The organism is Bacillus sp. FSL W7-1582, assembly GCF_038593325.1.
Taxonomy (GTDB): Bacteria; Bacillota; Bacilli; order Bacillales; family Bacillaceae; genus Bacillus; species Bacillus altitudinis.
Window position 1 is genome coordinate 3,120,025 of record NZ_CP151987.1, and the last position, 461,373, is coordinate 3,581,397.

A 461,373-nucleotide genomic window follows, 5' to 3' on the forward strand; every position below is an offset into this window, starting at 1 on the left:
ACATGTTCTCATCCAAGTGTTCAAGGATAAAATCAAGCAGTTCATTAGATTGTTGGTAATGACCCATTTCAGTATAAATAATGGCAAGCTGCGACAGCATTTCTACATTTTCAGGCTCAAGTACGATGGCCCGCTGGATCAACTTACTTGCCCTAGACAGATTTCTTTCTCTATATGCTTTTAGACCTTTATGAAAAAAGTAATGCCCATCTTGGAATAGCTGGACGACTTGTGTGTGATTATTTTGAGAAGTGTATTTACTCACCGATACCCTCCATTTCGAACAGTGTACCGTGTGTAGTATAACATACTTCATGAGTCGTCACATAGAACAAAAGGAAAGGAAGGATTTGTTTTTCATTTAAAAGCAAAAAGCTGGGGGTACCCCCAGCTTTTCATTCCCCTTGATGGCGCTTTTTCAATACCTTTAATACATCATCAAGAGGCAGCTGCTGTTCACGTAATAACACAAGAAGGTGATACAGGAGATCTGCTGTTTCCCATTTCAATTCTTCTTGATCTCGGTTCTTCGCTGCAATGATAACTTCAGAAGCTTCTTCCCCTACCTTTTTCAGGATTTTGTCGACTCCTTTTTCAAATAAATAGGTTGTATACGCTCCTTCTGGCATTTCCATCTGCCGTTTCGCAATGACCTGTTCCAGTTCATTTAAAATAGCAAAGCGGTCTTGTTCTCCCCTTTGCTGTTTCACGCCCTCTTCTGAAAAACAGCTATAGCTGCCTGTATGGCAGGCTGGGCCGCTTGGTGTCACTAGAACAAGCAGGGCATCTTGATCACAGTCATAGCGAATAGATGTAACACGCTGGGTATGTCCAGATGTGGCTCCTTTGTGCCAAAGCTCATTTCTCGACCGGCTAAAAAACCATGTTTCCCCTGTCTCTAATGTTTTTTCATAGGATTCTTGATTCATATACGCCAAAGTAAGAACTTCCTTGCTTTGAGCATCCTGTACAATGGCAGGAATGAGACCTGCATCATTAAAGGTTAATTCGTTTGCCTGTTTCATCTTACCTTCACCCCGTGTTCTCTCAAATATGTCTTCACCTCTTGAATTGAGGTTTCTTTATAATGGAAAATAGAGGCTGCGAGTGCGGCATCAGCTTCACCTTTTGTAAAAGCCTCCAGCATATGCTGCGCATTGCCAGCACCTCCTGAAGCAATAACTGGCACTGTGACTGCTTCTGATACAAGCCTCGTCAAACGATGCTCAAAGCCCGTTTTCTCACCATCGGCATCCATGCTAGTCAGCAAGATCTCGCCTGCTCCTCTTCGCACGGCTTCTTTCGCCCAGTCACTCACTTCTAAATCCGTTTGACGGCGTCCTCCGTGCGTATAGACCATGTATGCTTGTTTCTCTTCATCGTATTTCGCATCAATCGCAACAACGATGCACTGTGAACCAAAAAAGTCGGCTCCTTCTGTTATTAGCTCCGGTCTTAAAACAGCCGCTGTGTTCACAGACACCTTGTCTGCCCCCGCTCTTAATATACGCTTCATGTCATCAAGGTGGTTAATCCCGCCGCCCACCGTGAACGGGATAGCGAGAGTGGATGCCACTTGTTTGACCACATCCACCATCGTTTTTCGGCCTTCATGAGAGGCAGATATATCAAGAAAGACGAGTTCATCCGCACCTTCCTCGTCATAGATCTGCGCTAATTCGACCGGATCACCAGCATCCTTCAACCCTAGAAATTGGATCCCTTTGACAACACGCCCTTCCTTTACATCAAGACATGGAATGATTCGTTTTGTCATCATATGCTGTCAAGCCCTTCAAACGCTTCAGCTAAAGTAAATTGCTTTGTGTACAGCGCCTTGCCAATGATGGCACCAGACACACCTGTCTGCTTTTGTGCTGACAGCTTTTGCAGATCACTCACTGCACTGACACCACCTGAGGCAATGACTTGTTTGCCAGTTGCTTCTGCTAATCGAACCGTACTTTCCACATTTGGACCAGACAGCATGCCATCCATTTGAATATCCGTGAAAATGAAGACCTCTGCGCCTTCCTTTGCCAGTTCCTGACCAAGTTCCTCCGCCTTCACTTCCGACGTTTCAAGCCAGCCTTCAGTCGATACAAAACCGTTTCGTGCATCAATGCCAATGGCGATTTTCTCTCCATATTGCGCCAGCATTTTTTTCACAAAAACCGGGTTTGACACCGCTGAACTGCCAAGAATGACTCTCGATACGCCATTGTTTAAATAAAATGCAACATCTTCTTCTGTCCGAATGCCGCCGCCAATTTGGACATTCACATCTAATGAGGAAGCAATCGCCAGCACATGCTCATGATTCACGCGTTTTCCTGCTTTTGCGCCATCTAAATCAACGAGATGTATCCATTTCGCTCCTTCATTTGCAAACAGTCTCGCCATGTCTAACGGTGAATCTCCATAAATGGTTTCTTGGTCATAGTCTCCTTGCACAAGTCGTACACATTTGCCATTTCTCATATCAATTGCTGGATATAATGTAAAATCACTCATTTGCTCACCCTCTGTTCGTTTGCTAATTGAATAAACTGTTTCAACAGTGCCATTCCTGTTGTACTGCTTTTTTCAGGGTGAAACTGCGTTCCAAACACATTCCCCTTCCCAACAACGGCAGGTACTTGCACACCATAGGGTGCACTTGCCAATAGGTCTTCTGGATTCATGCCGCTCACATAATAAGAGTGAACAAAGTATGCAAATCCTTCCGGCACACCTTCAAACAATGGAGAGGGCTGATGAAATGTGAGCTCATTCCAGCCCATATGAGGCACCTTCAGCCTTTGTCCATCCTGATCACGATCCTTCAAAAGAACGACACGTCCTTTTAAAAGGCCTAGCCCTTTTGTTTTTCCTGCTTCTTCACTTTCTTCAAACAACAACTGCATGCCAAGGCAAATGCCAAATAACAGCTTTCCTTCCTGCACGACTTGGTGGATAAACGCCTCAAGTCCTGTCTGTCTTAACAGCAGCATCGCATCACGAAATGAACCGACTCCTGGCAAAATATACGCATCTGCCTTTTTCAGCTCCTCTGCTTCAGAAGACACGATATAAGACGCTCCTGCTCGTTCCAGTGCTTTTGATACGCTAAACAAATTTCCCATTCCATAGTCAATTACGCCAATCATTAGAGCATCCCCTTTGTCGACGGAATCCCTTTCACACGCGGATCAATGGTTGTTGCTTCATCTAAGGCGCGTGCCATCGCTTTAAAAATGGCTTCAATCATATGGTGGGTATTGGTTCCATAGTGAACGATCACATGCAGATTGATTCGTGCTTCAAGGGCAAATTTCCAAAGAAACTCATGAACCAGCTCCGTATCAAAGGTGCCGACCTTCTGACTAGGGAAATCGGCTCTCATTTCCAAATGAGGACGATTGCTTAAATCCACGACTACTTGGGCGAGTGTTTCATCCATTGGAACAAAACTAGAGCCGTAGCGCTTAATTCCTTTTTTATCACCGAGCGCTTCTTTAAACATCTGCCCAAGCACAATGCCAATATCTTCTGTTGTGTGGTGATCATCGACATCTGTGTCTCCTTTTGCATCTACAGTTAAGTTAAAATGTCCATGCTTCGTGAATAAGTCGAGCATGTGCGTCATAAAAGGGACATCTGTCTGAATATCTGCTTTTCCTTCGCCATCAATCTCTAGCGCTAACGAAATGTTCGTTTCATTTGTCTGTCTCGCTGTTTCCGCCTGTCTCATTTTGATTCCTCCCGCTTTCTCGCTTCAATCGATCTGGCATGTGCTTCAAGCCCTTCTAATCTTGCAAAAGCCGCAATGCTTTCCCTATGTGTTTCAAAGGCTTCTTTACTATATGAAATGATGCTCGTTTTCTTTTGGAAATCCGTGACGCCGAGCGGACTAGAAAACCTTGCCGTCCCGTTTGTTGGCAGCACATGGTTCGGTCCTGCGAAGTAATCCCCTACCGGCTCTGGGCTGTAACGCCCTAAGAAAATTGCTCCAGCATGCTTGATTTGACCAAGTAGTGATTCTGGATACGCCGTCAGCACTTCTAAATGCTCTGGGGCTAACTGGTTCACGATATCAACTGCACGATCCAAAGATTCTGTTACGTAAATATAACCATGGTCTTGAATAGATTGTGCTGCAATTGATTTCCTTGGCAAAGTATCAAGCTGCGCTTGCACCTCCGCTTGCACTCTTTCAGCCAATCCTTTAGATGGTGTCACCAAAATACTGGATGCCAATGCATCATGCTCTGCCTGTGAAAGCAAATCAGCTGCCACCTCATGTGCAGTTGCCGTTTCATCTGCTAAAACAGCAATTTCACTTGGACCCGCAATCATATCAATGTCTACTTGACCAAATACTTCCCGTTTGGCAAGTGCTACATAAATATTTCCTGGACCGGTGATTTTATCAACAGGCTGAATACTTTCCGTTCCATATGCAAGAGCGGCTATCGCCTGAGCACCGCCCATTTTGTACATTTCTGAAATGCCCAACTCCTTCGCAGCTACTAGCACAGCGTCAGACAGACGGCCGTCATTTCCTGGCGGTGTCACAAGGACAATTCGCTCAACGCCGGCAACAAGTGCTGGGATCACATTCATTAAAACAGATGATGGATAGGCGGCCGTTCCCCCTGGGACATATACACCGACCGCATCAAGCGGTGTTACTTTCTGACCTAGCATTGAGCCGTCCTTTTGGTGATAAAACCAAGAGGAGGTTAGCTGACGCTCGTGGTATGTTCGAATATTCCGGATCGCCGTTTGGATGATTTGGATCATCTCCGGGTCCAAACGTTCGTAGGCTTTTGTCTTTTCATCCTCCGTCACAAGTGGCTGTTCAATAGAGACACCGTCAAATTGCTTCGTGAAAGACCGTACGGCTTCGTCACCATTTTTTCTCACTTCTTCGATAATCCGCTGAACAGCCAGTCGCTGCTCTTCCGTTCCTGTATCTAGAGAACGCTTGAGTGAGAGAGTGTCTGTCTCACCTTCTTGTATGTAGGTGATGTTCATGATGTTTCCTCCCCTTCTCCTTCGATGATTCTTGCCAGACGCTGCGCCATTTCATCGATTACCGCATCCTTCATTCGATAGCTCACAGGATTGACAATAAAACGTGACGTAATGTCACAAATATGTTCCGTTTCGACAAGCCCATTTTCCTTAAGTGTTTGACCGGTGGAGACAATGTCAACAATTCGATCGGCAAGTCCGATGAGCGGTGCTAATTCAATGGAACCATTTAGCTTAATGATCTCCACCTGCTCACCTTGTTCTCTAAAATAAGAAGAAGCGACATTTGGGTACTTTGTGGCCACACGCGGCGCAACACCGCCCCAGCTGGCTCCCGGCAAGCCCGCTACAGCTAAATGACATTTGCTAATGTTTAAATCGAGCACTTCGTACACATCCCGTGCTTCTTCAAGCATGACGTCTTTCCCTGCAATGCCCACATCCGCTACACCATGCTCTACATATGTCGTCACATCCATTGGCTTCGCTAAAATAAAGCGGAGATTTTCTTCCGGTACATCAATGATTAGTTTTCTTGAATCTTCAAATTCCTCCGGCAGCTGATATCCAGCCTGTCTTAATAGCCCTGCTGCTTCTTCAAATATCCGCCCCTTTGGCATTGCCATTGTCAACACTTTACCCATTTTGCTCTTCCTTTCTAGCGCCGATAAAATAAGTCACTTGCTCAAATGCCTTGGTCATGGCATCGATATTTTCAATACCTGCTAAGTCTTGGAGAACAATCCTTTTGCCCTTTGTCCGCTCTTTTTCTGCAAAATCAAATGCTTCAAGCCGTTGTTCTTTACTAAAAATCACAGCCTCTTGGGGCTCATTTATTTCTTTTGCGTCGAGTGCCTCAAGAAGACGGTCTAATCGAAGTCCGAAGCCTGTAGCGGGTGCGGGTGCATCAAAGTGAGCAAGCAATTGATCATACCTTCCTCCACTTCCGATCACAGACCCAACATGATCTGCAAATACTTCAAACAAAATTCCCGTATAGTAGCTCATATGACTGACCATGCTTAAATCCAAACGGATATATTCTGTACAGCCGTAATCTTCAAGTGTCTCCCACAGCGCCTTTAACTCCGCCAGCACTTCTTTGCCCTCTTGTGACACCACAATTTCTTCAGCCTGCTGGGTCACTTCTTGACCGCCACGCAGCTCTAAAAGCTGGAGCAGCCTTGTTTTATCGATGGATGAGAGCGGCAATTGTTTGACATGCTGCCTGTATCCCACATAATTCTTTTCATATAAAAATCGGCGCAATACGTTCGCCCGCTCTGTATTCCCTAGTACATCTAAAAACAAGGTCTCAGCCAAAGCCACATGCCCGATCGCAATTTTGAAGGATTGAAGTCCAGCATTTTTTAATGCAAACACGACAAGCGCTATGACTTCAGCATCTGCACTAATCGAACCATCACCGATCAATTCAATACCGACTTGCTCAAATTCAGAAGGTCTTCCGCCTTCTCTTTCCTGTGCCCGAAACACGTTGGCTGCATAACCGACTCGAAGCGGATATGCCTGTTCGTGAAGCTTTGAAGCCGCCACTCTCGCAATTGGTCCCGTCATATCAGGTCTAAGCACAAGGGTTTGACCATTTTGATCAAGAAGCTTAAACAGCTGCGTATCTGTAATCGCCGATTGAACACCGACTGTATCGTAAAATTCAAGCGTTGGCGTTTCCATTAAACGATAACCCCAACTATTTATGACCTCTGTTAAAGAATGCCTAACTCTTTTCTTCGTCTCATACAATCCTGGTAATGAATCTCGCATACCATATGGTTTTTCAAACATGAACATGTTCCGCACCTCCAACACATTAAAACAAAAAATTCCGAATCCTTTAGTTCGCTAATATGATAATATGCTAACAAAATAAAGTGATTAAATCAATCATTTTTATTTTCCCCTTTTTTTCCTTAATCATTTGTTCATATATTACATTAAAATGACACCTAATCCTTTTTGATCTCTTTGCTTTAGGAACATGCTATAATACTTAAAAATATTGAATAACACAGGAGATTACAGTGAAATTCATCCAGACATTAATCTTAACTTTGTTGTGCGCATGTCTTGTTTATTTCGGCTTTATTTTCATTTCACAATTCGACCAAGTCAAGAAAACAACGTCACCGCAAGAAGCCAAAGAAAAAGAAAATGACACCGCACTAGCAGCAGAAGAAACGCATTCTACGAAAAAAACAGAAACAACACATTCTAGTTTAAAAGGAAATAAAAAAGCCATGGACGTCATCCTCTTTAATCAAATGGATGCACCAAAGCTTTATAACGGATGCGAAGTCACGAGCTTAGCCATGCTTCTTCATTACAGCGGCTATGAGCATATAACGAAAAACGCATTGGCAAACGAGATTAAGCGTGTCCCGCTCAATTATGAGAATGGCTTAAAAGGAGACCCTCATGACGGGTTTGTAGGCGATATGGAGAATGGGCCAGGTCTTGGTGTGTACCACGAACCCATTTATCAGCTTGCGAAAAAATATGCAGGTAATCAAGCGGTGGACTTAACCGGCAAGCCAGTCAAAAAGGCCATCTATCAATCACTTGAAAAAGGTTATCCTGTCTGGGTCATTACCACTTCGACCTTTGCCAAAACAGATAACATTGAAACATGGAATACACCAAATGGGAAAATAGATATCAGCTTTAATATGCATAGCGTCGTCATCACTGGCTACGACAAGGATCACATCTACTTAAATAACCCATACGGAGAAAAAAATCAAAAAGTCGATCGTGAACAGTTTGAGGATTCTTGGAAACAGATGGGCAGCCAGGCGATTATCATTAAAGCATAGACCACTTCTCCCATTGAAGAGAATTCACACATGCATCAAAAACATCCTCCATACGAATGGAGGATGTTTTTGAATGATTTATTTTGTTAGTATTTCCTTCAGACGGTCTTCAAGCTTTTCAGCCGTCATCGCACCCCCACCAAGGCTGATGTATTCATCCCCTTTTTTTAGTAAAAGTGTAGGATAGCCATTCACGTTCAATTGCTGAACCTTTGCAAAATCGGCATACGCATCATTGATCGTTTCTGTCTCATTCATTCGTTCAACCAATACATCAGGGTCAAGTTGGTGTTTCATAGCGATATCTCTATAAGTTTCTTCATCACTTAGGCTTTTTCCGTCTTGATAAAAGGCCTTTTGCATAGATGAAGCCAAGTACAATGCATGCTCTGGTGCGATGGATCTTAATGCTGAAAATCCAATTGCAGCAGCCTCAGAGTCTAAAATGAATGTTCCGTTTTCTAGCAACTCTTCATAACGGTCTCCAAATTCGACACCTGTCAGCTGACTGATACGCTCGTTTGCTTCTGAAATGTGTGGATAATTCTTTATCGGTAGACGACGCTCTCCTACAAATAAACCGCCCGATACAAGTGTCAGTGATATCTCAGGGTGATTTTCGTGTAAAGTACGGATGCTGTTTGAAAATCCATAACACCAGCCACAATACGCATCCCATACATAGATAAAAGATTTTTCTTGATCATTCATAAGACAGACTCCTCACTCATCGTTTTTTAGCGACAATGAAACGCATGTTATTCTACTTATTCTGCTTCAGAAACCACAGTAAAACGTTCTCCAACATGAGCAGCTTGTTCTATCTCATCGACAAGCGCAACGGCGTAGTCAGCATAACTCACATAGCTGTCACCCTTTGAATTGACGATAAGATGGTCTTTGCCTTTCACATAAGCACCTGTCCGTTTGCCTGCTGGATTAAAGAAGGCTGCTGGACTTAAAAATGTCCATTTTAATCCTTCGGTCTTTTGAAGATCTTTTAAGTTTTCTCCTTGGTGTGAAGCAGTAGCAAGGTATTCCTTTGGAAACTCCGGTGTGTCCATCAGTCTAGTTGTTTTGGCCTCATCTACAAATAAACTTCCAGCACCTCCCACGACGATTAAACGCGTTTCTGGTGTCTCTTTCAAGAGATGAATGAGTTTTTTCCCTGCTTCTACATGAAGGTGCTCTTGTCCTGCTGGCGCACCAAATGCATTTACGATCACATCAAAACCTTTGACGTCTCCTGCCTCTAAGTGAAAAACATCCTTTTCTAAAACAGCTGCTGATGAATTAGTCACTTTTTGTGCATCTCGAACGATTGCCGTTACTTCGTGCCCTCTCGATTGAGCTTCTTTTAAAATGTGTTGTCCTGCTTTACCTGTTGCGCCAATGATTCCAATGTTCATGTAAATTCCTCCTACAATATAAGGTTATTTTGATCACTTAAGATGTAACCAAAATGGTTACAACAGAGGTAAAAAAAATTGAATAGATCATCCAATTTTTTTGATTAAAACCTGCGTTAATTCACTTAATTTGATCTCAGCAAGCACTTGCTCCATCGCACTTTGAGCACGGCACAAAATTAATTCTAGTACAGCTTGAATATTTGCACCGATCGGACAGTCAGGGTTTGGGCTTTCATGAATTTGAAACAACTCTCCCTCATCCACCACTTCAACCGCTTTATACACATCGAGCAGTGTAATGTCATCCTCACTTCGGTTTAATTGAGAACCGCCTTTGCCAAGACTCGTTGAGATTAGGCCTGCTTTTTTGAGCTTACTCATGATACGGCGAATGACCACTGGATTTGTATTGACACTTCCTGCGATATCCTCCGATGTCTGTAATGATCCTTTTTCAAGTGATAGCAAGGCCAGAATATGGACAGCGACAGTAAATCTGCTGCTGATTTTCATGTTTTCTCACCTCTGTTGTAATCATTATAGTTACACCAAGTTAGAATGTCAACAAAAAAGTCTGCCGAGCTACTCAGCAGACGTAGATTGACGTGCTTCCATTTCCTCTTTTGTATATATCATCCGCATTGGATTACCTCCAACAAAGGAGCCTGCCGGAACATCTTTGTTCACAAGAGTTCCTGCCGATACAATCGCACCATCACCAATTGTCACTCCAGGTAGAATCGTTGAATTTGCCCCAATTAAGACTTCATCACCAATATAGACTTCCCCAAGCCTATACTCTTTAATCAAATACTCATGGGACAAAATGGTCGTGTTATAGCCAATCACACTATTTCGACCGACAGTGATTTTCTCAGGAAACATGAGATCGACCATCACCATTAAAGCAAACGCCGTATCCTCCCCGACTTTCATTCGAAGGAAGGTGCGATAAATCCAATTTTTCATTCCCATAAAAGGCGTATACCTTGCCATTTGAATAAAGATAAAGTTTTTCACAACCTTGAGAAAGGGGACCGTCCGATAGACTTGTCTAAGCGAATTGACCCCTTTGACAGGATAACGATCTGTTTTTCTCAACTTAATCAGCTCCAACAATCGCCAAGAGATCACTCATTTTCTGCAGCATATAATCAGGGCGATGCTTTAACAGGGCTTCTTCTCCCTTAATAGACCAAGCAACACCTGCTGTTTTCGTCCCTGCCGCTTGACCAGATAAAATGTCGTGATAGTTATCGCCAACCATGATCGCCTCATGCGGATCACTGCCGAGCTTGGATAATGCCAGCTGGACTGGTTCTGGATGCGGCTTCTCATTTTGTACATCATCAAGTGTGACAATGACCTCAAAAAAAGGCTCCAAACCAGTCAGCTTTAATCCCATTAAAACCGTATCACGTATTTTTGTAGTCACAATACCAAGCTTAAACCCTCGATCCTGAAGAATTTTCAACGTGTCTAACACCGTCTCGTACTCCGTCACAAGCAGGTCATGCTGTTCATGATTAAACGTTCGATACATCTGAATCATGTCATCTGTCAGATTCGGATCCATTGCAGAGAATGTATCAAATAATGATGGACCAATGAAATGAAGGATATCCTCACGGCTGTATTGACCAGGGTAATAATGATCAAGCGTATGCTGAAATGAAGCAATAATTAATTCATTTGTATTGATTAATGTGCCATCTAAATCAAATAGCACTGTGTTAATAGTTGATTGGTTCATATGGCTTCCTTTCTAACAGCTGTATGTTCGCGCCTCCGCCAGATATAGCTGATGGCAGCTGTCAATAAAATAGCAGAAATAAGGCGAATAAGAAGAAGCGGCCAGACTGGAATACCTAAAGGAATGAAAATGAGTGTATCTTCGACCACCGCATGACACGCCACAAGGAAAATGAAAGCAAGCGTTAAATCCTTTTTGCTGACACCGTCCTCTTCCACTGCCTTCATCATGACGCCTGCCCCGTAGGCAAGACCAATGGTTAAACCAGCCACCATCGTCATAGACGTATTTTCTTTCATTCCAAGCATTCTCGTAAAAGGAGACAGCCACTTAGACAGCGTATGGAGCCACCCTAAGTCTCTCATAAATTGAATGATGATCATGAGAGGAATGACAATACAAGCCAGCTGCAGCACACCAAGAACAGCTTTCTGTAAAGCAAGAAGTACGATCATATACCAGCTAGAAGGCACATCAGCCGACTGAGCAGCTGTCAGCAAACCATATTGCGCCGGCTCCTCGCCTCCCTGCCAAACGAGGTGAATGACAATTGCTGACACGACGGCAAGACTGATTCTCACCAGCAAAATGACAGACACCCGCAGCCCAACCTTCGCCGCCACTGTTGATTCGATGATCAAGTTGTGACAAAAGGAGAGCATGACCGCTAAAATGAACACTTCCTTCACAGGCAGCTCTAATGTCAAGATGGCTGCAATACCCGCATACAAGTTCAGCATATTTCCTAAAACAAGCGGAATGGCCGCTTCCCCTGAAAGACCAAACAGGCCCATAAAAGGACGGATGAATTGTATCATCCAATCCATCACAGGTGTATGCTGCAAGATACTAACGAGAATGGTAACCGGAAAAATGACTTTTCCAAGTGTCCAAGTTGTCGATAACCCTGCTTTCAAGCCGTTTTTCCATGTCTCACCCATCTCTTATCCCCCTTGCTTAATTTGATGAGTTGTTCTCTTTATACCGTATAGATGCATATCCCTTGATTCTTCTAAACACAATCAGCAAAACAGCCACTGCAAATATGGCAATCGAAATCATCTGTGCAATTCGAAGATGCTCAGTCAGCATTAAGCTGTCTGTTCTCATTCCTTCAATGAAGAAACGGCCGATTGAATACCAGATTAAATAAGACAAGAACATTTCGCCTCGACGCAATGATGTTCTACGTAATAAGATTAATATCAAAACGCCTGCGATATTCCATAATGATTCATATAAGAACGTAGGGTGATAGTAGGTCCCGTCAATGTACATCTGATTAATAATAAACTCAGGCAGGTGCAAATTTTCTAAAAAGGCTCTTGAAACAGCCTCACCATGCGCTTCCTGATTAATAAAGTTCCCCCAGCGCCCGATGGCTTGCCCTAGTAAAATACTAGGCGCTGCGACATCGGCGATTTTCCAAAAGGACACCTTTCTCACTTTAGTAAAGACAATCGCTGTCAGCACCGCCCCTATTAGTCCGCCATGTATGGCAATTCCACCATTCCAAATCTTGATGATTTCATTTGGGTGCTGCTGATAATAATCCCATTCAAAGGATACATAATAAATTCGTGCACAAATAATGGCGATAGGAATGGCAAATAAGATGAGATCAATAAACATATCTTTATTGATGCCTCTTTTTTCACACTCCCTTAATGCGAGCCAGAGTCCAAGCAGGGCTCCGACCCCAATAATCACACCATACCAATGAACCGAAATAGGTCCGAGCTGAAAAGCAATCGGATCAATTGGTTGAATTGCTTCATTCATATAGACAGCTCCTATTCATCCTGGCCATTGTCTTCAATGACATCGGCAAGTTTACTTGTAAATTGTTCCGCTGCATTATGTCCCATTCGTTTCAATCTGAAGTTCATAGCAGCTACCTCGATGATGACCGCTAAATTTCGTCCCGGACGTACAGGGATGGTCAGCTTTGGTACATCTGTATCGATGATCCGCATTTTTTCTTCCTCAAGTCCTAAACGGTCATACTGTTTGCCTTGTTCCCAAAGCTCAAGGTTCATAACAATCGTAATTCTCTTATAGCTTCTGACAGCGCCCGCTCCAAATAAGGTCATCACATTAATAATGCCTAATCCACGGATTTCTAGAAGGTGCTCAATCAGCTCTGGTGCGCTTCCAACTAACGTATCCTGATCCTCTTGCCTGATTTCCACGCAATCGTCTGCAACCAGCCTGTGTCCTCTCTTCACCAATTCTAAAGCCGTTTCACTTTTTCCTACGCCACTTTTTCCAATTAACAGTACACCTACACCATATACATCTACGAGTACGCCATGAATCGCAGTCGTTGGTGCAAGCTTGCTTTCTAAGAAGTTCGTTAATCGACTCGAAAGTCTTGTCGTTTTTAAGCTTGAGCGTAAAACCGGCACTCCATTTTCATTTGAAGCTTCGATCAATTCCTTTGGTACTTCACGATCTCGTGACAAAATGATGGCAGGGGTAATATCTGTACAAAGAGACATCATTCTCTGCTTTCGTTCGCGTTCTGGGAGCTGTTCAAAAAAAGAAAGCTCTGTCTTCCCTAAAAGTTGAACTCTTTCTTTTGGGTAATATGTAAAATATCCAGCCATTTCAATACCTGGTCTGGAAAGATCACTGATTGTAATGGGACGATTAATCCCTTCTTCCCCACTTACCAGTTCAAGATGAAATTGTTCCATTATGTCCTTCGTACGAACTTTCGGCACGCTTCTTCCTCCTTTTATCACAGGCGTTTCAGAAATACAGCTCTATTTTATCACTTTCAATGATGAACCCAAAACAGTATTTTATCCTGATCCTGTTTCAACACATTCACTGGTATAGACAACTATACTTAAAAAAGGTAAACTGAATCTAACGACGAGAATAAGGGGGCACAATCATGAGCAGTTCTTTATTGCTCTCCAATATTCATATTGTGACAAAGACAGAAATCATTGAAAACGGTTTTGTCGGTTTACGCGATGGCAAGATCGACTATATTTCAACATCACCACCGACAGGAAATTATGAAAAAGTATATATTTCCCGGGAAAACTTTTATTTACTCCCCGGAATGATTGATATTCACATTCATGGGGGATATGGTGCAGATATGATGGATGCGACACCAGAAGCCATGAATACACTTGCTGATCACTTACCCGCAGAAGGAACGACAAGCTTTTTAGCAACAACCATTACACAAAATCATCAAGAGATTGAGCAAGCACTTAAAAATGTCGCACAGTGGAGACCCTATAATGAAAAGCAGGCTGGAAGTCAGGCACAATGTTTAGGCATTCATCTAGAAGGTCCTTTTATTTCTAAAGATAAAGCTGGTGCGCAGCCTGCTCAATGGATTACGCAGGCTAACCTTCCTCTTTTTGAGAAATGGCTGAGTGCATCTGATCAGCTGATTCGAATTGTCACTTTTGCACCTGAGGAAGATGATGATTTTGCATTTCTTTCCTTACTAAAAGAAAAAAATATCATTCCTTCTATTGGACATACAAATGCTCCTCATGACATGATTGAACTAGCAGCAAAGCACGGTGCGCGTCATGTCACGCATCTTTATAATGCGATGAGTTCATTTCAGCATCGTGAGCCCAATGTTGCAGGGGCTGCGCTTACAAACGAAAAGCTTTTGACTGAGCTGATTACAGATGGCATTCATTCACATCCTCTTTCCGTAAAGCTTGCGTATTTGGCAAAGGGAAGTGAACGTTTGATCATGATTACAGACTCAATGCGTGCAAAAGGACTTGGAGAGGGAACCTACGAATTTGGTGGGCAGACAGTGACAGTCAGCGGTGAAAAAGCATTGCTGGCAGATGGAACACTTGCAGGATCGATTTTACAAATGAAAGATGGGGTCAAACGTATGAGACAGATCACACAATGCGGATGGACAGAAATTGCTCAAATGACCTCAACAAATGCAGCCACTCAGCTCGGGATCGATCATCAGCTCGGTTCGATCGAAGTTGGAAAACTGGCAGACTTGGTCATTTGGGATGAAGCTGGCGAACTCATGATGACGATCTGCCATGGACAAATCGTTTATGAAAAAAAGGAGGCCACACACTGATGAACATCATCGAATTTGCAGATAAAGATCAATTAGGAAAAGCAGCAGCTGCTTTCATTGCACGTACCATTGAATCAAAAACAGATGCGGTTCTCGGTCTGGCAACTGGCGGTACACCAATTGACACTTATAAAGAGTTAATTCAGTTGCATCAAACAGAACAATTGTCTTTCAAACAAGCAAGAACAGTGAATCTGGATGAGTACGTGGGAATTGATCCAAATCATGAAAATAGTTATATGACTTACATGAAGCGTCATTTATTCGACCATATTGATCTCCCGTCAGATCAATATTTCCTTCCCAATGGTGCTGCTTCTCACTTGGAAGAAGAGTGCTTAAGGTATGATCAGCTCATTGAAGATTTAGGGGGCATTGATCTTCAGCTACTTGGTATCGGACAAAATGGACATATCGGGTTTAATGAACCTGGTACTCCCTTTGACTCAAAGACGCATGTCGTTCAATTAGATGAACACACTCGCCACGCCAATGCAAGATACTTTTCTTCTATTGATGAGGTGCCTACACATGCCATTACAATGGGAATTGCAAGCATTCTTTCAAGTAAAAAAATTCTCCTTCTCGCATCAGGAAAATCAAAAGCGGACGTGATACAATATTTAGAACGAACAGAGATTCACCCAGACTTCCCTGCATCTGCTCTGAAACTTCATGAAGATGTGACGATTTTTATTGATCGAGAAGCTGGTTCACTACGCTAAACACGAGAGGATTTTCACATGTTTATTGATAAGCAGTCACCTATCCCCATGTACCATCAGATTATGGAGAACTTGAAAAAGCAGATTGAGGATGGAACGTTAGCACCTGATACACTCATTCCTTCTGAAAGAGAATATGCCGAACGCTTTGGTATTAGCCGAATGACTGTCAGACAAGCCTTATCGAACCTTGTGAACGAAGGATATTTATACCGGCAAAAAGGAAAAGGAACATTTGTTAGCCGAAAGAAGTTTGAACAACCGCTTCAGGGCTTAACAAGCTTTACAGAAGATATGCGTCAACGTGGGTTCAAAGCTTCAAGTCAGTTGATTGATTTCAAAAAAGTCGCATGCCCAGAGCACTTGCTGCAATCATTACAGCTGTCGAACAGTGAAGATGTCTATGAATTAAAACGAATCCGCCTTGCAAACGATGAACCAATGGCTATTGAAACGAGTTATATACCTGAAAAATTTGCTGGCGAGCTCACAAAGGACCATTTAACTGGATCTTTATATGAATATATAGAAACGAACACAGGTCTAACCATTGCCCATGCCAAGCAGGAGCTTGAAGCCAATGTTGCTTCAAAGGAAGAAGCTGACCTGCTGTCTATTTCATTAGGGGACCCTGTCCTCTCCATTGTAAGAACAACTTATTTTCAAAATGACCTTCCATTCGAGTATGTCATGTCCATTTATAGAGGGGATCGATACAAACTCACTCACACAATGGAAAGATAAAACTGTGCTCCTGAAAGCACAGTTTTTTTATTTCCTAAGAAATGTTGATTGATCATCATTTTTTGTATGAATTTTCCATATAGGCGAAATCGCTTTCCCTTCGAAACGGTCTTTTGCGACAGTGTACCAATAATATTCTTGATTTGGCTTTAACCCTTTCCATTCAAAGCTTGCTTTTTTACCACTTTTCACACCTTTGACTTCTCCAAGAAGAACGTTTGTGTAGACATTCAATTCAAAATAATTGGTTTTGACGGATTTCATTTTTGGTGTTAAATCGACATCAATTGAAAATTCATCTTGATCTCCATACGTTTTTGGATCATAGAAATGTTCTTGATTCAAGTAGGGTGAATATGTGGTGAAATGAAGTTTATTTTTTTCTTGATCCGCAGTGATCAGCCGCATAAAACCTTGACCGCCTTCAGGACCTGACTGGTAATCTGCAAGGATTTGATATACTTTTCTGTCCACTTTTCCATCATGATCATCGTCAATCTCATCTACTTTTCGACTGGCTCCGTGGTAGTGACCGCTAAATACTGCGACAATATTCGGGTGACGCTTTACCACTTGATGGAAGATCAAATCTCCAATTGGGCTTCGATTGCCGCTCACTAACAAATACTCATGGAAATTTAAAATGACAATGCGATCTGGATGTTCAGAAATGACTCGATTTAACCAGTCAATCTCATTTTGCTTGATCCCCCAGCCCATATACACCATCATATAATCATTGCCACCAGCAGAGATAAGATCATAATGACCTCGATTGTTTTGATAAGATTCACCGTAATATGGCTTGTCTTCAAAGCGTTTCGCTCCAAAGTATCTCCCATATTCCCTATAATGGCCGTCTTTGTGTCTGACATCATGATTACCAGCTAATACACCGTAAGGAATCTGATGCTGATCTAACACACGCATAAATGTATCGGCACGATTCCATTGCTTATCCTTTGAATCATCCACAATATCACCTGTATGGAACACATATTGAATATTTAATGGGTCCCTTTGATCTCTGATCCACTCGACCATTTTTTTGAAGATATGAGGATAACTTCTGGCATAATATTGAGTATCAGACATCCACACCATCTTATAAGGCTTTAACGTCTGACTGATCTCATCTTGTACAAGCAAATCAAACGTTTGATTTTTCATATACTGTCTGACTGACAGCAGCCCTTTTAGGTAAAATTCCTTTTCATCCTTGGCAAAGTGATGAGTGATTTTATCCCACTTTTCTTGCTGATGATTCCAAGCGTACATCGTTACCTTTCTCCCTGATAATGAGCTTCCTTTCCATACAGCCTCGACAACATCCTTTTCACGTACATCGTGATGAACCTTGATTTGAAAGCGATGATAAGGAAAATGCTGTAGATCTTTCGTTTCCACTGATTTACCATCAGCAAATGCAATGCGATTTCTTTCTCGATCAGAAAAAATCATTTCCCCTGTTTCATTTAAATGTTTTGGCGGCTCTGTTTCCGCTGCATATTTGAAAATCTTCATGGACGGATGCAGCGATGTATATTGATAGGCACGGTAAAAGGAGTAATCTAACTGATCATTAGTAGGATCATTGGTTAGCACTGTTTGCTTAGATGATTCCTTTTTTGTCCTATCTGACACTCTCTCTGGCGTTTCAGGGTGTTCATGTACCGTCTTAAAAACCTTTTTCAAAGTTGATTTGTTTCCAGCGGCATCTTTTGCTTTTATCTTCAATGTGTGCTCCCCAGGTTCTAATTCGCTAGAGGACGTTTGATAAGGCAAAGAGATCGGTTTTCCATCTAAATATGCCTTCATCTCCGCTATGTCACTCCAACGATCCGTTACCTTTGCCTTTAACGTAAAGACGCCTTTATATTGGTCATTTGCCTGTATATTACTCTTGATTTTCGGACCCGTGTTATCGACTTTCACACGTACAGATTGAGATTCGTCTGCGGTTTTAGCCTGAACAACATGTACTCCTTCTTTCAGCCTTCTTGTATCCCACTGAATATAGCTTGATGCATATGCTTGCTTCGGGATTTGAAACTGAAATGCTCTCACCTTCTTAGCGCTGCCACCGTCGCCCATTTTCCATTCCTCATGCTGGCTCGCATTTAGAGGCAGAATTTGAGTTCCATTCGATAAAATCATCTGGACATTTTTCAATTCAAAATCATCGTGATTTTCTCCAGGAAATCGGTCAAACGGCGATGACTTCGTCCCAGCATGGAATGATATCGTTTGTGGACCTGCCTTTTCTAAGTGTTTTTCTGGTATTGGTATCGTATAGGTGCGATACACTTTTGTCGAATCATCAAAAATGGAAAGTAAGTGCTTACCTATAGACACACCATTCTTAAAATATAAATTTGTCCCTTTGACATCAAATGCAAGATATGGATCTGCTTCAAGTGCAGGGAATACTTGTCGAATCGGTTTTCCATCTATCATTAATTTTATGCTTTTTTTCTGATCTGCTGTTGCTTTTAAGTGAAATACGCCAGAAACGGTATCTCCTTCTTCTACATTCAATCGAAGGCCGTGAGCTTTGCTTACTTGTTCCACATCAATTGTTTTTTTCATTGTCATTGCTTGATTTTCGCCGTCAGACGCTTCAATCTGATATTCCAATCGATCTTTACCGATGAGCTCAGGTGAATAAATAATATAGTGAAACAGCCGATCATTATGATCCTTTTGAAGCAGCACCTCTTTAAAATCTTCATGACGATTGGTTCGATATCGCAATTTGACCGTTTTGACGGACTGATCATCCTGCACATCTGCCCTCATTTCAATGCCTTCAGTTGGTTTTATCGGTTGATTGTCTGTCATATCTTCGATCACAGGTTTATGAACATCTTGTGATATTTCTTTTTTTTCAGTTGGAATTTGTGCTTTTAACACTTTTCCGGGTGTTGGCTCTTCCTCCACTTTCGAGATCAGCTTCATTTGTGTCGTACCATCCATTGGATACTTGAACAGTAACGATCTGTGCTCGCTAAACAATGAAGGCCTTAAACGATAGGATGCCGACGATACCTCTTCTCCTATATTTGTTGTGATAGAAACAAGGCGGGATTTAGAATTGGACAATCCTTTACTCTCAATGACCGATAGTTGCTCGCCCTCTTTTAAATGGCTTTTGTACATCGCATTAAAGTCCGCTACCGTTAAATGCTCCTGCCCTTTTTTTCTAAGCCAAAATACGTACGGCTTTCCAGGAGAAATGGTGATAGGACTTGTGTGAAATGAATATATATCATCCATCTCCACGCCTTGCGCTGGATTGCGATAGCGAAGCTGGTAATGTCGAAGTGAAATGGGTGCATGTGTTGTGTTATACACCTCGATGAATTCAAAAGCATCCTTGCCTTTGCGGTTTTTTGAATTCACGACGATTTCTGTCATCAATAGCTCAGGAATTTGTGAGAGATCCTCTTCAAATCCGTTTAAGTGAACTGCTTGTTCGGTTGTTTTGATGACAGACTTCTGCGTCAGGAATTCTGTATAGTAATGAACTGTTGGATTCCACAACTGATCTGTCGGGATTTTCGCTGTGAATTCTGGTTTCATCCCCGGTAATCGTTCCATTGGGATCAATCGATATCCTAGTTCATCACTCTGTTTATAGTACAAGTTTGCAGACAAAATTTGCTCTGACTGACTAATAGATGCCCTAAATTGAAGATCACGTTTTTTTCCTTGAACCGGACGGACATCTACTTGAAATTGATCAAAGATAAAAGGTGAAAAGGGCTTATTTCGTATGTTCACTTGTGTTTGTGTCAAAGATCCTGCTGAAGCAGGCTGACTGAAACAAAAAAGAATGCTCAAAAAAAGCAAAAGAATGATTTGTCTGCTCACATTCACCATCGTGCACCGCCTCCCTTCGGATATTGTGTCTCCTGAAGACGGTTTTTATGACAGATGGAACGGGGAAACGATATAAATTCACACAAAAAAACCGTTAGCTTTTTTTCGCTAACGGTTCCACGATTCCTTTCTGTATGAGCAGATGGAAAATGGATAAAATGACAGCCATCCAAATGGCCGTTCCAAACCCATCAATGTTAAAACTATCTCCCATAAAGCTTGAGGTCATCATCAGTGTGATGGCATTAATGACAAAGAGGAACAATCCTAGTGAAAGTACTGTCACTGGCAGCGTTAAAATGATCAAAAACGGCTTCACTAAAATATTGAGCAAGGACAAAATAATACTTGCTACAATCGCTGCGCCAAAGCCTTCAATATACACACTACCAAGGCCTGGCAGAATGCCTGAATCAAAATATCCAGCAATGACGATTAAAAGTAATGCATTGACGAAAATACTAACGATCCATCTAAGCATTTAGTTAGTGCCTTCTTCCGGAACAACAAAATACCAGATGAAGTAGATCAAGAATATCGGCATAAATGCTGTCATAAATCCGATGATCACCGTTAAAATACGAAGCAGGGATGCATCGACACTTAAGTATTCAGCAAGTCCACCGACAACACCCGCTATTTTTTTATCTGTCGCTGAACGATAAAGCTTCTTCATGTAGAATCACTCCTTGTCTGATTGGTGCTTTACTTGGATTGAGCCTGTTTTTGTTTCTGCAAAAATGGATATATTGTGCTCCGCCTGTTGATTGGCTTTGATCATTTTCTCTTTTTGCAGCGTTTCATTTTTCTCTTTAATCATATTTGCATCAAGCAGCTCATGAGAGATCGATCCGAGATTGCTTTTCAGCTCCGCAGTCACTGCACAAGCACGCGGAATCTGAACGTCTACACTGCCTGTTGTCGTTTTTGCATAGATCGAACGGCATTTCTCATCTGACAGCTGAACAGCAATGTTCCCATTGAAGCTCTGTGCATCAATTGATTCACTTTTCCCGCGCAGGTCAATGAGCCCATTAATGGTTTCTACTTCAATCATACCACACTCGTGATCAGCCAGTTTGATTTGTCCATTTGCTGTTTCAATCCCGACTTTTTCTGCTTGTAAAGAGGCAAAAGAGACGACGCCATTTGTTGTTTTTGCAGCCAGTTCTTTTGTCTTTAGCTTTTCCCCGCGAATCGGTCCATTAAACAGTTTGACTTTGATCTTATCGTATTGGATACGTGGCACATACAGGGTGACATTGACCTTCATGGTCTTCTTTTCAGTTCGGATAAAAAATTTGTCCCCTTCAAGCCCGCAATCCAGATGTTGAAGAAATTGCTGTCTTGCCTGCTCTCCATCCTCTGCACGGTAAATTTTCGCATGACACTCTGCCCGAACATCCCCATCATCCCAAGGCATCAAATTGAGACTGCCGTTTGCCAATTGAATATCTAAATGAGACAGTGCCGCGTCTTTGAATTGAAAAATGTGTTCAACGTCGACGGACTGTCCAAAGTTCAAATCAAGATCTACATCTTTGACCTTTTTCACCGCCGAATCTAACCATCCAAACAGCTTTGCACCGAGGTTTTCAGTACCAGTTCCTTTATTCTCTGCGCCAACTTTTTCTTCATGAAAGGTATGATCAGCCGTTGATTTTTCTAGTGAAATGGACTGATTTTCTTCTAATTTTTCAAGCAGCGTAATCGCTTCTTTTGCAGATAATGTCCCGTCTTCTACTAATTTTAAAATGCGTTCTTTTTCATTCATACAAAGCCCTCCTACGATTTGATGGATTGAAGCACTTTAATACCTTGAATGATATTCCAAATGACAGAGATCAAAAAGCCAATGGCGACTAAAAAGGACAAGATAAGTACGGTGAACACTGGAACGAGTGAGTCGCTTGCCTGTGTCGTCAATAAAAAGGGGATAGCTCCAAAAACCAGCAGCACACACGCTGCGACTGGCAAAACATGTGACCACAATGCACGCAGCGAATGCCGTTTCGTTTCCTTTTGATCCACTACAAAATATGCCACGATCGGTACAATAAACGGCATGAAAAATACACTAAAATAACAAATAGATGCAATGATCGACTGATCTCTGTTCATATATATTCGCTCCTTCATGATGAAAATTCCTTTCTAACTCATACGTTTATGGCGTATAAAAAGTTTCAAACTCATTCGATTTACATATGACCTTAGACACAAATTATTTCTTTTTGCACCTAAGTGTAGATTCTTCATGGATTACCCTTTAAAATATGTTGAAAAGATGGTGATTATCATTATAGGGGGTAATTATTTTGACAGATCATCATAATGCTAACCACACGGCACAAACGCTTTTAGACCTTATACAGAAACAGAAAAGCATGAACAGCGATATGATCAAGGAGCTAGAGGCCATTCATCCGTCTCATCCGAAGTATGGTGATATCCGTTATTTAAAAGTACTGCTCGATAGTAGCAGCACTCATATTTTAAAGGATTTAACGCACCTCAGTAACTTAATGCCAAAGGAAGATGTGCAATAAAAGGAAAACCCCTCTTTTCCGAGGGGTTTTTCTTTATGAGGATGTCACACTTTCTGTTTCTTTGACTAACTGTTTCATTCGCTCACGATCACGCTCTAAAATCGGTTTTAAGTATCGACCGGTGTAAGAAGCTTCTTCTTTAGCAATGTGTTCAGGTGTTCCTGAAGCAATAATCGTTCCTCCACCAGCACCGCCTTCTGGTCCTAGATCAACAAGGTAATCGGCAGCCTTAATAATATCAAGGTTGTGCTCAATGACCAATACCGTATCCCCGTTTTCGACCAAGCGCTGGAGCACTTTTAACAACCTAGCAATATCATCCACATGAAGACCGGTTGTCGGTTCATCTAAAATATACAAGGATCTTCCGTTTGAACGGCGATGAAGCTCAGATGCCAATTTCACACGCTGCGCCTCTCCACCAGACAATGTCGTGGCAGGTTGCCCAAGTGTAATGTATCCTAATCCAACATCAAAGATCGTTTGCAGCTTCCGCTTAATTTTCGGGATATTCTCGAAAAATTGAAGTGCGTCCTCTACCGTCATTTCAAGAACATCGGAAATATTTTTCCCTTTATACGTGACCTCTAACGTCTCACGGTTATAACGTTTCCCGTGACACACTTCACAAGGCACGTATACATCAGGTAAAAAGTGCATTTCAATTTTAATAATGCCATCTCCACGACACGCTTCGCAGCGTCCACCTTTCACGTTAAAGCTGAATCGCCCTTTTTTATAGCCTCGTACCTTCGCTTCATTGGTTTGCGCAAAGACATCCCGCACGTCATCAAATACACCTGTATACGTAGCAGGATTGGATCTTGGTGTACGGCCAATTGGAGATTGATCAATATCAATGACTTTGTCTAAGTGATCCATTCCTTTGATTTCTTTGTGCTGTCCTGGCTTCGCTTTTGCTCTGTGCAGTTTTTGGGCGAGGGATTTCAATAAAATTTCATTCACAAGTGTACTTTTCCCTGATCCTGACACACCTGTCACAGCGGTAAAAACACCTAAAGGAAACTTCGCATTCACGTTTTTAAGGTTGTTTTCTTTTGCCCCCTTAATTTCAATGAAGCGGCCGTCAGGCTTTCGTCTCTCAATCGGAAGCGGAATGAATTTCTCACCAGATAAATATTGTCCAGTCAACGATTTTGGGTCATTCATGACTTCTTCTGGCGTTCCAGCTGAAATCACTTCTCCTCCATGAACCCCTGCACCTGGTCCAATATCAATGAGATAATCAGCGGCAAGCATCGTATCTTCATCATGTTCTACGACAATCAGTGTGTTTCCGATATCTCGCATGTTTTTCAATGTTCCAATCAACCGGTCATTATCCCGTTGATGCAGACCAATCGATGGTTCATCTAAAATATAAAGAACGCCTGTCAGTCTTGATCCGATTTGTGTCGCCAAACGAATCCGCTGCGCCTCCCCGCCTGATAATGTGCCAGCAGACCGGCTTAATGTCAGATAATCTAACCCCACATTATTCAAGAAGGACAAGCGCTCTTTGATTTCACGTAAAATGAGCTGGGCAATCTGCAAATCTTTCTCAGACAACTCAATTTTCTCATAGAAATCAAGGGCATCAGATACAGACAAATCGGTCATTTCTCCGATATGTTTGCCATTGATGAGAACCGCAAGCGTTTCTTTTTTCAGGCGATATCCTTTACAGGTCGGGCATGGCTGATTGGCCATATATTTTTCCATTTGCTCCCGAATATAATCGGAGCTCGTTTCCTTGTAGCGTCGTTCAATGTTACGAAGCACACCTTCAAACTCGATTTCATTTTCACGGACCTGGCCAAAATCATTTTCATATTTAAAATAAATCAGCTCAGAGCCGCTACCATATAAAATTTTATCAAATAAATGCGGCGGGATATCTTTTACCGGAATATCCATGTCAATTCCATAATGTGTACATACCGCCTCAAGAAGCTGCGGGTAATATTGTGAGCTTTGAGGCTCCCATGGGGCAATGGCATGCTGACGTAAAGTCAAATCCTTATTCGGAATCACAAGCTCTGGATCTACTTCTAGTTTAGAACCAAGCCCATCACAGCTTGGACAGGCACCGAAAGGGCTATTAAACGAGAACATTCTCGGCTCAAGTTCCCCAATAGAGAATCCGCAGTGTGGACAAGCATGATGCTCACTAAACAACAGCTCCTCTTGTCCAATCACATCAATCATCACGCGGCCTTCCCCAAGTCGGAGTGCCGTTTCAAGAGAATCAGACAACCGTGCAGCCACACCTTCTTTCACGACAATTCGATCAATCACCACTTCAATGGAATGCTTTTTATTCTTTTCAAGCTCAATCTCTTCTGACAGGTCCTCCATCTCGCCATCAACTCTGACTCGAACGTAGCCCTGCTTCCGAATTTGATCAAGTACTTTCACGTGTGTTCCCTTACGTCCAGATACGATCGGAGCAAGCACTTGTAGTTTCGTTCGTTCTGGATACTCTAAAATACGGTCTGTCATTTGCTCAATCGTCTGTGATGTAATTTCGATCCCATGAATAGGACAAATCGGTTTTCCGACTCGAGCATATAATAGACGCAAGTAATCATAAATTTCTGTAACTGTCCCAACGGTTGATCGAGGGTTCCTGCTTGTCGTTTTCTGGTCAATACTAATCGCTGGAGAAAGCCCTTCAATCGCATCTACATCTGGTTTGTCCATTTGACCGAGAAATTGACGTGCATAGGCCGACAGTGATTCAACATACCTACGCTGACCTTCTGCATAAATGGTATCGAAGGCAAGCGACGATTTTCCCGAACCAGATAAACCTGTAATGACCACTAGCTGATCGCGCGGGATATTGACATCAATATTTTTAAGGTTGTGGGCTCTTGCCCCTTTCACCTCTATTCGTTCCATAGCCATCTGGCATTCATCCTTCCGCTTTTAGCTCTAGCAATAGATCTCTTAATTCTGCTGCTTTTTCAAAATCAAGCGCTTTTGCTGCATCTTTCATTTCCATCTCGACGTTTTCGATCACTTTTTCTCGTTCTTTTTTGCTCATTTTTGACAACTTTGGTGCTGCTTTTGTTTCGTATTCTTCTGAATCCTCATGTACTTTTGTTGCCTTGATCACATCTCGAATCTTCTTATGGATCGTTTGCGGAGTGATACCAAATTTCTCATTATACGCTTCTTGCTGCTCACGTCTCCGCTTTGTTTCTTGTATGGCAATGTCCATTGATTTCGTCATATTGTCTGCATACATGATAACTCGGCCTTCTGCATTTCTTGCAGCACGACCAATCGTCTGGATGAGGGATCTTTCTGAACGTAAAAAGCCTTCTTTATCCGCATCTAAAATCGCCACGAGCGACACCTCTGGAATATCCAAGCCTTCTCGAAGAAGGTTGATCCCTACAAGCACATCATATTTTCCGAGACGTAAATCACGAATAATCTCAATCCGTTCTAGTGTCTTAATTTCTGAGTGCAGATAATTGACCTTGATTCCGATTTCTTTCAGATAATCTGTCAGATCCTCAGACATTTTCTTCGTTAAAGTCGTCACAAGCACACGCTCATTTTTCTCAACCCTTGCATGAATTTCCCCAATTAAGTCATCGATTTGTCCTTCAATCGGACGAACTTCAATGATTGGATCAAGCAAACCGGTTGGACGAATAATTTGTTCCACGACCTCTGGCGTTTTATCAAGCTCGTATGGGCCCGGTGTTGCGGATACATGCACAATATGGTTAATGTGCTTTTCAAACTCATCAAATGTGAGTGGTCTATTATCAAGTGCTGACGGCAGACGGAATCCGTGATCAACAAGCACTTGTTTTCTTGCCTGGTCCCCATTGTACATGGCGCGAATTTGCGGGATGGTCACGTGTGACTCATCGACAACAATCATAAAATCATCCGGAAAATAATCAAGCAATGTGTAAGGTGTTGAACCAGGCGGACGTAAGGTGAGATGTCTTGAGTAGTTCTCAATCCCTGAACAAAAGCCCATCTCTCTCATCATCTCAAGGTCATACCTTGTCCGCTGCTCAAGACGCTGTGCTTCAAGCAATTTCCCGTTTTCACGAAGCTTTTCCAACTGTTCCTCAAGCTCTTTTTCAATATTAATAATCGCTTTTTCCATCTTTTCTTCTCTTGTGACGAAGTGAGATGCTGGGAAAATAGCAACGTGGTCACGATCACCGAGAATTTCTCCAGTGAGAGCATCTACTTCACGAATACGTTCAATTTCATCACCGAAAAACTCCACTCTGATACAATGCTCATCTCGTGAAGCAGGAAAAATTTCAACGACGTCTCCTCGAACTCTGAAGGTTCCGCGCTGAAAATCTATATCATTACGAGAATACTGAATATCCACAAGCTTACGCAGCAGCTGATTGCGTTCAATTTCCATTTCAGTTCGTAAAGACAGCACAAGCTCTCTGTATTCTTCAGGAGAACCTAAGCCATAAATACAGGACACACTGGCAATGATGATGACATCTCTCCGCTCAAATAATGAGGATGTGGCGGAGTGCCTTAGCTTATCGATCTCATCATTAATGCTGGCATCCTTTTCAATAAATGTATCAGTTTGAGGCACATACGCCTCAGGCTGATAATAATCATAATAACTCACAAAATATTCAACAGCATTATTCGGAAAGAATTCCTTAAACTCGCTGTATAATTGTCCGGCAAGTGTCTTGTTATGCGCAATGACAAGTGTTGGTTTGTTCACTTCTTTGATCAGGTTGGATACAGTAAAGGTCTTTCCCGTACCTGTAGCACCTAACAGCGTTTGATGCTGTTTCCCCTGATGGATGCCCTCCACAAGCTTTTCAATGGCTTTTGGCTGATCCCCTTGGGGCTGATAGTTAGAAACTAATTCAAAGCGGTCACTCACATCAAAGCCTCCGTTTCGTTACGAAATCTATCTAATGAATATATTATCATAAAAGAACACAAAAATACGAACTAAAGTTCGTGTCTGACTTGATTTTTATTTCCAATACAACCATACCCTCTCTGCCGTGGCTCATAACCCTCTAAAGAAACCTTCCTTTCAGTATGGAACATTTTGGAGTGAGATATTCGATCAGCAGAAAAACCACAAAAAAGAAAGCTGCACTCACTAGAATCGTAAGCACAGCTCCTGCAATCAAAAACATTTTCTTTTCATCAAGAGGGATCACATCAATGATGTTTTTCAGCCTTCTCTCTTTTTTCGACTTCTTTCTTGGCCATAAACAATGCCCCGGCCACTAAAGAAATAATATCTAATCCTACGATAAAGTAGGTTTCTGTATAGCCTTTCATATACGAAGCAAATAAAAGCGCTGCTGTTAATGCAATGCCAACGTAATGATTATAAGTAACCTTTGAAAATAAAATAACGAGCAAGAAAGGAAAAACAAGTGCAAATATGGCTTTTGTAATCACAAAAACCCTCCCTCTACATGGTCTACTCCCTTGATTATAGTAAAGATTGGCATAATGAACAATTCACAGTTTTCGATTTCAGCTTTTTTTCTTCTCGGGTGAAGACTTTTGATATAGATGAGGAGGAAAATTAGTGAAAACGTCCCCTTTCTAAAGATAGGTCTTTACGTCTTTGACAGTTACATCCAATAAATTCTATGATGAAAATGATAGTGCGCACTATCATTCAAAAAAACAAAAAGAGACAAATGAAACCATTGGCTATTTGGATAAGGGGGCATTCCCATGTATTCAGTATTATTTCATGCGGCTGAAGAATCCGCATCACTCGCAGGGGCAAAAGGCGTGAATTTAATTAAATTAAACAATCACGGACTGCCAGTTCCAGATGGATTTATTATTAAAACGAACAGCTTTGCAAGCTTTCTTTCATATCACAATTTCCATCCAACTGATCAAAACCTTGCCCGAAAAATCACAGAAGCTTCGTTTCCTTCACAAATGGAGACAGAATTACTTTCATCCTTTCAATCATTGTTGAAAACATATCCATCCGTTGCAGTGCGATCCTCTTCTGTTGCGGAAGATCTCGAAGGCGCCTCCTTTGCAGGTCAATACGAGACCTATTTAAATATCAAAACAAATGAAGAATTCTTGCAAGCCGTCAAAGAATGTTGGTCGTCTTACTTCGCAGCAAGAGTCGCAGAATATAAGGAAGAAATGATTGAGAACGAGGAAGAGATGCCGCTCATGGCTGTTGTTGTACAAGGATTGATCCATTCTGACATCTCTGGTGTCATCTTTAGTGAGAATCCTGTATCAGGAAAAACAAACGAAGTCATGATGACTGCAAGCTATGGACTAGGAGAAGCCATCGTCTCCGGCCTTGTGACACCAGATACATTTATTGTAAACAAAGAAACGTACTCTATTAAAAAATCACTAGGAACAAAAGAAGTGCAAATTGTCCCCTGTCAAGAGGGCGTCGTTGAACAACCCGTAGGTGAGGAGATGGCTGGCCAATTTTGTCTTCGAGATGATCAATTGATCCAAATCACGAAAATGACAAAACAAGTAGAAGAACTGTATGGACATGGAGTAGATATCGAATTCGGCATGTCAGATGGTACTTTTTATTTACTTCAAGCAAGACCGATTACTGCTTCTTTTTCCAATACAGCAAATGGCTCCTCAGGTGCAGCCTTTCAAATGAAACCTGAAGAGCTGCAAGACTTCTGGATCTCAATGGACGATCATATGCCTGGACCAACAAGTCCTCTTTTTTCAAGTTTGATCATACCTGCTTTAAAAAACGGGATGAAGAAAAACGGAGAGAAGTATCAAGTACCAGACCTTAATATTAAAGATATCAAGCTTTATAGAGGCCATTTGTATTCTTCACCGTCTATGCCAGAAGCGTCAGCTGAACCAGTTTTTGACGAGAGTCTATTCGAACTGTTTCCTCGTTTAAGCGAAAGAATGTATCACATTTTAGAGCAAGACTTGTTCCCATTATACGAAAAACTTGATCGGCAAATCACTCAACCGCTAACAATTGATGAAGCCATTAATGGTTTTCAAGAATTAAAAGAAATTTATCTAAGAGCATATGACGACCATTTTGATATTGTCATACCTCAAGTCATTCTATCAGCGATCATTGAAGACATGCTTGTCACATATACTGGGGATCAAACACAAGTCGTTCTGCTGCATGAAATGATGATAGGTGTGATGAACAAGTCTCTTGAAACAGATCAAAAACTATCTCACTTGGCAAAAGACGTTCTTCAAGATTCCGAGCTTCTTCAGGCATTTAAAGATCATTCAACGAATGCTGAACTATTATTTGCCCTCAATCACACAGATAAAGGAAAAAACTTCATTTCCGACGTAGAAGCTTTTCTCCAAGTCTATGGTTGGCGGTCTGTTAAAAGCCATGATTTCACAGAGGAAACATGGGTGGAAAATCCTGAATTTGTCTTGGACATCATTAGAAACAACATTCGGTATCAATCTGATTTTGATGAAGAATTTGCACAAGCCGTGATCAAAAGGCAAGAAACGTATGAACAGTTTATCAGTCAAGTGACAGATGAAGCGTTTAAAACAAAATTTGAGGAACTTTATCATTTTGCACTCCATGCAGCCAATATTCGAGATGATCATCACTTTTACATTGATGCCATGTTAGATGCAAAAGCGAGACTCTATCTCTTAAAAATTGGTGAACTTCTTGTTCAAAAAGGAGCGATCCCTCATCAAGAAGACCTTTGGTATCTTTACGATGATGAAGTACTCAATGCGCTCACAACTTCGACCACATACGATTCGATCATTCAGCAAAGAAAAATTGAAATGAAGGAAAATGAATCCATCCAACCACCAGCTTATACAGGAACGCCTTCTGAAGCTGAATTGCAGCAAGTAGAAAGAATGCTCGGTTCGCTAAGGGAAAATGAAAACAACACAGACGATGCAATCTATGGAATTGGTGCATCTAGCGGCATTACTTCTGGAAGAGTCAGAGTCATTACATCTGCTGATGAATTTTCACAATTTGAAAAAGATGACATTTTAGTTTGTAAAACAACGACACCTTTATGGACCAGCTTATTTAGAGACGCCAAAGCAGTCATCACCGATTCTGGCGGTATTTTGTCCCATTCCGCTATTATCGCTAGAGAATATATGATACCGGCTGTCTTAGGCACACGGATCGCAACTGAAAAACTAAAATCTGGCGACCTCGTGACAGTAGATGGAGCCAATGGGCGTATCCAGTTATTAAATCAGCATTCACGGGCATAGTCGTCACTGTTTGGATCATATTGGCGGTCACAGATTTTATCGGTATACTTACTTTGTTGCAAACACATTCATAACCTGAGGTGAGTATGCTTGTTAAAATCAACAAATCAACGGATCATTCGCGCAACAATGGAATTATTGTCTGAAAAGGGCTATCAAAAAACAACGACAAAAGAAATTGCTACAAAAGCGAATGTAAGTGAAGCGACAATTTTTCGTAACTTTAAAAACAAACGCGGCGTGATTGCTGCCATTATGAAAATGAAATCAACACCGACCAAAACCCTTGAAGCAGAATTTAAAGACGATTTATACACCGATTTAAAATTTCTCGGTAGCTATTTCCTTGAAGATTTGACTTCAAAAAAAGAATTTATCTATATCAGCATGAGAGAACCCGCTATGTTTAAAGATTTAACAGACCATGAAAAAATTTATCCTCAAGAATTGAGAGACATGCTGATTCATTATTTCAAAAAAATGGGCGCTCAGCATCGTGTATTAGAAGGAAAAGAAGACATCTATGCAGATATATTTATTAGCACGTATTTTGGCTTTTTCATTCAACAGCTAGAGCAAGACATTCAGCTTGTTTTAACAAAAAAAGAAGACTTTATTGAGACATGCACACACATTTTCATGAGAGGAATTTCCCCCACTTAATTGGGTGAAATTCTTCTTTTTTACAAAGGTGGTAAACACATTGAATCTTAAAAAAGAGAACTTGATCATTTATTCTTTGCTGCTTGGAGCTATTTTAGTTCCAGTCAATTCAACCATGATCGCAGTCGCTCTATCATCTATATCAACTTATTACGATCAATCCATATCAAACATTACTTGGGTGGTCACGATTTATCTAATTGTCATGGCAGTCACTCAACCTATTGCGGGTAAGCTGGGAGATATATACGGCCACCGCAGCATGTATTTAGCTGGTGTGATACTCTTTTTGATTGGCTCCATTGGATGTGCTTTCGCACCTAATCTTGCTTTTCTTATTAGCTTCCGATCAATTCAAGCGGCAGGCGGAGCTATATTAACGCCGAACAGCATTGCTTTAATTCGTGCAACAGTATCACATGAAAAGCTTTCTAAAACTATGGGTTTTTTCGGTTTTGGAGCGGGAATTGGTGCCGCACTTGGACCTTTTATCGGCTCTATTCTCATTCAGAGCTTTGACTGGCATTCCATTTTCCTAGTGAATATACCATTTTTGATTCTCACACTTGTGACAGGCGTTTTTATGATTCCGAAGATGAAACATACACGTTTACAAGCCAATGTAGATATCATCGGTTCGTTATACTTAACAATCGGGATCGCCACACTCATTTTGTTTACTAAAAGCCAAGTATTAAACGAATACATGATCTATGGCGTTCTAGCGGTCATTTCCATTCCTTTATTTTTCAAACACGTACGGAAAGTTACAAATCCCATCATTGATTTGACATTATTTAAAAACAGTACCTTTACGAACGCTAACCTTTCTATCATGCTTAGTAATTTTGTGATGTACGCGATTCTTCTCATTATGCCGCTGTTTATGGAGCAAAAACTTGCGCTTTCTCATACACAAAGCGGGATTTTCCTTTCGATCTTTTCACTCTGTATGTCGATTAGTGGATTACTCGGGGCAAAGCTCCATCCAATAAAAGGTGCCAAAAAAATGATTCGATTTTCATTTCTCTGTCTTACTTTATCAGGTGTTATGCTGATCACACTAAGCAGCTACCCAAATTTACCACTCCTTATCATCACATTAGTCGCTGGGGGGATCTCATCAGGTATTGGCATGACTAGCATGCAGATGGCTTCTTTAACATCTGTTGATCAGAGTTTATCCGGCTCTGCATCTGGGATTTTTTCTACCTTTAGATATTTCGGAAGTATCATTTCATCTACTTTAATTGGTATATTAAGTGGTTTTCAATCTTTATTTATCGTATTAATGGGCGCAGGTATTCTTGGTTTCCTCCTCTCTCATCGTCTAAAAACGAAATCCACTTCTCATTCATCTGAACACTCTGCTTAACGACTCCCTTCGCTCTATTTAGGGCGGGGGAGCTATGATTATTTGTTACTGTAACCGATTATGAATACAATGATCAAACTGTGAAAATGATCTTTTACTCATGAAAAAATGTCATATGAATAAACGAAAAAGAAATTTCAGCTTTCATTTACCTCTACTTCCCCACCTAAAAACTTCTTTTCATATCTTCCAGCATTCATAACTTCGATTTTTTTTCACAATTTTTGTGTTATGCTTTTTGAAAATAGAGCACCAAAGGAGCAGAAGGATGAAACGAGTGAAATATTTTTTAATATGCTTGTCAGCTCTACTATTTTTCCTAGCAGGCTGCGGAAAAGACCAGCAATTTACGCCCCCTGGCAGCTCTCAATCAATTGCTGTCATTTCTCAACTAAAAAAAGCCTCCTTTTCAATCGTTGATTTACAAAAAAATAAAATTGTCTCTTCCGTTGATTTAAAACATCCTCTCACTGATCTTGTTCACATCAACAAAGACGTGATCATTGCATCAAGTAAGGAAGGACAATCTCTTATAGAAATCAATTTAAAAAAAGGAACAGCAGCGGACTATATGGATATGAATAAAGGTCTGACTTCACTTGCGTATGATGCGGATACCAACACTTTACTTGTGACCGATTCAGAGAAAAATGTCGTTTATTTTATCGATACAGTGCACAAGAAAATAAAAGCAACTGTGAAGACCGGGACATTCCCCTCTTCTATGGCGTTGTCTTCTTCAGGAACGTTGTTTGTTTTAAATGCAAAAAGTCATTCTGTTTCAGTCATTGATATTGAAAAGAAAAAAAAGATACGAACGATTTCCGTCCTAGAACGGCCATCTGGCATTCATTTTGATGGGCATTCCATTTGGGTTGGAGGGCACGGTAAACCGGGCACATTAAATAAGAGCATTTTTGCTTACGACCCTAAAACAGGTAAAAAACAGCGAGAAATCAAACTAGGTGTTATGCCAGTCGCATTTTTTTCAGAAAAAAACTCTTCTACTTTATATGTATTATGTCATGGAGACCACACACTATATAAAGTAAATACCGAGAAAAACAAACTGCTTTCCTCTGTTGAGACCGGTCAAAATCCGAATTATATCACTGCTGATTCCTCATCTATATATGTCAGTAACTTAGATGACAATTCAGTATCCGTCATCGACAAACATACATTTATGTTGAAGAACCGACTGAACATCCCAGCAGGACCTTATGCTATCATGTTGGAGGAAAAGAAATGAAAGAACAGATGAATATTTTAATAGTAGATGATGAATTAGATATGCTTGAGTTAATCGGATCCTTTTTGCAGAGACAAGGCTTTCACGTGATAACTGCAAATAATGGCACGGGCGCCTTACATCAGCTTGAAAAAGAGGCCATTGACCTTGTTGTATTGGATATTATGATGCCAGATATGGATGGATTCGAAGTCTGCCAGCGCATCAGGCAAACCTCCCAAATCCCCATTTTATTTTTAACAGCTAGAAGTTATGAAGAAGATCGCATTAAGGGGCTGGAAATTGGCGCAGACGACTACATCATGAAGCCTTTTAGTCTACGTGAGCTTGCAGCTAGAATTGAAACGACATTAAGACGAATTAGAGGTCTTTCTTTAAAGCGCAGTCGAATCATGATTGGTGACTTGGAGATCGATCAAGACGGCAGACAAGTCTATCTCAAGCAAAAGCCCATCAATTTAACAAGAAGAGAATTTGATTTACTTATGTTTCTTCTGCTCAATCAAGGCCAAGTCTTTTCCCGTGAACAGCTCTATCAAAAATTGTGGGAATCACACTCACCTAGTGGCTCTTTAAGAACAGTCGATACACATATTAAAACACTAAGACTGAAATTAAAGGAAGCGGAACGGTATATTAAGACCGTTTGGGGTGTCGGCTATAAGTTTGAGGAGGACAAATGAAGCCATTATCTATTAAAAGGAAAGTGCTTTTCTTAACCCTTTCCGTTATAGGCATCGTTGCTGCCTCAGCTCTTGCCCTGACTTATTACTTATACCAGCACTTATATATAGATAAACAGATTGACTCTTTAAGTTTACAAGGAAAGAAGCTGGCAGAAATCTATCACAAACACGGGAAAGACACATATTTTACTGACAGAATGAAGTGGGCAAATGACTCAAGTCAGGCAAGTGTTATTTTTACTGATGATCCTATGGAGCTTTCAAGCGGTATTCCTTTTGATACGAATACAAACGATAACCTCATTACGTTTAAAGAACGCCAAAAACTTCTTCAGGGGGAAACAGTTGTGTTAATTAGAGAACACCCCCAGTTTCATCAAGATATTCTCGGGATTGCCATCCCTGTGTTCTCAAACAAAAATGATTTATCAGGAACCATTTTCCTCTCTATGCCTTTATCTGATGTATATGAACCGTTTGTTCAAATTCGATTAACGCTTGGCATCTCTATTTTAATTATCCTGCTTTTGATTTTCTTTATTGGATATAAAAGTTCTAATAAAGTCGTAAGGACGATCAATCAAATGAAAGAAATTGCAATGGAAATGGAATCTGGTGATTTTTCAAAACGCATGGCTGTGACCAAAAAAGGGGATGAGTTAAATCAGCTGAGCCGTTCCTTTAATAAACTGTCCTCTACGTTAGAAAAAGTTGAACAGCATCGCAGAGAGTTCCTTGCTAATGTCTCCCACGAACTGAGAACGCCTTTAAGTTATATGAAAGGCTATGCTGAAGGAATTGAAGAAGGCATTATTGATCAAAAGAAAGGCATGCAGATTATTCAAGACGAATCCACACGATTAAGCCGGCTCGTACATGACCTTCTTGATCTCGCACAGTTAGAGGGGGAATCTTACCCACTAACGATGGAGCCGATCGTCTTTGCGCAGCTTATTCATGATGTTCTTGATCAAATGACATTCATTGCTAGTCAAAAGAAAATCTCGTTCATCCGAGAACTCGAAGAGGATTGTATTATTTATGGTGATAGCGATCGACTTGAGCAAGTCGTTCGTAATTTATTGGACAATGCCATCCATTACACGCCTTCAGGAAAATCGATTTCGATTGAATTATTCGTTCACCAACAAACTGCTGAATTGAGAATTACAGATAAAGGCAGCGGAATTCCAAAAGGAGATCTCCCTCATGTCTCTGAGCGTTTTTATCGAGTGAATAAAGCCCGCACAAGAAAAGATGGCGGCTCTGGTCTTGGACTAGCCATTGTTTATCAAATTATAAAAAAACATCGTGGCACGTTCGTTCTTCAATCTGAACAAGGCTTAGGTACGTCCGCTATTATACAATTACCAAGTGCAGAGACCACTGAAACTCCGCCTGTCTCCTCATAAAATAAGATGACATCTTTTAAACAAAACAGCTCTTTTCTAGAGCTGTTTTTATTCAACAGAAAAATAAAGAATTGGCCTTTTTTTATTAACAATTTATTCATATTTGCTTGTTACACTTTTTTCAAGTTAAGAAAAAGGAGTGACAAGCTTTTGATTAGACGCTTTCAGAAATTTGATCTTTATTTATTTTTCATATTGATTTTATCTGCCATTTTAAACATTTATAACATTTGGAACGACGATACGGTGAACGCTTATTATACAGCGGCGGTCACAAGTATGATGCAAAGCTGGCATAATTTCTTCTTTGCTTCGTTCGATCCCTCAGGTTATGTCACGGTGGATAAACCACCGCTCGCCTTCTGGCTGCAAACGATCAGTGCCAAAATTTTTGGCTTGCATGGCTGGAGTGTGATCTTACCCCAAGCTTTAGCTGGCATTGGATCTGTTTATTTAATCTACCGCCTAGTCAAACCTACATTTGGCCTGGCTGCTGCAAGAGTGTCAGCGCTCATTATGGCGTGTACACCAATCGCAGTTGCTGTATCTCGTACAAATAACATTGACAGCTTACTCGTCTTTATTCTTTTACTCGCAACAGCCATGATGTTCAAGGCTGTGAAACAGCAGAAAGTGCTTTGGGCGATTGCTTCTTTTGCAATGATCGGTGTCGGTTTTAATACAAAAATGCTACAAGCGTATATGATTGTACCGGCTCTCGTCCTGTTTTACATCATTGCCTATCGAACGACATGGAAGAAAAAGTTGTTATCGCTGATGATTTCAATGATTGTTCTTTTAGGTGTATCTGCTTCATGGTCTATAGCGGTTGATCTCACTTCCAAAGACAATCGTCCTTATATGGGATCAAGTCAATCGAACTCAGCACTAGAATTAGCCTTTGGTTACAATGGTCTGCAGCGGTTAACTGGTCAACAGTCTGGCGGAGGAGGCGGCACAAATCAGGGTGAGGGACAGCCACCTTCACAGCAGGGTGATCAGCAAAATAACAATAATTCATCCACCATGCCTCAGCCGCCATCGAATGGAACTCAAAACAACTCAGACAATTCAAACCAATCATCCAGTCAGGAACAGCCTTCAATGCAAGGACCACCAATCAATGCAAACGGCACAACACCACCTGATATGCCATCAGGCGGTAATGGTGATGGACCGCCAAGTGGTGGGGGCGGAAAAATGGGAAGTGGTTCTGGCATGTTTGGAACAGGAACAAAAGGGCCATTACGTCTGTTCCAATCTGAACTGTCCGATCAAATCAGCTGGCTGCTTCCATTTGCGCTCTTCGGTGCGATTGGTATCTTCTTCTCGACAGCCTTTGAAAGAAGACGTCTCAATACAAAACAAAAAGAAACACTATTTTGGCTAGCTTGGCTTATACCTGTTGCTGCATTTTTCAGTGTCGCAGGATTCTTCCATCACTATTATTTAATCATGCTGGCACCTCCAATTGCTGTATTAGCAGGAGCAGGATGGGTTTCTATGACTAAATTGTTCCAAACAGGAACTGGCTTTAAAAAATGGTTGCTTCCAATTGCGATATTCGTCACAACCGCATTTGAAATCTTTATCCTATCCACTTTTACAAGCACGATTGGACTTGGACTAAGCATCGCAGTCGGTATCATTGGTGTTGGAACGATCCTTTCTCTGCTCTTGATAAAAGGGAAAGAAAAACTAAAACAATTCATGTCTCTCATTGCCATCCTTGGGATGCTGATCGCACCCCTATACTGGGCAAGCACACCTCTTCTTTACGGAGGAAACAGTATGCTGCCAGAGGCTGGTCCTCAGCTTGCAACTTCAAGTGGCAGCATGAGTTCACAAGTCAATGAAAAGCTGATCAGCTTTCTGGAGAAAAACAATACGGGAGAAGAATTCCTATTCGGGACAACAGATGCAACCACTGCTTCGCCTTACATTATTAAAACAGGAAAAGCTGTTATGGCATTAGGTGGATTTAGTGGATCTGATAACATTCTCACGCTTAATGAATTCAAACAGCTCGTTAAAGACGGCAAAATCAAATACTTCTATCTTTCTGGTATGAGAGGCGGTAGCTCTGACATTCTCACTTGGATTCAAAAAAATGGCAAAGAAGTATCTACTTCTAAATGGCAGAACAGCTCTACATCCAAAACGAACCAGCAAACAGACAGCTCTGACAGCCAACAATCAAAACAAAATGATCAGTCAAATGGACGAATGGGCGGAATGGAGAGCGGTACTCTTTATGAACTATCCGTTGATTAATTCATCTATTAAAAGGGAGGAACGATGACTGATGGAAAAGAACATACAATACTCTGTTGTAGTCCCAGTGTATAATGAAGAACTTGTGATCCATGAATCGTATCAGCGCCTCAAGACCGTCATGGATTCGACGGGAGAAGCATATGAGCTTCTCTTCGTCAATGACGGCAGTATGGATCGAACAGCTGAACTGATTAAAGGGTACTGCCAGACTGATCCGCATGTGAGACTTATTGATTTTTCTCGTAACTTTGGGCATCAAATTGCCATTACAGCGGGAATGGATTATGCAAAGGGAGAAGCTGTCGTAGTGATTGATGCGGATTTACAAGATCCACCTGAATTGATTTTAGACATGATTGAAAAATGGAAGGAAGGCTATGAGGTCGTATACGCGGTCCGCACGCAACGAAAAGGCGAAACAGCTTTCAAAAAGTACACGGCTTCCCTTTTCTACCGAGTGCTACGTCAAATCACTGAAGTAGATATTCCTATTGACACCGGCGACTTTAGATTGATGGATCGTAAAGTGTGTCATGAAATGAAAAAAATACGCGAGAAAAACCCATTTGTCCGGGGATTAGTGAGCTGGGTTGGCTTCAAACAGATTTCGGTAGAATATGTTCGGGATGAGCGGTTGGCAGGAGAAACAAAGTACCCTCTCAAAAAAATGCTCAAGCTCTCGATGGATGGGATCACATCTTTTTCTTACAAACCTTTAAAGCTAGCCAGCGTAGCAGGTATTGCCCTTTCAGCTATTGGCTTCATTTCGATGTTTCTAGTTTTATATTTAAAGCTTTTTACTAACAGCACCATCACCGGCTGGAGTTCATTAATTGTCATTCAGCTATTCTTTAGTGGGATCATCCTCTTTATGTTAGGCATGATCGGGGAGTATATCGGCCGAATCTACGATGAAGCCAAGGACCGGCCGCTTTATATCGTCAGGGAGAGCTATGGCCTTCAGGCAAAGCCACATCCCGTTCAATCCCCTGTCCACTTCAAGCAATATAAACAGCATTAAAAAAAGCGTGCGAGACCCTTCAGAAGGTCCTGCACGCTTTTTAATAAATTAGACGGCTGTTTCAAACCGTTTTCTGTTAATAAAGAAAGAAAGTGTAATGATTAAATAAATGCCCATGGTGACCAGCGTTTGAACAATTGGTGTATTGAATACAACGCCGACAAAAATGGCCATGATCGCAATAACGGAAAACCACGTTGTGAAAGGATACAGTTTCACGCGATATCCGCCTGGCTGTGCGACGCTTCGAGATTTCAAATGACCGACGGCAATGATAAACCAGATGAATAGAACTGTGTAACTTAAAGAACCCATTAAGTAATTAAACGTTTGACTTCCTACAAAAAGAGAAATCAATACAGCTGCATACAAGGTAGATGTACATACAAGGATGGCTCGAACAGGTACCTGCTGTTTTGACAGCTTGGAGAATCCTTTCCATACACGGCCATCCATTGCCTGTGTATAAAGCACCCGTGATGAAGCATACAATCCAGAGTTCATAGAAGACAAAATCGCTAGTAAGATAATACCATTCATGATGTCACTAGCATACGGTACTCCGATTGTTGCAAACACTGTCACAAATGGACTTACTTGCTCATTGTTTACTTGATTCCAAGGGATTAAGCTGACAATGATAAAGAACGGCAGTACATAAAAACCGATGATGCGTACAAACGTACTTTGAATGGCCTTTGGGATGACTTTTTCAGGGTTTTTTGTTTCTGCTAACGTGACCCCAATCATCTCCGTCCCACCATATGAATACACGACAACCAGCATTGCTGCAATTAATCCGCCAGTACCATTTGGGAAAAATCCACCGTGATCCGTTAAGTTAGACAGTCCAGGTGCTGCATGCTGTCCGAATGAGACAAATAGCATGGTAAATCCAATGATAATAAATAAGATGATGACAGCAATTTTAATAGAAGCTAACCAATACTCCGTTTCAGCAAACATTTTGACTGAGCAAACATTAATGATTGTGACCACAAGTGAAATGATTAACACAAGCATCCAGATTGGTACTTGTGGGAACCAGTACTGAATAAAGATGGCCGACACAATCGCTTCTGCTGCAATGTTCAGCACCCACATCTTCCAATAGATCCAGTCTAAGAAATAGGCCGGATACTTTCCTAACACAGGTTCAATCAAGTCACGGAATGTTCTTGCTCCAGGTCGTGCAACGGTCATTTCGGCAAGTCCTTGCATAATAAATAATAAAATAAGACCACCAATCATGTATGCCAAAATGACAGCAGGACCCGCAATATCAATGGCAGAACTACTTCCTTTAAACAGACCAGCACCGATGGCACCGCCAAGCGCAAGCATCATAATATGCCTTGATGTCATTGTTCGTTTTAACTGCACATGTTCCTTTTCCATTTTCTATAGCTCCTTTAAATTTGAATCTTCAGACAAATATGAGATAAAAGCATATAAAAAGGCCAGCCATCTCCCGGAAGAGACGACTGACCTTGCAACCGCGTTACCACTCTTATTGATTCAGCCATGGCTGAATCCAACTTAAAACCCGATAACGGAGGTCACACGTAAAGACTTACTATTCATTCAGTCTTACCGCTCTTTGAGCGAGTTCAATGATTCGTTTTACTGCGTTGCACCGACCCGCAGCTCTCTTAGAAAACGGATGTTCATTTACTATTCTCAAGTCAAAGCGTTTATAGTCAAATTTGTATATTCGTCAAAGATTTTATTTTTTAAATATACTGACTAACCACGCAATTGTCAACAGCCTTTTTCAGACAAACAGCGATTAACGAATCCAAACAGCTACTTCATCCATCGGGCGACGTGTTTTGCCGCGTTTTGGCTCAGTGACACGATAACCAAAGGCTGCCATGACAGAGATGTCGTATTGACCATCCTCCAGTAACCCTTCTTCTTCTAAGATACGATGGATGTGATCGTAGCTAAATCCTTCAACTGGGCATGAATCAATGCCGATCTGTGCCGCAGCTGTCATCATGTTACCTAAGGCAATATACGTTTGTTTTGAAGCCCAATCAAATAATGTACGGTCATTTTCTAGTAGATGAAGATCGTTCTCTTGGAATTCTCTGTAGCGCCCCTTGACCATTTCAAACGTTTCGTCTGTCATTCCTTTGATTTGCTTGTTGATGTATTCTGCATATGCTGAATCATAGCGGGCATCTGTTCTTGCCAAGATGATCACAAAATGGCTGGCAGTTGGAAGCTGCTTTTGCGCCCCCCATGTATACTCTTTTAATTTTTCTCTGAATGCTTCATTTTGAACAACGAGGAACTTCCAAGGCTCAAACCCTACAGAGCTTGGAGAAAGTCTTCCTGTTTCTAAAATAAATGCAAAATCATCCTCTGGAATCTTTTTCGCTGGGTCAAACTCTTTTGTCGCATGACGGAATTCATACGCCTCAATGATTTCTTTTTTTAATAGCTCTTTGTCTCGCATGTTATTCATCCTTTCTAATGAACAGGTGTGTTCCCACAATCCAATTTCTTTCCATTCCCTAATAGAAATTGTTATGATAGGAAAACAAACAACCCGAATGTGTGATGTCTATCTCTATGGTAAAAGAAAAGCTTCCATTGATTCAAGTACGCACATTTTTGTTCGTTAGGTACAAACATGTTCGTTTATGACCATTTTCGTTTAAGAAAGGAATGTTGAGATGAGTGCACCATCCAATCCAGTCAGTATTGTGAATCATGGCTGTCCCGTGTCTATCACTACAAATGTCATCGGAGGAAAATGGAAAGGCGTCATCCTTTATCATTTGACTTGCGGTCCAAAGCGTTACAACGAAATACGCCGGCTTCTGCCAAGAATTTCGCAGCGTGTCCTGACGTTGCAATTACGAGAACTTGAACAAGACGGGATTGTTCACCGTGAAGTCTATGAGGAAGTTCCTCCTCGTGTCGAGTATTCACTGACTTCTCTTGGAAATACGTTAAAGCCCATTATCTTTGCCATGCGTGAATGGGGCGAATCCTATGGAAGAGAAACGCGCCCAAAAGAAAAAAGCTGCCATCTCTAGCAGCTTTTTTAAGATGAAATCGCCGTTGGCTCTTGCTGAGGATCGTCCTTCACAAACAGGATACCAAGCTGGTGATGCTCCCCTTCGTAAGAGGCGCGTTTCTCAAACCTTGTCTGACCATTGAGACCAATGATCTCAAGCTTTGTCAGAGCACGGTTGGTTTGTAGTGCTTCATAAAATTCTGAAACGGTTTTGATCTCAATTCCATTGACCTTTGTAATCATTTCTCCGATCTCAAGCTTTAAATCAGCCGCAGGGGTATTCGGAATGATACCAAGCACCATAAGCCCTTGATTCCGCTTAGAGAAAAAGAATGGTGCAGCGTTGTCATTCGCCCTCTGCTTCCATGATAAAAAGGCTCTTCCTGCAATCGCTAGAACAACAGCTCCCCACGCAATCGGCTCAAACCAAATACTTGCCGCACCTACTACAGCAACAACTAGACCGAGCATCATTATTCGGCGTGACGTAATTTGAATACTCACAATTGGCAGCGATCCTTGAATACGCTGGCCAAAGCCGATGATGTACGGGATCACAATAAATGAAAAGCTTTGATCGTGCACTTGAAGCACAGGCCACCATGGCAGAGAAGAAGTCCATTCACCTGCCGGCATCAGCAAAACAAGTGGTAGAAGCCACAGACGGTTCGCTCGCTGCTGGCCGATCAAAAGTCCTCTCGCACTCATCACCATTGCAGGCGATGTACGTAAATGCGCCGTTCGATAGGCTAAGATGCCTTCGGTCATTAACAGTAGCCCTAACAGGATCACAACGGCTGATGCATTCATCATTGAAAGCTGCGGCAGCCAAGAATGGCTCACTTGAACAGACATCAGTCCAAATGCCGCAATAAAACTGAAACCGAGTGTGTATGCAGACGAAAGCGCACTCGCCTTAAAGAATAAAGAGAAAACGATGGTCATCGCTGCAATCAGCACGATGAATCCAGGCGGAAGGGAAATCCCTAAGCCTACAGATATGATCGATAGACAAATTCCTGGAACCCATCCCTTTGAATATGTAAATTTCAGTTCATCGTAAACATCTTCTATTCTTGTTTGAAACGCTTTTCTCTCCCGCTTTACGCGGATGTAGCCATATAATAGGCTGATTAATATCATAAAATAAAAAAGAGGATGGATTAAAAACAGACCGACCGCTTTTAATCCGGCTCCCATCCACTCCGAGCTCATTATCGTTTCACCGCCCAAGTCAAGCATTTTCTCTTATTCTATCAAATAAATCGATGCTTGACATCAGGTTTATTTCTCCTGATTCATCCAAAGTGTGACATTCGACAGTGAAAAATCTTTTAAATAGTGATTCACATCTACATCTAGTATGCCGCCGAGAAGCTGCATGGACCTCTTGATGTCGGTTAAGTTTATACCAAGTCTCTTATGATTATCCATTAAATAATTGAAGTATATCTCAGCACAGTCTTCATCGATCTCGTCGACTGATTCTACCGTTGTGTAATTGACCAAGTACCTGCTTAACAGCATGAGTAGACTTAATGCCTTTGTAGCCGAAAACGTCACATCTTTCGTACGACTCTTAAGCTCCTCTACCAACTCGTAATATTTTTTCTCTCTCACAATACTTGCCCTTTTCAATTGTGTACCCCCATTTACTAGTTCTTTTAAGAAAAGCGCAAACCTCGGTACAGCTCAATGCTTAAGCTGAATATCCGCAAAAAATAAAATATTTAAAATGAGTGCTACTTTTTATTGTAAGAATTATTTATGTAACATACAACTTTCAAAAGTTTCATTTTCATGACATGTTTAAATCAACAGAAAGTCTCTTATATAAATATGTTATCGGGTAAATTCGAAGGAATGTTATGTTTTTTGTAAAATAAATGAATATATTTCTCGATATAATATATTTTTAAGAATAAATTATTACATGTTCGTAACACTTATGAACCAAAAAAAAGAGGCATTTATTCGCCTCTTTATTTTTTGAGATATAGTGCTTTTAGTGCAGTTTGCAGCTGAAGATCATTCTTTTCATAAGATTTCACTTCATCTACCATCTTGTTCATCATTTTCGCTGTCTTTAAATCAATCACACCTGATTTTTCGAGATTGTATGTGCTTTGAAATGCGAGTACAGCCTTTTTCGTTTCTTCGTCAAAATATCCATCTACTCTGCCAGGGTCAAATGATAACCCTTTTAACAATGTCTGTGCTTGTCTGACTTCTTCATTGTTCATATCAAGCTGAAGCGGTTCTTTCAGCTGGAGCGGGCCAACGGTGAAGTAATCTGGTTGATGAATCGCAATGGTCGGCACAACGCCTTTTTTGTGAATCCAATTCCCTTTCGGTGTCAGCCACTTATACAGCGTTAATTTAATGTTACTTCCATCTCCCATTGGTACCGCCTGCTGCACAGTCCCTTTACCAAAGGAAACGTCACCTACCACTTCATACTTCCCTGCTTCTTTCATGGCACCAGCCAGAATTTCAGAAGCAGATGCACTTCCTTTATCAATTAAGACATTGATTGGGTATGGTTTTTGTTCTTTTCGTTTTGAAAAATATCGTTTTCGATCGCCATTCCGTTCTGCAATTTGAATATATGGCTGATCCTTTGTGATAAAATGTTTTAAAATGTCTTCCACACTTTGTAGATAGCCGCCAGGATTTCCTCTCACGTCCAGCACAAGGCCTTCCATGCCCTTTTTCTCGAGCTTATTCAAGCTTGCCGTGAAATCCTTCGCCGTATCTTCAGAGAAGCTAGAGATCGCAATATAGCCTGTTTTATGACCATTGACCTCTTTCATTGAAGCCGTTACGGTTTCAAGCGGGATTTCTTCTCGTTTGATATGGAATGTTAGCTCTTTTTCAATTCCATTTCGTCTGATTTTCAAGGCGACAGACGTTCCTTTTTTTCCTCTTATTTTCAGTACAGCATCGTTTAGGCTTTTTTCTTTCATCGACTCACCGTCAATGCTGATGATTTCATCTTTCGGTTTCAGACCCGCCTTTGCCGCAGGGGATTTTTTAAAGGCAGAGACAATGATAATCTTTCCTTCATCCATTCCAACTTCTGCCCCAATTCCTTCAAATGAGGAATCAAGTGAATCCGAAAATTGCTTTGCGGTTTGCTTGTCCATGTATACTGAATACGGATCATTTAAGGTTGAAAGCATTCCTTGAATGGCACCTTCAAGCAGCTTTTGACGATCCACTTCCTCTACATATTCATTCGAAATGAGGTCATAGGCTTTCTCAATTTTCTCCATTCCGTTTTCCTTCGCTCGATCACTTGATTGAGCTTGTCCAGCCACTGCAGCAGCCGCTTTCGGTGACTCCGCCTGAGTCGCCTCTTTATGCGTCACAACCCCTGCACTGATGATGAGAATGACACTTGCCATGATGGATGCGATTTGTTTTTTCATATTTGGCCTCCTTCTTCAACTCTTCCTGATGACCTGAGTTATTATATGCCAGAAGAAGGGATTTCATGTAAAGACATTCTCCTAAGGAGGCTTGACTAATCATTTCATTAGGTGTAATTTTTATTTTGTTACGATCGAGAAGGAGTCTTCGCTATGTATATTATATTGACAATGCTTTTATTAGGAATTTTACTAGGGTTTGTAGGAGCTGGCGGGGCTGGCTTTGTCATCGCATTGCTGACGTTAATCTTTGATGTACCAATCCATACTGCACTTGGAACATCTTTAGCTGCTATGGCATTTACGACTTTATCTGGTGCATACAGCCACTACCGAGAAGGAAATATCCAGCTCAAATCAGGTTTGATTGTCGGTGCACTAGCTTGTATTGCTTCATTTGCCGGAGCAAAAGTGGCTCCTTTTATTCCAGAGGATAGCCTGCACTATTTAACAGCTGGTATGCTCTTTTTATCTGCTGTTTTTATGATGATCAAATTGTTTGTCCTAAAAGAAGATGCTGAACAGCAGCCGCTTTCTTCACGCCAATTGCTGATCAGGGGCATTATATTAGGCCTTGTATCAGGGATGCTTTCAGGGATGTTCGGTATCGGATCAGCACCATTTATTCAAGTGGGGCTTTTGATTTTGCTGAAGCTGTCTATTAGACAAGCTGTTGGCACAACGATGCTAGTGATTATTCCAATCTCTATTGGCGGTGGAATTGGTTATATTTCAGAAGGCTATGTTGACTTTATCCTGCTCGTTCAGATCTTAATCGGTACCGTATTAGGGGCTTTTATTGGGGCAAAATTTACACGCCTTGCGCCAAAACTGTTATTAAAATCCGCTGTGCTTTTAACACCTATTATTGCCGGATTACTGCTGTTATTTTAATTTCATCTACATGAAAAAAGCCGATAACATGCTGTTATCGGCTTTTTGTCAGCGGATATATTGCGCTGGATTGACTGCATTTGATTTCGCGCCATTCCATAATCCTTTATGAATTTCAAAATGAAGATGCTGGCCATAAGACTGACCTGTGTTGCCCATATATCCAAGGAATTGACCTTGCTCGACTCTTTGACCTGTTGACACACTTCTTGTTGAAAGATGAGCGTATACCGTTTGATACGTTTGGCCATTGATGTTATGTGTAATGAACACCACGTTCCCATAACTCGACGAGTAGCTTGAGTTCGTGACTGTTCCAGATGCGGCTGCAACGACAGATACAGTGCCTTTTGCAGCGATATCTAATCCGTAATGCTGTCCGCCAGAACGTCCGCCAAAGCCTGATGAGAAACGGCCTGCAGCTGGTTTAATGAAACCTGAGCTACTTGTTGGTGTATCTGACACTTGATCAGATCCTCCACTTGGTGCAGGTGCATTTTTTTCAGCAGCTGCTTGTTCTGCTTTCTTCGCTTCTTCTTTTTGACGGCGTGCCTCTTCAGACTTTACCGCCGCTTTTTGATTCGCTAAAATTTCTTGTTCATTTTCAAGCTTTCCTAGTTCATCATGTGCATGTTCTTTTTCTTCCGTTACATGACCAAGGACTTTTCCTTTTTCTTTTTGCTGTTTAGATAGGTCCTTTTTCAACGTTTCAAGCTCTTTCAAAGATGTTTCAAGTCCACTTAGCTGTTTATTTAGCTCTGCTTCTTTTTGCTCTACTAGCTCCAAATCATTTTCGTGTTCTGTAATCATGTCTTTATCTGCTTCGACGATGGTTGTAACAGCTCCCACACGACTGACAAAATCACTAAAGCTACGAGCACCTAGCAGCACATCTAAATAGTTGATTGTACCGCCACTTTTTTGCATAGAACGAATTCGATCTTTGAAAATCGCTTTTCTCTTTTCAATTCGCTCGTTGATGACTTCAATCTCTTTTTTTAGTTTTTTGATCTCTTGTTTCGTCTGTTTGACCTCTTTTTCTTTTTCAGCGACTTTTTCAGTTGCGGCACTTACTTTTTGGTCAATTTTTTCAATTTCTTGCTTGAGCTTTGATTCTTTCTTTTCAAGCTTTGCCAGTTCTGATTTCTTTTTCTTCAAGGTTGATTCAGTCTTCGATGTTTTCTCTTCAATTTGTTGACGTTTTTGATCTAGGTCTTCGTATGCGAATGCACGATTTTCGTTCCCTGGAATGTATAGCCACGTTGTTCCAATAAACGCTGCCATTCCAGCCATCATCAGCTTTCTTTTCAAAACGATATTCCCCTCCCATGACAACTGCCTGCATGAAGAGTCGACCGGATGAATTGGATCAACCGGTCACATCTTCTATAGAATCTTCGAGTGCTGCCATCAATATAAATAGATTTATACTTTCAAGAATTTACGGATGGACGTTAAACTTCCCCACACACCGATAATGGCACCGATCAATAGAAGGATCAGTGATACTTGATAGACAAACGGATTGTATGGAAGCATTGAAATAAATGAACCTTGTACCCTTGGTGCCACCCAGCCGACAGCATATTGATACGTGCCAAGCAATACAGCGATTGGTATAATCGAGCCAAATACACCAAGTAGTAATCCTTCGATGAAGAACGGCCAGCGGATAAACCAGTTCGTTGCACCTACTAGTTTCATAATCTCAATTTCTTTACGTCTAGCAAAAATCGTAATTTTGATCGTATTGGAAATCAAGAACATCGCTGTAAATAAAAGCCCAATAATAAGTGCGATGCCGACATTACGCGCCACTCCGACAACATTAAAGAGTCGGCTGACCTCTTCTTTTCCATAAGTGACTTTATACGTCCCTTTTAGGTTTTCTAATTTCTTCGCTACTTTTGGTGTATCGTGGGGATCTGTTGTTTTCACAATAAACGCATCATTCAATGGATTTTCTTGATCAACCAATCCCATAGATTGTCCATTTTCACCAAAGCTTTTAATCAGTGCTTTTAGTTCATCATCCTTGGATGAATATTTCACATCACTGATTTCAGGAATCTTCTCAATTTCTGCTTTTAATTCATCCTGCTGCTTTTGATTCGCAGTTAAATCGATGAGAACTTTTACTTCTACTTCTTTCTCAGCGTTCGATGCCATGTTATTCAAGTTGAGCATAATGACAAGAAAAACCCCAACTAAAATCAATGTGACAGTGACCGCACTAATTGATGCAAATGTCATCCACGTGTTTCTTCCAAGTGAACGGAAGCTCTCACGTAAATGCCGCGAGAGAGTTTTAATCATAAATTCCGTACTCCCCTCTTGCTTCGTCACGCACAATCATTCCATCTTCGATTGCGATGACGCGTTTCTTCATGCTGTTTACAATCTCTTTGTTGTGTGTCGCCATGACGACTGTTGTTCCGCGGTTATTAATCTCTTCGAGTGTCTTCATGATTTCCCATGAAGTATCTGGATCAAGGTTTCCTGTCGGTTCGTCTGCAATGACAACCTCAGGATGATTGACGATCGAACGAGCGATCGATACACGCTGCTGTTCACCGCCGGAAAGCTGATCTGGAAATTGACGAGCTTTGTGCTTTAATTGCACCAAATCAAGTACTTCAAGCACTTTTTTCTTAATAATACTTGGCTGTTCACCAATGACTTCAAGAGCAAATGCCACGTTCTCAAAGACCGTAAGACTTGGAAGCAGTTTGAAATCTTGGAATACTACGCCAATTTCTCTTCTCACATAAGGAATTTCTTTTTCCTTCATCGAGCCTAAATCTTTGTTATTAATTAAGATTTTCCCTTTTGTTGGTTTCTCTTCACGATACATCATTTTAATGAACGTGGATTTACCAGCGCCACTGGGACCAACAACATACACAAACTCTCCTGGATGGATAGAGACATTGATTCCATTGATCGCCTTTACACCATTAGGATAGATCTTATAGACTTCCTTCATTTCAATCATGTAATCACCTAATCTTTTCTTATTCGCTGTCAAACAGCTTATCATGATGTTCTGACACTTCTCGTCAAAAAACGTTATGTATGGTCACGCACATACCCTTCGATACGCACAAGCAATTTATGTCCTTTTCATCCAAAAAGATGAAAAAATTGAATCGTCTAAATTTCAACAACTCCAATTATACGTCATGAATCGACGCAATGGTATTACATTTATATTTCAAAACTTATAAATAAAAGGTAAATAGAGCAACCAAAACCGAAAAACATGTCTTTTTACCCTTATTTTTTAAATAAAATTTAATATAATACGTTTTCATACTATCCAAAAGTCTTTTTCTACAAATAGAAAATAAAAAAACCTTGTCGATTAGACAAAGGTTTTATTTTTTCTCTGCAAGCCATTTGGCGACTTCTTTTGCTTGTTTTTCATCTACCATTCCGCTTGGCATAGATCCTTTACCGTTCTGGGCAATATCTGCAATTTGGCTTTCATTATATTTCTTCCCGACTTCTTTCAGGCTTGGTCCGCCTCCGCCAGATAAGTCTTTTCCATGACAGCCAATACAGTTTTGCTGATAAATCTCTTCACCACTACTCACATTTGAAGCACTTTTACTGCCTTCTTTGTCACTGCTGCTTGAATTTCCTCCACAGGCCGCAAGTACAAAAAGCATAGCGACAAAAAGAAGCGTTAATCCGCTCTTTTTCATGTATTTCCCTCCCTTACAATCATTTGGTCAACGTTATTATATCCTTGTTTATGCCCTTTTAAAACCCTCACCAAGCACCTCTTTTGCATCCATGACGATGACAAACGCTGATGCATCGATCGCTTTTACCACTTGTTTCAACTTTGTGAATTGTGACTGCCCTACCACACACATTAAAATAGGCCGGTCATGGTCGGTGTACCCACCTACTGCTGAAATCTTCGTTACACCACGATCAATTTGATCAAACACCGCCTGTCTGACCTCATCCTCATGACCCGTAATAATCATGGCCATCTTCGAGTGACTAAAGCCTGCCTGAACCACATCAATCGTCTTACTAGAAATGAACACTCCGATCACAGCGTACAGTCCTTCTTCAATCCCAAAAACAGTCATGGCCGCCAAAACAATCAAACCGTCCATCATCGCTAAACAAGTACCTAACGTCAGCCCTGTATATTTATTGATGATTTTGGCCGCAAGTGCCGTTCCTCCCGTTGAACCATTGCCAAGGAAAACGAGCCCAATTCCGATCCCAATCACTACACCGCCAAATATTGCGGCGAGCAGTGCTTCATGGGTGACAGGAGCAATGTGTCTTGTTAAGAACACCATTAAAGGTAAAAAGACAGAACCAACGAGCGTTTTTATCCCAAATGTTCCACCTAATAAATAAAAGCCTGCGATAAAGAGCGGAATATTGAGACCCCATTGTACATATGCAGCTTCAAAACCGAATGACTGCATAATGGTACTGATTCCACTCACACCGCCAGCAGCAATCTGATTTGGTAATAATAACGTATTAAAGCCAACCGCCACGATGGCTGATCCTATTAAAATAAGTACATAATTTTTCACTTCAATCCAAAGTTGAGAATGTTCCTGCTTCATGTCTTTCTTCCTCCGTTACTTCTGAATGCACACCTATTTTAAGCCCTCTCATTCAGATTGTAAATAACAGCCAAATGCAGTGCTAATGGATTAATACTTTATCACACAGCCGGATCAGCGTACTTGCCGTTTGGCAGAAGAGTAAATGATGGTATATTTAATATGTACATGAGAAAGAAGGGACATACGATGAAGAAAATACTGAAGATCACCGGTATTACATTACTTGCACTCATCATCTTAGCTTTTGGTGCTTTCTATACATGGAGCCGCTTTACATATGGACCATCGGAAGCGTTAAAAAAGCAGATGAAGATTGAGCAAGTCGATCATAAAAATGGGGTATATTCATTTGAAGCATCAAAAAGCGATACTGGCATCATTCTATATCCTGGGGCAAAAGTTGAACCTCTTGCTTATGCCTATCTAGGGAATGCGCTGATGAAGAAAGGCTATTCGGTCTTTATCCCAGACATGCCATTTTCCTTCGCGATTTTTAATACGAAGAAGGCAGAGGATATCCTCAAAAGTCATCCAGCCATCAAGCATTGGTACATTGGCGGACATTCGCTAGGCGGGACAGCTGCCGCTATGTATGCAGAGAAAAATCAAAGCAAGCTGGACGGCCTCTTTTTCCTTGCCTCCTATCCTGCATCAGATGATTTGAAACAGGCTTCCTTGCAAGTATTATCTATTTCAGGCGAAAAAGATGGGCTGGCGACACAAGAAAAAATCAAAAAATCGAAAAAGCAGCTACCTTCTCAAACGGTGTACCATGAGATAAAAGGCGGTAATCATGCTCAATTTGGCATGTATGGCAAACAAAAAGGGGATCAGCCTGCAGACATTCCAGTCCTCACGCAACAAAAAGACATCGTTCAGACGATGCTGGAATGGTTAAAACCAGCAAAAAAGCTCCCGTAATGGGAGCTGCAGGATTGTTGACAAAGGGCTAAAATGAACTTGATTTTAGCCCTTTGTCTTCTTTTCAGCGTGATAGAAAATCTTTGCAGCCCTAGGAAGGACGAGCATCGGTGCGGAGCGAATCTGACATTCGTGAGCACCGAAGCGCAGGACTGACACCGAATGCGAGGGTTTGTCTACACGCTGAAGCTCCCGTAATGGGAGCTTTTCATTTTTTATGCCTTCGTCGCTTCTAAAAACTCTTCAGCATCTGCCACAGCCAGTGAAATGGCCTCTTCCCAAAATGCTTTTTGAGTCAGGTCGACACCTAGGTGCTTATATGCCAAATCTTCTACAGTCATTGACGCTGTATCTTTTAATAGCGCAATATATTTCTCTTCAAATGATGCCCCAGCCTGCAATGCTTTCGCGTAAATACCTAGAGAGAACATGTACCCGAAGGTGTAAGGGAAGTTATAAAACGGGACCCCTGTAATATGGAAATGCAGTTTAGACGCCCAGAAATGCGGATGGTATTCATCTAAAGAGTCACCAAAGGCTTCCTTCTGTGCTTCTACCATCAACTCATTCAAGCGGTCAGCTGGCACTTCTCCTTGTTTGCGCTCTTCATAAAAGCGTTGTTCAAATAAGAAGCGTGATTGAATATTCATAAAGAATGCCACACTGCGCTGCAGCTTATCCTCTAGCAAACTGAGACGCTCTTCTTCATTGGCCGCCTCTTTTAATGAAGCATCTGCCACAATCATTTCTGCGAATGTAGACGCAGTTTCAGCTACATTCATCGCATATTTACGATTCAACATCCGAACATCCTGCATGACTTCCTGATGGAACGAATGACCAAGCTCATGTGCTAGTGTCGCTACATTGGATGGAGTCCCTGAGAAGGTCATAAAAATACGTGATTCTCCGCTATCAGGGAAATTCGTACAGAAACCGCCCACTCGTTTGTTTGGGCGATTCTCAGCTTCTACCCAGCGTTCATTAAAAGCTTTTTCAGTAAAAGCAGCAAGCTCTTTTCCAAACCCTGCGAAATGCTTGATAATAAAAGCGGCTGCGTCTTGATAAGAATAGGTTTTTGTCTCACTTCCAATAGGCGCTCCCACATCAAACCAGCTTAGTTTATCAACCCCAAGCATGTCAGCTTTACGTTGTAAATAATCAATGAATGGCTGCTTACGTTCATCAATGACAGACCACATTGTATCGAGCGTCTCTTGTTTCATCCGGCAAATATCAAGGGGCTCTTTTAATATATGATCCCATCCTCTTGCTTCATATACTTGTAGACGAAAACCAGCGAGATGATTGAGTGTACTTGCAAACAAATGTTCATCCTGTGTCCATGCATGTTCTAAATTATGATAGACGGCTTTTCTCACTTCACGGTCTGAATCATCCATCGCATTTTCTGCTTGGCCTACAGAAATCATTTGTGTTTCACCATTTTGCTCAAATGGAATGGTAATTTTGTTCACCAAGCTAGAATAAAGTTCATCCCACGCATGATACCCATCTACTGCTAGTTTTTGAATGAGTGTTTCCTGTTCAACAGGCAGTTGATCTTTTACATGTTCTCTTCGTTCATTTAATATGTAACAAACATCTGAAAAAGCGGCTGAATCCATTAGTTCTTCCCACTGGCTAGTAGGAATCTCAGCAAGTGATTGATCAAACCCGGCTAGAATGGTTCCTAATTCAGCTTCCAGCTTGGCAATGGACCCCCGGAGGCTGCCCGCCTTCATATCCTTTGTATTTTGAGATTGTAGACAAGATACAAATGAACCTGCTTGTGCTAATTTTTTATATGTGATTTCATACGTTTCAAGGACAGCTGTTAACTTTTTTTCAATTTGTGTATCTTCTTTTGAAAAGGCATCTACCTTTTGTCGTAACTCATCTAATAGCTGCTGTATATGCTCTAAGTATGTGATAAATTCTGATGAAGAACTGCCTCCTTTAAAAAAGGCATCTAAATCCCACGTCTCTTGTAATGGTTTTAATCCCAAATTATTTCCCCCTTTAATTGCTAATTTCATCATACAAAGGATATAGAGTCAGTATGGCATATGTATTCCTTTATATTCATTATATTTTCTCACAATTAAAAAAACCCGGCAAGAAGCCGAGTTTTTATGATAATTTTGAACGTAAATACGCATCGATAAAGGAATCTAAATCTCCATCCATCACCGCTTGAACATTTCCCATCTCCGTGTTGGTACGATGGTCTTTCACAAGAGAATATGGGTGGAAAACATACGAGCGAATTTGGCTTCCCCAGCCAATTTCTTTCTGTTCTCCTCTGATTTCATCCAATTCCGCCTGTTGTTCTTCGATCCGTTTTTGATAAAGCTTAGACTTCAGCATTTTCATTGCACGTTCTCTGTTTTTGATTTGGGATCTTTCCGTTTGGCACGTCACGACGACATTTGTTGGGATGTGTGTGATACGAACCGCAGAGTCCGTCGTATTGACGTGCTGCCCCCCTGCACCACTTGCACGATACGTATCCACCTTAATATCCTCTGTACGAATATCGATATCAATTTCTTCATTAAATTCTGGCATGACATCACAGGAAACGAAAGATGTATGTCTACGGCCAGATGAATCAAATGGAGAAATACGGACTAAACGATGGACACCTTTTTCTGCTTTTAAGTAACCGTAAGCGTTATGTCCTTTAATCAGTAATGTCACAGACTTAATTCCTGCTTCATCACCAGGAAGATAATCAAGTGTTTCGACCTTAAAGCCTCTGCGCTCTGCCCAGCGGGTATACATTCTGAGGAGCATCGATCCCCAGTCCTGTGATTCCGTTCCACCTGCACCCGGGTGAAGCTCAAGAATGGCATTGTTTTTGTCATACGGTTCACTTAAAAGAAGCTGCAATTCAAACTCGTTAAATTGTTTTGTTAAGTTCTTCAGTTCTTTTTCAAGTTCTGCATGAAGATCCTCATCGTAGTCTTCTTTTAATAAATCATGCGTCATTTGCAGCTCATCATGAGATTCACTGAGCTCATGATATGTATTCACATAATCCTTCAGTGCATTGGCTTCATTAATGACACCTTGCGCTTTTTGCTGGTCATTCCAAAAGTCAGCCTCTGACATCGTGGCCTCAAGCTCTGCAATTTTCGCTTCTTTTGTATCGAGGTCAAAGAGACCCCCTAAAATCAGCTAGCCTGCTAGCCATATTTTCAAGCTCTTGTCTAATTTCTACTAATTCCATATCCTTCACCTCATAGATGTATGGGGGCTGACATGAATAGAAAGAGGTTTTCACCTCTTTCCATTACTTATTCTGTCTTCCCATGACAATTTTTATATTTCTTGCCGCTTCCGCAGTGACATGGTGAGTTTCTTCCGATATCCACTACTTTACGCACCGGCTTTTTCTTCACTGTTTTCTCCTCATCGCCTTCTTGAGGCTGATGAGCAGTTGTTTGTCCTTGAACGACTTCTTCACGTTCTAGGTTGTTTTGGATTTCTGATTTTAGCACATATTTAGCGACGTCATCTTCAATTGAAGCGACCATATGCTCAAACATCGCAAATCCTTCCATTTGATACTCACGAAGCGGATTGGTTTGTGCATATGCACGTAAATGGATTCCTTGACGCAGCTGATCCATTGCATCGATATGATCCATCCACTTCGAATCTACTGCACGAAGAACGATGACTTTTTCAAATTCACGCATTTGTTCATCGCCAAATGTCTCTTCTTTTGCATCATATTTCTCTTTAATCCGCTCCATGATGAATTCGGTGATCTCATCTGCTTCTTTACCGAAGATATCTTTGACCGAAATGGCACCTTCATCTAAATAGTTCGTGTTAATTAATTCAACAAGACCATCTAGTTTCCATTCTTCTGGAAGTTCTTCTTTCGGCGTGTAAGATCCAACAGCCCGCTCAATAGACGATTGAATCATATTGATCACAATCGATTTCAAGTTATCAGAATCGATGACTTCAAAACGCTGTTTGTAAATGACTTCACGCTGTTGACGAAGAACATCATCATATTGCAGAAGCTGCTTACGGGAATCAAAGTTATTCCCCTCAACACGTTTTTGAGAAGATTCAACAGCTTTTGAAACCATTTTACTTTGAATTGGAGTAGAGTCATCCATACCGAAGCGATCAAGCATCGCCATTGTCCGCTCTGCACCAAATCGGCGCATCAATTCATCTTCCATCGAGAGATAGAATTGAGTAATCCCTGGGTCTCCTTGACGACCAGAACGACCACGGAGCTGGTTATCAATACGGCGTGATTCATGACGCTCTGTCCCAATAACAGCAAGACCGCCTAGTTCTTTCACACCTTCGCCAAGCTTGATGTCTGTTCCACGTCCCGCCATGTTTGTCGCAATTGTGACGGCACCTTTTTGTCCAGCTTCCTCAATAATTTGTGCTTCACGCTCATGGTTTTTCGCGTTTAACACTTGATGTGGGATGCCTTTATTTTTAAGCAGTTTTGAAATTAATTCAGATGTCTCAACCGCAACAGTTCCGACAAGGACCGGCTGTCCTGTCATATAACGCTGTGCGACGTCTTCAGCTACTGCTTTAAATTTGCCATCCATCGTGCGGTAAATTAAATCAGGTCTGTCATCACGCACAACCGGTTTATTGGTTGGGATTGTGACAACCTGCATATTGTAAATGTTACGGAATTCCTCTTCTTCCGTTTTCGCTGTACCTGTCATACCAGATAGCTTTTCATACATACGGAAGTAGTTCTGGAACGTAATGGTTGCAAGTGTCATGCTTTCATTCTGCACTTCAAGACCTTCTTTTGCTTCAATGGCTTGGTGCAGACCTTCACTATAGCGACGTCCTTTCATTAAACGTCCTGTGAAGGAGTCAACGATGACGACTTGACCATCTTCCACAACATAATCAACGTCTTTTTGCATCGCAACATGTGCCTTAAGAGCCTGCGCGATATGGTGGTTAAGAGCGACATGTTTGACATCAAACAAGTTCTCAATGCCGAATGCTTTTTCCGCCTTCGTCATTCCGCTTTCAGTCAGCTGTACACTTTTTGTTTTAATATCATAAGTGAAATCGTCTTCTATTTTTAACGTACGAACAAAGGCATTTGCTTGTACGTAAAGTTTCGTCGATTTTGCAGCTTGTCCAGAAATAATAAGAGGTGTTCTCGCTTCATCAATTAAGATGGAGTCAACTTCATCGATGACGGCATAATGAAGTGGTCTTTGAACCATTTGCTCTTTATACAGCACCATGTTATCTCGTAAATAATCAAAGCCAAGCTCATTGTTTGTTGAATACGTGATATCAGCAGCGTACGCTTCTCTTTTTTCATCTTTGTCTAAACTGTTTAAGTTCAAGCCAACCGTTAATCCAAGAAATTCGAAAATCTTGCCCATTTCCTCTGCATCACGGCTTGCCAAATATTCGTTGACTGTCACAATGTGGACGCCTTTTCCAGAAAGAGCATTCAAATAAACAGGCATCGTTGATGTCAACGTTTTCCCTTCACCTGTTTTCATCTCAGAGATATTCCCTTCATGTAGGGCGATCCCCCCCATGAGCTGCACCTTAAATGGGAACATTCCTGTCACGCGGCGGGAAGCCTCACGAACCGTTGCAAATGCTTCAACCAAAAGGTCGTCTACAGATTGTCCTTTTTCAAGTTTTTCTTTAAATTCGATCGTTTTATTTCGTAAAGCCTCGTCAGATAATTTCTCGAAATCTTGAGCGAGAGCTTCGATTTCATTTGCCTTTTTTTCATATCGGCTGATCGTACGTTTCGTAGGATCAAACACTTTGTTTAAGATTCCAAGCATATAATAACGCTCCTCTATTTCATGCAATTTTTCGGCATGTCCAAAAGTTTGACAGGTCCATATTTACCTGCATTTATCATACCATACCTTCCTTGATTTCCAAAGAATTTGCAATGATTTAGCACAAAAAACCCGCCCCTTATGAAGGGAACGGGTTTACTTTTTTTTAGGTCATTTTCGGATCAAAAGGAACGAATGATTAAGCGTTCGGCTCAATGAGTCCGTATTTACCGTCATTTCGGCGGTATACCACATTGGTCAAATTTGTCTCAGCATTTGTGAAGACAAAGAAACTGTGACCTAACATGTTCATTTGGAGAATGGCCTCTTCGCTATCCATTGGTTTTAGATTGAAGCGTTTTTGTCTGACGATTTCTGTTTCATCAATTTCTTCGTCATCTTGAACTGCTACTTCGGAAGCACCGTTTCCTCCAGCAAATAAATGCTTTTTCGCACCTTGCTCACGGAATTTACGGTTCACTTTCGTTTTATGTTTTCTAATTTGACGTTCTAATTTACTGGTTGCTAGGTCTACTGCATTGTACATATCCTCATTATGCACCTCTGCTCGAAGTGCTAGATCAGTCATTGGAATGGTAACCTCAACTTTAGATTCTTGATCGTTGTAAAATTTCAAGTTCACGTTGACTGAAGCATCAACATCTGACTCAAAATAACGCTCCAACTTTCCAATTTTTTTCTCGACATGATCTCTTAGTGCAGGTGTTACTTCGATGTTTTCTCCTCGGACATTGTAATTCATGTAAAGAACGCCTCCTTTAAAATTAAGGATATGTAAACTTATTTCTACTTTTCCCTCCTTTTCTCCTGCTCAAACGTAAAAAAAATGTGAATTTTTATTGAAATTTGTCGAATCCTGCGGTGCTTCAGCTTTTACTTGATAGGTGATGAATATATATTCGATTGATTCTTGAAAAAGACCATGGCGCTGTTAAATCTTGAAAGATGAAATAGATGTTTTCAGTGATTGAGACAAAGATTTTAAATCTTCCGCAGCTGCTTTCATTTCCTCATTCGCCGCTAGTGATTCTTCAACAGCCGCCGACATGTACTCTGTTTCCTCAGAATTTCGCTTGGCTCCTTCTTCTATCACACCAACTGTTTGAGAAATTTCTTCTGTACTAGCTGAGATTTGCTCTGTCGTGGCAGAAAGCTCCTCTGCTTTCATCGAGATATCACGGATGGATTCCAGAATTTCTTGAAAGCTCTGTTCAGACAATTGCGATACTTTCACACCTTCTGCTACATCTCGTTCCACTTTCGTCATAGATTGAGACGATCTTTCAGTATCTTTGTTCACGTTGGCGAGTAACTGACTAATTTGATCAGTCAGCTGACTTGATTCTTCCGCCAGCTTTCTGACTTCATCTGCAACAACCGCAAAACCTCGTCCATGTTCCCCAGCCCTTGCTGCTTCAATGGCTGCGTTTAAAGCAAGTAAATTTGTCTGATCTGCAATGGCATGAATATTCCCCAGCAGGCCTTGAATACCGGTAAACTGTACTTGTACATTGGCCATTGTAGAATGATGTTCATTCACAGATTCCTTAATAGAACTCATTTGTTTCACAAATTGTTGAATGAGGGATGCGCCCTCTTCAGCCTTTTCAGTCACTGAAATTGAGTGACCCGAAACATCAGACGTATGTTCAGCCGCATTATGCATACCAGTCGAAACTTCTTGAATCGCCGAAGCTACTTTTCCTACTGCATCAGATTGTTCACGTGAAGCTTCACTGACCTGTTCAATCGAGCTAGACGTCTGTTCACTAGCCGAAATGGTTTGACTGATGGTTTCTTCAAATTGAGCAGCAGAATCAGCTAATTGCCTTGACCCGTTTTGCACCTGTAAGATGAGCTGACGCAAATGAGCTGTCATTTGGTTAAAAGCCGTACCGAGCTGGCCAATTTCATTTTTAGAGGTTACTTCAATCTCTTCAAGTGTGAGGTCACCATCTGCCATTCTTCTTGCTGCATGTGTGACAGAGACAATCGGTTTTGTCATACGATGAACAAACCTTGTGCCAATGACTAAAAAGCCGACTATAATCGCTGCGCTAACGAGAATGAGCGTCAGCAATAATTGGTTACTTTCTTCATTGAGCTGACTGATTTTTTGATCACGCTGTTTCAATTGTGTTTGAGCAAATTCTTTTGTAAAGGTATGTATTTCTTGTTCGATAGGTTGTAATTCTTGACTGAGGCGGGTGTTGAATTCTTTTTGATTTTGCATATTCAATGAATTAAATAATCGATTTGTTGAGGTGTAGTAAAGATAATTTTTTTCGGAAATTTGATCTAACAGATTTTTTGCTTGTTTAACGGTGCTCATTTTTGATGCTTCAGTTGTTTTCTTATTGATTTCTTCATATGTTTGCTCAATCTTCTGTAAATTTTCAGCATCTTGAACAACCACGTACGTTTTAATTTGTGCTTCCTGTTTTTGTAGCAGTGTCTCTAATTCCAGTGAGGTCTGGTACAGCTTTACTTCTTTGGTGAGGAGTGCTTTATACGATTGATCTGTTTTGTAATAGATAAAGCTAGAAAATCCCAAAATACTGACAAACAATACACATATGACAATAAGCCCAAATAAAAATTGATTTTTTAGTCTCATAAATTCCTCCGAATGGTCTGAATTAAACAAAAATTAATGAATGACATACGGCCTCATACAGGCATGTATTTCATCCATCCACTTTCTATATTCAGGTATAAAATATGATGTAAGGAATGACTGGAAGTGATTTGAAGGGAATGTATAGAAAGCTAGTATATCGAAACTTAAAAAAATTTGGTCAAACGATCGAATCGTCTTGGCAAAGTGCTCATTTTCAATAATTGAAAGCAGAAGCGGGTGTGTTGTCTCTAAATGAAAGAAGGCATGGATCAGATCATTAAAGATCCGATCCCCTTCTGTTTTAGCGAAATCCTTCTCAATTTCATCTAAATATTTTAGACTCTCTTCTATCGTATATAGAAGGTCATAATATGTGGTTAATAAAATATAGTCATCTGAACGATACGCCACAGGTCTCACCTATTTATTTCCGTTTATCGTAGTATACGCCGTCACTTGTCATGGGCTGATACGGATTTTGATAATTCAGCTGTTTTGTTTTCTTACGTTGAATGGCTTGAATATCCGCCTTGATCCCATTTTGAATCTCCGTTAATTGCTTGGCCATCAGTTGATCTGTTTGAATGATTTCTTTGATTTTCTCTTTTTCTTGAACGGAAAGCTCATGTTGAATATCTCTCATTAGTTCGTCTCTCTCAACTAAAAAAGCATCAAAGTCTTCAACGAGTGTTTCGCTTTGCGGATTGGCCTCTATTTCCGCTGCCATTTTTAACGTTTGGTCGTGCAGTTGGTCCACAATACTCATAGAGATCCCCCAATAGAGTGGTGACGCCCTTTTCGATCGGTTTGAATGACTTCCTTCCAAGCATCTCGGAAATCAGTCACATATTGCTCTACTTCATTCAGGATCTCTTCGTCATTTTGCAGATTGGCTTCAATCAGTCTTCGATAGATGTAGTCATACATACTTGCCATGCTCTTTGATACATCATACGTACGATTTAAGGTGACATTTAATTCTTGGATGATGTTTTGAGCCTTTTTCAGGTTCAAGTTTCTCATTTCAGCATCTTCTTTTTGAATGCCATGCTTTGCTAGTCTAATAAACTTTAAGCATCCTTCATAAAGCATAAGCGTTAACTCGGCCGGTGTTGCGGTCTCAATAGAATTTTTCTGATAGGCGGCATAAGGGTTCTGAATTGCCATATGTTATAAACCTCCAATTATTGTCCAAGCAGTTGAGAAAGATAGCCAGATTGGTTGTTTAGCTTTTGAATCGCACTATCCATGGCGTTAAACTTTTTGTAGTAACGAGCTTCCACTAATTTTAAACGATCTTGGAATGTATCCATTCGTTTTGCCAAAGAATCTAAATCCTTACCAAGTCCATATTCTTTTAGCTCCATTGTTGTACTACCAGCTTTTGTTTGAATACTCTTTGTGAAGGCTGATAAGGAATTTTTGACGCGATAGATGATTCCTTGTTCTTTATATTGCTGCTGTGCTTTGTCTTTGTCTTTAGAATCAACATTTAAAGAACCAGAGATAAACATTTGTCTTATCTTTTCTGGGTCTTCTTCAATGGCTTTTTTTAATTTCTCTACTCCATTAATATTAATTAGTTCAAGCTTCCCGCCATCTTTATACGAGGATGAAGTAGAAATACCGATTTGTGTCATGTGAATCTTATTTCCATCACTTGTCGTAATATCAGCATAAAAATCACTTCTTATTTTAGAGGCACCAGCTCGTAAAATAGAATCACTTCTCAGTAAGCCAGACTTAGCGGTTGTTTCCCATAACTCAATTTCTTTTTCAGACATGGCTTTTTTCTCTTCAGCCGTTAATGGTTGATAGTCTCTATTTCGCTTTTCATTCACTTTACCATTGACCAATTCAACGAGTTCGTTGTATTTATCAACAAATTGTTTAATTTTATCAAAGATGGCATCAACATCTGTTGAAACGTTTAAGCTGACAGGCTTATCTGTTGTTCCTTTCAGCTCATATGTGATACCAGCCTGCGTGAAGGTATTATTGTTATTTTCCATTTTGAGACCATTAATTTCGTATTGCGCTTTCTGCCCTTGAGTAGTCGCAACTAATTTATTATCTCCATCCACTTGGAATCCTAATTGCGTTAAAAATGAAGCAGAATTGCCATCTGCTGCCTTAATACTGACACCTTCACCAGTCGTACGCGAAGTCAGAGCGATCGTATCTACGTAGTTGGTTCCATCAAAGATCTGGCCTTTATAAGCCGTGACACCTAGTTGAGCATTGTTCAATTTTGACACGATTGAATCAAGGGTATCTGTATCAGTTGTATTAATGGTCACTGTTTTAGGTGTTGTAGAATCTGGTGTCGTCACCTCAAACGTGAACGTACCGTTTGCAGCAGTAAATCCAGATGTGCCAGAAGATTTGAATACGGATGCTGTCGCTAGTTGGGTCACATTAATCGAGCCAGAGGTAGCATTTGTTGAGCCAGTTGCTGTGACAGCAGATTCATTGGAGCTGGTGACCTTTTTTGCGCCATAAGTACTCGGATATGTTAAATTTAGTTTGGCAATGAGATCATCTAATTCTTTGACCTTTGAATTGACCTCGCGGTAGCTGTCTCTTTGCCATTCAAGTGTTTGTTTCTGACGTGTCATTTTATCAAGTGGTGCTTGCTCAGTTTTCATTAGCTTTGAGACGATTTCATCAATATCAAATACATTTGAAAATCCAGTAATTCGATTAACCATGGTTTATGTTCTCCCTTCACATTCTTTTATCGACAAATAAACCGACAATCTCTGTCATTGCCGCATAGAAATCAAGCCATTCTTTGGAAGGAATCTCTCTAATGACTTCTTCGGTTTGGTTATCTACGACTTTGACATAATATTCATTGAGTTTTTCATGCAATTCAAATTGAAGATGAAATTGAGTAGGTTCAATCAGCTTATTTGCTCCTTGAAGCGTTTTCTCAATTTCTTCTTTTGAAACGACTTTTCCATTTGCTTGTAAATCAGTGTTTGCATTGTCATTTTGATGATTCGTAACACGGGTTTGAAATGCATCAATCAGTGGCTCTAGCGAAGTCAACTTACCAACAGACATAGTTATTCAGCTCCTGTGCTTTAATCTATCTTTTATATCGGCTTTGAATTATTAAATTAAATATAGATGGACCGATTTGTTAAAGTTTCATATAGATGGTGTACTTCTATGGTTTCACACGGAGGAGGATAGACAAATAGGATAAAAAAATCCTCACTTTTTTTGTGAGGATAATTGAGAAAGTAGATCAAAGGACAAGCTAGCAGCACGGCTGTTTTCTTCTTGAATAGACAGGTATACTTCCTTCCTGTGAATATCAATATGCTTAGGAGCCTCAATTCCAACTTTTACTTGGTCGCCTTCAATTGCAATAATTTTAACTTCAATATCGTCGCCTATTTGAATCGATTGATTTAATTTACGAGATAGAACTAACATGAGGAAGCCACCTCTAGCAAATGTTTTGTATGATAGGCTGAATCATGCAAAATGACCTGCTTGGCTTTCATGTTTTTCCGATTCACAATAATAGGCGCTCTTAAATTGGCTGTCGTTTTTTCAATAGAAGATCCCATTGTTAAAATAACCATGACTTCCACATCATTGGCATCTTCCACCTCAAGAATGTCTACAACCGATTCTTCTAAGTCAAATTCATATTGATTGAAGAATAAAAATGGGCTGCTGACAATAAAGCCTAGTTCTGCATTTTCCAAAGATTGGAGAACTAAAAATGGGGATTCCTCTGATAAAGGTAAAATGACAAATTGTTTTTGATCCAGAAATCCTGGTATCCCATTAGAGAAGTGAATGATTTGCTCCTCTTTAATCGTCACTTCACCATGGTATTTTGTTTGAATGATCATAATTCACGACCTTTTTCATTTTTCTTAACTATACCTTATCACCATTTTGACCTGTTTCGTCAACTTCTATTTTTAATTCTGGGAATTGTAACATATCAATATGAACTTTACCTGGCTGGTAGTTAACAATTGGTTTATGAGGTGTTGCCTCTATAATAGCTTTTTGCGGCTCCACATCAATTTTAAGTTCAGATGGCTGATAGTGAATTTTCACACTAAAAAATGAAGGAATCACACCGATGTTGAATTGTTTTGCTGGAGGACTGCCGTTGATTTTCGCAAACTCAGCAATCGCATTCCCACCATTCTCGATCTTGATGAGTTCACTTCCTTCTTCCGCTCTACGCCCCATTCCTTCTCCAATCGCACGTTTCCCCTCAGCAGCCCATTCCTCAGAACGCCTAAAAATCGACTTAATATCCATATCGGCAAATGCCTCGGTTTGATCTATGGTTAATTTCGACGGTGTCCTTGTGATATTCATGACAGCTCTTGGCTGCTGAATCTCAAGATCCGCTCTTGGCTGCTCTACTTCTTGCCTGGAAGGGGTTGTCGACATTTGCAGCTTTGCATAAGTTTGCTCCATTAACAATCTAGGAATTTGCATAGGTTCACCTCCATGATGCAAAAAAGCACCCAACGGATGCTTTTTCTTATCTTAAGAAATCGACAAGGGACGGCTGAATCACTTTAGCTGTCGTCGCTAGAGCAGCTCTATTCACAGTCTCTTGTTGAAGAAGATCAAGAATGGCTTTTTCACTTTCTACATCTTCGGCATCTGATTTAGCCTTTTTCAGCACTTCAAATTGCGAAGTCAAACGGCTTCCGACTAAGTCGATACGATTAGATCTAGCCCCAAGGTCTGAACGCTCAGCACTCATCACTTCTTTAAACTGATCGATATTTCCTAATGCATCATCTGAATTTGTAAACGTTCCATTTTTTAATGAGTTTTCTAAATCAGTCAGCATTTCAATGACATTTTGACCACTGGCAGATTGCCCACCAAAAGCTGAAAGAGGATTTGAATTCACATTTAATGTGATTCCATCAGAAATGTTCGATTGAACCACGTTTGTATCTGTATAGTTTTCAAAGTTAAATGTAAACGTACCATCTGCATTCTCTACAACTGGTTTAACATTTGTATTCGTCCCATTAAAAACAAACTTACCTAACATCTGCGTGTTCATTGCATCAATGATTTGATTCTTCATCTGACCAATTTCTACCCCGATAGCAGCTAAATCTTCTGGCTGTTTTGTTCCATTGGCCGCATCGAGTACTTTATCTCGTATATTCGACATGATATCAATGATTTCAGTGACACTTGTTTCAGATGTATCAATCCAGTTTCGTGCCTCATTTAAATTAGTTTGGTATTGCTCATTTCGAAACATGGCTGTACTATACTGAAGACTTTTCACTGCTGCCACAGGATCATCAGACGTTTTTGTGAAACGTTTTCCAGACTGTGCCTGCTCATTAATTTTAGAGAGTTTTTCATAACTTTTACTAATATTTCGAAGTGAATTTTGAGAAATCATACTTTGCGTGACTCGCATCAGTTACCCTACCTTCCTACGACTCCCATGCCGTTTATTATTTTATCTAATACTTCGTCTTGCATCGTCATAATTCTTGCTGCTGCATTATACGCATGCTGAAATTGAATCATGTTCGTCATTTCTTCATCTATAGATACAGCACTAGTTGACATCCTGCGTTCATTGGCTGAATTCACAAGAGCTGCTGAACTGCTTTCAAGGGTCATGTTCTTTTTAGCTTGTATCCCCATTTCAGCAATAACATTCTGATAGTAATCCTGAATCGTAGTGGTAGTTCCGCCGATTGGCAGCTTTAAGTTTTGAATATTAGCTAATTTCGTAGCATTCGAACCATCACCTTGCGTTTGATTAAGAGATGCAGCAATGTTATCTGTCGATGCTAAAATCACGTCACTCACTTTGATACGTGCTGCCAAGCCTTTATTCAAATCATTGTTATTCTCAATATCGAAAAAGTCTTGTCCACTTGTGCCATTTAACGTGTACCCTTGCTTATGGACGTCGTTAAAAGTATCCATAAATACTTTTGCTACTTCATCCAGCTCAGCAAGCATATCCGGGTACATGCCTTTTTCATCTCCATTAGACATATAGCCATACGCCTCAACAAGTGCTTTTACTTTACCATTCACTTGTAATTGATCAGCTGCGATGGTTGTCGTTCCAAATTGGAGTGAGTTAACAAGTCCTGTCGTATTATCATAGGAAAGTTGCAATTCAGATTTTTCATTGGTAATGCCATTTAAAATTGTTCCAGCAGATTGCCCATTAGCACCGATAATGTCGATGTTAACGGTTCCTTCAGCAATTTCAAGAGCATTTCCTCCAGAAGGGTTGTAGCTCACTTTAATATCAACAAGTGAGGAAAGCTGATCTATAAGAGCGTCTCGCGTATCATAAAGATCATTGGGAAGATAACCATTTGGCTCAACTGTTGCAATCTGTTTATTCACTTCATCAATTTGAGTTAATAGGGTGTTCACATTTTTTGCCGTTGAATCAAGTTCAGTTTTTAAATTCTTTTGTATCGTTGTTAAAGAAGAATTTAGCAGGCGGAATTGATCTACTAAAGCCTGAGCACTTGTCTTAACAACTGTACGGGCTGAAGCAGTATCAGCATTTTTCGATTCCGATAAGACTTGTAATGATTTCCAGAGATTATCGAAGGCTCTATTCAAGCCTTCATCTGTCAAATCATTCATCACTCCTTCCATTTGTGAAAGAGCATCAGACTTCGTCGCATAATAAGACAAATTATTGTTATGATCTCTATACTGAAGATCTAAAAAGCTGTCTCGAATTCTTTCAACAGTTCCAACTTGGACACCTGTCCCCATTTGGCCGTATGTCTTGCCATCATAAACAGAAATCACTGGGTAAGGATTCTCTGCTTTAAAGGTAACTCTTTGTCTTGAGTAGCCATCAGTATTTGCATTGGATACGTTGTTTGATGTGACATAAAGCCCTGCACGCTGGGCTGTGATTCCTCTTTTTGCCGTTTCTAGTCCCATGAATGTAGAACCCATAGATATCCTCCTTGTTTACGCCTTTGAATCAAACAAAGCCCTATGCTGTTTAGGCTTTGAACTCTCAAGACCATTTTGTCCGTAATTCATATTTTCTTTGTTAGGATTCACTAGATCGAATGTCAGTGAAATAAATTGAAGTGACTGCTGAATAAGCTGTTTGTTCAGTTCGTTTACATCTTTCAGTTCCACCATGATGTCATTCAGCTTCTCATATAACGAAATAAGCTCTTCTTGATCCGTTCCTTCAGCTTTTTCGATACATGCGGTGATTGTCGGCGATTGATCACTTTGTAAAAATTGAACTGCTGCTTCAATCCGCTTTTCTTCTAATTGTGAAATGGCCTGAATATATTTTTGCTCAAGGTTCAGAACCTCTGAAAGAGCATCGATCTCATTATTTTTCAGCATTTCTGTTTTATTCTTAGACAGCTTTAGAAGCTGTTCATGTAATCCGTAGAGACGGTGCAGTTCTTCAATCATTATTTTTACTGACATTCACGCTACTCCCTTTTGTTATTGTTGTTTATAAAAATTCAACATTTTATCTGCAATGCCTTTGGTATCTACTTGATATGTTCCGGCTTCAATGCTTTTTTTAATTTGGTCTATTTTATCTTGACGTTCTTTCATGATATTCGGCACCTTTTGCATTTCGATTGCCTTTTTAGAAATTTCGACTTTGTCAGTTGATTTTGCTTGATTCGATTGCAACGTTTGTTTCTCATATGTTTTCTTGTAAGGATTTACTGGTTGTGTTCCATATCGATTAATTTTCACGGGATTCCTCTCGCTTTCCGTTACAGTCTGTCTTGATTCTATCCATTTTATCGACCAAACTGCAACTTAGTTTAGGGAATCAGTCGTTTTTAGGATTAATGGCATAATAGGTGTCTTTTTTCCTAGATTCAATCTCCCTTTTACGCTCTTCTTCTTGGTCCATTTGGCTGATTTGCGTCTTTATATCCTTTTCACAATGGCTACACAGCTTGTTTTTCCTGATCGGTTGGCCGCATCTTTCACAAGGATAATTGATATTAGGGAATTGACTAATTTGAAGTCTTTTCAAACGGATAAATTTCAGGATTAATTCTTCATCAACTTCTGTTGCGTCTACTATTTCAGCAATGGTTGATTGTCTATTACTTTGCTTACGCAAGAATTTATAAACGATATCAAAAGAACGTTCTTCTTCTTCAAAGCATTTGTTACAAACCGTTTGGATGGTGGTTTTTAAAAATAACTGATTACATTGTGGACAGTTTGCCAATTGATTCATAACCAAAACCCCTTACGTTATTTTCTTTTCTTAATATCGGTTGATTGTCATGATTTTTAACTACGAATCAACGTAAAAGAGGAAACACTTTTGGCGCCTGCTTCTTTTAAAATTTTTGCTGCATGATAGACTGTCGCCCCAGTTGTATAAATATCATCGATTAATATGATATCGTTTGGAACGATCGGGTTTGCCTGCCTTAATTGGAACAAATTCTGTTGATGTAAACGTTCATTTTTTCTTTTCTTAGACTGCTTCCTTTGATGTACTTTTATAAGTGGCTCCAATATAGGTCCGCCAATCATGGAAGCAAGCATCATTGACTGATTGAATCCTCTTTCCTTTAATCTCTCTTTACTCAAAGGAATTGGGACAAGCACCGGTTCTTTGATTGAAAAAGAACGTTTAAACGCTGACTGTACATCTTTTTTAAATAGATCAGCTAAAGCCGTATCACCTCGAAATTTAAATCGAGCTAGAATATCTTTCATAAAGTTGTTGTAAGCATAAACAGACCGATTCATTACAAGAATCTCAGCAAAATCCCGTCGTTTATTCCACCTTGAACAATCTTGACACAATTGATCATTTGATTGCGCTCTTCCGCATTTGGGACAAGTAGGACCTTGAATCTTCATCAGGTGGTTCTTACATGCTACACATAAACGATCTTCATTTAATAGTAGGAATGATTTCCATGTAAAATCAGCCACAAAATGGCTCTCACAAATTGGACAAATCAACGCTTTTCTTTGTTCAACGGCAAATGATTTTCGCACCTTGGATATGTAGTGACCGTTGAAGCAGCTTCTGTCAGAATGACGAGCATCGCTGTATTTTTCTGTTTATCCACCATCTCGGATTTACTGTAGGATATTTTATCGATATCTGTTATATATTGCGGTTTCACTTGATTTAGAGAAATGGCTAATACATCTTCTATACATTTTTCACAATGACAAATCATATTTAATTGGTTGAGATATTGATAGAGAATTTCTTTAAGTAGTATTTCTTTTGCGTTGAGTAGCATATTTTGTCTCTCCTGCCATTTGTGTTTTGTGAATATAATGTACCATGATTTAGTTGAACCCACACTATTTTTCAGAAAACTCTTTTTCAGCTGTATTATTCATTTTTACGATATGTTTCTTTGCTTGTTTCATACTTCTCGTTAAGCCAAAATGAAAAAAGTACACGTCTCCGTTAAAAAAATCTGGATGTCTCCCTGCTCTACCAGAAATTTGAACAAGTGCACTTTCTGTAAAAATAGGAGATTCCGCACCTAATACGCCCACTTGAACATCTTGAATGGTAACGCCTCTTTCTAGAATAGTTGTTGTAACCAATACATCGTATCTATGATCTCTGAAATGCTGGACTTTTTGCTTCCTTTCTTGATCATCCGCAGAAACACCCTGTACATTTACATCTTGACCTTGAAGAATATGAGTTACCTTCTTCATAGTAGAAATAGAAGGAACAAAGAGTAACACTCTTTTTTTCTTTGTGATATGTTCATGCAGCCAGTTCATTGTAGATGCTGGAAGCCGATTTCTTTTTAATCTCTTTTTCCAATCTCCAACCCATTGAAATGTTGGGACAGGCAACGGTTTTTGGTGGAAGCGCAGAGGAATTTTGATCGCTTCTAATTGTCTACGAGCAACATCTTTTTGCATTTTTTTAGATGGTGTGGCACTTAAGTAAATTCTAACTCCTGTTTTTTTCATTGACTTTAAAACAGCAAACTGAAGCCGTTCATCCATTGAATAAGGAAAAGCATCGACTTCGTCTACAATGAGGACATCAAAGGCGTTTTTATATCTCATTAGCTGATGGGTTGTAGCGATCATAAGCGGTGCCATTTGAAATCTTTGAGAACTCCCGCCATAAAGTGCAGCTATATTCAGTCCTTGAAATGCCTTTCTCATTCGAGGTTCAAGCTCAAGTACAACATCGGTTCTAGGCGTCGCAATACAAACACTCATTCCGTTATTTAACGCATATTTTATTCCATGAAAAAGCACCTCCGTTTTCCCCGCACCACAAACAGCCCAAACGAGCAGATCAAATTTGTTTTGGATTGCTTCTACTAGCCTATCGGACGCTCTCTTTTGCCCTTTAGAAAGCTCTCCCTGCCATGTTAATTCAACTTGTCTTGTTTCTTTCTTTTGTGGACCCGTCCATTCGTAGAGAAAGCCACATTCGCTTACTTTTCCCAGCATGATGCAGGATCTACAGTATACACAGTCTTTTTTACATGTTTCACACGAAGAGAGGGCAAAGTAGCGCTTGTTTGATACACCACACCGGCAGCAGATCAAACCACTCGCCACCCTATCGACTGCAGGTGTTCTATGGATAAATCCTTGATTCTCCAGCCACTCCAATTCGGACTGTGTACATTGACATTCAACAGGAAGAAGGTGCCTTGATTGTAGCTTGTGACTGAGTTCCATTGCTTTTTCCAGATTCAATTTCACGCACTACCTTTCCATTCATGTTGACCCATTATGTACAAAGAGAAGGCCTTTCGTCTAATTGTAAAAATAGAAAAACAAATCCCCTTTTCCATGAGAAAAGGGGATTTTGATATCTACCTAATGATCCAGCCAAGTGCTAAAGAGCCTTCGCCTAGATGAGTGCCAATCACGGCACCAAAGTAGCTTTTATAAAATTCAACATGAGGATACTTTTCTAATAAGTGCGCAATTAATTCATCTGCTTCTTCTTCTCTATTACCATGTATCAGAGTTGCTCTCATTGGAACACCACGTGATGCATCTTCATCAAATAATTCAAAAATACGTGAAATGGCTTTTTTGCGTGTACGAATCTTCTCAAAAGGGACAATTAGCTTGTTGTCAAAATGCAAGATAGGCTTTACCTTTAAGAGGCTTCCAATAAAAGCCTGAGCACCATTTAATCTGCCGCCTCGTTGTAAATGAGTTAAATCGTCTACCATAAAATAAGCTCTTTGATTTTCTTTCAGATAATTGAGATGGGAAATCACTTCTTCTGGAGAAGCACCATCTTGGATTTTTTCAGCAGCTTCTAACACATAAAAACCTTGCGCCATACAGCTAGTCTCTGTATCAAACGGATAAATGTCGATTCCGTCAACTAGTTCATTCGCTGAGGCCGCACTATTGTATGTTCCACTAATTCCGCTTGACAGATGTATACTAATCACAGCATCATATGTTTCGCTAAGTTTTTCATATAATTCTATAAGTTCACCGAAAGCAGGCTGAGAGGTTGTTGGAAGATCTTTATGTTTCTTGACTTCTTCATAATATGTCTTCCAATCCATTTCTACTTCTTCACGGTATGATTCAGTACCAAAGATGACATTCAGAGGGATCATATGAATATGATGTTTATCACGTAGTTCTTGTGGTATATAAGCAGTACTGTCTGTTACAACGGCTATTTTCATTCTTAAATACCTTCCTTATCCGTTAAGTTGCTTTTTAAAAAAGAATGATCATTGTTTTTCACTAGATTTATAATACTAATCAAAAAAGCTTGCCTAATCAATAGGCAAGCCCGCTATATCCGAAAAAGACTCCTTACCTGCCTATCATTGCTCTCTAACTTGAATGTGAGAGAACTAAAAACAGGCGAAAAAGGAGTACTTGTCCGGAACATTATCTCATTTCTACCCAGCCGTTTTTAATTGCTACAACAACAGCTTGAGTACGGTCATTTACATTCATTTTTTGCAAAATGTTACTCACGTGGTTTTTGACTGTTTTCTCACTAATAAAGAGCGACTCACCAATACCTCTGTTGCTCTTTCCGTCAGCTAACATTTGAAGAACTTCACATTCACGTCTTGTTAAGATATGAAGTGGTCTGCGAATTTCAGGATATACCTCGTGCTGTGGATGTGCTGAAACGCCGCTTGTTGCTAAGCGTCGGAATTCATTTACTAAGTTATGAGTGACTTTCGGATGTAAATAAGAGCCTCCGTCAGCTACTACTTTTACTGCTTCAATGAGGGTATCTGCATCCATTTCTTTTAACAAGTAGCCTCTTGCTCCTGTTTTTAATGCATGTGTCACATAGTTTTCATCGTCATGAATAGATAGGATAATGACTTTTGATTCGGGATAAAGCTCTACTAGCTGTTTTGTAGCCTCCACACCATTTACATTCGGCATATTAATGTCCATAATGACAACATCCGGATGATAGTGTTCTACGATACGTGCAGCTTCGTCACCGTCGTCTCCTTCTGCAACTACTTCAAAAGTAGGTTCAAAATCTAAAATCCGTTTGACACCTTCACGGAATAATTGGTGGTCATCGATAATTACAATATTTACTTTAGTCACAAGCTACGCCTCCCCATGTTTATTGTTCTACACCTGAACTTTATGGTCAATATGTCTTTTGTCTCTATTTTACAATTTTATTTTGTAATGTTAACGGTACTCTAATCATGATGAATGTCCCTAGACCTATTTTTGAGTCTATGGTCATTTTACCTTCTAGTAAGTCTACGCGCTCTTTCATACCAAGTAACCCAAAGGATTTGTTTTTATTTGTTTTAACATCCTTCATATCAAAGCCTTTTCCATCGTCTTTGATAATTAAGGTGACAAAGTCTTTCGTCACTTCAACCTTCACAGAGATTTCTTCAGCTTCAGAATGCTTTAAAGAATTTGTGACAGCTTCTTGAGCTAGTCTAAATAGTGCCACTTCAAATTGAGAAGCAATTCTTTCGCTTTCAGTATCACCTAAGCACTGGAACGTAATTTTGGTTTTTCCATCATATTCTTCAATTGTGTTTAAGTATTTTCGCAGTGTCGGAATGAGACCCAAATCATCTAAAGCCATCGGTCTTAAATCATAAATGATTCTTCTCACTTCGTACAGTGCATTTCGCACATTCTGTCTTAGACTTCTAATTTCTTTAAATCCTTCTTCTGTTCCACGGTCTCTAAAAATCCGTTCTATTAGTTCTGAACGCATCATCACGTTTGCCAGCATCTGAGCAGGTCCATCATGGATTTCTCGTGATACCCTTTTGCGCTCTTCTTCCTGGGCTTCAATAATTCTTAGTCCAAAATCTTGTTTTGCCTGAGCATCTTCAAGTAAAACACCGACCTGACGTAAATCTTGGTTCAAGTAGTTGAGGACGACCGTGATCTGGCTCACAAGCGTTTCTGAACGTTCAATGACGTCTTGTAAGCTTAACAATCGTCTTTCGAGATCGTCTCTTCTTTCCCTGAGCTGTTTTTCGCGCTGCTGGATCATGGTCAATTCTACTTGCAGGTTATGTGCTTTTTCATAGGCTTCTCGTATTTCTTCTTCGCTGAATTTGTTGAAGTTTCTGCTGACCTCAGATAATCGATTTCTAGCATGTCTCGTATGTACTTCTAGTTTATCCCCAAAATCAATTACTTCGTTGACTTGCTGTTTAATTTGCTTGAGCTCTTCTACTAGGCTTTCATATTGTTGACGGGACTGTTCGCCGATTCTAAATACTTCGTCCTTACTGCCATCAACTGTACTTAGCATTTTCATGATGATTGAATCCAATAACTTCGGATCCATTTTAGGTGTTGTCATGGCTTTTCCCTCCCGTAACAGTGATGTCATCTTTTTTTATTATAAATGTCATTGATCTGCATTTTATGTCGAATTATAATGAAAGAATGCGTATAAATCATGAAATTTTTATGACGACCCTTTTTCCGCTCCTATCATCATAACAAAATACGCTGTAAAATTCTAAAACCAATGCAAATTTTCTCTAGCCTTACAATTTGCTTGTCAGGAGGGTATGTCTTTTGCTGAACCGCTATCTCACAGTAAAAAGCCGTGGCGAGCATGAGATCGTCATTGAAAAATCACGTTTTATTTGTCATATACAACGTGCTGTCACAGAAGAAGAAGCACAAGCCTTTATACAATCCATAAAAAAACAACATTGGAACGCCACTCATAATTGTTCCGCCTATTTGATCGGTGAACATGATCTGATTCAAAAAGCAAATGATGATGGTGAACCAAGCGGTACGGCAGGGGTACCCATGCTTGAAGTGCTTAAAAAACGCAAGCTGAAAGATACAGTTGTTGTCGTCACTCGTTATTTCGGCGGTATTAAGCTAGGTGCCGGTGGATTAATTCGCGCGTACGGAAAATCTGTGTCTGAAGCAATCAATCATGTTGGTATGGTAGAACGCTGTTTAATGCGTACGATGCACACAACAATAGATTATACATGGCTTGGAAAGGTAGAGAATGAGCTTAGAGCCTCATCTTTTCAGCTAAAAGACATCCATTATGCAGAAGATGTGATTTTTGAAACGTATGTAGAAGAAACACAAACAGAGCAGTTCATTGAATGGATGACTGAGTTGACTAATGGAAAGAGTGTTACTAAAGAAGGCGAATTGATTTATTTAGAAAAGGACGTTGGTCCGATAAAGGAGACAGATGAATGGCACAACGAGTAAAAGTGCGTGTACGAAAGAAAAAGAGTAAGAAGAAAAAGATTTTCAAACGGATTCTGGTCTTATTTTTGCTTCTCTTCATCTGCATGGGCGGATTTGCAGTTTATAAGATTGTGAATACACTCCAAGCTGCTGACAAAACTTATGATGAATTAGAGCGCGGAGAGAAATCGAAACTCCGTGATGCTGTCATTGATATAAAGAAAAAACCTTTCTCTGTCCTATTTGTTGGCATAGAGGATTACGCCACAAATGGTGATCACGGCCGTTCAGATTCACTCATCGTCGCAACGATTAATCCTCAGGATAAAACGATGAAAATGGTCAGTATCCCCCGTGACACACGAGTACAGCTTGCTAGTGACACAACGGGAAATAAAGTAAAGATCAATGCGGCATTTGCTAAAGGCGGTAAAGACGAAACGATTGAAACTGTCGAACAATTCTTGCATATCCCAATTGACAAATATGCAACAGTAGACTTTGACGGTTTTAAGGATGTCATTGATGAAGTTGGGGGAATCGATATAGACGTTCCATTTGACTTCAATGAAAAAAGTGACGTCAAAAAATCGAAAAAGATTTACTTTAAAAAAGGGAATATGCATTTAAACGGGGAAGAGGCACTTGCTTATGCGCGAATGAGAAAACAAGATCCACGTGGTGATTTCGGGCGTAACGATCGTCAGAAACAAATCTTACGTGCCATGATTGATCAAATGGCGAAACCTCATAACATTGCAAACGTGGATAATATCGCAAAAGAAGTAAGTGATCATATAACAACCAACTTCCGCATCACAGAAGGACTTGCTCTACAGCAAATTTATAGTGGTTTCAAAGGAGACGATACTGAAACACTATCTATTAAAGGATCAGACCTTTATTTAGGACCAAATCGAACATACTTCTTCGAGCCAGATCAAACCAACTTGGCTGAGGTGCAAAATGAGTTAAGGACACATTTAAAGCTTCCTGCTGAGTCATCGTCCTCAACTGAAACAAATACACAAACCGATTCATCTTCTGATGCAACAGGGTCAGCCGATACACAGGCCCCTTCGACCAGCACATCAGGACAATAATAGGAAAACAGCCCGTTCCTTGGAAGCGGGCTGTTTTTTATTGTCTTTTGACCATACGTTTGTAGAATTTCGTAAATGGTTTAAACTCTTCGTTCACCAAACCAGTGACTTCAGCGATAACTTGCATAAACATGACCAGTAAAAAGATGATGATCAATGACAGCCAAATGGTGGCACTTGTCAGCAAAATCGCGCTTAAGCTGAAGACTAAACCAATCATGTAAATCACAATCACTGCCATTCGATGTGATAAGCCAAAGGCCATCAGTCGATGATGGATGTGTGATTTGTCAGGTGCTGAGATAGGCTGTTTATTCAATATTCGTCTGATGATCGCAAAGGTCGTATCAAAAATAGGCACACCTAAAATAATTACAGGGACAACAACACTAAACAAAGTAACACTTTTGTACAATCCTAAAAGTGACAGGACCGAGATCATATAGCCTAAAAATAACGACCCTGTATCACCCATAAATATTTTTGCTGGATGGAAGTTATAAAAAAGAAAACCGATGGTACTGCCAATGACGACAAGAGATAACGAAAGAATCAGGATCTTGTCCGCAGAAAATGCCATGACGGCAATCGTGGTTAAACCGATAACCGAAATTCCGGCAGCCAGTCCATCTAATCCGTCAATTAAATTGATCGCATTTGTAATCCCAACAATCCATAGTACAGTCAGGGGATATGCCATCCATCCTAACTCCAGTCGATCTGTTAAGAAAGGAACAGAGAAAAAGTCCATTTTTAAGCCCGTGCTCACGATTAAGCAAGCAACGAGAACTTGCACAAGAAATTTAAATTTTGCACTTAAATTATATTTATCATCAAATATACCTAAAATGACGATGAGTACAGCGCCAACTGATATAGCTGTAATTTTATTATGTAGAAACAGCCCGCCTGCTAGTGCTCCAGCCGCTACCCCAATAAAAATCGCCAAACCGCCCATTCGAGGCATTACTCTATCATGAACTTTTCGTTTATTCGGCTGGTCCACTGCACCAATCTTAATTGCAAACTTTTTGACGATTGGTGTCACAATTAAAACTGTAGCCAGAGAGACAAAAAACGCTAATAAGGCGCGTTCGTAATCCATAGGTCAGTCTCCTTCTAAATTGAAATCTGTATTTTGTATATTGGCCGCTCTTTCCATTATACAATTGAATATAGGATGATCACAAGCTCCCCCTAAGAAGAAGAAACAAATAAAAACGCACAATCCTGAATGAATTATGCGTTTTCTTTAATATTCGTTAATTCCACCATGTTTGTGAACAGTGCGTGCCAATCTTTTTTCTTTGCCCGGCTTTGTCTTAGATGTCTGCATGTCATGTCATCTTTTTTACTGATCACTTTCTGGCAGGCTTCTACGAAGAGAGCTGGATCTTCGCCCTCTACATATTCATACACATCATTCTCTTTTAGCCTTTCCGTTGATGGAAGATTTAAACCAACAACAGGGATTCCGGCAGCTAAAAATTCATACAGCTTGAGCGGAAAAACCGCTTGATTGTAAGGAGACTGTTTGTATGGCATCATCCCTACATCAATTAATTTCATATAAGCAGGCACTTCTTCTGGTGCGACTGCTCCTGTCCATATGACATTGGGCAGTTTGAGTGCATGCTGAAAAGATGGATCTCCATTCGTTCCATCCGGACCGACAAATAAAAATGTCCAATCTGGCTGCATTCGAGCAGCTTGAGCGATCATGTCAAAATCGAGCTTCGGCTTGATCCCACCTATAAAGCCAAGAACCGTTCCCTCTCTTCCCTCTAGCACGTCTTCCCTGCTAGGGAGGTTGCTTTTTGCAAACACATCATACTCGACGCCATTTTCTACTGTAAAGACATCTTTCGGTTCACCCATGAGCCTTTTTTTGATTTGATCATGTAAGTATTGTGAAGAGCATGTAATGCTGTGTGCATATTTAATAATGCGGTTTTCAGCTTTTACAATGACTCGCTGTCTCATATAAGAGAGAATGTTGTTTTTTCCGCTGATGGGCTCTCCCCACAGGTCACTGCAATCATACACAATATGTTTCCATTCAAATAAAGAAGATAAGAGCGGAAATCCCGGAAACGTATACCATAAACAGACGGCTATGCCCTGCTTTTCTTCTTGACGCAAATGCTCAAGAAGAGGAGATAATTTATGAAAATAAAACATATCTTGATAACGGCCAAAGCGAAAAAACTTGCTCTTGAGCACATCAGGAATGGTCATTTGCTTCATTCGATCCGTTATAGGCTGAAAGGGAGTTGAATGACGAGTGGAAGATGGGCATACCCAGATGACCTCTTTCGTTTCTGGATCAGATGCAAGAAATTCCGCCAGTCGATGCCGTCTGTACCTTAAGCCATCGTGGCCCCATTCTCCCGTTGCGACAATCACATGTATGATCGAGTCTGCTTTCACCTTTATCACCTTTTTTCCCTTCTGTTTATAAACGCTTTTTGACAGCATTTGTGGCATAGTGCATAAAACACCAAGATGCTTTCACAAAATGAAGCTGCTCAATTTCTCTATAGACAAACCATGTTTTTTTCGCTGCTTTCCACTTGTTACTAGAAATCGAGTTTCCCACGATGCGATATTCACTGAGCGGCTCACTCATTCCATAGGCAGTAAATCCTTTTTTTAAAATAGAGAGCCATGTGGCTAAGTCCTGCCTTGTTCGAATGTTTGGCATTTCCACGTGTCCTACTTGTTGAAGATCGAGCATCACCGTCAAACAGCCGATAATCGTATTTTTTAAAGCTTCATTGTAGTTCAACTGAGCCGGCGCTGTGACGGTTTTTTGTAATGACTCTCCATTTTCTGAAATGATGTCATATGCCGTGAAAGTAAAGGCATGATCATTTTCTAACATAAACTTGACCTGCTTTTCGAGCTTTGTCTGTTTCCACATATCATCGCTATCTAAAAAAGCGATAAAGCGGCCTTTCGCCTGTTTGATGGCTGTGTTTCTAGCAATAGCGGCTCCCCCGTTTTCCTCTAAATAAATGACGTTGATTCTGTCGTCCGTCTGACTTAATTCCCCTAACAGCTTCCTTGTGCCATCTGTTGAGCAATCATCTGCAATGATCAGCTCCCAGTTGGAATAGGTTTGGGCAAGGACGGAATGAACTGTATCCGTTAAATAACGTTCCGCATTATACGCCGGTGTAATAATTGATACTAACGGTTGATTGTTCACCTAAGACTCATCTCCAGTTCATCATTAAGATTCTTTGAACACTTCAGGTAACACCACAAACATAAGCGAGATGCTAAGGCCAATGACAAGTCCAAGCAGTGCTCGTTTTTTCGCTGACATACCTTTGTTCCCTTCATCAAGCACTTGGGCAGGATCGACAATTTTTGCCTGCTTCATACCCAGCTTTGTCGATTCCAATTCATATAAAAATCGTTCTTTATCGACCTTGGAGTCATTGCTGACAGATTCATCTTCAAGAGCGGATAGTCTTCTTTCAATGACTTGCTGTCTTTTCGTAAATAAGGCTTTGTCCTGCTTTAAAAATGTATCTGACACTTGTTTCACTACCGCCAAAGCTCGAGCTTGATCAGCATCTGTAAACGACAACTGCAATTGTGTATCGGACTGGTTAGTGAGAATCAAACGATTTTTCACATCCTGCCTTTCTTCTTCCTTTACATCACGGAGTGCTTGATTCAGAAATGCATCACTTTTTAATAGAGATGTCACTTCTTCCATATTGTTATACACACCGTCGTCATATTTCCCAAGCGTCAAGGTCACAGCAGCTGTGTAACTAGACTGTTCTACTGTCCCCTTGGCAAAAAAGAAACCAAAAGCAGCTAATGCAACAGGCAGAAGCACAAGCCAGACGATATATTTTTTCATTCGCTTCCCTATTCTTAACATCAAACCAGACATGCTCATTCTCCCAACATTGACGTATTTGCTTTTTCACTAGTGTAGCCATCCAAACTCAGCATCACACGTTTGCCCACGGCTTGAAGCGCTGTTTATTTTTCATGATATTGACCGCTGCGATCACCAGACCTAGAAACACCCAGTGGAAATATAAATTCGATACGGAACTAGGACTGATACTTGAGACGAGAAAGCTCAGCATGGCAGCAAATAGACCTTCAATGATCATCTTGGCTGATCTCGTGTCAGCCAATTGGTATTGTTTGTACAGTGAGAACATGAGATAGGCATACACTGAGATATAACCTAGCATGACGGCAAACCCAAAATTCGTCATCACCTCTAGCAGCCAATTGTGAACTTCGACGACCTGATCTGTATCAAAGATAGAAAAGTGAGCTAAGTAATAAGACACATTGCCCGCTCCGACTCCGAAACCGTATGAATTCGTAAAGAAATGCCAGGCGTTTTTGATTAAATTCGCCCGGGCAATGTTGGACGGGAGTGGTTCGCTAAAAGAATGAGCGACCTGAGAAGCGAGAAACAAGTCATAAAAGACAGAATAGATTTTGGCTGAAAAAATGGCGATACAGATGATACCAAGCCCGCCTGCTGCCATGATGGACCACTTTTTTAAAAAGCGAGGCATCAGTAGCCATACATAGATTGCCGCTCCAGCTAATATGCCAAGCAAGCTGGCGCGCGATTCTGTTAACAAAATAAGATACAGCGCTAAGATGGCTCCTAGTAATCCGAACGCTTTGATATAACCATTTTTCATTTGGCGCATGCACGCCACATATAAGAAAAAGCTAATAGATAAAAACGTCGCAAAGTCATTTTGGTTAAAGAAGACAGCCGTAGGATAGTGCTGTTTGTACGCTGGTCCAAGATACAATGAGGTATTCGGTAAATGATTCAAGGTCAAGTGATTATAGAACCCGATTCCCATCACAAATACAGTCATGACTAGCCAAATACTATAAAAAGTCACGATCTGATCCATTCGCTGAATGTACATGACCACAAGAAAGACAAAACCCATTCCCATCGCAAGAAGAGACATATATTTCAGCCCGTCTGTGACCGAATGAGCCCAAAGCAGTGAGATGAGCCCGTAAAGAAACCATGCAGCGAAAAAACCAAGAATGCCTTTAACACGAATTTGCTGCCACTGGGATATGTACGTTCCTTTGTCTCTCATCCGCCATATGAATAAAGCAAAGACAGCCAAGAGCATGATGCGGTAGAGAAAGAGACTAAAGAACCCGGCACTAATAGAGAAAAAAGCATTATTGAGAAATGTTAATGCAATTAAAAGGTAAATGGCTGACATGAATATGTGTTCACCATTCATGTAGAGCTTCATACATATAGCAGCCGCCATGAGCACCACAAGTAAAACCGAAATGACCACCATCTTCTTTAACCCGATAGGCTGTGCGGATGCCATTTGTACAAGCCCTATACCCGCTGCTAATAACATACATCCGATCATGATTTGCCATGCTGTTTGTTTCACACTCATACCTATTTTCCTCCTAAGCAACCCATCCGATTTGAGGGATTAAGCCTTTACTTCCTGTTCATAGTAGGAAATGGTACGAGCCAAACCTTCTTGTAAAGTCACAACAGGCTCCCATGCTAAGACTTGTTTCGTTTCCTCATTTGCCAATGTACTATGCACAATATCTCCTGCACGCTGCGGCTTATAAATCGGTTCAAGATCTGATCTCGTGACTCGCTTCATCGTTTGAAACAGCTCATTCACCGTGATGGAATGACCACATGAGATATTTAAACAAACGTTTGATTGAGCTGTTAAAGCTGCAACATTCGCTGCGGCTAGATCGCCTACATAGATGAAATCTCTTGTTTGTTCCCCGTTTCCGAAGATGAAAGGTGCCTCATGTTTTGCAAACTTATCAGAAAAAATTGAGACAACACCACCTTCACCAAGTGCGTCTTGGCGCGGACCATATACATTGCTGTACCGCATAATACAATAGTCCACATCATAGAGTGATTTTGCCATCTCTAAGTATCGTTCAACTGTCAGTTTCGACAAGCCATAAGGTGAACCAGGCTGTAGCGGATGAGCTGTGTCGACCGGCAGATAGACTGGGTCTCCATAAACTGCTGCCGATGAAGCAAACACCACTTTCTCTACCCCGGCTTCAGCCGCTGCTTTGATCACATGCAGCGAGCCTTTAATATTGACCTCTTCGTCGTAGACGAAATGTTGAACCGAAACGGCTACACTCACTTGCGCTGCAAGATGAATGATATAATCTGGTGCAATGTGTTTGATCAAATCGACCGTTTCTGATTTTGTGACATCTGCTTCAATGCATTGTACGGATAGATGAGCGATATTTTCCTTCGATCCAGTTGAAAAGTTATCAAGAACGATAGGCTCATATCCTTTCTCTAATAAAGCCTCTACCGTATGAGATCCTATAAATCCACTTCCCCCAGTGACCAATACTTTCTTCATCCAAGTTCCCCCTATTATTGTGCCTTCGATACCAATTCTGTTTCCCATACGCCTGGGCGGCCGATGGACTGGTAAATAAATCCTCTCTCTTTCATTTCTGCTGGATCAAACAAATTCCTTCCATCAATTAAAATGGGAGAACGAAGCAGCTGCTTGATCTGATCTTTATCCATCTTCTGTACGTCATCCCATTCCGTTAAGATGAGACAAGCATCTGTATCTTTCACTGTTTCATAGAGATCATTGCTGAAGACCGCCTGCGGGCCAAGCTCTCTTTCTGCTTCTATATAAGCAATTGGATCATAGGCTTTGACAAAAGCTCCGAGCTCTCTCAGCATTGGGATAATATCTAGTGCTGGTGCTGAACGCATATCGTTTGTATTTGGTTTAAATGCGAGCCCTAAAACGGAAATCGTTTTTCCTTTAATATCACCGAACACACTCATCAGTTTGCTGACAAGATGGGCTCTTTGGTGGTTGTTTGTTTCAATGACAGATTCGATCAGCTTGAACCGGTAGCCAGCTGTTTCGGCAATTTTGAGAAGAGCCATCGTATCTTTTGGGAAACAAGAACCACCAAATCCAATGCCTGCTTTTAAAAATTTATGCCCGATCCGGCTGTCTAACCCAACGCCTTCGCTGACTTTTTCCACATCAGCACCAACTCTCTCGCAAATGTTCGCAATGTCATTGATGAATGAGATTTTTGTGGCGAGCATGGCATTTGCCGCATACTTAATCATTTCTGCACTTTCTAGATTGGTCTCAACCACTTCTGTTTGAAACGGATCATGCAATTTTTTAATGATCGTGGATGCATCTGCACTTGTAGAGCCAATCACCGCTCTCTCCATATTCATCGTATCTTGAATAGCTGAACCTTCCCGCAGAAACTCTGGATTGGAGACGACGTCAAATGGATATTTACTGCGTGAAGCCTTTTGAACAATGGCTTGAACAAGACGTCCTGTTCCAACTGGCACTGTGCTCTTATTCACGATGATTTTGTAGCCATTCAGGTGTTCCCCAACCGTTTGAGCCACAGCTTTCACGAATGTTAAATCCGCTTCCCCCTGAGGTGTCATTGGTGTTCCTACCGCAATATAAATAATCTCTGATTCTCGAATTGCAGCGGGAATATTGGTTGTAAAACACAATCTTCCCTCTTCTGTATTCTTCTCAATCAATTCCTTTAAGCCCGGTTCATAAATTGGAACGAGACCGCTTTTTAAGCTGTTGATTTTTGATTCGTCGATGTCACAACAAATGACGCGATTTCCGATATCAGCAAAACAAGTACCCGATACTAACCCGACATATCCTGTTCCAATCACAGCAATTTTCTTCAACATGTTTCATCCTCTCAGTAAAAGCATATTGGTCGTTCCAAACTGTTTATCTATCAGTCTTTGCACATTTCATCCTGTTTAAACGGTGGATGTTGATTGATTCAGCACCTTTTCATATTGCTGAATTAGGAGCGTAGCATTATGTGATGATGAATAATCTGTATGGACGATGTGGTGAAGATCGTTCTTCACTTGCTCGTTCCATCTGTTTTCATAAAGATAAGCGTGAATCGCTTCTTTTAGCTGACTCGTTGAACGCGGTTCAATGAGCAGATGTTGATAGGTAGAAAATAGTGATGGGAGACCACCAACCCGTGTTGCGATGACAGGCAGTTTTAAAGCGAGCGCCTCAAGGACGACAGTCGGCATTCCTTCACTGTAGGATGGAAGGGCAAACAGGTCAGCTGCCATTAAATAATGTTTGACTTGTTCATTCGGCACCTGCCCCGGGAGTATAATGGATTCTCCCGCCCGTTCGGCCAGCTCCTTTGCGAGGGGGCCTTTTCCGACAAAGACGGCTTTTACACCCTCCATCCCGCTGACAGCTTCCGCTAATTCAAGCAAACCTTTCTCTTTGACTAAACGGCCGACAAAAACGACGAGCTTGTCGTGAAGCGGTAAACCGATCTGCTTTCTGATGGCTGTTTGATCCTCTGGTGTTCTAGAAAATGACTTGAGCGGAATTCCAAGCGGAAGACATTGTGCATCCACCTCTGTCATGTCATGTGTTTTCTTTGCCAGCTCTTCACTCACTGTGAGAACAGCAGACGCCTGTTTTACTGCTGCTTTAAAGGCTGCAAGCGCCCCTTGGCTATAGGTTGGATAGACGTTCACATCACTGCCGTGTAAGGTCAGAAGATAAGGGATGTTTGCTTTCTTTTTGATCACAGCTGCTGCGCCGCCAGACGGCATGGCAAAGTGCGCATGGATGAAATCCGGTGACAGTTCATAACGCTCCATTGTGCGCAGGACAGAAGCTGCGATTCGTTTACCCGGCTGAGCCCATTTTAGCTGTCCAGGCAGCGCTGTATAGGGCGGTCTGTAAACCGGCACGCCGCACCTCACTTCCTGCTCGGGAAGATCTTTTCTCTGACGATAGGAAGCTTTAAGCATCCGTAAGATGGGCGGATTGACAGGAGTAGGACAAATCACGCTCACTTCTACGCCTTTTTTGACCAGCTCCTGCACTTGCGTTTCATGGAAGACTCCTTCACTTGGATGTTTTTCACTAGGATATACACTTGTCAGCCATAGCACCTTCATGACGAACGACCTCTTCTCCATAATTTCCCTGCCATCTGCGGATACATTTTGACAAGTAGCAAGCTATATAAAACCGCACTTAAACCAATCGTGAGTAGTAATTGAAGCAGTATATCCGCTGATGTCAGCTTCATCCCTTGATGAACAGTCACTGCGCAGGCGGCCATTAACAGCGTCATGACAGCAGGCTTTACGAGTGATTTTACATACAACTTCATATCTAGCTGAATGACATAAGCCATCAGCCACCTGCCGACAATGAAGTTCAGCAGGCTGACCCCTGAGTAGACCCAAGCTACAGTCAATAGACTGCCAGTATGGACTCCTGCATATAAGGCGCATCCATATACGATGAGCATGCCTGTATCCCAATAAAAAGCTAAGTCAGCTCTTCCTTTTGCAAGAAGGATGGAACCATTTGGATTCATCAGCACACGGAGTAGACCAACAATGCACAAAATATTCAAAACCGGGACCGCCACTAGCCATTTCTCTCCAAACACCACTTCTATAAAGCTATCTGATACGGCAGCAAGACCGATGAGGAGTGGAAAACTAATGAGTGCGAGCATATTCGTCATACTGAGGAAGCCCTCACGCAGCCTAGAATGATCACGCTGACTTTTTGCGAAAACTGGGAAAGCCACTCTCGTCACAATCGGGTTAATTTTCAGCACCGGGATTGTGACGATTTGATAAGCCAGGCTGTAAATCCCTAAAGCTTCTGCTCCAAGAAACCGTCCTATTAAAATCATGTCGATATTTGAGCCTGCCCGATTGACTAGTCTTGACGCAAGCTGGAAAGCCCCGAAGGAGAAAAACTCTTTCACTTCCCCTAATGCGAAAACGGGTGCTGGGCGCCACTTCTTCCAATAAGCCGCTGCATACATGAGTCCTTTTCCTGATTGAAGCAGTACTTGAGAGATCACATAGGCCACAATTGGATTAATAAAAAAGGCTAGAATCAGTAGAACAATCAGCGAAATGATCGTCGCTATCGTCTCAATCGTACTTAAGGTTTTAAAGGCTAAATCTTTCTGCATCATATATTGGTATTGCTGACCAATTGGTGCAATAAGAAACATGATCGATAATAACTTGAGCAAGCCTTCCAGCTCAGGTCTGGCATAAAAGGCGGCAATCAAGGGACTTGCGAGGATCAATACACAAAACAAGAGAATTCCCGTCAGCAAGTTGATCCAATATAATGTAGATAATTGACGTTCCGTCGTTTGTTCCTTTTGAATGATCGCAGCACCGATACCTAGATCAAGTAAAATCTGTGTAAATATTGTGACCGTTGTGATCATGCCAACGAGTCCAAATTCTTTCAGTGACATTACGTTTCCTAAAAAGGCGAACTGTGCAATTTGGATGATGGTAATGATCAATGCGGACAAGCTTGTCCATTTTGCTCCGCCCAGCAGGCGATTTTTCATACTTGCCATTTCTCTTCCCTACTTTACTTATCTGGCTCCGTCACCAGTCACGATGACTTTTAACGTTTTTACCATAATCTTCGTGTCGAGAGAAAATGTCAAGTTTTGAATATACTGTAAGTCGTGTGATAATTTCTCACTTGGACTCATTTCATATCCCCCATTTACTTGAGCAAGACCAGTCAGCCCCGGCTTCACTGTCAGTCTTTTTGTAAAGCCTGGAATCGTCCGATTAAATTCGGCAGTAAACATTGGTCTTTCAGGACGTGGACCTACAATACTCATTTCTCCTTTTAACACGTTGATAAATTGCGGCAGTTCATCAATTCTTGTTTTTCTGATGAATGCCCCCACTTTGGTGATACGAGGGTCATTTTTTTGCGCCCATTTCGCTCCTCCGCTTTCTGCGTTGGTTCTCATCGATCTGAGCTTCCATAATTTAAAGTAGACACCGTCTTTTCCGACCCTTTCCTGCATATAAAAGGCTGGCCCTGGTGTTTCTAGCTTAATTAAAAGGGCAAACAGTAAAATGATTGGCGTACTCAACATCAATCCGATGAACGAGAACACGACATCTATGAAACGTTTTGCAAATAAATATCGAACCATATGTTCTGTTAAAGCAAAAGAGTGGTTTCGTCTCACTTCATATTCTCTGTAAAGGTTCATCGCTTTCTCTGCGCTCACTGACCTGCACCTCACCATTCAAAGTAGTTGTTGTGTAAAGAGATGTTCTATGAAAGTCAGTTTAGCAGAGCAACATTAAGCAAATGTAAATGGGCTGTTAAGTCTTGTAAAAGTGTGTTAAGAATGTGCCCTTATATCAAGTTATGCCCTTTTAAACGTAAAAAAGACCCGCATTTCTGCGGGTCTACGTGTCTTTTTTTATTTTGCCTTTACGGATTCGATCGTCTTCAGTCTAAGCGTTCCGTTTGCATCTTTTGTATAAGTTACTTTCACTTTTGATTCTTCTTTTAGGCTGTTCACTTGTTTAGAAAATGTATTTCCGAATTGAATGGCTACTTCTTTTCCATCAATGTTGACAGCAATTGTATGTCCATCAGCCAAACCGACATATGTGCCTTCTTTGGTGACTTCATTTTTCTTCGTTGTAGATTCTTTTTTTGTTTTAGATTCAGCTTTTGACTGATCATTTGTCGTTTCTTCTTTTGTGATTTCCTTACTTGAGCTTTCTTTTGCATCTTCATCAGATTGACCTGCTTGGTCTTCTGTTTGAGCAGCTGTTTCTTTGCTTTCATCATCTGCTTTTTCACTTGCAGACTTGTCTTCCGTCTTTTCGTCTGTTGCATTTTCTTTCTTTTGATCTGCTGCTTCAGTTGTTTCTTTTTTGCTGTTATCCGTATTGTTATCGTTTGACTGATTTGATGTGCCGCATGCTGTGAGCATTACACCTAGAAGTAAGACTAAAAACGGCATTGTGATTAATTTTTTCAAGATCGTCACCTCTTCATGATTTGTCGATTTGCTGTCATTGGAAGGCAAATACGTGAAAAATCCACCCTCTATGTTTCGATTATAACAAAAATAACCTGAAATGAAATGTATTTTTAACTTGACATATCATTCATCCGATCTATTTTATTCAAAATATTGAGATACACCTGCTGCGATTCCTGAAGCCAGCCGCTCCTTGGCAGTCGTTGATTTTAATATACTGGCATCAATCGGACTAGTTACGAACCCCGTTTCAAGCAAGATGCTGGGCATTTTTGAATACTTGATCACGTAGAACCCTGCTGTCTTCACACCACGATCTCTTGTGCCAAGGGCTTTCACCATCTGGGGCTGTACCTTTTGTGCCAGCTTTAAACTATTGGCCGAAGCATACGTCGCATCATAATACGTTTCTGTTCCATTTGCACCGCTATGATCATTTGCATTGGCATGGATGCTGATGAACACATCCGCACCAGCCTGTGATCCTTTGCTTACACGTGTTTGCAAGGAATCAAATGTATCAGATGTTCTAGACATGACCGTCAGCGCACCCGCTTGTTTGAGCCTTGCTTGCAGTTTTAACGCGACATCCAGATTAACGTTTTTTTCAAACAGCCCATTTCCTACCGCTCCAGCATCCTGTGCACCATGACCTGGATCAATAAAGATGGTTTCACCTAACACATGATTTTTCAGCTGTGTGATCACACTGGTTCGTATGGTTGATGTTCCGCCCAACACTGTAAATGTTGAAATCTTTTTAGACCCAATGACACGACGAAGCGCATCTGGCACTGATTGAGCGTCTGTAAGAAGAAGGGTTTGCCCTTGCTTGGCTGCCGTACTTGCCGCAGCTGCCGCATCGGCATATGCATAGCCGTTACTCATATACGTTTGGGTTGTCTTCATCGGGTATGTGTTCGCAATTCGGGCTGCCACTTCATACCGATTGGCTCCGCTGATTCTCACGGGTGATGGCAGCTTTTGATAGGCTGCTTGATTGACACTTGTTTCCCCGCCAATCACAATCGTCCGTTTCACCGCTTTGCTTTTTAATAGATTGGCTGTTTCCTGCCGCAGCCCTTTTGCATCGGTTAATAAAATAGGAAAACCCTGTTTTGCAGCATACGGAGCAATCGCCACAGCGTCTGCATAAGCAGAACCATTCACAATCACAGCTGTATCAGCACTCTTCATTTGCTTAGCAACGTTTGCCGCCAATTCATATCGATTCTTTCCTTGTATTCGCGATACGGATAGATTCATTGCTTTTAGCTGCGCTACGACTTTTTGCGAAATGCTTGCGGTTCCGCCAAGAATGATGACACGCTTCGTTTTCAACTGCTGAAGACCTGACTTAGTTGCACCTGAAAGACTGCTAGTATTCGTTAACAGCACTGGGGCTCCTTGCTGAAAGGCATACGGCACAGCACTTAGCGCATCTGCATAAGCTTCACCGCCTACTAAAACAACTGTAGGTGCTGTCGACCAGCCTCGTTTTGCAGCGTTAACTGCCACCTCATATCGATTACTTCCCTCAATTTTCGATACATTGTGCTGCGCAAATGCTGATGGTGCATACAAACATAGTGAAACCACAATCAAAACAAAACATTTGATATAAGAACGCATGAAGTCAACCTCCTTGGTTTTGAACCCTTCATCCTGGAACCCATGGAAACACTTCATGTACTTTTGAAAAAAGGCTGCCGAGAGTCGTTTCTCGAGCAGCCTAAGAGGTGTATCCAGCACCCCTCATCTGTATGTTTTCTTATCTAAAATAGCCTGAAACACCGCTTGAAATACCTGACGCCAATCGATCTTTATAAGTAGCGGATTTCAAAATATTTGAATCAACTGGACTGGAAACAAAACCAGTTTCTAAGAGAACACTTGGCATCTTAGAATATTTAATGACGTAGAAGGCAGCTGTCTTCACGCCACGGTCTCTTGTGCCTAATGCACTGACCATTTTAGGCTGAATATTTTGCGCGAGCTTCAAGCTGTTTGTTGCCGCATATGTTTTGTCATAATACGTTTCAGTTCCATTTGCACTGCTGTTATCATTTGAGTTCGCATGGACACTGATGAAGATATCTGCATTTGCTGACGCACCTTTGCTCACCCGTGTTTGAAGACTGTCGAATGTGTCTGATGTTCTTGACATGGTAGTGAGTGCACCAGCATTTTTCAGTTTAGTGTTCACTCTCTTCGCTACGTCTAAGTTTAAATTTTTCTCATAAAGACCATATCCTACAGCACCAGAATCTTGAGCACCGTGGCCAGGGTCAAGGAATACTTTTTTACCTACAACCGGGTTCTTTAATTGAGATGCTACAGTATTCGTCACTGTCGTTGAATTTCCGACTACTGTGAATTTCGATATGTTTTTACTGCCGATAATTGACCGAGTATGGACAGGCAGAGTTTTCTCATTTGTTAATAAAAGAGCTTTCTTTTCTTTTGCTGCAATTCCAGCAGCTGCTGGTGCAGAGGCATAACCAAATCCTCTTGCGACATACGTATTGCTCGTACTTAGTTTATACTTATTCACAATCTTTGCTGCAATATCATAGCGGTTAGCGCCCTTTATTCTCGTTGGCGACTTTAGCTTGTTGTATGCTGCTTTGGTAACATACGATTCGCCGCCAATCACAATTGTTTGCTTAATATTACTAGCTTTTGCGAAAGTTGAAATTTCAGAACGAAGTCCCTTTTTATCTGTATATAAAATTGGGAAACCTTTTTGTGCAGCATATGGCGCAATCGCAATCCCATGCGCATACGAATGACCTTCTACAACCACTACACCAGCTGGTTTTTTCATTTGCTTTGCAATATTCGTAGAGATTTCATATCTGTTCTTTCCCGTAATTCGTTTTGTTGAAATCCCTAGTTTTTTTACTTGATTGATGACATTATTTGAAACACTTGCCGTCGTTCCAATCGCAATCACATTTTTCGCTTTTAATGACGTTAATCCTTTCTTCGTTTCTGATGAAAGGTTTTTACTATTTGTAAAAAGAACTGGCGCATTATGTTGATACGCTAAAGGGACAGCTGCTGTTGCATCAGCGTAAGCTTTTTTCCCTACTAGCACAACGGTATTCGCTGTTCCCCAACCTTTTTTCGCCACATTGACAGATAATGAGTAACGATTTCCCCCATCTATTCGTGATACAGAATTGTCCGCTGAAGCTGTTGGAACAATAATGAAAATGGCGATGAGGCTGAGGATGGCTGTTTTAATCATTGAGCGCATCTTCTGTGTCCTCCCTTAACTTTAATAATTTGTTAGTTTTGTACCTGGATAGTAGAACGAAAGTATAGAAGAATACGAGTTTCCAGATTCAGCTCTAGCTTTGGCGCCGTATTGACTCATCCCAATGCCGTGACCATAACCTTTTCCTGAAATCGTGAAATCATTTGTATTATTCTTTACTGACGCAAACGTACTTTTCACCTTTGTTGCGCCCATGACTGTTCTAAACTCTGTCATTTTCATACTTGCCGTTGTACTTTTGTTCACTGTATACGTACCTGTTTTGTTTTTCAGATGGTAATTCAGCTTGATTGAAACGGTCTTCGCACGCTGACCTTTTGTTTTTCCTGAGAATGTCAGGCTTGAAATAGATGCAATTCTCATGTCAGATGCAGCTGTTTCTTTATTTTTCAACAGCCATGATTTTAGACCAGCAAGGTCGGCAGCATTGGCTTCTTTTGCCTTAGACCACTCAGAAGCTGCTGTACTTGCGGTCAACGTAGTGCCTAATTGCTTTTTAGACAACTTCAGTGTCCACGCATTAACAGGATCTTTTGTGTCCTTCTTGGCGACTAAGTATGGCAGTGCATTTCCCCATACTTCTTCACTCGCCTCAGTGTATCCACCATTACTAGAATAATAGGTGGCTGAAATAAGTTGATTGTTGTATTTTAGAACCTTGCCTTTTGTGGCATCAACAGCTTTTGTCGAATTTGTGTACCAGTTATATCCTCCATATACTTGGAAGGCTGTTGTATCAGGTACGACTTTTCCAATGCTTTTCACTGAATACGTTCTAGCGGCAACCGCTTGTGCTTTTAATGCCTCAACATGCCAACTTGCAGGCATTTCGTTTGGCACAACACCTTTTAGATAGTCTTCAAATGGAATATTTTCATTAGTCGGTCTGATATATCCTGATTCAATAGCAAAGTTGACGTTACCTAAGTAAGGCTTCCCTGCGATTTGAAGGACATTTTTGGTTGAATATTTCTCAGGAACAACTCTTACTGTGTTATACGTCTTAATGCCTTTTAATGAAATTTTTCCGTTAGAAATATTCAATTGGTAGTTTTGATTTTTTTTCAGATAGACTTGTTTGGCTAAAGCGTTTTTGAGCGTATCTGAAAGCACACTTGAACTGCCTGCTATATGATATGTATGTGTGCCGTTTTCTTTTAAAAGTTTCTTTAAAGAAGAAGAGTAAGAATCTTTTTTGACATAAATCATAGTACGATTGTTTTTCGCTGCTAAAAGTGACATAGGAATTGCATATTTTGAGCTAGAACCTTTAGCAAGATATACTTTATCTACATTTAACTTTAATTTTTTAATGATGTTAACTGAAAGTTCATAGCGGTTTTCTCCACTGATTCGTGTAACTTGTGATGTCTTTTTTAATTGTTTTTCTACTTTTTCGCTAATGCTTTTTGTACTTCCAACTACAATTACCTTACTAGGAATCTTATAAGTAGGAATTGAATTTTTCTTTGTTAATAAGATTGGATACCCTTTTCTAGCTGCATAAGAGATCATGGACGTTCCATTCATGAAAGAGGCTCCGCCCGCAACGATTGCTTGCTTATAGCTCCCCATCTCTTTTGCTACTTTTTGCGAGATTTCAAATTTGTCTTTCCCACTAATTCGTTTAATCTTACCGTACTTTTTTAACGCTTTTTCCGTTGTTGACGAAATACTTTTTGTATTCCCAATGATCAAGATGTTATCTGGTTTCATTTTCTTGATTTGGTTTTCAGTTGTTTTTGTAAGTTTTCCAGCACCAGTATAAAGAATTGGTGCATTTAATTTATAAGCCAATGGAGAAACGGTCATTGCATGATCGAAAGCATCCTTATTTACGACAACGATAGTTGATGGATTCTTCCAGCCAGCATCAGCAATACTATTGGCTACTTCGTATCTATTATTCCCCTCATATCTTTTCGTCACAGCAACATTGGATCCTGACAGCTTGTATTCCCCAGTTGTTGAAATATCCATGCTTGTTTTGTTTCCGATATAATTAGACAATTTCACTGAAATGGTCGAGCTGGCCATGGCAGACTGAAAAGGTGCAATTAGTAGTGTCATTGTCATGAGAATGATAAGTGTAATGCCTGTTTTCTTCAATTTTGTTCATCCCGCCCATCTTTTTTTACTTCTGTTTTTCAATCTTCTGAATTTCTTTTTGACCATTGTCATTGATAAAGTAAGAGATTTCTACTTTGTCACCTGGTTTAAATTCATTTAATACATCTTTAAAATTATCCGTAAATTCATAGCTTAAGGTCGTATTCACTTTTTTTACTTCGACTGTATGTGCATCAGCCATTCCAATAAATTCAGCTTTTTCTTCCAGCACCTGAGGAGTTGAACTGCTTGTCTTGTTTTCTCCTGAGGATTGCTCAGCCGTTCCACATGCTGTGAGCACGATACCTAGTAGTAGTATTAAGAACGGTAAAACGACGATTTTCTTCATTTTTTTCACCTCATGTCTTTGTATCGTCTTATAACTTAATATTTTAAGGTAAATTTAAGGTTTTTTGAAACCTTTTTTTTGTTACAACGTCTATATCTAGGTTCAGAGTAAAAAAATAACTTGTTTATCAAGATTCGTAAACCTATAATCATGGAAGAATCATAGAAAAGGTGAGGGACAGAATGAGAGCAGAGAGAAAAAGAAAGAAAAAGAAGGTTCTTTGGATTGTTTTATCGATTATTGGCTTATTCGTATTAGCCACTGGCGGATACGCGTATCATCTTTGGAATACAGCCGCATCAACTGTCGCAGGCATTCAAGAGAACTTAAAGAAGTCAGATAAGCGTGACAAAGATGTCGATTTAAGTAAAAAAGACCCGATCTCCATTTTAGTCATGGGTGTCGATGAAAGAAAGAATGACCGAGGCCGTGCAGATACATTAATATACATGACTGTGAATCCGAAAACGAAAACAACTGAGATGGTGAGTATCCCCCGTGATACGTATACAAAAATTGTCGGAAAAGGCACAATGGATAAAATCAACCACTCCTATGCTTTCGGTGGTACACAAATGGCTGCAGATACAGTAGAGGAACTGCTTGATGTACCTGTAGATTACTTTGTAAAAGTGAATATGGAAAGTTTTAAAGACATTGTGGATACACTTGGCGGCATTACGGTGAACAGCACGTTTGCTTTCAGCTATGATGGCCATTCATTTGGTACAGGAGAAATTAACCTGAACGGCGATCAAGCCCTTGCCTATACAAGAATGAGAAAGCAAGATCCTAAAGGTGATTTCGGCCGTCAGCAAAGACAGCGTCAAGTCATTGAAGGCATCATTGCAAAAGGCGCTAACATTTCATCTATTACGAAATTCGGCGATATGTTTAAAGTCGTTGAAAAAAACATGAAAACCAATATGTCCTTTGACGACATGTGGACGATGATGAATGATTATCGTGATGCAAGACAAAATGTGAAACAGCACGAGCTAAAGGGAACAGGCACACGGATCAATAATATTTACTACTATCAACTTGATGACAGCAGTTTAGCGAAAGTGAAGAAGGAATTGAAGGAAAGTTTGGAGCAGTAATACATCGCTATAATTGAAGACTAAAAAACACCTTTCAAATATTATATTGAAGGTGTTTTTCTATGAACTAAATATAAATTCTATTTTAAGGGATAAACAGGAGAAAAACTATACATCATTGCTACCGTTTATGGATTGTATTACTCGTTCACTATTTTTATTATCTCTAAAAGCAAAAAAATTATTAATTCTATCTTCATATTTAGTTTCATTATAAAAATCATTTTTTATAATTACTTTAATAGATTTTAATAAGTCTTCAACTGTTAAACAAATCGGGCCAAAACCGCTATCTTTAAATGAGAAGTATCCTGGATTATAAACGGCATTTTTGTAGATTTGATCTAATTCATTATGAATATATACTACTGGTTTATTTAAATAAGCAAAATCAACAGAAACTGACGATATATCAGTTATTATTGCATCTGAGTTTGATATTAAATCAGAATAACTAAAATCATTCATCAACTCAATATGTGAAAATGAAAAATAATGATTAAATTTAGCAGCCATCCTTGGATGTTGTACAAATTGTAGTTTAACTCTATATTTGTCTAATATACCTTTCAAATCCTCATGACTAAACAACTCGTTATAAAATTTGTAATAATTCGAGTTAACAAAATCATCTTTAGTCGCGCTCTTTTTAACAAGATTTGGCCTCCATGTGGGCATAATTACAATTGTTCTTGTATTATTTTTTTGAGACAATTCTAAATTATCATACCTTGGGATGCCGGTCAGTAAAACTTCTTCTTCTAAATAACCATAGGAATCTAGAATGCTTTGCTTTTCAAATAATGAACTTGTTATGAATTTATCAATAGGTTTATTACTTTTATTCAACCACATTGATAGGTCGTTTTGGATTACCCCATGTTGCAGGAAAACAAACTCAAAATCTAATAAGTCACGAGTGTATATTCCATTTTTTTTACCAAAAGGATTAAATAAATAATCTTCTGCATGAGAACATAAAAATTTATCTGCTATAATCATTAATTTATGGTGTTTTTTTGAATGGTACTCAACAATCTTACCTGGATAGCTATTATTTAACCTTTTAAAATCCGGACAGTTTTTATTAATTAAAAAATAACAATCTATTTTATTCGAATTAGCCATTTTATTGAACAAGACCTCAGCATTATCTGAGCCCCTATCAATCCGATCCATGAAAACCCAAATAGGTTTTTTCTTTATATTTTTATTTAATAAAGCATATGATCTATACAGACCTGATTTAAAAGTTTTTTTATTTATCAACAATTTAATAGTGTATAAGTATTTTTTTAATTTATCAAATATAGAATTTCTTCTAATATCATAGGTACTAGGTTCTTTTCTAATAACTGTAGTGTTTTTAAACTCTTTCATAAAGCTTTTATTAATGCGTAAAAAATTCGTTTTTACAGGTGAGCTTATATTTTTGACATCAATACATATTTCATTCCTCAATAAATACTTTATTTGTAATGAATTTATTTCTTCATTCAAATTAAGATCGAATCGATAATAGGTATTACTGCTAATCCATTTATCGGTAATGTAATGTTTGGATAAGTATATTTTTTTCTTAGCTTTTATGACGTCTTTATTGTTCACTACTAGTACAGGTTCCAGAACTTCATTTCCTATGAAATTTAACATAGAAAAGCCTAAATGCAATTTATTCTTTTTAAGAAACAGCCCATCTTGAGTTAAATACCAATCAGAAAGATTTTTAATTTTGTGTCCATGTGAAAATAGCCAATAATGATCTTCAAATAATTCAATTTGACAATCTGGTTTATTATATTTAATATTCAATAATTCCAATCTCATTATAGGAGATAATTGACCAAAAAGAGGATTTAATATTATCTCATCATCGATATGTTTAAAAATTTCGTTCAGATGTTTATAATATTCTTCTCTACTTTCTTCAGTTAAGAAGCTTAGTTTTTCATGTGGGATTTTAAGCCTCCACTGTAGATCATACATCAACATAAATTGGGCATACTTAGGGATTAAACCATTAAAGCTTTCTAAAATATATAGATGTAAATTTTTAATTGTATCAAGATAATATTCTTTCGTTTCAAGAGTCCTATCCATAGCTGACTTCTGGTTGCTTCTTTTTCTATACCAATAACACCCTGATGTATAGGAGAGTAAACCTAATCGAGGGTTATCTTTTAGAATATTAAATAAAAATTTTGTATCTTCGCCATATTTTAATTTTGTATCAAATTTCCTTCCCTTTATGGCTGACTTCCTAATAAAAGAAGAACTTACATTCATTTGGATATTGGAGGGTTCTTCTAAAAGAGGAATTGTTTTCGTTACTATATTATCAAATTTATAGTTCAGTGGATGTTCACCCGTTACAGCATCAAATAAACTTAATCTTGCAGAAACAACATCCACATCTACATTATTATTCAAATATTCCAGGGCGTTTCCCAATGTTGTAAGACCCCATTTATCATCTGAATCTAGAAAATTTATTATATCACCCTCTGCATAAGACAGCCCTTTGTTACGAGCTGCTGATACTCCTTGATTTTCTTGATATAAATAGATAACATTATTCGGATATTCCAAAACCACATTATTACATATCTCTTTAGTGCTGTCTTCAGATCCGTCATCCACTATAATTAATTGTATATATCTTTGAAAATCCAAATCTTGTTTGAGAATACTATCAATTGTTTCTTTTATATATTCTTCTGCATTATATGCTGCAATGATAACCGATATTTTAAAGCGGTTTTTCTTAGGAACACAGCCGCTATTATCTAATTTTTTTTCAATTCTCAATTGATTAACACCTTCCCGTTAATAAATCCTTTAATACTGGTCTTCTATTCATTAAACTTTATTAAAATAATTAAGTAGAGTTTTAACAATGCGTTCTGAAGCTTTTCCATCTCCATATGGATTTGCTGCTTTAGACATTCTGTCATATTCACATTTATTTACCAACAGCTCTTTTGCTAGTCTGTAAATTGTATTCTCATTTGTCCCGGCAAGCTTTAGTGTGCCTGCTTTAACACCTTCTGGACGTTCAGTTGTATCGCGCAACACTAGAACTGGCTTCCCTAATGAAGGCGCCTCCTCCTGCACACCGCCGGAATCCGTTAAAATAAAGTGTGAAGCAGCAGCAAAGTTATGAAAGTCAACAACTTCAAGAGGCTCAATTAAATGTACTCGGTTGAGATTACTAAATTCCGTCTGTGCTGCATCTCGAACAGCAGGATTTAAATGTACAGGATAAACGACCTGAACATCTTCAAAATCTTCTACAATACGTCTAATTGCTCTAAACATGTTTTTCATAGGCTGTCCTATATTCTCCCTGCGATGAGCCGTTAACAAAATCATTTTATCTGTGCCTATTTTCTCTAAAATAGGATGTTGATACTGTTCTGTGACCGTTGTTTGCAGAGCGTCAATGGCGGTATTACCTGTCACAAAAATAGTCTCTTCTCTTTTATTTTCTACTAACAAATTCTGTTTTGCCTCACTTGTCGGCGCAAAATGAATATCTGCAATAATACCTGTCATTTGGCGGTTCAATTCCTCAGGAAATGGTGAATATTTGTTGTGCGTTCTTAAACCAGCCTCGACATGACCAACTTTAATTTGATGATAAAAAGCAGCTAAACTTCCAGCGAAGGTTGTCGTTGTATCACCATGGACAAGTACAATATCTGGTTTTTCCTCTTGAAACAATTGATCAAGCTTCAAAAGAGCGTTTGATGTGATTTCGGATAAAGTTTGACGTTGTTTCATAATATTTAGATCATGGTCTGGTGTAATAGAAAAAGCATTCAACACTTGATCAAGCATTTCTCTATGCTGAGCTGTTACAGTAACGATTGAGTTTATTTGTGGATATTTATTAAGTTCAAGGACAAGTGGAGCCATTTTGATTGCTTCAGGCCTTGTACCAAAAATAGTCATTACATTTATTCTTTTCACTTGTTTACTCCTCTTTCCTAGTATACTATCATCAATTATACACAATTTGGACGATAAAAATAATGATATAGCAGAAAGAAATTTACACTGAAATAACTTTAACTTTCATTTTCCTTTACATTTAACAATTAAAATAGAGTTATCTAAAGCTTATCTTAATGAAGACAAGGCATTTGTCTTTCTTATTTTTGTAAGTTAAACTTTAATAAGACAACCAAGAACACACATTGATTGATTAAGTCAGTTATCTATGTAAGGAAGGTGCAAAGTTCATTGAAAAAAGTACGTAAAGCCATTATACCAGCTGCAGGTCTCGGGACACGTTTCCTCCCTGCCACAAAGGCTATGCCTAAAGAAATGCTACCAATCGTTGATAAACCAACCATTCAATATATTATTGAAGAAGCTGTTGAGTCAGGAATTGAAGACATTATTATTGTCACTGGAAAAGGGAAAAGAGCCATTGAGGATCATTTTGATTTTGCGCCAGAGCTGGAGCGCAATCTTGAAGAAAAAGGAAAAAGTGAACTTTTAGAAAAAGTGAGAAAATCCTCTAATATTGCTGATATTCATTACATCCGCCAAAAAGAACCTAAAGGACTCGGACATGCCGTTTGGTGCGCACGCAACTTTATCGGTGATGAACCCTTTGCTGTTTTATTAGGTGATGATATTGTCCAAGCCGAAACACCTGGACTTCGCCAGCTAATGGATGAATATGAAAAAACCCTTTCGTCCGTGATCGGCGTTCAGCAAGTCGCAGACAGTGATACGCATCGCTACGGGATCATTGATCCTCTTACCCAAGAAGGGCGCCGCTACCAAGTGAAAAACTTTGTTGAAAAGCCACCGCAAGGAACCGCACCATCCAATTTAGCCATTTTAGGGCGTTACATTTTCACGCCAGAGATCTTTATGTACCTTGATCAACAAGAAATTGGTGCAGGCGGAGAAATTCAGCTGACAGATGCCATCCAAAAGCTCAATGACATCCAGCGTGTATTTGCCTATGATTTTGAAGGAAAACGATATGATGTCGGAGAGAAGCAAGGTTTCATTGAAACGACGCTAGAGTTTGCCCTACAAGATGAAGAGCTAAAGAAAAAACTCATTCCATTTATGAAACAGCTACTTGAAAAAGAAGAAGTGAATTAAAAAAGCTGCCGGCATCGGCAGCTTTTTATTTGCTCGCTGAAACAGTCAGCGTATGCTGTTCATTATCGATAACAAATAGATGATTTTCGCCTTTTACTGCGAATTTCGTTTGTTTTTCATTCATCCAGACATTCTGTTCTGTCAGCCCAAGTGTTGAAGGAGAGATGGGCATGACCTCGTGGAACACCATCGTATTTGCCTGGCCATTTTCAATCACATAATCGGTTTTCTCAGTGGTCAGCCGCTCAATGGTATCGCCTTGTTCACTTTTGACCGAGCTAAGTGTCTGCATTCTTTGCTTCAGCACAGACTCTTCTTTTCCAAGAAAAGAAAGTAAGTACTCATACGAACCTGCAGATGCGGGTGATACGTAGGAATTGAACTGTGCTGGTCCGATGGATAACGACTTCAATTCGTCTGCGTTTTGTAGCGCATCAGGTTGCACATAATATGTCTCTGATGCTATTTTGATTTGAACGACTTGTTTATTTTTAGCCACAGCCTTTACTTCTTGTCCAAACGATAATGTGACGTCTGCCTTTTTTTTCATGGCCCTGTCTGTATAAACCGTCATTGGATCTGCCTTAACTATGGCCTGTTGATCAATCTTTTTCATATCATCAGAGGCACCTTTCGTCTCATGGTTCGTTGACTGGGGCGCCTCTGTTTTACCTGAGGGAATTGCACCAAATGTCGCCAGTGTACGCAGCGGACGATCCGAAAACATAGAAAGGGCAAGTAAGATGGTTAAAACAGCTATTATGGTGACTTGAAACGCCGGTCCGAAAAAGGAACGTCGTTTCTCGTTCTCATGATAACGAGACACCTTCTCTGTCTTTTGTACGCCTTTTCGACCTTCTTTGTGCTTCAATTGGTATTCCTTTTTTTCTTTCTTGGAAAGCTTGTTAAACCAATCAACAAACTCCTTATACTCTTTCACAACCTTTTTCGTATCATCAAACATACGAAGTTCACCATAATGCATCCAAGCCACCCGATCACAGATTTTTTGGATTTGACTAATAGAATGACTGACAAAAAATATCGTCTTTCCTTGCTCTTTAAATTCTGTAATGCGATCTACACATTTTTGATAGAAGGTTTGATCTCCTACAGACAGTGCTTCATCAATAATGAGGATATCTGGATCAATATGTGCTGATATGGCAAAGCCAAGACGGGATTTCATTCCGCTTGAATAGCTCTTTACAGGCTGATCAATAAAGTCTCCAATATCCGCAAACTCTACGATTTTTTCATAAAGATCGTCAATTTCCTTATTTGTTAGACCCATCATTAAGCATTTTAAACGAATGTTGTCTTTACCACTTAACTGATTGTTCAGCCCTGCCGCAATGGCAATTAACGATGGCTGGCCATCCATATCAATCTCACCGCTTGTCGGTGGAATGATTTTCGCTAGAAGGTTCGACATCGTGGATTTCCCAGAACCGTTGATCCCTACAAAACCAATCGTCTCTCCTTCATAGACATCAAACGACACATCACGAACGGCAAAGAAACCTTTTTCATTTTTATTAGGAAAAAACAGTCCTTTGATCTTGTCAGACTGTTTTTTATATAAGACGTATTGCTTGGATACGTTTCGAAACGAAACCTTTAGTTTCATCGTATAATCTCCTTACTTTTTAAAGAAAATCGACAAATTTATCCCTAAATTTCATATGAAGTAATGAACCGACTGTTAAAAAAAGAAGCGTAATCAGCCAGAAATAAAGCGTATATTTCACATCATGGAAGAACCATTCTCCCTTTAACAAGCTATTTCTGAAACCATCAATAATGTAGAAAAGAGGATTTAATCTTAAAATATCTCCTATCCATGCTTTGTCTCCAGTGAGCTTCTCTGAGATATTCCAAAAAATCGGCAGCAAAAAGAAAAGTAAACGTGTCACTGATTGTAAAAGAAATTGATAGTCCCTTACGAGTACACTAATTGTTGAATTAAATAAACTAAACGAAAACATAAACGCGATCATACAAATAAGGTAGTAAATATATTGTAGCCAATGCGCGTCAGGATATATGCCATAAGAAATCAGCACAATCAGATAGACACCCATCATGACAAAATAGCTGAACAAGTTGGACATGATGACCACAGACGGCAGCGCACTAATCGGAAAATTCATTTTTGACACCATATTAATGCGTTTAAACACACTGTTTGATCCATCAAGGATCGTCGGACTAATGAAGAACCAAGGTATTAATCCAGCAAGCATCCAGATGATAAATGGAACCTCCATGCCTCCAATGACAATCGGCTGTCCTCCACGAATGCCTAAACCAAAAACAAACCAGTAAGCCAGCATTTGAATCAATGGATTTAAAAACTGCCATAAAACACCTAAATAATTCATCTGATATTTTGATTTTGTTTCATAAACAGCAAGTCGCATAATCAGCGAAAATGAGCTGATTTGCTCCTTCAGTATCGTCAACATTGCGTTCATTCTAATCTTCCTTAGATATAAGTTTTTGGGATCACTTTTTTAAAAAGCACCGCTCATAATTGTAACAGATGTTGAAGAATATTTCACTGATATACATCTAACAGTGAAAAAATCAAAAAGAATGGATACTTTATTTCTTAAAGAATATCAGCTTTCCTAAAACTTTATCTAATAACTTATTCAACAAATTCACTTCATTAATATAAAAATTTTTACCATTAGTAGACAATACAAAAGAGAATTTAAAGGCATAAATAGGTATTTTAGCTTTGACTAAGGAATTATTCCTTTCTCTTACTATCCTATTCCATATTTTCAACTCTTTTAAGTCTCTCTCATAGATAATTCTCAGTTTCTTATTTCTTGATATTATGAAAATATGGTCATTTTTATTGGTTGAGTAGTACTCATTACTTAAAATTGCGAAAATTTCATAATAACCTTTGGTAAACTTCCATTTGACAATAATTACTTTTTCATCAGTAATTTCCCCAAAATTAATTAATTTATCAAATTCAATCCCCTGTCTTTTTAAAGTTATTAAATATTCTTTAATATACATTTTAAAATTTTGTTCTAAAATAATCTTCTCATCAATATATTCCAAGACATCATACAATTTACTGAAAAACTCAAGCCTCTCTGAATTGTTTAGAACTTGATAAATTATATTATTATACTTCTTAAAAAAATAAAGCTTCATATGATATATGATTAAATATTGAACATAATCAATTACATAACCGAATTCATTTATAGAGACTTTTATTAACTTTAAATACCCTTCTTGTAATAAATTCGTGTATCTATCTTTTTTATACCACGCTATGTCTACTAGGGAATTATTGTTTTTTCTTTTTCGATAAAAGTATTTTCCCTTATGAACTAGCCCATACTCTTTTTCCTGAATTAATATTTGATTAATTAGTAAAGCATCTTCCCAAAAACTTAAGTTAGGATTAAAAATATTTTTCTTATTATCTAGAATGCTTTTGCGGACAAAAACACCACCGATATGATAATGAACAAAATTATATTTTTCTAATATATTCACAGTATGTATTTTATCTTCGAATCTATAATTCAAGCCATGCGATCCTTTTCGAGCATCAAAATAGTATATAGGTAATACAGCAATATTTACCTTTATGTTCCTTTCAAAAAAATTATACACTTCTCTAAGTGTATTTTTTGAAATTTTGTCATCAGAATCTATAAATCCTATAAAAGAAGAAAATTTAGAACACTCCTTAATCCCCACATTTCTAGCAACGCTTACATTGGGTTCTTCAATTTTTCTAACTTTAATGTTATTAGGATATTTTCTCAAATAATAATTACAGATTTCAAATGAATTATCATCACTGTTATTATCTATCAATATAATCTCTACGTTTTTTTTAAAATCTAGAGATTGTTTTAGTATACTTTCAATTGCTTCATTTAAATAAGTTTCTGCATTGTATACTGGCATCACTATAGAAAAAAGCATAAGAATCCTCACTTTTCATATTCTTAATTTTATTAACAATTTTATAAATTATAGCATGCCGTCATAATTAAGTTAAGTTGTTTTCCTTTTTCGTTTAATTTTTACAATATTTTTATCCTGTATTTGTACTAGGTTTGATAAAATATAACTAAAATCAAAAATATTGCCGTGACACAATTGTATGGTCACGGCAATATGATATTAACAATTATTTAAGCACCACTTCCATCACTCGCTTCGACGACTCTCCTCTCTCTAAGTAACAGAATTTTTCATAAAACGGTGCGAATGCAGCTGGTAATGTAAAGCCTGGCTGTTCTGTTTCTCTTACCCATTCAATGACACGTGATGTTTCTTTCACAAGCGGACCAGGTGCATCTTGTTCAAAGTCAAAATAGAAGCCCCTCAGTTTGTCACGATATGTTTCGATGTCTGGTACATAGAACAGCATCGGACGTTTAAGGTTTGCATAATCAAAGAATACGGAAGAGTAATCTGTAATGAGTAGGTCAGAAATCATATAAAGGTCTCGAATGTCTTCGTAATGAGAGAAGTCATAGGCAAAGCCTTCATATGGTCTGAGATCAAAGTTTTCCGCTACTAAATAGTGCATACGAAGGATGATGATATATTCTTCTCCGATAGATGACCTCAACTCATGCAGATCAAGGTCCAATTCAAATTTATACTTTCCAATTGTATAATATTGATCGTCTCTCCAAGTCGGTGCATAGAGGATGATTTTTTTATCAAGAGGCAGGTTCATCTTTTGTTTCAGCGCTCTTATCGTTCCTTCATTATTCTGATTGTACAGAAAATCATTTCTTGGATATCCTGATTCAATCATAGTCTGTTGAAATTGGAACGCACGTGTAAAGATCTCAGTCGAGTATGCATTAGGAGAAATAAGACAATCCCATTTCGATGCTTCTTTCGTGAAATTCGTTTTATATTTCTTCGTGTTTGCTCCAGGAATATGAACTTCGTCCATATCCACAGCCAGTCGTTTTAAAGGCGTCCCGTGCCATGTTTGCAAGTAAGTTGTGTGGCCTGGTTTTGGAATCCATAGCGGCAAACGGCTGTTTACAACCCAATACTCGGCTCTTGCCATTGCAAGAATCCATTTAAACGACAGACGATGAATATAATAGATGCCCTTTTCTTGAAACGGCGCTTCATGCCCCTTTTTAACGCTCCAAATCAACGTATAGTCAGGGTGATTTTCTTTCATATACTCAAAAATAGCACGCGGGTTGCAGCTGAATTGTTTTCCATTAAAGCTTTCAAAAATAACCGTTTTCTTTTTTGGCTGCAGTTTACTGACACCCAAAAACAAGAGTTTAAAAACGATGATATATAAAATTGTAACGATTTTTTTCATTTTCATTCACATGCTTTCACAAAGAATACAGTTCGTTCTTTAATTGATCTTCCAAGAGTAGTAACCATTTTTCGTTTGGTAAGACCACCCATCTATTGGCGAAGGTTTGTTGGTGAGCAGTTCTTCTTCCACTTCTAAACGCTGTAGCACCTCTTGATGATGTGTTTTTGACTTGCTTCGGATGTAAAAATCGACATGTTTCGTTTGATTGAGTTCGATCTGTTTCTTTGTTTGAAAATGACCAATCGGGAAAATCACTTGTTGATTTTCGTTGATGGTTTGAGAAATAATTTCAGCACAATTGACTCGATCAAACCCTACAAAATCTATTTCTACCTGATCCGCAATGTTCATTTCGCCTTCCATCTCAAGCTGCAGATGAAGGACATGATGCTCAGAGCTTACATCACGCAACATCCATCTTACATGTTCCACAACACTTCTTAGTTCTTCTTTAAGTACTCGATTATCAAGCATATTCTGAAGAGCTGCTCCCCAAGAAGAACCATCATCCTGTGGCAATAGATAAAAGGAAGATTGTTCCCCTAAAACTTTTTCGACATCTTCCTTATGTTTCGGATGACAAAAGAAAATAGCATCTACCTGCTGCTTCCTGATTTGTTTAAATAGTTCTTCATAATGAGTGTGCAATTGACGGGGATTTTCCTCGTAGTGTGCGTCATGCACAAAAGCAGCATAAAATACTGAATCAGATTTTTCCATTTTAAACAGATCGTGATCTATCTCTCGATCTTCTGCAATCATCAATTTCATGCGTTCATTTTTTGTTTGAATATCAGATAGCCATTGCTGTACGATATCGGATTTTTTCACAAATGTGGTGATGCCTGTCTTCTTGTACCAATTAATATGCCTTACTGTATTCTTCTTGGCACTCCCAGAATATATGGTTTCCATGTAGATACTTCTATCATCTCTAATGAATTCTTCCAGAAAAGGGACACCCTTATGCGGAACATAGTGAAGTACTCTTCGTAAAGCGCCATGTATATCGTATTCTTCCCGTTTCATCAATTGCTGTTCTTCATTAAATTGATCTATATACAGAATGGGGGAAGAAGGTAGTTCGTATCTTGTCACTTGAACGGTTGAGTTGTCCTCAGATATAACGACTTCATTAATCGATTCCAATACGGTACCTGTAATAAACTCCGAATAAACCCTTTTACTCCCGCTCTCCGGTAAAATATAGTGTTCAAATACATTCAAGATGGAAATTTGAGGGTGGAAATTCTCCTCCAGGCTTCGAATATGCCCCTTTACATTTACATCAAAATTCAAAGTTAAGATGGTAGCTCGTTTATTCTTCTCAGCCAATGATTTTAATCTTAAGTTTAATGAATCCGTTAAGGTGTTGTCCTGTTTTGGCACATCCCCCATCATAAAGTAGTAGTCCATGTCAGGAATTTCAACCGATTTCATTGTTTCATTTAGTTCAGGTTGATCCAATGTGTGTTCACCTTTTTTCTTCATCCAATTTTGAAACACAGGAAGCTCTCCTTATAAAAATGATCACTTGCTATTGTATTTTACATGAAAAAGCACTTCTCACCAAAAGATAAGAAGTACTTTTTTCAATCTATTATAGTCCAGCAATTTCTTCCTTAATTTGTGTTGTCGAAATACCTTCTGTTCTCTTCAAGTAAACGACTTCGCAATGCTCTTTCAAGAAATCGAATTTACCTTCCCAGTCATCTCCCATAACAAACACATCAATGTCATGTTCTTGTACGTCTCGGACTTTTTGATCCCAGCTGTTCTCTGGAATGACTTCATCTACATAACGAATGGTTTCTAAAATCAGCTTGCGATGCTCGTAGCTATGATAAGCCTTTTTTGATTTTTGTAAATTAAACTCATCTGTAGAGATGGCTACCACTAAGTAATCTCCAAGCTGTTTTGCACGCTCTAGCAGCTTGATATGCCCCCAGTGTAATAAATCAAATGTACCGTAAGTAATAACTTTCTTCATTGCAAACATAAACTCCTTTCTTCATCCTTATTCGACTGCTTCAAGCAGTAATGTTTATCCGTAATCCTATTCTCATCGGTCATGTTTTTTCGCTCTTCGGAACTTCATTATATCATAATGCCTAAAAAACGTTAAGAAAATGTAAAGACAAACTATTTCCAATTTAATGGATGGAATAGTGAAACTGCGTCAATACAGTATTTCAACGTTTTTAGAGACTAGTTGTTTATTAAAATGTCATGAAATTAAAAGGATTGTAAAGTTATTGTTAATATTTCATGGAGCAACTGTGATAAAATGATCTGTAGGTTAAGAATGAATTTACAATGATCGTACAATAGATAACAAAAAGAAAAAGGGGGTTTATACAGTGGAAACAGAAGTGGTCTCTAACCTTTCTTATGTAAATGGCGACTTAGACGAATTTATTAGTTATATGAACCAACACCACCTTTCACAGCGAAGAGGCGCAATGATTGCAACGGTGAATCCAGAAATAGGCTATGCAACTATGAAGGATCATGCATATCATAAAGTCATCTCTTCTGCAGACTATGTCTTACCTGATGGTGTAGGTGTTGTCTTGATGTCACGTCTTATAAACCATCCGTTGAAATCAAGAATTGCAGGCTTTGAGGTTTTCATGTCTATGCTTGATCTCGCAAACAAGCAATCTAAAAGTATCTTTTTATATGGGGCGAAAAAAGAAGTGCTCGAGGCTGTCAAACAGCGAATTGATACGGAATATCCGAATGTGGTGATTGCAGGCAGCTGTGATGGTTATCAAGCGGATAAACGATTTGTGGCAAAACAAATTGCTCGTTCAAAAGCAGATATGGTGTTTGTTGCTTTAGGTTATCCAAACCAAGAGAACTTTATTTATGAATACCGTCATTTGTTCCCGCAAGCTGTTTGCATCGGTTTAGGTGGAAGCTTTGATGTATTTAGCGGAACGGTGAAGCGTGCACCACGCTGGATGATTAAAACAAATACGGAATGGCTGTACAGACTCATTGTCAATCCGTGGAGATGGAAACGAATGCTGAATATCCCAAAGTACGCTTTTGCCGTATTAAAAGAAAACAAAGGGAAAAAGCGCTACTATCCTGAGCAAGTAAAAGATCAGACGAAGCAGCTGTGAGAGACTGATACATGATGAATATACACTCAATGATCATCTCATGCTATGCAGCTTTTGTTTCTTTTGCTGGATGGCTCATGAGCGGCGTGAAACCTCGTGATAATCAGGTGACGCTGCTTGTTTCATTCCAAGAGAATGCAGCTGCTCTCATTGATACTTATCAACAACAGGCGAATATGACAATGAAGCTCACTGTCCTCTATACGAAGCATGCTTCCGTGATAGAAAAGGACGTGCCTCATGTGTCATTTCGCTATTTTCATGAAAAAAATCCCTTTCATCTCATTCAATGTATCTATACGATGCTAAAAAGCAAAGTTGTCGTCACAGATAATTATTTTCTGATGACAAGTGTGCTAAGAAATAGACCTTCTACCACTTGTATTCAAGTGTGGCACGCCAATGGTGCTTTGAAAAAGTTCGGTCTTGAAGACGCTTCAAATCATCACCGTAGTTCTCGTGATCTGCAGCGTTTCAAGCGGGTCTATGCGTCTTTCGATTATATCGTTACTGGCTCAGATCACATGCGCGAGATTTTCAAAACTTCATTTGGCGTCAACGACGATCGTTTTTTGCCAACAGGTGTACCATTCACAGATGCGTACTATGATGAGCGCCCTATTTCCTTTCAGACGGATATTTTTCCAAAAGGCAAAAAAGTGCTGCTGTATGCGCCGACCTACCGGGACTTTGCAATGGACGGTCTTGTCTTACCTTTTTCTAAAGAACAATTGCGGAGAGAGCTGAATGGTGACTATATCCTGCTCGTCAAACTTCATCCTGCAGTGAAACATTTAGCCAAAGCAGAAACAGATGGTGAGTGGATATTTGATGTGTCCGATCAGCCGCTCTTTCCATTGCTCTCTGTATGCGATGTCCTGATTACAGATTATTCGTCCATTGTGTTTGAATATGCGCTGCTCCGAAAGCCTGTTTTGTTCTTCACTTACGATCTAGAGACTTATCGCATGAAACGCGGTTTAGTCGAACGTTATGAAGACATCATTCCAGGAAAGGCTTGCGTCACTCAAGATATGCTCTTAGAGGAGCTTAAGCAGCTAAACGAATCAGCCAATCAAGACTTATTGAAAACCTTTGCTGAGGAATGGAACCAATATTCAAAAGGGAAATCAAGTCAGCAGCTTCTTTCCTTTATTGAACATCAGCTGTTACACAAAAAACGTCCGGCTTCTCATTAAGAAGCACGGACGTTTTTTTATTTGTTATACACGGGGATATCATAATACAGCGTATAGTTATCAAGTAAGTTATACAAACTATACATACGTGTGACCTGTTTAGAAGCCCAGCCAATATCCGTTGCATATTGGTGAGTGGCTGTCGCAGACCACCGCATTTTGTAAATGGTATCTTGTTTGTATGTGGCGTTATTGATGTAGCTGTTGCCAATGAATTTTGCCCCGCCAATAATGGCTGCCTCTGGTGTGAACCATTGCTGTTCATACGCATATTTTGCTCCGAGATAATTCGGGTTGCTGTCATATGCGCCTATACCATACATGTTATATACTTTTTTCCCATTAAACATCGTACCATTCGCTAAAATGGAATTTCCGTTACCTGTTTCAAGCAATGCATGTGAAATGAGATAAATTTCGTTAATATGATACGTTTTCGCTGCTGTGATAAAGGCTTGTCCTTTTCCGGCAAGAATACCTTTCCCTGCTAAAATCTTCGTATTCACTTCAGTCGGATTGAGATTTGCAGCTTCAGAGAGTTTGAGAAATTGAAAATAAGATTGAGTGCCCTCCGCGATATTCGCTGGGTCTACATATTTTAATACTTCTGCTGAACTCGCATTTCTCCAGCCGAGGCTGATCTTGATCCAGTTGCCTTCTTTTCCAAGCTGCTTCACTTTTGTCCCTTTGTTCAGCTGTGCGACGATGTTGCTAGCCGAACTTGAATCAGGTGTAGAACGTACATTTAGCCCGTCTGTATTCACTGTGGACGTCGCTGGGTCTACATATGTCGCATAGACATAGGCTGCACCATCTGTCTGCGGTGACACCTTCATTTGTTTGTTTACCATCTCATTGACTGTGAGGTTATAATTCGTCTGCATCACCATTGGACCATTTTTGATTTTTGTCGCTGTGGCTGTCCAGCCGTATTGGCTTTTCACAAAAGCAATGGCCGCATTCGCATTTGGTAAACCTGTAAACTGCTGTGTGATGTTGATTTTATATGCCGGTTTTGTCGTTGTTGTATAAGCAGCTGGTTCATTTCGTTTTTTGAAGAATGTCATGCCTTGATCTCTTAAGGCAGCAGTCGAAATAACCCCTGTTTTGATCTGATATTGACCATAATCAGTTGCTCCCGTTTTTTGAGCGGCTGCTTTCATTTTTTGTTTGGTTAAATAACTTAAGGCTTGATTCAGTTTTGTCTGATTCACAGTCGCCTCTGTCGTAATACGGTATTGCTTAACAGCTTCTGTTAATGTTTTTGTACTACTGGCAACTCCATTTTTTTTCATGATCTCTTGCGCCTGCTTTACTTTGCTTTGATCATATACAGGAGTTGTCATCAGGCTGTATGCTTTACTGACTGCTTGCCCCTTGCCTGTTGTGATGCTGCTTGTCACCTTTTGTGCTTTTAAGTATGTAGCACCTTTATTTACTTTTGTCTGATCCGTTGCTTGATTCACAACTAGTCGATACGTGCTGTCAGATGCTTTGCCTGTTTTTTTCGTTGTGGCGGATACTTTTTTCTTTTGGAAAAATGCCGTTGCTTTTTTCGCTTGATCATCGCCCAAAAGATTCCCAGTCACTACTTGATATGGCTGTGTAGAGGAGATCTTTTTAGATGTATAGCGCCATTTCTTTTTCTTGAAAAAGGCAACTGTTTTTGCGTAAGTTGTGTCATTTAATTGATTGAGCTTTACGATATAATTTTTCGTTTTTCCTACTCGCTGCACAGTACCTGACGCACCAGCTTGTTTTTTAATCTGAGACGCCGCTGAGGCTGCTTGCTTACTGTCTTTGAAATAGCCTGATTCCATGCTATATACATTTTTAACAGCTCCAGCCTTCTGAATCTTTCCGCTGATTTTCGCTTCTTTTTGCAGCTGGGTCAGAAGGGTTTGCGCTTTAGACTGATTCGTTTGTGCAGCAGATGTGACGATGTAATACGGTTTGCCTGCTGCTACCGTTTGGAGTACTGCTTTTAAACCAGATTCCTTTTGAAAACCTTGCAGGATGGTATTTGCCTTACTCTGTCCAACAATATTGCCTGAGATCAGCTGATACACGGTGCCGGCCTTGTTTTCAGTTTGGTATGTACTCGTGACTCCGGCCTGTTTTTGTAGTTCGGTTTGAATATTTTTGACTTTCGTTTCAGAATCAATGGCTCCTGAAATGACCTGATAAGATGGTCTGCTTTGATTGATAGCTTCATACGTGCTATTGAGTCCTGATGTTTTCGTCAGCTCGAGCGTCAGTTTTTTCGCCTGACTTTCATCGTTGATTGGATCAGATACGATTTTCTGTAAAGGAAGGCGGTCACCTACTGGAGACACCGTACCGCTCATACCTAACTCTTTTTTTAATGCAGCGGCACTTGCATTAGCTGCTACTTGTGAGTCATATCCTGAGGCAGTCAGTTGATAAGTCGATGTATTTCCTGAAGTTTGATAAGTGGCTGTCCACTTCTTATCCTTTTTCAACGTGTCAACCGCTTTTTTCACTTCTGCTTCTGTTGTAAATACTTTTGAGGTGCTAATCGTATAAATGGATTGATCGACATAGGAGGCTGCTTGCACTTCTTTGCCTGTGTGTAATGTCATACCAAAGGCAGCTGCGAGTAACATAATCTTGATGGTTTTTTTCACGTTCCCTGTCCCTCTCTTAACTTTGCATAATAGTCTACTAATCTCTTTATCGACAAAAACAAGTCTCTTTCAAGTCTTTTATGCAATAGAAAAATAGAGGACTCTCGAAGTCCTCTCAGATTGTTGACAAAGGGGTAAAATGAACTTTATTTTACCCCTTTGTCTTCTTTTCAGCGTGATAGAAAACCTTTGCAGTCAAGGAAGGACGAGTACTGGCGCGGAGCGAATTTGACATTCGTGAGCACCAGCACACAGGACTGACAAAGAATGCGAGGGTTTGTCTACACGCTGAGAGGACCTCTCGAAGTCCTCTTCCTCTTTTTCTTTATATATGTGACACAATCAGTTCACAAGATCCTTCAATTGTGAAGTTCCCTGTTTCAGCAGGCAGGATAAAATGGGCTCCTTTTGGCAGCGGATATGTATGCCCATTATGCTCTAAGGACCCTTCCCCATTAATAACGCTGCACAGCAAAAACGGATAATCTTGCGATAGCTCTACTTTTTGATCAATTTCCCATTTATACACAGAGAAGTATTCTGCTTCTACAAATGTTCTAATGGTCATCCCTGGACGAGTTTCTACTGATTCATCTGCATAACCGTCTACATGAGGAACCGTTGTGACATCAATGGCCTGCGTGAAGTGAAGTTCACGTTCATGGCCATTTTGGTCTTTTCGTTCATAATCATACACCCGATAGGTCGTATCTGAACTTTGCTGCGTTTCAAGAACCAGTGTGCCTTCACATAGCGCATGAATGGTACCGCTTGGCACATAATAAAAATCACCCGGCTTAATTTTCACTCGCCGCAAAAGGCCTTCCCAATCTCCGCTGTTCATCATGGTCACAAGCTCAGTTCTCGTCCTTGCATTATGACCGTAGATCATTTCTGCGCCTTCTTTGCAGTCAATGATATACCAGCACTCTGTTTTCCCAAGCTCGCCATTTTCATGTCTTTCCGCATAATCATCATCTGGATGAACTTGAACGGATAAGTCTTGGTTTGCATCTAAAATTTTTGTTAAGAGCGGGAAGCGATCGCCTTCTATTCCCCCAAACAATTCTCTGTGATTGTCCCATAGTTCGATCAACGTTTTCCCTTTATATGGACCGTCTTGCACGACACTTGGTCCGTTTGGATGAGCAGAAATTGCCCAGCATTCTCCCGTTTGATCAGAAGGAATATCATAGCCAAATTGATCCCTTAAGGCTGTACCTCCCCATATTCTCTCCTTCAATTCAGGCAGTAAAAAAATTGGTGACTGCTTCATTCAGGATGACTCCTCCCTTTGCTACCCTTTGATAATCCTTGCCTAGCATGATGAAAACTAGCAAGTCTCAACTTTTATTATGACGCTATCTAAAGAGAAGTCAATCCTTTCAGTACACCGAATGAAAACGATAACAAGAAAATGAATTTACCCTTTGACAGAGCCTGCAAGAAGCCCTTTCACAAAGTATTTCCCAAGTAGAATATAGACCAAAAGTGTCGGCAGTGCAGCCAAGATGGCACCTGCCATTTGAACATTCCATTGCACAATTTGACTGCCTGATAAATTTTGCAATGCGACCATGACCGGCTGATTCTCTGCTGTGGTCATAGTGACCGCAAATAGAAACTCATTCCACACATTTGTGAACTGCCAAATGGCAACCACGACAAACCCTGTGATGGAAAGCGGCAGAATCATATGTCTGAAGATCCCGATAAACCCGGCTCCATCCATCTTCGCTGATTCAATCATTTCATCAGGAATGCTCACATAAAAATTGCGGAACATGAGTGTTGTGATTGGCAGGCCATATACGACATGAACAAGCACAAGTCCCGGAATGGAGTTATACAAGCCGATTTCACGTAAAAATTGAATAAGTGGAATGAGGATACTTTGATATGGAATAAACATACCAAACAACATGAAGGTAAACACCACTTCTGATCCTTTAAAGCGCCATTTAGACAGCACATAGCCATTCATCGCACCTAATACAGCTGACAATAAGGTAGCAGGAATGACTAGATAAAGAGAGTTCATTAAATTGGGTGATAACTTTTCAAAAGCAATTTTGTAGCTTGAGAAATCAAGTGTAGATGGAAGCGACCACATTCGCTCAAGGGTGACTTCACCTAATGGCTTTAAGCTTGTGACGAGCATGACATAAACAGGCATGAGAAAAAACAAACTGCACAGTATTAATAACGCATAAAGAACTGGACGGACAAACCCTCTTGCGGTCATGATGAAGCCCCCTTCCGGCTAGACAGGAGATACGGCACGATAAAGATCGCAACAGAAATCAGCATGACGATCGCAATGGCGGCACCACCTGCATAATGGTTTCCTCTAAAGGTCATTTCAAACATATAAACACCTGGCACATCGGTGACAAAGTTTGCTCCTGGTCCTGTCATCGAGTAAATCAAATCGAAGATCTTTAAAGAAATATGTGCCATGATAATGACGACACTCGCTGTGATTGGTTTTAACAGCGGGAAAATGATTTTCCAGTAGATTTGCCACTCGGTTGCGCCATCCATTCTAGCAGCCTCTCTCACTTCCTCTGGAATACCTCTAAGACCAGCCAAATACATCGCAAGTGAGAACCCTGTCATCTGCCACACAGCAGCGATGACAACTGCAATCATTGCTGCCGGTACACCAAACTCAATTTTCCCCCAGACAAATCCAGCTAAAATGTTCGTATCCGTGTACCACTTGGGCTGGATGCCGAGAGTTTTTAAAAACAGATTCACCCCAGTTGATGGATTTAGGATCCATTGCCACACAACACCTGTGACCACAAAGGAAAGGGCCATCGGAAAGAAGAAGAGATTCCGAAAAAGTGATTCCCCCTTGATCTTCTGATCTAGTAAAATGGCCAGTACAAGCCCAGAAGCAATGACTGCTCCAATAAAGAATAAAGTAAAAAAGACCGTGTTTCGAAGATCTGACTGAAAGCGAAAATCTTGAAACAGCATGACATAATTTTTCATACCTGCGAAAGAAAAATCAGGAACAAGCGATGTCCAGTTCGATAATGAAACATATCCTGTCCAGCCAATAAATCCGTAAACAAAAATGAATAATAAAACAGCTGACGGTGCTAAAAATAGCAGGGCAAGCAGCTGGTCTCCATTCCATTTTTTCCGAACACGTTTCACTTTTGCTGCTGGTGTTTTTGTGATCGGCGATGTGTCCATGCGCATGAAGCTACACTCCTTTTTTTAAAAAAGAGGCGGTGCCTAACGGCCGCCTCTTTCATCTTTATTTCATTGAATCTTTTAAAGAAGAAACGAACTGGCTGCTGTCTTTTTGTGTCACGAAAATATTGACGGCTTGGTTCGCCTTCGTGACAAAACCTTCTTCAGCAGCTGAGCCATGCGCAAGAGACGGTGCCAGCTTTGACTCTTTAAACGCCTTCATTGCCGATTTTCCGTATTCATCATATTTTGATACATCTGCATCCACACGAGCCGGAATTGACCCTTTCAGCGGATTAAACGCATCCTGTCCTTCCACAGATCCTAAGACAGATAAGAATTTTTTCACGTTTTCTGGCTGTTTGACACCCTTCGGTAGTCCGAATGTATCCGTGATGACCATAAAGCTGCCCTCCGTACCAGGAGTTGCCACGTATCCAAAGTCTTTATTCACCTTCAAATCTAGATCATTCACAAAATATCCTTTTGCCCAATCGCCCATGACATTCATTGCAGCTTCCCCTTTTGCCACGAGTTGTGAGGCATCCTGCCAGTTACGCGAGCTATGATCGTCGTTGACGTACTCGAGCATACGTCCAAAGATGTCTGCCGCTTCCTTCACTTTTGCATCATCCATTTTTAAGTCGCCCGCCCAAAGTTTTTGATAGTCATCTGCACCTAGTACTCCTAGAAGAACGCTCTCAAACAAATGAGTCGCTGCCCAAGGTTCTTTATCCCCAAGCGCAAGTGGAGTAATCCCTTTTTTCTTTAAGGCATCGGCTGTTTTGAAAAATTCATCAAACGTCGTTGGCGGCTGTAAGCCCTGTTCTTCAAATACTTTTTTGTTATACCAAAGCACATTGCCTCTATGAATATTCACTGGAACGGAATAGATTTTCCCGTCTTTGCTCACAAGGTCAATCAGTGATTCTGGAAATTTATCCTTCCAGCCTTCTTTCTCATAAAGGTCATCCAGCGGCTCCATTTTACCTGCGGCTACCCAGCTCTCATTCAGCTCTGCTCCCCCGTGTACTTGGAACGTAGCCGGCGGATCATCTCCTTGCATCCGGCTTGTTAGAACAGCCTTTGCATTCGTACCAGCGCCACCAGCGACAGCTGCATTTTCAATTGGAATGTCTTTATTTTTCTCTTCAAACAATTGAATGAGTGCCTTCAGCCCGTCTTCCTCACCTGCACCAGTCCACCAAGAGAAAATTTCTAGTTTCTCCGCTCCGCCCTCTTTTTTTGCATCTGAGTTCGTCGATGAACTGCAAGCAGAGACGACCAGCATACAGAGTGCCAATAAAGTAAAGCCTAATTTAAACTTCATCATGGATCCCCCATCCCTATTTTGTAAGCGTTATCAAAATAAGTATACTGGCAGATCCTTGCCTTTTTTCAGGCAAACTTCTTCACTTTTTTATGAAATTCTTCATTTTTTTACGACCTGTTTTCGATATTCCTTCGGTGAACAGCCAACCATTTTTTTAAACACACGACTGACGTAATTTGGATCAGTATATCCAGCTTGATAGGTGATTTCTTTTAAACTAAGCGAACTCTCTTTCAGTAGCTTCTTCATTTTATCCATCCTACAGGTCGTCACATATTCTTTAAACGTTAGACCTGTCTCATCCTTAAAGCGTTTGGTGAAATACGTCGGGCTTAAATCAACATAGGCGGCCGTTTGCTCCAGCGTGATATGTTCGCAAAAATGTGTTTGAATGTATCGTTTCGCCCGTTCTATATCATTCACCGTCTGGGTTCTTGCTTCATACAGATCAAATAAATGTTCACAGCATTGGCGGCATTCTGTTTCTGTGGTGATAGCTAGAATTGGCACATCTGCACGAAGTCGTGATTTGAGTAAAATGAGCAGCTCTTTCACATGAGAAATGGTTGCCCCTTCTAATTGGAAGGCATCATAGTAAGCAAGAGCATCATCTCTTCTCCCTTCTTCTAGTGCCAGCATCATGTCATCGGCAAGCTCAGGCAAGTTGATCAATACGTAAGATTGTCTATCTGTATAGTAAAAGCCATAACGAACCGCACCGTCATCTTTTTTTCGCTGATAATAGGAAAGCTTCGCTTCTGCCGCACTTTTCTGAAGTTGAAGTGGATTTGAGACAGGATGACCCATGCCAACAATGACAGGGGAATGCTGCTCGCTTGTCATGGCAGCGCGAATCGCTTGCAGTACATTCGCCTTTAGGTGACCAGGTGATTGATGGCTGTAAATCAAGCATGTAAACAGCTCACCGCTCACTTGGATAGGCACTGCTTGAAAAAGAGCAGACTCCTGCAAATGATTCAGGAGTTGATCCCCGCCTGTCCGCTGAACAGCGATCACTAGACCTGCTTGAAAATCCTGAAACAGCCGCTCAAACGCTGTTGAAGTATAAGATTGACCATTCAACACATGAGCTTCCAGCCATTTTGACTGCTGATTGACTTTCTCCGCCTGCCGCAGGGAGACCTCCTGCTGAATTTCTGCCGCAACAGAACGAATCGCTGTAATGGTTTCGTCTTTATCAGCTGGTTTGACAAGGTATTGTTTGACCCCTTCCTGCATGGCTTGCTTGGCATAATCAAATGTATCGTAGGCTGTCAGCATAATAAATTTAGTATAAGGGCAGCTTGCTTTGATCTGTTTGATCGCTGTGAGTCCATCCATGCCAGGCATCTGAATATCCATGAGCACAAGGTCAATTGGCTTAGACCGCGCCAATTCCACCGCCTTTTTTCCATTCGCAGCTTCCCCTGCAATATGACAGTCTGGCAGCCATTCGGTCATGAACTTACGCATCGCCATTCGTTCAATTTTTTCATCATCCACAATCAGCACGTTCAGCATGCTCGTTCCTCCTTGATTGGTATTGTCAATTGAATCGTGGTCCCTTCGTTTGGCTTTGAATCAATTTGAAGGGCATCCTGCACTCCGTAAAACAAACGCAGCCTCGACATCACATTTCGAAGACCAATTCCTGTCGAGTGACCTTTACTACGTGTGTCTGGATGATCTTCTTCCTCTTGCGATAGCAATCTCTTTTTCTCTTGATCACTGATGCCAAGTCCATTATCCCGAATCCGAATCATGACAAAGCCATCATCTCGATCAATAGAGAGCTCTACAAGCCCACCCTCTTCTTTTGGTTCTACCCCATGAATAAAGGCATTTTCGACAAGCGGCTGCAATGTAAGGCTCGGAATGTGAACAGATAGACACGACTCATCTATGGTCGTTTTGCATGTAATACGATCGGAAAATCTTGTTTCTTGTATATGAAAATATTCTTTTACCACTTTCACTTCTTGTTCTAACGTAACAGATGCGCTGAGAGGAGATAGAGAATACCGCATCAGCGTAGAAACGGATTGTATCAATCTCGATGTCGCATCAGCTGATTCTAAGTACGCCATACGTGAAACGATGTTTAATGTATTAAATAAAAAATGTGGATTCATTTGGTTTTGTAGTGTTTTCAGCTTCATGTCTTTAATTTTCTGATCTAAAGCAGCCTTTTGTTTCATCTCTTCAATCATGACCTTCATCTCTCGCCGCATTCGCTCAAAGGCATGATTTAACACAGAGATTTCGTCCTTTGATGACACATGCAAATTCGGACCATCAAAATTTCCTTCTGATACTTCTTTGGCACTTCGTGATAGATGAACGATCGGTCTTGAAATTCCGCCCGCAATGATATAGGCCATCCATAAAGCGATACCTATCGATAATGTAAACAGACATAGAGTAAAAAGCGCATACGTTTGATGTCTTTTTTGAAGGGATTGGTAGAGTACTTGATACTCAGATAATTCATCATCCAAAAGAGTCATTGTCTGCTCTTGGATATAAGAGGACACGGTTCTTACTTCTTTCACACTTGCAGCATATTCTTTGATTTCCCCTTCTTTGACATGATTCATTGTCGCATCACTTTCGTTTATGAGCGTCCGCATCATATATTGATATTTTTCAATGGAGGGGATGGCGGCATGAAGCCCTGCATTTTTGAGCAATGCTTGGTCATATGATGTCATTTTCTGTTTTGATTTTGCATACCCCTTGGCAAACGCCTGATCCTTTTCGATGGCAAAGGCGTTGACCTTTTCATACATCGTTTTTGCCTCTGTCGAAATATCATTCAGCAGGAGAAAGGAACGAAAGCTCTTGCTATATTCTGATGTGATTTTTGAACTGCTCCAATACACAAAAAAAGCGGCCACATTGCCAAGGAGCACAAGAATTAAAAAAGCCAATAATAACTTACTTCGAATTCTCTTCATGGCTGAACCCCCTGTGGTCTTTCCGTTTGATGAAGGGGCAGGTCTCCTCGCCGAATCACACTCGTCCCTGTGTACTGCAGCGGTTCTTGTTTATCCCCTTGTTGCAAACGAACAAGAGATTCAACCGCTTGATAGCCCATTTCATAAGGGTGCTGTACAACCACTGCATCAATTTTCCCATCATCCAGCGCTTGAATCGTATCAGGCAGAGTATCAAATGCGAGCACATAAACATCTTTAGATGAATGATATTGCTCTGTTGCTTGAATAATGCCGACACCGTCTAATGCACTTGTTCCATAAAATGCGGTGAGCTGCGTATGATCATTTAACAATTTATACGCAGCACCGGAAGCACCTGATTTCGTAATCGCCGACTCTTCTATTCCAGCAATATGAATGCGTTTCTCACCAGAAACGGCATCTCGAAACCCCTTCACGCGAAGCTTCTGGTGAATCGCATCAAGCCGTCCCGTCACAATGCCCACATACTGCTCGCCTTTTGTATCAGCGATGAGTGCCTGTCCGGCGATAAAACCGGAATAATAGTTATCTGTCCCGACATACACTTGACGCTTGCTCCCCTCTGCATCGGTATCGACTGTGACGACATCTATACCTTTCTCTCTTGCTTTTTGAAAGAGCGGTTTGTATTTCTTTGCATCAAGCCCTTGTGTCATAATGCCGTCCACATGACCAGCAATCGCCATATCAATGGTTTTCAGGTGATCATCCAAATCAGCCTGCTTTGGACCTAGGTATTCAAGATACACCCGATGAACTTCCGCCGCATCAGCAGCTCCCTTTTGCACCAATTGCCAATATTCATTATCAAGTTCCTCCGGTACAAGAACAAAGTGATATCGATAAGTTGATACCGCCTCATCGGAAGCGCTTTCAATTTTAACTAAATCTTGACCTAATACAGATAAAAAAAGAACAGATATAACACAAAATGTGAGAAATGCGCCCATTCCGAACAACTTCGACCATTTCATTCACATTCCCCTCCTTCCATTGTTGCCTCATAAAAAAAGAGCTGCTTATAAAAGCATACTCTCTCGACCTCTATAATTCCTTTGTCATAAATAAACTGTTTGGATCTTCTTGGTATGAACCAAAAGGCGGACAATATTGAAATCCAAAGCTTTCATATAATTTTCTTGCCGGTTCAAAGAAAGCAATCGCACCTGTTTCAAGGCTGACTCTTTTATACCCCCGCCGCTTCGCCTCTTGGAGAAGGTGAGTCAACAGATGCTTCGCCACGCCTTTTCGCATATGGGCTGCTGCCGTCCTCATCGATTTGAGTTCACCATGTTCACTTGATAGCTCCTTGATGGCTCCGCAGCCAAGAAGCGCCTCTCCATCCCTTGCACTCCATACTGTGACGTCTTGTTTTTTCAGATCGTCTAACGGAAGGGCATGAATGCTTTCTGGCGGTGAATGTTTTTTCATCTCTTCTACATGAGCTTGAATCAATTGCTCAATTTGACCATCTTTTAGTTCATCTTGTTGAATGTACATATCGACCTCTCCTTTATGCTCATTTTACGTGAAAAGATGCGTCTTCTGAGCTTTTTTGTCAGATAAACGAACAAACAACCGGCAGTCATCCGCCGGTTGTTTATGTGAACTACAAGATTGTGGAAGAAAGAACAGCCTGTAATTCTTCTGCTGTACTGCTTTCAAGCTGGCTGCCGACACCTACTGCCACGGCTCCTGCTTCAAGCCACTTTGGCACATCGACTGGATGAATGCCTCCTGTTGGGATGAACTCAATCTCTGGAAACGGACCTTGCAAATTTTTCATATAGGACAAACCGAAGGAGCCGCTCGGAAAAAGCTTTAACACGCTGTATCCATTTGCTTTTGCCTGCATAATTTCACTCGGGGTCAAAACACCTGGCACGTAAAGTGTATCGTGAAAAGATAGGTGCTCTCCGATAATAGGAAGATATCCCGGGCTGACGATAAATTGAGAGCCGGCTTCAATGGCTGATTGTGCCTGCTCAAGTGTTGTAATCGTTCCGGCTCCGACAATCAAGTCGTGGTCATGCTGGTAAGATGCAATGATCCGCTCTGCTTTGGGCGTGGTATATGTCACTTCGATGGCCCGCACCCCTTTTTTCTTTAAACGACCAATCATCTCTATCCCCTCTGCTTCACTACCTGCTCTGACCACCGCAATGAGTTTACAAGCTGCGAGCTTCTCTTTAACGCTCATACTTGCTGACTTTCCCATACCTCTCATCTCCCTTCATATCGTGTCGCCTTTGATATCGTTTGGCTTCTTTTATAAATGCCTGAAGCTCTTCCCGAGTCGGCAGTCCCTCGTGATCTCCTGGGGACATGACTGCAAGTGCTCCAATGGCATTGCCTCTTGTCACCGATTTTTCATATGATAATCCGTCCAGCAGACCGCTCATCACTCCCACTGCAAATCCATCACCAGCTCCGACTGTATCCACGACATGAGACACATGAAAACCAGCCACTACACCTTGGCCGGATGCACTTTTGAAATAGGCTCCTTCTGCTCCCAGTTTAATGACCACAAGCTTGACACCTTTTTGTAAATAAAAATCCGCAATCGCTTCCGGCTCATGACATCCTGTGAGTCTTTGACCTTCTGCAAGCCCTGGGAAAAACCAATCTACTTGAGCAGCCATCTGGTTCACCGTATGAATCATGTCTTCTTCCTCTTCCCATAGTTGAAGTCTAAGGTTCGGATCAAAGGAAATGGTTTTTCCTGCTTTCTTCATTTCTTTAAGGGCATGAAAAGAAAACGCTCTCATTTCACTAGACACAGCAGGCGGGATTCCGGTCATATGAAGATGTCCTGCCTGCTGAAAATAAGTGGACGGGAAATCGCTTGGGTTCAATGTACTCGCAGCAGAGTCTTTTCGGTAGTACGTCACATCAGGGTCTCCATCGATGACTTTTGATTTAAGCAATATCCCTGTTTTGGCCCCATCATTTGAACGGAGCACTGCCTCAGTATCGACCCCTTCTTTTTGAAGCTCTTCTAAAATAAATGTACCAAGTGAGTCCGCCCCGACCTTGCTCATCCAGCCAACGCTAAAGCCTAATCTTGCCAAGCCGACCGCAACATTACTCTCTGCACCAGCAAGTGCTTTTTGAAACGTATGCACTTGGTGAAGCTCGCCAATTTCTTTTGCATAAAACATCGCCATTGATTCCCCAAATGTGATCACATCCAATGCTTTCACTGATTTCTCCCCTTTCTTGGTACCGGTTTCAAAACAGTTGAAAAAGAGAGAGCATGCACGTATGTATACTCTTCTCTGCCTGACGTTTATAAAGATTTTCTCACAATGATTTCTCCATCAAGTTGAATGGTCTGGGGTGCACTCTTATCCCCTTCAAGACGCGTCTTGATTTTTTGCATCGCCGCTCTCCCCATCTCATGAGATGGCTGCGCCACCGTAGTGATGCCTGGCCCGATCAGCTTATACCATTCTGTATCATCAAATCCAGCAATGCCTATCTCCTCAGGTATCTTCACCCCAAGATCGACGAGTTCACTGATGAGCTTCAGCATAAGTAATCCATTGCCTGCTAAAATCGCTTTTTTCTGATGGTTTGATTGTAAAAACCGACAAATCTCATCTCGCATTTGTTCCTTTTGCTTCAAATTGATTTCTGCAATCATAGGTGTCTTATGTTGACTCATGGCCGTCTGTTCATAGGCTTCTTTTCGTTCTTCACGTGGACTAATCCCATCGACCGGCTCAGTAAAGAAAGCGATATGTTCGTAGCCTTTTTCATACATCTGATGAAGTAGACGAGCCGTGATGTCACGGTTATTCGTTGTGACGGTATCGACCTTGAGTTCAGGTAACTTACGGTCAACAAGAACAATCGGTACACCGTTTTGCTTAAAGTCTTGCAAAATGTCATTGTTTTGACCGGTCGTATTGATGATCAGCCCTTCAATATAATGCGCATTCAGCTTCAGAAGCATTTCTCGTTCTTTTTCTGGACGATTATCTGTGTTGCACACCATGATGCTGTATCCATATTCATCACAAATCTCTTCCACACCACGAAGTGTCGCAACAGAGAACGGGTTCGTAATATCAGCCACAATAAAACCAATGACCTTGCTCTTTCTTACTTTCAATCCTTGGGCAAGCTGACTCGGACGGTAATGGAGCTCCTCAATGGCTTTTTTAATCTTTTTTACCTTTTCAGGAGAAATTTCATTTGTTCTGCCATTGATGTATCTGGATACCGTTGATTTTGAGACACCTGCATATGCAGCAACTTCGTTAATGGTGACTTTCGTTTGCTTTTTCTCTTTCATACAAAAAACTCCCAAGATCGATCTTCTCATTTGTTTCGAAACCGATTTCAAATAAACTTAAAAAAAGCATACCACAAGTTAAGCTGTATCAGAAGATTTTTTTCATGAACATGAAGAAAAAAAGCTTTTATACAATTAAAGAAAGCGATTTCAAATTAACGGTTGACGTCTCTCTCTTTTTCCTCTAGAATTTTCCTTGAAACCGATACCAAATAAAACAATCATATGTTTCAGATGGAAAGGGAGGCTTATCTCAAATGGAAAATCGTTATGCTGTACATCCTGAGCAGGTCAAGCGTTTTACAACAGAGGAACTTCGTCGTCATTTTCATATTCCGATACTTTTTGTCAGTGGTGAATTGAAGCTGTATTATTCGCATGAGGACCGTGTGGTGATTGGCGGTGTTATGCCGACATCAGAACCGATCAAGCTAGATGCCGGCGACTTTTTACGTACAGAATATTTCCTTGAAAGACGGGAAATTGGCATTGTGAATGTCGGCGGCCAAGGTACGGTTACAGTCGATGGTGAGTCATTTGTGCTGGAGCATAAAGATTTCTTATATATTGGACTTGGACACGAACATGTACAGTTTGCTAGTTCATCAGGTGAGCAGGCCAAATTTTATCTTGTGTCAGCCACCGCTCATAGAGCGTATCCGACACAAAAGGCTGCGATCGCTGAATTAACACCGAATCATTTAGGGGAAGCATCCGCCTCGAACGTACGGAATCTGTATCAGGTCATTCATGCAGACGGCATCCAAAGCTGCCAGCTTATGATGGGCATCACTCAGCTTGAAACCAATAACACATGGAACACGATGCCTGCTCATATACATGACCGGCGGATGGAAGTGTACTTATATCTTGATATAGAGGAAGACGCACGTGTCTTTCATTTTATGGGGGAGCCATCTGAAACGAGACATCTCGTTGTGGCAAATGAAGAAGCCGTCATCTCACCTGCCTGGTCCATTCATTCAGGCTCAGGTACCGCAAATTATTCATTTATTTGGGCAATGGCGGGAGAAAACTATACGTTTAAAGATATGGACTTTGTCCCGATGGACCAGCTGAGGTAATGAGATGACGACGACATCCTATGTAGCGTCCCTCTTTTCCCTCGAAGGCAAAACAGCTCTTGTCACAGGTCCTGGAACTGGAATTGGGCAAGGTATTGCCGTAGCGCTTGCCCGTTCAGGTGCAGATATCATCGGTACCTACCACCATACGCCGCTTGATGAAACAAAAGAACTTGTCGAACAGACCGGCAGATCATTTCATGCGATTCAAGTAGACTTTTCAGATCCTAAGTCCGCAAAGCGGGATGTTGATGCCCTTTTAAAGCAGCATTCAATTGATATTTTAATCAATAATGCTGGTACCATTAAAAGAGAAGAGGCTGCTCAATATTCAGAGGAAAACTGGCATACTGTGATGGATGTGAATATCAACAGTCTCTTTTTCCTCACGCAAAAGGTCGGACAGCAGATGCTGCAAAAAGGGCAAGGGAAAATTGTCAATATCGCTTCCCTTCTATCATTTCAAGGCGGTGTCTTTGTTCCCGCTTATACAGCAAGTAAGCATGCTGTCGCAGGTTTGACGAAAGCATTTGCAAACGAATGGGCAAGTCAGCATATTCAGGTCAATGCGATCGCGCCTGGTTATATTGCAACCAATAACACGCAAGCCATTCGTGACGATGCGAACCGGAATGAAGAGATTCTGAAACGAATCCCCGCTGGACGCTGGGGAAGGCCTGAAGATCTAGCAGGTGCCGCCGTCTTTCTCAGCTCCCCTGCATCTGATTATATGAACGGGCATATTTTAGCCGTAGATGGCGGCTGGCTGGCGAGATAAACATGTGAAGAGAATTCCTATTTTAGGGGATTCTCTTTTTTCTATTTGCATAATTCTTCTCCTTCCGAGTCACTCTATAAAAAAAGACATGAGGGTGAGGTATTATGAAAAGTCGTATTGAACAAGATATAGAGTCCGTCATTCAGCGTGTCAAAAGCTTTGCCGGCAAAAGTGATGATATCGTGTTCCACTCTTTTTCATTTGGTCCTTCCGCTGTCTCTGCATGTCTCGTGTACGTTGAAGGACTCACAGAATTTGAGATGCTTTCCAAACAAATCATTTCACCTATGCAAAAGGAACTGACCATCACCAAGGTCGACCACACCACACTTTCTTCCCTTTCTAAAACGTTCTTTGGTATTCAAAATGATGTGCTGGAAGATATGAACCTTGCCATCGAGCAGTTATACAGCGGCAGGGCTATTTTATTTGTGGATAGGGCCACTCAAGCGCTTGCGCTCCATACGAATCTTTTTCAATTTAGAGAAGTAGAGGAGCCGCAATCAGAAGTCCTTGTAAGAGGACCCCGGATTGGATTTATTGAAAATCTTGAAAAAAACACGGCATTGCTTCGTGAAAGAGCAAATGATCCGAACCTTGTCATTCAAAAGGTAAACATAGGAACTCGCAACAAGAAATCTGCTGCTCTTGTGTATGTTCGTGATATCGCAGACCCCAAACTAGTAGATGATGTATTCTCTCGTATGAAGCAAATCAAAATGGATGATATTCCTGAGTCCGGCTATATTGAACAGTTGATTGAAGACAGTCATGTCTCTATTTTTCCACAGATTCAAAATACAGAACGTCCTGATCGGGTGATTGCCTCTGTGCTCGAAGGAAAGGTGTCTATTTTGCTCGATGGGACGCCGTTTGCCCTCATTATGCCGATGACTCTCACTGCCTTGATGCAATCACCGGAGGATTATTATCAAAGATGGACAAGTGCGACTCTTTTGCGTTTGCTCCGTTATATTGCCGTGCTTTTGACGATCTTTTTACCGGGACTCTATATCGCCCTTGTTTCCTATCATCCTGGTTTATTACCAACACGAATGGCACTGACCATCGCAGGCAGCCGGCAAAATGTGCCCTTTCCTCCTGTAGTGGAAGCCATTTTGATGTCGTTTACGATTGAACTGCTGCGGGAAGCTGGACTTCGTCTTCCTAGGGCGATTGGGCAGACGATTGGACTGATTGGCGGCGTCATTATTGGACAGGCGGCTGTCCAAGCCAATATCGTCAGTGCCTTAATGGTCATTATTGTGTCTCTGACGGCACTAGCCGATTTCACTGCTCCATCATATGATTTCAGCTTTCCCTTACGCATCCTGCGGTTTATGGCGATCTTCAGTTCAGCCATGTTTGGATTATACGGCCTCATCATGTGTTATTTATTTGTACTTTGTCACTTGATGCAGCTCAAGACCTTTGGTTTTGACTATTTCACACCTGTTTTGTCTTCACCGTTTTCAGATTTAAAAGATACGTACGTTCGTTTACCAATAGGGCTATTTAAATCGAGACCGAAAACAGCCAAGACAAAAAATCTCAAAAGACAAGGAGATTAAACGATGTACAGAGCTGAGAAGCTATCATTGTTACAAGTCACCATTCTGTGCAGTTCTACAATGATAGGCGCTGGAATTTTAACCATTCCACGCAGTTCTGCCAATTCAGGATTCCCTGATGGCTGGATCATTGTATTGATACAGGGAGTCATCTTTGCTTTCGTTGCTTTTTTGCTAGGTTGGATTGCGGAGAAGAATGCACCGGATACCATTTTTGAATCGAATACAAAAGGAGCCGGTGCCTTCTTTGGCACGATTTTTAACCTAATGCTGATCGGTTATTTACTAGCCATTGTTGGTTTTGAGGCGCGTGTACTGGGGGAAGTGGTTCAATTTTTCCTGCTGCAATCGACCCCGATGACCGTGATTGTGATGATTTTTTTACTGGTGGCCACCTATCATTTAAAAAGCGGAATTTTTCCAGTAGTAAAAATGGTGACATACATTTATCCAATGACCATGATCATTTACATTGGGCTCATGCTGTTTAGTTTGAAAATATTTGATTTTGATTATTTACGCCCGGTAATGGCTCACGGGTTTAAAGATTTTAGTAATTTGTTCTCTCAAACATTTATTCAATTTACAGGCTTTGAAGTCATTTTGTTTGTCGTACCGCTTGTCTATAAAGACAAATGGTCAAAAGCGAAATGGGCCGCAGCGATCGGGGTAGGGATCACCACACTTATTTACTCCCTCACGCTCTTTATTGTGATTGGTTCCATGACAGTTGGAGAAACGAAATCACTCACCTGGCCCACTGTCTCACTCATTCAAGCGCTAGAACTAGAAGGGGTCTTCATTGAACGCTTTGATATTTTCTTACTGACGATCTGGACGTGCCAGCAGTTTATTTGTATGCTTGGCTTTTTCCAATTTGCGATTAAAGGCTGTCAAACGGTGTTTAAGACAACCAATTTAACGAGACTGCTATGGTTACTGTTTTTGCTGACCTCAGCTCTCTCTCTTTTTCCGAGAAATATCAATGAAGTCTTTTACTACTCGACTTTACTCGGCTATGCATTATTCGCTGTTTTAGCGATTCCTTTTATAACAGCTATTCTGCTCATGATACGTAAAAAATGGGGAGGTCGATCTGCATGAAAGGACGGCGTTTATGGCTCATCTTTTTGTCTTGCTGTCTTTTGCTTTTATCGACAGGTTGCTGGGACTTAAAAGATATTGAGAAATTATCGTTTGTGCGCGGTGTTGGCATTGACGAGGAAGATGATAACGGAGTCAAACTCACCTATCAAAACCTTGTCCCTAAAATGGGCGGAACACAAGAAGCAGACTCCCCTGGCTATGTGAATGTCGTCTCAAAGGGGAAAAATGTACTGGAAGCAGTCAGCAATGTCGCTTTGAAGGACCCGCCGATTTACAGTGATCACCTCAAAATCTTTTTGTTTGGCAAAGATCAAGCTGAACATCATGATATTCAAGGGACACTCAACCACTTTATACGAGATGATGAGGTTCGAAGAAGCAGCTACCTCTTAGTGTCACGCCATGAGGCATCAAAAGTCATCAATCAAAAATTAAAATCACAACAAAAGGTTCCAGTCGAGCATATTTTTGAAACATCAAAAAACCGGAGCTTTAACGGGAAGATTTTACTGCCAACACGTATTGGCCGAGCGTCGGATTACTTTCAGATGGGTACAAGCTTTCTTGTCCAAAGTGTGGATGTCGTAAACGGAGAACTCACCTATGATGGTGCAGGCATTATCCATGGGAAAACGCGAAAGCTGATAGGATTCATACCAGCAAAAGATGTCCAATCTTTAAACTGGGTCATGAATCGCATCTCAGGCGGAGTCGTACCTGCCACCTACAAAGGCTTTCCGATTACGTATGAAATCAAGAAAGCAAAGTCCAAGATTGAACCCTATCTGAAGAACGGAAAGATCTCCTTTAAAATTAGTGTACAAACAAACGGGAAACTATCAGAAGATCAATATCCCCCTGAAAACTCATACGATGAGCAATACATCAAACGATTTGAGCGCATTTTTGAACGCAAAATCAAAGAACGCATTCAAAAAGCTGTCCACCACATGCAAAAAGAAGTTGGTGTTGACCCGATCCTTTTAAATCGGCAGGTGCGCATCAAGTATCCAGACTTTTGGGATCAGCACCGCAACGAATGGGATACACTATTTCAAGAAGTAGACATTGCATATGACGTAAAAGTGAGCATTTTGAACTTTGGTGCAGAAGGCGCAACGAAAAGCTTTAAATGGTAGCACAAAAGGCGGTCATCCGCCTTAGATGGTTGACAAAGGGCTAAAATGAACTTTGTTTTAGCCCTTTGTCTTCTTTTCAGCGTGATAGAAAACCTTTGCAGTCTAGGAAGGACGAGTACCGGAGCGGAGCGAATGAAGGATTCGCGAGCACCGGCGCGCAGGACTGACAAAGAATGCGAGGGTTTGCCTACACGCTGAGGCGGATTACCCGGAGGGGGAACCGCCTTTTTTACGTGCAACGATCAAAAGCTGATAGAGCGTCACTTGATCAGATAATGCTTTTGTTTGAAAGCCAAGTGACTCTCCTACTCTCGCCACTTCGTCAAAAAACAATTGAACGTTTTGATCAATTGGCACATTGATCGGCTGTTCAATCACGCGATGAAATAAATGGTCTGGAAAGAGCGCCCGCATTGTGTTTGGTGTGAAAAATCTCATATGTGTTCGATCTAAAATCCCCACATCTTGATACGTAAAATCACCTGCCAATAAAGGCAGCAGTACTTCCGCATGCATCATATTAGGTAAGCAGCAAATGATCACGCCACCTGGTTTTAAAGACGCATGCGCTTGAGCAATCATCTGCCATGGGTCTGACACATGCTCTAACACATCAGAAAAGATCACAGCATCAAAAAAAACTTCTTTCTCTGACCAAGGATACGCCTCCGCTTTTGTCTCAATCACTTCTTTGTAATACGCCTTTGCCATCTCTGCTTTTAATGCATCCGCCTCTACTCCGTACATGTCAACGGACTGCCGGTTGATCAGTTCAAGTCCTGTCGCCCCAGCACCGCAGCCAACATCCAGCACACATCCGGCATCCTCAGGGAGCAGTGCTGCAAAATATGGATGGGGCGTTATCAGATTTAAATCAATGCCCCATTTATCTAAAAAACGAAGCCTGTTCTCCGCAAACAACGTAGAGATGTTCGTTTCTTCATTGGCATTGAAGGTAGCATGACCATGATGATGTACAAATGAATCATGGACGATTTGCAACTGGTATCCCTTCAGCAACGAACGCAGACAAAGGTCATCATCCTCAAATGATCCATATACAAATCGCTCATCAAATAACCCTACATCCTCGATCAGCTCTCTTTTGACCAGCAAACAAAAACCAACAAGTCTGTGCACATATGTTCTTTGACCTTTTCTCGAAGCCGTATATGCCTTCGCAAAGGCAGGAAGCTCCTTCACATCTGTGTAAGATGGCTGAACGAGCTGAGGACCACTCACATAATTGGAGACAGGGCCTACCATGCCAATACGATCTGATGCAAAAAGGGCTTCTCTTAAAGGCAAAAGCCAGTTTTCGGTCACAATCGTGTCGTTATTTAAAAAAAGAAGACTATCTCCTGTTGCTTTTTTCGCCCCTTGGTTACAGCCCTTGGCAAAGCCTTGATTCTTCTCGTTGTCAATCAACACGACATCTTCCAGTTGTCTCACATATTCCTTTGTTCCGTCTGATGAAGCATTATCCACGATAATGAGTTCATATTCATCAGGCCGAGTATGCTTCTTGATACTGTCGATACATTTTTTCGTTAGGTGCAGTTCATTGTACGTCAGCATCACAATGCTCGTTTTTCCTTTCATCTCATTTCCACCTTTCGCCCGCCTGTTCCATATGTATGTCATAGGCAGCACGTTCAGAAGATGAGTGATTGTCCTTTCTTGATTAAACGTTTGTTTAACAAAGGGCTAAAATGAACTTGATTTTAGCCCTTTGTCTTCTTTTCAGCGTGATAGAAAACCTTTGTAGCCCTAGGAAGGACGAGTACTGGAGCGGAGCGAATTTGACATTCGTGAGCACCAGCACGCAGGACTGCGGGCGAATGCGAGGGTTTGTCTACACGCTGAGACCAGCTGCCTCATGCAGCTGGTCTTTTTTCATACCGTTTCCCCTTCGTCATTCACGACGGCACGGTTTCTCTTTTTTAAATCTTCTTCAATCTCTTCAAGACTTTTCCCTTTCGTTTCTGTGACTAAATATTTCACAAATAAGATGGCACCTATACCGATGGCTGCATAAATAAGGAAAAGGTTACTGATGCCAATTGCACTTAACAAGGTTGGGAATGTGAGCGAGATGATCAAATTCCCTGTATGCAGTAGGAAGGTCGATACCCCCGTACCAATTCCCCGGACATGTACAGGGAACAGCTCCGGCAGCATCACCCATACGACCGGGCCCCAGCTGACAGCAAAAATGACGATGAAAAGTCCTAAACATATAATCGTTGTCCACCCTGCAGCTGTTGATCCCTCGAAAAAACGATTGACCACTGCTAGAACAATCAAACTAAGAACCATCCCTACATTTCCAAATAGGAGTAACGCTTTCCGCCCGACACGATCAATGATTTTAATCGCAACAAACGTCATGACAACATTGACTGCACCGATTCCTACAGTTCCTAAAATGGCTGCTGAATCGCCAAAGCCGACACTTGTGAATGTTTTTGGTGCATAATAAATGATCGTATTTGTCCCAATAAACTGCTGTAAAAAGGCTAAGCCGACACCAGCAATTAAAGCGGGGCGCACCCATGGCTCGAGTAATTCCTTAAGACCGCCTTTTTCTTCACTTTCTGCCTTTTGAATATCCGCAATTTCGTCTTCAACTTCTTGCTTGCTTTGTCTAAGTTTTGACAATATTTCTTTCGCCCGGTCCGCCTGTCCTTGGACAAACAGCCAGCGAGGACTTTCTGGCATAAACAAAATACCACATAACAAGAGAACAGAAGGAACAACGGCAATTCCAAGCATCAGACGCCATGCCTCTGCATCTGCTAAAACGTAGTTCACAATATAGGCAAGAAGAATACCAAATGTGATCATGAGTTGGTTTAATGAGGAAAGTGCCCCTCTTGATTCCTTTGGCGCAAGTTCAGATAAATATAATGGAACAATCGTCGTCGAGCATCCGACAGCAAGTCCTAGCACGATTCGGAATAAGACCATGACCTCCGTATTCGGTGCAAGGGCTGTTCCAAATCCGCCGATAATAAATAAAATGGCTGCGGCAATAATCGCTTTTTTCCGTCCGAATTGATCTGTCAGTTTTCCAGAAAGAGAAGACCCGAGCATCGCCCCAATTAAAATCGAGCTGACCACAAGTCCCTCTGTAAATGCATTTAAACCTAAATCCTCTTTCATAAATAAGATAGCGCCAGAAATGACACCTGTATCGTAACCATATAAGGCGCCGCCAAGTGCGCCGAAGAAATAAAGCCACCCATTCCGATTTTTCATGATCATAACCCCTCTTTTATCTATGTAATGACTGGATGTTTCTCTATGAAAAATCATTTTCCTCACTTCCTGTCATTTCAAACATTTCGATGTTTTATGACAAATATATTTCATTTGCGTATCATTGAAACTTTTTTAGATAAGGAAACGTCAATTAAGCGTTAGTGAAAAAAATGTCGCACTATATCCCGTTTTAAGGTATATTTGTTTTAGTTTGTAAGCAGGAAGAAGGACATCTTTACTATAAAATCATAGCGAGGGTTTAAATATATGGATCAAACAAGAAGTAAACGCAAAGGCAAAAAGCGTTTAAAACCATGGGTGAAAGTCACTCTTTTTATTTTTGGTATTCTTTTACTGACAACCGCTTCTGTCACCGGCTATGCCTACTATAAAGTGACATCGGCTGCGAAAAAAGCACAAGTCTCTCTAGACCGCGGTGCACAATCTGTCAAACGGATTGAAGCATTTGATCCTGGGAAAGACAGCTTTTCTGTCTTGCTGCTTGGCATTGACAGCAGACCAGGCGAAACCGTCAAACAAGCACGAAGCGATGCAATGGTATTAGCGACAGTAAATCGTACGAATAAAACCGTGAAATTATTAAGTATTCCAAGGGACTCATATGTTAATATTCCAGGTCATGGTTATGACAAAATTACACATGCACACGCATTTGGTGATGCAGACCTCACGGTGAGTACAGTTGAGAATTTACTAGATATCCCTGTCGACTTTGTAATTGAAAGTAATTTCAAAGCGTTTAAGGAAATTGTGAACGAATTAAACGGTGTTTCCGTTAACATTAAAGATGAATATGTTGTGAAACAGATTCTTAAAGATACAAAGGGCAAAGTTCAGCTGCAAACGGGTACTCACACACTAGATGGTAATCAAGCTCTCGCTTATGTGAGAACAAGAAAAGCAGACAGTGATCTCATGCGCGGACAGCGTCAAATGGAAGTTTTAAAAGCCATTTTCGATAAATCAAAATCAGTAACGTCCATTCCGTCTTATGACAATATCATAGATACTCTAGGTGATAACGTCTCAACTAACCTGTCAATGAAAGAACTAGTCGGTCTTTTCCCACTACTCACTTCATTGAAATCTGTTGATACGATTCAACTAAAAGGATCTGATTACCAGCCAAATGGCGTTTATTATTACCAATTGGATCAAAACCAACTGAACGAAGTCAAAACAGAATTGAAGAAACAGCTTGAATTATCATAAACACAGAAAGCGTCCTTTTGGGCGCTTTTTATGTGTTGAAAAAGGTGTTTGCCCTTTTTCTTCTTTTCACCCTGATAGAAAACCTTTGCAGTCTAGGAAGGACGAGCACCGGAGCAGAGCGAATTTGACATTCGTGAGCACCGAAGCGCAGGACTGACAAAGAATGCGAGGGTTTGTCTACACGCTAAAAGCGTCCTTTTGGGCGCTTTTTCTTATATCCTTGATCAATTGACCATTTTTGTTTAGCCTTAAAGAGAGGAATCCACGATCCGACTCTTTCATGAGAATGAAGGAAATCGTACATACTTTGAAGAGGCTATTGCATGAATGAAGGAGGATATAACAGCAATGAAAAAAATGATTGCGATTGATTTAGACGGTACACTCTTAAATACGAAAAGTGAAATATCCGCTCAAAACCGGCAAGCATTGATTCGTGCGAAGGAAGCTGGATATATTGTGACCATTTGTACAGGGCGCGCGACTTTTGATGTAAAAGAGCTTCTTGGGGATTTAGACATTCCCATTATTGCGGCAAATGGAGGAACTGTCCATACAGAAGGGTACAAGCTCTTCAGCAGAATCACCCTTGATCAAGAAGCTGGTAGACGTGCCGCAAAGGAATTAGTGGAACGGAACATTTATTTCGAGGTCTATACAGACGATGCCCTCCTTTCCCCATTTGATGGAAAAGATAAGCTCAAAGCTGAATTTGATATGATCAAAAGCGCCAATCCTAACGAGGATGTAGCTGATTTATGGGAAGGAGCGATGACTCAATTTAAACAGTTTGGCATCAAACCTGTCGATGACATCCGTCAAATTTTTGAGTCGAATGAACCAACTTATAAATTACTATGCTTCTCATTTGATATGAATAAGCTGCAAGAAGCACGAGATCTTCTTTCTAAGATGCCTGAGCTCTCCTTGACCTCATCTGGAGAACATATCATTGAGGTACTGCCAAAAGAGTCAGGCAAAGGACATGCCCTCAAGAAACTTGCAGCCCATTATGGCGTTGACCGATCCAATATTTATGCGATCGGTGACAGCCCTAATGATCTATCCATGTTCGATGAAGCAGGACACAGAATAGCGATGGGGAATGCGGTGGATGTCATTAAAGAAAAAAGCACCTATATCACAAAAGGCAACCATGAAGATGGCGTCGCCTATTTTATTGATCTGCTTTTGCAGAATCAATTTCAAGAAAAAAAGACGCTTGTCTGATCAGCGCCTAGTGAGAAGTCGAGAAGTCCGATCTGAGCATTGATCGGGCTTTTTCTTTATTTTTTAATTCTAACAGCCGTCTCATATTTATCCTTCCAATACGTACTTGTTTTCATATTGGTAATGACAACGCCATTTGAAACCGTCACATGAATGACTTGATTTGAACCAGCATAAATGGCTGGCATCAACGAAGTCCCTTTAAAAAAGACAAGATCTCCTGGCTTTAGTTCCGATCGTTTCACAGGTGTACCTGCTTTAACTTGTCCCTGCGCATAGCGAGGCATCTCCATTCCAAGCACTTCTTGATAGATATACTGCGTGAATCCTGCTGTATCAAAGCCTTGCTTTGGGCTCGCACCACCTTTTACATAGGGTACTTCTCCAATATACGTGGCAGCTTTTGATACGACTGGGTCTTCTTTCGCTAGTTTCAGCTCAGTTAATCGTTTCGCACCTGTCCATTTCTCACGCCAATACGATTCAGACAAATAAGAAATCGTCACACTTTCCGAACGGCTCGCATGAATAAAGCGGTCTCCTCCGATGTACATGCCTACATGTGAAATTCCTTTTTTATACGTGTTGCTAAAAAAAACAAAGTCTCCAGGGCGAATATCGTCTCGTGCTACTTTCTCTCCAACCATCCATTGCTGCTCAGCACTTCTTGGTAAATAAATCCCAAGTGATTTTTCAAATAAATATTGTAAAAAACCTGAACAATCGAATCCTACTTTTGGATCTGATGCCCCGAATACATAAGGGATTCCTAAATATTTCATCGCATCTTTCACCAGTTGATCATCCGACATCTCTTGGGAGACAGGCAGCCGTTTGACCGCATAGAACCGATCGGTCCAATATTTACTTTTGCTGACATCTGTTTTCACCACCCCTTGACTGAGTGTGATGTGGATCACTTGATCATTTCCAGCGTACAAAGCAACGTGTGTCGGGATGTCTTTTGTTTCTTCAAGACTGCGAAAATAGACAAGGTCTCCGGGCTTTGCTTTTTCCCATGATACATTTTCACCGATTTGGTATTGATCGATCACCTTTCGCGGCAAATCAAATGCACCTGTTGTTTTGTATACATATTGTATAAAGCCAGAAGCATCAAAGCCCGTTTTCGGATCGATTCCTCCTTTATGATAAGGCGTGCCTATCAGCGTTTCCGCTTGTTTTAAAGGAGATGTTGTTTGAGCAGACACCTCTGTTTGGGACATAAACATGAGTCCTACAATGGCACATCCTCCAAGCAGTATTCCTTTCCATTTCATCCTCTCTTCCCCCTTTCTTTTATAGTTTCGACATGCCCCCTTTCATTTTACACCTTTTTCCGTCAAAAAAGAGCACGCCTCGCGTGCTCTTTTCATCATCATTTCTTTATTTACTCGCTTCCGCTTTTGACTGCTTTTGCTGTTCAATTTTCTGCATTTCAACCGAGATCTTTTGTTTCTCATGATCTGTGAGGCTGTCACTGAATTTAAAAGCAGACATAAAGACAAAGACTAAAATTAACGCAACAAACGGCCAGCTTGCTTTAAGGAATTTCATTTTTTATCCTTCCCTTCGTTTTCTTTTAATGTTTGAACTTTATCAGAATGATCGACTTCAAAGAAAATATGTCCGTCTTTTTCTTTCCAATCCGCATTCGTGCCATTTGTCAGCATACGGATAATCGATTTTGATTCAAGAGATCCTGCTTTGACTGGAGCAGGTGTCGCTTCTTTGATGTACATTGGAACCACTTCAAATGTCGCTTTTCCATCTTCATTCAGATGATACTGAACAATGGCAGAATCACGTGTTCTTGACCAGCCTTGGTCAAAAATAAAGTTCCCCAAGCTATAGAAGATCGCTGTTCCGTTATAGACTTCCATCGGCTCAAGAACGTGCGGGTGTGCACCGATAATGATATCAGCACCAGCCTTTGACATCGCTCTTGCCAGCTCTCTTTGTCTGTCGTTTACTTCATTGTTATATTCCTGTCCCCAGTGCGCATGAACGACAACGATATCTGCCTTTTCAGCAGCTTGTGAAATCATCGGAATAAAGATAGATGGATCAGCTGGTAGAATACCTGCCTTGCGATTTGTTGCTTTAAAATCTTTTCCATATACATCTGTAAAACCAAGGGTAGCGATTTTAACGCCATTCACTTCTTTGTATGAAATGTTCTGCTTCGCATCATTGACGTTGCGCCCTGCCCCTGTATAATCCATGTCAGCTTTTTCAAAGGCATCAATCGTGTTATTTAAGCCTTTTTCACCGTAGTCTGCTGCATGGTTATTCGCAAAGTTTAGTACAGAGAAATTCAAATCCTTTAACGCTTGTACAGAATCTTCATCTGTTTTCAAATGAATATTCTTTTGTGCTGCCTGTTCCTTATCTGAAGCCACTGGATGCTCAAAATTCCCAGTTACATAATCTGATACATCAAAATACGGCTTCGCATAGCGGAACAGGTGCTGCTTTCCATAGCGGTCTGTTACTTTCTCTACATTTCTTCCAAACATAATATCTCCGACAAACGAAGCGGTCAGGATGTTTTCTGGATTCTTTTCTACAGTTGGTACTTGTGCTTTCCCGATAAATGTAAATAGAAATGTACAAGCAATGACAATCGGTAAAGCAATCAGTACGTGTTTATTCGTCTTTTTCTTTTGGTTCTTTGTGATTTTCAGCAGCTTTTCCTGAAAGCTCAATTTTTTATTCATCATTGGACACACCTTATCTTAAAATAGATAGTAAACATACATGATGGCAAATGTTGCACCACTTAGAAGTAATGTGCTTCCAAGGGTAATCGTAAGACCTTGCTTTTGAATCGTATTCGCAATCAATCCAGGCACGATGATTCCGATTCCGCGGAATTCTGCTATTTCAAACGGAACCACTGGATAGAAGAAATCAAATATGAGCTTTAGGGCAATTCCTGTAATCAGCATCGCCGCAAACTTTCTGCGTCCGTACAAAATCATAAATTTCGATAGACCAAAACGAACGATCACATATGTCAACAAGCTGACAGATAAAACAACTAAAATGAAGACTGGCTGGTTAAAGACGAGCGCCAGATAACCTGGAACAACCAACCCAGCTGGTACGATTCCTGTTTTTTCTGCAAAAATTAAACTGAGTAGAACACCTAAAATTAACGAGATATAAAGATCTGATCCGAACATTTTCTATATTTCCTCCTAGCTGACAAGCTGCTTAATTTTGTATTCTTGAATTTTTTCGATTAAAGGTTCAGCGGCGCCGTGAATATTGCCGACTCCATAAACCACTCGATTATGAAGCTTTTTCTCAAGCATGTTCATAATTTGTTCTGTAGATTGATATTCAAGGTTGTGTAAGTGGTCAGCCGGAATTTTCCCATCCTCAAATGCCTTCACAATTGGATCTGTCGTTTCACCAATTAAGACAAGATCACTTGCTTCAATATAAGGAAGTACATCCTCCGCAAACTGGATCGTTCTATCTACGCGATCCGCACGACAGTTCATGATAATAATCGGTTCATCTGTTGGATACCCAATTTCCTTCACACGCTTCCAAATGTTCAATGTAGATGCTGCGTCATTAGCCGCAAATCCATTTACAAAATGTCCAGGTGTTTTTGCATCCATTAATGGAAGAATTCTCATCGCTCCTGGATCAGGCGGCGCATTTAACATGCCTCTAAATGCCGTATCTTCATCAATTCCCAATGCTTGTGCGACACCAAGTGCAAGTGAAGCATTATCCGGGAACACCATATACTCAAATTTCCGTAAATACTCATCGGTAATCTTGGAATTATCTGCAACAATCACTTCAGTATTGCGTTTTTTCGCAATCTCTTTAAAGAAATCTGTATATTCACTATCCGTAATAACCAAGTGCCCATTGTAAGGAATTGTCGCTGTAAAGGCTTCAGCTATTTCATCAAGAGTTGGCCCCATCACATCCATATGATCTTCAAGAACGTTTACGATCACGCCAATATTCGCTTGAAGCAGCTCTTCCTGAAAGATAATTTGGTAATCTGGATTCACCGCCATACATTCACTGACGATGGCATTTGCTCCTCTTTCAACTGTTTCTCTCATAACTTCTTTCTGCTCTCCGATATTTGGTCCTTGCGGTTTCCTTTTAATCGGTTTCTCTTCTGGCGTATCCCAATAAATCATTCTTGCATCCGTTCCTGTTGTTTTGCCGACAGTTTTATAACCTGCCTCCATTAAGATACCGGTTGTCAATCTTGTAACGGTAGACTTTCCGCGTATACCATTAATATTGACGCGTACCGGCAGGGCATCGATATTTTTCTGATGACGCTTCTTTTCAATAAAGCCAATCCCTAACATGATGACACAGGCTATAACGATTAACCACATCGCTTATCTACATCTCCTTTTTTTATGAGTGTGATATGTAAATTCAATCAACAGTATATAGGTTCAGCATAAAATCACAATCGGTATTATGTAACATAATCTTTCACTTCCTCGTATGCCAAATTCCTCTAATCAGAAGGCGTATTTGCCTACCTCATGCTCAAATGAAAAGGCCAAAAGACGGACAAAATGACGACTGAATTTCTGCTTCAAACAAGAGAAAGCGTTACCATCAAACAGTGAAAAATCTTTTGTCCTTTTCTCCCTAAATTTTTCGACAATTATTAAGATGTATTTTGAATCAATGTTTTAAAGTCCTTTCATCTCTATGAAATCAGTCATATCAGTGCTTTAAATGAATAGTGCGTGTTTTAGAATATTTTATATTTTTAAATGAACAGGTTAGAAAGTCATCCTCATTGGTCAGAACGCTATGTGTTGACCTATGACAAAGGTCACCTGTCAAAAAATCAAGTCATCTGCTTATTTTCAGGTCACAAAAAATTGGGATAAGATGTCAAATATTAATCATTTTGTTATAGCCTCTCTTTACGATATTCACTCCTTATGACCTAAACAATGAAACATTATTCATTTCTTTTTATCAAGATTCATCATTTCTTAACATTTTTAATGTGATTTTAGTTGAAAGTTGTCGGTTCGTGTCATGCTTTCCCCAAAGATGACGCATAAAATCATCTTCTCGGCTTACACTATGGTTAAAAAATCTGTGAGAGGAGGCTAAAGATGCCAAATACGAATGAGCAAACACGCTTACACTTTTTATCAGGCGGTTTTGAGGAAAAGATTCGGATTCTGAACAAAGCATTTCAACAAAGCGCTGATTTTGAATACCGGGAATTGATGGTGAATGAAACGAAATCAGTGCTGTTTTTTATTAAAACTAGAGTCGATGAAAGCAAATTAAACGACTTCATTATCGGCAACTTGCTCGGTCCTCCTGGAGAGCAGAACTATACAAAATCTCTTAGTTCACTCGAAACAGGTGACTTGACGCTGATTGTCGACAGCATTATTGCCGGAAGTATTGCCTTCCTTGATGAAAAATCCGCACAGATCAAAATATTTGCTGTTGGGCAGCCGCCGCTGCGTTCCATTTCTGAACCTTCTTCTGAAAGTATTATTGCAGGCGCACATGATGGGTTTGTTGAGAGTTTAGATACCAATTTATATTTGCTGCGTTCACACTTAAATGATCGAAAACTTGCAATCCAGTATCATAAGGTCGGTACAAAATCTGAAACAAAGGTTGCAACGGTTTATATTTCTGATATTGCCAATCAAGAAAAGATAGATGAGGTTAACAAACGAATTTCTTCTATTAAAGTAGACACGCTGCTTAGCCCCGGTTCTATTGTAGAGGCGATTGAAGATGATTCGTATTCCATCTTCCCGCAGCTTATTGACACAGAACGACCTGACAAAGTGAGATCTGCCATTCTTGAAGGAAGAATTGTCGTCTTAATGGATGGCAGCCCAATGGCTATCATTTTGCCTATTACGTTCTTTAGCTTCTTTCAATCACCAGATGACTATAATAGCCGCTGGATTCCGGCTACATTTATTCGTATTCTTCGTTATATTGCCTGTATCATCGCTGTGATTTTGCCTTCTTTTTATATTGCAGTCATCGGCTTTCATTATGAGGTAGTCCCGGATGAATTAGCGATTACGATGAAAAATTCCATTATCGGCATTCCTTTTCCGCCGTTAATTGAAGCAATGCTGATGGAGATTACGATTGAGCTCATACGAGAAGCAGGGGTGCGACTGCCAAAGCCAATTGGTCAGACGATTGGGATTGTAGGCGGTTTGGTGATTGGAGACGCTGTGGTAAAAGCTGGACTCATTTCGAATGTCCTTGTCATTGTTGTTGCCGTGACAGCTGTTGCATCCTTTGTCCTCCCATCCTTTGAAATGACGTCCACCATTCGTATGCTTCGTTTCCCTCTCATGTTTATGGCATCGATGTTTGGGTTTATTGGCATTTCATTCGGCCTGTCGATCGTATTGATGAATTTATGCCGCCTCGAATCACTAGGTGTCCCGTACTTATCACCAGTGGCTCCATTTAACTGGCAGGACTTAAAAGATACTGTGATTCGATTACCGATGTGGATGTACAAAAAGCGCCCTGTTTACTTAAATCCAAAAAAGAAAGAGCAAATTGAAAATTTGAGAGGATGGAAAAATAAAGATGAAAAATAAAATATCTCCACCTCAAGCTGTCTTTTTTATCATTCAATCTCAAATTGGTGTCGGTATTCTAGCCCTGCCTCATTTGCTGATGAAAGACATGGGACACGATGGGTGGATGGCGATTATCTTAGCCTGTTTTTTCATTCAAATCATTAACACCATTTTTATTTACATCATTCAGAAGTATCCTGATATATCATTTTTCCAAGCCTTAATTGAAGTGTTCGGAAAATGGATCGGCCGGACTTTGGTGGCACTATATACGTTATACTTCGCCTCCGTCTGCATTGTTGTTTTATCCATTTTCACAAGAATTCTTGGCATTTGGGTACTGCCGCTCACACCAAATTGGGTCATTAATCTGTTACTGATGATCTCCATCATTTACATTGCAAAGGAGCAAATTACGGCCATTGTCAGGTTTAACTTCGTTTTGACGCCCTTTTTGCTCATGCTCTCTCTCTTAATGCTCTATTCATTAAAAGGAACCAATATCGACTACCTCATGCCTTTTTTCCAAGTGGATCTTTCTCAAGTTTCACTTGGATTAAAAGACGTCGTTCTATCTATGAATGGGTTCGAGATGATCCTCATTATCTCTCCATTGATGAAAGGAACCATTAAGGAACGATATAAAGTCATGACCATTGCCAATATATGCACGACGCTTTACTACCTATTTATTACATTGATTTGTTTTATGTTCTTCAGTCCGATTGAGCTCAATATCATTCCCAACCCAGTTCTTTATCTATTAAAAACCATTTCGTTCGGTGTGATTGAACGGACCGATTTAATTTTCCTTAGTTTCTGGGTATTTGTCATTTTAGCTACACTCAGTAATTACCTTTACTTTTGTGCGAAAGGCGTGGCAAGTATTCTTAAGAAAAAAGAACACAAAAAATATGTCTTATATTTTGCCATTTTGATTTATGCGGCTAGCTGTTATCTTGCAACTGATAATTTTAGAATACAGCGCTTTAATGACTTTACCACCATCGCTCAATATTCATTTATTTACACACTCCCAATCTTTATGGCCATTATCATCTTTATCAAACATCGCAAAGGGAAGGTGAAATCACATGCGTCATAAGTACATACTGACGTTGCTTATGTGTCTTTCTCTCATATTCATGCCTGGCTGCTGGGATCAAAATTTATTAAAGAACATCTCTCTTGTGTTAACCTCCGCGGTTGATCAAGGAGAGGATGACAATGCGAAGTACTCAATCACTTATCGAAAAGTGCAGCAGTCTCAAAGTATGGAGCAGGGAAATACCGGCAGCTTTTTAACCACTCTTCTCACAACGGAAGCACCTACTTTAAGAAAAGCAAGAACCAACTTCAGCCGGATAGTGGATCAAAAAATAGACATGTCGAAAATGCGGGTGATGCTGATCGGTGATGAATTTGCGCAAAAGCGTCTTCTGCCCTACTTAGATATGTTTTATCGTGATCCAAAAAGCCCTCTCCTTGCAAACCTTGCCGTTGTTCAAGGGGGAACCTGTGAAGAATTGATAAACGCGCTGCTCAAGGAGAAACTCATCGTGAGTGACTATTTAAATAACTTGATCACAACCGCATCCCGCTCCTCCCAAGTAGCACCTAAAAACATTCAAAGTATTCGATCTAAAATGCTCCAAACTGGAGAAGACTTCACACTGCCGTTGATTCATTTCGATCAATCGAAGAAATTAATCAGTGTAAAAGGGGTTGCTCTATTTGATAATGAGAAGAAGAAAGGCGAGTTGTACGGTCAAGATGCAATTCTGCTCACCGTCATGGACGGAAAAATGGGCAAATATGCCAACTTCACAAAAAAAGTGAGAAGCGACATGAAGTCAAAAGAAAACAATTACATCACCATCCAAGTCACTGATGTGAAGAGAGACATCGAGATTCTGAATCCTGATCATCGAAACTTAACATACTCACTCAAATTTGAATTTAATACTTCTGTCCTTGAGTACCCAAAAGATAATCTAGATACAGACAAAAAAATTGAAATGCTGAACAAAAGACTTTCAACCATCTTAACAAAAGAAGCAGAAAAAATTGTTGCTACATTACAAGAAGCAAATTCTGACGTCTTAAGCCTCGGCAGAAAATACAGAGTCAGACATTATGATGAGTATATGAAAATGAATTGGGTCACCGATTATCCAAAAGTGAAGATCATCCCAAAAATCAAAGTGAACATTACCCAAACGGGCATTATTAGTTAAGAAAAGGAAGACGCCCTCTTTCTTTTCTTTTTTTATTTTTTTAAGATTGTCTTTTTAATGCTTTCGTGATAATCTATCTATGTAAACGGTTACACATCAAAGAAGGGAGGCACTCCATTGGCTACAATTAAAGATGTTGCAAAAGCTGCTCAAGTGTCTGTTGCGACTGTTTCACGCGTGCTTAACGATACTGGATACGTCCATATTGATACGAAAACCCGTGTGACACAAGCGATGCAGGAGCTAAACTACTTCCCCAATGAAGTGGCACGATCCCTTTTTAAAAGAGAATCAAGATTAGTTGGTCTCATCTTACCTGATATCACAAACCCCTTCTTCCCTCAGCTGGCTAGAGGCGTTGAGGATGAGATTCATGCAAACGGTTTTCGCTTATTATTCGGAAACAGTGATGAAGATCGGGAGAAGGAAATGGCCTATTTACAAACCTTTAAGCAAAACCAGGTGGTCGGTGTCATCGCTGTCACAAACGAACCTGAATCGGATTTGTACAATGATGATGAACTGCCTGTTGTCTTCTTAGATCGTACCGTTCCAAATGCGCCTTCTGTGTTTGCAGATGCTACGGCAGGCGGGAAAATGGCTGCAATGGAATTAATCAAACGCGGCAGTCAGCAGATCACATTGCTAAAAGGGCCCGCTCATCTTCAAACGGCGCGGCAAAGATTCAAAGGCGCACTTGATGTTCTGACTGAAGAAGGTGCTCACTTTCATGTGATGTCTAACGCTTCTTTTTCTTTTCAGGAAGCCCGAAAAAGCGCCAAGGCTCTTTTCAAGCTGTACCCTGAAACAGATGGCATCATTGCCAGCAATGACATCGTCGCAGCAGCCGTCGTACACGAAGCACTTCGAATTGGAAAAGCCATTCCAGAAGACGTCCAAATCATTGGATTTGATGATATTCCGCAAAGCGAACTGCTCTTCCCTTCTTTATCAACGATCCGGCAGCCTGCCTATGATATGGGGAAAGAAGCCGCAAAGCTGATCATTAAAGCCATTCAAAAACAGCCTATAGATCAAGCAGTTATTCAAATGCCCGTCTCTTTTATTGAACGAGAGACCACAAGAAAGGTGGATTCACAATGAGTCAAATTGTTGTCGTAGGAAGTTGTTCCATGGATTTAGTTGTTACATCGAATAAACGTCCTAGTGCCGGAGAAACCGTCCTAGGCGAATCATTTAAAACGGTTCCTGGGGGAAAAGGAGCCAATCAAGCAGTAGCAAGCGCAAGGCTCGGTGCAGATGTATATATGATCGGCCGAGTTGGTGATGACGCGTATGGTCAGGACATTATGAGCAATTTGCAAGCACAAGGTGTTCGCACCACCTATATGAAACCGGTTACCGAAATGGAAAGCGGAACAGCTCATATCATTTTAGCTGAAGGAGATAACAGCATTGTTGTCGTCAAAGGAGCAAACAATGAGGTAACACCTCATTATGTAAAAGATGCTCTTTCTTCTATTGAAAATATCGGAATCGTCCTCATCCAGCAGGAAATTCCTGAAGAAACAGTCGAAGCCGTCTGCGCCATTTGCAGCGAAAAAGGGATTCCTGTCATCTTAAATCCCGCACCAGCTCGCAAAGTCTCTCAGCAAATATTAGATCAAGCTGCCTATATCACGCCAAACGAACACGAAGCAGCTCTTATGTTTGATGGACTCACCATAGCAGAAGCTTTGCGCCAATATCCAAACAAATTACTCATTACAGAAGGAAAAAATGGGGTTCGTTACTTTGATGGATCAAAAGAAGTGTTGGTACCGGGCTATCCTGTGAAAGCCGTCGACACTACAGGCGCTGGTGATACTTTTAACGGCGCTCTAGCTGTAGCACTGACAGAAGGAAAATCCCTATTCGACGCACTTGCCTTTGCCAACTTAGCCGCATCTATCTCAGTCACAAAATTTGGTGCCCAAGGCGGCATGCCAGCAAGAGAAGAATTGGAGAATAAGAAATGAAGAAAAATGGTATTTTAAATAGTCATATCGCCAAGGTGCTTGCTGATCTTGGTCATACAGATACGATTGTCATCGCAGACTGCGGCCTGCCCATTCCAGAAGGCCCGGTCAAGATCGACCTTGCATTATCCATCGGCACACCATCCTTTCAGGAGGTTACTTCCCTCCTTCTTGAGGAAATGGCCGTTGAACACATCACAATCGCCAGTGAAATCAAAGAAGCCAATGAGAGAGATCATTTATTTCTAAAGAAAGCGTTCTCACATCCGTTAGATGAAGTCGATCACGAGACGTTCAAAGACATGACCAAACAGGCAAAAGCAGTGATTCGTACGGGTGAAGCCACCCCATACGCAAACTGCATTCTTCATGCCGGTGTCATCTTTTAAAAGGAGGAGCCACTTATGAACATTGAAATGCATAACATCCATAAGGCCTTTGGAAAAAACACCGTTCTCGCCGGGGTCTCCTTTGACCTCGTCACAGGTGAAGTCCATGCACTTATGGGTGAAAACGGGGCAGGAAAATCAACGTTAATGAATCTGCTGACAGGACTCTATTCCTTGGATCAAGGAACGATTCAAATCGACGGAAAAGAAACCGCTTTCAATAATCCAAAAGAAGCCGAGCAGAACGGGATTGCCTTCATTCATCAGGAGCTGAATATATGGCCTGATATGACGGTACTCGAGAATTTATTTATCGGGAAAGAAATCTATACAAAACTTGGTCTCCTAGACACCAAAAAAATGAAAACACTCGCCCAAGCGCAGCTCGACCGATTGTCTGTCAACTTATCGCTCGATCAAGAGGCAGGAAGCTGTTCTGTCGGCCAAAAGCAGATGATTGAGATTGCGAAAGCGTTAATGACCGATGCAAAGGTCATTATTATGGATGAACCAACGGCCGCTCTCACAGACCGTGAGATTGAAAAGCTATTTCAGGTCATTGAATCACTCAAAAAAGAAGGCGTTTCCATCGTCTACATTTCTCACCGGATGGAAGAAATCTTCGCCATTTGTGACCGGATTACGATCATGCGTGACGGAAAAACGGTCGATACGAAAGCGATACCGGACACGAATTTCCATGAAGTCGTCAAAAAAATGGTCGGCCGCGAATTAACCGATCGTTACCCTGAACGCACACCTTCTACTGGTGATACCGTCCTAGAAGTGAAGCAAGCAACGAGGAAAGGCCGCTTTCAAGATGTCAGTTTTTCCGTCAAAGCTGGAGAAATTGTCGGTGTTGCAGGCTTAATGGGCGCTGGCCGGACGGAAATGATGCGGTCGCTCTTTGGACTCGATCCCCTGGATCAAGGAGAAATTTGGGTTCATGGGAAAAAGGCTGTTATTAAAAAACCAAGTGATGCGGTCAAGCTTGGCATCGGTTTTATTACGGAGGATCGCAAAGATGAAGGACTGATGCTGGATGCATCCATTCGGGAAAACATCGGGTTACCTAACTTAGATAGCTTCTCTCCAAAGGGGCTGATTGATAAGAAAAACGAACAGGATTTTGTTGACCTGCTTATCAAACGACTCACGATTAAAACCGCTTCATCTGAAATCTCTGCACGCAGCCTGTCCGGTGGAAATCAGCAAAAGGTCGTCATCGCCAAATGGATCGGCATTCAACCGAAGGTGCTGATTTTAGATGAACCGACAAGAGGTGTCGACGTCGGGGCGAAACGAGAAATTTATCAGCTCATGAACGAGCTGACAGATCGAGGTGTTGCCATTTTGATGGTCTCCTCTGAGCTCCCAGAAGTTCTTGGGATGAGCGATCGAGTGCTTGTCATCCATGAAGGAACCATCAGCGGAGAATTAAGTAAAACAGAAGCTACACAAGAACGAATTATGACACTAGCTACAGGAGGGAAGTAACATGAAACCACTTACTTCAAATGGACGATTTGATCACATCATGCAAAAGCTTGGGCCATTCTTAGGACTCATCATCCTTGTCGCCATTGTTTCTATCTTAAATCCGGCCTTTTTAGAACCATTAAACATTTTAAACTTACTCAGACAAATCTCCATTAACGCCCTCATTGCCTTTGGCATGACATTTGTTATTTTAACCGGAGGAATTGATTTGTCTGTCGGTGCCATTCTAGCGCTGTCTAGTGCTCTGACTGCCGGCTTTATTGTATCTGGTTTGGACCCAATTCTTGCCATCATCGTTGGATGTATCATCGGTGCCATCCTTGGAATGATCAACGGTCTTTTAATCACAAAAGGAAAAATGGCTCCTTTTATCGCAACACTTGCGACGATGACGATTTTCAGAGGATTGACGCTTGTTTATACAGACGGAAATCCAATTACAGGGCTTGGCTCTAACTATGCATTTCAGCTATTTGGCCGTGGATATTTCTTAGGCATTCCTGTTCCAGCGATCACCATGCTTCTCACCTTTATCGTACTTTGGGTCTTGCTTCATAAAACACCTTTTGGCAGAAGAACGTATGCCATTGGCGGAAATGAAAAAGCAGCCCTCATCTCAGGTATTAAAGTACCACGCGTCAAAATCATGATTTACTCATTAGCCGGCTTTATGTCTGCTTTAGCAGGTGCGATCTTAACATCTCGTCTCAACTCAGCCCAGCCAACAGCTGGTACGTCGTATGAACTTGATGCAATTGCTGCCGTTGTACTTGGCGGGACAAGCCTATCCGGTGGAAGAGGGCGAATTGTCGGCACACTCATCGGGGTACTCATTATTGGGGTCTTGAACAATGGTATGAACTTACTTGGTGTTTCATCATTCTATCAGTCTGTTGTGAAAGGGATTGTCATCTTGATTGCAGTCCTACTCGACAGAAAGAAATCTGCTTAAGGAGGCAGCTGCTATGAAAAAATATGTAATCCTGATCATGACTCTCTCATTATTCATGCTTTCTGCCTGCTCGCTCGAACCGCCAGAGTGGGCCAAATCAACAAAGGATGGCAAGAAAAAAGACATAAAAATCGGACTGTCGATCTCGACTTTAAATAACCCATTCTTCGTTTCTCTTAAAAACGGCGTGACAAAAGAAGCAAAAAAGCTTGGCATCGAAGTTGTCATTGCCGATGCACAAAATGATTCAGCGAAACAAACGAGTGATGTAGAAGATTTAATTCAACAAGGGGTTGATGCATTACTCATTAACCCAGCCGATTCCTCTGCCATATCAACGGCTGTCGAATCTGCGAATGCTTCAGACATACCGGTCATCACATTAGACCGTTCGGCAGAAAGCGGAAAGGTTGAAGCGCTCGTTGCTTCCGATAACATCAAAGGCGGCGAAATGGCAGCTAACTTTATTATCGACAAGGTTGGTAAAGATGCAAAAGTGGCTGAACTAGAAGGTGTACCAGGTGCTTCTGCGACACGTGAACGAGGAAAAGGTTTCCATCAAATAGCAGACAAAAAGTTAGATGTCACAGCAAAACAAGCCGCTGACTTCGACCGGACAAAAGGGCTCAACGTGATGGAAAACCTTCTTCAAGGAAACCCTGACATCAAAGCCGTTTTTGCCCACAATGATGAAATGGCGCTTGGCGCACTAGAGGCCATCCAAAGCTCTGGAAAAGACATTCTTGTCGTCGGTTTCGACGGTAACGAAGATGCACTCAACTCGATCAAAGCAGGAAAACTATCTGCAACAGTCGCGCAGCAGCCAGAGCTGATCGGTCAACTGGCAGTCGGCGCTGCGGACGATGTATTAAAAGGAAAAAAGGTAGAAAAAAATATCGCCGCTCCATTGAAACTAGAACAAAAGAAATAAACACTAAACCCCCGATAGCCTCGGGGGTTTTAGATTGTAGACAAAGGCTGAAATGAACTTTATTTTAGCACTTTGTTTTCTTTTCAGCGTAATAGAAAACCTTTGCAGTCTAGGAAGGACGAGGACCGGAGCAGAGCGAATTGACATTCGTGAGCACCTAAGCGCAGGACTGACAAAGAATGCGAGGGTTTGTCTACACGCTGGACCCCCGATAGCCTCGGGGTTATAGATGTTATTCCGGTCTCTTCAGTACAAATGGCGTACCTAAATGGGCATAATCATTCCCTGCTAGGCGCGCAACTGGCTTTAATTCATTCGTAAAAATATATCCTTTTTCCGCATCATAGACGGATTCATCTAAATGCGCACACACCACCCGGCCAATGATATGATCGACTGTGATCTCCCCTTCATCATTTTGAAAGGTCAGATGTTTTTCCAGCTGACATTCAAAGCGAATGCGTGCTTCCTTGATTCCTGGCACTGACACCACGCTGCTCTTCACTTGATGAAGACCGGTACGAGTCAGCTCACTCTCTTCCTCTGGCAAAGTAGCAGCTGTTTCATTAATATCTTCAATCATCGCTTCATCACTCACATGGACAACAAATTCTTCCCTGTCGATGATATGTTTTGCTGTATCTTTCATCTCTCCTTGACGACGTCCAATAGAAACAGCGATCAGCGGAGGATGACCGCTGATGACATTAAAGAAACTAAATGGTGCAGCATTGACGATTTCTTCTTTAGAAAGGCTTGTAATAAATGCAATGGGTCTTGGAACGACGGAACCAGATAATACTTTATATGCTTCTTTTCGTGACAACTGATCCATTTGTAATGTAATCACTTCAGACATGCCTCCTCTTGTATGTAACGACATCATACCATACCCCGTTCTCTCTTCCCTTATTCCGGCTCAGCACGATGGAGAATATGATGGACAAGATGAAACAATGCCGGATTATGATTTTCTCGTCTATAAGAAATGGTCCATTCCGCGAGTAGCTGCTCACCTTCAATTGACCGATACACCACATCTAAATTAAATAAACGCCGGGCCGATGTTGGAATGATAGCAATTCCGATTCCCGCTGTGACAAGACCAATGACCATTTGATATTCTGCTGCTTCCTGCACGATATTGGGTGAAAATCCGTACTTTTCACAAAGTAGGACAAAATGCTGATAAAGGGACGGCCATGATTCCTTTGATAAAGAAATAATCGGCTCATCACGAATATCTTCAATCGTGACCGCTTCTTTTTCCGCCAGCGGATGGTTTTTCGGAATCGCAAAAATACATTCACTTTGCTTCATTAAACGACTGACCAATTCTTCTTGCGGTGATGTAGGATGCAAAAAACCAATATCAATCTCACCATTCAAAAGCGCCTCAAGCTGCTGCGGGACAGAGAGCTGTTGCAGCTCAATACTGACAGAGGGGTACAGCTCTCTGAATTCACGGACAACTGGCGGCAGAATATCATATGTCGCTGTACCAACGAAACCGATGATAATCTTCCCAAGCTCCCCTCTTGCCGTATGCCGGGCATGATCAACGGCTTTATCAAGCTGATGCAGCACCCCCCGGACCTCATGTAAAAAAACCTTTCCAGCAGCTGTTAACTCCACCACCCGTTTAGACCGGTGAAACAAAGGAAATCCCAATTCTTCCTCAAACTGCTTAATTTGCTGACTAAGTGGAGGCTGTGTCATGTTCAATCGTGCGGCCGCTCTGCCGAAATGCAGCTCCTCCGCGACTGTGACAAAATACTGCAAATGTCTCAGTTCCATCCTTTCACTCCTCAAACACTTATTCGTGAAACATATTAAAACTACGTTAAACATATATTGGAAAATTTATTTTGTGAAATGTATAGTAAATCATATCATGAAAATATATTTTCATAAAAAATTTTACTTGCCGAAAGGAGTGCGGGGTAAATGAATTCTCAAACACAACCCCTAACAAAACGAGGAGCAGAGTTGATTGTCGATACGCTCATTGCCCAAGGTGTGACCCATGTTTTTGCGATTCCAGGTGCAAAAATTGATGCAGTATTTGATGTATTAAAAGACAGAGGTCCAGAGCTTGTGCTATGCAGACACGAACAAAATGCGGCATTCATGGCAGCAGCTGTCGGTCGTTTAACTGGCAAACCAGGCGTTTGTCTCGTCACATCAGGTCCTGGCGCATCCAATTTAGCGACAGGTCTATTAACAGCCAATACAGAAGGTGACCCTGTTGTTGCAATTGCTGGAAACGTCATCCGTGCGGATCGGCTCAAACGAACACATCAATCACTCGACAATGCGGCATTATTCAAACCAGTGACAAAATATAGCGTTGAAGTACAAGACGTAAACAATATACCAGAAGCATTAACAAATGCTTTTCGCGCGGCACAAAGAGGTCAAGCTGGAGCAGCATTTATCAGCTTTCCACAAGATGTCGTGACCGAACACACCACACAAACACCAGTGTCTGCTCACCCTTCTCCAGAACTAGGTCCTGCACCGGATGCTCTCATCAGTTCGGCCATCGCCAAAATTCAAAATGCGCACTTACCTGTTGCAATTGTGGGAATGAAAGCTAGCCGTCCAGCTGCGGCAAATGCGACAAGAACATTATTAAAAACACTTGGTATCCCATTTGTCGAAACGTACCAAGGAGCCGGTGTTCTCTCAAGAGAGCTTGAGCCTCAATATGTGGGCAGAATCGGTTTATTCCGTAATCAGCCAGGCGACCTTCTCATTGAGAAAGCGGATGTGATTTTAACTATTGGCTTTGATCCAATCGAATACGATCCGAAGCATTGGAATTTGAAACCGCAGCAGCGTCACATCATCCATGTAGATGACATGCAGGCAGATATTGACCATTTCTATGAACCGACGCTTGAGCTTGTGGGCAATATATCTGAAACGGTGCAACATCTAGCCCTCGACAGCGTTCCACTTTCATTATGCAAAAAGAACGTAGATCTCGTCACAGAATTACAAGAGCTGTTAAGTGATATCGAAAAAACACCAGAAAGAGAAAGTCATTTATCACACCCGCTGGATGTCATTCATACGTTGAGACGTATCATCCCAGATGACACGAAAGTGACATGTGATATCGGATCGCACGCCATTTGGATGTCTCGCCACTTCCGTGTTTATGAACCGAACACGTTCCTAGTGAGTAACGGAATGCAAACACTTGGCGTGGCATTACCATGGGCGATTGCAGCCTCCATATTAAATCCAGATGAAAAGATCATTTCAGTCTCAGGTGATGGCGGTTTTCTCTTCTCCGCCATGGAATTAGAAACAGCCGTGCGCATGAAAACAAATCTCGTTCATCTCGTTTGGAACGACAGCACATACGATATGGTGGCATTCCAGCAGGAAATGAAGTATGACCGTACGTCTTGTGTTGAGTTCGGTCAGATCGACTTAGTGAAATATGCAGAAAGCTTTGGAGCAACTGGATTACGTGTCAACTCACCTGAAGAGCTTTCAACTGTCCTTCAAAAGGGTATAAACATAGAAGGACCCGTTATTATTGATATTCCGATAGACTATCAAGACAACCCAGACCTCGCCAGTCAAAAATGGCCAGAAGTCTTTCGTGAAAAACACACAACGAACGTCAGATAAGACTTCGATACATTACGTTAAAGGAGTGAGCGGATATGGGTATGATGCACCCAATGAATCAACAAAACAACACAATATCGCAGGACAAAAAGCAAGAGGTCTATCAAGTATCAACCATGACCTCCTTGCTGGAAGCCGTATACGATGGAGATTTCTCCCTATCACATATTCCCGAGCATGGTGATTTTGGCATTGGCACATTCAATCAATTAGATGGGGAACTAATCGGCTTTGATGGCGCTTTTTATCGACTGCGCTCTGATGGAACAGCCACACCAGTAACCGATCAAGATTATTCACCATTCTGCTCTCTAGCATTTTTTGAAACGGACATCGTTCATCGAATTGATGCACCGATGACGTCCAAAGAGCTAGAGGAAGAAATCGACCGAATCTTACCGAGCAAGAATGTCTTTTATGCGATCCGCATCGATGGGTCATTCAAAAAGGTTCAAACCCGTACGGTTGAAAAACAGGAAAAACCTTACGTTCCGATGGTGGAAGCAGTCAAGTCACAGCCTATTTTCGATTTTGAAAATATTCGCGGGACGATCGCAGGCTTCCGTACACCACAGTACGCACATGGCATTGCGGTAAGCGGATATCATCTCCACTTTATTGATGATGATCGCAGCGTAGGCGGGCATGTATTTGATTACACTGTGGATCAAGTGACCATTCGAATTTCCCAAAAACGTCACATGAATTTACACCTTCCAAATACGCAGGAGTTCTTCCAAGCAGACATTGATCGTGCTGACCTTGCACAACAAATTGCCAGTGCGGAAAGCAGCCCAGAAAAATAAAATGAACACACCCCGGTGATACTGGGGTGTTTTTTCATGCAAAAAGATATGTTATCTTCTTTTATTATTTCATTTCGTTACTCAATTAAAAATCAAACATTCTATTCGTAATAAAATATGATAGAATATCAACAGAAGAAAGGTGGTTATACGGTGGCACATGAATATCGCATTCCAAACTTAACATTAGATGAAAGAGATAAACAAATTCTTTCCTTATTACACGAGGACGGGCGTATGTCCTATACAGATCTAGGGAAACAAGTCGGCCTTTCCCGTGTTGCTGTACAAGCCCGTATTCAGCAGCTCATTGAAGCAGGTGTCATTGAACGATTCACCGCTGTCATTAATCCAGCAAAGATCGGCATTCATGTCTCTGTCTTTTTTAACGTAGAGGTTGAGCCGAAATGTTTAGAAACAGTCGCCCTTCAGCTTGAGCAGGAAACAGCCGTCACAAGCCTTTATCATATGACAGGACCAAGCAAGCTGCATATGCATGGCATTTTTCAAAATGAACAGGAAATGGAGACGTTCCTGACAAAGAAGCTGTACCCACTTGAAGGCGTCGTCAGTGTTGACTGTCAAATGCTCATTAAACGATACAAAAGCCGAATGGGCATGAAATTGTAGATAGGAGTTGAACCACTTGCAATCATATCTTGAACTCATGATCGCCATGGTGCGAACCGGTATTCTGGGATTTGGCGGAGGACCTTCCGTGATCCCACTCATTCGCCATGAAGCGGTCGTCAAATACAAATGGATCAATGATGACGAGTTTGGAGAAACACTCGCCATCGCCAACGCATTACCCGGACCGATTGCTACGAAAATGTCGGCATACCTCGGCTATCGATTAAAAGGTGTATCTGGCGCCATTGTTGCAACAGCTTCACATATTTTACCGACATGTCTCGCTATGGTGGCACTTGTTACACTTGTCAGCGTCTTAAGCTCTTCAGTCATCATTCAAAATATGATCGGTGCTGTGACACCAGTGATTGCCGTTCTGTTAGGAATGATGGCATATGAATTTGGACAAAAAGCGTTGAAGGGCTTCGGCATGATCCTCGGAATCGCCCTATTCCTTTTGGCATTTGTCGGTCTTCAAGTACTCTCGATTCACCCAGGAATCATTGTCATCATCTTTTTATGTTATGGTGCCTTTCATTTCAAACTGAAAGATCGCTGGACTCGAACAAATAAAGAGAAAGGAGTGTCTTCGTGATGCTAATTCTCTTTTTATTCTGGGCATTCTTCTTATCCAATCTGTTAGGGTATGGCGGAGGACCTGCCTCCATTCCACTCAATTATGAAGAAATCGTCAATCATTTTCATTGGATGACGAACGAAGGGTTCTCCAATATGCTCGCATTAGCCAACGCACTTCCAGGTCCAATCGCTACGAAAATTGCGGCTTATGTAGGCTATGATGTCATGGGATGGCCAGGCTTTATCGTTGCACTGCTTGCGACGGTACTGCCGTCTGCGATCGGATTGATCTTACTGCTAAAACTCATTGATCGTTTTCGCCAATCTTCTGTCGTCAAAGGCATGACCCTATCTGTACAGCCTGTCATTGCCATGATGATGCTTTTATTAACATGGGAAATTGGCGGAGATGCCGTGAAAGCCATTGGCTGGACACAATCACTTGCCATTGCTGCCATTTCATTTTTCTTTATGACCAAATTCAAATTGCACCCTGCCTTTCTGATTGTGGCTGCATTTTTATATGGCGGATTCATTCTTCCTCATTAACGAAAAAAACCGATAATCTCACTGTTATCGGTTTTTTCATTTACATATAAATAGGAGAGACAGGCCTACGCCCAATAGAATGATACTCGACCCCAGCTACTTCTGCCGCTTCAAGCGTATGACAATTCCGGCCATCAAAAATGATCGGCTGCCTCATGAAATCTTTATAAGCTGAAAGTGGAAATGACTGAATATCCGCCCACTCAGTTAATATACAGACAGCATCAGCATCCTTGATCGCCTCTTCAATCGTTTGAGCAAAAAGGACTTGATCAGGCAGTTCTTGAGCTGCATTGCGAGCGGCAGCAGGATCATAGGCTACGATCTCCGCTCCTAATTGATGGAGCTGATGAGCGATCGGGATTGACGGCGCCTCTCTTATGTCATCTGTATTCGGCTTAAAGGAAAGGCCAAGGAGAGCCATTCTCTTCCCTTCCAAGTTTTCTCCCATCCGCTCCTTCACACTTCGAATAAAACTTGCTCGCTGCTCATTGTTGACTTTGATGACAGCCTTCAATAGCTCAAAATCATGGGACACATGCCCTGCAATTTGGACAAGGGCATTTGTATCCTTCGGAAAACAGGAACCTCCGTAACCAATGCCTGCCCTAAGAAACGAAGCACCAATCCGCTGATCGAGTCCCATCCCTTCTGCAACTCTCTCAACATCAGCTCCTGTTTTTCCACAAATCGAAGCAATTTCATTCATGAAGCTGATTTTTGTGGCAAGAAATGCATTTGATGCGTATTTGATCATCTCTGCGCTTTTCCGATCTGTTCTCACGAATGGAATGTGGAAATCCGCATACATAGACTCTAGCTGATCTAATCCGTTCTTTGTTTCGGCTCCAATCACCAGCCGATCCGCTCGCAACGTATCTGAGATGGCAGAGCCTTCTCGTAAAAATTCTGGATTCGATGCGATAGATAATGGCTCCTTACGACCTAACACGTGATGAATCAAATGATCAATTTGATCGCCCGTTCCGACAGGCACTGTACTTTTCACGACAAGCACTGCGCCTGGCTTTGCTTGTAAGCCCATCTCCTTTGCCGCTTGAAAGACATACTGCAAATCAGCTTGACCGTCTGCCTGCTGCGGGGTACCGACAGCAATCATTAACACGTCAGCCTGCGAATAGGCTGACGCTCCATTAATATGAAAACGAATGCGTCCTTGCTCCATATTCCGTTTGAGCAGTTCTTTTAATCCCGGCTCGTACATCGGAGGATTCCCTTGCTTCAGCTGCATGACCTTCCGCCGGTCAATATCCATACATGTCACATCATGTCCCGCCTCTGCTAAACACACCCCTGTGACAAGCCCTACATACCCACAGCCTGCAATCGCAACCTTCATGACACATCAGCTCCCCATACTCCTTATGCTTGTAATGTCATCGTATGCCGGGAATTTTCGTTCCATTCATAAAAGCATACAAAAACCCCCTGCTGAGAGAGCAGGGGGCTACTTTTATGAAACAAGGCCATTTCGAATATGAGCAATCAGATTTTCAAGCATTTCTTTTGTTGTGACATCATTGGAATTTTCACCAATATCATGAGCGTACATCAAAATCTTTAAAAACTCTTCTTGATTTAAACCCTTATTATCCATGTCTGTATCCTTTCGATTCCACTAATTTCATTATTATATGCTGTATGGTTGGTTTATGCAATACTCTAATACATCATTCGACAGCTTTTGAAATTTATGACCATTTTCATGAAAAACTTTTTTATAAATCATCATTGAGCTATAATAAAAGAATTGGAATCTTTTACTTGGTTAGGAGCGGGTCAAATGCTTCAGCACAACATCAACGAAGAAGAAATCAAACAAACAGCCGAACAGATCAAAGAACTTCTTCCTGCAACAGATGAAAACAAGCAACTCATCAAAAAAGCATTGATTACTTATAGACAGGACAGCGTATATCGGCTCAAGCAAGAGTCTGATACCGAATGGTCAGCTTATGTACATGATGTCGTGGCAGCAAGAGTTCACCTTCATGTGCTGTTTCCAGTGAGAAGCAGCTGCTCATGTCCAGCTGATGGACTATGTAAACACATCCTCGCTGTCTTCTTTTCGCTATACGCTCAAGTAGAGAGTGTGACCGGCTTTACAGAAAATTGGTCAGAGAAGGATGAATTACAGCGCAGCAAAGAACTCATTCGCCAGCACTTCCAAGTGAAGCGCCCAGATGAACAATCACTTCAGAGCTGGCTGAATTTTTTCCAGGAGGAATTTCACCTCTGGCTGAAACGGACACCGAAGCACCAGCAAACACCACAGCATTTGTATTACGGCTATTTATCGATCCTGAAAAAACACGCACCCACTTCACCTGAATTCAAGAGTTTGTATGCGATTCATACGTCCATCGATGTGTGGTTAAGGCTCCATGAGCTAATCGATCTCGGCCGTCTTGATGCCGAAAAAGACTTTTATTCGATGAATCCATATGTAGAACAGCTCATGAACACCATTTTTGATTCAGTGGATCATTTGAGGACATACGCCCTTTCCTTTTCCCTCGATCCGTTTCTTGAAAACACACCAACTGCCGTTCGGACACTTCTTCAAATCAGCGGACCTTTCCAGCATGAACGAGTTGCGGTCTTTATGGAAATGTGGGGAACTATATTAAATAGAGGGAAATGGGTCAAAAAAGAAACAGAACTACTCAAGAGCGCCCAACAGCAGGAGCAAACGGTTGAGCGCACCATTGGGCTGATGCATATGGATTATTTGCTAAAAGAAGACGAAAGACTCTTCCAGCAATTAAAATTGCTCAATGCAGATATGCTGCCGAATGTGCTCAATTGGCTAAAGGATCTCACAAACCGCAAGGACTGGAAGCGTCTCAAACTTTGGTATCAAGAGATCACATATGTATTAGAAGAATATTGCCAGCTTGACCTATCTTATAGAGAACTGCGTGGAGCCGTCAGCGATTTCTTCTTTTATTTAGACGCGTACTTTAAACAGACGAAAGATCATTTCTTGTATGAACGCTATCTCCAAATCTGTATGCCTTATGCATTTACTGAATATAGTCAGCTCTTATATGCACAAGAACGCTATGCAGAATGGATTGAAATACACAGCCTCGTTGGTTTCTCTATCAGTGAGTTGGAGAAAGAATTAATAAAACAGATTGCAAAGGAAGAGCCTGAAGCACTCATTCCTTCATACCACCGGGAAATCTCACTGCTTCTCGATCAAAAGAATCGAAGTGCTTACCGGGAATCTGTGAAAATGCTCAAGAAACTGCGTACGCTTTATCATAAAACGAAGAAAAACGCGGTGTGGGAAAGATATGTACAGCAGCTGCAAGATTCAACAAAACGGCTGCGTGCGTTCCAAGAGGAAATGAAGAAAGGAAAATTAATTGATGACACGCCATAAACAAATTGTCATTCATGCAGAACAAACCGAAGATTTCTCTTTCACCATTTCAGCGCAAGCAGAGGACGGACAGCCTGTACCGCTAAATGAAATGAAGAGGCAGCTTTTCCAATGGCACGAATCATCTTTTTACGGAACATTCTTAGAAGATGTGAGCTTTATTGGCACACCTGCCTTCCTGTTAAGTCCTTGGATGACCGTTGAATTGTTAGGGAAAAATTCATTTAATACTTTCAGCCATGTGACGTTAACGGATGAAACAGAGCCGCTTATGAAAACAGCCTCAACCATTTACGAATTCATCGAGGATGAAGATTTTGTCCCAGATTTCGAGGCTTGGACAAAAGGCATGCTTCGCTTTAAAGACAAAGAAGGCCTGTTAGATGGCTACACAGCTGATTGGTTCTCCTTTGCCGTACAGGATTACATTCAATATGATGATGCCTTGCAGCACAAATGGAACCGAATGACTGCACAATCGCCTGCTCTTTCCTCCTTCCAAGGTCATTTTTTAGATGAACAGGATTTCTTGGAAACGATCGGCTGGATTGATGATGAGACGCCTTTCACTGTCGGCTTGCGTTTAAATGAGCCTGATTTCGACGGAGATGATTGGAAAATTGAATTGTTTTTGCGTGATAAGAAAAACAGTGATCTGCATTTCTTTGAAGGCATCCGTTCTTTAAAAAAATCATGGCGTCCGTTTCAAGAAAAAATCACCAGAGAGCTAGAGCGGTTCGGTCAGATTGTCCCTTGGCTCTCATTTACATCTGGTACCACCCTCATGTCAGAAGAAGAAGCGTGGCTCTTCCTATCTGAAGCGAGTGAAACACTTGTGAACATGGGGATTGAGATCCTGCTTCCATCATGGTGGCAAATCGTCAAAGAAAGCACCATGATGCTAAAAGCACGGATTTCCTCCACACCACGAGGCGAATCGCACGTTGGAATGGATGCCCTTATGGACTTTAATTGGCGCTTTGCCACAAATGGGATTGAGCTGACAGAAGATGAGTTCAACGAGCTTGTTCAAAGTAAACGTCGTCTTGTCAATATTCGTGGACAATGGATTAAAATTGATCCGACCTTTATCCAGCAAATGAAGAAATGGATGGAGCGCGCTGAGAACGAAGGACTTCATATGTCGGATATTTTATCACGTGAACTCGCAGACCAAGAAGCCTCTTCTGAGTCGATTCCTGAGCTGCTAGACAGTTCAGCCTTTGCCCATATTCAATTTGAACTTTCGTCTCAATTACGAGGGCTTGTTCATCAGTTAAATGATACACAAGAACTGCCATCCTATGAGATGAGTGAGTCCTTTAAGGGCACACTGCGCCCGTATCAGCAACACGGTGTCAACTGGCTTCTGTTCTTAAGGTCTCATGGATTCGGGGCTTGTTTAGCAGATGATATGGGGCTTGGAAAAACGATTCAAATGATCGCTTATTTCACCTATTTGAAGGAGCATCAACAAGACGCTGCTCCATCTCTCATCATTGCACCGACTTCCGTATTAGGGAACTGGCAAAGAGAGCTTGAAACATTCGCACCACATTTGAATGTCGCTCTGCATTATGGACCGTCACGTCCACAAGGTGAGAACTTTACAAAAGCGTACGAATCAACAGATATCGTCCTCACTTCGTATGGTCTCTCACATTCTGACCGTGATGAATTAACAGCAGCCAAATGGAATACCATTTGCTTAGACGAAGCCCAGAACATTAAAAATGCCCATACGAAACAATCGAGAGCCATTAGGCAATTAAAAGGACAGCACCACATTGCCCTCAGCGGGACACCGATGGAGAACCGCTTGACAGAGCTTTGGTCTATTTTCGACTTCGTGAACAAAGGATATCTCGGCAGCCTGACCAGTTTTCATAAAAAGTTCGTCCTTCCGATTGAAAAAGACCGTGAAGAAAAAAGAATCCAACAGCTGCAGCAGCTGATCAAGCCATTCTTATTAAGACGAACAAAACAAGATGAAGAAGTCGCACTCAATCTGCCAGAGAAACTAGAAGAAAAAGAATTCATCCCGTTATCTGCAGAGCAGGCATCTTTATATGAACAGCTGGTCAAAGATACATTCGAACATATGGCCTCATTAACAGGGATGCAGCGGAAAGCCATCATTTTAAGTATGCTTGGCAGACTCAAACAAATTTGCGATCATCCTGCTCTTTATTTAAAAGAGAGCGGGACAGATGTGAAATTGTTGAAACGTTCATTAAAAATGGATAAATTAGCAGAGCTGTTAAAAGCCATACACGAACAAGGAGAAAGCTGTCTCATTTTTACGCAGTATATTGAAATGGGCAACATGATCAAACAGCTGGCTGAAAAGATGTTTGGAGAACCAGTTCAATTTTTAAATGGGAGCTTATCAAAACATGATCGGGACAAAATGGTGGAACGCTTCCAGAAAAAAGAGTTCAACATCTTAATTCTTTCTTTAAAAGCAGGAGGAACCGGACTAAACTTAACCGCCGCCAATCATGTCATTCACTACGATAGATGGTGGAATCCTGCTGTAGAAAACCAAGCAACAGACCGTGCTTACCGCATCGGGCAAAAGCGGTTTGTTCACGTCCATAAGATGATCACAACCGGCACGATAGAGGAAAAAATTGATCAAATGCTCGAAACAAAACAAACGTTAAATGATCAAATTATCCAAAGTGAAAGCTGGATTACAGAGCTGTCAACGAACGAACTAGAAGATTTATTCACGTTAAGTGCAGCCGCTCAATCATCTTAATGACAGCAAAAAGAGGACTTTTCTCAGGGCGTGATGAAAAGTCCTCTTTTTTTAATCTCATCTAAAGGAATGCTTAAATTTGCAGCTTTTTCAATGCAGATTTCACATTCATATACGTGTTCAACTCACGGAAGTCCTCTCTCATTTCTCCCATTTTCATCGCAAGATTTGGTTTAATACCTGTCACGATCAGTTCTGTGCCAGTCATTAAAATCAAATCATTTAGCTTAAAGATCGCATCCGCCACAAATGAATCCACCTCTAATAAACCAGACAGATCCACAATGAAGTAATCGTCTTTGGATTGAGAGATATAAGTGGAAACCGTTGAGATGATTTTATCAAATCTTGGCGCTGTTAACGTACCTATGATGGGCAGGACAGAAATACCATCCTTCACCGGAACAATCGGGACAGAAATATTCAATACTTCATCAATGGATTGCTCAAGAAGCTCTTGCTGTTCCTTCTCTTTCGTAACATCCTTTTGCAGACCAACGAAATAAAGGCGTTTCCCTTCATTTTCATCAATCCATAGAGGCGCCACACTTAACTCGTTCCAAAACATTTGACCAGATTTTTTATAGTTTTTCAACTGAACAGTGACAGCCTCTTTGTTTTCAATGGCTGTCCTAATTTGTTTGAGAGCAATCTGTTCAGTTTCATCTCCTTGAAGGAAACGACAGTTCTTTCCTAATACTTCGGTTTCTTGATAGCCTGTCATATCTAAAAAGCCCTTGTTCACATATATTAAAGGATTATCAGGTAAAGACGGGTCCGTCACCGTCAGGCCAACCTGAGTATAGTCTAAGGCTTCCTTGATTAAATGCAGATTGTCGGACTTATAAGATTCCAGCGCCATTCGTTTACTCTCCTTAACTTCCTTACAAGCGGGTTATATTCATAATTAAATTATATGATGTTCCATAGCAGGTGTAAATAGAAGTAGTTCTGAATTCCTCTTTTGTAGAATGCGCTTCACCCTATGTCATTTATACAAATACATGCGATTCAATTATTTCAAAAGATGTTGAATCATATGTGCCACACCATGTTCATCATTTGTTAACGTGACGTGATCAGCTAATTCTTTTATATCCTTTCTCGCATTCCCCATTGCAATTCCAACCCCAGCTGCCCGAATCATCGATTCATCATTTAAACTGTCTCCTACAGCCGCTGTTCGGCTTAATGGAATACCGAGCTTTTCTGCCAGCCTGGTTAACGCCTGCCCTTTCGACGCTTCCTTTGCTCCAATTTCAAAGTTATGATCAGCCGAACTAACCAATGTTAATTCAGAATCATGTCCAAACGCCTCCCATCCGGCTTTCAATCTGTCTTGAAAAAATGAGAAACCTAAGATGTTATAAAACGAAAGATTCTGATCCTCACGAAACAATTCTTGATATGTATCAATATAAGCAAAACCTGACTGGCTGTATTGAACTTCAGCCGCTTGCTCAAGAACACGCTGATCCGTTTCTGGATTTGCACTCTTTAAGCGGTCCATTTCTATCGCCAGAAGCTCCCTGCCGCGGTTTGGTGTGTAAATGGCTTCATTCGTAAACACTTCATAGTAATAATCACGCTCTTCAAGCCATGATAAGATGTGTTTTGCTTTTTCTTCTTCTAGAACAGCCGAATGATATACTTGACCTTCTGGATCATGAATCACAGCTCCATTTGCACTAATGACCCACGTATTCATCCCAAGCTGATCAAAAATAGATTTCACATCAAAATACGCTCTGCCTGTTGAAACGACAACCTCAATCCCACTCGCTGCTGCTTCCTTTAACGCCTGCTCGTTTTCCTGACTCACTTTGTGCTCACTGTTCAATAAAGTTCCGTCTAAATCCGTTGCGATTAATTGAATGTTTGTCATCGGTCTCTCCTTTTTTGCCTTCATTTTCAGTTGACCTTCCGTTTATCAAATCCATCATCATTATGAAATGAGTATCCACTATTTGCAAGGGATGATCGGCTTATCAATGAATATAAGAGTACCCGGTCACGCTACATGACCGGATACGCATAAGGGGATTCACAGGGGACACATGACTGATACAAATAAACCTTGGTTCTACTATTACGCAGTGAATATGTGTACAAGGCAAAGTCTATCAGCTATAGCTAGAGGGGGGCCGCGAGATGCTAGACCTTTGCCTTTTGCCTCCTTTCCTTTCAGCTAACCCTAGTCTACTGAGAAATAGCACAAGAGACAAAAAACGAAAATGACAAAATCGTTCTTCAAATTCTTTATTTTCTCAATCATTTTTACTTTTTACCGCTTGCGTATAAAACATCATCTTATTTTGTTTGACGAAATACTTATTTTTCATAAATTGATAAAAAACATCTGAATGAATCCAATTACTAGAAGGCATGTGAATATAGTCAGACCCGTCCCACGCAAACCAATAAAAACAAAGCCTTCCATCATGAATTGACAACTGAAATTCAAAACAGTCCATTTGATCGTCTGTCACGTATTGAAAAGTGAGGGACTCCCCTTCTTCCATATACACATCACAAAATGAGAGAATATCTCCCCATGTATAGACCCTCACATTGCTTTCCTTTTCCTCACCAATATGTATGTTTCGAAGTTGATAGGACTCCATAAAACATCTCCTTTCACTTATATGCAGCTAGTTCTGAGTAGGCAGCGGTTTCATTTATACAGATGTTGTATGCTATAATGATACTTACGAATAATGAACGCTTGTGAGGTGATAAATATGAAAACCTTTAGGCTGATTGATTTAAAAATCGAACTTGATCCAAAGCAAGATAAAATGTCCAGCATTCCCCTTCGTGACGGCTTAATCATTAATAAAGAAGATGGCGAAAATCACTGGATGATCGAGGCACTGATTCCAAAGAAGCATAGACAAGTGTTTGAGGTGCTCTTCCAGCAGCATACAGAAGTAAAGATTCTCGTGACGATTACAAAAGAAAACAACCGCCCTGTTCATCTATCGGTCCAAGTCAAAAACATCGTTGCCTTAGAAGAAAACATATCTGTATTACTCGACGGTAAAATGATCACAAATCGTTACAGAACAGAAACCGAAGAAGTATTAAAAGACCTCGTCAAAGAGGGGCTATCAGGAGAAAAACTGCTGGATGCTTTTAAACAGAACACATAAAAAAGAGCGGGATGAGCCGCTCTTTTTCTATTGCACATCTTTCGATTGGCTTTGATTTTTCAAAAGATCTCTAATTTCGGTTAACAACACTTCCGTTTGATCTGGCGTTTCAACCACTTCTTCTTCCTCTACCTTTTTCCGTTTTAATTTATTTAAATAACGAATAAAGATAAAAATGGAAAAGGAGATAATCAAGAAATCGACCACTGTTTGAATGAAACTTCCATACAAAATTTGAGCAGAACCGATTTTAATAGACAATCCACTAAAATCATGCCCCCCGACAATAATACCAACAAGCGGCATAATTAAATCATTCACAAGAGAAGTGACAATTTTGCCAAATGCTCCCCCGATGATGACACCGACAGCCAGGTCAATCACATTCCCCTTGACGGCAAACTCTCTAAATTCTTTCAGCATTGTTTATCACCTTCATCTTTTTTTGTCTAATATGACGTTTTTTTGTCAAAAAAGCAAGTCCTCATCCGATCTGGATGAATGTTTCCATATAAAAAACGGTTCATACAAGATGAACCGTCAGACACATTACGATACTTTCGGACCGATAGAAAATGTCAGTTCTGCTTCACATGCCACTTCGCCATCTACTGTTGCAACTGCTTTTCCTTTGGCAACTGGACCGCGAAGACGTGTGATTTCAACCTCTAAACGTAGCTGATCGCCTGGCTTGACCTGTCTTTTGAATCGGCAGCTGTCAATCCCTGCAAACAAACCAATTTTCCCTTTGTTCTCTTCTTTACCTAACATGATGACCCCAAAAACTTGAGCAAGCGCTTCTACAATAAGCACACCCGGCATGACGGGGTATCCTGGGAAATGGCCATTAAAAAATTCTTCATTTACTGTCACATTTTTGATTCCAACCGCTCTTTTCTCACCATCAACTTCTAAAATACGGTCAACCAATAAAAATGGATAACGGTGTGGAATAATGTCTTGAATTTGCTGAGCATCAAGCATATCTTGATCTCTCCTTCTTTTCTATATCGCTGATCTTCATTTGATTCCTATTGAAGTATATTATGAATGCAATCATTTTTCAACGTCCAGCCAACATTTATGGTAAAAAATAGAATCTATCATTACCTATTGTCATGAAATATAATCCACTCTACACTCATCGTTTTTTCACAAATATGGTAATATATATTACATCATTGATTGAATAAGAGGGTAAAAATGAATTTTATAAGCGATAAATCCATTAAAAAACTTCTCCATTCGTGGTATACAATGCTAAAACATCGACATTTTTCGAAGGCTGAAGAGATCAAAACGTCCTTAACCAAATATAAACGTAGATTATCAAAGAAACAGGAGCTTCATTTACATTATCAGCTTATACTTTTTCGGCACCAGCTCTGGATGAATCAAACAGAAGACTTAGAAAAACTGAAGCATGAACTCATGCTCCACAAAGATCAAATGAATGATCAACTGCAATATTATTTTTACTTTTTTCTCGGTTTATACGAATCTTTAAAGAGCGATCAAAATGATGCCATTCATTATCTTGAAAAAGCAGAAGAAAAACTGCCCCTGCTAGACGATGAGCTAGAGGAAGCGGAGTTTCATTTCCGTACAAGTGGTGTTTATTATAACAACCGCTATTCACTGTTATCCATTCGACATGTTGAAAAAGCCATGGATATCTTTGCAAAGCACGGGGATATCCACAGCATTTATCGGTGCAAAATTGTGCTCGCACTTAACTTTAGTGATCAAAAAAAATATGAAGAAGCAGAATCTATTTTTATTGAAATTATCGAATACGTGAAAATGATTGATGACCAAGAACTGCTTGGTATCGTGTATTATGACGCTGGTTTTATCAAGTCGAGACAGAATCGTCATAAGGAAGCACTAGAATACTTTAAAAAAGCGCTTCGGCTCCCAGCATACCGGAAATCTGCCCACTCCTATGTATCGTGTCTCTATGAAACTGTGCGTTCCTGCTTTAAAGAGAATTTAACTGATGAAGGAATGAAGTATATTCAAAAAGGACTAAAAGAAGCCGTTGATGCCCAATTTGATCTATTAAGAATCAAGTTCCAAATTTTATTCCTTCTCTACAGCCAAACGCCCAAGGCAGATGAACAGATTGCTACACTCGTCACATGTCTTGAACGAAAAGAAGCCTGGATTGATCTTGAAGATCTGCTTGCAGATGTCTCAGATTTTTATAAAAAAAAGGGCGACTTTGAGCGAGCCGCCTTTTTTATCATGAGAGGCTGACATCCGCCTGCTCATTATCGAATGGTATTAATGAGTCCTAGCATCTGATCGCCCATCGTAATGGTTCTTGAGTTCATCTGATACGAACGCTGTGTTGTCATGAGGTCTGTTAATTCTTTAGACATGTCCACATTCGACGTTTCAAGTGCACCTTGCTGAAGTTGAATGGCCTGACGGTTTGCCCCATTCAGTGCCGTTAAAGCGCCTTGATAGTTGCCGTCGACTGAGAACAAATTTTCTCCTTCAGAGATGAGTGCTGAAGAATTATTCACTTGAACAACCCCAAGGTTCACCTGCTGATTCGGTTGATTGCCTCGAGAGATAGCTGTAAGCCGGCCATTTTTATCGATAGAAATATCACGGAAATTCGCATTTAAGACAATCTCATTCCCGTTTTCGTCAAGAATCGGATGGCCTTCGCTTGTCACCAGCTGGACTTGATTCCGATTATTTCCTGGCTGTAAATAAAGAGAGCCATCTCTTGTATACCGGATGTTACCGCCAGCATTGACCTGCAAATACTGAGATGGCGCACCAAATGCAACATCAAGGTCACGGCCTGTTTCTTTAATAGACCCTTGCAATGAGTTAATGGATGCATTGACCATCGTTCCAGTTCCAAGCCTTAAACCAGCAGGTGTCAGACGACTGTTTGCCACCTGCTCATTTTTTTCATCTACCTGATTAAACTGTTGTCTGACCAGCTCTGAAAAACGGGTGTTTTTCGCGCGATACCCTGTTGTTTCACTGTTTGCGATGTTATTACTAATGATATCAAGCTGCTTTTGCACCTCGTTCATCGACACAGCTGCATTGATCATCGTTCTAAGCATGAGAATCCTCCTCTCTCTTCATTTCTTCATTAATACACTCTTCCGATTTCGTTCACTGCTTTTTCTAAACTCTTATCATATGCCTGAACCACTTTTTGGTTTGTTTCAAATGCGCGGTAGGCTGTTGTCATTTCTGTATATGATTTCGTCACATCAACGTTCGACAGCTCTGATACACCTTGGCTTAATGTATAGGACATTTGACCGTTATTGACCGCACTTGGAAGAGGCTGATTATCAGCTGTACGGTATAAATCATTTCCTTCACGCGCAAGGTTTCTTGTATCCATTGCAACACGTACATCAATTTGTCCAAGGTTTTGTCCGTTTTCACTCACGGTTCCATCTGCGTTCACTTTGAAATTCTCACTTTGAACGGTAATCGGCTGGCCCGTCACGGAAAGAAGGGCACGTCCATTGATCGTCAACTGATTTTGATCATTCAATGTAATGGAACTGCTTTTCGTATAACGAACGCCTTCTGGTGTATTCACAGCATAAAAAAGCGCTGACTTTTGATTTGTCTCTGGGTTGATGGGTACATTATTTTCTACTAATGCGATATCCGTTGTTTGATCCGTTGTTTTTAATGTTCCTTGTGTAAATTGAGGAATTAACTCCTGCATGTATGTTCCCGTATTAATTCCGCCAATCGCCGTTTGCTGCGGGATACTAAAGCCTTTGCCTGAAGATGTTTGGAAACGTCCTGATTCCATTCGGCTTAGCAGCATTTCTGGAAATGCGCGCATGGCCCCTTCATCTGCTTTATAGCCTGGAGTATTCGCATTTGCGATATTATTTGAAAGCATTTCTGTCCGCCGCTCTTGAGCGATCATGGCAGATGTTGCGGTGTATAGTCCTTTTAACACGTGCTCACCTCATTCAAATTCTTTCACATGACCTAAAATCATCAGTACACAATCTTCTATGAAATATATCGGCATATTGGCAGGCTTCTTTAATAAAAATCCCCCATTCTTTCTAAAAAGAATGAGGGAAATCATTAGCTGAGTTTACGCTTTGGCAGCTTGTCCATATTATCAAGCATCACGCCAGTACCAACTGCTACACAATCCATTGGGTTTTCTGCAACGAAAACTGGTACTTTCAGCTCTTCTGCAAGCAATTGATCAAGCCCGTTTAGAAGCGCTCCGCCACCAGTAATGATGACGCCGCGGTCAATGATATCAGCTGATAATTCAGGTGGTGTTCTTTCAAGAACTTGTTTCGCAGCCTGAACAATGGCAGATACAGATTCACGTAATGCTTCTTCTACTTCTTTGCTTGTGACGGTAATCGTTCTTGGTAATCCTGTCACCATGTCTCGTCCACGAATCGAGATCTCTTCGTGACGTGCGTCTGGGAATACCGTTGCAACTTGGATCTTAATGTCCTCTGCAGTTCGCTCACCGATCAACAGCTTGTACTCTTTTTTGATGTAGTTGAGAATTTCCAGATCAAATTTGTCTCCAGCCATTTTAATAGAAGAGGCGGTTACAATGTCACCCATCGAGATGACAGCGATATCTGTCGTTCCGCCTCCAATATCTACGACCATGTTTCCACTTGGCTGAAAAATATCCATACCAGCACCAATTGCTGCTACTTTTGGCTCTTCTTCAAGAAATACATGCTTCCCGCCGCTTTTTTCAGCAGCTTCTTTGATTGCCTTCTGCTCAACAGATGTAATGTTTGTCGGGCAGCAGATGAGCATACGCGGCTTAGAGAACAGCCCTTTCACATTCAATTTGTTAATAAAATGCTTGAGCATCGCTTCAGTTACTTCAAAATCAGCAATTACGCCATCTTTTAATGGACGAATCGCAACAATATTCCCAGGCGTACGTCCAACCATACGTCTCGCTTCTTCTCCAACAGCTAATACTTTCCCGCTGTTTTTATCAAGAGCGACAACAGATGGTTCATTTAACACAATTCCTTTTCCTTTGACATGAATCAGTACATTTGCAGTACCAAGATCAATTCCAATATCCCTAGCAAACATCTATATATATCCTCCTTGAAAATCTGTTTCCATAGCAAATACCACATTCTGCCCTAATTATATATTCTATCATAATTTGAAGAAAAAAAGATATTTCTTTACAAAAGTCTTTACAAAATTTGTGGTTAGAAACTACCGATAAGAGGAAGATATATATATCATGTTTATGAACAAAGAACTAAAGCTTACTGTTTTACAGGCTCACCTTCTAAAATTTCTTCTTTTTTATACTTTAACTTTGTGGCTTCTCCCCCTCGCAGGTGACGGATTGATTTATGATAATCCAGTATCTCCTTCACTTCGTTAGCCAGATCTGGATTAATTTCTGGCAGTCTTTCTGTTAGATCCTTGTGTACAGTACTTTTAGAGACTCCAAATTCTTTCGCAATTACACGAACGGTTTTCTTTGTCTCCACGATATACTTTCCTATCTTGATTGTTCGCTCTTTGATGTAATCGTGCACACCACTCGACCTCCCTAAAATGGATGTGAGAAGTGTGAAATGAGATCCGTATCAATATTATCCATTTTCAGCGGCGCTTGTTCGTCTTAATTTCTCATCCATTAGGTAGCAAATGCCAAACACGATCCCTCACCTCAAACACTCTCTTTGTCAGGTTTGTAACAGTGTATTAGCATTGCATAGGGAATATGCTAAAAATGAAGATGGGACAAGGGATTTATCAGAAAAGACAAAACAAAAAATCATTTCGAGTGCCGAAAATTTTCACTTTACAAGCATCGGTGTAACACGTAAAATAGGAAAGGTGATTTTATTTACCTAGATAAATAATGAATAAAGGTGAGCCTATGGATACGTTAAACAGAGAGTGTTTACATCAAATACATCAAAGCGCGCGGCTGCTGTCTAAAAAAGCGAACGAAGCGCTTGCTGCTTATGACTTGTACATGTCCCAGTGGACTGTACTTTTTTGTTTGGATACATTCGGTCCTAAAACGCAAAAAGACATTTGGACCTATTTGAACGTCGAAGCACCGACGATTACCAGAACCGTGACGCGTCTAGAAGCAAACGGCTGGGTGAAACGAGTCCAAGGAAAAGACAAACGTGAGAATCTCATCGTCATGACAGACGATGCAAAAGCAAAGTTTAAAAAAATCAAACAGACGATGGAACAATTTGAAGAAGAATGTCTTTCAGATTTTACCTACGAAGAAAAACAACTCCTCCATACACTTTTACACAAATTATCAACTGAATAGGAAGTGACTTACACCATGAACGAACGCATTTGGACAAAAGACTTTATCATGATTGTCCTGGTGAATTTATTTACATTCACCTCTTTTTATGCCCTTTTGACACTACTCCCCATATACACAATGGATGAATTAAATGGAACAGAATCACAGGGCGGCCTCCTTGTGACGGTCTTCTTATTATCAGCAATTGTCACAAGACCATTTTCAGGGGCCATTATTGAGAAATTCGGCAAGAAACGCATGGCGATTTTTTCTTCAACGGCTTTTGCCCTGCTCACTTATTTATACATTCCAATTGATCAATTCCAAACACTTCTCATGTTGCGTTTCGTGCAAGGAATCTTCTTCAGCATTTTGACAACCGTAGCAAGTGCTATTGCAGCTGATATGATTCCGAAACATAAACGAGGAGAGGGTCTTGGATACTTTGTGATGTCGATGAACCTCGCCGTGGTCATCGGTCCGTTTATCGCACTGAATCAAGTCGGAAAAGTAGGATTCCATTCTTTATTTCTGCTCTTTTCCATCATCGTCTCCATCGGCGCAGCTTTCACGATGCTGATTAGACAGCCAGAGCCTGAAAACGGCGGAAGTGTCATCTTTCGATTCACTTTTTCTCACCTGTTTGAAAAAGGCGCTTTAAAAACGGCAGCAGTTGGAATCATTATCTCCTTCTGTTACTCGCCGATCATTTCATTTATTTCAGTCTATGCCAATTCACTTCACCTGATGGGTGCAAGCAGTTATTTCTTCATCGTTTTTGCAGCTGCAATGCTTGGATCACGTCCATTTACAGGCAGACTGTTTGACCGAGTCGGGCCTCATATTGTGATCTATCCATCTATTGCTCTCTTTGCGATTGGTTTATGGATGCTGACCGCTACACAAACAGCCACCATGCTTCTTTTATCCGGCGCTGTCATCGGCCTTGGCTACGGCTCTTTGGTGCCATGTCTACAAACACTTGCGATACAGCACTCACCAGCACACCGTACAGGCTACGCCACAGCAACTTTCTTTACCTTGTATGATACGGGGATTGCCGCTGGATCCTTTGTCTTCGGACTGCTTGTCAGCTTCACAGATTTTTCAAATGTATATCTCATTGCTGGCGTTGTCGTGTTACTCAGCATGGGCGTTTTTTATTGGAGCGAACGAAAACCGCAAGAAGCAAAAGCACAAAAGGTTTCCCTATCAGAATAGGATACTGTTTTAAACTTCACTGAAAACATGCTAAAATATAGGATATTTCAAATGAACAGATAGGTCTTTTGAAAAATAGTTGGCGTTAAGCGAAAGTATAGGTGATGTTTTGAATTACGAATTGTTTAAAGTCATACACGGGATGGCTCATCATTCTGAGTTTTTAGATCAGGCCATGATTTTCATTACGAAAAAGGCCATTCTCGTATATGCCCTCGTCTTATTGATTTGTTGGTTTTTAGGTAATCACAAATTTAAGAAGCATGTCTTCTTTTCTGGTGTAACAGGCATCGTGGCACTCATCGTCAATTTTGCCATTACGCTGTTTTATTATGAAGAGCGGCCGTTTGTGGCGCACAAAGTCGACACACTCATCCCGCACTCAGCAGACGCTTCCTTCCCAAGTGACCATACAACAGGTGCACTGGCTCTTTCACTAGCCATTCGATCCCGTAATAAAAAACTCGGCAATATTTTGCTGGTTTTTGGATTACTGACAGGGTTCTCCCGCATCTGGGTCGGTCATCATTATCCATTTGATGTATTAGGCAGCTTGATCGTATCGATTGTGGTTGTCTTTATCATGAATAAATTATGGAAGTTCTTTGACTCTCCAATTGACCGTATCGTGACATTTTACGAGAACATTGTGGGCAAAATTTTCAGAAGGAAGCAAAAGGACCAAGGATCAGACCTGTCCAACTCTTAAGCGGCTTGCGATAAAGTATGGAAGACCTCTCTTCTACTTTATCCCAGCCGCTTTTTTCATTGTTTGTTTTCCTCTGACCATACTCGAAAAATAAAGGCTGACGCTAATGCCGACAAGAGAAATCATGATCAATGTCCAGCCTAATTGGTCAAAATGAGAACCTGCAATTTCCTCACCAAACAGCATGCCAAGCACGGCAGATGACAGAATGGAACCAAGGTACCTGCATGTTTGAAAAAGCCCAGAGGTCGTGCCAATCATTTGTTGAGGGCTCGCTTTTAACATCGCAGCTTGAAGCGCAACATTTCCAATCCCGTAACTGAGTCCAAGCAAAGCAAGAACCAGTCCTTTCCCCCAGAATGGCGCAGGAATAAAAAAGAAAGTCATGGCGGAAGCGCCGGCCAGCATGAGCACAGCACTTGCCAAAACAGGATGCCGTTCATCGCCGCGATCTACCCACTTGCCAGTCAGCGTCGATACCATAATGCTCACGCCAGACATGCAAAGCATAAAGAGACCCGTCATCTCCACACGCCAGCCCAATTCATCCTGAAAATAACTTGGCAAGCCAAAAAAGAGACAATAGAAGAAAATATTTAAAATGATAAATTGCACATACACAAGTGAAAGCCGTTTCTCCTGCCTGAACATCCGAATTTGGATAAATGGCTCATCCACCTGATGCTCCCACCATATAAAAGCACCCGCACTCACAAGACAGAGAATGCCCTGTACATACTGAATACCATCAGAAAGTGATAATAAAAAAGAAAGCAAAAGGACAATACAAACTGTAAATAGCAACATCCCTGGCAAATCAAGCTTTCGGACAGTGTCTCCTATACGCAATTTCTTCTTCTTCTCCTTAGGAAATAAGGAAAGGCCTAGAAAAAAACTGATCAATATGAATGGCAGATTCACTAAAAAGATCGCCGGCCAGCTGCCGATCGTCATCAAAAACCCGCCAAGTGTCGGACCAAGTGCTGTCATCGCTGAAGCAAAAATAGACAATACCGCTAAAGCAGAAGCTTGTCGTTCCTTCACATGATCCCGAATCAGTCCAACACCTGAAGGATAGATCGCACTACTTCCAATCGCCTGAAGAAGCCGGATTACAATCAGCACCGCAAAAGTCGGGGCAAACGGCGCACAAATGGCTGAGACTGCCACTAGAACTAGTCCAAATAAAAATAAAGTTCTTCGGCTCATCACATGATCTCCAATTCGTCCACTCACCGGCTGCGTGACCGCGCTGGCCAAATAAAAGGTTGAAATGAGCCAAGATACCGTCGTAAACGACAAACCGAACTCATGCTGAATTTGATGCAAGGCTAAAGAAATCATTGACGAATTCAGTGGATTTAACATCGTGCCAAAAGCAATCGCCGTTAAAAAGACTTTTCGGTTGTTTTTCCATTTGATCATACACCCGCCCCCTTCTTTTGACATACACGTTCTTTGTCTATCTCCTCGTTATTATGAGATTCATTTCCCTTTTTTACCCTGATCAATTCAAGTTCTCTCTCCGAAAAGCAAGACATACATTTTAAAAAGGGCAAGTGTTGGAAAAGCGCATATAAAATTGAGAATATGAGGAACAAATGGTAAGATTCTACACATATTGAAAAGCCTACTTTCTCCTTATACGGAGAACGGCTGAAAAGGAGGAGAAGCTTATTATTAAAAAAAGACGGTTTTGGGTCCCAGCCCTTTTCTCGGTTGCAGTATTACTTCTGTCTTCGTGCGGTTCAAATGAAACAAATGGGAACGGAGATAAACGTAATTCTACAGCGAAAGGGTCGCCGATTTTGGAGGATGGGAAATTTATTTTTGCAGCATCAGGTGAATTCCACCCATTCAGTTACATGGATGGAAATCAGATGTCCGGCTTTGATATTGATGTCGGCAATGCGATTAGCGACAAGATGGGCCTAGAGCCTGTACAGAAAAAATATAAATTCGCAGGCATCGTCGAAGGCGTCAAAGCAGGTAAATTTGATGCCGCCATTGCAAGTCATACCATCAACGAGGAACGAAAAAAACACGTCCTTTTTTCTCAACCGTATTACTACTCAGGTCCGCAAATCTTCACAAGACCCGGCGCAGACATTCACAGTGCAGATGACTTAAAAAACAAAGAAATCGCTGTCTCTAAAGGTTCGTCTTATGCGGATATTGCCAAAGAACATAGCGGTCAGGAACCGAAATATTACGACAGTGATGTTGTCGCTTTAGAAGCACTAGCCAATGGCAAACACGATGCGGTCGTCACTGATTTTGCCACAGGTGCAGAAGCCATGAAGAAAAAACTAAAAATTGAAGCACAAGAAAGACTCGGGCAAAGTGAGCAAGCAATTGCTGTCTCTAAAGACAATAAAGAGCTCATAAAAGAAATCAACGATGCGATTGATGCACTCAAAAAAGACGGAACATTAAGACAAATAAGCGAAAAGTATTTTGACGAAGATATTACCGTCAAACAGGATTAAAACCACGATTGTGCGCCTTTCTCTAGGCGCACTTTCTTCAAATGGAGATGATTGTTTTGCCTACCTTATCACATTTTTTTCAAACGCTGATTGATTCTAGAGGCGTTTTCTTAGAAGGAATGCTGCTCACCTTACAACTCACTGTCATCAGTATTTTCATCGGCATGTTCATCGGGCTTTTCTTTGCCTTACTAAAAATATCCCGCGTGGCCGTTTTCGGATATATTGCAAATGCCTATATCTTCCTTGTACGCGGGACACCACTCATTGTGCAGATTTTTATCCTGTATTTTGGGCTTACAGAATTAAATATACCCGACTTTTGGGCAGCCTCTATTGCGCTTGCCTTCCATAACGGTGCCTATATAGCAGAAATATTCAGAGGGGCGATTCAATCAATCGATCAAGGTCAAAAAGAAGCAGGACGTTCTCTTGGCATGGGGCGATTTCTAACCATGAGACGTATCATTCTCCCGCAAGCGATGCGGCGTGCCCTTCCCCCTCTCGGCAATCAGTTTATCATCGGCTTAAAAGATTCATCACTTGCTGCCTTCATCAGCGTCAATGAACTCTTTAACATAGCCACCACTCAAGGCTCCAACAGTTTTGACAACATGACGTACTTACTTGTCGTGGCTGTCTATTACTTAGTTCTTGTCCTGCTGTTAACATTCGCTGTGCAAACCGTTGAGAAGAAACTATCAGTCAGTGATCATTAGGAGGAGAAGCATGACAGAATCAAAAGAGATCATTCGTGTTGAAAAACTGAATAAATACTTTGGAGAACTGCATGTCTTAAAAGATATCGACCTCACTGTATATGAAAATGATGTCGTCGTCTTAATTGGTGCAAGCGGCTCTGGGAAAAGCACCTTACTCCGTTGTATGAATTTTTTAGAAATAAAAAATGACGGTCAGATCATCATTGATGGCAGTCCCGTTCATCCAAAACGAGATCAATTAAACGAAATGAGGCAGAAAATAGGCATGGTGTTTCAGCATTTTAATCTCTTCCCGCACAAAACCGTGCTTGAAAACATCATCGAAGCACCGGTTATGGTGAAAAAAACAAAGAAAGCACAAGCGATAACTGAAGCCAATGTCTTATTAGAGAAAGTCGGACTAGCGGATAAAGCAAAAGTGTACCCTTCAAAGCTATCAGGCGGTCAAAAACAGCGCGTTGCCATCGCACGAGCTCTCGCCATGAAGCCCGATGTCATGTTATTTGACGAGCCTACTTCTGCGCTGGACCCAGAGCTTGTAGGCGAAGTGCTGCAAACCATGAAAAGTCTTGCCAAAGAAGGCATGACAATGGTCATCGTCACTCATGAAATGGGCTTCGCAAAAGAAGTAGCTGACCGAGTTGTTTATATGCATGAAGGACGAATCGTCGAACAAGGTACCCCATCAGAATTATTTGATTCTCCTCAAGAGGAGCGAACCAAATTGTTTCTCAGTTCGATTTTATAGGTCAAACGCCCTTTATTTTTCGTGATTCATGCACGTTTATTCTCATTTTTTACGAACTTTTCATCCATTTATATTGATAATGACCAAAAAACCATGTTAGATAAACTTACATGAATATGTTATATATGACTTTTCTCTCTATAATGAAGAATTAAGAAATCTATTAATTCTGAATGATTCGGGGGAATGCAGCATGCAAATGGGTGATACAGTATTTATGTTCTTCTGCGCACTACTCGTGTGGTTAATGACACCGGGTTTAGCCTTATTCTACGGAGGACTTGTGAGAAGTAAAAACGTGTTAAGTACGACAATGCACAGCTTAACCTCACTAGCCATTGTCTCTATCGTCTGGATCGTGTTTGGCTATTCACTGGCCTTTGCGCCAGGCAATGCATGGATCGGAGGCTTTGACTGGGTTGGACTAAAAGGCGTTGGCTTTGAACCTGGTTCATATAGTGACACGATTCCACATTCATTGTTCATGATGTTCCAAATGACCTTTGCCGTCCTCACAACAGCCATTATCTCTGGTGCGTTCGCTGAACGTATTCGTTACTCAGCGGTGGTCGTGTTTACACTCCTTTGGGTCACATTTGTATACGCTCCAGTCGCACACTGGGTATGGGGCGGCGGCTGGATTGGAGAAATGGGAGCACTTGACTTCGCCGGTGGAAACGTCGTCCACATATCATCCGGTGTGGCTGGTCTAGTCGTAGCCATTGTTCTCGGGAAGCGAAAAGAAGCGGCAAGTTCTTCTCCGCATAACTTGATCTACACACTTCTTGGTGGAGCTGTGATTTGGTTTGGCTGGTTTGGGTTTAACGTAGGAAGTGCCCTCACATTAGATAGTGTCGCCATGTATGCCTTTATTAACACCAATACAGCAGCTGCTGCAGGAATCATCGGCTGGCTGTTAGTCGAATGGATGATCAACAAAAAACCAACGATGCTAGGTGCAATCTCTGGAGCCATTGCAGGCCTAGTAGCGATTACACCTGCCGCAGGCTTTGTCACACCATTCGCTTCGATTATCATCGGAATCATCGGCGGGATCGTTTGTTTCTGGGGCGTCTATTCACTCAAAGCCAAGTTTGGCTATGACGATGCACTGGATGCATTCGGTCTCCACGGAATCGGCGGTACTTGGGGAGGCATTGCTACAGGCCTTTTCGCCACTACATCTGTCAATGATGGCGGAGCCAACGGCTTATTTTACGGCGATCCAAGCTTACTTTGGAAACAAGTTGTCGCCATCGTGGCCACATACGTCTTTGTTGCAGTTGTCACATACGTGATCATCAAAGTCGTCAACATCTTCTTCAAGATTCGCGCAACTGAAGAAGAAGAATCAGTCGGTCTTGATTTAACGATGCACGGCGAAAAAGCATATCAAGATTAAAGAAAAAGGGGTGTCTCTATGAGCAAAATGTATAAAGTGGAGATTGTCACACGTCCAGCTAATTTTGAAACATTAAAGGTGGAGCTTGGAAAGATTGGTGTCACCTCGATTACCTTTTCAAATGTGCACGGCTGCGGATTACAAAAGGGACATACGGAACTATACCGTGGCGTCAAAAAGGAAAGCAATGTGTACGAACGGTTAAAGATTGAAATCGTCTTAAGCAAAGTACCTGTTGAACAGGTCGTGGAAACGGCTCAAAAGGTACTTCGTACAGGCGAACCAGGGGATGGGAAGATTTTTATATATGAGATAGAAAATACAATCAACATTCGGACAGGTGAAGAAGGACCTGCCGCCTTATAGCATCCCCTCCGCCATATGGCGGAGGTTTTTTAAAGACAGAAAAAAACCTCTGTGCATTTATCTACACAGAGGATCTGACATGACATTAAGATTGTTTTGTTTCTTCTGACTGACTGCGGTCTTTAGAGGAATCTGAAGACTTTTCTTGATCAGAGGATTTCCCCTTCTCATCAGACTTATCTTCAGATTTTTCTTCAGTCGGCTCTTTTGCCTTATCGTCAGCAGCAGGTTCCTTCATTTTGTCATCAGCTTTTGGCTGAGCAGGTTCTTTTGCTTCTTCCGTCACTTCTTGCGCTGCTTTTTCAATGGAAGAAACAGGCTTATCAATGAAGCTAAGTGGATTAAGCGCTAAACCTTCCATACGAATTTCAAAGTGAACATGGTTGCCGCTTTCAGCACCATATAGATTCTTACCAGAAGCACCGATGACATCATTCTGTTTCACTTCATCGCCTTCTTTTACACTCACTTGAGACAACGATTGATAAACAGTAGACAATCCATCTTCATGTTCAATTTCAACAACGTGACCGAGAACTGGATCTTTTTTCGCCTGAACGACTGTTCCACTAAGAGCAGCTGTGACATCAAACACTTTGCCATCTTTATCTGCAAGATCAATACCTTTGCTTAAGGTATAGGTGTTATTATAGTTTACAAGTGCTGCTTCTTTTTCTTTTTGATCAGCATCTGCTTCATAGAACTTTTTCACGACAGAAACATTCTCAGAATTCTGGACCGGCATAGCAACATTTTCAATTGGCTTTCCGACTTCAACGGCATCATCACGCTGTTCTTGTCCTGTTTGATTTCCATCAGATAGTTGGTCTTTCACATCTTTCGATACAGCTTGATACCAAAGAACGGCTGTTAACACGACCGCTGCGCTGACCAAGTAAATAGCAGGGAATACCCAGCGCTTACGGAAAAATTGCTTAACTTTTGTGATTTTGGAAGTACGTTTCTTTTCTTCCTCTCTCATTTTTCATCACCTCAGCAACATTCTGAACACTTTTCAAAAAATATATACACACGAAATCATTTTTCTTTTTATTTTGCGCAATCGCATCAATAATATGTATGATGAATGAAAAAAGATGGGGGTACATATGGTGAAAACTTTCAACCGCATGGCAACAGAAGATGACCTCAAAGAGATCGTCGATATCTACAATTCAACGATTGCTTCAAGAGAAGTAACGGCCGATACAGAACCTGTTACAGTAGAAGACCGCCGTCAGTGGTTTTTGAATCATTCAGAGAAACGTCCTCTCTATGTGAAAACAGATGAGGAAGGAAATATCTACGGCTGGCTCAGTTTTGAAACGTTTTACGGGAGACCTGCATACAACGGTACTGTTGAAATGAGTATTTACTTGAACCAAAACTATCGAGGAAAAGGTTTAGGGTCACTGTTCTTACAAGAGGCGCTCGAATTGGCACCCTCATTAGGCATCCGAACGTTACTTGCCTTTATTTTCGGCCACAACGAAGCCAGCATCAAATTATTTAAGAAGCACGGATTTGAGACTTGGGGACATTTGCCACGCATCGCAGAAATGGACGGCAATCGGTACGACTTAGATATTTTAGGAAAAGAATTATAAACGGAGCGTCTCTTGAAGAAAGAGACGCTTTAGATTGTTGACAAAGGGCTAAAATGAACTTGATTTTAGCCCTTTGTTTTCTTTTCAGCGTGATAGAAAACCTTTGCAGCCCGAGGAAGGACGAGTACTGGCGCGGAGCGAATTTCACATTCGTGAGCACCAGCACGCAGGACTGACAAAGAATGCGAGGGTTTGTCTACACGCTGGAGCGTCTCTTGAAGAAAGAGACGCTTTTTTTATGAAGCATGCACCAACTGCTCAAATTGCTTCGCATTTTGAAGCGTTTTTCTTTTCAGAATGATACCATGTTCATCAATCAGAAGCGCTTGCGGAACAACTGTTACTCCATACAACTCCATAATTTGTGATGAGCGCATATAAACAGCTTGCTCCGGCAGCAATTGAAGAAGCGAGGCATCATCGGCTTGTTCATCTCCATTAATAACAATCACATGAGCATCATCATGTGAAGTTTGAGGCTGCACATCAGACAAAATACTTTTACAAGTCATACAAGTAGAATTCACAAATAACAGCATCACAGCTCGCCCATTTTGCAAATACTCCTTCAAGATCACCTTTTCACCTACATGCGAATAACTGCGAAATAACGGAGCCGGGTCACCAATATCCGCTTCCTTCAATTCAATTCCATCAAGAGATTTTATTTTATTCATAAATCTCCCGATAAAACGGGCAAGCAAAAACACGACAGCCAGCTGGGCAATGACAATTAATAACACAATGATTAATAAAATATCTGTCATTTCATTTTATCTCCTTCTATAATTGATCCATCTGCAATCTGGAATGAGTCGATCCACTTTCGCTTCAATAGCACAATTTCTTGGCTGACCGCTATGATCAAACAGACAGCCGCTGCAATGAGAAAACAAATCATTTTCAACCGCAATGAAATCATTTCAACACTAGGATGTACATAAAATAACCCTGCCACAAGAGTAAGCATCAGCAGATTACGAATCACAATCCCCCAATGCAGGCGATCGTTTTCCAGTAATCCTCCACAACCGCACGAAATATCACGATGCCCCCTCATTAAATTGAACGTAACCGCTCCAGAGTATATACATAACAGGGCTGTAAGGCCCACTGCAGGCAGGACAGACATGTTCCATATAAACAAATGAACCGTACAAACCAACTCAATCAACAAAAATACATAAAACATGGGTGCCGCGAAAGAAGGCGGCAGCAGCCGATAAGCATTGATCTGCTGGACATGTGCCTTCTGTTTCCTTGCTTTATCCAGCCATGCACCTGCAAAAATGATTCCTAGTAAATAGACTCCTATGAAATAAAAGACACTCACCTTACACCATCTCCTTTTGTTGAAATAGTTGAGATTGTGCCTCGTATAGCCTTCTGTATTCTCCCTGTAACGCCATCAGTTCATCATGGTTGCCCTCTTCAATGAAAGCACCATCTTTCATGACGATGATACGGTCTGCTAAGCGGGCCGCTCCCATACGATGTGTAATAAACAAAACACCTTGATCCTGCGTATGATCGAACAACTTTCGAATGAGTGAGATCTCCGACAATGGATCGAGAGCAGAGGTCGGTTCATCTAAAATAATAAAATCACTTTCTCTAAAGAAGGTTCTCGCCATCGCAAGCTTTTGCCATTGTCCGCCAGACAATTCATGTCCCTCTTCAAAAAAGCGACCTAGCTGCGCATCATATGTGTCTTCCATTTCATTAATTCTTTTCTCTATACCTGCTTGACGGGCGGCTGAAATCAACCGCTCTTCCTCTTCTATATCATCAATACGGCCAAACCCTATGTTTTCTCTCACAGTGAACTCGTACTTCATAAAATCTTGAAAAAGAACAGCCATTCTCGCATGATAGGTCTTTTTATGGATGGTGGAAATATCCTCTCCATTGACTTTGTGCATATTCTGTTGATCTGGATCGTATAAGCCGGTTAAACATTTGATTAAAGTGGTTTTACCGGACCCATTATCTCCTACTAATGCAATTCGTTCACCTTTATTCATATGAAAATGAATATGCTCAATCGCTGGTTTTTTCATATTCGGATAAGTAAAAGAGAGATTGTCTAATGTAATGGACTGGATATGCTCAATTCCCTGAAGCGACGCTGCCTCTTCCGTCTGTTCATGCATTTCCTCTTCTCTCTTTAGAAAAGCTCTCATTTCATCAACATATAGGCTCGTTTCATATAAACTAGAACATTCCCTCGTTAAATCTTGAAACCCACTTTGAATGTTTTGTACAGCTTGTAGCACTGCAACAAACGTACCCGCAGCTAATTTTTTTTGAAAAATAAGAAAGACAATCAATAAACCACAGCACACATAGGCCAATGTCATGAGCAACCCGCCTGCCATCTCCCAGCGCACTTGGCGTTTCAGCAAATTATATTTTTCATCTGCACTTTTAACGTAGTGACCTCTCCACTTTTGAAGAAGATAATTCCCTATTCCATATAAACGAACTTCCTTTAAAGAATCTCGCTGTGCGACGAGATCAGATACATACATTTCTCTTCGATCATTAGCCGTTAACAAACGATTTAATCGATAACGTGCGCCTCCAAAGAAAAGTTCAATCCATAATACTGGCAAGGTAAACAAGAACAATATGACCGCTAAGCCCCAATGAATACCGATCATATAAATAAGAAGTGATACAACAGTAATCAACGCGCTCATCATTGTAAAAATACTTCTCACCATACTGAGAACATGCTGATGACTGTTCATCACACGTTGACTTTCATTGTAAAAGGACGGGTGCTCAAACGTAATAAACGGCAGTCTTATCGCTTTTTGAAGCAATTCACCTTTCAAATGGAGACCGATCAGATTTGTTGCTTTCTGTTGACTAAGCTGAAGAATAAATTGAAGCCCATATCCTAAAATCACAATGACCATTTGCAGTCCAAATAACCACAAAACCTTTTGGATGTCACCTGAAGACGTCATAAATAAAATAATTTCATTAATCAAAGTTTGAATAATCCAGACACTAGCCAAAGGCATAAAACCAACGATCACTTGAATGAACAAAGTTAAAAGAAGATAAGAACGACTTTTTTTCCAAGTATAGGAGATTGCATATAAACAATGGTTCACTGTACTCATGAGATGCTCCACCTTACACCATTTAGTATAATTGACATATTTTTGATATTTGTAATATGATAGCTTTGCGTAACTTCACTTTGAGAGGACGATATACGATGAATTCAATTTTTCTTATACAGCTCGCTCTTATGATTTGCAGTCTTCTATTAACGGCTGGAATTATCATCTATTTAAAACAACAGATGCAGCTTATCATCTTACCTATAGAACACGTGGGGCAGAAACTTGCGCATCCACTTCTCGAACAGCCATCACCCATTCACATGAATGATCTGCTGCAAACAAATCGTACACAACAATTACTGATCTTCACTGACACAGCATGTCCGCACTGCATTCCATCACTCGAACAATTCCTAGAAACAAAAAAGCAGCGTAAACTAAACGTTTCATTGAGTATTTTGTTGAAAAACGGGCAAAAAAAGGACCAAGAATTATATCGTGATAACGAAACAAACTTGCGAATTATTCCGGTAGACGAACAATTGATAAACGCATTCCAAATTCAGGAGTTTCCGTTCTACATTATGGTAGAAGACAATGATACCATCTCATATGCAGCACCTTTTCCAGACGGTCTTTATTCAAGACTAGCTGCAAACTAAAGATAAATGAGGCATGTGAAGAGCATCAAACACATGCCTCATTTTTTATTATTGTGAATTCGGCTGAACATCCTTCCCTTTTTCCTCTGCAGCGATTTCATTAGCTTCGCTTGAAGCGGATGTTTGTTCCTCAGCTTGTTCAAACTCACTGCGAGCTTCATTTGAAATGTCAACTTGATCACCGTGCTGATTCACAGTAACGGAAGAAGACCCCTCTTTTTGAACCTCTTTCTCTAGTTCCTTTAATTTAGAAACATGAAGCTCTAAATCTTTTCCTTGCTGAACTAAAGTCAGTTGTTGAAATAACGCCTTTCTCTCTTCTGGAGAATGGTCGCCTTGAACAATTTGCGCTGCTTGGGTCAAAAAAGAATTTGATGTATGGCCAGCTTGACGCTTATTTGACGTCTGCATAGCATTTGTTACTAATGAAATTGGAGTTATGCTCATGCGTTCACACCCTAATAAATAAGATACTTAAATTTAGCAGCCACATTTAACGCGTTCTTGGCTAGTACAAATCTCACCTGTGTCACGATCCACATAGTAACGGAAAGTTCCAACGCCTTGAAGGAAACAAGTTGGTGCTGATTGGCAAGAAGTTACCAATCTTTGCAAAATACATCTAGCAGCTGCAGGTTGAACATTGGTCATTTTGTTTAAAATTCGATCTAACATATGAATTCCACCTTCCAATTTTTATGGTAATACAATACAATAATAACTAATTTATAGACAACTAACAACATATTTTGATAAATTTTCTAATTACTTCAAACTACTTTTCTTATTTAAGACAAAATTTTTCGATTATAATTGTAGTAATTGTTACTTTTTTCTTATTCGAAAATAATTCATTTATCCATAAAAAGTAAATAAAAGATAGAAATAAGGTCAATTCACTCTTCCTAAAGTACTACTTGCTCAAGTATGATATAGAGTGAATACATAAAGGAGTGAACACAATTGCAACAAACTGAGAAAATCATTCAATCTCTTCATTCAATAACAAAGTGGGGAAAGGTTGGGAGCATCTTTCTCTATATTTCAGGTGGTCTATCCATCCTCAGTGGGTTTTGGCTTGTTCTTCCCGCTGCCATTGGCGTTTTTCTCATCATGATGGGAATACATGTCCAAAAATCCGTGAAAGCAGCTGAACAATTGATTCAAGCGCCTGATACTTCTTACGAAGAATTATTGGAACAATATGCTAAGATGATGAAAATGCAAACACTGTTTGCGATTTCAAGTATTGCCGCCGTTATTCTCTCATTCATCGCGATTGTTTTGATGTTTATACTAGGCGGACTAGCCTTTCTCCAAGAACTCCCTACCGATGTCCAACAGTACGAAGATTATTACGAAGAAGAACTTGGTGACTTTTATTAATAGAAAGGGGTATCAATGAAATACGATACCCCTTTTTTATTTGAGTTGGCATAGACTTGATACTAAACTTGACAATCAGCCTTTATCATTTTAAAATACAAATCGTAATCGTTACGAAATAAAGGAGGATTATAGCAATTATGCGCGTGAAAATCACCTTAGCCTGTACTGAAACAGGTGACAGAAACTATATCACTACAAAAAATAAACGAACGAACCCAGACCGATTGGAGTTAAAAAAATATTCTCCACGATTAAAGAAATACACCCTTCATCGGGAAACAAAATAATTTTAAGATTTAAATCGTAATCATTACTATATAAGTGAGGCGGCATACAAAATGAGCATGTTCAAAAGGATTAAACCAAATGGATAAAAGAATACCTGTCACAGTTCTAAGCGGCTTTTTAGGAGCTGGAAAAACCACGATATTAAATCATGTTCTTCAGAATCGTAAAGGGCTAAAAGTAGCTGTTATTGTCAATGACATGAGTGAAATAAACATTGATGCGGAATTAGTTAAGCAAGGCGGCGAACTCTCTCGATCAGATGAGAAACTGGTTGAACTATCTAATGGTTGTATTTGTTGCACATTGAGAGAAGATTTATTAATTGAAGTAGAACGCCTTTGTAAGGCTGGGAATATCGATTATATTGTCATTGAATCTACAGGTATTAGTGAACCAATTCCTATCGCTCAAACTTTCTCTTACATTGATGAAGAAATGGGCATAGATTTGACACGTTTTTGCAGATTAGACACGATGGTAACGGTGGTAGATGCAAACCGTTTCTGGACAGATTTCCAGTCAGGAGAAAGTTTATTGGATCGTAAAGAAGCAGTTTCAGATGATGATGAACGAGAGATTTCCGATTTACTTATTGATCAAATTGAATTTTGTGATGTGCTCATTATCAATAAATGTGATCTTGTATCAGCATCAGAACTAGATCGGCTTGAGCACGTATTAACTAAACTTCAACCAGAAGCAACTATTATTAGAACCTCTAAAGGTAACGTACAGCCTAGTGATATTTTGAATACTGGTTTATTCGATTTTGAAAAATCTAGTGCTTCTGCGGGCTGGATCAAAGAAATCAATGCTGGACACTCTCAGCATACGCCTGAAACAGAAGAATACCAAATCTCATCTTTTGTTTATGAAAGAAGGCTTCCTTTTCATACTGGCAGACTGAATGCATGGTTAGATCAAATGCCAGAGCAAATCGTTCGAGCGAAAGGATTTACATGGCTAGCGACACATCATGATTTAACCATTTTAATTTCACAAGCCGGAAAATCTGTGGCAATTGAACCAATCGCATACTGGATTGCTGCCTTGCCTGAGCAAGAACGATCACGGATCTTAAATCAGGAACCAGACATTCTAGATGAGTGGGATGCAGAGTTTGGTGATCGACATACAAAACTTGTCTTTATCGGTGTAGATTTACCAAAAGCAGATATTATTCGTACACTAGATCAATGCTTACTCACACCTGAAGAATTTGATCAAGATTGGACAACGTTTGAAGACCCCTTTCAATGGAACATACACACTTAAACCAGGAGGGTTTTAAATGGCAAAGAAATCAAAAATAGCAAAAGAAAAAAAGCGGCAGCAGCTCGTTTTGAAATATGCACAATTAAGGAAAGAGCTAAAAGAAAAAGGTGACTATGAAGCTTTGCAGAAACTACCTAGAGACTCTTCACCCACTCGCTTAAAAAACCGCTGTGAATTAACTGGCCGTCCTAGAGGTTACTTGAGAAAATTTAAAATGTCTCGAATTGCTTTTCGTGAGCTTGCCTATAAAGGACAGATTCCAGGAGTGAAAAAATCGAGTTGGTAAAGATTGATTTGATCTTAGCATAGTTCCTGTCAATGTAAAGTAGGACAAAATGAATAAAAATCTTTTTTTCATCCTTACTCCGTCAATTTTGAGGTACAAAATAGCATTTTAAAAAAACAGCAGAATCTCTGCTGTTTTTTTATGGGGATGAGCTTATAGGAAAAATTGTCCTGATGTTAAAAGAAGATTTTCAACAGTGATTATAGCATTTTCTCTTCTTTTCAAAAATCGATGATCATGATACTTTGTTGTCATTACCCGCCGATGTAGGACATCTCAACTTTTTTCTGATCTTTCTTTTGCTCTCTCTCAGCTGAATATTGATCCTGTCTGTTTGACCAAAGTTCCTTCAATATGTTCACTAGATATTCATCATTTTCTGAATTACGGATAAATCGTCTCAGATCAAAGCCCGATGATGCAAAAAGACAGGTGAATAATTCGCCACGTGCAGATAGTCTAGCTCTATTACACGATCCACAAAAAGCATCTGAAACGGAAGAAATAATGCCAATCTCTCCTGACCCATCCTCATAAAAATAACGCTTGGCTACTTCCCCTTGATATCGAGGAGGTTCTGGTTTGATAGGGTATTTTGAATGAATTAGCTCCATAATCTCTTTTTTCGTCAATACATGCTTGAGATTCCATTTGTTCGTATTGCCAACATCCATGAATTCAATAAATCGTAGAATGTGTCCTTCTTTTTTAAAATAGGCTGCCATTGGTAAGATATCTTGATCATTCACACCTTTTTGGACAACCATATTGATCTTAATAGCAAGTCCAGCTTTTTTTGCAGCCTCTATCCCATCAAATACTTTTTGGATAGAAATGTGTCTTCCATTCATCTGCTTAAAACGATCTGGATTTAAAGAATCTAAACTAATGGTGACTCTATTCAGACCTGCTTTCTTTAGCTTATCTGCGTACAAAGGTAACAGCGTTCCATTGGTTGTCATCGCGATGTCTTCAATACCTGGAATTTTTGCGAGTTTTTCTATCAAAACGGGCAAATCTTTACGCATTAAAGGTTCACCGCCCGTAATACGTAATTTCACCACACCTAATTCCTTTGCAAAAAGCGCAGCAAGTCGTTCAATTTCCTCGAAGCTAAGCAGCTCTTCTTTATCTAAAAAAGGATAATCTGGTCCAAAGATTTCAGCAGGCATACAGTACGTACATCTAAAATTACAGCGATCTGTTACGGATATTCTTAAATCGCGCAATGGTCGATGTCTTTTATCCATAATACTGACCATACTTAGCCTCCTATTCTGTAATACGCTGATGATGAGTATAGATATTAAAAGATTCTCCTCTTACGAATCCAACTGTTGTTATATTTAATTCTTCTGCCATTTTAAGTGCTAACTCAGTAGGAGCTGATTTTGATATGACGATTGATACTCCTAATTTTGCTGCCTTCAACAGAACTTCAGATGATATCCGGCCGCTAAATACAAGAATTTTATCTCTCAGTGGGATTTTATGAAGTAAACAATATCCATAGATTTTATCCAACGCATTATGCCGTCCGATATCCGTCCTAGTGATGAATAGCTTTTCTGTATCACACAGTCCAGCATTATGGACACCACCAGTATGTTGAAATAACTGACTTTCCTCCTGTAAACATTTCATTAAATAAATACAAGTTTCAGCAGAAATACTGATTCGGTCAATGGCTGTTTTTGCTGTCTTCACGTCTTGGAGAAAATAAAAATGCCTTCCTTTCCCACAGCAAGATCCGATCACTCGTTTTGTAAAATCTGAGGATTGGAAATGAGTTGTGTGATGTAAGTCAACATATGCAAAACCCATACTTTCATCTATTGTAAACCTTTTAATCTCTTTTTCAAATCGAATGACTCCTTCTGAAGCTAAAAAACCGATCACCAATTCTTTCAAATGATCCGGTGAACAAACGAGTGTGACAAACTCTTCACCATTCACCAGCACGGTTAAAGGGAATTCTTCTACAACTTCATCTGTTTTACATGTCATTTGACCTTTGCGATATTGGTGTATGCGTCGTTTCGTTTTAACAGAAGGATTCATGATCTGATCTTCCTTTCAACACAAATTTAGTTATATGAACCAGACGAATTGTGATATTATTTTAAAAAGTCATAAAAATGTAACATATTTCTATCTTATCAAACTTTTTGTTTGCTTTATATGGAGGGAACACAATGAATAAAACAAAAAATCGTTGGCTGATCGCTACAAGTGCTGTGGGGATTCATTTATCTATCGGATCTGTTTATGCATGGAGTGTTTTTACGAATCCTTTACATCAAACCTTTCAATGGTCATTAACAGAAATAAGCCTGACATTTAGCATCGCTATTTTATTTTTAGGTTTATCGGCTGCCTTTATGGGGCATTTCGTTGAAAAGTATGGGCCGAGGGCATCAGGGCTCTTCTCAGCTATTTTCTTCGGCATTGGGATGACTGGATCAGGGTTTGCTGTCCACATGTCTTCATTACCTCTCCTCTATTTATTTTATGGTGTACTCGCTGGAATCGGATTAGGTGTAGGCTATATTGCTCCAGTATCAACATTAGTCAAATGGTTTCCAGATCGAAGAGGACTCGCAACGGGTTTAGCCATTATGGGTTTTGGGTTTGCTTCTCTGATTTGCAGTCCCATTATTCAATTTCTCATTGTAAAAGTTGATATTGCAAACACCTTCTATATTCTCGGAATCTCTTATTTTATCATCATGGTCGTTTCATCTCTTTATTTATCACCACCAACACCTGATGATGTCAAACAATTTAACGTGCTAAAAACAAGCCAAAGGAAAATTCCTCAAGATTTATCACAGCTCACCGCAAATGAAGCCATTAAAACACGGCGCTTTTATTATTTGTGGATCATGCTCTTTATCAATATCACATGCGGAATTGCTATTATTTCTGTAGCATCACCACTTGCTCAAGAAAGTGTTGGTTTCACGGCCGGTGCAGCAGCTACTCTTGTTGGAATTTTAGGTGCTTTTAATGGGCTAGGACGGATCGGATGGGCATCCTTCTCTGATTATATCGGAAGGCCAAATACGTATACGATTTTCTTTACTATACAGCTCATTGCTTTTCCCTTACTTCCCTACTTAAAAGAACCGCTCATCTTTTCAATCGTGATGGCAATCATTTATACGTGCTACGGAGGAGGGTTTGCTTCAATTCCAGCCTATATCGGAGATTTATTTGGTACGAAGCAGCTAGGTGCCATACACGGTTATATTCTCACCGCTTGGGCCGCTGCTGGTTTAGCAGGACCTTTATTTTCCTCCTTTATTCGTGACATTACAGGCAATTACACACAAAGTCTCATGGTCTTCTCTGGCCTATTTTTCATTGCGTTTATCATATCTCTTCTCATTCGGAAGGATATTAAACAACTTCGTGAATCAAATCTTACTGCTCCTTCTTCTGTCACGGTCCGCTCTTAAGATGAATTTGACAGAATGACAATCTACAGGTAATTTTTAGATATGAAAACGCTTTACAAAGTGATAGGAGGGTGACGATATCATGGGAAAAACAAAACACAAGGGGCCTATTAAACTCAACAAAAAACCCTCACCAAAGCTATGGGCCTCTTTTGCTCCTATGGGGCTTGGAAAAGTAAAACCGAAACACATTCGAGACACACTGAAAGTGGCATGGGAGAACAAAGATAACCTCCCCTATGCGTACCGTATATTGACTCAGGGCGTTTGTGACGGCTGCGCTCTTGGTGTATCAGGTTTATACGATCAAACACTAGCAGGACCCCATATATGCACAACAAGACTGAATGTGCTACGGCTTAACACAATGCCAGCTATTGATCCAAAATGGTTCGAAGATATTGAGCGGCTCAAACAAATGGATAGCACGTCTCTTCGAAAACTTGGGCGTATTCCTTATCCCCTGATTCGAAAAAAAGGTGAGAATGCCTTTACACGCATTTCTTGGGATGGTGCATTAGATCAAATCGCCGCTAAAATCAAATCGATTGATAAACGTCAGCTTGCTTTCTATTTAACAGCTAGAGGGATTACGAATGAAGTGTACTATACTGCGGCGAAAGCTGCGCGATATATTGGAACAAATCATATCGATAATGCTTCTCGTATTTGCCATTCACCAAGCAAAACCGCTCTTAAACGCTCCCTTGGTATAGGTGCATCCAGCTGTAATTACAGTGATTGGATTGGAACAGATGTATTGATTTTTTGGGGCTCTGTTGCAGCAAACAACCAGCCGGTTTCCACTAAATATATGTACGCCGCTAAAAAGAAAGGAACCAAGATCATTGTCATCAATCCATATAAAGAGCCTGCAATGGAAAAATATTGGGTCCCTTCTATCCCAGAAAGTGCTTTATTCGGCACAAAAATAGCGGATGATTTTTATCAAGTCAATATAGGCGGCGATATTGCGTTTATGAATGGTGTCATCAAACATTGGTTTGATATGGAGGAGCAAGCGCCCCATTCCGCTCTTGACCATGAATTTATCCAAGCGCATACAACCGGCATAAAAGATGTAAAGCAGCATGTCACTCAGTTAAAATGGTCGGATCTCGAAGCATCGTCAGGATTATCTAAAGAAAGAATGAAGGAATTCGCTGTACTGCTTGCCAATGCCAATTCAGGGGTGTTTATTTGGAGTATGGGTCTCACTCAGCATCGCTTTGCCACTGATAATATATCACAAGTCGCAAACCTTGCCATGTTACGCGGATTTATTGGCAGAAAACATTGTGGCGTTATGCCGATTCGTGGCCATAGCGGTGTCCAAGGTTCAGGCGAAATGGGTGCTGATCCATTCGTATTGCCCGGCAGTGATTTTGATGAAGAGAATATTAAAAGAATCGAGAAGATATGGGGATTTGATATTCCAAAATGGCATGGTGACACGATTGGGCAATCATTTGAAAAAATGGCTCTTCCAAAAGAACACCCGCAAAAGCTGAAGATGCTGTTTACTAGCGGTGGAAACTTTTTAGAAACAATGCCAAATCCTGAAGCGATTGAAAAAGCACTATCCGAGCTTGAACTCCGTGTCCATCAAGATATTATTTTGAACACCTCTACACTGGTAGAAGCAGAAGAGACTGTGATTGTTCTGCCTGCAATGACAAGATATGAACAGCCAGGCGGCGGTACATCAACCAGTACGGAACGCATGGTGTATTTCAGTCCGGAAATTGAAGGGCCACGCATTGAAGAAGCCAGAGCTGAATGGGACATTTATATTGACCTAGCAAAAAGGGTTCGTCCAGAAGATGCGAAGCTGATTCATTTTGACCATGCTGAAGACATTCGTCGTGAGATTGCCATCGCAAATCGGAACTATGATGGGATCCAGCATTTGCGTCATAAAGGGGATGTCTTTCAATGGGGTGGCGCATGGCTTTGCGAAGATGGGGTGTGTCCAACACCGGATGGAAAAGGACACCTGCTCCCAGCACAGCTGCCCCAATATCGAAAAACTGAGGGGCATTTCAATATCACGACAAGACGAGGCAAGCAATTCAACTCTATGATTTACAGTGAAAAGGATGCCTTTAATGGTGGAAAGCGGCATTCTATCTTGATGAATGAAGAAGATGCGAAAGAGCTTTACGTCCAAGAAGGCGATCCTGTTGTCCTTTTCAATCAATATGGATCCTACCAAGGAGTTGCTCAATTCGGAGAGCTGAAACGTGGAAATATCGCAGTTTATTGGCCTGAAGGAAACGTGTTAATACCAAAAGGAGTTTACGAAAGCTATTCCCAGATTCCAGAATACAATACCACCGCAATATTAGAAAAAGCCGAAACCTTTCATGCAAGAAAAGATCAGCACTACGTGGAGAAAAGGATTGATGAATTAGAAACGACTTTAAATTGATCCTTTATGAAAAAACAGCTGGGGGTTTCTCCCCAGCTGTCTATTCACATCTTATTGACCAAAAGAGTTCGCTTCTTTTTGAAGAATATGATTTAATTCTTCTGCATTTGCTGCTGGTTGATATTGTCCACCACCAGCTTTGGCAACAGATTTTAGACTTTTTGCTTCTTTTTCATTTACATCGAAGCCAATGATATTGACGATTGTGTCAATACCTTCTTCATGTAATTGCTTCGCTGCTTGTGATGGGCTTCCGCCACATGTTTCCTCACCATCGCTGACAACATATACAATATTTTTTCCTTCAGCTTGGTGATCTTCAAAATCTTGTTTCGTATCAGTTAATGCTTTGGCAAGTGGTGTCCAGCCTGTTGGACCATACACATTCAGCGCTTGTTGAAAGGCTGCTTGCTCATATGTTCCAAATCCATAAACTGCTTCGGAACTTGCACAAGAAACGGCTTTTCCTGCATTTTTATTCGTTCCTTCATGACCAAAAACACGAAGCAAGACTTGTGTATCTTCTGATAAAATACTTACGAAACTTTGGATCGAGCGTTTTGCGATATCAATTTTCTTTTCGCCTTCAACTGATTGTGCCATGCTTCCGCTTAAATCAAGTAAAATCACCACGTGAGCAGGCTCCTTTTTCGTTACAGCATGAGCTGGTGAAGAAAGAAGCAGAACAAGACTCGCTAAAATGGTTAATATAATATTTCTTTTCATTAAAAAATCTCCCTTTTTTTCATTTGTACAGAAAAAGAGAAACGAAAGCATCAATCAATCGTTTCCCTTTTCTTCAGCAAGTTATTCGTGTAGTTTTAATGATTCTGCTGTAAGGATAGAACCCATTTCTTTCCCAGTGCTTGCTTGGTAGTAATGACCTTTACCAGCTTTAGCTACTTGCATCAATTGACCTTCATAGCCATCGTTAAAGTCTAATCCAATCACATTGACTACAGTAGATCCCTTTGAGTTATGAAGCTCTTTCGCTACTTTCACTGGATCTCCACCACAAGTTTCTTCACCATCAGTAATTAAGTACACAATGTGTTTTGTTCCTTTATGAAGCTGCTTATCTGCTTGCTTTGCACTTTCAAGAGCACGTGCAATCGGTGTCCAGCCATTTGGTCCAAGACCGTTTAGAGAGTTTTCGAAACTATCCTTTTCATAAGGCTGAACGCCATAAACGCCTCTAATGACTTCACATGATTGAGCTTTACCTGAGTTTTTGTTGTTTCCTTCAGACCCAAACAAACTCATACGGATTTTAGCATCTTTCGGAAGAGACTGAGCAAATTTAAATACCTCTTGTTTTGCTAAATCGAATTTGCGCTCTCCATCCACTTTTCTTGCCATACTTCCACTTGCATCAAGTAAGATGGTCACTCTTACATCTTTCTTATGTTTTTTGGCTGATGCTGCTTCTGCAAATACTGGTGAAGAGATTGACATTGATAATGTCAATACAGCTAAGGTTACGAGTGTAAATACTTTTTTCAACATGCTTTTCCTTCCTCCTTATGTATTTGATTGAAACATCTTAATCGTAAAATATTCTGTCTTGGAATGGTATAGGACTCGATCCCTTTTTCTCTTTCATCAAAATCACTAAAATTCTGTCAGATGTCTAGATATATTCACCTAAAGACTCTTTTGTCACCCTCGTTTTCTCATTCTTTCGAGGGGCTTTGTATCGGCCATCGGTTCTTGTCGGGATGTAAATGTTTAAGATTTCCTGAGGTGCGTCTTAAGTCGCAATTTGTCACATTCTGTTCAAACCTCTTCACACATAAAAAAAGATGCCCCCATTTTGAGGCACCTTTGCTTTTATTTCTTAGCCATATATGTGTTCAGAAAGCGATCAGCTGATTCAATTTTTATCCCTTGATAATAATGTTTCACGATCGCCTCTACTTTTTTACCTGACTGTGCCATATAATGTGCACCATACTGACTCATGCCCACACCATGGCCATACCCTTTTGTCGTAATCACGATTTGCTGACCCTTTCGTTCCCATGTAAAGTCCGCAGAGTGCAATCCTAGTGATTCGCGAATGTCTCTACCCGACAATGTTTTTCCGTTAATGACGGCTTTGGCTACTTGATTGCCTGGTGTACGTTCTACAATTTCTCCCACCTGCTGCTGGCCAAGGGTCACACCCAGTTTTTGCTGAAATTCGCTCACTGTGATGGTTTTCTTGTTTTGGAATTTGGGTGATTTTTCGTCCCATTTACTTGAGACGCTTTTCAAATAAGGGATTTCATTTTTCCAATAAGCTTCTGCATTTTCGGTTTTCCCATTACTTGTTGAAAAGAAGGAAGCATCAATTGGTTTTTCGTCATACGTCAGTACTTTCCCTTGTGTACTGGCGACAGCTTCTGTGACCTTTTTTAATTTCCAATTGTACGCTTTTCCCCAAATTTTCTTCAGTTCCTGTTTATTTTTGTACACTTGGAACATTTGAGTGTCATCTACAAGAGAACCTTGTGGAGATTTGACGGTTTTATCAATGATCATTTGTCTGACGATATACGTTCTAGCGGCGAGTGCCTGTGCCTTGAGCGCCTCAATTTCAAAATCGGCTGGCATTTCAGAAGCGACGACACCGATCACATACTCTTCTAAGGGGATGTTTTCTACCTGCTGATGCGCTGAACGGTAGACGGGAATGGAGACGGGTGATTGTTTCAATTTGACTGAACCTTTCACTTCTTTTTTAACTGATGGTTCTGCTGCTACGTGTTGGCTGGCTGCTGGTTTTCCTTGGAACGTTGGCAACACGAGTAAGGTTGGAATCATTAAAATGATGATGCAAATTCCTGCGATTGTCCATATCATTGGTTTCATATTGGCTGCCCCCATTTGTCATTGAATCTCTTTTATCCTATGGGCAAGGACAAGCTAATATGACAGCTTCTTTCATTCATTGGACAAGTCTTTTGCTGATATGTTTGTGCTCTTCTTCATTTGATTTACTGTTCGTCTTTATGAATAAAATTTAAAACGATTGGATACACTAATGATAAGCTTTTGAAAATGCAACCAGTCTATGATTCTAAAAAAAATCAGCATGCCCAAATGGACACACTGATTTCTTTTATGATTATGCGTTTAGATCTGATACAACTTGTTCTTGTGTCACATCTGCTGATTCATCATTTACTCTTTCAATGTCTGCACCGATTGCTGCTAGTTTTTGGTGGAAGTTCACATATCCACGGTCAATATGCTTCAATTCAGTGACACGTGTATGACCTTCTGCCACTAATCCAGCAAGTACAAGTGCTGCTCCTGCTCTTAAATCAGTCGCTGCCACTTCAGCACCTTGAAGTTGAACAGGTCCATTGATTATCACAGAGCGACCCTCAATTTTAATATCGCCATTCATGCGGCGGAATTCTTCAGCATGCATAAAACGATTTTCAAACACAGTTTCTGTGATCATGCTTGTTCCGTTCGCACGAAGCAATAGCGCCATCATCTGAGATTGCATATCCGTTGGGAAACCAGGATGCGGCATTGTTTTTAGATCGATTGGCTTGAGCTCAGATGGTCCAATGACTCTTAAACCTTCTTCTTCTTCAATGATCTGAATACCCATTTCTTCCATTTTCGCCACAAGTGAAGTCATGTGCTCAGGCACAGCGCCTTTTACAAGAACATTTCCTTCAGTAATGGCTGCTGCCACCATAAACGTACCAGCTTCAATTCGGTCAGGGATGATGTTGTGTTTTGCACCGTGAAGTGTTTCTACACCTTCGATTTTGATTGTACCAGTTCCAGCACCGCGAACCTTACCGCCCATGGCATTGATATAGTTTGCCAAATCAACAATTTCAGGTTCTTTTGCTACGTTTTCTAAAATCGTCGTTCCTTCAGCCAATGCTGCTGCCATGATGATGTTTTCAGTTGCCCCTACACTTGGGAAATCCAAATAGATTTTTGCACCTTTTAAACGGCCATTTACTTCAGCCTCGATGAAACCATTACCTACTTGAATTTTAGCTCCCATTGCTTCAAAGCCTTTTAAATGCTGATCAATTGGTCTTGAACCAATCGCACAACCACCAGGTAATGCAACTCTTGCATGACCTGTTCTAGCTAAAAGTGGTCCCATGACGAGCACAGATGCTCTCATTTTACGGACATACTCAAACGGAGCCTCAGTTTCTAGTGCATGAGATGCATCTACTGATACTTCGTTATTTTCAAAATGTACTTCTGCTCCTAAATGACGTAACACTTCATTGATTGTATATACATCGGAGAGCGTAGGTACATCACAAATTACGCTTTTTTCTGTACTTGCTAACAAAGATGCAGCGATAACTGGTAAAACGGCATTTTTTGCGCCTTCTACTTTAACTGTGCCGTTTAACTTTTGACCGCCGCGGACGATGATTTTTTCCAAGGTCTTCCCCTCCGCGTCCCAAATTCTCTATATTAATATTCAGTCGTTACGATTGGTGTGCCAACCGTAATCGTATGATTTTCGTTCATTTCCGAACTTCTGATGGCAATTTGAACATTCATTTTATCATTTGAAGTCATAATGAACTGTTCCCACTTCTCTGTGTAAGCGGAAAGCGACACAAAATTAGACTCAACGAGATACTCAACTGGTTTTGCTTGAAATTCATTTGCTATCATTTCAGCTTTTTTTTGCAAAACAACATCCATCATACCATTTACATGACCATCGAGACAAGTAAAAATCACAAATTTTTCTTGTAATATGCTTTTTGCATGACGTACGAACTGATCATATGTATGCTCCCAGGTATTCAGTGGGCGAGCACCTTTTTGCTCATATAATAAATACGACTTTTGGTTTGATTTTGTGTCGGTCTTCACGAGTAAAATTTTCGATAATGTATCATTTTTTTCATCTTTGTAAATTCCTGTGACTTTGGTGACATGTTTCTCTTTTTTTTCGGTCCACTCATACTGTCGTAGTTCGTCTTTCAAACGTTTCACTTTTTTTGAAAATTGTTCGGATGAAATGTTTATATTTGTTTTGGCATGAAGCGTCCATCCACTTACTTCGATTTGCTGGTTTTTCATACCTTCTGCTATTTGGGCGAGCGTCGATGTTTCTTCTGCCCGAACACCTTGAATCATCAGAACAAAAAAAAGAATAAATGCAAATAATGGCCAACCTTTTAAATACTTTCTCACTTGTCATTCCCCCTTGCTACAAGTGTTGCCGCAAGGAGATCAATGCATACGTGGAAAAGTCATCAAAGGCCATATTTTTGACACTTCTTTTTACGTTCCCGCAGAAGGCAGTGACCAAACCTTTTATGTTAAAACATATAAGGGATTTGTCTGGAGAAATTTAAATAATCAAGGAAGAAATTGCTGACTGCCGATGCAATAGCAATCGTGAGCAGCATCATGAGCAATCTAGCTTGAATAATTTTTCCTTTTTTAATCAGTGGATCGATATTCACCGCAAGCAATGCCCACCACGTAATGGCGATAAAAAATAGGTGGATCACAATACTGACAATTGCTTGTTGTCCTACGTCTTCCATACACTTGAATCCTCCTTTTATTGATTTCTGTAAAGGAAAACTCCCTTTCATTATATCCTCCAAAATCGGAAAGATGAATCATTTGGAAAAAAGAGCTACATTTAGAGTGAATCCCCTCTTATTCTGATGCGAAGGAGATGATATACTGCGGTGGAAGGAGCTGATCATATTTGAAAGATTCTTTTCCTGACTTTGTTGATTTGTACGGAGAACTGGTTCCCTCATTTGAACATGAATGGGAAGCCATTGCTTTCTACTTTGATTATAGACAGACACAGCTAGAAGAATTAGCACAATTGTGTCATTTTCATAACATTTCTTTGGATTACTCAGAGGAAAGCCTTTATCAGTTAGAGTCATTATACTTCGATGCCTTCCGTCAGCAGCTTTTTGCTGAGTGGAAAATGCCTATTGATGCATTGGAAGCGATGTTGAGTGTGTACATGGGAGAGGTTGTCATCAAGCATCATTCAGATGCTGATTGGGTCGTGCGGCCTTATATGGACTCTTCGCATCAATATACCCTTGGCTTGCGCCGAAACAATAAAACGTGGCATAGTACGCATTTTTGCGAGCATTTATATCTTGAAAAGCAAGCATCTCATCCGTATGTGTCGATGTATCAGTCTCTCATGTCATCCTAAAAAAAATCCTTCTTATCGCAATGATAAGAAGGATTTTCTGTTTTATTTCCCTGCTACATTTAAACGGTTTAATGCCCGTTTTAATGCGAGTTCCGCCCTGCGTACATCACTTTCATTCGGGTGGTTCAAATGCTCTTCAGCACGCTGTTTCGCTGACTTTGCACGATCGACATCAACTTTGTCTGATGTTTCAGCAGCCTGAGCAAGAATGGTTACTTTTTCGGGGCGAACTTCAACAAATCCACCGCTTACTGCAACCAATTCAGTTGATCCACTATGTTTTAAGCGAACTGCACCGATTTTTAGCGGAGCAACCATTGGAACGTGGCCAGCTAAAATTCCAAGCTCACCGCTTTCTGCTCTTACACTGACCATTTCCACATCCGCTTCATACACTGGGCCGTCGGGAGTAACGATATTGACTTGAACGGTCTTCATGCTTTTACCCTCCTAAGGACCAGATTAGGCCTCTACACCCATCTCTTTGGCTTTTTCAACCACTTCTTCAATGCGACCGACTAAGCGGAATGCATCTTCTGGAAGGTGATCGTATTTACCAGATAAGATTTCCTTGAAGCCTTTAACAGTTTCTTGCAATGGCACATAAGAACCTTTTTGGCCAGTAAACTGTTCTGCTACGTGGAAGTTTTGAGATAGGAAGAATTGAACACGACGAGCTCTGTGTACCACAAGCTTATCGTCCTCAGATAATTCATCCATACCTAAAATGGCAATGATATCTTGCAATTCTTTATAACGTTGCAATGTTTGCTGAACTTCACGCGCGATCGCATAATGCTCTTCGCCAACAATCTCAGGTGCAAGGGCACGAGATGTTGAAGCAAGTGGATCTACCGCTGGGTAAATCCCCATCTCTGTCAACTTACGCTCAAGGTTTGTCGTTGCATCAAGGTGAGCGAACGTTGTAGCTGGAGCTGGATCTGTATAGTCATCCGCAGGTACATAGATCGCTTGAATCGATGTAACCGATCCTACGTTTGTAGACGTGATACGCTCTTGAAGCTGACCCATTTCTGTTGCAAGAGTTGGCTGATAACCTACCGCTGAAGGCATACGTCCAAGAAGGGCTGATACTTCAGAACCTGCTTGTGTAAAACGATAGATGTTATCGATGAAGAACAATACGTCTTGACCTTGTTCATCACGGAAATGCTCTGCCATTGTCAAACCAGTTAGAGCTACACGCATACGTGCACCTGGTGGCTCGTTCATTTGGCCGAAGACCATCGCTGTTTTTTCGATAACGCCAGAATCTTTCATTTCGTAGTAAAGGTCATTTCCTTCACGTGTACGCTCTCCAACACCAGCGAATACAGAAATACCGCCGTGTTCTTGTGCGATGTTGTTGATCAATTCTTGAATCAGAACGGTTTTACCAACACCGGCTCCACCGAATAGACCGATCTTTCCACCTTTGATGTAAGGAGCAAGAAGGTCAACAACTTTGATACCTGTTTCAAGAATTTCAACTTCTGTAGAAAGTTGATCAAAAGAAGGCGCTTGTCTGTGGATTGGGTCTCTTTGCGCTTCCACACCAAGTGGCTCATCTAAGTCAATGTTATCTCCCAGTACGTTGAATACACGTCCAAGTGTTACGTTACCAACTGGTACTGAAATTGGTTTTCCAAGGTCTACAGCTTCCATACCGCGCTTCACACCGTCTGTTGATGCCATTGCGATGGTTCTCACTGTATCATCACCTAAATGTAGTGCTACTTCTAAAGTTAAGTCGATATCAACTTCACTTTCGCTTTCCGCTTTATGCGAAACTTTGATCGCATTATAAATCTCAGGCAAGTGACCGTCTTCAAAACGAACGTCTACGACTGGTCCCATGATCTGACTGATGCGTCCTGTTTTCATTGCATTCCCTCCTGACAATTATTTCTATTCTAAGGCAGCTGCTCCGCCGACAATTTCTGTAATCTCTTGTGTAATCGCTGCTTGACGAGCACGGTTGTAAGAGAGTGTCAGGCTGTCGATCAATTCTTTTGCGTTGTCTGTTGCACTCTTCATTGCTGTCATCCTTGCAGCATGTTCACTTGCTTTGCTGTCAAGAAGCGCACCGAAAATCAAACTCTCTGCATATTGAGGAAGGAGAACTTCAAGAATTTCTTCTTCAGAAGGCTCAAACTCATAAGATGCGGAACGTTTATTTGGTGTCGCTGCGGCCGAAAGGTCCGTTAGCGGCAATAATTTTTTCTCTGTTACTTCTTGTGAAATGGCACTGACGAAATGGTTATAGAACATGTAAAGCTCATCAAACGCTTCATCAGAGAACATTTGCACTGTACTGCTTGCTAATTCTTTAATATCAGCAAACGCTACTTCGTCTCCAAGCCCTGTTACTTCAGAAATAACTGGAATACCACGCTTTTTGAAGAAGTCGCGTCCGATTTTACCAATCACAATCACCGCATATTCATCAGCAGATTGATGACGAGATTGAATGGCTTGGTAAGCGGCACGTAAAATCGAGCTGTTAAAAGGTCCTGCAAGTCCTCGATCAGATGTAATGACGAGATACCCTGTTTTCTTAACAGGTCTTGAAAGAAGCATTGGGTGCTTAGCACTTGTTCCAGTTGCGATTGCCGCAACGACTTCTTGGATTTTCTCCATGTATGGAACAAAGGACTTCGCATTATTTTCAGCACGATTCAGTTTCGCAGCTGATACCATTTGCATCGCTTTTGTGATCTGACTCGATTTTTTTGTTGACGTGATCCTTGACTTAATATCGCGTAATGAGGCCAAAGATTTCACCACCTTTTTTCAGGAATCCGTGTTCATTTACGTGAAAAGAGAGAAAAAGAGAATCTTTTTCTCTCGGAAAGATTACTAATTAGTTGCTTGGTGCAAACGTACGTTTAAAGCCTTCGATCGCTGTTTTCCACTCTTCATCAGCAGGCATGTTTCCTGTTTGAGAGATTGTGTCAAACAAGTCTTTATGGTTTTCTTCAATGTACATGAATAACTCAGCTTCAAAGCGTTTGACATCAGCAATCGCTACATCATCTAAGTATCCTCTTGTCAGTGCATAAAGAATCGCTACTTGTTTTTCAACTTTCAGCGGTTTGTTCAAGTCTTGTTTTAAGACCTCAACTGTTCTAGCACCACGGTTTAATTTGGCTTGAGTCGCTTGGTCTAGATCAGATCCAAACTGAGCGAATGCTTCAAGCTCACGATAAGAAGCAAGATCCAGACGAAGTGTACCTGCTACCTTTTTCATCGCTTTGATTTGTGCAGAACCACCTACACGAGATACAGACAATCCTGCGTTTACCGCTGGACGTACGCCTGAGAAGAAGAGATCAGATTGTAAGAAGATCTGTCCATCTGTGATTGAGATAACGTTTGTTGGGATATATGCAGAGATATCACCAGCTTGCGTTTCTACGAAAGGCAATGCTGTGATAGAACCGCCACCCTTTTCATCACTAAGCTTCGCTGCACGCTCTAATAAACGAGAGTGAAGATAGAAAACATCACCAGGGAATGCTTCACGGCCTGGAGGACGACGAAGCAATAATGAAAGCTCACGGTAAGCTGCCGCTTGTTTAGAAAGGTCATCATACACAACAAGCACATGCTTGCCGTTATACATGAATTCCTCACCCATCGTTACACCTGCATAAGGAGCAAGGTAAAGAAGTGGAGCTGGCTGTGATGCAGAAGCTGTGACAACGATTGTGTAGTCAAGCGCACCATGCTTACGAAGTGTTTCAACAACACCACGAACAGTTGATTCTTTTTGTCCGATCGCTACATAGATACAGATCATGTCTTGATCTTTTTGGTTAAGGATCGTATCGATTGCAACAGATGTTTTACCTGTTTGACGATCCCCAATGATCAATTCACGCTGTCCGCGTCCGATTGGAATCAAGGCATCAATTGCTTTAATTCCCGTTTGAAGCGGCTCATGTACCGATTTACGATCCATAACGCCTGGTGCTTCACTTTCGATTGGACGTGTTTTGCTTGTTAAAATTGGACCTAGTCCATCAACAGGCTGACCAAGTGGGTTCACAATACGTCCGATTAACTCTTCTCCTACTGGAACCTCCATGATACGACCTGTACGTTTTACGTCGTCACCTTCACGGATATCTTTGTAAGGTCCTAAGATTACGATACCTACGTTAGACTCCTCAAGGTTTTGAGCCATACCCATTACACCGTTAGAGAACTCAACAAGCTCTCCTGCCATAATGTTGTCAAGGCCATGTACACGCGCGATACCGTCCCCTACTTGAATGACTGTACCGACATCTTTTACTTCAATTTCAGATTGATAGTTTTGGATTTGCTGCTTTATCAGCGCGCTAATCTCTTCAGCTTTGATACTCACTAAGGTTTCACCCCTTCTAACGATTTTCGCCTGCAAGCTGACGTTCAATGCGGGAAAGCTTTCCGCTGACACTGCCGTCATAAATGCGGTTTCCGATACGGATTTTCACTCCGCCTATTAGATCCTTGTCAATCACGTTTTCAACACGCAGTGATGTGACTCCGGCTTTTTTGGCAAATACTTCAGATAAAGATTGAATTTCAGCTCCGCTGAGCGGTTTAACTGAATACACGATCGCATCGTCTATTTGTTTCGTACGGTTTGCAAGTTTCACAAACTCAGACGCCATTTCAGGAAAAATATTCGTGCGCCCGCGGTCAATCAGTAAATACATTGTGTGCAAAACATATGTCGAAACACCTTTGAAAGCTTCTGCAATCAGATGTTTCTTTTTGTCTGCCGTAATCTTCGGATGAACAAGAAAGTCATTTAATTCTTGGTCAGCCTTCAGAACTTTTTTGATCTCATTCAGCTCTTTTTCAGTTTCGTCTACTGCCGAAGAAGCAAGAACGATGTCAAAAAGAGCAGAAGCGTAACGCTTAGAGACAATAGTCACGCTCATCGGCTTTCGCCTGCCTCTTTAAGATACTCTTGAATCAATTTCTCTTGTGCCTGCTCATCAAGTTCTTTTTCAATCACTTTAGAAGCAATTAATACAGATAGTGATGCAACTTGCTCACGCAGTGCAGCCACAGCTTGTTCTTTTTCTTTCACGATTTCAGTTCTAGCAGACTCTTTCAAGCGCTCTGATTCTTGACGCGCTGCTTGAATGATATCTTCTTTTTGTTTCTCACCAATCTTTTTCGCATTTTCGATGAGTGTATGTGATTCTTCGCGTGCTTCTTTTAATAAGACACGTTGTTCTTCAAGAAGCTTTTCAGCTTGAACGTGCTTTTCTTCAGCACTTGAAATTTCATTTCCTATATAATCTTCACGCTGTTTCATAATCCCTAATAAAGGCTTAAGCGCAAATTTCTTTAAAAGTGCAAGCAGGATGAGCATAGCGATCAGCTGGAATATGATATCTCCGGTGTTTAGACCTGCTCCTAAAACTACTGGTAACTGAGACATTTAGTACGGCAACTCCCTTCTTTAAATAATATGTTAAGAAACAAAACATAAAGGAATGGCGAAGTTTCGAACTAATCTGATCTTCGCCATTAAAATTCATATTAGAACGCTTCTCACATATTAACCAAAGAATGCCAAGAATGCGATAACGACAGCGATAATTGGAAGTGCCTCAACTAAAGCTACCCCGATGAACATAAGAGTTCTTAGTTCTCTACCAGCTTCTGGCTGACGAGCGATTCCTTCAACTGTTTTAGATACGATTAGACCGTTACCAATACCTGCTCCTAGTGCTCCTAAACCGATTGCAATTGCTGCTGCTATTAAATTCATTAAAAAGCTCCTCCTTTAAAATAACGTCCTTTTTGGACTCTCAATTTTTTAGTGTTCGTCGCTGACTTTATGGGAGATATACACCATTGTCAGCATGGTGAAGATAAATGCCTGGATGGTTCCGACAAACAAACTGAATGCCTGCCATACAATCATCGGCACGATGGCACCTAATGTACCAATGATACCTAGTGCAAGGTTTTGCGAATAGAAATTAGTCGCAAGTCCTGCAAGTAAACCAAGAAGAATCTCTCCAGCGAAAATATTTCCATAAAGACGCAAACCAAGTGTTAATGTGTTTGCAAATTCTTCAATAATTTTCAGCGGTACTAAAAGTGGGATTGGTCTAAAGTAGTCTTTTGTATATTCCTTGACTCCTTTTGCTTTAACACCATAGTAGTGTGTCAATCCCATGACCATAACCGCTAGTGTCATTGTGATTGCAGGATCAGCAGTTGGTGATTTCCACCATAAGTTGTGATCGACCGTAATCGAGAATGGCAGTCCAAGCATGTTTGAAACAAATATGTACATGAGTAATGTAACGCCAAGCGCTAGAAATGGGGCTCCTGTTTTCATGTCCATCGAACTACCTATGATATTTCGAACAAAATCAACAATCCATTCCATGAAGTTCTGCGCCTTTGTCGGACGAATAGCCAGAACACGAGTAGTCAGCACCGCTATGAGAAGAACGATGATACTAGCAATCGTAATCATGAGAACATTGGATAAGTTGAACGTTAACCCTAAAAATTCTGTAGTTTTTGAACTGTGACCCAAAGAGTATTCACCTCTCTTCCATAGTAGAACGTTTAAGTTGAATGAAGGAATCTATCATAATGACAGGATATATTGTCATTAATCCTATAACAACACCTGCCAGATGAACTTCGTTAGGGTAACGCCAAGCAATCGCTACTGCGAGAATTGCGTTGGCCCACCTGGCTGTACTTCCCATTGAACGAATAGATTTTCCTTTTTTAACTGCTCGATCAAAAGCATGCATTCTCCGAATAAGCAGGAATAAATTAAAGAAAGCAAAAATTGTGCCGATAATGAAACCAAGAAACAGTGGTTTAAAACCAGGCATGGCATAGCCAAACACAAAAATTGCCAATAAATAGAACATATATTTACTCTGTCTGCGGAAAATGACGTTTGGATCGTTCATTCATCTGACTCCCGATGAAAAATATTGTAAAAAAGGTGATAAATGGTGATGAAAACTGCGTAGAAGACGCTTATGATAAGCCGTCCTATTTGAAAAAAATCAATCACCCATCGGTCTAATTGTGCAATCAGACTTGAAATCTTTAGATCTATGGGATTCTGCTTCATTCGCTGATACAAACCCTGATTATTAAAGGGTTCACAATGAGGATTAGTAGAGTGCTATAGGCTATGAAAACCTTACCATAATACCCTCGTTTAGCATACAATAGCGTCTATGATGTGTCAATCCGTTGAAAGTTAAAAAACTTTTCTATAATGAGAGAGCACACAAAATGTTCACAATTTCATCAAACTTTAGGAGAGTTGTGACATTCATTCAAAAAAACTGCTAATGTTCAGTATACATTGATTTTTCTAAGAACGATATCAACCGTTTGTCATATTTTTCAAAAAAAGCCCACATGCACGTTTGCATGTGGGCTTTTCATAATCATTCTTATTTTGTTCCATACATACGGTCACCAGCATCACCAAGACCTGGGATGATGTAACCTTTTTCGTTTAACTTCTCATCTAATGCTGCAATGTAGATATCAACATCTGGATGATGCTTTTGCATTTCTTCTACACCTTCTGGCGCAGCAATCAGACACATGAAGCGGATGTTTTTCGCACCGCGTTTTTTCAAGCTGTTTAATGCTTCTACTGCTGATCCGCCCGTTGCAAGCATTGGGTCTACTACGATAAATTCACGCTCTTCCACATCAGATGGAAGCTTCACATAATATTCAACAGGCTTTAATGTCTTCGGATCACGGTATAAACCGACATGTCCCACTTTGGCAGCTGGAATGAGTTTCAAAATCCCGTCTACCATTCCAAGACCTGCTCTTAAAATCGGCACAACTCCGAGTTTTTTACCTGAGATCACGTTTGATTTAGCGACTTGTACAGGTGTTTCTACATCTACCTCTTCAAGCGGTAAGTCTCTTGTGATTTCAAATGCCATTAATGTTGCGACTTCATCCACTAGCTCTCTAAATTCTTTTGTTCCTGTATGAACGTCACGAATATATGTAAGTTTGTGCTGAATAAGCGGGTGATCAAATACATAAACCTTTGCCATTGCTTGCTACAACTCCTTTTCTGTCATCTTCCGGTGAACTTTGCACACTTCCTACAATTCTACATAAAAAGACATCATCTTTCAATATGATTCGCAAATCCTACAAAAAAAACCCACATGCCAAAAATAGGCAAATGGGTCTGCATCTTAATAATCTAATTCTTGATATAGAGGGAAACGAGCTGTCAGATCAGATACACGCTTTTTCGCCTCTTCTAATTTCGCTTCATCTTCATGATGTTTCAGAGCAAGCGCAATAATGGAACCGACTTCTTTCATCGCTTCTTGATCGAAGCCACGGCTTGTCACTGCTGCTGTACCTACACGTACACCACTTGTAACAAATGGTTTCTCTGGATCATATGGAATTGCATTTTTGTTCACCGTGATACCAATTTCATCAAGAACGTTTTCTGCAATTTTTCCTGTAATGCCAAGAGAGCGCAAGTCGATGAGAACAAGATGGTTATCTGTTCCACCAGATACAAGCTGAATATCCTCAGATAAAAGTGTTTCAGCTAGTTGTTTTGCGTTATCAATCACGTTTTGTGCATATGTTTTGAAATCTCCGTTCAATACTTCACCGAAAGAAACAGCTTTTGCAGAGATCACATGCATGAGTGGTCCACCTTGAATACCAGGGAAGATCGATTTGTCGATCTTTTTACCAAACTCTTCACGGCATAGAATCATTCCGCCGCGAGGTCCGCGCAATGTTTTGTGAGTTGTCGTTGTCACAAAATCAGCGTAAGGAACTGGATTTGGATGAAGACCTGCTGCAACAAGACCCGCGATGTGAGCCATGTCCACCATAAAGTAAGCACCGACTTCATCGGCAATTTCACGGAACTTTTTGAAATCAATTTGACGTGGGTAAGCACTTGCCCCCGCTACGATTAGTTTCGGCTTATGCTCACGTGCTTTTTCAAGTACATCTTGGTAGTCGATATGTTGTGTTTCTTTATCTACACCGTATTCTACAAAGTTGTACTGTACGCCGCTAAAGTTTACAGGGCTTCCATGTGTTAAATGCCCGCCATGTGATAAGTTCATGCCTAGCACTGTATCGCCATGCTCAAGGATTGTAAAGTATACGGCCATATTCGCTTGAGCTCCTGAGTGAGGCTGTACGTTCACATACTCAGCGCCAAAAATTTCTTTTGCGCGGTCACGTGCGATATCTTCTACAACGTCTACATGTTCACAGCCGCCATAGTAGCGTTTACCAGGGTAACCTTCTGCATATTTGTTTGTTAAGACAGAGCCCTGTGCTTCCATGACTGCTTCGCTTACGAAGTTTTCTGATGCAATTAATTCGATTTTGTCCTGCTGGCGTTTCCGCTCTAGTTGAATTGCTTTGAATACTTGTGCGTCTTGCTCAGGTAAATGTTTCATCAGCGAAATCCTCTCCAATCTATTTCCATTCGATGTTTTCACCATCTCATTGTACACGGTTTTTGAGTAAAATGTAAAAGTTTTTTTGGAAAATCGACTTCTTTTTTATGAAAACCCGAATATTCAAAGGGTGAAGCGTCTTCATCATTCAACATTATATTAGAAATATATCCGAACTATGATCTTGTATAAACGGCTCGTTCTCCGCCAATCAGCTTTGGACGAGTTTTTGCAAACGTCACATGTGCTTGTCCTAATTGATGACGGCTGAGACGGACCGGTACGGCTACCCGCTTTAAGTGCATGCCGATGAATGTATCACCGATATCAATCCCTGCATGTGCTGAAATGGATTCAACCAGCACAGGGTGTTCCATTTGCTGATACGCATGCGCCGCCATAGAACCACCCGCCTGACGGACAGGTACAGCCGCTACAATTTCTAAGTTAAGCCGGTACGCCACCTCTTCTTCCACAACGAGGGCACGATTCAAATGCTCGCAGCATTGGAAGGCCAATTCAATTCCTGTCTCGCGTCTCAGTTGATCGAGCTCTTGATAAATAGCTTCAGCAATTTGCTCACTTCCCGCTGTCCCAATGTGCTCGCCAGCCACTTCTGATGTACTGCAGCCAATTACTAAAATGTGGCCGGCTCGCAGTTCAACTGTTTGATGAAACTCTTTTAACATCTCAAGCCAATCTTGACTAATGTTCATGTTAAGCGCTCCTTACAGGTGCTTTTCTTCGTAATCAGCGATTTTACCAATCCGCACAGCATGACGTCCTGCAGTAAAATCCGTTGTCAGCCAAATGTGAGCAATCTCTCTTGCCAATCCTGGTCCAATGACTCGTTCTCCCATCGCAAGAACATTTGTATCGTTATGTTCTCTCGTCGCCTTTGCACTGAATGTATCATGCGCCAGTGCACAGCGGATGCCTTTCACTTTGTTTGCTGAAATGCTCATACCGATACCTGTCCCGCAAATCAAAATGCCTCGATCGACTTCCCCGTTTGCCACCATATTGGCTACAGGAAAAGCATAGTCAGGGTAGTCTACAGAACCTGATCCACATTCACAACCCATATCAATGTATTCAATCTTTAATTCATCCATTAGTTGTTTGATTTCTTCACGAATATTCGTTCCGCCGTGATCGGATGCAATGGCTACTTTCATCGGGCAATTCCTCCTAAGGGTGAGTTAATCTGTCATGTCTTACATTCATTCTTTATTTACAGTTATATTTTAACCTCTACCTAGTCATTTGCAAACAAAAGCAGAAAAACCGTTTGCGCAACGGTTTTACAGGTTGTCCATTTATGAGGATTTGTGATCCTGTTTAAGCTTTTTAGCAAGTTGATACAATAGCGTTTCTAGTTCATCTCGTGTCTCCTGATAAATGGAGAGACTCCCTCCAAATGGATCCGACACGTCACCTTCTGATCCTGTCGCAAATTCTTTTAGAGTGAAGACCTTGTCTTTCACATGAGCATATTGCTCCACAATCAACTGCTTATGCTGAATCGTCATGGTGAAGACATAATCTGCTTCATGAAGAAGTTCTTCTGTTAGTTTAGACGACGAGTGATTCAGTGGAATGCTTTTCTCAAATAATGCTTCGACTGCTTGAGGAGAAGCCTTCCCTGCATCAGAGGCGAAGATGCCCGCTGATTTTACAGTGACCTGTAAGCCTTTTTCATCTGCAATGGAGGAAAAAAGGGCTTGAGCCATCGGACTTCTGCAAGTATTTCCCGTACAAACAAATAAGATATTCATCTTTCGACCTCCTTTTCTTCTATTATATAGCATTTCATTCTACATGTTATGTAAGGAGACTGGCTAGAGCGGAAATAATAATTTGATTCCAAAGGCTAGTAAAATCAATCCGCCAAGCGCCCCGCTGTATGAACCTACCCATGACCGAACCTGTTTACCGAGTAATAATCCAAGCCACGTGAGCATCATACTAAAGAAGCCAAACAATAAAATGGTCATCAACACCCGAGAACCGTAAATCCCCAGGCTTAAGCCAACGGAAAAACTATCTAAACTCACACTTGTTGCAAAAAGAACGAGACCGGCCCCAACAGGTGCGATAAATGGCTTATCTTCTTTTCGGATAGAAGCGATGATCATTTGCAGACCCAGCACCAAAAGCAGCGCCCCGCCTATATAGGTTGCTAGGAGCCCAAGCCAGCCAGATAAAAGCTGACCTGTTAGCATGCCAAAAAGCGGCATAAACATATGAAATATCCCAATGACAAGTCCAATATAAAGGATCTGGCGGAATCTCAGCTGAATCATCCCCATGCCGAGTCCAACCGAAAAGGCATCCATTCCAAGTGCAAAAGCCATGATACTGAGTGTCAGCAATTCGCCAGCTAGTTCATTCATGTAAATCCCCCTTGGACACGCATTCTCCTTTAACCTATGTTTGTCCAAGAGAGGTTAGAACTATTTGAATGAAGAGAGAGTGCGCCCTCCTGCCGCTTTTTGCAGACGGTTCATGATCGCAGAACCAACTCCCTGCTCTGAGAAGGCTTCTGAAATGATCAAGTCTACATCCGTTTCATCAAATTGTCTCAGCACACGATATAAGTTTGCCGCAACCGTTTCAGGCTTTTCTCTCCATCCACAGCTAAAGATAACATCTGCCGCAAACCATTCCTTCTTTTCTTCTGTTGTCAGCACACCTACTTTTAGCCCTTCAGCTCGGTACTTCTGAATGTGCAGCTGCATGTCTTCATCACTTCCATGAAATATATACATTTGTGCTTCAGGTGCATAATGTGTGTATTTCATTCCCGGCGATACTGGTGCCTCATCCTTTTTCGTCAGCCCTGGATCCATGTTGACCGTTCCTACGACCTCTTCTAACGCTTCTTTTGTAATACCGCCCGGCCTTAAGATCACTGGAATCTCGTCTATACAGGATACAACCGTTGACTCCACGCCAATACCTGTTGAACCACCATCGACAATGCCAGCAATTTTCCCATCAAGATCACTCGCGACATGATCCGCAAGTGTCGGCGACGGTTTTCCCGAACGGTTGGCACTAGGCGCGGCAATTGGCAGACCAGCTGCTCGGATGAGTTCAAGCGCAACAGGATGATCAGGCATTCTTACGCCTACTGTCGTTAAACCTGCCGTCACCTGCTTTGATAATGTGCCCGGCTTACAAGGTAGAACAATGGTGAGAGCGCCTGGCCAAAAGGCATCCATCAGCGCTGTTACTTTTTCATTTTCTATTTGCGCAAATTCATGAAGCTGTTGAACATCCGCAATGTGAACAATCAACGGATTATCACTTGGGCGTCCTTTCGCTTCATAAATTTTCTTCACAGCCTCTGTCTCTTTTGCATTTGCCCCTAGTCCATAAACCGTTTCTGTCGGAAAAGCGACCACTTCATTCTGCCGCAACAACAGAGCTGCTTGTTCAATTTGTGGATAGTATGTGGATAAATCCTTTTTTAAATCCACAGACCACCTTTTTGTATTTAACATCATACAAACTCCTTTTAAAAAAGATAAAACTGTTGATATATCTCAATTATCCTTTTGAAAGTATAAAAGATGATGCTAAATAAAACAAGCGTTGTCCACAATTTGTGGATAACGCTTGTTTTACAGTGGATAAGTATGTGAATAAGTCCGGTGTTATGTGATTAACTCGCTGTTTTTTGCAGCACAACCGCCTGCTCTTTTCCCAACGACTCTTTTGCATGCGCAGATACCCACACACTTTCTGGGATTTCCTCTATAGGCGTAAAGCCCATCAGCGCTAAAAAATCATGTGAAGAGGAGTGATTGGCTACAACATAAAAGGTGTCCACACCTTGCTTTTCCCCTAGCGTTTGAACACTTTGGAATAGAGAAACGATATGCCCCTGACCAAGTTTATCTGATATCACAAGTGATCTTAGCAATCCTTCTTGTTCATTTAGTCGTTCAAGACCTAAACAGCCTGCAAGCTCACCGTCTGCATCTTCCATGACCACAAATGACGTACGCTCTGCAATCGTCACCCCGCCTTTTGCTTGGCCTTTTTCAAGAAAAGCATTAATGGCCGGGGCATCTTCTTCTGTCGCTATTCTTAATTGATAATACATGCTTTCACCTCTTTTTGTTCTCTTACTTCAACTCTATGAGGCAAAAACAGATTTAGACCTTTTTTAAGAGAAAAGACTAGAGACCCATTCGAACAGAAAGAATTTCACTTCACCCGTCTCTTCTTCTTTTACCACTTCATTGACAGATTCATTTGATGGCTCTGCGGCTACCTGCTCTTTATCATCTCCTTCTGGTGAGGCGATCGCTTCTCCGTTTGAAAAATCGATAAAGCAGAGCGGTGGGAATAACACACACCACCAATTGGCTCCGTCTCCTTCCCCTAACGTAATCAAAATGGCTTCATATTTCCCAGCAGGATAAACAAAGTTGCCATATAGCTTTGTTGGAAATGAGGCTTTTTGAAAGCTGACCGATACGGATTGATCAATGTGTTGTTCCTTTAATTTTGCTTTGGCAATACGATTGATGTCTGGAAGCTTTGAACGAATCACACGTCTAGCTTCTTCAATGGATGTGAGGTCTTTCACCCACTCCGTTATATTGGCATTGACCTCATCTCGAATACTTCGTTTCACATCTTGATCTGCCGACTGGTCACTGTTGGCTAAAATGCGTAAACGAATAGCTTCATCTGGAATCACAACAGGCTGATTAGCAGAAGCAGCCGCCGTCTCCTCTTTTCCAAGGTTTGCAAAAGCACCACATAATAATAGAAACATATATAGACAAATCATCATTTTACTTTTGAACATGATGTGTTCCCCCCACTTTTTCTCTTTGCTACAAACATTGTGTCCAGGAAACGCATCTCGTAAACAGCAAAAATGATTTTTTTAATAGATTATGAGTAAAAAACAACTACATGAGGTGAGCGAATCAATGTTTTTTCTGCATGCAAAAAAGCCACTCAACAACTTATGAACGGCTTTTTAGTGAGGATTGGTAATCGGAAGGGTACAGTCTCCCATCCCAATCTCGGCTGATTTTTAATCCCGAATCTGTTTTGATCACTGTCATTGCACCTTTTTTCTCAATTTCCTTTTTGACCTTTCCTTTATGGTCAATAAATTGAATGATCATTTCATAGTCAAATTCAATCCTGTCATCGCTTTCATCTGAAGGTGTAAACGTAATTTTTTTCAGTTTAATTTGACAATCTTGATCTTTTGCTGCTTCTAATACACTTGGAAACATGCTGTCTTGTGTATATTCTTGATATTCATGCTCGGTTAAATAATCCTTCAACTTCTCCTTCATGTCAGATAGGTCATCCGTCCGATTCACTGTGTATTGTGCTTTTTTATAGTTTTCCCCAAATGCTGCTGCTTCTTTTTTAAAGCTCGGTTTACCGCAAGCACTCACAATCAATAGTACACTGACGATGACCAACACCATCGCATACCTTCTGTTCACACCATTCGCTCCTTCAAAACAAATTTATGTAAAAAATCATGATCAGAATGTTCATTCTTCTATATATACGTTTCCCTTTTACCATAAGTTTCATCTTTACATAATAAAATAGTCCGACTTTATTCAGCCGGACTTCCGTTTTGAATGTGTGCGCAAACCGCTCGATCCTTTCCGTTGATGTCCTTGATGATATGAACATCAGCTGAAGGGAACGCCTGCAAAAGAAGCGCTTTTACATCTTGTGCTTGTGTATGTCCTATTTCAAGGACAACCACTGCTTGCTGATGAAGTACCTTGTGGAGATCACAGGCGATACGCTCATAAAACCACAGGCCATCACGCCCATCTGTCAGCGCATTGACAGGTTCATGCTTTGTGACAACCTCTGATAAACCATCCATTTCTTCTGCCGCAATATAAGGCGGATTGGAAATAAACACATCGACTTTGATGCCTTGAGCCATAATCGGTTCAAGTAAATCCCCTTGGACAAAATGAACGTCTGCACCAAGCGTTTCTTGATTTCGCTTTGCTACTTCAAGTGCTTCATGTGAAATATCCGTCGCTGTCACAGTGAGAGATTCTTTTTCAAGAGCTAACGTAATCGCAATTGCACCGCTACCTGTTCCTACATCAACCGCTTTGAGCGGCTGATCATCAGGAAACACACGATTCATCATGTTCAATGCCGCCAGCACCACTTCCTCCGTTTCAGGACGAGGAATCAGAACGTGTTTGTTTACCTCAAAAGGACGCCCATAAAAAAATTCAACACCCGTTAAATGCTGCACAGGCACTCCACGCTTGTGCTGCGCGACGAACTCGCTGAATTGTGAATCTTGCTCCTCTGGCAGTGGATCATGAAAACGGGCAAGAAGTTCACTTCTGCTCCATCCAAGCACATGCATCAACATTAACTCTGCTGCGTTTTGGTCTCTGCCCGCTTCCGTTAACAAAGAAGAAGCCCATTTAAGGGCTTCAAAGATCGTTCGCTCTTTATTTTGCATTTTGAAGTTTTCTTGCTTGGTCTTCCATAATTAATGCATCAATGACCTCGTCAAGTTTTCCTTCTAAAATTTGATCAAGCTTTTGAATCGTTAATCCAATGCGGTGGTCCGTCACGCGGTTTTGTGGGAAATTGTACGTACGGATACGTTCTGAACGATCCCCTGTTCCAACAGCAGATTTACGGGTTTGGTCATATTCAGCTTGTGCTTCACGCTGGAATTTATCATAAATTCTCGCACGCAAAACTTTCATCGCTTTTTCTTTGTTTTTGATTTGTGATTTCTCATCCTGACAGGAAACCACTACACCTGTTGGAAGGTGAGTCAAACGAACAGCAGACATTGTGGTATTAACACTTTGTCCCCCTGGTCCGCTTGATGCGAATGTATCCACACGAATATCTTTTTCGTGGATATCAATTTCAACTTCCTCAGCCTCTGGTAATACAGCAACTGTCGCTGTTGATGTATGAATACGGCCGCCTGACTCAGTTTCAGGAACACGCTGCACGCGGTGTGCACCGTTTTCAAACTTTAGTTTAGAATATGCACCTTTACCGCTAATCATAAAGATGATCTCCTTATAACCGCCAGTTCCAGTGACACTCGCTTCCATGACTTCCGTTTTCCATCCTTGCATTTCAGCATAACGGCTGTACATACGGTACAGGTTTCCTGCAAACAGCGCAGCCTCTTCTCCGCCCGCTGCACCACGAACCTCCACAATAACGTTCTTATCGTCATTCGGATCTTTCGGGATGAGTAAGATTTTCAGCTCGTCTTCTAAACGTTCTGTTTCCTCTGTGAGCTCTGAAATTTCTTCTTTGACCATGTCGCGCATATCGGCATCGAGCTTATCTTCCAGCATGGCTTTCGCATCACTTAGCTGATCATATGCCGCACGATATTGTCTATATACCTCAACAGTTTCTTGAATATCAGATTGTTCCTTCGAATATTCACGAAGCTTCTTAGGGTCGTTCACCACTTCAGGGTCACTTAAATATTCATTTAGCTTTTCATAGCGTTCTTCAATTGATTTTAAACGGTCTAACATGGTCTTCACCTCTGTTTTGTGCGTAACAGTCTAATTATAGTATAGCGGGGTATGACAGTCAAAAAAATTTCCAAAACAATTGATTTTCTGCAATTTTTCACTAGAAAACACGATCTTTGGCGATTGGTTACTTGTTTTGTCTAACGTGAAGGAACGGATGCTCACGAAAGAGAATGGTACTTGTAATTGAAAAAAGGGAGGGCATTTGGTTTGAATACAAATGAGGTTGCAAAGGAAATTGGTGTATCTTCAAAAACCATTCAGCGCTGGGTCAAACAGCTCAACATCCCTGTCGCCCGGAATGAACTAGGACATTATGAATTTCATGATGACATTGTCCAGCTGCTCAAAGAGGTCCAACACCAAATGAACGAAGGTGTGATTCTCCATGACATTAGACTGCCGATCCATGAAGAAACCGCCCAGCAATTATCACCTACTGTAGAAACTTCTGACTCATCAAAACGGATAGAAGCCTTAGAAAAACAAATGAAACAGCTCCTTCAAGAGCAATCACACGTCAGTCATATTGAAGCGCGTTTTCAAGAAATGGAACGGAAACTCGCTAAGAAAGCAGATGAAGGCGTTTCCTACCAGCTCCTCCAGCACAGAAGAGAAATTGAAGAATTAACTGCAAAATTAGAACGCCTCACAGCCACATTGACAAAACCAAAACCATCAAAAGAAGAAGAAAAGGAAAAGGCACACCCCGAAATGAAAAAAAAGCGTGCACTCTTCCCTCTGTTTCATTCATTTCGCTAAGAAAGGCTGCCTAACGAGGCAGCCTTTCTACTATATTATACGGTAAGTGCAATAATGATCGGTAATGTAATGAGTGACATGATCGCACTGATCACAAATGCGGATGCTGTTTCTGCTTCCTGTTTCTCAAATCGAGTGGCGATCATAGCCGCAACAGCTGAACCTGGGAAGGCAACAAGCAATACAGCTTTTGTAATTTCATCAGCCGAAAGTCCCATAAGAATGGCGATAAAATACATAAGTAACGGTTGTACAGCTACTTTGAGCAATGCGATACTGAAAGCTGGTAAGCTCAGTTTAATTTTGCGGATACCGACTGTGACACCGACTGCAAAGAGCGCAACCCCTGATGTCACACTTCCAATTTCCTCTAGCATTTCATGTCCGATTTCAGGAAGTTTAAATCCTAAAAGAACAAGAATGATACTTGCTAACGGTGCAAGCGCAAGCGGCTCTGATAAACCGTGCAAAATCGCTTTCGTCGTCATTTTTAGGAAACTTTCGCCGTCTTTGGCTTTTCCTTTTGTTTTTTCACCGACAGTTGACACAATAATAGCAATTGGATCAAGCAATGCATTTACAACTATTCCGGTAATAGCAATCGGAATTGCAACTTCTTGAGCCCCAAATAAACTGCCCAAGACCGGAATCCCCATAAATGCAAAGGTCGGTTGTGCTGAGTTTAATGAGAAAACAGATGAATCTGTTAAATCATATTTAAAAGCAAATTTCGTAACTAAAAGGATAATGATATAAAAGCCTACGATTCCGAAAATCAATGCAACGAAAAATGGAATTTGACTATAGAATTTATCTTTTGGTGTTGACAGAATGCTGGCGATAAAGTGCGCTGGCAAAGCATACTTTGTAACAAGTGTACTTACACCTTTTGCAGATTTAGCGTCATAGCTGCCGAAGTTCCCTGCGAACCAACCCAGCGCGATAACGAAAAAAATCGGTGCTAGGAGGATCAAAATATTTAAAAAGTCCATCTTACTATTCCTCCTTGAATCCTTTACATGTTTCTTATTTTATAGCGGCATTGCTTACATTACCCGAAACAATGCCGCGTTACACATTTTATTATGCTCTTACAATTTTTTTATATTCAGGAATCCACATAGCATCTTTCACAGCTTGTTCAATGTTTTCAGGTGTTTTTCTTGCGACACCATCTTTAATTGCTGCTTTTGCCACTTCAATAGCTACTTTGATAGAAACTTCTTGTAACTTATCAATGCTTGGAAGTAGACCAGCACCTGGTTTATCATGATCAACCATTTCAGCAATCGCATCCGCTGAAGCAACGAACATGCCTTTTGTGATGATTTTTGATTCCGTTACGATTGAACCAAGACCAAGTCCAGGGAAAACGAACGCATTGTTTGATTGTCCGATTTCATGTTCAATTCCGTTATACTCGACATTTTCGAATGGGCTTCCAGTTGCAACAAGCGCACGACCGTCTGTCCATTTGAATAGATCTTCCGGTACTGCTTCAGCAAGTGGTGTTGGGTTAGACATCGGCATGATCACTGGACGCTCTGTATGAGCTGCGATTTCTTTAATAATTTCTTCAGTGAATGCGCCGCCTTGACCTGATGTACCAATAAGAATGGTTGGCTTCACCTTGCGAACTGCTTCAGCAAATGAGATTTGTCCTTTTTCATCACGAGCCCAGCCTTCTACTTCATCAGAAGAACGAAGGTATGGTTTTTGGAAATCAAGCACTTCATCTTCAAACTGATCTGTTAGTAACCCTCTGTAGTCTAACGTCCAGAATGCATTGTTTGCTTCTTCTTCACTTAGACCTTCAAGAACCATTGTGTCACGCATTTGATCGGCGATTCCGATTCCAGCTGATCCAGCTCCGAAAATCATCACACGGTGATCTTTCAATTGAGTACCAGTTTTCTTGACAGCTGCAAGAACACCCGCTAAAGTAATGGCACCAGTACCTTGGATATCATCATTAAATGTTAAGATGTTGTCGTTGTATTTTTTCATGATGTTACGCGCATTTTTGTTTCCAAGGTCTTCCCAGTGAAGCAATGCTTTCGGGAAGAATTTAAGTGCTGCTTTTACATACGCATCAATGAATTCTTCGTATTTTTCACCTTGTACACGTTTGTGATGGTTCCCAATATACAATGGATCATTTAATAATTTTTCATTGTTAGTTCCAACATCTAATACAACTGGAATCACGCGGCTTGGATCAATTCCTGCTGCAGCCGTGTAAACAGCTAATTTACCAATTGCGATGTTGATACCACCAACACCCCAGTCACCAATTCCAAGAATACTCTCAGAGTCAGTTGCTACGATGAGGTCGATGTCGCCTGCTGTTGCATGTAAGTTTTCAAATGCTTTCTCAATACCGTCAATGTTGTCGATTGAAAGGTAGACACCATGAGGTCTTCTGTATTCATGGCTGTATTCTTGAATCGCTTCACCAACAGTTGGTGTGTAAACAACAGGAAGCATTTCACGAAGCTTGTCCGTTAGAAGCTTATAGAATAATACTTCGTTACGGTTTTGCAAATCACTTAAGTATACGTTTTGACGAAGACGATCTGGCTGAGCTAGAAATTGCTTGTATGCTCTCTCTGCTTGCTGTTCTAAAGTCAGAACAGTTGGAGGAAGTAATCCTTCTAGTCCAAGCTCTTGTCTTTCTTCTTCAGAGAAAGCAACGCCTTTGTTCAACGTTGGAATCGATAATACATCTTTACCTGTCAAAGTGGTTTCGAGGTACCCTTCTTTTGTTTTCTTCACGTTGTTCATCAAAAACTACCCTCTTTCTAAAATATAAATAAAGTGAACTATTAATACAAAGAACGATCAAGGAGAAAAATCCTTAATCAAAAAAATTATGACAAGAAATCGAACTTTTCGTTTAAATGCTTTACACTACAGTTAGTCATTTTATGCCTGCTTATACCAAAACGCAAGCGTTGAAAATTAGATAATTTTTTCGTAGCGTTATTTAATTTATTTAAGTACAAATGATGGGTGTTCAGCCAAAATCTCGAAAAACGAAACACAGCGGCATTTGCTATTTTTTTAATTGTCAAGTGTTGTACCAACATCTAGTTTTGGTACTTCATGGTGATGTCTGCATCGTGCTTCGTATGATTCCTGCGCACCTACTAAAATAATGGGATCATCATAGGATGCGGGTTTACCGTCGATCAAGCGTTGTGTTCTACTCGCTGGGGAGCCGCATACCGAACAAACTGCTTGAAGTTTTGTTACAAGCTCTGCACATGCCATTAAATGCGGAACAACACCAAATGGCTCTCCTCTGAAGTCTTGATCAAGGCCTGCAACAATGACTCGGTAGCCTTTATCAGCCAATTGAGTGACAATATCAATGATTGTCTCATCAAAAAATTGCACCTCATCAATGCCAATGACATCGGTTCGTTCTGATATGTGCGTTATTATGTCTTTTGGTGAGGTTACTGCAATCCCATCGACGGATGAACCGTTATGTGACACAACTGAGCTTGTGCTATACCGGTTATCAATCGCTGGTTTGAATATTTTTACTTCTTGTTTGGCAAAGGTGGCTCTTTTGGCTCTCCGAATCAATTCTTCCGACTTTCCAGAAAACATACTTCCGCAGATGACTTCAAGCCAACCGCTTTGTTTCATCACATACATAAGGTCTTCTCCCCCGTTTTAAAGTTCCATCAATCCACGTAAAAAAACAGGCAAGAACGGATTCCTGCCTGTTTATTGTATCTATTATTACTTAAGACCGTATTTTTTGTTAAAGCGGTCAACACGTCCATCAGCAGAAGCGAATTTTTGACGGCCTGTATAGAAAGGATGGCACTCAGAGCAAATCTCGATGCGTACCTCTTCTTTTACTGATCCAGTTTCAAACTCATTTCCACAAGCGCATTTGACTGTAGCTTTTTTGTAGTTAGGATGAATTCCTGTTTTCATCTACTGTCATCTCCTTCCGCCCTGAATCCAATTCGGAAACAGAGTTAATATCTCAGAATAAATTCTGAAACGCACATGATAAAATTATAACAGTGTAAGTCTATGATTGCAAATGTATTTTTTCAGGAAGCTATCTTCTTGATGCAGACATATTTGCTTGTTTCCACTCTTGCGTTAAAATATCGAAAAATTCTTGGTTTGTCTTTGTTTTTCTCATTTTGCGCATGAATTTCTCAGCGAAATCAGGTGTATCTGACATTGATTTTCTCATCGCCCATAGACGATCAAGATGCTCTTTAGGCACAAGCAGTTCTTCTTTTCTTGTACCGGAACGACGAATGTCGATGGCTGGGAAAATTCTTCTTTCTGCAAGAGAACGATCTAAATGGAGCTCCATGTTTCCTGTTCCTTTAAACTCTTCATAAATCACATCGTCCATACGTGATCCCGTATCAACAAGTGCAGTAGCTAAAATGGTCAAGCTTCCACCTTCTTCGATGTTACGCGCAGCACCAAAGAAGCGTTTTGGACGGTGGAAAGCCGCTGGATCAATACCACCGGAAAGCGTTCGGCCGCTTGGCGGGATGACAAGGTTGTATGCACGAGCAAGCCTTGTGATGCTGTCCATTAAGATGATGACATCTTTTTTATGTTCAACTAGACGCATCGCACGCTCTAATACAAGCTCTGCTACTTTAATGTGGTTTTCCGGTACTTCGTCAAAGGTTGAGCTAACGACATCCCCTGCAACAGAACGTTCGATATCTGTTACTTCCTCTGGACGTTCGTCAATAAGAAGAACAATCAGTTCTGCCTCTGGATGATTTTCAGAGATACTGTTGGCAATTTCTTTGAGCAAAATGGTTTTCCCAGCCTTAGGCGGTGCAACAATTAAACCACGCTGTCCAAACCCAACTGGTGCCATCATATCCATAATTCTAGTAGACAGGTGATTAGGCTGTGTTTCAAGAATCATTTGACGATCAGGGAATAGCGGCGTGAGTGCAGGAAAGTGAACACGTTCCTTAGCTGATTCTGGGTCGTCCCCATTTACCGCTTCGACATGAAGGAGGCCATAGTAGCGTTCATTCTCTTTTGGAGGTCGTACCTTTCCAGACACCTTATCACCATTTCTTAAATCAAAGCGTCTGATTTGTGAAGCTGAAATATAAATGTCTTCAGAACTTGGGGAGTAGTTAATTGGTCTTAAGAAACCAAATCCCTCTGACTGAATAATTTCTAGAACCCCTTCCATAAATAAGAGATCCTCTTGCTCAGCATTCGCCTTTAAGATGGCAAAAATTAATTCTTTTTTTGTTAGTTTGCTGTAATAAGAGATTTTGTACTTTTTTGCTAACTCATACAGCTCTTTTAATTTCATATTTTCCAAAGATGAAATCGAAACATCTTTCAATATGGACACCACACTTTTCTAGTCAATGTATTTCATTACGAATGCATGACTATTGTATTTGATTAGCTTTTAATTCCGTTTTTGTTGGAATGACCTCGCTCTCATGGTAACGCTCCCACTCGTTTTATCGTAAAGATAGGAACAATGTGAAATTGAGCTTTGTCAACATAGAGAAGGATAATGAGTATATCGTCATGATGCGGCAGTATTTAAACTTGTTGAAGCTTAAAAGAAGTAAATTCGCAGAAAATTTCGCAGCACTCTTTAGTTTTACCTCATTTGCAGGGAATATTCAACTTTAAAAAGAAAATGATATATATTTGACACCTATATGAAAAGCGGGTAAAGAATACCCGCTTTCAGATTACGGACGAATGACAAGATTCGGTTTTTTCTTTAAACTGTGTCTGCCATCGACGAATCGAACAGTACCTGATTTCGCACGCATGACAACACTATGTGTTGTTCCAACAGAGCCTTTAAATTGAACACCTTTTAATAACTCGCCATCTGTTACACCTGTCGCTGCAAAAATGGCGTCATCGCCTTTCACGAGGTCTTCCATTCTGAGGACTTTTCCAACATCCAGTCCCATTTTCTCACAGCGTCTCAGCTCTTCTTCACTTTGTGGAAGAAGCTTACCGTGGATTTCTCCACCAAGTGCTTTAAGCGCAACAGCAGAAAGGACACCTTCAGGCGCTCCACCTGAACCAAATAGAATATCAACACCTGTGTGATCAAATGCTGTATTAATGGCTCCTGCAACGTCACCATCATCGATCAGCTTGATTCTTGCTCCAGCTTCTCTCAGCTCAGCAATGATCTTTTCATGTCGCTCTCTGTTTAAAATTGTCGCAACAACATCTTCAATATCTTTGTTTTTCGCTTTTGCAACAGCACGAAGATTGTCAATGACAGGCGCTTCAATGTCGATGCAGCCTACCGCTTCTGGACCTACTGCGATCTTATCCATGTACATATCAGGTGCATTCAGCAAGTTGCCATGATCTGCAACAGCAATAACAGCTAAAGCATTCCAGCCGCCGCTTGCCACAATATTTGTTCCTTCCAATGGATCAACAGCGACATCCACGCGAGGTCCATATCCGTTTCCAAGCTTTTCCCCAATATAAAGCATTGGTGCTTCGTCCATTTCTCCCTCGCCGATGACCACAGTTCCCTTCATCGGAATCGTATCAAATACATCACGCATGGCACTTGTTGCAGCATCATCCGCTTCGTCTTTTAAACCTCTACCCATCCAACGAGCAGATTTTAATGCAGCTGCTTCTGTCACCCGTACTAGTTCCATCGATAAACTTCTTTCCATTTTTGTCCAAATCTCCTCTCACAGTCAAAGCCTTATGAATTTTGAAGTTCTTCTATTTCTTGGTCATTCAGCTTTTCACGCCAGATGGTTGCACCCAAGCCTTCAAGCTTCTCCTCAAGCATACTATATCCTCTGTCTATATGTTCAAGCCCTGTGATTTCGGTCACACCGTCTGCCATTAACCCTGCAACAACGAGACAAGCACCTGCTCGCAGATCACTTGCTTTGACCTTTGCACCTTGAAGCTGCGTTTGACCTGTAATAATGGCAGATCTTCCTTCCACCTTCATGTTAGCACCCATTCGACGCAATTCGTCAATGTGTTTAAAGCGGGCAGAGTAAATGGTATCTGTCACGACACTCGTGCCTTTCGCTTTTGTTAACAAAGCCGTCATCGGCTGTTGAAGATCAGTCGGAAAGCCCGGATACACAAGGGTTTTGATATCGACAGGCTTGAGTCCTTCATTTCTGCCAACGATCAGCATTTGATCGTTGCTTGTTTCAATTGTGAATCCCATCTCTCTAAGTTTCGCCGTAATTGATTCTAAATGAGTTGGGATCACATTATCAAGCACAACTTCATCCCCCATCGCTGCACCTGCAATTAAAAATGTACCTGCTTCTATGCGGTCAGGGATGATGGAATGCCTGCAGCCATGAAGAGATTCCACACCTTCGATCCGAATCACATCCGTCCCCGCACCTTTGATTTTAGCTCCCATGCTTGCAAGCAGTGTCGCTACATCAATAATTTCGGGTTCTTTTGCGGCATTTTCAATCACTGTTTTCCCTTCAGCTAGCACGGCTGCCAGCATGATGTTGATGGTCGCACCTACACTGACAACATCAAGATAAATACGGGCTCCGACTAATTTTTCAGCGCGCAAATAAATCGCACCCTGTTCGTTTGTCACCTCGGCTCCAAGTGCTTCAAAGCCTTTGATATGCTGATCGATCGGTCTAGGTCCTAAGTGACATCCCCCTGGTAATCCAATGACAGCCTGCTTGAATCTACCGAGCATGGCGCCCATTAAATAATAGGATGCTCGTAGTTTCTTCACTTTCCCATTAGGAAGCGGCATACTGATCATGGAGGCAGGATTGACAACCATCTCACCTTTTTCAAACGTGACCTTTCCGCCAATCTCTTCTAACAGATCTCGTAATGTGTCAATATCTGAAATATGCGGAAGGCCTTCAATGGTTACTGGAGAATCAGCGAGAATCGTGGCAGGAATCAGTGCCACAGCACTATTTTTCGCACCACTAATATGTACGGTCCCGCGCAAGGGGTCACCGCCGGCAATGTTTAACTTTTCCATATTTGTCTCCCTTCTTAAAGAAGATCACTGTTGGAGTTATACTGTTTGTGGATGTCGCGCTTTAAAAGGTCTTGTCCAAAATTTAGCCAATATCAAGAGAAAGAATACAGGTTAAACGAAATTTGTCGGAAGAAAAATAATCGAAGCTTTGCGAGGCTGTGATGTTCTCTTCTTTGCACAAAACATTTCTTAGCGTATTTAAGGAAAACTGCGGCAAACGGATGGGTATCCGTCTGCCACAATCACTTATTTATTCCAGTCTGCTAAAAATTGCTCAATGCCTGCATCCGTTAATGGGTGTTTTGTCAGCTGCTTGATGACTTTCAGCGGCATTGTGCCGATATGAGCACCTCTAAGCGCAGCTTCTGTCACATGTTGCGGGTGACGAATGGATGCAGCAATGATTTGTGTATCTAATCCATGAACATCAAAAATGGTTTTCACTTCACTAATGAGATCAAGACCATTTTGGCCAATGTCATCTAAGCGGCCGAGGAATGGAGAGACATACGTCGCACCAGCTCTAGCTGCAAGAAGTGCCTGGTTTGCACTAAAAATCAACGTGACGTTTGTTTTAATCCCAAGGTCTGTTAACGCTTTGACTGCTTTAAGACCGTCTGTTGTCATTGGGATTTTAACTGTAATATTTGGTGCAATAGCAGCAAGCTCTTTTCCTTCTTCGATCATTTCTTCTGCTTTGAGGGAAATGACTTCCGCACTAACTGAACCTGATACCACGTCAGTGATTTCACGAAGGCGGTCGTGGAACGATACGTCCTTTTCTTTCGCTACTAAACTAGGGTTTGTTGTCACGCCTGCTAAAATGCCAAGCTCGTGTGCCTCTTTGATGTCTGCGATATTCGCTGTGTCTACGAAAAATAACATAACTGTGCCACTCTCCTATCAATAAATTGTCTGAAATGTAAATTTGATTGCGCTTTCTCAAGATATGGAGAAAACCGCCTGTGACTCAGGCGGCTTTCGGTTCTCATCAAATTATGCTTGGTTAGAAGAACCAAATTCACGCATTTTGCCGATAACAGTCGCTTTAATTGCGTCACGAGCTGGTCCAAGATATTTACGTGGATCATACTCTTCTGTTTTTGCAGCAAGTGTTTCGCGAACTGCTTTCGCAGAAGCAATTTGGTTTTCAGTGTTTACATTGATTTTTGCTGTACCAAGTGAAATCGCACGCTTGATGTCAGCAGTCGGGATACCTGTTCCGCCGTGAAGAACAAGTGGAAGTCCAGTTGTTTTACCGATTTCTTCCATTTCAGCGAAACCAAGGTTTGGTTCACCTTTGTATGGACCATGAACTGAACCTAGTGCAGGCGCAAGGCAGTCAATACCAGTACGTTCTACAAGCTCTTGGCACTCTTTTGGATCAGCATAAATAACGCCCTCAGCGATGACGTCGTCTTCTTGTCCACCAACAGTTCCAAGCTCAGCTTCTACAGATACACCGTGGAAATGTGCAAGCTCAACCACTTTTGCAGTTGTCGCTACGTTCTCATCAAATGGATGGTGAGAAGCATCAATCATCACAGAAGTAAATCCTGCATGAATCGCTTTTGCACAAGATTCAAAGCTTGAACCGTGATCTAAATGAATCGCAACAGGAACTGTTACATTATATTCTTCGATTAACGCTTTTACCATTGCGACAACTGTTTTGAAGCCGCCCATGTAGCGTCCTGCTCCTTCAGATACTCCTAAGATAACTGGAGATTTCTCTTCTTCAGCAGCTTGTAAAATCGCTTGCGTGAATTCTAAGTTATTTAAGTTAAACTGTCCAACAGCGTAACCTTTTTCCTTTGCGTCTTTCAACATTTCTGTCATTGAAACTAAAGGCATGATGAAAAATCCTCCCTATGTAGCTAATTTGCTTACTAAAAAAAGCTCTCCACCCTAGCATGACCAGAATTTCTCGCCATATGTAAACTTTCAAAGTCAGATCGCTTTCTTCTTCTTATCTAGAATACCAATTATTCGACAAATCGGCAACAGAATGACTTGATTCAATCATTTCCATCTAGCCATTTGTTTCGAGCGGCAAGTATTCTTTGACCGCATCACGGATTTCATCAATATCAAATGGTTTAGCAAAATGCGTTAATGCACCGAGCTCTTTAGACTCTTGAATCATATCTAGTTCGCCATAAGCTGTCATAATGATCACGCGAATGTCTTCATCAATTAATTTCATGCGTTTTAAAATCTCAATGCCATCCATTCCGGGAATTTTCATATCAAGCAGGACAAGGTTTGGTCTATGGTTTTTCACAATATCTAATGCCTGTAGTCCGTTAGCGGCTTGAAAGGTTTGATAGCCTTCTTTATGAAACACTTCATTCAGCAATATTCTAATACCGTACTGATCATCGACAATTAAAATTTTCTCATTCATCTGTTACACCCCATTGCTTTCATTTTTCGCCATAAAAAGAGCTGTTGTTAAATAATTCTGTTTGATTTTCACATTTCCTTTAATTATAATAGTTTACTTTACGACATTTTCTGAGCATTTTTCCTAATATTCTCTTTATATTCTATTATAAAATGATCTGACAGAAGGAGGAAATGAGTCTTGTTAAAAATTTTCACTACCCAATTATCAGGTATTTTTTCACGTATTGGAGATAAGCAGGCCGAAGCGATCGAAGACGGTGCACGCCTTCTTGCTCAGGCCGTTGTCAGTGGACATGCCGTGTATTTTCATGGCAAGAATGAACTGGCGGCTGTAGCCTTAGAGGCATCTGAGAGCAAGGAGCCGTTTCCGGGTGCGAAGGTTCTGCCGCTGGATCAAAAGGAGCGCAGCTTACTTCATCCAAGTGACAGGGTGCTTTTATTTTATTCAGATCCAGAAGATCAAGAGATTCAATCCCTTGTTAAAGAGCTGCACAAACAAGGTACACCTATTGTCGGGGTCGGTCCTGCACAAAAGGAGACGTCATTTATTGAAGAGCATTGTGATGTCCACATTGATTTTCAGCTCAAAAAACCACTTGTGCCTGCTGAAGATGGAACAAGGTTCGGCTATCCTGCACTGATGACCTGCTTATATGTCTACCATGCTCTATCGTTTACTGTGAAAGAAATCGTTGAGGAATATGAATAAAAAAACTGCCGAGAAGATGATATTCTCGGCAGTTTTTTGTTTTATTTTGATTCAGATGCCTGTAGTGAAGCACCAACGAAATCTCTAAATAACGGTTGTGGTCTTGTTGGTCTTGAAATGAATTCTGGGTGGAACTGAGAAGCAAGGAACCATGGGTGATCCTTCAGTTCAATGATTTCAACAAGGCGTCCGTCTGGGCTTGTACCAGAGAAGACAAAACCTGCTGCTTCCATTTGCTGTCTGAATTCGTTATTAAACTCATAGCGATGACGGTGGCGTTCGTACACGACTTCGTCATTGTATGCAGCAAATGCTTTTGAGTCTTCGTTTAATTTACAAGGGTATAGGCCGAGGCGAAGTGTTCCACCTAAGTCATCAACATCCTTCTGTTCTGGAAGAAGGTCGATGATTGGAAATGCTGTTTCTGGATCAATTTCAGCGGAATGTGCTCCCTCTAAACCTAGTACGTTTCTCGCATATTCGATAGATGCGACTTGCATACCTAAGCAAATTCCGAAGAATGGCACTTTGTTTTCGCGCGCATATTGTGTTGCAATGATTTTCCCTTCTACTCCGCGGTCTCCGAAGCCTCCAGGAACAATAATGCCGTCTACATCTTGAGCGAAATCAGCCATATTTTCCGCTGTGACTTCTTCTGCGTTGATCCATTTGATTTGAACATCTGCATCAAATGCATAGCCCGCATGACGAAGTGATTCAACGACAGAAATGTATGCATCTTGCAGCTCAACATATTTCCCTACAAGACCAATTGTGACTTGTTTTGAAAGGTTTTGCACTTTATCAACAAGCGCCGTCCACTCCGTCATGTCCGCATCTTGACAGTCAAGCTTCATGTGCTCACATACAAGCTTGTCTAATCCTTGTTTTTGTAAATCAAGCGGAATCGAATAAAGGGTATCTGCATCCTGACATTCGATGACTGCTTTCGTATCAATATCACAGAATAGCGCAATTTTGTCCTTCATGTCTTGTGCCAATGGCATTTCAGTTCTGACCACAATGACGTTTGGCTGAATACCTAGACTACGAAGTTCTTTTACACTATGCTGTGTTGGTTTTGTTTTCAGTTCGCCTGCAGCACGGATGTAAGGAACAAGGGTACAATGAATGTACATCACGTTTTCACGGCCGATGTCACTCTTCATTTGACGAATCGCTTCTAGGAATGGAAGGGATTCAATATCTCCAACTGTTCCACCGATTTCTGTAATGACCACATCTGCACCCGTTTCTTTCCCTGCACGGTACACACGGTCTTTGATTTCATTTGTAATATGGGGAATAACCTGTACGGTTCCACCTAAATAGTCGCCGCGGCGCTCTTTTTTCAGGACTGTAGAATAGATTTTACCAGTTGTGACGTTGCTGTATTTATTCAAGTTAATATCAATGAAGCGCTCGTAGTGACCTAAGTCAAGATCTGTTTCAGCACCGTCGTCTGTGACAAATACCTCACCGTGCTGATATGGACTCATTGTCCCTGGATCTACGTTGATATATGGATCAAATTTTTGAATGGTGACATCCATCCCTCTATTTTTCAGAAGGCGGCCTAACGATGCAGCCGTGATCCCTTTTCCAAGTGAGGAAACAACTCCTCCTGTTACAAAAATATACTTTGTCATTTCGTATGCTCCTCTCTTTTTTACCCTTGCATGACTAGACATGCACAGCTTCATCCTTTTAGAGTGTATCCCTAAATCTCTTGAAAAATAAGAAAGCTCCCTTTCAAATAAATGAAAGGGAGCGTAAATGAACGTATCTTTACGTACTCTTTTTTAGAGAGCCCAAAATACATACTACATAGTTCGCTCTGGAAAGTCAAGACGGTTTTGTCCTGTTTTCAGGACCGGTTTGTGAGGGTTATTTGTCTTCCTCATCATCGTCTAAATCGTCTTCATCAATTTCCGTTAAGCCGTCATCATCTTCATCATCATCTTCGTCGAAGTCTTCTATCTCTTCATCAATTTCTTCATCATCTAGGTCAAGGTCCTCGTCGTCTTCAACAAGATCAAGATCTTCTTCAAGCTCGTCGATTTCTTCTTCCTCTTCAATATCATCGAAGTCTTCTTCAACGACAGCTGCTTTGGTTTTTTTCTTTTTCGCTTTTGTTTTCACAGCTGGCTGAACTTCTTCTTCGATTTGATCAACTGGATACCAGCTGCGAAGTCCCCATCTCTGATCACCTAACGAAATAAAGCGGCCATCTATATTTAAGTCTGTATAAAATTGAGCAAGTCGATCATCAAGATCAGATTTTTGTATCCCTTGCAAACGGACCATTTCATCTATTAACTCGGAAAACGTAATCGGTGTTTTGCTGTCTCTGAAAATTTCATAAGCAAGTTCAACTAAAGACATTTGTTTGAGCTGTTCCTGTGAGTATTCTTTCAAACTCAAGGTCAGACACTTCCTTTCTATTACATGTATGTATCCATTTATCAGTGAAATAATAAGTATTTATACCTTATTCTTACGACAAACCATACCTCTCATTATAAACAAATTAGAGGAGTTTATGCCACCTTTATTGATGTTAATTTTTGATTTTTTCGCATGAGAAGCCTCTAGCGGTCAATCATTTGAGCCGAATTGGCATAATTCATGTGTGAAGTACACATTTTGCATGCTTTTTTGTCTTCTCTTTTGATGAAGACAAAGCCATTTACTCTTCTTAAAAAAGGGGATTTATTCCTTCACAAAATGTTCACTTACGACGAATTGATACAGAAATCTATAATAAATAGACTAATTTTGAGAGGTTGATCGAATTGCCAATGACAAAAAAAGAAGATATACAATTTGGTGTCTTGATGTGTTTTTGTATGTTTTCAGTGATGTTCTTTTATAACCTATTTCTAAATGGACGGCTTGGACATATGACATGGTTAGAAGGTGTACTCACCTATGTGATCGGTTTTGCCATCACGTTGTTGATTGAGATGTGTATTGTTGGGCCTTCAGCAAAAAAAGCAGCCAGCCGGTTTGCCCCAAAAGGCAAGAAAGTCTATTTTATTCTCACTCTTTCTATCTTTATCGTGTTTGGGATGGTGTGTCTCATGTCTTTATGCGGATATGTCGTTCAAAGCATCAGCACAGGATTTCAAACACAATCGATTCTATCTGATTACTTAACGATTTTCGGTCATAATGTCATGTTGGCGTTCCCTTTGCAGATGTTGATTATGGGACCACTTGTCCGTTTTGTTTTTTTCAAATGGGTGAAATTAAAACAGACAGCAGCGGTTTAGTCGAATGGATAGGTTACAGCTGGATATTCTGAATGAGTGAAAAAACCAAAGGTACGGTGAATAAAGTGCCCGCAGACACGAGTACAATGAGTTTTCTGCGGCTGTTTTCTTTTTCTTCCTTCTTTTTTGGAGACTTTGAAAGCTCTGTGGAGACCATAATCCATATGATCATCGTGACGATTCCTAAAATGCCAATAAATGTTGTGTTCATCATGATAACCTCCATTTTGGTTCTTTTCCCAATTTTACCATAGTGATCAGGTGATATGAGATCACATTGGAGAGATTTCACATTTGATACAAAAACAGACCACCTCACATCAGGTGGTCTTTGCTTCGTTTCTACATATCTAGCAGTTTCCGTGAGATGACCAGCCGCTGGATTTCTTGTGTACCTTCATAGATTTGAGTGATTTTCGCATCACGCATGTAGCGTTCGACTGGGTAATCCTTTGTATAGCCGTATCCGCCGAAGATTTGTACAGCTTCTGTCGTCACCTTCATGGCTGTATCACCGGCAAAGAGCTTGGACATAGCTGATTCTTTCCCATACGGAAGTCCTTTTGTTTCAAGCCATGCTGCCTGATAGGTGAGCAGTCTCGAGGCCTCAATTGCCGTTGCCATATCCGCTAACTTAAAAGCAATGCCTTGCTGCTGAATGATTGGTTTGCCGAATTGTTTACGCTCCTTTGCATAATTGACTGCTGCATCCAGAGCACCTTGAGCAATACCAACAGCTTGTGCGGCAATACCGTTTCTGCCGCCGTCAAGTGTCATCATCGCTATCTTAAAACCTTCGCCTTCTTGACCAAGCCGGTTCCTTTCGGGTATACGACAGTCTTCAAAGATGATTTCTGTCGTTGGCGATGAGCGTATGCCCAGTTTGCTTTCTTTTTTGCCGATTGAGAAGCCTTGCGTCTCTTTTTCTACAAGAAAAGCGGTTGTATTGCGCGATGAAGCATCCTTGTCAGTAACAGCAAACACAATATAATAATCCGCAATGCCTCCATTGGTAATAAAAATCTTTGCCCCGTTCAAAACGTATTCATTCCCTGCTTTTACTGCTGTTGTTTTCATTCCGCCGGCATCTGAGCCCGAGCCGCTCTCGGTCAGTGCGTATGCGCCGATCTTCTGTCCCTCTGCAAGCGGCTTTAAATACGTCTCCTTTTGCTCATCTGTTCCGAATGTATAGATCGGCCATGAGGCGAGTGATGTGTGAGCAGATAGGGTGACGCCTGTTGAGGCGCACACTCGTGAGAGCTCTTCAACCGCTATGACATAGGCCAAATAATCACTACCAATCCCCCCATTTTCTTCTGGCCAAGGGATTCCTGTTAAACCAAGCTCCGCCATTTGATGAAAAATAGCGGGATCATACGATTCTGTTTCATCTCGCTCTGCTGCTGTTGGCTCCACTTCATTTTTCGCAAAATCTCTCACCATTTTTTGTATCATTTCGTGTTCGTCACTTAATTGGAACTGCATCATGAGCCACCTCACTTCATATTAGCTGTTTACAAATAACCAGCCTTTGTATTTCACTTGTTCCTTCATAAATCTCACAAATTTTCGCATCACGAAAGTACCGCTCTGCTCGGTATTGCTTCATGTAACCGGCTAGACCAAGCAAATGGATGACTTCTGTACTAATATCAACCGCTGTTTTAGATGCAAATAATTTCGCCATCGACGCTTCCTTCGTGACAGGGCGATTGGCCTCTTTATAAGAAGCCGCTTGATAGACAAGAAGTTTTGCCGCTTCCAGCTTGGTGCCCAGATCGCCCAACCGAATGGTCGTTTCAAGGCCCGCTGGATGCTGCTTTAAATACGTGACCGCCTCAGCTAATGCGGCTTCTGCAATGCCAAGGCTTTGAGCGGCAATACCAATTCTCCCCGCATTTAAGCTAGACATGGCAATCCGAAAGCCTTCTCCTTCTGCACCGAGCAGCTGTTTTTTTGGAATTCGAACACCGTCAAAATGAAGTGTGACTGTTTTTGATCCATGCAGGCCCATCTTCTTCTCATCTTTTCCGATCGTAAATCCTGGTGTCCCCTTCTCCACAATGAACGCTGATATATTTTTCTTAGCAGAAGCAGGGTCTGTCACGGCAAATACAAGATAGACTTCCGCTTCACCGCCGCTTGTGATAAAAATTTTCGTTCCATTTAACACATAGTGATCGTCTGTGCGCTCTGCTTTCAACTGAATACTAGAGGCATCTGATCCTGCCTTCGGTTCAGTTAGACAAAAGGCGCCCAGCTTCTGCCCGGACGCAAGCTTGGGAACGTAGGATTCTTTTTGTTCAGTCGTTCCAAACGCCAAAATCGGCATCGTCACAACAGATGTATGAACGGATACAATGACACCGACGGTTGCACTTACTTTGGATAATTCATGAATCGCCATGATATAGGTTGTGAAATCTGCCCCTAATCCGTGATACTTATCTGGGATCGGAATGCCTAAAAAGCCTTGCCGACCCATTTCAGCTAAAAGCGTTTTCGGGAACACGCCCTGTTCCATCGCTTCTATTTCAGGGAATACATGCTGGCGTGCAAATTCTGCTACTCGTTCTCTCCAAAGACGTTGTTTTTCTGTCAGCAACACATCCATCTTGACTCCCCCTATGAGTGGTCGTGGTAAGTGTAAAAACCTCTCTTTGTCTTTTTGCCCAGCCAGCCTGCGTTCACGTATTTTTTCAAAAGAGGACAAGGTCGATATTTGCTATCTCCAAGACCCTCGTGAAGGGTATTCATAATAAATAAACAAGTATCGAGCCCGATGAGGTCGGCGAGACGAAGCGGGCCCATTGGATGGTTCATTCCAAGCGTCATGATGCCGTCAATACTTTCTACATCTGCCACGCCTTCATAAAGGGTATAAATGGCTTCATTGATCATCGGCATCAAAATGCGATTTGACACAAAACCGGGGAAGTCTTCCACTTCAATTGGCGTTTTGTCTAATGTCTTCGCGGTGTCAAAAACAAATTGGTACGTGGCATCATCCGTTTGTAGCGCACGGATTACTTCCACAAGTTTCATCACGGGAACTGGATTCATAAAATGCATGCCGATCACTTTCTCAGGCCGCTTCGTCACGGCTGCTAATTCTGTGATCGACAAGGAAGACGTATTTGTCGCAAATATCGTGTCATCAGGTGCAAATTGATCGAGGGTTTCAAAGATTTGTTTTTTGATCTTCATTTGTTCAGATGCGGCTTCAATCACTAAATGCGTCTGCTGTACATCCTTTAAATCTGTTGAAACAGCCAATCGTTGTGTAATATCACGGACTGCCTGATGTGCCAGCTTTCCTTTTTCTGCTCGTTTCGTCAGTTGTTTGGTCATAGAGGAAATGGCTCGATGAATCTGCTCCTCTTCCGTATCATGGAGCAGGACGGTATAACCTGACTGTGCAAATACTTGGGCAATACCCGAGCCCATTTGACCAGCCCCAACGACCATGACGGTCTCTTCTATACTCATGACAATGAACGCCTCCCTTTTAATCCACCTTGATCATGATCGCATCACCTTGACCCCCGCCGCTGCAAATCGCCGCAATGCCGATCCCGCCGCCTCTTTGTCTGAGTGCATGGATCAAGGTCAATATAATACGTGTTCCGCTTGCTCCAATCGGGTGACCAATCGCGACTGCCCCTCCGTTCACATTCATTTTCCGCCGATCCAGCCCAAGCATTTTTTCGCATGCCAATGCAACCGCTGAAAAAGCCTCATTGATTTCAAACAAATCGATATCCTCTACTCGCTTCCCTGTTTTCTTTAACACTTTTTCGATGGCATAGGCTGGTGTTTTCGGAAAGTCCTTTGCCTCTACTGCCACTTGCGCATGCCCAAGCACAACTGCCATAGCTTTTTCACCTTGCTGCATGGCGTATGTGTCTTTCATTAATAGAAGCGCACTTGCACCATCATTGACACCCGGTGCATTGCCAGCGGTAATCGTACCTGCCTGATCGAAAACGGGCATCAGTTTTGACAAACGTTCATATGACGTATCACGCCGCGGGGCTTCATCTTCTGAAATCAGCTGATCTCCTTTTTTATTCTTGACGGTAACGGGGATGATCTCATTTTTAAAAAAGCCGCTTTTTTGCGCCTCAATGGCTCGTTCATGACTTCTTAACGCCCAAAGGTCTTGTTCTTCTCGTGTAATGTCAAGCTCTTTCGCCGCCATGCTTCCATACTCACCCATATGAACACCTGTAAACGAACAGGTTAATCCATCTAAAATCATGGCATCTTGTACAGCACCATCTCCCATTTTGTAACCCCATCGTGCTTTTTTCAGAAGATAAGGAGCATGAGACATGGATTCCATGCCACCTGCCACGATCACATTGGCATCTCCCGCTCGAATGATTTGATCGGCTGTCGTGACACTGCGCATTCCTGAAGCACAGACTTTGTTGATGGTTTGCGTCGGAACCGACCAAGGAAGATCTGCATGTCTAGCTGCCTGTCTTGAAGGAATTTGACCTTGTCCTCCTTGAAGCACACTGCCCATGATGACTTCATCCACTTCATGGACATTTGAGGCTCTTTCCAGCGCAGCTTTTATCGTCATCCCGCCTAATTCTGCAGCAGTCAAACGACTTAAAGTTCCACCTAGTTTTCCAAATGGTGTTCTCGCTCCAGATACAATGACCGTCGTGCTCATTTCTTTCCCCTCCTTTTTGTTACCGCTTACATAAATGCTAGACAGTTCATAAAATATCGGTGTCCACTGGCCGATGAACAGTCGATTCATCGGCCTGACACCTTTATGAAGCCTGCGTTCTCGTTTCGCCAAACACTGATTTTTCAAGAAGTTCTGCGACATCAAATGTGCCGACCTGCTCTTCTACTTCCTTCGCTTTCGTCCCATCCCCAAGCATGGTTAAACAATATGGGCACCCTGAGCTGATGATGGACGGCTGTACCTGTAAGGCCTGCTCCGTTCTCGCTGTGTTAATCCGAGTACCTGTCTCTTCTTCCATCCACATTAAACCGCCGCCGGCACCGCAGCACATCCCGGATTCACGATTCCGTTCCATTTCTTTCAGTGTCACACCCGGAATGGATTTTAAAATATCTCTTGGCGGATCATAGACCTCGTTATATCTGCCTAGGTAGCAAGAATCGTGGAAAGTAATGACCTCGTTCACTTCATGAATAGGCGTTAATTTTCCCTCTTTTACTAGCTCTGCCAGTAATTCTGTATGATGGTACACCTCTGCCTCGAGCCCGAAGTCTGGGTATTCATTTTTAAATAAATTGTAAGCATGCGGATCGATCGTGACAATTTTGGTTACGTCATTTTTTTGGAATTCTTCGATGTTCTTTGCAGCAAGTTCTTGGAACAAAAATTCATTCCCAAGTCTTCTCGGTGTATCGCCTGAGTTTTTCTCTTTATTACCTAGGATGGCAAAAGAAACCCCTGCTTCATTGAGCAGTTTTGCAAAGGCAAGAGCAATCTTTTGGCTTCTATTGTCATATGCACCCATCGATCCAACCCAGAATAAATAGTCAAAGGTCTGATCTGCTTTTTTCAGTTCTTTCACTGTCGGAACATGCACATCTTCTCTTAGTTCACGCCAGTTTTCTCTTTCTTTTCGGTTCAATCCCCATGGGTTCCCTTGGCGCTCGATGCTTGTCATCGCACGCTGTGCATCTGCGTCCATTTTTCCTTCAGTCAGCACTAAGTATCTGCGCATATCAATGATTTTGTCGACGTGTTCGTTCATGACAGGACACTGATCTTCACAGTTTCGGCATGTCGTGCATGCCCAGATTTCTTCTTCTGTAATGACCTCACCAATGAGAGAAGGATGATACATTGCGCTCGCCGCAGATTCTTCCGCTCCAGCTCCTCTTGCCTGCATCGCCAGCTGATTTCCTGTCGTCTGTTTGAAAGCAAGCTGCGGAACCCACGGTGTCTTTGAAGTAATGGCAGCCCCTTTATTTGTTAAATGATCTCTTAATCGTAAAATCAAATCCATTGGAGACAGCATTTTCCCCGTCCCTGTCGCCGGGCACATATTCGTACAGCGCCCGCACTCCACACAAGCGTAAAGATCAATCAGCTGAGATTGACGGAAATCTTCAATTTTCCCAACGCCGAACGTTTCTTGTGTCTCATCTTCAAAATCAATTTTTTGCAGTTTGCCTGGCGGGTCCAATCTGCTGACAAATACGTTGACCGGGCCAGCGATGAGATGGGCGTGCTTAGACTGCGGGACGTACACTAAGAACGTCAGTAAAATAAGAAGATGCACCCACCATGCGACATAGAACACAATTGTTGCCACAAGTGGTGACAGCCAGCCCAGCAAGAAAGCAATGCCGGAAGCAATTGGCTCAGTTGCTGATAGTGAGTGCCCATGCCAAATGATGTTCATTCCGTTTCCCAGTAATACGGTCAGCATCAATCCGCCAATAAACAAAAGGACAAGCCCTGACTTAAAGCCCCTTTTTAAACGGACTAACTTCTCGACATATCTTCTATGGAACGCCCAAACCACCGCCACTAAAATGAGAAGTGTGACTCCCTCTTGGAAGAATGTAAAGACACCGTAAAGCGGACCTAATGGTAGCCCGCTGTCTGGAACAAGTCCCTTCATAATAAAATCAAGGGCTCCGAACTGCACTAAAATAAATCCATAGAAAAACAGCACATGAATGATGCCGCTCTTCTTGTCCTTGAGCAGTTTCTTTTGCCCAAACACATTCACCCAAACACGTTCTAAGCGTTTTTTCATGTCTTTTTGAAATTCTTCTTTTTTGCCAAGACGAATATACGCCGCTCGTGTTCGAATGAGATAAATAAACAAATACACAGCGTAAGCGGTCACTGCCGCAAATGCAATCAAGTTAACAATTAAAAGGCTATTCATCTTGCTCCCCCTTTCATTCCCCAAGACCCACTTTGTTCCGTTTCCATGTTGTACCTCTATCATAAATAATGAATGAGTATTCAGTCAATATTTTTTGCCCATTTGGGTACACTATCGTCATATATAAAAAAGGAGGAACCTTCATGATCGCATGGATCATTCTACTCGTCGTCTTCGTCATTGTTCTACTCGTCAGGCTAGATCTTTATATAGGGAGAAAATATTTTTCTACCCATGCTTTTGAACGGTCTTTTGACCAAACAAGCGGCGATGCAGCCTTTTATCATGATGGCGAACCACTGTTTGATCAGCTTCTTACGGATATACAGCAAGCCTCTTCTTCTATTCATATGATGTTCTTTATTGTAAAGAACGACAAGATTGGGCAAAGGATTCTGCAAGCACTTAAAGCGAAAGCAGAGCAAGGTGTTTCGGTTTTTTTGCTCACTGATCGGTTAGGCTCCTATTCATTTGATCAAACATCCATTCAGATGCTAGAAAAAAGCGGCATTCAATTTTACTTTTTAAATAAACCACGTTTTCCTTTTTTCATTTATCGCTTGAACATGAGAAATCACCGGAAGATCACGGTGATCGATGGGAAGATCGGCTACATTGGCGGGTTTAATATTGGCGATGAATATGTAGGGAAAAACGGTAGGTTTGGCATTTGGAAGGACTATCACCTGCGCATGACAGGACAGGTTGTCGCAGACCTCCAGCATGTGTTTCTGAATGATTTGTACCGGTCATCTGGTATTCACCAGCTGCAATACGAGGTTTTTCCTGCACTGGAACCGGGAACATTACAGTGCACTACACGTGCGACGGCAGGTTTTTCTTTAGAGGCCTTATTTCTTCACGATATTCAACAGGCGAAAAAGCAAATCACCATCTGCACGCCCTATTTTATTCCATCTGCTCCTCTTCTAAGCGCCCTTCTTGACGCACGGAAGCGAGGCGTGACTGTCGACATCATCATCCCAATGAAGGCAGATCACCCGCTTGTGAAAGAAGCTGGATTTCATTATTTGAAAGATCTGATTGCTGCTGGATGTCTTGTGTATCGTTTTTATAAAGGGTTTTATCATGCGAAAGCCATTCTCATCGATCATAGCCGTTGTATGATCAGTACGGCGAACTTTGATAAACGAAGTTTGTTTTTCAACGAAGAAGTGGATGTGGCCATTGATGATCCCGCCTTCACCGCACATGTAGAGGAAAAGATTCGTGAACACATGGAAGTGTCAGAACTGATGACTGAAGAAAAATACAAACAACGCCCACTTCTCACGCGTCCAATTGAGTGGATAGGCGCCCTGTTCTCATATTTTTTATAAAGGAGTTGACCTATGCGTTATCGATTTGGTTATGTATCCAACGCCGTCACTTTATGGGAAGCTTCACCTGCCAAGTCGCTGACCTTTGCAAGATACAGTAAGCTCTCAAAGGAAGAGAGGACAGAGGCTCTATTGCGAACGACGAAAGCCAACCTCGTCAATACATTAAGAACGCTTTATTTTGCGATTGCCCATGATATTCCGCTTTACCGTTTTTCAAGCTCGATTGTCCCTCTCGCCACCCATCCTGAGGTGCGGTGGGACTTTGTGACACCCTTTCGCAAAGAATTTATAGAGATTGGTCAACTCGTAAAGCGGCACGGATTACGAGTGAGCTTTCACCCCAATCAATTTACTTTGTTCACAAGTCCAAAGCCAGCCATTACAGAAAACGCCGTCATTGATATGACCTATCATTATGAAATGCTTGAGGCCATGCAGCTTGAAAAGGAAGGCTATATGAACATTCATGTCGGAGGTGCATATGGCGACAAAGCATCTGCTTTACAGCGTTTTGATGAAAATATAAAGCAGCTTCCTGCACATATCAAGGCGAGAATGACGCTTGAAAATGATGACAAAACCTATACGTCATTAGAAACGCTTGATGTTTGTGAAAAGCATAGCATCCCGTTTGTATTTGATTACCACCATCACATGGCAAACAAAGATGATGATGCGGCGCTTGATGACATTCTGCCAAGAGTGTTTGACACGTGGGCAAACACTGGCATACCGCCTAAAATCCACTTATCCTCACCAAAATCAGAAAAGGCGATACGGAGCCATGCGGATGGTGTGGAGATGTCCTTTGTATTGCCACTTTTTCAAGCTTTAAAGCCGTATGGTCGTGATGTGGATTTTATGATTGAGGCAAAGAAAAAGGATCAGGCTTTGCTCCGTCTTGTTGAGGAGCTGTCAGCGATCAGAGGCAATCGGCGGACGGGCGGAGGCACCATTGAGTGGAAATCGTAGAGAAAGGTTTACCTCTATCACAACGGGGGTAACAAAGCTATTGTGAGAAAGTATTTAACAGGAGGATATGAAGATGTCACAAATCTATTCAATCCGAATTGCTGCGAAAGCATTGAATTTACATAAGCTTATTTCTCTATACGAAAAGTGCCAGCACGCTCAGCATCGTTTATATGTATATTCTAAAAAAACAATGTGCAACATTAAGAACATCGTAGAGCTAGAAACCTTTAGGCTCACTCATTTAGAATCAGACTATTTAATCGTGGTAGAAGGAAAAGAGGCACAAGACCTTCTACAGCCATTTGAAAAAGAGAATGCTTCGTAATCGTAAAGAAAGGCAGTCTTAGGCTGACAAAGGGATAAAATGAACTTTATTTTATCCCTTTGTCTTCTTTTCAGCGTAGTTAAAAACCTTTGCAGTCTAGGAAGGACGAGTACCGGCGCGGAGCGAATGTCACATTCGTGAGCACCGGCACGCAGGACTGACACCGAATGCGAGGGTTTGTCTACACGCTGGGGCAGCCTTAGGGCTGCTCTTTTTCTTATATCCATGCTTCTGTCAGCCAAACCTCTCCTGACGTTGCATTCATTTTTACTTGTGTACCGATTGGCATCGTGAGCATCGGATGCGTATGGGCACTGTCAAATTCTGCGATGAGCGGCCTCTTTGTATCTCCCAGTACTTCAAGTAAGAGATCGTGCGGCCTTTTGCCCGTTCCTTCATCATCAAACAGCTCATGTTTCCCTAAGAGGATACCAGATACCCGTTCAAACACACCATTTATCTTTAACAGAGAGAAGTTCTTTTCGACGATGGAGGCTGTTTTCATACAATCTTCAATGAGAAGGATATCGCCTTTTTGGATTTGAGGCATGAATTCACTTCCCCATATGCCATACATGGCATTTAGGTTCCCGCCGATCAGTCTGCCTTCTGCCTGCCCTTCAATGACGCACATCCACTCGTTTGGACGTTTTTCTTTTTCTCGTATTTTCTCTTCCCAGTTGATCCGTTCTTCCGTCCAGAAGGGCGGTTTTTTCACCTGATATGGGATGGGCTGCGGATGAATGAGAATGTCCTCGAAAGATTGATATGTATGATTGACAAATGGTTCAAACTCTCCAAAAGACGGCACAAGTGCAGGCCCGTAAAAAACAGGCAGACCCGTTTTTTCATAAGCCGCTAAAAGAATTGCCGTCGCATCTGAATAACCAATCATGATTTTCGGATGCTTCATCAGCAGCTCAAAGTCGAGATAAGGAAGCAAACTATTCGAGTTCGTCCCCCCAATCATCGACATGATACAGGACAAATCTTCTCTCGCCATCAGCTCATTCAGCTCAGCTGCTCGTTCTTGAATTGTTCCCGAACGATAGTGATCCTCTTTCCCTTTTAATGATCCTGGTACCACAATGAATCCTTTTTGTTCAAGCCATTCCTTCGCCCGCTCATACCTAAGAGGCGAGGTGGCAGATGCTGGACTTGAGGGAGAATAAATACCTATTTTATCGCCCTTCTGTAAACGCCGAAGCCCCTTCATTCCATCAGATCCTTCCTACACGAGTTTTTACTATCCTAGCAAAAAAAGCCCTTTTTCAAAAGGGCTCAGATTTAATATAAGAGCTTAAACAGCCCAAACAATATGACAGCAAAACTGATGGCCAGCATCACAAATATCTTTTTTCTGCTCAGAGAACTATCTATGACGCTCACTCCAGTATTGATGCCAAACAAAATCATTCCCACATAAAAAAAGACTGGATTGAGTCCAGCGGGAATGATTAAGATAAATAAGCCAACGAGCGTCACGTAGTGAATGCTTTTGATCATGACTGTTTTTGCCGTTTCACTCAAGCCATCCTCTCCTTTTGAATCCAATTGCCTTATAGTATATCAACATTCCATTTAAATGGAAAAGAAGATTTTATCCTATCAAAAAGAGCCCAGCTTAATAACTGGACTCATTCAATCACTTCTCTTCAATGACCAAACTGCGCTTCGTGCAGTCTGCTATAGACACCGCCCATTTGGATTAAGTCTTGATGGCGGCCTTGTTCTTGGGTGCCTTCCTCTGTCACGACGATGATTCGGTCTGCATGTTTAATTGTCGCAAGGCGGTGAGCAATGACGAGTGTCGTCCGACCGACTGCCAGTTCGCTTAGTGCGTCTTGGATCGCTTTTTCTGTTTCTGTATCAAGTGCTGACGTCGCTTCATCCAAAATAAGAATAGACGGGTTTTTCAAAAACATCCGTGCAATTGACAGGCGTTGCTTTTGACCGCCGGATAGCTTAACGCCGCGTTCACCAATGACCGTATTCAACCCTTCTGGGAACCGCTGAACGAGCTCCTCTAAATGGGCACGTCGCACCGCCTCCCAAATGTCTGAATCACTCGCTTCTAGGTTGCCGTACGCAATATTCTCACGAATGGTGCCTGAGAATAAAAAGACATCCTGCTGCACAATGCCAATCTGCTGTCTTAAAGAGGACAAGGTCATCGATTTTGTGCTCACACCATCAATGGTGATGTCTCCTTCGTCCACATCATAAAAACGAGGCAGCAGACTGCAAATGGTCGATTTCCCCGCTCCTGATGGCCCGACAAACGCAACAGTTTCCCCTTGTTTGATCTTTAAGTTGATATCCTTCAATACATGACTGTGCTCATCGTAGCCAAATGTCACGTTTCGATACTCAATTTCACCTTTCAAGCCGTAAATATCACGTGCTCCTTCTGTATCCTTCACATCTGGCTCTGTTTCAAGCAAATCGACATAGCTTTTAAAACCGGCAATGCCTTTTGGATACATTTCAATCACCGTGTTGATCTTATCAATTGGTCTGAATAACACATTTGTGATCAAGACAAAGGCGATAAATCCGCCTGCCGTTAATTGACCTTGAAGGACAAACCATGTACCTGCCAGAAGGACAAACAACGTCACAAGCCTTGTGAGAATATAGCTGATTGATCCGTTAACCGACATAATTTTATAGGAAAGAAGTTTCGCTTTTCGAAAGCGGTTGTTGTTTTCAGCAAAGCGCTTTTTCTCAAAATGTTCATTTGCAAAGGCTTGAACAAGACGAATACCGCCAATATTGTTCTCAACCCTTGCATGAAAATCTCCAATGTCATTGTTGAGTTGTGTAATTGCCTGTGTCATTTTTTTATTAAAATGAAGGGCTAACCAGATGATGACTGGCATAATCAAGAACGTTAAAATGGCAAGCTGCCAGTTAATCATGAGCATGACGGCAAAGGCGCCAAGAATGGTCATAATCGCAATAAACAAATCCTCAGGTCCGTGATGAGCCACCTCACCAATGTACATGAGGTCATTGGTCATTCGAGACATAAGCTTACCCGTTTTGTTGTTATCAAAGAACTTAAATGAGAGCCGCTGAAAATGATCAAATAGCTTTTTTCTCATATCGGTCTCAATGTTAATGCCAAGCATGTGCCCCCAATATGACACGATAAATTGCATCACTGAGCTGAGTGCGTAAATGACAAACAGCGCAAGTGCGGTCCAGGCAATGACCGTCCAGTTCCCTGTCGGCAGTAATGTATCAATGAAGTAGTTCACGATCAGCGGGAAACCGAGTTCCATGAGTCCGACGGCCACAGCGCAAAAGAAATCTAAAAAGAACAGACCACGATAGGGCCTGTAATAGGCAAAAAAGCGTTTTAGCATATGTAAAAGAACCTCACTTCCTCTATAATTGATAATCATTTTCAATTATAGAGGAATCATTATAGAATTACTAGATCAGGAAATGATTTCTTCCCCTAGAAACCCTCACAATACACCTGAAAACAATCGCGCAAACGATTCCTTTAAACGTTCCTTTAAGCCCCTTTTATAAAAATGAACTGGCCCCATTTGCTCACATTCTTTCATATCTTCCTCATAATGAGCCATCAATTGCTCGATCGGTTTCTTTGCCGCTGTAAAGACATTGACCTCAAAATTGAGTTGAAAGCTTCTCATATCAACATTGGCCGTTCCGACAGAGGCAAGTTCTCCGTCTGCAATCATGACCTTTTGATGCATGAATCCTTTTTGATAGTGATACACCTTGATGCCCTCTTTCAAAAGCTCAGAAAAATAAGATCGTGTGGCGTATTGCGTGAGAAATCCATCATTAATCTCAGGCACCATCACACGCACATCCACCCCTCTTGTCGCCGCAATTTTTAACGCTGTGCGAATGGATTCATTTGGGACAAAATAAGGCGTCGCAATCCAAACAAATTGCTGTGCATTCGAAATGAGCGCATCGTATAAATCACTCATACTTTCCTTCATATCAGGTCCAGTCGGCACGACCTGTATGACATCTTCTCCTGTCACAGGATGCGGGGTGTGATACTTGGGATCATCAATTAACACTTCATCTGATACATACTCCCAGTCCAGCATAAATATGGAGTGAAGTGTCTGAACGGCTTCACCCTTTAACATCGTATGCGTATCACGCCAAAAGCCGATGTTTTCATCGCGTCCTACATATTCCTTCCCCACATTGAGCCCACCAACAAATCCTGTTTCTCCATCAATAATCACGATTTTTCGGTGATTTCGGAAATTGAATTTTTGATTAAAGAATCCGTATTTTAATGGCAGAAAAGGAGCGACCTTTATCCCCGCCTGCTTCAATCGTTTAATATCTTTTCGTGAGAAGCGAATGCTGCCAGCCGCATCATAGATGAATCGAACCTCTACTCCTTCTTTCACTTTTTCAATCAAGATCTCCATCATCCGGTGACCGAGGAAATCAGATTTGAACATGTAATATTCTATATGGATGAACGTTTTTGCCTTTTTTAATTCTTCAAAAATACGTGGAAAGGTTTCCTCTCCATTCTTTAAAATCTCCATATCACTATTTGTATTTACATGCATACCTGTTGCTTTTTCTGTGTAATGAAAAAAAGCACGCTGATTATCGGTTAAACGCGTCTCATCCGGTTTACTCTCAAGCTCTGATATTCTGCGTAATTTTTCTCGGTTATACATTCTCTTTGATTTAAACAAATGTCCTTTGACATAAAGCTGCCCCGAGAACAAATAAAACATATAGCCGATGATCGGGAAAAAGATCAGTACATACATCCATAACAGCGTGTGCTGTGATGTCCGGTTCTCTAGCATAAGCGAGATAATACTAAATAAAATGATGGCGATATAACTAGCTGCGTAAAGCTGAAAACCCCACGCTGGAACCGGCCACCAAAACACCACATATGCCCCAAATATCATGAAATATAAAAATAGAAATTCCAGTCTCCTCTTTTTCACATTCTCCGCCCTCATTCTGTCTTTTTCTTTTCCATACCCTTTGCACAGCTTGTCTGAAACGCACGATTTGCTGCTTTCTTTTAGCTTTTACAGACTGGAGCGTTTTGATCCGATATAATGGAAAATATGTGAAGGAAGGGACGAATGACTTATGCGTACACCACCTGCTTTAAAAAAGGGAAGCCACATTCGGGTAATTGCTCCAAGCCGAAGTGCCAGCATTTTATCAGAAGAAGGAATGGCTCAGGCGAAAAAACGTTTAGAGGCATTAGGATTTACTATTTCTTTCGGACAACACGTGTTTGAATGTGATCTGCATTCCTCTTCTTCTATTGAACACCGTCTATCTGATCTACATGAGGCATTCTCAAATGATGAAGTCGACGGCATTTTGACAGCAATCGGCGGCTTTAACTGCAATGAGCTTTTGCCTTATATAGATTATGATTTGATCCGTCAGCACCCAAAATTTCTTTGCGGCTACAGTGATATTACCGCACTTGCAAACGCCATTACCGCCAAATGTGACATGGTGACGTACTCAGGTCCTCATTTCTCCAGTTTCCAAATGGAACAAGGCCAAGAGGAGCAGACAGCCATGTTTCAAGCGTGCGTGATGAGCAGCGAGCCATTTGATGTCACCCCTTCTACAAAGTGGAGTGATGATGCGTGGTATCTTGATCAAGCAAATAGGCAGTTTCATCCGACAACATGGGGGATTTATCAAGAAGGAACAGCTGAAGGCACCTTGTATGGCGGAAATCTTTGTACACTGAACTTACTGCAAGGGACACCCTTTATGCCTGACATCAAGGATGCCATCTTATTTGTAGAAGATGATGACTTGGTCTTTCCTGAAATGTTCGCCAGAGACCTTGCCTCGCTCTTGCAGCATGCCGAATCCATTAAAGGGTTAATCATCGGACGTTTTCAAAAGAAATCCAAGATGACAGAGGAACATTTGAGGTTTATTCTAGATAAACATCCAATGCTCAAACAAATCCCGGTGATTTATGATGTAGACATAGGACATACACAGCCGGTCTTCACCTTGCCGATTGGCGGGAGTGCCGAGCTATCCTGCTACGACGGACAAATCCAATGGCATGTTCATCCATAAATAAAACCTAAAAAGCACCCTCATTTGTTGGTGCTTTTTCTATGCCATCATTTCTTTTTAAAATTTTTTTAGAAAAAGTGATCCAACCCTTCATCCCCATCGTTAAGTAGATGTAAAAAGAAAAGAGAGGAGGCAAAAACATGTTCTCTGATGTACTTAGCCAATTATTCGATTCTATCTCTAACATTATTAATACACTTGGATAATTCCATTAACGCACACATACTACATGCTTGCCGAAGGGAGGATACAAACTATGTTTTCTGATGTACTTAGCCAATTATTTGATTCTATTTCTAACATTATTAACACACTTGGGTAATCCCATTAACGCACACATACTACATGCTTGCTGAAGGGAGGATACAAACTATGTTTTCCGATGTACTTAGCCAATTATTTGATTCTATTTCTAACATTATTAACACACTTGGGTAATTCCTATGACACGCACATACTACATGCTTTCTGAAAGGAGGATATGCTCTATGTTCTCTGATGTACTTAGCCAATTATTTGATTCTATTTCTAACATCATTAATACGCTTGGTTAATTTTTCAAAACCCGCTATTTCTCGAGAATAGCGGGTTTTTTATATAAAGAAGCCCCGCTCATAAAATAGAGCGGGGCTTTTTGCATTACATTTTTTCCGGTGCAGATACGCCAATGAGTTTTAATGCATTCGCAAGCGTGATTTGTGTTGCTTTCATGAGCGATAGACGTGCTGTTGTTTTTGTTTCATTTTCAACATCAATGACCTTTTCGGCGTTGTAGAAGCTGTGAAGGGCTGATGCTAGATCATAGATATAGTTTGTGACGCGGTGCGGAATACGTTTTTCTGCCGCTTCTGCTACAACCTCTGGGAAGCTGCCGATGATTTTCAGAAGATCGTATTCTTTATCGGACTGAATGTGAGAGAAATCTGCTTTTTCAAGGTTTGGCTCGTAGCCTTTTTCTTCCCCTTGACGGAGCATGCTGCAAATTCTCGCATGTGCATATTGCGCGTAGTACACAGGGTTTTCGTTAGACGTAGAAATCGCTAAGTCTAAGTCAAAGTCCATATGTGTCGCCGCACTTCTCATCGCAAAGAAATAACGAGTGGCATCTAAGCCCACTTCTTCAATCAAGTCACGCATTGTGACGGCTTTACCTGTACGTTTACTCATCTTCATCTTTTCACCGTTTTTGTAAAGGTGAACGAGCTGAATGATTTCGACTTCCAGTTTGTCCTCTGGATATCCGAGTGCTTGGATCGCCGCTTTCATTCGAGGAATGTAGCCGTGATGATCCGCTCCCCAAATGTTGATGAGCTGGTCAAAACCTCTGTCCAATTTGTCCTTGTGATATGCGATATCTGGAAGCAAGTACGTGAAGCTGCCGTCTTTTTTAATCAGGACACGGTCCTTGTCATCACCAAAATCAGTTGAACGTAACCATGTTGCGCCATCTTCTTCAAAGACATAGCCTTTAGCGCGAAGTGTTTCTAGCGCTGGTTCGATTTTTCCGTTTTCATATAAAGACGTTTCAGAATACCACACATCAAATGGGACACGGAAATTCTCTAGGTCGACACGTAGTTTTTCTAGTTCATATTTTAAACCGTACTCACGGAAGAATTTCATACGCTCTTCTTCTGATTCATGCACGAAACGGTCACCAAATTCATCCGCAAGTTTCTGTCCGATGCCTTTGATGTCTTCTCCTCTGTACCCGTCCTCTGGCATTTCTTTTTCAAGACCGAGCGCCTCAAAGTAACGTACTTCTACAGATAGAGCAAGGTTATTGATCTGATTGCCTGCATCGTTGATATAGTATTCACGGCTCACGTCGAAGCCTGCTTTATCAAGGATGTTGCAAAGAGAATCTCCTACAGCTGCGCCGCGGGCATGTCCAAGGTGAAGGTCACCTGTTGGGTTGGCTGAGACGAATTCGACTTGTACTTTTTGACCGTCGCCTGTATTCGTTTCGCCATAAGCCTCTTTTGCTTCAAGAACAGCTGGAATAAGCTGTGTTAAATATTGATTGTTCATATAAAAGTTGATGAATCCTGGACCTGCGATGTCCAGTTTTTCAATTGACGCTTTGCCTTTGTCAAATGCATTCACAATGTCCTCGGCGATTTGACGAGGTGCTTTTTTCGCAATGCGGGCAAGCTGCATCGCCATATTGGTGGAATAATCACCGTGAGTTTTGTCTTTTGGCACTTCCAAAAGAACATCCGGCACCTGGCTTTCATCAGCAAGTCCTGCTTTGACGACTGCCGCAATGATTTCTTCTTTTAACGCATCTTTGACCTGTTCTGCGATATTCATGAACGTAAATCCTCCTTATATGAAATCGATAATGTATGTAAATGCTTTTGATCTTCACCTGTCAGCATATCGTACGTAATGTGCAGAAGCCCATTGTCTACATCAAGATCAATGCCATGTGTATGCACATCGAGCTGAAGTGTGCCAAATGGCATCGTGTAATGTGTCACGGTCGTTTCTCCAATGAGAAAGCGCTGCTTCATTTGAATCGCACCTGATCTCATGACAAAAATTTCTTTTTCACTTATTTTGACAACAGTTTTTACTTGACCCATTTCATGTTCTTCATGGTAAGTGAGATACGTTTTGTCATTCTTCTCTTGATACGTTCCAGTTGTTCGGAATTCGATCGTTTCAGCCGGTTCCGTCTCTGGTTTCATCACTGACTTTACATGAATTGAAATTTGGTTTTGTGTCATTTTGCACTTCCTTTGCTAAGACCCGTTTAACTAAAATAGTATACCATAATCCCGATTGCCTATCATCCCATCATTTCTCATCTTCACGGTGATTAAACTTTTTCTAACATAAAAAAAGAGCAGATAAACTGCTCTTTAGAAAAATAGGAAGATAAAACTGACTAACACAACAAGTACTGCCTTTAACCCCAAATCTTTTCTTTTAATTAAATAAAAAAGAGCTTGTATTCCCGAACTCGCCAAAAACACTTGAAAAAAATCAAATGGAACGATTTGTCCCTTTTTAAATACCACCTGCATAAATAAAGCAATGGCCGTAAGATAGAAAAAACCTCGATCCTGAAATAAACCAACTAACTCCTCCTTTGCTTCCTTTTTAGAAGCAAAAACTGGTGGATCAGTTGCCAACTCTTTTTTCAGTGTAATAAAGCCTGCCGCTAAAACACATAAAGCGAGTAACACCATGAATATAGAAGATAACATTTTATTCCTCCATTTACTTATAATATAATTTATGTTAAATATTATATATGGAATCTACTAATTTAAGAAAGAGGAGTTTTTATGAAAAGAAAATTGTACTTATCAATCCCTATTCTAATCACGTTAGCTCTAATTGGAACGATTATTAACCCTAAAATAACGCATGCTAAGGAAGAAATGAACCCTGCTAGTGATATAGAAAATATTACAGGAATAAACGGAATATTGAAATCAATCAAAAGTAATAATACTTACAAGTATGGAAATACTACAAAAGGATATGAAGTGTCAAAAAATCCCAATAAACCTATTCAACTTGATGTCTCAACTAATATATCTTTGCCTTCCGGAAATATTAAAAAAGGTGTAATTTCTCCAAATGGAACTGTAGTTTATAAAAATAATGATAAGGAAAATGTAATTTACGCTGTTCAACCAACAAATGACGGTCTAAAGAGTTTAATACAGATTAATGACCAAAAAGCTCCTAAAGAATATCGATTTAAAATGAATCTGCCTAGGGGTAGTAAATTGGTAACTGCAGCGGAGTATTTGGGTAGTGAATTCGACACAGGAGAAGTTTATGTAGTTAACAAAGAAAATATGATCACTTCTATATTTAGTCCAGCTTGGGCAAAGGATGCCAATAATCAAGATGTCCCTACTTATTATAAAACTGATGGAAATACACTAATACAAGTTGTAGATTTTAATAGCAAAACTGCTTTCCCAATTATTGCTGATCCAGATTGGTCTAAGATCGCTGCATGTTCAGCAGCAATAGCTTGGTTTATAGGTTCTAACTTGTTTGCTGCAGCTAAAATTATAAAAGTAAAAAAATACGTAAAAGAATTAGGTGGAATAAAAGAGACTGCAAAACTATTAGCTGGTGCTACATCATGGGAGGAAAAGTTAAAAATTGGCGGAGAAGCTTTTAAAGGACTTGCTGCCGAAATCACAGGTGTTGGCGGCCTAGCCGTTTGTATAAATTGGTAAAAGTTACTTTTGAAAAACCTGCCCAATTAGAAATTGGACAGGTTTTTTTTATTTCACAAACCCAAGCAGCATTTCACGTAAAAGTTTGCTTGCTGTATTCGCCGTTTGATCGGAATGATCATATACAGGCGCTACCTCTACAAGGTCTGCACCGACGACATGCACATCAGAACCAGCAATGGCATGAATAGATGCCAGCAGTTCTTTTGACGTAATACCACCAGCATCTACCGTTCCTGTACCAGGTGCATGAGCTGGGTCAAGTACATCAATATCTATTGTCACATAAACTGGACGGCCTTTCAGCTTTGGCAATACTTGCTTCAATGGCTCCAGCACTTCAAATTTAGAAATGTGCATGCCTACTTCTTTTGCCCATTCAAATTCTTCTTTCATCCCTGAACGGATGCCGAAAGAGTATACATTTTCAGATCCAATAAGTCCTGCAACTTTACGAATCGGTGTCGAATGTGAAAGCGGCTCACCCTCATATTCCTCACGAAGATCGGTATGTGCGTCCATATGGATGATGGCCAAATCAGGGTATTTCTTATACATCGCACGGAAAACCGGCCAAGACACAAGATGCTCGCCGCCCATTCCTAATGGAAACTTCCCTTTTTCTAAAATGCTGTCGACATACTCTTCAATTAAATCTAAGCTTTTCTGTGCATTGCCAAATGGAAGCGGGATGTCGCCAGCATCAAAGAATGGCACCTCGTGCAGTTCACGATCTAAATAAGGACTGTATTCCTCTAATCCAATGGATACTTCACGAATACGGTTCGGGCCAAAACGAGAACCTGGACGGTAACTGACGGTCCAATCCATCGGCATCCCGTATAAAATGACTTTCGCATCTTCCCATGTCGGATGACTTCCAATAAACACTTTTCCTGAATAAGCCTCGTCGAATCTCATGCAAGATTCCTCCTTTTACGCTTCAAAAAATGCGCAAACTTTCATTTGCGCATTTCCACTTCGCTTGATTTATTTGATTAAGTCGCTCACAAATTTCGGCAGAACGAATGCCGCTTTGTGCAATTCTTTTGTGTAATATTTCGTATCGATATCAAAGAAGCGGCTGTCTTCTACAGCAAGTGGATCATACTTCTTAGAACCGATAGTAAATGTCCAAAGACCGCTTGGATATGTTGGGATATTCGCTGTATATAGCTTGGTAATCGGGAAAATTTCTTTTACATCACGCTGTACATTTGTAATTAACTCAGGTGTGAACCAAGGGTTGTCCGTTTGTGCAACGAAAATACCGTCTTCTTTGAGTGCTTTTGAGATTCCTGCATAGAAACCTTTAGAGAACAGGTTTACAGCTGGTCCAACTGGCTCAGTTGAGTCAACCATGATCACGTCATATTCGTTGTCAGCTTCCGCAATGTGCATAAAGCCGTCTCCGACTTTCACCTCTACACGAGGATCGTCTAGTTTCCCAGCAATTGAAGGAAGGAACTTCTTCGAGTATTCAATGACCTTGCCATCAATATCAACAAGTGTCGCTTTTTTCACACTTGGATGCTTCAGGATTTCACGAATGACACCACCGTCTCCTCCGCCTACGACAAGAACATTTTCCGGATTTGGATGAGTGAAAAGAGGAACATGTGCCACCATTTCGTGGTATACAAACTCATCTTTCTCTGATGTCATCACCATACCGTCTAAAAACAGCATATTACCAAACTCTTCTGTTTCCACCATTTCTAAATGCTGAAAATCTGTTTGTTCTGTGTGAAGGGTTTTGTTCACCTTCAATGTAATGCCAAAATTCTTCGTTTGCTTCTCTGTATACCAAAGTTCGCTCATTGTTCATCTTCCTCTCATCCAATAATAAACAAACATCTATTGTTAGCGCCTTTTATCGGCTATGACTATATCGATTGTCCAAGAAAAAAGTATAGTGGATTCATATCAAATTGTAAAGAACCGCATGAGATAACTTCATTTTTAAAGCACACCCTTGCAGTCACCTGTTTAAAACGGTTTTCTTTGTCCCATACTGATAAAAAACCGTCAAAATGGGGGCTTTGCATGGACACAATCATGAGTAATAAAAAAATCCGCATGACCGTGAAAACGATTCGGGCCTGTTTTTTTATCGGCTTGCTCGCTTTTCTATTTGCAGGCACAGTCTTTTTGACGATTCTTTTACTTGCTAAGTGGCAAGGCGCTCCCTCTGTTCAAGTTCCCCAATCTACGACCATTTATGCAGCCGATGGGTCTAAACTTGGCGAATCGAGCTTTGGAGAAAAGAGATACTGGGTTCCGTTAAAGGACATGTCTCCTCATATACAGCAGGCAGTGGTCGCGGTTGAGGATAAAACCTTTTATCAGCATCACGGCTTTGATGTGAAACGAATGGCAGGTGCTGCGGTGGCAGATATTCGTGCAATGGCAAAGGTACAAGGCGCCAGCACGATCACCCAGCAATACGCACGAAATTTATATTTAGATCATGATAAAACATGGAAGCGGAAGTGGAATGAAGCCTTTTACACGATCCGCTTAGAACAAAACTATACAAAAGATGAGATATTGGAAGGATACTTGAACACCATTTATTATGGCCACGGCGCATACGGTGTGGAAGCGGCATCCCGCCTTTACTTTGGAAAAAAAGCGAAGAACTTAACTTTAGCTGAGTCTGCCTTGCTTGCCGGGATTCCAAAGGGGCCTTCTCTCTACTCCCCTTATGTGAATGAGGAGAAAGCCAGCGCAAGAAAGAATATGATTCTGAGGCAAATGCAAGAGGATGGCATGATTACGAAAAAAGCGGCTACTGATGCCAGCAAGGAAAAGCTGTCCTATCGCCCGCTCAAACAAAAGCAGCTGCAAGCAAAGCAGGCCCCGTATTTTTATGATGATGTGATTCGCGAACTGAAACAAACGCTGGGCTTAACTGAGGAACAAATTGAAACGTATGGTCTTCATATCGAAACGACCTTACAACCTGAATTACAAAAAATCGCTAAAAAGACTTTAACCAACATCATGGATTCTGAATCAGATATCCAAATCGGCTTTGCTGCCATCCATCCCCAAACAGGGCATGTACTCGCCCTCATAGGCGGGAGAGATTACGAGAAAAGCCCATTCAATCGGGTCACACAAGCAAAAAGACAGCCGGGTTCAACAATGAAACCACTTCTCTATTACATGGCTTTGCAAAATGGGTTTACACCAGCAACCGTGATGCGCAGTGAAGAAACTGTTTTTGAACTCGATGAGCAAGGAAGGGGCGCCGCTTATTCACCAAGCAACTATCATGGCTATTACGCCAATGACGGTATTACGATGCTTCAGGCTTTGGCTCTATCTGATAACATTTATGCGGTCAAAACCCATCTATTTTTAGGAATGGAACAGCTTGTACGTGCAGGCAAAACGTTCGGGATTCACGAAAAACTAGATCAAGTGCCTTCACTTGCGCTAGGTACTTCACCTGTCAAACCAATCGAAATGACCAATGCTTACGCGATGCTGGTCAATGGAGGAAAACGTGTCAAGCCAACCTTTATTACGAAAGTAACGGACGCAAAGGGCAACGTACTCTTTGAGGAGAAACAAAAACGAGAGCAAGTACTAGATGAAAAAGCAGCATTTGTCACCACTGACATGATGTCAGGGATGTTCAATGATCAATTAAATGGCTATACAAGTGTCACAGGACGTACCATTTCAAAAGATCTTACCAGAAATTATGGAGGAAAATCAGGGACGACAGGCGCTGACAGCTGGATGATCGGCTTCTCTCCCCAGCTCGTCACAGGTGTGTGGACCGGCTACGATAAAGGACGCACCATTGACTCGGTCAAAGAAACCGCCTATGCGAAAAAGATATGGGCTTCCTTTATGGAATCAGCCCTCTCAAACCAGCCAGCCTCCTCCTTCATGCCGCCAGACGGTGTAAAAGGCGTATATATCAATCCAAAAACGGGTGATCTCGCAGGCCCAGGATGCGAATCAAAGGTATTTACCTATTTTATAGAAGGAACGGAGCCGACCGGTGTCTGCTACGGTGCCGAGAACAAAGCATCTGAGCAAGACACGGCTCAGGATCAACAGCCTAAGAAATGGTGGGAAAAGTGGCTGAAGCGTTAAAAATGGACATGAAAAACCCCGAGATCTGCATCTCGGGATTCTCCATGTCCTAGCTTTAACACCAGTTTACTGAAAAAACGACTGGAATTGGTATCCATTCATCATTCTTCACAAAAATTTCACAATTACTCAGGAACAGCCAATCCTTCTTTTAATTCATCTGTGGATGCTTCCCATAACGCCTCATTGTGACTCTTCAAGAAATCAGCGAGCACCTTTTTCGAACCATCATCCATATGATTGACAACGATTTTACGCTTCATGGATTTATCCATTAAATTCACATGCTCAGGAAGCGACTTATATCCTCTGCGGATCGAGCGGTCAACCGTCATTTCACAAGCTGTGACTCCTGCATAATATGGCCCCTCTTCTCTGCGGTCAATCGTCACCCATACGAGCCAATACGGTTTTCCGTTAGGCACCTCTTCTTTGGTTTTTAAAAATTTAATTCCTTTTTCGACGGCACTTCTTGCATGCATCGCACCAATATCAATGACGGCTTCCTTTTCCTCCACATCAATGATGACTGGCGAGATATTATCAAGGCTGAGGGCACCTGCCCCAAAACCTCCATGTCCATCCGTTGCATCTGTTTTTTTAATGATATTAAAACCAATTGGTTTCTTCTTTTTACCTTCCATTCATTAAACCTCCTAAAGCAGCGGCTTCAAAATAAGATTAAACCAGTATATGATTTGATCCCGCATTCCGATCAATGGAACAAAAACAAACTGACCTAGCGGCGTGATGACGAAGATGAGGAAAATGATGATTCCATACTGTTCAAACTGCGTCATCTTTGCACGGATGCCGGGACTGACAACATCCTCAATAATACGATATCCATCCAGCGGCGGGATCGGTAATAAGTTAAATAGGAACAAAATCACGTTCAAGTTAATAAAGATTTGGAAGAAATAATCGACCCCCGGCTCAAAGCGAATGAGCGACTCCCCACCAAATTTCTGAAGAAGCGCATACACACAAAAGCCCAAAAATGCCAAAACCAAATTGCTTAATGGTCCAGCAATCGAGACGCAAATTCCTGCTAAGCGCGGGTTTTTGAAATGGTACCGATTCACAGGTACAGGCCTCGCCCAGCCAAACCCAGCCACAAAGATCAAGATCGTCCCGAAAATATCAAGGTGCTTCAATGGATTGAGCGTCAGTCTGCCTTGATTTTTAGCTGTCGGATCTCCAAAACGATACGCAACATATGCATGCGCCAGCTCGTGCATCGTAAAAGCCACAACAAGCGTAATGGCGACATATGGAATCAGTTCTAATGGATAAACAAGAAATTGGTCCAAAGGCATGAATCCCTCTTTCTTTCTATACAATGATTTACTTCATTCAGTATACTATAAGAAGTACCTTAAACTAAAGGGAAGCGTAGGATGAAAGGAAAAAGGAGGTTTTCGCCATGCCAATTATCACCGTTCAAATGCTTGAAGGAAGAACAGATGAGCAGAAAAGAGCTCTTGTGGAGAAAGTCACAGATGCCGTTGTTGAAACAACAGGCGCAGGTGCAGAAAAAGTCTCTGTCATTATTGAAGAAATGAAAAAAGAACATTATGCTGTAGCAGGAAAGCGAATGAGCGACCTGTAAGCATATAAAAAGGACAAACACTTTTTCGGTGTTTGTCCTTTTGTCTCTTACCTTATCTGTACCAAGCTTTATTACGGTTCACTTGATTTTTATGAGCCGCATCGAAGTAATCGACAGTGTAAGAATAATCATAATTCATTAAGCAGACAATTCCGCTGCCTTGAGGGTCATGCGGCAAACCAAAGTTATGGCCATATTCATGTGTAGCCGCTTTTGCTGTATTCGCTGTTCCTTGATCAAGGTTGACACTGAATGCACTTCCGCTCGGTGCACTATTGTAAACATAAGCGATTCCGCCAGCATCAAAGTTTGGATTTGCTGTAAATCCTGTGACAAAATCGTATCCTCTGCCATCAAAGCTGCGCTGAAGGTTGGACAAAATTTGTGATGAATTTGATCCTGAAGACGTCCAAGACCCTACGGCTTGTACAACAAAGTCCACATCATGATCACGGTTAAATGTCACATCCGCTTGCTCAATGATGCTGACAATGCGTGTCTGCCAATCACTATATTTCGCACGATACTGCGCATCAGCTACTGCGTAGACGGTCACTTTCTGACTGCCTGTACTAGCTTTTGTTGAAATCGAATCTCCTGTATTTGCTTTAAAGGTTCTAGACCCTACCTGTTTACCAGACTCGTCTAAAATTTTTGTTGTCACATCTCTTTCAATAGGAGGTGCCTTCGTCAAATCTTTAAAATCGTTTGCCTTTGGCAACCCTTCACTAATATGTGTTTCGAACGGCGCATGACCATGATCATGCCCATGACCTGCACTTGCAACTGGTGCTGAAGCTGAACTTACCCCCGGTAACAAACTACCTACCAATAAAAATGACAAAAAGACTGAACGCTTTTTCATTCCTATCCCTCCTTTGTTTTTCACAAGGTTATATATTCACTGAAAATTCACCATTTTCCTTCTATTCAGTCAAAAACAGGGAATTTGATATACAGGAAGAAAGTCGAATCATGTCATTTTCACTAATTTTTCGGATATTTTGACACACATTTCATCAAAAAACAGAACTTTTGGTCTGGGTCATTTACATAGTAATCATCCGCCTTTTTCTAAAATGATGTCATAGACCCAGCCACATCATATAAGGGAGAAAAAATTGATATTAGAAAAGATAAAGTCAGACTTTACTGATACGAATTATACTTCTTTGCGATTCTCCCTTATGATGAAGAACATAAAAACAATGCTACTTCAAAACAGAAGGGACGATCCACATGTCTGAAAAAAAGCACATACAATTTGGATTAATGTTACATGGTCCAGGAGGTCATATGAATGCATGGAAGGATGAATCCGTTCCAGCAGATGCAAGTGTGAACATTGATTATTATCAAGCAATGACAAAAAAGGCAGAAGCAGCGGGTTTCCGTTTTGTCTTTGTCGCAGATGGCTTATATATTCATGAACATTCAATTCCTCATTTCTTGAACCGATTTGAACCATTAACCATCTTATCCGCTCTTGCAGCGGTCACGAAACAGATTGGACTTGTGGGCACCGTATCCACTTCTTACAGTGAGCCCTTTACCATTGCACGGCAATTCGCATCCCTAGATAAATTAAGTAAAGGCCGGGCCGGATGGAATGTTGTGACTTCCCCACTTGAAGGCTCTGCTGAAAATCACATCATTCGTCCGCATCCAAGCCATTCACTTCGATATGAAATTGCAGAAGAATACTTAAAAGTAGTGAACGGCCTATGGAGCTCATGGGAAGAAGATGCTTTTATAAGAGATCGATCAACAGGGGTTTTCTTCGATCGGGATAAACTGCACACATTAAACCATCATGGCAAACACTTTTCTGTCAAAGGTCCTTTGAATATCGAACGATCTGAACAAGGTCAGCCCGTGATTTTTCAGGCAGGTGCGTCAGAGGCAGGAAAGGATCTAGCCGCAAAAGAAGCGGACGCAGTATTTACGAATGCAGACTCACTTGAGAAGGCGAAAGCATATTACCGCGACGTGAAAAATAGAGCCGCAGCGCTGGGCAGAAATCCAGCTGATATCAAAATTTTCCCTGGCATCCACCCGATTACAGGGAGAACAGTCGAAGAAGCAGAAGAAAAATATGAAGCCATTCAACATCTGGTTTCTATTGAAGAAGCCCTTCATTACCTGGGCAGGTTCTTTGATCACTTGGACTTCAGTCAATTTCCACTTGATGAGCCATTTCCTGATATCGGTGATGCCGGTTCAAACAGCTTTCAATCCACAACAGAATCGATTAAAAAAATGGCGAAAGAACAAAACTTGACCTTAAGAGAAGTCGCTCTACGAGTGACCACTCCCAAAAGTGCTTTTTTCGGAACTTATGAACAAGTGGCAGACCAGCTGATCCAATGGATCGAAGAAGATGCCGCAGATGGATTTATTTTTGGCGCGCCTATTCTAGCAAGCGGTTTATCTGAATGGACGGAACACGTCATTCCGATATTAGTAGAAAGAGGATATTACGACCCGAATTATCCAGCTCATACCCTTCGTGAAAATTTGGGTCTGCCTATTAAGAAAAATCAGTTTCTTAAACAAACCGTGAAATAAACATGAAAAGAGGGGTTAGCTCAAAGGCTACCCCTCTTTTCATGTTGGTTGATGAAGTCGATTTTCGATGAGATCAATGAATTGAAGTACGGCTCTTCCTGGCGAATCATTTGTTTTCCTCAATAGACCAACTGGCGGGGAAACATGAATGCCCTTTATTTCTAATACCTTGGTGCCTGGAAGGGTAAAGGAATGAGCAGTTCGTGTAAAAAGAGAGACACCTAATCCAGCCTGAACATAATGTTTATGGGACATGCTGCTCGTAATCTCTAACTTATTGTAATTGGTCCCAATGACATCGACGATTTGTTGTTCAATTTGAATACGGATGGGGCAATTGTGTGGCGTGAATAAAATGGTCTCATCCTTTAAATCTGTCACCTCCACTACCCCTTTTTCCGCTAATCGATGGGAAGACGGGACGAGCAGCACGATATCATCTTGAAAAAGAGGCTTATAGCTATTCTCCATCGAAGCTTCTGGTGCTCCGCAAATCGCAAAATCAATCTCATCATGAGAAAGTAAGGAACTCAACGTATTCGCATCCGCTACTTGCACAGAAAATTCTACATTAGGAAACCTTTCCTTGAATTCTGCAATAAGTGCAGGAAATTCTAAGCTGGCTGTAGGCTCAGAAACACCGATGCGAATGAACCCCGCAATGCCCACTTCTAAATCTTGGAGTGTTTTCGTCAATTTCTCATATTCATTGAGTAAAGAATTGGCTCTTTCATAAAAAAGCTGTCCTGATGCTGTTAACTTTAAGGTCTTCCCTCTTTCTAGAAGCTTCTCTCCAATTTCCTCTTCTAAATGTTTGATGTGCAAAGTGATGGTTGGCTGAGAATAATTCAGCGCTTCTGCTGCTTTTAAAAAATTTCCGTATTTCAAGATCGTGGCAAAGGTGCGTATCGCTCGAATCTCCATGAAAACCCCTCTTCTCCCTGTATTTTAAATATCTGAATCGTGTATTTATGATTACTAATTATACTTTTCTATTGGTTTGCCTTATTATAATTTATATTATCAACTATTCCAAGTTGTTTAGAAGGAATTATCAGAAATGGAGGAGACGAATTGGCAAAAGTAACGATTATAGCAGGCGGGCATTCCGTCCAATCTCGGTTAACCGGTGTCCTGCAACACATCCATCATCGTTTGGCGTTACATGGGATTGATGTTCATGTCATTCAAGTCCACCAGCTTCCTAGCAGTGCCTTAATAGGAGCAGATTTTTCAAACGAAGACATTGTCAAAGCCATTGAGCTTGTGAATGAGAGCGACGGTGTCATTGTGTTAACACCTGTCTACAAAGCGTCTTTTTCCGGTATTTTAAAAACTTTTTTAGATCTACTCCCCCAGAAAGCGTTACAAGGGAAACCCGTTCTTCCCTTTGTTTTAGGAGGAACATACGGACATTTGCTCGTCATTGAATATGCACTTAAACCGATCATTCATCAACTCGGTGCAACCGTCGTTCAATCTGGCGTGTATGTTGTCGATCAACAGGTCTCAAAGCAGGATTCAGATAGCTATGTGCTTGATCCAGATGCCACAAACAGATTAAACCTCGCACTATCTCAATATCAAAGTCTAATAGGAGGAACAGCCAATGTCGCTCACCCTTAGTATTCTTGATCAAAGCCTCGTCAGTGAAAACGAGAAAGCAGAGACCGGTATTCAGCATACTGTCAGATTGGCTGAAGCAGCAGATCAGCTTGGTTATCACAGGTTTTGGGTGTCTGAACATCACAATAATTCTCAAGTGGCAGGATCATCCCCTGAAGCCCTCGCCGGTTATCTTTTAGCAAAAACGAACCATTTGCGAATTGGGTCTGGCGGTGTCATGCTTCAGCATTACAGCCCGTTTAAGGTGGCTGAAACATTTCATGTACTGGCATCACTAGCGCCTGGCAGAGTCGATTTAGGCGTTGGGAAAGCACCGGGAGGGTTGAACCTCTCGACACAAGCGCTTCAGGAAGATTATCAAGCGTCACGGAAAGACTTTTCTCAAAAATTAGTGGATCTCAAAACGTATCTTACTGAACAAGCAAATGAGTTAAATGCTCAGCCAATTCCTAGCGTATCACCCGACATGTTCCTTCTAGGCGGCAGTAAAGAGAGCGCGGAATTCGCAGCGAAACTTGGGATATCCTTTGTGTTTGCCTATTTTATTAACGGGGATGACGCATTATTAAAAGAAGCAAGAGAGACTTTTCAAAAATTCAAGACACAGAACACGCACCAGCAATTTCTTCTCGCCATCACCGTATCTGTAGCGGAAGACCATGAACAAGCCCTCTCGTACATCAAGCAAAAGGAAACAGTAAAGGTCTCCTTTTCCGATGGAAGAAAGCTTAATGTGACGTCACTAGAAGATGCAGAAAAGCTGGTGAAAGGAACAAAAAAAGAACACTACAACATTCACGTTCAAAAAACCGGTTATACCGCTGGCACAAAAGAAACCGTTCATCACCGGCTGACTGAACTAGCCGAGACATATGAGATCAACGAGTTCATTGTGCTATCTCCGATTGTAGACATTGAGGCAAGAATAGCGTCTATCACATTATTAAAAGAAGCATTTGATCATGAACTAACAGCCAAAAACCAAATAAACCAAGAGGTGAGCGTCTAATGTCAAATAATCAAAAAATCATTTTATGGAGCAAAAAAGGATGCAGCTATTGTCAGGACATTCAGTCCTATTTCAACGAACAGCACATTACTTATTCAACCATTGATGTAACAGAACATGATCATTACAGAAATATTTTAGAAGAAAAATACGGCGTCCGTTACGTGCCAGTAGTAGAAATCAGCCGTGATCCCCACGTGTATCAAGCATTGCTGAATCCAGATATCGATGCTTTACGAAAAGCGTTGAGCTGACATTACACACTACCCTTTTGATTGGAGGTTTGTCATGAGTCGAGATATTTTTCGCATCGCTACCGAAGAAGATGCACCGGCTTTTCTAGAATTGCTGTCCAGTGCATTTAAACCGCTTGGAGAAATGGGCATTGATTGGCCATCCACGAACGCCACACTTGAAATGGTCACAGAAAACATCAAACAATCTGTTGCTGTTGTGTTAGAACGAGACGGGCGTCTCATATCAACCATCACCATACGTTTTCCATGGGAGAGCACTCAACCGGTTTCAGGCTATCCATTTGTTTGGTGGTTTGCCACAGCTCCTGATTTAGCCGGTCAAGGGATTGGAAATAAGCTGCTCGATTATGTAGAAAACACCTTGCTTCGGCAGACATTTAAAGCACCAGCATACACACTGGGTACTTCTGGCCGGAAACACCCCTGGCTTCTAGAGATGTACGAACGAAAAGGCTATACAGCATATATTGAACGTGAAGCCGATAATGGCGACTTAGGTGTATTAATGTATAAAGTCCTCATCCCTGAACGGTTCGATGCCGCCATATTAGGCGCACCGCCCTCAGAAGAAAAAGTCCAAACGACTTCAACATAGGAGGTGATTCAACATGGGGGAGTTTTTCAAATGGGAGTATGTCGTCACACTCTTCCCTAAAGTATTGTCAGCCCTTCCAACAACCTTACTGATCGTTTTATTTGCCACTTTGATTGGCAGTTTTCTTGGATTCATTCTTGCTTATTTTCGAATTGAGCGTATTCCCATCCTGCATCAGCTCAGTGCAATTTATGTCTCATTTATTCGCGGAACACCTATCCTTGTTCAAATGTTTATTGTGTTTTATGGCCTGCCTGGTGTGCTTGCAACAATTGGGCTTGATATCTCCATGTGGAACAAATTGATCTTTCTGTATATTACATATGGACTCAATACAGCTGGGTATTTTTCAGAAATATTCCGATCTGCCCTATCGAGTGTCCCAGCATCTCAATATGAAGCGGCCGCCTCGATTGGACTGACGAAATGGCAGATTTATAGAAGAACGCTTATCCCTCAAGCAGGGAGAATCGCCCTTCCTAATATCGGCGTGGCCATTGTCAACTTATTACAAAATACCTCCCTCGCCTTTACATTAGGTGTGATGGACATGATCGGAAAGGTTCAAACATTAGGGGCTTTATACTATCGCGTATTAGAAGGATACTTTATTGCTGCCGTTATATTTATCATTTTAAGTATGGTGTTAGAAAAATCATTTGACCTATTGGAAAAACGGATCAATACACCGAAAACAAAAAAACAGCGTCAGACGGCATTGCTTCCCTTAAAAAGAGCCGAAGCGGCCTTTACTGTAGAAAAACGTGCAAAATAAACTGAGGAGGAATTCACATGAAAAATAACAGAATATTCAGTAATCATTACATCATCGGCCTGCTTCTACTTGGTTCATTGCTCCTTGCCGCCTGCGGAAATAATGAGCAATCGGATGAAATCAAAGCAGAAGCAAACAATAATGACCCGGATGCAAAAGAAATCGTCATTGGGACAGGGAACGCCTATCAACCCTTCGTTTACTTAGATGAAAACGGCAAATTAACAGGCTACGAGAAGGCTGTATTAGATGAAGTGGATCAGCTGCTACCACAATATAAGTTTAAATATGAATCCTTTGAGTTTAAAAATATTCTGCCTGCTTTAGATGCCGGTAAAGTTGATCTCGCTGCACACCAATATGAAATCAATGACGAGCGTCAGAAGAAATATCTATTTGGAAAAGTTGGCTACACAGATTATACAAGCTATGTGGTGGTAAATAAAGCATCCGGTCATGACTTTCAAAGCCTGGACGATTTAGCTGGACACAAAGTGCACACCTCTACAGGAAGTAATTTCGCTTATCTTCTAGAGCAATATAACGCAAAGCATGATCGGAAAATTGACATTGTCTACGGGGATGGCGGGAACGAAATTTTAGTCAAAAACCTGCAGAATGGCACGGTCGATGCTGCCTTACTCACAAAGTATGACGTCAATAAGCTAAACAAACAGTTCAATGCTCATCTTGTGACATCCGGAAAGCCTGTAAACGTATCTAAAACGTATTATTTATACCAAAAAAACAATACGAAACTTCAAAAGGACATTGATCAAGCCCTGCAAAAACTGATTGATAACGGCAAGCTCGCTGAATTGTCTAAAAAAATATTGGGCGGAGACTTTACTACATCATAAGAAAGGAGCGATCTGAGTGGATTTTGACGTTGCTTTTATGTTTCAGGCCTTTGTAGCCGCACTTCATTATTTGCCAACGACGCTGCTATTAGGCTTTCTTCCGCTAGTATTCGGCTCCATCTTTGGCTTTGGTATTGCCCTTATCCGTTTTTATCAAGTGCCTGTATTGTCTCCATTGTTCAAATGGTTTGTGGCGATTTTTAAAGCCATTCCTGTTGTATTAATCTTGCTCGTATCTTATCTTATTTTTTCCGATTCGCTCGATCAATTGGCTGCATCTCTTTCGTTGCCCATCCGTTTTAGCGATTTAGATAGACGATGGATTGCCATTTTCGCCCTTTCTTTATATGCCGTCAGCGGGTTATCAGAGATATTTCGAAGCTCTCTTGCGTCCATCCCAAAGGGTCAATTTGATGCCGCTCTATCCGTTGGTTTCACAGGCAGGCAGGTGTTGCGAAGAGTGATCATTCCACAAGTCTTTCCCATCTCTCTTCCTTTACTGAACAACATGCTCATCAGTTTAATCAAAGCCTCTTCTCTCGTCTCTATGGTATCTGTGGTCGATATTTTAAACGGTGCTTTAATTAAAGCCAATGTGAACTATCGTTATCTTGAAGCATACATTGCTGTTGCCCTTATTTACTGGGCTTTGTGTGCCTCTATTGAAGCCATCACTGCTGGATATGAGAAATATGTACACAAAAGTAAAAGGGGGCGGTTCGCATGATTCACATCAAACAAGTGCATAAAGCATTCGGTCAAAACCAGATTCTAAAGGGAATTGATTTAACGGTAGAAAAAGGCGAAGTCGTTGTCATTTTAGGTCCGAGCGGCTCTGGGAAATCAACATTTCTCAGATGCTTAAATTTTCTTGAGCGTGCGGATCAAGGTGAAATCAGCATTGATCAGACCACTGTCACATTCAATCAAGCAAAACCGAAAGACATTCTAGCAATTCGCAGAAAAACAGCCATGGTCTTTCAGCAATACGACCTGTTTATTCATAAAACAGCACTTGAGAATGTCATGGAAGGCTTAGTCATTGCCCGTAAACAACCGAAAGACCAAGCCTATGACACAGCACTCCAATTGCTCAAAAAAGTAGGATTACTAGAGAAAAAAGATGCCTATCCGCATCAATTATCTGGCGGACAGCAGCAGCGAGTAGGCATTGCAAGAGCACTTGCATTGAATCCGGAGGTCATTTTGTTTGATGAACCGACCTCCGCTTTAGATCCCGAGCTTGTAGGTGAAACACTTGACGTCATTAAACAAGTGGCACAAACAGGCGTCACCATGATCATCGTCACGCATGAGATGAGCTTTGCCTATGATATTGCCGACAGGGTCATTTTCATGGAAGATGGTGTGATTGTCGAAGCAGGCACACCAGAAGAAGTCTTTGAACAGACGAAAGAAGAACGGACAAAACAATTTTTAGCAAGATTTTCTTATCATCATTCCTAAAAAACAAGTCAATCCATGAGGTCGACTTGTTTCTGTTTCTATATGCGTACAAAATAAAAACCAGTCTGTTCTAGCCATTGGCTATCACAAACTGGTTCTTGTCGTTAGTTCAATTCCTTCAACTGATCAATATAAGCAAGGGCTGCCTCAAATTCTTCGTCCGTATAGCGCTGCTTGCTTTTAATGGTGAAGACCTTTTCCTTTACCTCATCTTTTGGCAGATCATCAAAGTATAAAATCGTTGAGACAAGCTCTAGAAAACGAGACGATTGCTCATTCATCTGCTGCGTCAGCACTTTGAGGTCAGGCATGTCCACTTCACACTGATCGAGAAACTCTTTCCCATTGTCCGTCAGCGAATAACGATATTGATAGTATCCGCCCTTTTTTTCCTTCATTTCGTCCAAGAATCCAAGGTTGCACAGCTCTTCAATTCTGAGCGTCAACTCCTCTGAATAGGGGCCATAAAAATGAAAATCGTATTTCTCGTAAAAAGGCAAATCTAGCTTTTTTGCTATGTAAATCATTTTTTGCAGCTTCTTCCGTCCAACGATTTCCCCAGATTCAGAGAACACCTTCATCAACTTTGCATGCTCTTTCAACAAATTCCCGACATCTCCTTTTTCAGTACTTCCTTATCCCAATCCAAGCAGCTTCATGATCGCCTTCTTTTCTTCAGCTTTTTCCGACATATCTACAATTAAGTCCATCGGGAAATAAAGTTTATGATCGGTTCTTCGTTTACCGGAAATGGCGTCAACAATATCTGACTGTCTCGACAGTTCTTTAATATGACCACTTTGCGTCAAAAGGTGGATCGGCAGCCGCTCTTCTTCTTCGCCCGGTCTATAAAAGTCATAAGGCAAATCAGAGGAAGAATCGACCACTAAATAATAGTCAGGATCAATTCCTGCTTCTTTGAACAAAGCAGTCAGCTTGAAATATTTCGTCATTTCTTCGTTAGGATTAAACTCTGTATATTGGAATAAACGGCGGTTCATAAAACGGCGGCACAAATCAGCCAGCACGTGATCTTCTTCATCTTCCCACGCCTGAAAATAAAATAAGACAATGGATTCATCCAGCTTAATATAGTCCTCTGTGGTGACATTTCCTTCAAAAATTGAATAAAAATGAACCGGGGCATGTGTAAAAATATATCCCGTTTCATGCAGCTCTTTTGCACGATGGAGGATTTTTGTTAAAATGACTTCCGCACTGCGTGTCACTGGGTGGAAATACACTTGCCAGTACATTTGATAGCGGCTCATAATATAATCCTCTACGGCATGCATCCCGCTCTGTTTCATCACAATCTGATCTTCTCTTGGACGCATCACGCGTAAAATACGTTCCATATCAAAGTGACCATAGCTGACGCCTGTATAGTAAGCATCGCGCTGCAAGTAATCCATTCGGTCGGCATCAATTTGACTTGAAATCAAACTGACCACCTGTTTGTTTTGATACGTTTTGGCAATGACTTCTGCTACATGCTTTGGAAAATCGTCACTGACCCGGCGCAGCACTTCATTGACTTCCGTCTGCCCTAAAATGATATCTCTTGTAAACGATTCATGATCTAAATGAAAGACCTTTTCAAAGGAATGAGAAAACGGACCATGTCCAAGGTCATGAAGCAGGGCGGCACTCAGTACAAGCTCACGCTCCCCTTCATCCCATTCGGGTCTTCCTTTAAACACATCATCCACAATTCGTCTGACAATCTCGTATACACCGAGTGAATGATTAAATCGGCTGTGTTCTGCCCCATGAAACGTTAAATAAGTGGTGCCTAGCTGTTTAATTCGTCTAAGGCGCTGGAACTCTCTCGTTCCGATTAAATCCCATATCAATGCATCCCGTACGTGAACATAGCGGTGCACAGGATCTTTAAATACCTTTTCTTCGGATAATTTCCCTTTTGGATACGCCATCGTTTCGTCCCTCTTTTTTTAAGACGTGTTTCTATTATATCGGGTAACTTTTCCCGAAAACATCCTTGAATTTGCTGGCGAATGTGTTCTCATAGATTGAACGGACGTAAAAAGCCCGACCTGACAGGGACGGACCTCTTTTTAGGTCGACTGAACACATTCAGTGACATTTATTTGACTTTTTTTTGAACCTTTTCGAGTAACTCATCTTCTGTTGGTGCGGATAATGGGCGATTGTTCACAAACGCAAAAGCCTTTTTTCGTCCTGGACCGCAATACGATTGACAGCCAATCTCAATTTTTGCATCAGGGTCAACCGATTTAAGTCGAGGCAATAACGTTTTTAGGTTCGTCGCATCACAATCGTCACATACGCGAAACTCATTAGCCATGTTCTTACGCTTCCTTTCAATGATGAAACTTCATTCTATATGAAACAGTTGGACAACTAAGAGTGAATAATATACCACCCAACATTGTACATCGAAGCGACTGGAGTTGCAAGACGCATTGTCAGCACAGAGACGTATTCACATAAAAGCTAGTATTTTCCACTATCCTTTTAGCAAACTTGTATAAACCTTCTTCAACTTGGCTAATCTAATACCATCAAATCTTATGGGGGTTTAAACACATGTCAAAACAAAGACAAGATGCTTGGTCAGAGGAAAATGATCTCCTTCTGGCAGAAACCGTCTTACGTCACGTCAGAGAGGGCAGTACACAGCTGAACGCATTTGAAGAAGTGGGAGACAAGCTAAACCGTACCTCAGCGGCATGCGGATTTAGATGGAATGCTGTCGTGAGACATCAATATGAAAAAGCATTGGCACTTGCCAAAAAACAGCGTAAACAACGCATGCGTGCACTCGGCAATGGGCAACCTGCGAAAAAACGTTTGCTCTATCAGCCGCAAGTTGAAGAAACGATCACACAGGAAGAGTTCTCTCAAGAACTGGAACCTGCACAAGAAGAAACGTTTGCACCTGCAGCCGAAACAGCCGAACAGCTTCAGTTTGTGGATCAAAGCTACAATGAAGAGTTAGCTAGTTTATCACATTTATTGTCACAGGCTTCTCAAGTGACAGAGAAAAAGCTAGAAGCCAATCCATTTGGGCAGCGCCAAGAGTTAACCATTGAGGATATCATTGATTTCTTACGCCGCTATGAAGGCGATGGACAGCAATCAGCTGCCTTACGGATGGAAAACAGCCGGTTAAAACAAGAAAACAATGAACTTTCACATAAAGTGTCGCAGCTAGAAGCTGAAGTGAAAAAGCTTGAAAAGGATCAGCTCACCATTCAAGAAGATTATGAAACACTCGTCAAAATCATGAACCGTGCAAGAAAACTAGTTTTGTTTGAAGAGGACGACAGTGCCGCACCAACCTTTAAAATGGACCGGAACGGCAACCTTGAAAAAATGGCAGAATAACCAAAAAGTGCTCCCCACCTGCGGGAAGCACTTTTTTAAATATCCAAAAATAGCATCACGCTAAAAAGGACATTGATCAAGAAGACGAACATAAAAATATACCTAACTTGCCTCACCTGAAAATCACCAAAGATAAAAATATAAAGCCCTGCGATACCAAGCGTCAGTACAGGCTGAAGAAACGGCACGAAAAGCGAAATGCCGTAACCGGCTCCTATGATGACAGGAAGCCATAGTAAATAGAGGTAACCGCCATTTTTGGATTTCAAGAAACCACTCCCTCTCTTTCTTCTATCTGCTTGATTTCAGGCTGAACAAACTTGAGTCCGGCCATTGTACGTCTGCGTTTTTGTGATGTCCAAATCGCAATCGCCGGCTGATCCGTTAGAGATTCTGTGTCAATGGTGATCAGCACTTGCCCATTTAATTCAATTGAATCTTCAAACTCAATTTTGCACCCAGATAAACTGATATCATGTATGATCACCGGCACCTTCTCTTCTAGTCGGTCCTCATAGGCGATCGTGCCTGTCACACCTTGCAATGGCCTTCTCATCCATTTGCGCCGCAGAGCCTTTGGTACCTTCTCCGTTTCTCTTAAAAAGCGGAGAAACGTGCGAACAGCATGAGATTTTTTCTCACGATCCGTCACCGCTACATGCTCTCGTGTGAATAAGAAACGGATCAGTGATAAATACTCTGATTTTTTTGTGTCAGTAAAAGCAACACCAACCATCAGCTTGTCTCCCTCTGGATAGCTCCAAACCACGTCACACGACACGCTTTCATTCTCTGAAAAAAATAATTGCGTTTGTCCTTGATAAAGAGAAGACGCTTGGTCCAATGGAATGGACAGACGCGCACCTGAATCACTCATATCTAGTAGAAAACAAGCTATCGACTGATCTTGATGATCAGAACGAAGATGCCCCTCTTTTTCAATGACAAATCGCTCTGATTTCCGATAACGCGGTCGATCAAACGCCACAAGCAGTGCCATGAATAAGCCTGCACCGTTATAAAGCACCCAAAAAATATTAATCAACATAAGATCAGCGTTCATCGTCCCATTTACCTTCACATCGTAACCTATTTTCACAAGGGCAAGCAATGAGAGCAGCAAGAAGATCAGATGGGGAATCATCGTTTTCAAATGAAAATGCCTTTTGTCCGTTTGAATTCCCTTCGGTGTCACCAGAAATTCAACACGTTTCTTCAAGAACAGTTCACTGAGTGCCACACCAGCTAAGTGGAATGCCATTGAACTTTCATAAATATGACTCCAAAACATACTTCTTTTTTGATTCGACACAAGTTTAAATGCTAAATACGAGCTAAAGAACGCCGGCAGCCAAAACATGAAAACGGACTGGAAATCTGCCCAGAAACTTTGAATACCAAACAATAAAAACAAAATCGGTGTGAGAATATAAATCATTTTAAACAAACCGTTAAACCAATACACAATGCCATCTAAATAAAGAACACGCTGCATCAGCGTTAAGCCGCGAACCTTCAATGGATTAAACTTACGGGCACACTGAATGTTCCCTCTCGACCAGCGATCTCTCTGCTTTAACAGATCAAGCCAGCTTTCAGGTGCCAGACCGACGGCTAATACTTCTCCGACAGACACAGATTTGAATTTCCCCTGAAGAAGCATTCCTGTTGCCATGTCTTCTGTAATTACTCCTGTAGCAAATCCGCCAATTTCATCTAATGCCGTTCTTCTAAATACCGTATTACTCCCAACATACATGACGGCATTAAACCGATCCTTACCAGCTTGGAGAGTTTGCATGAAGAAGTCCTGCTCATTTGGAATTCGATCTTTCGAGAACATATTATATTGGAAAGGATCTTCGTTATAAAACGCCTGTGGAACTTGAACAAACGCAGTTGCCCCATCATGAAAATAGGGCACTGTTTTTTCTAAAAATGAAGGAAGAGGGACCATATCTGCATCAAGTGTCAGAATCAGCTCTCCATCCGTTTGAGACATCGCATGATTTAAATTACCTGCCTTAGCAAATCTGTTATCTGTTCTTGTCAGATAATGAACACCAAACTCAGAAGCAAGCTGCTCTACTGCTTCCCTATTGCCATCATCACATAAATAAATTTGAACGCTTTCCTTCGGATAAGAGAGATTCAAACAACCTGCAACAGTACGTTTCAGCACCTCAATTGGTTCATTATATGTAGCTATGAAAATATCAACTGTTGGCAGCCTGTCAAGATCACTAATCATGACTTGTTTCCGATTTGAAGGCTTCCAAACCAGTGTATAAAACACAAGCAACTGGATAAACCCAATGCATTCACAGGCAACAAGCAAAATGCCCATGACAACATTAAAAGTACCTTCATGCGGCAATGTAAAGAAGAGGCGCCAGCAAATATAGGCAGCATTTGTTAACACACATAGCACAATGATGACTTTTTTCACAGTAGAGGCCATTGGCTGGATACGATATATCATATACAACAGAGACAAAATACAAAGCATAAACAGCGGGTAATACGTGGTGATGAATGACAAAACATTTTCCTTCTTTCTTATGTCATAAAGGACTATCACATATAAAATGTCATAGCAAAGGAGGGGATTCTTCCATTACATTGCCCCTCCATGTCTATATAAATCATTTCCACAATCGATCTAACTGATTTGAATAAAAATCAATGGCCTTTCGATAACTCAAAATAGCAGGATCGTTTGTCGTTTCAGTTAAACAGTTCAGTAATATTTCCATGGCTTTGTTATGTTCATTTAAATTATACAAAGTCATGGCATAAAACGTTTGAATGGCTTTATTATGCGGATAAGCTTCCATCGCATGGAGGAATATCTGTTTTGACTGTTCATATTCCCCTATGGTTCTGTATGTACTTCCTAATCCTAAAAAAGCATCTTCTCTTTCTTCTGAAGACAAACCTAGCTCAAGCGCCCTCTCATAAAAAAAGACAGCTTGTTTTTCCTTCCCTAACACATCATAGCTCCAAGCACATTGATAGTGAATGGAGGCATGATCTGGATACTCTTCTACAAGACGGATGAGCATGTCATTGGATTCTTGAAGATGTCCACTTTCTCGAAGTTCAATCGCTTTCAGAAGTTTCGTTTCCATTACATCACCCCTATTTTTAAGATGGCTGGAAAGATATGTTTACGAGAACACTTTCTCATTCCGCTCAATCATCCGTGTCATGTTCTTCTCAAACTCCAGTTGTTCCTCGGTGGTCAACCCTGAAGCGGTCAGTTGCTCGCTCAGCTTTTGAAGTTCTTCTAGTAAAAGACGCATGAGAAGCGCACAGTCAATGGGTTCTCCAGTTAATTCTGATAGGGATGCCATCGTATCAGGCTGTATATCAGGGAATACCGCTTTCACCTCATGCCGTTTATCCTTTAAGGCCGCCTCATAAAAACGGCGAATCAAATCAGCTCGTTCCCGGCCGCTTCCATCTGCACACAAATAGATCTGCACAGCGACCCCTCCGCGTAATCTACGCTGAGAAATGCCGGCAAATTTCTTTCCATTGATGCTTAGATCATAGCTGCCCGGACAATAAGATCCGACAATCTCATAAGCTTCAATGTCCACCTCATACAGCGACAGCATCCGGCGGATCAATTCCACCATCGCATCATATCCTCGGTCAATATCAATGCCCTTCTTTTGTTCCGCAAAGATTAAAGACACATTCAGTACGCCTTCATCCAGCACAACAGCAAGACCGCCTGAATTGCGCACAATCACGCGATATCCCTCTTTCGCAAGAAGCTTTACACCATCTTGGAGAAATGGAAGTCTTGTATCCTGAATCCCAAGAACGATCGTATTGTGGTGCACCCAAGAACGCGCTGTCGCTGGTGAGAGTCCTTTCCCGACCGACGCACAAAGCGTATCATCCATCGCAAAAGATTGCTTTGGGTCTACATAGAGACCAAGGCTCGATTGATCTATGATTCGCCATGTCGGCTGCGTCAATAACTCAATAGGTTCATTTTTCATGTCCTGCATATCCTCTCGTTCATAAACTGTGTTTATTATAACATGGAGGGAGAATGAGAGAGAAAAAAGCTCTATGACAAGGAACGTCACAGAGCTTTTCAACTGGATTTGGTTTTCTTGTTCTTCCTTTTCGAAATGAAATAAACAGCTACAATCAAAACGACAGGAACCCCAACCACGAGGCATGCAGCGATCAATGTGTTCCACGGCAAATCGATCATCTCCTTAATAGACTAAACTTCTATGAAACAGCCGTGACTTACCCAGCTTAACAAGTCTTCAGCCACCAATTCCGCATGCTGAGGGTCCATCACACCAGCATCGACGATCCACACTTTTTTCTCTTCTTCTGCCTGCCGCATAAGAAATACTCGCCAGCCGCCATCGTCACCAATGGCTACATAGCCGCTGGCATAATGATGGACTTCCCATGTTTTATTGCGTTCTACTATGTCTTCAGTTCCGTATAAAAGCAGGTCGCCTCCAATGGAACATCCATTTGATTGTTTCAGTAAGACTTGATGGGCATGAGGAAACATCATATTTAGTTCAGCTTCTGCCTCTTTGATATGTATGTCACTTGCTGGTTCGTTCATGACCAAGTTGGGAATCTGAGAAAAATGAATCATTTTGAATGCCTCCTAAAAGGTTGAACTAGCGTTTATTCAGCTGATTTTGTCATAATCATTTTATACACCCGCAGGAGCACCTTTAATAGAAAATAGAAAATGATGACATCGAGTATAAAACCAAAAAATAGAAATTCAACACCATAATTTGAATGCAGGACTAGCCAATCAATGGGAAAACCCCGATAAACCGAACCGGCATGTGGGACATAAACCCCTCTCATAAAAGCTGTCCCAATGACGAGAAGAACACTGATGCTTAATAGCCAATTGACTGTTTTTTTGTTGATGTGTTTTTTCTGATTCATACGAATTCCTTTCTGTGTTTTTGTATCGCTTTCTAATAGAAAGACTTCTACATATCACTATATAATCAATACAACAGTTCTTTTAGTAGACTTTCCGCTTTATGTAATTCATCTAAGAATGGATTTAGATAGTCATTATGACTATCCAAGTAAGCCCTAACTCCGCCAATGATAAAGATCTTTTGGAGATCATCATTGGCTTGCATGATTCTTTGGGCATTCTTGTATCTTCTATATATTAATTCAAGTACACCTTGATGGATCTCTTGCGAATATTCTTTTTCTAGGATGTTGATGACCGTTTGGATTTGTTTCGTTAGTTCTTGTTTTTTGTGCATTTAATGCTCCTTAAGACTTCGGCTCATACTAATAAATATCTAACCGTTGACAATTAAAACTTATAAAATCGCCTTCATTTATATCTCCCGGTATATTGTAATCTAATTCTAATAAAAGTCCGCCTACCTTCACTTTTTCATCACGCTTATCAATTAATTGTCCTAAAAAACTATAACTGAAATTATCATCTAATTTTTCAATTCTATACTCTGACAATTCAGCTTTCACTAAGTCTGACACATCTAAACAATAAATAGGTTCTAATAGTTCATTTTCTTCAAGGTAATTTAATGGTTGAGCAAAACACATTATTTCCAGTTCGCCATCTGTTACAATCACTTCAGCTTCTGAGGCTTCTTGTGAAATCCAGTTTATTTTTTTTATTTTCAATACGGTCACCTTTTCTATCACTTATTCTCATTTTTTTCGAAAAGAACCTGGTCTTTCCCACTCCTATTAGAGGTTCAGTTAACGATACATTCAGGTGAAAATTTCACAAAAACAGAGTTTGTACCATCATCCATCATTCTTTTTAATTCCTTACCTAATGAATAATTAGAATCTGGTTCTGTTTGCAATACACAAACAATATTTCCACCCTCACCTTGAGTAAGACAGGTTAATTGTAAATATTCATTGTTATCATAAATAAAAGAAACGATGTAATCATAGAAATTACCTTCTAGGTTATCCTTATTTAATTCCTCCGTAAAAACTCTAACTACGGTTCCGGCCCATATTTGAGTATCATCTTCAACTTCCTGAACAGTTATCCAATCATTATTCATCATTCTATTACATCCCTACTTTAATCCTACTTTCACTTCACCATCATGAAATATTTCAATAACATAACCAGAAGATGGTGAAAAAATCCATGTATCAAAACTGACTGCAGTAACATCATCTATAGCTTCAAAAACTTTATCTAAAGTAGATTGAATAATTGGTAACGTCCCTTCATCCCAAATGATATAAACAACATCATTATACTCATCCATTTTTTGATTTAAAAAGGATTGTATCTCATCAAACGTATTCACTTCAGCATAAGAAGATAAATTTTTCCATTCAATTTGCCCCCAATCAGAAAATGGAAATGAACTTTCAAAATGGCTTAATATTTTCTCCCTACTATTATCATATAAAACGTGTACATTCTCACCAAGTGCCTCAATACATTCTTCAAATAAACTCATATAAAATCTCCTTATCTATTCAGATGTTTTAATAAAGATTTAAAAGTACCTTCGTTACCTTCAAATGGTATAGCGATTTTCTTTGCATTAGCTCCTTTGCCATTACGAAAATCTTCAATATTTATATGTGGTCCCTTATTAGGATCATAATCTAATCTCCATCTTACTTTTCCGTCAGCAGACTGCCTACCAACAACTTTACCATACCCAGCACTCGACTTAAGCGTACCTGTATATGGTTGTACATTGGGTCCTAGGTCTCCAACTAAGTCTACTGTCTTATTTCTGGCTTGTTCATAGGTTTTAACTTTATCTAATATTTGTTCTCCTCTTCCAATACCCTTTGCACTCTTCTCAACCCTCTTAGCTACCTTCTCCCCTTTAATAATCTTAAAAACATATTTCCCCACTTTAACAATGTTAGCGCTTGGAACCATGTACACCCCTGATACCAAACGATCCATACCTGCGACTTTATCACCTGTTATTGGATCTCTTCCTGTAATAACCCGAATCGCGTCGTTTATTCCTGTAAATTCAACTGCTGCATTTAAAATATTTTGGGGTTGATCGCCTGTTTTCACATCAGAAATCGGTTTAACGCTCTCAATCGTTACTTTGTTTTTTTCTGATATCCGTAACCGATACAGCATTCCATCTCTCATGACTTCAACCGTCTTTGCATTTTCGAAGTTAATCTTTTTGTACTCATTTAACTTGTATACTTTTCCATTTAAGGTTACGGTGGTTTGATTAATTTTACTAGACGACATTTCCCGAACCACCGTCTCCACATCCGCCTGTTGTTTCTCTCTCAGCTTCTTCAACATGATCATCATCGGGTTTTCTTTCATGTTGTCTATTTTGTCATTCAATCCGCTGATCGTGCTGCTTATTTTTTCTTCTTTTCCATTTTTGAAAATAGACCCTTTTTGATAGCTCGTGATGTCAATTTTTGGGCCGGTGAACATGGTGCTTAGCGTGTTGATGTATTGCTTCATTGTTTGCAATGCACTTGTTGTTTCATTCATAGCACTTGTTTGTTCTCTGTCAAAGGCATGGAGCAGTCCAATGGTTCTGGATGTCTCAAGCCACGCTTTTTGATAGCTCCGTTGAAAAGCAGACTCGTCTACATGAGGCAAGTGAACGATATGACTGACCCTGCTGATCGCCTGGCTCACATCTGAAACAATATCAGAAATCGCTCGCTCTGCTTTTTTTAAACCTGAATCAAGTTCGTGTTCAATAAATGTTTGTGATATAAAGCCGTGCTGATTTGATTCAAGGGTATGAAGCGCCTGCTTTGTTTGTTTGAGCGCAGAGCTGTATTCCTCAATGACAACCTGAAAAAATTGCAGGAAGGGAATATGGCATTCTGTATAAAAGGAGCGGATGGCTTGTCCCGCCTCTCCCTTTAGTGCGCCATCAAGTGAGATGATCTGTTGGATTTGTTTTTCTATGGAGCTAATCTGTTGTGATTGCTGCTTTAATGTATTCAGCGTTTGGTCAATTCCGTTTATTAGCGCAAAAGCATCAAGGGTTTTCATTGCGTTCTCCTTTATTTTCTTTTACTGCCGGAAGTAAGCGCCTTATCCGTTTCGATCATGGTGTTCACCGCTTGTTCTGTTTGTACAAGTTGTTTCTGAAGAATGTCTATATAGGATGTACTTAATTCGTTCAGCTGCTGATTGATTTTTTCTAATGTGTCTGCCGTCAGGAGCTGATTTCTTCCTTTGATGGTTGTTGGAAGTGTTGCATTCATTTGAGCGCCTGATTGTTTTGCATGCTGCAATACTCGTTTGACCTGACTGGCATCTATTTTAATTTCTCTGCTCATGTGACTACCCTCTTTTTTCTTCCAGTTGTTTCTGCTTTTCTTTCTCTATTTTTCTTTCAACCGAATGAATTTCATGTTCTAATGAATGGATCTCTGATTTTAAGTCGCTGATTTTCTCATCAATTCGGTTCACTAGATTGGTCAGCTGTACACTTTTTATCTCTTGACTGGCGGATGCCATCTCGTCTCGAATGTCATCAAACGTATCTGCGAGATGGCCAAACCATGTATGTGATGTCAGATCTGGATGAGTCATTTTCTTGTTAGCATCTGCCAGAGCAGACTTTGCTTCTTTTATTTCTTTTCGACACATGTTCAGTTCTATGATTTGTTCTTTTTTTATGGATATGTCTGCCTTTAACGAATACAAGGCTGTTGTATAACCGATGATAGCTCCAGACATCGTCAAACACCTCTATTCCTCAAATAGTCCTCCGTTATGTTACCATTTACTAGCACAAGAGGCATATGATTGAAAACGAATTCACTAAAAAATGAATCGTATGTATTGGGTTTTTATACCTAATCCATACGCACAAAAAAGCTGAATTCATCAACTGAATCCAGCTTTTCATGTTTATTTGAGCGAATCACCTGCTGATGCTGATGGATGATCGCTAAATGAGGTGTCTTTCTTCTCAGGTATATAATGGAGTGAAAACCCGACAAGGCTAAAAAAGGCACTTAACACCAGTGTTGGGTTTTTAAATAGGTTCGTACTAGCAATGATCATATCTCCCTTTTGCAAGAGAATTCCTAGTATTTGACCGAATACCAACAACGTTCCTGACGTTAGGAATAGGACAAGCAGCACTTTAAATAACAATTCCATCAATACTCTCATCTGTTTCTCCTTTCTATACGGGAAGTATCTCCATTCCAATGAGCCAGCCAATGCCAACGATCGGAAGCATATAATAGAGGATCAGTGGGATAAAGGTTTTTTCTGGTCTGGCCCCTGCAAGACCAGAAGCGATAAATATGGACCCTGATGCAGGCGGGGAAGCGCCTTCAGTTGATGAAAAAGCAAGAATGGCAACTACAGCCACAACTGGGTCCACTCCAACTGAGATTAAAGCTGAAAATGAGACAAGCCCAACTGCTGTTAATGTCGCTGTTGAAGATAGAGGGCCTGCCACCAGTGTGACAAGAACACCCACAATGAGTACCATGAGCCATTTCGGAATGGCAAGTACTGATGTGATTTGCGTCAAATCATCTGCGAGCCCTAATTCAGCAAGCACTTGACTAGCAGCCACTGCAAACAGCATCAAGGCTCCGATCGTTGTAAACTTAGGAATAGCCGACTTGAAAAACTGAGACCAATCAAGTGCAGACGCCTTTTTTCTTCCAATTGTTAGACTAATTAATATCATGAGAATCGGAATCCACGTAATTAAAGAAATTTGATCCATTGCCTCCGGTCCGATGTTTGGATTACTTTTTAAGTAGTTTGCAAACGGACCAATGGTGATCATGATAGGAATCAAGGCACCGAAAAAAATAAAGATCGACTTCCACCCTTGTTTTACCGCTTCCCAGAAAGGAAGAATATCATCTGGCGGCATGGCCTGAATTTTATTCTTTTTCACCAGAAGATACACCAAAATAAATCGGTATACGACTTGATACAGTCCTCCTATTAGAAGAGCAATATATAAATCTCCCTCAGATACAAGGGCCGCAACCGGGGCAAACCCAAGCATGATAAACATGGAAGAGTTCGGAGGCAGTGCCGCTCCAAGTCCGCCATTCCCTGCTAGAATCGTGGCCGTATGGGTCCGGCTCCACCCGGATTTAATCATCCAAGAGGCCGTGATAGAGCCAGTCGCAGCTGTGTTTGCAGAATTTGAACCTGAAAGAGCGCCTAACACTGCTGAACCTAACGTACTCATATAAGCCGCTCCACCAGGAAGTTTGCCTACAACCGAATTTAGGATTCGTAAGAGTGCATGAATTAATTCCAACTTTTCGATTAAATAGGCCATAAATACAAATGCGACAGCTGCATAAAGCACCTCATATGTGGATGCAAATATTAAACCATCCCAGAAAAGTCTTAACGCATCCAATCCGCCAAATAATGTGGTCGCAATAAAGCCTAGTAGCATGGCTTCTCCCATATTCCGTTTCACCATAACATTCCATATAATGATGACAGCTATGAACACAATCAACGCAATAAAACCCATATCGTTTCTTCGCCTCCCCTTTATTAAATAAAACGCTTACAATTTATTCCCCTTGCTGCATCACGTCAATGACTTCTTCCCAGCTAGCAGGTTTTACCCCGTCAAATCGTTCAGCAAAGTGAAAGTCTGCTAATCTCTCAAGCTTCTGTTGTGCTGCCCGAGACATACTAGCATCAATCTCTGCTTCATCTAGCATTTCAATAGAGCCAAGCAGCTCAATCGCCCGTCTTTTTGCATGCAATGCACTCCCTGTCACAAGACGGTTCATGGTCTCTTCAAAACTTTTGCTATCGATTGTATCGCTTAGTGAAGAAATCACTTGATGTTCCACATTATATTTTTTGGAAATTTCCAAAAATTCAATCAAGAGACCGACAATTCCCTTCATATAAATGCTTCTGATTAGCTTTAGTGCCGAAGCATCTCCTGGCTGGTCACTAATTTTTGTGATATTCATACCATAAGCATTCATGACTTTCATGAATTGGTCAACTCCACTGCCGCTTGCCGTGATCGGAACCTTGTGTTTGTTGATTGGAAGAGGCCCTAGCATGGCGGCATCTACAAATAGAGCTTCTTGCTTTTCAATTTCGTTTGCTACTTGTTTTTTGATGTCTGGTGTTGATGCCGATACATCTACATATAATTGATTCTTTTTCAAACTTCCCGATACGGATTGTGCTACTTCTAAGGTTTTATTCGCTGGTACAGCTGCAATCACAAGATCAGATTTCTCAATGACTTCGCTAATACTGCTCGTTAATTGAACGCCTGTTTGCGATGCTTTTTCTTTCAATGAGCCAGCTAATTTCTCACTTTGTAATAGGACATCATACGCATAAAATTGATTTAATCCTTCTGTTTTCAATCCCGTTGACAGCTCATATGCTGCTTCACCATATCCGATAAAGCCTATTTTCATCACCGATTCCCCTATCCTTGAAATTTTTTCATTCTGCCTTCCAGCCATGCCGGTGCTAAGAGACTGATGTCTTGCTTTCCTTCGTCCACATACTGTTGAATCGTTTTTAATCTCTGATGTTCATACGCTTGTTTCTCTTCCGCTAGTGTCAGCAGGTGTTCCGCCTTTTCCTTTGGAACGATGACGACTCCATCATCGTCAGCAATGACTAGATCACCTGGGGCTACTTTTACACCGCCGCACGAGATGGTTTGATTCAATTCCCCAGGACCATCTTTATAAGGTCCGTTTGGCATAAATCCCTTACTGTAGATTGGAAAAGCCAGCTCCTCTAAAGAGAGTTTGTCGCGAACAAGCCCGTCAATCACGATTCCTTCTATTCCTACAGCCTTTGCTGAATGTGCCATCAATTCCCCTAAATAGGCATGACCCTTATGGTCTTTTCCATCAACAATCAGTACATCTCCTTCTTTAGCAGAGTAGATCGCTTGATGAAGAAATAAATTATCCCCTGGCCGTAAGCTAACAGTAAAAGCTGTGCCGACTACATTCATTCCTTTCGCAACTGGTTTGATCTGATGATCCATCGCGCCGGTGCATCCCATTACGTCTGACAGCAAGGTCGAGTTAAGCTTTTTTGCCCTAGCGATAAGATCATTTGACACGAAATGAACAGTACTCATTGTTTCCATCATCCCCTTTGAGTTATATTCATTACACTTATTTTTATTAAAGTAATATTTATTACTTTTGTGATATGATCATACCACCTCATTTTCAATTAGTAAAGCGCTTTCAAAAAATAAAAAAAATGAGTTCCACACGACTAATGTGTTGTGTGGTAACTCATTTTCGTTAACATATGATTGATTTGATCTAAACGTGGTTTTGTTCTTTCAGGATCATTCATCGCTAAGGCACTTAAAATGTAATCGACGATAAAGATAGCAGATACGACAGAGTTATGAGAGCCTACACTTGCTGAGGAACATGGTAATACATATTGTGCATATTTGGTTAGTGGAGAGCTGTAGCTGTCTGTGATTAAAAGCACATCCACCCCATAAGACTTCGCTACTTCGAGCAAGTCCTTCATGCGTTTTGCATAACGCGGATAGCTGACCGCTATAATGAAATCACTAGAGTTGAAATGAACCAAATCATCCACCCAGTCGCTTTTGTCTGCATCAATGTATTGGCAATTCCCCAATAACCGATTGATTCCGAGTGACAGATACTCACCAACAGGTCTTCCACTTCGAACACTTGTACACAAAACGTGGCGTGCGCTGGCTATTTTCCCAACAATCTGCTGAAAGGTTTCTTCCGTGATATTGTCTAGTGCATACTGGATATTTTGAAATTGCAGTTCTACATGGTCATGCAGGAGCTTATTCTTATTTGAATGCTTGAGATTCGCTTCAAGTCTCGTTTGAGGGTCGGCTTTATGTTTCATAGCTGATTGAAGCTCTTTTTGGAATTCAGAAAAACCGGAATACCCCACAGCAGCAGAGAATCGCATGATCGTTGCTGTACTCGTCCCGACTTTTGACGCCAATTTATCGACAGTTAAAAAAGCGACTTCCATTGGATTTTGTACGATATAATCTGCAATTCTCCTCTGCGCATCGGTTAAAAAAGCGACCTTATGCTGAAGTTTATATATTAAATCCTCCATTATAGCACCTGCCTATCCTATCGACTTTATCTACGATTCGTGTTTTCTTTTCACCCTTTATTGTACACATTTGGACAAAATAAAAAAACAGCCAGCACGAATCTATCGTACTGACTGCTCTAGTCGAGATGCTATTTTATAGTGCTTGAGCTGCTGTAATAAGCGCAAGATTGTAAACGTCTTCGGCGTTACAGCCTCTTGAAAGATCGTTTACTGGCTGATTTAGACCTTGTAGGATTGGACCTACAGCTTCAAAGTTACCTAAGCGTTGGGCAATTTTGTAGCCAATGTTTCCAGCTTCAAGGCTAGGGAAAACAAATACGCTAGCATCGCCTTTGATGACGGAATCTGGTGCTTTTTTCGCTGCCACTGAAGGAACGAAAGCTGCATCGAATTGGAACTCTCCATCAAGAACAAGCTCAGGTGCTTTTTCTTTTGCAATGCGAACCGCTTCAGATACTTTGTCTGTTTCGTCTGATTTTGCTGAACCTTTTGTAGAGAAGCTAAGCATTGCTACACGTGGTTCGATGTCAAACATTTTTGCTGTGTTTGCACTTTCGATCGCAATTTCAGCAAGATCTTGGCTGTCTGGTGCAATGTTGATCGCACAATCAGCAAACACATATTGCTCTTCGCCGCGAGCCATAATGAAGACGCCAGAAGTTTTCTTTACGCCTTCTTTTGTTTTAATGATTTGAAGTGCTGGGCGCACTGTATCAGCAGTTGAGTGTGCTGCTCCGCTTACAAGGCCGTCTGCAAGACCTTTATAAACAAGCATTGTACCGAAGTAGTTTTCATCCAGTAATGCTTTTCTCGCTTGCTCTTCTGTCGCTTTGCCTTTACGTCTTTCGACGAAAGCTTGTACAAGATCTTCAAAACCTTCATATGTATGAGGATCATACACGTCAACACCATCAAGTGTAAGACCTAATTCTTTTGCTTTTGCTTCTACTTCTTCTTTCTTACCTACAACAATTGGCTGCAATACTTTGCCATCTGCTAGTTTTTGAACGGCTGTTAGAATGCGTTCGTCCATTCCCTCAGGAAAAACGATCTTAACTCCTTTACCTGCAACCTTTTCCTGAACTGTTGAAAAAATATCTGCCACTTCAATACCCTCCTTGATTTTACAAAAAAAGCGTTCTCTTTTAAGCATACTCTTCTTCTACATAAATTCAAACTACCAACTTACATTATAGCGCTTACAAATTAAATTCTTATTATTCAAACTAATTAAATCAATTTCTAGAAAAGCGATTTCGTCGTTCAAGTTTTGATCACATCTTCATTTGGACAAACTATGTTATAGTTGGAACAGATGGAAAACTGTAAATAGGAGTGAAAGAAATGAGCGAACAACATACAACAAATGAAGCAGCTCAAACACTAGATGGCTGGTATGCGCTGCATGATTTTAGAACGATCGACTGGACAGCTTGGAAGCTGCTGACAAGCGATGAGCGTCAAGCGATCATTCATGAGTTCACAGGTCTATTAGAAAAATGGAAAACAGCTGAGCACCATCAGGCTGGAAGCCAAACAATCTATAGTATTGTCGGCCAAAAAGCAGATATTATGCTCATGATTTTACGTCCGACCATGGAAGAACTAGGTGAAATTGAACTTGAATTCAACAAGACACGACTAGCTGAGTTTACGATTCCAGCTTATTCTTACGTGTCAGTTGTTGAACTCAGCAACTACTTAGCAGGAGGCGGAGATGGCGGAGACCCTTACGAGAACCCGCACGTACGTGCGCGCCTCTATCCAGAGCTTCCTTCTTCTCAATATGTCTGTTTCTATCCAATGGATAAAAGACGTTCTGGCAATGACAACTGGTACATGCTTTCAATGGATGAGCGAAAATCCCTTATGAGAAGCCACGGCTTAATTGGCAGAAGCTATGCTGGGAAAGTAAAACAGATCATTACAGGTTCTGTTGGCTTTGATGATTATGAGTGGGGCGTCACTCTTTTCTCTGATGATGTGCTTCAATTTAAAAAATTGGTTTACGAAATGCGATTTGATGAAGTGAGTGCACGTTACGGCGAATTTGGTTCCTTCTTTGTTGGAAACCGATTAGCAAACGAGCAGCTAGCGTCTTATTTCCATGTATGATAAACTCTTAAGGCTTCGGATCTTTCCGAAGCCTTTTTATGTATTTGTTTAGAAAGGTGATCTCATCATGAAAAACTTCCCCATCGCTATTTTTGCGTTAACGCTCGGTGCGTTTTCGATTGGCATGACTGAATTTGTGATCATGGGACTTTTGCCAAATGTAGCAGATGATCTTCATGTATCTATTTCTGCTTCAGGTCAGCTGATTACCGGATATGCACTCGGTGTCGCAGTTGGCGGCCCTATTTTAACGTTATCAACTGGAAAAATGTCGAGAAAACGTCTCCTCATCCTATTAATGATTCTTTTCGTGGCGGGAAATGCTGTCGCCGCTGTATCGACTTCTTATGGTCTGTTGATGGCTGCACGTATTTTAACGTCATTTGCTCATGGTACCTTCTTTGGTGTCGGCGCCATTATGGCTGCACGGCTTGTTCCTAAGGAGCGAAGCGCAAGTGCGATCAGCTTCATGTTTACAGGACTGACAGTAGCCAATGTACTGGGTGTGCCATTTGGTACCTTTATCGGAAATCAATTCGGCTGGCGCATGTCATTTCTCGTCATTGCCGTCATTGGTCTCATTTCCTTAATCGGTATTATCAGTTTAGTACCAAATCAATCGAAAGAAGAAGTATTAGATATTCGAAATGAAATATCGGTGTTGAAAAAGCCGCAGGTCCTCGTCTCCTTTGCGATGACGATTTTTGGTTTTGCGGGTGTGTTTACCGCCTTTACGTATATCAGCCCGATCCTGCTGCAAGTGACTGGCTTTCAGGAAAACGGGGTCACCCTCATTCTTGTCCTCTTTGGGCTTGGGGTCACCATTGGGAATTTAGTCGGCGGAAAGCTTGCCGACTGGAAGCTGATGCCGAGTATTATCATCACATTGATCTTGCTGATGGCTGTTCTGTTGTTATTCACATATACATCTGCCTTTAAAGTGCCTGCCGTGCTGACGATTTTTGTGTGGGGAATTATTTCATTTATTCTCGTTCCTACCTTGCAATTCCGCACGATGAACATGGCACATGAAGCCCCGACACTCGCATCAACGCTCAGTCATTCTGCCTTTAATATTGGAAATGCCGGCGGTGCAGCGCTTGGCGGTCTTGCTATTGAAATCACACATTTACAGCTTGTCCCGCTCTTTGCGGCAGGTGTGACATTCATTGGATTGATCATTACGATCATGAGCTATCAGTCAGATAAACGAATCAAAAGGACCTGAGGGCAGGTCCTTTTTCTATTTCACCACGGTCATTTCTGGCTCTTCTATTTGTTTCACACGTTCCTGAATGGGATGGGTAAAGGAATGCTCTGATAAGACAATATGGGAGACCGTTTTTGTAAAGCCAGACACATCTTGAATAAACGCTTCAATTTCTTCAAGAGAAGAAACAGACAGCTTAATGAAAAAACAGGACTGTCCTGCCACTCGATAAGCAAAGAACGCACGTGGATGCTGGTTCATAAATGTCACAAAACGCTGATACTCCCCATTTAATACGGTGACTTCCAGTAAACAGTCTATCATCAGACCCAGCTTTTTATAATTGACTTGAACAGAATACCCTTCGATAATCCCTGCATCCTCTAGTTTTCGCACTCTTTCTGCTACCGCAGGCGCCGATAAATTCACTCGTTTGGACAATTCCCTCATTGATAAGCGGGCATCTTCTCTCAATTCGTTTAAAATATGCACATCCACATCGGTGATTTTCATTCGTTACGCTCCTATCCCAAAATCGTTCCATTTGAAAAGTATTTTATGATGATACTTATGATACGAAATGTAAAATAAAACTAAATAATGGTAGAATTTATTTTAACGGAATTGAATGAAAAAGCAAGTATGGAGGGATCACTTGATGAAAGAATCTTTAGACAGCCAGGCTTCTAAAACATTTCCCATCACACTTGCCATTGCACTCACACTTGGCGTTTTTGCGGCGGGATCGGAGGAACTGGTGATTTCACCACTGCTGCCTGATTTATCAAACTCCTTTCAGCACTCTCTTGATGTTCTCGCTCTTTCCATCAGCATTTATGGGTTAGCTGTGCTGGTTGGAGCTCCGCTACTCGTTCCTTTAGGGGACCGATATTCAAGAGAGCTTTGTTTGATAATTGGGCTGTCTTTCTTTTTAATTGGAACAGTGATGTGTGCTGCTGCCCCAAATTTGGCCGTGTTTTTTGCAGGCCGTGCTATTTCTGGGCTGGCAACTGGTGTATTTGTGCCAACAGCCTATGCTCTTGTGGGCGACCGGGTTCCATACGAATACCGCGGCAAAGTGATGGGACTCATTGTATCGAGCTGGTCTCTTTCTCTTGTCCTTGGTGTGCCCATTGGCGCCTTTATCGGCCAGAGTTTAAACTGGCGCTGGACGTTTTGGATCTTCGCTATGATGAGTCTCATTGTCCTGCTACTCGTCATCCTTGAATCAAGAAAACAAGTCAGAGCAGCTGATCCGAAGGCACCTCAAGCTAGAGAGAAAACAGGCGCTTTATGGGGAGCTTTGAAAATCGATCGTGTGCCTGCCTATTTGACTGTGACGTTTTGCAATATGCTTGGATTTTACGGCATGTACTCGTTTTTAGGTGCTTATTTGCAAAGTCTGTTTGATGGCGGACAATCAACTGCTGGACTTCTTATTATGGCTTATGGCGTCGGCTTTTCTATGAGTATGTTTACTGGAAAATTAGCAGACTGGTTCGGTAAAACCCGTTCCCTTGTCTTCGTGCTGGGTGGAATTGCGCTTGTTCTAGCCTTGCTTCCTTATGCGCCATTCTCGTGGATGTTGCTGATTTTCGCCCTATTTATTTGGGGTGCAATGCAAAGCTTATCTGTCACGCTTCTAAGCACCGTTCTAAGCGACTGCTCTCAAACCCATCGCGGGAAAGTGATGGCTTTTTACAGCCTGGCCTCCAACCTTGCTGTTATGCTCGGTTCCGCACTGATGGGACCCGTTTATGTCCATTTCGGATATCATACGGTAGGTCTTGTCTGTGCATTGATCACACTTGTTGGTTTTATCATCAGCTTCGGCAGCTATAAACGAGAACGTGCCTTACAGAAAAAACAGCCAACTACACTTGAAACGTAAGCACATTTCACTGCACATCTCGATATGTGCAGTTTTTTAGATCAATTTTTAATATCATTGTATATTACATTTTTTATAAAATTTGTTGACAATTGCCAATTTTAAATTTTATAATCTAGTAAAAATTTGAAAAAGATTGGATGGTAAACATGATCCTAAAGAATGATGTGTTTCATTTCAAAGAAGAGCCTAGCCCTTCACCCAAGATGTTTACAGTCAACACACTAGGTCCTAAGGGGACAAGCAGTGAATACGCAGCAAAACATTTCATCTCTCAATCCACCACTACACTCGGCACTCATACGAAACTATCCCTTTATGACACATTCGAAACTTGCATTGAACATACTCTCTCTCAACCACTTCAATTTACTCTCGTTCCACACGCATATGAAGGCATCAAACACTTCTACATGAGACCAGATCTACAGCTTTTACAAATTTTCAGATGTGACACGCCCATGTATGGTTTGGCTGTCAGACCTGATTTCCCATTCAATGAACAAATGCTCCACCATTTAAAAATTGTCTCACATCCTGCACCTGTCAATTTAATTCAATATTTCATTCACCAAAATGCTGAATTTGAACTTGTTAATTCTACAAGTACTGCCGCGCAGAAAGTAAGGGACGGCGAATTTGATTTTGCTTTAACGAATGAGGTGGCAAGAGCCACATATGGCCTCATCTTCATTCGAACGTTTAAAAGTATACCCATGAGCTGGTCCATATTCGGAAAAGGAGAGATGTAAGATGCAAACTGAACAAAAGACGCAAGAACGATATTTTCCTCAAGCGAAAAAATTAGAATGGGATAATGGCGTTATCCAATATTCCACTGTAAGAGGCGGTACGGAAGTGTTAATTTCATACGTCCCTCCCCACACAATCATTGAACCTCACGAACATCCCGAAGCACAAATCGGCATTGTATTAAAAGGCGAGCTTCAAATGACTGTCGGCCAATCGACTCAACTGCTCACCCCTTTAGAATCAGCCTATATCGCACCACCGTTTGTCCCTCACGGCGCTTCAAATCTGACAGATGAAGAAGTGATCGCCATTGATATTAAGAGATTAAAGGATGACGAAGAATATACAGCTCCACCCACTTATTTCTTAGACATTTTCAAAACACGGGATTTACTCCCTGGCATGGAAGTGACTTTTTTTGTGGAGGATTGGATGGAGCTGATGATTGCCAATATCCCTGGAAACGGCGGAGAAATGCCTTTTCATAAACATAGAAATGAACAAATCGGCATTTGCATCAGCGGAGGGTATGATATGACGATCGAAGGCTTTACAGAAAAGATGGAATTTGGCACCACCTATTTCTGTGATCCAAGGGAAGATCATGGGGCCATCAATCCAAAGCCAGAAGCATCAAAGTCTATTAATCTCTTCTTCCCTCCTCGCTATAATCGCTTAAAACCAAAGGCATCTAAGGTGAAGAAATGAAGCTGGACGGAAAAGTTGTCCTCATTACAGGAGGTGCGTCGGGGATTGGGCTTGCTGCCGTCAAGCTCTTCCTCGAGCATGGAGCAAAAGTAGCTGTCGCTGACATCAATGAAAGCAGCGGCAACCAACTCATTGAATCATTGCCGCATGAGCACCTTGCATTTTTTAAAACAGATATTACGAAGGAGTCTGACTGTCACCAAGCCGTTCAGAGCGTGCTGAGCCGATTCGGTGCCATTGATGTCCTCATTAACAATGCAGGTATCGAAATTGTCTCACCTATTCATGAGATGGCACTGGAGGATTGGCATCGTATTCTTCAGGTCAACCTGACCGGCGTCTTTCTCATGAGTAAGCATACATTGCCGCATATGCTTGAAAAGAAGAGTGGAAGTATTATCAATACCGGATCTGTGGGAGGTCTTGTGGGCTGGCCTGACATTCCGGCATACAATGCAACAAAAGGCGGTGTCATTCAGCTCACCAAATCAATGGCCATCGACTATGCCGCTCATCAAATCAGGGTGAATTGTATTGCCCCTGGCATCATTGATACACCATTAAACGAAAAGTCCTTTTTAGACAATCACACAGAAAGTCTCGAGATCGTCAAAAAGGAAAAAGCAAAGGTAAATCCTATGCTGCGGCTTGGAAAACCTGAAGAAATTGCTGGCGTGATGCTCTTTCTCGCCTCTGATCTATCCAGCTATATGACTGGAAGTGTCGTCACTGCAGATGGCGGTTACACCGCTAGATAAAAAGGAGTGCTTTCATTGAGTAAAAAAACTGTACTTGTCATTGCTGACTTAGGAGGGTGCCCGCCCCATATGTTTTATGAAAGCGTGGCGGCATCGTATCATATCGTTTCTTATATCCCGAGACCATTTGCGATTACAAAGGGACATGCCGAGCTAATCGAAAAATACTCCATTGCGATCATCAAAGACCGTGATTATTTTGAGACACACCCTTCTTTTGAACACCCTGATTCTATTTACTGGGCACATGATGATTATCCGAAATCAGAAGAAGAGGTTGTGGAAGACTTCATTCAAGTGGCTTCCTTTTTCAAAGCAGATGCAATCACCACCAATAATGAATTATTCATTGCACCGATGGCAAAGGCCGCTGAACGTCTTGGGCTACGAGGTGCCGGTGTCAAGGCAGCCGAAATGGCGCGTGATAAAAGCCAAATGAGGGCTGCATTCAACGCCTCTGGCGTCAAAGCGGTGAAAACTCAGCCTGTCACGACTTTATCTGATTTCCAAAAAGCCATTGAGTCTATCGGAACACCGCTCATTTTAAAGCCTACATATTTAGCCAGTTCTATTGGCGTCACCTTGTTTCATGACAAAGCCGGAAGTGATGACTTGTTTTTACAAGTACAATCGTATTTGGAAACCATACCAGTCCCAGACGCTGTCACGTATGAAGCACCGTTTGTCGCTGAAACGTATTTAGAGGGTGCTTACGAAGATTGGTATCAAGATGAAGGTTATGCTGATTATGTCAGTGTAGAAGGGCTGGTCGTAGAGGGCGAATATCTCCCTTTTGTCATACATGATAAAACCCCTCAAATCGGTTTTACAGAAACGGCTCATATCACTCCGACGATCTTAGACAATGAAGCCAAGCAAATCATCATTGAAGCAGCAAGGAAGGCAAATGAAGGGCTAGGTCTTGAACATTGTGCAACCCATACAGAAATCAAACTCATGAAAAATCGAGAAACTGGACTGATCGAATCAGCGGCTCGATTCGCTGGCTGGAATATGATCCCGAATATTAAAAAGGTCTTTGGCGTCGATATGGCCAAGCTATTGATTGATGTATTAGTTGATGGAAAAAAGGCTGTACTGCCAAAACAGCTGCTTTCTGGACATACATTTTATGTAGCGGACTGCCACTTGTATCCTCAGCATTTTAAAGAGAGTGGGCACATACCACCTGAATCCACACATATCACCATTGATCATGTGTCTATTCCGCAGGAAGCATTCGTTGGAGATACTGCGATTGTCAGTCAATCATTCCCTGCCAAAGGGACTATGGTGGATCTTGATTTATTTGAAGCTTTTAATGGAATCGTATCTCTTGAATTAAAAGGATCATCCTCACAAGATGTTGCCGCGTCCATCCGCAACATTCAGAAACAGGCAACGATTCAGTTAATGGATGAATTAGTGAAGGGATAGAAAGAGAGGCTGCTGTGGTGAAAATGTTAGCATCTAAAATGATTGAACGGCTGCCTGAACAGAAATTCGGCACCGTCTTTGAAAAAATAGCTCAAAAGACAAAAAACGGAGCAAACATCATGAATCTAGGTCAGGGGAACCCTGATCTACCAACTCCTCCCCATATCGTGAGTGCCCTACAGGAGTCAGCGGGTGTTTTGCCATTTCAACAATATGCCCCTTTTAGAGGCTTTGACTTTTTCAAACAAGCCATTGCAGATTTTTATAGATCGGAATTCGGTGCTGAGATTGATCCGCAGAAGGAAATTGCTCTTTTCACTGGCGGAAAAACGGGGCTGTATGTCATGAGTCAGTGTCTGCTTGATCCAGGAGATATCGCACTCGTTCCCGATCCAGGATACCCTGAATATCATTCAGGCATTTTGATGGCGGACGCCAAGCCATACAGTATCAAACTTGAAGAGAAAAATGGCTATTTACCAGATCTCTCCTCAATTGATCCTGACATAGTCAAAAAAGCAAAAGTACTGTTCTTGAATTATCCGAATAACCCCACGGGTGCTGTTGCAAATGAGGCATTCTTTGAAGAGGCTGCTGCCTTTGCGGCCACTCACGAGCTGTATGTTATTCATGATTTTGCCTATGGTTCATTTCATTATGAACAAACACCCGTGAGCTTCATGAATACTCCTCTCGGGAAAAGTGTAGGAGTGGAATTATATTCTCTATCAAAGACTTTTAATATGGCAGGATGGAGAGTCGCTTTTGCTGTTGGAAATGAGGAGATCATCCAAGCCATCAACACCTTCCAAGACCACGTGTTTGTCAGTATGTATGGCGGATTTCAACATGCAGCGACTGCTGCCTTGCAAAGTGATGACCGTCATATTCAATCATTAAGGGCGATATACCTTGAACGAATCAATTTCTTCATCCGGCAAGCGGCGAGAAAGCTTGGTTGGACAATCGAACGTCCACCCGGCGCCTTTTATTTATGGGCTCCGATTCCTGATGACTTTGAACATTCTCATGCCTTTGCTGACTATTTACTCGAACATGCCGATGTTGTCGTCACGCCTGGAGGAGTATTTGGAGCCAATGGAAGCCGTCATGTACGCATTTCCATGGTTGCCCCGATTGAGGAGCTTGCTCTCTTTATCGATCGCCTGTCCATCCTCCCCATTCGATTTCATCAAAAAACCCGCCAATAGCGGGTTTTTTTCAGTTTATATACTTTTCATCGTTCCACCGTCTACGGAGATTTGTTGACCTGTGATATAAGAAGCTTCCTCTGATGCCATAAAAGCTGCCAATGACGCCATCTCACTCGCTGAGCCCACTCTTTGCATTGGAATACCTGATGCGACAGCTTGTACAGCCTGCTCTCGTGACAATCCCTGATTCGTCATCATATTGCCGATAAATTGTTCATACCGATCGGTTGCAATAAAACCTGGATTTAAACAATTTACCGTAATACTAGACGACGCGAGCTGTGTCGCTGCATTTTTACTGGCATTAATAATCGCTGCATTCATCATACTATTCGTAAACATTTGTTCACCAGGTTCCTTCCACAGGTTCCCGACAATTTGAATGATCCGTCCATATTCATGTCTTTTCATCAATGCTGCTGCACGCTTCATTGTATCGACGTAAGCGATGGCTTTTTGGGAGAAAGCAGCCAGCATCTGGTCAGTTTCACATGAATCAAATGTATCTGGCTTTCCTCCTGGAATGTTATTGATCAGCACATCGAGTCTGCCAAACTCCTTTTCTATTTGTTCAAAGGCTTCCGACCTCACTGCTTCAAGCGACATATCTCCACAGAATAGAGACAGCGGTTCCTTTGTTTCTGTCATATCTTGAATGTGCTGTTTCGTCTGTTCAAGTGAGGCCATATTTCTAGAGTTGATGATCACCTTCATATCGCTCTGAGCGGCAAGTTTTATTGCGATTGCCTTTCCAATGCCTGTACTTGCCCCTGTTACAAATGCAATTCTTTTAGACAAACTCATCCACATCCCTTTTCATCAATATACATAAAATGACACATACAGAATGTATTTCAACAAAAAAAGACCTTTCTCCTGCGAAAGGCCTCTCTTCTCTATTTAAATGTCGTTTCCCAATTAAATCCGATCGCCTCATCATTCCACGCAATTCTCTTCTCATCTGGGTTTTTTGGGTCGTACGATTCTGTTGTAAAATACACAATCTGCAGCGGCGTCTCCCCTAATACGCGGTAGCCATGGGCAACTCCCTTTGGGATGAGGAGCAGCATCGGATTATCTTCCCCCATATAATACACATCGGTTTGACCCTTTGTCGGAGAATCCTCTCTCAAATCGTATAAAACGACCTGTGCATGACCTGCTGGGAAAAACCAAACATCGTCTTGTTTTTCATGATAATGAAAGGCTTTGATGACTCCTGGGAAACTTTTCGACCACGACGCCTGCCCAAAGCGCTTCAGCATCGGTTCGTCATCTCGAATAAGCTCTGCGAAAAAGCCGCGATCATCACAATGTTTCATGAGTTTTTTCGTTTGTACACCATCAATCATGCTGCTCGAATCTCCCTTCTTTCTGCAAGTATTCATGAAGTGAATCTTTCCAATGTCTTGGCTTCCAGCCTGTCGCTTCAATCGCTTGCAGATCTAAAACAGAGTAGGCGGGCCGAGGTGTTTGGAAACCATACTCTTCAGTGGAAATGGGTTCAATTATCGTAGACAGACCGCTTGCTGCCACAATTTCTGTCGCAAAGTCAAACCATGAACAGCTAGCTCGGTTACTGACATGATAAATACCTGCTTTCTGGTCAAACAAGTGAATCAAAGCTTCTGCGGCATCCTTTGTATAAGTAGGAGACCCTAACTGATCATTGACGATGCGCAAATGATCCTTCGTTTCAGCCAGTCGAAGAATGGTATTCACAAAATTATGTCCCTCATGTCCATAGAGCCACGATGTCCGAATGATCTTCACTTCATCTGACACAAGATGAATCAATTCTTCTCCAAGTTTTTTACTCTTTCCATAAATGGTTTGCGGATCTGCTTGTGCATCAACTTGGTAAGGGGTATCCGCTTGCCCATCAAATACATAATCTGTGCTGACATGTAACACATCTGCCCCTACGTTTTTAGCTTCAAGCGCTGTATAGTAGGCGCCAATCCCATTCACAAGATAGGCTTTTTCCGTTTCTGTTTCGCATTGATCGACAGACGTATAAGCAGCCGCACTGACAACAATATCCGGACGGAAATGTCTCATTGCATGTCTGACTGCCTGTTGATCTGCGATATTCAGCATACTCCTTGTTAAAGCAATGACGGTGATGTCTTTTTCTTTCAGCTGTTTCGTCAATTCTTTCCCTAATTGGCCGCCTGCACCGGTGATTAAAACTTTCATCGGTCACCCTTCTTCACTTTGATCATATTTGGCACGATACCAATCGATCGTTTTTTCGATACCTTTTTCGAATGAAGTTGCCTGCACCCAGCCGAGCTCTTCTTTTAGCTTACTGGCATCAATGGCATACCGCCTGTCATGCCCTTTCCGGTCTTGAATAAACGCGATTTGGTCATGAGAGATGCCTAGATGTGTGAGAATGGTTTTGGTTAAATCAAGGTTTGTTTTCTCGTTGCCGCCGCCAATATTGTACACCTGACCGGCTGTTCCGTTTTCTACTACTTGCTTTACGGCTCTCGCATGATCCTCTACATAGAGCCAATCGCGAATCTGCTGGCCGTCTCCGTAAATCGGAATCTTTTCACCATTGACCGCTTTTCTAATAATGGTTGGGATTAATTTTTCTTCATGCTGATAAGGTCCGTAGTTGTTGCTGCATCTTGTGATCATTGCGGGTAATTGGTGGGTGTGGATATAAGATTTCACAAGCAGGTCTGAACTTGCCTTGCTTGCTGAATAAGGATTATTCGGTGAGAGTGGTGTTTGTTCTGTGAAAGCAGGATCATCCGGCTCCAAATCTCCATATACTTCATCTGTGGAAATATGAATGAGTTTATTCGCCTTTCCCTTTAAGACAGCTTCAAGCATACGATAGGTACCAAGGACATTTGTTTGGATAAAGGGTTCTGCTGACTCAATACTGCGATCGACATGTGATTCTGCTGCGAAATGAATGATGGCATCATAGGCTTCATCAAATACTTGATCTAGTTCGTCTTGCAGCGTGATATCTCCTTGGACAAAACGGACATGAGGCAGCTTTGATAAATATTCCATCTCCTCTGGATGACTGGCATATGTTAATTTATCAAATACGGTCAGCCGGACATCGGATTCTTGAAGCAGCAGCTTCACAAAATTCAGTCCAATAAACCCTGCTCCACCTGTAATTAAATAAGACTTCGTCATTCGTATCCCTCTTTTTCCTTCATCGTTTCAAACATTTTTGTTGATGCTTCGTGGAGAGATTCATGAGTTCCTGCATCAATCCACCACCCTTTTAACATATCATAGGTCAGCTGGCTATTTGAGATGTAGAGATTATTCACATCAGTAATCTCTAGTTCACCTCGATCTGACGGCGAGATTTCCTCGATATATTGAAAGACGTCTTGATCATAAAAATAGATGCCCGTGACGCAGTAAGATGACGTCGGATGCTCTGGCTTTTCTTCAATTGATAAAATTCGGTGATGAGCAGGATCAATTTCTGCAATGCCAAACCGTTTTGGATCTGCCACCTCTTTCAATAAAACCTTGGCTCCGCTTTCTTGTTGCCTAAAGGCGTCGACAAAAGGGCGTAAAGAATCTTCAAATACATTATCACCAAGCATCAGCACAAATTTTTCCCCTTGAGCAAAGGACTTTGCATAGGATAAACCATCGGAAATACCAGACGCTTCTGGCTGTACTTGATACACAATGTTCATCCCAAGTTCACGATCATCTTCCAGTAACTTTTGAAACAACGGAATTTGTTCTTCCTGTGAAATCAGCATCACATCTACAATTCCTGCTTCTTTCAGTTTGAATAATGACCAATAAATCATCGGGTATGGACCAACCGGCAGCAAGTGTTTGTTGAAAATCTTCGTTAATGGTGCCAGCCGTGATCCCTTTCCTCCTGCTAAAATAACTCCCTTCACATCTACACATCCTTATGTTCTTTTTGGTGTGAATTCATGAGGTGTATAAGAATGTTTTTCACTCGTTCGATTCCTTTTCCATCAATGAGTGAACGTCCATTAAGATGAATGCTTCTGCGGAGAAAATAGCTGTCAGACAGTTTTTGAACAGCTTGCAACAGGTCTTTTTCTTCCACAAGGTCACCTAATCCAAGGTGAAAACAAGCGCCCTTTTGCGCAAACATGCTCGCTGTCACTGCTTGGTGGTCTACTTGCGATAGGACAATGCTGGGCACCCCGATACAAATTACCTCATATAACGTCATACCGCCTGCTACGATAGCCACATCAGCTTCTGATAAAAGAACCGGTAGTTGATCTGTATGTTGAATGAATTGGATATGTTCCGCCTCTACTTGCTCTTTGATGTGAGAGGCTTTTCCTGCGACCGCTAAAATGTCTAGGTGATTTGTTTGAAGAAGCGCCGATACAGCCTTTGATAACAGGCCGCACGGATCACTACCGCCAAGACTGATGACCACCTTTTTACATTCTTTCCGAACCTCATATGTGTCTTTGAATCGTTTAAACTCGTGATCTAACAATAAATAGGGCGTTCCATGATAATAAGCCGTGCCATTAAGCTGCTCGTGCTTCCCGTCCAGACCGCCATAAATGCCGTTTATGACCGTGTCTGCAAGCTGACAGGCTTCCTCTCTTTTTTCCTCAAATAAGACAAGCCTCGCACTGCCACAGGAGTCTTTGATCGTTTGAAGAAACTGAAGATCACAATCAAGCACATCTATGACTAAAAGGTCAGGCTTTAGCTTTTTGATGTCTTGTTGGACCTGGAGAAGCGCATTCGACTCATGCACCATGTGAACGTACCACTCTGGGTGCGAAAGCATTTCTACACAAATCTGATCATTTGTATAGAAATATAGGTCGTTCCCTTCTTGAAGCAGTTCTTTTGCCAAACGTTTCATTCTGACGACATGACCCATTCCTCTTAAAAAACCACCATAAACAACAATCATGATTTTTTTGTTCATTCAGCATCCTTCTGTCTCACAGATTGATTCAAACGAACAATGTCTGGATGTTGTTCACAGATGGAAATGAGCTCAGCTGTCGGCACAGCAATAGAACCACCAGCTTTCTCTAGTAAACGGGTAGCAAACACATAATCTTCTTCTGTATCAATCGTGAATCGATAAGCAGGATATGCAAGTTCTTTGGGCGGTGTGAATAATTGAAGGGAAAATTGCTCGGGATGCTTTCTGATATACAGCGTGACATGCTCACGTTCTGAATAAGTGAGGGGAAATTTGTCGATTTCACATAAAATAGATGCTTCAATCATTTCCCCGGAAATACCGAGTGGTGTTCCGTTCGTATATGTGTAATCAGCCTTTTCCTGTCTATGTTTTTCAAGCATTTTCGACAAAAGCGAAGGATCTATAAATGGATTGTCTCCCGTTAAACGTACAACCGTTTTAGGTTCAAATTGGCGGACAATCTGTGCAAACCGCTCAAGCACATCTGCCTCACTGCCTCGAAACACCTTATAACCCTTTGACATACAATATTGAGCCAAATAGTCATCCTCTGGCTCGACCGTTGTGGCAATCATAAGGTTTTGCATGTTGTGATGGTAATCATCTGATTGCTTCACCCGCTCCACAATCAAATCAATCAGCGCCATGCCGCCGATCGGTTTCATCACTTTTTTGGGCAGTCTTGTTGACCCCATCCTAGCCTGAATGACAAAAAGCACATCATGCATCATCATGAGACTCCTGCGTGAGTACGTCTTTCCACGAAACACCTGTATGAGCTGGGATGTCTCTCACAGCCTTTGTGCCAAGTAAAATCGGCATATATCGCGGATGCAATCCCTGATTCTTTTGTCCAGGGCGCAGCACGGCTACATTTTCTGACGTGAGGGTCTCACCCTTTGCAATGCCTTTTGTCGTAAAAATTCCTCGATACGCAAATTCTCGAATCTGCCCTTCAATGGCTGTTGTCGTTTTATAAGAACTGCCAAGAAGCTCCTCTGGTAATGAATGAACGTCTATTTCTGCTTGATTCCGCTGCTTTTCTGCCGCTCGAATGTGCTGAACCATTTCCTTTAATTCTTCAGGATTAAGAGCAAATGAATGATCCGCTCCGGGTAATGTTTTATCTATTGTAAAATGTTTTTCAATCATTGCTGTCCCGAGCTTCACAGCGGCTACTGGCGCTTCCGTCGGGTGTTCACTATGATCTGAGAAGCCAATGACTGCTTCAGGGAAAGCAGATTTTAAGGTTTGAATCACCCGCAGGTTCGTATATGCTCTAGGCGCTGGATACTTTGCCACACAATGCATGATAGCGACTTGCTTATTTTGCTGGCTCGTAATCGTTTCGTATGCTTCATGAACATCTGCAATGGTGGCCCCAGCTGTTGAAAAAATGATCGGCTTTTGAAAAGAAGCCGTATGACGCAAAAGAGGCAAATGGTTGATTTCATAGGATGCCAGTTTAAAAGCAGGCGGATTCGTTTGATTCAATAAATCAGCAGATTCTTCGTCACACACGGTGCTTAAAAACATCAGTCCTTTTTCCTTACAACGTGTCAATAAGACAGGCAGCCATTCAGGCGGCAGCTCCATTTGTTCCACTAAAGAAAAAATAGACACTTCTTCTCCTTTGGCCGTTTCGTATAACCCCGGTTCCTTTTGATACATCCGATCCGCTTGAAACATTTGAAACTTCACCGCATCAGCCCCTGCTTCTTTTGCCACATCAATTAAAGCAAGTGCCTGATCCAGCTTTCCATCATGGTTAATGCCTGCCTCTGCAATGATAAAGACAGGCGCATCATCTCCCACTTTGCGATCTCCGATATAGAAATGCGCCATCTTACCTCTCTCCTTTTTTCGGCCACACATGGTAATACAAAAAGGCATTTGTTGTCCTAAACCCCATCTTTTCGTACAGCTGGATGGCTGTCGTATTATGAAGCTGTGTCCCCGCAGAAATGAAGTGATGCCCTCTGTCATGAGACACTTTCATCATCTCAATAAACAGCTTTTTTCCGATCCCTTTTCCTTGAACATCCGGTCTAATCGCAAAAAGCTCAAGCCCCATCTCATGCCCCTTTGTCATACCTTGAATCAAGCCAACCACTTCATCATTTACCTTGGCAACGAGGTTGATATCTGCGCGTCCGAGTAGGTTGTTTCTCATCCACTCCTGATAAAAATGCTGAACAACACGCTGGTCTAAATATGGATCAAGGGCATAACGACTTTTCACAAAAGCCTGATCACCTAGTAAGACCGCCTCATCGTAATCCTTTTCATCTGGCACACCCATCACCACATCTTGATCTGATGATGGCATCTCCATGAGAGCAGGCGGTGCCTCAAGCCTAGTGAGACCACCGACATAATACACATGGGATAGTTTTTGAACAATGCGGTTTTTTTCAAGATCAGCCGCCTCAAGCCGTAAAAAGAAAAAATCACATTTTTCTGTTCTCATCCAATTGATGAATCTCTCCATCAATTCTTTAAAGAGCAGCGCTGATTCAGCTTCCACAAACTTCACATGAAAAATATGCTTGTCAAAAATGCCGCTCTCCCATTTGGACCATTCGTATAGCAGCACTGCTTTGAGCTTAGCACCGCTGACAAGAGCAAACTGCTTGAATCCTGCCATGCGTTCCGCTTCATGACCATATGTTTTCAGCCAAGTTGCCAGCACCTGATCGTCTATTGCATGAACGACTTTCATGAAGAGGCCTTCTTGTCTTTTAAAATTGACACGACTGCGGTGATGACATCCTGCACATCTTCATCTGTCATACTTGGATAGAGCGGGAGCGAAAGCGTTCGTTTGTAATAAGTGAGTGCCTCAGGGAAATCCTCTGGTAAATGGTTGTAGGTCTCTTGATAATATGGATGCAAGTGAACGGGAATAAAATGAACACTCGTGCCGATTTTATATTCCTTTTGCAGCTGATCAATCATGTCATCGCGTGTGATCAGTGCTTCTTTTGGATCAACTTGTAGCACATATAAATGCCACGCATGTCTTCCCTCATCATGTACAGGCGGTAAGATGAGACCAGCTTCATGTTGAAATGCCTGATTGTATGTCTTCGCAATCTGTTCTCTGCGTGTCTGCATCTCCTTCAACCGGCTTAGCTGAACGAGCCCTAACGATGCTTGCACGTCAAACATGTTCATTTTATAGCCCGGTTCCTCGACCTCGTAATACCATGTTCCCTTTTCTCCATAACGATTCCACGCTCCCTTACTCATCCCGTGAAGCGCCAGCCTTCTGATTCTAGCTGCAAGTGCATCATCGTTTGTCGTGAGCATGCCGCCTTCACCAGTCGCTATGTTTTTCGTTGCATAGAAGCTAAAAGCGGTCGCATCACCAATTGATCCAATCGGTTGATCATGATAGGTCGTATAAAGGGCATGAGCGGCATCCTCCAGCACGAACAAATTATACTTTTTGGCAATCGTTAAAATTCGGTCCATATCACACGATTGACCAGCAAAATGTACAGGGACAACCGCTTTCGTATGTGGTGTAATGGCCGCTTCTAATTTTTTCGCATCTAGATTGAGTGTCGCCGGATCAATATCGACGAAAATAGGGGCTGCCCCCGTATGGATGATCGTATTGGCTGTTGCGCAGAACGTCAGAGGCGTTGTGATGACCTCATCACCAGCTCCAATGCCTCTCGCCTTTAACGCTAAAAATAGAGCAGCTGTACATGAATTGACTGCTATTGCGTGCTTCGCTCCAGTCAGCTGCCTAAACTCTTCTTCAAACTGTCTCACTTTTGGTCCGGTGGACAACCAGCCGGACTTTAATGTTCCAATGACTTCATCAATTTCTTCCTGTTCAATAAAAGGCAGTGCATAAGGAAGAAATTGTGCTCTCTTTTGTCCCATATCGCTTGCACACCCCTATCTTCATCTCTGAAAATCCACGCCTGTTTTTGTTTTGAGCAGAGAAAGCAGAACATCGGTCGATTGTGCATGCGGATAATGTTCTTGAATGAAACGAGCCCCTTGCTGTTTCGCCAGCTTCATTTCTTGTTCATCCGATAAAATACGGATCGCTTTCTCGGCCAGCTCAATAGGGTTTTCCATGTGGCAGCTGCCAAGCGACTCGTAATAAGGGTATCTTCTGCCTTCTGTCATTTTTCCAATCAGTACACTCTTTTTAAAGAGCATTGCTTCCAGACCAACTGTTGATGTGAGCGTAATGACCATATACATATACGGCAGGAGGTCATACAAGTCGATCTCTTTTTTAATTAATCTCACATGGTTCCCCGCACGCTCAATCGCTGTATAGTCATTTAAACGATTTCGAGCGATTTCCCACGGATGCGGCTTCATAATCAGCTGAATATCTTTCCGTTTTGCAATTGTTTTAAGAACATCACCGTAAAAGGCTTCTGAAAACGGCTGTGTCGCCACGAGCACAGTCTTTTTGGCAGGATTGAAGTTCAATTTACGAAAGACCATTTCCTGTTGAAGCGGTGTTCGCTCCTGCACCAAATCAAATCTCGGGTGACCTGTGATCTCCACCTGCTCAGGCTGACAGCCTTTATCTACATACCAGTCCTTTTCATATTTTCCAAACACCCCGTGGCAGGTGGTGAAAATCGGCAAAAAGGCTTCGTCTCCCATGAGCGCACCGTGCTGAAGACAAATACTTGTGAGATGGCGTTTCACAGTTTGCAAGGCGAGCACACGGCTGTAGGCGTCCTCCGTCGTACCAACAACGACAGCTGTGATCGGCTGCATCTCAAATAGCGTTTCTATTTGGTCAATCACATCAATAAATTGCACAATGTCCTTCCGAAGCTTTTCTCTAAAAAAGACATTGCCAAAGACAGGATGCTGGGCGTAAGGTTTCAATAGAGCATTTGCTTTTTCAATATATTCAACATGGGCTTCTTTATTAACCTCTCCGGCTAATTCAGGCTTACTGATCACTGGTAATCCGAAATAATCAGCCTTCTTCCAGCGCGCGAGCACCACTGTTTGGTTCGGATGGAACCGCGTGTAATTTTGTTCAGTAAAACGTAAGTGTTCAAAGTGAAGAAGCACCTTTCCATGACTCGGACGATAAGGGGTACGCTTGATCTGCTGTTTATGCTGATCAAAAAAGGGCTGAATGTCTTGCGGCTTTGGACAAGTCGTTGACAGCTCTTCACCAAACGCCTCATCTTCCATACGTTCTCTCACTTCTGGGCTGATGTATTGATAAAAATTACTGATTAACCCAAGGGGTATATGGCGATAGGATAAGTCTTTCATCAGATTCACATACTCAAAGTACACTTGCCAATAATGATGAATATAATGCGACACTTAAGGTCACCTCCCATGTCTCTGTTTTAATATATGGCGGAGCTCCCTGCAGGTAGACTGCGGAGGAAGTGCTTGAATAAAATCGCTTTTCTCATCTTCTGCCAACTGATAATGAATAGACTGTTCTGTGATGTAGTTTGTATCCAATACCTCATCAAAAGGGTAGAACGGATAAAAGTGATTTAATCTAAAAAAGAACCGGGCATCCCCTATTCGATAAAAATGCGGACTCTCGTCCCAGTAGGATCCAAATTCAGCACGAATCTTTGTTAAAATGGATGCACGATGTACAACCGAGCAGTGATCAATGGCACAAGGTGCATTCCACTGCACCGTTTGCGCAGGTCGAATCGTTTCCTTTACTGGCTCTTTTTCGCTATTTAAATAGATAACTTTTGAACTAGAATAGACAATTTCTTCATTCGGACGAGCATCTAAATATTTCGTGAGCTTCTCTAAACGGTCTGGTGCATAGACATTGTCATCTGTGGCATAGGAAATATACTCGCCCTTTGCCTGTTCTAATGCTTGATTAATGAGTACGGCATAGCGTGTTTTCGCCGTTCTTTCCTCCAGCGTTTTCACCCCGCTTTGGATAAAATGGACGCGTGGATCTTTACGGAAAGGCTCAATAGCAGCAAGGGTTTGTTCGTTTGATCCATCATCCATGATAAAAAGTTCAAGGTCTGACAAGGTCTGCTGCAGCACCGCTTCAATTGATCTGCCAACGTAGGCCGCTTTGTTGTAGCTCGTCATAATGACCGTTACTTTCGTCAATTTTTCCACCTCGGTCTCTTTTAAACTATGGTTATCATATGTGTCTCCTCTTAAAGAGACTGTAGAGTGACCTATTTTTTATAAAATTGGATTTTTTTCATGATCTATCTTTGAAAAACGTAAAAATTTTGGTAATATAAGTAATCATTTATGTGTATTAAAGGAGTAAAGAACATTGGAGTATATGAAGAGTGATCTCTCCCAAGAAGAGGAAGCAAAAGGTTTTTTTCGATTCTTTAAAATTTTTGTCGCGACAAAAACGATTATTCGCTCATATGAACATACCTCTATTCCCATGTGGCTGATGATACTCCTTGCAAGTATCGCTGGTACAAGCTGGATGTACGAAGGGTATTTTAGTGAGTATATGGGCAATCATATTCCATATCCTTTTATTCTGTTACACGGAGCAGGTTTTGGTATTTTAGTAGGCAATTTTCTTCTATTTTTCGGTTCTTTCATTTTACAGTGGTTAGGACGACTGTTTTTTGGCAGTAAAGCGCCGTATCGAGATGTGCTCAAAGCTTGCACACTGACGGTCATTTTCCCTTCCACCTTATTTGCTCTTACTTGGATTTTTACTGTGGGGTTGCTTGGTCCGTATACATTTGTGAAAATCTCACCCTATTTAGACCAGCACTATGAAGTATGGTATTATCTCAGCGTTTTACCACTGGTTGATGCGTATACCAAAGCATGGATATTTGGGATGGCTGTTTTAGGCCTTGTTGCTGTGATGAAGCTGAGAATATGGCAGGCCTTTATCATTGCCATCACACCGATCGCCTTATTTTTTCTCATCATGACCCTTCTCTATGACGTGCAGCGGGCTATGAATTGGTTGATGTAAACAGGCATTCCTTAAATTGTTGGAAACCTTTGCAGTCTAGGCAGTACGAATACGGGGTTTGTCTGAATACTGAGGAACTGCACAAAGCAGTTCCTCAGATTGTTGACAAAGGGCTAAAATGAACTTTATTTTAGCCCTTTGTCTTCTTTTCAGCGTGATAGAAAACCTTTGCAGTCTAGGAAGGACGAGCATCGGCGCGGAGCGAATTTGACATTCGTGAGCACCGAAGCGCAGGACTGACACCGAATGCGAGGGTTTGTCTACACGCTGAGGAACTGCACAAAGCAGTTCCTTTTTTTCGTTCAATGTACATATTCTCTCTTCCTGTCTCATAGTGTGAAAGAGAAAAAGAATGCTATGGAAACAACAGGCGCTTTTCCGCCTTCTGTTTAGAACACCATGAGGAAAGAGGAGGAACGTTATGAAATTGAAAAATCAATTTGGGCAAGGTTCGGGTTTCGAAGGTCAAGATTTTCGCCAGCAACAATATGGAGCAAATCCGTATCCTGCGCAGCAGATGGGTTATTCAGTCCCTCCCCAAACGCAGGGTCAAATGCAAGGTCAAATGCAGCAGGGGTATTCGCCAATGCCGTCTACTGGTACTTCACAAGGAGGCCAAGGTGGGCAAAGTGGCGGGCAGCCCTATCAAATTCCTTCTGGACCGATTTATCAGCAGAACGTCACCGGTCAGCTGCCGCTTGAGCAGTCCTATATTGAAAATATTTTACGATTAAACCGCGGCAAAGTAGCCACGATCTATATGACGTTTGAGGCAAGTAAAGAATGGAACTCTAAGATTTTTAGAGGAGTCATTGAGGCCGCAGGACGTGATCACATTATCATTAGTGATAACAAAACGGGGACACGATACTTATTGTTAACAATCTACCTTGATTACATTACGTTTGATGGGGAAATTCAATATGACTATCCATACTCGATGTCTACGTATTCTCCGAGATAACCTCAAGGTCATATCAGCAGCAAGGTGCAGACGCCCTTGCTTTTTTCTTTTGTCTAGGTTTTTGACACACCTTCGGGGGAAGGCTCATAAGATGCCTAGTAGTTTTTATTAAACGCCTAGAGGTGACATCAATGACTGTTGAGCTGGATTATACATCGCCGAATGTCAAATATTCATTTGATTTGAATCAAAGCCCCCTTGTGAAATATGACCAACACAACCTGATTAATGTTTTAGGAAAAAAACAATTAAATTCGCTCGATCAAGTATCTCTGCTGGATATATATTTGAGTAAAAGCAAAGTAGTAGAGCCTCATTATCATCAAAATGCTGCCGAGCTTGTTTATTGTATCGCCGGCTCTGCTGCTGTATCCATGCTGAACCCTTTTACAAAAAAGCTGTCCACCTACACCATTACCCCCGGGCAGGTAGCCAATGTGCCACAAGGCTGGTGGCATTACGAAGTCGCCTTACAGGACAAAACCCATTTGTTAGCCATTTTTAACGCATCGACGCCAGAAGTCATCTTAGGTTCAGACCTTCTAACCCTCACGCCTTCACACATCATGGCACATACTTATTGCATGAACGAAACGCAGTGGAAGCAGGCGACGCAGCCTGTGAAACCTGGTGTATTTATCGGGCCTTTCTGCCACCGGGAGGAAGAGACACAAACGCACCCTGTCCCGCCTTCTCACTATGTACCTTATTATCAAGCACCTCCGAACTATTCTCCTTATTGGAGTTAAGAAAAAAACCGATGCCCCTATGAGGGCATCGGTTTTCCTAGCTTATAAATTTTTTGCTGCTGCAATCACTAGCATGATCCAAGAAGCGATAAATGCCACTCCGCCAATTGGCGTAATAGCACCTAAAATCTTCACCTGAGTCAAGGCAAGCACATAAAGGCTTCCTGAGAAAAATAGAATGCCTGCCAGCATCACCCAGCCAGCGGTCGGCACTAGGGAAACACCTGACAGCTTATCTGCCAGAAAGGCGACAATAAACAGGCCAATGGCATGGAACATCTGATATTGAACCCCTTTATTCCATATCTCAATATACTTTTCAGGAATTTTCCCTTCCAGTCCATGTGCACCGAAGGCTCCAAGACCAACCGCAAGCATGGCGTTAATGGCACCTAATATGAAAAATAGTTTCATTCGTCATTCTCCTTATCTCATCAATTATGTTTATCATAGCGCGGGTCTTATCCAACATTCAACTTTCCTATGATGCTGACACGAGATTGTCGGATTTCTTCTTCTTTCGCAGCAGCACTTGATCGACCACAATCGCAATCAGTGTGCCAAGCACAAGACCATTGCTCAATAAAGAAATCAGCACAGGATGCATGCCTTTCAATGCCCCTTGTGGCACAAACATTGCGCCCACGCCTGCTAAAACAGCGATACCAAGCACAAATCGAATGCGCGGGATGTCTTCTTTTTCATACTGATCGAATTCAGACATAGCAATCCCAATCATAGAAGAGAACACCACAAAGTTCACAGCCAGCCCCACAGGAGAAGGCAATGCAGAGAAAAAGCTCATCAATAATGGAAATAAACTAATGAGGACAATGAGCAGACTGCCAAGGAAAAATGGCTTTCTCGATGGAATTTTGGTTGTTTGTATAAAACCCGCTGCCCCTGAAATAGGAACAGGCGCAATCGCTCCAATCAGTCCGCTTAGCAAATGACCAAATGCGGCGACAAAACCAGCCGGTCTGGCTCGTTTCCGCTCACGCAGTTCACCGAATGCCTTCACGGAACTTTCCACAATTCGAATACTTGCCAGCATATTCACAATGAGTAAGATCGTAATAAAAAAGGACGTGACAAGCAGTCCACTGTCAAAGACCGGCATGCCAAACGGAAACAGTTTTGGAAACTCAATGATCTGCTCAGGAATGCGAACAGGCTTCGCTAGTCCGAGTAAAGCAAATAACAGCCAGCCGCCTGCAAGTGCGAATAACACAGAAAACTGTCTTAAATAATGCCATTTTGAGCGGCTGATCATGAAGGTGATGACAATAATCAAGATCGATAGACAAAAGACAAGCCCATCTACCTGATTTCCCCGATAGCCGATCCCCATCAGCCCTTTCATGATTGGCTGACTTAACTGCACAACAAGCAGCAGCAAATAAATACCTGTGACAACCGGCGTAAATAAAGACGCAAGCCAATTAATGATTTTAAAAAGACTAAAAATAAAAAAGAACGCAGCACTAAAAATTAACGCCCCTTGTAACGCTTGCAAGGTTTCAGGATATGTAGCAAAAATCGTCCCTGTCATGCCTGCATAAAGGGTATATACCCCCCACCACAGCCCTGCTGGACTTTCATTGATCGGCAGCATATGACCGCATAAACACTGCACCATCGCCACAAGTCCAAGTGAAAAGAATGTACTCTGAATCAGTTCCGCCGACTGCACTTGATTTAATTCAAATGCTTGTGCAATCGCAATCGGCACAGCAATAGAAGCTGCGATAAAAAATGCCATCCACTGAATGGCGCCCAAAAATAGTTTCAACCCGATCACCTTCCCTTTGTCGTGACAAGACCATTAAAAATCAAAAATAGAGTCACCGTTGCCATCTTTCTCTTGTTGACCCTCTTCTTTATGCTGAAATTTCTTTGCACCGCTAGTGCCCATCAATTTCTCTAGCATGGCTTGATCCGTAGACACAGCCGGTGCAGATGGTGTCTGTATAGATGGAGGTGGTGAAATGACCGAAGACTGCGGCATTTGCACCTGTGATGACGTGTCGAGAATGACATCACATAGTGAAGAGATGACCGCCGCTTGGCGTTTCACCTCTTCATCATTTCCACTTTGTTTTGCTTTTTGAATGGCTTCCTCCATTTTTTGAAGCAGACTTGATATATGAATATTCAAGGGTAGACCCTCCAATCTAAAAAATTCGTTTTCCAACATTATTTTACCAAATGAACAAACCGAATGGGCTCATTTTTTCAAAGCTGTGTGCTTCTGTTCATCTGATTTGACCCTTACCCAAGATTCACACATAATAAAAAAGAAACAATATCGTCTTTGAAAGGACTGAAAGATGAACAAACTCACTGAACTCATTCACAAACAAAAAAACGTGCAAACACCAGCGGTTCAAGATCGAATCCGTCTTCTTAACGATTTAAAAAAAGCCATTAAACATCATGAAAAGGACATCTTACAAGCCTTAGCCCATGATTTACATAAATCCGAACAGGAAGCCTATACAACAGAAATTGGCATGGTATATGAAGAGATCAATCATACCGTCAAACATCTTCACAAATGGGCCAAACCATCTCGCGCGAAAACACCTCTGACCCATATCGGATCAAAAAGTATGATCATTAAGGAACCGTACGGAAGTGTTCTAATTATTGCCCCTTGGAACTATCCTTTCCAATTGGCCCTTTCGCCATTAGTTGGAGCCATTTCTGCGGGAAATGCCGTTACTTTAAAACCGTCAGAATTAACGCCGCACGTCTCAAACGTGATTGGCACGATTGTGGAAAGCGTGTTTCAAGAAGATCTTGCAGCGGTCGTTGAAGGCGGTGTGGATGTCAGCACAGAGCTTCTGAAACTGCCTTTTGATTATATTTTCTTTACTGGGAGTGTAGCCGTCGGCAAAGTCGTCATGGAAGCGGCCGCAAAACATCTCACACCTGTCACACTTGAGCTCGGCGGAAAAAGTCCATGCATTGTCATGCCTGATGCAGACATCAAACTCGCTGCAAAACGAATCACCTTTGGTAAATTCACGAATGCTGGTCAAACATGTATTGCACCAGACTATTTACTTGTTCATGAATCGATCAAAGAGGACCTATTACGTGAAATGACGACCTGTATCCGTGACTTTTACGGGGACCAGCCTGAAACAAATCCGCATTTCGGAAAAAATGTCAGCCAGCGTCATTTTGATCGACTTTCACAATTTCTCTCTAATGGCACGATGGTGACAGGTGGACAGCGCAATGAACAAGAGCTCAAAATCGCACCGACCATTCTAGATCACATTACATGGGAAGACCCTGTGATGCAGGAGGAAATTTTCGGACCTATTTTGCCGGTCATCACATTTGGTTCTCTTCAAGAGGCAGCTGACATGATTAAGGCAAGACCGAAGCCGCTCGCTCTTTACTTATTTACAACAAATAAAGAAACAGAAGCCTATATTCTAGACAACCTCTCATTTGGCGGGGGCTGCATTAATGATACACTGATGCATGTCGCCACTCCATACTTACCATTTGGAGGCGTTGGTGAAAGCGGTATCGGACGATATCATGGAAAAGAAAGCTTTTTCACCTTTACACATGAAAAAAGCGTCCTGCGGCAAACCAATCGCTTTGATTTTTCTTTCCGCTATCCAAATGCGAAAAACGGACTCGACATTGTCCGTAAATTTTTAAAATAAACAGGACGAAGGGATTTTCCCTCGTCCTATTTTGATTCGATGTCCTTGATACACCAGTTGATTTCATCGATCCCCATTTGCTTTAAATAGGCGTTTACTTTTGAGAACGGACGACTGCCAAAAAAGCCGTTTCTTGCGGAAAAAGGACTTGGATGAGGTGACTCAATGATGTAATGCTTGCTTTGATCAATGCGTTCTTTTTTATTTTGCGCATGTCTGCCCCAAAGCACAAAAACGACTGGCTGATCTCGGTCATTCAGGACGTCGATGACGCGGTCTGTCACAAGTTCCCAGCCTTTGCCTTTATGCGAGTTCGCTTCCCCTTTTCTTACAGTGAGCACGGTGTTTAACAGCAAGACACCCTGCTCTGCCCAGCTGACAAGCGAGCCATGGTTAGGGACCGGACAGCCGAGGTCATCCTTTAGCTCCTGAAAAATATTTCTCAAAGATGGAGGATGTTTGACACCAGGCTGAACAGAAAAGCTTAATCCGTGTGCCTGTCCTGGGCCATGATAAGGGTCTTGTCCCAAAATCACGACCTTCACATCTTCATACGACGTCAAATGGAGGGCACGATAAATGTCATCTGGCTTTGGAAACACGATCTGCGTACGATATTCTTCCTTTACCCACTCACGTAATTCCTGATAATATGGCTGTTCAAATTCACTTTTCATCACAGCCCACCAGCTATCATTTAAAAATGGCTTCATTTCGGTTGTCCTCCTTCTGTCTGCTGTGCCAATCTTGAGATCATCGGTTTTCCATCCCATACAATCTCACTCTCTGATTCTCGTTTTTTCATCGCTGGTTCTTCTAATAGGACAGCAAAGTTCGCTGTCGGCAAATCACCGAGCCCATGCTTTTCACTCAGATCATCTAAATAGTTCTTCCTTGTTTCACCAAGATCACTCGACTGATTGCCCCCACCATCAAAGAACGCATAGATCACACTGGCAGCTGGCACTCGTTTGGCTCGTGCATGCTGCGTAACACGCAGGAAAAAGTCCCAGTCCCAGTAGTGATGCATCGCTGGATCAAAATAGCCGATCTCATCATGTATGCGGCGTTTGTACATACTGCCAGAAGGAACGTATGTAGAAAAAACACGCATGTCCTCAATGTCCGCTGTATAAGCAAACAAACGTCTTGATACTGGAAAACGAGTCGCACCTCGTTCTTCAAACGAAACAATTTCCGCATCCGAAAAGACAAAATCAGCGTCTTCCAGCGCCTTGCTCATACGTTCAATATGACAAGGTGTAAAATAATCATCGTCATCACTCAGCATAATGACGTCACCTGTCAGCTCCCGCACCCCAACATTTCTTGCGTTCACATGCTGGACATTCTCATCTAAATGAATCAAGCGGATTGGCAGCTCTGGATAGAGTTCCTGAATCACGTCCACTCGCTCTCCTGCATCATTTACGACCACAATTTCAAAAGGCTGTACGCTTTGTCTCGAGATGGATTCAAGCAGTTCACACAATGCGCTCAGCCGGTTATGTGTCACAATTAATAAAGAAATCTTCATATCGGCCTAACTCCTTTAATAGATTCGTCTTTTTCATTAAAACATAAATCGGCTTTCTTCTCATGATATAAAAGGCGGTTTGATTGATCGAGAAAATGGGAATTTTTGATGAAAAGGAGTGATCACGATGGAATTTTTCACAGTTGAGAATAGTAAAGAAGCCAAACAGACGATCGAACAGATACAATCAGCAAAGGACGATGTGTTTGTGTTTGCGTATGACCCCGAACGCTCTGATACCGTTACTGAGTACACGGAAGCAAAGAGCATGACAGCTGTCGATCAAGGGATTTTAGATCAGATCGCCAATGTCATTCGCACCAGGGATGATGAACTGATGGCCAAAATCATGTCGACCGGCGCCGATCAAGAATTAGCCTTAACGCTTTTAGAGGAGCTGAAAAAAGGGAAATTGGTGATTTGTAAAAGATAAAGAATGAGGCGTTCCATGAAGAGTGGAACGCTTTTTTATGCCGTTTCATTGTGATAAATGGAAAAGCTGATTATAATAAGGGGTAGAACAGTAACTGTTACACATCACATTGGAGGTTCAGCAACTATGTCTATGAATAAAGCACTCACCATCGCAGGTTCGGATTCAAGCGGCGGTGCAGGTATCCAAGCAGATTTAAAAACGTTTCAAGAAAAAAACGTCTACGGGATGACAGCTTTAACCGTTGTCGTTGCAATGGATCCTCATAACAACTGGGATCATCAAGTGTTTCCAATCGATACATCAACCATCCGCGCGCAGCTCTCGACGATCGTGGAAGGCATCGGTGTAGATGCGTTAAAAACAGGTATGCTACCAACAGTTGACGTCATTGAACTCGCAGCTGAAACGATCAAAACATATGAGCTGAAAAATGTCGTCATTGATCCTGTTATGGTATGTAAAGGTGCGAACGAAGTCCTTTACCCAGAGCACGCTGAAGCATTGCGCGAAAAGCTTACACCACTAGCAACAGTTATCACACCTAACCTTTTCGAAGCAGGTCAATTAAGCGGCATTGGCGAGATCAAAACGATGGAACAAATGGAAGAAGCCGCAAAACGCATCCATGAACTTGGTGCAAAGTATGTGGTCATCACTGGCGGCGGTAAGCTAAGCCCTGATAAAGCGATTGACTTGCTTTATGATGGACAAACCTTCGAACGCCTTGAAACAGATAAGATCGACACAGAATACACACACGGCGCAGGCTGCACATTCTCAGCCGCAGTCACAGCTGAACTAGCAAACGGCTCAGACGTGAAAGAAGCCATTTATGCAGCAAAAGAATTCATCACAGCTGCCATTAAAGACTCTTTCCAACTAAACGAATACATCGGACCAACGAAACATTCCGCACATCGTTTGGACAAATAAGTTGAAAACTCAAAGGATACAGAAGCAACGCAATAAACCATATGTATAAATAAATTTCAAAGTAATTTATAAAACTTACAGAGCGTATTGATGTGTAAACTAGTCATTCCTTTAATATTGCACAATTCATCAACAGTTGAACTCCCTTTTTATATTTGTTGCATTCTATATGTAATAAGTCAATTTTGGGGGTTCAACTTATATCAGTATTACAAGCCTTCCGCTCAGTCATTATAAGAGTTCTTCCACTTAGATATTTCCTGAATTCTCCTATTTTTATAAACTCCGAATGTTCCATTCATTTGATTTAATCAATCTTAATTCGTTTTGATACTATCTTTTCCAAAGATACCTTTCCACATCTTCCGTGGAACATAGAGTTCACATAAAGTTGCAACACGACAATTTTTGGTACTCTTTAAGTCGAACTTTTCCTGATTTCATCTCGTAGCAGTTATTAATATTAGGCGAGAAATCATCATCACGACAAATATTCTTATTTCAACCCGCAAAATAAACACAATTTTAATACTCAAATAAATATTAAACCAAGGTCAAGAAAAATAAGAAAAATTGTCGCCATTATGAATACATATGATGTTTTTCTATCTTCATTCCAAAAATAAAAAATTAAAATAAAAGATACTATTGTAGTGATTAAAGCCCAAATTATCATTTAGTCAACTCTCCTCTATATTTGTAATGCTGTTTATAAATAGTTCTCTACGCTTTTTTCAATTTCCAGGATTTATTATATTATGGTATGAACCATTCATAACATTTTAGTCAAATAAGACTGAAAGGGGACATTAAAATTGCTTAACAATATAGGACAGACTATGCGATCAATTAGAAAGAACAAAGGATATACTCAGCATTATGTTTCTAGTGGTTTGCTATCACAAAGTGCTTATTCAAAGTTTGAACTACATCGAATCGACATACTTGCGTCATCTTTTATGGCTTTACTGGAAAAAGTAGACGTTTCTTTAGATGAGTTTCACTATATTATGAACGATTTTCAATATACTCGAAGGCAAAAGTTTATTAACGATTTTTTTCGTACGACTTTCAATCATCCGAACAAATTAAGACAATTGATAACAGAATCTGAAAGGTTGCTATCAGATTCGGAGGACCAATTGGTCAGTGATATTCAATGTATTTGTACAGCTTTAATAGTGCTTCATGAAACGGGTAGTATTGAACAAGCATGCAATCACGTAGATACTGTTTGGGAACGTCTTTCTAAGCATGAAAATTGGTACCTGATTGATATTAGACTGATAAACTCTATACTTTTTATATTTCCTATAGAAACCGCTATACATATAGCAAAGAATGCATTGAAAAGACTTAATATATATAAGAATTTTCAAGATACTTATAAAATTGAAATTAATATTCGAGTTAATTTTTCGCTTCTTTTAATAAAATACAATAAATTTAAGTCGGCATTAGTTGTATTAGAAGAAGCAATCCCTCTCTGTAAAAGACATGGTGCATACAGGGAGATGGCAATCTGCTATGGTCGTAAAGGGATATGTCTAAAAAACTTAAACATGGATTCACCTGAAGAGTATACTGAAAAAGCTGTAACAGTCCTTAGTATACTAGAGGAAAAAAAACTAGAAGAAATGTTATATACGGAGATCAAAAACTATTATTAAAGCCATAAAAATAAATTCCACAATTCCATAAGATACAAAATACAATAATTGATCTCACTTTACTGGATTGAAAGTGGGTTCAAGAAATACATAAAAGAATTTCAAAAAATAATCCTAAGACAGACCTTAGGATTATTTTTACTATCTACTCATATATTAAATAAAATATGGATATCAGTTCTCTGTTTTGAAAAAAATGGTTATCCTTCCGCATTGTAATGTTTCTTGCACTTTTATAACTCATATACATTAAATATTCTATCTACAAATTTCTATTATCTTCATACATTAAGATTTAGAATAAAACTGACATAGATAATCTTTAAATAAAAAAAGCATACCCGCTCCCAGGTACACTCTTTCACCATAATTTTTCACCTACTTTTGCTGATCAGATTCTTTCGCCATTTTTCGAATAAAGGCTTCAATGGATTCAACAAATAAGGCATATTCTTTCATTTGTTTATACGTATCTGACAGCTTCTCTTTTAATTCTTCCTGCTCTAGAGAAGGTTCACCGAGAATAGATTGGACTTGAATTAGCAATTCTTTATATTCTTCACGTTTATCTTCAACATGATCTGCCATTGTCTCCAAGCGTTTTCTAGTCGTCGGCTGCTGTTTTGAATTCAAGTAAACAACCCCTTTTTGTCCTACCGCATTTGGATAAACGTCAGCCTCAGCTGTATATATTTTAAAATGATACCATAATTGAACCTGTTATCATATATGTAAAACGTCATCAAACCGCTTTAGGCCAACCTTGTATATACATGATATAGGCTTTAAGATACAGGCTGATCTCCTAGAAAAAGCAGATCAATGATCTGCTTCTTTTTGCAAATGCCATGTCTTCAATTTAAGCTTCGTTTCATTTCTACCACTGATGGAGATTGATTTATTTCCCGGGGAAGGAAAGTAACGTGCAGTAAATACTTCCCGGCCTCCGTTGACAAAAATCTCAATCGATGATGCATCAATAAAGATATGCAGATCCTGTAATTCCTCAATTTCTACTTCACGAACTTCCTTTGTTCGATCTTCAAATCGATCTCGCTCTAACGTTAGTTTGCCTTCATCTTTATCATAAATGATACGAGCAGCAGCACGGATACAGCATTCAAATCCTTTTTGAGTTTCAATTTGATCAATGAATACCTCTGCGCTCGTCAAATCTTCAACAGGAATGGAGTGAACAGATCGTTTAACGTGAAAAACATGCTCCTGCTCATTTGTCCGCATAGATCGAAGTTCACTTACCGGCTTTTGAATAAGACGTCCCTCATCATCTAAACGAAGCTCTCTCGGAATCGTCAAACAATGGATCCATTGATAAGAGATGGTTGGATGATGCTCTTCCCCTTGATCTGGTACACCCATCCATCCCATTAAAATGCGTCTGCCCGATTCATCTTGGAAAGTCTGCTGTGCATAAAAGTCAAAGCCACGATCCAGCTCCTCAAACGCTCCATGCGTATATTGGTAGGTACGATCATCGAATGTACCAACAAAATAACCAGATTGATGTGTATTGTTGTATTTGAATCCATCAGGCTTCAGCCCCTGTGGTGACACGATCAATACATCCTGACCGTCTAATTCAAACAGATCTGGACATTCCCACATGTATCCGAAATGATCTAATCCATTCTTTCCACTGCCTGCAATAATGCCTTGAAACGTCCAATTGTCTAATGTATCAGATGTGAATAAGACAAGATGTCCTTTGAGATCTTCACTTTGTGCTCCAAGGACCATGTACCACTTTCCATTCCGCTTCCACACCTTCGGGTCACGAAAATGTGCAGTGAATCCCGCTGGCAAAGTCGCCACGACACCTTTTTTCTCAAAATGAACCCCATCCTCTGACACAGCTAAACATTGATATGTCTCACGATTCCCTTGCTCGTCACGGACATTTCCGGTATACATCACGTACATACGACCATCGTCAATGACTGCACTGCCAGAATAACAGCCATTTTGATCAAACCAATCACTTGGCGTGAGGGCAGCCTCTTCATGCTGCCAATTCACTAGATCGGTTGATGTGTAGTGACCCCAGAATTTTGCCCCATGTCCTGTTTTAAATGGCTGCCATTGATAAAACACATGGTAGACTCCCTTCCACTGAATCAATCCATTCGGGTCATTTAAAAGACCGACTGGCGGCATTAAATGGAAGTTCTGACGGTACACATCTTTTTTCACCAAATGCTCATAGTTTCGAATACGATCTGTTACCTTTTGACGAAGTGCTGCGTCCGTTGTTGTCATCACTGTGACCACTCCTTGATTATTTTTCGACTTCTTTGACTTTAAAGATGATGGTAAGAATAAATGAAACAGCAACAGCTATTAACATACCAATAACATAATTTACCACATTTTGTAAACCAAATGGAGCTGCAATGGCAATCATCGGAATCCCTGTTAAACCATAAGCGTTGGCGGCTACCTTCGTGAAGACGACAAACGCCCCGCCTAATGCACCTCCGATCATTGCAGCAATAAATGGCTTACGATAACGAAGATTCACACCGAATATGACCGGCTCTGTAATACCTAAGAAAGCAGAAAATGCTGCTGGTAAAGCAATTTCTTTCGTTTTTGCACGCTTTGCTAAGAAAAAGACCGCTAGCCCAGCTCCGCCTTGAGCGACGTTGGACATGGCCCAGATCGGCAGCAAATAATTCCGTCCAATATCATTCAGAAGTCCTGCCTCAATCGCATGGAAGCTATGATGAACACCTGTCAGTACAATTAAAGAATAAGCGCCTCCGAAAATCAGTCCAGCTAAGAATCCTGCATGGTCATAAACATAAGTGAGTGCATTCGAGATCCCTGTACCGAGCATTCTCCCTAGCGGTCCTACAGCAATAAACGTCACAAATCCAGTCACAATCACCGTCACAAACGGCGTCACAAGTAAATCAATACTGTTCGGCACAACTTTTCTTAAGTTCTTTTCAATCACGCACATGATATACACAGTTAATAACACGGGAATGACCGTTCCTTGGTAACCAAGAAGCGCAATATCAAAGTTGAATAGATGCATATATTCTGGTTTTGCGTCTGTCAGTCCCCATGGATTCAGCAAGCTCGGGTGAATCATAATGCCCCCAATGACAGCTCCTAAATATGGATTTCCACCAAACTCTTTGGCTGCACTAACCCCAATTAAAATCGGTAAAATGATAAAGGCAGCACTTGAGAACATATCTAGCATTTGGAAGATGGCAGAGCTTGGATCAGCCCATTTGAAGGCTTTCATCATACCTAATAGGCCCATTAATAAACCGCTTGCTACAATCGCTGGAATGATTGGTACAAAAATATTCGATAGCGTCTTGGCAAAACGTGCAAGTGGATTCATTTTTTGCTTCACGGCTTCATCATGGCTGGCTGGTTTTTGATTCTCGTCGTCTGCCTCAAGACCCGCCTCACGCGCAAAAGGCTCATATACTTTGTTGACAGAACCTGTTCCAAATATGATCTGGAATTGACCCGAGCTTGAGAAGGCACCCTTCACACCCTCAAGTTCTTCAATGGCATCTTTGTCAATCAACGCCTCATCTTTCATCACCAATCGGAGTCGTGTGGCACAATGTGTTGCGCTAATGACATTTTCTTTGCCGCCTAATAATGTTGTTAATTCTTTGGCTGTTTTTTGATAATCCATGTTGTCTCCCCCTTTTTTTAAAACAAAAAAGACCTAAAATTCACTAACGATGAAAGGACATACACGTCCCCTCGTTACGCAAATTTTAGGTCTTGCCTGCCTGACAGTCACAATCCCACGATATTGGTTTTTGATTACGCTTTCATCATAGTATAAGAGCGTGACCTGCGTCAACCTATTTTTTCGAATCAAATGACCCATATACACTAATTAGAGTAGTGTGCATAAAAAAAAGCCTGCGGACAGGCACAACCTTTACACCAATTCGGCATCCTGCAGACGCTGGACATGCAGCGTGATGTAGCCGATCTCCGATTCAGGGAGATGAAGTCCATATTCTTTTTTCAGCAAATCAGCCAGTCCAAGTGCACACCGGTAAGCCGAATCATACTTTGTTTGGATAAAAGTCAGCATGTCATCGTCCATGATTTGAAATGCTTCATTCGATTCCAACCTGCCTAATGCATACCTCAAATGTGTCACAAGGCGCTGATATGAAATACTATCCTCATCAATCGAGCGCTCAAAAACGCTTTCGATATGCTCGATCATTTCTTTGATCATCGTTGTGTATTTGACCGTCTTCTTCATGGACTCCGTATTCATTTTGGCCGTATGAATATGAAGTGCCACATACCCTGCCTCATCGTCCGGCAGGTCAACCCCAAGCCGCTCCTTTACATAACGAATGGCATACTTTCCAATATCATATTCCTGCTTATATAAGACTTTGATCTCACCAAGCAATTTATTATATAAGACAATGCCTTTTTGAACGCGTTCAATGGCAAAGGATAAATGATCTGTCAGTGAAATGTGGATATGATCACTGAGCGGCATCATGAGTTCACCCTCTGCATAACTAATAATATGCTCTGCCACCTCAATATGCGCTTCTGGCAATGTCGCAAGAATTTGTTTGAATTTCTCATTTTCTTCACGCACAACAAAAATCTTCTCTATTTTTTGAACGGGAACGACGTCATTTTTCCCCTTCTGAAAAGCAATTCCGGGCCCCATCACAATTTTCTCCTGATCACCCTCCTTTACAACCACTGCATTGTTATTCAATATTTTATATATCTTCAAGGGGCATCCTCTCCCACAGATAACGTGTCTTATGTGGGATTTTACCCTGTTTCAACTTTTCTGTAAAGATAAGAACGGACCGGCACGAGCCTCTCTCGTTGTCTTTTCATAAAGCATCATCAGACTTTCTTGAAACGGCTTTTCTATCCTGCGCTTCTTCTTCTTTTCATCTGCCAGTTTCTCTAGCTTTCTCTCATTCACCGCAAGAAAGAATCCTCCATCCACTGCTGTCACTTTCACCCCTTGCTTCTTCAGCAGCTCACCAGGATTCACAAGCACATTCATCACAAAACCAAACCATACACTCAACCAGTTCTTCCATTTCTTCACTGAACATCCCTCCGATTTACTTAGAATCTAGCAGTTCTAGCAAATTAACTGTTCCTATCATATCCCGAGAAAAAAGAGAGGTTTGTCACAATCTGGGTGAAAAAACGAACTAGTTTTCAGAAGTTTTGTTGAAAAGTGCAGAAGATGAGCATGTTCCACAATGTTTCTTTGAAAATTTTATACACACACTATCCCAAAGATAAGCACATCTTATCAACAGGGTTTATCCACATATCAACACCCTCTTACTAGATTTTGTGTATGAGATTTTTTTATTTTCCATATATATATATCTGAATAATCGAGTTATCAACAGATTATTGTGCATAAGTGTGACTTTATAAACAAAATAGTTCTTTATGACTATGTAAAATAAGACCATTTTAGTAAAGGAATTGGTTTCATCGTATGGAATACTTAATAACGGGCAGTGAATCTTTCCTATTTATCCACAAAAAGAAAGGCTATCTCCCTAAATACACAGCTAGAAAGGGGAAAATTAATTGAAAAAAGTAATCTCTCGTTCTTCTGTTCTATTGTTCTCCACTATTTTTACCTTATCCACATTCTTTACAGGTCAGGCTGCTGCCGCTCCATCGAACAAACAGGTGGAACTGGAAAAAGCAGAAATCTTCGGCGAAATCAATGTTAAGTCTAGAAAACACACCACTGTCATTGTTGAATTAAAGGAAAAATCCTTAGTTGAAGCCAAGCAAGAAGGCGAAGCACAAACAAAGGCCTCCCTCAAAAAATCTCGAACGAAAGTAAAGAATGCAGCACTCAAAAAGCTAGATAAAGCGAGTGTTCATCAAGAATATGAAAAAGTCTTCTCTGGTTTCTCTATGAAACTTCCTGCAAACGAAATCCCGAAACTGCTCGCAGTTGACGGAGTAAAAGCCGTTTATCCGGATGTTACATATCAAACAGATGAAGTGAAAAAGAAAAGCGTCCAGCTTCCTAATGAGGATGTCTCTCCACTCATGGATAAAAGCGCCCCATTTATCGGTGCCCCAAAAGCTTGGGATGCCGGCTACTCTGGAAAAGGAGTAAAAGTCGCTGTCATTGATACTGGAGTAGATTATACCCACCCTGATTTAAAAGGAAACTTCGGATTATACAAAGGCTATGACTTTGTTGATAATGACTATTCTCCACAAGAAACACCAAAAGGAGATCCTAGAGGCGAATCGACAGATCATGGTACACACGTCGCAGGAACAATTGCGGCAAATGGACAAATTAAAGGTGTCGCAAAAGATGCTACCCTTCTCGCCTACCGTGTCCTTGGACCAGGCGGATCAGGAACAACTGAAAATGTCCTAGCAGGCATCGACCGGGCTGTCACTGACGGAGCCGATGTCATGAACCTCTCTCTTGGAAACAGTGTGAATAACCCTGATTATGCAACAAGCATCGCACTGGATTGGGCCATGTCTGAAGGGGTTGTCGCTGTGACATCAAATGGAAACAGTGGGCCAAACAGCTGGACCGTTGGATCTCCTGGGACATCAAGAGATGCTATTTCTGTCGGAGCCACTCAGCTTCCGTACAGTTTATACAACGTGAAATTCCCGAACTATTCAACAGCAAAAGTGATGGGCTACTATCAAGAAAATGATTTAAAAGCACTTGACCAAAAACAAGTCACACTCGTCCAAGCAGGCATCGGTGACGAAAAAGATTTTGAAAACATCGATGTCAAAGGAAAGGTGGCAGTGATTGAACGTGGAGCCATTGCCTTTGTTGATAAAGTGGACAATGCGAAAGCTGCTGGTGCGATCGGCGTTGTCATGTACAACAATACCGATGGAGAAATCCCTGTGGATGTACCAGGTCTAGCCCTTCCGACGATTAAGCTGTCAAAAGCGGAAGGAACAGCGCTTGTTAAAGCCATTGAGGCTGGTAACAATACAACGACTTTCTCGATTCAATTTGTGAAAGAGTTAAGTGAACAAGTCGCTGACTTCTCATCTCGTGGACCTGTTGTCGATACGTGGATGATCAAACCAGATCTTTCAGCACCTGGCGTGAGTATTGTCAGCACCATTCCGACACACGATCCTTCTCAGCCATACGGCTATGGATCGAAGCAAGGAACAAGCATGGCATCTCCTCATGTAGCCGGAGTAGCAGCGATTATTAAACAAGCAAAACCATCGTATTCTACAGAGCAAATTAAAGCGCTGATGATGAATACAGCAGAAACATTGTATGACCCAAATGGTAACCCGTTCCCTCACAATACGCAGGGCACAGGCAGCGTTCGAATCATCGAATCACTTCAAGCGTCTTCTATTGTGTCTGATGCAAGCTATTCGTACGGCACTTTCTTAAAAGAAAAGGGCGTTCAAATCAAAACGAAGAAGTTCAAGGTAGAAAACCTGTCAAAAGCACCGAAAACCTATACCATTGATTACAAGTTCGATGGCAACGGCATTAGCACAAACGGCACGAAAAAAATCACAGTAAAAGGGAATTCCACAGGGTCCTTTACTTCCGCAGTACAAGTGAATTATGGAAAAACGAAAAAAGGAACGTACCAAGGCAGTATCACCATTCGCGAAAATGGCAGAAAGGTCACTGAAATCCCTACTTTATTGATTGTAAAAGAGCCTGATTACCCGCGCGTCACTTCGGTTTCCGTAGAGCCGGATAACCGTGCTGGAAGCTATGTTATTAGCAGCTATCTCCCAGGCGGTGCTGAAAACCTTGCATTCCTCGTCTACTCGACAGATGGAGAGTATTTAGGTGAAGCAGGAGTTTATCAACATGTTGATAAAGGAGAGCATCGTGTGAAATGGAATGGCACGATCAATAAAGGACAGAAGTTAGAAGCAGGTGAGTATACAATGCTTGCGTATGCAAGCCTGAAAGGCAAATCAGATACGGTTCAAACAAAAGAACCATTCGATATTTATCCTGAATAAACAAGAATCACATAAAAAGCCTTGTATGAGCCCATCAGCTCAACAAGGCTTTTCTATCATGTATGGAGGAAAGAGAAATTCATGTTGATATGGCTATGGATCGTTTCTTTTATGACGGCTTTTTTTCTCACGATCACCTTGGTTTATTTTTTTACCTTTTTACATGCAAAACAGCCTCGTCCTTTTCATCAAGCATGTGAACTGACTGTCTATACCACCTGCATTTATCCGCTTAGCTTGGCGGTGACAGCTGCCTTTATTCTCACCATGATGCTCCTCTATCCCTTTTATTGGCTGCGCGGTCGGTAAAGTTACATACGTTATGCATCAAAAGCTTCTTTTAATAAACGATACGATGTGAGACGGTCTTGCATGTGATGTGTGATGGTCACAGCGATCACTTCATCTGTACGATACGCCTTTGCGAGTGCTGTCAGCTGCTGCTTCACAGAAGATGGTGTGCCAACAACCATTCTCTGTCGATTGGCTGCTACTCGTTTTTGTTCATATGGACTGTAGGAATAGGCCTTTGCCTGTTCAAATGAAGGAAAGCCGCCAAGGTTCTGTCCTTGTTCGCTAGCTAATAATGATAAATCTAAGCTGACAGCCAATTTTTCTGCCTGTTCCTCTGTTTCTGCACATAAAACGAAGACCGCAAGACTGACACGCGGCTCATCACCAAATTCCGAAGGTTCAAATCGGTTGATATACTGCGACACAGAGTCTTCTCCGCCTTCTCCATTAATGAAAAGAGCAAACGTATAACCTGCACCTGCTTTTGCGGCAAGCCGTGCACTTCCTCCAGAGGAACCTAACATCCATACCTCTGGGGCAGTATCTACTTTCGGAGAAGCGGTCAGGTGAGGCAGCGGATAAAATTCATCGGCTAAATCATGTAAATACACCCTTAATTCTTCTACCTGCTCGGGGTATTGATCACCAAGTCGCTTCCGTTCTCCATGATGAAGGGCAATGGAGGAGATCGGCATACCTCCAGGAGCACGTCCAATGCCAAGATCAATTCTGCCCGGAGCCAAGGCTTCGAGCACTCTGAAGTTCTCTGCTACTTTATAGGCACTGTAGTGGGGCAGCATGACGCCACCTGAACCAATACGGATATGTGACGTCACAGCTGATAAATGACCGAGAAGCACCTCTGGACTCGATCCTGCGAGCCGGTTTGAAAAGTGATGCTCTGATACCCAAAATCGATGATAACCCCATTTCTCTGCCTGCTTCGCCAGCTCGACTGTTTGCTTCAGCGCCTCAGCAGGCGTCGCATCTCCAATCAAAGGAGATTGATCAAGTATACTTAATTTCATGATGTCGCACCTCCTACACAAATCCCCCTCTCTCACTCGAAAGGGGGATTTCCTGATTTATTTTCGATTAAAGCCCTTCTCTTTCACAAAATCTCCGAGGAAGGCACGTTTTGGCTGGCTAAAGCCTCGAAGCATTTGCTCAGACCATGTATCTTTTCTCTCACCGTTTGTTCGTTCTTCATAATATGATGAAATACGATCATCGTATTCTTTTAAATAACGATCCACATGAGCTTCGTCTTGCTGATATGTGTTTTCATGGTAGATCAGCTCAACGGGTAGCCGTTCCTTTTGAGATGATGGATTGGCAGGATGTCCTATGGCCAGACCGAATAGCGGCAGCACATAGGAAGGCGTTTCAAGTAATTCTGATACTTCCTTCAGCTGATTACGCAGTCCGCCGATATAGCAGATGCCAAGTCCCATAGATTCTGCGGCGACACTGACATTTTGCGCAGCGAGCGCCGCATCAATCACACTGATAAGAAAGGCTTCTGTATTCTCAAGCGCTTCTTGATGGTTTTTTCCTGCTTTTTTTGCGATATAGTCGTGGCGTTTCAAGTCCGCACAGAAAACAAAGAAATGCCCATTCTTCTCAACGTATGGCTGATTTCCAGCCAGTTCAGCAAGCTTCGCCTTCTTCTCCTGATCTGTTACACCAATGATACTATACGCCTGTACATAGCTTGATGTCGAAGCAGCCTGTGCACTTTTGATAAGTGTCAGCACTTCTTCGTCTGTCAGACGCTCATCTGTAAACGAACGGATGGACCGATGATTTAAGATGGTTTCTATCGTTTTATTCAATTCGAAGACCTCCTTCACTCCTACTATCATAAGTCAAATGAACATTGCTTTTCAAAAGTTAGAACTCACACCAAAAAGGCAGCCTACGCTTAGACTGCCCTTTACCCGTTTTATTTAAATAAATAACTTTGATATTTCGTTAACTGAACACTTGCATTATAGGCGATACCAAATCCAATCAGAACAGATAAAACAGAGCTTCCCCCGAAGCTGATGAATAAGAGTGGTATCCCCGTTACAGGCATGACGCCTATGTTCATGCCAATGTTCTGGAATGTATGGATGACAATCAATGCTGTATATCCTACACAGAAAAATGACGCAAACCGGCTATAAGGATGGATACGGTCAATCAGCACAACAAGCCTGTAAATCAGGAAGAAGAACATGATCACCACAAATGCGCAGCCGACAAAACCAAAGGCTTCCCCTATGATAGAGAAAATCATATCTGTCTGAGCTTCTGGAACATATACTTTTAAATTTTTAACACCGTTCCCGAAAATTTGTCCTGCCCCAATTGCCATAATGGCTTGCTCGACTTGATATTTATCCGATCCAGATGCATCCTGTGTCTGGGCTTGGTTGGCTGTCGAAGAACTATCAGGCAGCCAAGCGGTAATCCGGTTGATCTGATACTGCTGAATTCCGATCTTTTGTGCGAAATCAGGGAATAGAATAATCACGGCTAACACAGCGGCAACTAAGAGCACAACCACTGAACCGATGAGAGAGATCAATTTCCAGTTGACCCCTGATAAAAAGACCATGACAACGACAATAAACATACATACCGCAGCCGTACCTGCATCTTGCAAAAAGATGAGTCCGACTGGTACAGCAGCCACGCCGGCAATTTTTAATAGTAGGAAAATATCATCTTCTAATGTTCGTTTTCCTCTTGGGGTTGCCTTCCCAATGACAGAGGCGAGCATCATAATCAAACCAATTTTCATGAACTCTGAAGGCTGAAATGTTCCAATTCCCGGTAACACAAACCAACTTTTTGCACCATTTTTAATTGGAGCAAAATCATGACCTGCAATTTGTGCAGGAGCAATTTTTAAAAGAATTAAGAGCATAATGCCGCCTATAAAAATATATAAGCTCAACTTTTCTAATTGTTCCAGATCGAAGTAATTAATAGCCACAATACAGATGACCCCGACCATGTAGTAAATGATCTGTCTGGTCCATGCATTAGATCCATATTGCCCAAACTGTCCCGCAGCATAAATAGCGATGACACTGATGGCAAAGAAGGCTAAAAATATAAAAATCAAATCTCCCTGATAGTAAGGAGATGTATTCTGCTTGTTCATGAACTAACCACCCTTATTACAAAACATAAAAGCCCTTATTTATATTAGATTGAAATTTTCACAAAAGCAACTCACCTTAAATATGACGGAAGTGACACCTGAAAGGTTCCATTCTATTTTCAAAAAATGAAATACTTTTCATCCTAACAATAGAAAAAAATTCCTTTCCACTCTATCATGACAACCGATCATAAGTCCTTTAAAAAGATTATTTTACAGATTTTAAGGGGAAAATTCAATGACTTATGTGGCGATATGAAAGGTGAACATCTTGCCAGCATAAGCTTAACTGAGGTATAAGAAAAAAACAATTTCTGCGGAATAAGGCCCATTTTCCAATTATTGAGTTTACTTCAAAGTCAATTGTGGTATAATATTTGTAACAAAATGTTCACAATATCTCCTAAAAACAGACACAATTGCATCCTGACCTCTCATTTGAATTGAACATCAACTTACAAAGGAGTTGGATACGATGGATATGTTCTTTGCGTACCTATGTATTGCAACAGCTACACCCCTGTTTTTATGGTTGGAAAACAGAAAGATTGCATTAGCATCTATTCCACCCATCATGATTATGTGGATTTTCTTCGGTCTTTACATGACAAGCAGTTTATCTCCAGCAGGACATACCTTCATGATCGCATTCTTTGCCATTAACGTGATTCTGGCTCACATTGCAGCTTTCCTCATCTATGGACTTCCATTCATTCGCAAAAGATTCAGCAGCAGATAGATATCGCATCATCAATTGGAAGCGTTATCACAATCAGCATAAAAACCACTCACCTATGAAAGATGAGTGGTTTTTTATTATTTCTCTGAATGCTCAGACTGCTTTGGCGCAGATGGTGAATAACCGTCTTTGCTGTTCTCTCCGTGGCTGTAGTGAGCCGCGAAGATCCAAACAGACCCGATGACGAAAATGATCGCACAGAACAGACCAAACAAAGTATTTCCGACTTGAACAGTCCCGTTCTCACTCTCTGTCATGTGCATGAACATGAACAGCTGCAAGAATGCTTGAATGAAGGCAAAACCAAAGATAATCCATAGTTTCGCAGAACTGCCAATTTCAGCTCCGATGGCAATCCAGAATGCTAAGATGGTTAGCACAATGGAGAGAATGAAGCCGACTACGTGTTTCCAAGGGAAGTGTTCGTGCTCTGCTGAGGAATGTGTTTTTCCAGCCATATCACAAAAGCCCCCCTAATCCGATCAAGTACACAGCTGTGAAGATGAAAATCCATACAACATCAAGGAAATGCCAGTATAGACTTGAGATAAAGATCTTCGCTGCTGTTTGTGGTGTTAATCCACGTTTTTTAATTTGGAACAAGACACCTGTAATCCAGAAGATACCGATGGATACGTGTAATCCGTGAGTTCCTAAAAGAACAAAGAATGCAGACCAGTATGCACTTGTATGGATGCTCGCACCCTCATGTACATAATGGAAGAATTCGAAAATCTCAAAACCAACGAAGCCTGCACCTAGAAGCAGTGTCAGAATCGTCCAAATGACAACCCCTTTTGTACTTCCACGGCGCATTTCATGAACGGCAATCCCACATGTAAATGAACTCACCAATAGCAGGAATGTCATGATCAATACAAGCTTCATATCAAATAGCTCAGCTGGCAAAACGCCGCCAGCTGTTCTGCCATGAAGAACAAAGTAGGTCGCAAAAAGTGTTGAGAATAACACGATTTCCGCGCCAAGGAATATCCAGAAACCAAGGATGTTTAAACGTCCTGTTTCAGACTGATATTCAAGCGGTGCATTTGCATAGCTGCTATCATTATGTCCCATTACTTCTGCGCCTCCTTATTCTTTTTCTCTGTTTCAATCACTTCTTCAACAGGAATATAGTAGCCATCGTCATATTCAAATGAACGTAAAATCATTGTTGCGAATACACCGATTAAGCCGATAACGCCAATCCAGTACCATTCAAATACAAGACCGAATGCACCAAGTCCGAAGAATGCAGACATGATCAGCGGTCTGCCTGAATTGTGCGGCATGTGAATTTTCTTGAATTCTTTTTCAGGATGAACGTCTACATTGTTTTGCTTCCAATGATGGAATGCATCTGGTGACGTCACTTCTGGAAGTGCTGCAAAGTTATAATGCGGCGGAATTGCAGAAGATGTCGCCCAGTCAAGCGTACGTCCTTCTCCCCAGCTGTCTCCAGACACTTCACGTTTCGCGTGTCTCCAGCTGTAGTAAATGTTATAGCAAAGGATGATGAATCCGATACCCATCATGAATGCACCAATTGTTGAAATAAAGTTTAGTGCAGTCCAGCCATCTTCTGGTCCATACGTATAAATACGTCTTGGCATTCCTTGCAGTCCTAAGAAGTACTGCGGGAAGAAACAGATGTTAAATCCGATCATGAATACCCAGAAGAACCATTTGCCGATTCGTTCGTTTAACTTGTAACCAAACATTTTCGGATACCAGAAAACAAGACCTGCAAAACAAGCAAATACAGTACCTGCGATTAATACATAGTGGAAGTGGGATACTAAGAAGTACGTGTTATGGTACTGGTAATCCGCAGCTGCCATCGCAAGCATAACTCCAGTCACACCACCGATTACGAAGTTCGGGATGAAACCAAGTGCCCAAAGCATTGGAGATGTAAAACTGATACGGCCTCGATACATTGTAAAGAGCCAGTTAAAGATTTTCACACCTGTTGGTACAGAAATCGCCATTGTTGTGATCGAGAAGAATGAGTTAACCGCTGCACTGTTCCCCATTGTAAAGAAGTGGTGAACCCACACAAGGAAACTAAGAACAGAGATTGCCACAATCGATACAACCATCGCTTTGTAACCAAACAACTGCTTTCTTGAGAACGTCGCAAAGATTTCTGAGAAAATACCGAAAGCCGGCAGGATAACGATATATACCTCAGGATGTCCCCAAATCCAGAAAAGGTTCGCCCAAAGCATTGGCATACCGCCCGCTTCGAGTGTAAAGAATGCTGAACCGAATAAACGATCGAATGTCATAAGTGCTAAAGCAACTGTTAAAACAGGGAATGCGAAAACGATAATGACAGACGTGATCAATGTTGTCCATGTAAACATCGGCATACGCATAAGCGTCATACCTTTTGTACGCATTTTTAAGATGGTCACCATGAAGTTAATACCTGTCATTAGTGTACCAATACCTGCAATTTGGAGCCCGAGCAAGTAGTAGTTCTGTCCAGGTCCTGGTGAGAAATCATTTCCGGCGAGCGGCATGTAACTCGTCCAGCCTGCACTTGGTGATCCTCCAATAACGAAGGAAATGTTGAACAGCATTGCTCCGACCATAAATGTCCAGAAGCTCAAGTTGTTCAAATACGGGAATGCAACGTCACGTGCACCAATTTGAAGAGGAACCACGACGTTGATTAAACCAATTAAGAATGGCATCGCCATGAATAAAATCATGATCGTACCATGCGTTGTGAAAATTTCATTATAGTGGTTTGAATCTAAAAACGTATTATTAGGAAGCGCCAGCTGCGCGCGCATCATCAGTCCGTCTACCCCACCGCGGAAGAACATAATCACAGCAGCAAGGATATACATGATTCCAAGCTTTTTATGATCAACTGATGTCAGCCATTCTTTCCAGAGCCATTTCCACTTTTTGAAGTAGGTTAAAACAAACACAATGGCAATGGAAGTAAGAGCGATAGAAATTTGCGCACCAAGAATTAATGGGTCTCCAGTTACAAAAAACTCATCCCATTTTAAATGCATAACGGCCTCCTCCTTTCCTTAGTCAGTTTATTCGTTTTCTAGTTTTCTTTTATAGTTCTTCACATTCTCGAAAGGATCTGTCTTGGAATGCGGAGAAACTGATTGGTAACCTAAACGTTTGCGTGCTTGGAGTGCATATTCAGAATCCTCTCCGTGCTTCGCAAAAGATAAATGTGTTGATGAGAATGTCTGCACATCTGCAGCATCAGGAAGCATCAAGTAGTCATACGTTTTCTTCGTTAACTTTGGTGCTTCTTTTTTCGTTTTATTTACCCATTTATCATAGTCAGACTGCGTCATCGCATTGACTTTGAATTTTTGCTGAGCAAAGCCTTCTCCTGTGAAGTTGGCGTTTCTTCCTTCATATGTGCCTACTTCATCAGCTTGAAGATATTGTTCCATTTCCATTCCAGCCATCGCATACTTCTCCCCGCCTAGCTGAGGAATCCATAGAGATGCCATTGTATCAGCGGAAGTGATTTTGAATAAAACCGGCTGATCTTTTGGAATGTTTAAGTAGTTCACTGTTTCAATATTTTCCTCTGGATAGCTGAAGATCCATTTCCAATCAACTGCTGTAGCATAAACGACAAGTGGATCTTTATGACTTGTTGCTTGAGGCGCCTCTTCCAAAGAGTAAATGGTTTTTACAGTTGGAACTGAAAGGGCAGCAACGATTAATATTGGGATCACTGTCCAGACAACTTCTAGAAGCGTATTCCCGTGTAGTTCTGGGTTATAAGAGGCGTTTCCAACGTCCTTACGCTCACGGTATTTAACCAAAATGATGGTAAACAGTACAAATACCGCACCAACGATAAAGAGCATGAATCCAATAGATAAAAGGATTAAGTCTTTTTGTTGTGCTGCGACTGGTCCTTTAGGATCTAAAACAGCGATATTGCTGCAACCTCCTAATACAAAAACACTCACGAGCATCGCTAATAAAAGCATAGGTTTAATGGCTCTGAACAAGAAGATCACCATCCTTCCTTAAATAATGTATAAATTGCTGAATAATTGTGAAAAGCCATCTGCCTTCGAAAACTTTTCTTCCCTTTGTAATGCTATCAAAATCTGTTGGAGTTAGCTCCCCTTTTTTCAAAAGTTCATTTATTTTTCAACAGATTTCTATTGAAATGTCATAAATTCGCCATAAATTTATATTATTGCACACACAATAAATTTCTAGGAATTTGAAAAGTTGAGAGTTGAAGGCAAAGGACAAACAATCAAGAACTTTGTCAAATTTAGGTTTACCACAATAAAAAAGTTTGGTCAAATTTCAATTTAACTTTATGAAATTTTATCTAGGTAAACAATTCTAAAATAGGTATCCCCATATTTAACAAAAACCTTACTCATTTTAACGCAAGTCGACAAGAAAAGAAAGTATCGATCCTCCCCCTATGCGCTGTAATGATTGGTAATGGTGATAAATGAGTGGAAACTCACTAAAGACTTCCAGCAAAAAACCGGCTCATCGCCGGCTTCTCATTATTCGTCTCTCACCAAAATGTCTGGTCGTCTATAGATGCTTCCTTCATGTTCTATGTCTATATACGTCCACTTGCCTGTATAGGTTAAAAAGCGATTCCCCTCTTTCTCGACGACCATCGTATCTTCTGATTTCAATCCTGGTAAGGAAGGATTCCAAGTGAATACTTGATGAAGCTGGATCTCTTCCACCGATGTAGGAACTGCAATGATCTCTCTAGACACAAATCCAGTCTTGCCACCTTGGTGAAGCTTTTTCCAGCTATCAGGAAATCCTTCTTTTTCATATTGAGCAATGCCGGCCTTCAATACATCTCCAATGGTGTTCCCTGGACGAGTAGCCGCATTCATGACCGTGTCGATTCGCGCAAGCCTTTCCTTGTTTTCTTCAAGCTCCTTTGGTAGCTGTCCAAAGTAAACGGATCTTGTGACATTTGCCACGAGTCCATGCCGTTCAGCACAAAGGACAACCAGTGCATGCTTTTGAAGTGCTTTTTCTGTTGGGATCGGGTGGCGATATTGATGAATCCGGTCATCTGTTGCCACAAGCAGCACTTCTATCGTCATTCCCTGCCCGATCGCTCTTTGAGCAACAAGCGAAGCAATTTCATGCTCCGTCTGTCCTGGAACGATTTCTTGACAGACACTTTCTACAATAACCGCAGTGTCATGACAAAGGGTTTCGTATTGGCTGAGCTGTGGCGCTGAAAGGATCGATCGAACACGAGACAAATCGGGTTCGATCCATTCCACTCCTTCCATTTGAATGTCCGCACCAATTCGTTTGTCTTTTATGAGTGTTTGAATGTAAGGAGTCTCATCCTCAAACCAATCCATTGTGACGACTTGAAAGGGATGGTCAAAATACGCCATTTCTTCTTCAATGATTCGTTTTTCTTCCATTTGATTCACAACTAGGACAATATCGTCTTTCAACACAAGTAGCTGACAAACGCCCTCTGGCGTGTTTAACACAATGTGGTTTCTTCTTCCTCCTGTAAGCCAAGAAAAGTTATTACGCTTTTGAATCAGAACACCGTCGAGTTGCTTTTCTTCCATTAAAGTTCTTACCTGTTCAATCATCAACTCATCACCTGCCTGTATGGAGTGTTTGAATGAAACGTTTAAATGCTGTTTTCCCTTGCTCTGTTCTTTTAAACACACCCGCCTGCGCGAGTATACGAGAAAAAATGAGGCCGATTTCTTTTTGTAAGATGGTTTCTACGTTGTCCTTCGTAAAGGTATTATCTTCGATCAGGCGCTCTGCCCATGACTCGTGCTTCATGATAGATGGGCAGGCTTTGATTTCTTCAAGAGGTTTTTTGGATAGCAGCGCCGCTTTTAGCTGGCTTAATTCCTCTGCTAATCTTCCAGGAAGGACGGCGAGACCCATGACCTCAATTAAACCGATATTCTCTTTTTTAATATGATGAACTTCTTTGTGCGGGTGGAAGATTCCGCCTGGGTGCTGCTTGTCTGTACGATTATTTCGTAGCACGAGATCTAATTCGTACTCATCCCCATGACGGCGTGCGATTGGTGTAATGGTATTGTGCGGGGTCTCTCCTGTATGAGAGAACAGCCCCGCTTCTGGATCTGAATACATTTTCCACTCATGTAATATAAAATCCGCTGCCTCCGCAAGTGTCTGCTGGTCGCTGCTTTGAAGCCTGATCACTGACATCGGCCATTTCACAATACCCGCCTTCACCCTCGGAAACTTTTCGAGAGAAAACACTTCTTCCATCTCTGCTTTCGCCATCGGAAATTCATGAGCACCACCTTGAAAGTGGTCATGACTTAATATGCTGCCGCCAACAATGGGAAGATCAGCATTTGATCCTATGAAATAGTGCGGATATATAGATATGAAGGAAAGCAGACGTTCGAAGGTCTTTTTAGATATCTGCATTGGTTCATGCTCGCCCTTGAACACAATACAATGTTCGTTGTAATACACATACGGCGAGAATTGCATAAACCACGACTCATTTGTAAGTGTCACCGGAATAATCCGGTGATTCTGTCTTGCTGGGTGATTGATGCGTCCCCCAAACCCAACGTTTTCTTTACAAAGGAGACAAAGAGGATATTGCTTTTGACTCAGCTTTTTGGCTTCAGCGATCGCTTTTGGGTCCTTTTCCGGTTTCGATAGATTAATCGTGATCTCAAGCTCACCATCTTCTGTCGTTGTAAACCACCGCACATTTTTGGCGATTCTGCCTGTATGAATATAGTGGGCATGCTGCTGCATTTCATAAAACCAGCTTGTCGCTGCCTTTGGCCCGCAATGCTTGCGTTTCTCTTCAAACTTTGCATAGATGACACTCGGAGGCGCCACCAAGCAGCCCATGATTTTGGCATCTAATAAATCACGATACGTATCTGTCCCGTCAGGAATAAGACCTGTTTCAACTGCCCAATCGAGCATCGGCATTAAGATGTCTTCAAGGTCGCTGTCTCCTGAGACTGTTCTTGCCTCAGCATCATCGAGACCAAGCACCTCTAGCAGCCGGTTCCTTGTATAATCCATATCTAGTGGTGATATCAGCTCTTTATTAACCCCATATTGAATCAGCTGTTCTAGCTTTTCAAAAATATCAATCGCCATTCCCTTTGTCTCCTCCCCTGCCTGCTACACGTTACTCACTTTGATAGCCATCTGGATGTTTCTGAAACCAATCCCATGCACTTTGAATGATGGTGTGGAGATCTGCATATTGCGGCTTCCATCCTAGTTCTTTCAGCGCTTTTTCTGATGAAGCAATCAGCTTAGCTGGATCACCCGCACGTCTTTCTGCCACCTGTGCTGGAATGGCATGCCCCGTCACTTCTCTTGCAGCTTCTACGACCTGCTTCACAGAGAAGCCTGTGCCGTTCCCTAAGTTGTACGTCGCGCTTCCTTTTCCTTCACGCAGACGCTCAACCGCTAGAATGTGCGCCTCTACTAAATCCATGACATGAATGTAGTCTCTAATGCATGTGCCATCCTCTGTTTCATAATCATCACCGTAAATCATGATTTGATCACGTTTTCCTAAAGCCACTTGCAGAATAATTGGGATTAAATGCGTTTCTGGCTGATGATCTTCACCGACAATCCCTTCTGTATGAGCACCGGCTACATTAAAATAACGAAGCACAACGTATTCGATACCATATGCCTGCTCAGACCACTTCAGCATTTTTTCAATCGCGAGCTTTGTTTCCCCATAAGGATTCGTTGGGTTCGTCTCATCCGTTTCAACGATCGGTACACGCTTTGGTTCACCATATGTCGCAGCAGTTGAAGAGAATACAATGCGTTTCACATCAAATTCATTCATCACCTGAAGTAAAGCCGTTGCCCCTCCGACATTGTTGTCATAGTACTTCAGCGGGTCTGTTACACTTTCTCCAACAAGTGAATCTGCCGCAAAGTGCATGACTGCTTCAATGTCATGTGTTTGAAAAACACGTCTTAAAAAAGCGTGATCCCTTAAATCCCCCTCTTCTAATACGGCACCCTTTACGACTGCCTCTTTATGACCTGTCTGCAAATTATCCACAATCACCACTTGTTCTCCTTTAGCCAAAAGAGCCGCTACCGCATGACTGCCAATAAAACCTGCTCCCCCACATACTAAAATTGCCATCAAAATTCCTCCTTCGTTAATTCTCTAGCGCCGCCTCCAATTCCAGCTGTGTAAAAAGAGGCTTGAATGCCTGTTTTTTCTTGATAAATCGCACCTGTTTCTTCTATAAATGAGTCCAGCAGCTCTTCTTTCACAATGCTGACGGTACAGCCCCCAAAGCCAGCACCTGTCATACGCGAACCAATCGCCCCTGGATGTTGCCATGCGGCTTCAGCCAGTGCATCTAGCTCAAGCCCAGTGACTTCATAATCATTCTTTAAAGAAAGGTGAGATGCCTTCATGAGTGCACCTAGTTCTTCCATTTTATCATCTTTCAGAAAATTTACTGCTTTCATGGTCCTCTCGTTTTCCGTGATGGCATGTCTTGCACGTCTTCTACACGTTTCATCTTGTATCAAATGATCATGCTTAGCGAATTCATCCTCCGTGAGCTCACATAAATGACCGATATCTAATTCTTTTCTAAGATCGTTTAAAGCAGATTGACATTCTGAACGGCGTTCATTGTATTTGGAATCTGCAAGTGTTCGTTTTTTATTTGTATTGGCAATGACAAGTGCCAGACCCTCTTGCCGAAATGGGCTGTATTCAAAGGAAAGCGTGTCACAATTGAGCAAAATAGCGTGACCTTCTTTTCCAAGACTAATTGAAAATTGATCCATAATGCCGCAGTTCACGCCAATAAACTCATTTTCAGCACGCTGCGCAAGAAGGGCTAGGTCGATTTGCGTTACGCCGAATGACGACCATTCATTGATCAAGACAGCCGTGACGAGCTCAATAGAGGCAGAGGATGACAGGCCTGCGCCATTTGGAATATTGCCAGCATACACAATATCAAAGCCTTCTTTCACATCCATGCCTGCTTCGATAAACTGTTGGAATACTCCCTTCGGATAGTTCGCCCAGCCGTCCGATTTTAAGAAAGCGATTTCAAAAAGGTCGAACTCTTTCACACCTTCTTCTTCAAAATTCAAGGAATACATTCTGACGCGTCCATCTGATCGTCTTGCTCCCGCAGCATATGTACCAAGAGTGAGTGCACATGGAAAGACATGGCCCCCATTATAATCTGTGTGTTCACCAATCAGATTGACTCTGCCTGGGGCGAAAAAATAGCGGAGTTCATCCTGATCTCCAAATTGCTGGTGAAATGCTGCTCGTAATGTGTCGATCATATCCATTCCCCTTTTCTCTTCTGATAATCTTATTTTAGTTGCCCCGTCAGCTGAAGTTCAATGGTAAAAAAATCGTTAAAAAATACCCTTTTTTTGCTGTGAATGGTACGATGTGATATGAGGTGTAACATGATTCAAAATAGAAAAAGGTTGTTTTTTGCTGTGAAGGAGGGTTTCCAATTTGAAGAAGGAAGCATTTGCATTTCGTTTTCACCATTCTGATGTGACATTGCCGGCCCAAATCTGGTCTGTTGGCTGGGAAGTTCAATCATCTTCGTTATACAGCTGGAATGGCGTAGAGCGGAAGGATCAGGGCAAGTGCATCTTTCAGCTCACACTGTCTGGACACGGCATGATTGAAATCGGACAGAAACGATTCAAAGTATTGCCTGGACAGGCCTTTCTGGTGAAAAGCCCCAGTGCTTATCAATACTATTTTCCAGAAGACAGTGAACATTGGGAATTTCTCTATTTAACACTTTATGGGGAAGCCTGTGACCTTTGCTTTGATCAATTTATCGATCAAGGAAAGCAGGTCATGCGTTTTCATCCGAATTCCAAACCGATCCGCCTGCTAAAGAAGATTTATGATGAAGCCAGTGAAAGACGGATTACCAATCCATTTGAGGGGTCTAGCCTTGCTTATCAATTTGTCATGGAACTGTATTCATATTTGCCAAAGCTTGAGGGACAAATGGAGAAATGGCCTGAGCCCATCGTCCAAGCGGCCTTATTTGCAAGCCACCATTTTCACGAGGAGATTGGGCCTGACGATATGGCAGCTGCGGCACGTTTATCCAAAAGTCATTTTACGAGGGAATTCAAAAAGGCAACTGGCTTCACACCGATTCATTATTTAACCAATATTCGTTTAGAAAAGGCGGAAACGTTACTGAAAACAACGAAATACTCGATTGAAGAAATCGCCATACAGTGCGGCTACCGAAACGCGAATTACTTGAATAAAGTCTTTCGAAAGAAAATCGGCATGTCTCCAAAGCAACTCCGGGAAACAAGCGATGCATAATAAAAAGCAGCCGCTTTTCAATTGGCTGCTTCTTTTACGCTTTCGTCAGGTCAACACGAATTCTCCCTTGTCTTAAAACAATGGTCATTTGCGTATCAGGGGTCATTAAATTTTCTAAAATGTCCGATGCCGTTTGAAGCGCAATGTCCATTCGGTTGATCTTTTCCTTTTCTTGTTCAGAAAATGCTTCTGGATGTGCGGTCATTTCTTTGACTAGCCTCAACACTTGTTCATGCTGCTTTTCTGTTTGTTGATATATGGCATCATATAATTCGTCTGGCCTGCTGCTCATTTCACATCACCTATCTTTTTCATGTGTTAAATCGCATCTTCTTTTGTTTTCTTGAAGACGAACCATTTACTGGCGACATAATTGACCACGACAATCACAAAGTTAACAAGAATTTTTGCGACGGTTTCGTTGAGCGCCATTTGGCTCACAAATAAAATCATCAGCCCCAGATCTACACCTAGAGACATGAGACGGACACTAAAAAATGAAGAAAGCTCACGCATCAGGCTTTTTGTGTCACGAGCCTTTTGCTTGAAGACATACTTCTTATTGGTGATATAAGCAAAGAGCACAGCAAATACCCATGAAACAACCGTTGCTGTTTTGTAATCCATAGAAAACATCTCAACGAATAAATAGAAGCTGACTATGTTGACAATGGTTGTACACACACCCATGATCAGATACATGACAACTTCTTGATACTTTTGAAAAAGGCTATACATGTCTTTCTTCATTCCTTCTTGGTGAATTCTGTTTCTTTTAGAATACCATCTTAAGAAGAACTTCCCAAACGAACAATATGTGCGTCCTGTAAAGATGAAATTTGTTCTCGCTGATGGCATATGTCAACCTTATGGGTTTATATGAGTCAAATGATTTAGGTCTTTATCATTATTTTAATTTATAATCTTTTAACTGACTTTACAATTGTTTATTATGAGAAGTAAGAATTCAATATTTATGGGTTTTTTAGTCATTTTTTTAGGGACGTGGTAGGTGATAGATTTTACAAAATAGGTTAAATGTCATCATTTTTCGACAAAAATCTATTTTTGTACTCCATTCACATACACGTACAGTTACTAGACGGTTTGTTCAAGTCATTGGTTGCAGATGAATATGTCTTATTGAACTGGAGGATATTATGGATACGCAAGTGAAAAGAAGAGTTGACGAAGAGTGGGTTTATTTGATTCAAGAAGCGAAAAAAATTGGACTAGGCATCGAGGAAATACAAGCTTTTTTAACATCCAACGGTGATCAGAAGATGATAAACAAACCGTAATCAACGCCGTTATCCTTTGTCTTTCAGATTGCTTTGGCTAAAGTTCTAACCTGTCAATTGACCTTTAAACATCCTTTCATGACGATACGCTACAATAATTGAACACCTCATCATACCAATCCCTTCCACTCAATGGGGTTCTGTCTTTCTATTTTTAGGAGGACAGTCCGTTCCCTGTTCTTTATATGACCCCTTTTTAGCTGTCATTCATGAAAATTGCCCATTTTCGTTATAAAACCAAGCTCCCCACCCATATATTAAGCATAAGACACAAGAAAGAAGAAAGGTGGGTGGCGCGTGAGTTCAGATTCCCTATCTTATTATCATCAAAAGAAGGATCAATATTATCACGGTGTGAACCCTGTGATTGTCCATCGTATTCGCAAGGAATGGACGTCTATCTTGGATATCGGATGCGGCACAGGCCAGCTTGGAAAAGTCTTAAAACAACAAGACCGTACCATATATGGAATTGAATCTTTTGAAGATGCAGCAAAGCAGGCTGAGAAAGCGCTGGATCATGTTTTATGCGGCAATATTGAACAGATGGCGCTGCCTTATCAGCATGAACAATTTGACTGCATCATTTTCGGAGATGTTCTTGAACATTTATTGGACCCTTGGGCCGTTTTAAAAAAGGTCAAACCTTTTCTGAAAAAGGAAGGGGTCATCTTGTCTTCCATTCCGAATATTGGTCATATTTCAACGGTTTTAGAATTACTGGCTGGGAGATTTTCTTATACAGATGCAGGATTAATGGATCAAACACATTTACGCTTCTTTACCCTTCACGAAATTCATGCCCTCTTTCAGTCAGCCGGGTTTCATGTTCGTGAGCTTGAAACCATTCGTGTACAACACCCTTCCTATACGGGCGTCATGAATGATCTACATGAATTACTCGTAAAACATGGCATCCGTTTTGATTTTAACGAGGCAGCGACAGCCTATCAATACGTGGTTGAGGCGGTTCAACTCAATGAGTAGCCCCACCATCTTATTTGTTTTATGTGTAAATGATGAGTCGATGTTTCAAGCTTGCTTCCGGCAGCTCGCTTCACTTCCTGCTCCGCACGGGTATCATGTAGAGGTTTTGCCCATTAGACATGCATCAAGTATGGCCTCTGGATACAATGAAGCTCTCACTCATCCTGCACAGTTTAAAATTTATCTTCATCAAGATACACTCATCGTCAAACAGCATATGCTTCTCGAGCTGATCCCACTTTTCTTGCAAAATCCATCTCTTGGCATGCTTGGGGTAATAGGTGCAGAAAGTGTGCCAGACAATGGAATCTGGTGGGAGAGCCATGATTGCAGAGGGAAAGTCATTGAATATCGGCACGACACCTATCAGCTACTGACGTTTGAATCTGGTCATCCACAGACAGAGCCCCAAGGTTATATCAAAGCTTCTGCTATTGACGGTCTTTTTATGGCAACACAATATGATATCAAATGGCGTGAGGATCTTTTAGACGGCTTTCATTTTTATGATGTGTCACAATCTTTTGAGTTTGCACAGCAAGGATATGAGGTTGGGATTGCAAGGCAAGTGGAGCCCTGGTGTATTCACAAATGCGGAGATCATTTTGATGCAGAAGCATATGAAAAAGCAAGACAAACATTTCTTGCGCATTATCGGTAGAAAGCACCCTTTTCGGGTGCCCAGAATGTAGAGAAACTCATGTTTTTCTACATTCTTTTTTATTTTCCACGTCATGATGTTAGGTGAGAATGAATGAAAAGGCCTTCCACACATGTCTTGAAATGGCCTTTTGGTGCTTTTGAGATCTTGTGCAGCTTTCAACATGCTTTCGGATCTGATTTGTAGAACCGATAACCACTCCGATCCGTTATTGTATATGCTTTTCTCTATTATAAAATGGAGAGATGTAAGTTTTAATGGGGACAATTAGGCTGTCGAGATTTCCTCGACAGCCTGACAGACCCTAAAGATCTGTTTGATTCATCAAGTAGATAATCTAGAATCACGGGTTCCAAAACGAACATCAGGATTTTCACTAGAACGGGTTCCGTTCCTCACAGCAAAATCGTTATCTTGTTGAGATAAAGTTATAAGAGGAAAATCCTCAGTAGTAACGCTACTGCCTGTAGCATTTCTTACAGTCAGATCAGTGGATTCTGGAGAAGTAGCATTTCTTGAATTCACATCAAAATCGACAGATGATAATGAGATCACACCTAGCAATGCTGAAGCACTCAAAAAACCAGTAAGAACCGTTTTAAAATTCATATGAACAGTCGCCCCTTTGGATTTGTTTTCGGGCGTACATCACTTTTTCATACATTTTTACAGATTCATCCATACGCCCATTCTCATTATAGTACCGAGCCGCTTCGAGCGCTAGGTCTTCCATGTATGGATAACCCCTCTCATTCTCTAATTTTTCCAATGAGCTCAAGACTTCACTTAGGTTTGCTGTTTTTAAAAATAAAATGTCCAATACCATCAGTAACGATAAAAATAGATCATTTTTTCTATTCTTCGCTTCTTCCAAGCCTCTTTTGAAAAATCTTTCACCCTCAATAAATTCCTTTTGACTCAAATGAAATAACGATAATTCATAATAAACCAAAAGCAACTCTGTAGCATTAATAGGCTCTCCTTCTAGAATCACCTGATTAAAATAAGCTAGTGCCCTATTAAAATCACCTAATCCTTTAAAACAACACCCAATATTAAATAATGACTTCACAATCATTGACTTATTAGACATTGCCTTAGATTTTTCTAAAGCTGACAATAAATGAGGAAGCGCCTTTTCTCTGCATTCAAAATCAATGAAATTACCTGCCATAACAGTTAGACAATTAATTTCTCGAATCATATAAAGAGAATTGCTCTTATGTGCCTTATAAGTATCATAAGAAAGACCAACGTAATACATAGACACGTGTGTCTGTTTCATGTGATAAAACACTTCTGATAATTTATAATAAAATTCCGCTCTCTCTAACTCATCCCCTACTTGCTCTAGGCGCTTTTCCGCGCGCTTATAGAACACAATAGCTCTAATAAACTCTCCTTTTTTGAATTCATACATCCCTTGAAAAAAATTAAAATAGTATTCAAGAATGGCTGACATCTTCTTTCCTTGTCCTTCTACAGCTTTCAAGTAATCCGATTTTTCAAGTGGTTCTTTAGAAGGCTGCACATAGTCTGTCATCAATTGATGACGGAACTCCATCAACTGAAAATAAAGAACCGCCTGTTCATCTTCTTCCATGACATCGATTTCTTTTCTAACCTCTTCTCTTAGCTTCTGAGCCTCTTTAACATTGAATCTTTTTATTTGCTTATACCATTCATTTATCTTGATCGCTACAACTGGAGACGGTATAGAAGCCATTTACAATCCCCCTAGAAAACCAATTTTTAATAAATGTTAGCATAACAACTCCTAATAAAACCCTATTTATCCATTGATTTGTAAAATTTTCGGCATAGCGCAAGCACTTTTTAAGCAAGTAGGGCACAAGACATATCGATTTTTATACGTAATCGCAGTGGTGTTTTTGAAATAGGCGCCATGTATTTTAAGTAACAAAAAACAGGCTCTTCAGCCTGTTCTTTATTATCCAGTAATGACCATATTGATGAATGGGACACTCAATAAAAAGAAAACAACAGCAAAAATAACTTTATACCCCATCTCTTTTTCTTTATTATTCTTACGTTTTTTCATATAAACAGCAAAATAACAAGCACCATTTAACATCATCAATACTGATATTACCGTCATCATACATTCGCCTCCCTTATAAAAGAACCTAAATTGCGGTCACCGCAACCCAAAAAGGAATTTTCCAATGAATTCCCAAATTCAAACCGATCAATGATAGGATGAAAACATGTCAAAAAAGGAGGGAGTACTATGAATTATTATGCTGTTGTATTTTTTTACGCCGCCACTTAATAAAAGCCACTGAAAACACAAGAAGCAAAATCGCAATAAGCTTGAAAATAAAGCGAGTGAAGAAAGTAGCATCTTCGAACTCCGTTGCAAAGATACAAGCCCCTATGATTATCCCGATCATGCCTACTACCCAATTCCAAAACACATCAATCACTCCTCAATTAACTTTTTTAAAAGAAAAGCATTTTTTATCCATATGTTTATTATTGCACAAAAAACAAGGGGGAAATATCCAAAATGAAAAAGTTCATAATCGGGCTTTTAGGCATGACGCTATTTTTAACAGTTCCATTACAAACCGTAGCCGCAGTAACCCTAGAACCTCAAGGAATTAAAGAATCTTATCAAACTGAAATTGAAGGCAAACTACATACTTTCAATTCTGTAGTTAAAGGCAGCACTCAAACAATAACGATTGATAATGGTGAACAAATAGATACCGTCTCTTTTGATCGGGCAACAGAAGAACTTCGTATCAACAATGAACTAGTAGAGTTAGAGGAGTTTAAAGAAGCTGGCAAAGAATTGATCAATGATGACGGTGAGGTTAGCTCAAAGTCAAACAAAGATTACCAATGGAGACTTGTAAAAAACTTTAAAAATAAATTCAACATCACTGTTGCTATCATAGTTGTTGTGACAGGTGCGATCTTAGCAATACCAACAGGGACCGGTGCTATAGCTGGCGCAGTCTTGACACTGAAAGCAGTAGCTTTAATCGCTTCAGCAGTAACTTCAGCTTCAGGATCAACAGGTCAAAAAGTCTTTCATTACACATTCAAAACATACTACAGCCCGAAAAATGGTTACTGGAACAACAAATTTGTCTTATCTGTCTACAAAGATTCCAAGCGTAAAAAGCATGTTAAAACAGTTTCACATACGACACGTCTTGGGAAAAAATATTAAAAGAGAAGCAGGCTCCATCAGCCTGCTTCTCTACATGTTTATGTAATGTAATTCTTGATGTTAATATGCCAACGCATTGACCTCAAATGTTTCATTTGCTAAATCGAATCTACAGACCATGTGACAATGGATATCATAGAGTTTTTTTCTTTGATCTTATATTTGATTTCCAGCTTCTTGTGTTTATTTTCATTTTCCCAATATTTATATCCACAATTGATCAGGCTAAACACCCTTTTCGGGTGCCTTTTTTATGATATACTGTCATAAACAACCAGATCGTCTCATATGCATTGGAGTACCTTGTCCCTAATTCGTACAAAGGAGGAAACAATGGCAGACAAAAACGTTCATTATAAGAAGGTTGCCGCTTCAAAGGATTTTCGAAAACTTCTTGAGGAAAAACGCAGATTTATCGTACCGATGACGATTTTCTTTTTTCTCTTTTACTTTTCACTTCCGGTTGCTACATCCTACTTCACCTTTTTGAACACGCCAGCAATTGGAGCGATCACGTGGGCTTGGTTATTTGCCCTCACGCAATTTGTGATGACATGGGTTTTATGTGGGCTTTATGCAAAAAAAGCAGCTCAGTTCGACAAATATGTAAGCGCTTTAAAAACCGAATCTAGAGGTGATGACGAATGAGTATGACCGCTTTTATTTTATTCATAGCGATCGTAGGGCTCACATTGGTCATCACGTATTTTGCTGCGAAAAAAACAAGCAATGCGAGTGATTTTTACACCGCAGGCGGCGGACTGACTGGATTTCAAAATGGCCTTGCCATCGCCGGGGACTATATGTCTGCTGCTTCATTTTTAGGGATCGCCGGCATGATCGCCTTAAATGGATTTGACGGCTTTTTCTATAGTATTGGCTTTCTTGTAGCGTATCTTGTCGTCCTTTATGTCGTGGCTGAACCGCTTCGAAATCTAGGAAAATATACGATGGCTGATATGATTGCTGCACGATTTAAGCGTCCTGCCATTCGAGGAGTAGCCGCATTTAACACAATCACAGTCTCGACTTTTTATATGATTGCGCAGCTTGTTGGGGCAGGTGCATTAATCAAGCTGCTTCTTGGCATAGATTACTGGATTGCGGTGCTGATCGTAGGTGTCTTGATGACCATTTATGTCGTGTTTGGCGGCATGATCGCAACCAGCTGGGTACAGATCACGAAAGCTGTGCTTCTCATGCTGGGCACGCTGATTATTTCGCTGCTTGTGTTTGCCAAGTTTGATTTTAGCCTGCTGAAGATGTTTGAACAGATGAAAACAGCGACCCCGCTTGGTGAAGCTTTTCTTCACCCGGGAAATAAATATGATGTGCCTTTAGAGACCTTGTCTCTGAACCTTGCACTTGTGCTTGGAACAGCAGGTTTGCCGCATATTTTGATCCGTTTTTATACGGTAAAGGATGCCATTTCTGCGCGTAAATCTGTTCTATCCGCTACGTGGATCATCGGGATTTTTTATTTAATGACGGTTTTCCTCGGCTTCGGTGCCGCTGCTTTTGTCGGAACAGATGCAATTACGGCAGCCGATGCAGCAGGAAACATGGCAGCACCACTGCTTGCACAGGCCCTAGGGGGAGATTTATTATTTGCCTTTGTTTCCGCTATTGCCTTTGCGACCATTTTGGCAGTGGTGACCGGTCTTGTTTTATCCGCCGCGTCTGCCTTTGCTCATGACTTTTATAGCCAGATTATCCGCAAAGGGAAAGCGAGTGAACGGGAACAGGTGAAGGCGGCACGCTTTGCTTCTATCGGCGTGGCTATCCTTTCCATCATTCTTGCATTATTTGCACAATCTTTAAACGTCGCTTTTCTTGTGTCACTTGCCTTTGCAGTGGCAGCAAGTGCGAATTTACCGTTGATTATCTTCACTGTCTTTTGGAAACGATTTAACTCAACAGGTGCTATCGCAGGAAGCTTAACAGGTCTTCTGAGCGCACTCCTGATCGTGTCACTCAGCCCAAGCGTCTGGGACCCATCAGGGGCAGCCATTTTCACAGGAGAGCCGCTTATCCCACTATCGAACCCTGGGATTATCTCGATCCCGCTCGGATTCCTTGCGGCTTACTTAGGCACCATTTTCTCCTCTGAAAAAGCAGATGAAGACACCTTTACTGAAATTCAAGTAAAAGCACACACAGGTATGCATATGGATACAGATTGATGCGAAAAAGCCGGCTGCTCTGCCGGCTTTTTAATATCGCTGGAATAACTCTGGGTTTTTCGGGACGTTTTCTAAATAAACGATCTTTCCTTGATCATCCAGCTCCGCAATATCAATGCCTTCTGCTGTATATACACGACCGTCTGTTAACTTTCCGCAAACAGCCCAGTTTGTTTCATACTTCCCATCTTCACGTTTCACCCAGCCATCCCACATATGCTTAATGTCTTCATGTACGTGGAAAAATGTGTTCAAAAACTGTGTGAACGCTTGGATGCCAGGCTTTTCAGCACCATTTAAGACAATCATGACATCATCTGAAAACAATGCCAGCAATTCGTTCATTTGCTCTTGCCCTTTTCCCGCTTCATCATATCGGCGAAAATACGTATCGAGCACTTCCATCATTCATTCTCCTTTATTTACCTGTCATTTCGAAAATAATCGAACAATTAGATTGTACACAATTGTATCTCTACTGTCTATTTTTCACGCAGATAAGAAAAGACATGGATGAGTCAATCCATGTCTTTTACAGATGAAAGAGCTGCTTTCTCTGACTCGACAAGAGATGTTAGTTCTTCCGCAGCTTTTTTCGGATCAGCGCTTTGGCTAATGGCGCTGATGATGCTAATGCCATCGGCTCCCGCTTGGATGACTGGTGCCGCATTTTCATACGTGATCCCGCCGATGCCCACAATAGGAATGTGAAGACCGTGTTGACGTACTTCGTTGATTAAAGAAACACCTTGGACACTGCGTGTATCCTTTTTTGTTTCTGTAGGATAGACTGGACCCATCCCAACGTAGTCTGCCCCGTCCTTCATCGCTTGCCTCACTTCATCTAGATTGTGCGTGGACACGCCTAATATTTTATTCCCGATTCTTTGCCGTACGTCTAGTGCAAGTGTATCTTCCTGCCCAACATGGACACCATCTGCATCAAGATCTATTGCAAGCTGTACATCATCATTTACGATAAAGGGGATATTCGCTTCTTGGCAAAGTGCTTGAATCTGCTGAGCGATTTTTTTCTTTTCTTCACCTTGCAGAGCACCTTCACCCTTTTCACGAAACTGAAACATCGTGATCCCGCCTTGAATGGCCTCTTTCACCACATCAAGCGGATGCCGGCTTGTATTCGCTGTTCCCATAATAAAATAAACCGATAATTGCTGTTTGATTAGCTGCTGATCAACCTTCGTCATGCAAAACTCCCCCTATTTTCCCTAACGTGATCACATCTTGACCATTTGTATTGGATAGTGCGTTTAACAATTCGATTTGAAAGGTGCCTGGCCCTTTCTCTTCTGTCTGCTGAGCTGCCTTTTCTGCAGCGACACCATAAAACAGCAGAGCTGATGCCGACGCATGAATTGGCCGTTCCCCTGTTGCACAAAATGCCCCTATGACAGAGGTGAGTAAACAGCCAGTCCCTGTCACCTTGGTTAACCATTCGTGTCCATTATGAATAGATAGAACCTCTTCTCCATCTGACACGACATCCACTTTTCCCGTAATCGCCACAACGGTTTGAAGGGCTTTTGCCGCCTGCTTTGCTAAAGACGATACATCTCCATTTGCCCCTTTTGCATCAACCCCTTTTGACTGCCAGCCATTCACTCCAATTAAATGAGCTATTTCAGCAGCATTCCCTCTGACAACAGTGATGTCCACTTGCTGTAACAGCTGTTTCGCCGCACTCGTCCGAAACGTTGTCGCACCAACACCAACAGGATCTAATAGAACCGGTACACCTTTTTCATTGGCCGCTTGTCCAGCAATGACCATTGCCTCCACTGTATCCTTTGTTAGTGTGCCGATATTCAGCACAAGTGCATCCGCTAATTGCGCCATTTCTGCCACTTCTTCTTTGGCGTTTGCCATGACTGGAGAAGCACCTAAAGCAAGCAGTCCATTCGCTGTAAAGTTCGTCACAACTTGGTTGGTGATATTATGGACAAGCGGATTTTCCGCTCGAACCTTTTCCAAAAGATGAGACACGCAGCTTAATTTCATCTGTATCGTCCTCCCTTTTACTCTGCATCCCACACATAGGATTTTGTATGCTTTAACCATTCTCTTGCAGCAAAGGACAAGTAGCGGTCCTTTCGCCAAATGACACCCAAATGCCACGGAATAGACGGATTTAAGGAAATGATCCTCACTTTATCAGGATCTAGATCACGGCAAATCCGTTCAGGCAGAAGCCCGATTCCAAGGTTCTCAGCAACCATTTCACTGATGAAATCCCATTGTGACGTTTCATAAATAACGTTCGGCCTGAATCCAGCATTCATACATTCATTTAAGATTCGGCTGTGCAGAACGAAATCTTCTCGAAAGAAAATAAAAGACTCTTCCTTTAAATCAGCCAAATGAACCTCATCACGACCTGCCATCGGATGTGATGGATGGGTGACAAGCTTCATATTCTCTTTAATGATGGTGTATGTATGAAAAATTTTATCATTTGCAGGCAGAACAATGACACCAATATCTAATGATCCATCCTCTACCCCTTCCTCTACTTTAATGGAGCCGTGCTCCACCAATTGAAAGGTGACATCTGGATACTGCTGGCGGAATTCTCCCATCACATTTGGGAAAAAGCTTGATCCAATCATGGGCGGCAGTCCTATTCGGATATGTCCTTTTTTCACATTCATTAAATCATTTAATTCACTCGTTAAATTCTGAAAGGATTGTGTGATTTCACTCGCCTGTGTATACATGGTTTGTCCAGCATCTGTCATTTCAACCTGTCTGCCATTACGGTAAAACAACTGTACACCTAGCTCATCCTCCAGATTTTTGACCATCTTGGAAATGGTCGGCTGCGACACATAGAGCGATTGCGATGCTTTCGTAAAACTCTTTAACCGTGCCACTTCTAAGAAATATGTTAAATGTCTGATGTCCACATGGTTCACCCTTTCTATAGACAAAAGGAATACTAACTATTCGATATATGTATTTTACCTATAATAGAACGTGCTGTACACTTTAAAGTAAGCTCACCGATTAGAACGTTGTGTTGTTTTTGTGAAACAGTGAACAATTTATATAGAAAAAGGAGTGAACAGAAAGTGCAATTGCTCAAAACGTCGCTGATTGCTACCCTTCAGATTATGGCTTTATTTGCTTTTGCGAAATTGATGAATGTGCTGGCGGCCTTTTTGCATTTAAGAATTCCGGGCACGATCTTAGGCATTCTTGTCATTTTCTTATTACTTCATTTTAACATCATTAAATTAAAATGGATTGAACTTGGCGCCGTATGGCTGCTCGGAGAACTGCTGCTCTTCTTTATCCCTTCAGCAGTAGGTGTGATTGATTACGGAACATTACTTTCTCAATCTGGCACAAGTATTGTCCTTGTGGTTTTACTTAGTACCTTTGTGGTCATGCTCTCGACTGGCATAATGACGCAGATGATTGCGAAAAGAAAGGAGCGAAAAAAGCTATGTTAGTTGGTGGACTATTTTTGATCCTAACCATTCTGATCTATCTCGGATCAAAAGCGGTTTATAAACGTCATCCGAAAGTCTATGTCTCCCCTTTACTTGTAACACCGGTTGTTCTTGTGGTCTTGTTGTTAATCGTGAACATTCCTTACGATGCTTACAATCAAGGCGGAAAATGGCTGACAAATATGCTTCAACCTGCGACTGTGGCATTTGCCATTCCTTTATATAAGTATTTTCACATTCTGAAGAAGCATGCAGTAGAAATTATTTTAAATGTGGCTTGCGGTTCTATCGTTGCGATTTTATCAACAGCGTTTATCGCCAAATTGTTTCATTTGGATACGAGTCTGATCGAGAGCCTCGTCCCAAGATCCGTCACAACACCTGTTGCAATGAGTGTGTCTGAGATGATTGGCGGGATGCCGTCCGTTACGGCTGTATTCGTCATTTTAACAGCATTATTTGGCTCAATCATTGGACCATTGGTTATCCGTTATTTCCGTATTGATAATGACATTGCAATGGGCGTTCTGCTTGGTACAGGAGCACATGGTGCAGGCACATCGAAGGCCTTTGAACTGAGCTCGGTCTCAGGCACGATCTCAAGTGTGTCCATGATCATTTCGGCCATTATTACATTATGTGCAGCGCCTATCCTGATGTCGTTTGCCCTATAGAAAAAGCCATTTCCCCTTATCGGAAAATGGCTTTTTCTTATGCTTGGATGAAGACAACCTTTAAATAGTTCCCCTCAGGATAATTTTTCGTTGTACGGAAGTCCTCAGGAAGTGAATATTCCTCAAGAATACGATACGTTTTCCCAGATTCTTTAAAGGCCTGTGCAATAAATCCTTTAAACTTTTTCATCCCAAATGCACTGCTATTGGTTGACGCCACAATGACGCCGTTCTCAGCTGTGATCTGGATGGCTTCTTTTAATAGTTTCTTATAATCCTTCGCTGCACTGAATGTGTGTTTCTTCGTTCGTGCAAAGGATGGTGGGTCCAAGATCACAACATCATAGCTCCAGCCTTTTTTCGCCGCAAACGGGAAATATTTAAAGACATCCATGACTTTGATATCCTGCCCGTCTACATCAATGCCATTCACTTCAAACTGCTCAGATGTTTTTTTCAAACTGCGGTTTGCAACATCTACACTTGTCGTACGGCTTGCCCCGCCAAGCGCTGCTGCTACAGAGAAAGCGCCGGTATAAGAGAACGTATTAAGGACGGTCTTTCCTTTTGCATAGCGATCTCGAATTGCTTTTCGCACATGACGCTGATCAAGGAAAATACCTGTCATCGCACCATCATTTAGATAAACCGCCACGTTCATCCCATTTTCTTTGACGATAAGAGGAAATTCACCTTTCTCCCCTTTTACAAAATCGTCATCTTCGATATATTGTCCAGACGTATCAAACCGCTTCTTTTCATAAATGCCTTTATAGTCAGGATACACCTGCTCAATCGCAGTCAATACATCTTCTTTTAATGTATAAACACCTTCGCTATACCATTGGATGAGATAGAATCCATCATAATAATCAATCGTGATTCCACCAATTCCATCCCCTTCCCCATTGAACACACGGAAAGCCGTCGTCTGTGCATCACGAAATAGATGCGTTCTGCTTTTGGATGCCTGTTCAAGTTTAGAAACAAAAAAGGCCTGATCTATTTTTTCGTTAGCGTCAAAGGAAAGTACCCAACCGATGCCTTTATTTTGCACACCATAATATCCTTTCCCTAAAAAAGAGCCTCTTTCATCTACCCATTCAATAAGTTCGCCTTCCTGTACACCGTTCACACGCGACACAGCATCTTTTGAAATAAGCGGATATCCCTTTTTCACTTGTTCTGCAAATGTTTGTTTTAATGAGATTTTTTTCATTTGTGTCATCCTTATCCTAAATTGACTCTCTCTATCCTACCATATGAATGTATACGATACTTCTATTATGATAAGATGAGGAGAAAAATATCAACTCGACATAGAGGAGGCTCTTTTTTGACAACATTACGCTTAGATCATACAGGGATTATGGTGACAAATATTGATCAGTCCATTGATTTTTATGAAAAAGTGGTGGGCATGAAATTAAAGGATCGCATCACTCATACAAACGGAGTCATTGAACTTGCCTTTCTTGGCTTTAAAGACGAAGCGGAAACGGAAATTGAACTCATTCAAGGGTATAGCAGTGACCTTCCATCTGAAGGAAAGGTCCACCATCTCGCCTTCACAACAGATAATATCCACGCGGAATTCAACCGTATTCAAAAGCTGCAAATTGAGCTAATAGATGAAGAAATCACAACATTGCCCAATGGCTATTGCTACTTCTTTTTCCGAGGGCCAGACCAAGAGTGGATTGAGTTCTTCCAGCGATAATATTTCCTAGGAAATGCATGCGAATCGGTATATTCATTCTCGTCACAAAAGAAAAAGAGTAAGAGCATACCTGCTCTTACTCTTTTTTTATAGCACCTTACTAAGAAACAATTTGGTACGCTCATGCTGCGGGTTTCCAAAGAGTGCTTCTGGTTTGTCTTCTTCGACGATATATCCACCATCCATAAAGATCACGCGGTCTCCCACTTCTCTTGCAAAGCCCATTTCATGTGTGACGACAATCATCGTCATTCCTTCGACTGCTAATTGTTTCATAACAGCTAAAACATCCCCAACGACCTCAGGGTCAAGAGCAGATGTCGGCTCATCGAATAAGAGCACTTTCGGGTCCATCGCCAAGGCTCTTGCAATGGCAACACGCTGTTTTTGTCCACCAGATAATTGGTTAGGGTAACTTTTGGCCTTGTCTTTCAAGCCGACCTTTTCAAGCAAGTCTAATGCTTTATCGACTGCCGCTTTCTTCTCCATCCCTTTTACTTTCACCGGTGCGATCGTGATATTTTCTAACACAGTTTTATGAGGAAATAAATTAAAGTGCTGAAACACCATACCAACTTCTTGTCGTACTTTATTGATATTCACTTTTGGGTCTGTAATCGTATGTCCGTGGACAACAACTTCCCCAGCCGTAATATCCTCTAATTTATTGAGACATCTTAGAAATGTGCTTTTCCCTGACCCTGAAGGACCAATGACACATACAACCTCTTTTTCCTCGATGACTGCATTAATATCCTTTAAAACTTCGTTGTCACCAAAGGATTTCTTTAGGTTTTTCACCGTAATCATACTCATTTCACATCAAATCTCCTTTCTGCGTAGCTAGCCAGTAGAGAAAGTAAATAAATGATCACGAAATAAATGACACCGACAATGAGCCAGACATTCAAAGGATCAAATGTAGCCGATGCTTGAACTTGTCCCCGCTGCATAATATCAGCAATACCGATAATCGATAAGAGAGAGGTGTCCTTCAAACTGATGATGGCTTGGTTCGTAATGGCTGGAAGCATACGGCGGAATGCCTGTGGAAGGACGATAAAACGCATGTTTTGTCCACCTGTGAATCCTAAAGAGCGTGCGGCTTCTGTTTGTCCTTTATCAATGGACTGAATCCCTGCACGAATAATTTCTGAGAAATAAGCTCCTGCGTTAATCGCTACTGTAATAATCCCTGCCGGTACTCGGTCAAGTGAAATGAATTCAAGTGTATTAAGCCCAAAATAAATGAAGAATAGCTGTACGATAAATGGCGTACCTCGAATGGCATTGACAAAAACGAGTGAAATAAAGTTCAAGATTTTAAATGGTGACAGGCGGAATAGCGCCACAATCAACCCGATGATAAAACCTAAAATGATAGCAACAACAAAGATATATAAAGTGGTTTGCAAACCATCCATTAAATACGGAAATGCATTAACAATCGTATCCATGTTTCTCCCTCCCTAATTCACATACGGTTGACACATAAAGAAAGCGCGCTCTGAGCGCGCCTCGCTTGTGTTATGACTTCAAATATTTCTCAATAATTTTGTCATATTCACCGTTTTTCTTTAGGTTTTCCAGCCCTTTATTGATTTTCTTCAATAAGTCCTGGTTTTTCCCCTTCATCACTGAGATCCCGTATTGGTCTCCATTCAAGCGATCTCCAACTGTTTTCAATTTCAAGTCTTGCTGTGCGATCGCATACGTAATGACAGGATAATCCTCAATTAAAGCATCTGCATTTCCGTTAGATACTTCTTGGAACATAGATGGACTGTCATTGAATTGAACTACTTCATACCCATATTTGTCTGCGTTATCTGTTGCAAATTTTGCACCTGTTGTCCCATTTTTAACAGCTAGCTTTTTCCCCTTTAAATCATCAATCGATTTGATGCTGCTGTCCTTTTTCACAACAACTGTCAGACCAGCGTCGAAGTATGGATCTGAGAAATCCACTTTCTTTTTACGCTCATCTGTAATACTCATACCACCCATTCCAACATCAAGCTGACCTGCTTGCATCGCTGGAATGATCCCTGAGAAATCCATTGCTTCAAGCTTCACTTTGAAGTCTTGGTCTTTTGCAATGGCGTTAATTAAATCAACGTCTATTCCCTCATATTTACCGCCCTTTTCAAATTCAAATGGCGGATATGTTGTATCTATCCCGATTTTATATGTGCCTTTGCCTTCTCCCGAACCGCTGTCCGATTTTGAACCACAGGCTGCCATGACGAGCACAACAATTAGTCCCATGATCAGTAACATCGATTTCTTCATAAAACACGACCCCCAATTGTCAGTTTTGTCTAAATATTCGCAACAACAATCTTACTATACCACGCTAAAGCTATACTGTGTGATATTTTTTATCAATACCAAAGATCCATACAATTCTAGATCGATAGTCTCTTTAAATTTTACTTTTTTGCGAATAACTCATTTTATTCTGAAAGAAGCATGTTTCACAATATTCATGTGATATAATCTCACAAAAAACCGCGAACACTCCTTTTTCAATACCACTTCTTTCTCACCTATGAAAAAACCCTCTTTCACTGTCTCTCTTCCCCTATTGATATCCTGATATATTTTTTTCAACATCCTCTTTTTACCTAAAAAAATGTAAACGTATACAATTTGATCGCTACTCCCTATTTTTTTCACTACTGGTTGAATTTACATCAAAAAACATGTTTTACAAATTGAGATAGACCGCTTAAAATATAAGAAGATACTTAATATGGAAAGATGATTCAGACAAATAAGAATCCGCAGAAATGAATAGGTGAAGAAAGGAGGATACCAATTGGCAGAAACAGGTGTTTTGTCATCCGTTGATGTAGCAAATATGCTAAATGACTGGTATGTCTTGATGAAAAAAAGAGACATACAAGAAGCCATACAGCTAAAAGAAGAGATTCTTCAAGCATTTGATCGAATGGAAGAGAATCAAGACGTCTTACTCTACTATCAACTTTTAGAATACCGTTTCAAAGATTTAGTCGAAGATACAGCTTCGTTAGATCACAGTCTTTTTGTGGATGAAAATGCGATTCGTACAGATGATATGCTCAGCTACTATTTCTATTTCTTTAAAGGCATGTATGAAATGCGCAGAGGGAATCAAGATTCAGCATTTCACCATTTGAAATTGGCAGAGGATAAATTAGATCTCGTACATGATGACATTGAAAAAGCAGAATTCCATTATAAAACAGGCTGTCTATACTATAATATAAGATCCACACTTCTCTCCATCCACCACTTAAAAAAGGCTTCGTCTATTTACGACGCAGATCCATGTTATGTGAAAAAATCAATCAGCTGTCAAATGATGCTTGCTTTGAATTATGCGGATCAATCGAAATATGAAGAGGCAGAAACTTTGTTTGGACAGGTGATTCACTCACTAGAACAGATGGAGGATCCAGATTTACTTGGTCACGCATATTGCAATGCAGCCTTTATTAAAAGTCTAAGAAGTGAATACAGTGAAGCTGTGCCGCTCCTAGAAAAAGCTTTATTGATTGAGTCATTCGAAACTTCTTCCCCAGGCGGCTATTTACTGGCCTTGTATGCCTACACGAAAGCGCTATTTAAGCTGAAAAAGCCTGGTTTGTTCCACTATTATGTACAGCTTTCACTTCAAAAAGCAGAAAATTTAAAACAACGAAACATTTCACTTAAATTATCCATTTTAGAAACATTGATGCTCCAGCCAAACAACATGATTGAGCAGATCATTTCTTATTGTGATCAATTAGAATCTATGAATTTCCTTGTTGATCTTGAGGCTATCTGTCAGGATGTAGCCGCCTACTTAACTGAAAATGGTCTTCCGAAAGAAGCAAAGTATTTTCAGAACAAGGCATTGTCATTCAAAACTTGTTAAGAAGATGGAGTGATGTATGATGAAAAAATGGCTGATCTCAAGTGCGATTTTTACGTTCTTGATTACAGGTGTTTTGATTGGCACTTCTACACAAAAAGGCAGCCCGTCTGCACAATCGCAAGATGACGGTACGATCATTCAAAAGAGAGATCGAGGCACCAACCCTTAATAAGACTTAAAAGAGTAGCTGTCATTCAAAACAGCTACTCTTTTTATTGGTTAATCAATTTCCCGTTTGATATTTTGCATTTTTTCATCTAAGTAGTGAGCGATATCTGCCGCTTCCTTTAGTTCATCGGTGAGCTGATGAGGAACATCGTTTTGCAGCTTATAATAGATTTTATGTTCGAGACTCGCCCAGAAATCCATCGCAATGGTCCGCACCTGAATTTCAACCTTCACATGCTCCACACGATTCGTTAAGTAAACAGGAATCTCAACAATTAAATGAAGACTTCGATAGCCATTTGGTTTCGGATGCTGAATGTAATCCTTCACTTCAAGGATCTTTAAATCCTCTCTTTGCCTCAGAACATCAATAATGTTATAGATATCTTGAATAAACGAACAGATGATGCGGACACCAGCGATATCATGTATGTACTCCTTGGCACATTGTGTGGTGATGTCACATCCTTTTCTCGCTAGTTTATTCACGATGCTTTCAAAGGATTTGATCCGTGATTTAGTATGCTCTATTGGGTTGTGTCCATGGATTAAATTATATTCCTGACTAATAATCGAAAACTTTGTATCCATTTCATCTAATGCAAATTTATATACTAATAATTCATTTTTCCAGTCTTCCATGACACTTTTCAAATCTTCTACATGAGTTGCTGACATATTCATTTCTTTTTGTCATCTCCTTTTGGCAAACAGCTGTTACACTGCTTTCCGTTTACTAGACGGAGAGAGGACGCAAATGGTTTTAAAAAAATACATCTTAGCCCCGTTGTTTGTAATAAGTCAGCGCGAGTGCCAGTGCAAGCACAGATCCTTTCACGATATCCATTGCATAATACGGGACAGACATCATCACAAGTCCATTTTGTAAAATACCGATGAGCACCGCACCAATAAACGTACCGAATGCGTTTGGTTTACCTGCTCCCATGACTGAAAACCCAATAAAAGCAGCAGCTACCCCATCCATTAAATATGGCGTTCCTGCGTTAATTTCTGCTGTCATCACCCTTGATGCCAGCACGATACCACCGATCGCCGCAAATAAGGCAGACAACAGATATGCTGCGATTTTGTATTTGTTCACATGAATACCAGACAATCGGGCGGCTTCTTTATTTCCACCAATGATATACATCAACCGCCCATGCTTTGTGTAAGTCATAAAAACATGTGCAAAAAGCACAATGGCCGCCATAATCAAAATGATATAGGGGACCTGCCCAATCTTGCTGAAAAAGGCAGGGATGGTGCCAGTTGAAAAAGTACCATCAGGCAGCACCATATTTTCAGAAATGGTCGCACCTTTCGTATAGGTTTGTGCCAGCCCTTGAATGATAAACATCATGGCTAGTGTCATGAGCATATCTGGAATCTTCATTTTGACAATCATCCAAGCATTCAGCAAACCGACAATAAGAGAAGCCGCCAGCGCAGAAAGGATCGCAATGAGTGGGTTTTGCGAGAACCATACAAACATGGAGATCACAATTGCATTTGATAACGTTGCAACTGAACCTACAGATAAATCAAAGCCATTCACTGCTAATGAGATCGTCAGCCCTACTGCAATGATGGTTACAATCGAGATCGATCGTAAAATGTTGATGATATTTCCTGACTGTAAAAATGCCGGATTGGCTGCCGCAAAGACAACAATCAATACGACAATCGTTAAGATGGTGCCATATTGATAAAAGAAATCAAACAGATGAAAGGATGGCCGCTGTTTCTTGATTTGTTGAACTGGGGCTGAAACTTGTCGTTCACTCATGATTGTCCTCCTGTTGAATGATATAAAAGCTCTTCTTCAGTCATTGGTGCCGTCATTTCCCGGGCAATGCTGCCATCATATAAGACGTATACTCGGTCGGCAATTCCTGCAATTTCTGAAAGCTCACTTGAAGCATAAATAACCGCTTTTCCTCTTGCAGCTAGTTCTGCAATGAGGGAGAAAATGTCCTTTTTGGCTCCAACGTCTACACCTTTGGTTGGTTCATCAAAGAGATAGACATCTGCCTCAGCCAACAGCCATTTTCCAATCGCAATCTTTTGCTGATTTCCACCAGAGAGATGCTTCACCTTCGCTTCAAGAGAAGGTGTCTTGACGCCAAGCCGCTTGACGATTCCATCTGCTGCCTTCCGTTCCTTAGAACGATGTAAGAAGCTGAACGGCCGTGTAAACGAACGTAGACTTGCAGCTGTTACGTTCCATCCAACAGTTTCTTCTGTTAAAATTCCTTCTTTTCTCCGTTCCTCAGGCACAAGGGCAATACCCGCTCTCACAGCGTGATGAGGCGACTTGATATGAATGGTTTGACCATGCAACTGCACAGTGCCTGACTTTTTTTCTGAGGCGCCGAATAGGGCTTTGCACAATTCTGTTTTACCAGCACCGACTAATCCTGCAATCCCGAGAATTTCTCCTTTTTTCACATGAAGATGAATGTTGTTTAATTTATGCTGGTCATGCAACTCTTTCACGTCAAGCACAATCGGTGCATCCTCAAGCGGTGTACGGGATGGGAATTGATCCTCTAATGGCGCGCCAAGCATTTCTTCAATGACCTGCTTTGGATCGGTTTCTTTAATGAGGTGCGCCGCCACATCGGTTCCATTCTTCATCACAGTCAGTTCATCACAGATGTTGAAAATTTCTGGCATGCGATGCGAAATAAAAATGATGCCTGTGCCGTTCTTTTTCAATTGATGAATCATTGAGAATAGCTTGCTTGTTTCTGCATGACTAAGTGGAGCGGTTGGTTCATCTAAAATTAAAATGCTGCATTTGATCGACACAGCCTTGGCAATGAGCACCATTTGTTTTTCTGCCAGTGTCAAATCACTCACAAGACGCTTCGTCGAGATGTCAATATTCATCTCTTGTAACAGCTGTGCTGCCTTGCGGTGAATCTCTTTCCAACGGACGAATGGTTTTTTCTCAATTTCATGAATCATCATATTTTCGCCAACACTTAAATATGGCACTAGAGCTGTATCCACTTCTTGATGTACGGTCTGCACACCGTATGAGGCCGCATCCTTTGGTGTATGAATGGTCGCCTCCTCGCCATTGATGTGGATGGTTCCTTCAAAATGTGAATGAGCACCAGAGAGAACTTTCATTAACGTTGACTTCCCAGCACCGTTAGCCCCAATCAGGGCATGGACTGTGCCTCTTTTTAATGTGAAATTTGCTTGATCTAACGCTTTGACTCCTGGGAATTCAATCGAAATGTTTTTCATATGAACAAGCGGCGTTGTCATAGGTGTCCTCCTTCTCTCCTGATCGTCAATTGAAAAACGAAACACCCTCTATGAAAAGAGAGTGCACGTGGTTTATTTTGCATAATGCTTCTTCAAGGTCTTCATCCAGTCTTCTTCAAAAGCAGTCGATGATCCGAATCCTTTTACTTCTTCTGCAAGATTGACCATATTGATGGCCTTTCCTGCATCCTGAAGCTGCTTTTGTGAAATGAGAGAGGCCTCAAGGTCATAGGAAGATGGCGTTTTCTCGCCAGCTAGTTTCTTCGCAAGAATCCTTACGTCAATTGCGCCAATGAGCTTCGGATCGACAGCGGCAGTGTACTTCCAAGGACTGTCTTTCGCAGTCATTTCTTGGAGATCGGCATTAGACACATCAATACCGTATATTTTCACTTCGGTTCTTCCTGCTTCTTTTAAAGCTCTTGCGGCACCAATCGCAAATGCATCCCACGTGGCAAAAATCGCATCCAGTTTACCCTTTGGATATTTATTCAGCATAGCCGCAACCGCATTTTGTGTTTGAACTGATGTATCAGAGGCCGCAACGCCAAATCGGTCAAGTTCCTTGATCCCTGTATGCTGTTTGAGCGTTTCTTGGTACACCTTGTTTCGTCTCACCATTGGAGGGAATCCGTCTACCCAAAGATACGCAATATTTGCTTTCCCTTTAAAATCAGCCACGAGTGCATCTAATGATTTTTTCGCTAATTGCTCGTCATCTTGAGACGTCACTGTGACTCCTTTGATATCCTTCAGCTTCGGATTTGAATCAAACGCCACAACTGGAATGCCTTTCGCTGTGATCTTTTTCACATCAGCGACTGTCGCCTCATCATCCCCATGAGAGATGATAAAGCCATCATAGTTTTCTTCTAGTGCTTGAGAAATGGCATCATGAAACTTCGCCGTATCACCATTTGCCGTGTAGACATCTACTGTAAAGCCTAGCGCTTCCCCTTCTGCCTTCGTTCCTGCTAAAAACTGAGCAGTATGATCGTCCCCGCCAATTTTACGGATGACTTTAATTTTTGCTCCCTGTCCTTTTGCAAATCGCTTCGGGACATTGTCAAAGGAGACCTTTTCGTTTGCATTGGCTTTTGAGCCTGCGCTTGATCCCGTACCGCAGCCAGATAATAGCACGGTCAGGACCGTCAATAATACAAGAGATGATGTCCAATATTTACGTTTCATTGCTGTTCCTCCTCAAGTTGTTTTATTTTTCACATCGGAAAACTAGGTAAAAAAGTGGAAATATGCCTGTGAACCCAGTCTTTTGATTCTAAAAAAAGAGATCAAAAAAGCCTCTCTTGATAAAGAGAGGCTTGATCACCGTTGCATGAAACATGTATCGGGAAGTCTTCCTCTCTTATCTGTCAAAGCTGTAACAGCTTTGCAGGAATTAGCACCAATTTCTTAGATAGAAACGGTTGCTGGGCGTCATAGGGCCAGTCCCTCTGCCTCTCTTGATAAGAGATCCGTTATGAAATTTGTTTTAGTTGAAATGTCTTCTTTACTTTAATGTGATGTCTCATCAATGTCAATGACTTTTTTGAAAATTTCTAAAATGATCATTTGCACCGAATGCCTTGTTTAACTGCCGATGATTTTCTTAGCAGGTGATGATGCCTTAAGACGGAAATCATATTTTTTCTCATTCACAAATTGGGGATTGAGGTGTGCTGATCCTTTATCTTGACCGCTTTTCGAGCGATACGTTTTGTAGCCTTCCATCCATTTCCCGCGCCATACCCACTGAGAGGCTTTTGCACCTTTGCGGTCATCGTAGACATTCTTTTGGAATGTATTCTTCTTGTTCACTTCGTAGAGATTCACGACTAAATAATGCGAAGCACTGGCTGTCATGATATTATTCGTGATTCGATTGTTCACCGATTGATATTGCATCAGCAATTGACCGCCTTCTAACCCGGCTGTGTCATTTTTGTACAAAATGTTATGGGAGATGGTTGTGTTTGTGGTTCCGCCGCGCTTCTTGTCATATCCGCCAATTGAGATGCCTGTATAACGGTTTAAATATACTTGATTGTGCTCAATGCGAATGCGTTCGGCCATCTTCCCTTTATGTTCACTTGTGACCTCAATCCCAAGGTCATTATGATGGCTGATGTTATGATCGATCACGATGTCTTTCCCGCCATCCACATAAATTCCTCCTGCGGAGATGTCCTTGCCGTACGCTGGATTCCCAACACTCGTAATCTCATAAACTTTGTTTCTAGATACGACACCATTTCTCACTTGATCATACTTTTTAGAAGGTGCGACATTCTCAAAACCAATTAAATCAATCCCGATATTGTCCGTATGCCGGACTGTATTATGTGTCACGCGGAATTTTTTAACGTTTCCGTTTAGCACAAGGGCTTCACTAAAACCCAGCTTTAACTTTTCCACAGTGTTTCCTTTGATTTCGATGTCTTCAATGGCTGCTGGTGCTTTCGTTCCATAGACCGCAATCCCATGAGCATTCCCATTTTGATGTGTCGTCTGAATGTCGTACACACGGTTGTTAAGCAGTTTGACGCCTTTGCCGCTGCCTGTGATGAACATACCGATGGGTGTCACATCTTCTTTATTCGTTTTAATATGTCCGACTGTCAGTCCTTTCAGGGTGATATAGCTTTTTTGATCAATCTTCACAAGACCACCGTCTGCTTGATTTCCTTTAAGAGATGCTCCGCTAATGACAGGCTTCTCTTTTCCATACGCTTGAAAAACAACTGGTGCTTTCTTTGTTCCAGAATGGCGGACAATCAATTTCTCTTTGTATGTACCGCCTCTCATATAAACTGTTGTTCCAGCTTTCGCGATACTTGCCGCTTTTTTCAGCGTACGGAAAGGCTTTTGCTTTGTCCCTGGATGTTTGTCGTTCCCATTTGCTGCGACGTAATAGGCAGTACCTTGCTTCGCACCAGCCTCCTCCGTCATCGCTTGACAGCCAAAACTAATGGCGGTCATCAATAAAATCAATAAGGCGCCTGATATCATTCGTTTCATCTCGTTGTTTGCTCCCTTCCACTCTCTTCTACCTTTATCGGTTAAAAAAAAGAGGATTAAAATATGGCAATGCCCCTTGCAATGTACTAGTCAAAAGGTGTATGGTTGAAAGAATATCTTACAGGAAAACAAATCGCTTTTAAATTGTCAGATTAATCAGTTAATAATTAAATTGGATTTTATTTCTAAGGGGAAACTTCAGTAAAACCACGACAGAGAGGAGGAAAGCGCTTTAACAGATTTTTCTTGTCTGAATTCCAGAAAACCTATTGCTAATATTTTGTGAAGGTATAGAATAGAATCATAATTATTTCATATTATTAGAATTTTCAAATAATCAAACAGCAAGGAGATTTACGATGCCAAAACAACCCATCCGCGTTGAACTTAGTTCAACAAAAAAACCAAAACCTCAATCTGATCAACTTGAATTCGGAAAAATCTTCACAGACCACATGTTTGTGATGGATTATTCAATTGATAAAGGCTGGTATGATCCGAGAATTATTCCTTATCAGGCGATTCCAATGGACCCAGCTTCTATGGTTTATCATTATGGCCAATCTGTTTTTGAAGGCTTGAAGGCGTATGTGTCTGAGGATCAAAAGATTCTTTTATTCCGTCCCGAAAAAAATATGGAACGCTTAAACAGATCAAATGACCGCCTATGTATCCCACAAATTGATACAGAAACGGTTTTAGAAGGCTTAAATGAACTCATTCGCATTGACAAGGATTGGGTACCTGATGCAGAGGGCACTTCTTTGTATATTCGACCATTCATTATTTCTACTGAGCCCTATTTAGGTGTTGCACCGTCAAGCACCTACAAGCTGATCATCATTTTATCTCCAGTAGGTTCTTATTATAAAGAAGGCATCCATCCGGTCAAAATTGCGGTGGAAAACGAATTTGTCCGCGCTGTTAAAGGCGGAACAGGAAATGCCAAAACAGCTGGAAACTATGCATCGAGCTTGAAAGCACAGCAAGTTGCTGAAACAAAAGGATTTTCACAAGTCCTGTGGCTTGATGGCATCGAGAAAAAGTACATTGAAGAAGTCGGCAGTATGAATATCTTCTTTAAAATCAATGGAGAAATCGTGACGCCTGAACTGAATGGCAGCATTTTAGAAGGGATCACACGGAATTCTGTGCTTGAGCTGTTAAAGCATTGGGAAATCCCTGTGACAGAACGTAAAATTTCAATTGATGAGTTAATTGAAGCACATCAATCCGGTGAACTTGAAGAAATCTTCGGGACAGGAACGGCAGCCGTCATTTCTCCTGTCGGTGAATTAATTTATCACGATCAGCCATACGTCATTCAAAATGGTCAAACAGGCGAAGTATCGAAGAAATTGTACGAAGCGATTACCGGAATCCAAAAAGGAACTCAGCCAGATATCTTCGGCTGGACAGTAGAAGTCGATTCGGTCGTCAAGCAGGCATAAGCAAGCGAAAGAACCTTTCATTTGATGAAGGGTTCTTTTTTTGTTTCTTTATCTCCTTCACTACCTCATAATGGAAAATATGGATCTATTCCACGCTTAAGGAGTGATGGTATGTTTTTTACTTATTTACTTGCGTTCTTTGGGATTTGCATCGGATCAATCATCATCGCTACAGGTTTCGACGATTCACCGTTCTTCACCCGTTTTCTATTTAAGTTTCTCGGGATTTCTATCTTTGTTCTTTCCATTACTTTTGTAAAAGTGAGGCGAAAGAGGTTGCGCAACAAAAAGGCGAAAAAGACTTAGATGTCCATCAGCCTCTCATCAAATCGTGCACCAAAACAAGACCGTTATCCCCACAATGGCCCCTGCATATATCCACTGTTTCCCTTTGATACTCCGCTTTCTCTCGATCAGTAAAAAGATCTCTGGTAAAAAGACGATGATGATTTCTAGGATAAAAACAAGATGATAAACTGGCGGCATCGGCTGGAAATCAAAGTCTCTTTCATCTCCACCGATGGTTGCGAAATACATTAACAGATTGGTTACTGGAATGGTAAAACAAACGAGCAAGCGGAGAACATACATCCACACATCCTGTCTATGCCGAATCAGACCAATAAACGAAGCGATGATTCCATACAAAAACAAAACCACTGTGCCGTAACTAAGTAGAGGTTGAACGATAAAGCCGTAAAGCATTAACCCAATTGCCACCATATTCTAACCGTCCTTTCTGTGAAGCAGTACATGTTGTTTTTTCTATCATACACTGCTTTCTCCGGTTTCCATATGAAAAAATCATAAAAAACGGCCCCATTAAGGGGCCATTTTATTTTAAGCATTCACTGATTTGAAGAACTGCGGTAAATATTCACGGTGCGCTTCAAGCATTTCATCTAAGATTTGCTTTGCAATTTCATCAGATGGAACGAGTGGATTGATGGTCATGGCGACAAGAGCCGTCTCGTAATCTCCAGTCACAGCTGCTTCAGCTGCCACACGCTCGAAAGACTTGATTTGTTGAACGAGTCCTCTCACAGCCACAGGTAGATCACCTGTCGCGATTGGTTTTGGTCCGTCCTTTGTAATGATACAGTTCACTTCAACCGCTGATTCGGCCGGAATGCTGGCAATCGCTCCTCTGTTCACTGTATTTACCGGTTGAATGTCATGTTTATCATTATAGATGGAGCTGATCAAATTACATGCTGCATCGCTGTAATAAGCCCCGCCTCTTTTTTCGAGCTGCGGCGGTTTAATCGATAAATCTGGGTCTTTATATAACTCAAATAGTTCATGCTCGACTTGCTGCACAACCTCTGCTCTTGTTCCTTTTTCTTGAGCCGCTTTTTGTTCTTCCTCCAGCATATCTTTCGTTTTATAGTAATAACGATGATACGGACATGGGATGACCCCTAAGCCTTTGACGAAAGAAGGCTCCCAGTTTTTCGCTTCAATATTCCTCATGGACCACTGGCTATTTGGATTTCCTAATTCATCGAGTACTTGATCCATAATGCTGACCCCGTCTAAATACACATCTAAGCCATAGACCATGTGATTGAGGCCTGCAAATTGTACTTCAATGCGTTCGACATCGACATCCAGCGCTTTTGCAATGCCCATTTTGATTCCAATCGGCACATTGCATAGACCGACTACTTTTTTCAGATTCGTGTAGCGTAACACCGCCTCTGTGACCATGCCTGCTGGATTTGTAAAGTTCACCAGCCAGGCATCTGGGCAAAGCTCTTCCATATCCTTCACGATGTCTAGAATGACTGGAATGGTGCGTAGACCTTTAAATAACCCGCCTGGACCATTCGTTTCCTGTCCAATGACGCCATATTTAAGCGGGATTCTTTCATCCTTGGCTCTGGCTTCAAGCAGTCCTACACGAAATTGTGTCGTGACAAAGTCCGCATCTTTCAGAGCTGCCCGGCGGTCAAGGGTGAGGTGCACTTCAATCGGCAAACCCGCTTTTTCAACCATACGTTTTGCAAGTTCACCCACGATGTTCAACTTTTCCTGACCTGCTTCAATATCCACAAGCCATAATTCCTTTACAGGCAATTCTTGATATCGTTTAATAAACCCTTCGACGAGCTCAGGCGTATAGCTTGATCCACCGCCTATTGTGACAATTTTGATTCCGTCTTTCATGAATTGACACCTCCGAATTGCTTCATTTTTTCATGGAGCTCAATGATTTCAGCTGCAAGCTCCTTGACGGTCATAGCGTTCATCAGATGATCCTGTGCATGAATCATCAAGAGACTGACGTCGGTTTTCTCTCCTCTGATTTCTCCTTGGATTAGCTCTGTCTGTGCGTGATGCGCCTCATTTAACGCGTCTTGTGCTTCCTGCAATTTTTGCTTCGCCTCATCAAAATTGCCTTGCTTTGCACATGTAATGGCCTCCATGGCCGAACTTCTGCCATTACCACCGTGCAGGATGAGTTGAAACACAATTTGTTCCATTTCCATCGGCCGCATCCCCCTTGTTCCCTCTATTACATGCTGACGACATTTTCATCTGTTGATGCTTTTGCTTCAAGCTCATTTTCTTCTTTCAATTTCTGCTTATCCCACATTCTAAAGAATGGATAGTATAGCGCAAATGACAAGGCAAGGTTAATCAGCTGCATGACCGCGCCAGAGATTTTCCCGCCTGTTGCGAGATAGCCTGAAATGATTGGCGGCATTGTCCACGGGACAGCGATCCCTGCCGGTTTTGCTACAAGTCCTGTGCTCATTCCGATATATGTGGTGATGATCATCATAATTGGGGTAAGGATAAACGGAATGAGAAGCATTGGGTTCATCACAATCGGCATTCCAAAAATGATCGGTTCGTTGATGTTAAAGATGGCTGGCCCAATCGCAAGACGGCCAAGCTGTTTCATTTGTTTACTTCTCGCACGCAAGATCATAGTCAGTACCAAAGCAAGCGTCGCGCCGCTTCCGCCGACATTGATAAAGATTTCAAAGAACTGTGCTGTGAAAATATTCGGCAGCACTTCTCCTGCTTGGAAAGCAAGACGGTTTTCATCCATCGCACCGAGCCAAATCGGACCCATGACTCCACCGACAATGGTGGCTCCGTGAATACCACATGCCCAGAGGAGCATTTGCACACCGATGGCAACGATACTTCCGCCTAAGCTTCCACCAAGAATGGATAGTGGTGTGCCGATTAAGACCGTGATGATATTATGAATACTCTCAAAAGGTGTCATCTCAATCAGAAGCCTAGCGACCCAGATCAGCGTGATGACCACAAAACCTGGAATAAGTGCGATAAACGATTTACTAACTGCTGGCGGTACACCATCAGGCATTTTGATGACGATATTCCGCTGTACAATAAAGCGGTAAATTTCGGTGGAAAGCATGGCAATAATCATGGCAACGAATAGCCCTTTACTGCCCATCAGTGTGACGGGAATACCGCCATTCACTAGGATAGCTTCTGTTGATCCTTCAGGTGTGAATGGTACTTGATAAGGTGTGGCTAGGAGGAAAGCTGCGACAGCAATTGCACCAGATGACAGTGCATCGACTGCATACTTTTCAGCTAACCTGTACGCGATCCCAAAGGTCGCAACAAGTGCCATAATGTCAAAGGTGGCATTCACAGGATAGGATAGTTTCGTGGCCCATTCGGCTCCGAAGACACTTGCCATAAAATCGCTGTATCCTGGAATCGGAAGGTTGGCTAAAATAAGAAACAGTGAACCGACGATAATGAGAGGCATGGTTAAAACAATTCCGTCACGCAATGCTTGTAAATGTCTTTGAGCGGCAATCTTTCCTGCAAACGGCATAACCTTCTCTTCTAGAAATCGGTTGAATCCATTCATCCCTTCCGCCCCCTTTATCCGTTCACTAACTGTTCAGCAGATTTTAAAACCTCAGCACCATTACATACGCCATAATGCACGGTATTAATTACGTCTACTGGAATTCCTTTGTCTTCTCCGAGTTTTTTCATTTGCGGTAATAAATAACGAACTTGAGGTCCTAATAAAAGCACATCGGCTTGATCAATATGATTTTTTGCAGCATCTCCAGATACTGCCCAAATACGATAGTCTTTTCCTTGTTCTTGTGCACTTTTCTCCATTTTTGTGACAAGTAAGCTTGTTGACATACCTGCTGCACAAACTAATAAAATGTTCATTGTAAACGCCCCCTTTTTGAAGTATGAAGCTTTTCTTTACACATTCATCATATTATGAAACCGCTTTCATAAACACCCATACTTTTTCCTTTAGGAAGCGGAAAAAGTTAATATCACACCATTAGTTCTTGTACGAAGGCGCTTTTTTATCCATGACATCCAGCATGTCTTCAAAGGTATCACAGGTGATGAGGTGCTGAATAAATTTTACATGATGGACAAGCTCTCCAAGCAGACGGTACATGCCTTTTAAGTCTTTGGCGTTCTCCTTTTCGACACAAAGCAAGCACACAAATTGAACTTTTTTCTCTCCCCAAATGATCGGTTTTTCTAATGTACAGATCGCCCAAAACGTCTCTTCTGTCAGCGGGGTCATCGGATGCGGAATCGCTGTATAATGCCCAAATGAAGTCGGTGCAGACTCTTCTCTTTCCATCACAGATTGTGTAAGTTCTGCTGGCGCTAAGCCCATGTCAATGACCTTTTGCGTGAGAAAGTGTATGACCTCTTCCTTTGTTTGAAAGGCGCGTTTTGTAAAGACCAATTCCTTTTTCATATATTGCGTGGCTAATGTCACTCTTGTTTCACTTGTCAAAGCATCTTCTATTTTTAAAAAATCACTGCCTCCTAAAATCGTGTTCACTTGAATGACAGGAATCGGTAAATCCATATGAATGGGAATGGTCGTAATAATTAAATCCAATGCATGTAAAGAGACATGCGGAAGCGAATAAAGCTCTGCTGTGCCTAAAATGGTCAGCTTTGACCCAAATTGTGACCGCAAACGATCTTGAAGTAGCCTTGCACTCCCTGCACCAGACGCACAGACAATCAGGCATCGCTTCGGTGGTATCTCCATTTTCCTGCGCTCTAAGGCCGCACCAAAATGAAGTGCCATATAGCCGATCTCATTTTCATGAATGGACAAACCTGTCTCTTCTTCAATGACCCTGCTCGCCACAATCCCTGCTTCAAAGGCAATTGGATAGCCCGCTTTGATCTCATCAAGCATTGGATTTCTTAAATTCATTCCATACTTACACCGATTGATCGCTGGCTTTAAGTGCAAACTGAGGCCAATCAGCAATTCCGCATCTCCCGCTAAATCCAGCTGCAATTTTTGATCAATGGCTTTCAGCATCAGCTGAACAAGACGGCTCGTGTCATCATCCACAATTTGTTTTTGACCGCCCGTTGAAAAAGACTGTACCATTTTGGCTGTTCCTAGCAAATGAATGGTGATATAAACGATTTCCTCTTGTGGGAATGAGACATCCAGCAACCCTTCAAGACGCTCAACCATTTTTTTGGCTACCTTGTATTCTTTTGCCCTTGGGATTTCGTTGATTTCTTCAGGCAGCACAGATACATAGTTTCCGTGTCTAATCCGTTTACAGGCAATAGCAATATGAACAATTAAATTATTCATGCAAATGTCTGATAGATTCATTTTTTCCTCGTTGATATAATCAATCATGGTTCTCTGAATCAATTCCAGCTCATGTTTCGGCAAAATCGTAACCGCCGTGTTCAGCATGGTTTGATAGGAACGCCGTTCATTGAATAAATATTCTGACATGCAATAACGGATTTTCATCTCAGATCCTTTAATCCGGCAGCCTTTATTCGGCTTTGCTTCCAGCTTCAGATCAAAGGGTTCGAGCTTACGTTTGACCCATTTCATGTCATTACTCATCGTCGATTTACTAATAAACAGCTGCTCCTGTAAGTCTTCCAGCTTCACATATGATTCCGCTAGAAGCAGCTTTTTCAAAATAAATCGAACTCGCTCTTCTGGAAGAACAGCAAGCGGTTCTTCCTGTTCGACTTCTTCCTTCATAAAACGGCGAAAGGCATTCTCATCGTTGATCAACAGCTCATAGCCAGCGCCCCTAACAGCTGATACAGCTGCTTGATAAGGGGCTAGACGCTCATTCAGTTCCTTGATGTCTGTTCGGATGGTGCGGCTTGTCACTTGTAAACTGACAGAAAGCGCAGCGCTCGTGAGAGGAGTCTCAGCTGCCATCAGCTGACTTAAAATGTGCGCCAGTCTTTTACTCAGCATTAGGTCGGCCTCCTTCATTTAGGGTGGAAAATCTGCCTTGTTTGGACAGGTTGTATACGCTTACAGTTCTCTTCATTACTCATATTCTACTGAAAAGAAATAAAAATTGCCAACTCATTTATATGACAAACGCCCCTATTTATACATCCAACCATATCTAATGACCTATGAATCTTCTTCTAAGATGCTGTTGTGGAAATCATGAAAAAAAGGCGTTACACCTCCGTGTATCCGCCTTTTTCTTATGAGGAAATCAGTTGTGTAAAGACAACCAATCTTTTTTCATGTGTACCGGCTGCATGATCAAAAGTTCCCGTACATGTGATGAAATTGAGATTCCGTGTAAAGGCGTACCCGAAAAAAGCATTTGGTTTCTCTTCGCGCGGATAGCTTTTCACCTTGAGAACCTCAAAGGTTCGCTTTTCCCCTGACGAGGATGTCACAATGACTTTGTCTCCCTTTTTTAGCTCCTTTAATCGATAAAAAACAGCTGGACCCCATTTATTATCAACATGACCATTTATGACAGCATTCCCTTTATCACCAGGCTTCGGACCATCTTCAAACCAAGCCGTGTGATCTGTATTTTGCGGAACACCCATACTGCCATCCTTTGATAAAGTCGTTTTCTCCACTTTTGCTTGGACATCAATCGCTGGAATGGAGATGTCAGCGGGGACAATACCCGATGGCTCATCTTTTAACGTGTCGTGTGAATGAGATGGATTCTTGGCTTGTTTTGCTGTCATTGGCTCAGGAGATGATGCAGTTTCAGAGGATGACTTTTCATCTATTGATTGGGATGCGCAGCCCGTGATGATGAGAAGCGTAAGAATACCAAACAGCCATCTTTTCACGCAAGTCGACCTCCTTTTGAAGAAAGGAACGGCACGATTGTGCACGTTCCCTCTTGTCTTGATATTGTTTAATTTGATGGTTTACGGCGAATGAGGAAGAACGCCCCCACTGCACCTCCGGCTAAGATGAGACTTGCCATCATCCCAGCAAATGCTTCATATGACATACCTAATGGACCGGCTGTGCCTCCCATACCTGTTTTCGGCATCTCATTTGGCATGTTGGATTTGAATAATTCAGGATGCTGATCGACAATAGCTGATGCGACATCTTGACCAACCATGAACATATGGCCGTATGCTTCTCTGACAGTCGGGTACAGCTGATCATATTCGCCATTGTGATAAGACGTGTACGTTTTGATGAGTTCATCAATATGGGTTTTCAACCCGGCTTCTAAGTCAGCCGCCTTCAAGCGGCCATCTGTCGCTTGATCTAAAAATTTTGCTTGTTTCATACGGTAAGCATCTAAATCTTTAACAGCCTTCTCTTTTGCTTGCTCGTCTCCTGATGCATCCGCTTTAACATAATCAACTAAATATCCGATATGACTTGACCAGATCGTTTTAAATTGTTTTCCTGCATCTTTTCCATAAACAGAAGCGATCGCATCTGATAGATCATTCGTGTTTTCATTTAACGCTGCTGCCGCTTGTTCAAAGTCCTTACTGCCATCATTCCCTTTTTGCATAGCCACTACCGCGAGTGCCAAATGCTCTGAGAACAAGTAGTTTAAATCCTCACGAAGATCTGCCGCTGGAGTATCGACTGATTTTTGATCAAATTTCCCAGGAAATTGATCTGTAATCGCCCATGATACACCTTTACCTACTTCAAACATATGATGAATGGATTTTCTGACCGTTTCATAGGTTTTATCAAAATCCTTTTCTGTGTAACTGTCAAAAGCTTTTAGCAGTTCATTGACGTGCATCTTTAACCCTTCTTCAAGTTCACTTGCTTTCAATCTTCCACCTGTTGCTTTATCAAGCATATCAGCTTGTTTCATGCGGTATTGATCAAGCTCTTTGACCGCTTTCTTTTTACCTGCTTCATCTTTTTTCGCTGTTGCTTGTACATAATCAACGAAGTAGCCGATATGGCTTGACCAAATCTCTTTAAATTGTTTCCCTGCTTTTTTTCCATACACAGAGGCGATCGCATCTGATAGATCATTCGTGTTTTCATTTAACGCTGCTGCTGCTTGATCAAAATCTTTACTGCCGTCAATTCCCTTTTGCATCGTGATCACTGCTAAATAAGCATGTTCTGAGAAGAGCTGATCAAGCGCTGCGCGAAGATCCGTTGCTTTATTTGACACCTCTTGTGATGATGACGACTTTTTTGCATCCCCATGCATATGTCCTTCGTGTGCACTTGCCATTTGAGCAGTTGGTAATAATAATGCTGCACTAAGCGGGATCGTTAAAAATGCTTTTTTCATTTTCATCTGTTTTGCCTCCTCTTTCCGTTTGTTATGTACTTAACGGAGAGAGAAGTGAAATGGATCATTCCCACAGCATATTTTTTTGTTTCATTCATTTCATAAAAAAAAGCCGGATTACCCGGCTGATACGTTACGACTTTTGGATGCTTTTCGTTCTTTGTATATTTTCCTCACCACTGGATAAATCACTGGTGCCCATTTGACAATTTGTTTCAGCCACTTTTTCATTTTCTCCCGCGCCTCCTTATTGTCATTCTTACAAGACGATTCCCGATCTTGTGATGAAATAAACAGGTGCGGGAGAGCAGGAGTTAAATGACGCCTTGTGCGATCATGGCATCTGCCACTTTGCGAAATCCTGCAATATTTGCGCCTACCATTAAGTTTCCAGCGTATCCGTATTCTTCAGCTGTCTCAGTACACTGACGATAAATCGACTGCATCATTTGTTTCAACTGACCATCTACTTCTTCAAAAGTCCAAGACATTCTCGCACTGTTTTGCGCCATTTCTAACGCCGAAACACCCACTCCCCCAGCATTTGCTGCTTTTGCTGGTGCAAACAAAATATCATGTTGTTCAAATACTTTGACGGCCCCAAGTGTCGACGGCATATTGGCCCCTTCTCCTACAGCGATGACACCGTTTGCCACTAGCTGCTGTGCTTGCGACTCTGAAATTTCATTTTGGGTCGCACATGGCAGCGCAATGTCACAAGGGAGAGACCAAATTTGTTCACAATCTTCAATCAATTCAGCATGCGGGTGAATGTCTATGTAGGCACCAATTCTCTGGTTATCGACTTCCTTCAGCTGCTTCACTGTCTCAAGTGAAATGCCTTGAGGGTCGTAAATGGCTCCACTTGAATCACTACAAGCCACAACCTTTCCGCCCAATTCCAATACTTTTTCCATCGCATAAATCGATACATTTCCTGACCCAGACACAACAACAGATCGCCCTTCAAATTGCATTCCGTGGGCTTTTAACATTTCTTCCATAAAGTACACCAGTCCGTAGCCTGTCGCTTCTTTTCTTGCTAAACTGCCTCCGAAGCCAGGGCTCTTTCCTGTCAGGACACCTGCTTCATACGCACCACGCATTTTTTTGTACTGGCCGAACATATAGCCGATTTCGCGTGCGCCTACCCCAATATCTCCTGCCGGTACATCTTGATCAGGTCCAATATAACGACTGAGTTCACTCATAAAGCTTTGAACAAAACGCATGATTTCTCCATCAGATTTCCCTTTAGGGTCAAAATCTGATCCACCTTTTCCTCCGCCGATCGGCAAACCTGTCAGTGCGTTTTTAAAGATTTGTTCAAATCCTAAAAACTTGATGATGCTTGCATTGACCGATGGGTGAAACCGAATGCCCCCCTTATAAGGACCGATGGCACTATTAAATTGAACCCTGAATCCTCTGTTCACCTGTACTTTGCCTTCATCGTCTACCCACGGTACACGAAACATCACAAGCCGCTCAGGCTCAATTAAGCGTTCTAAGATCCCCTGTTTTTCATACTCTGGGTGTTTTGCAAAAACCGGGACGAGGGATTCCAGAATTTCTTTCACGGCTTGCTGGAATTCCGCCTCGCCTGGATTCCGTTTTTCTACATCCTCTAGCACACGGTGGATGTAGCTTTGTGCTGTTTGTGCTGCTCGATCTAAGGTCAACATGTCTCATCTGCCTCCTTGTCAATATCTCACTCTTTGGTTGTTAGATTTTCTAACGCATATTGAGATTAATTTAACACCATTTGTAAAAACTGATCAATATTGATAACAGATGAAAACGATGCCGAAATGAGATAGATCAAGCAGAATCACCTTCCGTCATGAAAATGACCCGCTCAAAGAATGACTATCGTGCTAGAAATGACGAACTGGATGTTCAACATCCCGCTTTCTTTGACACATTCATGAAACTTTCACTTTTTCTAGATGATGATCATTCAAAAAAAAGGTCAAAAGTTTTACAATGTCTTTCAATCTTTTCTGAGCTTTTCTCCTCTTTTTTGATCAGGTAAGACAACACACAGCCAATATAAAATAGAAGAAGATGGGAAGTTGATTAACCCAATGATGCCCCAGAACCATTTATAACGCCCTCTTTTCTTGGCATCCATAAATAAGAGAAATCCTTGTGCAAACAGTAACGGCAATACGCACAATAAGATGATCATTTCTGTCTGACTCATAAGGAAGACCCTCCTTTAATCTGTTGATATTCCTTGATGCCGACAACCACACAGAGTGGCACGCTCACCACTTGGAGAAGAATGAAGATGATGGGCAAATGAGTAATGGCAGCTGCAAAAAGTGTCATGATGGTCAGACTGACGAGGATGTACGCCAGCACTTCTTGTTTAAAACGTTTTTTCTCTTTTTCCTTTGCCTGCTTTAGCATCAACATCAAAGCTTGTTCACTCGGCTTTTCTACTTCAATTTGTTCATCGAGCTCCTGCAGCTCCTCTTTTAAACGATCGGCGAAACGATCTTCTTTCATCAGTCCCACTCCTTTCGAATTTTCTTGATCCCATGATGAACCCTCGATTTCACCGTACCTTCTCTCACCCCGAGCATCGAAGCGATTTCAGGGTAAGTAAAGCCATAATAATAATGGAGAAGGATCGGTGCTCTCTCCTGAGCCTTTAACTCATTTAAAGCATCCCACATGTCATGCCAAGTATGGCCTTTTTGCTGAACATCCCATTTGAACCGGCGGATGGCTTCTTGATTCGCCTTTCCTTCTCTCGTTTGTTCACGTTTTCTTTTCTTTTGATGATCTAGAAATTGTCTAGATGCAATGGACATGAGCCATGTTGAAAATAATGAATCTCCTCTAAAAGAAGAAAGTTTCATGTACGCTTTGAGCATCGTTTCTTGCATGATCTCCTCTGTCAGCTCTTGTTGAAGGGTCAATTTCATCAAATAACGGTAAAGAAACGAATAATGATGCCGATAAAGGGCGGTAAATGCGGCATCATCCCCCTGTTTTGCCCGCTTGATCCATAAAGTCTCCTCGGTCTGCTCCAAACACGTCCCTCCTTCCTTTCTATCTCTTATTGATTAGACGACACCGGTGATCGCATCGTTTAAAATAGACCTTCTTTTTTTAATTGGAGCCTTTTTTTACCTGCTGTTTAGCGCACGGATTTATTTGATATCCAATTTTTTCTTATGTAATGATTATGACATGTCTTTGTCTCTAACAAAATGACGCTTTCGTAATCATCTTGATTTTCCTTAAAAAGAAGAACGTCCTTTTCATAATCACTAGGTTACCCCAGTACCTATCGTCAATGATCCTTGTCTCATGTAGATAAATTGAAATAATCATTGCCTTAGTTTCCTTGAAAATCGTGGAATACTTCGTTTCAATTCTTAGCCGATGATACCTTTTTGCGTGCTATGCTCTTCCTACATTCCGAAAGAGGCGATGCTGGCGAAGGAAGGAGGAGCGGTTGAATCGCAGCTTATTTTGGAAACGTTTACATTAAAACAAAATAGAGAATGGAGATGTTCATGTTGAAGAAAAAAGTTCCAATGTTAGCTGGTGTGTTAGCGGTTGGTCTCGTGACTTCATTATTTGCACCAAATGGGGAGGCAAAAGCAGCAACGAAATATCCAGAAAGCCCTTCGATTATGGCCAATTTTAATCAGCAAGGATTCTCCACATTAAATGGCGGTACAACAGGCGGTGAAGGCGGTAAAACGGTGACGGTGAAAACCGGAAATGAACTATTAGCTGCCCTCAAAAGCAAAGGAACAAATGAAAAATTGAAAATCGTGGTAGACGGAACGATTACTCCTTCTAATACTTCGGCCAATAAAATTGATGTGAAAGATACAAACAATGTCTCCATCGTCGGTAAAGGGACAAACGGCGAATTTAACGGGATTGGTATTAAAGTATGGCGCGCTAATAACGTCATCATCCGCAACCTCAAAATCCATCACAGCAAAATCGGTGATAAAGATGCCATCGGAATCGAAGGTGCCTCTAAAAACGTATGGGTCGACCATAATGAACTCTACAACACTTTAAACTCTGATAAAGATGACTATGATGGGTTATTCGATGTGAAAAATGACTCTGATTACATTACGTTCTCATGGAACTATGTCCATGACAGCTGGAAAACGATGCTGATGGGCAGCTCCGATAACGATAACTACAACAGAAAAATCACGTTCCACAACAACCGTTTTGAAAACTTGAACTCTCGTGTACCGTCTATGCGCTTCGGGGAAGGCCATGTGTATAACAACTATTACAAAAACATCCTAACAACAGCGATTAATTCACGTATGGGCGCGAAAATGAGAATTGAACACAACGTATTTGAAAACACGAAAAATGCCATCGGCAGCTGGGACAGCAGTAAAGTTGGTACTTGGCATGTCATCAACAACTCTTATATTAACAGCACAGGTAGCCTGCCAACGTCTTCAACAGGTACGTACAACCCTCCTTATAACTACTCTTTGCTTAACGTGAACAATGTGAAATCAGAAGTTGTATCAAATGCGGGTGTAGGAAAAGTAAATCCTTAATCTCAAAAAAACGTTCGGGCAGAAATCTTCTGGCCGAACGTTCTTGTCATCCATTTTTTACACGACCGAAAATGGACGGTCCATTTCATACAGCTTTTGATAACGCAGGTTTTCTTTCAGCAAATCATGATGCTGCCCCTGCATCTCAATGCGTCCACCTTCAATAAACATCATACGGTCACATGCCTCACAACCAGTGAGATGATGGGTGATCCAAATGACTGTTTTTCCTTTTAACACACGGAAGATTGTTTCAAGCAATTCACGCTCTGTGCGTGGATCAAGCCCGACGGTTGGCTCATCTAATACAACAATCGGTGTGTTTTGCAGCAAAATCCGAGCTAGAGCCATACGCTGCCTTTCTCCACCAGAGAAACGAACCCCTGTCTCTTGTACACCTGTGTGATAACCTTTTGGCAAAGACTCAATGTAATCGTGCAGCTGCACTTGCCGCGCGGCTTCTTTTACTTGCTCTTCTGTCGCTTCTGGAGAGCCTAAGCGAATGTTGTTTAAAACAGATGTATCGAATAAATAGGGCTGTTGATTGAGCACAGACACATAAGAGGATACCTCCTCTTGAATGCTTTGTACCGGTTTCCCCTGAATGCTGACAACCCCTTGATTTGGCACGACTGCCCCTTCTAACAATTTTAAAATGGTCGATTTGCCTGCACCGCTTTTTCCTAAAAGAGCGAGCGATTCACCTTGCTTCAGTGAAAACGAAAAATGCTTTAGCACATGTTTATTGACTTCATATCCGAAGGTGACTTGATCAAAACAGACCGCTTCAACGCCATCAGAGACGGGTGTCTCGTCTGCTGCCTCCCTCTCCACTAATCCTTCATACGATTGCTTTTCATAATGATTTAATCTGCTGACGGCATGCTGATAAACAGGAATGTCGCCTGCTGCATCTGACAGCGGAAGAAAGGCTTCTGTTAATGGAAACAGCACAAGCACAAAGGCTGCGATGAGCGTGTGCGGCATAGAACCTTCCTGAACGACCGAGCCGCTCCAATACACAACAAGGACGACTGCTCCTCCAATGACTAGCTGTGCTAAAAATTGGCGCAGACGGATAAACCGATGCTTTGCCGCTTCGAGTGCTAATAGCTTTGCTTCTTTTCGTTCATAGCCTTCAACAAAATCGTTCTGTCTGCCGCTAAACAACCAGTCACTCACGCCCATGACGGCATCTGTTAAATGGCTGTACAGTTCATTTCTGCCTTTCTTCATTTGAATTTGTCTCGCCCGGTTCACAAGTACTGTGATGTATGGGAATACAAATACGAGCAGCGCCATATAAAGCAGCATCAACCCGGCAAAAGGCCATGAAAAAAGCCCAAGGGCTCCAATCGAAGCGGCATATAAAAGCAGCGCACCGATGGATGGAAAGATTGTTTTTAAATACGCATCCTGTAATCTCTCCACATCTTCTGATAACAGCCCAAGCATTTCACCTGTTCCCAGCTTAGTCTGTTTGGCACTTCGTTCAGCCATATCATAAAGACGTACCCGCATTTTTTCAATCATCGTCAAAATGAGCTGATGACTCGCCAGTCTTTCTGCATAACGAGCAGCTGAGCGTGAAATACCAAAGGTACGTACTGCCACGATGGGGACATAGACCATCAAGATATTCTCAGGTCTTGTGGCAGCTTTTGAAATGAGGAACCCTGACGTATACATGAGCATAGAAGCAGAAAACACCGCAATCGCCCCTAAAAAAAGCACCAAGGCAAACAGCTTTTGATTCTCCTTGATATAAGGTATAAACCAGCCTTTACTGACCATGTGTGACCGCCCCCATTTGTTCCTGTACCAATTGATAGTACACACCTTTTCTTTCCATTAATGATTCATGAGTCCCCATCTCTGCAATCGTCCCATGATCCATCACAATGATTTCATCCATATCCGTCATCCAATGAAGTCTGTGTGTGGCTAAAAACACAAGTTTATTTTCAAACAATGGAAGCATTGTTTTCTTTAATTCATACTCTGTCTCAATATCCAGATGAGCCGTTGGTTCATCTAACAGCATAATGGATCGCTGGCCGAGCACTGTGCGAGCGAGTGCAATCCGCTGCGCTTGTCCGCCGCTCAGTCCTCTGCCCTGTTCGCCAATGACCTCATCCAGTCCATTGGGGAGTTCCGCTACGAGATGAGACAAACCTGCCTCTTCCACCGCTCTTTCGACGTCTTCATCGGTTGCATTCGGTTCATAAAAACGAATATTTTCTCTCAGTGTCATGTGAAATAAATAAGGATGCTGCGGCATATAAACGACTTCTTTTTGCCATGCCGCCAGCTGTAAATGAGCAAGCGGCTTTCCGTTTAGGATGATTTCACCTGCAGACGGTTCAACAAAACCGCCGAGAACATCCGTTAACGTCGATTTCCCCGAACCACTGGCACCGATGATCCCAATTTTTTTCTTTCCTTTCACAGTGAGGTCGACATCCTGAATCGAATATGGTGCATGCTCATCATGCAAGACACTGACATCTTGCAGTGTGAGCTCAGATTGCTCATTCCACTCGTTCAGCTGCACGGATTGTGTCTCCTGCTCTCGGAAGCCCTTTTCCTCTAAAATCACTTGAATCGCCTCATTCGCTTCTTTACCGTTTAACGTCGCATGATAATCATTCCCCACTTCACGGACTGGCAAAAAATATTCTGGCGCAAGCATTAGTGCGGTCAAAGCGGGCAATAACAAAAGATCTCCTTCAATTAAGCGCAAGCCGAGAAATACAGCGACAGTCGCAATGGACAGCATAGAAAAGAAATCGAGAGCAAAAGAAGAAAGAAAGGCGACTTTCAGTGTGCTCATCGTCGCCTTTCGATAACGCTTTGAGACCTCTCCAATATTACGAGAATGCTTTTTGCTAATCCCTAAGTAGCGAAGCGTTTCAAGGCCACGGAGAGAATCAGTAAAATGATTGGATAATTTCTCATACGATCTCCATTGTTTGGCCGCTTTACGCTGAGCGACAAGTCCTAGCAAAATCATAAAAACAATTAAAATCGGCAGCGTGACAATGAGAATGACAGCAGATGTTTCATCTAATGTCCAAACATAGACAAGCACCATCACCGGAATAACTGCCATGTTCACCATTTTCGGCAAAAACAGCTGTAAATACTGACGATATTGGGCAATGCCCTCCATCGCCAATGTCACAAGCTTTCCTGTTCCTTTTTTCTTCGTGAAAGCTGGCCCTAAACGGAACAGCTGGTCCAACAGCTGCTTTCTGACGTCTGCTCCAATTCGGGAAGAATAGGTGAACATGACCTTCTCCCGCATCAAGGTGAGACCGTGCCGCACCAGAAAGGCAGCAAGAAACAGCAAGACATAAGGCGTTGCCTGCATGAGGCTCTTCCCGTCAAACAGCGTTGTTATGGCATGTGCCAGCCACTGTGCTTGAAAAATAATACTTGCTCCTTGGATGATTGACACAATACCTAAGAGGGCAAGAAGCCCCCTCATTCCTTTTAGTTGAAGCAAACGTTTATCCATTAGTAGGTCATTGGCTCCTTACCGCTTACACGTTTACGGAAGACATAGTAGCTCCAGATTTGATACCCAAGCACAAAAGGCAGCAAAGAAATGGCAACAATCGTCATGACCGTCAGTGAATAAGATCCTGATGCAGCGTTTTGAATGGTGAGGTCGAATGCATGGTTGATCGAACTAATCATGACACGCGGGAATAATGCTGTGAAAAGCATGGTCACCGTCACCATAATACCTGCACCTGTGAATAAAAATGTCCATCCATCACGCTCTTTTCTCATAAAGAATAGAGCCGCTACATAACAAACCACAATGAGTACAGTTAAAGGGATCGTAATGATCGGACGCACGGTATAAATGTCTGTTTCAAGAATAGACACACCAACAAATACAACAAGAACCGGCAGTGCAATCAATAAAACACGCTGACCGAGCTTTCTTGCACGATTTCTTAAATCACCCTCAGTGCGGAGTGTGACGAAAATCAATCCATGCAGAAGGCAAAGAACCGTCACAGCTACCCCGCCGATCACTGAATAAAGATTCACAAAGTCTGTAAATCCAGCGTACATATTCATGCTTTGATCAATGGGCATTCCTCGTAAAATACTTGTGAATAGCACGCCGAGTAAAAATGGCGGAAGCAGGCTGCCAAAGAAGATCACCCAGTCCCACGTTTTGATCCATGAAGCCTTCTCGACCTTCCCTCTAAATTCAAAGGCGACCCCCCGCCCAATGAGCGCTAGCAGGAGAACCGTAAACGGAATATAGTATCCGCTGAACATCGTAGCGTACCAGTGAGGAAAAGCGGCGAAAATAGCTCCGCCTGCTGTAATCAACCAGACCTCATTCGCATCCCAGAAAGGGCCAATCGTATTGATTAAAATGCGGCGCTCGTGTGCATCTTTTCCAAGAAGCTGCATGGACATCCCGACACCAAAATCAAATCCTTCTAAGAAGAAAAATCCAACAAACAGTACTGCGACAAGAATAAACCAAATCTCGTTAAGATATGCCATGATATGCGCCTCCATCAAATGGATCTGTAGACAGGTCCGTTTCATCCTTTTGATCTGTATTCTCTTCAGAATGTGCACCTTTTTTAATTTCTCGAATGAATAAGTAGGCAAGCACGATGGCAAGAATCAGATAAATGGTCGTAAAGCTAATGACTGAGAATAGCAACATGCCGTACGATACGTTTGGTGAAATGGATTGTGCGGTTGTCATCATACCAAAGACTGTCCACGGCTGACGCCCAATTTCCGTCATGATCCAACCAGCTGAGTTTGCAATAAACGGGAACGCAATCATCCATACCATGAAGCGTAAATACCATTTGTTTGATTCTAGTTTTTTTCTAAAGCTCAAATACAAACCAATCATACTAGCAAAAATCATCAACATGCCGGCACCCACCATGATTCTAAAGCTCCAGAAGGTTGTTTTGACTGGAGGAATGTAATCTCCAGGACCAAACTTGGCTTCATATTCTTTTTGAAGGGTCAGCATGCCTGGCACATCTCCACTAAACTTCGAATAAGCCAAGTAACTTAAAGCAAACGGAATATTGATCTCCGCAGAGTTTTCTTTTTTATCTGTGTCAATGTTGGCAAATAGTGTCCAAGCCGCTGGATCTCCACTATCCTTCCAAAGGGCTTCACTTGCTGCCATCTTCATCGGCTGTGATTCCATTAAGTGCTTTGCTTGATCATGTCCAGAGAACGCCACACCTAAGCCAGAAATGAAAGCAAGCACCATGGCAATCTGAAAAGATTTTTTGAAAAAGGTCACTTCTTGTTTTTTGATCATTTTATAGGCACTGACACCCGCGATAAAGAAAGCACCGGTTGCCAATGCACCAAACAGAACGTGCGGGAACTCTACCCAAAGTTGCGGATTTGTCACGAGCGCCCCAAAGTCATTCATTTCTGCACGGCCATTTTTAATCACAAATCCAACTGGCTCCTGCATAAATGAGTTGGCGAGTAAAATCCAAAACGCCGAAAAGATCGTACCAAGAGAAACAAGCCAAATACATAACAAATGAATTTTTTTCGGCAGACGGTCCCAGCCGAATATCCAAAGGCCAATAAAGGTCGATTCAAGGAAAAAGGCCAATAGCGCTTCAATGGCAAGCGGTGCACCAAAGACATCACCGACAAACCTTGAATAATCAGACCAGTTCATCCCAAACTGGAATTCTTGCAGAATCCCTGTCACCACACCTACTGCAAAGTTAATTAAGAAAAGGTGACCCCAAAATTTCGCCATCTTTTTATAAATCTCTTTTTTCTTGACGACATAAAGGGTTTGCATCAATGCAACGATAAATACCAAACCTATAGACATAGGAACAAAAATAAAATGAAATAATGTCGTTGAGGCAAATTGAAATCTTGCTAAAAACAGCTCACTCACAGCCTTACATCCTCCCTTACTTTCGCATGCCGAATGATTCGAGATATTTATGCTCACCATTTCACAAAAAGTTCACTATTTGTTCAATGATTCACAAATGAAAGTCCATTTGATATAGTTCACTCGGTGAAATTTTACTCTTGATTTTCATTCGGTTAGTTATTTATACCTGTACTTTACACCCATGCGCTTCAAAAATAAAGTAAATTTTACCTAAAATTTGGATAGGATTGTGTCAGTTGTTTGAATACTTTGTCAAAAATATGTGACGGAAAGAGACAATCACAAAAAAAATAGCGCTGCTTCTTCGCTGCAGCGCTTTTGAATATTTAGGCTTTTTTCTGTAAAGCGGGTCTTGTGACTTGCACTTCATAGTACGTAATTTTGTTTTTTAACAGGCCTTCAGGTTTCGCCTTTCCATGAGCGTGCGCATCACCAAATGCCTGAGATTTTGTCCAATTCACAAAGTCTTCTTTTCGATTCCAGCGGGTGTGAATGGTCACTTCATCGTAATCAGTTGTCTGTTGAGTGACCCATACTTCCATTCCTAAAAAGCCTTCCATAAATTCTACTTGTCCCTGCTTGTTAAACCGTTTAACAAGGTGGTCTGCACTGCCTTTTTCTACTCTTACTTGGTTGTTTACAATAATCATGTTTGGTTCATCTCCCTTTTGTTGTTGAATGGAGGCAATGGGGATAATGAGCGGATGCGGTCCGTCTAAGTGAACCTCCGCCTGAATCCCAAAAACCTCCTTGAAAAAGTCTTCTGTTAACACTTCATTTGGTGAGCCAATTTGATGCACCTGACCTCGCTTCATAGCAATGAGACGGTCACAATATTTTGCGGCCTGCTGCAAGTCATGGAGAACCATTAAAATGGTGATGCCATGTGTTTGATTCAGCTGTTTGAGCAGCTCCAGTAATTCAAGCTGATGCGCAATGTCTAAATAAGTGGTTGGCTCATCCAGAATGATAGTCTCTGTCTTCTGAGCCAGTGCCATTGCAATATATGCCTTTTGTCTTTCTCCGCCTGATAATGTATGGAGCATTCTGTTTTCATTGGTGCGGCTATTCGTCACCTCAAGCGCCCACTCAATCGCTTCATGATCTGACGTGGTACTTTTTTTCCAGATGGAACGATGCGGACTGCGTCCAAGTGCGACCAGCTCACGTACTGTCATCGATGGAATGGCGGTTCTTGTTTGCATGAGAACTGCCACCTCCTTGGCGATCTCCTGTGCCGTCATCTCTTTTTGCGGGATGTCGTGAATGTAAATCATGCCGCTTTCGATTGAGGTCAGTCGTGCGGCCGCTTTGATAAAAGTCGACTTACCTGACCCATTCGGGCCAATGATTCCGGTCACACTCCCTTTAGGAACAGCTGCTGAAATGGAAGACAGCCGAAAGCCGCCTTGACTGAGACTCACGTCATCCATTGCAATGACATCCATCTTAACCCCTCCCTTTCTTTTTTAACAAATAGAGGAAGAAAGGTGCACCGATGCAGGCAAGCAAGATCCCTACAGGCAATTCAACCGGTGTAAACCAGACCCGTGCTGCTGTATCGGCAAAGACCACAAGCACGCCCCCTCCAAGCATTGAAATCGGTAGCAAATACCGGTAATCATCTCCGATTAAAAGACGGATAAAATGGGGTACAACAAGCCCGACAAAACCGATTAAACCGCTGACACTGACAGCCGCTCCAGCTAAAAGAGCGGCCAGCGCAATGAGAAAAAATCGAGTCCGCTCTACTCGAAGACCCAATAACTGAGCCGATTCATCGCCAAGCAAAAGGAGATTGGACGGTTTAATGGCGAAAAAACAAAGACATAATCCAGCCAGCGCATATGGCGACACAAAGCTAAGATGATGCCAGCTCCGCCCGTTTAATCCCCCTGATAGAAAAGGCAAAACAGCCTGCACACGCTCACTGTAAAGCACCATAAACCCATTCATCACCGCACCAAGCAAGGCATTGACGGCAACACCTGCCAAGATCAATTTAAGCGGTGAAACCCCTTGATCAAATGACAGCATATACACGACAAGAGCTGCTAATAAGGCGCCCAGAAAAGCGGCTGCCGGAAGCAAATACGTGAATTGCGGAAGAACAATCATGCTGAGTACAGCAGCTAACCCGCCGCCCGCAGTCACACCAATGATCCCAGGGTCAGCCAGTGGATTTCGGACAACTCCTTGTAAAATCGCTCCTGATGCTGCGAGACAGGCCCCAACGAGAAAACCAATGAGCACACGCGGCAGCCGTAAATCCATGACAATTTTTTCATGAACAGGCAGACCTGATCCCGTGAAGACAGCCATTAAATCCGTCAGCGATAATTGGACAGAACCTACCGCAAGTCCTAGACAGACGCCCACACATAAAAAGAGAAACAATCCTGGTAACAGCCATTTTCGTCTTGACTGCCTTTTTTGAAAATCTAGTTCTGCATTCATCTTCATGATGACAATCGCTTCAATTTCTTCTCTAATTCATCGATCGCTCTGATGACTTCTGCGCCTGGATTTGTCCCAAATAGGTCACTTGGCAGAATCTCAACGTGTCCATTTTTGACAGCTGATACATCGTGCCACGCCGCATTTTGCTTCATTTCACTCATAAAGCCTGCTTTGACATCTTCAGGATTGCTGTGGGTCATCAGCAAGATGAGATCTGGATCGGCCTCGATTACCTTTTCTGCATTGATTTGTGCATATTGCGGAAACTTTTCGAGTGCTGGTTCGTTTTCAGCAATATTCGCCCCACCAGCGATCCGCAGCAGATCACCACTTAAAGATTGTGGAAGTGCCGCCATATATGTGCCGGGCGCACCATATACAACGAGTGTCTTTACTTTTTTCTCAGGCTGCTTCACTTGCTTAATCCGCTGATCGATTTGAGCATTGAGCGCTTTTGCCTTTTGCTGCTTTCCAAGTAAATCACCAAATAAAGTAACTTGACGCTGGATGTCCTTCACTGAGTTGGCACTTGTCAAAAGAAGCTGTGAACCAATCCCTTCTATAGTAGAGATATCCTTGCTGTTTAATGATTCATTCCCAAGCACCACATCGGGCTTTAAGCTCGTGATCAACTCGACATCAAATTGATGGGTTGTGCCAATTGATTGTACGGACTTTGCCTTTTGTAGATTGTCTGGCAATTCGGCAGTTGGCCGGCCGACAACCTGGCCACCTAAGGCATAAATGATGCTCATGTCGCCAGTTGACAACGAGACGATCCGTTCAGGTGATTCATGAAACGATAATGTTCTGCCGGCAAAATCCTGAATGTTGAGCGCACCTTGCTTGCTCTCATTCTCGACAGGCGCCGCCTGGCTGCATCCGCCGAGGAGAAGCACGACGACGAGTCCTGCCCAAATCACATGTAAACATTTCAACCGTCTGTCTCTCCTTTTCTAGTAAACTTTCTTTAGCTTCGCCTGTACCACGAGACGCTTGTTTTTAGGTGCCAGCACGTGATCACAGGTCGATAATGTGAGAATCAAGTCATCTGTGGATACGTCTGTTTTCGTTTGATAGATGGACTTCTTACGCACAGCTTGCAAGTAGTGCGCATATTCACCAAGATCCTGAAAATCAGTCTGAATATAATCGAAATCGACTGTCGTCTCATACACAGCAAAAATCTCTGCTTCATAGCTTTGGTACAGCGTATCGTACTGAAATGTGCGATGATCTTGGAAAAAATCTTTTTTCAAATAGTTTGTGAGACCAGCAAACATAGACCCATCCCTCATCCGATGACCGTACACCACTGTATTGGGACTTTCATGCAAGACGTCATTACGATAATCCATAAAGATACTGCCTGCCCGTGTGTCATCCTTTACATAATTACGAGTTAAATAGAATGCATTATCGTTTGACTGAACAATTGGATACTGAATCATCGTGTCCTTCATATCAATCCAACCGACAATGTCTTGATTCACCTTTCGCAAATCATCAAATGACTGACGGATTTCTCCAGGTTTTCGCTGTTTCATTCCATCCTCGTGTGTGTAAAGTGTCTGAGCCTTTGCAAGCACCTGACGATTTTGATAATAGCCAAAGAGCTCCAAGCCAATGGCAGTACCGCTATATAGAAAAACACCTAAACAGACGATCGTCAGCATTCGCTGCCCGATCCTTTTCCCTCGTTTCACACTGTCTCACCTGCTTTTTGCACAACTTATATGCCTACAGGCACGATATACATCCCTGTTTCTGCATCCTGCTTAATTGTGACGGACACATGATAAATGTGCCGCACCATTTCTTCGGTTAACACATCATTGGGCCGCCCTTCGCGGATAATTTGTCCATCTTTCATGGCGATGATGACATCACTATAGCGAATCGCCTGATTCATATCGTGCAGGACCATCACGATGGTTAATCCATGCTCGACATTGAGCTCTCGAATGAGCTCAAGAATGTCAAATTGATAATACATATCCAAATAAGTCGTCGGTTCATCTAAGAAAAGCATCGGTGTTTTTTGCGCTAAAGCCATCGCAATCCATACACGCTGCCGTTCTCCGCCTGACAATGAGGCGAGTGGCACCTTTCGCTTATCCGTCAGCTTGGTACAGGACAGCGCCCACTCGATTGCTTTCTCATCCTCTTCCTTGTCACTGCCGCGCATCGTTTGGTACGGCGTTCTCCCAAATGCCACGACTCGTTCGATCGTCAAATCGAGCGGCGCTTCATTTTGCTGATGTACGACTGCCAGCTTTCTCGCGAGTTCCCTTGGCTTGAACGCATTCAGCTCTTGCCCATCTAAATGTATCTGTCCTTTGTTTGGACAATGGTTATGTGCCATCAAAGAAAGCAGCGTGGATTTGCCCGAGCCATTTGGACCGATAATGGTCGTAATTTTCCCTTTTTCGATCTTCGTGGTGACCGATTGAACAATGTCCCTCTGTCGATCATAGGAAAACGACACCTCACGAATGTCCATGCAGACGATCCCCCCTTCTTAATAAAAAGATCAGAAACGGCCCGCCAATGACAGCCATGATTGTAGAAGCAGGGATTTCATTTGGTGCCACTAGCGTTCTGCCGAGCGTATCAGCCGTCAAAATGAGCAAGGCCCCGCTTAACGCAGAAAATGGAATCAGTACCCGATGGTCCGAGCCGACGAGCCTTCTAGAGATATGGGGAATGAGCAAACCGACAAAGGCAATCACGCCCGCTACCGCAGCAGTCACCGCTGCTAATAACACCGCCGTGATTGAAATCAAAAGGCGCATTCTGGTCACACGCAATCCTAAGTTTTTCGCCGTCTTATCTTGAAGGGCAAGCAAGTTACACCATCTGCTAAAGAAAAGCGCAACCACAAGCCCAATGACGCCATAGACACCGATTAAACGGACATCTCCCCACGTTTTCATCGTGAGATTCGACTGTCCCGACTGATTAATGGTGATATTGAAATAGCTGCAAATGGTCACAAACGCTTCTGCCATCCCTGTAAACATGGCATTGATGGCGATCCCCACCAATATCATTCGAATCGGGCTTAAGCCGCCTTTCCAAGACAACACGTATACGAGGAAGCAGGCAATTGCCCCGCCTAAAACTGAAAATAAAGGAGAGTAGAAATAAAATTGAGGAAGCGCTGTAATTGCCATTAAAGAAAAGAAGCTAGCTCCCGATGAAATACCAATAACACCGGCATCTGCTAATGGATTCCTCATCACAGACTGCAAGAGGACACCGGAGACAGATAATGCCGCCCCTGTAAACATCGCAATGAGCATGCGGGGGATTCTTAAATCTTTAATGATTTCTACCTGTGCATGTTGACCGGTCATAAGCCCTTCCAATAATTCAATCGGTGTAACATGAATGCTCCCCGTAATGGCGGAATAAATAAATACGCCGGCTAGTAAGAGACTGACTATCAGAAATAAAATCCCTGTTTTTTTCATCTTGAACGTCCTTTTATCATTAAGATTCGCCGCTTATGACGGGTACAACATACGAGTCAATTCATCTAATGCCTCTGCTGCCTTTAAGTTGCCTGTTGTCCCGAATAAGCTTTCTTCGAGGTCGTACACCCGGTCTTGTTTGACCGCATGGAAATGTTTCCAAATATCATTTGTTTTAAATTCTTGATCAAACATGTTGACGACTTCATCCGGCATCCCATGTGCGGCTCGAAGAATGATATCTGGATTGGCTTTTTGTAAATACTCCGTATTGGATGCCAAATACTCCATTTTCTCACCTTTTACGATGTTCTTTCCTCCTGCAATACGCACAAGATCACCGATATACGAATTCTCTGTTGCCACTAAATAACTGCCTGGTACACCAAGCAAAATGAGAACGGATGGCTTCGTCTTTCCCTTCGTTCTCTCTTGTATGTCTTTCTTTTTTTGTTCAAAATCATCCACAATGCGTTTCGCTTGTGTCTTTCTATCATATTTTTCTCCAAGCTTTGTGATGGCGTTCTCCATCTTGTCCAGGCTCTCAAGGTTGAGGTATGTCGCAGGGACAGAAGCTTGTTGAAAAGGCGTTTCTAAATCATATTGAAGAGTCGTGACAGACAGGACATCTGTCGGTTGAAGTGATTGGATGATTTCCATGTCCGGGCTCATTGGGTTACCGACTGCTGGGAGTCCTTTGTATCGAGCCGGCAAGGATTTTTGACTTGTTGGCACCCCGACAAGATCCACCTCTAGCGCATCCATGATCTCAGCAGCAGCTACAGTCGTTGCCACAATGCGGGCACTTGATGCTGCATTTTTTTTGCCTTTCGCTGAGCTTTCAGCTGATTGTGAGCAGCCTGCTAAGAAGACGCACACACATAGAGCCGTGATCAGGGTACATAACATTCGATGCTTCAAAAAACAGAAGCCTCCTTTCGAAAAAAAGGAAGTGGATGCGCCGAGATGAATGGCGCACCTCACTTAAAATAGATTCTTTATCTTGTACGAGTTTGATACTTTCTGACGAGCACGAATAGTGATCCGCCGAATAAAAGAATGTACACCCAAAGAAGTGAAGTATCTCCTGTTTTTGGGTTCAACTGACCTGTCTCAGACTTGGTTTGGTCATCTGATGGCGTAAAGGTCATCTGCTCTGCGCCCGTTTCCTCTGGTGCGAGATTCGCAAGCTGGTTTGGTTGAGAATCGTGATCATTCGGATTTTTCACAAAGCCGATGCTCTCATCGTCTCCGATCACCGTCGCAATTCCGCTTCCTTCACCACTTGCGATACCTTTCGTATCATAGACAAGTTTGACATCGTACTGCTCATGATAATTGGCAGCTGGAATGTCAATTTTCACGCGTGCTGCCTGATCACTACTCAAACTTTTTGCTTCATATTGAATCACTCGTGTATCTGCTTTTTGATCAGCCTTTGCAACTAGCGTCTCTTCAAATTTACCGCCGGTTCCTACTTGGAACGACGTGATGGCTGAGCTGTTCTTCACAGTGTATGAAACGAAATGGCGGCCATTTTTCACCACCAATGTCGCAGGGCTCACGACGTAATCGTTCATGCGAGAAAGCTCATCTTTGTCTGCTTTCTTCATTGAAAAAGGAAGCTTGTACACTCCGTCTTTTAGCTGAACTGTCTCTTGATTCGTTCCGCCGTTCGTTGTGTCTGGTGCTGGTTTATTTGGTTTTGGTGTTTCTGGTGTAGCCGGGGTTTCTTCCTCTATTTGACCGTCCTTCAGTGGAACGATACTTTTTGAATCAAATTGAAAACGAATATCGTACGTTTGATCATAGTGAGCGGCTGCTACTACAATGTGTACTTTTCCGTTAACTGCTTTTTTCAGATCAGACACTTCAAATGAAACCACTCTTGTGTTCTTTGCTTGATCTGTGCTCACGTTTTTCACTTCTTGATAAGAACCGTTTCTCTCTATTTTCAAAGAATCAACTGACGTATGATCCTTCACCGTAAAGGAAACGGTTTGCGTTCCATTTTTAACGGTTAACGATGCTGGATGTGAGAAGTATTGGCTCATCCGAGATGCCTCATCCTCATCGCCCTTCAGCACACTGTAGTTGATACGATACACACCATCTTTTAATTGGTTCTGCGTCGAATCAACTGGTGTTGTGCCGTTTTGATCATCTGGCTTTGTTTCGCTGTCGCCTGGCGTCGTGCCACTTTGATCATCCGGCTTTGTTTCGCTGTCGCCTGGCGTCGTACCATTTTGATCATCCGGCTTTGTTTCGCTGTCGCCTGGCGTCGTACCATTTTGATCATCTGGTGTTGTTTCGCTATCGTCTGGCTTCGCAGGCGTGACAAGTGTGAGACTGCTCTGATCGAAAGCGAGCTGTACGTCATACGCCTCATCATAAATAAAGCCGCCTAAGTCCCAGTAAATTTTGACCCAGCCATTTAATTTGGCTGATACATCGGCTACATCAAATTTGATTACACGCGTATTTGCTGTCTCATCTTCACTGACCGTTTCAGTGGTGACGAGAGAGCCATTTTGTTCGACCTTGAAATCTGTGATTTCTTTGCTTTGCTTCAGCGTAAGATAGGCAGTCGTCTTGCCATTTTCGATGATGAGCTTAGCTGGCTTTTCTGTATACGTATCCATCATGGATGCTTCAGTGCTGCCATTTTTTAAAATGGTGAATCCGGCCGTATATTCACCATCAGCCAATGATGCCGCCTGAGCCGTTCCTTGAGGCAGCTGAAACGCAGTCAACAAACTGAATAAAACGAGCAGAATAGCTGTCTGTAGATGAAAAAGACGTTTCAAAAGATGACACTTCCTTCCGTTAATGCTTGATGATCCACTTTCTCGCTAAAAACCCGCCTGAACATAAGACAAGCACAAGGAGCCATCCCATCTGGCTTGTATCACCAGTTTGAGGATTTTCTTCTTGTTTTGTTTTGGTGGATGAATCAGTTGTTTTGGTTGTTTCTTTTGATGTTTCTTGATGTTTTGCTGCACCTGCTGTTTCTTTTGAACTGTCAGAAGAAAGTGACTTGATGCTGCTTTCATCGAATTTCAGCTGGATGGTATAGTCGTGATCATAATCAGCCGATTTGACTGTGACATGGATTTTTGACTTGATTGGTTTAGACAAACTCTGTACTTGGAATTGAACAAGCCTTGTATTGGCTTTCTTATTCGTTGATAGAACCGTCGTATCGACATAGCCACCATTTCCCGGCACTTTAAATTCCGTTACCCAGCTGCTGTTTTTAATGGTCATTTGCACAGTCAGCTTGCCATTTTTCACGATCACTTTTGCCGGCTTCAGCCAGTAATCATTTGCCATCGAAACGGCAGTTCCTTCGGCCTTCATCACAGTGTAATTGACGGAGTATGTACCATCATTTAATGAGGCAGCCTGTGCATTTGAAAAAGGCAGTATAAGTGCCAGCAATAATGCAGCCACAAAGGCTGGCATCCTGATCCATTTTTTCATCAGATGAATTTCCTCCCTTTTTATTGAACAGTTGCTGCATCAAACTTGACGCGAATATCGTAATTGCCTGTATATCCAATGACCGGTACTGTCACACTCACTTTAGCTGGTACAACATCTGTCAGGCTGTTGACATTGAACTCTACCGTTCTCTTATTGGCAGCTGTGTTTGTACTGATCACTTTCGCATCTTTGTAGACACCTTGATCTAATGTTTTAAAGCTTGTAATCCAAGAGCTGTTCGTTAACGTGACTTGCGCTTTGATTTTTCCGTCCTTCACAACAAGCTTAGCTGGTTTTTCAAAATACGTATTTGCTGTTGACGTTGAATCACTGTCTGCTTTCCATACCACATATTGTGCTGAATATTGACCATCTGCTAAGCCTGCTGCTGAGGCAGAGCTAACCGGGGCTAGAGCAAACAATAGAACAAAGCTAAAGAATAATAAGACGTGTGATGCTGAACGAAGTGATTTCATATTTATCCTCCTAATTGATATTGATAATTATTCTCAATAGATAATAAAAAAAATAACCTTTATCAGCGTATGAATCACGCTCATAAATGATTATGATAATCATTATCAATTGAGTTTAAAAAATAAATCTTTGCTTTCGACAAGTCAAAGATGTCTGCTGCTACATGATGTAGTGATACACGGTTTAGGTAATCTGTCCCATTCATGATACCATGGCATAACCTCCCCCATTCCATTACAGGGAAAAGAACCCTCTTCTCCTTGATATTATATGATGAATGAAATTATTGTCAACATCATTTTTCATACTATTGACTTAGATTTCTGGAAAATCACAAAAAAAATCGATCAGGGACACTGATCGAAGTCCATTAAGAAGGGACATGTTCACCCTTTTCACTATTTTTGCGCTCTAAAGACCAAGCATACATTTCCCGTATGACTGGTTCAATTTTCTTTCCTTGTTCTGTTAGTTCATATTCAATCCGCACGGGAATGTCGGGATATACTTTTTTCTCAACAAGACCTTCAGCTTCTAAATCTTTCAGCCTTTCTGATAATAACCGTCCGCTGATGTTCATTTCATTTTCTAGCTGACAAAAACGTTTTGGCCCTGTCAAAAGCTGATTGATGATGAGAATCACCCACTTCTTCCCTAAAATCTCCATGGCATCTGTAATTGGGCAGCCATCTACTTGAGCCATACTTTACTCCCTCCTGCTTTTCTCTACTTTTTTTCATTATAACATAATTAATTACTTGAAATAAGTCACTAACTATTATATAGTTTAGTTACTAAAAGTAACAAGGTAATCATTTTTATCAATTTTCAATAAACCATTGAACATACAGATGCATATAACATGAAGGAGATGACCGAGCTTTGAATACAATAGAGCAAGTAAGATTAGGTGTAACAGAATTACATGTGTCCAGCTTTGAGCGTTCTTTGCCTTTTTATACAGACATTTTAGGTTTTACTTTATTAGAACAGACGGATTCTACTGTCACGCTTGGCAGCAACGCAAAGGAACCAATCCTTGTGCTGAAAGAAGATGTGCAGCTGAAAGAGAAGCCGGATCATGAGCCAGGACTTTATCATTTTGCGGTTTTATTACCTACCAGAAAAAACCTGGGCACATGGCTGGCGCATGTGATCAAAAAAGGCTATCCTTTAATTGGAGCAAGCGATCACTTTTTCAGTGAAGCCATTTATTTAAGTGATCCAGATGGCATCGGCGTTGAGATTTATGCTGATCGTCCTCAGGACATATGGGTAGGTGAGCATGGAGAGCTGAAAGGTGGCGGAAATGCCCCGCTTGATGGAGATGGTCTCCTGCAAGAAGCCGCTGATTCCACCTGGGAAGGACTCCCGGCTGGTACAGTCATGGGACACTTGCATTTCCATCTCAACCCAGAAGAAGCCGATTCCTTTTATGTGAACACGCTCGGTTTTCATATCCGAATGGCTCCCCCAGCCAGCTTATTCGTTGCTGGTGGCATCTATCATCACCACCTTGCCTTTAATGCATGGGGACGAGGGAGAAAAGGAGCCATTGATCCACGTTTTTCAGGAATTAGAAGCTATACACTGGTTTTCCCAAAAGAAGACGATAGAACATCCGTCGTCGAACGTCTGACAAAAGCAGGTGTTCACATGAACACGACAGGAAAAAGCAACGAATTTATTGATCCATTTGGCGTTCTCGTTCGTTTACAGATTGAAGAAACAGACAAAAAAGAAGGTGTAGAATATGGACAAACACACAGAGGTTAAAACAGCCATTTTAAAAGATAAAATCAAACGAGTACAGCAAGAAGACGGATTTATATATATCACTGGACCTATTAAACTGCCAGTGAATTTAGACGGTAGAACGGTCATGTTTAACTGGTATTCATGGTTAAAAGATGACGGGCAAGAACCATTATCAGATGAAGCTTTAATCGAAAGCCTTTCCTCCCGTGAACTTGCAGATCACCAGCAATCAAGTGTCCTTGTTTACGGAGATTTCGAACATGCTGATGAAGCGCTGATCCGCATGCATTCCATCTGCCACACCGGCGATATTTTCGGAAGCAAACGCTGTGATTGTGGGTTCCAATTGAAACAGTCTATGCGAATGATTGAGGACAATGGAGCAGGCGCACTGTTTTATTTAGCCAACCATGAAGGACGCGGGATCGGTCTTTTCAGTAAAGCCATGGCCTACATCTTGCAAGAAAACGGCTACGATACAGTAGAAGCGAACGAAGCACTAGGCTTTGAAGATGATACACGTCAATATGAAGAAGCGATTGCTGTTCTTCAAACATTGCGTACAAAGCCAGTCAGACTGATCACAAATAATCCGAAAAAGACGGATGCTATCAGTCATGCAGGCCTTTCTCTTTCTGGACGGATTCCACTTTGGGGTGATGTCTCTGAGTTCAATGAAAAATACTTGCAGACAAAAATTAACCGCTCAGGCCATATGAAAGCGGATCAAGAGGTGCGTACGATTGCCACATCATGAGCGATATATGAAACTAGCCCTTGAAAATGCTGAAGCAATGAAAGGTCAGACATCTCCCAATCCGCTCGTCGGGGCTGTGATTGTGCGAGAAAATGAAATTGTTGGGGTCGGGGCGCATATGAAGGCCGGCGAACCACATGCAGAAATTCATGCACTTAAAATGGCTGGAGACAAGGCAAAAGGTGCCACGATCTATGTAACACTAGAGCCTTGTTCCCACCATGGCCGCACAGGCCCATGCGCTGAAGCACTTGTGAAAGCTGGCGTAGAAAAAGTTGTCGTTGCTGCACTGGATCCGAACCCGCTTGTTGCCGGGCGCGGGATTGCCATTTTACAAGATGCAGGCATTCAAGTCATCACAGGCGTCATGGAGCAGGAATCCATTCTCATGAATGAAGTGTTCAACCACTTTATTACGAAAAAAACGCCTTTCGTGACACTCAAAGCAGGCATTACGTTAGACGGAAAAATTGCATCTGCTACGTCTGACAGCAAGTGGATTACATCAGAAACGTCCCGTTATGATGCACATCACATTCGCAGTATCAACGATGCGATCTTGGTCGGTGCGCAAACCGTCATTCACGACGATCCTTCATTAACAGCACGCATTCCAAACGGTCATCATCCGATTCGAATTGTCTTAGACTCTAAACTGTCTATCCCGCTGACAGCAAAGGTGGTCACAGATCAGATGGCACCAACATGGATTTTCACAACAAAACAAGCCGATGAAGAAAAACGAGCCGCTTTAGAAGCAGCTGGCGTCAGTGTCATCATGACGGATAGCGATATCCGGGTGCCCTTACAAGAAGTACTTCAAGTGCTCGGAGAAAGAAATGTCTCCTCCCTGATGATTGAAGGCGGCGGACAAATCAATGCCTCATTTTTGGAGCAGCAGCTTGTCGATAAACTCGTCATCTACATGGCACCTAAGCTCATTGGCGGACGACTCTCTCCTTCTTTTTTCGGAGGCGAAGGCATACGCCTCATGAGTGATGCAATTGAACTGGATCAACTCTCTCTTGAACCGCTGGGAAAAGATATAAAGATAACGGGTTATCCGGTTTATCAATAACATACTTTCATAAAATAAGGATGTCGAGATTTTCTCGACATCCTTATTGTTTCTCACAAGATTTATTTTCTACAGTCTCTCTAAAAATTCAATTCGATTTCCAAATGGATCATCTACATAAAACCTGATGGCTCCATCTAACGGCTGATCTTCCTTTATAAGAATGTGATGTTTCATCAATGTCTCTTTTACATTTGATAATTTTTTTACTTGAAAAGCTGGATGAGCTTTTTTCGCTGCTTGAAATTGATCTTCAATGCCAATGTGAAGCTGTTGATTGCCACACTGAAACCAAACACCACCACGTTTTGCTAGGTGAACAGGCTTAGGTATTTCCTCCATTCCTAGAATCTCTCCAAAAAACAAACGTACTTTCTCTTCACTCCCCTTTGGGGCAGCTAACTGGACATGATCAATTCCAAGAAAATTTGACATCTTTGCTCTCTCCCTTTTCACATCATTTAAAAAACATTATGTGTGACGATCACGTCTGAAGAATATACCTAGATGTTACTCAAGCCCTATGATGTTGTCGATCCACAAATCATCTCCACGAAACGTGTCGTAAAATGTTTCATGTGAAACATCTGTGATCTAATATTGATCAATTTCCCTCTATCAGTCTGCCAAAGCTTTCGGGTGAAAGTCCCGGTGAAATGCGCAGGCGGTGTAAGGACATCATACCTTGTTCTTTCTTCGCATGTCCTGGTTCAGTGGTTACAGCCATTTCATATCCTGCTTCCTTCGCCAACTTCAGCGTGTCTTCGTTATAGCGACCGACCGGATAGCTGACCATGATCGTTTGTTGAGAAAACCGCTGGTCAAAGAATACCTTCGATCCTTTTAATTCTTCTTCCTGCTGCTTCTGTGTTAAACGATTGAGTTCTAAATGATGAATGGTGTGACTCTCTATTGAAATACCATGCGCCACCATATCATCCATTTGGGCATCGGTTAAATGATGCGGACGGCCGATGGACTGCTCGATCATAAAAATCGTGGCTTTCATTCCATATTCCTTTAAAATCGGAAATGCCTTTGTGTAGTTATCCGTGTATCCATCGTCAAATGTGATAAGAACATACTTTTCACTTGGTGTCGAATTGGTCGAGAGAACTTGATATGCCTCTTTCGGCGACAGCGTGACATAGCCGTTGTCTTTCAGCCATTTCATATGAGCTGCAAATTCGCTCTTTGGCACACGTAACGAATTACCGCTAGAGATACTGTGATACATCAAGATTGGAAGCGCAACGGGTTCCTTTTGCTGAATCCAGTTTTGTTTGTCTATCTCTGCCGCTTCAATTTGCTGCGTTTCTGTTGTTTCTTTCGTTTGTCCTTGACCCTTTACCTCTTTGATGGCTTGCTGGTTTCCTTCTGTTTGCTGTTTCGTACCCATACAGCCCGAAATGAGCAGCATGACTAAACCAACTGCAAGCCACATACATGTTTTTTTCATTCACCAATCCTGCTTTCTCTTTATCTACCGAATGATTATAACAGAAATTGGTTAATAACTGATATCTATTTTGACAGGGTATTCATTTTTTTACACATTTCGATCATTTCAATGGCAAGCAGATGGATGGTCTCTGTTGTGAGCATTTGGTCTTCTGCATGTATGAGCAGTAAAGAAAAGGGAAGCTGTTCCCCTGCCGCCTCTTTTTGTATCAGTGACAAGTGCAGGTCATGGATGCTTCGAAACGCTTCCTCCCCTTTTTCAATCAACTGCTGCGCTGCTTCAAAGTCATCCGCTCTTGCTAGACGAATGGCTTCTACATAATGGCTTCGTGCCTCACCTGCATGGGCAATGATTTGAAAGGCTGCTCCCTGCATTTCCTCTAATACCGTCATCTGCTTCTCCTCCGATTGCTCAAGATTCATTTGCTAGTTTCAGTGCATGTTCTAGAATTTTTTCTCCATTCGCTGTTCCATATAATCTTACATTTACCACATCGACAGGTATATGATAAGGTGCCGCTGTTTTTTCTGCTGCCTTTCTCATAAAGCTAACTTGCGGCCCTAGCAAAATGACCTTTACATCGTCCCCATGCTCTTCTAATTCGTCCGCAATGGCCCCTTCAGGTATCGCATAAATTTCATAATCCAGCCCTTTTCCTTCTGCGGCTGCCTTCATTTTAGATACCACAATCGACGTTGACATTCCTGCTGCACAAGCGAGAATGATTCGCTTCATATCCCATCACTCCTATTGATAAATAAAATCTGGTTCATCCCTTAATTTCCTCGTTTGGATTAATGTCTTGTACCAGTATCCTGACGCTTTCATCTGACGATTCCGTTCATTCTCCAGCTGGATCTCTACTAATCCGTAGCGATTCTTGAATGCATTCATCGGTGAGACATTATCCGTAAAAGCCCACAGCATATATCCCTTGCAGTTTGAACCTTCTTTTTTCGCTTGAAGGGCTTTTTTCAAATGCTGACTGATAAATGAAATTCGGTACTGATCATCAATGATGCCGTCTTCGTTTTTAAACCGTTCTTCCTGCTCGACCCCCATACCGTTTTCAGCCACAAACCACTCGATATTCCCGTATTCCTCTTTTATTCTCATACCCATATCATAGACAATATTCGGATAGATTTCCCAACCTCTGAATGGATTCATTTTTCTCCCTGGGAGCTCAAATAGATCGTAATAATAAGATGGATGAAACGGTGTATTTTCGTTCCAAGCCTTGCTAGGTGCCTTAACGCGATGCGGATAGTATAAATTAAGACCGACCACATCGACTGTATGATCTTTAATGATCTGAAGCTCTTCTTCCGTTGCATCGAAAAGAATGTCATGCTTTTTCAATACATCAAGCAGTTCTTCTGGATACTCGCCTTTAATGGAGGGATCTAAGAACACTCGATTAAAAAACAAATCATACATGCGGGCAGCTTCTTGATCATGTGACGCAGTCGATCTCGCATACGTCACTTCTGGATTGAGAATGACCCCGATTTTTGCACCGGCTGATTCCTTCAAGCCCATTTCCTGAAACAGCTTCACCACTTTTGCTGTCGCCAAGGCTTTATGATAGTTCCACTGCATCCACTTCTTCGTATTTTGCTCGAAAGGATAACGAATAGCATCTAGATACACACGAGTCTGAACAACAATTGGTTCATTAAAGGTAAACCAATGTTTGACCCGGTCTCCATAGCGTTCAAACACCTTTTCTGCATAGAGAACAAACAGATCGACAACATGTTTAGATGACCAGCCGCCGTACTTTTCAAGTAAAACGGCAGGAAGCTCATAATGCTCTAAGCAAAACATCGGCTCTACACCTGCTTCAAGTAATTCATTGATGAAATCATCAATATAACGAGCATAGGCCTCATCTACAATTCCATTCTCGTAATCTATGAGAAACCTCGACCAATTGATCGATGTCCGGTAATGAGATAACCCAATTTCCTTCATAAGGGCTACATCTTCAGGATAGCGCTCGTAAAAATTCGTTGCTCCCGCTGGTCCGTATCCTTCGTGCCATACGTGATACCCCTCCTTATACCAAAGGTCTATATACGAATCCTGATGCGGTTTCTTCCCTTTCCAACCCTCTGTCTGCCAAGCAGAAGCCGCAGCACCTAGAATAAAGTCATTGGGTATGTCGATTTTGTTCATGTTGCCACCTGACCTTTCTTCGTGTGAATTTGAAGTCCTTCCCACATCCCTTGTAAATACATAGCTCCAAGTGCCCGGTCGTATAATCCATAGCCAGGTCTGCCCGTCTCACCAAAGATCATTCGTCCATGATCTGGCCGGACATAGCCAGCAAATCCTTCCTTAAACAATACGTTCACAATCGCTCCCATTCAAAAGCAAGATCGTGACGTTCGATTTCCGCTTTTAAATGAGCAATACTTTCCTCCGGCCACAGATCACCAGCCGGCACATCATAGACTGCACTGACAATCCCTTTCATGCCGGGAATTTGCCGAATATATGAAAGGGAGACAGGATCTTCTTTGCCATACCATCTAAATTGCATGTTCATTCATGAGCCCTCCTTCTATTCTGAATCAGGTGCTGATTCTGGCTTCCGGTTGGATAAGAGGACAAAAGGTAAATAGATGAAAACAGCGACAACAATACAGATAAGCTGTGTGATGACAGCCCCCATACTGCCAGCGGTAGACAGCCAAGCATTCACAATCGGAGGTGTCGTCCACGGCACCATCACCACCGCTTTCCCCGCAAAACCTGTAGCGGTTGCGATATAACCAATCGTACCTGTCACGAGTGGTGTAACGATAAACGGAATTGCCATCACAGGGTTCAACATGACAGGTAATCCGAAAATAACTGGTTCATTGATGTTAAACAGTCCAGGTCCTGATGAAAGCTTGGCAATGCTCCGCATCTCTTCTCTTCTTCCTGCTATAAAAATGGCGATCAACAGACCAATCGTCACACCCGAACCACCAATGCTCATATACACATCCCAAAATGGCATCGTGATAATATTTGGAATCTCTTTGCCCTCTTGAAATGCTGTCATATTCACTGCAATTGATCCTAATAACAGCGGCTCGCGAATCGGTTTAATCATTTGGTTGCCATGAATACCGATCACCCAGAAAAATTGAGCCACAAACATTAACGTTAAAATACCAGGCAGTCCCTGCACAACACTTTCAAGCGGACGCTGCACGACGTTATACACCGCTTCATGCAAATAAATGCCTGTCACACGATGAAACGCAAACCCGAATGAACTAATGATTGTAATCGTAATAATTGATGGGAAAAGTGAAGAAAAAGACGTCGCCACATTTGATGGAACAGAATCTGGCATCTTAATTTGCAGCCACTTCACCTCGGTAAGCTTACAAAAGATCTCTACAGAGACGATGGCAATGATCATACCCAAAAATAAGCTTTTTGGATCGGAGAATTGCCTCGCCAGCACATCGACAACCTCACGCATCGATCCATCGACTTCAAGAAGAAGTGTCGTCGGAATAACGGATATAAATGAAATCAATGCCATTAATCCTGGGAACAATGATTTATGTCCATTGATTTTCCCGAGCTCAATCCCGATGAGGAACACAGCCCCGATCGTTAAAAAGTTCAGCGTGGCATAATTGATTGCCTTCATAATTGGCTGAAGCTCTGCTAAAAACCTGAATATCTCAAAATGGGCAAGCCCCGTTTCCGGGCTCATGATCATATTTGCGACCAGTACAGCAAATGCCCCCGTAATGATGATTGGCATTAATGTGACAAATGCTTGCTTAATCGCCATAATATACTTCTGATTTGTAATACGATAAGCGACATGTCCCATGACGTCGGCCGCTCTCTCTTTAAAGCTCATGATCCGTCTCCCCCTTTACAAAAACTCGTGATCATCCTCCTTTTTGATGTTATTTTAAAAGCGCTTTCATTAACATCCAATCTTTTTCCTCACAGATGCGGAAATGGGTGTCCTTTTTTTTCATCTGGCTGTTCCAACACGTGCAGCGCCGCTGTCAGTTCTTCAAATGAAGCAGCTTTGATGATTTGCTCCACCACTTCCTTCTGCTCTGTCAAACGCACAAGAAATTGATAAAGTGACTGCAATTCTTTCTGATACGTCTTCTGTATACTTAACAAACAGACGACCTGTACCCGATCGTCGCCCCACAGCACTGGTTTCCTCAACGTACAGATCGCACAAAACGTATCATCTGTTGCCGGTTTGATTGGGTGAGGGATCGCGACCAAATGACCGAACGACGTAGGCGACACTTCCTCTCTTTCCAACAATAGCTGTTCAAAATCATCCGGGATTCGGTTTTGTTCCTGCAATACAGTCACGAAAAATTGAAGCACCTCTTCCCTTGTTTGTAGATCTTGCTGAAAAAAAGTCATCTTCGGACTGATATATCGCAAGACACCCATTTCTTGTGACCCCTGCACAAATCGTTTCAGCCTCGACATATCGTCTTCACTGAGGATCGTATGTACATCAATCACTGGCACAGGTAGTGTGTTCTGAAGCGGGATGGTACTAATGATCAAATCGATACTTCTCAAGTCATACGACAAAAGGTCACTGACACTTGCAGTACCAGCAATCTCTAGCCTTTCGCTAAAGGCGGCCTTCAGCTTATGGAGAAGAAGCTGACTGCTCGCGACACCCGTTGCGCACACAATCAAGCATTTTTTTCTCACAGTCTGAGTTTTTGTCCGCTCTATGGCAGCACCAATATGCAGCGCCAAATATCCGATTTCATCTTCATGAATCTCTACATTCTCTTTTTCCTTCAGCCATCTTCCCATATAGACACCTGCTTCAAAAGCAATCGGATAATGCCTTTTTATGTCTGATAAATAGGGGTTACGGATGTTCATATCATATCGGAACCGATGAATCGCTGATCTCAGGTGAAGACTTAGTCCCACAATCAATTCCTTGTCTGTCTGAATATCAAGTGACATGTGCTCTTCGACATAACCAAGTAATTGATGAGTTAAACGGAAATGCTCTTCATCAAGCATGTGAAATAGCGTGTGTCCCGTTTCTCCATACGCCATCATTTTTGCCCCCATTAAATGAATCGCAATATAGGCCATTTCAGATAATGGAAAATCTATACCGAGTACGTGACGCATATCTTCTGCCATTTGCCTCGCCACTTGAAAAGCGGGCTGTGTTTGAATATCTTTGAGTTCTCCTTCCGGCATCATCACCAATTTTTTCTCTTCAATTCGTTTGCACGCAATGGCGATATGTGTCACTAAGTTGCTTAAACCGATCTCTGAGACATGAAGGCCGCTTGCCTTTGTACGTGAACGCACCATATCTTGAATCAATTGATACGTTTCTTCAGGTAAAAGGGCAGGGTTCGGATGCTCTTGCTGAAACACATGCTCAGCTAGACAATACCTTAATTTCATTTCATCTCCACTCAGCCTCAGTCCATATTTAGGTCGGTGTGCAACAGAAAGTCCATGTAAAGAAAATAGATGCTTGACTGCTTTCAGGTCATTTTTCACAGTAGATTCACTCACAAATAATTCCTCGGCCAATTCATCTAATTTCATATAGTCTTCGGACAATAAAAGCCTTCTCAATAAATAAGAGATACGATCCTCCGGCTGATTTGGAATAACTTGATTCTTTTTTTCATTTCTTTCTCTCATTGAGTTTTTCAAAAAAGTACGAAATGCTCCATAATCTTCGACAGTCAATGTATACCCTGCTCCACGTTTCATATGAAGTGTTGCCCCATGTACTTCTAATATTGATTTAAGCGCTTTCATATCTGTTCGAACTGTTCGTGATGTGACGCCTATCAGGCGTGCAATTTCTTCACCTGTCAGCTCCTGCTCTGCCTGCATTAACCGCCTCAACAGCTCCTCCTGACGTAGAGATAACATAGACTCCCCTCCCTTGGTCAATTACTTTTGCCTATCATCATAAACGAAAATAGAACTCTTTGCCCAGTTTTTCTTTCCGACCGGGAACTTTGTTATGGCTCAAACGTATGAATATGAAACAAGAGGAGGGATACATCATGTTTGTTATCATCATCATACTAGCTTCTTTAGGCGCCATTACCGCCCACATGTTTACACCAAAAGATAAGCGTTCATCTTCTAAGCATTCTGCACATCACAGTTCAACAACCAGTAACTATACTGATTCGTATACACATCACGCTTCTGATGCCTCCTGCGGTGGTGATTCAGGTGGTAGCGGCGGATGTGACTAAACCAAAAAAAACAGCCGCTTGTTCAGCCGGCTGTTTCGTTTATTTTATTAAAGAGCTTTCCAGCCCCGTTCAATTAAATGTTTGACATCCTTTGCAAAATCCTCGCCTTTTTCCATCACATCTTGGGCTCTTCCTGCAAAATTACTAGCGACAGCGAGTTCCATTTTTTTTAACTCAAAGTGCATAATTTTTTGGTCTATCTCCGTAATATAGGTTTCATACTCATTGTTCACAATGTCGTGCAGCACGTGATAGGCTTCTTTCCGATGACGGTGAAAGTCCGTTCCTCTCTCACCTTTCCATGACGAATCTAGAGCAGGCTTCTTGATTTCCTTTATGTCAGACTGCGCAAGATCTTGTTCTGTTCGAATATTACTTTTGGCTGTCTTTAACCGAGAGATCATTTCGTCAAATTCTGCACGTTTGTTTTCAATCCCCATATGCAGATGGTGCAGCATCTCGGATAAACTCATGTCATCCACCTCTATTAGACCTCATAAGAAAGCACGGCGTCAGCGTTTTTGAAACCGGGCAGATCATCTGCTTTTTCCAGTCCTGACATTTCTATCGTTCGCTTTCATTAAGTATAGTATAAGGTGAAAAGCCTTAGGCTTAAATAGGGAAAAGGTGTCCTTTTAACATGGTGTTTGGAAGAAAAACGGAATAATCTAAGGTCATAAATCCCGAATTATATATGAGTCTTTACGACTATATTTTACATCGCACTCAGCTACGCTATCAATAAAACGATTGGGGCTTATGATTTTGCCGCAATCGCTTCATCCTGTTCTTTTAGCGTCTTCACATTTGAGCGTGTATCCTGAACGTTTTTGATTAAGGCTTCTTTAAAGCTTGAGACCATTTCGCCCACCTCTGCTTCACGTGCCGTCCATTTGGTTACAAATTCAAGGCTGTTTTCACCAGCTTTATCTGCTGCTTTTTTCATTGTTAAAGCTTCAACTGCTTGGGAGACTTCATCTAGTTTATCCATCACTGTTTGGTAGTTTAACTTAATTTGTCCCATTATGATATCCTCCAGATTGGTTCAGCATGAAGCTCGCTTACAAGCTGCTCCATGCTTTTGAGATCAAGCGTTTTGCGTCTTCTACTGCGTCTTCTCCTTTTTCAGCCAAACGTGCGGCATCTCCAGCTAAAGAGCTGGCAAAGGATAAGGCAGCCTGCTCTGCTTCTAGTGTACTGATTTTGAATTCGATTCGGCTCACGTAGCGTGGATATTTATCGCTTACGATCGTTTGCAACGCATCATGCGCTTCATTTCGTTCTGATTTGAAATCTTGGCTCCGCTCACCTTTCCAAGAGGCCCCAAGCTTTGGCTGCTTGATTTGTTTTAGGTCTGTTTCTGCGGCATCTTGTTCACGTTCAATCTTACTTTTTGCCTTTTTGAGTCGAGCAATTTTCTCTTCGATCTCTGCCTTTTTATTTGAAATGCCACCGTTAAGGGCAGACAGCATATCCGATAAGCTCATATGGGTTCCTCCTCCTGTCAAAAATAAAAACGCTGCTTAGAGTCCCTCTAAACGAGCGTAATGGTGAATCGCACTTTTTCCAATATTGTTATTATAAGGTTCAAAGACTCATGTTTGAATAGGGATTTGTGCCCTTTTTATGGTATAAATATGCTTTCAATCTGCTTCACACCACACCTTAAGCCCTCTTTTATAGGGGGTCAAAATACACAACCACCCTTCTGGAAACACACATAGTCTTACGGTCCTAGGACAAACAAAAGCCGCCCGGGGGAGGGGCGGCTTTTGCAGTGGCTTATGATGCCGATTCTTCTGAGTCTTGTTGATTTTTCACGTACCAAATGAATTTCCCTGTATATCCGTAGATGATGGCAAGACCAATGGCAACAAAGCTCAGCCACATAAATGGTAAATAAGAGAATGTCGAGACGCCTAGAATCCCTGCCATGTAAATTCCGTTATCTGACCATGGAACCATACCAGACGTAAGTGTTCCACCAACCTCAGAGTTTCTAGATAACACACGTCTGTCTAATTTTAATTTGTCATAGCTTTTTTCCATGATTTTTGGTGTAAGAATTAATGAGACATACATTGCACAACCAAAGATATTCGCAAAGAATGCTACTACAAGTGTAGACAGTGTCACATTTCCTGCATTGTGCAATTTTTTCTCGAATGTTGCGACGATCACTTTTAACACGCCTAAGTATTCAAGAACTCCACCAAAACCAAGTCCAAGAATAATGACCACTAGAGATCCTAACATATTGACAATACCGCCACGGTTCAACAGTGTATTTAAGAAATCTACATCTGAATTAATAGAGAAGCCGTTATAAGCTGTACCAAGCGCATCAGCTGGGTTCATTCCTTGGAATGCCATCGCCCAGACTGCCCCAAGCAGTGCACCAATTGCGATAACAGGCATTGACGGTTTTTTCAATACAAGTAATAGGACAACAATGACTGCCGGAATGATCATCCAAATATTAATCGTGAATGTATCCTGCAATGCTTGTTTCAAAAACTCTACTTTATCTTGATCAATATTTCTTCCACCATACATAAATCCAGTAATTGTAAACATAATAGCCGTAATAACAAAGGCCGGTATGGATAAAACCATCATGGCTCTTACATGCGCCAGCACGTCCACTTTTGAAAGAGAGGAAGCGAGCACAGTACTATCAGATAGAGGAGATAATTTATCACCAAAATAAGCGCCAGATAAAACAGCCCCAGCTACGATCGGTAATGGGATACCCAATCCTTCACCAATCGCAATCATCGCAATACCTGCCGTTCCAACTGTACCCCAAGACGTACCAGTAGCAACAGACATAATAGAACAGATAATCAGTGTAGCTAATAAGAAGATATTAGGATGAATAAATTCCAGTCCGTAATAAATTAACGTGGGTACAACACCGCCAGCAATCCATGTACCAACAAGTGCACCTACTGCAATTAAGATTAAAACAGCCTCTAATCCATTTGATATCCCTTTTGTGATCGCATTTTGAAGGTCTTTGTACGAATGCCCTAAACGAATTCCTAAAGCAATAACCATAAACCATGAGATGAACAATGCTAGCTGAATATCTAATTTGAAGTAAAGAGTGAATGATAAAACAATTGCTAAAAATAAGCCAAGTACAGACACGACTTCTAAAATAGACGGTAGACGTGGTGTTTTCATTTTGTTTCCTCCCTTTGTGCGTGCGTTAAGCGTTTTCAAAATATTGTGAAAAAAGTGTGTCAATTCGAAAGAAAGTGAATTGCCTGTTTTTCTCTATTTCACAGGCAATTCCACATATTAATAAAATAAAATTTTTGATATTATTATCGCTCCAGGAGCTCTGCACCCGCAATACCAGGCTTTGTCATCTCGTAAGGATTCAAAATAATATCAAGTTCTTCTTCTGTTAACACATCATTTTGCAGGCAAAGATCTCTGATCGATTGTCCTGTTAAAATGGCTTCTCTTGCGATTCTAGCCGCAGCTTCATAGCCTAAGTGAGGATTTACCGCTGTAATGACACCTGCACTTTTTTCGACATATTCTTTCAAACGTTTTTCATTTGCTTCGATGTCCGCTAAACAGTGATCTGTGAATGAGCGGAATCCGTTATTCATTATACTAATAGATTGAAGCAAGTTAAAGACCAGAACAGGCTCCATCACATTTAACTCAAGCTGGCCTGCTTCAGAAGCAAGACAGATGGTGTGGTCGTTCCCAATGACCTGGAATGCGATTTGGTTAATGAGCTCTGCCATGACTGGATTGACTTTTCCAGGCATAATGGATGATCCCGGCTGACGGGCTGGCAATGCAATCTCAGCAAGACCTGCACGTGGGCCAGATGCCATTAAGCGAAGGTCATTCGCAATTTTAGACATGTTCATCATGCATACTTTTAAGGCAGCAGATACTTCTGTGTATGCATCTGTATTTTGCGTCGCATCGACGAGGTGCTCTGCGCCTACTAATGGCAGTCCAGAAATATCAGCAAGCTTTTTCACTACGATTTCGATGTAGCGAGGATCTGCATTGAGGCCTGTTCCAACAGCGGTCGCACCCATATTCACTTCATATAAATGCTGTTTTGATTGGTTGATTCGTTTAATATCACGACTGAGCACACGGCTGTATGCTTCAAACTCTTGTCCTAAACGGATCGGAACAGCATCTTGTAAATGAGTACGCCCCATTTTGATCACATGATCGAATTCTTTTGCTTTCTTTCGAAATACGTCATGCATGGCCTGCATCGTCTCAAGTAAAATGTCTAACTGCTTGAGCACTGCAATATGGATCGCCGTTGGGAACGAATCATTTGTCGATTGTGACATGTTCACATGTGTGTTTGGACTTAAATGAATGTATTCGCCCTTTTGATGTCCCATGATCTCGAGGGCTCTGTTTCCAATGACCTCATTGGCATTCATATTCATAGACGTTCCTGCGCCGCCTTGAATCGGGTCTACGATGAAATATTCATGGAATTTGCCTTCAATGACTTCATCTGAAGCTTGAACGATCGCATTTCCAATTCCTTCATATAAACGTCCGACTTCCATGTTGGCTTGAGCTGCTGCTTTTTTGACAATGGCAAATGCTCGAATGAGTTCCTCATGCATGCGATATCCTGTAATCGGAAAATTCTCTTTTGCACGAAGCGTTTGAACACCATAATACACGCCTGCGGGAATTTCTTTTTCACCTAGAAAATCCTTCTCGTAACGATAAGTTGCTTGAACCATCTCGTATGACCTGCTTTCTATAGAATAGTTAAATCACTAAATCTTCTGCGATTGGCGTTTCCATAATCTTTTTCACTTCTCGTGGATCTGTTGTTTTACCTAATGCCCACATGAGCTTTGGCACGATGGCTTCTGTGTTCATGTTTCTTGAACGAGCAACCAGTTCTTGATTGATTTTACGTCCTACTTCATACACACTCATGTCTTCTCCTTCTTCGAGACACTGAGTGGTGATCACAACAGAAATGCCTTCTTCCAGCAATTCGTTGATTTTTTCTAAAAGGTTTCTTCCTTCGAAAGGAATTCCGCCGCTGCCGTAGCTTTCAATGACGACCCCTTTGTACAAACCTTTGATTGAATCTAAAAACTCAGGCTTCAGTCCTGGATGCAGTTTTAATAAACAAACGTCTGTGTTCAAGGATGCATCTAATTTAAGCGGTTTCATTGATGATCTTTTTACTTTGCTATTGTATTCAATTTGATGATTTTCAATCGATGCAATATATGGGTAGTTAATACTTTCAAATGCATCGTAGCTTTTCGTTCTTAGTTTGATTGCGCGAGTTCCTTGAATGACTCTGCCATCAAATACGACGTATACGCCGCCAACACCGTCACATGCAAAACGAATCGCATCTGTAATGTTTTTCTTCGCATCTGTTTTCTTAAACGTAATTGGAATTTGTGACCCTGTAATGACAATTGGCTTATCAGGATTTTGCAGCATATACGATAGTGCTGCTGATGTATAGGCCATTGTGTCCGTACCATGCGTGACGACAAATCCGTCATATTGATCATAATTTTCATAAATGGCTGTTGCGATATCAACCCAGTATTCAGGCTGCATATTGGTACTATCTATACTCATTAGGGACTTTGTGTCCATTGTGTAGTCTGCATTAATTTCGTTTAAATAGCTTAAAAGGTCCTCAGCTTTAACACCTGGAGCTAAACCATTTTCACTCTCTACAGATGCAATCGTCCCACCAGTGGTTAAAAGCAATAATTTCTTCAACAGGTCCACCTCTTTCAGTAAAATTACTTCGTTTGTCACACATATTATAAGCCAGCTTGTGCTATTCTATAATATACGCTTTACGCGTACCTTCATTGCCATTATAGTCACATAACGCGAATTAATCAAGAAATTATTACGCATAACGCGTACACTCTTTGTCAAAATATGATATACTGTTGTTGTATATAAAGGAGCGTTCATGTATGATACTCGATCGTTTAACCACCCTTAGAAAAAAGAAAAAATGGTCTCTCCAGCATACGGCAGATCGCCTAGGTATCGCCAAAAGCACCTATGCCGGTTACGAATCTGGGTACCGACGACCTTCGCTTGAAGCAGTGAAACTGCTGGCTGATTTGTATGATACGTCCATTGATTTTTTACTTGGTAGAACGGACGAGCCAGAGATACAACGCAAAATCTCTGATATCAAAGTTGAACTGACGGAAGCAAAAGAAGGAACCATCCATGTAGACGGCGTTCCACTAACAGATGAAGAAATTAAACAGCTTGTTGCCTTTATTCGGGCGAAAAACACTCTGAAAGTATAAACAACACAAAAAAGAGAGGTCCCTGTCATAGAGGTACCTCTCTTTTTCTGCTTACGACAGCTCACTTAATTCCTCTAACCGCCGCTTCGCTTCTTCTTTATTAAAGGAACTATAATAGCGATAATTCTCATCATCTAAGATGCGGTAATGCTGGCTTAGTACATTCTGCTGAAGACGAAACGTACCTTTTTTCACAGACGTCCGCCACCAAACCTTTCCGCCAATCGTACGTTCAACAGATAAATGCAATTCATCGTGTGCGACGACTTCCAAAATCTCAAGCGGATCATCCCCAAGTGTCCCTTTTAAAATGTCACTATCCCTGAATAATGCACATACGGCCGCAGATTGCGTCCAGTTGAGGCGAAGACGATTCTTTTCTACCTGCTGCAAATGCCGTTTGGATAGCCCAAGCACCTCAGCCATGCGGTCCTGTGTATAGTTTTTTTCTTTTCGAATTCGTGCCATTTGTTCTGTGACGAGGTCGATTACCATTTCTTTGTCCATCTCTCATCACCTCTTGATTGTTCAGTCTTTACTGACATCATACACGATTTCTTAAAAAAAGTGGCGTCTCACCTCATGGAATGATGGCGAAAACATCTATTGATTCTACTTTTCACCATGACCATGCTGCTGTTTCCAATTTTCTTGGGCAGTCTCATGTAAATATGGATAAATGTTTTGTTTCACCGTTTGCTCAAATACTTCTTCATCTAAAATACTGTACGCCGGAATCTTGATCAATTTCCCATCCATTTTCCGAATGAGCACATCCATGAACAGAAATCCCCTGATACTGTAACGATGCCTGCGCATATCTATAGATTGAATGTCTTGAAAAGGGATTGTTTGTTGCCGGTATAAAACAGCACCATTCTCTCCACGCTGAATGCGAAAAATCACATTTCCCTTCTTCGTAAAAGCCGGAAGAATCATCAAAAAAGAGATCCACCCATAGACAATGCCTAATAATCCGCCTAAAAATAAAAACAACGTATAATTCGATTCAAATGTAAGAGCTTCTGAAAATAACCAAATACCGATGATGCCAAATCCGCCCGTTGCTAAGAATGCCCATACTCTTAGAAAGGGTCTGCTCCTCACTTCTATTACTTCACTTGGATTCAAGCGTCATTCTCCTTTTCTCCATTAGAATATAGAACGTAATCCGTCTCTATGAGCCGTTTCTATCCGAAATTCATTTTCCTTCATGCCCGACACTAGCCAAGAATGCTTCTGCCCCGGAATAACAAATATCATAGACTCTACATCCGGCGTATTATTTTTATCATAAGTGACCTTCATCAAAGAATCCATTTTTCCTTTTCTAACCCTTACATCAGAAGCAAATGCCCGCACAAGCTCTTGGTTCTCTGCTTTATTTAGAAAAGAAGGGCAATCCTCATTCCCTTGACTGGCTTGTTCTAACAGCAGTTCAAATTCTTCCGCCTGCAAATTGATGACTGGTGTGAGGTGTTCACTCATGTGTATGTTCAAAAAGGTTGTCACTTGCTCCACAGTCTGCTGATCGTCTTTTAGTTTGTGAATCTGATGCACTTGTTGATCATAAAGCGTATGGTGTGAATACACACCTGCCTGAGTCGTATGAAAGGACGTACTGACCTCTTCATCTAATGCACCAAACCTTGAAGCTTTCACGGTATGTGATGCATCATTCATGGCTTGAATGAAATGCCGGTATTCTTCTTTATAACGGTATTGTCTATTTCGAAATTCCAGCACGTCTTTTGCCAGCAAAGAGCGGCATGCAATTTCAAATAAAAATCCAAGACGTTCATCCTCTACATCTGGATAATAGGCTTCCTTTAAAGACATCCCTTGCTCAAAATAGCCTTCACTGTAAAAACTAAAGATGAGTTCCTCGATACTTAGACTTAGCTGATCCAACTTGATCTCTCCTTATCCAAAAGAAAATGCGCCCTTCAAGAAATCACCTGCACCTTTCAACAGCGAATCTGCGGTTTCTTTTGTTTTTTCTATTCCTTTATGTATCACCTGATTTGCTTGATCAATGGTGTCATTGACTGCTTTAACACCTTGACCTGCCAGTTCAAATGCTTTTTTTCCTTTATCGACAACCGCATGAATTGGGTCTTTTAATTTCACTGCGACCTGTTCTGCAAAACCAGAAGTAAGCTTGGCGACTTTTTCACCAATAAAGCCACCTACTGCTGATCCTATCGCACCGCCAACCACTGTTCCAATCGGTCCTGCAAAGCTTCCAAGAGCGCCGCCCACAACGGCACCTGCAACAGATCCGCCTGCAATAAAGACCGTATTATTCACTGCATTTCCAACAGCCTTTGCATTTTCACGCTTGAGAACTTCTGGCTGATCCCCAAATTCCGCATAGTTCTCCGCAATTTTCAGACCGCAGCCAACCGTTTCTGTTGCACCCGTGACGACCGTTGCAATGATGGCATTTCCTTTCGCAAACCTTGCACCATTTTTCAGAACAGACTTGATGCCAGCTGTGTCCTTCCAATTGATACTTCCTTTTGTGAAATCACGTACACTGTTCGTGAACGCAACTGTATCGCTAGGATAAAATTTCGTAAATTTCTTATGGACCAGGTCAGCCATCGACCAATTCGATCGTTTTAATAATTCTTTTTTGCTCAGCCAAATCCTTGCCAGCCGGTCAAATCTCGTTCCTTCTACCCGTCCGGTCACATCAAGAAGGAGCTTTGAATGTTGCGCAGCATAGCGGCCATTTTCTTTGATAAAGGTTGTCATGCCAAGCCCATAGTATTTCGCCTGCATCATCACAATACCAGCTAAGCTCGTGAGTGTACCATATTGATCATACAAACTGTACATTTTCCTTAAAATATCATCAGCTTCGACCATTTTATCCGTTGCATGACGAATAGCAATGTCGTCACTGCTCAATTTGCTCATTAAGGCTTGTCCAGAACCCCACGCATCTCCTACTCCAGAAAAACAGCTTCGATAACGGGGATCACAGCCTAGGATGAGGCCATCCAGTTCACTATGTAAATCGTGGTGCTTTGTTTCGATGGCCGAAAGCTCTCCTACAAAATCATTCGCCAGCCCTGTCAGCTGATCTGGATCTACTACAATGTCACGCGCCATCACATCATCTCCCTTCTCGGTTTCTTTCTCTCCGTTCTTCTCGCCTTTTTCGCTCAAGCTCTTCCATTCTGGCGATTTCAGCTTTACGTTCCTCGATTTTGACAGCAGCATCCCGCAGTTCCTGACTTGTTTCAAGCAAGTCCTTTTCAAATTGATCATAGCGTGTCACTGTTTCCTCAAAGCTTTGATCAAATTTATCTCTTGCTTCCCCTTGCCAGCCTGATCCAACTGCCTTCAGCCGATTCTCAAGTAGCTGCTTCGACTGCCGAATGCCATCAGCGGCTTCTTGGAACTTTTGAGCGAGTGCAAGTGTTTGACTAGAATCCAACTTTCGCACCCCTTTCTCCCAAATTAACGTACAAATGGATGATTTTATATGTCCTCATTATAAATAAAAAGACACCCAAAAAAATCACCCTAAAGAACCATTCAGCACATCGCAAAATAAAAGTAGGTCTTTTTCCTCTCTAATTGTCAGAGAAAGCCTTTCTTGTTATGAAGCGCATTCAAGACATGATAAAATGAACATATTCTACAAAAGGAGTGACGTATCGATGAAAGAGGAAATGATCCAGCGATTCACAAGTTATGTAAAAGTGGATACACAGTCTGATGCAGACATAGAGAGCTGCCCATCCACTGAAGGACAGCTGAACCTAGCAAGGCAGCTAGTTGAAGAGATGAAATCCATCGGCATTCAAGAAGTGACAATGGATGAAAACGGTTATGTCATGGGCACGATCCCATCTAACACAGACAAAGAAGTGCCAACCATTGGCTTCCTGGCTCATATCGACACAGCCACTGACTTCACTGGCAAGAACGTGAAACCGCAGATTCACGAGAACTATCAAGGCGGGGACATCACGTTAAACGAAGATCTACATATCGTATTATCTCCAGCACAGTTTCCAAATTTACAAAAATACCAAGGACATACGCTCATCACGACTGATGGCACGACCCTGCTCGGTGCAGATAACAAAGCTGGTATCGCAGAAATTATGACCGCCATGCATTACCTGATTGAGCATCCAGAAATCAAACATGGAAAAATTCGTGTCGCCTTCACACCAGATGAAGAGATCGGCAGAGGACCTCACAAATTCGATGTTGATGCCTTTGGCGCTTCTTATGCTTATACGATTGACGGCGGCCCGCTAGGAGAGCTTCAATATGAAAGCTTCAACGCCGCAGGTGCAAAAGTATCAATTAAAGGAAACAACGTCCATCCAGGGACAGCAAAAGACAAAATGGTCAGTGCTGCAAAGATCGGCATGCTCTTTCACAACAAACTTCCTTCAGATGAATCTCCAGAATACACAGAAGGATACGAAGGCTTTTTCCATCTCACAAGATTTGTAGGAGAAGTAGAAGAAGCAGAGCTGCAATATATTATTCGTGATTTTGATAAAGAGAAATTCAACAAGCGCAAAGCACTATTTGAAAAAATCGCAAGCGACTTAAAAGCGGTCTACGGCGAAAACAGCATCACCCTTAGCATTCAGGATCAATATTACAATATGAGAGAAAAAATTGAGCCAGTCAAACATATCGTAGACATCGCTCATGAAGCCATGGAAAACCGCTCAGTGACACCTGTCATTGAACCAATCCGCGGCGGTACAGATGGCTCACAGCTTTCATATAAAGGACTTCCAACGCCAAACATCTTTACTGGCGGGGAAAACTTCCACGGTAAATATGAATTCATCTCTGTAGAGAACATGCTGAAAGCGTCAGAAGTGATCGTGGAAATTGCACGTTTATTTGAAGAAAAAGCATAAACATGTTTACAACCGTTCCTGTTCGGGAACGGTTTTTTAATAAAAGTTTACAATTTTCTGAAACTTTTATGACACTTAATCGTACTAATAGAGACAACCCCAGAAAAATTCTTCTTGACGAGTGAAATAACTGGAAATATAATAGTTAAAAACAACCAGTATTTTAGACCTAAAAAAGCAGCCAGAATAAACCTTTAGAACTAAACGCTATTTGCTCACTATTTTCAGTTATAAACATCACTCACCCTGTCTACACTTAAAGAATAGGATGAATTGGAGGAATGTCATATGATGATTTTATTGATTATCGCTTCACTTTGCTGCTACTTACTATTCTCTTTCAAAAAAGATAACCGCACCCAAAAACGAAAAAGCGCAGAGCTTTCGGAGTTTGAAATCTTTCGTATGCGCCGCCACTACAACGGCAAACGCCGTCACCCACTAAACGATGCACCCAAACAAATATAAATGTAAAAAGAAGAGCCTCATCACCAGGGGCTCTTTTTATGTATAAAAAAACGACCAAATTCATGGCCGTTTCTCTTGTTTATTTATACACCTTCGCAGGTACTTGAATCATAGGAATTCCTACATAGTACGGTGAAATTTCATATGGCTGGAAGACAACAGCGATTCCCTTTTTCGTGAAGTAGTACTGCGTGTCGTAGCCGATTTGAATATCGCTTTTTTTCAGATTCGCATAGAATTTACTTTTATGCTTCTTTGTGTAGTTATAGATATAATCTCTTACTTTTGTACGCTTTTTCTTTGTTTTTACCACATCTGTAAAGTACAGTTGCTTTGTTTTTTTCTTTGTTAACACATAGTTCATGCTCGTAACCATCGTATCCCCATGCGCTCCACCGTTATACATGTAATCATAGTTTAAGATACTCAGTTTCTTACCATTGTTAAATTTCGTTTCATACGTTCTCTCATACGTGACCTTCCCGTAGCCTTCCTTTTTCGCTTCGTCCTTTAAGAACAAGTACGTAGAATAAGAGAATGCAATATCTTCTTTTAAATCACGATTGATGGTTTTCATATGCGCTTTACTAAGGTTTTTCACCTGTGCATATTTAAACGTTTTTTTCTTTTTATAATAGTGTGTACTTACTTTTGCTTTTTTCACTTGTTTGGCATCCGCAGATCCAACTGGCGCAAACAACGAAACAATCAGCGAAAAAATGAGCAGGCTGATCGTTAGGCCTTTTTTCATTGTCATAGTAAAAACCCCCATTTTTGTCTATTACCAATTGAGTATACCATGACAAAAGAACCAAAAGAAGTGTTTTCTTCCATATTATTCTTTATTTTTCATGTGAGGTTTGTTTACCGTTTTCATAAGTTCCTGTATGCTTAATATAGAATGTTAGATGAAGTGTGGTGTTTATCATAGAAGAGAATATTTTTAGTCATATCCGGACAACATTTCATAGTTTGTCCCCTACCCAGAAAAAGATTGCCAATTACATTTTACAAAACCCTCAGAAAGTTGTGCTTCATTCGATTAGTGCACTCGCTGCTGAATGCAACACAAGTGAAACGACGATCTTTCGTTTTCTGCGAAAAATTGGCTATGAGTCCTATCAAGTGTTTCGTGTCCATGTCGCGCAGGATATTGCGACCAATACGCCTCAATCCATATACGGTGAGATCGAAGCATCTGATAGTGTCGCAGATATTAAACATAAGGTCATAGAGTTAACAACCAACTCTATTCAGGATATGAAACATATTTTAGAAGACCAAGCTGTGACACAATTTATTGAGCAAATGAAACAGGCTCATAAAACCGTCTTCTTTGGAGCAGGTGCCTCCAGTTTTATTGCCGGAGATGCCTATCATAAGTTTCTCCAGCTTGGCTTTGAAGTGAGTCTATGCAGCGATCCTCATATGATGAATATGATTGCAACACATGCAACAGAACATGATTTTATCGTCGCGATCTCACATTCAGGGGAAAGTAGAGAAATCCTTGATGCCGTACAATTTGCAAAGGAAAAAGGTGCAACGGTCGCCTCGATCACGAGCTATCCGAAATCAGAGCTCGCCAAGAAATCCGACTTTCATCTGCTCAGTTCATCGAGAGAAACAACCTATCGTTCTGACTCAATGATTTCTCGTATTAATCAGCTTGTGATTATTGATGTTTTGTATGTCGCAGCTGTTTTAGAATTAGGATCAAATGCGATCGACAACGTCAAACGTTCTCGATTAGCTGTAGCTAAAAATAAAACATAATCGACAATAGACCGGAGCTGTTTCCGGTCTTTTTTTTGTGACTTTTCTCATATTTTCCGTTGACACATTCCTATTTCGTCATGTACATTAAATGAAAAATAGTTTATTTCCTACTATTAAATTAGAAAGATAGTATATATACTAACAAAAAGAAAAGAAAGCGCTTTTTGTAAGGGGTTTCTAAATAGGAGGCGGACAAAATGGCAAAGCAAATTGGATTCATTGGATTAGGCATTATGGGGAAACCTATGGCACTCAATCTATTAAAAGCCGGTCATACTGTGACTGTTTTCGATATTCATACAGAAGCTGTTCTAGCATTAAAAGAAGTGGGTGCAAATGCCGCTGCATCAGCTGCTGAGGCAGCATCTGTAAGCGATATCATCATCACGATGCTTCCAAAAGGTGAGCATGTAGAAGCAGTCGTAGCAGGTGAACAAGGCATATTGGCTACAGCAAAACCTGGCACGATTATTATAGATATGAGCTCTATTTCACCTGTTACTTCTAGAGCATTAGCGGCACTGGCAAAACAGCATCAGGTCGAATTTATCGATGCTCCTGTCAGTGGCGGAGAGCCAAAGGCGATAGACGGGACACTTGCGATTATGGCGGGCGGAGAAGAAGAGATATTTGAACAAGTAAAGGATGTCCTCTATGCCATGGGCACAGATGTCGTATTAGTTGGATCAAATGGAAGCGGGACAACCGCTAAGCTTGCGAATCAAATCATCGTCAACTTAAATATCGCTGCCATGTCCGAGGCACTCGTTCTTGCCGCTAAGTCTGGCATTGCGATTGATAAAATGTATGAAGCCATCCGAGGTGGACTGGCAGGAAGTGCTGTACTCGATGCGAAGGTTCCTCTCATTTTAGAACGAAACTTTGAGCCTGGCGGACGTATTGACATCAACTTAAAGGATTTAACCAATGTCATGGAAACTGCCCACGATATCGGCGTTCCTCTCCCGCTTTCTAGTCAGCTGCTAGAAATCTTCCACGCCCTCAAAGCGGATGGAAAGTCTGGACTTGATCACGGCGGAATCGTTCAATATTACGAAAAAATGGCTCATGTTGAAGTGAAGAAAGGATGAGGTTCTATGAAACAAAGCATTGAGTTACTAAATGCCATTCCGAAAGCGGATTCAGATCGCATTCAATCAGCATACGAACAAGCACTAAACCATTTTCACCATAAAGTGATTGTATTAGACGATGACCCAACAGGCATTCAAACGGTACACGGCGTCTCTGTTTTCACCGATTGGTCAGAGAAAAGCATTGAAGCTGGTTTTCTTGAAGACAGCCGTATGTTCTTTATCTTAACCAACTCTCGCAGTATGACAGAGAAAGAAACGGCGGTTCTTCATGAAATGATCGCATCAACGATTGTGAAAACGGCTGAACAGCTTGATCAAGATTTCATCATTGTCAGCCGGGGGGATTCCACCCTGCGTGGACATTTCCCACTGGAGACTGAAATTCTCAGAACGACCATTGAACAGCAAAGCTCCCGCCAATTTGACGGCGAAATTCTTCTTCCCTTTTTTAAAGAAGGCGGCCGCTTTACGATTGGCAATATTCACTACGTACAGGAAGGTCACGAATTAATTCCTGCTGGTGACACAGAATTTGCATTGGATCGTACATTCGGATTTCAATCTTCTCACCTCGGAGAATGGATCGAAGAGAAATCAAACGGATCGTTCACTAAGGAAAACACTACTTATATTTCTTTAGAAGATATCCGGGCTTTACGTATTGAACAAATCAAGGATCAGCTGATGACCGTGAAGGATTTTCAAAAAGTAGTTGTAAATGCAGTGGACTATGACGATGTCAAAGTCTTTGTCGTTGCCCTCATAGATGCTATCAAAGCAGGTCAGCACTTTCTATTTAGAAGTGCGGCAGCTCTCACAAAAGTGCTTGGCGGTGTTGAGGATCAAGCACTATTAACTAGACAAGACTTAATACAGGAAGAAAGCACGCACGGTGGCCTCATCATGGTCGGTTCCCATGTCAAAAAAACAACCGAACAATTGCGAGCGCTGCATCAAAATGAAGACATCGCATTTATTGAATTTGATACACACCTCGTGTTAGAACCTGAAGCATTTCAAGAGGAAATTGACCGCGTGATTCAACAAACTGAAAGGCTTTTAACAACCGGGCAATCGGTTGCTGTTTATACAAGGAGAGAACGGCTTGATCTTGGGGACGATCGTCAAGAGGAAGAATTGAAGCTGTCTGTTCAGATTAGTGATGCTGTGACAAGCATTGTTCAGCGACTCTCCATTCGCCCTAAGTACCTTATTGCCAAAGGTGGAATCACCTCAAGTGATATTGGAACAAGAGGACTCAGCGTCAAACGTGCGACTGTCGCAGGTCAAATCAGACCAGGTATTCCCGTTTGGCAAACAGGAGAAGAAAGTAAATTCCCATTCATGTCTTATGTGATTTTCCCGGGAAATGTTGGCTCAAAGGATACGTTAAAAGAAGCAGTAGACATACTTGAAGGATAAAGCAGAGGGAGCGTTCACGCTCCCTTATGCAGCACAAAGGAGGAAAGATCATGTCGTTAGTTTTTATCGGACTTGGCGTTTTGTTATTACTTTTACTCATGGTTGTCTTTAAGTTAAACGCTTTCATTTCGTTGATTATTGTCTCTTTAATCGTTGCCGTTTTAGAAGGCATGTCACCACTTGAAGCGATTGCTTCAGTCGAAAAAGGGCTTGGAAGTACACTCGGCCATCTGGCGTTGGTTCTTGGCTTTGGAGCGATGCTTGGTAAATTGATGGCTGATTCTGGCGGTGCTCAGCGTATTGCCATGACACTCATCGACCGCTTTGGTATCGGGAAAATTCAATGGGCAACGATGCTGACTGGATTTGTTATCGGAATTGCTCTATTTTATGAAACCGGATTCATTATTCTTATTCCATTAGTCTTTACCATTGCTCAAGCCGCAAGACTCCCTGTGTTGTATGTGGGAATGCCGCTCGTCGCTGCACTCATTACAACACATGGCTTCCTCCCTCCTCACCCAGGGCCGACAGCCATTGCCAATGTATTTCAAGCCAACATGGGACAAACCTTATTGGTTGGAATTATTTTAGCCATTCCTGCTGTTTTAGTAGGCGGACTTTTGTTTACGAAACTATTTAAGAAAGATCAACTGCATGCACACATTCCAAAGGACTTGTTTAATCCAAAGGAATTTACAGAAGAGGAAATGCCAAGCTTCGGCATTAGTATTTTCACCGCTATTTTACCTGTATTGCTCATGACATTCAGAGCATGTTTAGAAATTTTCTTCCCGTCCTCCCCGCTGCTACCGGCGGCTGAGTTTTTAGGTGAGCCGGCGATTGCCCTATTAATCTCTGTGCTGCTTGCCATCTACACATTTGGTCTTGGCAGAGGAAAGAGCATGCAGGACGTCATGAAGTCGATTACGGATTCAATTGGCTCCATTGCGATGATTCTATTGATCATTGCAGGCGGCGGCGCCTTTAAACAGGTGCTCATTGACAGCGGTGTTGATCAATACATTGCAGGGATTATGCAAGGAAGCACACTGTCTCCTCTGCTCCTCACTTGGCTGATTGCAGCTGTCCTTCGTGTCTCTTTAGGGTCAGCGACTGTCGCAGGTCTCACAGCAGCTGGCATTTCTGCACCGCTGATTGGTTTGACAGGTGTCAGCCCAGAATTAATGGTAATTGCAACAGGCGCCGGCAGTATTACATTCTCTCACGTGAATGATGCGGGTTTCTGGATTTACAAAGAATACTTTAATCTGTCGATGTCCCAAACTTTTAAAACGTGGACATTGATGGTGACTGTTCTATCACTTGTTGGATTAGCTGGTGTTCTCGTCGCTGATTTGTTTATGTAGGAAAATAAATAGGAAAAACCATTGACTTTTTCTCAAAAAGATTGAATAATTGTGTTTATTAAGAAAATTAAATCAAAGGTAACCTTATTAAGAGTGGTGGAGGGACTGGCCCTGTGAAACCCGGCAACCGCTGTTCCTAGGAACAGAATGGTGCTAATTCCTTAAGCAAGCTGATGCTTGTTTGAAGATAAGGCAGAGATCTCACAGTATATGATGCTCTTCCTTATCCAAGGAAGAGCTTTTTTATTTGATTTATAACCTGAAGAAAGAAGGGATTCAGCATGACACAAGTACAAACCATTGGTAAGAAAACAACAAAGCCGCCATTTCGCGCAGATCAAGTAGGGAGTTTACTTCGTTCTGAACGCATCAAAGAAGCCCGTAAGCAAAAAGCAGACGGTACACTGACAGCAGAACAGCTCAGACAAATTGAAAACGAAGAAATCACTCGTATTGTAGAGAAGCAAAAAGAAATTGGATTAGAGGTTGTCACAGATGGAGAATTCAGACGTGCATGGTGGCATTTTGACTTTCTAGAAGGGCTTGATGGGGTCGAAGGATTTGAAGCAGACCAAGGCATTCAATTCCACAATACGACGACAAAAGCGAGAGGCATCAAAGTAACAGGTAAGATTGATTTTACTGATCATCCAATGCTAGAGGATTATCGCTTCCTTCACAGCATCGCGGGTGATCATACGGCTAAAATGACGATTCCAAGTCCGAATATGCTCTTTTTCCGTGGAAAGCTTGAAGAAGGTGTGTACGACAGCTTAGATGATTTTCACCATGACGTGGCACAAGCTTATAAAAAAGCCATCCGTGCTTTTTATGATGCAGGCTGCCGTTACTTACAGCTAGATGATACAGCTTGGGCTGTGTTCTTTTCTGAAAAAGGACATGAACAAATCAAAGCTTTTGGCCGCGAGGAAGATGAACTGCGTGAATCGTTTGCGAAAACAATCAATGAAGCGGTTGCCGATCGACCAGATGATTTAGTGATCACCATGCACATTTGCCGTGGTAACTTTAAATCAACTTGGGCAGCCGAAGGTGGTTATGAGGCAGCGGCAGAAACGATTTTTGCGGGTCTCGATTTGGATGGTCTCTTCTTAGAATTCGACGATGACCGTTCTGGCGGATTTGAACCCCTGCGTTATGTGAAAAATCCAAACCTTCAAATCGTACTAGGTCTTGTCACTTCAAAGTACGGAGAACTTGAACCCGTCGATCAGATCAAAAGACGAATCGAGGAAGCGGCTCAATATGTGGACATCAACCAAATCTGTTTGAGCCCACAATGCGGATTCGCCTCAACAGAGGAAGGCAACTTGTTAACAGAAGAGCAACAATGGGAAAAGCTGCGTCATGTGATTGAGATTGCGGATCAAGTGTGGAAATAGGCGGAAATCTGCAGAAAAAGCTTACCGTCATAATAAAGAACCGCTTTTTTGGCGGTTCTTTATTTTTTGTCATCTCTATCAACATTATATGAAGTTTAATCGTCATACTTCTATAGTAGAGTTAAGAAGATAATGAATATAAGTTATCTTCTTAAAAACCATCTTTTATACTCATAAGTTGTCTTACAACAAGTTGTGTAGATTGATATACATCTAAGTCATCTTTCTTTCTTGCCAGTATATCCCCTACTGAAATTCCCTTGAAATCGTTTGGTAAATTATTTATCATTGATTTTAATTTTTCTTCTACCTTTTTTCGTTCATTTTCATCCAAAAGGTCAATATTAACAAGTTCTCTCCATTCGTCTTTTTGAATCAATCGATTCCTTAATTCTATTAAAATTAGATCTAGCCAAGCTGGCTGACCGAAGGTAAAGTTTAATGCAATGGTTTCTTCAGAAGAACTAGTTGAATGCCAACAACCTCTTGGAAGAAATAAAAATGATCCCGTATCCAAAATCAATTCCCTTCCATTAGATAAATTTTCATCAGGAAAATCACCATTCCAATACGACTTTAATGGATCTGGCAAATGAGGAGCCTCAATTAATTCATAATGTTGAAGTGGATTCACTGTATTAAAATTTTCAGCCAACTTCCATTTCTTTTTCCCTTTAAGTTGAAAAATGAAATTGCAATACGCATCAAAATGTGCTGAAAATCCAGCTGATTCTTTAACAGCGTACAATACTGCTTTTGCCATTGTTCCCTCAGGCAAGCCTAAAAGATTATCCTATACCATTTAGAATTCAATTTAGTGGATATACAGCTCTCTAAAACCATAAACGCCTTCCTAGATTAAAATAACCGATGATTCTAGCCATCTTTTGTATTTTCTCCAATTTCTTTTTTACAAACTATCAATCTATTTGCAACATCAATCTACTCATCACTATTACTTTATAAACATAAAATTTGTCAAAAAATCATTGTTTAAATATTGAAAAAAATATAAATGACATGCTATTATCTCTTTTGTTAGGATATAAAATAGGAATTTAATACATATATAAGAGGAATGTTACATCAAAAAAATTATAAAACTCCATGTCTTGTTGAGATTCGTAATGTAGTTATTGCTGGAGGACATTAATAACTAGTTTTTCATACCCTAACACTTTATGAAAGGAGTGTACAATCTTTGCTGACTCATGGTGAATGTTATTTATATAATGATTTTGTCAAAGAAAATCAACTATACATATATCCTTTGAAGATAATAAAATCTTAAATCATACCCTGACACAAACGAGCCAAAGCTACAATCTTGGTACCTTGTTATAGAAAAAAGAATGAAGGGAATCACAATGAAGAATAATACAATTTTCGTAAAAAATCCTGATAATGAACAAGAAAGTACTTAGTAGGTATCATTATCGAACCGGGCATGTCCCTAAATCAAGTCGCAGCTGATTTTTATGAACGAATTGACGGACAAAGAGAGTTTATTTCAATAGTAACGGAAATTGCTGAAGAATATGATACAGATGTTCAAACTTGTATCAAAGACCTCCAAGCATTGAGTAAACAATTAATTGAAAAGGAAGTTGTATATGTAAAATGAATAAACTGAATGATGATATTCTAGAAAACATCTATAAAAACATTTCAACTAAGAGAAGCAAAACAATCGTTAATTACATTGCAATGCTAATGGCACTAGCAAGAGATCATGAACTAAACGAGGATGATTTAATTAATTGGATTCACAGTAAATTAAGTGCAATAGGATATTTTCAAGAAAAAAACCGTTTATTTACTCAAAACAAATTAGATGAATTTGTCGTAGAGTTTATTGAAGGAAGAGCACTATTATATGATGATATCAACATAACTGAAACAAAACAAAACGAATATGTCATCAGTAGCAAATTGTGGTACAAAAAGAATCCACCTGAAAGTTTTTTTTATTTTGGTATTGACCCTGAAGATTTTTCGAACTACGCACAAAAACTTGCTCAAATAAACGCCGAAAAACTAGGTATCTCAATCAATTTTTCTAAGGATCAAGCGAATGACAACGAAATAGCTCATATCCAGCTTTCAAAAAAATGGTCTCTTTCAGAAGAATTGACAGTAACTCAGCCAAGTTCAAAAGACTTTTCTTGGTTAACATGTTTTTTCAATGAACATTGGGGTGGAACGACTATGGTGTCTAAAGGGACAACTTATAATGTTTTAAATGAAAACATTATGTTGGCTAAACGTGGAGATACTATAGTAGGAATATTAGTTTACAAAATATTCAAAGAAGAGGCGGAAATCCTGACTTTAGAGGCTCTAGAAAAGTACCATGGGGTTGGCAGTAAATTGCTTTTTGAGTTAGAACAACATCTAAAAACACAAAATATACAATCTATTAATTTAATCACTAGTAATGATAACTTAAATGCCATTAGGTTTTATCAAAGAAAGGGATATTCTTTCAAAAACATCTATATCGGTGCAATTGATAAAGCAAGAATGCTTAAGCCGACAATTCCCTCTATAGGAAATTACGGAATAAATGTCAAAGATGAATTAGAATTTGAAAAAAGGTTGATACGATGACTATAAAAAGCAGATTGATTGTTATTGCGATTTCACTTTTAACTTAAACCAAGACGCAGCTCTCACGATTAATACATTACACATTCCAATACTAAAAGAAAACATAGATGTTTTAATGCCTTTACAAGAGGATAACTTATTATATATCACTATTAATAATAACATTGAATACCTTGTTGATTCACGCGATGATTATGAATGGTTTACTTTTTTAAGTAAAATCAATGGTATCAAATCCATAAAAGATATTTTATCTCAAAATAATCAAAATTTTAGAGATATAAAAGAAAGACTTGAAGAATCAGTATTACTTGATATTATCGAATTAAAATCACTTTTTGAAGATCAAAGCTCTTCTTCAAAAGCATAAATAAATATATTCGAAAGATCATATGATTTATTTGAACCACGCAAAAATTTAAAGTGTGGTTTATTTTTTGTGCAATTTTGTCTTTTTCATAAAACAAAAAGCATTATCATTCCAAAGTGACACCTAAAGAATGATAATGCCTCGATTCAAATTGTTTTCATCGTTTTATGACACCGTGTGTTCTCAAAGAAACCAAATATTTTCTCTATTTAGTCGTCTAAATGCTTTCCATTTGTCGCAATCACTTGTTTATACCAATCAAAGCTTTTCTTTTTCTTTCTATCTAATGTACCTTTTCCTTCGTTATCACGGTCGACATAAATGAAGCCGTAGCGTTTTTTCATTTCAGCTGTTGATGCGCTGACAAGGTCAATTGGGCCCCAGCTTGTATAGCCGATCAGATCAACGCCGTCTGCGATCGCTTCTCTTGCCTCAAGCAAATGACTTCTGAGGTAGTCAATTCGGTAATCGTCTTGAATGGAGCCGTCTTCTTCTACTTGATCCACAGCACCCAATCCATTTTCTACGATAAACAATGGTTTTTGGTAGCGGTCATATAGTTGGTTTAGTGTTGTACGAAGTCCTTTTGGATCAATTTGCCAGCCCCAATCACTTGCTTCTAGATAAGGGTTTTTCACGCCTTCAAATAGGTTGCCACCAGTCACTTGTCCAAGTACCTCTGGATCTGTACTTGTCACAAAACTCATATAATAGCTGAAGCCAATATAGTCGACTGTATGGTTTCTTAGAATGTCTTCGTCACCGTCTTGGAATTCAATGTTGATGTTATTTTCCAGGAAATAACGTTTCATGTATCCAGGGTAATAGCCTCTTGCCTGTACATCTGAGAAGAACAATGTTTTACGATCTTGATCAATCGCAGCAAACATATCTTCTGGTCTTGAACTGTACGGATAAGTTGTCATCGCTGCAATCATACAACCGATTTTCGCATCAGGAATGATTTCGTGTCCTGCTTTAACAGCTAGAGCACTTGCAACAAATTGGTGATGCGCTGCTTGATATTGAATGCTTTTCTCGTCTTCGCCTTTTTCAAATACAAGGCCACCCCCTGTGAAAGGAGCATGTAACACAACGTTGATTTCATTAAAAGTCATCCAATATTTCACTTTATCTTTAAAGCGAGTGAACAATGTTTTAGCGTATGTTTCATAAAGACCCACAAGCTTACGGTTTCTCCATCCGCCGTAGTTTTTCACAAGTGCAAGTGGCATTTCATAGTGAGAGATCGTGACAACTGGCTCAATTCCATGCTTATGCAGTTCATCAAATACTTTTTCATAGAAAGCGAGGCCCGCTTCATTCGGTTCCGCATCGTCACCATTTGGGAAAATACGTGGCCAAGAAATGGATAGTCTGAAGCACTTGAATCCCATTTCTGCAAACAGGGCAATATCTTCTTTGTAGCGATGATAGAAGTCGATCGCATCATGATATAAGTTAAGGTCTTTCATTGATTCATCGAATGGGTGCATAATCCCGTGTGGTGATACATCCGCTGTCGATAAGCCTTTTCCATCTTTGTTATAAGCACCTTCAATTTGGTTGGCGGCTACTGCGCCGCCCCATAAGAAACCTTTAGGAAATGTTTTTTCTAAATTGGTCATGTTGAATGCCCTCCTCATTTTCTTCTACACTGACTGTAAGCAATGTCTCTTTTACTGTAATCGCCCCATCTGTTTTCGCATTAACTTGTGCATAATCATTTGTGTTGGTGACGATAATTGGCGTTGTTACATCATAGCCTTCTTGCTGAATGCCCTCGATATCAAATTCAACTAGCAGATCTCCTGCTTGAACAAGATCACCTGACTCTACATGACTTGTGAAATGTTTACCGCCAAGTTTTACTGTATCAATCCCCACATGGATGAGAAGCTCTGTGCCTTGATCACTCTTTAAACCAATGGCATGTTTCGTTTGGAAAATGGTTTCAACCTTGCCGTTGAACGGTGCTACTACACGTCCAACTGTTGGGACAATGGCTGTTCCTTTACCCATGATTTCATTAGAGAATGTTGCATCATTTACTTGATTGAGCGGCTTTAGTTGACCTTCAAGCGGGCTTTGTACCACTTCATTTTGAAGCGCTACTGTGTCTTTCTTTTCTTCTGGTTTGTCTGCTTTTGTATCATCTTTCACTGGTACATCTTTGAATCCTAGAACAAGTGTCATGATGGTTGCTACAACAAAGCCGATCACTAATCCAATGATGGAGTAAACAAATGTCGGTCCAATGAACGTTGGGAGACCTGGAAGACCTGCTGATCCTGATATCACATATGACTTTACTTTGAAGATGGACATGAACACGCCGCCTGCTGCTGCACCAATGAGGGCTGCAAGGAACGGTTTTTTCAATCGCATGTTCACACCATACATAGCAGGTTCAGTAATACCCATTAACGCAGTGATACTTGTAGACATCGCCAATGATTTGAATGTTTTGTTTTTTGATCTTAAGAAGACACCGAATGCTGCGCCTGCTTGTGCCATATTCGCTACAAACATCATTGGAAGAATGAAGTCAAAACCGTTTAATGTAATGTTGTTGATCATGATTGGAAGTAGTGCATAGTGCATGCCCGTAATGATCAATGGTGACATAAAGCCACCGATTAAGAGTCCGGCCAAAATACCTGCATGTTTGAACAATAAATCAATTCCACCTGAAAGACCATTTCCGATAATTCCACCAAGCGGTCCAACCGCGATGAGCATAACTGGTACCACGACAAGAAGTGTAACTGTTGGAACAAGAATGATTTTTAGTGATTTCGGACTATATTTTTCTGCGAATCTTTCCACATATGAGCCGAGCCAGATAGTGAGTAGAATTGGAATCACCGATGAAGAGTACACAACGGCAACCACTGGCAAGCCTAGAAATTCTGTATTTCCTGCACCTAGTAAAGCAGTGAGCTGCGGGTGCAGTGCGGCTGCTGCAATAGCAGCGGCGATATACTGATTTGTGCCAATTTTTTTGGCTACGCTTACAGCAAGCAGAATCGGTAAGAAGTAAAAGGCTCCGTCTCCGATAGCTGTTAAAATCGCATATGTGCTGCTTTTATCTGAGATCCATTGGAACGTCAGCATTAATGCCAAGATTCCTTTGATCATACCAGCTCCAGCGATGGCTGGAAGAATCGGTGTGAAGACACCAGAGATAAAATCGAAAAGCTTTGAAATCACATTTTGTTTTGATGCTTCTTCTGAATCGCCTGACTTTACATCTGTTGATAACCCAGAATCAGCAATCATTGCTTGATAGACGTTTGATACGTCGTTGCCAATAATGACATGGTATTGACCGCCGCTTTGATTCACGCCCATGACGCCATCTGTTGATTGCAGCTTCTCCTTATCCGCCTTGCCTTCATCGTATAAATTGAAGCGAAGTCTTGTCATACAATGCGTGACTTGCTTTACATTCTTTTCACCGCCGACAAGCTCTAGAACTTCTTTTGCTGTTTGTTTGTGGTTCATTGTGTTACCCTCCAATCGTTGATTTCATCTTGATATAGAAAAAACCTAAACATCCATTAATGCCCGAAAAATAGCGATTCAGACATTAATCGATATTTAGGTTTTGCCTGCTTAACCAGTAACAATCCTTCATAGCGATTGATCGTTATTCAATTTTATAAGCCTTTAGATACAAAAAAACCTAAATCATGCCTTATCAAAGATAGGGACAATGATTTAGGTTTTGCCTGCTTGACCAGTAACAATCCTAAAAGATTGTGGGTTATTGAGTTTATAGTTATAAATTAGCATGTTAATTTTGATATGTCAACGCTTTCTTTTTGATTTATTTTCTTTTTATGACTCGATCGATGTGCAAAGTTAAGTATAACATCTCATCTTCTATGAGACTTCGGTTGTATTCTTTTTGAACATAGTCATTAATTTTCTCCGCACATTGAAAAGCGGCTGTATTTTTTTCCTTTACCACTTCATACAGAAACTCATTTTGATTTTCCATTTGTGTTTCGTTAAACAGACGTTGTCCAAAAAACTTCAAATGCGTGACAAAACGGAAATAATTTAATGATTCTTCGTCCAAATCAATTTGGAAATGATACTTTACGATGTTCAAAATATCTTGAATCAGTTTTGTAATTTGAATGACATTCGGCATTTCCTCATTCAGTTCTGCATTGACAATATGCATCGCAATAAAGCCTGCTTCATCCTCGGGAAGATGGATGTTGAGCTTGTCCTGTATGATCCGAATCGCTTCTACACCACACATGAATTCCTCTTTGTACAGCCGTTTGATTTCCCAAAGCAAGGCATTTTTAATGTCCATTCCTTTTTGATGACGTTCAATAGCAAAGGTAATATGATCCGTTAACGTGACATAGATGCTGTCATTTAAATTTTTGTTAAGGGTCGTTCTCGCGTAATCGATAATTGCCTCACACACTTGCATATACTCGATCGGAATATCATAAAGCAGGGTTTTGAATTTTTCTGATATATCTTTATTTTGAATGGAAAATACTTTTTCGATACGTTCTTCGTCAATTGGGTCTCCGCTTTTCTTTTGAAACGCAATCCCTCTGCCCATAATGACCAGCTCATGCTGCTCGTCATCATACGCACTGACCACATTATTGTTGATTACTTTCGAAATGATCAATTGATCCCCCCCCAGTACATTCCGCTTTTTCGAGCATTTCATTGTTGATTGATATGTCATTTTATTATTATTTTCAAAAAAGAGGACTTTAAGATGATTTTACATTTTTTTTTGATACGGTCAACTAGAAAGAATGACATATTACCTCTCAGAAATGACGATTTAGGGGCAAAAAGGCTAAAAATAGACAAAAAACACTCTTCAAAAAGAGTGTTTTTTACAAAATTAGGAGCAATCCCAGTTATAGACAACATTTTCGAAATGTTTTCGTTTGAGGTCTTCTGGTTTGATAAAAAAGTTAGCAATGCCGCAATCTCCCCACAACATGTCCACTTCATCATCTGAGTCAATTTGCAATAATAGCACAGTATGTTCTTGATCTACATAGGTACGCGGGTCTTCTTGTGTAAAACCTGGGTATCCGCCAACTTTATGGCCAAAACCACTTGCTGTCTCATAAAATTCATCTAGCAATTGATCTGCTTCATCACCATCAATACCAACAGCATCTTCGAATAGATCCCAGCTTTGCTTTCCTGTGACTTTTTCAAAGCGGAAATCTTCTACACTGATCGTTTCGCTTGATAATTCACCTGTAATTGCACCTTCCTTCGTAACTGGAAAATAAAAATCGTCAGGAATTTTCACGAATGAAAAATCAGTCAATAAGTCTTCTTCAGCTAAGAAAGGTTCCTCAATAAATTTGATCCGAAAATCTTTTTGCTCTGTTTTATGGTCAATATTCATCCCATAAAGATCATCATGTACAGAAATAAACACTTGCAAAAGTCCTGTTTCTGGGTAATCTTTCAGCTTTGGCAGCTGGCCGAAATTGATTTGTGCCAGCAGCTTCATAGGATGGCCTTCTCCATCAACGGGATATTCGTCGTTTTTTGGGAAATAAGGATCACCTGCTATTTTGCTGTCATATGGTCCTGTTTTTCCTTGTTTTATCTGTAATTGAATCAGTGGTTTTTCAGTTTGATCTAGCAATGGACGGTAAGGCGCAAGTACTTCTTGCAGCTTTGCTGATTGTGTCAAGATGGTCTTCCTCCTTATGAATAGGTCTAATGATCAAAACAGGTCTCTCTTTTTCTATCATACAGAAGTGTAACTTCCCTGTCAGTGAAAAACCCGTCAATATCATGACAAAAAACTCACTTCAACACGTTAAAAAAACCTCCGATACGGCTGGAGGTTTTGTGATTCGTTTATTTATTTCACTTGATAATTCACTAAGTCTGTTGCCAATGTTTTCATCGTTTCGTTCGTTTCGTGCAGCCCCTCAATAATTTTTGTGAAAGTGCCAACGAGTTCTGCTTGATGTTCAGATGAAGCCACGATTTGTGCTATTTCTTCTTCCATTCCTTTGATAGAGCCTTGCACATCTTTTAGCGCTGTTTCAATATCAGTCGTTGCTTGCTTCGCGTGAGTAGACAGCTTTCTCACTTCCGTAGCAACCACCCCAAAGCCTGCACCTGCTTCACCGACTCTTGCAGCCTCAATGGATGCATTGAGTCCAAGTAAGTTCGTTTGATCAGAGATACCTTTGATGAGATTAGACACTTGATTGATTTTAGAGGAATTTTCGACAGTGGTTTTTGTATTTTGTAGAATTTGTTCACTTGTCGCTTGTAGTTCCTCTGAATGTGCAGCCACTTGCTGTACCATCGCGACCAGTTTTTCGGAAGCATCGTTACTTTCCGTCATAATGTGTTCTAATCGTTGTTGATTCGTTTGGTCATATGCTACACAGAAGGCAGCGATTACTTGACCATTTTCATCTTTAATCGGGACGGCGACGATGTCCATAGGAATACCGTACACCTCTTTAGGAATCTGGATAAATGATGGCTCTCTCCCATTTTTCAACATCGAAAAGTTTTGGAACCCGGGAGCTACAACGTCCCCTGCTTTAAACCCTAAGTCAATGTTCCCGTGCTGCTGATAATAAAGAACCTTCTCTTTCCCTAATACAGAAAAGGTTAGCTGCTCTCTCATAGCTAGTCCAACGATTGGTAAAGCGTCTATTATGTTATCAATTCTCTGTGACATTCGCTCACGTTCATCCTCTCTTTTTCTCAGTACACTCTCTTTATCGGTTCTTTATATGATCTATTACAGCCTGCAATGTGTACTAATATCAACCAAATGACCTAAGACATATAAAACAGCCACATTCTATCAAGAGAATGTGGCTGTTTTTAAAAAAAGAACATGCATATCAACACACTGATGACGATGAAAAAAAGATACATGCAGTCGATCCATGAAGTGCTGATGACATGATAATATGTTCTCTCCCTCGTCCCTGTGAAGCCTCTTGCTTCCATCGCAATGGCTAGTCGTTCAGATTTCCGTACGCCTTGCGTGAAAAGGGGGAGTGCATAACGTATAAAGGCTTTCCAGCTGTTTTTTTGCTTGTAACCTCTAATTTTATGTGCAGCCTTCATTTGCTTCAATTCACTTTGAAACAACGGGATAAACCGGAAGCCTGCCAGCATCCCATATGCCCATTTGGGTGACATTCGGCATTGATGGATTAAGCTCATCATAAAGGCCGTCAAATCAGTTGTTGATGTAAAAAGGAGACCAAATGTCACAAAGCCAAGCATTCTAAAAGAAATGGTCAGCCCATTTGTTAAACTCTCCTCTGTGATATGAAACCATGCCCACTTCCAAACTGTATGATCTCCCTTGCCAAAGGCCGCCATCATCCAAAACACGAGAATGAAAAAGAGCAGATAAGGTACAAGTCTGGTGATGAGGTATTTCAAATTCCAGCCGCCTAGGACAAGTCCAATTCCAAGTGCAAACAGCCAGATGATGAACGTCGTTTTAGGATCAGAAATAGCCATCAGACAGCACATCGCAAGGAGATGGGCGAGTAATTTCATGACTGGATTTACAGTGGATAGAAAGGAGTGATTACTTTGCAATCGTCATCACTTCCTTTCTTTCAGCCATATAGCGATAATGTAACGGCACTCTCAGCTCACACGAAGTGACAAGTTCCTGATGAGAAAATAAATCAAAAGGCGTACCATCATAAACATGCTCCCCTTGATGAAAAACAAGCACTTGATCAGCGCACTCATCAACGAGTTCCATATCATGTGTGACCATGATAATAGTGGTGCCTTGTCGTTGACGTTCTTTTAAACGCCGGATTAACTCCCTCGCCGTTTTCTCATCCTGCCCGAAGGTCGGCTCATCTAAAATGAGTACATCCTGATCAAAAAGAAGCATCGTGGCAACACTTAATCTTCTTTTTTGTCCTAAACTTAAGGTGAAAGGATGCACGTCTCTATGCTTCTCTAGGCCGAACTCTGCCAATAGCTGATTCGTTTTTTCTTGCACCACAGGCTCTGGCCAATTTCGCTGTCTCCCACCAAATGCGATTTCATCAAACACTGTGTCCTGTATAAATTGAAGTTCTGGATTTTGAAATACAAAGCCGGCTTTTTCATATAATGTTCGGTCAGACCACTTTTTCAGGTGTTTTCCTTTTAAAAAAATGTGACCTTTCTTTATTGGTTCTAAACGGATGACATGTTTAAGAAACGTACTTTTTCCGCTGCCATTTTCACCGATGATCGCAACCCAATCTCCTGCTTTTATATTAAGGTGCAGGTCATCTATAATGCTTTTTTTCCCGTAGCTTAATTGTAGATGATCTGTGCGAATAATGACCTCTCGATTTGTTGATGACAATTTCTCATGACGTTCTTTTCTCGCCTCAAAGGTTTGCAAGAGTGTTTGACTCAGTGGATGAAACGGATCTTGTACGATAGTGGACCATTTCTCGGGAAATATTTTCGGACGCCAAATGCCGGCTTCTTTCATTTCTCCCTCAAATGTGTTCATCACGTCTTTTGGCGTTCCATCTGCTATGATACGGCCTTGATGATCTAATAAGATCACCCGATCCATCCACTCGATGACACCGTCTAACACATGCTCCACAAAAATCATCGTCTGGTTCTGTTCAGCCGAAAGCTGCTGAAGCAATTGAAATATCTCCATTCTTCCTGCTGGGTCAAGCTGTGCTGTCGGTTCATCAAAGAACAGGACATCTGGCTCTAATGCTAGTAAACAAGCAAGCGCCAACCGCTGCTTCATGCCGCCAGATAAGATATGAATATCTGTATTTGGGTCAATATCCAGCTGTACCTTTTTCATGAGATGCTGAATCATGTCATCCATTTGTTCTCGAGGGACAGATCGATTCTCTAAGCTAAACGCAATTTCCTCATTGACTCGGTGCATACAAAACTGCGAATCTGGGTCTTGAAACATGACACCTGTATGCCTTTGCCGCATCACTTCTCCCTGTACTTCAGCTTCCATATGCTCTGGAATAATGCCAGCAAGCACAGAAATCAGCGTAGATTTCCCGCTTCCACTTGGTCCTAATATCAGCACCTTTTCCCCCTTTTGAATAGAAAGAGATACTTGATGAAGAACGGGATTCGGCTGTTCATAAAAACGGACAGTGAGATTACTGCACGCGAGAAATGAATCCATGCTGGTCACCCTTACTTCGTTTTTCTTTCATGATGGCATATTGATTCAGCACACCCGTTTTAGATAAGGCATCCACCACCACTTTTGCTAAGCAACCACCGAGTAACATACCGCTGATGACTTGAGTGACAAGTGTCATGAGTAACACTTGAGGCGTGTAATAGCCGAATCCATTGGCAATGAGACTATATGCCATTGCCCCTACTGCTGCAAAGGCACCAGACAACATGAGTGTCCACATACGATATCGCTTATAGCCAAATAGAGCGAAGGCGATTTCTGCTCCAAGTCCTTGGCATACACCAATCAAAAGCGCAGAAAGACCGAAGTGGCTGCCTGTCAGTAATTCCACGGCGGCGGCAGCTGTTTCTGCGATGAGGGCAGCTCCTGGCTTTTGGATAATGTAAGCAACGATTGGACTGGCAATGACCCAAATTCCGAACATGATGTTGCCTCCTGCTGGACCGACAAGGGCTGTAATCGGTAAATAAAGCGTCGACCACCCTAAATAGATGACTCCGCATGCCACTGATAAAATGACAGCAAGAACGACTTCTTTCATCTTCCATGTCATGAAGAATGCACCTCCATTTGGACTGGCCACTCTTCGACAGTAAAGGCCATTTCCCAGAATTTATACTCAAGCTGACAGCTTAAGATGAAGTGCTGTTTCATTTTCTCCTTTTCCTTCTCACTTGCTCCTTCCGCCCACTGATCAAGCCGTTTGCAAAGCTCCACTGTAACAGAGTCCGTTAACCCGCCATAAAACGTGATCCACTCATAGAATGGATGGGCAGGATCGGGCTCTACATCTCTGAGCATTCGTTTGCCTATTTCCCAATAGGTCCAAGGGCAAGGGAGCAAAACCGCAATGATTTCTCCTAGCGTCCCTTCCTCGGCGACTTGCAGCATGTGATGAATATAGTGATGAGCACTTGGCGCCAAAGATGCACCTTGCAGTTCATCATAAGCGACACCTGCCACCCGGCAAAGGTTTTGATGAGGATGTGTCTCACTATCAAGGACAAAAGCCATTTGTTGATGGAAAAAGGTAATGTCCTCTCTGTCTGTACATCTGCTAATGGCTGCCGCATAAATTTTAATAAAGGCATTTAAATATTCTGCATCCTGTTTGACATAATGAATGATCTGTTCCTTTTCGAGTTCTCCTGCTGCGAGTCCTCTCACAAACGGATGCTGATAAATCGCTTCAAATAATGGTTCTGCTTCTTGCCTTAATTGGGTTGAAAATGTCATAAAAAAAGCCTCCTCTTCTTCAGTTGAATAAATGAAAAAGCCACCCCAAATGGAGCGGCCTTCTTATCGATTCAATCATGAATAAGACAAGGTCCAGCTCCACTTCCCTCCGCTAGTACAAACTAGATCAGGTTCAAAGGGTCCAAGATTTCCTCTTGTCTCAGTCATACATGACTCCCCTAGTGGACTTTTGTCATTTAATTATCTTTACTCTACACATGTGGCGATTTGATGTCAACCGCCGATCTTAATTCAATGTATTGATCGTTGGCAGCTTCTCAATCCCTGCTGCATAGTAGAAATTAAGGACACTGAAAAAATCAATTGGCTTTCCTGTCTTTAAATCAACAGCCAAAATATGATCGCCGTAATTTGTCAGGTCATCAATGTCTAAACGCCTTGGCGTTGTCTTTCCGAGAGTATCAACAAAGCTGCTATGGTAGTACTGCCCACTAGCAAACGATGATTCATGATACATAAATAATGTCTCCACATCTAAGTAGACAAGAATGGCCTCAGAGGAACTCGCATATGGAGCAGAGTACGATACTGGTGCCGAAATACTTTTCACTTTTACACTGTCAACAGAATGCGTTCTCTGTTGATATTTTCCATCATATGAGAAATAAAATACACGCTCCCATTTATAATCAGCGGTCTTAGATTGTTTGTTATACACTTTTGTACCATTTGCGAAAACATCCCCATTGGCATACGAAGCAACAAAGTATTGCAATGTTGATGACAGGGATTCAGCACCTGTGAAATTTGGTGGGTTTTTTGCATTCACCTGTAATGTATATGAGTCTCCAAAGTCTCCACCGCTAGTAATACCAAACGCATAATCACCCGCTGGTAAATTGCTTAACGCAAGCAGACTGCCTGCCGGTTGAATCAGATCCGTTGGATAAGCTTGTCCTTCTTCATAATCAATAACAAATAACTGAACGAAATAATCAGCATTTGGAGAGGTAATCCTGCTGATGAGCGCCTGAGGGGACGATGTACTTAAGAACCATAAATCAACTGGATCTTCCTCGTTTAAAACTGCCGATTGATTAATGGCTAGTCCATCAATAGAGCGAACGGCAGACGTGCGCATCTTTCCATCTGCAGCCGCTTTTCGTTTAATACTTATTCCCTTTTTCTTATCTACTTTAAATGATTTTTTTACTTCCTTCTGTTGAACCGCAGTCCCTTTATCCTGCTTTTCAAACGACTCTTGCACTTGCTGAATGGCTTTTTCAGTCAGTGACGATACTTTTTCACTTGATTTTGGTGCATCTTCTGCTTTGATTGCTGGTGAAAATAAACCTGTTGTGACCAATAAAATAGACAGTAAGGCGGCGGTGATTTTGACATAAAATGCTCTCACAGGAACATCCCCTTTTCCCTAATTTGGGTTTTTTACCCTGTGATTATTTTACCATTTTTCTAATACTTGTTTTGGACTTTTTTAGGAAATTTTTATAACAAAAAACCAGCCGTATGAGTCACGACTGGTTTTTTTGATGATTTATGCAATGGTTTTGACAAATAAGCGTGCTGTTTCTGCACTTGATCCTGGATTTTGTCCAGTAATGATTTGTCCATCTACAACAGCGAATGGCGCAAATGCATCGCCTTTTTCAAATGCTGCCCCTTGCTCGCGAAGTTTTGTTTCCAATAAAAATGGAACTTTAGATGTCAGCTGAACAGCATCCTCTTCCTCATTTGTGAATCCTGTTATTTTCTTGCCGTCGATAAATGATTTTCCATCACGATCCTTCACATCAACAAAGGCAGAAACGCCATGGCAAACTGCCCCAACGGCTCCATTTTTGTCTGAAATCGCTAAGATCGCATCGGCAACCAATTGATTGGATGCAAAGTCGATCATTGGGCCATGTCCTCCAGCAAAGAAAATGCCATCATACTCAGCTGGGTTTACATCTGTCAGTGCCTTTGTGTCTTGAAGTAATTCATACACATCTTGATATTGTGCTGGAACTCCTTCAGGAATTGAATTTTTATCGATCGGTACTGTTCCACCTTTTATTGAAACAATTTGCACGTTGAGTCCATTTTCTTTAAAAATATGAAATGGCTCGGCCAATTCTTCTAGCCATAAGCCTGTTGGGTGTCCGTTCATTTCTGAGCTGCTTGTTGATACTAATAAAACGTTCTTGCTCAACTTTATCATCCTTTCTATTTATCATGTGGCTATTTTATATTTTGCACAATTAAATATCAAGCAATCAGACTTGGATACAACTCTTTATGTTATACCCGATTTTTTAAAAAATATAGCCTCACTTCAAATCTAATCATTCTGTCACATTCTATTGACAGGGAATTTCATGTAAAATTGTGATGAAATGATATAATATGAGAAACAATTGACAGACCTCTTGCGCTAGAGGGAATTTAAAAGGAGTGGAAAAAGAGATGAAAACCTATTCGATTGTGATGATTATCATCACGCTCTGTATCATATTGGCTGTCTTTTTAATGAATCTTACGGGCGTCATGTATGGAAAAATCATATTGGCTGTCGCTGTTGCCCTTTGTCTTACGTCCATTATTCGTTTGATGGGAATGCGTAAAAGATAAAAGCCGCCCTCTGGGGCGGCTTTACTGTGTAGACAAACCCTCGCATTCGGTGTCAGTCCTGCGCTTCGGTGCTCACCAATGTCAAATTCGCTCCGATGCTCGTCCTTCCTAAACTGCAAAGGTTTTCTATCACGCTGATAGGATTATATAGCCAGGATAAGTGCAATTAATGCAAGAAAAGCTGGTAACCCTTGTTTGATGATAATCGATTTATTAGACGTCACCCCGCCAAATACTGCTGCGATGAACACACAAAGAACGAAAAATAGCTGAATCATATATCCTACGGTATTCGAACCAAGAATGAGCCCCCAAATGAGTCCAGCAGCTAGAAAGCCATTGTATAGCCCTTGATTAGCAAACATCACTTTCACATTTGGATCCTTTTGTAAGTGTTCAGGCAGATTGAAAGATCTTTTCGCCATTTTTGATTCCATAAAAAACATTTCTAGTAACATGATGACAATGTGCTCTAAAGCGACAATTCCTACTAAAATCATTGCTAAAATATTCAATTTAGTGAATTCCTTTCTGATAGACGGTCTCGTATTTGTATTTTGTCCGTGTATAAATCAAAGTCTTGGATTAGCTCTAACGCCTCATGAAAACGACTTTGTGGAATGTCTTTCATTTTTCTTACACCAAATTCCTTTTTAATAAAAGCCATGATGGTATTAATATGAAGCTTACCGTGGCCATCATACTCTAAATGGCTGCAAAAAGTCTGCATCGTCCCTCGAATCACCTTTAATTGCTTGGCAGTGACACAACTCATTGGTAACGCTCATCCTTTCTTGGTTTTTTAACAACTAAAAAGAACATTGAATGAAAGAAAAACCTTCCAACCTCTATTATATAATGGTTTCATTCGGATATCAAAATAAAAAAGAACAAACATTCGATCAAAGACGAGTCATACGCTAAAAATCCATGTCTTAACGTATCAAAAAGCCGGATTCATGGATAGAATCCGGCTTTTTGTTTAGTTGCTTTTAGAAATTAATACCTTTCCAACAGAACGGTCCTTACTTTGTCCGACGACTTTAAAGGATAGGCCGTATGTTGGCACATCACGTCCTGCATCCGGGTTATTTGGATTCACATAGTTCTTTTTATCACTAAATGTACGCGTTGGGCGGATATAGCGATCCTCTAAGGTTAAGCCTGTTGTCGCTGTATAATCAATATTCAGCTTCGTGCTTGGATTCAAAGAGAATGCTGCATCATGTACTTGGAAACCTGTCGCTGCAATAGAGCCGTCACTCCATTTCAACACTTGTTGATCTGCATCTACGACTCCAAGGAAGCCGTTCCCTGGATGTTTTCCAACCCAGTTATCACTGTACGATTGATCGACGTACCACACGACCAAACCGTTATTATAGCTCATCAGACTTGCTCCTCGTTTGATATGCTTTAAGCCTTTATCGACATCAGCATAAGAGCGCCATTCTAGTAAATAATACTGAGCGGCATATTGTTTTCCATTAGATTGAGAGAATCCATTAAAAGTGAACGTGGACGTTCCCTCGGCATCATCTGACCACACTTTTGATCCATCTGCTGTAATCTTTAGATCATCTACAAATAAACCTGGCAGTGAATATCCTGCATCGGTTGTATAGCGGAATTGCAGATCGATCTTCTTCCCTGCATAAGCAGAAAGATCAAAGGATGCATCTACCCATCCATCTGATTTTCCATCGATGCCATTGCCTTCATTCGCTCCTGCCTCATTTCGATCATTCGTAATATTACCAGCAATGGTTGTCCATTTGTCTGTCCCAGTTTCACGAACTTCTACATACGCATAGTCATAATCTTCTTCGATATCGTACCATGCTTTAAACGTAAGCTCGGCTTTGCTTCCCTTCGACAAATCAATCCCAGATGTCGTCATGGTAGCATTCAAATTGTCACCTGTTCCGCTGAAGTATGAATATTGCCCTTGTGCAGGCTGAGTGACCACAATCTCTTTATCTGGCAAATCGACTCGAACCGCATCATGGTTGGTTCCTTTTGTTGCTGCTTCATCGATTAAAACTGTTTTGCTTTTTGTTAATGTCTTACCATCAATGGTTTTTCCAGAAAGCCAGTTGCCGCCATGCAAGTTTTGAAGCATTTCTTTTGCATATGGACTAAAACCTGTTGGTTCCGTACCAGGTACTTTACCTGCCCAGCTTCCGCTTGACATGATAGACCAATAAGAAACGGGCTCTCCTCTGCCTGTGTATTGTGTATCGTATTCATCAGGCAGACCAAGATCATGTCCAAATTCATGTGTGAACACACCTGCTGCGCCATCTTCAGGCTCAATCGTATAATCTAGAGCGCCTAACTTTCCGCCTTGACCCACTTCTGATTCAGTGTTTGGAATCTCAAATACATCACCAAGTGACCAGCGATGCGACCAAATCGCGTCAGAGCCAAGCTGTCCGCCGCCAGCTTCTTCACCTACGCCAGCGTGTACAACCATGAGGTGGTCAATGATACCGTCCGGCTCATTATAAACACCGTCCCCATCCATATCATAGCGGTCCCATTGATCATATTCACCAAGGTCAATGTTTGGATCCTTTGCCGCTGCTTCGAGGGCTTCTTTCACCAATTCGCGCGGTCTGCCGTCACTGCCTGATTCGTCTGGTACGTTCCCGCCATAATATGCTGCTTCATGCTTGGCTGTATACCATCCAGCTACTGTTCCACTAATCGTGTAGCTTCCACCGGACTGCTTTTCATAATACTGCTTCATAGATACTTTTCTTTTACCATCTGGACCAATGTAGCCATTTTTTCCGAAAAGCATATCTTGGTAGTGCTGCTGATCGTACTTGTCATAGTACATATCAGTCTCTTCTTTTTTAATACTATTATGCTTATAATCTTTAAAATCTACTAATAAGACCAAAACTTTATCATTACGGACGTCGCCTTTATATTTTTCCTTTTTCACCGGCTTTACTTGATTGCCTTCTTTTCCTTTATGCTTCTTTAACTTTTTCTTTTTGGCTAGTTTATTATGTACATTTTGTTTGTATTCTTTTAGGAATTCAGGTTCTTCTGTTAAGGTACTTGCGCTTTGTTTCATCGCTGCTTCTTCTTTTTTCTTTAGGTAGTTCTTTAATGCTTTTTGGGTTTCTGCCTCATTGGCATTCTTTTTGATCTTTCCTTGTTTTTTCAAGGCTTTGATGAGACGGTCTTCATTGACAACACTTGCGTCGAATGGAATACCTGAATAATGACCACCATCTGAGGATGTTGACTTTTCTGAGGTGTGGGCAGATAGAGGGGTGCTGAAAGCTGTCAATGTGCCTAAACTGAGGACAGCTGTTAGTGCGATGCTCGTCCATTTCCCTTTTTTCATATTGGTTCCTCCCTAATTTGGTAATAAATAATATCTAATTCTAGCATATTCCAATATACTTAAGTCGAAAAACATTTTATTTTCAGAAATTTTGTGGAAAATGCACAATACGAGATTGAAATAGGTGAAACGAATCGTCGAAAATAAAAGAACCCTAGGCTATAAATGCCTAGGGTGTTTGTTGTTTTTCTATGATAGCTGCTCTCCTTGATATGCAACAACATCAAGTGGAGCGGCTAAAAATTCTTTTGCCTTTGCGACGAAAGCTTGGAAATGTGCACTTGCATTATGGCTTTGAACCGCTGCTTCATCTTTCCACACTTCGACCATTAAAAAGGTGTTTTCTTTCTCTGTATCCTTGAAAAGCTTGTAGGACACATTTCCTACTTCTTCCTGTGAAGCTTTCATTAAACCGTTGATTTCTTCTAGAAATACGTTTTCTTTCTCTGGATGAATGGTCATCCCTGCATGAATAATAATCATATGATCGTCTCCCTTTTTTTAAAAATTATTTCCACTCTGTGATGCGATCGATCGGTAAACGGTAAGAAGCATAACCTTCGTCAGCCGCTTTCCCAATGGATAGAAGCATAACTGGTACATAGCGCTCTTTATCCCAGCCGAATGTTTCAGCGATGACTTCTTTGTCATATCCGCCAATTGGGTTTGTATCATAGCCATGCGCACGAGCAGCAAGCATCAGCTGCATTGACACAAGTCCACCGTCAATTAAGATCGTTTCACGATTCACTTGCTCTGGAAGAGCTTCAAAATGTGCAGTTAATGCAGCAATTTGTCTTTCTTTTACTTCCTGCGGCATGTAGCCATTTTCTACTGCTTTTGAATAAATTTCTTCTAAGTATTCATTGTTTTTCATATCTGCAAACACAGCGATGACAGCTGCTGATGTAGCTACTTGTGTTTGGTTGAATTTTGCGAGTGGTGCAAGCTTTTCTTTTCCTTCTGGGCTGTCAATGACCATGAAGCGCCAAGGCTGTGCATTCACTGATGATGGTGCTGTTGTTGCCTCTTCTAAAATCTCCGTCATTTCTTCTTTGCTAATTTTCACTGCTGGATCATAGTTACGAATGGAGCGGCGCCCTTTCATAATATCCATAAAATCGTTTGTTTTTAATGTTGTAGCCATGTGTAACACTCCTTTAGGTTGTTTGAATCTTTTCGATGTTTTGTTGTATACGGATGAGCACATCAGTGAGAAGCTTTCGTTCTTCATCACTTACGTTTTCAAGCATTTCTGAGATAAATCGTTCTTTTTCTTTTTTAGAAGCTTCGATTCTTGTTCTGCCTTCATCTGTCAGACGAACAAGCGTGACTCGATTATCTTCCGGCTTTCTTCTGCGCATGACCATTCCTTTTGTTTCTAACTGTTTTAAGTGACGCGTCACAGCTGCACTATCAATATTTACTTTTTTCTGCAAATCGGATTGGCTGATTTCGTCGGCTTGGAATAACAGTGATAGCAACTCCAGTCTTGATTGGCTGATGCCCGTGCATGCTTCGAACTTCACACCCATCATACGGTTCACACACTGCAAACGATATAATACCTCTGCTTCTTCAGAGCAAAATGCAGTCAATGCCATCCCCTCTTTTCTATTCAGATCAATTAGTTGATATATCAATCATTGACTCGTCAACTAATATACACCCATTGTTTCATGATTGCAAGAGGTTTGTTTCATAAAGTGAAATTTTTTATTCCAATTAAAAAAGACGAGCTTTTGCTCGTCGTAGACAAAGGGCTAAAATGTAGTTTATTTGAGCCCTTTGTCTTCTTTTCAGCGTGATAGAAAACCTTTGCAGTCTAGAAAGGACAGCTACTTTTGCGGAGCGAATTTGACATTCGTGAGCATCAGCGCGCAGGACTGACACCGAATGCGAGGGTTTGTCTTCACGCTGGGACGAGCTTTTGCTCGCCTTAAGAACTTGGTGTCGATGTTGGTCCCACATAGTAGCTGATAAATCCAATGATCATCAAGACTACAAAAATAAAGAGAATGAGTTTGAGCATTCTCATGGTTTATCCCCTCCCACTCATCTAACTTATCATATCTAGAAGAAGCGCTACCTAAAATTTACATAAAAAAAAGACAAAAGCGATTCATCACTTTTGTCTTCTTCTCTTTATTCTGTAATCACTGTATGAATCAAAGTCGGAGCATCAGCATGGTCAGCGATGCGGATGTTGTCATAAATTTTCTCCATGACATTCTCAACATCTTCACGATTTGCATGCAGCGTCACGAGAGATTCACCTTTTTCTACACGATCGCCTACTTTTTTGTTGAGCATGATGCCAACAGATAGATCGATATCATCTTCTTTTGTTGCACGTCCTGCTCCAAGAATCATCGCTGCAACACCGATTTCGTCTGCGACGATTTCAGCGATCACACCTGATTCTTTTGCCGGCACTTCGATTTGATAAGGTGCTTGTGGCAATTTTTCCGGTTGATCTACAATCGAGCCGTCTCCACCTTGGTTTTCTAAAAATTCCTTGAATTTCTCAAGTGCTTTGCCGTTTTTCATGACTTCAATTAGCTTTTCTCTTGCTTCATCAAGTGTCTCTGCTTTTTTCGCAAGAACGACCATTTGACTTCCTAATGTGAGCACAAGCTCGTTTAAGTCTTCAGGGCCTTCGCCTTTAAGCGTGTCAATCGCCTCTTTCACTTCAAGGGAATTTCCAATCGCTAATCCTAGCGGCTGAGACATGTCTGAGATGACAGCCATCGTTTGTCTGCCAACATTATTTCCGATACGAACCATTGCTTTTGCAAGCTTCTCAGAGTCTTCAGGTGTTTTCATGAAAGCACCTGCACCTGTTTTCACATCTAATACGATTGCATCTGCGCCTGCAGCGATTTTCTTACTCATAATCGAGCTTGCAATGAGCGGGATTGAGTTAACAGTTCCTGTTACATCACGAAGGGCATACAGTTTTTTATCAGCAGGTGTCAGGTTGCCTGATTGTCCAATGACCGCTACTTTATGACGATTCACCAGTTCGATGAACTCGTCTTTTGTAATTTCAACGTGGAAGCCTTTGACTGCCTCTAACTTGTCGACTGTTCCACCCGTATGTCCAAGACCACGCCCAGACATTTTTGCAACAGGTACATCAAGTGCTGCAACAAGAGGAGCGAGTACAAGCGTTGTTGTATCGCCTACACCGCCTGTTGAATGCTTGTCTACTTTAATACCTTCGATAGCAGACAGGTCAATCGTGTCCCCTGAGTTTGCCATAGCGAGTGTTAAATCTGCACGTTCTTGATCCGTCATATCTTGGAAGAAAATCGCCATCGCCAAGGCACTTGCTTGGTAGTCAGGAATTGTTCCGTCCGTATAACCTTTGACAAAGAAAGAAATTTCCTCTGAAGATAATTCTTTTCCGTCACGTTTTTTCGCAATGATATCTACCATTCTCATTGTTTTCACCATTCCTTTTTTAGTTTAGTAAATCAAACCGACAACGCCTGCTGTTAAGAAGCTGACGAGTGTTGCACCGAATAACAGCTTTAATCCAAAGCGTGCGACAACGTTTCCTTGTTTTTCATTTAAGCCTTTCACTGCTCCAGCAATGATACCGATAGACGAGAAGTTCGCAAATGACACAAGGAATACAGAAATGATCGCTTCTGTACGAGCAGTGAAATGAAGACCGTCGCCAGATAGAGCAAGCATCGCTACAAATTCGTTAGATACCATTTTGGTCGCCATAATACTTCCTGCTTGTACCGCTTCACTCCAAGGTACACCAACAAGGAAAGCAAATGGTGCAAACACATATCCAAGTACATCTTGGAAAGAAACACCGATGGCAGCTGTGAAAATACCATTAATCATCGCAATTAATGCAACGAATCCAATCAACATCGCAGCCACAACAATGGCTACTTTGAAACCATCCATAATGTATTCGCCGAGCATTTCGAAGAAAGATTGTCTTTCTTCTTCTACGACTTCAAGCATGTCTTCGTCTTTAGACACTTCATATGGATTGATGATAGACGCAATAATAAATCCACCAAATAGGTTCAGCACAAGTGCTGTAACAACGTACTCCGGTTTAATCATTTGCATATACGCACCGACAATGGACATTGATACAGTCGACATCGCAGATGCACACAATGTATAAAGACGCTGTTGAGGTAATAATCCAAGCTGCTTCTTAATGGAAATGAACACTTCGGATTGACCTAAAATCGCTGACGCTACGGCGTTGTAAGATTCTAGTTTCCCCATTCCATTGACTTTACTAAGCAAATACCCAATTCCGCGTACGATCAGCGGAAGGATACGCCAATGCTGCAGGATACCAATCAAGGCAGAAATGAAGACGATCGGCAGCAAGACATTGATAAAGAAAGTTGACGCATTATCATTCATTAAACCGCCAAATACGAAGTTGATCCCTTCACCAGCATAGCCTAGAAGCATTTGGAATCCTTTTGCAAAGCCCCCGACTAGGAAGTTCCCAACACCTGTATTGAGCAGAATATAACCTAAAATAAATTGCAGTACAATCATGACAATGACTGGACGGAATTTCACTCGCTTTTTCCCGTTACTTGCCAGCCATGCAATGGCGAGAATCACCAGCAAACCGATAATACCAATGACGTATTTCATGTTTTTCCTCCTTGAATGAATTCGTTTACATTAATGTGCTTGTATGGAACAAACCCTATTTCGCAAACAAATTGCGGAAGAAAATCCCAGAAATGAGACCCTTCCGCATATGACTTTTTCATCATCTAATGAGTCATGATTGTTATCCTACCATAGGATCGTATGAATTAATAGTCTTTAGAAGGAGCTGATTGATCCCCTTTAATAATGGAAACGCCTGCACTGGCACCAATACGGGTTGCGCCTGCAGCTGTCATCGCTTCTACGTCTTCTTTTGTTCTCACGCCGCCTGATGCTTTGACACCGATGTCAGGTCCAACTGTTTTACGCATTAATGCGATGTCCTCAGCTGTTGCACCGCCTGTACTAAATCCAGTCGATGTTTTGACGAAATCAGCGCCAGCTTTTACAGAAAGTTCACAAGCTTGTACTTTCTCTTCATCCGTGAGTAGACAAGTTTCAATGATGACTTTCACTAAGGCTTTGCCTTTTGCTGCGTCTACAACGGCACGAATATCTTGTTCAACTGCATCATATTCGCCATCTTTCAATGCCGCAATATTGATGACCATGTCCACTTCAGTTGCACCGTTTTCAATGGCATCCTTTGTTTCAAATGCTTTCACTGCTGTTGTGTTTGCACCTAACGGGAAACCGATGACTGTACATACATCAACGCCTGTTCCTTCTAGTTCTTTCGCCGCAAGAGATACCCAAGTTGGGTTCACACAAACGGAAGCAAATTGATATGTCTTTGCTTCTTCTAGTAACTGCATGATCGCAGCTTTAGATGTATCTGGTTTTAGTGCTGTATGATCAATGAGCTTTGCTATTGTCATGATTCACACTTCCTTTTAAATATGATACTTTCATCTTAAATGACTATTGAACAATTGTAAATATAGTTATGAAATTTTGTTCATCTATTTTGTGACATTTAAAAGAGCTCTTGCTGTGTGCTGATCGATCATCAATACGTTCGCATATTTTCCTCTCAGCGCCCCATGGATAGAGGCAACCTTTCGATGTCCACCAGCAACAAGAATGGAGCGCTCTTTTGTTCTCAAATCATCCAGCTCCACACCGATTGTGCGATTATTAATCGCTTCACTGCAAATGCGTCCTTCTTGATCATAAAAACGCGAACAGATATCTCCGACACTGGATGTCTTGAGCAGCGCCTTTTCTTCTTCACGGAAATAACCGAGTCTAAACAAAAGCGCCTCATCTCTTACCGTCCCAACAGTAAACACAGCGATATTTGCCTGTTTGCCCATTTCAATAATGCGCTGAATATGTCTGTCCTGTTCGACCATCTCTTTAACGGCGGCACTATCGAACACAACAGGCAGTGGCAAATAGCGTGGTGCCGTTTGAAAAGCTGATGCAAACAGCTGAATCGTTTCCGCAGAATATGTATTCACATGTGAATGGCTGATTCCACCTTTCAGCTGAACCACTTCTACCCCTTTTACCTGTTTAGGTTGCATCTTTTGAGCAATTTGATACATCGTGGTGCCCCAGCTCACTCCAACGATATCGCCGTCTTTCACCGTATTTTGAAGATAATCTGCACCAAACCGGCTCAAGTAATCCGTAATCGTTGGATAATCGTCCTTTGGCGAAAATACCACATGAGCCTCGAGCAGATCATATTTTTCTTTCAGCAATAAGGACAGCTCATTTAAATCCTCAAATGGGTCCATCACTGTAATTTGGACGTACCCTTTTTCCTTCGCATACTGAAGCAGACGAGACACCGTTGGCCTCGACAGGTCAAGCTGCTTGGCGATTTCCTGCTGACTGTAATCAGATAAGTAATAGAGCCTTGCTGCTTCAATACTTAATTGCTGTTTGTCCCGATCCATTCGTACGCCTCCTTTTTTCCTCTATCATAACAAATTGTTCACTTCACCATGCACAAATGTTCATTTAAAGAAAATGGTGTAAGCTGCGTGAAAGGTCTCTTGCTTCTCTAAGGTTTGAATGCCGAATTTCTCCTTATACTGCCCGTTTGTCCCTTCCATATCAGCGATCCCATACCAAGGCTCAATACAAACAAAAGGAGCCATTGTTACCTTTTCTTGATCATATGGAGACCAAATACCAACGAACGGAAAACCACTGAGATCGACCTCAACGCCGTGACCTGCTTGAGAAGTCAATGATACTTGCTCAATATGACTAAAGATCATTGCATCGTTCTGAAAAAGTTCTGGGCGAAGTTGAATCGACTCAAACTCAACACCTTTCTTCTTCTCTCTCACAAGTGAATCATGAAGTTCATATTGAATTGGATCATGTTCGGTGGAAGGGATCAATGTGAGTGAATAATCAGCTGTCTGCTCGCCTTCAACAAGCGGGACATGAAATGCCGGATGCCCACCAATCGAGAAATACATCGTGCCATCTCCTTCATGAACAATTTCCCAGGAAATCGTTAGTCCATTTTCCGACAGTGCATAACTGATGCGCGCTGTAAATTCATACGGATATTGTGACGTGTGACGGCCATTTGATTGATATTGAAAAATCACCTGATCTTTTGCTTCTTCAAATAGTTCAAAATCAACATCACGCAAAAATCCATGCTGCGAGAGTTGATACGTTTCATCGTCTATCTTGTATTGATCATCCTTCAACCGTCCGACAATCGGAAATAAGACGGGCGACACCCTGCCCCAATAAGCAGGGTCACCAGACCACATATATTGACGTCCACTTTCTTTATGAAGCACCTCTCTCACCTCGGCACCTCTCTCATTGATTTGAACCAATAACAGATCATTTTCAATCGTTCTCATTCAACACATCCCCTTTCCTTCTTCTTTTATTATGACAGGGATTTTCGGTTTGAGTATAAAAATAAGAATCCCTCAAGCCTTAGAATAATTCTTCATATAAAAAAATTTTAAAAAAGACAGAAATTCGCCAACAAAATGTAATGCTGATTCGTCTAATCTTATATAAAATAAAAGAATCGTTGTTCTTTTGGAGTGACAACAAAAAAGAAGCGTTTGACATTGATGGGGGATTCTTTTTCATGAATAGCAAGGAAAACCGTTTACATTACATATTAGGATTAGATGGGCTGAGAGCTGTTGCCGTTTTGGCGGTCATTGCTTATCACTTACATATTGGACCTGCGAGCGGCGGGTTTCTTGGCGTTGATTTGTTTTTTGTGATTTCTGGTTACTTGATTACAACCATCTTGCTGCATAAGCAGGATTTGGGCTATCAAGAGCTTCTGCCTTTTTGGATGGGCCGCATCAGAAGGCTGCTTCCAGCTGCCTACGTCATGATTTTTTTAATCGTCAGCTGGTGCGCCATTGCTGGTTCAAATGCATTAATGTCCATTCGTGGCGATGCCTTATCATCCTTTTTTTATGTGAGTAACTGGTGGTACATTTTTCATCAGCTCTCTTACTTTGACAGCTTTAATGCTGTATCTCCACTAAAAAATTTATGGTCTTTGGCGATTGAAGAGCAATTTTATCTCATTTGGCCGGTACTGTTGATTGCTGGACTGAAATGGGTGAAAAATAGATCCCACCTCCCTATGATCACCTTTGGTCTGGCACTTGTATCTGCTTTATGGATGGCCATTCTCTATTCACCGGATACTGACCCGAGCAGGATCTATTATGGAACAGACACACGTGCGTTTGCACTCCTCATCGGGTGCAGTCTTGCATTTGTCTGGCCCATGCACAGACTTTCCAGCAGAAAATTACTTCCTGTCGGCAGACGTATGTTACAAATAGCCGGATTCGGTTCGATGGTCATTTTCCTCTTATGTGTTTATGCAGTCGACGAATTTGACGGCTTTCTCTACCAAGGCGGTATGCTTTTATTCTGTCTGAATGCAGCGATCTTAATTGCGTGTGTCTGCCATCCTGCCAGTCTGATTGGGAAATGGCTGTCTTTTCAACCACTCGTTTGGCTCGGAAAGCGGTCTTATGGCATCTACTTATGGCATTATCCAATTATCGTGTTGACCACACCGGTCATTGAGATTGGACAGCCTTCCATGGGACGTGTCACATTGCAGCTCATCGCAATTCTACTCATATCAGAGGCTTCCTATCGTTTGATCGAACAGCCGATTCGTAAACTCGGGTTTAGACACTATTTTGCCTCTTGGTCGATTTGGAAAACAGGAATCAAGCAATGGTCTATGTCCAATAAAGTGTTTCTTGGGATTGCGGCAGTCCTTTTGATTTTATTTACCATTGGCATGTCTAGCTCGTCTCATACATCCCCACATGCCAAGGAAGTCACACAAATTAAGACAGCGCCCCAAAAGGCAGGCGATCAGACAGAATCAAAAGTGAAGAAAAAGAAAGACAAACATGAGAAAAAAGCAGCGGACCCTAAACAATTTCACCAAGTTCTTGCCATTGGTGATTCCGTCATGTTAGACATTGCTTCAAATTTAGAAAAGGCCTATGAACCCATCACCATTGACGCAAGGGTCGGAAGGCAAATGAACGAAGCCATCCGCATCGCCCCTCAATATGCTTCTTTTAACAAGGCTGATGCCGCTGTTATTATTGAGCTTGGCACAAATGGTTATTTTACAGAGGGGACTTTGACCTCATTCATTCAACATTTCTCGAAGGCACATATTTTTCTTGTGAACACTCGCGTTCCAAGAGCTTGGGAAAATGATGTGAATGCAGTCATTGAGCGTGTGGCCAATCAACACCACAATGTGAGCTTAGTCGATTGGCATTCAGCCGCTACCGGACAGCCATCCTATTTTCAGCCAGATGGTGTTCATCTTTCCACAAAAGGCTCTGACACATTGACTGAGCTCATTAAAGCCAGTATCAAGAAAAAAGGAGATGTGTCCTCGGCATCATAAGAAGACTAGCATCCTGTGAAGAGAGATTCAAAAAAGACATGCTTTCCTATGATTGGAGGCATGTCTTTTTTTGTGATGGATGAGCACGGAGCTGCATTATGTTTTACTTTTAAAAGACCAAACGATGACAGGGATGAGAATTAACGATAAAATTCCTCCGCTTAAAGATAATGTAGCATAACTCGTATTCGCAACGACCATTCCTGAAAGGGCACCGCCAGAAGCACCTGCTAACGCAACAAAAACATCGAGTGTTCCTTGGGTTTTTGCCCGGGATGATGGTTCTGTAGAATCCACTATTTGAGCAGTACCACTAATTAAACCAAAGTTCCATCCCAATCCAAGTAAAGACAAAGCAATGATTAATAGAATCATTGAATCACTTGGTGCGAATGCTGCCAATAAACCAGCAAGTAACAATGTGATGCCCGACGCTATGCTCATAGCTGTTCGTCCTAGTTTATCTACAAGTACACCCGTGATAGGTGAAGGAAGATACATGGCCCCTATATGAAAACCAATCACAATGCCCACTTCGGCTAATCCATGACCATGATGCTGCATATGCACCGGTGTCATGGTCATGAGTGCCACCATGACAATTTGAGTTAAGATCATCACTGTGGCACCTACTGTAAGCCCTTTTTTATCTGTTTTTTTATCAGCAGCATCTGCTTTATTTCCATGACCATGTTCTGCTTTGTAAGTTGCTATTCTTCGGGCAATGTCTAATGGATCAGGACGCAACAGAATAAAAAGGACAAGACCAGCTACAATAAATGCTACTGCTGATAAAATAAAAGGACCGGCAAGTGCTGGAACACCAATGGACACTGCAAATTTACCCATCACTTCAACTAAATTCGGACCTGCTACTGCTCCAAATGTTGTCATGACCATTGTTGTACTAATGGCAGTTGCACGCTGTTTAGAATTCGCTAAGTCCGTCCCAGCATAACGCGCTTGTAAGTTCGTGGATGTTCCTGCTCCGTAAATGAAGAGCGATGCAAATAATAAAATGACACTATTCATCATAGCTGCCAGCACAACGCCAATTGCTCCGAGCCCTCCAGCAACAAAACCTGTCGATAAACCGATGCGTCGTCCATAACGTTGCGAAAGCTTTCCTACAATGAAAGCTGACCCAGCTGACCCCAAAGTAAATAAAGCGATTGGGACTCCTGCATAGGCTTCAGTTCCAAGCATTTGTTGCGCTAAAATGGCACCTACCGTAATTCCTGCAGCTATTCCAGCCCCTCCAAATATTTGCGATAGACTGACAACGAACAATACTCGTCTATATAAATTTTTCAATTTTTGGGGTGAATCTATATAATTCTTCACCACATCTTGTTCTGTATCTAACACTTGTAAACACCCACTTGAGGTTTATTTGCCCAATGTAACCATTATATCAGTTCCGACTACCATCCTTGATTGCCTCTCGGCCATTTACATGGAGAGCAAGCGGTTGTTTTCGGATCATGAATAAAGCGCCACATGACTGACCTGTACTTTTGAGCTGATGCGTATCTTTTGTCGTTTTCTTTTATGCCGTTAAAAGACTGGCACTCAATGCTAATGCGTGCTTTTCCTTCGTTTTTTGATCCACCAACGCAAAATCACCATTCTCATACGCTAATGAAAATAATTCTTCGATATGAAAGACACCTGCCTGAAACTGCCTGCTCAATACATGCAGTGCCGCAGCACTGGCGACTTGAGCCGTTGCTTGAGACTCATCGCGACCTTTTATTCCAAGCGCTGCTTGATGAATTTCGTTACCCTTCAATCCTACCGCTTCCACTTTCACTGCATATTGATCTGTACCCATTTGAGCAGATTGAATTAGTGAAATGGCTCGTTCCTTGATTTTCGGCATCGTGAGAAGGGACGTCATTCCGAGTTTCCTTGTGAGAGCAAATGCACGTGTCGCTACACCAGAATCAAAACAGAGCCTTGTTGTCACAGAAGGCACATGGAGCGTCGAAGGCAATGTTTGCTGGTCAGAGAAAGGAAACTGATAGGCTTGCCGCTTTCCAAGCGTTTTGCCAAAATCAATGCGTTTCCCTCCAGTAAAACTTTTGACTTTCTTTCGCTGATGATTCTTCGTCAGCTCATAATCCGTATGCACATGATCAAGCGTCCATTCAATAGCCGCTTTTCCATGCTGGTCACCTAGCCCAAGCATGATACTAATATCAATTTGCTCCACAGAAGTCAGAATAGATGCCGCCTTCGCTGCAAGCAAATTGGTGAGACCAGGTGCAAGACCTACGCTCAGCACAGCCGTTGCGTTCAATTGCTGTTGATGGACCTTTGCTAGCTTCTCAATATAGGCTCCTTTTGCCGAAATATCGAGATAATCAATACCTGATCGTAAGCATGTTTCAGCAAATGACGTGTCATCTTGATCCAGACACATGATCACGAGTTTCGTTTCATCCATCCAGTCCGTATCCATTGGTTGTCTGACGTCTATCTGAAATGGACGTACACGCCCATTTGTTTGGCGTGCAAATTGTTCAGCCTTCTCATAACTTCGGCCAGCCGCAAAGACTTGGCCTGGATACACGTCACTTAATTGAAGACATATTTGCTGCCCCACATGTCCATAGCCGCCTATCACCATCACTTTTGACCTCATTTTCCAACCGCCTTTCTATTGCCTCTTTTACAAACAATCCCTTTGATCATGCCCGCTTGAAAATAAGGTCTGATGTCTTGAAATCCTGCTTCGGTTAATTGTGCTGTCATCTTTTTTTCAGACACGGGATATGTTGTGACACCCAGCCTTTCTCGGAAGGACGTAAACACTTCCTTTCCCAAGCCTTGACGCTTCATGAAGAGAGAAAGCATATGAAGCTCCTGCTGAAATGCAGGCGTTTCTGGGTCTCCTTGAATAAACGCCAGCACGAGAGGCGCCCCTGGCTGAAGCCGGCGGGCAATCTCCTGTAAAAAGGTCAGCTGATCTTTTACAAAATGAATGACAAGCAAACTTACTGCTGCATCGTACAACTTTTCAACCGGCACTTTGTCTAAGGCCATCTCATACCATGTGACGCGATCTTGCATATGAAGCTGTGCCACTCTGCGCTTGGCCATATCAAGCATGGTTGGAGATGGATCAACCCCTGTGATATGCCAGTCTTTATTTCTTTGAAGCATGTTGATGATCTCTTCGCCCCCACCTGCTCCGACTGTTAACATGCGAGGAGCCGCTCCCATTAATTCGATTTCTACTCTATCCACTGTCAGCTCATGCAAAAGATGATAGCCCGGTACTTTATGTGCAATTGTCGCTGCATAGGATTCAGCAACAGGATCATGCCAATGTTGATTTACACTCATATGTCTTCTCCTCCAGTTTCCGCTTTGCTTCGTTCCCTTTACACTAACGGTATGTTATCTTCATTGTAAGAAGATAGATGAGAAAAAACGATCCCTAAAAGTGGGGATATTGAGGAGGAGATCAAATGAACAATCCAGCCGCTCATTTTCAGCAGCTGAGAAAAAGCATTCGAGATGAACTTGCTGCTATCTGTGATTTTGATGCTGCCTGTATCACAACTATTGATCCAGCTACTCTCCTCTCGACGGGTTCTTTTACAGATGAACCGATTGAAGCCATACATAACGAGCTGTTTCAAAATGAATATTTAAAAAAAGATGTGCACCAGCATGAAGATCTAGCGAAAGGTCCTGTCCACGTTGCCAGTCTCGTCCAAAGCGGAGAATACCTCAATAGTGGTCGATACCAGCACATTTTGTTGCCTAACGGATGGGCAGATGAATTGCGGGCAGCCCTTGTGATTCAAGGTGAATGCTGGGGAATCGCCAGCCTTTATCGGAAAAAGGAGAAGGAACCTTTTCATGAACAAGATATACAAGCGGTTAGTCGCCAAACACCAGCACTCGCAGCCAAGCTAAGAGATGAACTTTTTAAAAGAAGAGAAACGGAAGAAGATGAAACGGCGGAACACCAAGGCTTCCTCATTCTTTCACACGATTACCATCTTCTTTATGGAAATGAAACCGGACTTCATTGGCTCCACACCTTCCAAACCTTTGAGCAAATTCATGACGGTGCCATCATGCCCCGTCCGTTTAGAGCATTAGGTGCTAAGCTTTTATATGGCGGCGGTGACCAAACAGCGGTCAGCATCACCAGAATGCCGACAGGGCGTTTTCTCTCTCTTCAAGCATTTCGTTTAGCACAGGCAGCCGGGCAGGAAGAGGCTGTCATGATTCATATTAAACGAGCTCAAACAAGTGACATTCTTCCTTATATAGCGAAAACATATCGGCTGACAGAAAGAGAAATGAACGTCCTTGACTGCTTAATCAAAGGACAATCCACAAAGGAAATTGCCAGTACGTTATTTATCTCGCCTCATACGGTGCATGATCATGTAAAGGCAATGCTCGAAAAAACAAATTTGAACAGCAGACGTATGCTTGTTTACTTTTTCTCACACATATAAAAAAGCGGCTACCTCATTGGTAGACCGCTCTTTCTTTATTTTCCGATGACTCGCTCATGCAGAACATGTGCGACTCCTGCTTCGTTATTGGATTTTGTCACAACATCCGCAACTGCTTTGACATCTTCAATGGCATTTCCCATCGCAACGCCACAGCCCGCAAATTCTAGCATCGACACGTCGTTCCCATTGTCACCAATCGCCATCACTTCTTCACGAGAAATTCCCAGTTCATGCGCTAGAAGCTTCACGGCATTCCCTTTGCTCACATCAGGATGGAGAATTTCTAGGAAGAAATCTGTGCTTTTTACCATCATGTACTGATCCTTCACTTCAGATGGAATGGCTTGTATCGTCTTTTCCAAACGTTCCGGCTGATCAATATACATCATCTTCGGAAGTCTCATGGATGGGTCTGCCTCTTCGACAGGTAAATACTTAAGCGGCAATTTCGTTAAGTACGATTCAAGTACCGTGTATTCACTAATATCCCGATTTGGTGTGTATAGATGAGCTGAATCGAAATAATGCATAGGTGTATCCAGCTGACGGCTCAGTTCATATAAAGAAGTCAAATCATCATAGGATAAAGTTAATTCTGATACGACTTCATTTGTATGGCTGTTTTGTACAAGTGCTCCATTATAGGCGATGACATAATCCCCCTCTTGATCAAGCTGCAGCTCTTTTAAATAGCGATGCACCCCGCCAATCGGCCGGCCTGTACATAAAACAATTTTAACGCCTTCTGCCTTCGCCTGTTGAATGGCTTCAAACACCTCATCCGGCACCATATGCTGATCATTTAATAACGTACCATCCATATCAATTGCGACTAATTTATACATTCACTGCTCCCCTTTTCTCAGCAAAACGTGCTGTCACTATTTTGAGTGATCATCTACATGATCACATGCTGTTCACCATACTATGTACCTATTTCAGCCTATCGTTTTTTTCTCACACTGTCTACTTGTTCATATCTGTAACAAAAAATCACTTCATCCTCATCTATTATAACCTATTCTATGAAATCCGCTGTGAATAGGACAGACCTGTCATTTTAACAGTATGAAAAGGAACAAATGTTCATCGGAGAATATTTTGAAACTAGCAAATCTAATTGTATGATGGATAGCAAAGAAAGGAGGTGCAGGGAATGATTACATTTACGAGAGGAAAATTGTCAAAAATGTCTGGTGTACATATTGAAACCATTCGTTTTTATGAAAATGAGGGTGTGCTCCCCGAGCCTAAGAGAGCACATAACGGCTATCGTTTATATGATAAAAAATATGTACTCATGCTATCCTTTATCACTGAAGCAAGAAAGCTAGATTTCTCACTCAAAGAAATTCGAGAAATTATCACGTCACTATTCGAGAAACAGTCGAAAACAGAAGCGGAACAGCTGCTCGAACAAAAAGTAGAAGATATTCAAAAATCCATTCAAGAGTTAAAAAAGAGGAAGGCGGCCATTCAACTGTTAACGAAACAAACATTAGCTAACATTAGTTAATTGTAGAGACTGCCAAAGATGTGCCGGTATTTTTTACTGGCACCCCTCTGCGCCTAGCTGTTAAGTACACGTTGTATGAAAACATCAGGTATACTAGAGACAGCTTGACGTGACATCAATCGTATGGAAGGGGTTATGAATAGAATGAGAATAGCAACCATTGGAACAGGTGTGATTGTGGAAGGTTTCCTCCAGGCAATTGAACAGCTTGAAGGGGCTTCTTGCCACGCTGTCTATTCAAGAAAGGAAGCGACGGCAAAGAAACTCGCAGATCAATTTGGGGTGCAAACGACTTATACGGATTTAACCGCTATGTTCGAAGATCCCCACATAGAAGCGGTATATATCGCATCACCCAATCGTTTACATAGCGAGCATGCCACGGCTGCATTGAAACACGGAAAACATGTGATTTGCGAAAAGCCTTTTACCTCTAATGTGAAAGAGCTAGAAGCCTTAATCGCTCTCGCAAAGGAAAAGCAGCTCTTCCTATTTGAAGCCATTACGACCGTTCATATGCCCAACTATCATTTAATCAAAAAACACCTTCATCAATTAGGCAGAATCAAACTCGTTCAATGCAACTACAGTCAATATTCAAGTAAATATAATCAGCTGCTCGCCGGGGAAACGCCGAATGTCTTTAACCCAGAGTTTTCTGGCGGTGCCCTCATGGATATTAACATTTACAATGTTCATTTCATTATGAATCTATTTGGTTCACCGAAAGACGTTCGTTACCAGGCCAACCGCCATCCAAACGGCATCGACACATCTGGTGTATTAACTTTTACTTACAATGATTTCATCGCCACAAGTGTTGGCAGCAAAGATACAAGCAGTATGAATTTCGCTTTGATTCAAGGGGAAAAAGGGTTCCTGCATGTGAAAAATGGTGCGAATGGCTGTGAGGAAGTGTTGCTGCATATAGGAGACCAAGTCACTTCACTCAATGCACAAACCAATTCAAACCGCCTGTTTTATGAAGCAGAAGCATTTCAGCATATCATTGAAACAGGAAATGTCGAAAAGTGTTATGAATGGCTTGATGACAGTCTTTCTGTCATGAAGGTTCTTGAAGACGCTAGGAAAGACGCCGGTATTGTTTTCCCAGCAGATCATGCTTAAATAAAAAAACCGCCTTCTGATGAAAAGGCGGTTTTTTGGCATTAGATACTCTTTGAATACGCCACCAGACGCTGAGACATATGATTCACTTCATCAACTGAAGCGTTCACTTGCTCTGTCAAAGCAGCCTGTGTTTGCGTAAGAGCTGTCATATTGGAGATATTTTCAAGAATTTGATCGATTTGTGTTTTCATTTCAGTTAAACTTGATTCGATATTTTCTGTCGCATTGGCACTATGAAGCGCTAGCTTACGTACTTCATCGGCAACGACTGAGAAACCGCGGCCCTGCTCGCCTGCTCTTGCTGCTTCAATTGCGGCATTCAAACCAAGCAGATTCGTTTGGTTTGCCACTTCTTTGATTAAGTCTGAAATGTTTTTCGTCTCATCTGCACTGTTTTTCGCCAGATTAGCAGCAGACGTTGACTGCTCTTGGGCGACAGCAAGCTCTTGTGCTTGGTTTGTCACAGAACTGATACCAGATACCATTTCACTAATAGAACTTGAAAGCTGCTCTACTTGGGAAGCCATTTCATTGGCTGTTTTTTCTTTATTTTTTTCTAACGTAATATCACGAATCGTTCCTGCGACACGTAAAGGGACACCCTTCTCATCACGAATGGTTTCACCACCCGCATGATACCAGCGGTACTCGCCATTTTTACTCTGCAATCTATAATCAATGTCAAATGGTGTGCGGCCAGAATGGTCATTTAAGTGATCCGCAAAAGCTTGGAGAGCCGATTCTTTATCTTCAGGATGCAAACGATCACTCCAGCTGCTCAACACGTTAGGGAAATCCTTTTCATCTGTAAAACCAAGCGTTTTTCTAAACTGTGGAGACCACCAGAATTCATTGTTTGGATTGACAGGATCGCCAGCCTCTACAACCATATCCCAAGGCGCTTCCACAAGCGCACGGTTGATCAAGTCATATCTTGTCACGAATGCTTGCAGCTCT

General features: G+C 41.5%; 464 protein-coding genes, 3 pseudogenes, 3 riboswitches and 1 other annotated feature (2 of these 471 cut by a window edge). Of the genes and pseudogenes, 136 read left to right on the forward strand and 331 right to left on the reverse strand.

What is annotated here, in order from left to right:
* From NSQ11_RS16165 to NSQ11_RS16205, 9 genes are all read right to left on the reverse strand, one after another.
* Positions 1–265: the beginning of a tetratricopeptide repeat protein gene (locus NSQ11_RS16165; protein WP_017357904.1), read on the reverse strand. It extends 1,196 nt beyond the left edge of the window; only the first 265 of its 1,461 coding nucleotides appear in the window; it begins with the start codon at positions 263–265; its stop codon lies off the left edge, out of view.
* A gap of 130 nt (positions 266–395) precedes the next feature.
* Positions 396–1,025: a bifunctional phosphoribosyl-AMP cyclohydrolase/phosphoribosyl-ATP diphosphatase HisIE gene (gene hisIE / locus NSQ11_RS16170; protein ID WP_025208029.1), complete on the reverse strand. Its 630-nt coding sequence runs from the start codon at positions 1,023–1,025 to the stop codon at positions 396–398.
* The gene (hisF, locus tag NSQ11_RS16175) at positions 1,022–1,780 is read right to left on the reverse strand and encodes an imidazole glycerol phosphate synthase subunit HisF (RefSeq protein ID WP_035389615.1); all 759 of its coding nucleotides are present in this window, start codon (positions 1,778–1,780) and stop codon (positions 1,022–1,024) included. Before hisF ends, hisIE begins: the two co-directional genes overlap by 4 nt.
* Positions 1,777–2,514, reverse strand: coding sequence for a 1-(5-phosphoribosyl)-5-[(5-phosphoribosylamino)methylideneamino]imidazole-4-carboxamide isomerase (gene hisA / locus NSQ11_RS16180; RefSeq protein ID WP_007500079.1), 738 nt, complete (start codon positions 2,512–2,514; stop codon positions 1,777–1,779). Before hisA ends, hisF begins: the two co-directional genes overlap by 4 nt.
* A complete protein-coding gene (gene hisH, locus NSQ11_RS16185) occupies positions 2,511–3,149 on the reverse strand; it encodes an imidazole glycerol phosphate synthase subunit HisH (protein WP_017368109.1) in 639 nt (212 codons plus the stop codon). Before hisH ends, hisA begins: the two co-directional genes overlap by 4 nt.
* Positions 3,149–3,733 carry an imidazoleglycerol-phosphate dehydratase HisB gene (gene hisB, locus NSQ11_RS16190; RefSeq protein WP_017368110.1) on the reverse strand — a complete coding sequence of 195 codons (585 nt, stop codon included), beginning with the start codon at positions 3,731–3,733 and terminating at the stop codon, positions 3,149–3,151. Before hisB ends, hisH begins: the two co-directional genes overlap by 1 nt.
* Positions 3,730–5,019, reverse strand: a complete 1,290-nt coding sequence (hisD, locus tag NSQ11_RS16195) for a histidinol dehydrogenase (protein WP_050826641.1) — start codon at positions 5,017–5,019, stop codon at positions 3,730–3,732. The genes hisB and hisD overlap by 4 nt, the downstream gene beginning before the upstream one ends.
* Positions 5,016–5,663: an ATP phosphoribosyltransferase gene (hisG, locus tag NSQ11_RS16200; protein ID WP_007500071.1), complete on the reverse strand. Its 648-nt coding sequence runs from the start codon at positions 5,661–5,663 to the stop codon at positions 5,016–5,018. The genes hisD and hisG overlap by 4 nt, the downstream gene beginning before the upstream one ends.
* Positions 5,656–6,831 carry an ATP phosphoribosyltransferase regulatory subunit gene (locus NSQ11_RS16205; RefSeq protein ID WP_017357899.1) on the reverse strand — a complete coding sequence of 392 codons (1,176 nt, stop codon included), beginning with the start codon at positions 6,829–6,831 and terminating at the stop codon, positions 5,656–5,658. Before NSQ11_RS16205 ends, hisG begins: the two co-directional genes overlap by 8 nt.
* A gap of 230 nt (positions 6,832–7,061) precedes the next feature.
* On the opposite strand from NSQ11_RS16205, the gene NSQ11_RS16210 reads away from it, so the two are divergent.
* A complete protein-coding gene (locus tag NSQ11_RS16210; RefSeq protein ID WP_048001949.1) occupies positions 7,062–7,853 on the forward strand; it encodes a C39 family peptidase in 792 nt (263 codons plus the stop codon).
* A 78-nt stretch (positions 7,854–7,931) separates the two neighbouring features.
* Here NSQ11_RS16210 and NSQ11_RS16215 read toward each other — a convergent pair whose 3' ends face one another.
* The 8 genes from NSQ11_RS16215 to hprK form a co-directional block, all read right to left on the reverse strand.
* Positions 7,932–8,564: a DsbA family protein gene (locus NSQ11_RS16215; protein ID WP_048001948.1), complete on the reverse strand. Its 633-nt coding sequence runs from the start codon at positions 8,562–8,564 to the stop codon at positions 7,932–7,934.
* 56 nt (positions 8,565–8,620) lie between these two features.
* Positions 8,621–9,262 (reverse strand): NAD(P)-dependent oxidoreductase, encoded by a 642-nt coding sequence (locus NSQ11_RS16220; protein WP_007500066.1) that lies wholly within the window; start codon positions 9,260–9,262, stop codon positions 8,621–8,623.
* A gap of 87 nt (positions 9,263–9,349) precedes the next feature.
* Positions 9,350–9,778 carry an Rrf2 family transcriptional regulator gene (locus NSQ11_RS16225; protein ID WP_003213266.1) on the reverse strand — a complete coding sequence of 143 codons (429 nt, stop codon included), beginning with the start codon at positions 9,776–9,778 and terminating at the stop codon, positions 9,350–9,352.
* 69 nt (positions 9,779–9,847) lie between these two features.
* Positions 9,848–10,366, reverse strand: coding sequence for an acyltransferase (locus NSQ11_RS16230; RefSeq protein ID WP_017368116.1), 519 nt, complete (start codon positions 10,364–10,366; stop codon positions 9,848–9,850).
* A gap of 1 nt (position 10,367) precedes the next feature.
* The gene (ppaX, locus tag NSQ11_RS16235; RefSeq protein ID WP_017357895.1) at positions 10,368–11,018 is read right to left on the reverse strand and encodes a pyrophosphatase PpaX; all 651 of its coding nucleotides are present in this window, start codon (positions 11,016–11,018) and stop codon (positions 10,368–10,370) included.
* Entirely contained in the window at positions 11,015–11,959 is a 945-nt protein-coding gene (locus NSQ11_RS16240; RefSeq protein WP_025208037.1) for a nucleoside recognition domain-containing protein, read from the reverse strand. Before NSQ11_RS16240 ends, ppaX begins: the two co-directional genes overlap by 4 nt.
* Positions 11,960–11,975: 16 nt before the next feature.
* The gene (lgt, locus tag NSQ11_RS16245; protein ID WP_046344550.1) at positions 11,976–12,800 is read right to left on the reverse strand and encodes a prolipoprotein diacylglyceryl transferase; all 825 of its coding nucleotides are present in this window, start codon (positions 12,798–12,800) and stop codon (positions 11,976–11,978) included.
* A gap of 11 nt (positions 12,801–12,811) precedes the next feature.
* Positions 12,812–13,744: an HPr(Ser) kinase/phosphatase gene (gene hprK, locus NSQ11_RS16250; protein ID WP_003212943.1), complete on the reverse strand. Its 933-nt coding sequence runs from the start codon at positions 13,742–13,744 to the stop codon at positions 12,812–12,814.
* 176 nt (positions 13,745–13,920) lie between these two features.
* On the opposite strand from hprK, the gene nagA reads away from it, so the two are divergent.
* The 3 genes from nagA to NSQ11_RS16265 are packed head-to-tail and all read left to right on the forward strand — an operon-like array spanning position 13,921 to position 16,580.
* Complete coding sequence (gene nagA, locus NSQ11_RS16255; protein WP_060781458.1) at positions 13,921–15,111, forward strand: N-acetylglucosamine-6-phosphate deacetylase; 1,191 nt, start codon at positions 13,921–13,923, stop codon at positions 15,109–15,111.
* The gene (gene nagB, locus NSQ11_RS16260) at positions 15,111–15,836 is read left to right on the forward strand and encodes a glucosamine-6-phosphate deaminase (RefSeq protein WP_081114530.1); all 726 of its coding nucleotides are present in this window, start codon (positions 15,111–15,113) and stop codon (positions 15,834–15,836) included. The genes nagA and nagB overlap by 1 nt, the downstream gene beginning before the upstream one ends.
* Positions 15,837–15,854: 18 nt before the next feature.
* Positions 15,855–16,580: a GntR family transcriptional regulator gene (locus NSQ11_RS16265; RefSeq protein WP_081114529.1), complete on the forward strand. Its 726-nt coding sequence runs from the start codon at positions 15,855–15,857 to the stop codon at positions 16,578–16,580.
* 27 nt (positions 16,581–16,607) lie between these two features.
* On the opposite strand, the gene NSQ11_RS16270 is transcribed toward NSQ11_RS16265, so the two are convergent.
* The 5 genes from NSQ11_RS16270 to NSQ11_RS16290 form a co-directional block, all read right to left on the reverse strand.
* Positions 16,608–20,462, reverse strand: a complete 3,855-nt coding sequence (locus NSQ11_RS16270; RefSeq protein WP_081114528.1) for a metallophosphoesterase — start codon at positions 20,460–20,462, stop codon at positions 16,608–16,610.
* Positions 20,463–20,556: 94 nt separating this feature from the next.
* Complete coding sequence (locus NSQ11_RS16275; protein WP_007500042.1) at positions 20,557–20,943, reverse strand: phage holin family protein; 387 nt, start codon at positions 20,941–20,943, stop codon at positions 20,557–20,559.
* Positions 20,944–21,138, reverse strand: coding sequence for a PspC domain-containing protein (locus NSQ11_RS16280; RefSeq protein WP_008348183.1), 195 nt, complete (start codon positions 21,136–21,138; stop codon positions 20,944–20,946).
* A gap of 6 nt (positions 21,139–21,144) precedes the next feature.
* Positions 21,145–22,236, reverse strand: a complete 1,092-nt coding sequence (locus NSQ11_RS16285) for a DUF4097 domain-containing protein (protein WP_060832685.1) — start codon at positions 22,234–22,236, stop codon at positions 21,145–21,147.
* An 11-nt stretch (positions 22,237–22,247) separates the two neighbouring features.
* Positions 22,248–22,583: a hypothetical protein gene (locus NSQ11_RS16290; protein ID WP_008348186.1), complete on the reverse strand. Its 336-nt coding sequence runs from the start codon at positions 22,581–22,583 to the stop codon at positions 22,248–22,250.
* A 197-nt stretch (positions 22,584–22,780) separates the two neighbouring features.
* Between NSQ11_RS16290 and NSQ11_RS16295 the strand changes: the two genes are divergently transcribed.
* Positions 22,781–23,011 (forward strand): hypothetical protein, encoded by a 231-nt coding sequence (locus NSQ11_RS16295; protein WP_008348188.1) that lies wholly within the window; start codon positions 22,781–22,783, stop codon positions 23,009–23,011.
* Between the two features lie 33 nt (positions 23,012–23,044).
* On the opposite strand, the gene uvrA is transcribed toward NSQ11_RS16295, so the two are convergent.
* The 3 genes from uvrA to NSQ11_RS16310 all read right to left on the reverse strand — a co-directional run bounded on the left by uvrA (position 23,045) and on the right by NSQ11_RS16310 (position 28,450).
* Positions 23,045–25,921, reverse strand: a complete 2,877-nt coding sequence (gene uvrA, locus NSQ11_RS16300; protein ID WP_048001943.1) for an excinuclease ABC subunit UvrA — start codon at positions 25,919–25,921, stop codon at positions 23,045–23,047.
* A 7-nt stretch (positions 25,922–25,928) separates the two neighbouring features.
* Positions 25,929–27,914, reverse strand: coding sequence for an excinuclease ABC subunit UvrB (uvrB, locus tag NSQ11_RS16305; RefSeq protein ID WP_017368122.1), 1,986 nt, complete (start codon positions 27,912–27,914; stop codon positions 25,929–25,931).
* A gap of 290 nt (positions 27,915–28,204) precedes the next feature.
* Positions 28,205–28,450, reverse strand: a complete 246-nt coding sequence (locus NSQ11_RS16310; protein WP_008348197.1) for a CsbA family protein — start codon at positions 28,448–28,450, stop codon at positions 28,205–28,207.
* 285 nt (positions 28,451–28,735) lie between these two features.
* On the opposite strand from NSQ11_RS16310, the gene NSQ11_RS16315 reads away from it, so the two are divergent.
* The 8 genes from NSQ11_RS16315 to NSQ11_RS16350 all read left to right on the forward strand — a co-directional run bounded on the left by NSQ11_RS16315 (position 28,736) and on the right by NSQ11_RS16350 (position 39,947).
* Positions 28,736–31,261, forward strand: coding sequence for a PEP/pyruvate-binding domain-containing protein (locus NSQ11_RS16315; protein WP_342501163.1), 2,526 nt, complete (start codon positions 28,736–28,738; stop codon positions 31,259–31,261).
* A 90-nt stretch (positions 31,262–31,351) separates the two neighbouring features.
* A complete protein-coding gene (locus NSQ11_RS16320) occupies positions 31,352–31,924 on the forward strand; it encodes a TetR/AcrR family transcriptional regulator (protein ID WP_025208046.1) in 573 nt (190 codons plus the stop codon).
* Between the two features lie 40 nt (positions 31,925–31,964).
* Positions 31,965–33,299 carry an MFS transporter gene (locus NSQ11_RS16325; RefSeq protein ID WP_268390702.1) on the forward strand — a complete coding sequence of 445 codons (1,335 nt, stop codon included), beginning with the start codon at positions 31,965–31,967 and terminating at the stop codon, positions 33,297–33,299.
* A 268-nt stretch (positions 33,300–33,567) separates the two neighbouring features.
* The gene (locus tag NSQ11_RS16330) at positions 33,568–34,551 is read left to right on the forward strand and encodes a YncE family protein (RefSeq protein ID WP_057079000.1); all 984 of its coding nucleotides are present in this window, start codon (positions 33,568–33,570) and stop codon (positions 34,549–34,551) included.
* Positions 34,548–35,234, forward strand: coding sequence for a response regulator transcription factor (locus NSQ11_RS16335; protein WP_024719907.1), 687 nt, complete (start codon positions 34,548–34,550; stop codon positions 35,232–35,234). The genes NSQ11_RS16330 and NSQ11_RS16335 overlap by 4 nt, the downstream gene beginning before the upstream one ends.
* Positions 35,231–36,649: an ATP-binding protein gene (locus NSQ11_RS16340; RefSeq protein WP_272754771.1), complete on the forward strand. Its 1,419-nt coding sequence runs from the start codon at positions 35,231–35,233 to the stop codon at positions 36,647–36,649. Before NSQ11_RS16335 ends, NSQ11_RS16340 begins: the two co-directional genes overlap by 4 nt.
* A 150-nt stretch (positions 36,650–36,799) precedes the next feature.
* Positions 36,800–38,923: a glycosyltransferase family 39 protein gene (locus NSQ11_RS16345; RefSeq protein WP_272754770.1), complete on the forward strand. Its 2,124-nt coding sequence runs from the start codon at positions 36,800–36,802 to the stop codon at positions 38,921–38,923.
* Between the two features lie 31 nt (positions 38,924–38,954).
* Positions 38,955–39,947, forward strand: coding sequence for a glycosyltransferase family 2 protein (locus tag NSQ11_RS16350; RefSeq protein WP_272754769.1), 993 nt, complete (start codon positions 38,955–38,957; stop codon positions 39,945–39,947).
* Positions 39,948–39,995: 48 nt separating this feature from the next.
* On the opposite strand, the gene NSQ11_RS16355 is transcribed toward NSQ11_RS16350, so the two are convergent.
* Together NSQ11_RS16355 and NSQ11_RS16360 are read right to left on the reverse strand one after the other, a co-directional pair.
* A complete protein-coding gene (locus NSQ11_RS16355; protein WP_008348215.1) occupies positions 39,996–41,345 on the reverse strand; it encodes an amino acid permease in 1,350 nt (449 codons plus the stop codon).
* 75 nt (positions 41,346–41,420) lie between these two features.
* Positions 41,421–41,645 (reverse strand) — a binding site (T-box leader).
* 91 nt (positions 41,646–41,736) lie between these two features.
* Entirely contained in the window at positions 41,737–42,411 is a 675-nt protein-coding gene (locus NSQ11_RS16360; protein ID WP_045033987.1) for an NAD(P)H-dependent oxidoreductase, read from the reverse strand.
* 220 nt (positions 42,412–42,631) lie between these two features.
* Between NSQ11_RS16360 and NSQ11_RS16365 the strand changes: the two genes are divergently transcribed.
* Entirely contained in the window at positions 42,632–42,997 is a 366-nt protein-coding gene (locus NSQ11_RS16365) for a winged helix-turn-helix transcriptional regulator (RefSeq protein ID WP_017357877.1), read from the forward strand.
* An 8-nt stretch (positions 42,998–43,005) separates the two neighbouring features.
* Here NSQ11_RS16365 and NSQ11_RS16370 read toward each other — a convergent pair whose 3' ends face one another.
* The 3 genes from NSQ11_RS16370 to NSQ11_RS16380 all read right to left on the reverse strand — a co-directional run bounded on the left by NSQ11_RS16370 (position 43,006) and on the right by NSQ11_RS16380 (position 46,409).
* Entirely contained in the window at positions 43,006–44,178 is a 1,173-nt protein-coding gene (locus tag NSQ11_RS16370; RefSeq protein WP_080964925.1) for a PDZ domain-containing protein, read from the reverse strand.
* A gap of 84 nt (positions 44,179–44,262) precedes the next feature.
* A complete protein-coding gene (locus tag NSQ11_RS16375) occupies positions 44,263–44,616 on the reverse strand; it encodes a swarming motility protein SwrAA (RefSeq protein WP_007500014.1) in 354 nt (117 codons plus the stop codon).
* Positions 44,617–44,960: 344 nt separating this feature from the next.
* Positions 44,961–46,409 carry a S41 family peptidase gene (locus NSQ11_RS16380; RefSeq protein WP_072367409.1) on the reverse strand — a complete coding sequence of 483 codons (1,449 nt, stop codon included), beginning with the start codon at positions 46,407–46,409 and terminating at the stop codon, positions 44,961–44,963.
* Positions 46,410–46,562: 153 nt separating this feature from the next.
* Between NSQ11_RS16380 and NSQ11_RS16385 the strand changes: the two genes are divergently transcribed.
* Positions 46,563–47,303 carry a sulfite exporter TauE/SafE family protein gene (locus NSQ11_RS16385; protein WP_008348223.1) on the forward strand — a complete coding sequence of 247 codons (741 nt, stop codon included), beginning with the start codon at positions 46,563–46,565 and terminating at the stop codon, positions 47,301–47,303.
* Between the two features lie 48 nt (positions 47,304–47,351).
* Here the strand turns inward: NSQ11_RS16385 and NSQ11_RS16390 are convergent, their stop codons facing one another.
* The 5 genes from NSQ11_RS16390 to NSQ11_RS16410 form a co-directional block, all read right to left on the reverse strand.
* Complete coding sequence (locus NSQ11_RS16390; protein WP_046344577.1) at positions 47,352–48,614, reverse strand: M23 family metallopeptidase; 1,263 nt, start codon at positions 48,612–48,614, stop codon at positions 47,352–47,354.
* A 114-nt stretch (positions 48,615–48,728) separates the two neighbouring features.
* The gene (ftsX, locus tag NSQ11_RS16395) at positions 48,729–49,619 is read right to left on the reverse strand and encodes a permease-like cell division protein FtsX (protein ID WP_024719915.1); all 891 of its coding nucleotides are present in this window, start codon (positions 49,617–49,619) and stop codon (positions 48,729–48,731) included.
* Positions 49,612–50,298, reverse strand: a complete 687-nt coding sequence (ftsE, locus tag NSQ11_RS16400; RefSeq protein ID WP_008348229.1) for a cell division ATP-binding protein FtsE — start codon at positions 50,296–50,298, stop codon at positions 49,612–49,614. The genes ftsX and ftsE overlap by 8 nt, the downstream gene beginning before the upstream one ends.
* A 382-nt stretch (positions 50,299–50,680) precedes the next feature.
* Entirely contained in the window at positions 50,681–51,010 is a 330-nt protein-coding gene (gene cccB, locus NSQ11_RS16405) for a cytochrome c551 (protein WP_007500002.1), read from the reverse strand.
* A 48-nt stretch (positions 51,011–51,058) separates the two neighbouring features.
* On the reverse strand, positions 51,059–51,907 hold the full coding sequence (locus NSQ11_RS16410) for a YitT family protein (RefSeq protein ID WP_060781471.1): 849 nt from the start codon (positions 51,905–51,907) through the stop codon (positions 51,059–51,061).
* A gap of 189 nt (positions 51,908–52,096) precedes the next feature.
* Here NSQ11_RS16410 and NSQ11_RS16415 point away from each other — a divergent pair, with 189 nt between their 5' ends.
* Positions 52,097–52,831, forward strand: a complete 735-nt coding sequence (locus NSQ11_RS16415) for an alpha/beta family hydrolase (protein ID WP_039169771.1) — start codon at positions 52,097–52,099, stop codon at positions 52,829–52,831.
* Between the two features lie 215 nt (positions 52,832–53,046).
* Here the strand turns inward: NSQ11_RS16415 and NSQ11_RS16420 are convergent, their stop codons facing one another.
* The 24 genes from NSQ11_RS16420 to NSQ11_RS16535 form a co-directional block, all read right to left on the reverse strand.
* Positions 53,047–54,840: a M3 family oligoendopeptidase gene (locus NSQ11_RS16420; protein ID WP_144625655.1), complete on the reverse strand. Its 1,794-nt coding sequence runs from the start codon at positions 54,838–54,840 to the stop codon at positions 53,047–53,049.
* Positions 54,841–54,964: 124 nt separating this feature from the next.
* Positions 54,965–56,066, reverse strand: a protein-coding gene (gene prfB / locus NSQ11_RS16425) for a peptide chain release factor 2 (RefSeq protein ID WP_098680723.1) whose coding sequence is annotated in 2 segments (ribosomal slippage) — positions 54,965–55,993 and positions 55,995–56,066 — 1,101 coding nt in all. Because the reading frame shifts where the segments join, the coding sequence is not laid out codon by codon here.
* Positions 56,067–56,133: 67 nt separating this feature from the next.
* Complete coding sequence (gene secA, locus NSQ11_RS16430; RefSeq protein ID WP_035701569.1) at positions 56,134–58,659, reverse strand: preprotein translocase subunit SecA; 2,526 nt, start codon at positions 58,657–58,659, stop codon at positions 56,134–56,136.
* Between the two features lie 199 nt (positions 58,660–58,858).
* Positions 58,859–59,422 (reverse strand): ribosome-associated translation inhibitor RaiA, encoded by a 564-nt coding sequence (gene raiA, locus NSQ11_RS16435; protein WP_007499992.1) that lies wholly within the window; start codon positions 59,420–59,422, stop codon positions 58,859–58,861.
* 189 nt (positions 59,423–59,611) lie between these two features.
* Positions 59,612–61,297: a methyl-accepting chemotaxis protein gene (locus NSQ11_RS16440; protein WP_202734189.1), complete on the reverse strand. Its 1,686-nt coding sequence runs from the start codon at positions 61,295–61,297 to the stop codon at positions 59,612–59,614.
* Between the two features lie 33 nt (positions 61,298–61,330).
* Entirely contained in the window at positions 61,331–61,711 is a 381-nt protein-coding gene (locus NSQ11_RS16445; protein ID WP_008348244.1) for a hypothetical protein, read from the reverse strand.
* Between the two features lie 13 nt (positions 61,712–61,724).
* Positions 61,725–62,066, reverse strand: a complete 342-nt coding sequence (locus tag NSQ11_RS16450; protein ID WP_008348246.1) for a flagellar protein FliT — start codon at positions 62,064–62,066, stop codon at positions 61,725–61,727.
* The gene (gene fliS, locus NSQ11_RS16455; RefSeq protein WP_008348247.1) at positions 62,063–62,467 is read right to left on the reverse strand and encodes a flagellar export chaperone FliS; all 405 of its coding nucleotides are present in this window, start codon (positions 62,465–62,467) and stop codon (positions 62,063–62,065) included. Before fliS ends, NSQ11_RS16450 begins: the two co-directional genes overlap by 4 nt.
* A 17-nt stretch (positions 62,468–62,484) precedes the next feature.
* The gene (locus NSQ11_RS16460; RefSeq protein WP_342501164.1) at positions 62,485–64,011 is read right to left on the reverse strand and encodes a flagellar hook-associated protein 2; all 1,527 of its coding nucleotides are present in this window, start codon (positions 64,009–64,011) and stop codon (positions 62,485–62,487) included.
* Positions 64,012–64,027: 16 nt separating this feature from the next.
* Entirely contained in the window at positions 64,028–64,369 is a 342-nt protein-coding gene (gene flaG, locus NSQ11_RS16465; RefSeq protein ID WP_007499987.1) for a flagellar protein FlaG, read from the reverse strand.
* A 153-nt stretch (positions 64,370–64,522) separates the two neighbouring features.
* Positions 64,523–64,747 carry a carbon storage regulator CsrA gene (csrA, locus tag NSQ11_RS16470; RefSeq protein ID WP_008348252.1) on the reverse strand — a complete coding sequence of 75 codons (225 nt, stop codon included), beginning with the start codon at positions 64,745–64,747 and terminating at the stop codon, positions 64,523–64,525.
* Positions 64,741–65,175: a flagellar assembly protein FliW gene (gene fliW, locus NSQ11_RS16475; RefSeq protein ID WP_108611023.1), complete on the reverse strand. Its 435-nt coding sequence runs from the start codon at positions 65,173–65,175 to the stop codon at positions 64,741–64,743. Before fliW ends, csrA begins: the two co-directional genes overlap by 7 nt.
* Before the next feature lie 28 nt (positions 65,176–65,203).
* A complete protein-coding gene (locus NSQ11_RS16480) occupies positions 65,204–65,782 on the reverse strand; it encodes a DUF6470 family protein (RefSeq protein WP_008348255.1) in 579 nt (192 codons plus the stop codon).
* A 46-nt stretch (positions 65,783–65,828) separates the two neighbouring features.
* Positions 65,829–66,740: a flagellar hook-associated protein FlgL gene (gene flgL / locus NSQ11_RS16485; protein ID WP_108611024.1), complete on the reverse strand. Its 912-nt coding sequence runs from the start codon at positions 66,738–66,740 to the stop codon at positions 65,829–65,831.
* Positions 66,741–66,748: 8 nt separating this feature from the next.
* Entirely contained in the window at positions 66,749–68,269 is a 1,521-nt protein-coding gene (gene flgK, locus NSQ11_RS16490; protein ID WP_008348259.1) for a flagellar hook-associated protein FlgK, read from the reverse strand.
* A 15-nt stretch (positions 68,270–68,284) separates the two neighbouring features.
* Positions 68,285–68,767 carry a flagellar protein FlgN gene (locus NSQ11_RS16495; protein WP_008348261.1) on the reverse strand — a complete coding sequence of 161 codons (483 nt, stop codon included), beginning with the start codon at positions 68,765–68,767 and terminating at the stop codon, positions 68,285–68,287.
* A gap of 18 nt (positions 68,768–68,785) precedes the next feature.
* Complete coding sequence (gene flgM, locus NSQ11_RS16500; protein WP_003213252.1) at positions 68,786–69,049, reverse strand: flagellar biosynthesis anti-sigma factor FlgM; 264 nt, start codon at positions 69,047–69,049, stop codon at positions 68,786–68,788.
* 79 nt (positions 69,050–69,128) lie between these two features.
* Positions 69,129–69,548 (reverse strand): TIGR03826 family flagellar region protein, encoded by a 420-nt coding sequence (locus NSQ11_RS16505; protein ID WP_017357864.1) that lies wholly within the window; start codon positions 69,546–69,548, stop codon positions 69,129–69,131.
* Between the two features lie 56 nt (positions 69,549–69,604).
* A complete protein-coding gene (locus NSQ11_RS16510; protein ID WP_026050153.1) occupies positions 69,605–70,291 on the reverse strand; it encodes an amidophosphoribosyltransferase in 687 nt (228 codons plus the stop codon).
* Positions 70,288–70,581: a competence protein ComFB gene (locus NSQ11_RS16515; RefSeq protein WP_008348267.1), complete on the reverse strand. Its 294-nt coding sequence runs from the start codon at positions 70,579–70,581 to the stop codon at positions 70,288–70,290. Before NSQ11_RS16515 ends, NSQ11_RS16510 begins: the two co-directional genes overlap by 4 nt.
* A 64-nt stretch (positions 70,582–70,645) precedes the next feature.
* Positions 70,646–71,773 (reverse strand): DEAD/DEAH box helicase, encoded by a 1,128-nt coding sequence (locus tag NSQ11_RS16520; RefSeq protein ID WP_008348271.1) that lies wholly within the window; start codon positions 71,771–71,773, stop codon positions 70,646–70,648.
* Between the two features lie 371 nt (positions 71,774–72,144).
* The gene (locus NSQ11_RS16525) at positions 72,145–72,987 is read right to left on the reverse strand and encodes a DegV family protein (protein WP_007499966.1); all 843 of its coding nucleotides are present in this window, start codon (positions 72,985–72,987) and stop codon (positions 72,145–72,147) included.
* A 211-nt stretch (positions 72,988–73,198) separates the two neighbouring features.
* A complete protein-coding gene (degU, locus tag NSQ11_RS16530) occupies positions 73,199–73,888 on the reverse strand; it encodes a two-component system response regulator DegU (protein ID WP_008348273.1) in 690 nt (229 codons plus the stop codon).
* A 64-nt stretch (positions 73,889–73,952) separates the two neighbouring features.
* Positions 73,953–75,128 carry a sensor histidine kinase gene (locus NSQ11_RS16535; protein ID WP_003213166.1) on the reverse strand — a complete coding sequence of 392 codons (1,176 nt, stop codon included), beginning with the start codon at positions 75,126–75,128 and terminating at the stop codon, positions 73,953–73,955.
* Between the two features lie 221 nt (positions 75,129–75,349).
* Between NSQ11_RS16535 and NSQ11_RS16540 the strand changes: the two genes are divergently transcribed.
* Together NSQ11_RS16540 and NSQ11_RS16545 are read left to right on the forward strand one after the other, a co-directional pair.
* On the forward strand, positions 75,350–76,018 hold the full coding sequence (locus tag NSQ11_RS16540) for a YigZ family protein (RefSeq protein ID WP_008348276.1): 669 nt from the start codon (positions 75,350–75,352) through the stop codon (positions 76,016–76,018).
* The gene (locus NSQ11_RS16545; RefSeq protein WP_007499958.1) at positions 76,003–77,100 is read left to right on the forward strand and encodes an LCP family protein; all 1,098 of its coding nucleotides are present in this window, start codon (positions 76,003–76,005) and stop codon (positions 77,098–77,100) included. The genes NSQ11_RS16540 and NSQ11_RS16545 overlap by 16 nt, the downstream gene beginning before the upstream one ends.
* 37 nt (positions 77,101–77,137) lie before the next feature.
* Here NSQ11_RS16545 and NSQ11_RS16550 read toward each other — a convergent pair whose 3' ends face one another.
* The 15 genes from NSQ11_RS16550 to NSQ11_RS16620 form a co-directional block, all read right to left on the reverse strand.
* Complete coding sequence (locus tag NSQ11_RS16550; protein WP_007499956.1) at positions 77,138–78,205, reverse strand: MraY family glycosyltransferase; 1,068 nt, start codon at positions 78,203–78,205, stop codon at positions 77,138–77,140.
* 134 nt (positions 78,206–78,339) lie between these two features.
* Positions 78,340–79,587: a glycosyltransferase gene (locus tag NSQ11_RS16555; RefSeq protein ID WP_017368143.1), complete on the reverse strand. Its 1,248-nt coding sequence runs from the start codon at positions 79,585–79,587 to the stop codon at positions 78,340–78,342.
* Complete coding sequence (locus NSQ11_RS16560; RefSeq protein ID WP_025208067.1) at positions 79,556–80,311, reverse strand: glycosyltransferase family 2 protein; 756 nt, start codon at positions 80,309–80,311, stop codon at positions 79,556–79,558. The genes NSQ11_RS16555 and NSQ11_RS16560 overlap by 32 nt, the downstream gene beginning before the upstream one ends.
* Positions 80,312–80,335: 24 nt before the next feature.
* Positions 80,336–81,013 (reverse strand): hypothetical protein, encoded by a 678-nt coding sequence (locus NSQ11_RS16565; RefSeq protein WP_025208068.1) that lies wholly within the window; start codon positions 81,011–81,013, stop codon positions 80,336–80,338.
* A gap of 61 nt (positions 81,014–81,074) precedes the next feature.
* Entirely contained in the window at positions 81,075–82,541 is a 1,467-nt protein-coding gene (locus NSQ11_RS16570) for an O-antigen ligase family protein (protein WP_342501165.1), read from the reverse strand.
* Positions 82,542–82,580: 39 nt separating this feature from the next.
* Positions 82,581–83,510: an NAD-dependent epimerase/dehydratase family protein gene (locus tag NSQ11_RS16575; protein WP_017368146.1), complete on the reverse strand. Its 930-nt coding sequence runs from the start codon at positions 83,508–83,510 to the stop codon at positions 82,581–82,583.
* Positions 83,511–83,524: 14 nt separating this feature from the next.
* A complete protein-coding gene (locus NSQ11_RS16580; RefSeq protein WP_108611025.1) occupies positions 83,525–84,862 on the reverse strand; it encodes a UDP-glucose/GDP-mannose dehydrogenase family protein in 1,338 nt (445 codons plus the stop codon).
* 75 nt (positions 84,863–84,937) lie between these two features.
* Positions 84,938–86,122, reverse strand: coding sequence for a glycosyltransferase (locus NSQ11_RS16585; protein ID WP_058213544.1), 1,185 nt, complete (start codon positions 86,120–86,122; stop codon positions 84,938–84,940).
* Complete coding sequence (locus NSQ11_RS16590) at positions 86,119–87,570, reverse strand: MOP flippase family protein (protein ID WP_058213543.1); 1,452 nt, start codon at positions 87,568–87,570, stop codon at positions 86,119–86,121. Before NSQ11_RS16590 ends, NSQ11_RS16585 begins: the two co-directional genes overlap by 4 nt.
* A gap of 18 nt (positions 87,571–87,588) precedes the next feature.
* The gene (locus NSQ11_RS16595; protein ID WP_008348294.1) at positions 87,589–88,248 is read right to left on the reverse strand and encodes an exopolysaccharide biosynthesis polyprenyl glycosylphosphotransferase; all 660 of its coding nucleotides are present in this window, start codon (positions 88,246–88,248) and stop codon (positions 87,589–87,591) included.
* A 198-nt stretch (positions 88,249–88,446) separates the two neighbouring features.
* Entirely contained in the window at positions 88,447–89,025 is a 579-nt protein-coding gene (locus NSQ11_RS16600; RefSeq protein ID WP_223255607.1) for a hypothetical protein, read from the reverse strand.
* A gap of 135 nt (positions 89,026–89,160) precedes the next feature.
* Complete coding sequence (locus NSQ11_RS16605) at positions 89,161–90,651, reverse strand: N-acetylmuramoyl-L-alanine amidase (protein ID WP_116306305.1); 1,491 nt, start codon at positions 90,649–90,651, stop codon at positions 89,161–89,163.
* Between the two features lie 139 nt (positions 90,652–90,790).
* Positions 90,791–92,281 carry an N-acetylmuramoyl-L-alanine amidase gene (locus NSQ11_RS16610; protein ID WP_073412878.1) on the reverse strand — a complete coding sequence of 497 codons (1,491 nt, stop codon included), beginning with the start codon at positions 92,279–92,281 and terminating at the stop codon, positions 90,791–90,793.
* Positions 92,282–92,302: 21 nt separating this feature from the next.
* Positions 92,303–94,411: a SpoIID/LytB domain-containing protein gene (locus NSQ11_RS16615; protein ID WP_342501166.1), complete on the reverse strand. Its 2,109-nt coding sequence runs from the start codon at positions 94,409–94,411 to the stop codon at positions 92,303–92,305.
* Positions 94,412–94,436: 25 nt separating this feature from the next.
* Complete coding sequence (locus NSQ11_RS16620; RefSeq protein WP_024719258.1) at positions 94,437–94,760, reverse strand: hypothetical protein; 324 nt, start codon at positions 94,758–94,760, stop codon at positions 94,437–94,439.
* A gap of 182 nt (positions 94,761–94,942) precedes the next feature.
* Here NSQ11_RS16620 and NSQ11_RS16625 point away from each other — a divergent pair, with 182 nt between their 5' ends.
* The gene (locus tag NSQ11_RS16625) at positions 94,943–95,863 is read left to right on the forward strand and encodes a LytR family transcriptional regulator (RefSeq protein ID WP_342501167.1); all 921 of its coding nucleotides are present in this window, start codon (positions 94,943–94,945) and stop codon (positions 95,861–95,863) included.
* Positions 95,864–95,971: 108 nt separating this feature from the next.
* Here NSQ11_RS16625 and NSQ11_RS16630 read toward each other — a convergent pair whose 3' ends face one another.
* Both NSQ11_RS16630 and wecB read right to left on the reverse strand, forming a co-directional pair.
* On the reverse strand, positions 95,972–98,671 hold the full coding sequence (locus tag NSQ11_RS16630) for a CDP-glycerol glycerophosphotransferase family protein (RefSeq protein WP_072367391.1): 2,700 nt from the start codon (positions 98,669–98,671) through the stop codon (positions 95,972–95,974).
* Positions 98,672–98,722: 51 nt separating this feature from the next.
* The gene (wecB, locus tag NSQ11_RS16635; RefSeq protein WP_072367390.1) at positions 98,723–99,835 is read right to left on the reverse strand and encodes a UDP-N-acetylglucosamine 2-epimerase (non-hydrolyzing); all 1,113 of its coding nucleotides are present in this window, start codon (positions 99,833–99,835) and stop codon (positions 98,723–98,725) included.
* A gap of 273 nt (positions 99,836–100,108) precedes the next feature.
* On the opposite strand from wecB, the gene galU reads away from it, so the two are divergent.
* Complete coding sequence (gene galU, locus NSQ11_RS16640) at positions 100,109–100,990, forward strand: UTP--glucose-1-phosphate uridylyltransferase GalU (RefSeq protein WP_008343198.1); 882 nt, start codon at positions 100,109–100,111, stop codon at positions 100,988–100,990.
* 25 nt (positions 100,991–101,015) lie between these two features.
* On the opposite strand, the gene tagH is transcribed toward galU, so the two are convergent.
* The 6 genes and pseudogenes from tagH to tagD form a co-directional block, all read right to left on the reverse strand.
* Positions 101,016–102,620 (reverse strand): teichoic acids export ABC transporter ATP-binding subunit TagH, encoded by a 1,605-nt coding sequence (tagH, locus tag NSQ11_RS16645; RefSeq protein WP_072367388.1) that lies wholly within the window; start codon positions 102,618–102,620, stop codon positions 101,016–101,018.
* Positions 102,621–102,639: 19 nt separating this feature from the next.
* On the reverse strand, positions 102,640–103,467 hold the full coding sequence (locus tag NSQ11_RS16650; RefSeq protein WP_008343200.1) for an ABC transporter permease: 828 nt from the start codon (positions 103,465–103,467) through the stop codon (positions 102,640–102,642).
* A 130-nt stretch (positions 103,468–103,597) separates the two neighbouring features.
* Complete coding sequence (locus tag NSQ11_RS16655) at positions 103,598–104,959, reverse strand: glycosyltransferase family 2 protein (protein ID WP_072367387.1); 1,362 nt, start codon at positions 104,957–104,959, stop codon at positions 103,598–103,600.
* Positions 104,960–105,167: 208 nt separating this feature from the next.
* Positions 105,168–106,304: pseudogene (locus tag NSQ11_RS16660) on the reverse strand (CDP-glycerol glycerophosphotransferase family protein); the annotation flags it as partial.
* A 75-nt stretch (positions 106,305–106,379) separates the two neighbouring features.
* The gene (locus NSQ11_RS16665; RefSeq protein WP_342501168.1) at positions 106,380–107,849 is read right to left on the reverse strand and encodes an alpha-glucosyltransferase N-terminal domain-containing protein; all 1,470 of its coding nucleotides are present in this window, start codon (positions 107,847–107,849) and stop codon (positions 106,380–106,382) included.
* A 94-nt stretch (positions 107,850–107,943) separates the two neighbouring features.
* Positions 107,944–108,333 (reverse strand): glycerol-3-phosphate cytidylyltransferase, encoded by a 390-nt coding sequence (gene tagD, locus NSQ11_RS16670; RefSeq protein WP_008343212.1) that lies wholly within the window; start codon positions 108,331–108,333, stop codon positions 107,944–107,946.
* 370 nt (positions 108,334–108,703) lie between these two features.
* Here tagD and NSQ11_RS16675 point away from each other — a divergent pair, with 370 nt between their 5' ends.
* Together NSQ11_RS16675 and NSQ11_RS16680 are read left to right on the forward strand one after the other, a co-directional pair.
* Positions 108,704–109,474, forward strand: coding sequence for a WecB/TagA/CpsF family glycosyltransferase (locus NSQ11_RS16675; RefSeq protein WP_045033965.1), 771 nt, complete (start codon positions 108,704–108,706; stop codon positions 109,472–109,474).
* An 11-nt stretch (positions 109,475–109,485) separates the two neighbouring features.
* Positions 109,486–110,673 (forward strand): CDP-glycerol glycerophosphotransferase family protein, encoded by a 1,188-nt coding sequence (locus tag NSQ11_RS16680; RefSeq protein WP_342501169.1) that lies wholly within the window; start codon positions 109,486–109,488, stop codon positions 110,671–110,673.
* 17 nt (positions 110,674–110,690) lie between these two features.
* Here NSQ11_RS16680 and NSQ11_RS16685 read toward each other — a convergent pair whose 3' ends face one another.
* From NSQ11_RS16685 to NSQ11_RS16740, 12 genes are all read right to left on the reverse strand, one after another.
* The gene (locus tag NSQ11_RS16685; RefSeq protein ID WP_342501170.1) at positions 110,691–113,321 is read right to left on the reverse strand and encodes an N-acetylglucosaminidase; all 2,631 of its coding nucleotides are present in this window, start codon (positions 113,319–113,321) and stop codon (positions 110,691–110,693) included.
* A gap of 325 nt (positions 113,322–113,646) precedes the next feature.
* Positions 113,647–114,597: a mannose-6-phosphate isomerase, class I gene (manA, locus tag NSQ11_RS16690; RefSeq protein ID WP_178897382.1), complete on the reverse strand. Its 951-nt coding sequence runs from the start codon at positions 114,595–114,597 to the stop codon at positions 113,647–113,649.
* A 147-nt stretch (positions 114,598–114,744) separates the two neighbouring features.
* Positions 114,745–115,566: a carbohydrate ABC transporter permease gene (locus tag NSQ11_RS16695; protein WP_008343219.1), complete on the reverse strand. Its 822-nt coding sequence runs from the start codon at positions 115,564–115,566 to the stop codon at positions 114,745–114,747.
* Positions 115,563–116,534 (reverse strand): sugar ABC transporter permease, encoded by a 972-nt coding sequence (locus NSQ11_RS16700; protein ID WP_171971361.1) that lies wholly within the window; start codon positions 116,532–116,534, stop codon positions 115,563–115,565. The genes NSQ11_RS16695 and NSQ11_RS16700 overlap by 4 nt, the downstream gene beginning before the upstream one ends.
* A gap of 58 nt (positions 116,535–116,592) precedes the next feature.
* The gene (locus tag NSQ11_RS16705) at positions 116,593–117,861 is read right to left on the reverse strand and encodes an ABC transporter substrate-binding protein (protein ID WP_035702233.1); all 1,269 of its coding nucleotides are present in this window, start codon (positions 117,859–117,861) and stop codon (positions 116,593–116,595) included.
* 99 nt (positions 117,862–117,960) lie between these two features.
* Positions 117,961–119,382: a response regulator gene (locus tag NSQ11_RS16710; RefSeq protein WP_342501171.1), complete on the reverse strand. Its 1,422-nt coding sequence runs from the start codon at positions 119,380–119,382 to the stop codon at positions 117,961–117,963.
* The gene (locus tag NSQ11_RS16715) at positions 119,376–120,818 is read right to left on the reverse strand and encodes a sensor histidine kinase (protein WP_342501172.1); all 1,443 of its coding nucleotides are present in this window, start codon (positions 120,816–120,818) and stop codon (positions 119,376–119,378) included. Before NSQ11_RS16715 ends, NSQ11_RS16710 begins: the two co-directional genes overlap by 7 nt.
* Positions 120,815–121,816, reverse strand: coding sequence for a sugar-binding protein (locus tag NSQ11_RS16720; RefSeq protein WP_056704259.1), 1,002 nt, complete (start codon positions 121,814–121,816; stop codon positions 120,815–120,817). The genes NSQ11_RS16715 and NSQ11_RS16720 overlap by 4 nt, the downstream gene beginning before the upstream one ends.
* A 70-nt stretch (positions 121,817–121,886) precedes the next feature.
* Entirely contained in the window at positions 121,887–122,342 is a 456-nt protein-coding gene (locus NSQ11_RS16725) for a GNAT family N-acetyltransferase (RefSeq protein ID WP_008343228.1), read from the reverse strand.
* A gap of 109 nt (positions 122,343–122,451) precedes the next feature.
* Positions 122,452–123,060: a bifunctional 4-hydroxy-2-oxoglutarate aldolase/2-dehydro-3-deoxy-phosphogluconate aldolase gene (locus tag NSQ11_RS16730; protein WP_008343230.1), complete on the reverse strand. Its 609-nt coding sequence runs from the start codon at positions 123,058–123,060 to the stop codon at positions 122,452–122,454.
* Positions 123,032–124,048 carry a sugar kinase gene (locus NSQ11_RS16735; RefSeq protein WP_342501173.1) on the reverse strand — a complete coding sequence of 339 codons (1,017 nt, stop codon included), beginning with the start codon at positions 124,046–124,048 and terminating at the stop codon, positions 123,032–123,034. The genes NSQ11_RS16730 and NSQ11_RS16735 overlap by 29 nt, the downstream gene beginning before the upstream one ends.
* Positions 124,049–124,134: 86 nt before the next feature.
* Positions 124,135–125,145, reverse strand: a complete 1,011-nt coding sequence (locus tag NSQ11_RS16740; protein WP_017368168.1) for a LacI family DNA-binding transcriptional regulator — start codon at positions 125,143–125,145, stop codon at positions 124,135–124,137.
* A 257-nt stretch (positions 125,146–125,402) separates the two neighbouring features.
* On the opposite strand from NSQ11_RS16740, the gene kduI reads away from it, so the two are divergent.
* The 5 genes from kduI (at position 125,403) to NSQ11_RS16765 (ending at position 130,825) form a co-directional block, all read left to right on the forward strand.
* A complete protein-coding gene (kduI, locus tag NSQ11_RS16745) occupies positions 125,403–126,230 on the forward strand; it encodes a 5-dehydro-4-deoxy-D-glucuronate isomerase (RefSeq protein ID WP_008343239.1) in 828 nt (275 codons plus the stop codon).
* Positions 126,231–126,234: 4 nt separating this feature from the next.
* Positions 126,235–127,008, forward strand: a complete 774-nt coding sequence (gene kduD, locus NSQ11_RS16750) for a 2-dehydro-3-deoxy-D-gluconate 5-dehydrogenase KduD (RefSeq protein WP_048001908.1) — start codon at positions 126,235–126,237, stop codon at positions 127,006–127,008.
* A 104-nt stretch (positions 127,009–127,112) separates the two neighbouring features.
* Entirely contained in the window at positions 127,113–128,579 is a 1,467-nt protein-coding gene (locus tag NSQ11_RS16755; protein WP_017359996.1) for a spore germination protein, read from the forward strand.
* Positions 128,580–128,582: 3 nt separating this feature from the next.
* Entirely contained in the window at positions 128,583–129,683 is a 1,101-nt protein-coding gene (locus NSQ11_RS16760) for a GerAB/ArcD/ProY family transporter (protein WP_017368171.1), read from the forward strand.
* Entirely contained in the window at positions 129,680–130,825 is a 1,146-nt protein-coding gene (locus NSQ11_RS16765; RefSeq protein ID WP_048001906.1) for a Ger(x)C family spore germination protein, read from the forward strand. The genes NSQ11_RS16760 and NSQ11_RS16765 overlap by 4 nt, the downstream gene beginning before the upstream one ends.
* 204 nt (positions 130,826–131,029) lie before the next feature.
* On the opposite strand, the gene NSQ11_RS16770 is transcribed toward NSQ11_RS16765, so the two are convergent.
* Together NSQ11_RS16770 and NSQ11_RS16775 are read right to left on the reverse strand one after the other, a co-directional pair.
* A complete protein-coding gene (locus NSQ11_RS16770) occupies positions 131,030–132,427 on the reverse strand; it encodes a bifunctional glycosyltransferase family 2 protein/class I SAM-dependent methyltransferase (RefSeq protein ID WP_342501174.1) in 1,398 nt (465 codons plus the stop codon).
* A gap of 294 nt (positions 132,428–132,721) precedes the next feature.
* The gene (locus NSQ11_RS16775) at positions 132,722–134,086 is read right to left on the reverse strand and encodes a sugar porter family MFS transporter (protein ID WP_342501175.1); all 1,365 of its coding nucleotides are present in this window, start codon (positions 134,084–134,086) and stop codon (positions 132,722–132,724) included.
* Positions 134,087–134,356: 270 nt separating this feature from the next.
* Between NSQ11_RS16775 and NSQ11_RS16780 the strand changes: the two genes are divergently transcribed.
* Positions 134,357–135,322: an LCP family protein gene (locus NSQ11_RS16780; RefSeq protein ID WP_017360001.1), complete on the forward strand. Its 966-nt coding sequence runs from the start codon at positions 134,357–134,359 to the stop codon at positions 135,320–135,322.
* A 348-nt stretch (positions 135,323–135,670) separates the two neighbouring features.
* Positions 135,671–136,552: a Cof-type HAD-IIB family hydrolase gene (locus tag NSQ11_RS16785; RefSeq protein ID WP_186317853.1), complete on the forward strand. Its 882-nt coding sequence runs from the start codon at positions 135,671–135,673 to the stop codon at positions 136,550–136,552.
* Positions 136,553–136,608: 56 nt separating this feature from the next.
* Here the strand turns inward: NSQ11_RS16785 and NSQ11_RS16790 are convergent, their stop codons facing one another.
* The 5 genes from NSQ11_RS16790 to pgsB form a co-directional block, all read right to left on the reverse strand.
* Complete coding sequence (locus NSQ11_RS16790; protein WP_035702253.1) at positions 136,609–137,832, reverse strand: C40 family peptidase; 1,224 nt, start codon at positions 137,830–137,832, stop codon at positions 136,609–136,611.
* Between the two features lie 106 nt (positions 137,833–137,938).
* On the reverse strand, positions 137,939–138,109 hold the full coding sequence (locus tag NSQ11_RS16795; RefSeq protein ID WP_008343253.1) for a hypothetical protein: 171 nt from the start codon (positions 138,107–138,109) through the stop codon (positions 137,939–137,941).
* Positions 138,106–139,272, reverse strand: coding sequence for a CapA family protein (locus NSQ11_RS16800; protein ID WP_017360004.1), 1,167 nt, complete (start codon positions 139,270–139,272; stop codon positions 138,106–138,108). The genes NSQ11_RS16795 and NSQ11_RS16800 overlap by 4 nt, the downstream gene beginning before the upstream one ends.
* A gap of 18 nt (positions 139,273–139,290) precedes the next feature.
* Complete coding sequence (pgsC, locus tag NSQ11_RS16805; RefSeq protein ID WP_007497520.1) at positions 139,291–139,740, reverse strand: poly-gamma-glutamate biosynthesis protein PgsC; 450 nt, start codon at positions 139,738–139,740, stop codon at positions 139,291–139,293.
* A 15-nt stretch (positions 139,741–139,755) separates the two neighbouring features.
* On the reverse strand, positions 139,756–140,937 hold the full coding sequence (pgsB, locus tag NSQ11_RS16810; protein ID WP_007497522.1) for a poly-gamma-glutamate synthase PgsB: 1,182 nt from the start codon (positions 140,935–140,937) through the stop codon (positions 139,756–139,758).
* Positions 140,938–141,684: 747 nt separating this feature from the next.
* On the opposite strand from pgsB, the gene NSQ11_RS16815 reads away from it, so the two are divergent.
* The 9 genes from NSQ11_RS16815 to rbsB all read left to right on the forward strand — a co-directional run bounded on the left by NSQ11_RS16815 (position 141,685) and on the right by rbsB (position 151,136).
* A complete protein-coding gene (locus NSQ11_RS16815; protein ID WP_046526701.1) occupies positions 141,685–143,166 on the forward strand; it encodes a spore germination protein in 1,482 nt (493 codons plus the stop codon).
* On the forward strand, positions 143,156–144,253 hold the full coding sequence (locus tag NSQ11_RS16820) for a GerAB/ArcD/ProY family transporter (protein ID WP_046526702.1): 1,098 nt from the start codon (positions 143,156–143,158) through the stop codon (positions 144,251–144,253). Before NSQ11_RS16815 ends, NSQ11_RS16820 begins: the two co-directional genes overlap by 11 nt.
* Entirely contained in the window at positions 144,243–145,385 is a 1,143-nt protein-coding gene (locus NSQ11_RS16825; protein WP_046526703.1) for a Ger(x)C family spore germination protein, read from the forward strand. Before NSQ11_RS16820 ends, NSQ11_RS16825 begins: the two co-directional genes overlap by 11 nt.
* A 117-nt stretch (positions 145,386–145,502) precedes the next feature.
* Entirely contained in the window at positions 145,503–146,489 is a 987-nt protein-coding gene (locus NSQ11_RS16830; protein WP_025208104.1) for a LacI family DNA-binding transcriptional regulator, read from the forward strand.
* The gene (rbsK, locus tag NSQ11_RS16835; protein WP_025208105.1) at positions 146,486–147,364 is read left to right on the forward strand and encodes a ribokinase; all 879 of its coding nucleotides are present in this window, start codon (positions 146,486–146,488) and stop codon (positions 147,362–147,364) included. Before NSQ11_RS16830 ends, rbsK begins: the two co-directional genes overlap by 4 nt.
* Positions 147,361–147,753, forward strand: a complete 393-nt coding sequence (rbsD, locus tag NSQ11_RS16840) for a D-ribose pyranase (RefSeq protein WP_017360008.1) — start codon at positions 147,361–147,363, stop codon at positions 147,751–147,753. Before rbsK ends, rbsD begins: the two co-directional genes overlap by 4 nt.
* 15 nt (positions 147,754–147,768) lie before the next feature.
* Entirely contained in the window at positions 147,769–149,250 is a 1,482-nt protein-coding gene (locus tag NSQ11_RS16845; RefSeq protein WP_191218997.1) for a sugar ABC transporter ATP-binding protein, read from the forward strand.
* A 1-nt stretch (position 149,251) separates the two neighbouring features.
* Positions 149,252–150,205: a ribose ABC transporter permease RbsC gene (gene rbsC / locus NSQ11_RS16850; protein WP_008343271.1), complete on the forward strand. Its 954-nt coding sequence runs from the start codon at positions 149,252–149,254 to the stop codon at positions 150,203–150,205.
* A 13-nt stretch (positions 150,206–150,218) separates the two neighbouring features.
* Complete coding sequence (gene rbsB, locus NSQ11_RS16855) at positions 150,219–151,136, forward strand: ribose ABC transporter substrate-binding protein RbsB (RefSeq protein ID WP_079920191.1); 918 nt, start codon at positions 150,219–150,221, stop codon at positions 151,134–151,136.
* A 232-nt stretch (positions 151,137–151,368) separates the two neighbouring features.
* On the opposite strand, the gene NSQ11_RS16860 is transcribed toward rbsB, so the two are convergent.
* Both NSQ11_RS16860 and alsR read right to left on the reverse strand, forming a co-directional pair.
* Positions 151,369–151,986: a flavin reductase family protein gene (locus tag NSQ11_RS16860; protein WP_026050161.1), complete on the reverse strand. Its 618-nt coding sequence runs from the start codon at positions 151,984–151,986 to the stop codon at positions 151,369–151,371.
* A 59-nt stretch (positions 151,987–152,045) separates the two neighbouring features.
* Positions 152,046–152,933: an acetoin biosynthesis transcriptional regulator AlsR gene (gene alsR, locus NSQ11_RS16865; protein ID WP_008343276.1), complete on the reverse strand. Its 888-nt coding sequence runs from the start codon at positions 152,931–152,933 to the stop codon at positions 152,046–152,048.
* Positions 152,934–153,083: 150 nt separating this feature from the next.
* On the opposite strand from alsR, the gene alsS reads away from it, so the two are divergent.
* From alsS to NSQ11_RS16890, 5 genes are all read left to right on the forward strand, one after another.
* The gene (gene alsS, locus NSQ11_RS16870; RefSeq protein WP_342501176.1) at positions 153,084–154,784 is read left to right on the forward strand and encodes an acetolactate synthase AlsS; all 1,701 of its coding nucleotides are present in this window, start codon (positions 153,084–153,086) and stop codon (positions 154,782–154,784) included.
* Between the two features lie 53 nt (positions 154,785–154,837).
* Positions 154,838–155,590: an acetolactate decarboxylase gene (budA, locus tag NSQ11_RS16875; RefSeq protein WP_342501364.1), complete on the forward strand. Its 753-nt coding sequence runs from the start codon at positions 154,838–154,840 to the stop codon at positions 155,588–155,590.
* A gap of 153 nt (positions 155,591–155,743) precedes the next feature.
* Positions 155,744–156,220, forward strand: a complete 477-nt coding sequence (locus NSQ11_RS16880; RefSeq protein WP_017360010.1) for an Lrp/AsnC family transcriptional regulator — start codon at positions 155,744–155,746, stop codon at positions 156,218–156,220.
* 37 nt (positions 156,221–156,257) lie between these two features.
* Entirely contained in the window at positions 156,258–156,818 is a 561-nt protein-coding gene (locus tag NSQ11_RS16885; protein ID WP_176544681.1) for a chromate transporter, read from the forward strand.
* Positions 156,818–157,351: a chromate transporter gene (locus NSQ11_RS16890; RefSeq protein ID WP_007497548.1), complete on the forward strand. Its 534-nt coding sequence runs from the start codon at positions 156,818–156,820 to the stop codon at positions 157,349–157,351. The genes NSQ11_RS16885 and NSQ11_RS16890 overlap by 1 nt, the downstream gene beginning before the upstream one ends.
* Positions 157,352–157,391: 40 nt before the next feature.
* Here NSQ11_RS16890 and NSQ11_RS16895 read toward each other — a convergent pair whose 3' ends face one another.
* Both NSQ11_RS16895 and NSQ11_RS16900 read right to left on the reverse strand, forming a co-directional pair.
* Positions 157,392–158,711 (reverse strand): UDP-glucose/GDP-mannose dehydrogenase family protein, encoded by a 1,320-nt coding sequence (locus NSQ11_RS16895; RefSeq protein WP_165379175.1) that lies wholly within the window; start codon positions 158,709–158,711, stop codon positions 157,392–157,394.
* A gap of 114 nt (positions 158,712–158,825) precedes the next feature.
* Complete coding sequence (locus tag NSQ11_RS16900) at positions 158,826–158,969, reverse strand: hypothetical protein (protein WP_003214884.1); 144 nt, start codon at positions 158,967–158,969, stop codon at positions 158,826–158,828.
* A gap of 186 nt (positions 158,970–159,155) precedes the next feature.
* Here NSQ11_RS16900 and NSQ11_RS16905 point away from each other — a divergent pair, with 186 nt between their 5' ends.
* Positions 159,156–160,763 (forward strand): SWIM zinc finger family protein, encoded by a 1,608-nt coding sequence (locus NSQ11_RS16905; protein WP_008343292.1) that lies wholly within the window; start codon positions 159,156–159,158, stop codon positions 160,761–160,763.
* A complete protein-coding gene (locus tag NSQ11_RS16910) occupies positions 160,750–163,527 on the forward strand; it encodes a DEAD/DEAH box helicase (protein ID WP_017360014.1) in 2,778 nt (925 codons plus the stop codon). The genes NSQ11_RS16905 and NSQ11_RS16910 overlap by 14 nt, the downstream gene beginning before the upstream one ends.
* Positions 163,528–163,600: 73 nt before the next feature.
* Here NSQ11_RS16910 and NSQ11_RS16915 read toward each other — a convergent pair whose 3' ends face one another.
* The 3 genes from NSQ11_RS16915 to NSQ11_RS16925 all read right to left on the reverse strand — a co-directional run bounded on the left by NSQ11_RS16915 (position 163,601) and on the right by NSQ11_RS16925 (position 166,151).
* Positions 163,601–164,389 (reverse strand): STAS domain-containing protein, encoded by a 789-nt coding sequence (locus NSQ11_RS16915; RefSeq protein ID WP_019743575.1) that lies wholly within the window; start codon positions 164,387–164,389, stop codon positions 163,601–163,603.
* 153 nt (positions 164,390–164,542) lie between these two features.
* Positions 164,543–165,403 (reverse strand): Cof-type HAD-IIB family hydrolase, encoded by an 861-nt coding sequence (locus NSQ11_RS16920; protein ID WP_029575441.1) that lies wholly within the window; start codon positions 165,401–165,403, stop codon positions 164,543–164,545.
* Positions 165,404–165,794: 391 nt separating this feature from the next.
* Positions 165,795–166,151, reverse strand: coding sequence for a hypothetical protein (locus tag NSQ11_RS16925; protein WP_008343305.1), 357 nt, complete (start codon positions 166,149–166,151; stop codon positions 165,795–165,797).
* Between the two features lie 117 nt (positions 166,152–166,268).
* On the opposite strand from NSQ11_RS16925, the gene NSQ11_RS16930 reads away from it, so the two are divergent.
* Positions 166,269–166,679, forward strand: coding sequence for a YwpF-like family protein (locus NSQ11_RS16930; protein ID WP_003215215.1), 411 nt, complete (start codon positions 166,269–166,271; stop codon positions 166,677–166,679).
* 27 nt (positions 166,680–166,706) lie between these two features.
* On the opposite strand, the gene mscL is transcribed toward NSQ11_RS16930, so the two are convergent.
* Both mscL and fabZ read right to left on the reverse strand, forming a co-directional pair.
* Entirely contained in the window at positions 166,707–167,102 is a 396-nt protein-coding gene (gene mscL / locus NSQ11_RS16935; protein WP_007497563.1) for a large conductance mechanosensitive channel protein MscL, read from the reverse strand.
* 126 nt (positions 167,103–167,228) lie between these two features.
* Positions 167,229–167,663, reverse strand: coding sequence for a 3-hydroxyacyl-ACP dehydratase FabZ (gene fabZ / locus NSQ11_RS16940; protein ID WP_024718731.1), 435 nt, complete (start codon positions 167,661–167,663; stop codon positions 167,229–167,231).
* Positions 167,664–167,882: 219 nt separating this feature from the next.
* On the opposite strand from fabZ, the gene NSQ11_RS16945 reads away from it, so the two are divergent.
* Complete coding sequence (locus NSQ11_RS16945) at positions 167,883–168,938, forward strand: tetratricopeptide repeat protein (RefSeq protein ID WP_165379176.1); 1,056 nt, start codon at positions 167,883–167,885, stop codon at positions 168,936–168,938.
* A gap of 14 nt (positions 168,939–168,952) precedes the next feature.
* Here the strand turns inward: NSQ11_RS16945 and NSQ11_RS16950 are convergent, their stop codons facing one another.
* From NSQ11_RS16950 to spoIIID, 4 genes are all read right to left on the reverse strand, one after another.
* Positions 168,953–169,771 carry a flagellar hook-basal body protein gene (locus NSQ11_RS16950; RefSeq protein ID WP_007497568.1) on the reverse strand — a complete coding sequence of 273 codons (819 nt, stop codon included), beginning with the start codon at positions 169,769–169,771 and terminating at the stop codon, positions 168,953–168,955.
* A gap of 29 nt (positions 169,772–169,800) precedes the next feature.
* Entirely contained in the window at positions 169,801–170,640 is an 840-nt protein-coding gene (locus tag NSQ11_RS16955; protein WP_017360018.1) for a flagellar hook-basal body protein, read from the reverse strand.
* A 134-nt stretch (positions 170,641–170,774) separates the two neighbouring features.
* Positions 170,775–171,776, reverse strand: a complete 1,002-nt coding sequence (gene mbl, locus NSQ11_RS16960) for a cell shape-determining protein Mbl (RefSeq protein ID WP_007497573.1) — start codon at positions 171,774–171,776, stop codon at positions 170,775–170,777.
* A gap of 185 nt (positions 171,777–171,961) precedes the next feature.
* Positions 171,962–172,240, reverse strand: a complete 279-nt coding sequence (spoIIID, locus tag NSQ11_RS16965; RefSeq protein ID WP_008343327.1) for a sporulation transcriptional regulator SpoIIID — start codon at positions 172,238–172,240, stop codon at positions 171,962–171,964.
* 347 nt (positions 172,241–172,587) lie between these two features.
* On the opposite strand from spoIIID, the gene NSQ11_RS16970 reads away from it, so the two are divergent.
* The 3 genes from NSQ11_RS16970 to NSQ11_RS16980 all read left to right on the forward strand — a co-directional run bounded on the left by NSQ11_RS16970 (position 172,588) and on the right by NSQ11_RS16980 (position 174,913).
* Positions 172,588–173,001, forward strand: a complete 414-nt coding sequence (locus NSQ11_RS16970) for a MarR family transcriptional regulator (protein ID WP_026050165.1) — start codon at positions 172,588–172,590, stop codon at positions 172,999–173,001.
* A 15-nt stretch (positions 173,002–173,016) separates the two neighbouring features.
* Complete coding sequence (locus NSQ11_RS16975; protein ID WP_024718734.1) at positions 173,017–174,204, forward strand: MFS transporter; 1,188 nt, start codon at positions 173,017–173,019, stop codon at positions 174,202–174,204.
* 109 nt (positions 174,205–174,313) lie between these two features.
* Entirely contained in the window at positions 174,314–174,913 is a 600-nt protein-coding gene (locus NSQ11_RS16980; RefSeq protein WP_008343330.1) for an undecaprenyl-diphosphatase, read from the forward strand.
* A 33-nt stretch (positions 174,914–174,946) separates the two neighbouring features.
* Here the strand turns inward: NSQ11_RS16980 and NSQ11_RS16985 are convergent, their stop codons facing one another.
* Complete coding sequence (locus tag NSQ11_RS16985) at positions 174,947–176,338, reverse strand: MFS transporter (protein WP_025208120.1); 1,392 nt, start codon at positions 176,336–176,338, stop codon at positions 174,947–174,949.
* Positions 176,339–176,556: 218 nt separating this feature from the next.
* On the opposite strand from NSQ11_RS16985, the gene NSQ11_RS16990 reads away from it, so the two are divergent.
* From NSQ11_RS16990 to NSQ11_RS17010, 5 genes are all read left to right on the forward strand, one after another.
* Positions 176,557–177,402: a transporter substrate-binding domain-containing protein gene (locus NSQ11_RS16990; protein WP_226650609.1), complete on the forward strand. Its 846-nt coding sequence runs from the start codon at positions 176,557–176,559 to the stop codon at positions 177,400–177,402.
* A 41-nt stretch (positions 177,403–177,443) separates the two neighbouring features.
* Positions 177,444–178,121: an amino acid ABC transporter permease gene (locus tag NSQ11_RS16995; protein WP_007497584.1), complete on the forward strand. Its 678-nt coding sequence runs from the start codon at positions 177,444–177,446 to the stop codon at positions 178,119–178,121.
* 10 nt (positions 178,122–178,131) lie between these two features.
* Positions 178,132–178,872: an amino acid ABC transporter ATP-binding protein gene (locus NSQ11_RS17000; RefSeq protein WP_008343342.1), complete on the forward strand. Its 741-nt coding sequence runs from the start codon at positions 178,132–178,134 to the stop codon at positions 178,870–178,872.
* A 193-nt stretch (positions 178,873–179,065) separates the two neighbouring features.
* On the forward strand, positions 179,066–180,274 hold the full coding sequence (locus tag NSQ11_RS17005; protein WP_008343343.1) for an ammonium transporter: 1,209 nt from the start codon (positions 179,066–179,068) through the stop codon (positions 180,272–180,274).
* An 18-nt stretch (positions 180,275–180,292) separates the two neighbouring features.
* On the forward strand, positions 180,293–180,640 hold the full coding sequence (locus NSQ11_RS17010) for a P-II family nitrogen regulator (RefSeq protein ID WP_007497589.1): 348 nt from the start codon (positions 180,293–180,295) through the stop codon (positions 180,638–180,640).
* 85 nt (positions 180,641–180,725) lie between these two features.
* On the opposite strand, the gene NSQ11_RS17015 is transcribed toward NSQ11_RS17010, so the two are convergent.
* Positions 180,726–181,622: a M23 family metallopeptidase gene (locus NSQ11_RS17015; protein WP_241511568.1), complete on the reverse strand. Its 897-nt coding sequence runs from the start codon at positions 181,620–181,622 to the stop codon at positions 180,726–180,728.
* 127 nt (positions 181,623–181,749) lie between these two features.
* Here NSQ11_RS17015 and NSQ11_RS17020 point away from each other — a divergent pair, with 127 nt between their 5' ends.
* Positions 181,750–182,247, forward strand: coding sequence for a GNAT family N-acetyltransferase (locus tag NSQ11_RS17020; protein ID WP_008343345.1), 498 nt, complete (start codon positions 181,750–181,752; stop codon positions 182,245–182,247).
* 236 nt (positions 182,248–182,483) lie between these two features.
* Here NSQ11_RS17020 and NSQ11_RS17025 read toward each other — a convergent pair whose 3' ends face one another.
* From NSQ11_RS17025 to NSQ11_RS17035, 3 genes are read right to left on the reverse strand one after another with little or no spacing between them, the layout of a single operon-like run.
* Complete coding sequence (locus NSQ11_RS17025) at positions 182,484–183,014, reverse strand: redoxin domain-containing protein (RefSeq protein ID WP_060832719.1); 531 nt, start codon at positions 183,012–183,014, stop codon at positions 182,484–182,486.
* Positions 183,011–183,580 carry a MauE/DoxX family redox-associated membrane protein gene (locus NSQ11_RS17030; protein ID WP_060832720.1) on the reverse strand — a complete coding sequence of 190 codons (570 nt, stop codon included), beginning with the start codon at positions 183,578–183,580 and terminating at the stop codon, positions 183,011–183,013. Before NSQ11_RS17030 ends, NSQ11_RS17025 begins: the two co-directional genes overlap by 4 nt.
* A gap of 1 nt (position 183,581) precedes the next feature.
* On the reverse strand, positions 183,582–185,381 hold the full coding sequence (locus NSQ11_RS17035; RefSeq protein ID WP_060832721.1) for an ABC transporter ATP-binding protein: 1,800 nt from the start codon (positions 185,379–185,381) through the stop codon (positions 183,582–183,584).
* 98 nt (positions 185,382–185,479) lie between these two features.
* Between NSQ11_RS17035 and NSQ11_RS17040 the strand changes: the two genes are divergently transcribed.
* Positions 185,480–185,989 (forward strand): hypothetical protein, encoded by a 510-nt coding sequence (locus NSQ11_RS17040; protein ID WP_017360027.1) that lies wholly within the window; start codon positions 185,480–185,482, stop codon positions 185,987–185,989.
* 48 nt (positions 185,990–186,037) lie between these two features.
* Here NSQ11_RS17040 and NSQ11_RS17045 read toward each other — a convergent pair whose 3' ends face one another.
* On the reverse strand, positions 186,038–186,436 hold the full coding sequence (locus tag NSQ11_RS17045; protein ID WP_007497596.1) for a hypothetical protein: 399 nt from the start codon (positions 186,434–186,436) through the stop codon (positions 186,038–186,040).
* A gap of 516 nt (positions 186,437–186,952) precedes the next feature.
* Between NSQ11_RS17045 and NSQ11_RS17050 the strand changes: the two genes are divergently transcribed.
* The 4 genes from NSQ11_RS17050 to rpsN all read left to right on the forward strand — a co-directional run bounded on the left by NSQ11_RS17050 (position 186,953) and on the right by rpsN (position 189,227).
* Complete coding sequence (locus tag NSQ11_RS17050; protein ID WP_007497598.1) at positions 186,953–187,375, forward strand: DUF5362 family protein; 423 nt, start codon at positions 186,953–186,955, stop codon at positions 187,373–187,375.
* A gap of 140 nt (positions 187,376–187,515) precedes the next feature.
* Positions 187,516–187,665, forward strand: coding sequence for a 50S ribosomal protein L33 (gene rpmG, locus NSQ11_RS17055; RefSeq protein ID WP_003214771.1), 150 nt, complete (start codon positions 187,516–187,518; stop codon positions 187,663–187,665).
* A gap of 79 nt (positions 187,666–187,744) precedes the next feature.
* Positions 187,745–188,941 (forward strand): GTP-binding protein, encoded by a 1,197-nt coding sequence (locus NSQ11_RS17060; RefSeq protein WP_212357056.1) that lies wholly within the window; start codon positions 187,745–187,747, stop codon positions 188,939–188,941.
* A 16-nt stretch (positions 188,942–188,957) separates the two neighbouring features.
* Entirely contained in the window at positions 188,958–189,227 is a 270-nt protein-coding gene (rpsN, locus tag NSQ11_RS17065; protein WP_008343369.1) for a 30S ribosomal protein S14, read from the forward strand.
* A 254-nt stretch (positions 189,228–189,481) separates the two neighbouring features.
* Here the strand turns inward: rpsN and moaA are convergent, their stop codons facing one another.
* Complete coding sequence (gene moaA / locus NSQ11_RS17070) at positions 189,482–190,489, reverse strand: GTP 3',8-cyclase MoaA (protein ID WP_212357059.1); 1,008 nt, start codon at positions 190,487–190,489, stop codon at positions 189,482–189,484.
* A gap of 10 nt (positions 190,490–190,499) precedes the next feature.
* On the reverse strand, positions 190,500–191,288 hold the full coding sequence (gene fdhD, locus NSQ11_RS17075) for a formate dehydrogenase accessory sulfurtransferase FdhD (RefSeq protein WP_048002964.1): 789 nt from the start codon (positions 191,286–191,288) through the stop codon (positions 190,500–190,502).
* Between the two features lie 134 nt (positions 191,289–191,422).
* Here fdhD and NSQ11_RS17080 point away from each other — a divergent pair, with 134 nt between their 5' ends.
* Positions 191,423–192,688, forward strand: a complete 1,266-nt coding sequence (locus NSQ11_RS17080; protein ID WP_057078941.1) for an OFA family MFS transporter — start codon at positions 191,423–191,425, stop codon at positions 192,686–192,688.
* Positions 192,689–192,770: 82 nt separating this feature from the next.
* Positions 192,771–195,119 (forward strand): FdhF/YdeP family oxidoreductase, encoded by a 2,349-nt coding sequence (locus NSQ11_RS17085; protein ID WP_156060528.1) that lies wholly within the window; start codon positions 192,771–192,773, stop codon positions 195,117–195,119.
* Positions 195,120–195,170: 51 nt separating this feature from the next.
* Here the strand turns inward: NSQ11_RS17085 and NSQ11_RS17090 are convergent, their stop codons facing one another.
* From NSQ11_RS17090 to NSQ11_RS17115, 6 genes are all read right to left on the reverse strand, one after another.
* Positions 195,171–195,845, reverse strand: a complete 675-nt coding sequence (locus NSQ11_RS17090) for a VWA domain-containing protein (protein ID WP_148639067.1) — start codon at positions 195,843–195,845, stop codon at positions 195,171–195,173.
* A gap of 81 nt (positions 195,846–195,926) precedes the next feature.
* Positions 195,927–196,625 (reverse strand): VWA domain-containing protein, encoded by a 699-nt coding sequence (locus NSQ11_RS17095; RefSeq protein ID WP_080934067.1) that lies wholly within the window; start codon positions 196,623–196,625, stop codon positions 195,927–195,929.
* A 324-nt stretch (positions 196,626–196,949) separates the two neighbouring features.
* A complete protein-coding gene (gene spoIID / locus NSQ11_RS17100) occupies positions 196,950–197,972 on the reverse strand; it encodes a stage II sporulation protein D (protein WP_008343381.1) in 1,023 nt (340 codons plus the stop codon).
* Between the two features lie 256 nt (positions 197,973–198,228).
* A complete protein-coding gene (gene murA, locus NSQ11_RS17105) occupies positions 198,229–199,536 on the reverse strand; it encodes a UDP-N-acetylglucosamine 1-carboxyvinyltransferase (RefSeq protein ID WP_007497616.1) in 1,308 nt (435 codons plus the stop codon).
* A gap of 32 nt (positions 199,537–199,568) precedes the next feature.
* Positions 199,569–200,303: a YwmB family TATA-box binding protein gene (locus tag NSQ11_RS17110; protein ID WP_048001103.1), complete on the reverse strand. Its 735-nt coding sequence runs from the start codon at positions 200,301–200,303 to the stop codon at positions 199,569–199,571.
* 128 nt (positions 200,304–200,431) lie between these two features.
* Positions 200,432–200,662 carry a DUF1146 family protein gene (locus NSQ11_RS17115; protein WP_008343389.1) on the reverse strand — a complete coding sequence of 77 codons (231 nt, stop codon included), beginning with the start codon at positions 200,660–200,662 and terminating at the stop codon, positions 200,432–200,434.
* Between the two features lie 170 nt (positions 200,663–200,832).
* Here NSQ11_RS17115 and NSQ11_RS17120 point away from each other — a divergent pair, with 170 nt between their 5' ends.
* Positions 200,833–201,306 (forward strand): hypothetical protein, encoded by a 474-nt coding sequence (locus NSQ11_RS17120; RefSeq protein ID WP_019743250.1) that lies wholly within the window; start codon positions 200,833–200,835, stop codon positions 201,304–201,306.
* A gap of 42 nt (positions 201,307–201,348) precedes the next feature.
* On the opposite strand, the gene NSQ11_RS17125 is transcribed toward NSQ11_RS17120, so the two are convergent.
* The 21 genes from NSQ11_RS17125 to prfA all read right to left on the reverse strand — a co-directional run bounded on the left by NSQ11_RS17125 (position 201,349) and on the right by prfA (position 218,332).
* Positions 201,349–201,744 carry a F0F1 ATP synthase subunit epsilon gene (locus NSQ11_RS17125; RefSeq protein ID WP_008343393.1) on the reverse strand — a complete coding sequence of 132 codons (396 nt, stop codon included), beginning with the start codon at positions 201,742–201,744 and terminating at the stop codon, positions 201,349–201,351.
* A 24-nt stretch (positions 201,745–201,768) separates the two neighbouring features.
* Positions 201,769–203,190: a F0F1 ATP synthase subunit beta gene (gene atpD, locus NSQ11_RS17130; RefSeq protein ID WP_008343395.1), complete on the reverse strand. Its 1,422-nt coding sequence runs from the start codon at positions 203,188–203,190 to the stop codon at positions 201,769–201,771.
* Between the two features lie 24 nt (positions 203,191–203,214).
* Positions 203,215–204,081, reverse strand: coding sequence for a F0F1 ATP synthase subunit gamma (locus NSQ11_RS17135; RefSeq protein WP_007497628.1), 867 nt, complete (start codon positions 204,079–204,081; stop codon positions 203,215–203,217).
* Positions 204,082–204,169: 88 nt separating this feature from the next.
* Positions 204,170–205,678 carry a F0F1 ATP synthase subunit alpha gene (atpA, locus tag NSQ11_RS17140; RefSeq protein ID WP_035389793.1) on the reverse strand — a complete coding sequence of 503 codons (1,509 nt, stop codon included), beginning with the start codon at positions 205,676–205,678 and terminating at the stop codon, positions 204,170–204,172.
* Positions 205,679–205,694: 16 nt separating this feature from the next.
* On the reverse strand, positions 205,695–206,240 hold the full coding sequence (locus NSQ11_RS17145) for a F0F1 ATP synthase subunit delta (RefSeq protein WP_007497632.1): 546 nt from the start codon (positions 206,238–206,240) through the stop codon (positions 205,695–205,697).
* The gene (atpF, locus tag NSQ11_RS17150) at positions 206,237–206,749 is read right to left on the reverse strand and encodes a F0F1 ATP synthase subunit B (protein ID WP_007497634.1); all 513 of its coding nucleotides are present in this window, start codon (positions 206,747–206,749) and stop codon (positions 206,237–206,239) included. Before atpF ends, NSQ11_RS17145 begins: the two co-directional genes overlap by 4 nt.
* Before the next feature lie 120 nt (positions 206,750–206,869).
* A complete protein-coding gene (atpE, locus tag NSQ11_RS17155) occupies positions 206,870–207,082 on the reverse strand; it encodes a F0F1 ATP synthase subunit C (protein ID WP_003214968.1) in 213 nt (70 codons plus the stop codon).
* Positions 207,083–207,130: 48 nt separating this feature from the next.
* Positions 207,131–207,865: a F0F1 ATP synthase subunit A gene (gene atpB / locus NSQ11_RS17160; RefSeq protein WP_007497637.1), complete on the reverse strand. Its 735-nt coding sequence runs from the start codon at positions 207,863–207,865 to the stop codon at positions 207,131–207,133.
* Between the two features lie 7 nt (positions 207,866–207,872).
* A complete protein-coding gene (locus tag NSQ11_RS17165) occupies positions 207,873–208,256 on the reverse strand; it encodes an ATP synthase subunit I (protein WP_007497639.1) in 384 nt (127 codons plus the stop codon).
* A 498-nt stretch (positions 208,257–208,754) separates the two neighbouring features.
* Positions 208,755–209,384: a uracil phosphoribosyltransferase gene (gene upp / locus NSQ11_RS17170; RefSeq protein WP_003214553.1), complete on the reverse strand. Its 630-nt coding sequence runs from the start codon at positions 209,382–209,384 to the stop codon at positions 208,755–208,757.
* Positions 209,385–209,531: 147 nt separating this feature from the next.
* Positions 209,532–210,779 (reverse strand): serine hydroxymethyltransferase, encoded by a 1,248-nt coding sequence (gene glyA / locus NSQ11_RS17175; protein WP_024718755.1) that lies wholly within the window; start codon positions 210,777–210,779, stop codon positions 209,532–209,534.
* Between the two features lie 176 nt (positions 210,780–210,955).
* Positions 210,956–211,495, reverse strand: coding sequence for a TIGR01440 family protein (locus tag NSQ11_RS17180; RefSeq protein ID WP_136944605.1), 540 nt, complete (start codon positions 211,493–211,495; stop codon positions 210,956–210,958).
* A gap of 12 nt (positions 211,496–211,507) precedes the next feature.
* Entirely contained in the window at positions 211,508–211,957 is a 450-nt protein-coding gene (gene rpiB / locus NSQ11_RS17185) for a ribose 5-phosphate isomerase B (RefSeq protein ID WP_025208132.1), read from the reverse strand.
* Between the two features lie 141 nt (positions 211,958–212,098).
* Positions 212,099–212,557: a low molecular weight protein arginine phosphatase gene (locus NSQ11_RS17190; RefSeq protein ID WP_017360042.1), complete on the reverse strand. Its 459-nt coding sequence runs from the start codon at positions 212,555–212,557 to the stop codon at positions 212,099–212,101.
* 63 nt (positions 212,558–212,620) lie between these two features.
* The gene (locus NSQ11_RS17195) at positions 212,621–213,175 is read right to left on the reverse strand and encodes a manganese efflux pump MntP family protein (protein WP_025208133.1); all 555 of its coding nucleotides are present in this window, start codon (positions 213,173–213,175) and stop codon (positions 212,621–212,623) included.
* A gap of 60 nt (positions 213,176–213,235) precedes the next feature.
* Entirely contained in the window at positions 213,236–214,288 is a 1,053-nt protein-coding gene (locus NSQ11_RS17200; protein ID WP_081105462.1) for an L-threonylcarbamoyladenylate synthase, read from the reverse strand.
* 161 nt (positions 214,289–214,449) lie between these two features.
* Positions 214,450–214,893 (reverse strand): general stress acyl- n-acyltransferase, encoded by a 444-nt coding sequence (locus tag NSQ11_RS17205; protein WP_007497650.1) that lies wholly within the window; start codon positions 214,891–214,893, stop codon positions 214,450–214,452.
* 63 nt (positions 214,894–214,956) lie between these two features.
* On the reverse strand, positions 214,957–215,607 hold the full coding sequence (gene spoIIR / locus NSQ11_RS17210; RefSeq protein ID WP_017360045.1) for a stage II sporulation protein R: 651 nt from the start codon (positions 215,605–215,607) through the stop codon (positions 214,957–214,959).
* A 163-nt stretch (positions 215,608–215,770) separates the two neighbouring features.
* Complete coding sequence (locus tag NSQ11_RS17215; RefSeq protein ID WP_017360046.1) at positions 215,771–216,250, reverse strand: hypothetical protein; 480 nt, start codon at positions 216,248–216,250, stop codon at positions 215,771–215,773.
* Positions 216,251–216,387: 137 nt separating this feature from the next.
* Positions 216,388–217,275, reverse strand: coding sequence for a peptide chain release factor N(5)-glutamine methyltransferase (gene prmC / locus NSQ11_RS17220; protein WP_076821263.1), 888 nt, complete (start codon positions 217,273–217,275; stop codon positions 216,388–216,390).
* Positions 217,265–218,332, reverse strand: coding sequence for a peptide chain release factor 1 (prfA, locus tag NSQ11_RS17225; RefSeq protein WP_008343422.1), 1,068 nt, complete (start codon positions 218,330–218,332; stop codon positions 217,265–217,267). The genes prmC and prfA overlap by 11 nt, the downstream gene beginning before the upstream one ends.
* Before the next feature lie 210 nt (positions 218,333–218,542).
* On the opposite strand from prfA, the gene racA reads away from it, so the two are divergent.
* Positions 218,543–219,094 (forward strand): chromosome-anchoring protein RacA, encoded by a 552-nt coding sequence (racA, locus tag NSQ11_RS17230; RefSeq protein ID WP_048001108.1) that lies wholly within the window; start codon positions 218,543–218,545, stop codon positions 219,092–219,094.
* 35 nt (positions 219,095–219,129) lie between these two features.
* On the opposite strand, the gene NSQ11_RS17235 is transcribed toward racA, so the two are convergent.
* From NSQ11_RS17235 to NSQ11_RS17280, 10 genes are all read right to left on the reverse strand, one after another.
* Positions 219,130–220,086 carry an AEC family transporter gene (locus tag NSQ11_RS17235; protein WP_017368214.1) on the reverse strand — a complete coding sequence of 319 codons (957 nt, stop codon included), beginning with the start codon at positions 220,084–220,086 and terminating at the stop codon, positions 219,130–219,132.
* A 91-nt stretch (positions 220,087–220,177) separates the two neighbouring features.
* Positions 220,178–221,878, reverse strand: coding sequence for an oxaloacetate-decarboxylating malate dehydrogenase (gene malS / locus NSQ11_RS17240; RefSeq protein ID WP_017368215.1), 1,701 nt, complete (start codon positions 221,876–221,878; stop codon positions 220,178–220,180).
* 279 nt (positions 221,879–222,157) lie between these two features.
* A complete protein-coding gene (locus NSQ11_RS17245) occupies positions 222,158–222,760 on the reverse strand; it encodes a thymidine kinase (protein WP_007497666.1) in 603 nt (200 codons plus the stop codon).
* An 87-nt stretch (positions 222,761–222,847) separates the two neighbouring features.
* Entirely contained in the window at positions 222,848–223,048 is a 201-nt protein-coding gene (gene rpmE, locus NSQ11_RS17250) for a 50S ribosomal protein L31 (RefSeq protein ID WP_003215407.1), read from the reverse strand.
* A 130-nt stretch (positions 223,049–223,178) separates the two neighbouring features.
* Entirely contained in the window at positions 223,179–224,462 is a 1,284-nt protein-coding gene (gene rho / locus NSQ11_RS17255; protein ID WP_007497667.1) for a transcription termination factor Rho, read from the reverse strand.
* A gap of 364 nt (positions 224,463–224,826) precedes the next feature.
* Positions 224,827–225,792: a class II fructose-bisphosphatase gene (gene glpX / locus NSQ11_RS17260; protein ID WP_007497670.1), complete on the reverse strand. Its 966-nt coding sequence runs from the start codon at positions 225,790–225,792 to the stop codon at positions 224,827–224,829.
* 32 nt (positions 225,793–225,824) lie between these two features.
* Positions 225,825–227,114 (reverse strand): UDP-N-acetylglucosamine 1-carboxyvinyltransferase, encoded by a 1,290-nt coding sequence (locus tag NSQ11_RS17265; RefSeq protein WP_007497673.1) that lies wholly within the window; start codon positions 227,112–227,114, stop codon positions 225,825–225,827.
* Positions 227,115–227,360: 246 nt separating this feature from the next.
* Positions 227,361–227,999 carry a fructose-6-phosphate aldolase gene (gene fsa, locus NSQ11_RS17270; protein ID WP_003215343.1) on the reverse strand — a complete coding sequence of 213 codons (639 nt, stop codon included), beginning with the start codon at positions 227,997–227,999 and terminating at the stop codon, positions 227,361–227,363.
* A 111-nt stretch (positions 228,000–228,110) separates the two neighbouring features.
* Positions 228,111–228,968 carry a class II fructose-bisphosphate aldolase gene (locus tag NSQ11_RS17275; RefSeq protein WP_007497678.1) on the reverse strand — a complete coding sequence of 286 codons (858 nt, stop codon included), beginning with the start codon at positions 228,966–228,968 and terminating at the stop codon, positions 228,111–228,113.
* A 178-nt stretch (positions 228,969–229,146) separates the two neighbouring features.
* A complete protein-coding gene (locus NSQ11_RS17280) occupies positions 229,147–229,521 on the reverse strand; it encodes a response regulator (protein ID WP_003214681.1) in 375 nt (124 codons plus the stop codon).
* Positions 229,522–229,701: 180 nt separating this feature from the next.
* Here NSQ11_RS17280 and NSQ11_RS17285 point away from each other — a divergent pair, with 180 nt between their 5' ends.
* Complete coding sequence (locus NSQ11_RS17285; RefSeq protein ID WP_160757787.1) at positions 229,702–230,232, forward strand: DUF2529 domain-containing protein; 531 nt, start codon at positions 229,702–229,704, stop codon at positions 230,230–230,232.
* A gap of 41 nt (positions 230,233–230,273) precedes the next feature.
* Here the strand turns inward: NSQ11_RS17285 and pyrG are convergent, their stop codons facing one another.
* Positions 230,274–231,881: a CTP synthase (glutamine hydrolyzing) gene (gene pyrG, locus NSQ11_RS17290; RefSeq protein ID WP_017360053.1), complete on the reverse strand. Its 1,608-nt coding sequence runs from the start codon at positions 231,879–231,881 to the stop codon at positions 230,274–230,276.
* Between the two features lie 238 nt (positions 231,882–232,119).
* Entirely contained in the window at positions 232,120–232,656 is a 537-nt protein-coding gene (gene rpoE / locus NSQ11_RS17295) for a DNA-directed RNA polymerase subunit delta (protein ID WP_035389808.1), read from the reverse strand.
* Between the two features lie 377 nt (positions 232,657–233,033).
* Between rpoE and NSQ11_RS17300 the strand changes: the two genes are divergently transcribed.
* Positions 233,034–233,507, forward strand: a complete 474-nt coding sequence (locus NSQ11_RS17300) for a DUF2798 domain-containing protein (RefSeq protein WP_282833470.1) — start codon at positions 233,034–233,036, stop codon at positions 233,505–233,507.
* A 13-nt stretch (positions 233,508–233,520) separates the two neighbouring features.
* Here the strand turns inward: NSQ11_RS17300 and NSQ11_RS17305 are convergent, their stop codons facing one another.
* The 6 genes from NSQ11_RS17305 to NSQ11_RS17330 form a co-directional block, all read right to left on the reverse strand.
* Positions 233,521–233,718 carry a hypothetical protein gene (locus NSQ11_RS17305; RefSeq protein ID WP_017360056.1) on the reverse strand — a complete coding sequence of 66 codons (198 nt, stop codon included), beginning with the start codon at positions 233,716–233,718 and terminating at the stop codon, positions 233,521–233,523.
* Positions 233,719–233,849: 131 nt separating this feature from the next.
* A complete protein-coding gene (locus NSQ11_RS17310; RefSeq protein ID WP_335357743.1) occupies positions 233,850–234,992 on the reverse strand; it encodes an acyl-CoA dehydrogenase in 1,143 nt (380 codons plus the stop codon).
* Between the two features lie 16 nt (positions 234,993–235,008).
* Entirely contained in the window at positions 235,009–236,121 is a 1,113-nt protein-coding gene (locus tag NSQ11_RS17315; protein ID WP_335357744.1) for an acyl-CoA dehydrogenase family protein, read from the reverse strand.
* A gap of 11 nt (positions 236,122–236,132) precedes the next feature.
* Complete coding sequence (locus tag NSQ11_RS17320) at positions 236,133–236,996, reverse strand: 3-hydroxybutyryl-CoA dehydrogenase (RefSeq protein WP_007497692.1); 864 nt, start codon at positions 236,994–236,996, stop codon at positions 236,133–236,135.
* A gap of 19 nt (positions 236,997–237,015) precedes the next feature.
* Entirely contained in the window at positions 237,016–238,191 is a 1,176-nt protein-coding gene (locus tag NSQ11_RS17325) for an acetyl-CoA C-acetyltransferase (protein ID WP_041091496.1), read from the reverse strand.
* Between the two features lie 103 nt (positions 238,192–238,294).
* Complete coding sequence (locus NSQ11_RS17330; RefSeq protein ID WP_342501177.1) at positions 238,295–240,406, reverse strand: heterodisulfide reductase-related iron-sulfur binding cluster; 2,112 nt, start codon at positions 240,404–240,406, stop codon at positions 238,295–238,297.
* Positions 240,407–240,549: 143 nt separating this feature from the next.
* On the opposite strand from NSQ11_RS17330, the gene cls (NSQ11_RS17335) reads away from it, so the two are divergent.
* The 3 genes from cls (NSQ11_RS17335) to NSQ11_RS17345 all read left to right on the forward strand — a co-directional run bounded on the left by cls (NSQ11_RS17335) (position 240,550) and on the right by NSQ11_RS17345 (position 243,049).
* A complete protein-coding gene (gene cls, locus NSQ11_RS17335) occupies positions 240,550–241,746 on the forward strand; it encodes a cardiolipin synthase (RefSeq protein ID WP_249669993.1) in 1,197 nt (398 codons plus the stop codon).
* Between the two features lie 12 nt (positions 241,747–241,758).
* The gene (gene uvsE, locus NSQ11_RS17340; protein ID WP_335357745.1) at positions 241,759–242,721 is read left to right on the forward strand and encodes a UV DNA damage repair endonuclease UvsE; all 963 of its coding nucleotides are present in this window, start codon (positions 241,759–241,761) and stop codon (positions 242,719–242,721) included.
* A gap of 73 nt (positions 242,722–242,794) precedes the next feature.
* On the forward strand, positions 242,795–243,049 hold the full coding sequence (locus tag NSQ11_RS17345) for a hypothetical protein (protein WP_008343494.1): 255 nt from the start codon (positions 242,795–242,797) through the stop codon (positions 243,047–243,049).
* A 217-nt stretch (positions 243,050–243,266) separates the two neighbouring features.
* Here the strand turns inward: NSQ11_RS17345 and NSQ11_RS17350 are convergent, their stop codons facing one another.
* From NSQ11_RS17350 to cls (NSQ11_RS17365), 4 genes are all read right to left on the reverse strand, one after another.
* Positions 243,267–244,265 (reverse strand): S66 peptidase family protein, encoded by a 999-nt coding sequence (locus NSQ11_RS17350; protein WP_017360065.1) that lies wholly within the window; start codon positions 244,263–244,265, stop codon positions 243,267–243,269.
* A 71-nt stretch (positions 244,266–244,336) separates the two neighbouring features.
* Positions 244,337–244,579 (reverse strand): hypothetical protein, encoded by a 243-nt coding sequence (locus NSQ11_RS17355; RefSeq protein ID WP_268390669.1) that lies wholly within the window; start codon positions 244,577–244,579, stop codon positions 244,337–244,339.
* Between the two features lie 125 nt (positions 244,580–244,704).
* Positions 244,705–246,420, reverse strand: a complete 1,716-nt coding sequence (locus tag NSQ11_RS17360; RefSeq protein WP_268390668.1) for an ABC transporter ATP-binding protein — start codon at positions 246,418–246,420, stop codon at positions 244,705–244,707.
* A 105-nt stretch (positions 246,421–246,525) separates the two neighbouring features.
* Positions 246,526–248,028 (reverse strand): cardiolipin synthase, encoded by a 1,503-nt coding sequence (gene cls / locus NSQ11_RS17365; RefSeq protein ID WP_025208143.1) that lies wholly within the window; start codon positions 248,026–248,028, stop codon positions 246,526–246,528.
* A 151-nt stretch (positions 248,029–248,179) separates the two neighbouring features.
* Here cls (NSQ11_RS17365) and NSQ11_RS17370 point away from each other — a divergent pair, with 151 nt between their 5' ends.
* A complete protein-coding gene (locus NSQ11_RS17370) occupies positions 248,180–249,148 on the forward strand; it encodes a S66 peptidase family protein (RefSeq protein ID WP_058213495.1) in 969 nt (322 codons plus the stop codon).
* Between the two features lie 639 nt (positions 249,149–249,787).
* On the opposite strand, the gene argS is transcribed toward NSQ11_RS17370, so the two are convergent.
* The 3 genes from argS to NSQ11_RS17385 form a co-directional block, all read right to left on the reverse strand.
* Positions 249,788–251,461, reverse strand: a complete 1,674-nt coding sequence (gene argS, locus NSQ11_RS17375) for an arginine--tRNA ligase (protein WP_212357076.1) — start codon at positions 251,459–251,461, stop codon at positions 249,788–249,790.
* Positions 251,458–251,880, reverse strand: coding sequence for a DUF1934 family protein (locus tag NSQ11_RS17380; RefSeq protein ID WP_007497707.1), 423 nt, complete (start codon positions 251,878–251,880; stop codon positions 251,458–251,460). The genes argS and NSQ11_RS17380 overlap by 4 nt, the downstream gene beginning before the upstream one ends.
* Before the next feature lie 135 nt (positions 251,881–252,015).
* Entirely contained in the window at positions 252,016–252,363 is a 348-nt protein-coding gene (locus NSQ11_RS17385) for a hypothetical protein (protein WP_048001122.1), read from the reverse strand.
* Positions 252,364–252,444: 81 nt separating this feature from the next.
* Here NSQ11_RS17385 and NSQ11_RS17390 point away from each other — a divergent pair, with 81 nt between their 5' ends.
* On the forward strand, positions 252,445–253,359 hold the full coding sequence (locus NSQ11_RS17390; protein WP_048001123.1) for a hypothetical protein: 915 nt from the start codon (positions 252,445–252,447) through the stop codon (positions 253,357–253,359).
* Between the two features lie 48 nt (positions 253,360–253,407).
* Here the strand turns inward: NSQ11_RS17390 and speB are convergent, their stop codons facing one another.
* Together speB and speE are read right to left on the reverse strand one after the other, a co-directional pair.
* Positions 253,408–254,280, reverse strand: a complete 873-nt coding sequence (speB, locus tag NSQ11_RS17395; RefSeq protein ID WP_048001124.1) for an agmatinase — start codon at positions 254,278–254,280, stop codon at positions 253,408–253,410.
* A gap of 69 nt (positions 254,281–254,349) precedes the next feature.
* The gene (gene speE / locus NSQ11_RS17400; protein ID WP_017360074.1) at positions 254,350–255,180 is read right to left on the reverse strand and encodes a spermidine synthase; all 831 of its coding nucleotides are present in this window, start codon (positions 255,178–255,180) and stop codon (positions 254,350–254,352) included.
* A gap of 225 nt (positions 255,181–255,405) precedes the next feature.
* Here speE and NSQ11_RS17405 point away from each other — a divergent pair, with 225 nt between their 5' ends.
* The gene (locus tag NSQ11_RS17405) at positions 255,406–257,475 is read left to right on the forward strand and encodes a transglycosylase domain-containing protein (protein ID WP_171465870.1); all 2,070 of its coding nucleotides are present in this window, start codon (positions 255,406–255,408) and stop codon (positions 257,473–257,475) included.
* A gap of 125 nt (positions 257,476–257,600) precedes the next feature.
* Here the strand turns inward: NSQ11_RS17405 and NSQ11_RS17410 are convergent, their stop codons facing one another.
* Complete coding sequence (locus tag NSQ11_RS17410) at positions 257,601–258,119, reverse strand: YwhD family protein (RefSeq protein WP_046526740.1); 519 nt, start codon at positions 258,117–258,119, stop codon at positions 257,601–257,603.
* Positions 258,120–258,131: 12 nt separating this feature from the next.
* Positions 258,132–258,788: a site-2 protease family protein gene (locus tag NSQ11_RS17415; RefSeq protein WP_227820613.1), complete on the reverse strand. Its 657-nt coding sequence runs from the start codon at positions 258,786–258,788 to the stop codon at positions 258,132–258,134.
* Positions 258,789–258,901: 113 nt separating this feature from the next.
* Between NSQ11_RS17415 and NSQ11_RS17420 the strand changes: the two genes are divergently transcribed.
* Entirely contained in the window at positions 258,902–259,087 is a 186-nt protein-coding gene (locus NSQ11_RS17420) for a 2-hydroxymuconate tautomerase (protein ID WP_008343530.1), read from the forward strand.
* A gap of 52 nt (positions 259,088–259,139) precedes the next feature.
* On the opposite strand, the gene NSQ11_RS17425 is transcribed toward NSQ11_RS17420, so the two are convergent.
* Positions 259,140–259,952 carry a zinc-dependent metalloprotease gene (locus tag NSQ11_RS17425; RefSeq protein WP_017368236.1) on the reverse strand — a complete coding sequence of 271 codons (813 nt, stop codon included), beginning with the start codon at positions 259,950–259,952 and terminating at the stop codon, positions 259,140–259,142.
* Positions 259,953–260,326: 374 nt separating this feature from the next.
* Here NSQ11_RS17425 and NSQ11_RS17430 point away from each other — a divergent pair, with 374 nt between their 5' ends.
* Entirely contained in the window at positions 260,327–261,655 is a 1,329-nt protein-coding gene (locus NSQ11_RS17430) for an LLM class flavin-dependent oxidoreductase (protein WP_025208149.1), read from the forward strand.
* 39 nt (positions 261,656–261,694) lie between these two features.
* Here the strand turns inward: NSQ11_RS17430 and NSQ11_RS17435 are convergent, their stop codons facing one another.
* Complete coding sequence (locus NSQ11_RS17435; RefSeq protein WP_342501178.1) at positions 261,695–262,579, reverse strand: LysR family transcriptional regulator; 885 nt, start codon at positions 262,577–262,579, stop codon at positions 261,695–261,697.
* A gap of 150 nt (positions 262,580–262,729) precedes the next feature.
* On the opposite strand from NSQ11_RS17435, the gene ssuE reads away from it, so the two are divergent.
* The 8 genes from ssuE to NSQ11_RS17475 are packed head-to-tail and all read left to right on the forward strand — an operon-like array spanning position 262,730 to position 268,244.
* The gene (gene ssuE, locus NSQ11_RS17440; RefSeq protein ID WP_008343538.1) at positions 262,730–263,281 is read left to right on the forward strand and encodes an NADPH-dependent FMN reductase; all 552 of its coding nucleotides are present in this window, start codon (positions 262,730–262,732) and stop codon (positions 263,279–263,281) included.
* Positions 263,265–264,290, forward strand: a complete 1,026-nt coding sequence (locus NSQ11_RS17445; protein ID WP_335358060.1) for an LLM class flavin-dependent oxidoreductase — start codon at positions 263,265–263,267, stop codon at positions 264,288–264,290. Before ssuE ends, NSQ11_RS17445 begins: the two co-directional genes overlap by 17 nt.
* Positions 264,290–264,544: a glutaredoxin family protein gene (locus tag NSQ11_RS17450; RefSeq protein ID WP_098680525.1), complete on the forward strand. Its 255-nt coding sequence runs from the start codon at positions 264,290–264,292 to the stop codon at positions 264,542–264,544. Before NSQ11_RS17445 ends, NSQ11_RS17450 begins: the two co-directional genes overlap by 1 nt.
* Positions 264,545–264,578: 34 nt before the next feature.
* Positions 264,579–265,142, forward strand: coding sequence for a GNAT family N-acetyltransferase (locus NSQ11_RS17455; protein ID WP_008343543.1), 564 nt, complete (start codon positions 264,579–264,581; stop codon positions 265,140–265,142).
* A gap of 13 nt (positions 265,143–265,155) precedes the next feature.
* Positions 265,156–265,917 (forward strand): amino acid ABC transporter permease, encoded by a 762-nt coding sequence (locus tag NSQ11_RS17460; RefSeq protein ID WP_008343545.1) that lies wholly within the window; start codon positions 265,156–265,158, stop codon positions 265,915–265,917.
* Between the two features lie 17 nt (positions 265,918–265,934).
* Positions 265,935–266,777 carry a transporter substrate-binding domain-containing protein gene (locus tag NSQ11_RS17465; protein WP_008343547.1) on the forward strand — a complete coding sequence of 281 codons (843 nt, stop codon included), beginning with the start codon at positions 265,935–265,937 and terminating at the stop codon, positions 266,775–266,777.
* 16 nt (positions 266,778–266,793) lie between these two features.
* Positions 266,794–267,504 carry an ABC transporter permease subunit gene (locus tag NSQ11_RS17470; protein WP_008343549.1) on the forward strand — a complete coding sequence of 237 codons (711 nt, stop codon included), beginning with the start codon at positions 266,794–266,796 and terminating at the stop codon, positions 267,502–267,504.
* The gene (locus tag NSQ11_RS17475; RefSeq protein ID WP_255835679.1) at positions 267,501–268,244 is read left to right on the forward strand and encodes an amino acid ABC transporter ATP-binding protein; all 744 of its coding nucleotides are present in this window, start codon (positions 267,501–267,503) and stop codon (positions 268,242–268,244) included. The genes NSQ11_RS17470 and NSQ11_RS17475 overlap by 4 nt, the downstream gene beginning before the upstream one ends.
* Before the next feature lie 104 nt (positions 268,245–268,348).
* Here the strand turns inward: NSQ11_RS17475 and NSQ11_RS17480 are convergent, their stop codons facing one another.
* The 3 genes from NSQ11_RS17480 to NSQ11_RS17490 all read right to left on the reverse strand — a co-directional run bounded on the left by NSQ11_RS17480 (position 268,349) and on the right by NSQ11_RS17490 (position 270,573).
* Entirely contained in the window at positions 268,349–268,849 is a 501-nt protein-coding gene (locus NSQ11_RS17480; RefSeq protein WP_007497715.1) for a YwgA family protein, read from the reverse strand.
* Positions 268,850–268,879: 30 nt separating this feature from the next.
* A complete protein-coding gene (locus NSQ11_RS17485; protein WP_007497716.1) occupies positions 268,880–270,181 on the reverse strand; it encodes an HD domain-containing protein in 1,302 nt (433 codons plus the stop codon).
* Positions 270,182–270,351: 170 nt separating this feature from the next.
* On the reverse strand, positions 270,352–270,573 hold the full coding sequence (locus tag NSQ11_RS17490; RefSeq protein WP_003215259.1) for a DUF1450 domain-containing protein: 222 nt from the start codon (positions 270,571–270,573) through the stop codon (positions 270,352–270,354).
* A gap of 242 nt (positions 270,574–270,815) precedes the next feature.
* Here NSQ11_RS17490 and NSQ11_RS17495 point away from each other — a divergent pair, with 242 nt between their 5' ends.
* On the forward strand, positions 270,816–271,616 hold the full coding sequence (locus tag NSQ11_RS17495; RefSeq protein ID WP_046526748.1) for an RsfA family transcriptional regulator: 801 nt from the start codon (positions 270,816–270,818) through the stop codon (positions 271,614–271,616).
* Positions 271,617–271,651: 35 nt separating this feature from the next.
* Here NSQ11_RS17495 and NSQ11_RS17500 read toward each other — a convergent pair whose 3' ends face one another.
* The 19 genes from NSQ11_RS17500 to pta all read right to left on the reverse strand — a co-directional run bounded on the left by NSQ11_RS17500 (position 271,652) and on the right by pta (position 285,844).
* Positions 271,652–271,885 carry a DUF5970 family protein gene (locus NSQ11_RS17500; RefSeq protein WP_008343557.1) on the reverse strand — a complete coding sequence of 78 codons (234 nt, stop codon included), beginning with the start codon at positions 271,883–271,885 and terminating at the stop codon, positions 271,652–271,654.
* The gene (locus NSQ11_RS17505) at positions 271,882–274,158 is read right to left on the reverse strand and encodes a glycosyltransferase (RefSeq protein WP_213407058.1); all 2,277 of its coding nucleotides are present in this window, start codon (positions 274,156–274,158) and stop codon (positions 271,882–271,884) included. Before NSQ11_RS17505 ends, NSQ11_RS17500 begins: the two co-directional genes overlap by 4 nt.
* A 103-nt stretch (positions 274,159–274,261) precedes the next feature.
* Positions 274,262–274,747 (reverse strand): tetratricopeptide repeat protein, encoded by a 486-nt coding sequence (locus NSQ11_RS17510; protein WP_008343561.1) that lies wholly within the window; start codon positions 274,745–274,747, stop codon positions 274,262–274,264.
* A 39-nt stretch (positions 274,748–274,786) separates the two neighbouring features.
* Entirely contained in the window at positions 274,787–275,632 is an 846-nt protein-coding gene (locus tag NSQ11_RS17515; RefSeq protein ID WP_008343563.1) for a lipoate--protein ligase family protein, read from the reverse strand.
* A 233-nt stretch (positions 275,633–275,865) separates the two neighbouring features.
* Positions 275,866–276,261, reverse strand: coding sequence for an SMI1/KNR4 family protein (locus NSQ11_RS17520; protein ID WP_342501179.1), 396 nt, complete (start codon positions 276,259–276,261; stop codon positions 275,866–275,868).
* A 32-nt stretch (positions 276,262–276,293) separates the two neighbouring features.
* Entirely contained in the window at positions 276,294–276,569 is a 276-nt protein-coding gene (locus NSQ11_RS17525) for a hypothetical protein (protein WP_048002983.1), read from the reverse strand.
* 65 nt (positions 276,570–276,634) lie between these two features.
* Positions 276,635–276,907 carry a hypothetical protein gene (locus NSQ11_RS17530; RefSeq protein ID WP_017360092.1) on the reverse strand — a complete coding sequence of 91 codons (273 nt, stop codon included), beginning with the start codon at positions 276,905–276,907 and terminating at the stop codon, positions 276,635–276,637.
* A 28-nt stretch (positions 276,908–276,935) separates the two neighbouring features.
* Entirely contained in the window at positions 276,936–277,298 is a 363-nt protein-coding gene (locus NSQ11_RS17535) for a hypothetical protein (protein WP_017360093.1), read from the reverse strand.
* A gap of 74 nt (positions 277,299–277,372) precedes the next feature.
* Positions 277,373–277,699 carry a hypothetical protein gene (locus NSQ11_RS17540; RefSeq protein ID WP_048002985.1) on the reverse strand — a complete coding sequence of 109 codons (327 nt, stop codon included), beginning with the start codon at positions 277,697–277,699 and terminating at the stop codon, positions 277,373–277,375.
* A gap of 12 nt (positions 277,700–277,711) precedes the next feature.
* Complete coding sequence (locus NSQ11_RS17545; RefSeq protein WP_017360095.1) at positions 277,712–278,107, reverse strand: hypothetical protein; 396 nt, start codon at positions 278,105–278,107, stop codon at positions 277,712–277,714.
* A gap of 11 nt (positions 278,108–278,118) precedes the next feature.
* A complete protein-coding gene (locus NSQ11_RS17550; RefSeq protein ID WP_342501180.1) occupies positions 278,119–279,654 on the reverse strand; it encodes a T7SS effector LXG polymorphic toxin in 1,536 nt (511 codons plus the stop codon).
* Between the two features lie 11 nt (positions 279,655–279,665).
* Positions 279,666–279,944, reverse strand: coding sequence for a YwqI/YxiC family protein (locus NSQ11_RS17555; RefSeq protein WP_342501181.1), 279 nt, complete (start codon positions 279,942–279,944; stop codon positions 279,666–279,668).
* Positions 279,945–279,948: 4 nt separating this feature from the next.
* Positions 279,949–280,347 carry a DUF5082 family protein gene (locus tag NSQ11_RS17560; protein ID WP_008343584.1) on the reverse strand — a complete coding sequence of 133 codons (399 nt, stop codon included), beginning with the start codon at positions 280,345–280,347 and terminating at the stop codon, positions 279,949–279,951.
* A 174-nt stretch (positions 280,348–280,521) separates the two neighbouring features.
* Positions 280,522–280,788, reverse strand: coding sequence for a hypothetical protein (locus tag NSQ11_RS17565; protein WP_046526753.1), 267 nt, complete (start codon positions 280,786–280,788; stop codon positions 280,522–280,524).
* A gap of 13 nt (positions 280,789–280,801) precedes the next feature.
* Positions 280,802–282,136, reverse strand: a complete 1,335-nt coding sequence (locus tag NSQ11_RS17570; RefSeq protein WP_050826709.1) for a TRAP transporter large permease subunit — start codon at positions 282,134–282,136, stop codon at positions 280,802–280,804.
* Positions 282,137–282,179: 43 nt separating this feature from the next.
* Positions 282,180–283,058 (reverse strand): prephenate dehydrogenase/arogenate dehydrogenase family protein, encoded by an 879-nt coding sequence (locus NSQ11_RS17575; protein ID WP_007497737.1) that lies wholly within the window; start codon positions 283,056–283,058, stop codon positions 282,180–282,182.
* An 11-nt stretch (positions 283,059–283,069) separates the two neighbouring features.
* On the reverse strand, positions 283,070–283,741 hold the full coding sequence (locus NSQ11_RS17580; RefSeq protein WP_017368252.1) for an RraA family protein: 672 nt from the start codon (positions 283,739–283,741) through the stop codon (positions 283,070–283,072).
* Positions 283,742–283,884: 143 nt separating this feature from the next.
* The gene (locus NSQ11_RS17585) at positions 283,885–284,736 is read right to left on the reverse strand and encodes a MurR/RpiR family transcriptional regulator (protein ID WP_099496916.1); all 852 of its coding nucleotides are present in this window, start codon (positions 284,734–284,736) and stop codon (positions 283,885–283,887) included.
* Positions 284,737–284,872: 136 nt separating this feature from the next.
* Positions 284,873–285,844: a phosphate acetyltransferase gene (gene pta / locus NSQ11_RS17590; protein ID WP_008343597.1), complete on the reverse strand. Its 972-nt coding sequence runs from the start codon at positions 285,842–285,844 to the stop codon at positions 284,873–284,875.
* Positions 285,845–286,083: 239 nt separating this feature from the next.
* On the opposite strand from pta, the gene hemQ reads away from it, so the two are divergent.
* Together hemQ and NSQ11_RS17600 are read left to right on the forward strand one after the other, a co-directional pair.
* Positions 286,084–286,854: a hydrogen peroxide-dependent heme synthase gene (gene hemQ, locus NSQ11_RS17595; protein ID WP_007497744.1), complete on the forward strand. Its 771-nt coding sequence runs from the start codon at positions 286,084–286,086 to the stop codon at positions 286,852–286,854.
* 67 nt (positions 286,855–286,921) lie between these two features.
* Entirely contained in the window at positions 286,922–288,082 is a 1,161-nt protein-coding gene (locus tag NSQ11_RS17600) for an MFS transporter (RefSeq protein ID WP_342501182.1), read from the forward strand.
* Positions 288,083–288,097: 15 nt separating this feature from the next.
* On the opposite strand, the gene NSQ11_RS17605 is transcribed toward NSQ11_RS17600, so the two are convergent.
* Positions 288,098–288,577 carry an Lrp/AsnC family transcriptional regulator gene (locus NSQ11_RS17605; RefSeq protein ID WP_008343601.1) on the reverse strand — a complete coding sequence of 160 codons (480 nt, stop codon included), beginning with the start codon at positions 288,575–288,577 and terminating at the stop codon, positions 288,098–288,100.
* Between the two features lie 145 nt (positions 288,578–288,722).
* Here NSQ11_RS17605 and NSQ11_RS17610 point away from each other — a divergent pair, with 145 nt between their 5' ends.
* From NSQ11_RS17610 to NSQ11_RS17635, 6 genes are all read left to right on the forward strand, one after another.
* Positions 288,723–289,955, forward strand: a complete 1,233-nt coding sequence (locus NSQ11_RS17610) for an MFS transporter (RefSeq protein WP_017360104.1) — start codon at positions 288,723–288,725, stop codon at positions 289,953–289,955.
* 149 nt (positions 289,956–290,104) lie between these two features.
* The gene (locus tag NSQ11_RS17615) at positions 290,105–290,707 is read left to right on the forward strand and encodes a bacilysin biosynthesis protein BacA (RefSeq protein ID WP_017360105.1); all 603 of its coding nucleotides are present in this window, start codon (positions 290,105–290,107) and stop codon (positions 290,705–290,707) included.
* A 1-nt stretch (position 290,708) separates the two neighbouring features.
* A complete protein-coding gene (locus NSQ11_RS17620) occupies positions 290,709–291,416 on the forward strand; it encodes a cupin domain-containing protein (RefSeq protein WP_008343606.1) in 708 nt (235 codons plus the stop codon).
* Positions 291,413–292,174, forward strand: coding sequence for an SDR family NAD(P)-dependent oxidoreductase (locus NSQ11_RS17625; protein WP_057078908.1), 762 nt, complete (start codon positions 291,413–291,415; stop codon positions 292,172–292,174). Before NSQ11_RS17620 ends, NSQ11_RS17625 begins: the two co-directional genes overlap by 4 nt.
* A 15-nt stretch (positions 292,175–292,189) precedes the next feature.
* Complete coding sequence (locus NSQ11_RS17630) at positions 292,190–293,611, forward strand: ATP-grasp domain-containing protein (protein WP_342501183.1); 1,422 nt, start codon at positions 292,190–292,192, stop codon at positions 293,609–293,611.
* A 17-nt stretch (positions 293,612–293,628) separates the two neighbouring features.
* On the forward strand, positions 293,629–294,822 hold the full coding sequence (locus NSQ11_RS17635) for an aminotransferase class I/II-fold pyridoxal phosphate-dependent enzyme (RefSeq protein WP_335348577.1): 1,194 nt from the start codon (positions 293,629–293,631) through the stop codon (positions 294,820–294,822).
* Positions 294,823–294,837: 15 nt separating this feature from the next.
* Here NSQ11_RS17635 and NSQ11_RS17640 read toward each other — a convergent pair whose 3' ends face one another.
* The 12 genes from NSQ11_RS17640 to NSQ11_RS17695 form a co-directional block, all read right to left on the reverse strand.
* The gene (locus tag NSQ11_RS17640; protein ID WP_017368261.1) at positions 294,838–295,629 is read right to left on the reverse strand and encodes an SDR family oxidoreductase; all 792 of its coding nucleotides are present in this window, start codon (positions 295,627–295,629) and stop codon (positions 294,838–294,840) included.
* Between the two features lie 92 nt (positions 295,630–295,721).
* A complete protein-coding gene (locus NSQ11_RS17645; protein WP_008343612.1) occupies positions 295,722–296,177 on the reverse strand; it encodes a dTDP-4-dehydrorhamnose 3,5-epimerase family protein in 456 nt (151 codons plus the stop codon).
* Entirely contained in the window at positions 296,170–297,024 is an 855-nt protein-coding gene (rfbD, locus tag NSQ11_RS17650; protein WP_342501184.1) for a dTDP-4-dehydrorhamnose reductase, read from the reverse strand. The genes NSQ11_RS17645 and rfbD overlap by 8 nt, the downstream gene beginning before the upstream one ends.
* 3 nt (positions 297,025–297,027) lie before the next feature.
* Complete coding sequence (gene rfbB, locus NSQ11_RS17655) at positions 297,028–297,993, reverse strand: dTDP-glucose 4,6-dehydratase (RefSeq protein ID WP_098680519.1); 966 nt, start codon at positions 297,991–297,993, stop codon at positions 297,028–297,030.
* Positions 297,990–298,730: a sugar phosphate nucleotidyltransferase gene (locus NSQ11_RS17660; RefSeq protein WP_017360113.1), complete on the reverse strand. Its 741-nt coding sequence runs from the start codon at positions 298,728–298,730 to the stop codon at positions 297,990–297,992. The genes rfbB and NSQ11_RS17660 overlap by 4 nt, the downstream gene beginning before the upstream one ends.
* Before the next feature lie 2 nt (positions 298,731–298,732).
* Entirely contained in the window at positions 298,733–299,761 is a 1,029-nt protein-coding gene (locus NSQ11_RS17665) for a glycosyltransferase (protein WP_035389861.1), read from the reverse strand.
* Complete coding sequence (locus NSQ11_RS17670) at positions 299,758–300,498, reverse strand: glycosyltransferase family protein (RefSeq protein ID WP_017360114.1); 741 nt, start codon at positions 300,496–300,498, stop codon at positions 299,758–299,760. Before NSQ11_RS17670 ends, NSQ11_RS17665 begins: the two co-directional genes overlap by 4 nt.
* Positions 300,488–301,612: an N-acetylneuraminate synthase family protein gene (locus NSQ11_RS17675; RefSeq protein ID WP_212046922.1), complete on the reverse strand. Its 1,125-nt coding sequence runs from the start codon at positions 301,610–301,612 to the stop codon at positions 300,488–300,490. The genes NSQ11_RS17670 and NSQ11_RS17675 overlap by 11 nt, the downstream gene beginning before the upstream one ends.
* Before the next feature lies 1 nt (position 301,613).
* A complete protein-coding gene (locus NSQ11_RS17680) occupies positions 301,614–302,489 on the reverse strand; it encodes a GNAT family N-acetyltransferase (RefSeq protein ID WP_212046921.1) in 876 nt (291 codons plus the stop codon).
* The gene (locus tag NSQ11_RS17685; protein ID WP_212046920.1) at positions 302,486–303,664 is read right to left on the reverse strand and encodes a DegT/DnrJ/EryC1/StrS family aminotransferase; all 1,179 of its coding nucleotides are present in this window, start codon (positions 303,662–303,664) and stop codon (positions 302,486–302,488) included. The genes NSQ11_RS17680 and NSQ11_RS17685 overlap by 4 nt, the downstream gene beginning before the upstream one ends.
* 21 nt (positions 303,665–303,685) lie before the next feature.
* Positions 303,686–305,098, reverse strand: coding sequence for a CDP-glycerol glycerophosphotransferase family protein (locus tag NSQ11_RS17690; protein WP_342501185.1), 1,413 nt, complete (start codon positions 305,096–305,098; stop codon positions 303,686–303,688).
* 6 nt (positions 305,099–305,104) lie between these two features.
* Positions 305,105–305,875 (reverse strand): glycosyltransferase family 2 protein, encoded by a 771-nt coding sequence (locus tag NSQ11_RS17695; RefSeq protein ID WP_035702641.1) that lies wholly within the window; start codon positions 305,873–305,875, stop codon positions 305,105–305,107.
* Positions 305,876–306,050: 175 nt separating this feature from the next.
* On the opposite strand from NSQ11_RS17695, the gene NSQ11_RS17700 reads away from it, so the two are divergent.
* The 3 genes from NSQ11_RS17700 to NSQ11_RS17710 all read left to right on the forward strand — a co-directional run bounded on the left by NSQ11_RS17700 (position 306,051) and on the right by NSQ11_RS17710 (position 308,438).
* Complete coding sequence (locus NSQ11_RS17700; protein WP_017360120.1) at positions 306,051–306,725, forward strand: YIP1 family protein; 675 nt, start codon at positions 306,051–306,053, stop codon at positions 306,723–306,725.
* A 421-nt stretch (positions 306,726–307,146) separates the two neighbouring features.
* Positions 307,147–307,689 carry a spore coat protein GerQ gene (gene gerQ / locus NSQ11_RS17705; protein WP_007497781.1) on the forward strand — a complete coding sequence of 181 codons (543 nt, stop codon included), beginning with the start codon at positions 307,147–307,149 and terminating at the stop codon, positions 307,687–307,689.
* Between the two features lie 131 nt (positions 307,690–307,820).
* Positions 307,821–308,438 (forward strand): cupin domain-containing protein, encoded by a 618-nt coding sequence (locus NSQ11_RS17710; protein ID WP_019743221.1) that lies wholly within the window; start codon positions 307,821–307,823, stop codon positions 308,436–308,438.
* A 42-nt stretch (positions 308,439–308,480) separates the two neighbouring features.
* Here the strand turns inward: NSQ11_RS17710 and NSQ11_RS17715 are convergent, their stop codons facing one another.
* The 3 genes from NSQ11_RS17715 to NSQ11_RS17725 all read right to left on the reverse strand — a co-directional run bounded on the left by NSQ11_RS17715 (position 308,481) and on the right by NSQ11_RS17725 (position 310,596).
* Positions 308,481–308,852, reverse strand: a complete 372-nt coding sequence (locus NSQ11_RS17715; protein WP_003215282.1) for a DUF423 domain-containing protein — start codon at positions 308,850–308,852, stop codon at positions 308,481–308,483.
* Positions 308,853–308,919: 67 nt separating this feature from the next.
* The gene (locus tag NSQ11_RS17720; RefSeq protein WP_007497786.1) at positions 308,920–310,230 is read right to left on the reverse strand and encodes a purine/pyrimidine permease; all 1,311 of its coding nucleotides are present in this window, start codon (positions 310,228–310,230) and stop codon (positions 308,920–308,922) included.
* 33 nt (positions 310,231–310,263) lie between these two features.
* Complete coding sequence (locus tag NSQ11_RS17725; protein WP_008343634.1) at positions 310,264–310,596, reverse strand: YwdI family protein; 333 nt, start codon at positions 310,594–310,596, stop codon at positions 310,264–310,266.
* Between the two features lie 172 nt (positions 310,597–310,768).
* Between NSQ11_RS17725 and NSQ11_RS17730 the strand changes: the two genes are divergently transcribed.
* Positions 310,769–312,127, forward strand: coding sequence for an aldehyde dehydrogenase (locus NSQ11_RS17730; protein WP_046344727.1), 1,359 nt, complete (start codon positions 310,769–310,771; stop codon positions 312,125–312,127).
* Positions 312,128–312,153: 26 nt separating this feature from the next.
* Here NSQ11_RS17730 and NSQ11_RS17735 read toward each other — a convergent pair whose 3' ends face one another.
* Positions 312,154–312,840, reverse strand: a complete 687-nt coding sequence (locus tag NSQ11_RS17735; RefSeq protein WP_113746874.1) for a uracil-DNA glycosylase — start codon at positions 312,838–312,840, stop codon at positions 312,154–312,156.
* On the reverse strand, positions 312,837–313,664 hold the full coding sequence (locus tag NSQ11_RS17740; RefSeq protein WP_008343643.1) for a glycosyltransferase family 2 protein: 828 nt from the start codon (positions 313,662–313,664) through the stop codon (positions 312,837–312,839). The genes NSQ11_RS17735 and NSQ11_RS17740 overlap by 4 nt, the downstream gene beginning before the upstream one ends.
* A gap of 127 nt (positions 313,665–313,791) precedes the next feature.
* On the opposite strand from NSQ11_RS17740, the gene NSQ11_RS17745 reads away from it, so the two are divergent.
* From NSQ11_RS17745 to NSQ11_RS17755, 3 genes are all read left to right on the forward strand, one after another.
* Entirely contained in the window at positions 313,792–314,097 is a 306-nt protein-coding gene (locus NSQ11_RS17745; RefSeq protein ID WP_017368274.1) for a general stress protein, read from the forward strand.
* Positions 314,098–314,223: 126 nt separating this feature from the next.
* Positions 314,224–315,033, forward strand: a complete 810-nt coding sequence (locus tag NSQ11_RS17750; protein WP_335358163.1) for a bifunctional hydroxymethylpyrimidine kinase/phosphomethylpyrimidine kinase — start codon at positions 314,224–314,226, stop codon at positions 315,031–315,033.
* Between the two features lie 815 nt (positions 315,034–315,848).
* Entirely contained in the window at positions 315,849–316,703 is an 855-nt protein-coding gene (locus tag NSQ11_RS17755; protein ID WP_056704120.1) for an Rgg/GadR/MutR family transcriptional regulator, read from the forward strand.
* 378 nt (positions 316,704–317,081) lie between these two features.
* Here the strand turns inward: NSQ11_RS17755 and NSQ11_RS17760 are convergent, their stop codons facing one another.
* From NSQ11_RS17760 to NSQ11_RS17780, 5 genes are all read right to left on the reverse strand, one after another.
* Positions 317,082–317,336 (reverse strand): hypothetical protein, encoded by a 255-nt coding sequence (locus tag NSQ11_RS17760; protein ID WP_008359596.1) that lies wholly within the window; start codon positions 317,334–317,336, stop codon positions 317,082–317,084.
* Positions 317,337–317,522: 186 nt separating this feature from the next.
* Entirely contained in the window at positions 317,523–318,980 is a 1,458-nt protein-coding gene (locus tag NSQ11_RS17765; protein ID WP_039963030.1) for a sucrose-6-phosphate hydrolase, read from the reverse strand.
* Between the two features lie 19 nt (positions 318,981–318,999).
* The gene (locus NSQ11_RS17770; RefSeq protein WP_008345474.1) at positions 319,000–320,388 is read right to left on the reverse strand and encodes a sucrose-specific PTS transporter subunit IIBC; all 1,389 of its coding nucleotides are present in this window, start codon (positions 320,386–320,388) and stop codon (positions 319,000–319,002) included.
* A gap of 255 nt (positions 320,389–320,643) precedes the next feature.
* On the reverse strand, positions 320,644–321,477 hold the full coding sequence (locus tag NSQ11_RS17775) for a PRD domain-containing protein (RefSeq protein ID WP_026050173.1): 834 nt from the start codon (positions 321,475–321,477) through the stop codon (positions 320,644–320,646).
* A gap of 51 nt (positions 321,478–321,528) precedes the next feature.
* Entirely contained in the window at positions 321,529–321,807 is a 279-nt protein-coding gene (locus tag NSQ11_RS17780; protein WP_065461291.1) for a hypothetical protein, read from the reverse strand.
* 503 nt (positions 321,808–322,310) lie between these two features.
* On the opposite strand from NSQ11_RS17780, the gene NSQ11_RS17785 reads away from it, so the two are divergent.
* Together NSQ11_RS17785 and NSQ11_RS17790 are read left to right on the forward strand one after the other, a co-directional pair.
* The gene (locus NSQ11_RS17785) at positions 322,311–324,734 is read left to right on the forward strand and encodes a S8 family serine peptidase (protein ID WP_342501186.1); all 2,424 of its coding nucleotides are present in this window, start codon (positions 322,311–322,313) and stop codon (positions 324,732–324,734) included.
* A gap of 81 nt (positions 324,735–324,815) precedes the next feature.
* Positions 324,816–325,043, forward strand: coding sequence for a hypothetical protein (locus NSQ11_RS17790; protein ID WP_017368281.1), 228 nt, complete (start codon positions 324,816–324,818; stop codon positions 325,041–325,043).
* Between the two features lie 11 nt (positions 325,044–325,054).
* Here NSQ11_RS17790 and NSQ11_RS17795 read toward each other — a convergent pair whose 3' ends face one another.
* From NSQ11_RS17795 to NSQ11_RS17805, 3 genes are all read right to left on the reverse strand, one after another.
* The gene (locus NSQ11_RS17795) at positions 325,055–326,059 is read right to left on the reverse strand and encodes an LLM class flavin-dependent oxidoreductase (protein ID WP_225310525.1); all 1,005 of its coding nucleotides are present in this window, start codon (positions 326,057–326,059) and stop codon (positions 325,055–325,057) included.
* A gap of 54 nt (positions 326,060–326,113) precedes the next feature.
* The gene (gene nfsA, locus NSQ11_RS17800) at positions 326,114–326,863 is read right to left on the reverse strand and encodes an oxygen-insensitive NADPH nitroreductase (RefSeq protein WP_008345486.1); all 750 of its coding nucleotides are present in this window, start codon (positions 326,861–326,863) and stop codon (positions 326,114–326,116) included.
* A gap of 110 nt (positions 326,864–326,973) precedes the next feature.
* The gene (locus NSQ11_RS17805) at positions 326,974–328,185 is read right to left on the reverse strand and encodes an FtsW/RodA/SpoVE family cell cycle protein (protein ID WP_008345489.1); all 1,212 of its coding nucleotides are present in this window, start codon (positions 328,183–328,185) and stop codon (positions 326,974–326,976) included.
* 475 nt (positions 328,186–328,660) lie between these two features.
* On the opposite strand from NSQ11_RS17805, the gene NSQ11_RS17810 reads away from it, so the two are divergent.
* Positions 328,661–328,924 (forward strand): spore morphogenesis/germination protein YwcE, encoded by a 264-nt coding sequence (locus tag NSQ11_RS17810; protein WP_008345491.1) that lies wholly within the window; start codon positions 328,661–328,663, stop codon positions 328,922–328,924.
* 77 nt (positions 328,925–329,001) lie between these two features.
* Here NSQ11_RS17810 and qoxD read toward each other — a convergent pair whose 3' ends face one another.
* The 8 genes from qoxD to NSQ11_RS17850 all read right to left on the reverse strand — a co-directional run bounded on the left by qoxD (position 329,002) and on the right by NSQ11_RS17850 (position 338,275).
* Positions 329,002–329,382 carry a cytochrome aa3 quinol oxidase subunit IV gene (gene qoxD / locus NSQ11_RS17815; protein ID WP_007497818.1) on the reverse strand — a complete coding sequence of 127 codons (381 nt, stop codon included), beginning with the start codon at positions 329,380–329,382 and terminating at the stop codon, positions 329,002–329,004.
* Between the two features lies 1 nt (position 329,383).
* Positions 329,384–330,001 (reverse strand): cytochrome aa3 quinol oxidase subunit III, encoded by a 618-nt coding sequence (gene qoxC, locus NSQ11_RS17820; protein WP_007497820.1) that lies wholly within the window; start codon positions 329,999–330,001, stop codon positions 329,384–329,386.
* Positions 330,001–331,959, reverse strand: coding sequence for a cytochrome aa3 quinol oxidase subunit I (gene qoxB / locus NSQ11_RS17825; RefSeq protein ID WP_008345496.1), 1,959 nt, complete (start codon positions 331,957–331,959; stop codon positions 330,001–330,003). The genes qoxC and qoxB overlap by 1 nt, the downstream gene beginning before the upstream one ends.
* A gap of 27 nt (positions 331,960–331,986) precedes the next feature.
* Positions 331,987–332,943 carry a cytochrome aa3 quinol oxidase subunit II gene (qoxA, locus tag NSQ11_RS17830; protein WP_089374137.1) on the reverse strand — a complete coding sequence of 319 codons (957 nt, stop codon included), beginning with the start codon at positions 332,941–332,943 and terminating at the stop codon, positions 331,987–331,989.
* 513 nt (positions 332,944–333,456) lie between these two features.
* A complete protein-coding gene (locus NSQ11_RS17835) occupies positions 333,457–334,539 on the reverse strand; it encodes an aminopeptidase P family protein (RefSeq protein ID WP_035389879.1) in 1,083 nt (360 codons plus the stop codon).
* Positions 334,540–334,546: 7 nt separating this feature from the next.
* Positions 334,547–336,067, reverse strand: coding sequence for a UDP-glucose--hexose-1-phosphate uridylyltransferase (gene galT / locus NSQ11_RS17840; RefSeq protein ID WP_035389880.1), 1,521 nt, complete (start codon positions 336,065–336,067; stop codon positions 334,547–334,549).
* Positions 336,068–336,098: 31 nt separating this feature from the next.
* Positions 336,099–337,091 (reverse strand): UDP-glucose 4-epimerase GalE, encoded by a 993-nt coding sequence (gene galE, locus NSQ11_RS17845; protein WP_024719494.1) that lies wholly within the window; start codon positions 337,089–337,091, stop codon positions 336,099–336,101.
* Complete coding sequence (locus tag NSQ11_RS17850; protein WP_079919358.1) at positions 337,091–338,275, reverse strand: galactokinase; 1,185 nt, start codon at positions 338,273–338,275, stop codon at positions 337,091–337,093. The genes galE and NSQ11_RS17850 overlap by 1 nt, the downstream gene beginning before the upstream one ends.
* 175 nt (positions 338,276–338,450) lie before the next feature.
* On the opposite strand from NSQ11_RS17850, the gene NSQ11_RS17855 reads away from it, so the two are divergent.
* Positions 338,451–339,296, forward strand: a complete 846-nt coding sequence (locus NSQ11_RS17855) for an AraC family transcriptional regulator (RefSeq protein WP_007497828.1) — start codon at positions 338,451–338,453, stop codon at positions 339,294–339,296.
* Positions 339,297–339,330: 34 nt separating this feature from the next.
* On the opposite strand, the gene NSQ11_RS17860 is transcribed toward NSQ11_RS17855, so the two are convergent.
* A complete protein-coding gene (locus NSQ11_RS17860) occupies positions 339,331–339,588 on the reverse strand; it encodes a hypothetical protein (protein ID WP_035389883.1) in 258 nt (85 codons plus the stop codon).
* A gap of 26 nt (positions 339,589–339,614) precedes the next feature.
* Positions 339,615–339,998 (reverse strand): GtrA family protein, encoded by a 384-nt coding sequence (locus tag NSQ11_RS17865; protein WP_024719496.1) that lies wholly within the window; start codon positions 339,996–339,998, stop codon positions 339,615–339,617.
* Between the two features lie 458 nt (positions 339,999–340,456).
* Here NSQ11_RS17865 and NSQ11_RS17870 point away from each other — a divergent pair, with 458 nt between their 5' ends.
* The 3 genes from NSQ11_RS17870 (at position 340,457) to NSQ11_RS17880 (ending at position 342,245) form a co-directional block, all read left to right on the forward strand.
* A complete protein-coding gene (locus NSQ11_RS17870) occupies positions 340,457–340,597 on the forward strand; it encodes an anti-repressor SinI family protein (protein WP_008345506.1) in 141 nt (46 codons plus the stop codon).
* 297 nt (positions 340,598–340,894) lie between these two features.
* Positions 340,895–341,584, forward strand: coding sequence for a class I SAM-dependent methyltransferase (locus tag NSQ11_RS17875; protein WP_017368290.1), 690 nt, complete (start codon positions 340,895–340,897; stop codon positions 341,582–341,584).
* Complete coding sequence (locus NSQ11_RS17880; protein ID WP_035389886.1) at positions 341,577–342,245, forward strand: glycosyltransferase family protein; 669 nt, start codon at positions 341,577–341,579, stop codon at positions 342,243–342,245. Before NSQ11_RS17875 ends, NSQ11_RS17880 begins: the two co-directional genes overlap by 8 nt.
* A gap of 324 nt (positions 342,246–342,569) precedes the next feature.
* On the opposite strand, the gene NSQ11_RS17885 is transcribed toward NSQ11_RS17880, so the two are convergent.
* The 3 genes from NSQ11_RS17885 to NSQ11_RS17895 all read right to left on the reverse strand — a co-directional run bounded on the left by NSQ11_RS17885 (position 342,570) and on the right by NSQ11_RS17895 (position 344,364).
* The gene (locus NSQ11_RS17885) at positions 342,570–342,854 is read right to left on the reverse strand and encodes a hypothetical protein (RefSeq protein WP_017360144.1); all 285 of its coding nucleotides are present in this window, start codon (positions 342,852–342,854) and stop codon (positions 342,570–342,572) included.
* Positions 342,844–343,971, reverse strand: a complete 1,128-nt coding sequence (locus NSQ11_RS17890; RefSeq protein ID WP_212338425.1) for an aspartate phosphatase — start codon at positions 343,969–343,971, stop codon at positions 342,844–342,846. The genes NSQ11_RS17885 and NSQ11_RS17890 overlap by 11 nt, the downstream gene beginning before the upstream one ends.
* A gap of 225 nt (positions 343,972–344,196) precedes the next feature.
* Positions 344,197–344,364, reverse strand: a complete 168-nt coding sequence (locus NSQ11_RS17895; protein ID WP_155403686.1) for a hypothetical protein — start codon at positions 344,362–344,364, stop codon at positions 344,197–344,199.
* A gap of 411 nt (positions 344,365–344,775) precedes the next feature.
* Here NSQ11_RS17895 and NSQ11_RS17900 point away from each other — a divergent pair, with 411 nt between their 5' ends.
* The 3 genes from NSQ11_RS17900 to NSQ11_RS17910 all read left to right on the forward strand — a co-directional run bounded on the left by NSQ11_RS17900 (position 344,776) and on the right by NSQ11_RS17910 (position 347,630).
* Positions 344,776–345,447 (forward strand): hypothetical protein, encoded by a 672-nt coding sequence (locus tag NSQ11_RS17900; protein ID WP_017360148.1) that lies wholly within the window; start codon positions 344,776–344,778, stop codon positions 345,445–345,447.
* 333 nt (positions 345,448–345,780) lie between these two features.
* Positions 345,781–346,095 (forward strand): DUF485 domain-containing protein, encoded by a 315-nt coding sequence (locus tag NSQ11_RS17905; RefSeq protein ID WP_025208191.1) that lies wholly within the window; start codon positions 345,781–345,783, stop codon positions 346,093–346,095.
* Positions 346,092–347,630 carry a cation acetate symporter gene (locus NSQ11_RS17910; RefSeq protein WP_007497838.1) on the forward strand — a complete coding sequence of 513 codons (1,539 nt, stop codon included), beginning with the start codon at positions 346,092–346,094 and terminating at the stop codon, positions 347,628–347,630. The genes NSQ11_RS17905 and NSQ11_RS17910 overlap by 4 nt, the downstream gene beginning before the upstream one ends.
* A gap of 30 nt (positions 347,631–347,660) precedes the next feature.
* Here the strand turns inward: NSQ11_RS17910 and NSQ11_RS17915 are convergent, their stop codons facing one another.
* From NSQ11_RS17915 to NSQ11_RS17930, 4 genes are all read right to left on the reverse strand, one after another.
* Positions 347,661–348,035: a nuclear transport factor 2 family protein gene (locus NSQ11_RS17915; RefSeq protein WP_008345523.1), complete on the reverse strand. Its 375-nt coding sequence runs from the start codon at positions 348,033–348,035 to the stop codon at positions 347,661–347,663.
* 113 nt (positions 348,036–348,148) lie between these two features.
* Entirely contained in the window at positions 348,149–348,838 is a 690-nt protein-coding gene (gene thiE, locus NSQ11_RS17920) for a thiamine phosphate synthase (protein WP_035702490.1), read from the reverse strand.
* Positions 348,825–349,649 carry a hydroxyethylthiazole kinase gene (gene thiM, locus NSQ11_RS17925; protein WP_024719502.1) on the reverse strand — a complete coding sequence of 275 codons (825 nt, stop codon included), beginning with the start codon at positions 349,647–349,649 and terminating at the stop codon, positions 348,825–348,827. Before thiM ends, thiE begins: the two co-directional genes overlap by 14 nt.
* Positions 349,650–349,666: 17 nt before the next feature.
* Positions 349,667–350,554: a LysR family transcriptional regulator gene (locus NSQ11_RS17930; protein WP_008345526.1), complete on the reverse strand. Its 888-nt coding sequence runs from the start codon at positions 350,552–350,554 to the stop codon at positions 349,667–349,669.
* 165 nt (positions 350,555–350,719) lie between these two features.
* Between NSQ11_RS17930 and NSQ11_RS17935 the strand changes: the two genes are divergently transcribed.
* A complete protein-coding gene (locus tag NSQ11_RS17935) occupies positions 350,720–351,103 on the forward strand; it encodes a CidA/LrgA family holin-like protein (protein ID WP_017368298.1) in 384 nt (127 codons plus the stop codon).
* A complete protein-coding gene (locus NSQ11_RS17940) occupies positions 351,097–351,777 on the forward strand; it encodes a CidB/LrgB family autolysis modulator (protein ID WP_007497850.1) in 681 nt (226 codons plus the stop codon). Before NSQ11_RS17935 ends, NSQ11_RS17940 begins: the two co-directional genes overlap by 7 nt.
* 37 nt (positions 351,778–351,814) lie before the next feature.
* Here NSQ11_RS17940 and NSQ11_RS17945 read toward each other — a convergent pair whose 3' ends face one another.
* Positions 351,815–352,996, reverse strand: coding sequence for a class I SAM-dependent rRNA methyltransferase (locus tag NSQ11_RS17945; protein ID WP_048001153.1), 1,182 nt, complete (start codon positions 352,994–352,996; stop codon positions 351,815–351,817).
* 117 nt (positions 352,997–353,113) lie between these two features.
* On the opposite strand from NSQ11_RS17945, the gene NSQ11_RS17950 reads away from it, so the two are divergent.
* Positions 353,114–353,497 carry a VOC family protein gene (locus tag NSQ11_RS17950; protein ID WP_008345541.1) on the forward strand — a complete coding sequence of 128 codons (384 nt, stop codon included), beginning with the start codon at positions 353,114–353,116 and terminating at the stop codon, positions 353,495–353,497.
* A gap of 87 nt (positions 353,498–353,584) precedes the next feature.
* Here NSQ11_RS17950 and NSQ11_RS17955 read toward each other — a convergent pair whose 3' ends face one another.
* From NSQ11_RS17955 to NSQ11_RS17965, 3 genes are all read right to left on the reverse strand, one after another.
* Positions 353,585–354,313, reverse strand: coding sequence for an amino acid ABC transporter ATP-binding protein (locus NSQ11_RS17955; protein WP_007497858.1), 729 nt, complete (start codon positions 354,311–354,313; stop codon positions 353,585–353,587).
* On the reverse strand, positions 354,310–354,954 hold the full coding sequence (locus tag NSQ11_RS17960) for an amino acid ABC transporter permease (protein ID WP_007497860.1): 645 nt from the start codon (positions 354,952–354,954) through the stop codon (positions 354,310–354,312). The genes NSQ11_RS17955 and NSQ11_RS17960 overlap by 4 nt, the downstream gene beginning before the upstream one ends.
* Before the next feature lie 70 nt (positions 354,955–355,024).
* Complete coding sequence (locus NSQ11_RS17965; protein WP_035389894.1) at positions 355,025–355,789, reverse strand: transporter substrate-binding domain-containing protein; 765 nt, start codon at positions 355,787–355,789, stop codon at positions 355,025–355,027.
* A 529-nt stretch (positions 355,790–356,318) separates the two neighbouring features.
* On the opposite strand from NSQ11_RS17965, the gene NSQ11_RS17970 reads away from it, so the two are divergent.
* Both NSQ11_RS17970 and NSQ11_RS17975 read left to right on the forward strand, forming a co-directional pair.
* Entirely contained in the window at positions 356,319–357,404 is a 1,086-nt protein-coding gene (locus NSQ11_RS17970; protein ID WP_035389896.1) for a tetratricopeptide repeat protein, read from the forward strand.
* A 19-nt stretch (positions 357,405–357,423) separates the two neighbouring features.
* The gene (locus tag NSQ11_RS17975; protein WP_197025613.1) at positions 357,424–357,573 is read left to right on the forward strand and encodes a hypothetical protein; all 150 of its coding nucleotides are present in this window, start codon (positions 357,424–357,426) and stop codon (positions 357,571–357,573) included.
* A gap of 50 nt (positions 357,574–357,623) precedes the next feature.
* Here the strand turns inward: NSQ11_RS17975 and NSQ11_RS17980 are convergent, their stop codons facing one another.
* From NSQ11_RS17980 to NSQ11_RS18000, 5 genes are all read right to left on the reverse strand, one after another.
* Positions 357,624–358,256, reverse strand: a complete 633-nt coding sequence (locus tag NSQ11_RS17980; RefSeq protein ID WP_007497867.1) for a GTP pyrophosphokinase family protein — start codon at positions 358,254–358,256, stop codon at positions 357,624–357,626.
* Positions 358,257–358,350: 94 nt separating this feature from the next.
* Positions 358,351–359,364, reverse strand: a complete 1,014-nt coding sequence (locus NSQ11_RS17985) for an ABC transporter permease (protein WP_017368303.1) — start codon at positions 359,362–359,364, stop codon at positions 358,351–358,353.
* Entirely contained in the window at positions 359,361–360,857 is a 1,497-nt protein-coding gene (locus NSQ11_RS17990; protein ID WP_035389898.1) for a sugar ABC transporter ATP-binding protein, read from the reverse strand. The genes NSQ11_RS17985 and NSQ11_RS17990 overlap by 4 nt, the downstream gene beginning before the upstream one ends.
* A gap of 72 nt (positions 360,858–360,929) precedes the next feature.
* The gene (locus NSQ11_RS17995) at positions 360,930–362,048 is read right to left on the reverse strand and encodes a sugar ABC transporter substrate-binding protein (protein WP_035389900.1); all 1,119 of its coding nucleotides are present in this window, start codon (positions 362,046–362,048) and stop codon (positions 360,930–360,932) included.
* A gap of 172 nt (positions 362,049–362,220) precedes the next feature.
* Positions 362,221–362,330: riboswitch (SAM riboswitch) on the reverse strand.
* A 117-nt stretch (positions 362,331–362,447) separates the two neighbouring features.
* On the reverse strand, positions 362,448–363,875 hold the full coding sequence (locus NSQ11_RS18000) for a right-handed parallel beta-helix repeat-containing protein (RefSeq protein WP_335372525.1): 1,428 nt from the start codon (positions 363,873–363,875) through the stop codon (positions 362,448–362,450).
* Positions 363,876–364,234: 359 nt separating this feature from the next.
* Here NSQ11_RS18000 and NSQ11_RS18005 point away from each other — a divergent pair, with 359 nt between their 5' ends.
* A complete protein-coding gene (locus NSQ11_RS18005) occupies positions 364,235–365,326 on the forward strand; it encodes a branched-chain amino acid aminotransferase (protein ID WP_008345553.1) in 1,092 nt (363 codons plus the stop codon).
* A 324-nt stretch (positions 365,327–365,650) separates the two neighbouring features.
* Here NSQ11_RS18005 and NSQ11_RS18010 read toward each other — a convergent pair whose 3' ends face one another.
* From NSQ11_RS18010 to sigY, 13 genes are all read right to left on the reverse strand, one after another.
* On the reverse strand, positions 365,651–366,049 hold the full coding sequence (locus tag NSQ11_RS18010) for a hypothetical protein (RefSeq protein WP_008345555.1): 399 nt from the start codon (positions 366,047–366,049) through the stop codon (positions 365,651–365,653).
* A gap of 117 nt (positions 366,050–366,166) precedes the next feature.
* Entirely contained in the window at positions 366,167–367,495 is a 1,329-nt protein-coding gene (locus NSQ11_RS18015; protein WP_079919949.1) for a 6-phospho-beta-glucosidase, read from the reverse strand.
* Positions 367,492–367,818: a PTS lactose/cellobiose transporter subunit IIA gene (locus NSQ11_RS18020; protein WP_008345561.1), complete on the reverse strand. Its 327-nt coding sequence runs from the start codon at positions 367,816–367,818 to the stop codon at positions 367,492–367,494. Before NSQ11_RS18020 ends, NSQ11_RS18015 begins: the two co-directional genes overlap by 4 nt.
* A gap of 26 nt (positions 367,819–367,844) precedes the next feature.
* Complete coding sequence (gene celB, locus NSQ11_RS18025) at positions 367,845–369,194, reverse strand: PTS cellobiose transporter subunit IIC (RefSeq protein WP_007497888.1); 1,350 nt, start codon at positions 369,192–369,194, stop codon at positions 367,845–367,847.
* 14 nt (positions 369,195–369,208) lie between these two features.
* Positions 369,209–369,514, reverse strand: coding sequence for a PTS sugar transporter subunit IIB (locus NSQ11_RS18030; protein WP_007497889.1), 306 nt, complete (start codon positions 369,512–369,514; stop codon positions 369,209–369,211).
* A gap of 121 nt (positions 369,515–369,635) precedes the next feature.
* Positions 369,636–371,579: a BglG family transcription antiterminator gene (locus NSQ11_RS18035; RefSeq protein ID WP_060832754.1), complete on the reverse strand. Its 1,944-nt coding sequence runs from the start codon at positions 371,577–371,579 to the stop codon at positions 369,636–369,638.
* Between the two features lie 242 nt (positions 371,580–371,821).
* A complete protein-coding gene (locus tag NSQ11_RS18040) occupies positions 371,822–372,436 on the reverse strand; it encodes a class F sortase (protein ID WP_212339002.1) in 615 nt (204 codons plus the stop codon).
* Between the two features lie 68 nt (positions 372,437–372,504).
* Positions 372,505–373,887 (reverse strand): copper amine oxidase, encoded by a 1,383-nt coding sequence (locus NSQ11_RS18045; RefSeq protein WP_212338999.1) that lies wholly within the window; start codon positions 373,885–373,887, stop codon positions 372,505–372,507.
* 111 nt (positions 373,888–373,998) lie between these two features.
* Positions 373,999–374,112, reverse strand: coding sequence for a hypothetical protein (locus NSQ11_RS18050; protein WP_008345567.1), 114 nt, complete (start codon positions 374,110–374,112; stop codon positions 373,999–374,001).
* Between the two features lie 83 nt (positions 374,113–374,195).
* On the reverse strand, positions 374,196–375,566 hold the full coding sequence (gene gdhA / locus NSQ11_RS18055) for an NADP-specific glutamate dehydrogenase (RefSeq protein WP_129547966.1): 1,371 nt from the start codon (positions 375,564–375,566) through the stop codon (positions 374,196–374,198).
* A gap of 308 nt (positions 375,567–375,874) precedes the next feature.
* Positions 375,875–376,087 (reverse strand): transcriptional regulator, encoded by a 213-nt coding sequence (locus NSQ11_RS18060; RefSeq protein WP_144716444.1) that lies wholly within the window; start codon positions 376,085–376,087, stop codon positions 375,875–375,877.
* Positions 376,084–376,395: a YxlC family protein gene (locus NSQ11_RS18065; protein WP_035702515.1), complete on the reverse strand. Its 312-nt coding sequence runs from the start codon at positions 376,393–376,395 to the stop codon at positions 376,084–376,086. The genes NSQ11_RS18060 and NSQ11_RS18065 overlap by 4 nt, the downstream gene beginning before the upstream one ends.
* Entirely contained in the window at positions 376,395–376,925 is a 531-nt protein-coding gene (sigY, locus tag NSQ11_RS18070; protein ID WP_007497895.1) for an RNA polymerase sigma factor SigY, read from the reverse strand. The genes NSQ11_RS18065 and sigY overlap by 1 nt, the downstream gene beginning before the upstream one ends.
* A 489-nt stretch (positions 376,926–377,414) precedes the next feature.
* Here sigY and NSQ11_RS18075 point away from each other — a divergent pair, with 489 nt between their 5' ends.
* Positions 377,415–378,446: a pectate lyase gene (locus tag NSQ11_RS18075; RefSeq protein WP_017368316.1), complete on the forward strand. Its 1,032-nt coding sequence runs from the start codon at positions 377,415–377,417 to the stop codon at positions 378,444–378,446.
* Between the two features lie 57 nt (positions 378,447–378,503).
* Here the strand turns inward: NSQ11_RS18075 and cydC are convergent, their stop codons facing one another.
* From cydC to NSQ11_RS18150, 15 genes are all read right to left on the reverse strand, one after another.
* On the reverse strand, positions 378,504–380,240 hold the full coding sequence (gene cydC, locus NSQ11_RS18080) for a thiol reductant ABC exporter subunit CydC (protein WP_129547968.1): 1,737 nt from the start codon (positions 380,238–380,240) through the stop codon (positions 378,504–378,506).
* Positions 380,230–381,966 (reverse strand): thiol reductant ABC exporter subunit CydD, encoded by a 1,737-nt coding sequence (gene cydD, locus NSQ11_RS18085; RefSeq protein ID WP_136944643.1) that lies wholly within the window; start codon positions 381,964–381,966, stop codon positions 380,230–380,232. Before cydD ends, cydC begins: the two co-directional genes overlap by 11 nt.
* Positions 381,966–382,982: a cytochrome d ubiquinol oxidase subunit II gene (gene cydB, locus NSQ11_RS18090; protein ID WP_017368319.1), complete on the reverse strand. Its 1,017-nt coding sequence runs from the start codon at positions 382,980–382,982 to the stop codon at positions 381,966–381,968. The genes cydD and cydB overlap by 1 nt, the downstream gene beginning before the upstream one ends.
* On the reverse strand, positions 382,969–384,384 hold the full coding sequence (locus tag NSQ11_RS18095) for a cytochrome ubiquinol oxidase subunit I (RefSeq protein WP_008345582.1): 1,416 nt from the start codon (positions 384,382–384,384) through the stop codon (positions 382,969–382,971). The genes cydB and NSQ11_RS18095 overlap by 14 nt, the downstream gene beginning before the upstream one ends.
* A gap of 329 nt (positions 384,385–384,713) precedes the next feature.
* A complete protein-coding gene (isdG, locus tag NSQ11_RS18100) occupies positions 384,714–385,835 on the reverse strand; it encodes a heme oxygenase (RefSeq protein WP_046526783.1) in 1,122 nt (373 codons plus the stop codon).
* A 1-nt stretch (position 385,836) separates the two neighbouring features.
* Positions 385,837–386,850: an iron ABC transporter permease gene (locus tag NSQ11_RS18105; RefSeq protein WP_342501187.1), complete on the reverse strand. Its 1,014-nt coding sequence runs from the start codon at positions 386,848–386,850 to the stop codon at positions 385,837–385,839.
* On the reverse strand, positions 386,847–387,785 hold the full coding sequence (locus NSQ11_RS18110) for an ABC transporter substrate-binding protein (RefSeq protein WP_017358683.1): 939 nt from the start codon (positions 387,783–387,785) through the stop codon (positions 386,847–386,849). The genes NSQ11_RS18105 and NSQ11_RS18110 overlap by 4 nt, the downstream gene beginning before the upstream one ends.
* An 18-nt stretch (positions 387,786–387,803) precedes the next feature.
* Positions 387,804–388,553, reverse strand: coding sequence for a class B sortase (gene srtB / locus NSQ11_RS18115; protein ID WP_058213457.1), 750 nt, complete (start codon positions 388,551–388,553; stop codon positions 387,804–387,806).
* A 26-nt stretch (positions 388,554–388,579) separates the two neighbouring features.
* Complete coding sequence (locus NSQ11_RS18120; RefSeq protein ID WP_342501188.1) at positions 388,580–389,350, reverse strand: ABC transporter ATP-binding protein; 771 nt, start codon at positions 389,348–389,350, stop codon at positions 388,580–388,582.
* Positions 389,337–390,323: an iron ABC transporter permease gene (locus NSQ11_RS18125; protein WP_007497915.1), complete on the reverse strand. Its 987-nt coding sequence runs from the start codon at positions 390,321–390,323 to the stop codon at positions 389,337–389,339. Before NSQ11_RS18125 ends, NSQ11_RS18120 begins: the two co-directional genes overlap by 14 nt.
* Positions 390,324–390,356: 33 nt before the next feature.
* Positions 390,357–391,244, reverse strand: coding sequence for a heme ABC transporter substrate-binding protein IsdE (gene isdE / locus NSQ11_RS18130; protein WP_342501189.1), 888 nt, complete (start codon positions 391,242–391,244; stop codon positions 390,357–390,359).
* 77 nt (positions 391,245–391,321) lie between these two features.
* Entirely contained in the window at positions 391,322–393,130 is a 1,809-nt protein-coding gene (locus NSQ11_RS18135) for an NEAT domain-containing protein (RefSeq protein WP_008345597.1), read from the reverse strand.
* A gap of 19 nt (positions 393,131–393,149) precedes the next feature.
* Entirely contained in the window at positions 393,150–393,806 is a 657-nt protein-coding gene (gene isdC / locus NSQ11_RS18140; protein ID WP_046526788.1) for a heme uptake protein IsdC, read from the reverse strand.
* 20 nt (positions 393,807–393,826) lie between these two features.
* A complete protein-coding gene (locus NSQ11_RS18145; protein ID WP_007497924.1) occupies positions 393,827–394,285 on the reverse strand; it encodes an NEAT domain-containing protein in 459 nt (152 codons plus the stop codon).
* A gap of 371 nt (positions 394,286–394,656) precedes the next feature.
* Complete coding sequence (locus tag NSQ11_RS18150) at positions 394,657–394,989, reverse strand: helix-turn-helix domain-containing protein (RefSeq protein ID WP_007497926.1); 333 nt, start codon at positions 394,987–394,989, stop codon at positions 394,657–394,659.
* A gap of 179 nt (positions 394,990–395,168) precedes the next feature.
* Here NSQ11_RS18150 and NSQ11_RS18155 point away from each other — a divergent pair, with 179 nt between their 5' ends.
* Genes NSQ11_RS18155 through ribD form a run of 3 tightly spaced genes read left to right on the forward strand, consistent with a single transcriptional unit; the run spans position 395,169 to position 397,879 of the window.
* Entirely contained in the window at positions 395,169–396,062 is an 894-nt protein-coding gene (locus NSQ11_RS18155; RefSeq protein ID WP_041091551.1) for a VOC family protein, read from the forward strand.
* On the forward strand, positions 396,040–396,801 hold the full coding sequence (locus tag NSQ11_RS18160; RefSeq protein WP_249476674.1) for a GTP cyclohydrolase II: 762 nt from the start codon (positions 396,040–396,042) through the stop codon (positions 396,799–396,801). The genes NSQ11_RS18155 and NSQ11_RS18160 overlap by 23 nt, the downstream gene beginning before the upstream one ends.
* A complete protein-coding gene (ribD, locus tag NSQ11_RS18165; protein WP_007497931.1) occupies positions 396,788–397,879 on the forward strand; it encodes a bifunctional diaminohydroxyphosphoribosylaminopyrimidine deaminase/5-amino-6-(5-phosphoribosylamino)uracil reductase RibD in 1,092 nt (363 codons plus the stop codon). Before NSQ11_RS18160 ends, ribD begins: the two co-directional genes overlap by 14 nt.
* Before the next feature lie 69 nt (positions 397,880–397,948).
* Here ribD and NSQ11_RS18170 read toward each other — a convergent pair whose 3' ends face one another.
* The 9 genes and pseudogenes from NSQ11_RS18170 to NSQ11_RS18210 form a co-directional block, all read right to left on the reverse strand.
* The gene (locus tag NSQ11_RS18170; RefSeq protein WP_076821371.1) at positions 397,949–398,314 is read right to left on the reverse strand and encodes a VOC family protein; all 366 of its coding nucleotides are present in this window, start codon (positions 398,312–398,314) and stop codon (positions 397,949–397,951) included.
* Between the two features lie 169 nt (positions 398,315–398,483).
* A complete protein-coding gene (locus tag NSQ11_RS18175; protein ID WP_035389944.1) occupies positions 398,484–399,338 on the reverse strand; it encodes a polysaccharide deacetylase family protein in 855 nt (284 codons plus the stop codon).
* Positions 399,339–399,403: 65 nt separating this feature from the next.
* A complete protein-coding gene (locus NSQ11_RS18180; RefSeq protein WP_008345614.1) occupies positions 399,404–399,733 on the reverse strand; it encodes a PTS lactose/cellobiose transporter subunit IIA in 330 nt (109 codons plus the stop codon).
* 19 nt (positions 399,734–399,752) lie between these two features.
* Positions 399,753–400,076 (reverse strand): PTS sugar transporter subunit IIB, encoded by a 324-nt coding sequence (locus tag NSQ11_RS18185; protein WP_008345616.1) that lies wholly within the window; start codon positions 400,074–400,076, stop codon positions 399,753–399,755.
* 12 nt (positions 400,077–400,088) lie between these two features.
* Positions 400,089–401,522, reverse strand: coding sequence for a glycoside hydrolase family 1 protein (locus NSQ11_RS18190; protein WP_050826743.1), 1,434 nt, complete (start codon positions 401,520–401,522; stop codon positions 400,089–400,091).
* Positions 401,519–401,701: a mannonate dehydratase gene (locus NSQ11_RS18195; protein ID WP_048001174.1), complete on the reverse strand. Its 183-nt coding sequence runs from the start codon at positions 401,699–401,701 to the stop codon at positions 401,519–401,521. The genes NSQ11_RS18190 and NSQ11_RS18195 overlap by 4 nt, the downstream gene beginning before the upstream one ends.
* Before the next feature lie 32 nt (positions 401,702–401,733).
* Positions 401,734–401,895, reverse strand: a pseudogene (locus NSQ11_RS18200) (mannonate dehydratase); the annotation flags it as partial.
* A 15-nt stretch (positions 401,896–401,910) separates the two neighbouring features.
* Positions 401,911–403,221, reverse strand: coding sequence for a PTS transporter subunit EIIC (locus NSQ11_RS18205; RefSeq protein ID WP_025208221.1), 1,311 nt, complete (start codon positions 403,219–403,221; stop codon positions 401,911–401,913).
* A gap of 89 nt (positions 403,222–403,310) precedes the next feature.
* A complete protein-coding gene (locus NSQ11_RS18210) occupies positions 403,311–405,269 on the reverse strand; it encodes a BglG family transcription antiterminator (protein ID WP_342501190.1) in 1,959 nt (652 codons plus the stop codon).
* Positions 405,270–405,406: 137 nt separating this feature from the next.
* On the opposite strand from NSQ11_RS18210, the gene NSQ11_RS18215 reads away from it, so the two are divergent.
* A complete protein-coding gene (locus NSQ11_RS18215; RefSeq protein WP_017358669.1) occupies positions 405,407–405,604 on the forward strand; it encodes a hypothetical protein in 198 nt (65 codons plus the stop codon).
* A gap of 47 nt (positions 405,605–405,651) precedes the next feature.
* On the opposite strand, the gene NSQ11_RS18220 is transcribed toward NSQ11_RS18215, so the two are convergent.
* The 6 genes from NSQ11_RS18220 to NSQ11_RS18245 all read right to left on the reverse strand — a co-directional run bounded on the left by NSQ11_RS18220 (position 405,652) and on the right by NSQ11_RS18245 (position 411,376).
* Positions 405,652–406,077, reverse strand: coding sequence for a DUF5082 family protein (locus tag NSQ11_RS18220; RefSeq protein ID WP_007497950.1), 426 nt, complete (start codon positions 406,075–406,077; stop codon positions 405,652–405,654).
* A 284-nt stretch (positions 406,078–406,361) separates the two neighbouring features.
* Complete coding sequence (locus tag NSQ11_RS18225) at positions 406,362–406,628, reverse strand: YwqI/YxiC family protein (protein ID WP_008345634.1); 267 nt, start codon at positions 406,626–406,628, stop codon at positions 406,362–406,364.
* A 37-nt stretch (positions 406,629–406,665) separates the two neighbouring features.
* Positions 406,666–407,091 (reverse strand): DUF5082 family protein, encoded by a 426-nt coding sequence (locus NSQ11_RS18230; protein WP_017358667.1) that lies wholly within the window; start codon positions 407,089–407,091, stop codon positions 406,666–406,668.
* Positions 407,092–407,386: 295 nt separating this feature from the next.
* Entirely contained in the window at positions 407,387–408,793 is a 1,407-nt protein-coding gene (gene nhaC / locus NSQ11_RS18235) for a Na+/H+ antiporter NhaC (RefSeq protein WP_017358666.1), read from the reverse strand.
* 143 nt (positions 408,794–408,936) lie between these two features.
* Positions 408,937–410,358, reverse strand: coding sequence for an aspartate ammonia-lyase (aspA, locus tag NSQ11_RS18240; protein ID WP_342501191.1), 1,422 nt, complete (start codon positions 410,356–410,358; stop codon positions 408,937–408,939).
* A gap of 28 nt (positions 410,359–410,386) precedes the next feature.
* Positions 410,387–411,376, reverse strand: coding sequence for an asparaginase (locus NSQ11_RS18245; protein WP_017358664.1), 990 nt, complete (start codon positions 411,374–411,376; stop codon positions 410,387–410,389).
* Between the two features lie 206 nt (positions 411,377–411,582).
* On the opposite strand from NSQ11_RS18245, the gene NSQ11_RS18250 reads away from it, so the two are divergent.
* Positions 411,583–411,930, forward strand: a complete 348-nt coding sequence (locus NSQ11_RS18250) for a helix-turn-helix transcriptional regulator (protein ID WP_008345648.1) — start codon at positions 411,583–411,585, stop codon at positions 411,928–411,930.
* A 51-nt stretch (positions 411,931–411,981) separates the two neighbouring features.
* Here NSQ11_RS18250 and NSQ11_RS18255 read toward each other — a convergent pair whose 3' ends face one another.
* From NSQ11_RS18255 to NSQ11_RS18275, 5 genes are all read right to left on the reverse strand, one after another.
* Entirely contained in the window at positions 411,982–412,437 is a 456-nt protein-coding gene (locus NSQ11_RS18255; RefSeq protein WP_007497964.1) for a helix-turn-helix transcriptional regulator, read from the reverse strand.
* 105 nt (positions 412,438–412,542) lie between these two features.
* On the reverse strand, positions 412,543–413,061 hold the full coding sequence (locus NSQ11_RS18260; RefSeq protein ID WP_035389953.1) for a YfjD family protein: 519 nt from the start codon (positions 413,059–413,061) through the stop codon (positions 412,543–412,545).
* A 21-nt stretch (positions 413,062–413,082) separates the two neighbouring features.
* Positions 413,083–413,841 carry a hypothetical protein gene (locus NSQ11_RS18265; protein WP_046344781.1) on the reverse strand — a complete coding sequence of 253 codons (759 nt, stop codon included), beginning with the start codon at positions 413,839–413,841 and terminating at the stop codon, positions 413,083–413,085.
* A gap of 12 nt (positions 413,842–413,853) precedes the next feature.
* Positions 413,854–415,050, reverse strand: a complete 1,197-nt coding sequence (locus NSQ11_RS18270) for a glycine zipper domain-containing protein (protein WP_017358662.1) — start codon at positions 415,048–415,050, stop codon at positions 413,854–413,856.
* Between the two features lie 4 nt (positions 415,051–415,054).
* Positions 415,055–415,378, reverse strand: coding sequence for a WXG100 family type VII secretion target (locus NSQ11_RS18275; RefSeq protein ID WP_008345659.1), 324 nt, complete (start codon positions 415,376–415,378; stop codon positions 415,055–415,057).
* Positions 415,379–415,604: 226 nt separating this feature from the next.
* Here NSQ11_RS18275 and pepT point away from each other — a divergent pair, with 226 nt between their 5' ends.
* Together pepT and NSQ11_RS18285 are read left to right on the forward strand one after the other, a co-directional pair.
* Positions 415,605–416,837: a peptidase T gene (pepT, locus tag NSQ11_RS18280; RefSeq protein WP_025208225.1), complete on the forward strand. Its 1,233-nt coding sequence runs from the start codon at positions 415,605–415,607 to the stop codon at positions 416,835–416,837.
* Between the two features lie 288 nt (positions 416,838–417,125).
* Positions 417,126–417,305, forward strand: coding sequence for a hypothetical protein (locus NSQ11_RS18285; protein WP_342501366.1), 180 nt, complete (start codon positions 417,126–417,128; stop codon positions 417,303–417,305).
* A 79-nt stretch (positions 417,306–417,384) separates the two neighbouring features.
* Here NSQ11_RS18285 and NSQ11_RS18290 read toward each other — a convergent pair whose 3' ends face one another.
* Positions 417,385–418,062 carry a DUF3298 and DUF4163 domain-containing protein gene (locus NSQ11_RS18290; RefSeq protein WP_008345668.1) on the reverse strand — a complete coding sequence of 226 codons (678 nt, stop codon included), beginning with the start codon at positions 418,060–418,062 and terminating at the stop codon, positions 417,385–417,387.
* 161 nt (positions 418,063–418,223) lie between these two features.
* Between NSQ11_RS18290 and NSQ11_RS18295 the strand changes: the two genes are divergently transcribed.
* The 5 genes from NSQ11_RS18295 (at position 418,224) to NSQ11_RS18315 (ending at position 424,376) form a co-directional block, all read left to right on the forward strand.
* Positions 418,224–419,081, forward strand: a complete 858-nt coding sequence (locus NSQ11_RS18295; RefSeq protein ID WP_017368342.1) for a MurR/RpiR family transcriptional regulator — start codon at positions 418,224–418,226, stop codon at positions 419,079–419,081.
* 200 nt (positions 419,082–419,281) lie between these two features.
* A complete protein-coding gene (gene garR, locus NSQ11_RS18300; protein ID WP_035389960.1) occupies positions 419,282–420,175 on the forward strand; it encodes a 2-hydroxy-3-oxopropionate reductase in 894 nt (297 codons plus the stop codon).
* Between the two features lie 6 nt (positions 420,176–420,181).
* Positions 420,182–421,603: a four-carbon acid sugar kinase family protein gene (locus NSQ11_RS18305; protein ID WP_057078862.1), complete on the forward strand. Its 1,422-nt coding sequence runs from the start codon at positions 420,182–420,184 to the stop codon at positions 421,601–421,603.
* 50 nt (positions 421,604–421,653) lie between these two features.
* A complete protein-coding gene (locus tag NSQ11_RS18310; RefSeq protein ID WP_017368345.1) occupies positions 421,654–422,973 on the forward strand; it encodes a gluconate:H+ symporter in 1,320 nt (439 codons plus the stop codon).
* Between the two features lie 81 nt (positions 422,974–423,054).
* A riboswitch (SAM riboswitch) is annotated at positions 423,055–423,167 on the forward strand.
* Positions 423,168–423,254: 87 nt separating this feature from the next.
* Positions 423,255–424,376 (forward strand): 5-methyltetrahydropteroyltriglutamate--homocysteine S-methyltransferase, encoded by a 1,122-nt coding sequence (locus NSQ11_RS18315; protein WP_025208229.1) that lies wholly within the window; start codon positions 423,255–423,257, stop codon positions 424,374–424,376.
* A 151-nt stretch (positions 424,377–424,527) separates the two neighbouring features.
* Here NSQ11_RS18315 and NSQ11_RS18320 read toward each other — a convergent pair whose 3' ends face one another.
* Positions 424,528–425,139 carry a cupin domain-containing protein gene (locus NSQ11_RS18320; RefSeq protein ID WP_234805330.1) on the reverse strand — a complete coding sequence of 204 codons (612 nt, stop codon included), beginning with the start codon at positions 425,137–425,139 and terminating at the stop codon, positions 424,528–424,530.
* Between the two features lie 684 nt (positions 425,140–425,823).
* On the opposite strand from NSQ11_RS18320, the gene NSQ11_RS18325 reads away from it, so the two are divergent.
* The 3 genes from NSQ11_RS18325 to NSQ11_RS18335 all read left to right on the forward strand — a co-directional run bounded on the left by NSQ11_RS18325 (position 425,824) and on the right by NSQ11_RS18335 (position 427,356).
* Positions 425,824–426,000: a PqqD family protein gene (locus tag NSQ11_RS18325; RefSeq protein WP_017358652.1), complete on the forward strand. Its 177-nt coding sequence runs from the start codon at positions 425,824–425,826 to the stop codon at positions 425,998–426,000.
* Entirely contained in the window at positions 425,997–426,986 is a 990-nt protein-coding gene (locus NSQ11_RS18330) for a GNAT family N-acetyltransferase (RefSeq protein ID WP_017358651.1), read from the forward strand. The genes NSQ11_RS18325 and NSQ11_RS18330 overlap by 4 nt, the downstream gene beginning before the upstream one ends.
* Positions 426,987–427,101: 115 nt before the next feature.
* Positions 427,102–427,356 (forward strand): hypothetical protein, encoded by a 255-nt coding sequence (locus NSQ11_RS18335; RefSeq protein ID WP_025208230.1) that lies wholly within the window; start codon positions 427,102–427,104, stop codon positions 427,354–427,356.
* Between the two features lie 209 nt (positions 427,357–427,565).
* Here the strand turns inward: NSQ11_RS18335 and NSQ11_RS18340 are convergent, their stop codons facing one another.
* The 11 genes from NSQ11_RS18340 to NSQ11_RS18390 all read right to left on the reverse strand — a co-directional run bounded on the left by NSQ11_RS18340 (position 427,566) and on the right by NSQ11_RS18390 (position 439,979).
* Complete coding sequence (locus tag NSQ11_RS18340; protein WP_342501192.1) at positions 427,566–428,984, reverse strand: glycoside hydrolase family 1 protein; 1,419 nt, start codon at positions 428,982–428,984, stop codon at positions 427,566–427,568.
* Positions 428,956–430,863: a beta-glucoside-specific PTS transporter subunit IIABC gene (locus NSQ11_RS18345; protein WP_025208232.1), complete on the reverse strand. Its 1,908-nt coding sequence runs from the start codon at positions 430,861–430,863 to the stop codon at positions 428,956–428,958. Before NSQ11_RS18345 ends, NSQ11_RS18340 begins: the two co-directional genes overlap by 29 nt.
* 325 nt (positions 430,864–431,188) lie before the next feature.
* Positions 431,189–432,022: a PRD domain-containing protein gene (locus NSQ11_RS18350; protein WP_017358647.1), complete on the reverse strand. Its 834-nt coding sequence runs from the start codon at positions 432,020–432,022 to the stop codon at positions 431,189–431,191.
* A 225-nt stretch (positions 432,023–432,247) separates the two neighbouring features.
* Complete coding sequence (locus NSQ11_RS18355; RefSeq protein ID WP_060832767.1) at positions 432,248–433,063, reverse strand: YwqG family protein; 816 nt, start codon at positions 433,061–433,063, stop codon at positions 432,248–432,250.
* Between the two features lie 174 nt (positions 433,064–433,237).
* A complete protein-coding gene (locus NSQ11_RS18360; RefSeq protein ID WP_025208234.1) occupies positions 433,238–434,077 on the reverse strand; it encodes a methyl-accepting chemotaxis protein in 840 nt (279 codons plus the stop codon).
* A gap of 149 nt (positions 434,078–434,226) precedes the next feature.
* The gene (locus NSQ11_RS18365) at positions 434,227–434,961 is read right to left on the reverse strand and encodes an energy-coupling factor transporter transmembrane component T (RefSeq protein ID WP_216099227.1); all 735 of its coding nucleotides are present in this window, start codon (positions 434,959–434,961) and stop codon (positions 434,227–434,229) included.
* Positions 434,951–436,549, reverse strand: a complete 1,599-nt coding sequence (locus tag NSQ11_RS18370) for an ABC transporter ATP-binding protein (RefSeq protein WP_216099228.1) — start codon at positions 436,547–436,549, stop codon at positions 434,951–434,953. The genes NSQ11_RS18365 and NSQ11_RS18370 overlap by 11 nt, the downstream gene beginning before the upstream one ends.
* On the reverse strand, positions 436,524–437,123 hold the full coding sequence (locus NSQ11_RS18375; RefSeq protein ID WP_019743666.1) for an ECF transporter S component: 600 nt from the start codon (positions 437,121–437,123) through the stop codon (positions 436,524–436,526). Before NSQ11_RS18375 ends, NSQ11_RS18370 begins: the two co-directional genes overlap by 26 nt.
* Positions 437,120–437,806, reverse strand: coding sequence for a thiaminase II (gene tenA, locus NSQ11_RS18380; protein WP_025208236.1), 687 nt, complete (start codon positions 437,804–437,806; stop codon positions 437,120–437,122). Before tenA ends, NSQ11_RS18375 begins: the two co-directional genes overlap by 4 nt.
* Positions 437,807–437,893: 87 nt before the next feature.
* A riboswitch (TPP riboswitch) is annotated at positions 437,894–437,997 on the reverse strand.
* A gap of 56 nt (positions 437,998–438,053) precedes the next feature.
* Positions 438,054–439,181 carry a hypothetical protein gene (locus NSQ11_RS18385; protein WP_046344794.1) on the reverse strand — a complete coding sequence of 376 codons (1,128 nt, stop codon included), beginning with the start codon at positions 439,179–439,181 and terminating at the stop codon, positions 438,054–438,056.
* A gap of 141 nt (positions 439,182–439,322) precedes the next feature.
* On the reverse strand, positions 439,323–439,979 hold the full coding sequence (locus tag NSQ11_RS18390) for a type 1 glutamine amidotransferase domain-containing protein (protein WP_017358640.1): 657 nt from the start codon (positions 439,977–439,979) through the stop codon (positions 439,323–439,325).
* A gap of 224 nt (positions 439,980–440,203) precedes the next feature.
* On the opposite strand from NSQ11_RS18390, the pseudogene NSQ11_RS18395 reads away from it, so the two are divergent.
* Positions 440,204–440,398 (forward strand): annotated as a pseudogene (locus NSQ11_RS18395) (hypothetical protein); the annotation flags it as partial.
* Positions 440,399–440,541: 143 nt separating this feature from the next.
* On the opposite strand, the gene NSQ11_RS18400 reads toward NSQ11_RS18395, so the two are convergent.
* From NSQ11_RS18400 to NSQ11_RS18450, 11 genes are all read right to left on the reverse strand, one after another.
* Complete coding sequence (locus NSQ11_RS18400; protein ID WP_007498006.1) at positions 440,542–440,913, reverse strand: DUF1304 domain-containing protein; 372 nt, start codon at positions 440,911–440,913, stop codon at positions 440,542–440,544.
* On the reverse strand, positions 440,910–441,173 hold the full coding sequence (locus tag NSQ11_RS18405; RefSeq protein ID WP_008345710.1) for an ORF6C domain-containing protein: 264 nt from the start codon (positions 441,171–441,173) through the stop codon (positions 440,910–440,912). The genes NSQ11_RS18400 and NSQ11_RS18405 overlap by 4 nt, the downstream gene beginning before the upstream one ends.
* A gap of 207 nt (positions 441,174–441,380) precedes the next feature.
* On the reverse strand, positions 441,381–443,762 hold the full coding sequence (locus NSQ11_RS18410; RefSeq protein WP_025208238.1) for an immune inhibitor A domain-containing protein: 2,382 nt from the start codon (positions 443,760–443,762) through the stop codon (positions 441,381–441,383).
* 189 nt (positions 443,763–443,951) lie between these two features.
* On the reverse strand, positions 443,952–444,245 hold the full coding sequence (locus NSQ11_RS18415; RefSeq protein ID WP_046526801.1) for a putative quinol monooxygenase: 294 nt from the start codon (positions 444,243–444,245) through the stop codon (positions 443,952–443,954).
* Positions 444,246–444,270: 25 nt separating this feature from the next.
* A complete protein-coding gene (locus NSQ11_RS18420; RefSeq protein WP_017358636.1) occupies positions 444,271–444,909 on the reverse strand; it encodes a nitroreductase family protein in 639 nt (212 codons plus the stop codon).
* Positions 444,910–444,922: 13 nt separating this feature from the next.
* Positions 444,923–445,366: a MarR family transcriptional regulator gene (locus tag NSQ11_RS18425; RefSeq protein ID WP_052320558.1), complete on the reverse strand. Its 444-nt coding sequence runs from the start codon at positions 445,364–445,366 to the stop codon at positions 444,923–444,925.
* A 541-nt stretch (positions 445,367–445,907) separates the two neighbouring features.
* Complete coding sequence (locus NSQ11_RS18430; protein ID WP_052320658.1) at positions 445,908–447,209, reverse strand: pyrimidine-nucleoside phosphorylase; 1,302 nt, start codon at positions 447,207–447,209, stop codon at positions 445,908–445,910.
* A 24-nt stretch (positions 447,210–447,233) separates the two neighbouring features.
* The gene (locus NSQ11_RS18435; RefSeq protein ID WP_017358632.1) at positions 447,234–448,415 is read right to left on the reverse strand and encodes a NupC/NupG family nucleoside CNT transporter; all 1,182 of its coding nucleotides are present in this window, start codon (positions 448,413–448,415) and stop codon (positions 447,234–447,236) included.
* 167 nt (positions 448,416–448,582) lie between these two features.
* Positions 448,583–449,254: a deoxyribose-phosphate aldolase gene (deoC, locus tag NSQ11_RS18440; protein WP_017358631.1), complete on the reverse strand. Its 672-nt coding sequence runs from the start codon at positions 449,252–449,254 to the stop codon at positions 448,583–448,585.
* An 84-nt stretch (positions 449,255–449,338) separates the two neighbouring features.
* Positions 449,339–450,283 (reverse strand): sugar-binding transcriptional regulator, encoded by a 945-nt coding sequence (locus NSQ11_RS18445; RefSeq protein ID WP_048002487.1) that lies wholly within the window; start codon positions 450,281–450,283, stop codon positions 449,339–449,341.
* A gap of 60 nt (positions 450,284–450,343) precedes the next feature.
* Complete coding sequence (locus NSQ11_RS18450) at positions 450,344–451,219, reverse strand: aldose 1-epimerase family protein (protein ID WP_342501193.1); 876 nt, start codon at positions 451,217–451,219, stop codon at positions 450,344–450,346.
* Positions 451,220–451,458: 239 nt separating this feature from the next.
* On the opposite strand from NSQ11_RS18450, the gene NSQ11_RS18455 reads away from it, so the two are divergent.
* Entirely contained in the window at positions 451,459–453,282 is a 1,824-nt protein-coding gene (locus tag NSQ11_RS18455) for an acyltransferase family protein (protein WP_270110376.1), read from the forward strand.
* Positions 453,283–453,378: 96 nt separating this feature from the next.
* On the opposite strand, the gene NSQ11_RS18460 is transcribed toward NSQ11_RS18455, so the two are convergent.
* From NSQ11_RS18460 to NSQ11_RS18470, 3 genes are all read right to left on the reverse strand, one after another.
* Entirely contained in the window at positions 453,379–454,650 is a 1,272-nt protein-coding gene (locus NSQ11_RS18460; RefSeq protein WP_342501194.1) for an MFS transporter, read from the reverse strand.
* Between the two features lie 181 nt (positions 454,651–454,831).
* The gene (locus tag NSQ11_RS18465; protein WP_017368369.1) at positions 454,832–455,929 is read right to left on the reverse strand and encodes a saccharopine dehydrogenase NADP-binding domain-containing protein; all 1,098 of its coding nucleotides are present in this window, start codon (positions 455,927–455,929) and stop codon (positions 454,832–454,834) included.
* The gene (locus tag NSQ11_RS18470) at positions 455,926–456,633 is read right to left on the reverse strand and encodes a class I SAM-dependent methyltransferase (RefSeq protein ID WP_081114598.1); all 708 of its coding nucleotides are present in this window, start codon (positions 456,631–456,633) and stop codon (positions 455,926–455,928) included. Before NSQ11_RS18470 ends, NSQ11_RS18465 begins: the two co-directional genes overlap by 4 nt.
* A gap of 125 nt (positions 456,634–456,758) precedes the next feature.
* Between NSQ11_RS18470 and NSQ11_RS18475 the strand changes: the two genes are divergently transcribed.
* Complete coding sequence (locus NSQ11_RS18475; protein WP_017358624.1) at positions 456,759–457,766, forward strand: LuxR C-terminal-related transcriptional regulator; 1,008 nt, start codon at positions 456,759–456,761, stop codon at positions 457,764–457,766.
* 35 nt (positions 457,767–457,801) lie between these two features.
* Here NSQ11_RS18475 and yidA read toward each other — a convergent pair whose 3' ends face one another.
* Positions 457,802–458,614 (reverse strand): sugar-phosphatase, encoded by an 813-nt coding sequence (gene yidA, locus NSQ11_RS18480; RefSeq protein ID WP_008345739.1) that lies wholly within the window; start codon positions 458,612–458,614, stop codon positions 457,802–457,804.
* A 311-nt stretch (positions 458,615–458,925) separates the two neighbouring features.
* On the opposite strand from yidA, the gene NSQ11_RS18485 reads away from it, so the two are divergent.
* Both NSQ11_RS18485 and NSQ11_RS18490 read left to right on the forward strand, forming a co-directional pair.
* Positions 458,926–459,285: a MerR family transcriptional regulator gene (locus tag NSQ11_RS18485; RefSeq protein ID WP_007498034.1), complete on the forward strand. Its 360-nt coding sequence runs from the start codon at positions 458,926–458,928 to the stop codon at positions 459,283–459,285.
* A gap of 144 nt (positions 459,286–459,429) precedes the next feature.
* Positions 459,430–460,413 carry a Gfo/Idh/MocA family oxidoreductase gene (locus NSQ11_RS18490; RefSeq protein WP_241511645.1) on the forward strand — a complete coding sequence of 328 codons (984 nt, stop codon included), beginning with the start codon at positions 459,430–459,432 and terminating at the stop codon, positions 460,411–460,413.
* A gap of 41 nt (positions 460,414–460,454) precedes the next feature.
* Here the strand turns inward: NSQ11_RS18490 and NSQ11_RS18495 are convergent, their stop codons facing one another.
* On the reverse strand, positions 460,455–461,373 hold the 3' portion of the coding sequence (locus NSQ11_RS18495; RefSeq protein WP_341109363.1) for a PAS domain-containing protein. 596 nt of this gene lie beyond the right edge of the window; only the last 919 of its 1,515 coding nucleotides appear in the window; its start codon lies off the right edge, out of view; it ends in the stop codon at positions 460,455–460,457.

What these genes read in the sequence shown, in the direction of transcription:
- hisIE (WP_025208029.1), bottom strand. Translation starts at nt 1,025, where the DNA reads ATGAAACAGGCAAACGAATTAACCTTTAATGATGCAGGTCTCATTCCT.
- hisF (WP_035389615.1), bottom strand. Translation starts at nt 1,780, where the DNA reads ATGATGACAAAACGAATCATTCCATGTCTTGATGTAAAGGAAGGGCGT.
- hisA (WP_007500079.1), bottom strand. Translation starts at nt 2,514, where the DNA reads ATGAGTGATTTTACATTATATCCAGCAATTGATATGAGAAATGGCAAA.
- hisH (WP_017368109.1), bottom strand. Translation starts at nt 3,149, where the DNA reads ATGATTGGCGTAATTGACTATGGAATGGGAAATTTGTTTAGCGTATCA.
- hisB (WP_017368110.1), bottom strand. Translation starts at nt 3,733, where the DNA reads ATGAGACAGGCGGAAACAGCGAGACAGACAAATGAAACGAACATTTCG.
- hisD (WP_050826641.1), bottom strand. Translation starts at nt 5,019, where the DNA reads ATGAACATCACCTACATACAAGAAGGTGAGACAGACACTCTCTCACTC.
- hisG (WP_007500071.1), bottom strand. Translation starts at nt 5,663, where the DNA reads ATGGGTAAAGTGTTGACAATGGCAATGCCAAAGGGGCGGATATTTGAA.
- NSQ11_RS16205 (WP_017357899.1), bottom strand. Translation starts at nt 6,831, where the DNA reads ATGTTCATGTTTGAAAAACCATATGGTATGCGAGATTCATTACCAGGA.
- NSQ11_RS16215 (WP_048001948.1), bottom strand. Translation starts at nt 8,564, where the DNA reads ATGAATGATCAAGAAAAATCTTTTATCTATGTATGGGATGCGTATTGT.
- NSQ11_RS16220 (WP_007500066.1), bottom strand. Translation starts at nt 9,262, where the DNA reads ATGAACATTGGAATCATTGGCGCAACAGGTAAAGCAGGACAACACATT.
- NSQ11_RS16225 (WP_003213266.1), bottom strand. Translation starts at nt 9,778, where the DNA reads ATGAAAATCAGCAGCAGATTTACTGTCGCTGTCCATATTCTGGCCTTG.
- ppaX (WP_017357895.1), bottom strand. Translation starts at nt 11,018, where the DNA reads ATGAACCAATCAACTATTAACACAGTGCTATTTGATTTAGATGGCACA.
- NSQ11_RS16240 (WP_025208037.1), bottom strand. Translation starts at nt 11,959, where the DNA reads ATGGGTGAGACATGGAAAAACGGCTTGAAAGCAGGGTTATCGACAACT.
- lgt (WP_046344550.1), bottom strand. Translation starts at nt 12,800, where the DNA reads ATGAATGAAGCAATTCAACCAATTGATCCGATTGCTTTTCAGCTCGGA.
- nagA (WP_060781458.1), top strand. Translation starts at nt 13,921, where the DNA reads ATGAGCAGTTCTTTATTGCTCTCCAATATTCATATTGTGACAAAGACA.
- nagB (WP_081114530.1), top strand. Translation starts at nt 15,111, where the DNA reads ATGAACATCATCGAATTTGCAGATAAAGATCAATTAGGAAAAGCAGCA.
- NSQ11_RS16265 (WP_081114529.1), top strand. Translation starts at nt 15,855, where the DNA reads ATGTTTATTGATAAGCAGTCACCTATCCCCATGTACCATCAGATTATG.
- NSQ11_RS16270 (WP_081114528.1), bottom strand. Translation starts at nt 20,462, where the DNA reads ATGGTGAATGTGAGCAGACAAATCATTCTTTTGCTTTTTTTGAGCATT.
- NSQ11_RS16275 (WP_007500042.1), bottom strand. Translation starts at nt 20,943, where the DNA reads ATGCTTAGATGGATCGTTAGTATTTTCGTCAATGCATTACTTTTAATC.
- NSQ11_RS16280 (WP_008348183.1), bottom strand. Translation starts at nt 21,138, where the DNA reads ATGAAGAAGCTTTATCGTTCAGCGACAGATAAAAAAATAGCGGGTGTT.
- NSQ11_RS16285 (WP_060832685.1), bottom strand. Translation starts at nt 22,236, where the DNA reads ATGAATGAAAAAGAACGCATTTTAAAATTAGTAGAAGACGGGACATTA.
- NSQ11_RS16290 (WP_008348186.1), bottom strand. Translation starts at nt 22,583, where the DNA reads ATGAACAGAGATCAGTCGATCATTGCATCTATTTGTTATTTTAGTGTA.
- uvrA (WP_048001943.1), bottom strand. Translation starts at nt 25,921, where the DNA reads ATGGCTATGGAACGAATAGAGGTGAAAGGGGCAAGAGCCCACAACCTT.
- NSQ11_RS16315 (WP_342501163.1), top strand. Translation starts at nt 28,736, where the DNA reads ATGTATTCAGTATTATTTCATGCGGCTGAAGAATCCGCATCACTCGCA.
- NSQ11_RS16330 (WP_057079000.1), top strand. Translation starts at nt 33,568, where the DNA reads ATGAAACGAGTGAAATATTTTTTAATATGCTTGTCAGCTCTACTATTT.
- NSQ11_RS16335 (WP_024719907.1), top strand. Translation starts at nt 34,548, where the DNA reads ATGAAAGAACAGATGAATATTTTAATAGTAGATGATGAATTAGATATG.
- NSQ11_RS16340 (WP_272754771.1), top strand. Translation starts at nt 35,231, where the DNA reads ATGAAGCCATTATCTATTAAAAGGAAAGTGCTTTTCTTAACCCTTTCC.
- NSQ11_RS16350 (WP_272754769.1), top strand. Translation starts at nt 38,955, where the DNA reads ATGGAAAAGAACATACAATACTCTGTTGTAGTCCCAGTGTATAATGAA.
- NSQ11_RS16355 (WP_008348215.1), bottom strand. Translation starts at nt 41,345, where the DNA reads ATGGAAAAGGAACATGTGCAGTTAAAACGAACAATGACATCAAGGCAT.
- NSQ11_RS16360 (WP_045033987.1), bottom strand. Translation starts at nt 42,411, where the DNA reads ATGCGAGACAAAGAGCTATTAAAAAAAGAAATCATTGAGGCGTATGAA.
- NSQ11_RS16365 (WP_017357877.1), top strand. Translation starts at nt 42,632, where the DNA reads ATGAGTGCACCATCCAATCCAGTCAGTATTGTGAATCATGGCTGTCCC.
- NSQ11_RS16370 (WP_080964925.1), bottom strand. Translation starts at nt 44,178, where the DNA reads ATGGGAGCCGGATTAAAAGCGGTCGGTCTGTTTTTAATCCATCCTCTT.
- NSQ11_RS16380 (WP_072367409.1), bottom strand. Translation starts at nt 46,409, where the DNA reads ATGAAAAAACAAATCGCATCCATCATGGCAAGTGTCATTCTCATCATC.
- NSQ11_RS16385 (WP_008348223.1), top strand. Translation starts at nt 46,563, where the DNA reads ATGTATATTATATTGACAATGCTTTTATTAGGAATTTTACTAGGGTTT.
- ftsX (WP_024719915.1), bottom strand. Translation starts at nt 49,619, where the DNA reads ATGATTAAAACTCTCTCGCGGCATTTACGTGAGAGCTTCCGTTCACTT.
- ftsE (WP_008348229.1), bottom strand. Translation starts at nt 50,298, where the DNA reads ATGATTGAAATGAAGGAAGTCTATAAGATCTATCCTAATGGTGTAAAG.
- cccB (WP_007500002.1), bottom strand. Translation starts at nt 51,010, where the DNA reads ATGAAAAAGAGCGGATTAACGCTTCTTTTTGTCGCTATGCTTTTTGTA.
- NSQ11_RS16410 (WP_060781471.1), bottom strand. Translation starts at nt 51,907, where the DNA reads ATGAAGCAGGAACATTCTCAACTTTGGATTGAAGTGAAAAATTATGTA.
- NSQ11_RS16415 (WP_039169771.1), top strand. Translation starts at nt 52,097, where the DNA reads ATGAAGAAAATACTGAAGATCACCGGTATTACATTACTTGCACTCATC.
- secA (WP_035701569.1), bottom strand. Translation starts at nt 58,659, where the DNA reads ATGCTTGGAATCTTAAACAAAGTGTTTGATCCTACGAAACGTACGATC.
- raiA (WP_007499992.1), bottom strand. Translation starts at nt 59,422, where the DNA reads ATGAATTACAATGTCCGAGGAGAAAACATCGAAGTAACACCTGCACTA.
- NSQ11_RS16440 (WP_202734189.1), bottom strand. Translation starts at nt 61,297, where the DNA reads ATGAGACTAAAAAATCAATTTTTATTTGGGCTTATTGTCATATGTGTA.
- NSQ11_RS16450 (WP_008348246.1), bottom strand. Translation starts at nt 62,066, where the DNA reads ATGAGTATTGTGGACCAACTGCACGACCAAACGTTAAAAATGGCAGCG.
- fliS (WP_008348247.1), bottom strand. Translation starts at nt 62,467, where the DNA reads ATGGCAATTCAGAACCCTTATGCCGCCTATCAGAAAAATTCTATTGAG.
- NSQ11_RS16460 (WP_342501164.1), bottom strand. Translation starts at nt 64,011, where the DNA reads ATGGTTAATCGAATTACTGGATTTTCAAATGTATTTGATATTGATGAA.
- flaG (WP_007499987.1), bottom strand. Translation starts at nt 64,369, where the DNA reads ATGTCTGTTGGTAAGTTGACTTCGCTAGAGCCACTGATTGATGCATTT.
- csrA (WP_008348252.1), bottom strand. Translation starts at nt 64,747, where the DNA reads ATGTTAGTTCTATCTCGTAAATTAAATCAATCGATTCAAATAGGCGAC.
- fliW (WP_108611023.1), bottom strand. Translation starts at nt 65,175, where the DNA reads ATGATCATTCAAACAAAATACCATGGTGAAGTGACGATTAAAGAGGAG.
- NSQ11_RS16480 (WP_008348255.1), bottom strand. Translation starts at nt 65,782, where the DNA reads ATGCAAATTCCTAGATTGTTAATGGAGCAAACTTATGCAAAGCTGCAA.
- flgL (WP_108611024.1), bottom strand. Translation starts at nt 66,740, where the DNA reads ATGCGAGTCACGCAAAGTATGATTTCTCAAAATTCACTTCGAAATATT.
- flgK (WP_008348259.1), bottom strand. Translation starts at nt 68,269, where the DNA reads ATGGGTTCTACATTCATGGGACTAGAAACGGCAAAAAGAGGAATCACA.
- NSQ11_RS16495 (WP_008348261.1), bottom strand. Translation starts at nt 68,767, where the DNA reads ATGTCAGTAAAAATAATGATTGAAGAACTGCACCGTCTCTACGGATTA.
- NSQ11_RS16505 (WP_017357864.1), bottom strand. Translation starts at nt 69,548, where the DNA reads ATGAATCAATTGGCAAACTGTCCACAATGTAATCAGTTATTTTTAAAA.
- NSQ11_RS16515 (WP_008348267.1), bottom strand. Translation starts at nt 70,581, where the DNA reads ATGCTACTCAACGCAAAAGAAATACTACTTAAAGAAATTCTCTATCAA.
- NSQ11_RS16520 (WP_008348271.1), bottom strand. Translation starts at nt 71,773, where the DNA reads ATGCTGGGAAAAGTAAGCGAATGTGGCTTTCTCTACGAATGGACGGGT.
- NSQ11_RS16525 (WP_007499966.1), bottom strand. Translation starts at nt 72,987, where the DNA reads ATGAAAATAGCCGTTGTAACAGACAGTACTGCTTATATACCACAAGAA.
- NSQ11_RS16535 (WP_003213166.1), bottom strand. Translation starts at nt 75,128, where the DNA reads ATGACAACACCTAAAATGGATCCGAAGTTATTGGATTCAATCATCATG.
- NSQ11_RS16545 (WP_007499958.1), top strand. Translation starts at nt 76,003, where the DNA reads ATGGCACAACGAGTAAAAGTGCGTGTACGAAAGAAAAAGAGTAAGAAG.
- NSQ11_RS16550 (WP_007499956.1), bottom strand. Translation starts at nt 78,205, where the DNA reads ATGGATTACGAACGCGCCTTATTAGCGTTTTTTGTCTCTCTGGCTACA.
- NSQ11_RS16555 (WP_017368143.1), bottom strand. Translation starts at nt 79,587, where the DNA reads ATGCCACAAATGCTGTCAAAAAGCGTTTATAAACAGAAGGGAAAAAAG.
- NSQ11_RS16565 (WP_025208068.1), bottom strand. Translation starts at nt 81,013, where the DNA reads ATGTCTGGTTTGATGTTAAGAATAGGGAAGCGAATGAAAAAATATATC.
- NSQ11_RS16570 (WP_342501165.1), bottom strand. Translation starts at nt 82,541, where the DNA reads ATGAGTGTGAAACAAACAGCATGGCAAATCATGATCGGATGTATGTTA.
- NSQ11_RS16575 (WP_017368146.1), bottom strand. Translation starts at nt 83,510, where the DNA reads ATGAAGAAAGTATTGGTCACTGGGGGAAGTGGATTTATAGGATCTCAT.
- NSQ11_RS16580 (WP_108611025.1), bottom strand. Translation starts at nt 84,862, where the DNA reads ATGTTGAAGAAAATTGCTGTGATTGGAACAGGATATGTCGGGTTAGTA.
- NSQ11_RS16585 (WP_058213544.1), bottom strand. Translation starts at nt 86,122, where the DNA reads ATGAAGGTGCTATGGCTGACAAGTGTATATCCTAGTGAAAAACATCCA.
- NSQ11_RS16590 (WP_058213543.1), bottom strand. Translation starts at nt 87,570, where the DNA reads ATGGCAAGTATGAAAAATCGCCTGCTGGGCGGAGCAAAATGGACAAGC.
- NSQ11_RS16605 (WP_116306305.1), bottom strand. Translation starts at nt 90,651, where the DNA reads ATGCGTTCTTATATCAAATGTTTTGTTTTGATTGTGGTTTCACTATGT.
- NSQ11_RS16610 (WP_073412878.1), bottom strand. Translation starts at nt 92,281, where the DNA reads ATGCGCTCAATGATTAAAACAGCCATCCTCAGCCTCATCGCCATTTTC.
- NSQ11_RS16620 (WP_024719258.1), bottom strand. Translation starts at nt 94,760, where the DNA reads ATGAAGAAAATCGTCGTTTTACCGTTCTTAATACTACTACTAGGTATC.
- NSQ11_RS16625 (WP_342501167.1), top strand. Translation starts at nt 94,943, where the DNA reads ATGAGAGCAGAGAGAAAAAGAAAGAAAAAGAAGGTTCTTTGGATTGTT.
- tagH (WP_072367388.1), bottom strand. Translation starts at nt 102,620, where the DNA reads ATGAAACTAAAGGTTTCGTTTCGAAACGTATCCAAGCAATACGTCTTA.
- NSQ11_RS16650 (WP_008343200.1), bottom strand. Translation starts at nt 103,467, where the DNA reads ATGAACGCAATGTTGACGATACTGAAGGAGCAAATCAGCTCATTTTCG.
- NSQ11_RS16655 (WP_072367387.1), bottom strand. Translation starts at nt 104,959, where the DNA reads ATGCTTTTTTCTATAGTGATGCCAGTATACAATGCAGAAACTTATTTA.
- tagD (WP_008343212.1), bottom strand. Translation starts at nt 108,333, where the DNA reads ATGAAGAAAGTTATTACTTACGGTACATTTGATTTATTACACTGGGGG.
- NSQ11_RS16680 (WP_342501169.1), top strand. Translation starts at nt 109,486, where the DNA reads ATGATGAATATACACTCAATGATCATCTCATGCTATGCAGCTTTTGTT.
- manA (WP_178897382.1), bottom strand. Translation starts at nt 114,597, where the DNA reads ATGAAGCAGTCACCAATTTTTTTACTGCCTGAATTGAAGGAGAGAATA.
- NSQ11_RS16695 (WP_008343219.1), bottom strand. Translation starts at nt 115,566, where the DNA reads ATGACCGCAAGAGGGTTTGTCCGTCCAGTTCTTTATGCGTTATTAATA.
- NSQ11_RS16700 (WP_171971361.1), bottom strand. Translation starts at nt 116,534, where the DNA reads ATGCGCATGGACACATCGCCGATCACAAAAACACCAGCAGCAAAAGTG.
- NSQ11_RS16705 (WP_035702233.1), bottom strand. Translation starts at nt 117,861, where the DNA reads ATGATGAAGTTTAAATTAGGCTTTACTTTATTGGCACTCTGTATGCTG.
- NSQ11_RS16710 (WP_342501171.1), bottom strand. Translation starts at nt 119,382, where the DNA reads ATGCTGAACGTGCTGATTGTGGATGATGAAAAAATTGAACGAATGGCG.
- NSQ11_RS16715 (WP_342501172.1), bottom strand. Translation starts at nt 120,818, where the DNA reads ATGAAGAGAATTCGAAGTAAGTTATTATTGGCTTTTTTAATTCTTGTG.
- NSQ11_RS16720 (WP_056704259.1), bottom strand. Translation starts at nt 121,816, where the DNA reads ATGAAATGGTCGAAGTTGTTCGGAATGGGCGCATTTCTCACATTTTGT.
- NSQ11_RS16725 (WP_008343228.1), bottom strand. Translation starts at nt 122,342, where the DNA reads ATGTACATTCAACAAGATGAACTAAAAGATGGTCAAATTGAGCAATTG.
- NSQ11_RS16730 (WP_008343230.1), bottom strand. Translation starts at nt 123,060, where the DNA reads ATGGGAAAGTCAGCAAGTATGAGCGTTAAAGAGAAGCTCGCAGCTTGT.
- NSQ11_RS16740 (WP_017368168.1), bottom strand. Translation starts at nt 125,145, where the DNA reads ATGAAAGAGAAAAAGCAAACGAAAGTCACCATTAACGAAGTTGCTGCA.
- kduI (WP_008343239.1), top strand. Translation starts at nt 125,403, where the DNA reads ATGGAAAATCGTTATGCTGTACATCCTGAGCAGGTCAAGCGTTTTACA.
- kduD (WP_048001908.1), top strand. Translation starts at nt 126,235, where the DNA reads ATGACGACGACATCCTATGTAGCGTCCCTCTTTTCCCTCGAAGGCAAA.
- NSQ11_RS16755 (WP_017359996.1), top strand. Translation starts at nt 127,113, where the DNA reads ATGAAAAGTCGTATTGAACAAGATATAGAGTCCGTCATTCAGCGTGTC.
- NSQ11_RS16760 (WP_017368171.1), top strand. Translation starts at nt 128,583, where the DNA reads ATGTACAGAGCTGAGAAGCTATCATTGTTACAAGTCACCATTCTGTGC.
- NSQ11_RS16765 (WP_048001906.1), top strand. Translation starts at nt 129,680, where the DNA reads ATGAAAGGACGGCGTTTATGGCTCATCTTTTTGTCTTGCTGTCTTTTG.
- NSQ11_RS16770 (WP_342501174.1), bottom strand. Translation starts at nt 132,427, where the DNA reads ATGAAAGGAAAAACGAGCATTGTGATGCTGACGTACAATGAACTGCAC.
- NSQ11_RS16775 (WP_342501175.1), bottom strand. Translation starts at nt 134,086, where the DNA reads ATGAAAAATCGGAATGGGTGGCTTTATTTCTTCGGCGCACTTGGCGGC.
- NSQ11_RS16780 (WP_017360001.1), top strand. Translation starts at nt 134,357, where the DNA reads ATGGATCAAACAAGAAGTAAACGCAAAGGCAAAAAGCGTTTAAAACCA.
- NSQ11_RS16785 (WP_186317853.1), top strand. Translation starts at nt 135,671, where the DNA reads ATGAAAAAAATGATTGCGATTGATTTAGACGGTACACTCTTAAATACG.
- NSQ11_RS16790 (WP_035702253.1), bottom strand. Translation starts at nt 137,832, where the DNA reads ATGAAATGGAAAGGAATACTGCTTGGAGGATGTGCCATTGTAGGACTC.
- NSQ11_RS16795 (WP_008343253.1), bottom strand. Translation starts at nt 138,109, where the DNA reads ATGAAATTCCTTAAAGCAAGCTGGCCGTTTGTTGCGTTAATTTTAGTC.
- NSQ11_RS16800 (WP_017360004.1), bottom strand. Translation starts at nt 139,272, where the DNA reads ATGAATAAAAAATTGAGCTTTCAGGAAAAGCTGCTGAAAATCACAAAG.
- pgsC (WP_007497520.1), bottom strand. Translation starts at nt 139,740, where the DNA reads ATGTTCGGATCAGATCTTTATATCTCGTTAATTTTAGGTGTTCTACTC.
- pgsB (WP_007497522.1), bottom strand. Translation starts at nt 140,937, where the DNA reads ATGTGGTTAATCGTTATAGCCTGTGTCATCATGTTAGGGATTGGCTTT.
- NSQ11_RS16815 (WP_046526701.1), top strand. Translation starts at nt 141,685, where the DNA reads ATGCCAAATACGAATGAGCAAACACGCTTACACTTTTTATCAGGCGGT.
- NSQ11_RS16820 (WP_046526702.1), top strand. Translation starts at nt 143,156, where the DNA reads ATGAAAAATAAAATATCTCCACCTCAAGCTGTCTTTTTTATCATTCAA.
- NSQ11_RS16825 (WP_046526703.1), top strand. Translation starts at nt 144,243, where the DNA reads ATGCGTCATAAGTACATACTGACGTTGCTTATGTGTCTTTCTCTCATA.
- rbsK (WP_025208105.1), top strand. Translation starts at nt 146,486, where the DNA reads ATGAGTCAAATTGTTGTCGTAGGAAGTTGTTCCATGGATTTAGTTGTT.
- rbsD (WP_017360008.1), top strand. Translation starts at nt 147,361, where the DNA reads ATGAAGAAAAATGGTATTTTAAATAGTCATATCGCCAAGGTGCTTGCT.
- NSQ11_RS16845 (WP_191218997.1), top strand. Translation starts at nt 147,769, where the DNA reads ATGAACATTGAAATGCATAACATCCATAAGGCCTTTGGAAAAAACACC.
- rbsC (WP_008343271.1), top strand. Translation starts at nt 149,252, where the DNA reads ATGAAACCACTTACTTCAAATGGACGATTTGATCACATCATGCAAAAG.
- rbsB (WP_079920191.1), top strand. Translation starts at nt 150,219, where the DNA reads ATGAAAAAATATGTAATCCTGATCATGACTCTCTCATTATTCATGCTT.
- alsR (WP_008343276.1), bottom strand. Translation starts at nt 152,933, where the DNA reads ATGGAACTGAGACATTTGCAGTATTTTGTCACAGTCGCGGAGGAGCTG.
- alsS (WP_342501176.1), top strand. Translation starts at nt 153,084, where the DNA reads ATGAATTCTCAAACACAACCCCTAACAAAACGAGGAGCAGAGTTGATT.
- budA (WP_342501364.1), top strand. Translation starts at nt 154,838, where the DNA reads ATGAATCAACAAAACAACACAATATCGCAGGACAAAAAGCAAGAGGTC.
- NSQ11_RS16885 (WP_176544681.1), top strand. Translation starts at nt 156,258, where the DNA reads ATGATCGCCATGGTGCGAACCGGTATTCTGGGATTTGGCGGAGGACCT.
- NSQ11_RS16890 (WP_007497548.1), top strand. Translation starts at nt 156,818, where the DNA reads ATGCTAATTCTCTTTTTATTCTGGGCATTCTTCTTATCCAATCTGTTA.
- NSQ11_RS16895 (WP_165379175.1), bottom strand. Translation starts at nt 158,711, where the DNA reads ATGAAGGTTGCGATTGCAGGCTGTGGGTATGTAGGGCTTGTCACAGGG.
- NSQ11_RS16900 (WP_003214884.1), bottom strand. Translation starts at nt 158,969, where the DNA reads ATGGATAATAAGGGTTTAAATCAAGAAGAGTTTTTAAAGATTTTGATG.
- NSQ11_RS16905 (WP_008343292.1), top strand. Translation starts at nt 159,156, where the DNA reads ATGCTTCAGCACAACATCAACGAAGAAGAAATCAAACAAACAGCCGAA.
- NSQ11_RS16910 (WP_017360014.1), top strand. Translation starts at nt 160,750, where the DNA reads ATGACACGCCATAAACAAATTGTCATTCATGCAGAACAAACCGAAGAT.
- NSQ11_RS16915 (WP_019743575.1), bottom strand. Translation starts at nt 164,389, where the DNA reads ATGGCGCTGGAATCTTATAAGTCCGACAATCTGCATTTAATCAAGGAA.
- NSQ11_RS16925 (WP_008343305.1), bottom strand. Translation starts at nt 166,151, where the DNA reads ATGGAGTCCTATCAACTTCGAAACATACATATTGGTGAGGAAAAGGAA.
- NSQ11_RS16930 (WP_003215215.1), top strand. Translation starts at nt 166,269, where the DNA reads ATGAAAACCTTTAGGCTGATTGATTTAAAAATCGAACTTGATCCAAAG.
- mscL (WP_007497563.1), bottom strand. Translation starts at nt 167,102, where the DNA reads ATGCTGAAAGAATTTAGAGAGTTTGCCGTCAAGGGGAATGTGATTGAC.
- fabZ (WP_024718731.1), bottom strand. Translation starts at nt 167,663, where the DNA reads ATGCTTGATGCTCAGCAAATTCAAGACATTATTCCACACCGTTATCCA.
- NSQ11_RS16945 (WP_165379176.1), top strand. Translation starts at nt 167,883, where the DNA reads ATGAATTTTATAAGCGATAAATCCATTAAAAAACTTCTCCATTCGTGG.
- NSQ11_RS16950 (WP_007497568.1), bottom strand. Translation starts at nt 169,771, where the DNA reads ATGCTTAGAACGATGATCAATGCAGCTGTGTCGATGAACGAGGTGCAA.
- mbl (WP_007497573.1), bottom strand. Translation starts at nt 171,776, where the DNA reads ATGTTTGCTAGGGATATTGGAATTGATCTTGGTACTGCAAATGTACTG.
- NSQ11_RS16970 (WP_026050165.1), top strand. Translation starts at nt 172,588, where the DNA reads ATGGATACGTTAAACAGAGAGTGTTTACATCAAATACATCAAAGCGCG.
- NSQ11_RS16975 (WP_024718734.1), top strand. Translation starts at nt 173,017, where the DNA reads ATGAACGAACGCATTTGGACAAAAGACTTTATCATGATTGTCCTGGTG.
- NSQ11_RS16985 (WP_025208120.1), bottom strand. Translation starts at nt 176,338, where the DNA reads ATGATCAAATGGAAAAACAACCGAAAAGTCTTTTTAACGGCGATTGCT.
- NSQ11_RS16995 (WP_007497584.1), top strand. Translation starts at nt 177,444, where the DNA reads ATGGAGATGATTGTTTTGCCTACCTTATCACATTTTTTTCAAACGCTG.
- NSQ11_RS17000 (WP_008343342.1), top strand. Translation starts at nt 178,132, where the DNA reads ATGACAGAATCAAAAGAGATCATTCGTGTTGAAAAACTGAATAAATAC.
- NSQ11_RS17005 (WP_008343343.1), top strand. Translation starts at nt 179,066, where the DNA reads ATGCAAATGGGTGATACAGTATTTATGTTCTTCTGCGCACTACTCGTG.
- NSQ11_RS17010 (WP_007497589.1), top strand. Translation starts at nt 180,293, where the DNA reads ATGAGCAAAATGTATAAAGTGGAGATTGTCACACGTCCAGCTAATTTT.
- NSQ11_RS17015 (WP_241511568.1), bottom strand. Translation starts at nt 181,622, where the DNA reads ATGAGAGAGGAAGAAAAGAAACGTACTTCCAAAATCACAAAAGTTAAG.
- NSQ11_RS17020 (WP_008343345.1), top strand. Translation starts at nt 181,750, where the DNA reads ATGGTGAAAACTTTCAACCGCATGGCAACAGAAGATGACCTCAAAGAG.
- NSQ11_RS17025 (WP_060832719.1), bottom strand. Translation starts at nt 183,014, where the DNA reads ATGACAGATATTTTATTAATCATTGTGTTATTAATTGTCATTGCCCAG.
- NSQ11_RS17035 (WP_060832721.1), bottom strand. Translation starts at nt 185,381, where the DNA reads ATGAGTACAGTGAACCATTGTTTATATGCAATCTCCTATACTTGGAAA.
- NSQ11_RS17040 (WP_017360027.1), top strand. Translation starts at nt 185,480, where the DNA reads ATGAATTCAATTTTTCTTATACAGCTCGCTCTTATGATTTGCAGTCTT.
- NSQ11_RS17045 (WP_007497596.1), bottom strand. Translation starts at nt 186,436, where the DNA reads ATGAGCATAACTCCAATTTCATTAGTAACAAATGCTATGCAGACGTCA.
- rpmG (WP_003214771.1), top strand. Translation starts at nt 187,516, where the DNA reads ATGCGCGTGAAAATCACCTTAGCCTGTACTGAAACAGGTGACAGAAAC.
- NSQ11_RS17060 (WP_212357056.1), top strand. Translation starts at nt 187,745, where the DNA reads ATGGATAAAAGAATACCTGTCACAGTTCTAAGCGGCTTTTTAGGAGCT.
- rpsN (WP_008343369.1), top strand. Translation starts at nt 188,958, where the DNA reads ATGGCAAAGAAATCAAAAATAGCAAAAGAAAAAAAGCGGCAGCAGCTC.
- moaA (WP_212357059.1), bottom strand. Translation starts at nt 190,489, where the DNA reads ATGGTCAGTATTATGGATAAAAGACATCGACCATTGCGCGATTTAAGA.
- fdhD (WP_048002964.1), bottom strand. Translation starts at nt 191,288, where the DNA reads ATGAATCCTTCTGTTAAAACGAAACGACGCATACACCAATATCGCAAA.
- NSQ11_RS17080 (WP_057078941.1), top strand. Translation starts at nt 191,423, where the DNA reads ATGAATAAAACAAAAAATCGTTGGCTGATCGCTACAAGTGCTGTGGGG.
- NSQ11_RS17085 (WP_156060528.1), top strand. Translation starts at nt 192,771, where the DNA reads ATGGGAAAAACAAAACACAAGGGGCCTATTAAACTCAACAAAAAACCC.
- NSQ11_RS17090 (WP_148639067.1), bottom strand. Translation starts at nt 195,845, where the DNA reads ATGAAAAGAAATATTATATTAACCATTTTAGCGAGTCTTGTTCTGCTT.
- NSQ11_RS17095 (WP_080934067.1), bottom strand. Translation starts at nt 196,625, where the DNA reads ATGTTGAAAAAAGTATTTACACTCGTAACCTTAGCTGTATTGACATTA.
- spoIID (WP_008343381.1), bottom strand. Translation starts at nt 197,972, where the DNA reads ATGAAACCAATGATATGGACAATCGCAGGAATTTGCATCATCATTTTA.
- NSQ11_RS17115 (WP_008343389.1), bottom strand. Translation starts at nt 200,662, where the DNA reads ATGGAAGACGTAGGACAACAAGCAATTGTCAGTATTGTGATCCACCTA.
- NSQ11_RS17125 (WP_008343393.1), bottom strand. Translation starts at nt 201,744, where the DNA reads ATGAAGACCGTTCAAGTCAATATCGTTACTCCCGACGGCCCAGTGTAT.
- atpD (WP_008343395.1), bottom strand. Translation starts at nt 203,190, where the DNA reads ATGAAAACAGGACGCATCAGTCAGATCATGGGACCAGTCGTAGACGTT.
- NSQ11_RS17145 (WP_007497632.1), bottom strand. Translation starts at nt 206,240, where the DNA reads ATGAGCGTGACTATTGTCTCTAAGCGTTACGCTTCTGCTCTTTTTGAC.
- atpF (WP_007497634.1), bottom strand. Translation starts at nt 206,749, where the DNA reads ATGTCTCAGTTACCAGTAGTTTTAGGAGCAGGTCTAAACACCGGAGAT.
- atpE (WP_003214968.1), bottom strand. Translation starts at nt 207,082, where the DNA reads ATGAATTTAATAGCAGCAGCAATTGCAATCGGTTTAGGAGCACTAGGA.
- NSQ11_RS17165 (WP_007497639.1), bottom strand. Translation starts at nt 208,256, where the DNA reads ATGAACGATCCAAACGTCATTTTCCGCAGACAGAGTAAATATATGTTC.
- upp (WP_003214553.1), bottom strand. Translation starts at nt 209,384, where the DNA reads ATGGCAAAGGTTTATGTATTTGATCACCCGCTTATTCAGCACAAACTT.
- glyA (WP_024718755.1), bottom strand. Translation starts at nt 210,779, where the DNA reads ATGAAACATTTACCTGAGCAAGACGCACAAGTATTCAAAGCAATTCAA.
- NSQ11_RS17180 (WP_136944605.1), bottom strand. Translation starts at nt 211,495, where the DNA reads ATGAACATTAGTCAAGATTGGCTTGAGATGTTAAAAGAGTTTCATCAA.
- rpiB (WP_025208132.1), bottom strand. Translation starts at nt 211,957, where the DNA reads ATGAAAGTAGCCATTGCATCCGATCACGGCGGAACGAATATTCGTGAA.
- NSQ11_RS17190 (WP_017360042.1), bottom strand. Translation starts at nt 212,557, where the DNA reads ATGAATATCTTATTTGTTTGTACGGGAAATACTTGCAGAAGTCCGATG.
- NSQ11_RS17195 (WP_025208133.1), bottom strand. Translation starts at nt 213,175, where the DNA reads ATGAATGAACTAGCTGGCGAATTGCTGACACTCAGTATCATGGCTTTT.
- NSQ11_RS17200 (WP_081105462.1), bottom strand. Translation starts at nt 214,288, where the DNA reads ATGTTAAATACAAAAAGGTGGTCTGTGGATTTAAAAAAGGATTTATCC.
- NSQ11_RS17205 (WP_007497650.1), bottom strand. Translation starts at nt 214,893, where the DNA reads ATGTATTATCAATTAAGAATAGCGACAGAAGAAGATGCCCCGGCCATT.
- spoIIR (WP_017360045.1), bottom strand. Translation starts at nt 215,607, where the DNA reads ATGTTCAAAAGTAAAATGATGATTTGTCTATATATGTTTCTATTATTA.
- NSQ11_RS17215 (WP_017360046.1), bottom strand. Translation starts at nt 216,250, where the DNA reads ATGGTGTTGGTCATCGTCAGTGTACTATTGATTGTGAGTGCTTGCGGT.
- prmC (WP_076821263.1), bottom strand. Translation starts at nt 217,275, where the DNA reads ATGCAAAATAAAGAGCGAACGATCTTTGAAGCCCTTAAATGGGCTTCT.
- prfA (WP_008343422.1), bottom strand. Translation starts at nt 218,332, where the DNA reads ATGTTAGACCGTTTAAAATCAATTGAAGAACGCTATGAAAAGCTAAAT.
- NSQ11_RS17235 (WP_017368214.1), bottom strand. Translation starts at nt 220,086, where the DNA reads ATGGACTTTTTAAATATTTTGATCCTCCTAGCACCGATTTTTTTCGTT.
- malS (WP_017368215.1), bottom strand. Translation starts at nt 221,878, where the DNA reads ATGAACAACGTGAAGAAAACAAAAGAAGGGTACCTCGAAACCACTTTG.
- NSQ11_RS17245 (WP_007497666.1), bottom strand. Translation starts at nt 222,760, where the DNA reads ATGTATGTGATGAAACAAAGCGGTTGGCTTGAAGTCATCTGCGGAAGT.
- rpmE (WP_003215407.1), bottom strand. Translation starts at nt 223,048, where the DNA reads ATGAAAACAGGAATTCATCCTAACTACAAAAAAGCTACAGTCAAATGC.
- glpX (WP_007497670.1), bottom strand. Translation starts at nt 225,792, where the DNA reads ATGGAAAGAAGTTTATCGATGGAACTAGTACGGGTGACAGAAGCAGCT.
- NSQ11_RS17265 (WP_007497673.1), bottom strand. Translation starts at nt 227,114, where the DNA reads ATGGAAAAGTTAAACATTGCCGGCGGTGACCCCTTGCGCGGGACCGTA.
- fsa (WP_003215343.1), bottom strand. Translation starts at nt 227,999, where the DNA reads ATGTTATTTTTCGTAGACACAGCGAATATCGCAGACATCAAAGAGGCA.
- NSQ11_RS17275 (WP_007497678.1), bottom strand. Translation starts at nt 228,968, where the DNA reads ATGCCTTTAGTTTCAATGACAGAAATGTTGAAAGACGCAAAGGAAAAA.
- NSQ11_RS17280 (WP_003214681.1), bottom strand. Translation starts at nt 229,521, where the DNA reads ATGAATGAGAAAATTTTAATTGTCGATGATCAGTACGGTATTAGAATA.
- pyrG (WP_017360053.1), bottom strand. Translation starts at nt 231,881, where the DNA reads ATGACAAAGTATATTTTTGTAACAGGAGGAGTTGTTTCCTCACTTGGA.
- NSQ11_RS17300 (WP_282833470.1), top strand. Translation starts at nt 233,034, where the DNA reads ATGACAAAAAAAGAAGATATACAATTTGGTGTCTTGATGTGTTTTTGT.
- NSQ11_RS17305 (WP_017360056.1), bottom strand. Translation starts at nt 233,718, where the DNA reads ATGAACACAACATTTATTGGCATTTTAGGAATCGTCACGATGATCATA.
- NSQ11_RS17310 (WP_335357743.1), bottom strand. Translation starts at nt 234,992, where the DNA reads ATGCAGTTCCAATTAAGTGACGAACACGAAATGATACAAAAAATGGTG.
- NSQ11_RS17315 (WP_335357744.1), bottom strand. Translation starts at nt 236,121, where the DNA reads ATGGATGTGTTGCTGACAGAAAAACAACGTCTTTGGAGAGAACGAGTA.
- NSQ11_RS17320 (WP_007497692.1), bottom strand. Translation starts at nt 236,996, where the DNA reads ATGAGTATAGAAGAGACCGTCATGGTCGTTGGGGCTGGTCAAATGGGC.
- NSQ11_RS17325 (WP_041091496.1), bottom strand. Translation starts at nt 238,191, where the DNA reads ATGAGCACGACGGTCATTGTATCTGGAGCGAGAACACCATTTGGAAAA.
- NSQ11_RS17330 (WP_342501177.1), bottom strand. Translation starts at nt 240,406, where the DNA reads ATGAATAGCCTTTTAATTGTTAACTTGATTGCATTTGCGGCAGTGACC.
- cls (WP_249669993.1), top strand. Translation starts at nt 240,550, where the DNA reads ATGATCGCATGGATCATTCTACTCGTCGTCTTCGTCATTGTTCTACTC.
- uvsE (WP_335357745.1), top strand. Translation starts at nt 241,759, where the DNA reads ATGCGTTATCGATTTGGTTATGTATCCAACGCCGTCACTTTATGGGAA.
- NSQ11_RS17345 (WP_008343494.1), top strand. Translation starts at nt 242,795, where the DNA reads ATGTCACAAATCTATTCAATCCGAATTGCTGCGAAAGCATTGAATTTA.
- NSQ11_RS17350 (WP_017360065.1), bottom strand. Translation starts at nt 244,265, where the DNA reads ATGAAGGGGCTTCGGCGTTTACAGAAGGGCGATAAAATAGGTATTTAT.
- NSQ11_RS17360 (WP_268390668.1), bottom strand. Translation starts at nt 246,420, where the DNA reads ATGCTAAAACGCTTTTTTGCCTATTACAGGCCCTATCGTGGTCTGTTC.
- NSQ11_RS17370 (WP_058213495.1), top strand. Translation starts at nt 248,180, where the DNA reads ATGCGTACACCACCTGCTTTAAAAAAGGGAAGCCACATTCGGGTAATT.
- argS (WP_212357076.1), bottom strand. Translation starts at nt 251,461, where the DNA reads ATGAATATCGCAGAACAGGTCAAAGATGCGTTAAAAGAAGAAATCATT.
- NSQ11_RS17380 (WP_007497707.1), bottom strand. Translation starts at nt 251,880, where the DNA reads ATGACACAAAACCAAATTTCAATTCATGTAAAGTCAGTGATGAAACCA.
- NSQ11_RS17385 (WP_048001122.1), bottom strand. Translation starts at nt 252,363, where the DNA reads ATGTTATCTTCTATATTCATGGTGTTACTCGCTTTATGTGTTTTAGCG.
- NSQ11_RS17390 (WP_048001123.1), top strand. Translation starts at nt 252,445, where the DNA reads ATGAAAAGAAAATTGTACTTATCAATCCCTATTCTAATCACGTTAGCT.
- speB (WP_048001124.1), bottom strand. Translation starts at nt 254,280, where the DNA reads ATGAGATTCGACGAGGCTTATTCAGGAAAAGTGTTTATTGGAAGTCAT.
- speE (WP_017360074.1), bottom strand. Translation starts at nt 255,180, where the DNA reads ATGAGCGAACTTTGGTATACAGAGAAGCAAACGAAGAATTTTGGCATT.
- NSQ11_RS17405 (WP_171465870.1), top strand. Translation starts at nt 255,406, where the DNA reads ATGGACACAATCATGAGTAATAAAAAAATCCGCATGACCGTGAAAACG.
- NSQ11_RS17410 (WP_046526740.1), bottom strand. Translation starts at nt 258,119, where the DNA reads ATGGAAGGTAAAAAGAAGAAACCAATTGGTTTTAATATCATTAAAAAA.
- NSQ11_RS17420 (WP_008343530.1), top strand. Translation starts at nt 258,902, where the DNA reads ATGCCAATTATCACCGTTCAAATGCTTGAAGGAAGAACAGATGAGCAG.
- NSQ11_RS17425 (WP_017368236.1), bottom strand. Translation starts at nt 259,952, where the DNA reads ATGAAAAAGCGTTCAGTCTTTTTGTCATTTTTATTGGTAGGTAGTTTG.
- NSQ11_RS17430 (WP_025208149.1), top strand. Translation starts at nt 260,327, where the DNA reads ATGTCTGAAAAAAAGCACATACAATTTGGATTAATGTTACATGGTCCA.
- NSQ11_RS17435 (WP_342501178.1), bottom strand. Translation starts at nt 262,579, where the DNA reads ATGGAGATTCGAGCGATACGCACCTTTGCCACGATCTTGAAATACGGA.
- NSQ11_RS17445 (WP_335358060.1), top strand. Translation starts at nt 263,265, where the DNA reads ATGTCGCTCACCCTTAGTATTCTTGATCAAAGCCTCGTCAGTGAAAAC.
- NSQ11_RS17450 (WP_098680525.1), top strand. Translation starts at nt 264,290, where the DNA reads ATGTCAAATAATCAAAAAATCATTTTATGGAGCAAAAAAGGATGCAGC.
- NSQ11_RS17455 (WP_008343543.1), top strand. Translation starts at nt 264,579, where the DNA reads ATGAGTCGAGATATTTTTCGCATCGCTACCGAAGAAGATGCACCGGCT.
- NSQ11_RS17460 (WP_008343545.1), top strand. Translation starts at nt 265,156, where the DNA reads ATGGGGGAGTTTTTCAAATGGGAGTATGTCGTCACACTCTTCCCTAAA.
- NSQ11_RS17465 (WP_008343547.1), top strand. Translation starts at nt 265,935, where the DNA reads ATGAAAAATAACAGAATATTCAGTAATCATTACATCATCGGCCTGCTT.
- NSQ11_RS17475 (WP_255835679.1), top strand. Translation starts at nt 267,501, where the DNA reads ATGATTCACATCAAACAAGTGCATAAAGCATTCGGTCAAAACCAGATT.
- NSQ11_RS17485 (WP_007497716.1), bottom strand. Translation starts at nt 270,181, where the DNA reads ATGGCGTATCCAAAAGGGAAATTATCCGAAGAAAAGGTATTTAAAGAT.
- NSQ11_RS17490 (WP_003215259.1), bottom strand. Translation starts at nt 270,573, where the DNA reads ATGGCTAATGAGTTTCGCGTATGTGACGATTGTGATGCGACGAACCTA.
- NSQ11_RS17495 (WP_046526748.1), top strand. Translation starts at nt 270,816, where the DNA reads ATGTCAAAACAAAGACAAGATGCTTGGTCAGAGGAAAATGATCTCCTT.
- NSQ11_RS17510 (WP_008343561.1), bottom strand. Translation starts at nt 274,747, where the DNA reads ATGGAAACGAAACTTCTGAAAGCGATTGAACTTCGAGAAAGTGGACAT.
- NSQ11_RS17515 (WP_008343563.1), bottom strand. Translation starts at nt 275,632, where the DNA reads ATGAAAAATGAACCTATTGAGTTATTGACGCAGCCGACATGGCGAATC.
- NSQ11_RS17520 (WP_342501179.1), bottom strand. Translation starts at nt 276,261, where the DNA reads ATGATTCATTTTTCTCAGATTCCCAACTTGGTCATGAACGAACCAGCA.
- NSQ11_RS17525 (WP_048002983.1), bottom strand. Translation starts at nt 276,569, where the DNA reads ATGAATCAGAAAAAACACATCAACAAAAAAACAGTCAATTGGCTATTA.
- NSQ11_RS17530 (WP_017360092.1), bottom strand. Translation starts at nt 276,907, where the DNA reads ATGCACAAAAAACAAGAACTAACGAAACAAATCCAAACGGTCATCAAC.
- NSQ11_RS17540 (WP_048002985.1), bottom strand. Translation starts at nt 277,699, where the DNA reads ATGATGAATAATGATTGGATAACTGTTCAGGAAGTTGAAGATGATACT.
- NSQ11_RS17545 (WP_017360095.1), bottom strand. Translation starts at nt 278,107, where the DNA reads ATGAGTTTATTTGAAGAATGTATTGAGGCACTTGGTGAGAATGTACAC.
- NSQ11_RS17550 (WP_342501180.1), bottom strand. Translation starts at nt 279,654, where the DNA reads ATGAAAACCCTTGATGCTTTTGCGCTAATAAACGGAATTGACCAAACG.
- NSQ11_RS17555 (WP_342501181.1), bottom strand. Translation starts at nt 279,944, where the DNA reads ATGAGCAGAGAAATTAAAATAGATGCCAGTCAGGTCAAACGAGTATTG.
- NSQ11_RS17560 (WP_008343584.1), bottom strand. Translation starts at nt 280,347, where the DNA reads ATGTCTGGAGCTATCATCGGTTATACAACAGCCTTGTATTCGTTAAAG.
- NSQ11_RS17565 (WP_046526753.1), bottom strand. Translation starts at nt 280,788, where the DNA reads ATGAGAGTATTGATGGAATTGTTATTTAAAGTGCTGCTTGTCCTATTC.
- NSQ11_RS17570 (WP_050826709.1), bottom strand. Translation starts at nt 282,136, where the DNA reads ATGGGTTTTATTGCGTTGATTGTGTTCATAGCTGTCATCATTATATGG.
- NSQ11_RS17575 (WP_007497737.1), bottom strand. Translation starts at nt 283,058, where the DNA reads ATGAAAATAGGCTTTATCGGATATGGTGAAGCAGCATATGAGCTGTCA.
- NSQ11_RS17580 (WP_017368252.1), bottom strand. Translation starts at nt 283,741, where the DNA reads ATGAGTACTGTTCATTTCGTGTCAAATGATCTTATCGCTAGGGCAAAA.
- NSQ11_RS17585 (WP_099496916.1), bottom strand. Translation starts at nt 284,736, where the DNA reads ATGGAGGATTTAATATATAAACTTCAGCATAAGGTCGCTTTTTTAACC.
- hemQ (WP_007497744.1), top strand. Translation starts at nt 286,084, where the DNA reads ATGAGCGAACAACATACAACAAATGAAGCAGCTCAAACACTAGATGGC.
- NSQ11_RS17600 (WP_342501182.1), top strand. Translation starts at nt 286,922, where the DNA reads ATGAAAAACTTCCCCATCGCTATTTTTGCGTTAACGCTCGGTGCGTTT.
- NSQ11_RS17605 (WP_008343601.1), bottom strand. Translation starts at nt 288,577, where the DNA reads ATGAAAATCACCGATGTGGATGTGCATATTTTAAACGAATTGAGAGAA.
- NSQ11_RS17610 (WP_017360104.1), top strand. Translation starts at nt 288,723, where the DNA reads ATGAAAGAATCTTTAGACAGCCAGGCTTCTAAAACATTTCCCATCACA.
- NSQ11_RS17615 (WP_017360105.1), top strand. Translation starts at nt 290,105, where the DNA reads ATGATCCTAAAGAATGATGTGTTTCATTTCAAAGAAGAGCCTAGCCCT.
- NSQ11_RS17620 (WP_008343606.1), top strand. Translation starts at nt 290,709, where the DNA reads ATGCAAACTGAACAAAAGACGCAAGAACGATATTTTCCTCAAGCGAAA.
- NSQ11_RS17625 (WP_057078908.1), top strand. Translation starts at nt 291,413, where the DNA reads ATGAAGCTGGACGGAAAAGTTGTCCTCATTACAGGAGGTGCGTCGGGG.
- NSQ11_RS17640 (WP_017368261.1), bottom strand. Translation starts at nt 295,629, where the DNA reads ATGAGTTTGTCTAAAAGAATTGCATTTGTAACAGGGGCAAGTACAGGC.
- NSQ11_RS17645 (WP_008343612.1), bottom strand. Translation starts at nt 296,177, where the DNA reads ATGATTGATGGTGTACAAACGAAAAAACTCATGAAACATTGTGATGAT.
- rfbD (WP_342501184.1), bottom strand. Translation starts at nt 297,024, where the DNA reads ATGAAAGTTTTAATCACCGGTGCAGGCGGCCAATTAGGGAAAGAATTG.
- rfbB (WP_098680519.1), bottom strand. Translation starts at nt 297,993, where the DNA reads ATGACGAAGTCTTATTTAATTACAGGTGGAGCAGGGTTTATTGGACTG.
- NSQ11_RS17665 (WP_035389861.1), bottom strand. Translation starts at nt 299,761, where the DNA reads ATGAACAAAAAAATCATGATTGTTGTTTATGGTGGTTTTTTAAGAGGA.
- NSQ11_RS17670 (WP_017360114.1), bottom strand. Translation starts at nt 300,498, where the DNA reads ATGATGCATGATGTGCTTTTTGTCATTCAGGCTAGGATGGGGTCAACA.
- NSQ11_RS17675 (WP_212046922.1), bottom strand. Translation starts at nt 301,612, where the DNA reads ATGGCGCATTTCTATATCGGAGATCGCAAAGTGGGAGATGATGCGCCT.
- NSQ11_RS17680 (WP_212046921.1), bottom strand. Translation starts at nt 302,489, where the DNA reads ATGAAAGTCGTTCATGCAATAGACGATCAGGTGCTGGCAACTTGGCTG.
- NSQ11_RS17685 (WP_212046920.1), bottom strand. Translation starts at nt 303,664, where the DNA reads ATGGGACAAAAGAGAGCACAATTTCTTCCTTATGCACTGCCTTTTATT.
- gerQ (WP_007497781.1), top strand. Translation starts at nt 307,147, where the DNA reads ATGAAATTGAAAAATCAATTTGGGCAAGGTTCGGGTTTCGAAGGTCAA.
- NSQ11_RS17710 (WP_019743221.1), top strand. Translation starts at nt 307,821, where the DNA reads ATGACTGTTGAGCTGGATTATACATCGCCGAATGTCAAATATTCATTT.
- NSQ11_RS17715 (WP_003215282.1), bottom strand. Translation starts at nt 308,852, where the DNA reads ATGAAACTATTTTTCATATTAGGTGCCATTAACGCCATGCTTGCGGTT.
- NSQ11_RS17730 (WP_046344727.1), top strand. Translation starts at nt 310,769, where the DNA reads ATGAACAAACTCACTGAACTCATTCACAAACAAAAAAACGTGCAAACA.
- NSQ11_RS17735 (WP_113746874.1), bottom strand. Translation starts at nt 312,840, where the DNA reads ATGAAGCCATTTTTAAATGATAGCTGGTGGGCTGTGATGAAAAGTGAA.
- NSQ11_RS17740 (WP_008343643.1), bottom strand. Translation starts at nt 313,664, where the DNA reads ATGAAGATTTCTTTATTAATTGTGACACATAACCGGCTGAGCGCATTG.
- NSQ11_RS17745 (WP_017368274.1), top strand. Translation starts at nt 313,792, where the DNA reads ATGGAATTTTTCACAGTTGAGAATAGTAAAGAAGCCAAACAGACGATC.
- NSQ11_RS17750 (WP_335358163.1), top strand. Translation starts at nt 314,224, where the DNA reads ATGTCTATGAATAAAGCACTCACCATCGCAGGTTCGGATTCAAGCGGC.
- NSQ11_RS17765 (WP_039963030.1), bottom strand. Translation starts at nt 318,980, where the DNA reads ATGACAACAACGGACGCAGCACTTCGTCAAAAGGTAACAGATCGTATT.
- NSQ11_RS17770 (WP_008345474.1), bottom strand. Translation starts at nt 320,388, where the DNA reads ATGGATTATCAAAAAACAGCCAAAGAATTAACAACATTATTAGGCGGC.
- NSQ11_RS17790 (WP_017368281.1), top strand. Translation starts at nt 324,816, where the DNA reads ATGTTGATATGGCTATGGATCGTTTCTTTTATGACGGCTTTTTTTCTC.
- NSQ11_RS17805 (WP_008345489.1), bottom strand. Translation starts at nt 328,185, where the DNA reads ATGAACAAGCAGAATACATCTCCTTACTATCAGGGAGATTTGATTTTT.
- NSQ11_RS17810 (WP_008345491.1), top strand. Translation starts at nt 328,661, where the DNA reads ATGGATATGTTCTTTGCGTACCTATGTATTGCAACAGCTACACCCCTG.
- qoxD (WP_007497818.1), bottom strand. Translation starts at nt 329,382, where the DNA reads ATGGCTGGAAAAACACATTCCTCAGCAGAGCACGAACACTTCCCTTGG.
- qoxC (WP_007497820.1), bottom strand. Translation starts at nt 330,001, where the DNA reads ATGGGACATAATGATAGCAGCTATGCAAATGCACCGCTTGAATATCAG.
- qoxB (WP_008345496.1), bottom strand. Translation starts at nt 331,959, where the DNA reads ATGCATTTAAAATGGGATGAGTTTTTTGTAACTGGAGACCCATTAATT.
- NSQ11_RS17835 (WP_035389879.1), bottom strand. Translation starts at nt 334,539, where the DNA reads ATGATTGAACAGGTAAGAACTTTAATGGAAGAAAAGCAACTCGACGGT.
- galT (WP_035389880.1), bottom strand. Translation starts at nt 336,067, where the DNA reads ATGGCGATTGATATTTTTGAAAAGCTAGAACAGCTGATTCAATATGGG.
- galE (WP_024719494.1), bottom strand. Translation starts at nt 337,091, where the DNA reads ATGGCAATTTTAGTATGTGGGGGAGCAGGTTTTATTGGCAGTCATGCG.
- NSQ11_RS17850 (WP_079919358.1), bottom strand. Translation starts at nt 338,275, where the DNA reads ATGGATATGATCGACACATTACGAGCAGCATTTCACCAGCAATTTGGA.
- NSQ11_RS17860 (WP_035389883.1), bottom strand. Translation starts at nt 339,588, where the DNA reads ATGAGCAGCAGGCCAGACGAATTATATGATGCCATATATCAACAAACA.
- NSQ11_RS17865 (WP_024719496.1), bottom strand. Translation starts at nt 339,998, where the DNA reads ATGTATCTGATCATGGGTGTGTGTACAACCATTGTCAACATAGTCAGC.
- NSQ11_RS17870 (WP_008345506.1), top strand. Translation starts at nt 340,457, where the DNA reads ATGGATACGCAAGTGAAAAGAAGAGTTGACGAAGAGTGGGTTTATTTG.
- NSQ11_RS17880 (WP_035389886.1), top strand. Translation starts at nt 341,577, where the DNA reads ATGAGTAGCCCCACCATCTTATTTGTTTTATGTGTAAATGATGAGTCG.
- NSQ11_RS17885 (WP_017360144.1), bottom strand. Translation starts at nt 342,854, where the DNA reads ATGAATTTTAAAACGGTTCTTACTGGTTTTTTGAGTGCTTCAGCATTG.
- NSQ11_RS17890 (WP_212338425.1), bottom strand. Translation starts at nt 343,971, where the DNA reads ATGGCTTCTATACCGTCTCCAGTTGTAGCGATCAAGATAAATGAATGG.
- NSQ11_RS17895 (WP_155403686.1), bottom strand. Translation starts at nt 344,364, where the DNA reads ATGACGGTAATATCAGTATTGATGATGTTAAATGGTGCTTGTTATTTT.
- NSQ11_RS17900 (WP_017360148.1), top strand. Translation starts at nt 344,776, where the DNA reads ATGAAAAAGTTCATAATCGGGCTTTTAGGCATGACGCTATTTTTAACA.
- NSQ11_RS17905 (WP_025208191.1), top strand. Translation starts at nt 345,781, where the DNA reads ATGGCAGACAAAAACGTTCATTATAAGAAGGTTGCCGCTTCAAAGGAT.
- NSQ11_RS17910 (WP_007497838.1), top strand. Translation starts at nt 346,092, where the DNA reads ATGAGTATGACCGCTTTTATTTTATTCATAGCGATCGTAGGGCTCACA.
- NSQ11_RS17915 (WP_008345523.1), bottom strand. Translation starts at nt 348,035, where the DNA reads ATGGAAGTGCTCGATACGTATTTTCGCCGATATGATGAAGCGGGAAAA.
- thiE (WP_035702490.1), bottom strand. Translation starts at nt 348,838, where the DNA reads ATGACGAAGGTTGATCAGCAGCTAATCAAACAGCAATTATCGGTTTAT.
- thiM (WP_024719502.1), bottom strand. Translation starts at nt 349,649, where the DNA reads ATGAAATTAAGCTGCGTGTCTCATCTTTTGGAAAAGGTTCGAGCGGAA.
- NSQ11_RS17940 (WP_007497850.1), top strand. Translation starts at nt 351,097, where the DNA reads ATGTTAGTTGGTGGACTATTTTTGATCCTAACCATTCTGATCTATCTC.
- NSQ11_RS17945 (WP_048001153.1), bottom strand. Translation starts at nt 352,996, where the DNA reads ATGAAAAAAATCTCATTAAAACAAACATTTGCAGAACAAGTGAAAAAG.
- NSQ11_RS17955 (WP_007497858.1), bottom strand. Translation starts at nt 354,313, where the DNA reads ATGAGTATGATTACGGTGAAAAACCTAAAGAAATCCTTTGGTGACAAC.
- NSQ11_RS17960 (WP_007497860.1), bottom strand. Translation starts at nt 354,954, where the DNA reads ATGGATACGATTGTTAATGCATTTCCGTATTTAATGGATGGTTTGCAA.
- NSQ11_RS17965 (WP_035389894.1), bottom strand. Translation starts at nt 355,789, where the DNA reads ATGAAGAAATCGATGTTACTGATCATGGGACTAATTGTTGTGCTCGTC.
- NSQ11_RS17975 (WP_197025613.1), top strand. Translation starts at nt 357,424, where the DNA reads ATGAAAAAATGGCTGATCTCAAGTGCGATTTTTACGTTCTTGATTACA.
- NSQ11_RS17980 (WP_007497867.1), bottom strand. Translation starts at nt 358,256, where the DNA reads ATGAATATGTCAGCAACTCATGTAGAAGATTTGAAAAGTGTCATGGAA.
- NSQ11_RS17985 (WP_017368303.1), bottom strand. Translation starts at nt 359,364, where the DNA reads ATGAGTGAACGACAAGTTTCAGCCCCAGTTCAACAAATCAAGAAACAG.
- NSQ11_RS17990 (WP_035389898.1), bottom strand. Translation starts at nt 360,857, where the DNA reads ATGACAACGCCGCTTGTTCATATGAAAAACATTTCGATTGAATTCCCA.
- NSQ11_RS17995 (WP_035389900.1), bottom strand. Translation starts at nt 362,048, where the DNA reads ATGAAACGTAAATATTGGACATCATCTCTTGTATTATTGACGGTCCTG.
- NSQ11_RS18000 (WP_335372525.1), bottom strand. Translation starts at nt 363,875, where the DNA reads ATGAAACGAATGATATCAGGCGCCTTATTGATTTTATTGATGACCGCC.
- NSQ11_RS18005 (WP_008345553.1), top strand. Translation starts at nt 364,235, where the DNA reads ATGCCAAAACAACCCATCCGCGTTGAACTTAGTTCAACAAAAAAACCA.
- NSQ11_RS18010 (WP_008345555.1), bottom strand. Translation starts at nt 366,049, where the DNA reads ATGGTGGCAATTGGGTTAATGCTTTACGGCTTTATCGTTCAACCTCTA.
- NSQ11_RS18015 (WP_079919949.1), bottom strand. Translation starts at nt 367,495, where the DNA reads ATGAAAGACGGAATCAAAATTGTCACAATAGGCGGTGGATCAAGCTAT.
- NSQ11_RS18020 (WP_008345561.1), bottom strand. Translation starts at nt 367,818, where the DNA reads ATGGAAATGGAACAAATTGTGTTTCAACTCATCCTGCACGGTGGTAAT.
- celB (WP_007497888.1), bottom strand. Translation starts at nt 369,194, where the DNA reads ATGAATGGATTCAACCGATTTCTAGAAGAGAAGGTTATGCCGTTTGCA.
- NSQ11_RS18030 (WP_007497889.1), bottom strand. Translation starts at nt 369,514, where the DNA reads ATGAACATTTTATTAGTTTGTGCAGCAGGTATGTCAACAAGCTTACTT.
- NSQ11_RS18035 (WP_060832754.1), bottom strand. Translation starts at nt 371,579, where the DNA reads ATGCTGAGTAAAAGACTGGCGCACATTTTAAGTCAGCTGATGGCAGCT.
- NSQ11_RS18045 (WP_212338999.1), bottom strand. Translation starts at nt 373,887, where the DNA reads ATGAAAATGAAAAAAGCATTTTTAACGATCCCGCTTAGTGCAGCATTA.
- NSQ11_RS18050 (WP_008345567.1), bottom strand. Translation starts at nt 374,112, where the DNA reads ATGAAAAAGTGGCTGAAACAAATTGTCAAATGGGCACCAGTGATTTAT.
- gdhA (WP_129547966.1), bottom strand. Translation starts at nt 375,566, where the DNA reads ATGTTGACCTTAGATCGAGCAGCACAAACAGCACAAAGCTACATCCAC.
- NSQ11_RS18060 (WP_144716444.1), bottom strand. Translation starts at nt 376,087, where the DNA reads ATGAGTCAGACAGAAATGATCATCTTATTGTGCGTATTGCCGTTACTG.
- NSQ11_RS18065 (WP_035702515.1), bottom strand. Translation starts at nt 376,395, where the DNA reads ATGAAAGAAGATCGTTTCGCCGATCGTTTAAAAGAGGAGCTGCAGGAG.
- NSQ11_RS18075 (WP_017368316.1), top strand. Translation starts at nt 377,415, where the DNA reads ATGTTGAAGAAAAAAGTTCCAATGTTAGCTGGTGTGTTAGCGGTTGGT.
- cydC (WP_129547968.1), bottom strand. Translation starts at nt 380,240, where the DNA reads ATGGTCAGTAAAGGCTGGTTTATACCTTATATCAAGGAGAATCAAAAG.
- cydD (WP_136944643.1), bottom strand. Translation starts at nt 381,966, where the DNA reads ATGGATAAACGTTTGCTTCAACTAAAAGGAATGAGGGGGCTTCTTGCC.
- cydB (WP_017368319.1), bottom strand. Translation starts at nt 382,982, where the DNA reads ATGGCATATCTTAACGAGATTTGGTTTATTCTTGTCGCAGTACTGTTT.
- isdG (WP_046526783.1), bottom strand. Translation starts at nt 385,835, where the DNA reads ATGGATGTCATTGCAATGGATGACGTGAGTCTCAGTCAAGGCGGCTTT.
- NSQ11_RS18105 (WP_342501187.1), bottom strand. Translation starts at nt 386,850, where the DNA reads ATGAAGATGAATGCAGAACTAGATTTTCAAAAAAGGCAGTCAAGACGA.
- NSQ11_RS18120 (WP_342501188.1), bottom strand. Translation starts at nt 389,350, where the DNA reads ATGGACATTCGTGAGGTGTCGTTTTCCTATGATCGACAGAGGGACATT.
- NSQ11_RS18125 (WP_007497915.1), bottom strand. Translation starts at nt 390,323, where the DNA reads ATGAAAAAAACAGGGATTTTATTTCTGATAGTCAGTCTCTTACTAGCC.
- isdC (WP_046526788.1), bottom strand. Translation starts at nt 393,806, where the DNA reads ATGAAAAAATGGATCAGGATGCCAGCCTTTGTGGCTGCATTATTGCTG.
- NSQ11_RS18145 (WP_007497924.1), bottom strand. Translation starts at nt 394,285, where the DNA reads ATGAAATCACTTCGTTCAGCATCACACGTCTTATTATTCTTTAGCTTT.
- NSQ11_RS18150 (WP_007497926.1), bottom strand. Translation starts at nt 394,989, where the DNA reads ATGGCTCAAGTAGATGGCTGCCCAATTACAGATGCCATGGAGATTTTA.
- NSQ11_RS18160 (WP_249476674.1), top strand. Translation starts at nt 396,040, where the DNA reads ATGGACAAACACACAGAGGTTAAAACAGCCATTTTAAAAGATAAAATC.
- NSQ11_RS18170 (WP_076821371.1), bottom strand. Translation starts at nt 398,314, where the DNA reads ATGTCAAATTTTCTTGGAATTGATCATGTCCAGTTAGCTGCCCCAAAG.
- NSQ11_RS18175 (WP_035389944.1), bottom strand. Translation starts at nt 399,338, where the DNA reads ATGAAAAAAACATGTATGTGGCTTGCAGTTGGTTTAGTCATGCTGCTC.
- NSQ11_RS18180 (WP_008345614.1), bottom strand. Translation starts at nt 399,733, where the DNA reads ATGACGGTATTAGAGGAAATGCAGGGAGCAGCCTTTCAAATCATTGCC.
- NSQ11_RS18185 (WP_008345616.1), bottom strand. Translation starts at nt 400,076, where the DNA reads ATGAAGCGAATCATTCTCGCTTGTGCAGCAGGAATGTCAACGTCGATT.
- NSQ11_RS18190 (WP_050826743.1), bottom strand. Translation starts at nt 401,522, where the DNA reads ATGAACAAAATCGACATACCCAATGACTTTATTCTAGGTGCTGCGGCT.
- NSQ11_RS18205 (WP_025208221.1), bottom strand. Translation starts at nt 403,221, where the DNA reads ATGAGCTTTAAAGAGAGAGCGGCCGACGTCATGGGACATGTCGCTTAT.
- NSQ11_RS18210 (WP_342501190.1), bottom strand. Translation starts at nt 405,269, where the DNA reads ATGTTATCTCTACGTCAGGAGGAGCTGTTGAGGCGGTTAATGCAGGCA.
- NSQ11_RS18215 (WP_017358669.1), top strand. Translation starts at nt 405,407, where the DNA reads ATGTTTGTTATCATCATCATACTAGCTTCTTTAGGCGCCATTACCGCC.
- NSQ11_RS18220 (WP_007497950.1), bottom strand. Translation starts at nt 406,077, where the DNA reads ATGAGTTTATCCGAGATGCTGCACCATCTGCATATGGGGATTGAAAAC.
- NSQ11_RS18225 (WP_008345634.1), bottom strand. Translation starts at nt 406,628, where the DNA reads ATGGGACAAATTAAGTTAAACTACCAAACAGTGATGGATAAACTAGAT.
- NSQ11_RS18230 (WP_017358667.1), bottom strand. Translation starts at nt 407,091, where the DNA reads ATGAGCTTATCGGATATGCTGTCTGCCCTTAACGGTGGCATTTCAAAT.
- nhaC (WP_017358666.1), bottom strand. Translation starts at nt 408,793, where the DNA reads ATGAAAACACCACGTCTACCGTCTATTTTAGAAGTCGTGTCTGTACTT.
- aspA (WP_342501191.1), bottom strand. Translation starts at nt 410,358, where the DNA reads ATGGTTCAAGCAACTTATCGTTACGAGAAGGATTTTCTAGGTGAAAAA.
- NSQ11_RS18250 (WP_008345648.1), top strand. Translation starts at nt 411,583, where the DNA reads ATGATACTCGATCGTTTAACCACCCTTAGAAAAAAGAAAAAATGGTCT.
- NSQ11_RS18255 (WP_007497964.1), bottom strand. Translation starts at nt 412,437, where the DNA reads ATGGACAAAGAAATGGTAATCGACCTCGTCACAGAACAAATGGCACGA.
- NSQ11_RS18270 (WP_017358662.1), bottom strand. Translation starts at nt 415,050, where the DNA reads ATGGCGCGTGACATTGTAGTAGATCCAGATCAGCTGACAGGGCTGGCG.
- pepT (WP_025208225.1), top strand. Translation starts at nt 415,605, where the DNA reads ATGAAAGAGGAAATGATCCAGCGATTCACAAGTTATGTAAAAGTGGAT.
- NSQ11_RS18285 (WP_342501366.1), top strand. Translation starts at nt 417,126, where the DNA reads ATGATGATTTTATTGATTATCGCTTCACTTTGCTGCTACTTACTATTC.
- NSQ11_RS18290 (WP_008345668.1), bottom strand. Translation starts at nt 418,062, where the DNA reads ATGACAATGAAAAAAGGCCTAACGATCAGCCTGCTCATTTTTTCGCTG.
- garR (WP_035389960.1), top strand. Translation starts at nt 419,282, where the DNA reads ATGGCAAAGCAAATTGGATTCATTGGATTAGGCATTATGGGGAAACCT.
- NSQ11_RS18305 (WP_057078862.1), top strand. Translation starts at nt 420,182, where the DNA reads ATGAAACAAAGCATTGAGTTACTAAATGCCATTCCGAAAGCGGATTCA.
- NSQ11_RS18310 (WP_017368345.1), top strand. Translation starts at nt 421,654, where the DNA reads ATGTCGTTAGTTTTTATCGGACTTGGCGTTTTGTTATTACTTTTACTC.
- NSQ11_RS18315 (WP_025208229.1), top strand. Translation starts at nt 423,255, where the DNA reads ATGACACAAGTACAAACCATTGGTAAGAAAACAACAAAGCCGCCATTT.
- NSQ11_RS18320 (WP_234805330.1), bottom strand. Translation starts at nt 425,139, where the DNA reads ATGGCAAAAGCAGTATTGTACGCTGTTAAAGAATCAGCTGGATTTTCA.
- NSQ11_RS18325 (WP_017358652.1), top strand. Translation starts at nt 425,824, where the DNA reads ATGTCCCTAAATCAAGTCGCAGCTGATTTTTATGAACGAATTGACGGA.
- NSQ11_RS18330 (WP_017358651.1), top strand. Translation starts at nt 425,997, where the DNA reads ATGAATAAACTGAATGATGATATTCTAGAAAACATCTATAAAAACATT.
- NSQ11_RS18335 (WP_025208230.1), top strand. Translation starts at nt 427,102, where the DNA reads ATGCCTTTACAAGAGGATAACTTATTATATATCACTATTAATAATAAC.
- NSQ11_RS18340 (WP_342501192.1), bottom strand. Translation starts at nt 428,984, where the DNA reads ATGACCAATTTAGAAAAAACATTTCCTAAAGGTTTCTTATGGGGCGGC.
- NSQ11_RS18345 (WP_025208232.1), bottom strand. Translation starts at nt 430,863, where the DNA reads ATGAACCACAAACAAACAGCAAAAGAAGTTCTAGAGCTTGTCGGCGGT.
- NSQ11_RS18360 (WP_025208234.1), bottom strand. Translation starts at nt 434,077, where the DNA reads ATGTCACAGAGAATTGATAACATAATAGACGCTTTACCAATCGTTGGA.
- NSQ11_RS18370 (WP_216099228.1), bottom strand. Translation starts at nt 436,549, where the DNA reads ATGGATTCATTTCTCGCGTGCAGTAATCTCACTGTCCGTTTTTATGAA.
- NSQ11_RS18375 (WP_019743666.1), bottom strand. Translation starts at nt 437,123, where the DNA reads ATGACATGGAAGATGAAAGAAGTCGTTCTTGCTGTCATTTTATCAGTG.
- tenA (WP_025208236.1), bottom strand. Translation starts at nt 437,806, where the DNA reads ATGACATTTTCAACCCAATTAAGGCAAGAAGCAGAACCATTATTTGAA.
- NSQ11_RS18405 (WP_008345710.1), bottom strand. Translation starts at nt 441,173, where the DNA reads ATGAGTTGTGTCACTGCCAAGCAATTAAAGGTGATTCGAGGGACGATG.
- NSQ11_RS18410 (WP_025208238.1), bottom strand. Translation starts at nt 443,762, where the DNA reads ATGAAAAAAGGGAAATGGACGAGCATCGCACTAACAGCTGTCCTCAGT.
- NSQ11_RS18415 (WP_046526801.1), bottom strand. Translation starts at nt 444,245, where the DNA reads ATGATTATTATTCATGCAGGGATGACCATTCATCCAGAGAAAGAAAAC.
- NSQ11_RS18420 (WP_017358636.1), bottom strand. Translation starts at nt 444,909, where the DNA reads ATGGCTACAACATTAAAAACAAACGATTTTATGGATATTATGAAAGGG.
- NSQ11_RS18425 (WP_052320558.1), bottom strand. Translation starts at nt 445,366, where the DNA reads ATGGCATTGACTGCATTTTGCTCTGAAGAAGCAGAGGTATTATATCGT.
- NSQ11_RS18430 (WP_052320658.1), bottom strand. Translation starts at nt 447,209, where the DNA reads ATGAGAATGGTAGATATCATTGCGAAAAAACGTGACGGAAAAGAATTA.
- NSQ11_RS18435 (WP_017358632.1), bottom strand. Translation starts at nt 448,415, where the DNA reads ATGAAATACGTCATTGGTATTATCGGTTTGCTGGTGATTCTCGCCATT.
- deoC (WP_017358631.1), bottom strand. Translation starts at nt 449,254, where the DNA reads ATGACAATAGCAAAGCTCATTGATCATACAGCACTAAAACCAGATACA.
- NSQ11_RS18445 (WP_048002487.1), bottom strand. Translation starts at nt 450,283, where the DNA reads ATGGATCGGGACAAACAGCAATTAAGTATTGAAGCAGCAAGGCTCTAT.
- NSQ11_RS18450 (WP_342501193.1), bottom strand. Translation starts at nt 451,219, where the DNA reads ATGAGAACGATTGAAAATGATCTGTTATTGGTTCAAATCAATGAGAGA.
- NSQ11_RS18455 (WP_270110376.1), top strand. Translation starts at nt 451,459, where the DNA reads ATGAATAGCAAGGAAAACCGTTTACATTACATATTAGGATTAGATGGG.
- NSQ11_RS18465 (WP_017368369.1), bottom strand. Translation starts at nt 455,929, where the DNA reads ATGAGGTCAAAAGTGATGGTGATAGGCGGCTATGGACATGTGGGGCAG.
- NSQ11_RS18470 (WP_081114598.1), bottom strand. Translation starts at nt 456,633, where the DNA reads ATGAGTGTAAATCAACATTGGCATGATCCTGTTGCTGAATCCTATGCA.
- NSQ11_RS18475 (WP_017358624.1), top strand. Translation starts at nt 456,759, where the DNA reads ATGAACAATCCAGCCGCTCATTTTCAGCAGCTGAGAAAAAGCATTCGA.
- yidA (WP_008345739.1), bottom strand. Translation starts at nt 458,614, where the DNA reads ATGTATAAATTAGTCGCAATTGATATGGATGGTACGTTATTAAATGAT.
- NSQ11_RS18485 (WP_007498034.1), top strand. Translation starts at nt 458,926, where the DNA reads ATGATTACATTTACGAGAGGAAAATTGTCAAAAATGTCTGGTGTACAT.
- NSQ11_RS18490 (WP_241511645.1), top strand. Translation starts at nt 459,430, where the DNA reads ATGAGAATAGCAACCATTGGAACAGGTGTGATTGTGGAAGGTTTCCTC.